Genomic DNA, 370,035 nt, shown 5'->3' with positions numbered 1-370,035 from the left:
CCCCCCCCCCCCCCCCCCCCCCCCCCCGCGCACCGGCCACCCACCCAAGCCGCGTCCTCGGGCCCACACCCGCTCCCCCTTCATCTTGGTAAATACAACTCCCCCCGGAGGGCCGCTCTCCCACAGCGCCATCGACCGCCACCGTGCCACTCCCGCCCGATCATGCGTCCAAAGATTCGCACCCACCCCGCAACCATCGCGCGCGACGGATTCATTCAGGCGTCCCGCCTTCCCAAGTTTTAAGACAGCGGCTCCGGCACGATGGCGTCGACTTCAATCTCCACCAGCCATTCAGGGTTAACGAAGCGGTCGATCGCCATGATCGTGTCGACCGGCCGCGCCTCGCGGCAGTAAAGCTTGCGCGCGTCGATGGCTTCCTTCCACCTGTCGATGTCGGTCAGGATCACCCGGGTGCGTACGATGTCCTGCAGGCCGGAACCCGCCTCTTCGAGGGCGCTCTTGATGATCTCGAAACACTGGCGGGTCTGGGCGAAGACATCCCCGATGCCCACGGTCTGGCCCTCGGCGTTCACTGGAGCGGTGCCGCCCACTGCGATGAAGGCGCCGACCCTGACGGCGCGGCTGAAGCCCACGATCTCTTCCATCGGGTTGCCGTTCGAAATCAACTGGCGGGTGGTCATCACGGTCTCCACCCATTCGATGCGGCACAGGTAGGGGCGAAACGAGAGGGTCATTCGTTTCGCGCTGAGCATAGCACATTCTGACGTCTGCGCGGGATCGAAGTGACACGAGGGTTTCCCAAGCGCCTTTCGTGCCGCCTGATACCGATCCCCACGCGGCGGAAGACCGGCTCGTTTCGCCCGGCGCGGGATTTTATGCCGTGCCGATCGGGGATTTCCGCCACACCCATCTGGACATGGACGAAAATCCGGCCTACTCCCTGCCTCGGTCTAGGGGCGTAGCTCAGTTGGTAGAGCACCGGATTCCAAATCCGACGGTCGGGAGTTCGAGTCTCTCCGCCCCTGCCAGACCATCCTTTCCAAAAATCCCGAAAACGCCATTGAACGCGCCAACCTGCATATGCCTGCCCTAACGGACGCGCATGCCTGTCTTAACGGATGCGCAGAACAACCGCGATCACGCCGGGGATCTCCCACAGCCAGCCTTTGACCTGCGGCCAGAGGCGCGCGCCCTTGAGGGGCGGGGCGCTGGTGGAGACCTCCAGCCCTTCGCGCCGCGCGATCAGGCGGGCGCGGGGCAGGTGATAGGCATCAGAGACAAGGATCACACGGGTCTCACCTTCCAGCAACGAGACAGCATTGCGGATGTTCTGAACGGTATTGGTGGACGACGCTTCGAGCCGGATCGCGTCACTGGGCACCCCCTCAGCGCGCAGGATCTCGGCCATGACCTCGGCTTCGGTCGGGGGAAACCGTCCCAGTCCGCCGCAGGGAATCACCACGTCTCCATGGCCCTCATGGTAGAGGGCAGCGCCATGGCGGGTGCGCCGCCGCAGGGTCGGTGACGCCCCGTTCTGCCAGACGGCGGCGCCTAGAATCACGATTGCGGTCACCTTGCCCAAGCCTCCTTGCATGCGCGCGCCCTCATGCGTATATGCGCTGTGATCGAAGGAAGTGACCGACCCATGACAAATCCGTTCCAGTTTTTGCAGCAAACCCGCTCTGAAGTGGCGAAGGTTGTCTGGCCGACCCGCCGCGAAGTGCTGGTCACGACGGCCATGGTCTTCGTGATGGCTGTTCTGGCCGCGATCTTCTTTTTCGGCGTTGATTGGCTGATCCGCAATGCGCTTGAGCTGATCCTCACCTCTTTCGGCTGATCTCTCGCACCGGGTGCCGACGTCGAGGGGGCTTGATTTCCCCTGACTTGGCTTGTACTCCGCCACCATCCCCCAAACCTGAAGCATCTGACAGCGCGCACCGCTGGGATGTGGTAATGGGGAGAGGGCCGATTCTGGTCTCGTTGCAACACCCGGCCCCGCTGAGGGCCCGCTAATAAACGGAAACGCATTCATGGCGAAGCGCTGGTATTCGGTCTCGGTTCTGTCGAACTTTGAAAAACGCATCGCAGAGCAGATCAGGACCGCCGTGGCCGAAAAGGGCCTCGAGGACGTGATCGAAGAAGTGCTGGTCCCGGAAGAAGACGTGATCGAGGTCCGCCGCGGCAAGAAGGTCACCGTACCGCGCCGCTTTATGCCCGGCTACGTGCTGGTCCGCATGGAGATGACAGACGTGGGCTACCACGTGATCTCGTCGATCCAGCGGGTCACCGGCTTCCTCGGCCCGCAAGGCCGCCCCATGCCGATGCGCGACGAGGAAGTGAACGCGATCCTCAACCGCGTGGAAGAGGGCGAAGCCAGCCCACGCTCGACGATCACCTTTGAGGTCGGCGAGAAGGTCAAGGTCAACGATGGCCCGTTCGAGGATTTCGACGGCATGGTCGAAGAGGTCGACGAAGAGAACCAGCGCCTGAAGGTGACGGTCTCGATCTTCGGCCGCGCGACGCCGGTGGAGCTGGAATACACGCAGGTTTCCAAACAGATGTAAGCGCAAATCGCGCCGAGGTTGCAGGGCCGCTCCGAAGGGGGCGGCCTTTTGCGTTGGGGACGCTGTCAGGGCGCACGCCGCCCGCCCCGCGGCCAGCCGGAATACGGCAGGGGCCCGCGACACGCGCTTGCGAGCCATTTTCCATTTGCCATGACCGCGATTCCGGCTTAGGAGGCGGGCTTCCATGGATGGGCGCCCTGCGTTCGTCCCTGAAAACTGTGGGAGGCGAGGCGATCGCGATCGTCGGACCAGACCGCAGCCACAAAGGCCCCGAAACGCGATGAGGGGCTGTTGGTATAAAGGAGAGGCCTCATGGCCAAGAAACTCGTCGGCTCGATGAAACTGCAGATCCCTGCAGGTCAAGCCAACCCAAGCCCCCCCGTGGGCCCTGCGCTGGGTCAGCGCGGCATCAACATCATGGAATTCTGCAAGGCGTTCAACGCCAAGACGCAGGAGATGGAGCAGGGTGCACCGTGCCCGACCGTCATCCAGTACTACCAGGACAAGTCCTTCACGATGGACATCAAGACGCCGCCTGCGTCTTACTACCTGAAGAAAGCCGCCGGCCTTAAGCCCGTCGGCAAGCGTAACCGTCCCCGTGGTGCAGAGACGCCCGGTCGTGAGACGGTGGCAACGATCACATCCAAGCAGCTGCGCGAGATTGCAGAAGCGAAGATGGTCGACCTCAGCGCGAACGACGTCGAGGCAGCAATGAAAATCGTCCTTGGCTCGGCCAAGTCGATGGGCATCGAGGTGAAGGGGTAACAACCATGGGTAAAGTGGGAAAACGCTTCGCCGCTGCCAAGGCAGCCTTCGAAGGCCAGGAAAACGTCACGGTTGAAGAAGCCGTTTCGCTGATCAAATCCAACTCCAAGACGAAATTCGACGAGACCGTCGAAATCGCCATGAAGCTTGGCGTCGATCCGCGCCACGCGGACCAGATGGTTCGTGGCACGGTTAACCTGCCCAACGGCACCGGCAAGACGGTCCGCGTGGCCGTGTTCGCCCGTGGTCCGAAGGCTGAAGAGGCCGAGGCGGCAGGCGCAGACATCGTCGGCGCCGAGGATCTGATGGAAAAGGTGCAAGCCGGCAACATCGACTTCGACCGCTGCATCGCCACCCCCGACATGATGCCCATCGTGGGCCGTCTGGGTAAGGTGCTTGGTCCCCGGAACCTGATGCCGAACCCGAAGATCGGCACCGTGACCATGGACGTCAAGGAGGCCGTCGAGGCAGCCAAGGGCGGTCAGGTCCAGTTCAAGGCCGAGAAGGCCGGTGTGGTTCACGCAGGCGTCGGCAAGGCCTCTTTCTCGGAAGAGCAGCTGGTCGAGAACATCCGCGCGTTCGTGGATGCCGTCTCCAAGGCGAAGCCGACCGGTGCCAAGGGCTCCTACATGCAGAAGATCAACCTGTCCTCCACCATGGGGCCGGGCGTATCTTTGAGCGTCGACAACGCGACGGGCAACTAAGCTCCGACCGTTACCGAAAATTTCGAGAAAGGCGCCCCTTCGCGGGCGCCTTTTTTGTTGCAATCGGGCGGGGCAGCCTGCCCATTTGAGGTCACACTCCGTGACTGCAAGAGGGGCTGCCCATGGCTGACACAGACGAACCCGCGCCACAGATCATCGAGCTGCGCGGCGTGCCCTGCCTGCTGGATCACGACGTGGCCGCGCAATTCGGCGTGAAGACCGCGGCCCTGAATCAGGCGGTGAAGCGCAATGCGGAGAAATTCGGCGATGACTTCGCCTTCGAGCTGACCCGCGAGGAGTTTGCCGACTTGAAATCACAAAATGTGATCGCAAGCGGCCATGGTGGCCGGCGGCGGCCACCGAAGGCCTTCACCGAACATGGTGTCGTGATGGCGGCCACCCTGTTGCGCAGTCCGGTGGCCATCGCGGCCTCGCGCCAGATCGTGGCGAGTTTCGTGGCCACGCGGCGCGCGACGGCGCGGGTGGCAGCGGGGCAGAACCTGCCTGCCGCGGCGCGGGCCACGGCGCTGATGGGCGCGGGGGCCGACCCCGACAGCTCCCTGCGCGGGCGCCTGCAGGTGGCGCTGAACCGGGTGCTCGACGCGATCGCCGACCCCGAGGAGAACACCTCGGTCCGCGATGAGGCGCGCAGTGTCGCGCTGGAGGGACTGGGCTACCTGAAGGCGCGGCTGAAGCGCGGCGAGATCGAGAACGAAAAGACCCTGGCCGAGATCCGCAGCATCCTGACACAGGCCGAGAAGACCTCGACCGAGGCGGAAGCGCAGCACATCGAAAACGCGCATCGGCGCATGGCGTTGCTGGCGAAGGAGTTGCAATTGATCCTCGGCGCACAAATGTACCTCCAGACAGGAGAGACCGAGGGCCTGATGGCAACGCTGGAAGATCTCGCCAAATAGCGCCTGCCCCCCTTGGCAAATTGGACCGATCCGTTTAGGGACGCTCTTGCAGCAGAGCGTGCGATTCGTCGGGCGCTCTTTTGCGTTTCGTCCGAGACGGTGGGTTGGGGCCTTAAAATCCCGTTAATTCCTGCCTGAGATGGGATCAGACAGTTGTTGAACGCTCACTCCGTTGAGCGCTTGGCGGTGTTCGGTTCCGTTGCACGCGGACCAAAAACCGCCGGAGCGATCCGGTTAATTGAGCGGTGGGGAAACCCGCCAAGTTGGAGAAAACCTGTGGATAGAGCCCAGAAAGAGAAAGTGGTCGAGGAACTCGGCCAGATCTTTGAAAGCTCTGGCGTCGTGGTAGTGGCACACTACCAGGGCCTCACGGTTGCTAACATGCAGGATCTGCGCGGTCGCGTTCGCGACGCGGGCGGTGCTGTGCGTGTTGCCAAGAACAAGCTCGCCAAGATTGCCCTTGAGGGAACGGATGTCGCTGGCATCTCTGACCTGATGACGGGCATGACTGTTCTTGCCTATTCGGAAGACCCGGTCGCGGCTGCCAAAGCTGCGGACGAGTTTGCCAAGGAGAATGACAACTACGTCATCCTCGGCGGTGCGATGGGCGAAAACATCCTGGATGCCGATGGTGTTAAAGCCGTTGCGAAGATGCCTTCCCGCGAGGAGCTTATCGCTTCCATCGTTGGTTGCATCGGCGCACCTGCCTCGAACATCGCCGGTGCCATTGGCGCGCCTGCCTCGAATATCGCTTCCATCCTTTCGACCATCGAAGAGAAGGCGGCGTAAGCACCCGTTGAGACCCGCCCTTGTGGCGTTGGAACACATACTTACATACGGAAAAAGCAAATGGCTGATCTGAAGAAACTCGCAGAAGAGATCGTTGGTCTGACCCTCCTGGAAGCCCAGGAACTGAAGACCATCCTGAAAGACGAATACGGCATCGAGCCCGCCGCTGGCGGCGCCGTGATGATGGCGGCCGGTGGCGACGCCGGTGGTGCGGCTGCTGAAGAGCAGACCGAATTCGACGTCGTTCTGAAGAACGCCGGCGCCTCCAAGATCAACGTGATCAAGGAAGTTCGCGGCATCACGGGCCTCGGCCTGAAAGAAGCCAAGGACCTCGTCGAGGCCGGCGGCAAGATCAAAGAAGGCGTCGACAAGGCGGAAGCCGAAGAAGTCAAAGCCAAGCTGGAAGCAGCCGGCGCAGAGGTCGAGCTGGCCTAATTGGTCTGGCGCCCCCGTTTCGGGGCAACAATTTGGCTGGATCCGAGGGAAACCTTGGGTCCAGCCGTATCTGTCTTGGCAAGGGCCCTTCGAGAAGGGCGTTTTCCAAGACGGTGACAAGGGATCGGGCTTTGCCGGTGGGACGGCAGACAGATTGATCCGTCATGTCTTATTTCTTGCTACCCTCAGCCGGGCCCCGACGGCATGAGGGAGGCGCGAGAAACGAAAGGTGCGATCGAACATGGCGCAAACTTACGCAGGCCAGAAACGAATCCGCAAATTCTACGGTAAAATCCGCGAAGTGCTGGAAATGCCGAACCTGATCGAGGTTCAGAAGTCGTCCTACGACCTGTTCCTGAAGTCGGGCGATCAGATGGAGCCGATGGACGGCGAAGGCATCAAGGGTGTCTTCCAGTCGGTTTTCCCGATCAAGGATTTCAACGAAACCGCGATCCTCGAGTTCGTCAAGTACGAGCTGGAGACGCCGAAGTTCGATGTTGAGGAGTGCCAGCAGCGCGACCTCACCTATGCCGCGCCCCTCAAGGTGACGCTGCGGCTCATCGTGTTCGATATCGATGAGGACACCGGCGCGAAGTCCGTCAAGGACATCAAGGAACAAGACGTGTTCATGGGCGACATGCCCCTGATGACGCCGAACGGCACCTTCGTCGTGAACGGCACCGAGCGTGTGATCGTATCCCAGATGCACCGCTCCCCCGGCGTGTTCTTCGACCACGACAAGGGCAAGACCCATTCCTCGGGCAAGCTGCTCTTTGCCTGCCGCATCATCCCCTACCGCGGCTCTTGGCTGGACTTCGAGTTCGACGCCAAGGACATCGTCTTCTCGCGCATCGACCGTCGTCGCAAGCTGCCTGTGACCACCCTGCTTTACGCTCTGGGTCTGGACCAGGAAGGCATCATGGATGCCTATTACGACACCGTCACCTACAAGATGGTCAAAGGCGAAGGCTGGTCCACGAAGTTCTTCCCCGAGCGGGTTCGTGGCACCCGTCCGACGGCGGACCTCGTCGACGCCAACACCGGTGAAGTGATCGCCGAGGCCGGCAAGAAGGTCACCCCCCGCGCGGTCAAGAAGTGGATCGACGAGGGCCAGATCGAGAACCTGCTGGTGCCCTTCGACGGCATCATCGGGCGCTATGCGGCCAAGGATATCATCAACGAGGAAACCGGTGCGATCTACGTCGAAGCCGGTGACGAGTTGACGTGGGAAATCGGCAAGGACGGCGAAGTCAGCGGCGGTACGCTGAAAGAGCTGATCGACGCGGGCATCACCGAGATCCCCGTGCTCGACATCGATAACGTCAACGTCGGTCCCTACATCCGCAACACGCTGGCCGTGGACAAGAACATCAACCGCGAATCCGCGCTGATGGACATCTACCGCGTCATGCGTCCGGGCGAGCCGCCCACCGTTGAAGCCGCGTCGACCCTGTTCGACCAGCTCTTCTTCGACAGCGAGCGTTACGACCTCTCGGCCGTGGGCCGGGTGAAGATGAACATGCGTCTCGATCTGGACGCGGAAGACACCATGCGCACCCTGCGCAAGGAAGACATCATCTCCTGCGTCAAGGCGCTGGTGGAGCTGCGCGATGGCCGCGGCGACATCGACGACATCGACCACCTCGGCAACCGCCGGGTGCGGTCGGTTGGCGAGCTGATGGAGAACCAGTATCGCGTGGGTCTCCTGCGCATGGAGCGCGCGATCAAGGAGCGTATGTCCTCCGTCGAGATCGACACGGTCATGCCGCAGGACCTGATCAACGCCAAGCCCGCGGCTGCCGCCGTGCGCGAGTTCTTCGGCTCTTCGCAGCTGTCGCAGTTCATGGACCAGACGAACCCGCTTTCGGAAGTGACGCACAAGCGTCGTCTCTCCGCGCTCGGGCCGGGTGGTCTGACCCGCGAGCGTGCGGGCTTTGAGGTCCGCGACGTTCACCCTACCCACTATGGTCGGATGTGCCCGATTGAAACGCCGGAAGGTCCGAACATCGGCCTGATCAACTCGTTGGCGACCTATGCTCGCGTGAACAAGTACGGCTTCATCGAGACCCCCTACCGCCGCGTGAACGACGCCGTTGTCACCGACGACGTGGTCTACATGTCCGCGACCGAGGAAATGCGTCACACCGTGGCGCAGGCGAACGCCAACCTCGATGAGAACGGCCGTTTCGTGAACGACATGGTCAACACGCGGATGTCCGGGGAATACACGCTGAACCCCCGCGAGGCGATCGACCTGATCGACGTGTCGCCCAAGCAGTTGGTCTCCGTCGCCGCATCGCTGATCCCGTTCCTCGAGAACGACGACGCCAACCGCGCCCTCATGGGCTCGAACATGCAACGTCAGGCCGTGCCGCTTCTGCAAGCGGACGCGCCCTTCGTGGGCACCGGGATCGAGGCCGTCGTGGCCAAGGACTCCGGCGCTGCGATCATGGCCAAGCGTGGCGGTGTCATCGACCAGGTCGACGCACAGCGTATCGTGATCCGGGCGACCGAAGACCTCGAGTTGGGTGACGCGGGCGTGGACATCTACCGTCTGCGCAAGTTCCAGCGCTCGAACCAGAACACCTGCATCAACCAGCGTCCGCTGGTGAAGGTGGGTGACACGGTCGGCAAGGGCGAAGTGATCGCCGACGGTCCCTCCACGGACATCGGTGAACTGGCGCTCGGCAAGAACGTGATCGTCGCGTTCATGCCGTGGAACGGCTACAACTACGAGGACTCGATCCTGATCTCCGAGCGGATCTCGCGCGATGACGTCTTCACCTCGATCCACATCGAGGAATTCGAAGTCGCCGCCCGTGACACGAAGCTTGGACCGGAAGAGATCACCCGTGACATTCCCAACGTCGGCGAGGAAGCGCTCCGGAACCTCGACGAGGCGGGCATCGTCTACATCGGCGCCGAAGTGGAGCCGGGTGACATTCTCGTCGGCAAGATCACCCCGAAGGGCGAGAGCCCGATGACGCCGGAAGAAAAGCTTCTGCGCGCCATCTTCGGTGAAAAGGCCTCGGACGTTCGTGACACCTCGCTGCGCGTGAAGCCCGGCGACTACGGCACGATCGTGGAAGTGCGCGTCTTCAACCGCCACGGTGTGGAGAAGGACGAACGTGCCCTTCAGATCGAGCGGGAAGAAGTCGAGCGTCTGGCCCGTGACCGGGACGACGAGCTGGTGATCCTCGAGCGGAACATCTACGCCCGTCTGCGCGGCATGATCCTTGGCAAGACGGCTGTGAAAGGCCCGAAAGGCGTGAAGCCCAACACGGTCATCACGGAAGACCTGCTGGACGGTCAGCTGTCCCGCGGCCAGTGGTGGCAGCTTGCTCTGGAAGACGAGCAGGACGCGGCTCACATCGAAGCCCTGAACCAGCAGTTCGACGCGCAGAAGCGCGCGCTCGATCACCGGTTCGAGGACAAGGTCGAGAAAGTCCGTCGCGGCGACGATCTGCCCCCGGGCGTGATGAAGATGGTCAAGGTCTTCATCGCCGTGAAGCGCAAGCTTCAGCCGGGCGACAAGATGGCCGGTCGTCACGGAAACAAGGGTGTGATCTCGAAAGTGGTGCCGATGGAGGACATGCCGTTCCTCGCAGACGGTACCCCGGTCGACTTCGTGCTCAACCCGCTCGGCGTGCCTTCGCGGATGAACGTCGGTCAGATCCTTGAAACCCACATGGGTTGGGCCGCGCGCGGCATGGGTCTGCAGATCGACGAGGCACTCGACGAATATCGCCGCTCCGGCGACATGACCCCGGTGCGCGATGCTCTGAAGATCGCTTACGGCGACGAGGTCTATGAAGAGGCCTTCGCGTCCCGCGACGAGGACTCGCTGCTCGAGGCCGCTGGCAACGTCACCAAGGGCGTTCCGATTGCAACGCCCGTCTTCGACGGTGCGAAGGAAGCGGACGTGAACGATGCGCTGATCCGCGCGGGCTTCTCCACCTCGGGCCAGTCGAAACTGTTCGACGGTCGTACCGGTGAGCAATTCGCCCGTGAGGTGACGGTGGGTGTCAAATACCTGCTGAAGCTGCACCACCTTGTCGACGACAAGATCCACGCCCGTTCCACGGGACCGTACTCGCTCGTTACGCAACAGCCGTTGGGTGGTAAGGCGCAGTTCGGTGGTCAGCGCTTCGGTGAGATGGAGGTCTGGGCTCTGGAAGCTTACGGCGCCGCCTACACCCTGCAGGAGATGCTGACGGTGAAGTCGGATGACGTGGCAGGCCGGACCAAGGTCTACGAGAGCATCGTCAAGGGTGAGGACAACTTCGAGGCCGGCGTACCGGAATCGTTCAACGTTCTCGTCAAAGAGGTCCGCGGCCTGGGCCTCAACATGGAACTCCTGGATGCGGAGGGTGAGGAGTGAGCCAACTGGCGGGGTAACCCCGCCCAACGGCCCCCGGGCAGGGCGCGCGTTGTCGCACCCCGCCCCTCCCTTTGCACGATATTCGAGGTACTCGCATGAACCAGGAACTTACAAACAACCCGTTCAACCCGCTGACGCCGCCCAAGGCATTCGACGAGATCAAGGTCTCGCTCGCCTCGCCCGAGCGCATCCTCAGCTGGTCCTACGGGGAGATCAAGAAGCCCGAGACGATCAACTACCGCACGTTCAAGCCCGAGCGTGACGGCCTGTTCTGTGCTCGTATCTTCGGGCCGATCAAGGACTACGAATGCCTTTGCGGCAAATACAAGCGGATGAAGTATCGCGGCGTTGTCTGCGAGAAATGCGGTGTGGAAGTCACGCTGCAGAAGGTCCGCCGCGAGCGCATGGGCCACATCGAACTGGCGGCTCCCGTCGCGCACATCTGGTTCCTCAAGTCGCTGCCGTCGCGCATCGGCCTGATGCTGGACATGACCCTGCGTGACCTCGAGCGGATCCTCTACTTCGAGAACTACGTGGTGATCGAGCCCGGCCTCACCGACCTGCAATACGGTCAGCTGATGGGCGAAGAGGAATACATGGACGCCCAGGACGCCTACGGCGCCGACGCGTTCCAGGCCAACATTGGTGCGGAAGCGATCCGCGAGATGCTGTCCCAGATCGACCTCGAGAACGAGGCCAACCAGCTGCGCGAGGACCTCAAGGAGGCCACCGGCGAGCTGAAGCCGAAAAAGATCATCAAGCGTCTGAAGATCGTCGAATCCTTCCTCGAGTCGGGCAACCGCCCCGAGTGGATGGTCATGACCGTCGTTCCGGTCATTCCGCCAGAGCTGCGCCCGCTGGTGCCGCTGGACGGTGGCCGTTTCGCGACCTCCGACCTCAACGACCTGTATCGTCGGGTGATCAACCGCAACAACCGCCTCAAGCGCCTGATCGAGCTGCGCGCGCCGGACATCATCATCCGCAACGAAAAGCGGATGCTGCAGGAATCCGTCGACGCTCTGTTCGACAACGGCCGTCGTGGCCGGGTCATCACCGGTGCCAACAAGCGTCCGCTGAAATCGCTCAGCGACATGCTGAAGGGCAAGCAGGGCCGCTTCCGTCAGAACCTTCTGGGTAAGCGCGTCGACTTCTCGGGGCGTTCGGTCATCGTGACCGGCCCCGAGCTGAAGCTGCACCAGTGCGGCCTGCCGAAGAAGATGGCGCTGGAGCTGTTCAAGCCGTTCATCTACTCGCGCCTTGAGGCCAAGGGCCTGTCTTCCACCGTGAAGCAAGCCAAGAAGCTGGTCGAGAAAGAGCGTCCCGAGGTCTGGGATATCCTCGACGAGGTCATCCGTGAGCATCCGGTTCTGCTGAACCGCGCGCCCACGCTGCACCGTCTTGGCATTCAGGCGTTCGAGCCCGTTCTGATCGAAGGCAAGGCGATCCAGCTTCATCCGCTGGTCTGCTCGGCGTTCAACGCGGACTTCGACGGCGACCAGATGGCCGTGCACGTCCCGCTGTCGCTGGAAGCGCAGCTGGAAGCGCGCGTCCTGATGATGTCGACGAACAACGTTCTGTCGCCCGCCAACGGCGCGCCGATCATCGTTCCGTCGCAGGACATGATCCTCGGCCTCTACTACGTCACCCTTGCCCGTGAAGGCATGAAGGGCGAAGGCATGATGTTTGCCGACGTGGACGAGGTGCGTCACGCGCTGGATGCCGGTGAAATCCACCTGCACTCCAAGATCACCGCGCGCCTCACGCAGATCGACGAGGAAGGCAACGAGTACATGAAGCGGTTCGAGACCACACCCGGTCGCGTCCTGCTTGGTGCCCTGCTGCCGCTGAATGCGAAGGCACCTTTCGATCTGGTGAACCGTCTTCTCCGGAAGAAGGAAGTTCAGCAGGTCATCGACACCGTCTACCGCTATTGCGGTCAGAAGGAGTCGGTCATTTTCTGCGACCAGATCATGACGATGGGCTTCCGCGAAGCGTTCAAGGCCGGCATCTCGTTCGGCAAGGACGACATGGTCATCCCCGACACCAAGTGGGAGCTCGTCGACGAGGCGCGCGATCAGGTGAAGGAGTTCGAACAGCAGTACATGGACGGCCTGATTACCCAGGGCGAAAAGTACAACAAGGTGATCGACTCGTGGTCGAAGGTGAACGACAAGGTCACCGACGCCATGATGGGCACGATCTCGGCCTCCAAGCGGGACGAGGCGGGCGCAGAGATGGAGCCGAACTCGGTCTACATGATGGCCCACTCCGGTGCCCGTGGCTCGGTCACCCAGATGAAGCAGTTGGGCGGCATGCGCGGCCTGATGGCCAAGCCGAACGGCGAAATCATCGAGACGCCGATCATCTCGAACTTCAAGGAAGGTCTGACCGTTCTTGAATACTTCAACTCCACCCACGGTGCCCGTAAGGGTCTGTCGGATACGGCTCTGAAGACGGCGAACTCGGGTTACCTGACCCGTCGTCTCGTGGACGTGGCGCAGGATTGCATCGTGCGTCTGGATGATTGCGGCACCGAGAACACGATCAAGGCCGAAGCGGCCGTCAACGACGGTGAAGTCGTGGCGTCCCTGGCCGAGCGTATTCTGGGCCGGACCGCGGGTGAGGATGTCTTCATTCCGGGTACGGAAGAGATCATCGTCTCCAAGGGCGAGCTGATCGACGAGCGCAAGGCCGATGCGGTGGAAGCCGCGGGTGTCACCACCATGCAGATGCGTTCGCCGCTGACCTGTGAGGCGGAAGAGGGCGTTTGCGCGACGTGTTACGGTCGTGACCTTGCACGCGGTACGAAGGTGAACACCGGCGAAGCCGTGGGCATCATCGCGGCGCAGTCGATTGGTGAGCCGGGTACACAGCTGACGATGCGGACCTTCCACATCGGCGGCGTTGCCCAGGGTGGTCAGCAGTCGTTCCAGGAAGTGAACGTCGACGGCAAGGTCGAATTCCGCAACGCCAACCTGCTGAAGAACGCAGCTGGCGAAAGCGTCGTCATGGGCCGGAACATGGTACTGGCGATCCTGGACGAGCAGGGCTCCGAGCGGGCCTCGTTCAAGCTCGGCTACGGTACCAATGTGCTTGTCGAAGACGGCGCGATGGTCTCCCGTGGCGACCGTCTGTTTGAATGGGATCCCTATACCCTGCCGATCATCGCGGAAGCTGCCGGTACGGCGAAGTTTGTCGATCTGATCTCGGGGATCTCGATCCGCGACGAGACGGACGATGCGACCGGCATGACCCAGAAGATCGTCTCGGATTGGCGCACTGCCCCCAAAGGCAACGAGCTGAAGCCCGAGATCATCATCGCCGACGACGACGGTGAGCCGATGCGCAACGAGCAGGGCAACCCGGTGATCTACACGATGTCGGTGGATGCGATCCTCTCGATCGAAGAAGGTCAGGCGATCAAGGCCGGTGACGTGATTGCGCGTATCCCGCGGGAAGGTGCGAAGACGAAGGACATTACCGGTGGTCTGCCGCGTGTGGCCGAACTCTTCGAAGCACGTCGTCCCAAGGATCACGCGATCATCGCCGAGATCGACGGTTATGTGAAATTCGGCCGTGACTTCAAGAACAAGCGCCGGATCGGCATTGTTCCTGCGGACGAAAGCCTCGAGCCCGTGGAATACATGGTGCCCAAGGGCAAGCATATCCCCGTTGCCGAAGGCGACTTCGTGCAGGTTGGTGACTACATCATGGACGGCAACCCCGCGCCGCACGACATCCTCGCGGTGTTGGGTGTCGAGGCTCTGGCCGATTACATGATCGCCGAGGTGCAGGACGTGTACCGACTGCAGGGCGTGAAGATCAACGATAAGCACATCGAGGTTATCGTTCGTCAGATGCTCCAGAAGTGGGAGATCCAGGACTCCGGCGAGACCACGCTGCTCAAGGGCGAGCATGTCGACAAGGCCGAGTTCGTGGCTGCCAACGAGAAGGCGGTCCGCGACGGTCGTCGTCCGGCACAGGGCGAACCGATCCTTCTGGGTATCACCAAGGCGTCGCTGCAGACCCGCAGCTTCATCTCTGCCGCGTCCTTCCAAGAAACCACGCGCGTGCTGACCGAGGCTTCGGTTCAGGGCAAGCGGGACAAGCTGGTCGGTCTGAAAGAGAACGTCATCGTGGGTCGTCTGATCCCGGCGGGCACCGGTGGTGCGACGCAAGAGGTCGAGCGGATTGCAAAGAGCCGTGACCAGAAGGTCGTCGACGCCGCGCAGGCCGAAGCCGAAGCCGCCGCAGCTCTTGCTGCTCCGGTCGAGGAAGAGCCCACGCCTGAGGGTGACACTGCCGAATAAGGCCGCGTCGCTTCAAGAGATTGTAAACGCCCCGTTGGAAACAGCGGGGCGTTTTTTCGTGTGGTTTCAGGCCCGGCCTTTGCTAAGGTTCCGGTAATGTTCCCCTGCCAGCGAGTTGTCCTGATGTCTCAAGATGCCCACCCCCCGATCGACTATATCGAGTTCACCTCGCCCGAGCTGGAGAAGACACAAGCCTTCTTCTCGGAAGCCTTCGGGTGGAGCTACATCGACTACGGGCCCGACTACAGGGACATTCAAGGCGCCGGTCTGGGCGGCGGGATCGTGCGGGGCGATCTGCGCCCGCCGCTACCGGTTCTGAAAGCCGATGATCTGGAAGCCATGCTGGCGCGGGTCAAAGCCGCGGGCGCCGAGATCACGAAAGAGATCTTCAGCTTTCCCGGCGGTCGTCGGTTCCAGTTCCGCGAACCCGGCGGCACCGAGATGGCCGTATGGAGCGCACCGGAGGCAGAGGCTTAGAAACGACCTCCGGCCAAGGGGGATTCCCCCCTCGGGCCAATTCGCCTAACTTCCGCCTTAACGGGAGGTTAGGGGCGTTTCATGAGTGCTGTGAACAAGATCATCGGCGTGTGTCGCTTCTCTTACCTCGGCGACGCCGGTTTCCGCACGTTGAAGGGCGGGGCGGAGGAGGCCGCGGCGATCCTCTATGCGCCGGGTCGGATGCAGCGCCGCTTCGCCTATTTCGAGAACATCTGCCTGCCGTCGCTCGCGGCGCAGACTGACCCCGACTTCACCCTCGTGGCGCTGATCGGGGACACGATGCCGTTTCATTTCCGCAAGCGGCTCAAGCGGCTGGCGGACAAGTACCCCTTCCTGCGCATCGCGACACTGGAGGCGGCGGGGCCGCTGAACTCTACCCGCCGCGCGTTCCGGCGCGGGCTGGACGAGGAGGAGGCGGACTTCATCACCGGGTTCCGGCTAGACGATGATGACGCGGTGGGCCGCGATTACATCGAGCGGACCCGAGAGATCGCGGACAACCTGATCAAGCTCGGATGGGCGACTGCCGAGGTTCCCGCTGCCGTGTGCTTTCACCGCGGCATCTACTGGGACATGAAGCGCGACGAGGATCAGTTCTGGGATTACTCCGAGCCGCAGCCCCTTGGGCTTGCCTCGGCGATGATCCATCACCCCGACAGCCAGCACAACATCTACCGCTGGAACCACCGCAAGCTCGCCTGCAACGCGCGGTGCTGGATCGACCCCCATGAGTACATGTTCGTCCGCACCCTGCACGGCCACAACGACAGCGATCGCTCAATCCCGCCCGGCGCGCGACAGCTGCCGGATTGGCAGGCCCGCAAGCTCTTTCGCGAACGGTTCGGCCTGAACCCCAAGCGGCTGCTGCCGATGATGCAGAAGCTGCAGGAGGAGGGCTCGGGCATGGCGCGTCAGCTTGCGGCCGAGGCGCGGGCGGATGCATCCGGGACAGGCGACGACACATGACGCCGAACCTCAAGGGCTCCCTCCTGATGATGGGCTCGATGGCGGCATTCACCCTCAACGATGTGGTGGTGAAGCTTCTGGCCGATGAGTTACCGTTGTTTCAGATCGTCTTTCTGCGGGGTCTGCTGACGACCCTTCTGCTGACCCTCACGGTGGCGGCATTCGGCAAGTTGAGCTTCCACGTCCCGCGCCCGGATCGGGGCAAGGTCGCACTGCGCACCCTGTTCGAGATCGTCGCGATGGTCACTTTCCTGACCGCCTTGATCAACATGCAGATCGCCAATGCGACCGCCATCCTCTCGGCGCTTCCGCTGGCCGTGACCCTCGGCGCGGCACTGATGTTCAAGGAGCAGGTCGGCTGGCGCCGGTTGAGCGCGATCTGTGTCGGCGCCTTCGGTGTGCTGTTGATCGTGCAGCCGGGCGCGGAGGGGTTCAACAGCTACTCCCTGCTGGCGCTGGTCACGGTGGTGCTGGTCGCCGGCCGCGACCTCGTGACCCGCAGTTTCTCACCGGAGTTGCCGTCGATGACTGTCGCCGTCATCACCGCCGCCGCGATCTGCGTCTTCGGCGGCGTGATGATGGTGACCGAGGAATGGGTGCCCCTGCAGGCGGACCACGCAGCGCTGCTGGCGCTTGCCGCCTTTTTCATCATCGGCGGCTACGTCTTCTCGATCCTCGTGATGCGGGTGGGCGAGGTCGCCGTCACCGCGCCCTTCCGCTACAGTTCTCTCGTATTCGCGCTGGTCATGGGCTGGCTCGTCTTTGCCGAGCTTCCCAATGCCCTCGCGCTGACCGGGGCCGTGATCGTGGTGGTGATGGGGGTCTTCACCCTGATCCGGGAAAGGCAGGTGAAACATGGCTGAGGGGGTTCAGGTCCAAGGGCTCTGCCGCTTCTCCTTTCCCTGCACCGGCGGCTTCAAGAAGTATCACGAAAGCCTCGAGGAACGCCGCGCCGCGCTCTATGCGCCGGATCGGCTGGACCAGCGGACGCTCTGGTTCGAGCATGTGTTCCTCCCCCCGCTCCGCGCGCAGACCGACAAGGATTTCACCCTGCATCTTCTGATGGGAGAAGACCTTCCCAAGCCCTGGCGCGACCGGGTCGAGGCGGCGATTGCCGATGTGCCACAGATCCAACCCCATTGGCGCGAGCCGGGGGATCACCGGGCGATCTGCCGCGATGTGCTCTGGGGCGGACGAGAGGCCACCCGCACGGTGGTCGCGGAGTTCCGGCTGGATGACGATGACGCCGTGGCGATAGATTACGTGCAGCAGTTGCGCCGCGGGTGGGGCAAGGTGGCTCGGCTGGCGAATTTCCATGGCCGGGTGGCGCTGGATCACGGCAAGGGCATGGTGCTGGAAGCGCAGCCGGATGGCGGCCTCAAGCCCCATGTGCTCAACACCCATTGCTGGTCGGCAGGGCTCGCGATCTTCCTGAAGCCCGAGGATGAGGCCATCGTCATGGACTTCCCGCACCACAAGATCTGGGCGCGGGTGCCCTTCGTGAACCTCACCGACAGCGTGATGTTCATCCGCGGCGATCACGCCCATAACGACGCCCGCACGCCCTTCGGGGCAGGGCAGCCGGTGCCGATCCCGCCGGAAGAGATCGCGCCGCTGCTTCAACGTCGCTTTGCCATTGATCTTCCAGCATTTGAGGCCGCGTGGCGCAGCCTTGTCGCGTGACCCCGAGGCGCTGTTGACAGCCTGAGCGACTCCGCCTATACGGCGCCCATCTGGCTAGGACGCGTCCCGTGTCCCGTGATGCCAAACTACAGTTCTGAGTGGCCACGATCCGGGCATTTTAAGCGCCTTGATCCTCTGGAAATTCCTCCGCGGCGTCCTCCAGGTAGGGAAGGGACCACGCGGTTTTGGTGTTGTCTATGCGGTTTGGCCGCGCATGGGACGCCAGACATGATGATGCAAACCGGGGAGACCCCATGCCAACGATTCAGCAGCTGATCCGCAAGCCGCGGCAGCCTAAAGTAAAACGCTCCAAGTCTCAGCACATGGAAGGCTGCCCGCAGAAGCGCGGCGTCTGCACACGCGTTTATACCACCACGCCGAAGAAGCCGAACTCGGCCATGCGGAAAGTCGCCAAGGTGCGTCTGACCAACGGTTACGAGGTCATCAGCTACATCCCCGGTGAAAGCCACAACCTTCAGGAGCACTCCGTGGTCCTGATCCGCGGCGGTCGTGTAAAAGACCTTCCCGGTGTGCGTTACCACATCCTGCGCGGTGTACTCGATACGCAAGGCGTCAAAGACCGTCGCCAGCGTCGTTCGAAGTACGGCGCCAAGCGCCCCAAATAAGGAGAGCAGCAGATGTCACGTCGTCACGCCGCCGAGAAACGCCAGGTCCTGCCCGACGCCAAGTTCGGCGATATGGTCCTGACCAAATTCATGAACAACCTGATGATCGACGGCAAGAAATCCGTCGCTGAGAAGATTGTTTACAACGCCTTTGACCGCGTCGAAGGCAAGCTCAAGCGCGCGCCCGTGGAAGTTTTCCACGAAGCGCTCGAAAACATCAAACCCGCCGTGGAAGTCCGCTCCCGCCGTGTGGGTGGTGCCACCTACCAGGTGCCCGTCGATGTGCGCCCCGAGCGTCGCGAAGCACTGGCCATCCGCTGGCTGATCAACGCTTCCCGCGCCCGTAACGAAAACACCATGGAAGAGCGTCTGGCCGGTGAGCTGGTGGATGCAGTCAACATGCGTGGTTCCGCCGTCAAGAAGCGCGAAGACACCCACAAGATGGCCGACGCCAACCGCGCGTTCAGCCACTACCGTTGGTAATTTCGGCGTCCATAGATTTGGCGCTGGCATCTGTCCGGCGCCGGATTTATCTGGCGTCCCTACGCGACAAGGCGGCCCCGTCCGGGGGCCGCTTCCCCGTTTAAACTTTAGTCTTAGGACATCCCATGGCACGCGATTATCCCCTCGAGCGCTACCGGAACTTCGGAATCATGGCCCACATCGATGCGGGCAAGACCACCTGTTCCGAACGAATCCTGTTCTACACAGGTAAATCCCACAACCTCGGTGAGGTGCACGATGGTGCGGCCACGATGGACTGGATGGAGCAGGAGCAGGAGCGTGGCATCACGATTACCTCCGCTGCGACGACCACGTTCTGGGAGCGTACCGAAGACGGCGAGACCGCCGACACGCCCAAGCACCGCATGAACATCATCGACACCCCCGGCCACGTGGACTTCACCATTGAAGTCGAGCGTTCGCTGGCGGTTCTCGACGGCGCGGTTGCCGTGCTTGACGCCAACGCCGGTGTCGAGCCCCAGACCGAAACCGTCTGGCGCCAGGCCGACCGCTACAAGGTTCCGCGCATCGTGTTCGTCAACAAGATGGACAAGATCGGCGCCGACTTCTTCAACTGCGTCCACATGATCGAAGACCGCACCGGCGCGACCGCCGTTCCCGTCGGTATCCCGATCGGTGCCGAGAACGAGCTGGAAGGCCTGATCGACCTTGTCACCATGGAAGAGTGGCTGTGGCAGGGCGAAGACCTCGGCGCGTCCTGGATCAAGGCTCCGATCCGCGACAGCCTGAAGGACATGGCGCAGGAATGGCGCGCCAAGATGATCGAGAACGCCGTCGAAATGGACGACGACGCCATGGAAGCCTACCTCGAAGGCGAAGAGCCCGACGTGCCGACCCTGCGCAAATTGCTGCGCAAGGGCACGCTGTCGCTGTCCTTCGTACCGGTTCTGGGTGGCTCCGCGTTCAAGAACAAGGGCGTCCAGCCGCTGCTCAACGCCGTGATCGACTACCTGCCGAGCCCGCTCGACGTGGTCGACTACATGGGCTTCAAGCCCGGCGACGAGACCGAGACCCGCAACATCCCGCGCCGCGCGGATGACGACATGCCGTTCTCGGGCCTGGCGTTCAAGATCATGAACGACCCCTTCGTCGGCTCGCTGACCTTCGTGCGCGTTTACTCCGGTCAGCTCCGCAAGGGCGACAGCATGATCAACTCGACCAAGGGCAACACCGAGCGCGTTGGTCGGATGATGATGATGCACTCCAACAACCGCGAAGAGATCGAAGAGGCATATGCCGGCGACATCATCGCGTTGGGTGGTCTGAAGAACACCACGACCGGTGACACCCTCTGCGACAAGAATGATCCGGTGGTTCTGGAAACGATGACGTTCCCCGATCCGGTGATCGAGATTGCCGTCGAGCCGAAGACCAAGGCGGACCAGGAGAAAATGGCCCAGGCGCTGCAGCGTCTGTCCGCCGAAGACCCCTCCTTCCGTGTCGAGACCGACCTGGAATCCGGCCAGACCATCATGCGTGGCATGGGCGAACTCCACCTCGACATTCTCGTCGACCGCATGAAGCGCGAGTTCAAGGTCGAGGCCAACATCGGTGCGCCGCAGGTGGCTTACCGTGAGACCATCGGTCACGAAGTCGAGCACACCTACACCCACAAGAAACAGTCGGGTGGTTCGGGTCAGTACGCTGAAGTCAAACTGCTCATCTCCCCCACGGAGCCGGGCGAAGGCTACTCGTTCGAGTCCAAGATCGTTGGTGGTGCGGTTCCGAAGGAATACATCCCCGGCGTCGAGAAGGGCATCAAGTCCGTCATGGACAGTGGTCCGCTCGCGGGCTTCCCCGTGATCGACTTCAAGGTTCAGCTGCTGGACGGTAAGTTCCACGACGTTGACTCCTCGGTCCTCGCATTCGAAATCGCGGCCCGCATGGGCATGCGTGAAGGGATGCGGAAGGCCGGCGCGAAGCTGCTCGAGCCGATCATGAAGGTCGAGGTCATCACGCCGGAAGATTACACCGGTGGCATCATCGGTGACCTGACGTCCCGTCGGGGCCAGGTGCAGGGTCAGGATACGCGCGGCAACGCCATCGCGATCGACGCCTTCGTGCCGCTGGCCAACATGTTCGGCTACATCAACACCCTGCGCTCCATGTCTTCGGGCCGCGCGCAGTTCTCGATGCAGTTCGACCACTACGAACCGGTTCCGCAGAACATCTCCGACGAGATCCAAGCGAAATACGCATAACGGCGGGGCGGATCATCCGCCCGCCCCAACCGTTGGGCCGCCGAAGGCGTGCCCAAACACACTAAGGAGGCCATCATGGCAAAGGAAAAGTTTGAACGTTCTAAGCCGCATGTGAACATCGGCACGATTGGTCACGTTGACCACGGCAAGACGACGCTGACGGCTGCGATCACGAAGCAGTTTGGCGATTTTCAGGATTACGCGTCGATCGACTCGGCTCCTGAGGAGCGGGCGCGCGGGATCACGATCTCCACGGCGCACGTGGAATACGAGACGGAGACCCGTCACTACGCCCACGTCGACTGCCCCGGCCACGCCGACTACGTGAAGAACATGATCACCGGTGCGGCGCAGATGGACGGCGCGATCCTGGTTGTGAACGCGGCCGACGGCCCGATGCCCCAGACCCGCGAGCACATCCTGCTCGGTCGTCAGGTCGGCATCCCCTACATGGTCGTCTACATGAACAAGGTCGACCAGGTTGACGACGAGGAGCTGCTGGAGCTCGTCGAGATGGAGATCCGCGAGCTGCTGTCCTCCTACGAGTACCCCGGCGACGACATCCCGGTCATCCCCGGTTCGGCCCTGGCCGCTCTGGAAGGCCGTGACGACGCGATCGGCAAAGACTCCATCGACAAGCTGATGGCGGCTGTGGACGAGTACATCCCGACGCCCGCACGCGCCGTGGACCAGCCCTTCCTGATGCCGGTCGAGGACGTGTTCTCGATCTCCGGTCGCGGTACGGTTGTGACCGGTCGTGTCGAGCGTGGCGTGATCAACGTGGGCGACGAGATCGAGATCGTCGGCATCCGCGACACCACGAAGACGACCTGCACGGGCGTTGAAATGTTCCGCAAGCTGCTGGACCGTGGTGAAGCCGGCGACAACATCGGCGCCCTGCTGCGCGGTGTGGACCGTGACGGTGTCGAGCGTGGCCAGGTTCTGTGCAAGCCGAACTCCGTGACGCCGCACACCAAGTTCGAGGCCGAGGCCTACATCCTCACCAAGGACGAGGGTGGCCGTCACACGCCGTTCTTCGCCAACTACCGCCCGCAGTTCTACTTCCGCACGACGGACGTGACCGGCACGGTTGAGCTTCCCGCAGGCACCGAGATGGTGATGCCGGGCGACAACCTGAAGTTCAACGTCGAGCTGATCGCACCGATCGCGATGGAAGACGGCCTGCGCTTCGCCATCCGTGAAGGCGGCCGCACCGTCGGCGCCGGCGTGGTTGCCAAGATCATCGAGTGATCGCAACCGCACCAGCGATGTAAGACCCGAGAAGGCCGCCCCACCCGGGCGGCCTTTTTGCTGCGCCACTCCCCCCGCGCACCGAACCACCCACCCAAGCCGCGCCCCCGCAGCCCACACCGCTCCCCCTTCATCTTGGCAAATACAACTCCCCCCGGAGGGTCCGCCTCAACACGCGCAACGAAAGCGGATCTGGCGCCTCCCAAGGAAAATCCGGCCCGCAAATCGTCATATTCTGTCCCCAATCCCATGCGATAGCTCCTCAAAAGAAAGCAGGAACCCCGGCGCATGGATTTGCTCAATTCTATCTTGTCGAGCCTTCAGGCAACCTTCCTGGGATGGAATTCGCGCCTTGCCGTGTTCTACATCCTGGCGACCGTCGTTCTGGTCTTCGGCATCTGGTGTGCCCGCGGACGGCCGGGCCGCTTCGTGGAGTTCATCCTGCCGCGGAAGGTCTACCGCCATCGATCGAACCTGCTTGATCTGAAGATCTTCTGCGTCAACCTGATCCTCGGGGCTGCCGGTATCCTTGGGGCAGTGCTCCTGATTCCCGCGGTGACGATCATCGTGCTGTCGCAACTCGTCGCGTTTCAGCCGGGCGGATTCCAGCCTCTCGACGTCACATGGGGACGATCGGCGCTGGCCACCGTCTTGATGCTCGTTGCGATGGATTTCTGCAAATACTGGGCCCATTACCTGCATCACGAGAACCGCTACCTCTGGCCGTTCCACGCGCTGCACCATTCCGCCGAGGTGCTCACACCGTTGACGGCGAACCGGAACCATCCCGTCTTCCTCGTGGTGCGCAACCTGATCTACAGCCTGATCATTGGCATCGTGCAGGCGCTGGTCCTGTTCCTGCTGATGGGCGAGATCGACCTGCTGACCATCGGCGGCGCCAATGCGGGCTACTTCGTGTTCAACCTGCTCGGAGCCAACCTGCGGCACAGCCATGTCTGGCTCAGCTACGGGCCGGTGATGGAGCATATTTTCATCTCGCCCGCGCAGCACCAGATCCACCATTCCCGTGCGGTGAAGCACCACAACCTGAACTACGGCGAAGTGCTGGCGATCTGGGACTGGATGTTCGGCACGCTCTATGTGACCGACGGCGAGGAGCAGCTTGATTTCGGTCTTGCCGATGCCGTGGGCAACGAGATCCCACAGCCGCATCCCACCTTGCGCGCGGCTCTCTTCAAACCCTTCGCCGAAGCGCTGGAAGAGGCCACCGGGATCGATTGGGTCACACGTCCTGAGACTGCGCCGCATCCGGTCACGCCGCCGACCCGGATGGAGCCCGCTGAATGACACGGGGGCTGTCGATCTGGCTCGATGCGCTTCGCGTCGCGGCAACGCTGATCGTGGTCTTGTCGCATCTGGCCTACCCGCGCTTCACCGGAACGCAATATGCCTACCTGCGCGACTGGAACGTCGGCAGCGATGCCGTGATCGTTTTCTTTGTCGTCTCAGGCCTCGTGATCGCCTTTGCCGCAGACCGCGACCGGACGCTCGGGCGGTTCACCTTCAACCGGCTGACACGGCTCTGGACCGTCTTGTTGCCGGCGCTGCTGCTCACGCTCGCTTTCGACGCAATAGGCCTGCGGCTTGATCCCGCCGCCTATCCGTATCCTTTCTATCAGCCGCAGGAGTGGGGGACCATCCTGATGCGCGGCGTGAGCTTTTCCAACGAATGGACCGGGATCGGCCGCCTGCGCCTTGGAACCAACGGCCCGCTCTGGTCGCTTAGCTACGAGGCGGCCTATTACCTGATGTTCGCCGTTGCCATGTTCACGACCGGCGCGCGTCGCGCCCTGTTGCTGCTGGTTTCCATCATGCTGGTCGGGCTCAACGTTCTGCTGCTGGCACCGGCATGGCTTTGCGGAGTGTGGCTCTGGCGCCGGATCGCGTCGGATGAGCTCACGGCGCTGCGCGGCACCACGCGCTGGTGTCTCGCGCTTCTTGGACCTGTGGCCTATCTCGCCTGTCAGGCGACAGGAGTGCCGGAGATCCTCTCCACCGCGACGGCTCAGGCGCTTGGGGTGCCGGATGCCCGGATCGTTCTGGGCTTCTCGGACGAGGTGATCTGGAACACGTTGATCGCCCTCTTCACCACCGTGCATCTTGTCGGCGTGGTCGCGATCACGCGCCGGGCGCAGGCCGCGGACAGCGGGGCCGGGACCACGGGCGACGCAATCCGCTGGCTGGCCGGCGCCAGCTTCTCGGTCTATGTCACCCATTACCCGGCCCTGCACCTGTTGGACGCCGCGCTTCCCGTCATGGTCGGGCGGGATGCGGCGCTCTTGTTGGGCGCGCTCGCGGTCGGGTTGGCCTTCGCGCAGGTCTTCGAGCGTCCGATCGTGCCCTTCCGCAATGCCTTGCGCGCCATGGCCGAGAGCCTGCCGCGCGGCGTTACCGGCGCGGTGTCGCGCCCGATTGCGGATCGCGCGCAATAAGGCTTGCTCCCTCGCGCGACTCCGCCTATACGCGCGCTATCCAACAGGGTGCGCTAGCCATGCGCGCCCTTTTCCGTTGGACGAATAAGACGCGATGAGGGTGCCGGATGAGCCGTTGTCCTCCTCTCCGATCTAGACCCTAAGTAAAGGGTGATGTCACATGGCAGTCAGCCAGAACATCCGCATCCGCCTGAAGGCGTTTGACTACCGGGTTCTCGACGCTTCCACGCAGGAAATCGTGAACACCGCAAAGCGCACGGGCGCACAGGTACGCGGACCTATCCCGCTTCCCAACAAGATCGAAAAGTTCACGGTTCTCCGTGGCCCGCACGTGGACAAGAAGTCCCGCGATCAGTGGGAAATCCGGACGCACAAGCGTCTTTTGGACATTGTTGATCCGACCCCCCAGACGGTGGACGCGCTGATGAAGCTCGACCTCGCCGCTGGCGTGGATGTCGAGATCAAGGTTTAAGGAGGGCTACTGACCATGTTGCGCTCTGGTGTAATTGCGAAGAAGGTCGGCATGACCCGCCTCTTCATGGAAGACGGCAAGCAGGTTCCTGTGACCGTTCTTCAATTGGAAAAACTTCAGGTTGTTGCCAAGAAGACTTCCGACTCTGACGGCTATTCCGCCGTTCAGCTTGGCGCTGGCACGGCGAAAGCCAAGCGGACGTCTGCGCCCCTGCGCGGTCACTTCGCGAAGGCCAACGTGGAGCCCAAGCGCAAGCTTGTGGAATTCCGCGTCGATGCCGACAACCTGATCGACGTTGGCGAGGAAATCATCGCCGACCATTACTTCGAGGGCCAGTACGTCGACGTCACCGGCACCTCGATCGGTAAGGGCTTCGCCGGTGCCATGAAGCGGCACAACTTCGGCGGCCTGCGCGCGACGCACGGTGTGTCGATCTCGCACCGTTCGCACGGCTCCACCGGTCAGTGTCAGGACCCCGGCAAGGTGTTCAAGGGCAAGAAGATGGCCGGTCACATGGGTGCGGCCCGTGTCACCACGCAGAACCTTCAGGTTGTGCGCACCGATACCGACCGTGGTCTGATCATGATCAAAGGCGCCGTTCCCGGCTCCAAAGGTGGTTGGGTTACGGTCAAGGACGCGGTGAAGAAGGCATTCCCCGAGAACGCCATCCTGCCCGCCGCCCTGCGTTCCGCCGCTGAGGAAGCCGCCAAGGCCGCCGAAGAGGCAGCCGCAGCAGCCGCAGCAGAAGAAGCCGCAGCCGCCGCAGAAGCAGCCGCCGCAGAGCAAGCAGCGATGGAGGCCGCAGAGGCTGACGAAACTGCTGGCGATGCAGAACAGAAGGACGGTGAATAAGATGAAAGTCGACGTTATCAAACTTGACGGCAAGAAAGCCGGCTCGGTCGACCTGGACGAGGCCCTCTTCGGTCTCGAGCCGCGCGCCGACATCCTGCACCGTGTGGTCCGCTGGCAGCGCAACAACGCGCAGCAGGGCACCCACAAGGTGAAAACGCGCCGCGAGGTCAGCTACTCCACCAAGAAGATCTATCGCCAGAAGGGCACCGGCGGCGCACGCCACGGCGCACGTTCGGCTCCGATCTTCCGCGGGGGTGGTGTCTACAAGGGCCCGACGCCCCGTAGCCACGGCCACGAGCTGACCAAGAAGTTCCGCAAGTTGGGCCTTCGCCACGCACTCTCCGCCAAGGCCGCAGAAGGCCGCCTGGTGATCATCGATTCCATCGCGATGGACGATCCCAAGACTTCCGCACTTGCCAAGCAGGTGAAGGAGATGGGTTGGAAGCGCGCGCTGATCATCGACGGGTCGGACGTGGACGCAAACTTCGCTCAGGCCGCACGCAACATCGAGGGTCTCGATGTGCTGCCGACCATGGGCGCCAACGTCTATGACATCCTCAAGCGTGACACGCTGGTGATCACGAAAGCGGGTGTCGAAGCACTGGAGGCTCGGTTGAAATGAGCGCAGACGCAAAGCACTACGACGTGATCCGCAAGCCGCTGATCACCGAGAAAACCACGATGGCATCCGAAAACGGTGCCGTGGTCTTCGAAGTGGCCATCGACAGCAACAAGCCGCAGATCAAGGAGGCCATCGAGGCTGTCTTTGGTGTGAAGGTGAAGGCCGTGAACACGACCATCACCAAGGGCAAGGTCAAGCGTTTCCGGGGCCAGCTCGGCACCCGCAAGGACGTGAAGAAGGCCTACGTTACGCTCGAAGAGGGCAACACGATCGACGTCACCACCGGCCTCTGAGCCCGGTGCGCGCAGGCTGATCCCTGCGGTGAGAGACATGGGAAGCCCCGGCAGCAGCGATGCGGCCGGGGTTTTTCTTTTCGCGATGGCATCGGGTCAGTCCTGGGGCAACACCGTCGGGCCGCCGGTCGCCTTGGCACTCCGATCAAATTGGAATGGTCCGCTTCCGGTTCCACCGCTGTCCTATCCGTCTGCTTCAGCTGTGACGGCGGCGAGTATGGCGCGATGCGGTTCGAGGGAAGGGGCAACCCTGGCCACGGCAAAAATGGCCAGAGCGCGAGCCTCAAAAGCGGCGGCGCGCGCCGGGGAGCGCTGCGCGCGCGGTCAGGCGGTCAGTTCGGGACGGCGATGATCTCGACCCGGCGGTTTGCTTGGCGCCCGGCTTCCGTGTCGTTGCTGGCGATCGGCTCCAGTTCACCTCGCCCCGCGGTTGTGATGGGAAGATTGGCAAGGGCGGTCGTCTGCAGCAGTTGTGCCCGCACGCTGGCCGAACGTTGCAGCGACAGCGTCATGTTGTAGTCGGCGGAGCCGGTGGAGTCCGTATGGCCGATCACGTTGAGCGAGCCGACATTCGCAGCGCTGATCTGGGCGGCAACCGCGTTGATCTCGGCGAGCGCCTCGGGGCGCAGGGTGAAGCTGTCCACGTCGAAGAGGACGGCGGCATCGAGGGTGAATCGCAGCGCCGTGCCGATCGCGGCAACCGCATCGACGTCGGCGCCGGCGAAGTTTGTGCCACAACCCTCACCGTCGTCGGTCAACCGCACGAAGCGATAGCTGGCACCCGGTGCGGAAAGGCCCGCGATATCGACCTCTGCGCGCCCGCCGGTGATGGCGCCGACGTCGGTCCATTCGACACCATCCTCAGAAATCGCCAGGAACATCCCCTCGACCCGGGGGCCGACCTCGAAGACGTAGAGATCCGGGCCGGGCACGTCGATCAGGGCGTTGTCGGCAAACAGAAGCTCCACCGTGCCGTCGCAGCCTAACGAAAGAAAAGACCCGTCGTTCACGTTGCCGCTGTAATCGGGCGATCCGAGGGTGGCGCCCGGCAGCTCAGCCGTGGTTGCGATGGTGCCGGAGCCGACACTGCGCGCAACGACCTGGTCTGCGAAAGAAAGATCGCCCAAGGGCAGCAGCACCTCGCCACCGGCGGAATCGGTATAGGTAATTGGGGTCTGGGCGGAGGCCAGGCTGACGCTTGCACAAAGGGCGGCCATCAAAGCAATGTGTTTCATGCGAAGGGGTTCCTTATAATCAATGGCTTGGAGTTTCGACAGAACGGGCCTCTTTGCAAGGGGATGGTTCGCCCCCCTTGACCCCGCACCCCGCACCCCCTAACAGACCCCATCGGCACAGCCCCGGATTCGTCCGGGGCTCTGTTTGTTTGTCGTGGTAGCGGGTCTGACCTGTTCCCGCGACAAGCGCTCAAGTCGGGCACCTACGGGGGCCTATAACATCGGGGGTGGCCGGAAGGTTGGTCCCATAAGCAAACGGAAGACAGTGAACATGGCACTCAAGTCGTATAAGCCGACGACGCCGGGCCAGCGTGGGCTGGTACTGATCGACCGTTCGGAGCTTTGGAAAGGACGTCCCGTCAAGTCTCTCACCGAGGGTTTGACGAAAAAGGGCGGCCGGAACAACACCGGACGGATCACGGCGCGTCGTCGTGGTGGTGGAGCAAAGCGTCTCTACCGCATCGTAGATTTCAAGCGGAAGAAATTCGACGTCTCGGCCACGGTCGAGCGGATCGAATATGACCCGAACCGGACCGCCTTCATCGCCCTCGTGCGCTATGAAGATGGTGAGCAGAACTACGTTCTGGCACCGCAGCGTCTGGGCGTTGGTGACAAGATCATCGCGTCGGCAAAGGCAGACATCAAGCCGGGCAACGCAATGCCCTTCAGCGGTCTGCCGATCGGGACGATCGTCCACAACATCGAGCTGAAGCCGGGCAAAGGCGGGCAGATCGCCCGTGCCGCCGGCACCTACGCGCAGTTCGTTGGTCGTGACGGTGGTTACGCACAGATCCGCCTCTCCTCGGGTGAGCTTCGCCTCGTCCGTCAGGAATGCATGGCAACGGTTGGTGCGGTCTCGAACCCCGACAACTCGAACCAGAACCTTGGTAAAGCGGGCCGTGTCCGCCACATGGGCAAGCGTCCGTCGGTACGTGGTGTTGCCATGAACCCGATCGATCACCCGCATGGTGGTGGTGAAGGCCGGACTTCCGGTGGCCGTACACCTGTTACGCCATGGGGCAAGGACACCAAGGGCCGTCGCACCCGCGACAAGAACAAGGCAAGCCAGAAGCTGATCATCCGCAGCAGGCACGCCAAGAAGAAAGGGCGCTAAGATATGAGCCGCTCCGTATGGAAAGGTCCTTTTGTCGACAGCTATGTCCTCAAGAAGGCCGAAGCCTCCAAGGAATCCGGTCGTAACGAGGTCATCAAGATCTGGTCGCGCCGCTCCACCATCCTCCCGCAGTTCGTCGGTCTGACGTTCGGTGTCTACAACGGCCGCAAGCACGTGCCGGTGAGCGTCACCGAAGACATGATCGGTCAGAAGTTCGGGGAATACTCGCCCACGCGGACCTACTACGGTCACGCCGCCGACAAGAAGGCGAAGCGCAAATGAGCAAGGATAAGAACCCCCGCCGCGTCGCGGACAACGAGGCCATGGCCAAGCTGCGTATGCTGAAGACCAGCCCGCAGAAGCTGAACCTCGTTGCTGGCCTCATCCGTGGCCAGAAGGTTGAAAAGGCCCTCACGGACCTGACCTTCTCCAAGAAGCGCATCGCCGTCGACGTGAAGAAATGCCTTCAGTCGGCCATCGCAAACGCCGAGAACAACCACGGTCTGGACGTCGACGATCTCATCGTCGCCGAAGCCTGGGTTGGCAAGAACCTCACCATGAAGCGCGGTCGCCCGCGTGCCCGTGGCCGGTTCGGCAAGATTCTCAAGCCGTTCGCTGAATTGACGATCACGGTTCGCCAGGTCGAGGAGACTTCGTAATGGGACATAAGGTAAACCCCATCGGTATGCGTCTCCAGGTCAACCGCACCTGGGACAGCCGCTGGTACGCAGACACCAAGGACTACGGTGACCTGCTGCTGGAAGACATCAAGATCCGCGAATACATCAAGACCGGTTGGTGGGAACATGTCGCAAAGCGCGACAAACGCCCCGCTGGCGATGCTGGTATCTCGAAGATCATCATCGAGCGTCCGCACAAGAAGTGCCGTGTGACGATCCATTCGGCGCGTCCGGGTGTGATCATCGGCAAGAAGGGTGCAGACATCGAAGGCCTGCGCAAGAAACTGGCCGAGATCACGGACAGCGAATTGCACCTCAACATCGTCGAGGTTCGCAAGCCCGAGCTGGACGCGCGTCTGGTTGCAGAGAGCATTGCTCAGCAGCTCGAGCGTCGTGTGTCGTTCCGTCGTGCCATGAAGCGTGCCGTTCAGAACGCCATGCGCATGGGGTCGCTCGGTATCCGGGTGAACGTCGCGGGCCGCCTTGGTGGCGCCGAGATCGCGCGGACCGAATGGTATCGGGAAGGCCGCGTGCCGCTCCATACCCTTCGCGCCGACATCGACTACGCACATGCCGAGGCAAAGACCGCCTATGGCATCATCGGTATCAAGACCTGGATCTTCAAAGGCGAAATCATGGAGCACGATCCGTCTGCCCATGACCGTCGCCAGCAGGAGCTTCAGGAAAGCGGTGGGGCCTCGCGCCCGCGCCGTGATCGCTGAGAGGGTCTGACAAATGTTGCAACCTAAACGGACAAAGTTCCGCAAGATGCAGAAGGGCCGCATTCGCGGTGAAGCCAAGGGCGGTTCGGACCTCACGTTCGGCACCTACGGCTTGAAAGCTCTGCAGCCCGAGCGTGTTACGGCACGCCAGATCGAAGCCGCCCGTCGGGCCATGACGCGTCACATGAAGCGTCAGGGTCGCGTCTGGATCCGGATCTTCCCGGACACCCCGGTAACCTCCAAGCCCGTCGAAGTGCGTATGGGTAAGGGTAAAGGTTCGGTCGACTTCTGGGCCTGCAAAGTGAAGCCCGGTCGTATCATGTTCGAGATCGACGGCGTGAACGAAGACATCGCCCGTGAGGCTCTGCGCCTCGCCGCGATGAAGCTTCCGGTCAAGACCCGCACGGTCGTGCGCGAAGACTGGTAATCGCCGCTTCCGAGTGGACAGAGATTGAGAGAAGGCGGGGCTGCGGCTCCGCCTTTTTTCGTTTGGCGCGCGGAAGAAGAGGCACCGAACGGGCTGGCGCGTCGTTGCGCGTGGCGGCGCGAGGGAACGGAACGCGGCCGGGGCGGTTGATTTCCTGACACCACTTCCCGGAGACGCTGATGACACAATCCTCCCCCCACGCCCGTTGCGACGTCAATCGCGGTTTTCTGAAGGCCATGGCGCTGACCATCTGGGCTGGCTGCATCGCCGTGGTCGTGGGGCTGCTGGTCGCGCAGGCCATGGTTCCCGAGTACAACTGGATCGCCGATACGATCAGCGACCTCGCCGCGGGCGAGAACGAGATCATCATGGATGTCGCACTCTATGGTTTCGCGTTCAGTTTCTTCGCCGCCGCGCTCGGGCTGTCCCACGTGCGGGGATGGGACTGGCGGCTTCCGGTGTCGGGTCTGTCGATGGCGGGCATCGCTGCGCTGATCGTGGTGATCGGCGCCCGCAATGAATACGGCGACAACGATAACGACGGCGTCGTGATCCACGTCCAACTGGTCTATGGGCTTGGCGTGCTGATGGCGGCGGCGCCGTTTCTCGCGGCGCGCTTCGCCGGCGAGGTCCATGACGGCTATGGCACAGCGCTGCGGGTCTTGGGCGCCGTATGGATCGTGGCCGCGCCGATCTTCTTCTTTACGGGCACATCCTATGACGGCCTGTATGAGCGCGGGCTCGGCCTTCTGGCGATCGGCGTGGTGTCGATCATCGGCGCGATGTTCTGGCGGATTGCGCGGATCGGCTGAGTTGTGAGGCTGGATCTGCCTCCCGGCGTCACTTGGCGGCGAGGGGTGATCTAACCCCTCGGCCAAATCTGCGTCGCGCCCCCTTCGAATTCCGCCCAGGTCATCGCAGCGCTGTTGCCGGCGTAGCCTTCGTAAAATGACCGCCCATTCGGCAGCGGCAGGCCGGCCCAAATGCGGGCAAGGTTCTCCATGAAGCGACGGCGGGGCAGGGTTCCTGCCTCGAACGCACGCAATCCCGCGTCCTCGAGGAGAACGAGGGCGAGGCTGTCCTGCACCTCTGAAGTGAATAAGGTGTCCGGGCCGAGGCCTCGGATCTCCGTGACGCGTCGCAGGGTCGGGGGGATGAACTGGTAGCGGCCGATGGCGTGAGGCTGCCCGGGAGTGGCGGCGATCCAGGCGTGAATTTCGCGAAGGGTCATGCGGGTGGGCGGCGCGGGCGGTTGAACCCGCGCGCCGTGTTGTACGGCATCGTAGCCGGCGAGACCGGCCTCCGCCGATGCGATCAGGGAAAGGAGTTGCGCCACGGCGCTGCGCCCGGCCAGGGGGCGGAGCGGCCCGCTGCGTGGCCGCGCGCGTGACGGCAAGGGCGCGAACAGACCTCCGCCGGTTCCGGCAAAGAGAGAGCCCGGTGGCCGCGATGACGTCGCGGGGGGTTCGGTAGCGGGACGCTCGGCTCGGGTGCGCAATGCGAGGATTGGAACGGCCGCGGCAGGCGATGCAGGCGCCTGCTCAGGGCGCGTCGTGCCAAGAATCGGAGCGGCGGTGCGACCGGCAAGAGGACGTGCGCTGTGGCCTGCGAGAGGCGCTGCGGGGTCTCCGCCCAAGGCAAGGTGCAAACCTTGGGGAGAAGCAGCTTCGAGCCCGAGAGGTATTGCCGTCTCCCCGTCGAGGGGCGCAACCGTTGGGACTGTGAGCCGGGCCAAAAGCGGAGCGACATCCGCCCGCGCCATTCCAGTTTGCGCGGGTGCCCAAAGGGCAAGGAAAAGGGCACAGGCCCCCATGATCAGTCGCGCCATTCTGGCCGCCTCGAATTGCTAGGTTAGCTCTCCCCTTCATAGAGGCAAGAAGTTTCCAAAACGTTGCGGCGGGCGGGGTCGCATCCTACAAGACGCCATGGCCCAGATAAAATCGCTCTTCGTGACCCGCCTCTACCACGCCAAGCTCTCGGAGCTTGGCCCCGCCGTCGACATCGACGAGCTGTCGGCGAGCTGCTTTTCGGTCGCCGAAGACGACGACGCGGGCCATGACTGGTGCGAGGAGAACGGCTTTCCCGGCTACACCTCCTATGCCTCGCTCAGCGACTTGCCCTGGCGCTTCCCGGTCTTCGCGCAACTGGTGGAGGCGCTCGACGCCCATGTCGCCGCCTTCGCGGAAGACGCCGCCTTCGATCTGGAGGGCCGCAGGCTGGTGCTGGAGGACATCTGGATCAACATCCTGCCCGAGGGCGGCACCCACTCGGGCCACATCCACCCCCATTCGGTGGTCTCCGGTACGACCTACGTGCAGATCCCGCCCGGTGCCGCCTCGATCAAGTTCGAGGACCCGCGCCACGCGATGATGATGGCCGCCCCCGCACGCCGCAAGGACGCGCGGGAAGAGCTGCGGGGCTTCGTTTATCCCAAGCCCGAGACGGGAGACGTTCTGCTGTGGGAATCATGGCTGCGTCACGAGGTGCCGATGAACATGGACGAGGACGACCGGGTGAGCGTGAGCTTCAATTACCGCTGGGAATGAGCGTCAGGGTCCATGCCGCGCCGCGCATGACCGAGCGTCGCGTCGCGAAGCGGTAACCGCCCCGATCCAGCGCGCCTTCCGGTGGGGACATGCCCGTGCCGCGATCATCGGGAAATCACTGTTGCCATAACGCGAGAACCCTCCTATACGGCGCATTCATTCACCGAACTCCATCAGAATCACGGTGACCCTGCGACTGAACTGCAAGGGGCCGACTGATGATGTTGAAAGGATATGCGCATGAGCGCCCAAGAACTGCGTGACAAGACGCCGGATCAGCTTCGTGATGAGCTGACGTCTCTGAAGAAGGAAGCGTTCAACCTGCGCTTCCAGCAGGCCACTGGCCAGATCGAAAACACCGCCCGTATGCGTCAGGTTCGCCGTGACGCCGCACGGGTCAAGACCATCCTGAACGAAAAAGCGGCCGCTGCCGCAGCGGAGGCCTGATTTATGCCCAAACGCATCCTGACCGGCACCGTGACCAGCGACGCCAACGAGCAGACCGTGACCGTATCCGTGGAGCGCCGCTTCAAGCACCCGGTCATGCAGAAGACGATCCGTAAGTCCAAGAAGTACCGGGCTCACGATCCTGAAAACACCTTCAAGACCGGCGACCAGGTCCGCATTCAGGAGTGCGCCCCGGTTTCCAAATCCAAACGCTGGGAAGTGATTGTCGGTTAAGGCCGTCGCTTCTCAAACTAATCGAAACCCCCGGGCCAACGTGCAACTCAGCCGGTCCGGGACGTCGGGAGAAACCAAATGATCCAGATGCAGACCAATCTGGATGTTGCTGACAACAGCGGCGCTCGCCGTGTTCAGTGCATCAAGGTTCTGGGTGGTTCCAAGCGTAAATACGCCTCCGTCGGCGACGTCATTGTCGTCTCGGTGAAGGAAGCCATCCCGCGCGGTCGTGTTAAGAAAGGTGATGTCCGCAAGGCCGTCGTCGTTCGCACCGCCAAAGAAGTTCGTCGTGAAGATGGCACCGCCATCCGCTTCGACCGCAACGCCGCCGTGATCCTCAACAACAACAACGAGCCCATGGGCACCCGTATCTTCGGGCCGGTTGTTCGCGAGCTGCGCGCCAAAAACTTCATGAAAATCATCTCGCTTGCGCCGGAGGTGCTGTAAGATGGCTGCCAAGTTGAAAAAGGGCGACAAGGTCGTCGTGCTGGCCGGCAAGGACAAGGGCAAAGAGGGTGAAATCACCTCCGTCAACCCGTCTGCCGGCAAAGCCATCGTGGAAGGCGTGAACATCGCCATCCGCCACACCAAGCAGAGCCAGTCCAGCCAGGGTGGTCGCGTCCCGCAAGCGATGCCGATCCAGCTGAGCAACCTTGCTCTTCTCGATGCAAACGGCAAACCCACCCGCGTCGGCTTCAAGATCGAAGACGGCAAGAAGGTGCGCGTCGCCAAGACCACGGGGGACGTGATCTGATGTTGGATACCGCAAACTATACCCCGCGCCTGAAGGTCAAGTTCGCCGACGAGATCAAGGCGGCCCTGAAGGAAGAGTTCGGCTACAAGAACGACATGGAAATCCCGCGTCTTGAGAAGATCGTTCTCAACATCGGGTCCGGTGCCGAGTCCGTGCGTGACACCAAGAAAGCGAAATCCGCTCAGGAAGACCTGACGGCCATCGCAGGTCAGCACGCCGTCGTGACCAAGGCAAAGAAGTCCATCGCTGGCTTCCGTCTGCGGGAAGAACATCCCGTGGGTGCCAAGGTGACCCTTCGCGGCGACCGCATGTACGACTTCCTCGACCGTCTGACGACCATCGCCATGCCCCGTATCCGGGACTTCCGTGGTGTGAAGCCGTCCTTCGATGGTCGTGGCAACTTCGCCATGGGCTTGAAAGAGCATATCGTATTCCCCGAGATCAACTTCGACAAAGTCGACGTTGCCTGGGGCATGGATATCATCATTGTCACGACGGCGAATACCGACGCCGAGGCGAAGTCGCTTCTGAAGCACTTCAACATGCCCTTCAACGCCTGACGCGAAAGGAACGAACACATGGCAAAAGTATCCATGGTCCAGCGCGAACTTAAGCGTCAGCGTCTTGTGGCAAAATATGCCGACAAGCGCGCCGCTCTGAAAGAGATCGCAACCGATGAATCCAAGCCGATGGAAGAGCGCTTCAAGGCGCGCCTGAAGCTGGCGAAACTGCCCCGCAACAGCTCGCCCACCCGTCTTCACAACCGGTGCCACCTGACCGGTCGTCCGAAGGCGTACTACCGCAAGCTGAAAATGTCGCGGATCAAGCTGCGTGATCTGGCCTCCAATGGTCAGATCCCCGGCATGGTCAAGTCGAGCTGGTAAGGGAGAGATAGATTATGAATGATCCTCTCGGTGATATGCTGACCCGCATCCGGAACTCCCAGATGCGCGGTAAGTCCACAGTCGAAACCCCGGCCTCCAAGCAGCGCGCTCGCGTTCTGGATGTGCTGGCGGACGAAGGCTACATCCGCGGTTACGAGTCCACGACTGGTAAAGATGGCCACCCGGCCTTCGAAATCAGCCTGAAGTACTATGAAGGTACTCCGGTTATTCGTGAGCTCAAGCGCGTCTCGAAACCCGGCCGTCGCGTCTACATGAGCGTGGGCGACATCCCGCAGGTCCGTCAGGGTCTGGGTGTGTCGATCGTTTCCACGTCCAAGGGCGTCATGTCCGATGCAAGTGCTCGCTCCAACAATGTTGGCGGCGAAGTACTCTGCACAATCTTCTAAGGAGATCTGGCAATGTCTCGTATTGGTAAAAAACCGGTCGAGCTGCCCGGGGGCGTCGAAGCTTCCGTGTCAGGTCAGACCATCGAAGTGAAGGGCCCCAAGGGGACCCGCACTTTCAAGGCAACCGACGACGTCTCGCTGAGTGTCGCGGACAACGCCATCTCTGTCGAGCCGCGTGGCAAGTCCAAGCGCGCCCGTCAGCAGTGGGGCATGTCCCGCACGATGGTGCAGAATCTCGTGACCGGCGTCACCGAGGGTTTCAAGAAAGAGCTTGAGATCCAGGGTGTGGGTTATCGCGCGCAGATGCAGGGCAACACCCTGAAGCTGTCGCTCGGTTATTCCCACGACGTCGACTTCGAAGTTCCGGAGGGCGTCACCGTGAACTGCCCCAAGAACACCGAAGTCGTGATCGAGGGTAGCGACCAGCAGCTTGTTGGTCAGGTCGCAGCAAACATTCGCGAATGGCGCGCGCCGGAGCCCTATAAGGGCAAGGGCATTCGCTACAAGGGCGAATATATCTTCCGTAAGGAAGGCAAGAAGAAGTAAGGGCTGGCACAATGGCACTAAGCAAACGAGAGCTGTTCCAGAAGCGCCGCCTGCGCAACCGGAACAAAATGCGGAAAATGGCCAACGGACGTCCGCGTCTGTCGGTTCACCGTTCGAACAAGAACATCTCTGTCCAACTGATCGACGATCTCAACGGCGTGACCCTGGCTTCGGCCTCCTCGCTCGAGCCGTCGCTCGGTGTGGTCGGCAAGAACAACGTCGAGGCTTCGGCCAAGGTCGGCGAAGCGATTGCCGAGCGGGCGAAGAAGGCCGGCGTCGAAGAATGCTACTTCGACCGTGGCGGCTTCCTGTTCCACGGGCGTGTGAAGGCCTTGGCCGACGCCGCGCGTGAAGGTGGCTTGAAGTTCTAAGACTTGAAGGGCGCTCCGATGGGGCGCCCTCGATGATCCGGGGGCAGGGCAGCGATGCCCGGCTCACCAGGATCGAGACAACCGACGCGGCTGAGCGTCATCGAATACAAGGAATTGCCACATGGCAGAACGTGAGAACCGGGGGCGTGGCCGAGGCCGCAACCGCGAAGAAGAAACACCAGAATTCGCTGACCGCCTGGTCGCGATCAACCGCGTGTCCAAGACCGTCAAGGGCGGTAAGCGCTTCGGTTTCGCAGCCCTCGTGGTTGTCGGTGACCAGCGTGGCCGTGTCGGCTTCGGCAAGGGCAAGGCCAAAGAGGTCCCCGAGGCGATCCGCAAGGCGACCGAGCAGGCCAAGCGTCAGCTCATCCGTGTGCCGCTGAAAGAGGGCCGCACGTTGCACCACGACGTTCTGGGCCACCACGGCGCAGGCAAGGTGACCATGCGCACCGCTCCGGAAGGTACCGGCATCATCGCCGGTGGTCCGATGCGTGCCGTGTTCGAGATGCTCGGCGTCAAGGACGTGGTTTCCAAGTCCACGGGTTCGCAGAACCCCTACAACATGATCCGTGCCACGCTCGACGGCCTGCGCAACGAGTCCAGCCCCCGCCAGGTCGCGTCGCGTCGTGGCAAGAAGGTTGCCGACATCCTGCCCAAGCGCGATGACGCGCCGCAGATCGACGGCGAGCAAGCGCCCGTTTCCGAGGAGGCCTAAACCATGGCTAAGACGATTGTCGTAAAGCAGATCGGCTCGCCGATCCGTCGCCCCGAAGTTCAGCGCAAGACGCTGATCGGCCTGGGCCTGAACAAGATGCACAAGACCCGTGAGCTGGAGGATACGCCTTCGGTCCGCGGCATGGTCAACAAGATCCCGCATCTGGTGGAAATCATCGAAGAGCGCGGCTGAGGCCATTGCTCTGACACTACCTAATGGTGTCACATTTAAGATACTCGAAAGACTCCGGCCGTTTGGTCGGGGTCTTTTTTATTCAGTAAGCCTATTCCCAGACTCCTGTATACCGGTATAACTGACAGTCTGTTTATCTGTTACGCTGCGAATCGGTATAGGGATCCGCAAATTGCCCATTAAATTTTCAACCTGCCTGGAGCGGAATTTCCTATTCGCCCAGTGGAGTGGCGTTGTCACCTTCGAGCAAATCCTCGAGGTATTCGATGCGTATCGTAACGACGTGCATTACGTGCCGGGTCGGGCTGAATTCGTTGATCTTTCCGAGGTCGATGATCTCGATGTGAACTTTCGCCTGATGCAATCCTTGCTGCGCGAGGTGAATAATCAGGCGCCGGGAGTGCAGGTCAAAACCCATACCGTCATCTACGCGCCCAATGACGTCATCTTCGGATTGGCCCGAATGTACGAGACCCTTGCGGAATTGGCAGAGGGGATCGAGGTTTATGCCTTCACCGACGAGTCCGAGGCTCTGGCCCATGCCGGGCTCCCCTACGACACCATCGCGGAGATGCAGGCTTCCGAAAGGTTCGCGCCAGCCACGCCGCGCGAACGGGCCATCCCCGCCGAGCAGGCGCAGCAGCACGGGATGAGCGCGCGCCGCTGAGCCGTTGTGCGCCGGGCGTGAGGTGCCTCGCCCTACCTGCGACAGCAAAAGATGTTGCGCGCGCAGGGACTCACGCTTATACGCCCCCGGTAGCCCGATCCGGGCTGCATATCTTTAGCAAACGCCGTGGTCGGCCGCTCCCGTCGCTGGGGGCCGCATCCGGCAGAGGAGAAGCGACATGAAACTTCATGAACTCAGTGATAACGAAGGTGCCACGAAGAAGCGCAAGCGCGTCGGTCGTGGTCCCGGTTCCGGCACCGGTAAGATGGGTGGCCGCGGTATCAAGGGTCAGAAATCCCGTTCCGGTGTGGCGATCAACGCCTACGAGGGTGGCCAGATGCCGCTCTACCAGCGTCTTCCCAAGCGCGGCTTCAGCAAGCCGAACCGCAAGAAGTACGCCGTCGTCAACCTGGGCCTGATCCAGAAGTTCATCGACGCGGGCAAGCTCGACGGCAAAGCGGACATCACCGAGGACGCACTGGTTGCTTCCGGTCTGGTCCGCCGCAAGCTCGATGGCGTTCGCATCCTTGCCAAGGGCGACGTGTCCGGCAAGCTGAACATCACCGTCACGGGTGCTTCCAAGGCAGCGATCGATGCCGTTGCAGCCGCCGGTGGCGCGCTCAACGTCGCCGCGCCCGCTGCGGCCGAGTAACCCATCACGGGTCTTTTGGCCCGCGTAACGGTTGTGGGCGGAGAGCTCTCCGCCTACATCTTCTCTGAAGGTTTTTCTCGCGCCGCTCGGGCCCTTCATCGGGTTCCGGCGGCTTTGCGTATATTGGGTGGAACAGCATGTCATCAGCAGCGGAGCAAATGGCCGCCAACATGAGCTGGAGCGCGTTCGGTAAAGCGACCGAACTTCGTCAGCGCATCTGGTTCACTCTGGGTCTCCTGATCATCTACCGGATCGGCACCTACATCCCGGTTCCGGGCATCGACCCGGTCCAGCTTCGCGCGTTCTTCGATACGGCTGCGGCCGGTCTGGGTGGCGTTCTGAACATGTTCACCGGCGGCGCGCTGTCGCGGATGGGTATCTTCGCGCTCGGCATCATGCCCTACATCTCGGCCTCGATCATCGTGCAGCTCATGTCGGCCATGGTGCCGGCGATGGAACAGATGAAGAAAGAGGGCGAGGCGGGCCGCAAGAAGCTGAACCAATACACCCGCTACGGTACGGTCGCCCTGGCCACGGCACAGGCCTACGGCCTTGCGGTCAGCATGGAATCCGGCGGTCTCGCCACGGATCCGGGCTGGTTCTTCCGCGCAGGCTGCGTGATCACGCTGGTCGGCGGCACCATGTTCCTGATGTGGTTGGGTGAGCAGATCACCAACCGCGGCATCGGCAACGGTATCTCTCTCATCATTTTCGTCGGCATCGTGGCCGAGATCCCCGCCGCTTTGGCGCAGTTCTTCGAAGCCGGGCGGAGCTCGCTCTCCGCGGCGACGACGATCGGGGTGATCGCGATGCTGATCGCGACACTGATCTTCGTGGTGTTCATGGAGAGGTCACTGCGCAAGATCCACATCCAGTATCCGCGCCGCCAGGTGGGGATGAAGGTCTATGATGGCGGCTCCAGCCACCTCCCGATCAAGGTGAACCCGGCAGGCGTGATCCCGGCGATCTTCGCCTCGTCGCTGCTGCTGTTGCCCACCACGCTGACCACTTTCGGCGGTACCGAAGGCACCGGCCCGGTGCTCGGCTGGATCCTCGCGAACTTCGGTCCCGGCCAACCGCTCTACCTGCTGTTCTTCGGCGCGATGATCGTCTTCTTCACGTATTTCTACACCCTCAACGTGTCCTTCAAGACCGAGGACGTGGCCGACAACCTGAAGAACCAGAACGGGTTTATTCCGGGCATTCGCCCCGGCGCACGGACGGCGGAATACCTCGAGTACGTGGTGAAGCGTATCCTCGTTCTGGGTGCCGGCTATCTTGCGCTTGTGTGCATGTTGCCCGAATTGGTGCGGACCAACCTTTCGATCACCGCCTACTTCGGCGGTACCTCGATCCTGATCATTGTGTCGGTGGGTATGGACACGGTCCAGCAAATCCAGTCTCATCTGCTGGCTCACCAATATGAAGGCCTGCTGGAGAAATCCCAATTGCGGGGTCGCAAGGGTGGGGCGAAGAAACCTCGTAAAGGACCAGCGCGTCGATGAACATTATTCTGCTAGGACCGCCGGGTGCGGGCAAGGGAACCCAAGCTCGCATCCTCGTGGAGGAACGTGGCATGGTGCAGCTCTCCACCGGAGACATGCTGCGCGATGCAAAAGACAGCGGCACCGAAATGGGCAACCGCGTGGCGGAAGTGATGGCCAAGGGCGAATTGGTCACCGACGAGATCGTCATCGGCCTGATCCGCGAGAAACTGGAATCGGGCGGCACCGGCTTCATCTTCGACGGCTTCCCCCGGACCCTCGCACAGGCAGATGCGCTGGCGGATCTCCTGGCAGAGGTGGGCCAGACGCTCGATCACGTGATCGCCATGGAGGTGAACGACGAAGAACTGGTCAGCCGCATCACCGCGCGCTCGACCTGCGGCGAATGCGGCGAGGTCTACAACGACCAGACCAAGCCGATCCCGGCCGACGGCAAGTGCGCCAACTGCGGCGCGTCCGACTTCAAGCGTCGCGCGGATGACAACGAGGAAAGCCTCAAGACCCGCCTGATGGAATACTACAAGAAGACCTCGCCCCTGCTTGGCTACTACCACGCCAAGGAGCAGCTGCGGTGGGTCCCCGGACTGGGCGAGATCGACTTCGTCGCCAAGGGAATCGCGGACGTTCTGGACAGCTGAGCCGCGGGGTTCCCGCAGCCTATTGACCTTTCCTCAAATGAGGCATACATCCCGCACCTTGACGGGAATCAGATGCGCATTTGATCCCGAAATATTACCTCGCAAGCCCGGTGCACAAAGCCCGGGCTTACGTTGTGAAAAAAGGGCCTGGCATGACGGGCTCGCAACGAAAAGGATATGCCACACATGGCACGTATTGCCGGGGTTAACATCCCCACCGCCAAGCGCGTTCCGATCGCGCTGACCTATGTCACCGGAATTGGCCACACCTCTGCTGCCGCGATCTGCGAAGCAGTCGGCATCGACCCCACGCGTCGCGTGAACGAGCTGACCGACGCCGAAGTTCTCGCCATCCGCGAGCACATCGACGCCAACTACGCCGTCGAAGGTGACCTGCGTCGTGAGACCCAGATGAACATCAAGCGTCTGATGGACCTCGGTTCCTACCGTGGCCTGCGCCACCGTCGCAACCTGCCCGTTCGCGGTCAGCGCACCCACACCAACGCTCGCACGCGCAAAGGCCCCGCAAAGGCCATTGCCGGCAAGAAGAAATAAGGGAGGGCTGATAGCATGGCTCGCGATCGTCGCCCCGCAAAGAAGAAGGTCTCCAAGAACATCGCCGCTGGCGTTGCTCACGTGAACTCTTCGTTCAACAACACCAAAATCCTTATCTCTGATGTTCAGGGCAACGCCATTGCATGGTCGTCCGCTGGCACCATGGGTTTCAAGGGCTCCCGCAAGTCCACGCCGTTTGCTGCCCAGATGGCTGCAGAAGACGCGGGCAAGAAAGCACAGGACCACGGCGTTCGCACGCTGGAAGTCGAAGTGCAGGGTCCCGGTTCCGGCCGTGAAAGCGCGCTGCGCGCCTTGGCTGCCCTGGGTTTCCAGATCTCGTCCATTCGTGACGTGACCCCGATGGCGCACAACGGCTGCCGTCCGCCCAAGCGCCGCCGCGTCTAAGCATATTTCTCTACTTCCCCCCGCGTCATCCTCGATGGCGTGGGGTGACGTCATTTTGATCCTCGAGCGTGTCCGGGACGGGATCCCCCCGACACAAGAATGGAGGGACGTATGATCCATAAAAATTGGCAAGAGCTGATCAAGCCCACGCAGCTGGTTGTCCAGCCGGGCAATGATCCTGCGCGCAAGGCGACCGTGGTTGCCGAGCCGCTGGAGCGTGGCTTCGGCCTGACGCTCGGCAACGCGCTGCGGCGTGTCCTGATGTCCTCGCTGCAAGGCGCGGCGATCACCAGCGTTCAGATCGATGGCGTGCTGCACGAGTTCTCCAGCGTGGCTGGCGTCCGTGAAGACGTGACCGATATCGTGCTGAACCTCAAGGGCGTGGCAATCCGCATGGATGCCGAAGGCCCCAAGCGTGTCTCCATCTCCGCCAAGGGCCCCCGGGTCGTGACGGCTGGCGACATCTCCGAGAGCGCGGGCATCGAGGTTCTGAACAAGGACCACGTGATCTGCCACCTCGACGACGGTGCCGACCTCTACATCGAGCTGACGGTCAACACCGGCAAGGGCTATGTCGCTGCCGACAAGAACCGCCCCGAGGATGCGCCCATCGGCCTGATGCCGATCGACGCGATCTACTCGCCGGTCAAGAAGGTCTCCTACGACGTGCAGCCCACCCGTGAGGGCCAGGTGCTGGACTACGACAAGCTGACCCTGAAGCTGGAAACCGATGGCTCGCTGAGCCCTGACGATGCCGTGGCCTATGCCGCTCGGATCATCCAGGACCAGCTGTCGATCTTCGTGAACTTCGATGAGCCGGAGAGCGCGACCCGCCAGGACGACGAGGACGACCTCGAGTTCAACCCGCTTCTGCTGAAGAAGGTGGACGAGCTGGAACTGTCGGTGCGTTCGGCCAACTGCCTGAAGAACGACAACATCGTCTACATCGGCGACCTGATCCAGAAGACCGAAGCCGAGATGCTCCGCACCCCGAACTTCGGCCGCAAATCCTTGAACGAGATCAAGGAAGTGCTGTCGGGCATGGGCCTGCACCTGGGCATGGACATCGTCGACTGGCCGCCCGACAACATCGAAGAGCTGGCCAAGAAGTACGAAGACAACTTCTGAAGAATTTGCGGGCGAGGGCCAACCTTCGCCCGCAGCAATGCCCGGGAGAGCCGGGGAATACACGGTCCCACCACGCATCCGCATGGTTCGACCCAAGGAGAGGGCCCCGCACGCACGGGGTTCCAGACAAAGTAAAAACGCCCGTAGAGGGCACATTTTTGGAGATAGACCATGCGTCACGCCCGCGGATACCGCCGCCTGAACCGGACCCACGAACACCGTAAAGCGATGTTCTCGAACATGTGCGGCTCGCTCATCGAACATGAGCAGATCAAGACGACCCTGCCCAAGGCCAAGGAACTGCGCCCGATCATCGAGAAGCTGGTGACCCTCGCCAAGCGCGGCGATCTGCACGCCCGCCGTCAGGCCGCATCGCAGCTGAAGCAGGACAAGGACGTCGCCAAGCTCTTCGAGGTTCTCGGACCCCGTTACGCCGAGCGTCAGGGTGGCTACGTACGCATCATGAAAGCGGGTTTCCGCTTTGGTGACATGGCGCCGATGGCGATCATCGAATTCGTGGACCGCGACGTGAACGCCAAAGGCGCCGCCGACCGTGCCCGCGTCGAAGCCGAAGCAGACGCCGAATAAGGCCTGCCTCAAAATTCGGCAAAGAATTGGACCCTTCGCGCCACAGCGGAGGGTCTTTTTAGTTAAACTTTTACGGATATCACTCCGGGCTCCGAGGCCTGTCACCCGAGCTCATCTCGGAAACACGCGCAGCTTCAATGGGGGCCATTGCCGATTGGCCCAGGTATTCCAGCAAATCTTTGCGCGTGTCGGAAGAAAGCCTCATGAGACGCGCAAAAAGATCGGGATCGATCTCCTTGGTCATAGGTCTCACCTGTTTGCTAACCGGTTGATAATCAAACTTGACCCTCTCTCGGGCAACCTATCTAAATGGACATGTCTATTTGGTGGGGTCCATGACGAAAGCGCCGGTTCTCGATTTGTTGCTGCACGAGCTATCGTTGGCGGCACCGGCAGGTTTCGCCGTGGGCCTGCATATCCGGTACGTGTCGCCCTTGATCATGGTCAATACGTATCCCGATGTCTGGCAGGAGGTTTACACATCTAAACTCTACGGTCTGAGGGACCCGACGCTTGCCTGGGGGTTGAGCCATACGGGAACCCGACGCTGGAGCCAGATCGGCCTGCCGGACCCTTTCGGGATCCTGGATGAATCCGCTGAATATGGCCTCAAGTACGGGATGATTGCATCCATCGGACCGATGTCTTCTCGCACCATCGCCGGCGCCAGCCGTTCGGACCGGGAGTTCACGGACGAAGAGATGGAGCTTGTCTACCGGATCGTGCACCGCATGCATGATCTGTCCGAACCGCCGGCCCGCCTGTCCAAGGCGCAAGCCGACGCGCTGAAATGCATCGCGGAGGGGGACCGCCATGCCGCTGCTGCCGCGAAGCTCGGTATATCCGAAAGCGCTTTCAAAGCGCGCCTGACGTCTGCACGTCAAAAACTGATGGCTCGAACGACGGCAGAAGCGGTCCAGAGAGCCAAGGAGTACGGATTGATTTGAGGGGAAGGGCCGCAGCGCCCGCATGACGGCCTTCTTGGCGGTGTGTCCACGTTAACGACTCACCTTACAGGAGCCCTTTATGCAAATGACGACCCTCTCTTTCGAGAACTTCCACACCCACGGCCCGCTTTTCTCCAACATGCTCAAGGCGCGCCACCGCACCTTCATCGAAGAGATGGGCTGGGAAATCCCTTCAGAGGGCAACATGGAATTCGATCAATACGACACGGCCCAGAGCCGTTGGGTCTGTGTCCATGACGGCGGCCGCGTGCTGGCCGGCGTGCGCCTGACCCCCACGACGGCGTCTTGCGGCATCTACAGCTACATGGTGCGCGACGCGCAGCGCGGTCTGCTCGATGCGATCCCGGCGAACCTGCTGGATGACGACGCCCCCATCGCACCCCATATCTGGGATGCAAACCGTCTCTTCGTGGCCGAAGGGGTCGAGACGGAAATCCGCCGGGAAGTGCAGATGTCCCTGATGGGCCACATGGTCCGTTCCGCCCGCGAGTTGGGGGCCACCACCCTTCTCGGCCTCCTGCCCATCGGCATCCCCCGTCTCGGCCGCCGCCTTGGCATCGACATGGAACCGGGCGGCCCGGTGATGAAGATCGGCGGCGTCGCGCACCGCTGCTACTTCGTGACGATGGCCTCGAAGATGCACTGACACTGATACAGCCAATCGACGGAGCGGTCGCCCCCGATGCGCGCCCGCTCCCCTTCATCTTGGCCATACAACTCTCAGGGGGTCCGGGGGATGACATCCCCCGCGAGGGCGACCGGCTCTGCCGGGCGCAACCTCCCGCCACAAATCGTCGTGCTCCCGGATCCGGGGGCGCGCCTCCTGCGTTGTTCTCTTTACCAAGGACGCATAGGTTCACCCCATGGCCGATCTCTTCGATACGGGCGCGAAAGCTGCCGATTCCACTGCCACAGCACACCGGGGGCCGCGTCCGCTGGCCGACCGGTTGCGGCCGGCCTCGCTGGACGAGGTGATCGGACAGCAGCACCTGCTCGGCCCCGAGGGCTCACTGCGGGTGATGCTCGACAGCGGCGCGCTCTCGTCGCTGATCTTCTGGGGGCCGCCGGGTGTCGGCAAGACCACGATCGCGCGGCTTCTGGCCCGCGAGACGGCGCTGCACTTCGTCCAGATCTCCGCCATTTTCACCGGCATGCCGGACCTGCGGAAGGTCTTCGAGGCGGCGAAGATCCGTCACGCCAACGGCCAGGGCACGCTGCTCTTCGTCGACGAGATCCACCGCTTCAACAAGGCGCAGCAGGACGGCTTCCTGCCGCATATGGAGGACGGCACGATCCTCCTCGTCGGCGCCACCACCGAGAATCCCTCGTTTGAACTCAACGCCGCCGTGATGAGCCGCTCGCAGGTCATGGTGCTGGAGCGGCTCTCGGACGATGACCTCGAGGCGCTCCTGCAGCGGGCCGAGGCGGAGCTCGGCCGCCCCCTGCCGCTCCTGCCCGACGCGCGCGTCTCCCTGCGGGAGATGGCCGATGGCGACGGGCGGGCGATGCTGAACCTGGTGGAGCAGGTCTCTGCCTGGAAGACCGAGCCGCTCGACACGAAAGCCCTCGGCCAGCGCCTGCAACGGCGCGCGGCGCAATACGACAAGTCGGGCGACGCCCATTACAACCTGATCTCGGCGCTGCACAAATCGGTGCGCGGCTCCGATCCCGACGCCGCGCTCTACTGGTTCGCCCGGATGCTCGAGGGCGGCGAGGATCCCCGCTACCTCGCCCGCCGCCTGACCCGCATGGCGGTGGAGGACATCGCGCTAGCCGATCCGCAGGCCCACCGCGTCTGCCTTGACGCTTGGGAAACCTACGAGAGGCTCGGTTCTCCCGAGGGGGAGTTGGCGCTCAGCCAGGCGGTCGTCTACCTCGCCCTCGCACCCAAATCCAACGCCGCCTACGTGGCCTACAAGGCCGCACGCGCCAGCGCGAAATCCACCGGCTCGGCGATGCCGCCCAAGAACATCCTGAACGCGCCGACGGCGATGATGAAGGAGCAGGGCTACGGCAAGGGCTACGAATACGATCACGACAGCGAGGACGGCTTCTCGGGCGCCAACTACTTCCCCGAGACCATGTCGCGCCCCAAGTTCTACGAGCCGAAGGAGCGCGGCTTCGAGCGTGATTTGCGCAAGCGCGTCGAATGGTTCGAGAACCTGCGCGAGAAGCGCCGCCGTTAAGACAAATCGGCGCAAACGTTGACAATCCCGGCCCACAAGCGCACTCCGCGCGCTATGATTGCTGTGCTTCAAGTTGCCCTCGGCGGTGCCCTCGGGTCCGTGCTGCGATACCTGACCGGTGTCGGGATGCTCCGCGTCTTCGGCGCGAGCGCCTTTCCTCTGCCGATCCTGACGGTGAACGTGGTGGGATCGTTCCTGATGGGCCTTTTCGTGGTCATCGCGGCGCACCGGGGTCTCACCCATCTTTCGCCGCTGGTCATGACCGGGTTTCTTGGCGGTTTCACGACGTTCTCGGCCTTCTCGCTGGAGACGGTGACGCTCTACGAGCGCGGCGACATCGGGCAGGCGGCGCTTTACGTGGCGCTTTCGGTCGGACTGTCGATAATTGGTTTGATGGCGGGCCTCTGGCTCGCGCGCGGGGTATTCGCATGAGTGGTGTTCAGACGCTGGAAGTGGGGCCGGACGACGGCGATCAACGGCTCGACCGTTGGTTCCGCCGGATCTTCCCCCATGTGCCGCAGGGCCGGATCGAGAAGATGTGCCGCAAGGGCGAGATCCGCGTCGATGGCGGCCGGGTGAAATCCAACACGCGGCTCGAAGTGGGGCAGATGGTGCGGATCCCGCCGCTGCCCGATGCAGCCGACCCCAAGGCTGACCCCGCGACCTGGGTGAACCGGCAAAGCCGCGTGAGCGATGCCGACGCCGAGATGATCCGCCGCGCGGTGATCTACCGCGACGACCACATCATCGCGATCAACAAGCCCGCCGGCCTGCCCACGCAAGGCGGCACCGGCCAGACGCGTCACGTGGACGGACTGGCCGAGGCGCTGAAATTTGGGTTCGATGACAAGCCGCGTCTGGTCCACCGCCTCGACAAGGACACCTCGGGCGTGTTGCTTCTGGCGCGCACGCGGATGGGGGCCAAGGCGCTCACCGATGCCTTCCGCCTGCGCTCCACCCGCAAGATCTACTGGGCTGCCGTGGCGGGCTCGCCGCTGCCTCGCATGGGCACGATCAAGTTGGGCCTCGTGAAGGCCCCGGGCCACGGGCGCGGCGGCGAGAACGAGAAGATGCGCGCCGTGCCGATGCACGAGATCGCCGAGACCGAGGGCGCCAAGCGCGCCGAGACGGATTACGCCGTCATGTCCAACCTCGCCGGCCGGGTCAGCTGGTGCGCGCTGGTGCCGATCACCGGGCGCACCCACCAGCTCCGCGCCCATATGGCCGAGATCGGGCACCCGATCATTGGCGATGGCAAATACGGCGGCTCGGGGCAGGAGAACCTCGGTGACGGCTGGGGCGCGCAACTGGGCGGAGAGATCAGCCGCAAACTGCATCTGCACGCCCGCTCGCTCAACTTCCGCCACCCCGAGACCGGCGCACAGATCAATCTCGTGGCGCCACTGCCAGAGCACATGAGCAAGACGTGGGAGACCCTCGGCTGGGATCCGCGCGATGTTCCTGCCGACCCTTTCGAGGATGATGCGTTTTGACCCTGCGACTGGTGATCTTTGACGTCGACGGCACGCTCGTCGACAGCCAGGGCCACATCGTGGCCTCGATGGAAGGCGCCTTCGGCGCCCATGGCCTGCCCACACCGACGCGCGAGGCGATCCTGTCGATCGTCGGCCTGTCGCTGCCCGAGGCTTTCGTGAAGCTGGTGCCCGACCATGTCGACAAGCGCGACAGCCTAACCCAGGCCTACAAGGATACTTTCGTCGACCTGCGGGCCACCGGCCGCGCGCAGTCGCCGCTCTATCCCGGTGCCGCCGAGGTGCTGGCGGAGTTGGCGACCCGTGACGATCTGCTGTTGGGTGTGGCCACCGGCAAGTCGCGGCGCGGGTTGGATCACCTGATCGAAATGCACGGTTGGGAGAAGACGTTCCAGACGCTGCAGGTCGCCGATCACCACCCCTCCAAGCCGCATCCCTCCATGGTCGAGACCTGCCTGGCCGAGACTGGTGTCGCAGCGGCCGACGCGGTGATGGTGGGCGATACGAGTTACGACATGGAAATGGCGCGCGGCGCCGGGGTGCGCGGCTTGGGCGTCGGTTGGGGTTACCATGCGGACGAGATGCTGACGCGGGCAGGTGCCGTGCAGATCCTGCGCGCCTTCCCCGAGATGCCCGCCGCGCTCGAGACGATGTGGGAGGTCGCATGACCGAGTGGAAAGCGAAACGGTTCTGGAAAGAGGCCACCGTCGAGGAGGCAGACGGCGGTTTCCGCGTCCTCTTGGACGGGCGCGGTGTCAGCACGCCGGGCAAGCTGCCCCTCGTGATGCCGACGCGCGCGATGGCCGAGGCTGTCGCCGCGGAATGGGACGCGCAGGAAGGCGTGATCGACCCGCTGTCGATGCCCGTCACCCGCTCTGCCAACTCCGCGATCGAGCGGGTCGTGCCGCAGTTCGACGACGTGGCCGATATGCTGATCGGTTACGCCGAGACGGATCTTCTGTGCTACCGCGCCGAGGGGCCGGCGGAGCTGGTGCAGCGTCAGGCAGCCGCTTGGGATCCGATGCTCGACTGGGCGGATGAGACCTTCGAGGCCCGGCTCGAGCCGCGCACCGGCGTCATGTGGGTGAGCCAGCCCGCCGAGGCCATCGAAAAGCTCGCCCATGCGACCCGTGCGGTGGGGCCGTTCGAGATGACCGCGCTACACGATCTCGTGACCCTCACCGGTTCGCTGGTACTGGGGCTCGCCGTGGCCCGCCGCCGTATTTCCGCCAAGGAAGCTTGGCGTTTGAGCCGAATCGATGAGAGCTGGCAGATCGAGCAATGGGGCGCTGATGAAGAGGCGGAAGAGGCCGCAGCGCTGAAAGAGGCGCAATTGTTGCATGCCGAGCGTTTCTGGGAAGCCAGTCAGGGTGGTTAACCAAATCACCCCTTAGGCTCGCCTGCGTTGCCTATTCCTCCCCTGATTGCCGTAGGGGCAAGCTGCAAACACTCCGTTTCCGCGAGCTTTACCCTGTCACTACCCTTGACCTCGCGCCTTGGATTTGCCCATTTTGTCACATGCGAAGGTTCAACAGGCCTTCGTGGCATATGCCAATGCTCGGCGGGACACGCAAAGATGATCCCGACGGGCGGTTCCACAGGAAGAGGTAAACATGAAAAAATCCGTATTTCTCGGCACGCTGGCCGTCGCAGGTACTGCGGCCGGTTTCGCGGCCGCTGATGCCCATTCGTCCGGTACGCTCGCCCAGATCCAAGAGCGCGGCACGCTGAACTGCGGCGTCTCCACCGGCCTGACGGGCTTCTCCGCTCCCGACGCCAACGGCGAATGGCAGGGCTTTGACGTTGCGGTCTGCCGCGCAGTCGCCGCCGCCATCCTGGACGACCCGAGCGCCGTCGAATTCGTGCCGACGACCGGCCAGACGCGCTTCACCGCGCTGTCCTCGAGCGAGATCGACATGCTCGCGCGTAACACCACCTGGACCTTCTCGCGCGATGTCGACCTCGCGTTCGAATTTGCCGGCGTGAACTACTACGACGGTCAGGGCTTCATGGTTCCCCGTGAACTCGGCGTTTCCTCCGCTCTCGAGCTGGACGGCGCAACGGTCTGCATCCAGACCGGCACCACGACCGAGCTTAACCTTGCTGACTACTTCTCCTCGAACAACATGAGCTACGAGCCCGTGCCGATCGAGACCAACGCAGAAGCACAGCAGCAGTACCTCGCCGGTGCCTGCGACGTTTACACCACGGACGCTTCCGGTCTGGCCGCAACGCGTGCCACCTTCGAAGATCCCTCGGCACACGTCCTGCTGCCCGAGATCATCTCGAAAGAGCCGCTCGGCCCGCTGGTCCGTCACGGTGACAACGAGTTCGGCGACATCGTGCGCTGGACCCTGAACGCGCTGGTCGCTGCTGAAGAGCTCGGCGTGACTTCCGCCAACGTCGGCGAGATCGGCAACACCACCGAGAACCCCGAGATCCGCCGCCTTCTGGGCACCGAGGGTGAACTGGGCGCAATGCTCGGCCTCGACGCCGATTGGGCAGCCCGCGCGATCGCGGCTGTTGGTAACTACGGCGAAGTGTTCGATGGCAACATCGGCGAGTCCACCCCGATCGGTCTGGCCCGTGGCCTGAACGCTCAGTGGACCGATGGCGGCCTGCTCTACGCACCGCCCTTCCGCTAAATCCGGACCTTGGGGGGCGCGAACGAAAGTTCGCGCCCCTTTCACATCTACCACCACCGTGCTGTTCCAAAAGAAAAACCGGCAGGACCCGAAAAAATTGGGCCGCCTCAAAGGACACCAGCGCGGAACCTTCTAACAGGGGCATATTATGGCGACGCTTTCCGACCCGCCTGCAGAGTCGTTCCGACTCAGCCAGTTGATTTACGATACCCGCTATCGATCACTGACCATCCAGGTCATCGTGTTCATCCTCATCATGTTGGGTCTGTGGGAGCTGGTGTCGAACGCGATCCAGAACCTCTCTGCCTTGGGCAAGGATTTTGATTTCAGCTTCCTCGGCAACCGCGCCGGGTATGACATCAACCAACGCCTGATCGAGTATTCCAACGATTCCACCCATGGCCGCGCCGCGGTTGTCGGTATCCTGAACACGCTGCTGGTGGCCTTTCTGGGCTGCGTGACGGCGACCATTCTGGGTGTCATTGCCGGCGTGTTGCGTCTGTCCAACAACTGGATCGTCGGCCGCCTGATGACCGTTTACGTCGAAGGCTTCCGCAACATTCCCCTGCTGCTCTGGATCATCGTGATCTTTGCCATCATGACCGAGGGCATGCCGCAACCGCGTGACTTCCGCGGGGACGAACCCGAAGCCTCGATGATCCTCGGCGACAGCGTCGCGGTCACCAACCGCGGTGTCTATATTCCGAACCTCGTCTTCACCCGCTCCCTGGGCGGCAACGAGATGTCCGAGGCCGCCGACGGTGTCGAAGCGGCGATCGTGCCGAGTGTTTCCGGTGCCGACTGGACGCTCATCCTGGTCGTTCTGGCCCTGGGCATCGCGGCATCCATCTTCATCGGGCGTTGGGGCGCGGCAAAGCAGGAGCGGACCGGCGTCAGGCCTCCGGGACTGTTCTGGATGCGCGCCGGAGCCATCGTGATCCCGGTGGCGATCGTCCTGATCGTCTTGGGCGCCACCTTGGATTACCCCGAGCTGACCGGCTTCAACTTCTCGGGCGGCGTGCATCTTCGCAACGCGCTGATCGCCCTGTGGTTCGCCCTGTCGCTCTATACCGGTGCCTTCATCGCCGAAATCGTGCGGGCCGGTATCCTCAGCGTCAGCAAGGGGCAAACCGAAGCATCGGCGGCCCTTGGGATGCGTCCATCCTGGACGATGAACCTCGTGATCCTGCCGCAGGCTCTGCGGGTGATCATTCCGCCACTGATTTCGCAGTACCTCAACCTGACGAAGAACTCGTCGCTGGCGCTGGCCGTCGGCTACATGGACGTCCGCTCCACCCTGGGCGGCATCACCATCAACCAGACGGGACGCGAGTTGGAGGGGATGCTTCTGCTTGGCGGCTTCTACCTCATCACGTCGCTGGTGATCTCGGCGGTGATGAACGTCTACAACAACTCCGTCAAATTGCAGGAGCGCTGATATGAGTGAGCTTCATTCAGAAACCGCGCTCGACAGCGCATATGTCCGCACCGAGATGCTGCCGGAGCAGGCCCCGCCGATCACGGCTGCGGGTCCGGTCCGGTGGGTGCGAGACAACCTGTTCTCGTCCATCGCCAACGCGATCATGACGATCCTGTCGCTCTACGTGATCTACGTGGTGCTGGCCGCGATCCTGCCCTGGGTTGTCTATGGCATCTGGGACGCGGGCTCGCTCAGCGAGTGCCGGGAGATCCGCGAAGCCCGCTACGGCCCGCTGGACGGCCATGGCGGCGGTGTTGCCTGTTGGGCGGTGCTGGTGGACCGTTGGGACCAGTTGATGTTCGGCTTCTACCCGCCAGAGCTTTACTGGCGTCCGATCCTTGCGTTCCTGCTGTTCCTAGGAGGCATCGCGCCGGTGCTTTACGACAAGCTGCCGCGCAAGATGCTGATCCTGACCGCCGCCATGCCCTTCATCTGCTTCTGGCTGCTGTGGGGCGGCTCGATCTGGGCACCGGTCCTGGTTGCGGCCGGCTTCGGCATCGGTTGGGCGATCATCAAGTTCGGCACCCGTTTCGTCGGGGCAATGACGGCCACGATCCTGGCCTTCATCGTGCCGATCCTGTTCTGGGTCCTGCTGGTTGGCCCCCTGATCGACGCGTTCCATTCGGTCGCGCCCATCGGGATCGAATCCGTGCAATCGCGTGAGTTTGGCGGCTTCCTCCTTGCCTTCGTGATCGGTGCCTCCGGCATCATCCTGTCGATGCCCCTTGGCATCGTGCTGGCACTGGGGCGGCAGTCGGACCTGTTCATCATCAACAAGTTCTCGGTGATCTTCATCGAGGTCATCCGCGGCGTGCCGCTGATTGTCTGGCTGTTCACCGCGCAGTTGCTTCTGGGCTATTTCCTGCCGCCCGGCTCCAACTTCGACCTCATGGTCCGGGTGATCATCATGGTGACGCTCTTCTCCTCGGCCTATATCGCCGAGGTGATCCGAGGCGGTCTCGCGGCCCTGCCGCGGGGACAGTATGAAGGTGCCGACAGCCTCGGCCTGAATTACTGGCAGTCCATGCAGCTGATCATTCTGCCGCAAGCGCTGAAGATCTCGATCCCGGGTATCGTTTCGTCTTTCATCGGCCTGTTCAAGGACACCACGCTGGTGGTCTTCATCGGCCTGTTCGACCCGATCGGTTTCTCGAACGCGATCCGCGCCGACACGGACTGGAACGGCATCTACTGGGAGCTGTTCATCTTCATCGGGCTATGCTTCTTCATCTGCTGCTTCAGCATGTCCCGCTATTCGCAATATCTTGAGCGTAAGCTCGCTACAGGCCACCGTTAATCGGGCCAACGCCGAGGAGAATATCCATGTCCACTACAGCTGAGAATCGGCCTATCGACCGCAGCCAGATGACCGTGTCTGACGAGGTCGCGATCGAGATCAACGGGATGAACAAGTGGTACGGGACGTTCCACGTCCTGCGCGACATCAACCTGACGGTGAACCAGGGCGAGCGGATCGTGATCTGCGGCCCGTCCGGGTCGGGCAAATCCACCCTGATCCGCTGCATCAACGCGCTGGAAGAGCACCAGCAGGGCTCCATCGTCGTGGATGGCACGCTGCTGTCCAACGATCTCAAGAACATCGACAAGATCCGGTCCGAGGTCGGCATGTGCTTCCAGCACTTCAACCTCTTCCCGCATCTGACGATCCTTGAGAACTGCACCCTGGCCCCGATCTGGGTGCGCAAGACACCGAAGAGGGAAGCCGAGGAAACGGCGATGCACTTCCTCGAGAAGGTGAAGATCCCCGAGCAGGCCGACAAGTATCCCGGCCAGCTTTCGGGTGGTCAGCAGCAGCGGGTGGCCATTGCGCGGTCGCTCTGCATGCGGCCGCGGATCATGCTCTTCGACGAGCCGACCTCGGCTCTCGACCCCGAGATGATCAAGGAAGTGCTCGACACGATGATCGAGCTCGCGGAAGAGGGCATGACCATGCTCTGCGTGACTCACGAGATGGGCTTCGCCCGTCAGGTCGCCAACCGCGTGATCTTCATGGATGCAGGCCAGATCGTGGAACAGAACGAGCCGGAAGAGTTCTTCACCAACCCGCAGTCGGAGCGCACCAAGCTGTTCCTGAGCCAGATCCTCGGCCACTGATCCCTGCGCGCCCGCGCGTCGCGCGGGACTTGGGATCGGCTTTGAGCCTTGCGAGAAATAACCGCCCGTGTCGAAAGACGCGGGCGTTTTTCTTGAGTTGTATTGGCCAAGATGAAGGGGAGCTCAGCGCGGGTCCGGGAGGCTGCGCGGGGTGGTGAAGCGCAGCAGGTGACCTTCGCCGGGCGCGAGGCCATTGTCGAAGCGGAGCACCGTGACGGCACCGGTTGGATAGCGCTCGAAATCCGGATCGTTCGGGGGATTGTGAGCGAGCGCCCAGGCCAGTGCGGCGGTGCCCGGATTATGGGCGATCATCGCGACGGTTGCGGCGTCCGCGGCCCTGAGCGCTTTCAGCATTACCTCGGGCTCGGCAAGGTAGAGCGCAGGGTTCAGGGTGGGCTCGGGCGCGCCGGGGAGCTGATCGGCGATGCCGGCCCAGGTCTGGCGGGTGCGCAGCGCGTCGGAGCAGAGGGCGACATCGGGGACAAGGCCGTGCTGCGCGAGGAAGGCGCCGATGCGGGGGGCTGCCCGATGTCCGCGGGGGCTGAGCGGACGGGTGTGATCGCCGGTGCTGCCATCCCAGTCGGACTTGCAGTGGCGGATGAGGATGACCGTCTGGCTCAAGGATGAAAGCTCCGCATGTGGTAGGCCGATTGCTCGGGATTTCGGCTGAAGTCCTGACTGATCGGACAGGCGCGGCGGGCCTTGCAGCCACGGGTCAGGCAATCGGTGCCGGCGGGGGTGTCGAGGTAGGCATGGCAGGCGGCGGTGTCGTAGCCATGCTCGGAGAGGGCATTGACCGGGCAGGCGGTCTCGCAGGGGGCGGGGCAGAGCAGGCAGGGCGTCAGGCGCGGCGGGCTGAGGGAAATCCTCTCGCGCAGGGCAAGGGCGCCTCGGAACGAGATCATCAGGCCCTGATCGTTGTGGACCAGCAGCGTCACCGGGCTGGCATGGATGCTGCCGCTTTTCAGGGCCCAGGAGATGAAAGGCAGATAGGGCGGGCCGCCGAATGGGAAGAGTGGCGTGGCGCGGGTTTCTTCCGCGATGGCGGAGAGGGCGCGGGTCGACCAGCGGTTCATCGGGTCCGCTGCGCCGTCGCTGTACTCGGGCGATTTCTTGAAGTGCGGCCAGAACGTGGGCTCGGCCGGGGCGAAGAGCACGAGGGTCTCGGTGCCCTCGGGCGCGCCGTCTTCCGGGTCGGGGTGGAAGGCCCCCACGATGGTCAGGTGGTAGGGGGCGGCGGCGCTCTGGAGGGTTTCGTAATCCATGGCTCCGATTCCGTTACTGGCGGATCATCGAGCCTGCGCCGTGCTCCGTGAACAGTTCCAGCAGCACCGCATTGGCGACCCGGCCGTCAACGATGGTGCAGGCCCTCACACCGCCGCGCACGGCGTGGAGGGCGGTCTCGGTCTTGGGGATCATGCCGCCGGCAATGGTGCCGTCGGCAATCATCGCGTCAACGTCGGCGGTGGTGAGCTCGGTCACCACGTCGCCGGCCTTGTTCTTGACGCCCGAGACATTGGTGAGCAGCAGCAGGCGGTCCGCTTCGAGGGCGACCGCGATGGCGCCGGCGGCGGTATCGCCGTTGATGTTGTAGGTCTCGCCGCTCTCGCCTTGGCCCAGCGGGGCGATGACGGGGATCATGTCGTCTTCGAACAGGTTGTTGATCACGCTCGGGTCGATCCGGGAAGGCTCTCCCACGAAGCCAAGCTCGGGGTTGGCGGGCGTGCAGGTGATCAGGTTGGCGTCCTTGCCGGACAGGCCCACGGCCTTGCCGCCTTCGGCGTTGATCGCTTGCACGATCCGCTTGTTCACGAGGCCGGAGAGGACCATCTCGACCACTTCGACGGTCGCGGCATCGGTGACGCGCTTGCCGTCCTTGAAGGTGCTTTCGATCCCGAGTTTCGCCAGCATGTCGTTGATCATCGGGCCGCCGCCGTGGACGACGACGGGGTTCACGCCAACCTGGCGCAGCAGGACGATGTCGCGGGCGAAAGAGGCCATTTCGGCGTCATCGCCCATCGCGTTGCCGCCGAATTTCACCACGATGACTGCGTCGTTGAAGCGTTGCAGGTAAGGCAGCGCTTCGGAGAGGGTGCGGGCGGTGGCGAGGTTGTCGCGGATCATCTGGGTTTTCATGCGCTTTGGGCCGTTGAGTATTTTGCGCCACGTTAGGGGGTGGCGGCGCGGGTGTGAAGCGGTTGTCTCGGGGGGGGGGGCGCTGTTGCCTTTGCGGGCCCGCCATGGGGGGGCCAGCCCCCCAGACCCCCCGGAGTTGTAGGGCCAAGATGAAGGGCGAGCCCGGGTATCAGGCTTCGATCGAGGCGATGGCGGCGCGCAGGGTTGGAATGCCGTCGCCCTTTTCGGAGGAGGTCAGGATGATCTCGGGGTAGGCGGCGGGGTGGTTGGCAAGCGCCTTGCGGGTGCGTTCCAGCGAGGCGTCGCGGTCCTTGCCCTTCACCTTATCGGATTTTGTCAGCACGGTCTGGAAGGGGACGGCGGCGATATCGAGAAGTTTCATGATCTCCTCGTCCACCGCCTTCACACCGTGGCGCGCGTCGATCAGCACGAAGGCGCGGCGCAGGGTGGCGCGGCCTTGCAGGTAGGATTTCAGCAGTGCCTGCCATTGCTGGACCACGTGGAGCGGTGCCTCGGCATAACCATAGCCCGGGAGGTCAACGAGGTAGTGGCTGTCGAGGAGGGTGAAGTAGTTGATCTCCTGGGTGCGGCCGGGCGTGTTGGAAGCCCGGGCGAGGCCCTTGCGGCCGGTCAGCGCGTTGATCAGCGTCGACTTGCCGACGTTGGAGCGGCCGGCGAAGCAAACCTCGATCCGGTCGGCGGGGGGCAGGCCGTCCATGGCGACGACGCCCTTGAGGAAATCGGTGTTGCCGGCGAAGAGCTTGCGGCCGCGTTCCTCGGTGATCGGGTCAGGTGCCTCGGCAAGGGGGAAGGGTAGGGCGTTCATATCGCGGCCTCCAGCGCGGGCAGGTCAGCGCCGCGGATCGCGTTCAGGTTACGGGTGATCTTGTCGGCGGGCCAGTCCCACCATGCGATGGCGAGCAGGCGGGCGATGGTATCTGCGTCGAACCGCTGTTTCACCGCCTGCGCTGGGTTGCCGGCGGCGATGGTGTAGGGGGGCACATCGCGGGTGACAACGGATTTGGCCGCGATGATCGCGCCAGCCCCGATGGTGACGCCCGGCATGATGGTGGCGGAGTTTCCGATCCAGACATCGGCGCCGATGCGGGTGTCACCCTTGTGGCCGGCGGTCCAGCTTGCGGGGTCGAAGCCTTCCTCCCACCCGTTGCCGAAGATGTTGAACGGGAAGGTGGAGAAGCCGTCCATCGCATGGGTGCCGCCGTTCATGAAGATGCGCACGTCGTGGGCGATGGCGCAGAACGGGCCGATATGGAGGTGGTCGCCGATAAAATCGTAATGGTGCAGGACGTTGCGGGTGAAGAAATCGCGGCTCTCGTCCTGATCGTCGTAGTAGGTGTAGTCGCCTACAGTGACGTTGTCGCGCCCCTCGGCCAGCGGCTTGAGGAACACGGTGCCGGCATAGGTAGGCGCCATCGGGGCGAGAGTGGTGGGGTCGGGGCCGGTGCGATCTGGCTGGTCAGTCATTGCAGGGTCACCTCTTCCCCCGCCTTGATCCGGCCGCCTTGCCGCACCATGGCGTAGACGCCGAAATCCTGGTGGTCCCACCCCTCGCGCAGGGCGCGCAGGGTCTCGGCATCGCGGTGGCCGGTCTTCGGGTTGGCCTCGGTGGCGCGGCATCGGGTGATGGGCTCAATCACCTCCAAACGGGCGTCGCCCATGGCCAGGGTCTTGCCGACGAGGTCGAATTCTTCCCACGGGGCGAGGCCCTCGATCCAGAGGTTGCCGCGGAACCGGCGCGGGTCGAGGGGTTCGTTTTTCGGCAGCCCCAACTTTTGCGAAAGCGCTCGAAGCGAGGCGGCGTTGAGGATGCTGACCGAGGCGAAGGGCGCGTCGGACATGCCCTCGGGCGGGGCATCGACGAGCGCGACCGGAGGGCGGCGGCTCTCTGGATAGATCGGTGCCAACCACTCCAGTAGCGCCGAGGCATCGGTGCGCGGCATCAGCGTCAGATCGGGCCGATCGGGATGGCTGAGGTGAATAACCTCCGCCCCATGCGGTCCATCAACGTGGCAACTCACGGCCATCAGCGAAGGGCCCTTGGCCCCGCGCAGAAAGTTGCGGCAGGACCGCCAGCCCTCGGAAGCGTCGCCGCCCTCCTCGAGTACCGCCCAAGCACGGTCGAGCGGCAGGGGCAGATCAGGCGCCAGATCGACGGCGCGGAGCCGTTCGGCTCCTATACCCTTGATCGGGTAGCGCCATATCTGATCCAGCGTCCAAGTCACTTCTCTTCCTTGGGCTTGCGCGAGAAGCTTCGGCGGATGTTGCCGAAGACATCGGGTTTGAAGCCCTGGCTGCGCATGATCAGGTACTGTTGCGTGAACGTCAGCGTGTTGTTCGCGATCCAGTAGACCAGCAGGCCGGACGCGAAGCTGCCGAGCATGAACATGAAGACCCAGGGCAGCCAGGCGAAGATCTGTGCCTGCATTGCGTCGGTGGGGGCCGGGTTCAGCTTCTGCTGCAGCCACATGGAGATGCCGAGCAGCAGGGGCAGGATGCCGATGAAGATCAGCGCCAGGATCGACTCGGGGTCAGGCGCCGGGATCGGCAGCAGGCCGAAGAGGTTCAGGATCGACGAACTGTCGGGCGCCGACAGGTCATTCAGCCAGCCGAAGAACGGTGCGTGGCGCAGTTCCAGCGTGACGAAAATCACCTTGTAGAGCGAGAAGAAAATCGGGATCTGCAGCAGGATCGGCAGACAGCCACCCGCGGGGTTAACCTTGTTCTTCTTGTAGAGCGCCATCATGCCCTTCTGAAGCTTCTCGCGGTCATCACCGGCGGATTCCTTCAGTTTCTCGATCTCGGGCTGGAGCTCTTTCATCTTCGCCATCGACACGTAGGAGCGATAGGCGAGGGGGAAGAGCACGGCCTTGACGATCAGGGTCAGCGCGATGATCGCAAGGCCCATGTTGCCGATGGTGCTGTTGAGCCAGTGGAGCAGCCAGAAGAGCGGCTTCGTCAGGAAATAGAACCAGCCCCAGTCGATGCTGTCGACAAAGCGCGAAACCTCGCCTCGGGTGGGATCCTGTTCGGCGCCGAAGAGCCGCGCGATCAGGCCGGGCTCGGCGTTCTCGTAGTCGCGGATGGTCTCGGCTTCCTTGGCGCCGGCAAAGAGCTGCGTCGTGACCTCGACCGTTTCACCGGCGGCGATGGCCATGTAGGGGAGGCGCGCTTCGGTCTGGTAGATGTCGGCGGAGGGGACGTATTTGATGACCGACACGAAGGGTTGGTCTTCGCCGGGGATCAGCGTCGTCATCCAGTATTTGTCGGTGAAGCCGATCCAGCCGTTGGCTTCGACTTCCAGCACCTCGGCAGGCACGCCTTCGCGGGCGATGACGTCGAGGTCGGGGAGATCGTCATAGGCGACCTCGGAGAGTTCCCCATCGGTTTTGCGCACGACGCCTTCGTGGAGAATGAAGAAGTTCTGCAGGTCGGAGGGGAGGCCGTGACGGGCCACGATGCCGTAGGGCGCGAGGTTCACATCGGCCTCGCCCGTGTTCTCGACCGACTGGGTGACTTCGAACATGAAGCGGTCATCGATGGCGATGGTGCGGCGGAAAACGAGGCCGCTCGCGTTCTCCCAGACCAGAGTGACCGGGGTCTCGGGTGTCAGGGTGGTGCCGGATTCGATTTCCCACGGGGTGTCGGAGGTGGGGACATCCTCGTAGCCGAGCCCGCCCGAGGGGGTCCAGCCGTAGAGCGCGTAATAGGGCTCATCGGAGCCCACCGGCGACAGCAGGCGGACGATTTCATCGCTGTCCACCTCGGTCGTGTAATTGCGCAGCGACAGGTCGTCGATGCGGCCCCCAAGGAGCGAGATGGTGCCTTCGACCGAGGGCGTCTCGATGTCGATCCGCGCGGCTTCGGTCAGTGCAACCTCGCTTGGGGCGGTGTTTTCCGCGCCAGAGGGATCGCTAGCAGCGGTAACCGGTGGCGTGGGCGCGACGCCGGTCTCGGTCTCGACCACGGGGGTCGCGTTCGGGTCTTCCACGACCTCGGGGGGCGGGAAGAGAAAGAACCACACGAGGATCACTACAATGCTGAGGCCCATGGCCAGGATCAGGTTTCTGTTCTGATCGTCCATCGTTGCGAAATTCCTTTGCCAGAGCCCTTGCGAATAAGGCGAAAACACCGGTGCTCACTCGGTGACGCCAATCCCTGCGGGTTCAACAGACTGGGGGTTCAAAGGTCAAGAGGCGAAATCGGCGCGGGTAGGGGGCTGTGGGAGGGGTTTGCCCGATTTTGCAGGGTGTGTCGGGGGTTGAGGAGGCAGCAAAAGGCTGCCGTGCGGCGACGGGAGGGAGACCGCCGGAGGGCGCGAGAAGAGGCTGGCGTGGGTGCCGTGGGCCGGTTGCTGGTCTCGCTACAGGTGAGATCGGGAAGGGGGGAGCACTAAAGGCGGCAGGACGGTGCGCGTATTCAAAGCGCGTTGAAGCCTTCTTAGGGTGCCACCTCACTAATGTGTACGCGTCGTCGGCGCTGACCCAACGCAACCCTCGGCCTTCGGTATACGCAGCAACCTCAGGTGCTCTGCGTCAATCCCTCAAGTTGCCGTCTGCGCGCGCCGGTCTTCGAGGCGAATCGTCTTGCCGGCGGCTTCATGGGCGCGCGCCCAATCGGCGACGTTTTCTAGCCCCATAGGGTGCGCCACGCCAAAGCCTTGCAGGAAATCACAACCCAGTTGAGCCAGGGCGTCCCTCTCGGTCTGGGTCTCCACCCCGCTGGCGAGGGTTTCGATGCCCATCGCCTTGGCCAAAGCGGTGATTGCGGAGACCGCTTGCCGTTTTTCGAGGGCGACATCGACGTCGAGAACGAAGCCGCGGTCGATAGTGATCCGGGTGACCGACAGGCGCTGCAGGGTCGGGATGGAGGCGGCGCCTATGCCGAACCCTTCCAGATCCAGACGATGGCCCGCATCGCGGAGGGTCTGCAACGTGGCAACGACCGCGTCGTCGTCGATCTGGGTGGCAACATCGTCCGAGACCTGGATGACAACCCGGTTCGGCGTGAGGCCGTAGCGCGCGACCTCGGAGGCAATGCCTTCCGCAAGCGCCGGATCGCGCAGCTCCTCGACCGAGAAGTTGACCGAGATCGTGGGAATATGCGCCTTCAGCTTGTCCCAGTCGCGCAGGGCCTTCAGCGCTTCATGGAGCATCCGTTGTCCCAGAAGCGGCATCTGGCCAGAGGCTTCCACCGCCGGAAAGAACTCTTTCGGGCCGAGAAGCCCGTGCTTGGGATGTTGCCACCGGGCCAGTGTTTCCATCCCCGACAGCGCGCTCGTCTTCGCGTGAACCTGAGGCTGGAACCAGGCCTGTATTGCGCCGTCATGGATTGCTGCCTCCACCTCTTCGCTGAGACGGGTTTGCAGCGCACGGGCCCGGCCCATGCCGGGTGCGAAGGCCCGCGTCGCGGCCGGACCGTTGAGCACCGCTTCGCCCAAAGCGGCCTCGGCAGCCTTGAAGGTGGCGTCGGCCGGATCGGCGCCCTGCTTGAGCACCGCAGAATGGCCGATGGAGGCAGTCAGCCGCAGACCGGTGCCGCGGAGCGGAAGGGGCTCGGCCACGGCGTCGGCAAGCCGGGTCGCGATCGTATCACGCAGCCCGAGGCGGGCGGAGGAAAGGGGGGAGAGGACAACGCCAAACCGCGAATCGCCCAGTCGGGTGAGGAGATCCCCGTTGCGCAGTGCGGTTTGCAGGCGCTCTTCCAAGCGGCGCGCGATGTCTTCGCTGGCGTCATGGCCCCATCGATCGAGCACCACGGACCAATCGTCGATCTGAATAAGGAAACAGGCAGTATCGCGCCCGGCCAGATTGGCCACGCGGTCGAGCATTGCCACCAAGGCGGTTCGCCCGCTGGCGGCCGGAGACGATCCGCCGCCCGCACGTTCCACAGGGCGTCCGCCGAGCCCACCAATGGCCAGAAGCGCTGAAAGGACAACCGCGGTCACCAGTGCAAGATCGTCGAAGCCGAACCACGTGGCAGTCAGGGCAATCAACGGAAAAAGCGCCAGAACCTCGACCCGGTCGAGCCCGAGCCGGACGCGTTGGGCGATCCGGTACAATCGGCCGCGCGAGGCCGGTGGTGTCGCACGGGGCGCCCCGTTGGTCTTCAGTTCTGCCATCTTGCCCCGTGTCTCCGCCTGATCATCATGTCCGGGACAAGGGTAACCGATGAAGGAAAACAGAAGATTAACCGCCACCACACGCCCGGAAAATATTTGACCCAAAGGCAATCATCGCACCGTCGATCCTCAGGAAATCTTGGTGGCAAGCCTCCCGTGCCGTAGGATCACCCCATGGTGCAGCGCTTTGATCATCCCGCCGTTCCGGTCTGCCCCTACCCTCCGGGGTGGCGCGAGGTTGCGAATCTGAGGTTCGAGACCGACCTCGTCCTACTGCGCCTGAAAGACGCGGTGAAACTGCGCACCGGCGAGGATGCGAGCTACATCGTGGGGGCGGATTACATCGTGAGCGTCGAGGTCGACGGAGAGGTTTTCGGCATCACCGTGCCGCGCGGTCTTGTCACCGACCTCACCTCGGTTCCCGCGCCTTTGCGGATCATCGCCGGGCGGGTCGGACCGTGGCTGGAGGCCGCGATTGTCCATGACTACCTCTATATCGCGTGGCAGGACGTGCCCGGACACGGCGCGCACGACAGGGATCGGGAGTTCGCCGACCTGATCATGCTGCGCGCCATGGAGGCCGCGGACGTCGGCAGGATCAAACGCCAATTGATATATCTGGCGGTACGGCTCTTCGGTGTCTGGGGCTTCCGGCGCCCGAACGCGGATCGCTACGCGACATTGCCGGATCATCTGGGCGGCTTCAGCCTGCCTCGGCCGGACTAGTCCGGCACGTTGTCGATGCCCGACCCGCCCCAGGGGTGGCAGCGCAGGATGCGGCGGCTGGCGAGCCATGTGCCCTTGATCGCGCCATGCTTGCGCAGGGCCTCCATCGCGTAGGTTGAGCATGTCGGCGTGAAGCGGCAGTTGGTGGCGATCATCGGCGAGATCACCAGACGATAGAACCGGATCGGCAGTGAGACGATGAAGGCCAGCGGGTTCATCGGTGCGCTTTCTCGAGTGCCTTGGAAAGGTCCGCCTGCATGGCCTGAAAGTCGCGCGTGGCCGTGGCGTCCTTGCGGCCGATCAACACGTAATCCCACCCGTCCTTTCCCTCCGCCGGAAGGATGGCGCGGGCGATCTCGCGCAGGCGCCGCTTTGCCCGGTTGCGGGCAACGGCGTTGCCGACCTTCTTGGAGCAGGTGAAGCCGACGCGGATCGCGCCCGGCTCTTCGCCCTCATCGCGCCGCCGTGCTTGCAGCAGGAAGGCAGGCGTCGGCACGCGGGCGGCGCGGGCGGCGGACAGGAAATCCTTGCGCTGCGTCAGCGTCACCAGCGGGCGCTTAACACAAAAAGCCCCCGGCGAGGCGGCGCTCGGCGGAGGCGTTTGCGATGCCATTGTCAGGCAATCAGGCGCTGAGCGACTTCCGACCGCGGGCGCGGCGGGCGTTCAGGATCTTGCGACCTGCTTTGGTTGCCATACGCGCACGGAAGCCGTGGCGGTGCTTGCGCACGAGGTTCGAGGGTTGGAATGTCCGCTTCGACATGGGTCTCGCTCCGTCAATCTTGGCCGGAGGGCGCCGAATGCGCTCCTCTAACGGCAGGTATCTCCGTTGAAGCCTGCGGGATAGGCAAGGTTTGGGCCGCTGTCAACAAGTGCGACGGGTCAGGACGCGGTATTTTCGGCTTCTTCCACGGCATCGGCCAATTCACGCAATTGATCCGGCGCGAAGACGGAGACGCCCATCTTCCGCAAGCGGTGCGCGACGAGGCCTTCTCCGGGCTGGCGCTGGCCGTCGAAGTGGCCGGAATAGACGAAGGTGGAGCCGCAGGATGGGCTCCCATCGGTCAACAGGGCAAAGCGGCATTGCTGTTCGAGCACCAGATCGACCGCCAGTTGCGCGCCCAAGGCGAACTCTCCGGTCCAGTCGAGCCCGTCCTTGTCATAGACGCCCGCGCGGCCTCCCAGGACGGTCTCTGCATCGGCGCCGGGCGCAATCTCGACAGGGGGGCGTGGCGTGGGCAGACCTGCGGCCATCTCAGGGCAAAGCGTCACCAAGCGGCCTTCGGCCCGCCATGTCGCGAGAAGCTGATTCTCCAACGTCTTGGCCCGGCCGTCGTAACGGACCGGGGCGCCCATCAGGCAGGAACTGACCAAGATTTTTTCCATGGGCCTATCGTGCCTGAAACATATCCCGCCGCGAATGTGACAGATCGGAGCCTTCGCGGTCACGAAACCCCTTACTTGCGTCACGCCCCATCAAGCAACCGTGACCGGGGATATCGCGGGCGTTTCAAATGACGCATCTAGGGGCGGCGACACAAAGGCGAATAGGACGGGACATGGCGAACAGCGCGGAACTACAGTCGAAATCGGGCGTGGCACGGTATCTGCCGATCGTGGCCATCGTGATCGGAGCCGGCATTGGCTGGTTCCTGTTCAGGGACTACCTGAGCTTTCAGGCCCTGGCCGATAACCGAGAGGCGCTGATCGCCTTCCGCGATGCCAATTACGCGCTGACCGTGGGGCTCTTCATCCTCGCCTACGCTTTGATCGTGGCTTTTTCCCTGCCGGGCGCGACAATCGCGACGCTGACCGGCGGCTTCCTTTTCGCGACATTTCCGGGGGCCCTGTTCAACATCACGGGCGCGACCATCGGGGCGACGGCAATTTTTCTGGCCGCGCAGACGAGTTTCGGCGCGCGACTGGGCGAGAGGCTCGAAGGGTCAGAGGGCGTGATGAAACGCTTCAAGGAAGCCATCGACGAAAACCAATGGTCCGCGCTGTTCCTGCTGCGCCTCGTGCCTGCAGTACCCTTCTTCATCGCGAACCTCCTGCCGGCCTTTTTCGAGGTCCCCCTGCGCCGGTACGTGATCTCGACCTTCTTCGGGATCATGCCGGGCGCGATTGTCTATACGTCCGTCGGCGCGGGATTGGGCGAGGTCTTCGCGCGGGGTGAAACCCCGGACCTCGGCATTATATTCGAGCCGCAGATCCTGTTGCCGATCCTCGGCCTCTGCGCGTTGGCGGCATTGCCCATCATCCTCAAGGCCGTGCGCGGCAAGAAAGGCCTGTAAGCCATGGAAACGATCGAAACTGACATCTGCGTCATCGGCGCGGGCTCCGGCGGATTGTCCGTGGCGGCGGGGGCCGTTCAGATGGGTGCGAAGGTGGTGCTGCTGGAAGGCCACCTGATGGGCGGCGACTGCCTGAACTTCGGCTGCGTGCCGTCGAAAGCGCTGCTGGCGGCGGGGCACAAGGCGCATGAAACCTCCGAGGCGGCGTTCGGCGTGGCGGGTCACGACCCCGCGCCCGACTACGCGGCCGCCAAGGACCATGTCCACTCGGTCATCGAAGAGATCGCGCCGGTTGATTCCCAGGAACGGTTCGAAGGTCTCGGCGTCACGGTCATCCGCGAATTCGGGCGCTTCATCTCGGAGTCCGAGGTGCAGGCCGGCGACACCACGATCAAGGCGCGGCGCTTCGTGATCGCGACGGGCTCTCGCCCCTTCGTGCCGCCGATCACCGGCCTCGACGGCGTGCCCTACCATACCAACGAGACGATCTTCGATCTGCGCGAGAAGCCGGAGCACCTGATCATCATCGGCGGCGGTCCCATCGGGATGGAGATGGCGCAGGCGCATCGGCGGCTCGGCTGTCAGGTGACGGTGCTGGAAGGTGACAAGGCGATGGGCAAGGACGACCCAGACGCCGCCGCCATCGTGATCGAGACCCTGCGCGCCGAAGGCATAACGATTGTCGAGGGGGCAACCGCCTCGGAGATCCGCGGCGAGGAAGGCGCGATCACCGTCGAGACAGAGGACGGCGCGACCTTCGCGGGCTCGCACCTTCTCGTGGCGGTGGGCCGCGCGGTGAACGTCGACAAGCTCGATCTTGAGAAGGCAGGCGTAGAATATGACCGCAAGGGCGTGAAAGTGGGGGCTGACCTGCGCTCCACGAACAAGCGCGTCTACGCGGTGGGCGATGTCGGGGGCGGCATGCAATTCACGCATCTCGCGGGCTACCACGCGGGCGTCATCATCCGGCCGATGTTGTTCGCGCTGCCGTCCAAGGCCCGCACCGACCATATCCCCTGGGCCACCTATACCTCGCCGGAACTAGCTCAGGTCGGCCTGACCGAAGCGCAGGCGAAGGAGAAACACGGCGACAGCGTCTTCATCGCGAAGGCGGAATTCCAGGACAACGATCGCGGCATCGCGACCGGGCAGAAAACGGGCTTCGTCAAGGTCATGGTGGTCAAGGGCAAGCCTGTTGGTGCCACGATTGTCGGGCCTCATGCCGGCGAGTTGATTGGTATCTGGTCCCTTGCCATCGCGAACAAATTGAAGATGAGTGCCGTCGCCAACATGGTTGCCCCTTATCCGACACTGGGAGAGGTTAATAAACGCGCTGCCAGTGCCTATTTCACCCCCAAGCTGTTCGACAGCGCGCTGGTGAAAACGCTGGTCGGGTTTGTGCAAAGGTTCGGACGGCCCTAAAAGAAACCTTGCCCGCGGTCGGGCACCAGAGGGAGCCGGCGGTGGCCAACAGTCTTTCAGGGCGATTCTTGATCCTCACCATCATCTTCGTGATGCTGGCCGAGGTATTCATCTTCGTCCCCTCCATCGCGCGCTTCCGTGAAGATTACCTGCTCGCCCGGTTGGAGCGGGCTCAGATCGCCTCGCTCGCGCTTTTGGCGGCGGACGGCATGATCGACGATGACCTTGAGTACGAACTGCTTGAAAACGCAGAAGTCCTCAACGTCGTGCTGCGCCGCGACGCGGTGCGCCAGCTTGTACTGTCCACCGACGGGATGGAGCCCATTTCGGCCACCTTCGATCTGCGCGACCCTCCGGCGTGGCAATTGATTCGCGATGCTTCGATGCGGCTGCTCGAGGCCGAGGAGCAGAACATCCGAGTCATCGGTCAGCCGGTCCGCGAGGCCGGTCTGCTGATCGAGATCACGATGGAAACCGAGCCGCTGCGCACGGCGATGATCGATTACGGCCTGCGTGTTTTTCTTCTGTCGGCGGTGATCTCGATCTTCACGGCAGTGCTGCTCTTTGGCGCGGTACGGGTGCTGATGGTTAACCCGATCAAGCGCGTGGTCCACGCGATGATCAGCTACGCGCAAGCGCCCGAAGACGCCAACCGCATCATCACGCCGCGCGGCACGGTCCGTGAATTGCGCGACGCGGAAGAGGCGTTGCACGCGATGCAGACGCAGCTGACCTCGCTTCTGCGGCAGCGCGAGCGGCTGGCGCAATTGGGCGAGGCCGTGGCCAAGATCAGCCACGATCTGCGCAACATCCTCTCGGTGGCGACGCTCGTCGCGGATCGGCTCGAGACGGTGCAGGACCCAACGGTGAAGAGGATCGCGCCGAAGCTGGTGAACTCCCTCAACCGTGCGATCAACCTGACCGAGGCCACCTTGGCCTTTGGCCGCGCAGAAGAGCCCGCGCCGAAGCTGGACAGGGTGCCGCTGGAAGCCCTCGTCGACGATGTTCTCGATAACGACAACCTCGCGCAAGAAGATGGCGAAGTCAGCTACGACGCGGTGATCGAGCCCGGAATGGTCGTGCGCGCAGACCCCGAGCAATTGCACCGGGTGCTGTCCAACCTCGTGCGCAATGCCCGTCAGGCCATCACGGCGACAGGTATGCCCGGAGAGGTCATCGTCCGCGCGGGAACGCAGGAGGGCGGCTGGTTCATCGAGGTCTGCGACACCGGCCCCGGCCTCCCCGACGGTGCGCGCGAGGCGCTGTTCAAACCCTTCGCCTCGACCTCCAAGGTGGGCGGCACGGGCCTCGGCCTGACGATCTGCTCGGAAATCCTGCGCGGACATGGCGGCAGCCTGACCCTGAAAAGCACCGGATCGGACGGCACAACCTTCGCAATGTTCCTCCCAAGCGGAATTGCTGCCTGATTGCCCCTTGCGCTGACCATTCGGCGACGCTAAATGCATCCCACGCGGATTGGTAGCTCAGCTGGATAGAGTACTTGACTACGAATCAAGGGGTCGGGGGTTCGAATCCTCCCCAGTCCGCCACTCACCACCCCCAACGCGGTGGACCTCAGCCAAAATGATGATCGTGACGGAAATCGGCTCCTGCCGCGTGTTTGCGTGAGCGCCGGTTCTGGCCGCCTCGTGGATACATGCTCCACAGGCGTGACGTGACGACAGCTCAAACTCCGACTTAACTCGGTGTGGTCTGCAGCCGGCTTTGTCACGCGTCGGCAATCGTCAAATCGTCACCCAACGGCCCACTACAGGCGGCAATGCAGCTCTCCGTAAATGTCCGGATCAATCTGCGTTTTGGGCCCGGCGCGAAGCCGAGGGACAAGGTGACGCCGCTCGTGGTGTCAGAGATCGGCAGGCAGCGGATGTTGTCTCCGGCGTAGGACGGCGCGTTTCCCGGCTTCATGTTCAGCAAAGAGACCCCGACGTTCGAGGCGACGAGGGACCGCACCATCTCGGTTGAATTGGCGGTGGCTACGACGCGGACATCGTCGCCGCCTTGCTGCAGCACGTCGAGATAGTACCGCCGCGCGGCAGGGCGATCCAACAGGATCAGCGGCTCGCCCACGATCTGAGAGACCGTAACGGCCTCTTGCTTGGCCAAAGGGTGATCCGCCGGGCAGAGACAATAGGTCGGCGCATGAAGCAGCGGTTGCGTTTCAATCTGTGGATCGGGCAGCTCTTCGACGAACAGGATCATGTCGAACTGCCCGTCCTGCAAACCCTTCTGAACGGTGTCGTTGTCGCCCTCGGTCAACGTGAAGGTCACGCCCGGATGCGAGGCCAGCATCTGCGCGGCAAGAAAGGGCAGGAAGGCCGGGGCGAGTGGCGCGTTGTAGCCGATCGCCAGATTGCCGGTGACGTTGGATTGCAGGTCCGAGACATCCGTCAGCAACCGGTCATAGCGTTCCAGCAGATCATCGATGCGGCGCCCGATATCGCGGCCCGCTGTTGTCGGAGAAATTCCCTTCGCCCGCGCGCGGGTCACGAGCGCCATGCCGAAAGCTGCTTCCGTCTGATCCAGCGCCGCGGCGATGGCCGAGGGCGTGACATGCATCTCGTCCGCCGCCCGCGTGATGGAGCCATGGCGCAACGCGGCTTGAACGTATCGCATGGCGCGAAGGGACAGGGACATGGCTCTACCTCAATAATCTTGAGATTATATCTCGCATAAAAAGATTTTTCAAAGGATTGGGCTTTCGCCACAGTGACGCCAATCGACAAGGGGAGTGCGCGCGATGAAATCCAGAACCAAGGCTGTTGTCATCGGCGGCGGCATCGCGGGCTGCTCGACGCTGTATCACCTGACGCAGGAGGGCTGGACCGATGTGGTTCTGGTGGAGCGGGATGAGCTGACCTCGGGCACCACGTGGCACTCCGCGGCGCAGGTCACGAATTTCGGCATGACCCAAACGATGGTGGGTCTCAAATCCCACTCCATCGCGCTCTACAAGAAGCTGCGCGACGATCCCGAATACCCGGTCGGCTATCACCACGGCGATGGCGGTATCCGGCTGGCCAATACCGAAGCGCAGATGCAGGGCTATCGCCACTTTGCCTCCATGGCGCGGGGTATGGGGGTGGACTACGAGATCCTCGACGCCGAGGAATGCGCCCGCCGTCACCCCCTGATCTCTAACGAGAACCTTCTGGGCGGCCTTTGGGACGGGGAAGACGGCGATATCGACCCGGCGCAACTGTGTCAGGCGTTGGCGTTTCACGCCCGCAAGGCGGGGGCCGAGGTCTACCGCAACACGCCGGTGATCGGCCTGACGCAGCACAAGGACGACACATGGACCGTCCACACCGAGCACGGCGACATCGACTGTGACGTCGTGGTGAACGCCGGTGGCTACCGGGTGAACGAAGTCGGCGCGATGATGGGCGTCCAGCATCCGGTCGCCTCGATGGAGCATCAGTATTTCATCACCGAAGATATCCCCGCCATTGCCGAGGCCGGGCACAGGATGCCGCTGCTGCGGTGCCCGATCTCGGACTATTACTCTCGTCAGGAAAAGGGCGGGTTGCTGGTCGGGTTCTATGAGCAGGACTGCAAGACCTGGGGGATGGATGGCATCAGCCCGAGCTTCTCGAATGATCTCTGCCCCGACGACCTCGACCGGGTGATGGATGTCCTCGAAGGCGCGTTCGAGCGGATGCCGGTTCTGGCCGACGTGGGGATCAAGCGGGTGGTGAACGGCCCGATCACCTACACCATCGACGGCGCGCCTTTGGTCGGTCCGATCCCCGGCAAGCGCAACGCCTATTGCATCATCGGTCTCCGCGCGGGTCTGGGCGAAGGCGGCGGCCACGGCTGGCTATTGGCGCAACAGATCGTCCACGGAGAGGCGTGCTACGACACCTGGGTCATCGATCCGCGTCGGTTCACCGGCCATGCGACGGTCGAGCTGACCGCCCGCAAAGCGGTCGAGGATTACCAGAACGAATTCCGCTTCCACTTCCCGCACGAGCATCGCCCCGCCGGGCGCAATGCCAAGACGACCCCGCTCACGCCGATCATGGCCGCGGAAGGCGCCGAATTCACCGTCGTGAACGGGTGGGAGCGGGTCGACTACATCAAGCCGTCGCCGGAGTTTCATCCCACCCTCGGCTTCGACTTTGACGAGGCGTTCGACGTGGTGGCGGCTGAAGTCTCCAACGTGGCGACCAACGTCGGCTTGGCCGAGGTCAATGGCTTCAACCGGATCGAGATTGCCGGGGCGGACCGGCACAGGTTCCTCGACCGGATGATCTGCGGAACCGTCCCGAAACGCGACGGACGTGTCGGGTTGGGCTATCTGTTGAACGAGCATGGATGCATCAAGGGCGAGGCGACCGTGGCCAATCTGCCCGCCTCTGATCGCGGCCCCGACAGGGTCTGGTACGGATCGGCGGCCGCGTCGGAGTATCACGACATGGATTGGCTCGCCGCCCATCTTCGCCCGGACGAGGACGTGCAGCTGCGCAGTCTGACCAACGAGCATACGATCCTTGTTCTGGCAGGGCCGAAGGCGCGGGAAGTGCTCTCGGCATCTGCCCGCGGGGATTGGTCGGCCGCAGCCTTCCCGTGGCTTTCAACCCGCGAATGCACCATCGGCTACGCGCCCGCCGTGGTGATGGGCGTCAGTTTCTCCGGCGAGTTGGCCTATGAAATCCACGTCCCGAACGCATCGCTCTATGCCGCCTATCTCGCGCTCCGCGAGGCCGGCGAGGCCTTTGGCCTGAAACTCTTCGGTGCGCGTGCGGTGGAATCGATGCGCATGGAGAAAGGCTTCCTGCACTGGAAAGCCGACCTCATCACCGAGTTCGACCCGTTCGAGACGGGGTTGGCGCGCTTCGTGAAGCTCGAGAAGGACGGGTTCATCGGCAGGGAGGCGCTGTTGCAGCGTCACGCGAAGGGGCCGCAAAAACAGCTGGTCTCGTTGAGCATCGATACCCGCCGTGCCCCCGCGCATCCGGGCGCGTCGCTGATGCAGAACGATACCGTCGTCGGCACCATCACGTCGGGCGATTTCGGCCACCGCGTCGGCATGAACCTCGCCTATGCTTTCGTAGACCCGGACCTTGCGAGCCCGGGATCGGAGATGGCGCTTGATCTGTGCGGTAGGCGCGTCGCCGCGCGGGTCATCGAGCCGTCGCCTTACGACCCCAAGTTTGACCGGATGCGAAGCTGATACCCACAGGAAAATCTGCGCCACCATTGCGGCAAGCGACGGCGCAGCGGGGTTAAAGTTCGGAACCAAGCACTTACGCGCGGGTTGGTTTAGCAAGCCTGAACCAATTCAGAGATATTTCCCGTGCAAACAGACCTTACCATCAACGGCGCCCACCAGCGGCTGGAGCTTGATCCACGCACAACGCTGCTGGATGCCCTCCGCCATCATCTCGGACTGACTGGCAGCAAGAAGGGCTGCGATCACGGACAATGCGGGGCGTGCACGGTTCTGGTCAACGGCCGCCGCATCAACGCCTGCCTGACGCTTGCCTGCATGCACGATGGCGATGAAGTGACGACGATCGAAGGGATCGGCCAGCCCGGCAACCTTAGCGCGCTTCAGGAAGCCTTCGTCAGCGAAGACGGTTACCAATGCGGCTATTGCACCCCGGGGCAAATCTGCTCGGCCACGGCGATGCTGGAGGAGGTCAAGAACGACTGGCCGAGCCATGTGACCGACGATCTGCAGAACGGCGCCGAGCTCACGACCGAGGAGATTTCCGAGCGCATGAGCGGCAACCTCTGCCGCTGCTCCGCCTATCCCAACATCGTCGAGGCGATCCGGAAAGCGGCAGGGAAAAGCGCATGAAGCCGTTCGATTATATCCGCGCCGAAGATACCGAGGATGCAACGCGCCGTGCGGCCGAGGTCGGCACTTTCATCGCGGGCGGGACCAACCTGCTCGACCTGATGAAGCTGGAAGTCATGACGCCCGATGCTCTGGTCGACATCAACCGGCTGGAGCTCAACCAGTTCGAAGAAACCGAGGATGGCGGGCTCCGGATCGGTGCCTTGGTGACGAACAGTGACCTCGCGAACGACACCCGCGTGCGCCGCGATTGGCCGGTGCTGAGCCGCGCTCTGCTTGCGGGCGCAAGCGGTCAGCTGCGCAACAAGGCGACCACCGGGGGCAACCTGCTTCAGCGCACGCGGTGCCTGTATTTCTATGACCGCGCGATGGCCTGCAACAAGCGCGAGCCGGGCAGCGGTTGCGCCGCGCGGGACGGGTTCAACCGCATCCTCGCGATCCTGGGCACGTCCGAGCATTGCATCGCCACGCACCCCAGTGACATGGCCGTCGCAATGCGCGCCCTGGGTGCTCGGGTGGAGACGTTGAATGAGGCCGGTGACACCCGCGAATTGTCGCTCGATGACCTCTACCTCCTCCCCGGCGATCGACCGGACCGGGAAACGGTGCTGGAGCCCGGCGAGCTTATCACTTCTGTCGTATTGCCCGCGCCCGTCGACGGCCGTCAGACCTACCGCAAGGTCCGCGACCGGGCGTCTTACGCCTTCGCCTTGGTGTCCGTCGCCAGTGTCGTGGCCGTGGAGAATGGCCGGATCACACGCGCTGACCTCGCCTTCGGTGGCTTGGCGCCGAAACCCTGGCGCGACGCGCAGGTCGAGGCTCTGCTGGTGGGCGAGGCGCCGTCAGAGGCGCTCTTCCACAAGGCCGCCGATCAGCTTCTCGCCGGGGCGCAGGGCTTTGGCGACAATGATTTCAAGATCCCCCTCGCGCGCCGAACGCTTGTGTCGGTGCTCAGCGAATTGACGGAGGCACGGCCATGACCGAGCAGTTCAAGATGGACGCGCCGGCGACCGAACGGCGGCTGGATGACATGGCGCAGGGGCTGGTCGGCGCACCGCTCGACCGGCCTGAGGGACCGCTGAAGGTCACCGGAACCGCCACCTATGCCAACGAATGGCAGGTCGACGGCATGGCGCATGGTGTCATGGTGCGCGCGCCGGGTAACAGCGGCCGTGTCGTGCTCTCGAACCGGGATGCCGTAGTGAAGATGCCCGGCGTTTTGTCGGTGATCCAGGATGACCGTCTGCTGCGCAATCCCGCCCAAGGCACTGCCAACGAGGCGCCGATCCAGGGGCCGCAGCACGTCGCGTACCTCGGCCAATTGATCGCCGTCGTCGTGGCCGAAAGCTTCGAGCAGGCTCGACACGCGGCGCAGGCCTTGGACGTGACGCTTGAGAACGGCGAGCCGGTGCCTGTCGACCCCGAGACCGCTGCCGTCGAGCCTCAGGAAGGTCAAGCGCTGGATCAGGGCGACCTCGAGGCCGCCATGAGCGCCGCCGAGAACAGCGTCGATGTGGTCTATACCACCCCGTCCCATTCCAGCTCGCCGATGGAGCCGCACGCCTCCATCGCGACGTGGGAGGGGGACGACCTGATCCTGCGCGGCAGCTACCAGATGCTGAAATACAACCGCAACGAATTGGCGGATTCGCTCGGCATCCATCCCGACAGGGTCCGGGTCATCTCGCCCTACGTGGGTGGCGGCTTCGGCTCCAAACTGGGGTTGGCGCCGGAAGCGGTGGCCGCGGCCATCGCGGCGAAGGAAGTGGGGCGGCCGGTCTCTGTCGCGCTGCTACGCCCGCAGGTCTACGAGGCCACGATGCGCCGGTCCGAGACCCGCCAGCGGCTGCGCCTTGCTGCCGATGCCGACGGGCGCCTGAGCGGTTTCGGCCATGACGCCCGTGTCTCCAACCTCCCCGGAGAGACATTTGCCGAGCCGGTCCTGCAGGCGTCGCACTTCCTCTATGCCTCGGCCAATCGCAAGATGTCGCTCGATCTGGCGCGCCTGCATCGGCTTTGCGCCGGTTCTGTCCGCGCGCCGGGCGAGGCTGTCGGCGTGACCATCGTGGAAAACGCGATGGACGAGCTGGCCCATGCGGCAGGCATCGACCCGGTCGAACTCCGCCTGCGCAACATCCCCGAGAAAGACCCCGAGAGCGGGAAGGAATACTCCTCCCGCCGGTTTCGCAAAGCGCTGCAAGGCGGTGCCGAAGCGTTCGGCTGGAACGACCGGCCCGGCGTGAAGGAACGGCGCGACGGCGACTGGATGATCGGCTACGGCATGGCCTCCGCCGCGCGGGTCAACATCCTGAAGGAAAGCCAGGCCCGCGTGACGCTGCGGCCCGACGGCACCGCGCGGGTCGAGACCGATATGACCGACATCGGGACCGGCACCTACGCGATCCTCGGCCAGATCGCGGGCGAGATGCTCGGCCTGCCGCGCGACAAGGTTGACGTGGTCCTCGGCGACACGGATCTGCCCCCGGCGTCCGGCTCGGGCGGCTCATGGGGAGCATCCTCCAGCGGCACCTCCGTCTACCTCGCCTGCGAAGCGATCCGGCGCCAGCTTGCCGACCGGTTGGAGGTCGACGAGCGTGATCTGCTTCTGAAAGACGCCCAGGCCACTTATGCCAACAAGACGACGGCCTTGACCGATGTGCTGCGCGGCGACGAAATCGCCAAGGTCGGCCATGTGCTGCCGGGTGACACCTCGGATGCGGTGCGTCAGGCCACCTTTGGCGCCTACTTTGCAGAAGTCGGCGTCCACGCAGCCACGGGCGAGACCCGTGTCCGGCGCATGCATGGCAGCTTCGCCGCCGGGCGCATCCTGAACGCAAAGACCGCGCGGTCGCAGTGTCTTGGCGGGATGACCTTCGGCATCGGGATGGCGTTGACGGAAGAGCTGGCCTTCGATCCGCGCGATGGACATGTGGCCAACCACAACCTCGCCGAGTACCACATCCCGGTGAATGCCGACGTGCCACAGCTGACGGTCGAGCTTCTGGAAGAACGCGACGACTGGGCGAGCCCGCTACAGGCCAAGGGCATCGGTGAACTCGGCATCTGCGGCGCGGCTGCGGCCATCACCAACGCCATCTTCAACGCTACGGGCGTGCGGGTGCGCGACTATCCGGCGACGTTGGACAAGGTCATTGCCGGGCTGTGACCGAGGCGCGTTTGCCTTCTGAGTGTGCCCGCAGCGGCGTAGGCTCACGCCGCGGGTCACGTTACTTCGCGCACTATATTGCGCCCTGACGGTAACGCTTTCCTCCCCGCCGCGCGCCTGTTACCTTGGCGCGACCAACACGGGGAGGCATGACATGGCTGAGGCTTTTATCTGCGACTATATCCGCACACCCATTGGGCGGTTCGGCGGCGCTCTGTCGAGCGTTCGCGCGGATGATCTGGGGGCGATCCCCCTGCGCGCGTTGATGGCGCGGAACGACGGCGTCGATTGGGCCGAGGTCGCGGACATCTACTACGGCTGCGCCAACCAGGCCGGCGAAGACAACCGCAACGTGGCCCGCATGTCCGCGCTTCTGGCCGGAATGCCGGTCGAGGTGCCCGGCTCCACGATCAACCGTCTCTGCGGCTCCGGCATGGATGCGATCATCGCTGCCGCCCGCGCGATCAAGGCCGGTGAGGCCGACCTGATGGTGGCCGGCGGCGTCGAGAGCATGTCGCGCGCGCCCATGGTCATGCCCAAGGCCGAGACCGCCTTTTCGCGCAAGGCCGAGATCTATGACACGACCATCGGCTGGCGCTTCGTGAACCCGGTGATGAAGAAGCAATACGGGATCGATTCGATGCCCGAGACGGCTGAGAATGTGGCGGAAGACTATGAGGTCTCTCGCGAGGATCAGGACGCTTTCGCACTGCGCTCGCAGAGCAAGGCCGGAGAGGCCATGGCCTCGGGTCGTCTGGCGAAAGAGATCACCCCGGTGACCATCCCGCGCCGCAAGGGCGACCCCTTGGTTGTCGAGGAAGATGAACATCCGCGCCCGGACACGGACCTCACGGCCCTGTCGAAACTGCGCGCGCCGTTCCGCGAAGGCGGGAGCGTGACTGCGGGGAATGCCTCCGGCGTCAACGATGGCGCGGCTGCGCTGGTGATTGCCTCGGAAGCGGCGGCGGCAAAGCACGGGCTGACGCCCATCGCGCGGGTTCTGGGCGGTGCCACGGCCGGTGTCGCGCCGCGGGTCATGGGGATCGGGCCCTTGCCAGCTTCGCAGAAGCTGATGGCGCGTCTCGGGCTTGGCATCGGGGAGTTCGACGTGATCGAGCTGAACGAGGCCTTCGCCGCGCAGGGGCTTGCGGTGATGCGCGGGCTTGGGATCGCTGACGATGACCCTCGGGTAAACCCCAACGGCGGCGCGATTGCCCTTGGCCATCCGCTCGGCATGTCGGGGGCACGGATCGCGGGGTCGGCGGCCTTGCAGATGAAGCTTTCGGGCGGCAAGCGCGCGTTGGCGACCATGTGCATCGGCGTGGGTCAGGGGATTGCCGTGGCGCTCGAGGCGGTCTGAGCCTCGGGCCTCTGCGCCTGCGGGCGCCTGCGGGACGCTCCGCGGGGAGTTGTAATTGCCAAGATGAAGGAGCCGCGTGCCGAATTGGGACGCGGCTCTTTTTTTATCGCGGAGGAGGGCGCTAGTGGTCGAGGTATTCCACGGTGATGCTGTCGCCGGTGGGCAGGGCCTGACAGCTGAGCACCATGCCGCGGGCGACCTCGTAGTCCTCCAGCGCGTGGTTGGTGATCATCTCGGCGTCGCCTTCGATCACCTTGCACATGCAGGTGGAGCAGACGCCGGCCTTGCAGGCATAGGGCGCATCGAGCCCGGCGCGCAGGGCAGCGGTGAGGATGGTTTCGCCCGGTGCCACGTCGACGTCCTGCGCCGTGCCGTCGACGATGATCGTCGCGGTGGTGGAGGTGGCGGTGTCGTCGCGGATCGCGGTCTGGGGCAGCTTGCCCTGTTGCGCGGCGGCGAAGAGTTCGTACTTGATCGCGTCGCGGTCCATGCCGTGGTGGGCGAGGCGGTCGGCGATGGTCTCGGTGGCGGATTCCGGTCCGCAGATGAAGGCGGCGTCCACGGTCTCCACGTCCACCCATTGCGCGAACATGGCGTCCAGCTTCTCGGCGTCGATGCGGCCGGTGAAGAGGTCGATGCCGGTGGGGTCGTTCTTGAGGATGTGGACGATGTTCAGGCGGGTGAGGTTCTCGTTCTTCAGGTCTTCGAGTTCCTCTCGGAACATCACGTCGCGCGCCGAGCGGTTGGCGTAGATCAGGGTGAAGCGGCTGTGGGGCTCCACCGCGAGGGTGCTGCGCAGGATCGACAGCACCGGGGTGATGCCGGAGCCGATGGCGAAGCCGATGTAATGGTGGCGCGCGTCCGGCGAGAGCGGCGTGTGGAAGGTGCCCATGGGGGATAGCGCCTCGATCGTGTCGCCGACCTTGAGGTTCTCGTTGGCCCATGTGGAGAAGGCGCCGCCACGCACCTTCTTGATGCCGACCTCCAGCGTGCCGTCGGTGACGCCGGCGCTGATCGAATAGGCGCGGCGCAGCTCAACGCCGTCGATCTCCTGCCGGAAGGTGAGATACTGGCCCTGGGTGAAGGGCAGGGTGGAGCCGTCGGCGGGGGCAAGCCGCACCGAGACCGCGTCGGCGGTGGTGCGGTTGATGTCGGTGACGGTGAGGGGGATGAACTTGGCCATGGTCAGATGCACTTGAAATAATCGAAGGGTTCCAGGCAGTCCTTGCAGCGCCATTGGGCCTTGCAGGGGGTGGAGCCGAACTGGCTGATGCGCTCCAGCGCGGTCGACTGGCAGCGCGGGCATTGCGAGGGGCCGCCGGCGGGGTTGGGGGGGGCGATGCCGTAGGCCTCCAACTTGGCGCGGCCCTTGTCGGAGAGCCAGTCGGTGGTCCAGGGCGGGGCGATCTGGCGCTTGAGGCGCAGGTCCGCGATGCCCTTCTCGCGCAGGGCTTCGTCCACCGACAGTTCGATCACCGCCGTGGCGGGGCAGCCGGAATAGGTGGGCGTCAGCGTCACCTCCAGCGTCTCGTCCTGCCACGCGACGTCGCGGACGATGCCGAGGTCGACGAGCGAGATTACCGGGATCTCCGGGTCCGGCACCTCGTCGAGCCAGGCCCAGATCTGGTCGGTGGAAGGCTTCACCATTGGGCGCCCGGATAGGCGCGCTGGAGCCACTGCATCTGCGTCAGCAGGTGGCCCAGATGCTCGGAATGCCGCGCGCCGGAGAAGCCGCCGTGGTGGGCGAAACGGCTTTCGGGCACGGTGAGCGTGGCCTCGGCAAGAACCGCCTCGATCGTCGCGTCATAGGCGGGGCGGAGATCTTCGCCGGAGAGGGTGAACAGCTCGCCCACGTAGGGGTAGAGCAGGTCGAGGGCTGCTTGCATCCGGGCCTGGCTTTGAGACGTGCCATCGCCCAGGCGGATCACCAGATCGGTGGAGCGCTCGGCGTGATAGGTCACCTCTTTCGCCGCCTTGGCCGCGATGGCCGCGATCCGCTCGTCGGCGTGGTGCTCAAGCTTGCGCAACATAGCTAAGTGCCAGTTATCAAACAGAAACTGCCGCATGATCGTCTGGCCGAAATCGCCGTTCGGCTGCTCCACAAGGAGGCAGCAGCGGAAATCCCAGGCATCGCGCAGCATCGCGAGATCGTCGGCGGTGCGGCCCTTGCCCTCGACCTCTCCGGCGAGGCCGAGCCACATCTGGGTCTGGCCGATCAGGTCCAGCGCGGTATTGGCCAGCGCGATGTCCTCTTCGAGGATCGGCGCCTTGCCGCACCATTCCGACAGGCGGTGACCGAGGATCAGGGTCGTATCGCCCATCCTCAGGAGAAACTCGAAGAGCGCCGCCGGATCACTTGTGTCCTGGGGCGCAGGATTTTCCAGTAGCAGACCCATCACATCGGCCCCACTTCCTTGGGAATGTTGAAGAACGTCGGATGGCGATAGGCCTTGTCCTCCGCCGGATCGTACATCGGCCCCTTCTTCGAGGGGCTGGAAGCGGCGATGGCACTGGCCGGAACCGCCCAGATGCTCACGCCCTCCTTGCGGCGGGTATAGACATCGCGCGCGTTCAGGATCGCCATTTCAGCGTCGGGCGCATGCAGCGAGCCCACGTGGCGGTGCGATGCACCGTGCTGGCCACGGATAAAGATCTCCCACAGGGGCCATTCGCGTTTGTCAATCATTGTAATGCCTTACACTTTGCCGGGGCTATTCAGCCGCGACGTTCGCAGTGGATTTCTTGGCGGCGTGGGCGTTCATCGCCTCGCGCACCCATGCGCCGTCGTCCCATGCCGCCTTGCGGGTGGCGATGCGATCGGTGGAGCAGGGGCCGTTGCCCTTGAGCACGTCGAAGAACTCGTCCCAATCGGGTTCGGCGAAGTCGTAGCCGCCCTTCTCCTCGTTCCAGGCGAGGGTTTCATCGGGAATCGTCAGCCCGAGGTACTCGGCCTGCGGCACGGTCTGATCGACGAATTTCTGGCGCAGCTCGTCGTTGGAGTTCATCTTGATCTTCCACGACATCGACTGGCTGGAGTGGACGCTGTCCTTGTCGGAAGGGCCGAACATCATCAGCGAGGGGAACCAGAGCCGGTTCAGCGCGTCCTGCGCCATGCGCTTCTGTTCCGGGGTGCCGGAGCACATCTTCATCATGATGTCGAAACCCTGCCGCTGGTGGAAGGATTCCTCCTTGCAGACGCGGATCATGGCGCGCGCATAGGGGCCGAAGGAGGTGCGTTGCAGCGGCACCTGGTTCATGATCGCCGCGCCATCCACGAGCCAGCCGACCGCGCCCATATCGGCCCAGGTCAGGGTCGGATAGGCGAAGATGGAGGAGTATTTCATCCGCCCGTCGAGCAGCATCTCGGTCATCTCGTCACGGGAAATCCCAAGCGTTTCAGCGGCGCAATAGAGGTAGAGACCGTGGCCGGCCTCGTCCTGCACCTTGGCCAGAAGGATCGCCTTGCGCTCCAGCGTGGGGGCGCGGGTGATCCAGTTGCCCTCGGGCAATTGGCCGACGATTTCGGAATGCGCGTGCTGGCCGATCTGGCGGATCAGCGTCTTGCGGTAGCCCTCGGGCATCCAGTCCTTGGGCTCGATCTTCTCGCCCGCATCGATTCGGGCCTGAAACGCGGCGAGCATCTCCGGATCGTCGGAGGTCGCCTCGGATTTCACCATTTGAGCGTACATTGGGTCACTCCATCAGATGCCTGCGAGGCTCCGGGGGGAACCAATAGGCGCGTTGGGATCAAACTAGCAGATTTACCCGCTTGCGTCCAATAAAACGTTACGCCCGGTGAAAATGGGCAAAATTTTGTAACGCTTTGTGTGCGGGCTCCACTTAACTGCGGTTGTCGATCACCCGCGTGGCCTTGCCTTCGCTGCGGGCCACGGTGCCGGGCTTGGCCACGACGACCACGGCGGTCACGCCGACGACCTGCTTGATCCGGTGCTTCAGCGTCGCGGCCTGCACGGCCTGCGCCTCTCCGTCGCCGTGCTCGGGCAGGCTTTCGACGTGGACGCGCATGGCATCCATCTTGCCGTCGCGCACCAGTTCGATCTGATAGTGCGGCGCCAGCCCCTCGACGGTGAGCACCTGTTCCTCGATCTGGGTCGGGAAGACGTTGACGCCGCGCAGGATGATCATGTCGTCGGAGCGGCCCGTGACCTTCTCCATCCGCCGCATCATGCGCGCGGTGCCGGGCAGGAGCCGGGTCAGGTCGCGGGTGCGGTAGCGGATGATCGGCATCCCCTCCTTGGTGAGCGTGGTGAAGACCAGCTCGCCCATCTCGCCATCTTCCACGACCTCACCGGTCTGCGGGTCGATAATCTCGGGGTAGAAATTGTCTTCCCAGATATGGAGGCCGTCCTTGGTCTCGACGCATTCGCTGGCAACGCCGGGCCCGAGCACCTCGGACAGCCCGTAGATGTCGACGGCATGCATGTCGAAGGCGGCCTCGACCTCGGAACGCATCTGGTTGGTCCAGGGCTCGGCGCCGAAGACGCCCACTTCGAGCGAGCAGTTGCGCGGATCGACGCCCTGGCGGTGATATTCCTCGAGGATGTTGAGCATGTAGGAAGGGGTGACCATGATCGTCGTGGGCTGGAAATCCTCGATCAGCGTGACCTGCCGCGCGGTCATGCCGCCCGAGACCGGCACCACGGTGCAGCCCAGTTTCTCGGCCCCGTAGTGGGCGCCGAGGCCGCCGGTGAAGAGACCATAGCCATAGGCGTTGTGCAGCATGTCACCGGGGCGGGTGCCCGCGGCGCGGAGCGAGCGGGCGACCATGTTGGCCCACATGTCGATATCGCCCTGGGTGTAGCCAACGACCGTCGGTTTGCCGGTGGTGCCCGAGGAGGCGTGGATGCGGGTGATCTGGTCGCGCGGCACGGCGAACATGCCGAAGGGATAATTGTCGCGCAGGTCCGATTTCACGGTGAAGGGAAATTTCGCCAGATCCTTGAGCGACGTGAGGTCGGCAGGGTGGACCCCCGCCGCGTCGAACTTCGAGCGGTAGAAGGGGACGTTGTCATAGGCGTGCTGCAGCGACCATTTCAGGCGCTTGAGTTGCAGCGCCGCGATCTCATCGCGGGAGGCGGTCTCGATCGGGTCGAGCGAATCACGAGGGGGGGTCAGGTCGCGCATGTCTATTCCTCGAACAGGGGGGAGCCGAGGGCGCGCGAGGCGCCCCGGAACAGGGCGATGGTCTCGCCGGATTGGTTGGTGACGGTAACGTCGGTGATGCCGGAGCGCCCGCGCAGGGTCTGCTCGACGGCGGTGGCGGTAAGCGTGTCGCCGAGGCGGACGGGGGCGAGGAAGCTGATCGAATTGTGCTGCGCCACGGTGGTCACGTTGCGGGAGTTGCAGGCGAAGGCGAAGGCGCTGTCGGCCAGCATGAAGGTCACGCCGCCGTGACCGATGCCGTGGCCGTTGCAGTGATCCTCGCGGATATCGAGCGTCAGGGTGGCGCGGCCTTCGTCGATCTCGGCAATCTCCATGCCGACCCAGGCCGAGGCCTTGTCGCCGGCCCACATGGCCTCGGCGCTGCGGGTTGCGCGTTGCTTCGGCGTCATGGTGCGTCTCCCCCTGCAGCGCGGCGGCACAAGCGCGGCGATTTCGGCGCTGTCGTTCCAGAATGTACGCGCAATGCAGTCGCCTCCCAAACTCTTGCTTGCGGCATCCTGAAGGATCGCGCAAAGTGTTACAAGAATTTTCGGGGAGGAAATATCGTGCAACACGTTGAGAGTTTCGCAAAGGGTGTCTGGATCGCCCCTGACGCCGGTGCGCGCCCGATCGCGGACGCCTCCACCGGTGAGGTGATCGCCAAGGCGGGCCGGGCGGATCTGGATGTGGAAGGCATGATCGCCTATGGCCGCGAGGTCGGCGGCCCGGCCCTGCGCGCGATGGATTTCCACGACCGCGCCCGGATGCTGAAGGCGCTGGCGCTGCATCTCAACAAGAACAAGCAACGGCTTTACGACCTGTCCTTCACCACCGGCGCGACGCAGGCCGATCACGGCTTCGACGTCGACGGCGGGATCGGCACGCTGTTCGTCTTCGCCTCCAAGGGGCGGCGCGAGATGCCCGAGGGGCATGTCCTGATCGACGGCGGGTTCGAGCCGCTGGGCAAGACCGGCGCCTTCGGGGGGCAGCATATCTACACGCCGAAACTGGGTGTCGCGCTCCATATCAACGCCTTCAATTTCCCGGTCTGGGGGATGCTGGAAAAGATCGCACCGGCGCTGCTGGCGGGCGTGCCATCCATCGTGAAGCCGGCGACGGCGACCTGCCACGTGACCGAGCTCTGCGTGCGAATCATGCTCGACGCCGGGGTTCTGCCCGATGGCGCGTTGCAGCTGATCAGCGGCGGCGTGGGTGACGCGCTGGATCACCTCGGGCCGCAGGACGCGGTGACCTTCACCGGCTCGGCCAAGACGGCGCGGATGCTGCGCGGCCATCAGGGCCTGCTGGACCGCGCGGTGCATTTCACCGCCGAACAGGACAGCCTGAACGCCTCGATCCTCGGCCCCGACGCAGCGCCCGGCAGCCCGGAGTTCGACCTCTTCATCAAGGAAATCGCGCGCGAGATGACCACGAAAGCGGGGCAGAAATGTACCGCCATTCGCCGGATCATGGCGCCCGAGCCGCTGTTGGAGCCACTGATCGAGGGGCTTTCGGCACGCCTGTCGCGGACCGTCGTGGGCGACCCCCGCGACGAGGGCGTGCGCATGGGGCCGGTCGTGTCGGCCGACCAGCGCGAGGATGTGCTGGAGAAGGCCGCGACCATCGCGCGCGAGGCGGAATGTGTCTACGAGGGCGATGTCGCCGGTGACGTCGAGAAGGGCGCCTTCGTGTCGCCCAAGGTCTTCCACTGCGCCGACCCCGATGCCGCTGTCGCGATCCACGAGACCGAGGCCTTCGGCCCCGTCTCGACCATCATGGGCTACCGCGATCTGGATCACGCCGTGAAGCTGGTGAACCGGGGCGGCGGCAGCCTTGTCGCCTCTCTCGTCACCCATGACACCGAGGTCGCCCGCGAGGTCGTGACCGGCATCGGTGCCTGGCATGGCCGCGTCTATATCAACGACCGCGACAGCATGGCCGAATCCACCGGCCACGGCGCCCCGATGCCGCATCTGACCCACGGCGGGCCGGGGCGGGCCGGCGGCGGCGAGGAGCTGGGCGGCATCCGCGCAGTCAAACATTACATGCAGCGCACGGCGGTACAGGGCTCTCCCACCATGCTGACGGCCGTGACCGGGCGCTGGATCCCCGGCGCGGCGCGCACGCAGGGCGACGCGCATCCGTTCCGGGTGAAGTTCAACGATCTCGCCATCGGCCGCAGCCTGCGCACCGAGGCGCGCACGATCACGCTGGAGGACGTGGAGCAATTCGCCCATTTCACCGGCGACACCTTCTATGCCCACACGGACGACGCCGCCGCCGAGCGGAATCCGTTCTTTCCGGGCCGCGTGGCCCATGGCTACCTGATCCTCAGCTTCGCCGCCGGTCTCTTCGTGGAGCCGGCCGAAGGGCCGGTGCTGGCCAATACCGGGCTCGACAACCTGCGGTTCCTGAAGCCTGTCGTGCCCGGCGACAGCATCGAGGTGGAGCTGACGGTGATGGACCGGAAATCCCGCAACGAGGAGTACGGCGAGGTGCGCTGGCACGCCTCGGTGACCAATCAGGACGGCGAGCCGGTGGCGGAATACGAGCTTCTGACTATGGTGGCCAAATGAGCGAGACGCCCCTTCTGACGGAGTACCGCGGTGCGTGATCCGGTTCGCACACTGGCGGAGGCGCTGACCGAAGAGGCGCCCCTGAAGCTGTGGTCGGTATTGGTGACCTGTCTGGGTGACGTCGGACGGTCGAGCCGGGAAGAGGTCTCGGGCCTCGTGCTCTCGGCGCTGGTGGAGCGGATCGGATTGCAACCGCAGGCCATGCGCGTGGCCCTGCACCGTTTGAAACGGGATGGATGGATCGAGAGCCGTCGCGATGGCCGCGTGGGCTATCACGCGCTGTCGCCATCGGCGCTGAAGCAGGTGCAGGCGGTGGAAGACCGGGTCTATGGCCCCGCCGCGGGTCTGGATGGCTGGCAGATGGTCGGCCTGCCGCCCGATGCGCAGGACGCCTTGTTGCTGCTGCCGGAAGGGACGGCGGGGGTCCTTCTCTCCCGCAATCTGGCACTTGTGGCGGGCAATCCCGAGGGTGTCCCCGACGATTGGCTGCTAGCCGTGCCGGGCGACCGCGTGCTGCCGGATTGGGTGCGCGCGGCGGTGGTCGATGCCGCCTGCGAGGAGGATTTCGCCAAGCTGACCGCGACGATCCGCTCGGTTGAGGCGCTGCCGGAGGCGCCCTTGGACCGCTTCGCCTTGCGGGTGCTGGCGCTGCATGGGTGGCGGCGTCTGGCCCTGCGCTCCAACCCGGCGGCCGAAGCGGTGCTGGGAGAAGACCGGGCCGAAATCGCCTGCCGCGCCGCGGTTCACGAGTTGATGGCGCGGCTCGGGCCGATCCAGACATCTTGGTTGCGGGCCGCGTGATGACTTCCGACTTGCGCGCCAAGGTGTACACAAGAATTCTACCGGAGGGCCTGCCATCGTGTAGGCTTTGCGGGTCGGGTGATTCTGCGGAATCACCGAAAGCGGGCCGGAAGGCCCTGATGCGGGGCGCGAACTTTTATTGCGGAGAGGCCGGTAGGATTGTGCTTTACGCACAAACATCGTGACATAATATAACGATTATGTTTCATATCCATCTATCTTGCAGTTGAGTTCGGGAAGCTCAACTGCGCATGTTCCGGCCAAGGCGACGCAAGCGTCTCCGGAGTAACCACACTGGGAGGAAGACCAAATGATGAAGAAGACACTCATGACGGCACTGGGCACGGCCGCTGTCGGCGCCATGGCGGCGTCCGGCGCGTTCGCGCAGGAAGTCACGCTGCGGCTGCACCAGTTCCTGCCCGCGCAGGCCAACGTGCCGGCGCTGGTTCTGGACGTCTGGGCCGATCAGGTCGAGGAGGCTTCCGACGGCCGCATCGCGATCGAGCGTTACCCCTCCATGCAGCTCGGTGGCTCTCCGCCTGAACTGATGGATCAGGCCATCGACGGCGTTGCCGACATCGTCTGGACCGTGGTCGGCTACACGCCCGGCCGCTTCCCCTCGACCGAGGTTTTCGAGCTGCCCTTCATGGTTGCCGATGCCCGCGCCGCGTCCTGCGCCTACTGGACGATGTACGAGGAAAGCATGCAGGAGGAATTCTCTGCCGTGCACCTGCTGGGCACCTGGGTCCACGGCCCCGGCCTGTTCCACACCGCCGATCCGGTCGAAACTCCGGAGGACCTCGAGGGCATGCAGATCCGCGGCGGCTCGCGCCTCGTGAACCAGCTGCTGGAACTGACCGGTGCGACCCCCGTGGGCATGCCGGTTCCGGCGGTGACCGAGGGCCTGTCGCGGGGCGTCATCGACGGCACCACGATCCCATGGGAAGTGACCGCTGCCCTGCGCGTGGCTGAACTGGTCGAGAACCACACCGAGTTCGAGGGCAATGCGCTCTACAACCTCACCTTTGTTCTGGCGATGAACAAGGACGCCTACGAGGCGATGCCGGAAGACCTGCAGCAGATCATTGACGACAACTCGGGTCTCGAGTTCTCGATCTTCGCTGGCGGAACGCAGGCGGATGCCGACGGCCCCGCGCGCGACATCGCGGTCGACCTGGGCAACAACATCATCACCATCGATGAAGCCACGGCGGAAGCCGAGTGGATGCCTGTTGTTCAGCCGATCTACGAGAACTGGATCGCCGACATGGCCGAGAACGACATGGACGGTCAGGCGCTGATCGACCGTGCGCGCGAGCTGATGAACGGCGAATGCGCCCAGTAATCGCCTAGCCAAGTAGGGCCGCGGCAGGACAACTGCCGCGGCCTATTCAGCTACCCTCCACCCCGGAACCCCCCCATGCACCGCGCTTTCCTATCCCTCTCCCGCCTGATGGCTATCCTCGGCGGCATGATGTTGTCGGCGGTCATCCTGCTGACGGTCTTCTCCGTCCTGATGCGAGCCCTCGACCGCCTGTTCCATTGGATGAAGGATGCCGATTTCCTCGCCGGACTGGGCCAGTGGATGATCGACGCAGGCGTCGGCCCGGTTCTCGGGACGTTCGAGCTGATCGAGGCCGGGGTCGGCTTCGTCGTCTTCGCCTTCCTTCCCATCTGCCAGATCACCGGCGGCCATGCGACGGTGGACATCTTCACCTCGCAGATGTCCGACGGCACCAACCGCGTGCTGCGCGGGGTGACCGAGGTGATCTTCGCCGCGGTCCTCGTGCTGATCGCCGCGCAGCTCTATGGCGGCATGATGGCGAAATTCAATTCAGGCCAGACCACGTTGGAGCTGTCGTTCCCGGTCTGGTATTCCTATGCGATCGGCCTTACGGGCGCGGTCCTCGCAGCCATCGTCTCCGTCTATCTCGCGGCAGTCCGGATGGTTGAACTGGTGACGGGTCGAGCCATGCTCCCCGCGGATCTTGGAGCCGAACATTGACCGACCAACTCATCGGGATCCTGTCCTTCCCGCTGCTTCTGACGATGATCTTCCTGCGCGTGCCGATCGGCCTGTCGATGTTCGTGACCGGCCTCATCGGGCTCATCCTCGTGACCGACGGCACACAGGTGCCCTTCGGCCGCTTGAAGTCCGAGACCTTCACGACCTTCTCCAGCTATTCGCTGTCGATCATCCCGATGTTCCTGCTGATGGGCCATTTCGCCACCCTCGGCGGCATGTCGCAGGCGCTGTTCAAGGCCGCTGAAGGCTGGCTCGGCCACCGCAAGGGCGGCGTCGCCATGGCGGCGGTGGGCGCCTGCGCGGGCTTCGGCGCGATCTGCGGCTCGTCGCTGGCGACGGCGGCCACCATGGGCCGCGTGGCGCTGCCCGAGATGCGGCGCTATGGCTACGAGGGCGGTTTCTCCACCGCGGTTCTGGCCGCGGGCGGCACGCTGGGCATCCTGATCCCGCCCTCCATCGTGCTGGTGATCTACGCGATCCTCGTCGAGCAGAACATTGCCAAGCTGTTCCTCGCGGCCTTCATTCCCGGCATCATCGCGGCGCTGGGCTACGTGCTGGCGATTTCCATCTACGTTCGCCTGTTCCCCGAGCGGGCCGGCGTGCGCCCGCGCGTGCCCTATAGCCAACGCTTCGGCTCGCTGGTGAAGATCTGGCCCGTCCTCGTCGTCTTCGGCGCGGTGGTCGGCGGCATCTACGCCGGTTGGTTCACGCCGACCGAGGGCGCGGCCGTGGGCGCGCTCGGCACCGGGCTGATCGCATGGGCCAACGGCGGGCTGACCCGTGTGACCCTGATCGAGAGCTTCACCGTCACCGCGCGCGCCACCGCGATGATCTTCTTCATCATCCTCGGCGCGGCTTTCTACAACGGCTTCCTCGCCCTGACGCAGGTGCCCCAGGGCATCGCGACATGGGTCGGCGATTCGGGCTTCTCGCCCTACGTGATCCTGATCCTGATCCTCGTCTTCTACCTCGTGCTCGGCTGTTTCATGGACAGCCTATCGATGATCCTGCTGACGATCCCGATCTTCTGGCCGATCATGCAGGGGCTCGACTTCGGCTTCGTCTCGATGCTGGACCTGCACACCGCCCGCGCGGTGGAGGCCATGTCGCTGGTGCCGGACATCACCTCGGGGATGATCACCAGCCTGCAGGAGGCCTTTGCCAGCGGTGGCACGCTGGATGCCGCGCAGACCAGCGCCATGGCGACGATCCAGGGCCACTTCGAGATGGAAGAGGGCGTGCTGGAGGGCATCTTCACCAGCCTCGCCAACGGCGAAGAGCTGGTGCGCGACCAGACCCGCGCGCTGGAGTTGCGGCGGGTGAACGCGGGCGCGCTCAACCGGATCAACACCGAGTTGGTGGCGATCTGGTTCGGCATCCTCGTGCTGATCGTCGTGGAAGTGGGCCTGATCACGCCGCCCGTGGGCATGAACCTGTTCATCATCAACGCGATGGACAAGGCCACGAAAATGACCGCCACCTACAAGGCCGTCATGTTCTTCGTGGTCTCGGACCTGCTGCGCGTGGTGCTGCTCGTGGCATTCCCAATGATTACCTTGATCTTTATCGTCTGGTAGATGATTATACCTCATAACGGTTTTCCGGCGCGGTCGGAAAACCGGTTCTCAGGTGGCCGGGAGGGCCACGGAACGGGGGAGGTATGAGATGCAACTAGACGGACAAGGTGCGATCGTGACCGGCGGGGCCTCGGGCCTCGGCGAGGCGACCGCGCGCTACCTCGCGGCGCAGGGCTGCCAGGTGGCGGTACTCGATTTCAACGGCGACCGGGCGCGCGACGTGGCCGCAGATATCGGCGGTTACTCTCAGCAATGCGACGTGACCGACGCCGAGCAGGCCGCCACCGCCGTGACCAGCGCAATGGCCCGCTTCGGGCAGGCGCCGCGCATCTGCGTGAACTGCGCCGGCATCGGCCACGCGGCGCGGATCGTGGGGCGCGAGGGCAAGACCTCGCTCGACCTGTTCCGCAAGGTGATCGAGGTGAACCTGATCGGCACCTACAACGTGATGACCTATGCGGTGCAGGCGATGATGGACCTGCCGCCGCTCGACGACGGTGAGCGCGGCGTGGTGATCAACACCGCCTCCGCCGCCTATCAGGACGGACAGGTAGGGCAGTCGGCCTATGCCGCGAGCAAGGGCGCCATCGCCTCCATGTGCCTGCCGCTGGCGCGCGAACTGGCGCGGCCCGGCATCCGGGTGAACGCCATCGCGCCGGGGCTGTTCAACACCCCGATGATGGAGAGCCTGCCCGAGGAAACCACCGCCGCCATCGTCGCCAATGTGCCGTTCCCCGCGCGCCTCGGCCATCCGGCGGAGTTCGGGCAGCTGGTCGCCTCGATCGTCGAAAATCCCTACCTGAACGGCGAGGTCATCCGCCTTGACGGCGCAACACGGTTGCCGCCGAAATGAGCCTCGACATCGCCATCGAGGGCCGCGTCGCGACGCTGACCCTGAAACGCCCCGACAAGCGCAACGCGATGAACGACGCGTTGCTGGCTGAACTCTCCGGCTTCTGCGACAGCCCGCCTGAGGGCGTGCGGGTCGCGATCCTCACCGGCGCGGGGGACCACTTCTGCGCCGGTCTCGACCTGGCCGAGCAGCATGACCGCGACGCCGCCGAAGGGCTGGCCCATTCGCGGGGCTGGCACCGGGCGCTGGAGCGGGTGCAATTCGGCGGCCTGCCGATCGTCACCGCCATGCGCGGCGCGGTGATCGGCGGCGGGATGGAGGTGGCCACGGCCTGCCACGTGCGCGTGGCGGGGCCGGATGTGCGGTTCCAACTGCCCGAGGGCAAGCGCGGCTTCTTCGTCGGCGGCGGGGCCACGGTGCGTGTGGGCCGCATCATCGGCCCGGATCGCCTGACCGAGATGATGCTGACCGGCCGGACCTATGGCGCGGAGGAAGGGCTGGCGCTCGGCCTTTGCCACTACGTCACGGACGACCCGCTGGCCAAGGCGCGCGAGCTGGCAGAGCAGATCGCCTCGAACGCGCGGATGTCGAACTACTTCGCGATCCACGGGGTGTCGAAGATCAACTCGATGGCGCCCGAGGAAGGGTTCTTCACCGAGGCGCTCTGCACCGCCATGGCGCAGACCTCGCCCGATGCGAAGGAGGGCTTCCGCGCCTTCCTCGACAAGCGTGCGCCGGAATTCAAATGAGCGCGACCGACGAGCAGCTCCGCGCGCTGGTGGGCTACAACATCAAGCGCGCGAACTCCGGCATCTTCGCCGGGGTCGAGGGCACGCTGGCGCCTTTCGGGCTGCGGCGCACGACCTATTCGGCGCTGTCGGTCATCGCCGAGAATGCCGAGATCCGGCAGTCGGACCTTGCGGCGGTGCTGGCCATCGAGCGGCCGAACCTCGTGCAGATCCTCGATGAATTGCAGAGCGCGGGGCTGATTTCGCGGGCGCGCGACGAGAACGACAGGCGCGTCTACCTGCTGGCGGCCACGCCCGACGGGATCGAGCGGGTGGCGGCGGCGAGCGAGAGCCTGCGCGCCTATGACGACAGATTGACGAAGGGCATGTCCCCCGACGAGCGCGCGGCCCTCATCGCCGCCCTGCGCCGCATCGAGGACAATGGACCCGAGGCTTGGGAGGGCCGGAACGTTGAACAAGTATCAACCCCATGACGTGATCCGCGAGGATCGCCCCGACGGCAGCATTCTCCTGCGCGCGCGCGCCGAGCTCGGCCCGGTGGTGGAGCGCACCACCGATTGGCTGGAGCATTGGGCCGAGGCCACGCCAGACGCGGTCTTTCTGGCGGAACGTGCGGGCGACGGTTGGCGCGAGGTGAGCTACCGCGAGGCGCGCGACACGGCGCGTGCGATGGCCGTGGGTCTGCGCGATATCAGCGTCGGACCGGGGCGGCCGGTGATGGTGGTTACGGGCAACTCGGTGGCGCACGGGCTGCTGACGCTCGCTTGCCACTACGCCGCCGCGCCGATCGTGCCGGTGGCCGAGCAATATGCCGCGATCCCGGCGGCGCGCGGACAGATCGACTACATCGCCTCGCTGGTCAAACCCGGCGCGGTCTTCGCCGAGGATGGCGTGGCGCTGGCCGAGATCTTCGAGCGTGACAGCCTGCGCGACGCGCGGCCGCTGATGGTCCATGGCCCCGGCCTGACGCTCGACGATCTGACCCGCATGGGCGGTGACCTGCGCGGCGTGGAGGTGGGCCCCGATACCGTGGCCAAGATCCTGATGACCAGCGGCAGCACCTCGGCGCCGAAGGGGGTGCGGACGACGCACCGGATGATGTGCACGAACCAGGTGCAAATCGCCGCCGCGCTGCCCTTCCTCCGCGAACGGCCCCCGGTTCTGGTGGATTGGCTGCCGTGGAACCACGTCTTCGGCGGCTCGCACAACTTCAACCTGGTGCTGGCCAACGGCGGCGCGCTTTATATCGATGGCGGCAAGCCGGTGCCCGCGCTGATCGGAAAGACGATCGAGAACAACCGCCTGAAGCAGGGCACGATCAGCTTCAACGTGCCGGTGGGTTTCGCCGCCCTGCGCGACGCCATGAAGGACGACCCGGCTTTCGCGCAGGCCTTCTTTGAAGACCTCGACATGCTGTTCTACGCCGGGGCCTCGTTGCCGCAGGACGTCTGGGCCGACCTCGAGACCATGGCACGGGATGTGCGCGGGGAGCTGCCGCTCTTCACCTCGTCCTGGGGGCTGACCGAAACCGCCCCGGCGGCCCTTCTGCAACACGAGCCGACAGAGCGCTCAGGCGTGGTGGGCGTGCCGCTGCCGGGTGTCGACGTGAAGCTGCTGCCAGTGGAGGACCGCTTCGAGGTCCGGGTGAAGGGGCCGTCGATCTTCGAGGGCTACCTCGGCGATCCGGAGAAAACCGCCGAGGCCTTCGACGAGGAAGGGTTCTTCAAGACCGGCGATGCGATGGCCTTCGTGGACCCCGCGAACATGAACCAGGGGCTGCGCTTCGATGGCCGGATCGGCGAGGATTTCAAGCTGATGACCGGCACATGGGTGCGGGCGGGCACGCTGCGCCTGAAGGTGCTGGAGGCGCTCAAGGGCATTGCGCAGGACGTCGTGCTGGTGGGCGAAGGCAAGGGTGAGGTGGGGGCGCTGGTGGTGCCGACACAGGCCTGCCGCGACACCGCCGAGGAGGCCGACGGCGCGCTGATCACCGACAAGAGCTTCGACGGGCTCTGCGGCTGGTCCGGCGGCTCGGCCGGGCAGATCAAGCGGGTGCTGGTGATGGCCGAGCCGCCGAGCATGGCGGAGGGCGAGATCACCGCCAAGGGCAACCTCAATTTCGCGAAGATCAAAGCGCGCCGCGCGGACCTGGTAGAGCGTCTCTACGCGGGCGGACCCGGCGTGATCATGGTAGGAGACAGCTGATGCCATTCATTCCCTACGGCGCCTATTGGGCGACGCCTTTCGCCCGCTGGCAGGGCACGCTGGCGCATCTGAACTCGGTGGAATTTGCCGCCCACGTAGGCCGCGCCGAGCTTGCGCGCATGGACCTCGCCCCCGAGAGCTTCGATTTCGCGGCCTTCGGGCAGACGGTGATCCAGAAGGGCAGCTTCTTCGGCGGCCCGTGGTTCACCGCGATGGCGGGGCTGGAGGGGCTGGCCGCGCCGATGGTCTCGCAGGCCTGCGCCACCGGGGCGCGGCTGGTCGCGACGGCCGTGGGCGAATGCCTGCAAGGCACGCAGCAGGCGCTGATCGTCTCGGGCGACCGCTGCTCGAACGGGCCCCATGTCTACTTCCCCGCGCCCCACGGGCCGGGCGGCACCGGCGAGGCCGAGAACGTGGTGCTCGACAACTTCGGCCACGACCCATGGGCCTGCAACGCGATGCTGCAAACCGGCGAGAACGTCGCCGCCCGCGAGGGGATCACCACCGAGGAGCAGCATGACCTCGTGGCGGTGCGACGCGGCCAATACGACGATGCGCTGGCCGACGACCGCGCCTTCCAGCGCCGCTACATGCCCGCGCTGGATGTGCCCGACGCGCGCTTCCGCAAGACCGTGGCGCGGCTGGAGACGGACGAGGGGGTCGAGCCGCTCGACACCGAGAAACTGGCGAAGCTGAAGCCCGTGCTGCGTGACGGCACGATCACCTTCGCGGGCCAGACCCATCCCGCCGACGGCAATGCCGGGATGGTCGTGGTCGCCGACCGGGCGCGGGCGCAGGAGATCAACGCCGGGCCGGTGGTCGAGATCCTGTCGGTGGGACAGGCGCGCGAGGAGAAGGGCTTCATGCCCGCCGCGCCGATCAAGGCGGCTCGCAGCGCGTTGGAGTGCGCCGGGATCGGCATCGAGGCGGTCGACGCGATCAAGTCGCACAACCCCTTTGCCGTCAACGACATCGCCTTCGCTCGCGCCTATGGCATCGATTGGCGGAAGATGAACAACTACGGCAGCTCCCTGATCTGGGGCCATCCGCAGGGGCCGACCGGCCTGCGCGCAATGATCGAATTGATCGAGGAACTGGCGCTGCGCGGCGGCGGCACGGGCCTGTTCCAGGGCTGCGCCGCGGGCGATAGCGCCATGGCCGTGGTGCTGCGGGTCGGGTGAGGAAACCACGCTCGGGCGGCGCGGCTCGCGCCGTCAGCGCACCGAGACGGGGAGGGAGGTCCAGCCACGGAAGCGGGCGAGGCCGAGGCGTTCGCCGGGGCCTCTTCGGGCAAGTTTCGGGAAGCGTTGCACCAGCCCGCCGATGGCGATGCGTCCCTCCATCCGCGCCAGCGAGGCGCCGAGGCAGACGTGGATGCCGGTGATGAAGGCGATCTGCGGGTTCGGCTTGCGGGTGATGTCGAAGCGGTCGGGGTCGGCGAAGACCTCCGGGTCACGGTTCGCGCCTGCGATCGAGGTATGGATGTAGGTGCCTTTCGGCAGCGTCGTGCCGGAGGGCAGGGCGATCTCCTCACCGGCGGTGCGGTTGCCGATCTGGAGGGGGCTTTCCATCCGCAGGATTTCTTCAAGCGCGGTGCCGATCAGCGCGGGATCGTCGCGCAGGCGGCGATGCTCTTCCGGGTGGCGCAGCAGCAGGTCGACGGAATTGCCGACGAAGGAGGTCGTTGTCTCGTGACCGGCGTTGAGCAGGAAGATGCAGTTCTGCACCAGCTCCTGTTGGGTCAGTTTCCGGCCTTCATGCTCACCGAAGATCAGCGCCTCCAGCACTTCGCCTTCGGCGGCAGCGTCCGGGTTGGCGCGGCGGTGGTTGATCAAATCGTCGAGCACCGCGCCGAATTCCTCGACCGCGCGGTTGCCGGCGGCCATCTGCGCCGGTGAGACCACCGGGTCCAGCGCGCCGAGGATGGCGGTGGAATAGCCGCGCAGCTCGGCCCGGTAGGCCTCGGGCACGCCGAGCATGATCGAGATGATCTCGGTCGGCAGCATCATGGCGAAATCGGCGATCAGGTCCAGCTCGCCCAGATCCTCCACCCGGTCCAGAAGCCGCGCCACGATGCGCTCCACCGCGCGGTCCATTTCCTGCAGCTTGCGCGGCGTGAAGGCGCCCGAGATCAGCTTGCGCACGATGGTATGGTCGGGCGGGTCATTGAAGACAAGCGACGTGGTATGATGCTCCTTCAGGGGGCATTCGCCGAATTTCTTGCCGAAAGCCTCGGTCTTGTTCGAGAGCATCGCGCGCGAGCGGTAGGTGGCGAGGCAATCGTCGTGCCGGGTCAGGAAGACCGAACCGTCGGCGTTGCGGTGCACCGGCGCGGATTGGCGCAGGGCGGCGAGCGTCGCGTAGGGGTTCTCGATGAAATCGGCATCGATGGTGTTCAGATCAAACTGCGCGATATCCAGCATGGCCGGTCCCCTCCCCATGGTCGGCGCGATACTGCGGCGCGGGCGGCGGGGCTGCAAGGGAGGGGCGGCAAATCACTCGGGCGTCGAGGGGCAGGTGATGCTCCGGTGGCCGCGGTCGAACTCGGTCTCGTAGAAATGCTCGAGGCTCTGGGTGGGCAGGGGCGTGTAGATGCCGAGGCTGCGGGCGGCGGCGATCCGGTCGAGGCGGAACATCCGGTAGGCCTGCCGCAATTCGCACCACGCCACGAGGGTCCAGACCGAGCCCCAGAACCAGAGGCCGAGGGGGCGCAGGATGCGCTCGGTCTCGGCACCTTTGTCATCGCGGTAATCCACGGCGAGCCGCTCGGGGGCCTGGATCGCGGCCTCCACCGTGTCGATGGTGGCGCGGGTCTTTGCATCGAGGGGCGAGGTCGTCCAGGCCTCGAACCGCAGGCGCTCGGCCCGCGTGCGGGTGGCGTCGGGCAGAACCGAGGTGATCTTGGCCAGCGCGCTGTCGGCCCCCCGCGCCATGGAGGTGCCGCCCCAGGTGCGCAGCATCCGGGCGCCGACGCTGAGCGCGACGATCTCTTCCTCGGTGAACATCAGGGGCGGGAGGTTGTAGCCGTCGCGCATCATGTAGCCGAGGCCCGCTTCGCCATCGATCGGCACGCCCGACGCCTGAAGGTGGGCGATGTCGCGGTAGATCGTGCGTTCCGAGACCTCCATCGCCTCGGCGAGCGCGCGGGCGGTTGTCAGCTTGCCGGGACGCAAGCGGTCGATGAGACGAAAGAGGCGGTCGGCGCGGCGCATGGGGGAAGGCTACCTCTGGTTATGGCGGAGGGGAAGCGGGACGAGTGAGCCGCCTCGGGCGTCGGGTGGCGCGGCGGGGGGCGGGTTTGAGTTGTATTGGCCAAGATGAAGCAGGGAGCGCGCGCCCCTGGCAGGCGGGGCGCGCGGGGGGGGGCGTTCAGGCGTTGAACTTGAAGAGGCCGAGCGAATTGCCGTCGGGGTCGCGGGCGTAGAAGAAATGACCCGGCGGGATCTGGATATCGGGGCTTTCCACCGTGCCGCCGGCAGCCTCGATCCGGGCGCGGGCGGCATCGAGGCTGTCGGGCACCACGAGGTGGATGGTTGCGCCGTCCCGGGAGGGCGTGCCGGGGTAGAGATGCCCGCCGATGCCCGGTGTATCGTCGTTGAAGGGCAGCATGACGACGGGATTGGGGCCGCCGTCCTCGATCTTGAGCGGCTGTTGCAGGATCTTGCCGTAGAAATCGCGGGCGCGGTCGAGGTCGGAGACCGGGATCTCGAACCAGCAGCCGCAGTTCTGGGGCGGGGCCGTGTCGGCGGCTTGGGCGGTGTCGGCGGCGGGTTTGGTGGCGGGGATCAGGTGGGCATCGGACATGGGGGGTTCCTTTCATCGACTGGTGATGAAGGCGGTTTAGCATCCCCCTCCTGACAGCGTTCTGTCAGGAGCGTGTCAGGGCAGTTGCGCGGGGCGGGTGAATGCCGGACAAAGGCTCATGAGCCGTGTTCTTTCCCTTCTGCCCTTCGTCCGCGTCTTGGTCCTTGTCCTTGGCGTCGCGGGGCCGCTGGCGTTGATGGGGTTCAGGGGCGAGCGGATCGATCTGCAACTGGCGGTCGCGGTCTGCGCGGGCATCGCGGCGGGGGCCAGCGTGGTCGTCGGCCCGCTGTTTCTGCGCGTCGTGGCCATCGTGGCGGCGATTGCCGCCCTCGGGGCGCAGGCCGCGGTTCTGTTCGGCCCGGAGAGCCCCTGGGGCGTTGAGACCGCGCCGGTGCTTTGGGCGATACAGGCGGCGTTGCTGGCCGGGCTGGCCTACCTTGTGTGGTGGAACCAGCACCGGCTCTTGGGCGGCTAGAGGTCCAGTTCGGCCATCGGGATGATCGGGAAGAAGGTGTCATCGGACCAGACGCCGAACATGTCCTCGCCCTCGACCCTGTGGGCCTCGCCCATGTCCACCAGCCGGTAGAAGCTCTTGCGGTCGATCAGCGCCTCCAGCCCGGCGCGGATGTGGACGTAGGGAGAGGGCTCTCCGTCCGCGTCGCGCTCCACCCGGATGGCGTGATCGGCGCCGGCGATGACCGTGTCGCCCACGTTGGTGGTGAACCGGATGCCGCCGTCGGTCTGCTCGATATCGGTGGCGACGAAGGGCGCATCGACCACGCGGATGCCGACCTTCTCGACCGGGGTGACGAGGTAATACTTCCCGTCCTCGACCTTCAGGATCGTCGAGAACAGCCGCACGAGCCGCTTTCGCCCGATCGGCGTGCCCTCGTAGAACCAAGTGCCGTCGCGGCGGATCTCCATGTCCAGATCACCGCAGAACTCGGGGTTCCACAGGTGCACCGGGGGCAGTTTGCCCTCTTTTTCAGCGTCCTGGGCGGCTTTGAGCAATTGGTCGGTGCCTGATGTCATGTCTGCGGTGTCCTTCGGTGTCTGGGCGGCGGGAAGCTGCCTTGGTCACGATGAATTGTCCCCCATCCCCTTTTGTCATTTGTGATCGGCGGAATAGGTCTGTTACCTGTTGATCTGTATTTAACACCCACGCGGAGCATTGCCATGGCTGACCCCGATACCCTTGTCGCCGAGATCGAAGCCCTGGGGGCGAAGCTGGGCGAGGCGAAAGCCTCGATCGGGCAGCGGATCATCGGCCAGGAGGCGGTGGTGGAGCTTGCGATCGCGGCGATGCTCTCGGGCGGCCATGCGTTGCTGATGGGCCTGCCGGGGCTGGGCAAGACGCTGCTTGTCGACACGCTCGCGACAGTCATGGGGCTGTCGGCCAACCGGGTGCAGTTCACCCCGGACCTGATGCCGGCGGATATCCTCGGCTCGGAAGTGTTGGAGACGGCGGACGACGGCTCGCGCAATTTCCGCTTCATCGAGGGGCCGGTCTTCTGCCAGCTCCTGATGGCCGACGAGATCAACCGTGCCTCGCCGCGGACGCAATCGGCGCTGTTGCAGGCGATGCAGGAGCGCGAAGTGACCATCGCCGGCGAGCATCGCCCGCTGGCCGCGCCGTTCCACGTGCTGGCCACCCAGAACCCGATCGAGCAGGAGGGGACCTATCCGCTGCCGGAAGCGCAGCTGGACCGTTTCCTCGTGAAGATCGACGTGCCCTATCCCGACCGCCAGACCGAGCGGGACATCCTGATTGCCACCACCGGCACGCTGGAGACGGCGGCGCGCGAGGTCTTCACGCCCGAGGAACTGATCGCCGCGCAGCAGATCGTGCGGCAGATGCCGGTGGGCGAAAGCGTGGTGGAGATGATCCTCGACCTCGTGCGGTCCTGTCGACCTGCCGAGCCGGACGCGCCCGACGTGGTCAAGCGCGCTGTCGCATGGGGCCCCGGTCCGCGCGCGGCGCAGGCGCTGATGCTGACGGCACGGGCGCGGGCCTTGCTGGACGGGCGGCTGGCGCCCTCGGTCGAAGACATCGCGGCGCTGGCGCGGCCGGTGCTGGGCCACCGGATGGCGCTGTCCTTCGCGGCGCGGGCCGAGGGGCTGGTGCTGGAGCAGGTCATCGATGAGGTCACCGCCCGCGTCACCCGCGTCGAGGCCGCGGCTTGAGCGAACTTTCCCTCCATACGCCCGACAGCCTGCGCTCGCGCTCCGAGGTGGTTGCCGCCTCGCTGCCACCTCTCATGGCCGATGCCGAGCAGTTGGCCGCGACGGTGCTCCTCGGGGTGCATGGGCGAAAACGCGCGGGCACGGGGGACGAGTTCTGGCAGTATCGCCCCGCCGAGATGGGCGACAGCTACCGCGCCATCGACTGGCGGCGGAGCGCACGTTCGGACGGGCATTTCCTGCGCCAGACCGAGTGGCAGGCGGCGCAATCGGTGATGATCGGGGTCGATGATGCGGCTTCGATGACCTATTCGGGCGACCGGTCGCGGCCCTCGAAACTGCGCCGCGCCCAGACGCTGGCCATGGCGCTGGCGATCATCGCGGTGCGCGGTGGCGAGCGGGTCGGGCTGACCCATCTGGCCGAGCCGCCACGCGGCGGGCAGGCGCAGCTTCTGCGGATGGCGGATGCGCTGATGGATGGCGCCGAGCGGCCCGAATACGGCGCGCCCAAGCCGCAGATCATGCCGGCCGGCGCGCGGGCCGTCTTCTTCAGCGATTTCCTTGGCGATCCGTCCGCCATCGAGACGGTTCTGGGGCGGGCCACGGACCGGGGTGTCAGCGGCGCACTGGTACAAATCCTCGATCCGGTGGAGGAGGCCTTTCCCTTCGACGGGCGCACGCTTTTCGAGAGCATGAGCGGCACGATCCGGTTCGAGACCCTGAAAGCCCGAGCCCTGCGCGATGAATACCTCGAAAGGCTCGCCGCGCGGAAGGATGCGCTGCAGGAGATGACCCGCCGCACCGGCTGGCGCTTCCACGTGCATCACACCGATGCGCCCGCCGAACCCACGCTGCTCTGGCTCTATCAGGCGCTGGAGCGTCGCTGATGATCGGGCCGCTCGCCTTTGCCTCGCCGCTTCTGCTGCTGGCGCTGATCGGCCTGCCGGTGCTCTGGTGGCTGCTGCGTGCGGTGCCGCCCGCGCCGATCAAGCGCCGCTTTCCGGGGATCGCGCTGCTGCTTGGCCTTTCCGACGACGAGAGCCAGACCGACAAGACGCCGTGGTGGCTGTTGCTTCTGCGCATCGTGGCGGTGGCGGCGGCGATCATCGGCTTTGCCGGGCCGGTGCTGAACCCGCAGGAGGAGCGCGCGGCGGGCGAGGGGCCGTTGCTGATCGTGATGGACGGCTCATGGGCCTCGGCGCGGGACTGGCCCGCGCGGCAGAACCGGGTGGAGCTGCTGCTGGACGACGCCGCCCGCGCCGGGCGCGAGGTGGCGCTGGTGCAGCTGACGAACCTGCCCGCCGCGGCCCCGGCGTTTCAGGCCGCCAACGCCTGGGCGCCCCGCGTGCCGACGCTGGCGCCCGCGCCCTATGGGCCGGACATGGCGGCCGCGCTTGACTGGGCCGCGACGCTCGACGGCCCGGCAGAGGTGTTCTGGTTCTCCGACGGATTGGCCCACCCCGGGCGCGACGCGCTGACCGAGCGCTTTGCCGCCCTCGGGACCCTCTCGGTCTTTCAGGGCGCGCGGGATCTGATCGCGCTGGCGCCGCCGCGGTTCGAGGACGGCATGGTGCGCGGCACGCTCTCGCGGCTTGGGGCAGAGACCCCGCGCGAAGTCACGATCGTGGCCCATGGCCTCGACCCCGCCGGGCTGCCGCGTGACCTCGCCCGCGCCTCGGCCACGGTTGAGGCCGGTGCGCCGACAGCGGAGGTCAGCTTCGATCTGCCGCCCGAGTTGCGCAACCGGATCACCCGCTTCGAGATCGCCGGCGAACGGCACGCGGGTGCCGTTGCCCTGACCGATGACGCCTTGCAGCGGCGGCAGGTGGCGCTGATCTCGGCAGGCGCCGACGACGAGCAGCAGACGTTGCTCTCGCCCCTGCATTACCTGCGGCAAGCGCTGGAGCCGACCGCCGACCTGATGGAGGGCGCGCTGTCGGATATCCTTGTTGCCAGCCCCGACGTGATCATGCTCGCCGATATCGCGACGCTGGCCCCGGAGGAGGAGGCGGGCCTTGTCGAATGGGTCGAGAACGGCGGCCTGCTGGTGCGCTTCGCCGGGCCACGACTTGCGGCTTCCGACCTCGCGCGGGACGCGGCCGGGCCGTTGATGCCGGTGCGCCTGCGCGTGGGCGGCCGGACCGTGGGCGGCGCGATGTCATGGGGCGAGCCCAAGGCGCTGCGGCCCTTCGAGGAGGGCTCTCCCTTCTTCGGGCTGGCGATCCCCTCGGACGTTCAGGTGACGAGCCAGGTCGTTGCGCAGCCTGATCCGACGCTCTCGGAGCGGACGATCGCCTCGCTTTCGGACGGCACGCCGCTGGTCACGCGGGCGAGCTTGGGGCAAGGCTCGGTGATCCTGTTCCACGTCACTGCCAATGCCGAATGGTCGAGCCTGCCGCTCTCGGGGCTTTTCGTGCAGATGCTGGAGCGGCTGGCGATTTCGACGCGCCCGGTCGCACCCGAAGCCGAGGATCTGGAGGGCACGGTCTGGACACCGGAAGAGGTGCTCGACGGCTTCGGCGTGCTGCGCGACGCGGGCACGCGGCCCGGCGTGACGGGCGAGGACCTCGCCACGGCGCCGCTTTCGGCGGAGGTTCTGCCGGGGCTCTACTCGGGCGAGGATCGCCGGCTTGCGCGCAACGTCATGCGGCCGGAAACGGCGCTGGTCGCCGCCCAATGGCCTGCCGATGTGCCGGTGGAGGGCATGTCAGTGACGCGCCCCACCGACCTGATGGCGGCGTTCCTGACAGCCGCGCTCGTGCTGTTGCTGATCGATGCGCTGGCCGCGCTCTGGCTCGCGGGCCGGCTCGGGCGTCTCACCCAAAGCGCGGCGGTTCTGGCGGCGGCGCTGCTTCTTGCGCCCGAGGCGCAGGCGCAGCTGACGCCGGACGAGGAGCTGGCGCTGCTGGCGACCTCCGAGGCGACGCTGGCCTATGTTCTGACCGGCGACATGGAGGTCGACGAGACCTCCCGCGCGGGACTGCAGGGCCTGTCGAACACGCTCTACCAGCGCACCTCGGTCGAGCCCGCGCCGCCCATCGGCGTCGATCTGGAAAGTGACGAGCTGGCCTTCTTCCCGATGCTCTACTGGCCGGTGACGCCCGATCAGGAGATCCCCTCGGCCGATGCCTACCGACGGCTCAACGACTACCTGCGCGGCGGCGGGATGATCGTCTTCGACACCCGCGATGCCCATGTCGGTGGCTTCGGCTCGGGCACGCCCGAAGGGCGGCGGCTGCAGGCCATCGCCGGGCCGCTGGACATCCCGCCGCTGGAGCCGATCCCCGAGGATCACGTGCTGACGCGGACCTTCTACCTGTTGCAGGATTTCCCCGGCCGCCACCTGTCGCGCGATGTCTGGGTCGAGGCCGCGCCCTCGGACGCCGAACAGATCGAGGGGATGCCCTTCCGCAACCTCAACGACGGGGTGACGCCGGTGCTGATCGGCGGCAACGACTGGGCCGCGGCCTGGGCGCAGGACGCCCGCGGGCGGCCGCTCTACCCCGTGGGGCGCGGGCAGGCCGGTGAGCGGCAACGCGAGATCGCGCTGCGCTTCGGGGTGAACCTCGTGATGCATGTGCTCAGCGGCAACTACAAATCCGATCAGGTCCACGTCCCGGCCCTGCTTGACCGGTTGGGACAGTGAATATGGCAAGCCAGATCCTCTTCGACCCGCATCTCGACTGGCCGGTGGTCTACGCCCTCGGCGCGGCGCTGGTGCTGATCCTCGCCCTGTCGATCTGGCGCGGGCTGGCGGGCTGGCCCTACCGGCTTCTGGCCGGGCTGGTGCTGTTGCTGGCGCTGGTCAACCCGTCGCTGCAATCGGAGGAGCGCGAACCGCTTTCCGACATCGTTCTGCTGGTCGTTGATGAAAGCGCCAGCCAGCGGATCGCCGACCGTCCGGCGCAGACTGCCGAGGCACTGGCGGCGCTGGAGGCCGAGGTTGCGGCGCTCGGGATGGAGACGCGCGTGGCGCGGGTGGGGGACGCCGAGGACAATGCCGGCACGCTCCTGATGACCGAGTTGCAACGGCTGATGGCGGAAGAGCCGCGCGCCCGGATCGCGGGTGCTTTGCTGATCACCGACGGGCGGCTGCATGATCCGGAACTGGTCCCTGACATGCCCGCGCCGATCCATGCGCTGATCACCGGATACGATACAGACTGGGACCGCCGCCTTGTCGTCGAGACCGCGCCGGCCTTCGGCATCATCGGCGAAGAGCTTTTGCTGACGATCCGTCTGGAGGATCAGGGCGCCGTGCCCGCCGGGCTGGAGGGCCGCTCGCAGATCGTCATCGCCATCGATGGCGGCGCGCCGCAGACCTACGTGGTGCCGGTGGGCGAGAGCCTCGAGCTGCCGCTCACGCTGGAGCACGCGGGGCAGAACGTGATCCAGTTCACTGTGCCGGAGGCCGAGGGCGAGCTGACCACCCGCAACAACGCCGCCGTGGTGCAGATCAACGGCATCCGCGACCGGCTGCGGGTGCTGCTGGTCTCGGGCGAGCCGCATCCGGGCCAGCGCACCTGGCGCAACCTGCTGAAGTCCGATCCGTCGGTGGACCTTGTGCATTTCACCATCCTGCGGCCTCCCGACCGGCAGGACGGCGTGCCGGTGGGCGAGCTGTCGCTGATCGCCTTTCCGACGCGGGAATTGTTCATGGAGCGGGTCGACGATTTCGACCTGATCATCTTCGACCGCTACCAGCGCCGGGGCATCCTGCCGATGGTCTACATCGACAACATCCGCCGCTACGTGGAAGACGGCGGCGCGCTTCTGGTGGCGGCGGGGCCGGACTTCGCGGGGGCCTCCTCTCTCTACCGCACGCCGCTGGCGGACATCCTGCCCGGCCGCCCCACGGCGCGGGTGATCGAGCAGCCCTACCTGCCCACGATCAGCGCGTTGGGGGCGCGGCATCCGGTGACGACGGGGCTGGAAACAGAGCACACGCCCCTGCCGGAAAGCGAGGCGCCCTGGGGCCGCTGGCTGCGCCAGATCGAGCTGTCGCAGCAGGGTGGACAGACGGTGATGGAAGGCGCGGACGGTGCGCCGCTCCTGATGCTCGACCGGGTGGGCGAGGGCCGCGTGGCGCTGCTGGCCTCGGATCACGCTTGGCTCTGGGATCGCGGCTACGAGGGCGGCGGCCCGCAGTTGGAACTGCTGCGTCGGCTGGCCCACTGGATGATGGGCGAGCCGGACCTCGAGGAAGAGGCGCTGGTGGCCGAGGTCGATGGTCAGACCATCACCATCACCCGCCGGACGCTCGCCGATGACGTCGGCTCGGTCATCGTGACCACGCCCGAGGGCGAAGAGCTTGAAGTGATGCTGGAAGAGACTGCGCCCGGCGCGTTTTCGGCGCAGATCGAGGGCGAGGCGCAGGGGCTCTACCGGCTGGTGGAAGGCGACCGCGAGCGGGTCATCGCGCTCGGCCCCGCCGCGCCGCGGGAGTTCGAGGTGACAATCGCGGGTAGCGAGACCCTGGAGCCGCTGCTCGACGCCAGCGGCGGGCGGTCGGTACGGCTGGAAGAGGGCCTTCCCGACCTGCGCCGCGTCTCGGAGGGCCGCAGCGCCAACGGCCGCGGCTGGCTCGGGCTGACCACGCGGGAGGCCTATGTGACGACCGACGTGACCGTGACGCCGTTCATCCGGGCGTGGATTTTCCTGATCCTGGCGGCGGGCCTGATGCTGGCCGGATGGCTGCGCGAAGGGCGTCAGTAGGCTGTCACCGCGCATGGCGCGCGGGTGACGCGGGTGATGCGTGCGGGGAGAGGGCGGGTTTGTCCGTATTTGGGAAAAGATGAAGGGGCGGCGGCGCGCTTGAGCGGCGGGCGGGGTGCGTTATTCCGGGCGCGGCAGGGGGGCTTGCGTGGTGGTTTCGGCCCAGCCCTGCGTGTTGGTGCTGCTGCGGATGAAGACTTCGGTCGTCTCGTCGGGAATGGTGACGCCGCTGGTGGCGCGGGTGAAGGGTTGTTCCTCCACATGCGGGTGCGCGAGGACGCGGGTCGCGAGGATCGTGCCGTCGGCCAGTTCGACGCGCCAGCCGTCGGCGTAGTCCTCCCAGCCGGTGTCGCCATGGGCGAGGGTGACCTCGAAGCGCCAGCCATTGGCGGCGGGGGTGGCGGTGACGTCGACGATCTCGGCCGGGTCTGCGCCTGCCGGGGCGGCCGCGAGGAGGAGGGGGATCAGGTATCGCATGGGCGTGAGGATAGTCGGCAGGGGCGCGGCTTGCACGACACGAGGCCGTGAGGGGCGGGCGCTCAGAACGGTTTGTAGACCACGAGGATCAGGATGCCGATCACGGCGAAGACGCTGATCTCGTTATAGACGCGCAGCCAGCGGTCGGATTGCTCGAAGATGCCTTTGCGGGCGCGCAGGATCAGGCGGCCAGTCCAGGCGTAATGGGCGGCGAGCAGGATCACGAGGCCGAGCTTCGTCAGGGACCACGTGGGCCAGCCCCAGAGGTGCGCGAGGTAGAGGCCGGAGAGCACGGCGATAACGCCGAGGCCGAGCGAGAAGCGATAGATGCGGATGGTGAGATCGCCGGTGGGGCCGAAGCTGCCGCTGGCGGCCCATTCGCGTTTCCAGAAGATCAGCGCGCGCGGGGCGGCGAAGATGCCGGTCATCCATCCCAGGACGCACAGCAGGTGCAAGACTTTGACCCATTCCATGGGCTCTCTTCTGGGCAGGAACGCGCGCAGCCGCAAGATCGCACGGGGCGCTCGCGTGAAAACATTTGTCATGCGGGGGTATTGGTTATATTATTTTACCAATTCGCCCGTATCGCGGGTGGCAGGGGGAGGGGGAGTTCCGATGCGGATGCCAGAACCGAACGCGCGCGTCATCGCGCGGAAGGCGCGGATCGTGGGGCTGTTGCAGGCCGTCCTGCCGGGCTCGGCGGTGATCCATGACGAGACCCAGACCCGCGCTTATGAATGTGACGCGCTGACCGCCTACAAATGCCCGCCGCTGGCCGTGGTGCTGCCCTCGACCACCGAGGAAGTGGCGGCCGTGTTGAAGATTTGCCATGCGGAGGGCGTGCCCGTGGTGCCGCGCGGCTCGGGGACGTCGCTGGCCGGTGGCGCGCTGCCGACGGCCGATTGCGTGATCCTCGGCGTGGCACGGATGAACCGGGTGCTGGAGACGGACTATGAGAACCGGGTGATCCGGGTGCAGACGGGACGCACGAACCTGTCGGTCACCGGGGCGGTGGAGGAGGAGGATTTCTTCTACGCGCCCGATCCGTCCTCGCAGCTGGCCTGCGCCATCGCGGGCAACATCGCGATGAACTCGGGCGGGGCCCATTGCCTGAAATATGGTGTCACCACGAACAACCTTCTCGGCGTCACCATGGTGACCATGGCGGGGGAGGTACTGGAGATCGGCGGCGCCCATCTCGACAGTGGCGGCTATGACCTGCTCGGGCTGATCTGTGGATCGGAGGGGCAATTGGGGGTCGTGACCGAGGCGACATTGCGGATCCTGCGCAAGCCCGAGGGCGCGCGGCCCGTGCTCATCGGGTTCGACAGCAACGAGGTGGCGGGCGCTTGCGTCAGCGACATCATCAAGGCGGGGGTCCTGCCGGTGGCGATCGAGTTCATGGACCGTCCGATCCTTGAGCTGGCCGAGAACCATGCCCACGCGGGCTATCCCGATTGCGACGCGGTGCTGATCGTCGAGGTGGAGGGCAGCGCGGCGGAGATCGACGCGCAGCTGATGCTGATCAAGCGCATCGCGCAGTCTCACGACCCGGTGGATTTCCGCGAGGCGCAGACCGAAGAGGAAGCGGCGCGGATCTGGCTTGGCCGCAAGAGCGCCTTCGGGGCCGTGGGGCAGGTGGCGGACTACATGTGCCTCGACGGGACCATCCCGGTGGGTGAGTTGCCGCGGGTGCTGACGGGCATCAAGGAAATCTCGGAGGGCTACGGCCTGAAGGTCGGCAACGTCTTCCATGCGGGCGACGGCAACATGCATCCGCTGATCATGTTCGATGCCAACAAGCCCGGCGATCTGGCGCTCTGCGAGCAATGCGGGGCGGATATCCTGCGGCTCTGTGTCGAGGTGGGCGGCTGCCTGACCGGGGAACACGGCGTGGGCGTGGAGAAGCGAGACCTGATGGGGGCGCAGTTCACGGAGGCGGATCTGGAGGCGCAGATGGCGGTGAAGGATGTGTTCGACCCGGCGTGGTTGCTGAACCCGGCGAAGGTGTTTCCGCTGGCGGCCTCGGAAGGGCGCCGGACCCGTGACGTGGCCGCCTGAGGCGGGTGAGGGAGGGGGCCAGCCCCCCGTGCCCCTCTTCCTGCGGAAGAGGCGCCCGCCCCCCGGAGGTGTATTTACCAAGATGAAGGAGCAGGCGGCATGTTGAGCCCTGCGGACGAAAACGAACTGGCGGAGATGGTGCGGGGCGCTTCCGGGCCGTTGCGGATCGTGGGCGGTGGCACCCGCGACATCGGCGTGCCGGTTGAAGGGGAGGTTCTGTCGACGGCGGGGCTCTCGGGGATATCGTTATACGAGCCGGGGGCGCTGACGCTGGTGGCTGGCGCGGGTACGCCGCTGGCCGAGATCAAAGCGGTTTTGGCGGCCGAGAACCAGAGGCTGGCGTTCGAGCCGATGGACCACCGGGCGCTGCTCGGGTCCACGGGCGCGCCGACGCTGGGCGGGGTTGTGGCGACCAACGCGAGCGGCGCGCGGCGCATTGCTGTCGGCGCCTGTCGCGATCATCTTCTGGGGGTGCGGTTTGTCGATGGCAGCGGGCAAGTCCTGAAGAATGGCGGGCGGGTGATGAAGAATGTCACCGGCTATGATTTGGTGAAACTGATGGCGGGCGCCTACGGGACGCTCGGCGTGCTCAGCGAGGTCTCCCTGAAGGTGCTGCCGCGGCCCGAGATTTCCGCCACCGTGGTTCTGCATGAGCTTTCGTTGAGCGAGAGCGTGGCGGCGATGTCGGCGGCGCTGGGCTCTCCTTTCGAGGTGACCGGCGCGGCGGCGCGGAGGGGCGACACCTGCCTGCGGATCGAGGGTTTCGAGGCCTCTGTCGCGTACCGCGCCCGGCAGTTGAGTGATTTGCTTGCGCCGCGCGGCGAGGTGAGCGTTCTGGATCACGACGCCTCCGAGGCGATCTGGCGAAAGATCACAGATGTGGCGGATTTCGCGGCGTCCGCTGCTGTCACGCGAGTCTCGGTTGCGCCGGGCGATGCGCCCGCTTTGGCCGAGGCGCATCTAGCCGAATTCGGCGGCGCGCTACTGCTCGACTGGGGCGGCGGGCTGATGTGGTTTGCCTCAGCGGCAGACTCCACGGCGGAGGATCAGGCCCGCGCGCATCTGGCATTGCAGCACGCCGTGGGCAGCACCCCGTCACGGGGTCACGCGACGCTGATCAAGGCCCCCGCCGTGCTGCGAAAATCCGTACCGGTGTTCCAGCCGGAAGCCCCCGGCATCGCCGCGCTGTCCTGCGGCATTCGCGCCCGGTTCGACCCGCGCGCGATCCTGAACCCCGGCCTGATGAGAGGCGCCTGACATGCAGACGACATTCACGCCCGAGCAATTGCGCGACCCCGCCACCGCGCGCTCGAACGAGATCCTGCGGACCTGTGTCCACTGTGGGTTCTGCACCGCCACCTGTCCGACCTACCAGGTCCTCGGCGATGAACTCGACAGCCCGCGCGGCCGCATTTACCTGATCAAGGACATGCTGGAAGCCGGGCGCCCGGCGGACGAGAAGACGGTCAAACACGTGGACCGGTGCCTGTCCTGCCTCGCCTGCATGACGACCTGTCCGTCGGGGGTGCATTACATGCACCTCGTGGATCACGCGCGGGAATATATCGAGCAGACCTACAAACGACCGTGGGGAGAGCGGCTGCTGCGCTGGACGCTGGCGCGGATCCTGCCCTATCCGATGCGGTTCCGGCTCGCCCTGCTCGGCGCTCGGATTGCGCGCCCGTTCGCGAGGCTGATGCCGGACGCGCGCCTGCGGGCGATGCTGGCGATGGCCCCGGATCATATTCCTCCGGTCAGCCGCAACGACGACCCGCAGACCTTTCCAGCGACCAACCCGGGACCGGCGAAAAAGCTGCGTGTGGCCCTGATGACGGGCTGCGCGCAAAAGGCGCTCAACACCGATATCAACGATGCCACGATCCGGGTGCTCACGCGCCTGGGGGCCGAGGTGGTGGTGGCCGAGGGCGCGGGCTGCTGCGGGGCGCTGACCCATCACATGGGCAAGACCCGCGAAAGCCACGCCACCGCCGCGCGGAACATCCGGGCCTGGGCGGCCGAGATGCGGGGCAAGGGGCTCGACGCCATCGTGATCAACACGTCGGGCTGCGGCACGACGGTGAAGGACTACGGCCACATGTTCCGCGAGGATGCCTATCTGGCCGAGGATGCCGCCGCAGTCGCCGGGATCGCCCACGACATCAGCGAGGTTCTCGCCGACCTCGTGACCGACGCGAGCATCGAGAAACCGGGCACCGACATCAAGGTCGCTTACCACGCCGCCTGCTCGCTCCAGCATGGCCAGCAGATCAAGACCCTGCCGAAGCAGCTTCTCAAGCGCGCAGGTTTCACCGTGCTCGAGCCCGCCGACAGCCACCTGTGTTGCGGCTCTGCGGGCACCTACAACCTGATGCAGCCGGAGATTTCCGGCCAACTCAAGGCCCGCAAGGTGGAGACGCTGGAGGCGCTGCGCCCCGACATCATCTCCGCCGGAAACATTGGTTGCATGATGCAGATCGGCAGCGCGACCCCGGTGCCGATCGTGCACACCGTTGAGCTGCTCGACTGGGCCACTGGCGGCCCGCGCCCGGCCGCGCTGGACCGCCATCCCGGCGCGCCCGCCGTGCCGATCCTGCGCTGAGCCATCTCAACCCCGAAAACCCGCGGCGCGGCCTGCGACGGCACGCCCCGCTCCCTCCTTCATCTTGGCAAATACAACTCTACCCCTGCGCCCGCCCCACGCGGCGCCCCCTCGACGGCGCGGCGAGCGGCGCGGCCATAATCTCGCCCCGCTTGGGCGCTAGGCCTCCTCTCAAACGTATGGGAGAGCCTCCATGGGTCGCGCAAAAATCGCTCGCATCGCCTCTGTCCTGCTTCTCACCCTTGCCGGCCCCTTCGCCGCGCAGGGGCAGAACCTGCCGCAGGTGCAACTGACCGAGGGGCATGGCAGCCTGCGTGCGCTCAACACCGGGACGGAGGTGCAGCTTTGGCGCGCGGTGGGGCGGCTCGATACCGGCGCGTCCTTTTGCACCGCGACGCTGATCCGCGCGGACCTCGTGCTGACGGCGGCCCACTGCGTGTTTCACCCGACCACCGCGCGGCCCTTCGCGGCGTCGGACCTCACCTTTCTGGCCGGGCTCCGCCATGGCCATGCCGAGGCAGTCCGCAACGTGCGGCGGATCACCGTTCTGCCCGAGTACCAGCCCGAGCACGGACCGGATTTCGAGATGATCGGCCGCGATCTGGCGTTGCTGCACCTCGCGGCGCCCATCCCCCATGCCGCCATCGCGCCGATCTTGCCCGCCAGCACGCCCTGGCGCGAGGATCGGGTCACCGTCGTCTCCTATGGGCGCGACCGCGAGGGCTATGCCTCCATCGAAGAAGGGTGCGAGATCCTGAACCGTCAGGAGTCCGTGCGGTCGATGAATTGCGAGGTGGTCTCGGGCGTATCCGGCTCACCGGTGCTGCGCGTCAATCAGGGTCGCGCCGAGCTGGTCGCCGTGATCTCCGCCGGGGCGCAGACCAGCAGCGGCGAGGTCTCTCTCGCCGTGATGGTGGAGGATCACCTGACAACGCTGATGGCGCAGGCCAGTGCAGAGCCGGCGCAGCCGGTTGCCAGAAGTCCGATCGGGGGCGCTTCCTCCTCCTTCATTCTCGACGGTGCCGACGCGCGCGAGAACATCGGCGCGCGCTTCATAAGACCGTGAAAAAACACCCCGCGCGAGGGTCTTGAAACCGCGATTATCCCTTCCCAAATGCATCCTGTCGGTGCCGCCAAGCGGGCTGACATCATATCAACCGGGACCGTGCCTGACGCACAGGGCGGTGCCACAGACTGTTATCGCTCAATGGAGGATGACCCATGCGAACCTATGATTTTTCCCCTCTCTACCGTGCCACTGTCGGTTTTGACCGTGTGGCCGATATGCTGGACCGGGTTCTGACCCAGGACGCCGGACAAAGCACCTACCCCCCGTATAACATCGAGAAACTGGACGAGCATTCGTACCGGATTTCTGTTGCCGTGGCCGGCTTCTCCGACGCCGATCTGTCGGTCGAGCAGCGCGAGCATCAGCTTGTGATCGCCGCCAAGCGCGAGAACAGCGACGAAGACCGCACCTATCTGCACCGCGGTATCGCAACCCGCGCCTTCGAGAAGCGCTTTCAGCTTGCCGACCACGTCCGCGTGACCGGTGCCGTGGCCGAGCACGGTATGCTGCACATCGACCTCGTGCGCGAAGTGCCCGAAGCACTCAAGCCGCGCCGGATCGAGATCGGCAGCTCTTCCGCGAAAGCAATCGAAGCGGATACTGTCGAGGCCTGATCGCCTGAACAGACCTGACGCGAGGCGGTCCCCCTTGGGGCCGCCTTTTTCGTTCATCCCGTCTTCAGGTGTCGCGGTCGCACGCCGATACGCTCCACCCGCCGGGCGGGGGCCGTGGTCCGTGCACGATCCAGCAGCTGGCGCGCGGCGCGGGTCTGCCCGGACAGGTAGCGCGAGGTCACCAGCAGGCTTTCGAGCCAGCATCCGGCGACCTGCACCACCGAATGACGCTCCATCACCACGTTGAGGTATTCGGCCCGTTTCTTGCCGCGCATCTGGCGGATGCCGTTGCGGCCCACCAGATCGATGGCGGGAACCAGCACCTCATCCCCGGTGTCCTCCATCATCCGAAGAATCCGGTGTTGCGGCGAAATCTTCAGGTCCACCGCTGGCTGTCCGGGCCCCAGTGCGCCGGCCGGGATCAGGATTGGCTTGGCCTTGTCGTCGCGGTGGGTGAACGCGATGGTTTCGCGCACCACCAGCCGCAGCGCCTGCCAACCGTGGTCCTTGGTCCAGAGGATATCGTCGGGGCGCAAGTCCTCGATCGGCACTTCGCCGCGTTCGGTCAGCATCGGGGTGCCCGCCAGAAAGCAGATCGGCCCCACGGTGAAAGAGAAATTCTCGGCCTTCAGCACCTTGGGAGCGATACCCTCCAGCCGCAGCCAGTCGCCGTTGTCGAAGCGGATGGTGGTATCGGTGATCCCCGAGGTGCGGGCGAAAACATCCCTCACGGTGCGTATTTCGGCCATGTCGAAGGCGATCGTGTCGCGCGGGCTGAAGCCCTTGATCACGTCGCAGCCATGCCCGTCGCGGATCACGAAGGTCTTGCCGGGATCGTTGCGGTGATCGCCGTCGCCACCCGCGTCACGCGAAACTGCGCGGCCTTGCTGCGTCAAACGCCTGTCATTGAACGCCATGATCCTGTCCGATCGCGATACCTCACGGACGAGGGATAGGCCAAAAGAGCTAACGTCCGTTTACTCCGCCCACGGCGGCCCTACGGAAAATGCACAAAGTTTGTCGCGAATTGTTCGCTGATGCGGGTCGCAGCGTCAGCGTCCGCCGGTCAGAACCATTGCCCCGGTTCCATCAGGCCCAACTCCATCAACTGCATGGAGGACCAGTGGAATTGCACCGATTTGTGCCAGCGGAAATAGGGGATATCGTGGCGCGAGCCGGGGTTCGTGCGCAGCGCCTTGGCGACCCGGAACGAACAGATCGCCGCCGACAGCGAATGGTGCCACGGGCAGGCGTAGGTGTTCATCTCTTCATCAGAGAGCGTGTGATCCTCGCGCAGGGTCAGCCCCGGCGCGGCCTGAAACAGGCCCACGCGGTCGATCTTGCGCTTGGGTTTGGCGACATGTTCCTCGAACCGCCACCGCAACCCGCCGTAGAAATTGAGCTGTCGCTCCATCACCTCCGTCCGCTCCGCCCCGCCGCGCCGTGTCTCGGCGTAGTAGCCGGAACTGTCGAGCAGCGCGCTGTCGAGATCGACGGCGTTGGGATGCGCGCCCAGATCACCGGCATAGAGATCGACCACATAGGTCAGGACCGAGGCGCGACGCTCTTCCATCACCCAGGTCACCAGTTCCCCGACCGTGCGATCCTCGCAGAAGGGATAGAACAGGTATTCGCCGTTGTAGCAGTAGTGAATCCACTGACCCGGCACCTTCTCGATCAGCGCATTGACCATCGCCTGCGTCGCGCCGGGCTGGCGCGAGGGGTGGCGGATGACGTGTTGTTTCGAGGCGGCGTTCTTTGGGGCATCTGGAACCGCCACTTCTTCGGGGGCGAGCACGAAGATCGCCTTGAAGGCCAGCGAGTGCAGGTGGTCGAGGGAGGAGGCCAGCTCCACCTTGTCCTCGGCGATCAGCACCGCGAAAGGGCCCTTGCCGAACGCGGTGGCAGGCGCGGTCTTGAAGGCGGAGAGAGTCTCGAAATTCATCGGGTTTGATGCTCGGTCTTATTGGTTGCCGCCAAGATGCCCCTCCCGCCCCGTTTTTGCAATTGGGCGTTGCTGCAAAAGGCCATCGGTTGAACCATGGGCAGGCACAGGATACACCCCATCCGTTGAGATTTCCCTATTCCCGCCCGAGGCGCGCCCCGATGACCAAGAAGCTATTCGTCAAGACCTATGGCTGTCAGATGAACGTCTATGACAGCGAGCGCATGGCCGAGGCTCTGGGCGGTGAAGGATACGAGCAGGTGAACAGCCCCGAGGGGGCGGACATGATCCTGCTCAACACCTGCCACATCCGCGAGAAGGCGGCGGAGAAGATGTACTCCGAGCTTGGCCGCCTGCGCCCCCTGCGCGAGGCCAATCCCGACCTGAAGATCGGCGTCGCGGGCTGCGTGGCGCAGGCCGAGGGTGAAGAGATCATGAACCGCCAGCCGCTGGTGGACCTCGTCGTCGGGCCGCAGACCTATCACCGTCTGCCGAAGATGATGGAGGCCGTGGATCGCGGCGAGAAGGCGCTCGACACCGATTTTCCCGAGGAGGACAAGTTCCTCAAGCTGCCCAAGGCCCGCGCGACCCGCGGCCCGACGGCGTTCCTCACGGTGCAGGAGGGTTGCGACAAGTTCTGCGCCTTCTGCGTCGTGCCCTATACCCGCGGCGCCGAGGTCTCGCGCCCGGCGGAGCGGCTGATGGGCGAGGCCCGTGACCTCGTGGAACGCGGCGTGCGCGAGATCACCCTTCTGGGGCAGAACGTGAATGCCTATCACGGCGCGGCAGAAGACGGCACATGGGGGCTGGCGCGTCTGATCCGCGAGATGGCGAAGATCGACGGGTTGGAGCGCCTGCGCTTCACCACCTCGCACCCCAACGACATGGAAGACGACCTGATCGCCGCCCATGGCGATTGCCCCGAGCTGATGCCCTACCTCCACCTGCCGGTGCAGGCGGGCAGCGACAAGATCCTCAAGGCGATGAACCGCAAGCACACCGCCGAAGAATATATCCGTCTGATCGAGCGCATCCGCGCCGCGCGCCCGGACCTGCACCTCTCGGGCGACTTCATCGTGGGCTTCCCCGGCGAGACCGAAGAGGATTTTCAGGCGACGCTCGATCTGGTGGAGACGGTCGGCTACGGCACCGCCTATTCCTTCAAGTATTCACCGCGCCCCGGCACCCCCGCCGCCGAGCGCAAGGGGCAGGTGAGCGAGGCCGAAGCCTCGGACCGCCTGCAACGGCTGCAGGCGCTGCTGACGAAACAGCAACGCGCCGCGCAGGACGCCATGGTCGGGCGCCGGGTGAAGGTGCTGTTCGAGAAGCCGGGCCGCAAGCCGGGGCAGATGATCGGCAAGTCCGACTACTTGCACTCGGTCCACGTCGACGGCCCCGAGACGCTGCGCGGCCAGATCGCCGAGGTCGAGATCATCGAGAGCATGACCAACTCGCTCACCGGCCGCCTCGTCTGAAGCCGCAGGGCGGGACAGCGCCCGCCCCCGGCCCGTGATCAGCGTGGCGGGTTCTGCGCGATGATCTGGTGCATCACCTGCACCGCCATGTCAGGCCGGTCCACCGTGGTCGGATCGGTGCAGACCCGCTCTCCGATGGCGTGGGCTTCGGGGTAGCTGTAGCCCACGTTCACGAGGCTATCGATGAAGACCGGGTTCGGCCGGTCCCAGATGATCTCGGACCACGGGCCGCGAAAGCAGCTGACGGTGACCTGTACCGTGTTGACGATGATCGGGTAGTGGTAGCCATTGGCCGCGGCGGGCGCGCCGGACCACAGCAGAAGCGAGCCCCCGAGGGCTGCGGATAAAAAGGTTCTGAACATGTAAATTCCCCAGGTAATAGGGGGCGTTCGGGACAAGGGATTGCTCCCTTGGCAGAGACCCAAACGTCCCCGACGTGTGATGATACGTTAGCACGATGTTAAGATTTGACCGCCATAACATTTTGCAGCGACGCGCGAATTTGGGGTGGTGTGGAAACAATTCAGGGTCGGACGGGGTAATCGTTCCGAATTCGTGGACAAGTTGCGGGCAAATTCGGCCGCGCGGTGGAAATGGCACGCCCAATGGCTCGCGAAAATTGAGCCGAATCGGACTTGCGCTGTTTCCATTTCCGCAACCAGAGCGCGAATAAACCCCTTCCCATGTGGGGATAAGGTGCTATCCTGCCGAAATCTAAGCCTTTTCTAAATCGGCTCTGCCAGGTCGCCGAAAAGGCACTGGAAATGATTGATCTACGGTCTCGACCGCATGGCGTTGACCTGAAGGAACATTAGGGGGATGCACGAGTGATCTACGCTCTTAAACGCGGGCTTACGCGAGGATTGACAGGCGCGCTTGGCGTTGCCGTCTTGGTTGCGGGGGCGTTCGTCGCCGCCCCGACCCCGGTCGCGGCACAGCAGCAAATCGTCATTAGTGGGCAGGTTCAGCCCGGTCTCTGGGTCGATCCGGACGGCTGCCTGCACTGGGTCGCCGACGGCGGCATCGAGGGCTACATGGAAGGCCGCGTGAACCCCGAGAACGGGATGCCGGTCTGCCTCGACGTGAACCCCTGCGGCGTCGCCAATACCGATACGCTTTTCCACACCGACAGCGCCCGGCTCACCGGCGCCGGACGCGCGCATCTGCAGCAGTTCTTCGGCCAGACCGGCGCCTATGCCTACGCGATCTACGGCCATACCGACAGCCGTGCCTCGGACGAATACAACATGCGCCTGAGCGAGCGTCGCGCCCGTGCCGTGGCCAATGTCGCGCGCTCCGTCGGTGCCCGCGTGGCCCGTGAAATCGGCTACGGAGAGCGTCGCCCGGTCGCCCCGAACGATTCGGCGGCGAACATGCAGCGCAACCGTCGCGTCGAAATCGTGTGCTACCGCTGAGGCGGAGGAAGGGACCAAGACCATGAACGTATTCAAACTTCCTTTGCTGATCGCGGCACCGCTGGCCCTGATGGGCTGTGTCGAGAACTTTGAAGGCGTCGGCCCCGCGCGGGTCGGCCCCAATGGGGAGCCGCCGGTGGTCGCCATCGGCGAGGACCGCGGCCGCGACGCGGGCTCGCTCTCGCGGCTCGAGGCTGGCATCTACATCGACCCCGACGGGTGCCACATCTGGATGATCGACGATGGCCTCGAAGGCTATTGGTCGCGCCGTCTGGACCCACGCTCCGGCCTGCCGGTCTGCACCGAGCCCGCGCCGCGCGGCTCGATCATCGGCGATTACAGCTCCGGCAGCCCCGGCATCGCCGACCGCGTGCCACGCGTCCGCAACTGATCGCACTCCAGGACACCTGCAAACGGGCGGCCCCATCGGTCGCCCGTTTCGCGTTGATATCGGGCAAGTGTTGCCTCCCGCGCGCCTGCTACCGCAAAATATTGGGGACAGACCGCTTTGGGATGTGGACAACACCCGGCCCTGCGGCCAGACTCGGAGGTGACAGGCGCCTCGGGTGGTCCGGGGCCCATCAGCCCGACCGGAGAAATCTTTGGCAATCAACACGCTGCCCCCCTCGGACCCGACCAGCGCTTCCTCCGTTGCCGCCGAATCCCCCGAACGCACGATCGAATTTTCCGACAACCGGCTGCTGATCGAGCTCTGCGGCGAATACGACCGCAACCTCGCGCAGCTGGAGCAATTGCTCTCCGTCCAGATCAACCGCCGCGGCAATATTCTCGCGATCCTCGGAGAGGCGCGCGACCGGGCCGCCGAAGTCCTGCAGGGGCTCTACGAGCGTCTCGAGCAGGGCAAGGAGGTCGAAGCCGGCGATATCGACGCCGCCGTGCGCCTCGGCAAACCCACCGATGGCACCGCGGCGGGCACCGGCGTGCGCGACGGCGACCAGATCGAGATGTTCAAGGGCGGCACGCTGGAGATCGGCACCCGCAAGAAAACGGTCGAGCCGCGCACAAAGGCGCAGCAGGATTACGTCCGCGCCCTCTACGAGAACGAACTGGCCTTCGGCATCGGCCCCGCCGGCACCGGCAAGACCTATATCGCCGTCGCGGTCGCGGTGAACCAGATGATGAGCGGCCATGTCGACAAGATCATCCTCTCGCGCCCGGCGGTGGAAGCGGGCGAGCGCCTGGGCTTTCTGCCCGGCGACATGAAGGACAAGGTCGATCCCTACATGCAGCCGCTCTACGACGCGCTGAACGATTTCCTGCCCGGCAAGCAACTCGCCAAGCTGATCGAGGAAAAAACCATCGAGATCGCGCCCCTGGCCTTCATGCGCGGCCGCACGCTCTCCAACGCCTACGTGGTGCTGGACGAGGCGCAAAACGCCACCTCGATGCAGATGAAGATGTTCCTGACCCGACTGGGGCAAGGATCGCGCATGGTCATCACCGGCGACCGCACCCAGGTCGACCTGCCGCGCGGCGTCAGCAGCGGTCTCTCCGACGCCGAGCGCATCCTGAAGGACGTCTCCGGCATTTCCTTCAACTACTTCACCGCCAAGGACGTCGTCCGCCACCACATGGTCGCCAAGATCATCGAGGCCTATGACAAGGAAGCCCCCGTCGGCTGACCCCGCCGCGGTGCGCCCACCCGCGCGCCGCACACACCCCGGCCCACAGCACGCCTCCGAGCCTCCCTTCATCTTGGCCCGTACAACTCCGGGGGTCCGGGGGCTGGCCCCCGCTCCCCCGTCCCATCAAAGCGCGCTTACGCAAGGGATTGCACGCCGCCCGGTGCAAGCCCTATGGGAGGCCATGGAAATCGATCTCCTCATAGAAAACCCCGCATGGGAGGCCCTGGACCTCGAAGCGCTGGCCGAGGCCGGGCTCGAGGCTTGCCTCGTCGTGTTGAACATCCCGTCCCGCGCCTTTTCGCTGTCGCTGATGGCCTGCGATGACGCGCGCATCGCCGAGTTGAACGCCGCGTTTCGCAGCAAGCCCACCCCCACCAATGTCCTTTCCTGGCCCGGCATGGAACGGGCGCCCGCCACTCCCGGCGCCATGCCCGATCTGCCCGCACCCGATCCCGACGCCATGCCCGAGGAGATCGGCGACATCGCGATCGCCTTTGAGACCTGCGCCCGCGAGGCCGCGGAAGGCGGAAAACCGCTGGTGGATCACGTCCAGCATTTGCTGGTTCACGGGGTCATGCATTGCCTTGGTTTCGACCACGAGACCGATGCAGATGCGGCACTGATGGAAAGCTTGGAGTCGCGGATACTTGCAAGTCTGGGGGTGCCTGACCCATATTAGGCCCGTAGGGGCAATTACGGCCCGGTTTTTTGTGGAAAGGAGCCATGAGCTCAAATCCTGATCCGTCGTCTCCCGCGGCGCGTGGCGCGCTTCTCGACGACGAAGACACCCCGGCTCAACGGCCCGGGTTTTTAGCACGCTTTTTCGGCACCGAAGCGTCGGCTTCTGATCCCGAAGGGGATCCGCCTCCCGGCACCGAGATCAACACCCACACCCTTGGCCCCCGGCTTCCCGGTATCTCCAACCTGCGTCAGATGCGGGTCGAGGATGTCGCGATTCCCCGTGCCGAGATCACTTCGGTCGCCAGCGACACCGACCTGCCCGATCTGGTGCAGGTGTTTCGCGACAGCGGCCTGACGCGGTTGCCGGTCTATGACGGGACGTTGGATGATCCCATCGGCCTCGTGCACCTCAAGGACATTGCCCTGCGGCACGGGTTCAACGGCGATGACGAGCCCTTCATCCTCTCCGAGAGCCTGCGCCCCGTCCTCTACGTGCCGCCTTCCATGCCGATCGGCGTGCTGCTCACCAAGATGCAGGCGGACCGGACCCACATGGCGTTGGTGATCGATGAATACGGCGGCGTCGACGGCCTCCTGACGATCGAGGATCTGATCGAACAGGTCATCGGCGAGATCGAGGACGAGCACGACATCGAAGAGGCGCAGCCCTGGATCCGGGAAGAGGACGGCGCCTTTCTGGCACTGGCCCGCGCGCCGCTCGACGAGTTCGAGTCCGAGATCGGCGTGGACCTCGTGGACGAGGAGGAAGAGGAAGAAGTCGATTCGCTCGGCGGCCTTGTCTTCCTTCTGACCGGCCGTGTCCCCGCGCGGGGCGAGGTCGTGCCGCATCCCTCGGGCGTGGAATTCGAGGTGATCGACGCCGATCCCCGCCGGATCAAGCGCCTGCGTGTCCGTCTCCCGGCCGAGGCCGCCGAGTGACATTGCCCCCGTCTCGCTGGATCGTGCGCGCCGGCGCCGCGACCAGCGGCGCGGTGGCGGCGCTGGCACTGGCGCCCTTCAACTTCTGGGTGCTGCTCTTCCCCGCATTCGCCCTGATCGCGGCGCTGGTCGTCTCCGCAGCCACACCGCGCGAGGCGGGTTGGCGGGCCTGGGCCGCGGGCGCGGGCTGGTTCGCCGTGTCGATGCATTGGATCGTCCAGCCCTTCTTCGTCGATCCGGTGGCGACCGGCTGGATGGCGCCCTTCGCGCTGGTCCTTCTGGCCGGTGGTCTGGCGCTCTTCTGGACCCTTGCGGGCTGGCTCTCGGCACGGCTCTGCGCAGGCCCGGCGCGCGCTTTGGTCTTCGCGGGTCTGCTGACGCTGACCGAGGCGCTGCGCGGCGTCGTTTTCACCGGCCTGCCCTGGGCCGAGCCCGGCCACGGCCTGATCGCAAGCGACGCCCTGGCGCTCTCCGCCTATCTTGGCCCCTATGGTCTGACACTCTTCGCACTCACCCTCTCGACACTCGCGGCCGTTCTTTACCTGAACCGCCACCGCGCGCTTTCGGTTCTCCCCCTCGCTCTCGGCACTCTGATCGGCCTGCTGCCACTGGCTGCGCCCGCGCCCGCACCTGATCCTGACGCGCCGATCCTGCGCGTCGTGCAGATCAACGCGCCGCAGCACCTGAAATGGCAGCGCGAGATGATCCCAGTGTTCTTCGAGCGGGGCCTCAGCCTCACCGCAGCAGCCCCCGGCCCCCTCGGCGCGCCCGATCTGGTCGTCTGGCCCGAAACCAGTCTGCCCAACCTCCTGGACCGTTCAGAGGCCGCGCGGGCGCAGATCGCCGAGGCCGCGTCCGGGGCTGAGGTCCTGATCGGGGGCCAGCGCTACGCGGGCCGCGAGCCCCGCAACATTCTGGCCCATCTCGACTCGGCCGGAGAGGTCGCCAGCGTCTACGACAAGCATCACCTCGTGCCTTTCGGCGAATATCTGCCCCTGCGCGGATGGGCCGAACGCCTCGGCCTGCGCGGCCTCGCGCAGCAGCTTTCGGGGGGCTACCGACCCGGCGCGGGGCCGGCGCTGATGGACCTCGGTCCGCTTGGACGGGCCTTCCCGATGATCTGTTACGAGGCGATTTTCCCGCGCCATATCCGTGCCGTGGACCGGCCCGACTGGCTGGTGCAGGTCACGAATGATGCCTGGTTCGGCAGTTTTGCGATGCCCTATCAACATCTTGCGCTGGCTCGCCTGCGCGCGGCGGAGCAGGGGCTGCCGCTGATCCGCGCCGCCAATACCGGCGTCTCTGCGGTGATCGACGCCCGCGGCGCGCTGGTGGCGACGCTGGATATGGACACTCAAGGCACGCTCGACGCCCGCCTCCCTGCGGCCCTGCCGCCGACGCTCTATGCCCGCAGCGGCGATCTGCCGGCGTTGATCCTCGCGATATTTGTCACATTGTCCGGACTTCTGCTCGCCCGCCGCGCCGCGCCCCATTGAATGCCGACGCAAAGGGGCGTAAGCGGCCTTCTGTCCCCCACAACGGCTTCCTGGCGTGGGGTTTTATTCAATGGAGCACTCCCCATGGCGCGTCAAAACTACCTGTTCACTTCGGAATCCGTTTCCGAGGGCCACCCCGACAAGGTCTGCGACCGGATTTCCGATGCAATCCTCGATGCTTTCCTCGATCAGGAACCCGAAGCGCGCGTCGCCTGCGAGACCTTCGCCACGACGGACCGGGTCGTGATCGGCGGCGAAGTGGGGTTGAGCGACAAGAACAAGCTGGCCGAATACATGGACAAGGTCGATCCGATCGTGCGCGCCTGCATCAAGGACATCGGCTACGAGCAGAGCAAGTTTCATCATGAAACGGTAGAGATCACCAACCTGCTGCACGAGCAATCGGCCCATATCGCCCAAGGCGTGGATGCGGCCAAGGACAAGGAAGAGGGGGCCGGCGACCAAGGCATCATGTTCGGCTACGCCGTTGACGAGACGCCTGAATTAATGCCCGCGCCGATCCACTACGCCCATGCGATCCTGAAGAAACTGGCCGAGGTGCGCAAATCCGGCGAGCAGCCGGTGCTCGGCCCCGACGCGAAATCGCAGCTGACGGTGCGCTACGAGGATGGCCGGCCGGTTGGCGTCTCCTCCATCGTGCTTTCGTCTCAGCATCTCGACGAGACGCTGAGCTCGGCGGATGTGCGCGCCATTGTGGAGCCCTATATCCGCGGCGAGTTGCCGGACGGCTGGATTTCGGATGATACGAAATGGCACGTGAACCCCACCGGCAAATTCGTCATCGGTGGGCCGGACGGCGATGCGGGCCTGACGGGCCGCAAGATCATCGTGGATACCTACGGCGGTGCGGCGCCGCACGGCGGCGGCGCCTTCTCGGGCAAGGATCCGACCAAGGTGGACCGCTCGGCCGCTTACGCCGCCCGCTACCTTGCCAAGAACGTCGTGGCTGCCGGGTTGGCGCAGCGCTGCACGATCCAGCTCAGCTATGCCATCGGCGTGGCCGAGCCGCTGTCCCTTTATTGTGACACCCACCAGACCGGCGCGGTCCATGAGGCGGAAATCGAGCGCGTTCTGCGTGAAGTCATGGTGCTCACACCACGCGGCATCCGCACGCACCTGGAGCTCAACCGCCCGATCTACGCGCGCACCGCGGCCTACGGCCACTTCGGCCGCGCGCCGGAGGCGGACGGTGGATTTTCGTGGGAGCGCAGGGACCTCGTCGACGCGATCAAGTCGGCGCTCTGAGAGTGGTGGTTTGCTCGGGGTGTTGCGCCTCCCACGCCCTTGCAAGGGCGTGGGGCAAAGCCTTGCAAGGCTTTGGGCAGACTTTTGCAAAAGTCTGGGGGCGCGGGGGTCGCGTCGGCGCAACCTGACAGCCACCACCGAGGCTTGAGCCGGCGCGCCGTTCAGGCTACTCCGCCGCCACCATGAAAAATCCCCACCCCAACCGCCCGCACCGCAACTTCTATGGCCGCCGCAAAGGCCATGATCTCCGCGACAGCCAGGAACGCTATCTGCAAGAGGACCTCGCGCGGCTCTCGCCGGGTCCGGTGGATTGGGAAGTGAACCCCGACCGCACGCCCCTGGATCTCGAGACCCGGTTCGGCGGCAAGGACGTCTGGCTGGAGATCGGCTTTGGCGGTGGCGAGCATCTCGTCCACCAGGCCGCCAGCAACCCCGACGTCGCGATCATCGGCTGCGAGCCCTACATCAACGGCGTGGCGATGCTCCTGGGCAAGATACGCGCGGCGGGGGTAGAGAACCTCGCGGTCTACCCCGGCGACGCGCGCGATCTTTTCGATGTGCTGCCAGCGGGCAGTATCTCCAAGGCCTTTCTGCTCTACCCCGATCCCTGGCCCAAGGCCCGACATCACCGCCGCCGCTTCGTGACGCCGGAGCACCTCGCGCCGCTGCACGAGGTCTTGCGCGATGGCGCCGAGTTCCGGGTGGCGACGGATATCGAGGACTACGTGCGCCAGACCCTGGAAGAGGTGCCGAAGGCGGGGTTCGAGTGGCTCGCCGAGGGCCCGTCTGACTGGCGTGCGCCCTGGGAAGACTGGGTGTCGACGCGCTATGAGCAGAAGGCGCTCCGCGAGGGGCGGGTGCCCCACTACCTGACGTTCCAAAAGTCCTGAGCGGGGAGGGGGCCAGCCCCCCGCGCGCTTTTGCGAGCGCGCGTCCCCCGGAGTTGTAGCGGCCAAGATGAAGGGGAGCGGTGTGTCCAGCCATTGAGGTGTGGACGCCCGCGCGGGCCGGGTCTATCACCGCTCTCGATGAATTTACGCCGATCTGGAAGGCCTTTGACATGTCCGCACATGGTGATCCGAAACCGATGATGGCCCGCCGCGGTGGCGCTTTGACTGGCGTGGCAGAGGTGCCGGGGGACAAGTCGATCTCGCACCGGTCGCTGATCTTTGGTGCGATGGCGGTGGGCGAGACCCGGGTGACGGGGCTGCTGGAGGGACAGGACGTGCTCGACACGGCCTCGGCGATGCGGGCCTTCGGCGCCGAGGTGACGCGCGAGGATGATGGCACGTGGTCGATCCACGGGGTTGGCGTCGGCGGGTTCGCGGAGCCGGAGGATGTGTTGGACTGCGGCAACTCGGGCACCGGAGTGCGCTTGCTGATGGGAGCGATGGCAACCTCTCCGATTGCCGTGACCTTTACCGGCGATGCCTCGCTGCGGTCGCGGCCGATGGCGCGGGTGACGGACCCCTTGGCGCTGTTCGGGACCAAGGCCTACGGGCGGGCGCAGGGCCGTTTGCCGATGACGCTGGTGGGGGCGGCCGATCCGATGCCTGTGCGCTACGCGACTCCGGTGCCCTCGGCGCAGGTGAAATCCGCCGTATTGCTGGCGGGGCTGAACGCGCCCGGCGAGACGGTGGTGATCGAGGCAGAGGCCACGCGCGATCACAGCGAGCGGATGCTGGCAGGATTTGGCGCCACGATTTCCACCGAGGTGACGCCGGAGGGCCGGGTCGTCACCTTGCAGGGACAGCCCGAGTTGCGGCCGCAGGTGATCGCGGTGCCGCGTGATCCCTCTTCGGCGGCTTTCCCGGTCTGTGCCGCGCTGATCACCGAGGGCTCCGACGTTCTGGTGCCCAACATCGGCCTCAACCCCACGCGCGCGGGGCTGTTCGAGACCCTGCGCGACATGGGCGCCGACCTCACCTACGAGAACCCGCGCGAGGAGGGCGGCGAGCCGGTTGCCGACCTGCGGGCCAAGTTCTCGCCGGAGATGAAAGGCATCGAGGTGCCGCCCGAGCGCGCGGCGAGCATGATCGATGAATATCCAATCCTCTCGGTGGTCGCGGCCAATGCCGAAGGGCAGACGGTGATGCGCGGCGTCAAGGAATTGCGGGTGAAGGAGAGCGATCGGATCGCCGCCATGGCCGATGGTTTGCGGCTCAACGGGGTCGAGGTCGAGGATGGGCCCGACTGGTGGATCGTCCACGGGCGCGGGCCGGGCGGCGTGCGGGGTGGCGCGACAGTCGCGACGCATCTGGATCACCGGATCGCGATGTCCTTCCTCTGTGCCGGTTTCGCCAGCTGTGAGGGGATCACCATTGACGATGCCGGGCCGATTGCCACCTCTTTCCCGATTTTCGAGAGCTTGATGGGCGATCTCGGTGCGGTTCTGGAGCCAGCGTCGGCGTGAGTGTCGGAGCCGTCGAGGCTGGTGCGATGCGCGTGATCTGCCTAGGCTGAGGCCGTAGCAAGCAGGGGCAGCCGATGCGACTTCAGACCGGGATCTTTCTTTCGGAGCCTTGTCGATGACCGAGGGCCGCGCGTGGCGTGGCCTCGCCGGGCTGACGGCGGCGCTTTATGGCGGGCTGGCGTGGCTCTGGTTCGCGGCGCTGGTGCCCGAGGCCGGCGGCATGTCCCCTTTCGACGCGCGCCTCGCCGGCTATTCCGCCGCGGAGGGGCGCGCTTTCCTGCAGGCGCTCTCCGATCAGGGGCGCGCGGTCTACCTTGGCGATGTGCACAGGCTCGATACCGTCTTTCCCATCGCGCTGGCCGCCCTTCTGGGCTGGCCCCTGTGGCGGCGGCCTTCGGGGGCTTGGCGTATCCTCGCGCTGTTGCCTCTCTTCTACCTCGGTGCCGATCTGATCGAGAACGCGCGCGTGGCCGCGTTGTTGCGGGCCGAGGCGCCTTCGGATCCGATGTTTCTCGCCGCAAGCCGGGCCACCGTGACGAAATACGCGTTTTTGATCCTCAGCGCGATTGCCTTGGGGGGCGTCTATATGAGAACCAGAACCCTATGAGATTTACAGTCGCCATTGATGGGCCTGCCGCGGCAGGCAAGGGAACGATCGGCCGCGCGGTGGCCGACAGGTTCGGGTTTGCGCATCTGGATACCGGGTTGTTGTACCGGGCCGTGGGGGCGCGGGTTCTGCGTGGAGAGCGTGCGATTGACGCGGCGCGTGCGCTGACACCGGAGGATCTGTCCTTCCCCGACACCCTGCGCACGGGCGAGGTCGCGCAGGCGGCCTCCAAGGTGGCCGTGATCCCCGAGGTGCGCGATGCGCTGCTGGAGTTCCAGCGTGCCTTCGCCCATCGCATCGGCGGCGCGGTGCTGGATGGGCGCGACATCGGGACGGTGATCTGCCCGCGGGCCGAGGTGAAGCTGTTCGTCACGGCAAGCGCCGAGGTGCGGGCCAAGCGGCGGCTGGATGAATTCGCCGGCCGGGGGTTGGAGGCCGACTACGATGAAGTGCTGGCCGACGTGCGTGCGCGCGACGCCCGCGATGCCGAGCGGGCCACGGCGCCGATGGTCGCAGCCGAGGATGCCCTGACGCTGGACACCAGCGAGATGACGGCAGAGGCTGCAATCGCCGCGGCAATCGCGGCTGTCGAGGAAAAGCGCGGCACCGCGGACTAGGGCAGTTCTGCCCGACCGGGGCGCCGGTGCAGCGACCGGCCCGCCGTGATGGGCGGTTGCAGGCCGGCGCGGGCTGGCGCGGCGGCTCACCCCTTGCAAACAAGGCCGACGCCCGCTATACGCCGCCTGTCCAATACGGCAGATAAGTCGGGGGACGAAGGGTCAGGCATGGGTCGGAAGTTTCCGGCCCCTCTTTCGTTTCAACGACGTGTCGCGGATCAATCCATGTCCACAACGCGGACGCAACCATAAGACCGGCGGAGACAACCGCGCGGCCAGCATCAAATTGATAGGAACCAGACGCCACATGGCAAATAACATGATGGAGGAATTCGAAGCCCTCCTTAACGAAAGCTTCGAAATTGACACGCCCGACGAGGGCTCTGTTGTCAAAGGCAAGGTCATCGCGATCGAAGCGGGCCAGGCCATCATCGACGTCGGCTACAAGATGGAAGGCCGTGTCGAACTCAAAGAATTCGCGAATCCCGGTGAAGCGCCCTCGATCGAGGTCGGCGACGAAGTCGAAGTCTACCTTCGCAACGTCGAGAACGCCCGTGGCGAGGCCGTGCTGTCGCACGAGATGGCCCGCCGTGAGGCCGCCTGGGATCGTCTGGAGAAGGCATATGCCGCGGAAGAGCGTGTCGAAGGCGCGATCTTTGGCCGCGTGAAGGGTGGTTTCACCGTGGATCTGGGTGGCGCAGTTGCGTTCCTTCCCGGCTCGCAGGTTGACGTCCGCCCGGTCCGCGACGCGGGCCCGCTCATGGGTCTCAAGCAGCCGTTCCAGATCCTCAAGATGGACCGTCGCCGTGGCAACATCGTTGTCTCGCGCCGCGCGATCCTTGAAGAGTCCCGCGCCGAGCAGCGCGCCGAGGTCATCGGCAAGCTGAACGAAGGCGATGTCGTGGACGGCGTGGTCAAGAACATCACCGAGTACGGCGCATTCGTCGACCTGGGCGGTGTGGACGGCCTGCTGCACGTCACCGACATGGCATGGCGCCGCGTCAACGACCCGAAAGAGATCCTCACCATCGGCGAGACCGTCAAGGTGCAGGTCATCAAGGTCAACAAAGAGACGCACCGCATCAGCCTCGGCATGAAGCAGCTGCAGGACGACCCATGGGATGCCGTGGCCGCCAAGTACGCTCTGGACACCGTCCACACGGGCCGCGTGACGAACATCACCGATTACGGTGCGTTTGTTGAGCTGGAGCCGGGTGTCGAAGGCCTCGTCCACGTGTCCGAGATGTCCTGGACCAAGAAGAACGTCCATCCGGGCAAGATTGTTTCCACTTCCCAGGAAGTCGAAGTGATGGTGCTGGAGATCGACACCGTGAAGCGTCGCGTCTCGCTTGGCCTCAAGCAGACCCAGCGCAACCCGTGGGAAGTGTTCGCCGAGAGCCACCCCGAGGGCACGCAGGTTGAAGGTGAAGTCAAGAACATCACCGAATTCGGCCTGTTTGTTGGTCTCGAAGGTGAGATCGACGGCATGGTTCACCTCTCCGACCTGACGTGGGAAGGCCGTGGCGAAGACATGATCGGTGAGTTCCGCAAGGGCGACATCGTGAAGGCCGTCGTCACCGAGGTCGACACCGACAAGGAGCGCATCAGCCTGTCCATCAAGGCAGTTGACGGCGATCCCTTCGGCGAGACCATCGAAGGCGTCAAGCGCGGCTCGATCATCACCGTTGAAGTGACGGCGATCGAAGAGGGCGGCATCGAGGTGGACTACGAAGGCATGAAGTCCTTCATCCGTCGCTCCGACCTCAGCCGTGACCGTTCCGAGCAGCGCCCCGAGCGTTTCCAGGTCGGTGACAAGCTGGACGTCCGCGTCACCAACATCGACGCCAAGTCCCGCCGCCTCGGTCTCTCGATCAAGGCACGCGAGATCGCGGAAGAGAAAGAGGCCGTCGAACAGTTCGGTTCCTCCGACTCCGGCGCGTCCCTCGGCGATATCCTTGGCGCAGCGCTGAAGCAGGACGACTGATCGTTCCCGCATTGATTAGGAAAGGCCCCGCCGGCAACGGCGGGGCCTTTTCCGTTCAGGGGTGCCACGTCATTCAAATTGCGGGCGCGCACCAACGCTTTAAAGCCGAAATTGTTCCTTCAACTTTCACAAATATACCTGTCGGTTTGCCGCCCCGGATCGGGAACAAACAAGCGGGGAGTCCGTTTCTCCAATGCAAGGCGCGATCTAAACGCGTCCCTCGACATAAGGAGAGACAACATGAAACGTTTTCTTATTACCACCGCCGCCGCATCCGTAATGGCCACCGGCGCATATGCGGATGCCCACTCGAACACACCGTTTTCCGACATGGCGTTTGACGCCGAAATGAACCTGAACGCCTCCGACGTGATCGGCATGCGCGTCTACGTCACCGAGAACGAGACCGGCGACATGGTCGAAGCAGACGGTGAGCAGGAGTGGGACGACATCGGTGAGATCAACGAGATCATCCTGACCCGCGACGGCGAAGTTCAGTCCGTGATCGTTGGTGTTGGTGGCTTCCTCGGTATCGGCGAGCGTGACGTTGCCGTGAACATGGACCAGATCCAGTTCGTCTCCGATGGTGAAGACGCCGACGAGTTCTTCCTTGTCGTCAACGCTGCCGCAGCCGACGTCGAGCAGGCCCCCGAATTCGAGCGGACCTCGATGGGCATGGACATGGACGAAGACATGGACATGGACGCCGATATGGACATGGACGCTGACGCCGACATGGATGGCGACAACGTAGACATCGATGTCGATGCCGATGCAGACGTCTCCACCGACGGTGAAGCAACTGCCGAAGCCGAAGCCAACGCCGAAGCCATGACCGATGGCGACGCCGTGATGGCCGAAGACGAGACCATGGTCGAGATCGAAGAAACCGACCGTCCCCGTCTCTCGATGCCCGCCGTTGAAGTCGATGGCTACGAGAACGTAAGCTACGACGAGATGACCGCTGACGACCTGACCGGTGCCAACGTCTACGGCGCCGACAACGAAGACATGGGTGAAGTGAGCGAGCTTCTGCTGAACGACGACGGTTCGCTGGACCGCGCCGTGCTCGACATCGGTGGCTTCCTTGGTCTGGGCGAGCACTCCATCGCCGTGACCTTCGAGGAACTGCAGATCGTTCGCGGCGAAGGTGGTGACGTGCGCGTCTACATCGACGCCACGCAGGAAGAGCTGGAAGCACAGCCCGAATACGAAGGCTAACTTCTCGCCCCTGACGCGAATTGTGTCTTGAGAAATGAGCGCGCCGCCACTGGTTCACCCGGTGGCGGCGCTTTCTTTTGTGTGCACGGTCCGTGTACCGGGTGTGTACGCCAAGCATCAGGTCTTTGGCCGGGTTGTATGCCTCGCTGAACTCCGATAGCCAGCGCGGCCTTGCCCCTCGCCACTGCAGGCCTCTCCGTGACCCATTCCCCCGTTCTCGCCGTCGATTTCGGCACCTCCAACTCCGCCGCCGCTCTCCTACGGGAGGGCCAGATCACCCGGATCGAGGTGGAGGCGGGCGAGGCCACCTTGCCCACCGCTGTCTTCTTTCCCGCCGATGGCAGCGCGATGCAGATCGGCACGCAGGCCGCGCAGTCGCTGATCGCGGGCGAGGAGGGGCGCTACATGCGCGCGCTCAAGAGCATCCTTGGCGTGCCGCTCCTCCACGAGACGCGGCTTCTGGGCGGCAAACGTCGCACCGTGGCCGAGGTCATCACCGCCTTCCTCACCACCCTGCGCGACCGCGCCGAGGCGCAGGCGGGCCATCCCGTCACCCACGCGCTGTCCGGCCGCCCGGTGCGCTTCCACAGCGACGATTCCGAGCGCGACGCCCAAGCCGAGGCGGACCTGCGCGGCTGTTACCTCGCAGCCGGTTTCACCGAAGTTGATTTCCTCCCCGAGCCGGAGGCCGCTGCGATCTCCTGTCAGGGAATGGGCGCGCCGGAGGGCTTGGGGCTGATCGTCGATATCGGCGGCGGCACCTCGGACTTCTCGGTCTTCCGTAACGGCGCGCGGGGGCCAGAGATCCTCGCCAGCCACGGCATCCGCCTCGGCGGCACCGACTTCGATCACGCGGTCTCCATGGCGCACGCGATGCCAGTCCTCGGCCTCGGCGGCCAATTGCGCCGGACCATGGGGGCGGGCCTGCTGCCGGTGCCCCGCGCGCCCTATGTGGAGCTTTCGACCTGGGCCAAGATCCCCTTCCTCTACACGCAGGATACCCGCCGGATGGTGGCCGACATGGTCCGCCACGCGGTCGACCGCCCGGCGATGGAGCGTTTCGCCGAGGTGCTGGAGCTGGAGCTCGGCCACGAGCTGGCCTTCGCGGTGGAGCGCGGGAAGATCGCCGCCAACAACGGCGCGGAGGCCGCCGCCATCGACATGGGCGCGCTGGAGCGCGGGCTGCGGATCTCGCTGAGCGAGACCGATCTGGACCGCGACCTCGCGCCCACGCGCAGCGCATTGCGCGACGCCATGGACGAGACCCTGCAGCGCGCGGACGTCGAGGGACGCCAGATCGCACGGATCATCCTCGTCGGCGGCTCCTCCCTCATGGGCTTCATCGCCGCCGAGGCGCAGGCGATCTGCCCCGAGGCCAAGGTGCTCCGCTCCAACGCCTTCACCGCCGTGGTGGACGGTCTGGCCCTCGCCACCGCTTGAGGACATTTCAGCGCAGGCCCGGCGGCCACATTGCCTTTCGCGGCAGCGCCTCTATATAAATTTCAGAAATAACTGAAATGCCAGACAAGCGCGAACAGGATGGCAGATGAACCTCTCGAACCTTCAGCAGGAGTTCGTCCTGCACTTCGGTGAAATGGGCAGCCGGTGGGGCATCAACCGCACCGTGGGGCAGATCTACGCCCTGCTGTTCCTCTCGTCCGAGCCGCTCAACGCCGAGCAGATCACGGCGGGGCTTGGCGTCAGCCGGTCGAACACCTCGATGGGCCTGAAGGAGCTGCAGGCATGGGGTCTCGTGCGGCTGCGCCACATCCCCGACGACCGGCGCGACTATTTCACCACCCCCGAGGACCTGTGGGAAATCACCCGCATCCTCATCGCCGAGCGCAAGAAGCGCGAGATCGACCCGACGCTCACCAAGCTGCGCGAGCTGGAGATGGCCGGCCCCGCCGGGGACGCCTACGCCGAGGCGCGCATCGCGGAGCTGCGCGAGATGATCGAGCTGATGACAGGCTTCTACGACGAGATGGAGAAGCTTGAAACGGAACGCCTGGTCAAGATGATGACATTGGGCAGCAAGATCGCGGGCCTGATCGACAAGGCTGGCAACGTGATGCCCACGCGCCGCTTGCGGAAGGAATAAGCTGATGGAAGCTCTCGACACCCTCATTTTCAGCCGCATCCAGTTCGCGGCCAACATCTCGTTCCATATCCTGTTCCCGACGATCACCATCGCCCTCGGGTGGGCGCTGCTGTTCTTCCGGGTCCGTTTCGCGCAGACCGGCGACATCAAGTGGATGAACGTCTATCGGCTCTGGGTGAAGGTCTTCGCCCTCTCCTTCGCCATGGGCGTGGTCAGCGGCATCACCATGTCGTTCCAGTTCGGCACCAACTGGCCCGGCTTCATGGAGACGGTCGGCAACATCGCCGGGCCGCTCTTGGCCTACGAGGTACTCACGGCCTTCTTCCTCGAGGCGGCCTTCATCGGCATCATGCTTTTCGGCTTCTCCCGCGTGCCGGGCTGGCTGCATATCCTCGCGACCTTCCTCGTGGCCTTCGGCACCACCGTCTCGGCCTTCTGGATCATCGTCCTGAACTCGTGGATGCACACGCCGCAGGGCTTCGAGATGATCGACGGCGTGGCCCATGCGACGGATTGGTTCGCGATCGTCTTCAACCCCTCCATGCCCTACCGCTTCGTCCATATGCTGCTGGCCTCGGGGCTGACCGTGGCCTTCCTGCTGGCGGGTGTCTCGGCCTTCCGCTGGCTTCTGGGGGACCGCGCGGCCGACCTGCGCGCGACGCTGAAGGTGGGACTCTGCCTTGGGGCGCTGCTGATCCCGGTGCAGATCTACATGGGCGACATGCACGGGCTGAACACGCTGGAGCACCAGCCCCAGAAGGTCGCCGCGATGGAGGGCATCTGGGAGACCGGCCCGCATCAACCCCTGCTGCTGTTCGCGCTGCCCGATGCCGAGGCGCGCGAGAACCGGTTCGAGGTCGGAATCCCCTCGGTCGCCTCGCTGATCCTGACCCACCATGCCGATGGCGTGGTGCAGGGGCTCAACGATTTCGTGGCCGAGGACGGCACCGCGATGCACCCGCCCGTCCTGCCGGTCTTCTGGTCGTTCCGCACGATGGTCGGCACCGGCATGGCGATGCTGGCGGTGTCCTGGCTGTCGGTGTTCCTGATGTGGAAGCGGCGGCGGTTGCACCCCGATCCGCACGCCAAGCGCTGGTTCGCGGCAGAGGGTCTGCCGCGGCCGTTGATCTGGCTGCTGGTGCCGATGACCTTCAGCGGATGGGTGGCCACCCTTGCCGGATGGTACACCACCGAGATCGGCCGCCAGCCGTGGCTGGTACAGGGGGTGATGACCACCGAGATGGCCGTGGCGGACGTGCCGGCGCCGATGGTCGCCAGCACCCTTGCGGGCTACCTCGTGATGTATGGCTTGCTGCTGTTGGCCTACATCTCCGTCATCGTCTACCTCGCCCGCCTCGCCGCACGGGGGCAGGACGCGCCTGCCTACGACATGGACCATTCCGGCAAGGCGCAGGTTGAAGCGCTGCAACCGGGGGAGTGAGAACCGATGCTACCTGATTTCGCAAATCCCGCCGATTGGCTGCCCTGGGCCTTCGCCTCGCTGATGGGATTCTCGATCCTCGTTTACGTGGTGCTGGACGGCTTCGACCTCGGTGTGGGGCTGTTGTTCCCCTTCGCCGATGAGGCCGAGAAGGACCGGATGATCGGCTCCATCGGGCCGTTCTGGGACGCCAACGAGACCTGGCTGGTGCTGGCAGTTGGGCTGCTGCTCGTGGCCTTCCCGACGGCGCATGGGATGATCCTGACGGCGCTCTACGTGCCGGTCTTCATCATGCTGATCGGGTTGATCCTGCGCGGCGTGGCCTTCGAGTTCCGCGCCAAGGCCCACGCCCGGCACAAGCGGCTGTGGAACTGTGTGTTCTTCGCAGGCTCGACCCTCACGGCGCTGTCCCAGGGCTTCATGCTCGGCCTCTACGTCATGGGGTTGCAGCAAACATGGGCCACGTTCCTGTTCGCCGCGCTCACCGCCGCGTTCCTTGCGGTGGGGTACAGCTTCATCGGCGCCTGCTGGCTGATCCACAAGATGGAGGGCGGTCTGCAAGTGAAGGCGGTGAAATGGGCGCGTGACAGCCTCTGGGGCGTGATCCTCGGCATCGGTGCGGTGTCGCTGGCGACGCCGCTGGTGTCGACGCGGATATTCGATCGCTGGCTGCAGTTTCCGGATGTCTTCTGGCTGGCCCCGATCCCGGTGATCTCCGGCCTGCTGGTGCTGTGGCTCTGGCGCATGGTTCGGGTCATGCCGTACGAGAACGACGCCCGATCCTGGCAACCCTTCGCCGTCGCCACCGCGCTTTTCGCGCTGGCCTACGTGGGGCTGGCCTACAGCTTCTACCCCTACGTTGTGCCCGACCGGCTGACCATCTACGAGGCCGCCGCCGCCCCGGAAAGCCTGCTCATCATCCTGATCGGCGCCTGCGTCGTCGTGCCGATCATCGCCGGCTACTCGGTGCTGGCCTACGTGATCTTCCGCGGGAAGGCGACGGAGCTGCGCTACGATTGAGGGGGTGGGAAAAGGTGCGGCTGCGCCGCGTTACCTTTATATTAAGAGAGGGGGCTAGCCCCCTTGGCGCTTTCCGGGGGAAAGCGCCCACCCCCAGAGTTGTATCGGCCAAGATGAAGGCGCGTCAGAAGTCGACGCTGACGCCGGGAAGGTTGAGGGCAGTCAGGAGGTCGCGCAGTTCCTGGCGGGCGGCGACGTTGGAGATGTTCATCCGCTCCACCCCCATGTCGCGCAGGTCGAGGAGCGTCATGCCCGAGGGGAAGAGTTCGCGGAAGATGACGCGCTCGGAAAAGCCCGGCGCGACGCGGAAGCCGATGCGCTTGGAGAGCTCGGAGAGGGCGCGGCCCATCTTTGCCTTGTTGTGCATCTGCTGCGCCGGCAGACGGTTGCGGACCACGACCCAGTCGGTCGGTTGCAGGCCGGCCTTGGCGCGGAGTTGGCGGGCGTGCCAGACCATCTCGGAATAGACCGAGGGGCCCTTAAGGGCGAAACTCTCGGGGTCGACCTTGGCCAGCAGATCGAAGTCCACGAAGCTGTCGTTGAGCGGGGTGATCAGCGTATCGGCGAGGCTGTGGGCCACCTGGCTCAGTCTCGTGTGGCTGCCGGGGCAGTCGATGACGATGAAATCGCAGCGGTTTTCCTGTTCGGTCACGGCGGCCGAGAGGCGGTGGTCGTAGACGTTGACGCCCTCGGGCAGATCGCCGGGGTCGACGTCGGGCAGGTCCAGCACGATCGGGCAGGCGAGGTCGAGGCCCTTGCGCTCGATCGTGGCGCGGCGGTTGTCGAGGTAGCGGTGGAAGCTGCGTTGGCGCAGGTCCAGGTCCAAGCCGCCGACGACGTAGCCAAGGCGCGCCAGCGCTGTTGCGATGTGCATGGAGGTGGTCGATTTACCCGATCCGCCCTTCTCGTTTCCGAGAACAATGATATGCGCCATGGCCTGTCCTGATATGTTACCCTGCAGCCTCATTCCGTGCGGGCCGCTCTGGCGTTGTATAGGCTGCGCGCGGGGGGATTGTTAAGCGGAAAGCCGTGTTTGTTGGACGGATCGTGCCCGCCGTGCGACCCTTTTGCCGCAAGGGAGGCGCAAGAGATGCAGCAAGATCGATATGGAAACGCGCTGTCGACGGGCTCGGTGGAAGCCGTCGCGGCCTATGACGAGGGGGTGGCGCATATCCTCGCGGCAACCCATGGCGCAGAGGCGGCCTTCGCCCGTGCGATACAGGCGGATCCGGGGTTCGCGCTGGCCCATGTCGGCGCGGCGCGGGCGGCGATGTATGCCGCGGACATGGCAGGCGCGAAGGCGGCGGTGGCCAGGGCAGGCGCGCTCACCGGGGGGATTTCGGCGCGGGAAGTGGCCCAGGTCGGGATTTTCACGCTCCTTTTGTCCGGCAAACCGGTCGAAGCCCGTCGCGCGGTGGAGGCCCATGTCGAAAGCTATCCGCGCGACGTTTTGGTGGCGCAGATTTGCACCAACATCTACGGGCTGATCGGCCTGTCGGGAGAGGCGGGGCGCGAGGCGGCGCAGCTGGCTTTCACCGCGCGGCTGATGCCCCATCTGGGCGACGACTGGTGGTTGCTGTCCGTACACGGGCAGGCGGTTTGCGAAGTGGGGCGGCTCGACGAGGCGCTGACCCTGATGGAGCAATCGCTGGCGCTGAACGACGCCAACGCCAATGGCTCGCATTTCAAGGCCCATACGCTCTACGAGATGGGAGAGACCGACGCAGGCCGCCGCTACCTCTCGGACTGGATGCGGGGCTATGACCGGCGCGCGTTGCTGCATGGGCACCTGAGCTGGCACGAAGCGCTCTGGGCGCTGGAGCAGGGCGACGCCGATGCGATGTGGGCCCATTACCGCGAGGGGGTCGCGCCGACCGCCAGCCAGTCGCTGCCGCTCAACAAGATCACCGATGGCGCGGCACTGCTGTGGCGCGCCGAGATCGCCGGGCTCGATGTGCCGCCGGAGGATTGGCACGAGTTGAGCGCCTATGCCTCGCAGCATTTCGCCACGCCGGGGATGAGTTTCGCCGACATCCACGCGGCGCTGGCCCATGCCATGGCAGGAGACGGCGCGGCGCTGGCGCGGATCGCCGAGGCCTCTCGCGGCTATGCGGCGGACCTCGTTGCACCGGTCGCGCGGACATGGGGTGCCGTGGCGCGGGGCGACTGGGCCGAGGCTCTGCGCCGGCTGACCCCGGTCATGGCCGATCACGCGCGGCTCGGCGGCTCGCGCGCGCAGCGGGACTTGCTGGAACTGACCTGGGTGCTCTGCCTGATGCGCCTGGGGCAGAAGGACGAGGCGACGCGTGCCGTGGCCACGCGGCGGCCTGTCTTCGCGGAGGGCGTGCCGGTCGAAGGATATGTCTCGTGAAACGCAAAACGCCGCCCCCGAGGGAGCGGCGTCTGGATCGTGCAAAAGGCGGGGTGCTTAGAAGCCCAGGCCTTCGTACTTTTTCTTGAACTTCGACACGCGGCCGCCGGTGTCCATCAGGCGGGCGCCGCCGCCGGTCCACGCGGGGTGTACCGTGGGGTCGATGTCGAGCGCGAGGGTGTCGCCCTCGGAGCCCCAGATCGAGCGCATCTCAACGACGTCGCCGTTGGTCATCTTCACGTTGATCACGTGGTACTCGGGATGCAGGTCCTTTTTCATCTCGTGATCTCCTTATGCCTGAGCGCTTTTCAGCGGCTTGTAACGGGTGTCCTCGGCGATACGCGCGGACTTACCACGACGCGAGCGGAGGTAGTACAGCTTCGAGCGGCGGACACGGCCACGGCGCACGACGGTGATGCTGTCGATGTTGGTCGAGTGCAGGGGGAACACACGCTCCACGCCCTCGCCGAAGGAAATCTTGCGGACGGTGAACGAGCCGGCGATGCCGTGGCCGTTCTTGCGCGCGATGCAGACGCCTTCGTAGTTCTGCACACGGGTCCGTGTGCCTTCGGTAACCCGGAAGCCGACGCGAATGGTATCGCCAGCCTTGAAATCCGGAATGTCTTTGGCAAGTTCGGCGACCTGCTCTGCTTCCAGTTCTGCGATCAGGTTCATCTGAAACGCTCCTTGATGATGCGCGGTTTGCCCGCTGATTTTCCGTCCGCCCTAGAGCTCTGGTTTTCGACCGGGTCCGCGCTGATCCCTTTAGGGGGCGCCCGCCAGAGGTGGTGCAAGCTTCATTCCTTGGTGGTGCCGTGGCTGAGACCGCGCCGAAACTCCGCGGATGTCCAATAGCACCAAGGCCCGCTGGCTGATTCCAACCGCAGACTAGGGGCGTATAGGCGCGTGGGCCCAAGGGATCAAGGGTTTTCGGGCTGGTGTGGTAAAGGCGCGGTGGTGCATTTGAGTGCCCGCTTTGAGGTCCTGAGGTGACATTCATGCAGCTTGCTGCGAAAGTCCGGAAAGAGCCCGTTGTGACGAATGCGGCTGCTCCCCTCCCGATGTCCGCTTACACATCCGAAGCGGTCATCTTGAGCTAATACGTAAATCTCTCAAAGCTTTAATTCTTCATTCCGGAAGTACGCCTGAAGTGCACTCCATCAGTACGGATTAGTCGGGTTGGCGTTCGATTTTGTGCGCAATGTCTTTTACTAAAAATAGCTGGCACCGCCCGACTTCAAAATCGTCAATATTGAAGATTGCGACATTGTAGCCGTCTTCGCCGAACGCGCTCTTGTACGCCACACCATCGTAGCCGAGCGAGCGAAACAATTCCGCAAGAATCTATGTGGGAGCGTACTCCGCTGCGTCGTCAGACCTGTCAACAGGCGCTGAAAATGCCCGGTCGATATCAGACCAGACAGCCTCTTCTATCTTGGCGCGCTCTGGCTCGTTGAAATAGATGAATCGCCTTTCGACAAGAACGCTGCAATCGATTAGTTTCAATGCGCGCAAACATTTCATAGTGGCGATGGTCACGTAGGCGCCGATCGCGGGCCTGACTTCCGATACTGCCGTGACGTTGTTTGTCGCCATATATAGAAAAGGGATACCGCGCGAGTTCACGCGCCCGTCAGAGGCTTGGTCACGCAAAGGCAGCATGCGTGCTTTGCTGGCCGCGCATTCAATGTCGTCGATGTGGATTTCTTCGCCATCGTCGTCAGTCTGATAAACAGGTCTCAGCCCATGTGCTACTTGGGCGCGCCTCAACCCAGCGCCCGGTTTGACGATTTTTTCTCGCGTAGCACAGGTGGCAGCGACGGCTTGCAGAAAAGCTTCCGCCTCCAGAGACCTAATGTAACGACGTGACTTCAAGACCTCGAGTTGGAAATGATGATAATCACGGTGCGATTTGAAAGTCGGACCCAAACTGTCTTTCGTCACAAACTATCCCCCAACGTCGCGAACCACTTTCAATCTGATAGACGCACAAACCCTCCGATGCTACGTCAGCCCGCAACTTAGACAAGCGACGAAACATACTCTTCGAAGTCCTCCGTCTTCTCAAAACCGAAATTGATCGCCAACACAGCGAAAGCCCGCTCCGTCCGCAATCCAGTCCCTAATCCGTATCCTTGCCCTCGACATGCTTGGCCCACAGATCCGGGCGCCTCTCCTGCGTCAGGGCTTCGGATTGCTCCTTGCGCCATTTCGCGACCTTGCCGTGATCGCCTGACAGCAGCACCGACGGGATTGCGTGTCCGCGCCATTCGGCGGGCTTGGTGTATTGCGGATGCTCCAGCAGGCCGTCCGAGAAGCTCTCTTCCTGCGTGGATTCCGCGTTGCCGAGAACGCCGGGGATCAGCCGCGTGGTGGCGTCGAGCACCAGTTGCGCGGCGATCTCGCCACCGGTGAGGACCGCATCGCCGACGCAGACCTCTTCCATCCCGTAGTGGTCGATCACCCGCTGGTCCAACCCCTCGAAGCGCCCGCAGACGAGCGTCATGCCCGGTGCCTTGGAGAAGCGCTCGGCGTCGGCTTGGGTGAACGGCTTGCCGCGCGGCGAGAGGTAGACGATGGGCCACAGGGCCCGGTCCTGCGGCGTTCCCTGCGAGGCAATGTCGAGCGCGCGGCCCATGACGTCGGGTTTCAGCACCAGCCCCGCGCCGCCGCCGGCGGGCGTGTCGTCCACCTGCCGGTGCTTGCCGGTGCCGAAGGTGCGCAGGTCGATCGTCTCCAGCGCCCAGATGCCCTTCTGCAGGGCCTTGCCCGTCAGCGAAGCATCGAGCACGCCGGGGAAGGTCTCGGGGAACAGCGTGATCACCTTGGCGCACCAGGCCTTGGCGAGGCGGGGGCGGTCGGTCATCAATTCGCGCGGCTTCAGGCTCGCGGATTGCGACAGGCGGCCATGGGATCGGGTCGGGGGCTGTGTCATGGGCTTCCTCTACGCGGGCGCGGGCGGGCGATCAATTCCTTCTCGCAGGCAGGTCCTGTCAGTTGACGCGAGGCAGGGGCGTTCCGGTGCTTGTCTGACCGCAGCCGCCCCCCTAGGTTGAGCCTCTGCGCAAGGAGCCTCGCCCGATGACCAAACCCATCCTGACCGTTGACCGGTTGACGAAAGTTTACGACGGCGGGTTCACCGCGCTGGATGCCGTTTCGCTGGAGATTGCCGAGGGCGAGATCCTCGCGCTTCTCGGTCCCAACGGCGCGGGCAAGACGACCCTGATCTCGACGATCTGCGGCATCGTGCAACCGACCAGCGGCACCGTTTCGGTCGGTGGCCATGACACCCAGTCCGAGTACCGCGCCGCGCGCAGCCTGATCGGCCTCGTGCCGCAGGAGATCAACCTCGAACCCTTCGAGAAGGTGATCAACACGGTGCGTTTCTCGCGTGGGCTCTTCGGCAAGCCGCGCAATGACGCCTACCTCGAGAAAATTCTCCGGCAGCTCTCGCTCTGGGACAAGAAGGACGACGCGATCCGTACGTTGTCGGGGGGGATGAAGCGGCGGGTGCTGATCGCCAAGGCGCTGTCCCACGAGCCGCGCGTGCTGTTTCTCGACGAGCCCACGGCCGGCGTCGATGTGGAGCTCCGCCGGGATATGTGGGAGATCGTGCGCACCCTCTCGGACAGTGGCGTGACGATCATCCTGACCACCCATTACATCGAGGAGGCCGAGGCCATGGCCGACCGTGTCGGGGTGATCAACAACGGCCGCATCCTGCTGGTGGAAGAGAAGGCCGACCTGATGGCGCGCATGGGCCAGAAGGAGCTGCGCATCGATCTGGCCGAGCCGATCACCACGCTGCCGGAAGGGTTGCGGGGCCGGGATCTCGAGCTCGAGGACGGCGGCGCGCGGCTGGTTTACCGCTACGACACCCGCGCCGAACGCACCGGTATCGTCCGGCTTCTGACCGCGCTGCAAGCCGAGGGGCTGGTGGTGTCGGACGTGGAAACCAAGCAAAGCTCGCTGGAAGAAATCTTCGTGGGTCTCGTGAAGGAAGGGGACGCGGCATGAACTTTCAGGCGATCAAATCCATCTATGTCTTCGAGATGGCCCGGACCTTCCGCACGCTGGCGCAATCCATTGTCTCGCCGGTGCTCTCGACCTCGCTCTATTTCATCGTCTTCGGCACCGCCATCGGCTCGCGCATCGACCAGGTGGAGGGCGTCAGCTACGGCGCCTTCATCGTGCCCGGCCTGATCATGTTGACGGTGCTGACCCAGTCGATCTCCAACGCCAGTTTCGGGATCTATTTCCCGAAATTCATCGGCACGATCTACGAGCTGCTCTCGGCGCCCGCCTCCTTTCTGGAGATCACCGCGGGCTACGTGCTGGCGGCGGCGACGAAGAGTTTCATGATCGGGCTGATCATCCTCGGCACCGCGTTTTTCTTCGTCGACCTGCAGATCCTGCACCCGTTCTGGATGCTCACCTTTTTGGTGCTCACCTGCCTGTCGTTCAGCCTCTTCGGTTTCATCATCGGCATCTGGGCGCAGAATTTCGAGCAGTTGCAGCTGATCCCGCTGCTGGCGGTGACGCCGCTGGTGTTCCTCGGCGGGGCCTTCTACTCGATCTCGATGCTGCCCGAGAGCTGGCAGACGGTGACGTTGTTCAACCCGGTGGTCTACCTGATCTCGGGGTTCCGGTGGAGCTTCTTCGGGGTGGCGGACGTGGACCTTGTCTGGTCGCTGGTGGCGATCCTTGGGTTCACGGGCCTTTGCATCGCGGTCATCGGCTGGATCTTCAAGACCGGCTGGCGCCTGCGCGCCTGAGCGGGCCGGGAAGGGGGCTAGCCCCCTGACGCTTTCCCGGTGGGAAAGCGTCCACCCCCAGAGTTGTATTTGCCAAGATGAAGGAGCGGGGGCTTCAGCCGTAGATGTGGCCGCCGAGGTATTTCGCGCCGGTGTCGCAGCCGAGGGTGACGATCTTCTTGCCGGGGCCGAACTCGCGCGCGATGTCGATGGCGGCGGTCACGTTCAGGCCGGTGGAGCCGCCGCAGAAGATGCCGGCCTCCCGCGCCAGGGTGCGGCACATCTCGAAGGCGCGGGTCTGGTCGATGGCGCGGATGTCGGCGAGGCGGGACTGCTCAAGAAAGGGCGGGGCGAAGCCCACGCCGATGCCCTCGACCCGGTGCGGCCCGCCCTTGCCGGTGGTCAGGAGCGGCGATTGCGCGGGTTCGAGCGCGATGACGTCGGGCGTGCAGCCCGCGGTGGCGAGCCCGTCGGCGGCGCCCATGAGTGCGGCGCCGGTGCCCACGGCGGCGATGAGGCAATCCAGCTTGCCGTCGAGGCTGGCGGCGATCTCGGCTCCCATGGGGGCGTAGCCCGCGCGGACATCGGGGGAGCCGAACTGGTGGGCGTAGAAGCTGCCCGGTTCTTCCGCGAGCGCATAGGCGTGGGCCTTCATGCGCTGGATCAGCTCGGGCGTGATCGTGCCGTCTTCGCTTGGCTCCACGAGAACCTCGGCGCCGAAGGCCTCCATCGCCTGTTTCTTGCTGGCGGAAAAGGCATCGGAGAAGACCGCAGTGAAGCGCAGGCCGAGGGCGGCGGCGACGAAGGCGAGCGCCGTGCCGGTGCTGCCGCCGGTATATTCCACCACCCGGTCGCCGGGGTGCAACGCGCCGCGCTCGATGGCGCGGGTGAGGACCGAGACGGCCATGCGGTCCTTGTAGGAGCCGGTGGGGTTGCCGGATTCGAGCTTGAGCCAGATTTCCGCGCCCCCGGTGGGTTCGATCTGGGCGAGGCGGATCAGGGGGGTGTTACCGATCGTTGACAGGATGCTGTCGTGGGGCATGGCCTCTCCTTCAGGTTTGCCACGCCGGAGTGGCACGGGCAGCGGCGGAGAGGGTAGCAGATTGCGGCGATCGAGTCAGCGCGGGTGGTCGCGGCTTGGCGGTGCGGCGGTGGGCGCCTCAGTCGTAATCCTGGCCGAGGGGGGGCGCGGGCGCCTCGGGGGCGGGCGCGGGATCAAGCAGGCCTTCCGGCATGTCGATGATGACCCGGCCAGCGGCGAGGTCGACCGTGGGGACGGCGGCAAGGGTGAAGGGGATCAGCAGGCCATTGCCGAGGCCGGGGCCGGTGATCTCGAGGATGTCGCCCGCGCCGTGATTGGCGACCGAGGCGATCTTGCCGATGGGTTCCCCACCGGTGTCGATGGCGGCGAGCCCCACGAGATCGGCGTGATAGAACTCGTCGTCGGGCAGCGAGGGCAGGGCGGTGCGGGGCGCATAGAGCCGGGTGCCGCGCAGGGCGTCGGCCTCTTCCTTGGTGGCGACGCCCGAGAGCATGGCCGCGTAGCCGGATTTGACCGGGCGCGTCAGGGTGACCGTGTAGGAGGTGGCGCCGTCCTCGGTGCTCAGCGGCCCGTAGGAGCCGATGTCGGAGGGTTCGGCGCAGAAACTTTTCAACCGCACTTCCCCGCGCACCCCGAAGGAGCCGGAGATCGCACCCACGCAGACGTGGTCGGGTTTGGAGGGCGATGCAGGCATGGGGAACCTATGACAGATGGAAGGGCGGGGGCGTGCGGGGCAGGACGGTCGCGTCCTGCCCTCACACAGGTTCGAGGTCTGCGGCCCGGCACAGGTGCACCGGGCGCGCAGGGCCGCGCAGGATTACTCCTCTGCGGCGGTTTCTTCTTCTGCTGCGGGCTCTTCCGCGGGGGCGGCGGCTGCTTCAGCGGCGGCGGCTGCCTTGGCGGCTTTCTCTTCCGAACGCTCGACGGCTTTCTTGCCGGGCTGAGCCTTCTTCATGTTGGCGCGCTCTTTCTTTTCGACGACGCCGGCGGCCTCGAGGAAACGGCTCACGCGGTCGGTGGGCTGAGCGCCCTTGTCGAGCCAGTGCTGAACGCGCTCCATATCCATCTTGACGCGGTCTTCGCTGTCCTTGGGCAGGAGCGGGTTGTAGGTGCCGAGCTTCTCGATGAAGCGGCCGTCGCGGGGCATGCGGCTGTCGGAAGCAACGATGCGGTAGAAGGGACGCTTCTTGGAACCGCCGCGGGCGAGACGAATTTTCATGGCCATGGTGTATTTCTCCTAAAGACCGGGGCGGGTGCCCCTATGATTGGTGTTGTTCGTGGTGACGGATGACTTCGTCGATGACGAAGCGCATGAGTTTCTTGGCAAAGACGGGGTCCAGATCGGCCCGCTGAGACAAGTCTTCTAACCGGGCGATCTGCGTGGCCTCGCGGGCCGGATCGCTCGGGGGAAGGTCGTGTTCGGCCTTGAGACGGCCGACAGCCTGGGTGTGCTTGAAGCGCTCTCCCAGGGTGTAGATCAGGATCGCATCGAGCCGGTCGATGCTTTCGCGGTGGCCCTTCAGGACCTCGGCGGCTTTGGCAACGGCGTCGCTCATGCAGCGGCCTCCTGTGGCGACGGGTGGCGATAGACCAGCGCGTCGGGGTTGGGGTGGGTGGCCGCGGCATCGAGGCGGCAGCCGAGGCGCTCGGCCAGGGCGATGGAGCGCGCGTTGTCGCGGTGGATGTAGCTGACGGCCGAGGTCCAGCCGAAGGGCCCGTAGCAATGGGCGCGCACGGCCTGCGCGGCCTCGTAAGCGATGCCGCGGCCCTCGGCGTTCTCCCAGAGCATCCAGCCGATTTCCTTCTCCGGCCAGCCGGCGGGATACCAGCAACCGACGATGCCCACTGGCGCGCCCTCGTGCTCCACCGTCCACATGCCGAAGCCACGGATCGTCCAATGGCCAAATTCGGCGGCGAAGATCGTCCAGGCCTGCTTCTCATCCTTTTGCCCGCCGGTATAGGCGGCGCGCTCGGAAGCGAAGTAGTCGCGGAAGCCGGGCCAGTCGCCGGGCTCGGGGCCGCGCAGGGTCAGCCGTTCGGTCTGCAAAACGGGGATCATGCCGAGACCTCCGCCGGAGAGGGGTGACGCCAGATCTGCATGGTGCCGAAGCGGCCATGCTCGAAGGTGCCGTCGAGGTGGCAACCGAGCTTGCGGGCCAGTGCCAGCGAGGCCGCGTTCTCGGCGTGCACGAAGCTCGCGGCCGTTTGCCATTCCAGCGTCTGATAGGCGTAATCGCGCGCCAGCAGGGCGGCCTCGTAGGCGTAGCCCTTGCCTTCGCCCTTCTCGAACATCGTCCAGGCGATCTCGGGCTCGGGCCAGTCGACGGGGCAGAGCGGGCCGACGATGCCGAGCGCCTCTTCCTCGTTGCCGGTCTCAGCCACGATCCAGCGGCCGTAACCGCGCAGGTGCCAATGGCCGATCAGCGCGGCGAGGTATTGCCAGCTTTCGCCCTCGGTCGAGGGACCGCCGACGAAATGCGACCGCTCCGACGCGCGGAAGGCGGCGATCGCCTCGAAGTCGCCGAGATTGGGCGCGCGCAGCGTCAGCCGCTCGGAAAGGAGCGTGGGGATGATCAGCATGGGATCACCGGGCGCGCGATATGGCGGGCACGCAGGGTCACTTCTTCTTGCCCAGACCCGAGAGATCACCGAGCCCCGGCAGGCCACCGCCGCCGGCACCCATCTGCTTGGCCGCTTTTTCCAGCGCCTTGGGGTCCATGCCGGCCATGGCCGAGGGGTCCATCCCCGCGGGCATGCCGCCGCCCTTGCCCATCAGCGCGCCGAGGCCGCCGCGCATCAGGCCTTTCTTGCCCATCTTTCCCATCTTCTTCATCGCGTCCGCCATCTGGCGGTGCATCTTGAGCAGCTTGTTGAGGTCGCTGACCTCTTGACCCGCGCCCTTGGCAATCCGCTTCTTGCGGCTCGCCTGAAGGATCGCCGGGTTGGCGCGCTCGCGTTTGGTCATCGACTGGATCAGGGCGATCTGGCGGACGATCACCTTGTCGTCGAAGCCCGCTTCCTCGATCTGTTTCGACATCTTGGCCATGCCGGGCATCATGCCCATCATGCCCTGCATGCCGCCCATCTTCTGCATCTGCTCAAGCTGGCCCTTCAGGTCGTTCATGTTGAACTGACCCTTCTGGAAACGCTTCATCATTCGCTCGGCCTGTTCGGCCTCAAGCGTTTCCTGCGCCTTCTCCACCAGCGCGACGATGTCGCCCATGCCGAGGATGCGGCCCGCGATGCGCTCGGGCTCGAAGGTCTCGATGGCGTCCATCTTCTCGCCGAGGCCGACGAAGCGGATCGGCTTGCCGGTGATCTCGCGCATCGAGAGCGCCGCGCCACCGCGACCGTCGCCGTCCATCCGGGTGAGCACCACGCCGGAGACGCCGATCTTGTCATCGAACTCCGTCGCGACGTTGACCGCGTCCTGACCGGTCAGGCCATCGACCACCAGCAGCGTCTCGCGCGGGTTGGCCACGTCGCGCACGGCGGCGGCCTGGGCGATCAGCTCCTCGTCGATGTGCAGGCGGCCGGCGGTGTCGAGCATGTAGACGTCGTAGCCCGCGAGGCTCGCCTGGGTGTTGGCGCGCTTGGCGATCTGGACCGGGTCCTCGCCGGGCACGATCGGCAGCGTGTCGACGCCGATCTGTGTGCCGAGGATGGCCAGCTGCTCCATCGCCGCCGGGCGGTTGGTGTCGAGCGAGGCCATCAGGACCTTCTTGCCCTCACGATCCTTCAGGCGCTTGGCGAGTTTCGCCGTCGTCGTCGTCTTGCCCGAGCCCTGCAGGCCGACCATCAGGATCGGCGCGGGCGGGTTGTCGATCTTCAGCTTGCCGGGGTCGCCTTCGCCGCGCAGCGTCGCGATCAGCTCGTCATGGACGATCTTGACGACCTGCTGGCCCGGCGTGATCGACTTGGTGACTGCCGCGCCAGTGGCCTTCTTCTCGACGTTCTTGATGAAGCTGCGCGCCACGGGCAGCGAGACGTCGGCCTCCAGCAGGGCGACGCGCACTTCGCGCAGGGCGGTGCGGACGTCATCCTCCGACAGCGCACCCTGCTTGGTGAGCCGGTCGAAGACGCCAGAGAGGCGTTCGGATAGATTCTCAAACATGGGCGTGGCCCCTTTCGCGATCCCGGAAGTCTGCCCTTGAAGATAAGGACGCAGCCCACGAACCCAAGCCCCGATGCGCATTGCCCCAAGTGGTCGTTCCGGACGAGGGCAACACCCAAACGGGTTTTGCCCCCGTGGGCGAAACTCGCTGACGGGGGGCGATCCTACGAACGCGCGCGGGACCGGGAAGCTTGGCTTTCCGGCTATTGAAGGGGGATTTAGGCGGGATCGGCGGGTGAGTCAATCATCGCGGCAGGGGCCGGGCCGGGGAGCGGCGCGGCTAGTGGCAGAGGACGGACAGGTCCAGCACGTCTCCGGCCAGCATGTCGCCCGGCGCATGCAGCGAGAACGAGCGCCGGATATCGAGTTGATCCCACTCCGCCTGAGTGATCGGCGGCACCGGCGCGGGGCGCGATCCGGGCGCGCCGTAGAGCGTCAGGGCCATCGGGCCGACGTAATGGATGCCGCCGTAGGACAGGCCCTCGATATGGTGGGCATAGACCCCGACCAGATCGGTGGCATGTTCACGAGAGGTGGTGATCAGCGTCCAGATCGGGCCGGAGATCCCCTCGCCAATCGACATGGACCCCTGCGCCAGATGCGCCATGGCGCCACCGTCCTGCCGGATCGATTGACCGGTGGTGGTGTATTCCGCGCTGCCGGGCAGGCGGGTGCCGGGGCGGATCAGGCCGACGCCCTGGGTTACCTCGACGGTGAAATCGAGCGCACAGGTCAGTGCCGAGGCTGCCGGACTCGTGGCGGCCACGGCAAGAAAAGCGAGCAGGGAAGAGAGGTGACGGCCCATGGCGCGAGATTAGCACAGGGGGCCGCGCAGACAAAGCGAGGCCGCAGCACCGGCTGCGACCTCGTCGTCGGGATCGGATCAGGCCGCCAGGGCCGCCACCTGCTGCCGCGCCCCGGCCAGCGTGGCCTCGGGGTCGATGGCCATGCGGTCGGCCGTCACGAAGGTCACGTCGGTGATGCCGATGAAGCCCAGAAGGTGGCGGATGTAGCCGGTCGCGAAGTCGATCGCGGAGCCCGCCTCGGTGCCGCCGGACGCCAGCGCGATAATCGCGCGCTTGCCGCTCAGAAGCCCCTCGGGCCCGGTCTCGGTATAGCGGAAGGTCACGCCGACGCGGGCGATCTGGTCGATCCAGGCTTTCAGGGCGGCAGGCACGCCGAAGTTGTAGATCGGCAGTCCGATCACCAACGTGTCGGCGGCCTTCACCTCTGCCACCAGCGCGTCCGAGAGCGCCAGTGTCTCGGCCTGTTCGGGGGACCGTGCGTCGGCCGGGGTGAAGTTCGCGCCGATCCATGCTTCGTCGAGCAGGGGCACGCCCTCGGCGAGGTCACGGGTTGTGACGGTGGCGGGGGAGAGTTTCTCGACGATCTGGGTGGTGAGATCGCGGGAGATCGAGTTCTCGCGGCGGGCGGAGGCGTCGATGCGGAGGATATGGGTCATGGTGTGTCTCTCATTGGTCGAAGAATATGAGGAAGGACCTAATAGCTGCATCAGGGCGCACAACCTGCGCTACTTGCTATATAGTGTTTATATTCGCACATTGACGCTGCCTTGCTATGAGGCGTTGCACTTGGCAGCCAGCGCACCCATTGTGGGGCGAGCATTTATTTGTGTGAGATCGTGCACAGGAGAGGGGCGCTTGGTCGTATGGAAAATTGGGATGAAGTCAGAACCGCTTTCCAGGTCGCGAAAATCGGCACCGTCTCGGGCGCGGCCGAGGCTTTGGGCGTTCACCACGCCACGGTAATCCGCCACATCGACGCGCTGGAAGCGCGCCTCGGCGCGAAACTGTTCCAGCGCCACGCCCGCGGCTACTCGGCAACCGAGGCAGGGCAGGACCTGCTGGCCGTGGCCGGGCAGGCGGACGACCAGTTCACCCAGTTGGCCGGCCGCATCCGGGGGCGGGGCGACGAGGTGACGGGCGAATTGATCGTGACGTCGCTGCCGACGCTATCGCCCCTCCTGGTGCCTGCCATCGGGTTGTTTCAGGACCGCCACCCCGATCTGCGGGTGCGGCTGGTCAACGACACGCGCGTCTTCCGGCTGGAGTATGGCGAGGCCCATGTCGCGATCCGCGCCGGCAAGCTGCCCGATCAGCCCGACAACGTGGTGCAGCCCTTCTTCACCGAGACCCTGCGGCTTCTCGCCAGCCGCGACTATGTCGAGCGCTATGGCATGTTGACCGAAGAGAATATCGCCAAGCATCGGTTTGTTGGCAGCACCGACGACCTGCCGCGGGCGCCCTACTTCAAGTGGCTCACTGATAATGTCCCCAACAGCGCGATCTATTTCCGCGCCTCGTCGATGAGCGAGGCGAAGGACGCGGTTCTGGCGGGTATCGGCATCGGTTTCGTCGCGTCCTGGGATCGGATCCATACCGACGACCTGATCGAGGTGCTGCCGGCGATGGAGGATTGGACTGCGAAGTTCTGGCTCGTGACCCATATGGACCTCCACCGCACGGCCAAGGTGCAGACCTTCGTGCGGCACCTGAAGGAGCAGGTGAAGACATGGCCCAAGGGTGATGAGGCGCTGGCGTAGCGGGTTTGGGGGCTCTGCCCCCGTCCGCCCCTTGCGGTGCGGCCTCCCCCGGAGGTGTATTGGCCAAGATGAAGAAGGGAGCGCGGCGCGTGGGGGTGCGTCCGGGCTCTGACACGGGAGATTGGGTTTGAAGGAAGCGGTTGGCTCCACGCGGGGCGGCCATCTGGCGATGCTGGCGTTTTCGGCGCTGGTGGCGGGATCGTTCTCGCTTGGCGGTCAGGTGGCGGATGAATTGGCGCCGACGGCTCTGAACGCGGTGCGCTTCGCGATTGCCGCGGCGATCATGGGCGCGGTGGTCTTTGCGCGCGGGGGCGTACCGCGGGCGGCGCTGGCGGCGCCGTGGCGCTACGTGCTTCTGGGGGGCATCTTCGCCTTCTATTTCGTGCTGATGTTCGAAGGGCTGAAGACGGCGCCGCCGGTGTCTGCGGCGGCGGTCTTTACCCTGACCCCGGTCTTGAGCGCGATCTTCGGGTGGTTCCTGCTGCGACAGGTGGTGAGCGCGCGGATTGCCGGCGCCTTGGGGATCGGTGCGCTCGGCGCGGCTTGGGTGATCTTCCGCGCGGATCTTGCGGCGCTTTTGGCCTTCGAGATCGGGCGCGGCGAGGTGATCTATTTCATAGGCTGCGTCGGGCATGCGCTCTACACGCCGATGGTGCGGGTGTTGAACCGGGGCGAGGCGGTGGCCGTCTTCTCCTTCCTGACCCTCGTGGCCTGCGCGGCGGTGATCGCGCTCTGGGGGATCGGCGATATCGCGGCGACCGATTGGGGGGCGCTGCGCCCGCTGGTCTGGATCACCATCGGCTACACGGCCGTATTCGCCAGCGCCGCGACGGTGTTCCTGATCCAGTTTGCCTCGCTGCGGCTGCCCTCGTCCAAGGTCATGGCCTATACCTACCTGACGCCCTCGTGGGTGATCCTGTGGGAGATCGCCCTTGGGCAGCCGGTGCCGGCGGCGGTGGTGTTGGTCGGCGTCGGGCTGACGGTTGCGGCGCTTTTGCTGCTTCTGAAGGATTGAGCGCGGGAACGGTGGCGCGTCAATCCTCGCGCAGTTCCTGTTCCAGAAAGGCTTCGAAGGCGTCGAGGTTCACCGGCTCGAACTGGCCGAAGCCCTGCATCCAGACCGAGGCACCTTTCAGGGCGTCGGGTTCGAGCTTGCACCACTTCACCCGGCCGCGTTTCTCCTGGGTGATCAGCCCGGCCCCTGTCAGCACGCCGAGATGTTTGGAGATCGCAGCGAGCGACATCTCAAAGGGCTCTGCCACGTCGGTCACGGCCATGTCGTCCTCCAGCAGCATCTGCAGGATCGCCCGCCGGGTGGGGTCGGCGAGGGCGGCGAAGACGGTGTCGAGCGAGGGTTTCGGAGGGAGGGCCATGGGCCCAGTAGGGGGCATGGGCGCGAAACGTCAACCATCTGGTTGAATATGCTGGGGGGCGGCACTGGTGGCTCGCGGGAAAGGGCGCAGAAGTAAATTTTATATATATCAATAACTTAGGCGGGAGTCATGCGCGTTGACTCTGAACGCCCCGCGCCCTAGCTTCCGCGCAACCTGTCCACCAAGGCGGTATGGCGATGTCCGAACAAGACGAAGACCGCATGCGTGCGCTGGAAGCGCGGATCGCGGCGGCGAAGTCTCGGGCCAACCCGGACCGCTCGAAGGTGGAAGAGCATCACTCGCAGGCGCAGCTGGCGTGGCGGATGGTGATCGAGTTGGTGGCCGGTTTGGTCATCGGCTTCGGCATAGGCTACGGGCTGGACTACCTGTTCGGCACCACACCGTGGCTGATGGTCGTGTTTGTCATTCTGGGGCTCATCGCCGGGATCAAGACCATGATCCGCTCGGCGAACGAGGTCCAGCAAGACGCGCTGGAGCGCGAAGAGAAAGCAGCCCGCGGTGACGCGGCAGAGGAAATGGGGACGCGCGATGGCGACTGAGAGCACCAACACCGAGACCAACGGCACGGCCTCCAACGGTATGGGCCGCGTGGTGGCGTTCATCCTGATCGGCCTCGCCGTTCTGGGGTTCATCGCCGCTTACCTTGACGATTACACCGGCGGCCTGGCGATCCACCCGATGGACCAGTTCGTGGTGGCGCCGCTCTTCGGCCATGGTGACGTCGGCATGTTCACGATCACCAACGCGACGCTCTGGATGGCCCTGTCCGTCCTCTGCGTCATCGCGCTGATGGTCTGGGGCACCCGCGGCCGCAACGTGATCCCGTCGCGCAGCCAGTCGGTGGCAGAGCTCGCCTACGGCTTCGTGCGCGGCATGGTGGAGGACGTGGCAGGCAAGGACGCGCTGCCCTACTTCCCCTACATCTTCACGCTGTTCCTCTACATCCTCTTCGCCAACTTCCTCGGCCTGATCCCGACAAGCTTCACCACGACCTCGCACATCGCCGTGACCGCGGTGCTGGCGCTGGCGGTCTTCGTGACCGTCACGGTCCTGGGCTTCGTGAAGAACGGCGTCGGCTTCCTAAGCCTCTTCTGGGTCTCTTCCGCGCCGCTGGTGCTGCGTCCGATCCTCGCGATCATCGAATTGATTTCCTACTTCGTACGCCCGGTCAGCCATTCCATTCGTCTGGCAGGCAACATCATGGCAGGCCACGCGGTTCTGAAAGTGTTCGCCGGTTTCGCCGGGGCGCTCGGCCTCGCCGGTATCGCGCCGATCATCGGCATCGTGGCGATCTACGGCCTCGAAGTCCTCGTGGCAGCCATCCAGGCCTACGTGTTCGCAATCCTGACGTGCGTCTACCTGAAGGACGCGCTTCATCCCGCTCACTAATTCTGTCCGGGCGTTGTGCCCGGTCCGAGAGAACTAACTTCCAAATCGTAAGGAGATACATCATGGAAGGCGATATCGCACAAATGGGTCAATTCATCGGTGCCGGCCTGGCCGCCATCGGTTCCGGCGCCGCCGCTATCGGTGTGGGCCACGTTGCAGGCAACTTCCTCGCCGGCGCCCTGCGCAACCCCTCCGCGGCTGCTGGTCAGACCGCAACTCTCTTCATCGGCATCGCATTCGCCGAGGCACTGGGCATCTTCGCCTTCCTCGTCTCCCTGCTGCTGATGTTTGCTGTCTAAGACGACACGCATCTAAGATCCTTACGTTCGGCGCGCTGTCCCATGGTGGAGGGCGCGCCACCGTAACACCCCGCATTCCGGTTGGAGGAACACCATGGCTGACGAAGCCGAAATTGCAGGCCACGGCGCGCCCGAAGCCTCTGGCATGCCGCAGTTGGACATCGGGACCTTCGACAACCAGATCTTCTGGTTGGTTCTGACCCTCGTTGCCATCTACTTCGTGCTGGCGAAAATTGCCCTGCCCCGTATTTCCGCGGTGCTGGCAGAGCGCCAAGGCACGTTGACCAATGATCTGGCTGCAGCCGAAGATCTGAAGCGTCAGGCAACTGAGGCGGAAGAAAGCTACAACGCGGCCCTCGCCAACGCGCGGGCTGAAGCCACCAAGATTGCCCAGGAGACCCGCGAGGAGATCCAGGCGCAACTACAGGTGGAGATCGACAAGGCAGACGCCCAGATCGCGGCCCAGACCGCCGAGGGTGAAGCCCGGATCGCCGAAATCGAAGCCGGGGCAGTTGCCACGGCAGAAGAGGTCGCCCGCGACGTCGCCGCTGAAATCGTCCGCGCCCTCGGGCCGGGCCAGGACGTCGACACCGCTGCGATCGATGCTGCTGTCGCCAACCGTGTGAGAGGGTAAGACCATGCGTTATTTGACCGTTCTCATCGCGATGGCTGCCACGCCCGCTTTCGCCGCAGAAGACGCCCCGCACGGGTTGCTGTCGCCCTCCTTGGGCAACACCGACTGGATCGTGTTCCTCGGCTTCCTGCTGTTCCTTGCCGTCTTGTTCTACTTCGGCGTGCCGAAGATGCTGATGGGCATGCTGGACAACCGCGCCGCGGGCATCCGCTCTGACCTCGAAGAGGCCCGTGGCCTGCGCGAAGAAGCCCAGACCATGCTCGCCTCCTACGAGCGCAAGGCCCGCGAAGTGGAAGAGCAATCCGCCCGCATCGTCGCCGACGCCCGCGCCAGCGCCGAAGCCGCTGCCGTGCAGGCCAAGGACGACATCGCCCGCTCGATCACCCGCCGCCTCGCCGCGGCCGAGGACCAGATCGCCAGCGCCGTGACCAAGGCCAACCGTTCGGTCCGCGACCGCGCCGCCTCCGTGGCCATCGCCGCCGCGGCCGAGGTGATCGCCAAGAACACCAGCTCTGCCGATCAGAACAAGCTGATCGACGAGTCGATCGAGGAAGTCGGCCGCCGGCTGAACTGAGCTTCGCTTGAAGAACCTGCAAGGGCCTCGCCGGATCGGCGGGGCCTTTTGCGTCTCAGGCGACGGGTCTGCGCTCAGCCGAACTTGTCGCGATAGGTCGGCATCACGTCACCCGCCGCGGCCGAGGCCTCAAAGACCCCGCGCGCGATGGCCCGCGACAGGCAGAGCGCCGCGCCATGTCCCAACATCAGCAGGTCCGCCTCGCTCTCCAGCGGGACCGCCCCGGTCGCGGCTGCAAAGACAAGATCACCGTCCATCGGCGTGTGGCTCGGAAAGATCGCCCGCGCCATGCCGTCATGGGCTGCCACCGCCAACCGCGTCGCCTGCGCCTGGCTCAGCGCCGCGTCCGTGGCCACGATGGCAATCGTCGTGTTGCGCGCGTCACCGCCCTTCACCGGGGGCAGGGCACCCACATCGAAGCTCTTCGCGATCCCGCGCCCGCCGAACTCTCCGCCCATCTCGAAGGGCGCGGCCCAGAAGCACGGGCCGTCCCCCACGGTCACCCGACCGAGCGCATTGACCGCCACCAGCGCACCGACGGTATGACGCCCGATCCGCAAGGAGGCCGAGCCGAGCCCCCCCTTCAGGTCCGCCGTCAGCGCCCCGGTCCCGGCCCCCACGGAGCCGAGCGCGAAATCCGCGCCCGCCGCCGCCAATGCCTCGCGCCCGAGCTGCTTGTAGGGGTTTTCGGCCCAGTCCTTGTCGCCCCCGTTGATCAGGTCGAACAGGATCGCCGCCGGCACGATCGGCACCACCTGGTCGCCCACCGCGAAGCCCCGCCCGGCGGCGCGCAGGGCATCCGCCACGCCCGAGGCCGCGTCGAGCCCGAAGGCCGAGCCGCCCGAAAGCACCAGCGCATCGGCCTGCTGCACCGTCTTGTCGGGCGCCAGCAGGTCCGTCTCCCGCGTGCCGGGCGCCCCGCCCATGACATGGACCCCGGCGGTGAAGGGCGCGTCGCCCACCAGCACGGTCGCCCCGGTCTTCACACCCGCATCCGCCGCATGGCCGACCCGCAGGCCCGCCACATCGGTTATCAGGTTCCTCTTCCCCGGTTGCATCATGTCACGACCCTCAAATGCGGCACCGTCCCGCGAAACATGCCGAGCGCCCGCAGCGGCGCGCCGTCGGGTACCGGGCAGTCCAACCCCTCGTAGGCCCCCGGCCGCACCACGACCAGTGTGCCGCCCAAAGCCGCCAGGCGCGCGGCCGTCTCACCGTCGAAATGCGCCCGCAACCGTGCCGCGTGGCGCGTCTGGATCACGTCCACCTGGCCCAAGTCCAATCCCGGCGCGACCTCCCACAGGTAGGCGAAAACCGAGGGCTGATCGGCGAACTCCCCCGCGAAGACGGCGATATCCGCCGGCAAGTCATGGCGCGCGTAATCCGTCATCGCACACGTCTCGCCCGCGCCGCGCTCATATGCAGCGCCCCCCGTCCACTTCCAGCGCCACCCCGGTGATCATCGAGGCCGCCTCCGAGCACAGGAAGGCCGCCGCCTCTCCCATGTCCTCGGGCTGGCTGAACCGCCCGAGGGGGATCGTCGCAAGGAACTTGCCCCGCATCTCCGGCGTGTCCTCGCCCATGAAACTCGACAGGAGCGGCGTTTCGCCAGCCACCGGGCAGAGCGCATTGACCCGCACGCCCGCAGGCGCCAGCTCCACCGCCATGCTCTTCGTCGCGGTGATCATCCACCCCTTGGAGGCATTGTACCAGCTCAGGTTCGGCCGCGGCGACAAGCCGGCCGTCGAGGCGATGTTGAGGATCGCGCCGCGCCCCGCCGCCTTCATATGCGGCACGATCTCCCGCGCGGTGAGGTAGACCGACTTGGCATTGACCGAGAGCACCCGGTCGAACTCCGCCTCCTCGACCTCCTCCATCGCCATCGGCAGATGCGTTATGCCCGCGTTGTTCACCAACACGTCGATCCGCCCCCATTGGTCCATAGCGGCCCGCGCGATCTCCGCCACGTCAGCGGCCTTCGACACGTCCGCGCGGATCGCCGCGCCGCCGATCTCGTCGGCAATCCTGATCGCGGCCTCCTCGTTCAAATCCGCCACCATGACGGACGCCCCCTCGCGCGAGAATATCCGCGCGATCCCGGCCCCGAAGCCCGAAGCCGCCCCCGTCACAACCGCCGTCTTCCCCTCAAGCCGCATTCCCACGCTCCCTTTCCATCGCAATCACACCGAAGGCTATCCGCCTCCCCGAGGGCCGTCCATGCCCCCGCCGCCACACAGGCCGCTCCCCCTTCATCTTGGCCGATACAACTCCGGGGGGAGCGCGCCTCAAGCGCGTGGGGGGCTGGCCCCCCCATCCCAAAACGCGCCAAACACCTCACCCGTGGTGGGCCGCCACCGTCTTCAACGTGGTGAAGCCGTAAAGCGCCTCGAACCCCTTCTCGCGCCCATGGCCAGAGTGGCCGACCCCGCCGAAGGGCAATTCCACGCCCCCCGCCGCGCCGTAGTTGTTCAGGAACACCTGTCCCGCGCGCAGCCGCTTTGCCAGCCGCATCTGCCGCCCGCCGTCGGCACTCCAGACCGAGGCGGCGAGGCCGTATTTCGTGCCATTAGCGATCCGCACCGCATCCTCTTCGTCCTCGAAGGGGATCAGCACCTGAACCGGGCCGAAGATCTCCTCCTGCGCCAGCGGATGCTCCGGCGGAATATGCCCCAGAAGCACCGGCGCGATGTAATTGCCGCCCTCGGGCAAGCCTTCCGGCAGGTCGGCCCGCGCCAGCACCTGGCCCGCGTCAGCCTGTGCCAAAAACCCCTCCACGATGGCCTTCTGCCGGGCCGAGACCAGCGGCCCCACCCGCGGATCGTCGCCCGCCGGCCCCACGCTCAGCGCCGCGATTTCCGCCGCCAGCCGCTCCGCCAGCGCGTCGTGGATCTCCCGCTGCACGAGGATGCGGGAGCCGGCCGAGCAGGTCTGGCCCGCGTTCTGGATGCCCGCGTTCACGAGGAAGGGCAGCGCCCGGTCGAGGTCGGCGTCCGCGAAGACGATCTGTGGCGACTTGCCACCCAATTCCAGCGTCACCGGCACGATGTTCTCCGCTGCCGCCACCTGCACCCGCCGCCCGGTGGCCACCGAGCCGGTGAACGACAGATGCCGCACGCCCGGATGCGCGCTCAACGCCGCGCCGGCCTCCGCGCCCAGTCCCGGCACCACGTTCAGCGCCCCCTTTGGCAACCCCGCCTGACGCGCCAGGTCGGCGAAGGCCAGCGCCGTCAGGCAGGCCTCCTCCGCCGGTTTCAGCACGCAGGCGTTGCCGGTGGCCAGCGCCGCACCGATGGAGCGGCCGATGATCTGCATCGGGTAGTTCCAGGGGATGATGTGTCCCGTCACCCCGTGGGGTTCGCGCAGGGTGTAGACGGTGAAGCCCGCGTTGAAGGGCAGGGTCTCGCCGGTCAGCTTGTCGGCGGCCCCGCCATAGAACTCGCAGTAGCGCGCCAGCGCCGTCACGTCGGCCTTCGCCTGCGACAGGGGCTTGCCCACGTCCGCCGATTCCATCGCCGCCAGCGCCTCGGCATTGTCGAGCACCAGCTGCCCCAACCGGAACAGCACGCGGCCCCGCTCGGCCGCCGTCATCGCCCCCCAGGCGCCTGCCAGCGCCCCTTCGGCGGCGGCCACGGCGGCATCCACATCGGCCGCGCTGCCCCGCGCGATGCGGGTGATTTCGGCCCCGGTGGAGGGGTCGACGACGGGCAGCGTCTCGCCGCCCGAGGCCGCGCGCCAGGTGCCGTCGATGAAGAGGAGGGAGGGGTCAAACCAGATGTTCATGGGGGGCTCCGGGTAGAAGGGGGGCCGCGGCCAGAAGGGCCTGCGTGTAGGGATGCTGCGCGTCGGTAAAAATAGCCTCCGTCGCGCCCTGCTCGACGATCTCTCCGGCCTGCATCACCAGCACGCGGTCGGTGATCGCACGCACGACGCTCAGATCGTGGGAGATGAAGAGGTAGCTCAGGCCGAAGTCCTGCTGCAACTGCGCCAGCAGGTCGAGGATCTGCGCCCGCACCGAGACGTCCAGCGCGCTCACCGCCTCGTCGAGCACCAGCAGCTTCGGCCGGGTGATCAGGGCGCGGGCAATGGCAATGCGCTGACGCTGCCCGCCCGAGAATTCATGGGGGTATTTCAGCGCATCCTCCGGCGACAGCTGCACCGCGCGCAGGGCCTCTGCCACCGCCGGCCCGCGCTCGGGCGGATCGGGCAGCAGGTAGAACGGCTCGCTCACGATCCGGTCGACCCGCCAGCGCGGGTTGAAGCTGCCGTAGGGGTCCTGGAACACCACCTGCACATCGGCGCGCAGGGCGCGGGGCATCTGCGGGCTGACGCCATGGCCGTTCAGGACGATCTCGCCCGAGGTTACAGGATCGAGCCCGAGGATCGCGCGCGTCAGGGTCGACTTGCCGCAACCGCTCTCACCCACCAGCCCCAGGCTCTCGCCCCGCTGCACCTCGAAGGAGACCCCGTTCACCGCGCGCACCGGGGGGCCGCGCCGAAAGCCCTGGCGCGCGCCGGGAAAATGGCGATGCACGTCGCGCACCGACAGGATCGCATCGGGCGCCTGCGCCGCCGTCCGCTCGGGCTGGTGCGAGGAGGCCGCGAAGAGCTTGCGCGTATAGGGATGCGCCTGCGCCCGCAGCACTTCCGCCGTGACGCCCTGCTCCACGATCCGCCCCTTCTGCATCACCGCGATACGGTCGGCCATGTCCGCCACCACGGCGAGGTCATGGGTGATCAGCAGGAGGCTCATCCCTTCCTCCGCCACCAGCTCGCGCAGCAATTCGAGGATCTGCGCCTGCGTGGTGACATCCAGCGCCGTGGTCGGCTCATCCGCGATCAGCAGCCTCGGATGCAGCGCGATGGCGGCGGCGATACAGACCCGCTGCCGCTGCCCGCCCGAAAGCTCATGCGGGTAACGGTCGAGCGCGATATGCGAGAGCCCCACCCGGTCGAGCCGGTCGCGGGCGATGGCGCGCGCCTCGGCGCGGGTGGCGGCACCGTGGATCAGCAGCGTCTCGGCCACCTGATCACCGATCGTCTGCACCGGGTTCAGGGCCGTCATCGGCTCCTGGAAAATCATCGCGATGTCATTGCCGCGCAGATTCTGCATCGCGGGCTCGTCCAGCGCCAGCACGTCCACGTCATCGACCTGCGCCACGCCCCGCGTGCTGACCGAACGCGGCAGCAGCCCCATCAGCGCCAGCGCCGTCATCGACTTGCCCGAGCCGCTCTCACCCACCAGCCCGAAGATCTCGCCCGCCTCGATGCTCAGCGAGACGCCGTCGAGGATCCGCAGCTTCCCGATATCGAGGCACAGCCCCCGGACGTCGATCATTCCCGCGCCCTCCGCAGCCGCGGGTCGAGCGCATCGCGCAGCCCGTCGCCCACAAGGTTCAGCCCAAGAACCAGCAGCACGATCGACAGGCCGGGCAGGAGCGCCAATTGCGCGTGGGAATAGATCATCGTCTGCGCATCGGCGAGCATCTTGCCAAGCGAAGCAGTGGGCGGCTGCGCGCCAAGGCCCACGTAGGACAGACCCGCCTCGGCGAGGATGCCGAGCGAGAATTGGATTGTCGCCTGCACGATCAGCAGGTTGGCGATGTTTGGCAGGATATGCTCGGCGCTGATCCGGGCGCGGCTCTTGCCGGCGGTCCGCGCGGCAAGGATGTAATCCAGCGTCCAGATCGGCAGCGCCCCACCGCGGGCGACGCGGGCGAAAACGGGGATGTTGAAGATCCCGATGGCGAGGATCGCATTGGTCGCCGAGGGCCCCCAGACGGCGGTGATCAGGATCGCGATGACCAGCGACGGGAAGGCGAAGACCAGGTCGTTGCCGCGCATGATGATCTCGTCGAGAAACGAGCCCTTCTTCGCCGCAGCCGCGAGGCCCAGGGGCACGCCCACGCCCACCCCGATGCCCACCGCCACCAGCGCCACCGCGATGGAGGTCTGGGTCCCCTCCATCAGCATCGACACAAGGTCACGCCCGAATTGATCGGTGCCGAACCAATGGCTGGCGGAGGCTGGCTGCAAACGGTCCGGGATCGACAGCCGCGTGGTGTCATAGGGCGTCCAGACCAGCGAGATCAGCGCCACCACGATGAAGAATGCGGTGATCAGCGCGCCGATGATCAGGGCAGGGGGCAGGCGCTTCATGTGCGGCGCAGCCTCGGGTCGGCAATCGCATAGGCGATATCGACAAGGAAGGTCACGACGATGACGGCGAAAACCAGGAGCATCGTCACGCTCTCCACCACCACGAGGTCGCGCTGCGTGATGCCCTGGAAGATCAACCGGCCAAGCCCCGGCAGGTAAAAGACGTTCTCGATGATGATCGCGCCGGCCAGTAGAAAGCTGAACTGCAACCCGATGATCGTCAGCACCGGGATCAGCGCGTTACGCAGAGCGTGGCGCAGGATCGCCTGCCGCGGCGAAAGCCCCTTCGCGCGGGCGGTGCGGATGTAATCCTGGTCCAGCGTCTCGATCAGGGCCGAGCGCATGACCCGCGCGAGGATCGCCGCCTGCGGCAGCGCCAGCGCCACGGCGGGCAGGGTGAGCGACCGCAGCGCCGCCCCCGGCGTGTCCCACCCGGCAAACCCACCCGAGGGAAACCACTGCCGCTGCACCGCGAAGAGCAGCACGAGGAACATCGCGAACCAGAAGTTCGGCACCGCGATGCCCAGTTGCGTCGTGGTCATGGTCAGGAAATCGCCCCATCGCCCCCGGTTCGCCGCCGCCAGTACCCCCACCGGCACGGCGATCAGCGTCGACAGCACCAGCGCCATCAATGCCAGCGGCACCGAGACCCAGACCCGGTCCGCGATCAACTCCGCCACCGGCACGCGATAATTGTAGGAAGTCCCGAAATCCCCCGTCAGCATCCCCGAAACCCAGGCGAGGTAGCGCTGCACCATGCCCCCGCCGAGGCCCAGTTCCGTGCGCAAATTGGCGATGGCCTCCTCGGTCGCGTTCAGTCCCAACATGAAGGCGGCGGGGTCGCCGGGGATGACCTCGATCACCGCGAAAATGGCGATGCTGGCGACCACGAGGCTGAGGCTCAACGAGAGGGCGCGGAAAAGGAGGTAGCGGGTCATGGGGCGACGTTACTTCCCTCGCGCGCGATGGGCCATAGGCCTTGCCGAGCCGCGCAGCGCCCGATCCCCGAAGGCACCCGCCCCGCCGCGCACCGCCCGCGCCAAAGCGGCCCGCCGATGGGCGCGCGCAACCGCTCCTTCATCTTGGTAAATACAACTCAATCCCGCCCTCTCCGCGCGCGCCTCAATCGGCGTCAAGGGTGGCACCGTCCGTCTCGATCCCATCGGCGATCTCGGTGTCGACCACGTAGATATTGCCCGCGCCGCTGCCCGACTGCGCCGCCTCCACGCCCATTTCGCCGCCGTCGTTGCCCGCCGAGGCGGAGCCCACCAGCGTCAGGGTCAGATCGCCCGCGCCCTCTTCCTCCACGTCGAGGCCGAGGCCCCCGTTCGAGGAAAGCTCCACGGCCGTGGCCGTCACGTAGAGGTGGCCCGCGTCCTCTTCCGACAGCTTGATCGCGTCATCGAGGTTGCCGTTGCCGATGATGCCGGTGAAGACGACGTCGATATCGCCCGGCCCCTCTTCGTCGAAATCATAGCCCTCGTCGAAATTGCCAAGAATCTGCCCGATGGAGAGTGTCGCGATCACGCTGCCCGGCCCGGCCTCGCCGATATCGAACCCGTCGTCCACGTCGATGCCATAGGCATATGCCGCGACGCTGCCGCCGTCGAAGGTCTCCACATCTGCCTCGATGCAGGAGAGGTCCGGCGCGGTGGCGTCGGGTTGCGGCAGATCGGCGGCGATGAGCTCGAACTCACGGAAGGTCGCCTCGGGCGGGCGCGGCAGGAAGGTCTCCAGCACGGCCGGATCGCAATAGCTGCCGTTCTCGATGAAATCGGCGCGGACGAGGTCGGCGATCACGCTGCCCGACTGGCCTTCGTCCAACTCGATCCCGTCGGCGCCCACGCCCGTGGCGGTGAAATTCACGGCCGTCAGGAGGATGTCGCCGGGCCCCCTCTCGTCCACCCGCAGGCCGTCGGCGTCATGGCGGCCCTGGCCCACGTCCGAGATGTAGACGCGGTTCAATTCCAGCCGGAGCGACGCGGGGGAGCCGTCGCCCGCCGCGCCATCGCCCGAACCACATGCATCGACCCGCGCGCAGTCCGAGACGTGGATGCCATGGCCCGCCACGCCCGCGACCGTGACGTTGCTCAGCACGAGGCTGACCTCGCCACCCGCCGCATCTGCCGCGCCGAGGAAGATCCCCTTGCCCGCCGCGCCCGTGCTTTGGTTGGCCAGCGAATAGCCACCGGGCCCGGAAAACCGCGCGCCGGTAATGGCCAGAAGCCGCGGGCCGATGGCCGTGAGCAGGGTGACATCATTGGGCGAGGCGATGGTAACGCCGTTGCCGTGAATGACCAGCGGCGACGAGCCCTCGTAGCGCAATCCCACCTCGGTGGAGATCGTGCCATCCGCTTCGGTCATCAGGATGACCGTGCGCTCCTCCGAGGCCGCCGCCGCGTCCAATGCCTCCTGCAGCGAGCCGGGGCCGGTGGGGTAGAAGTTCGTGACCAGCAAGGTCTCCCCCGCGGCCGGAGTGGTCAGGCTGAGCGCCACGGCAGCGCTGGCACGAAGAAGGGTGAACGGCGACATGGATGACGTCCTTGGCTTGGTCTGACCGGATCAGGGCGGGATCGGGCGCGGAGCGCGGTCAGCCGCGTTATGGTGCCCGGCGGCGGCGCGCCCCCTCATGGAAACGGGAGGCCGCAGCCCCCCGTTTCGCAATCTGCCTTGTACCTACTGCGTCCAGCGCACGCCGGTCAGATCGACGGCCTGGGTCGGAGAATTCTCCCACAGCCCCTCGATATTGGCGTTGGCCACCCCGGTCTTGGGCAGCTGGAACAGGTAGGCGTTGACGTAATCATCCGCGATCATCTGCTGCGCTTCCCGGTTGATCCGGCTGCGCTCGTCCGGGTCGGTGGTGACGGAAAGCTCTTCCATCAGGCTCTGGAACTCGGCGCTGTCGTATTGGAAGTAATAGTCGGGCCGAGCGTAGATGTTGATGTCGGCGGGCTCGGTGTGGCTGATGATCGTCAGGTCGAAATCATAGCCCCGGAAGACCTGCTCCAGCCAGCCGGCCCATTCGAGGTTGGTGATCTCCGTCTCGATGCCCACGTCGCGCAGCTGGCTGGCGATGATCTCCCCACCACGGCGCGCATAGGCGGGGGGCGGCAGCATCAGGCGCAGGGTCAGGTCCTCGACACCCGCCTCGGCCAGCAATTCGCGGGCGCGGTCCGGGTCGAAGGCCGATTGCTCGGTCAGGTCGACGTAATCGGGGTTGTGCGGCGCGAAATGGGTGCCGATGGGCGTGCCGTAGCCGAACATCGCCCCGTCGATGATGTCCTGGCGGTTGATCGCATGCGAGATTGCCTGCCGCACCAGCGGATCCGACAGGACCTCGCCCGCGTTGTTCATCGCGAGGATCGTCTCGCCCTCGGTGGAGCCGACGATGACGTTGAAGCGGGGATCGGCCTCGAACTGCTCCAGCGTTTCTGGCGCGGGGAAGACCGGGAAGGCATCCACGTCGCCCGCCATCATCGCGGCAAGGGCGGCGTTGGGATCGCTGATGAAGCGGAAGGTCACTTCGGTCAGGGCGGCGGGTTCACCCCAGTAATCCTCGTTGCGGGTCAGGGTGATGCTGTCGCCCTGCCGCCACTCGGAAAAGGCGAAGGCGCCGGTGCCCACGGGGTCGGTGGCGTTGGTCTCGGCGCTGGCCTCGTCCACGATCACCGCGTCGCCCCAGGCCATGTCGAAGAGGAACGCGCCGTCCGGCCCGTCGAGGGTGACGGTGACGGTCGTGTCATCCACCGCCTCGACGCTGGTGATGTTCGCAAAGAGCGCGGCCTGCGCGTTGGTGGAGCCCTCGGCGCGGGCGCGGTCGAGCGAGAAGACGACATCCTCCGCCGTCATCGCCGCGCCGTCGTGGAAGGTCACGCCCTCGCGCAGGTGGAAGGTGTAGGTGGTGCCGTCCTCGGAGATCTCCCAACTCTCGGCGAGGCCGGGAATGACGGAGCCATCGGCGGCGAAACGGGTCAGGCCTTCGAAGACGTTGGCATAGACCACCTCGTCGATGGCGGCAGCCGCGCCGCCGGTCGGGTCGAGCATCGGCGGCTCAAGCTGCATGCCCACGGTGAGGGTCGTCTGCTGCGCCATCGCGGCACCGGCGGTCAGCGCCAGCACGGCCGCGCTGAGGCGAAGGGTGGTTTTCATGATCTCTCTCCCTGAGGTCTGATTTTCGCCAGTGTGCCGCAGGGAAACCGGGACGCCTACCGAAAAGTTTGCCCCCATGTCTCGGGCACCGCCACGCCGAGGGATTTCAACCCGTCGATCTGCCGCGCCACGTCCTCGGCAAAGCGCGCGGCGAGGCCTTCGGGCAGGGGCCGCGGCGGCGAGGGGTTCACGACCCGCGAGGTGATTCTGTCCGGCAGATCGACCGCTGGAAGCTCCAGAAACCGCTCGATATCCGCGATGAACGCCCGCGGCTCGGCGCGGATGCGGTCGAAGACGTCGATGCGCAGGCAGTCGCGCGGCAGGGCGGCGCGCATCCGTTCGATCGCCGCGACGTAATCGTTATGGGCTAGGTAATCGACATCGTGGCGGATGTGCCGCTCCAGCTCATCGAGGCTCCACACATTCAGTTTCTCGCTCGCGCCCTGCACTTTCAGGTGAAAGCGCACGTGGCTCCAGAGCCGGTCCAGCGGATCGCGGAGCGTGTAGAGCACCCGCAGCTTGCGGGTCCGGGCGTGGAGCGCGGCCCATCCCTCCTCGGGCACCAGCGCGTTCATGTTGGAGAAATCCGCGATCCACCGCGCCGCCCCCCGGTCGCGGTAGAGGTTCTTGAACCACGTGTCGTCGACAGCCCCGTCGAGCCAGCGCGCGGTCCAAGCCACGCGTTTTTGCAGCACCGGCAGGGCCGAGGCCTCGGGATCGAAGCGCAGGTATCCCTGCGCCCGCCGCATCCGCGCCGCGTCGGAGAGGATGCTGGCGTTCACGTGGCGCGCGTAGAGGTAATGCACCTCCTTCTCGCGACAGAAGTGGATATCGGGGTGACGGTTGAGCGCGTCATACATCCACGTCGTCCCGGCCTTCATCGCGCCGACGCCGAGCAGCAGATGATCGAAGGTAGCGGTCTCGGTCATGGCGGGGCGCTCCGGAAAAGGGCAGGGCGCCGGTGAACGGCACGGGACGGAGGCTAGGGGGAATTCGTTTAAAATTCGTTGCGAGGGTGAGAGGGGATTCGCACCGCTTGCGGCCACCCGCCCGTGCCCTCGCACGGGCAGCCCCCGTCCGCCCCCCCGGGCGGGGGCTTCTCCCCCACCCGGCGGCCGGGCGCTGCCCTAGGTTGGGCGCGTGCCCGGTAGCCAGTTCACCAGTCCCGTCCGATCCCAGGCGAGTGGGCTCCTCCCACCCGGCGGCCGGGGGCGGTTGGGAGCGCCTAGAGCAGCAGTTCCGCCAGCGTCAGTGCCATCACCTTGGCGCTGTCCTCCATGTCCTGCACGCCCACCCATTCGTCGGGCTGATGGGCAAGGTCGAGGATGCCCGGGCCATAGGCGATACAGTTCTTCAGGGTGCCGATCCGGTCGATGTGCTTCTGGTCGTAGGTGCCGGGCGACACGACGAATTCCGCCCGCGTTTCCAGCACCTTGGCGATGGCGGCCTCGACCGTTTTGACCACCGGTGCGTCGCGGTCTGTCATCGTGGGCGAGACGCTCCACAGCTCGTTCAGCTCGTAGTGGAAATCGGGCCGCTCGGCCTTCACCTTCTCCAGCACCGAGACGATCTCGGCGCGGACCTCGCCCTCGTTCTCCTCGATCAGGTAGCGGCGGTCGATGGTGATCTTGCAGCGGTCGGGCACGCAGGCGGCGGGCAGGCCGGTGTAATCTTCCTCCTGCACCGGCTCGCCGCCGTGGATCGCGTTGATGTTCATCGTCGATTGCTTCGCGCCCTCAGGCACCACCGGCATGTCTGTGCGCTTGGTGGCCAGCAGCGGGAAGAGGCTCGCCTCCATCTCGGCCAAGACCGCGCCCATGTGGCGGACGGCGCAATCGCCGAGGAAGGGCATGGAGCCATGGGCGATGCGGCCGTGGGTCTCGATCTCGGCCCACCAGACGCCGCGATGGCCGAGGCAGATGCGATCCTTGTTGAGCGGCTCGGGAATGATCACGTGCTGCACACGCTCGGGCGCGAAGTAGCCTTGCTCGGCGAGGTAGGCCACGCCGCCGTAGCCGCCGGATTCCTCGTCCGCCGTGGCGCTGATCTCGATCGCGCCGTTGAACTCGGGATGGGTGGCGATGAAGGCTTCGGCCGCGATGACCGAGGCCGCGAGCCCGCCCTTCATGTCGCAGGCACCGCGCCCGTAGATGCGCCCGTCCTCCAGCTCGCCGCCGAAGGGGTCCTTGGTCCAGCCGTGGCCCACCTCGACAACGTCGTGGTGGCTGTTGAAGTGGACGCAGTCGCCAGCGCCGCGCTCCAGCCGGGCCACCATGTTCCAGCGCGGGTAGGTATCGCTGTCGGCCACGGCCCCCTTGGCCCGCACCAGTTCCACGGTGAAACCCTGCCTGCGCAGACGCTCACCGAGGTACTCGCAGATGTCGAGATACTGCAGCCCCGGCGGGTTCAGGGTGGGAAAGCGGATGAGATCCTGGGTCAGCGCGATGAGCGCATCGCGGCGGGACGAAACGGCGGTGAGAAGGGGCGTGTCAGACATGGGCGCAGCTTGGCCCCGGCGCGCGGGGGCTGCAAGCCCTGCCATTTGGCGCAGTTTCGCCTATATGTAGGAAAACGCGCGCGAAAGGGAGAGTGGAGCGATGTTGGGAATGGGACGCGTGGCGATCGTGATGCTTGTGGCGCTGAGTGTCGTCTACATCTGCATGTTCTACTATCTCCGCTCCGGCGCGCGAATGCGGCTGGAGGAGGACTGGGTCCACGAGGGACGCCCCGGCGACCGCGACGACTGGATCGACCAACGGCTGGAGCCGGCGGTCTCGCGCATAAGGGTCTGGCTGGTGGTCTGTGTCTATGTCATTCCGGTGGTCGGATTGATTGCCTTTGTCTGGCTGAGCAATTGAAGGAAGAACGTTGATGCGGTGGGCCCGGATATTCATTTTGGTGATCCTGTTGGGATTGCTCGGCGCGTTTGCCCATTACACCTTGCCGCAACGCGACGTGGTGCGGATCGTCGACACGCAATTGCAGCTGACCGAGATCTCGGGCGCGAGCGCGTGGTTCTACGCGCAGTCCGACAGCGGCGCGGCGGGCACCTCGGTTCAGCGTGACGTGCGGATCATCTCGGCGGTGCGGGCCGACGGCTCACCCATCGATTACCGCAACGAGGATACCGGCATCTTCGGCTGGCCGCCCTATTTCAAGATCGACAGCCAGGATTTGCAGACCGAGGCGCAGGACCTCCGCTCGACCCGCGACGCGCCGGTCTGGGTGGCGATCACCCATTACGGCTGGCGCTCTAACCTGCTGTCGAGCTACCCCAATGCGATCTCCATCACCCGCGTGGACGGGCCGGAAACCACCCTGTTTCCCTGGATGCCCCTCGTGATCCTCGCCGTTCTGGCACTGCTTCTCTTCATGATCTGGCGCATGTGGGAGCGGTTCGAGGACCGGGTCCTGGTGCCCGCTCGCGACGGCGCGGCGGTACGGTGGGCGAAGCTGAAGGACCGGATGAGCGGACGCTGAGGCGTCGCGCCCGGATTGCGTACAGCGGTGCGCGGGGCTTCTGTCGGAATGAGTTGTATTGGCCAAGATGAAGGGGGAGCGGTGTGGGTGCCGCGCGCTGGTGCGTTTGTGGCGGGCCGGGAGAGGCGCGCTCGTTTCTCGGGCGGTGGGAGCGGGTTGAGGGCGCGGGGTCGCGTTGGATTTACCAAGGTGAAGGGGGAGCGGTGGTGCTCCCCCTTTCTGTTTGGCGGATCACTCGCCGTAAGGAATCCAGACGGTCTTGGTTTCGGTTGCGGCCTCGAGCACCGGGCGCAGATCTGGTGAGGTCCAGTCGGGCATGCCCGCGCGGGCGCCGGCGGTGGTCCAGCTGCGCTTGAGGTTGCCGGCCGAGGCTTTCTCGAGCTCGGCCATGTCAGCGTGGGGGGTGAAGGCCCAGAGCGCGTCGATCTCCATGTGGCTGGCCAGCGTCGGCGCGAGATCGGCGTGGTTGCCGGTGACGATGTTGACCACGCCGCCGGGCACGTCGGAGGTATCGAGCAGCTGGTAGAAATCGGTCATCACCAGCGGCGCGGCCTGCGAGGGGGCCAGCACCACCCGGTTGCCCATGGCGAGCGCGCCGGCGAGGAGCGTCGTGGGGGCGAGGAGGGGGCTGTCGTCGGGGGCGAGCATGCCGATGATGCCGACCGGTTCCTTCATCGCCAGCGCCACGCCGCGCAGGGGAACGCCCTTGGCGGTACCGTCGTATTTGTCGGCCCAGGCGGCGGCGGTGAAGAGGGTTGAGATGGCCTGATCCACCTCGCCCGTGGCCTTGCCGGCGCTGGTGCCGAGGCTGTCGGCGATGCGGGTGGCGAATTCCTCGGCGCGGGCGGAGAGGTTCTCGGCCAGGTAATAGAGGATCTGCGCCCGAAGGTGACCGGAGCTGACGCCCCATTTCGCGGCCGCGCGCGCGGCCTCCACCGCGTTGCGGATGTCCTTGCGGTTGCCCAGTCCGGTATGGCCCAGAAGCGCGCCCTTGCGGGAGTAATGCGCCTGGCTGTAGCCGCCGTCGGGCCGGGCCTGCTTGCCGCCGATGTACATCTTGGCGGTGCGGTCGAGGTCGCCCGCCTCGGGCGTCTCGGGTGCTTTCGGCGGGGACAGGGGCTTGCAGGCAATCGGCTTGGTGTCGGACTTCAGGTAGGCCGAGAGGCCCTCCCATCCGCCTTCGCGCCCGAAGCCACTTTCGCGCACGCCGCCGAAGGGGGCGGCCGCGTCGAAGAGGTTGGTGGCATTGACCCAGACCACCCCCGCGACCAGTTTTGGCGCGATATCGAGGGCGAGGTTCACGTTCTCGGTCCAGAGCGTCGCGGCAAGCCCGTAGCGGGTGTTGTTGGCGACCTCCACGGCCTCGGCCGGGGTGCGGAAGGTGGTGGAGACGAGGACCGGCCCGAAGATCTCCTCCTGCATCAGTGGAGAGGCGGTGTGCAGGCCGGTGATCAGCGTCGGCGGGTAGAAGCAGCCCGTCTCGGGCATCGCGACCGGCGCCTTGTGGATCTCGCCGTCGGAGGCATCGACCAGCCGGGTGATGGTGTCATGCTGGACCGGGTCGACGATGGCGCCCACGTCGATGGACTTGTCCAGCGGATCGCCCACGCGCAGCTTGGCCATGCGCGCCTTCAGGCGGCGGTGGAAGTCATCGGCGATGTTCTCCTGCACCAGCAGACGGGAACCGGCGCAGCAGACCTGGCCCTGGTTGAACCAGATCGCGTCGACCAGCCCCTCGATGGCGCTGTCGATATCGGCGTCGTCGAAGACGATGTAGGGGGACTTGCCGCCCAACTCCAACGTCAGGCTCTTGCCGCTGCCGGCGGTCTGCTCGCGGATGCGGCGGCCGACGGAGGTGGAGCCGGTGAAGGCGATCTTGTCGACCTCGGCATCGACCAGGGCGGCGCCGGTCTCTCCATCGCCGGTGACGATGTTGACCACGCCCGCGGGCACGCCGGCCTCCTGGCAGATCTCGGCGAAGACCATCGCGGAGAGCGAGGTATATTCCGCCGGTTTCAGCACCACGGTGTTGCCCGCCGCCAGCGCGGGGGCGATTTTCCAAGCGAGCATCAGCAGGGGGAAATTCCACGGGATGATCTGGCCGCAGACGCCAAGCGCGCTGTGGCCGGGCATCTCGACCGGCAGCAGCTGTGCGAGGCCCGCGTGGTAATAGAAATGCCGGATCGCCAGCGGGATGTCGATATCGCGGCTCTCGCGGATCGGCTTGCCGTTGTCGAGGCTCTCCATCGTGGCCAACAGGCGCGAGTGTTTCTGCATCAGGCGGGCAATGGCATAGAGCACGCGGGCGCGCTTGTGGGCATCGCGGCCCCAGGCGGGCTGCGCCTTGCGGGCAGCCTTCACGGCACTGGCAACCTCCTCGGCGGTGCCTTTGGTGACCCCGGCCAGCTTCTCGCCGGTGGCGGGGTTGGAGGAGGCGAAATCATCGCGCAGCGGACCCCATTTGCCGTTGATGAAATGGCCGGCGATGCCGCCCCGCTCCTGCAGCCAGGCACGCGCCTCGGCGGCGCTTTCGGGGGCGAGGCCGTAATCCATGGTCTCGAAAATCGTGGCGGTGGTCATGGGTTATCCCCCGATGAAGATGTAGGCGGCGATGGAGGCCGCGCTGGCGGCGCAGGCGGCAAGGGTCACGGAGCGGGCGCGGTCCGAGGCCTCGGCCACGGGGCGGAGGTCGGCGGGCATGTCGGTGCGCGCAGCCTTGTTGCGATAGGTGCGGTGGAACAGTCGCGCCTGCTCGGGGCTGAGCTTGCCGGCTTCCTCGCGCAAGGGGCGGCTGACGCGCAGCACCAGCCAGAGGCAGAAGCCCACGACGATCACCAGCAGCACGAGGTTGAGGTCGATCGGCATCGCCTACCCGATCCCGTGGCGGTACCCGGCCGAATAGGCCCCGGTCACGTGGTGTTCCAACTGGCGTTCAATGTCGCCCAACAGCGACGAGGCGCCGAAGCGGAACAGGTCGGGCTGCAACCAACGATCGCCCAATTCCTCTTTCATCAGCGACAGGTAGACCAGCGAATCCTTGGCCTTGCTGATCCCGCCCGCGGGCTTGTAGCCGACCTCGAAGCCGCTGCGCGCCTCGTAGTCGCGGATTGCGCGCACCATGGTGAGCGAGACGGGAAGCGTGGCGTTGACGCTCTCCTTGCCGGTGGAGGTCTTGATGAAATCGGCGCCGGCCATCATGCACACGAGGCTGGCGCGGGCGACGTTGCGCAGGGTGCCGAGCTCACCCGTCGCCAGGATCGCCTTCACATGGGCCTCGCCACAGGCGGCGCGGAATTCGCGCATCTCGTCGTAGAGCGCCTGCCAGTTGCCGGTCAGCACGTGGCGGCGCGAGATCACGATGTCGATCTCCTCGGCGCCCGCCTTCACGCTCTCCTCGATCTCCGCGACCCGCAGGTGGAACGGCGAAAGACCCGCCGGAAACCCGGTGGAGACGGCAGCCACGGGAATGCCGCTGCCCGCCAATGCCTCGACCGCGACCTCGATCATGTCGTGATAAACGCAAACCGCGCCGGTGGTGATCGCCGGCAGGCCGAGCGCTTCCAGCAGATCGGCACGCACCGGCTGCCGCGCCTTGGCACAGAGCCGCCGCACGCGGCCCGGGGTGTCGTCGCCCGCAAGCGTCGTCAGATCGATCAGCGTCACCGCCTTGGCCAGCCACGCGGCCTGATGCGCCTTCTTGACCGAGCGCCGCCCCGGCAGGCTTGCCGCGCGCCGTTCGATGGCCGAGGTATTGGCCTGCACGCGGGCCACCCAATCCATGTCGAGCTCCATGCCCGCATTGCGCGGCAGATGGACCTGCGGAAGCTGGTCGGCGCGGGTCGTGGCCGTGTCGGTCGTGGTGGTCTGGGTCATGGGCATATCGGATTCCGAGTGTTTCCCGACCGTCCCACGGGCCGCACAAAAACGCAAGGTTGACCAATCGGTCAAATTTGCGCCGGGCGCAACGTCACAAGCGCCGCCGTGCCCTCATGGCGGTCGCCTGGCGGCAACGCACCGCCCTCCCTGCTTCATCTTTTCACAAATACGGAAATCCCCGGTTTCAACCGCGCGGGGCGTGACAGGGGGGCGCGGGCGCGGTAACAGGCGCCAAACCCGGAGGTGCCCCATGACTTTTGACCGTTCCATCAAGATCGCCCCCTCGATCCTCGCTGCCGATTTCGCCAATTTCGGGGCCGAGGTGCAGGCCGTCGAGGCGCAGGGCGCGGACTGGATCCACATCGACGTGATGGACGGCCACTTCGTGCCGAACCTGACCTTCGGCCCGCCGATGGTGAAAGCGCTGCGCCGCCATGTCAGCACGGTGATGGACGTGCACCTGATGATCTCGCCGGTCGATGCCTATATCGACGCCTACGCGGATGCCGGGGCCGATGTCCTCACCGCCCACGTGGAGGCGGGCCCCCATATCCACCGCACCCTGCAGGCGATCCGCGGCGCGGGGATGAAGGCGGGCGTGGCGCTGAACCCCGGCACCCCGGCCAGCGCCGTGGCCCATGTGCTCGACCTCTGCGATCTGGTCTGCGTGATGACCGTGAACCCCGGCTTCGGCGGCCAGAGCTTCATCGACATGTCCGACAAGATCGCCGAGCTGCGCCGGATGATCGGCGACCGCGAGGTGCATATCGAGATCGATGGCGGCGTTGATACCAAAACCGCCGGAACGGTGGTGCAGGCCGGGGCCGACGTGCTGGTGGCGGGCTCTGCCGTCTTCCGCGGCGGCTCGGTCGAGGACCCGGCCCCCTACGGCGAGAACATCCGCAACATCCGCGCGGCGGCCGAGGGCTGAGCCGCGGCGCGACCCACAGGCTTCAGCGCGCGGCCTTCGCCTCCTGCTGCGCGTCGAACTTGTCCCAGAGGTGCATCCACCCCTTCTGCCGCGCGTCCGCCAGCCAGAGCTTGCGGCGCGCATCCGGGGTTTCCAGCGCGCGATAGAGGCCGCCGGAATACTTCGGCCAATCCAGCGCCAGCCCCTGTTTCACCAACTCCGCCGAGAGATCACGCCCGTCGCTGAGCGAACAAATCGCGACGGTGCGTCCGTGATCGTCGATCGAGGTGACCTCGGCGGTCACGATCTGGTTCTTGCACAACTCGAACATCGCCCATTTGGCGCGTTTGCCGAAGGGATGGTTCATCTCCGGCGCGTCGATGCCAAAGAGGGTATCGCCATCGACCACATACGCACGGCCCGAGAGGATCTGGCCGCTCGGCGCGGGGTGCGCGGTGCGCTCGGAGAAGGGGGCGGGAGGCGGAGGTGAGGGCGCGGCCTCGCCGATTGATGCGGGCGGGGCTGGCGCAGGCGGGGCTGGTGCGGGCGGCGGGGGGGTCTGGTCGAGCCGGATCTCCGGCGGCGGGCGGCTGGCACGGCGAAAGACTGTCACCGCCAGATAGACGATGACCCCAAGGCCGAACAGCACCACCAGCGCTTCCATACTCGCTCCGATCTTCTTTACCCAAGCTTATCAACGCTTAAGGGTAACCCAAGGTCAAGAGTGGCGGGCCCGCCGGGAGGGCGGATCGGTGGCTGAGCCGGGTTGTCACGCCCGGCTGCCGAGGGGGGTTTCCCCTCCACGCATGCTCTGCTTGGCCGCCCATCCTGCACCCTTTGGGGGTGGTCTGGGGGAGGGGCGCATACCGTCCGTGAGTGATGCATCGCGGAAGGTTGTCCTCTGGCCGCGTTAAAAAAGCGTGAACGTGATGCGAGAATTCGGACGGCCGCGTCAGGCGAGCGCGTCAAGGATCGCGTCGAACCGCGGGTCCCTCTCGCGCAGGGAAGACCAGACCAGCACGATGGCGGCGCGGGCCTCGGGGTCGGTGATCGGCACGGTGACCAGCGGCTTGCCATCGTAGCTGAGCTGCGTCGGCGGCTGCGCGTAGCTGATGCCGATCCCGGCGCCGTGGGCGGCGAGGGAGCGCATGGTCTCGACCGAGGCAACGCGCTGGCGCACCTCGGGCGCAAGCTGCGTGCGGGCGAAGAGATCGCGCATGAACCCGTCCGAGACCTCCTCGCTGAACAGGATCACCGGATGCGCCGCGACGTCGTGCAGAGACAGCGCGCTGCGGGTCGCCAGCGGGTGATCGGGGGCGAGAAAAGCAACGGGTGAGACCTCGCGGATCCTGCGGCGCAGAAAGCCCTCACCGAAGCCCACATCATAGCAGATCGCGGCATCCATGCGGCCTTCGGACAGGTCGGCGGAGATGCTGGCAAACCGGCCCTCGCGGCTCTGAAACCGGGTCTCCGGGAAACGCTCGGCAAGACTGGCGAGGGAGGGCGCGAGATACCAGGCCGCGAGGTCCTCGAAACAGCCGAGCGTGAAGGTCGCCTGCGCCTCGGTTCGGTGGTTTTCGATCCGCGCGGCATGGGCCAGCAGGCTGCGCGCCTCGTCGATGATGCGGTGGCCGAAGGGCGTGACCGCCAGCGCAGCGCCCTTGCCCCGTTGGAAAATCGCCGCGCCAAGTCGTGCTTCCACGCGGGTCAGCGCGGTCGAGAGCGAGGGCTGCGAGACGTTCAGAACAGCCGCCGCATGGGTCAGGCTGCCGGCATCGGCGACGCCCACGATATATTCATATTGGCGCAGGGTTAGGTATAGCATGAGGCTAATAATACTATTCTCATGTATTATTGGAAGTTAATCCTCGCCGCTTCTAATCTCCGGCTAAACAGGAGGATCACCACGATGCACGCACTCGTCACCCAGGACCATATCGATACCTTTCAGCGCGACGGCGTCGTGTTGGTGAAGGGTCTTTTCGCCGATCACATCGACACCATTCGCGCAGGGATCGAGCGCAACATGGAGGAGCCCGGCCCCTACGCCGCCGAGAACCTGAAAGCGGGCGAGGGTGGGCGTTTCTTCGACGATTACTGCAACTGGACGCGCATCGCCGAGTTCGAGGAGGTGATCCGCAACTCCCCCGCCGCCGAGGTCGCCGCGGACCTGATGGGCTCGGACCGGGTGCAGGTGTTCCATGACCACGTGCTGGTGAAGGAGCCGGGCACCTCCAAGCCCACGCCCTGGCACCAGGATGGGCCCTATTACTTCGTCGATGGCATCCAGAACGTCAGCTTCTGGTCGCCGATGGATACGGTCACCAGCGCCAGCCTGCGCTGCGTTGCGGGCAGCCACGCCTGGGAGAAGCAGGTGCTGCCGACGCGTTGGCTGGCGGAGACGAGCTTCTATCCCAACGAGGACGAATACATGCCGGTGCCCGACCCGGACGCGGAAGGCATGTACATCCGCGAGTGGGAGATGGAGCCAGGCGATGCGGTGGCCTTCAACTACGGCACGTTGCATGGCGCGCGGGGCAACACGACGCAGACCCGGCGGCGGGCGTTCTCGCTGCGGCTACTGGGCGACGATGCGCGCTACGTCGAGCGTCCCGGCCCGACCTCGCCGCCGTTTCCCGGCCACGACATGGTGCCGGGGCAGGTGCTGCGCGAGGACTGGTTCCCGGTGATCTACCAACGCTGAGGAGGCGGTGCGCGGTCGCGGCCTGAAGGGCGGCCGTGACCGACGTGGAACCGGGCGTCCGGCGGATCGCGCCGCCGGTTACTCGGCCATCTGCCGGTCGACCATCTGCTCCTCGTTGATCATCGCCTGCAACTGACGGCGGAAGCGGAGCTGGCCACCGTCGATGGGCAGGTCGATATGAGGCGAGGTCTTCTCCTCCATGCCCTTCTGCACCTCGTTGAGCACCGCGCGGTCTTCCTCGAAGGCGTGCTGCACGTCCTCGGTCATCATCTGGGAGAGCGCCGCGTCATCGGGGCGGATGTTGCGGAGCTGGAACCAGTAGTAGCGGGTCTCCCGTTCCGTCGTGGGGGTCATGAAGTTGTAGCTGTCCATGATGAAGGTCTTCTCGTGCAGGGGGCCGTCCGGCCCGCCGGTGCCCGCGGGGGTGAAGACCGCGCGGATAAGCGCGTGGGAGGGGTAGCGGACCTCGTAGTGTTGCAGGCGGTCGCAGTTGCCCTCGAACTCCACCACCTTCTTGTAGAAGGGCGCGGGTTCGTGATCCATCATCCAGCGGTGCACGATGACGCCGTCATCGGTCTTGGTGATCCGCAGCGGCGTGTCGCGGGTGGCGGCGGCGGCGAAGCTGGACTGGTGGACCCAGGCCACGTGGGTGGGGTCCAGCAGGTTGTCGCACATCAGCAAGTAGTTGCAGTTCAGCTCCATCGCCGCGCCGCGGTTGATGCCCCAGTCGGGGTTGTCGTAATTCTCGATCTCGAAGATGTCGGCGGGATCGGCCAGCGCCGGGTTGCCCATCCAGATCCAGACCAGCCCGTATTTCTCGTGCACCGGGTAGGCGTGGACGTTTGCGTTGGAGGGAATGCGCCCGGTGCCCGGCGCCCAGACGCATTTGCCCGCGCAGTCGAAGGTCAGACCGTGGTAGCCGCATTCCACCGTGTCGCCCTTGATCCGCCCCTTGGAGAGCGGCAGCTTGCGGTGGGGGCAGGCATCCTCCAGTGCGACCAGCTCGCCCTTCTCGGTGCGGAAGATGCAGACCTTCTCGCCCAACACGAGGATCTGCTGCAGCTCGCGCGTGACCTCGTGATCCCATGCGGCGACATACCAGGCGTTCTTCAGGAACATGCGGTTTCCTTTGTTGTCGGTGTGTTGAGCGGTATCAGCCGTTGAAGGCCCGTTCCAGTTCGGCCTCGTCCAGCTTGACCATGGAGAACATCGCCTGTGTCACGCGGCCCAGTTTCTCCGCGTCGTCTGAGCGCATCATCTCTTCCAGCCGCGCGGGCACGATCTGCCAGCGGAAGCCGAAGCGGTCCTTCAGCCAGCCGCACATGATCTCGGACCCGCCGCCCTGCAAAAGCGCTTCCCAGAGCCGGTCCACCTCGGCCTGATCGTCACAGGTGACAGAGAGCGAGACGGCCTCGGAGAACGGCTGGTCCGGCCCGCCGTTGAGCGCCTGATAGGGTTGGCCGTTCAATTCGAACTCGACAAGGATCACGTCACCGGCGCGGCCCGCCGGCCAGTCGGCCCCGGCGCGGTTGCGCGAGGTGATGCGGGACCGGGGGAAGACGCTGACGTAGAATTCAGCGGCTTCCTCGGCAGTGCCATCGAACCAGAGGCAGGGTTTGATCTTCTGCATGACCTGTCCTTTCGAGACCGATGCCTAAAGAATACCCGGCAAGTTCAGCCCCTTTTCCCGGGCGCAGTCCAGCGCGATCTCATAGCCCGCATCGGCGTGGCGCATGACGCCGGTGGCCGGGTCGTTCCACAGCACGTTGCGCAGGCGGCGGTCGGCGTCCTCGGTCCCGTCACAGCAGATCACCATGCCGGAGTGCTGCGAGAAGCCCATGCCGACGCCGCCGCCGTGGTGCAGCGAGACCCAGGTGGCCCCGCCCGCGACGTTGAGCATGGCGTTGAGGAGCGGCCAGTCGGACACGGCGTCCGAGCCGTCGCGCATCGCCTCGGTCTCGCGGTTGGGCGAGGCGACGGAGCCGCTGTCGAGGTGGTCGCGGCCGATGACCACGGGGGCGGAAAGCTCGCCGTTGCGCACCATCTCGTTGAAGGCGAGGCCGAGCTTGTCGCGCAGGCCGAGGCCCACCCAACAGATCCGCGCGGGCAGGCCCTGGAACGAGATGCGCTCGCGCGCCATGTCGAGCCAGTTGTGCAGGTGCGGGTCGTCGATCAGCTCCTTCACCTTGGCGTCGGTCTTGTAGATATCCTCCGGATCGCCCGAGAGCGCACACCAGCGGAAGGGGCCGACACCACGGCAGAACAGCGGGCGGATGTAGGCGGGCACGAAACCGGGGAAGGCGAAGGCGTTCTCCAGCCCCTCTTCCTGCGCCACTTGCCGGATGTTGTTGCCGTAGTCGAGCGTCGGGATGCCGGCGTTCCAGAAGTCCACCATGGCCGCGACCTGCACCTTCATGGAGGCGCGGGCGGCCTTCTCGACGGCCTTGGGATCGCTCTCCTGTTTCTCGCGCCACTCGGCGACGGACCAGCCCTGGGGCAGGTAGCCGTGGACGGGGTCGTGGGCCGAGGTCTGGTCGGTGACCATGTCGGGTTTCACGCCGCGGCGGACGAGTTCAGGGAAGACATCGGCGGCGTTGCCGATCAGCGCCACGGATTTCGCCTCGCCGGCCTTGGTCCAGCGTTCGATCATCTCCAGCGCTTCGTCGAGGCTGTGGGTCTTCTCGTCCACGTAGCGGGTGCGCAGGCGGAAGTCGGCGCGGGTCTCGTCGCATTCCACGGCAAGGCAGCAAGCGCCCGCCATGACCGCGGCCAGGGGCTGTGCGCCGCCCATGCCGCCAAGGCCACCGGTCAAAATCCAGCGGCCCTTGAGGTTGCCCTCGTAATGCTGGCGACCGGCCTCCATGAAGGTCTCGTAGGTGCCCTGCACGATGCCTTGGGTGCCGATGTAGATCCACGAGCCGGCCGTCATCTGGCCGTACATGGCGAGGCCCTTCTTATCGAGCTCGTTGAAATGGTCCCAATTGGCCCAGTGGGGCACGAGGTTGGAGTTGGCGATCAGTACGCGGGGCGCGTCCTTGTGGGTGTTGAAGACCCCCACAGGCTTGCCCGATTGCACCAGCAGGGTCTGGGTCTCGTCCAGATCCTTGAGCGCGGCCACGATGGCGTCGAAATCCTCCCATGTGCGGGCGGCGCGGCCGATGCCGCCGTAGACCACCAGCTCGTGCGGGTTCTCGGCCACGTCGGGGTGCAGGTTGTTCATCAGCATCCGCATCGGCGCCTCGGTCAGCCAGCTCTTGGCGGTGATCTCGGTCCCGGTGGGCGGGTAGACGTCGCGGAGGTTGTGGCGGGGGTTGGTCATCGGGAGACTCCCAGGTTCGGGGCCAGGTCGGCCAGGGCGGAGAGGATGTTGGCGAGATAGGGGCGCAAGGCGCGGGCCTTGGCGTCGTCATAGGTCCAGGGCGGCCCTTCGGCGGCGAGGTAGGTGGATTGCGCCAGTTCCATCTGGATGGCGTGCAGGCCCTCGGCGGGCCGCCCGTAGTGGCGCGTGGTCCAGCCGCCCTTGAAACGCCCGTTCAGCACCGAGGTATAGGGCGCGGCTTCGCAGAGGTCCCGTGTCGCGGCCTCGATGTTCTGGTCGCAGGTCTGGCCGAGATTGGTGCCAATGTTGAGGTCGGGCAGGGTGCCGTCGAAGAGGAAGGGAATGTCGGAACGGATCGAGTGGCAATCGTAGAGGATCGCGACCCCGTGGCGGGCGCGGACGCGGTTCAGCTCTGCCGCCAGCGCCGCGTGATAGGGGGCGTGGAAGGCGGCGAGGCGGGCGGCCACGTCCTCGTCGGAAGGTGGCGCGTCCCATATGTCCTGCCCGTCGAAATCGGTCAGCGGCACCAGCGTCGTGGTGTTCTGGCCGGGGTAGAGGCTTTCGCCCGCCGGATCGCGGTTGGCGTCGATCACGTAGCGGTGGAAATTGGCGCGCACGGTGGTCGCGCCGGGCAGGAGGTCGGCATAGAGCCGGTCGATGTGCCAGTCGGTATCGGCCAGCTTGCGCCCGTTGTCGTTGAGCCGCGCGGCGATCTCGTCCGGCACATGGGTGCCCGTATGGGGCAGCCCGAGGACGAGGGGGCCGTCGCCGCGGGTGATGCTGACGGGGGTCATGGGGCCTCCCCCTTCACGAAGGCGGGCAGTTCGACCGAGGCGGCCAGCGCGCCGTCGCGCACAAGCGCGCTCGCGGCGTCGAGGGAGGGGGCCATGTAGCGGTCCTCGGCCAGGGTCGGCACCTCGGCGCGGAGCGTGGCGATGGCGGATTTCAGCGGTGCGCTGGTCTCCAACGGGGCGCGGAATTCGATGCCCTGCGCGCCGCACATGGCCTCAACCCCGAGGATCACGTTGAGGTTGCGGTTCATCCGTTCCAGCCGCCGCGCGGCATGGGCGGCCATGCTCACGTGGTCCTCCTGATTGGCGGAGGTGGGCGTGCTGTCGGTCGTGCAGGGATTGGCGAGGTGCTTGTTCTCGCTCATCAGCGCGGCGGTCGTGACCTCGGCGATCATCAGGCCGGAGTTGAGGCCGGGATCGGGCGTCAGGAAGGGCGGCAGGTCGCAGGAGAGCGTCGGGTCCACCATCAGCGCCACCCGGCGCTGGGCGATGGCGCCGATCTCGGAGATGGCGACGGCGATCTGGTCGGCGGCAAAGCCCACCGGCTCGGCATGGAAGTTACCGCCCGAAACGATAAGCCCCTCCTCCACCAGCACCAGCGGGTTGTCGGTGACGGCATTGGCCTCCACCTCCAGCGTGCGGCCGGCGAAATGCAGCAGGTCCATCGCCGCGCCCGTCACCTGCGGCTGGCAGCGGATGCAATAGGGGTCCTGCACGCGGGTGTCGCCCTCGCGGTGGCTCTCACGGATGACGGAGCCTTCCATCAGCGCCCGCTGCGCGCGGGCCACGGCGATCTGGCCGGCATGCCCGCGCAGGGTATGGATGGCATCCTGTAGCGGCGCGGTGGAGCCCATGATCGCGTCGGTCGAGAGCGCGCAGGTCAGCACCGAAGTCGCCGCGTTGCGCCACGCGCCCCATAGGCCCACCAGCGCGCAGGCGGTGGAGAACTGGGTGCCGTTGATCAGCGCCAGCCCCTCCTTGGGCCCGAGCACGATGGGGGTGAGGCCGGCCTTTTCCAGGGCTTCCCCGGCGGGCATCCGATTGCCCTCGAACAGGGCCTCGCCCTCGCCGATCATCGCGGCGGCCATATGCGCCAGCGGCGCGAGATCGCCCGAGGCTCCGACGGAGCCCTGCGAGGGGATCACCGGGGTCACGTCTCGGGCCAGCATCTCCTCGATGATGCGCACGGTGGACATCGCCACGCCCGAAGCACCGCGCCCGAGCGAGAGCAGCTTCAGCGCCATCATCAGCCGGGTCGTGGCGACGTCCAGCGGCTCGCCCACGCCGCAGCAGTGCGAGAGGATCAGGTTGCGCTGCAGCGTCGCGACATCCTCGGGCGCAATCTTCACCGAGGCCAGTTTGCCGAAACCGGTGTTGACCCCGTAGACGGCCTCCGCGCCGTCGGCGGCCTTCTCGACCAGCGCGCGGGCGGCCTCGATGCCGCTGTGGGAGTCGGGGGTCAGCGCGGCGGGGCGGCCGTTGGCCCAGATGTCATGCAACTGCGCCAGTGTGGCCGCGCCGGGGGTAAGCGTGAGGGTCATGATGCGCCTTTGAAGATGCGGGAATGGAGCGGGTTGAAGCCGATGCGGTAGGCCAGTTCCGAGGGGTGATCCGCGTCCCAGACCGCGAGGTCGGCACGCAGGCCCGGGGCGATGCGGCCACGGTCGCCGTGGCCGAGCGCGCGGGCGGCATGGGCGGTCATGCCCAGAAGCGCCTCCAGCGGGGTCATGCGGAACAGGGTGCAGGCCATGTTCATGGTCAGCAGCGGCGAGGTGAGCGGCGAGGAGCCGGGGTTGCAATCGGTCGCCAGCGCCATCGGCACGCCATGGTCGCGGAAGGCCTGGATCGGCGGGGCCTGCGTTTCGCGCAGGGTGTAGAAGGCGCCGGGCAGGACGGTGGCCACGGTGCCCGAGGCGGCCAGCGCGCGGGCGTCCGCCTCGGTGGCGTATTCCACGTGGTCAGCCGATAGCGCGCCGTAGCGTGCCGCCAGTTGCGTGCCGCCGATGTTGGAGAGCTGCTCGGCGTGGAGCTTCACCGGCAGGCCGAGTTCGCGCGCCACGTCGAAGACCCGCGCGATCTGGGCCGTGTCGAAGGCGATGCCCTCGCAGAAGCCGTCGACCGCATCGACCAGCCCCTCGGCATGGGCGGCGCGCAGGGCGGGGATGCAGACCTCGTCGATGTAGGCGTCGGGACGATCCTTGTATTCGGGCGGCGTGGCGTGGGCGCCGAGGAAGCTGGTGACGACCTCCACCGGCCGCGCCTCGGCGATGCGGCGGGCGGCGCGGAGCATCTTCAGCTCGGCTTCGACGCTCAGCCCATAGCCGGATTTCACCTCGATCAGCGTGACGCCCTCGGCGATCAGCGCATCGACGCGGGTGAGCGCATCGGCCAGCAGCGCCTCTTCCGAGGCGGCGCGGGTCGCCGTGACGGTGGAGACGATGCCGCCCCCCGCCCGCGCGACTTCTTCGTAGGAGGCGCCGTTGAGGCGCAGCTCGAACTCGGCGGCGCGGTTGCCGCCGTAGACGACATGGGTGTGGCAATCGATGAGTCCCGGCGTCAGCAGACGCCCGCCGAGATCGCGGGAGGGGACGTCGCGGTGTTCTGCCGGGAGGTCGGCCATGGCGCCGACCCAGGCGATGCGGTCCCCGTCCAGCGCCACGGCGCCATTCGAGATCAGCCCGTAATCGGCATCACGCGCGAGGGTCACAACATGGGCGTTTGTCAAAAGCATCGGCGCGACTCACTTGCAAATAGGCGTGCTTAATGTTTTTATGTGCAGACATAATAATCTGTCAAGCGGAGCGTGCCATGCAGATGATCTGGGCTGAAACGGCGTTGTTGCCCTCGGGATGGGCGCGCGATGTGCGCGTGGCGGTGGACGGCGCGGGCCGGATCGCGGCGGTGTCGGAAGGTGTCGAAGCGCCGGCGGACGCCGTGCGCGTCCCGATGCTGCTGCCCGCCCCGGTCAACGTCCACAGCCACGCCTTCCAGCGCGCTATGGCCGGGTTGACCGAGCGGCGCGGGCCGGACCCGCGCGACAGCTTCTGGACATGGCGGCAGCTGATGTTCCGCTTCCTCGACCGGCTGACGCCCGAGCATATCGAGGCGATCACCGCCTTCGTGCAGATGGAGATGCTTGAGGCCGGATATGCCTGCAACGCCGAGTTCCACTACCTGCATCACCAGCCGGGCGGGGTGCCCTACGACAACCTCGCGGAGCTGTCCGAGCGCGTCGTCGCGGCCTCGGATCAGAGCGGGATCGGCCTGTGCCTTCTGCCGGTGCTCTACCAATACGGCGGCTGCGACGGGCGCGACCTGGGGCCGGGGCAGATCCGCTTCGGCAACGATTTCGAGCGCTACTTGCGGCTGCGCGAGGAGGCGGGCGCGGCGCTGAAAGCCTCGGACGCCACGCTGGGCGCCGCGCCGCACTCGCTGCGGGCGGTGGGGCAGGACGACCTCAAGCGCTTCGCCGCGCAATTCGCGGAAGGGCCGATCCACATGCACCTCGCCGAGCAGCGCGCCGAGGTGACGGAGGTGGCGGACGCATGGGGCGCGCGTCCGGTGGAATGGGCGCTGGAGAACATGGCGCTCGATGCGCGCTGGTGCCTGATCCATTGCACCCAGATGCAGCCGCAGGAGACCGAGGCGCTGGCGCGCAGCGCGGCCGTCGCGGGGCTCTGCCCGATTACCGAGAGCAGCCTCGGCGACGGCATCTTCGATGGCATCCGCTGGGCGGAGGCGGGCGGCGCGATGGCGGTGGGCTCGGACAGCAACATCCGCATCGCCCTGTCCGAGGAGCTGCGCACGTTGGATTACTCGCAGCGCCTGCGCGACGGCTCCCGCGCGGCTTTTGCCAGCGCGGAGAAATCCACCGGGCGGCGGCTCTATGATGCCATTCTCGCCGGTGGCGCGCAGGCGGCGCAGCGCGACAGCGGTGCGCTGGAGACCGGGCAATGGGCCGACATGCTGGCGCTCGACACCGGGTCGAAGCACCTCTGGGGCCGCGAGGGCGATACCGCGCTCGACGCCTGGATCTTTGCCGGGGACGACCGTCTGGTGCGCGAGGTTTGGTCTGCCGGGCGGCACATGGTAACAGGCGGGCAACACCGGCGCCGCGCGGAAATCGTGGCCGCCTACAAGCAGACCATCGACGCCCTGAAAGACGCCCTATGAGCACGCCCTCGTTCCGAAACTGGCAAAGCGTGCAGGACGAGGCGCTGCGCCGCATCCATGCGCGCGAATGGGCGCCGGGAGAGTTGATCCCGAACGAGGCCGATCTGGCCGAGGAGTTCGGCTGCGCCCGCTCCACCGTGAACCGCGCGCTGCGGTCGCTGGCCGAGAGCGGCATCCTCGACCGTCGCCGCAAGGCCGGCACGCGGGTCGCGGCGCAACCGGCGGCGCGGGCGACCCTGACGATCCCGGTCATGCGCCACGAGATCGAGGAGCGCGGCGAGACCTATGGCTACCAGCTGGCCTATCGCGCCACGCAGGTGCCGCCGATCACGACGAGCGCCGCGATGGCCACGGGCTCCCGCGTGCCCTTGCTCCACGTGCGCGCGCTGCATCTGGCCAGCGGTACGCCCTATGCGCTGGAAGACCGCTGGATCAACACCGAGGTTGTCCCCGCCGCGCTGGAGGAGGATTTCGAGGCGATCAGCGCCAACGAATGGCTGCTGCACCACGCGCCCTATACCCACGGCGAGATCGCCTTTTCGGCCGTCAGCGCCAGCGATGACATGGCCGAGGCCTTGCTGTGCCCGGAAGGCGCGGCACTGTTCACCATCGACCGGGTGACATGGGACGGCGCGGCCTCGGTCACCAAGGTGCGGCTGCTCTTCGCGCCGGGCTACCAGATGCGGACCGGGCTGTAGCTCCGGGCCCGACCTTGCCTGTGGCGCTGAGGCCGCTAGGGTGCGCGCGACACGCAGGACCCGAGGCGCAGGATGCCGCGCCGGTCCGGGTGCCACTTGGCGCAAAGGGGTAGCGACGGTGAAGAAATCACTCGAATTCAAGGGGCGGAAGCCCATGGTGGGCGCGGAGGGATCGGCATGAAAGTTCTGATCCTTCCCTCCAAGGAAGCCGCGATCCTGCGGGCGGCGGATATCGTCGCCGCACAGGTCCGGGCGCGGAGCGATTGCACGCTCGGGCTGGCGACGGGCGGCACGATGCTGCCGCTCTACGCGGAACTGGCCAAGCGGCATCAGGCGGGGGAGTTCTCGATGACGGGGGTGACGTCGTTCAACCTCGACGAATACGTGGGCCTCGCCGCCGATCACCCCGGCTCGTACCACCGCTACATGGCCGAGGCGCTGTTCGACCTGACGGACATGCCGATCATGCGCGCACATCTGCCGCGCGGTGACGCGATCGACCCGAAAGCCGAGGCGATGGATTACGAGGCGCGGATCGCCAAGGCCGGCGGCATCGACCTGCAGCTTCTGGGGATCGGGCAGAACGGCCACATCGGTTTCAACGAGCCGACCTCGAGCCTCGGGTCGCGGACCCGGATCAAGACGCTGACCGACAGCACGCTGGAGGCCAACCGGCGGTATTTCGATACCGATGAAGAGGTGCCGAAATATGCGATCACCATGGGGATCGCGACGATTCTGGAGGCGCGAGCCTGTCTGTTGCTGGCGCTGGGCGAGTCCAAGGCAGAGGCCGCGGCGGCGATGATCGAAGGGCCGGTCAGCGCCATGTGCCCGGCCTCGGCGCTCCAGATGCACGCGCAGACGACGGTTATCCTTGATGAGGCTGCCGCGAGCCGGTTGAAGTTGACGGATTACTACCATCACGTTCATCCGGGAGGACGAGAGAGTGACTACTCCTGACCGCATTTTCGCGCGCAGGCTTTATGCGGGCGGCGGGGCTGCGCCGCTGGAGAACCGCATCGTGGAGATGCGCGACGGCGTGGTGCAGAGCGTGACGGGTGCGGAGGCGCCGTCCGGTCTGCCCGCCTATGATCTGGTCGCGCCCGGTTTCATCGACCTGCAGATCAACGGCGCGGCGGATGTGCAGTTCAACTTCGAGCCGACGGCGCAGGCCGCCGCGACCATCGCCGCCGGTGCGCGCGAGGGCGGCACGGCCCATGTCCTACCGACCTTCATCACCGCCGAGGGGCAGAGCTACCGCGCCGCGATCAGCGCGGTGCGCGAGGCGATGGCCGAGCGCCTGCCCGGCGTTCTCGGCGTGCATCTGGAAGGCCCGTTCCTGTCGCCCGAGCGGCCCGGCATCCACCCCGCCGAGGCGATCCGGGTGATGGCAGAGGACGACATCGCCGCGGTCGAGGCGGCTGCGGCGGACATGCCCGTGCTCCTGACCCTCGCGCCCGAGTGCCACGACCCCGGCGTGATCTCGCGGCTGGCGCAGGCGGGCGTTCATGTTTTCGCCGGCCACTCGGCGGCCAGTGCCGACCAGATCGCGGCGGCCGAGGCCGCGGGGCTGCGCGGCGCCACGCATCTGTTCAACGCGATGAGCCAGCTTTCCGGGCGCGAGCCGGGGGTGGTGGGGGCGGTGATGTTCTCGGACAAGCTCTATGCCGGGATCATCGTCGACGGCCACCACGTCGATTGGCGCAACGTCGCGCTGGCGGCGCGCGAGATGGAGGGGCGGCTGTGCCTCGTGACCGACGCGATGCTGACACTGGCCGGGCAATCGCAGGGGTTCGATCTGCTCGGCAAGGCGATCACCCTCGACGGGGACCGGCTGACCGACAAGACCGGACGGCTTGCGGGCGCCCATGTCGACATGATCACCTGCGTGCGCAACATGGTGACCCATTGCGGTGCCGATCTGGCGACCGCTCTGCATATGGCGAGCGGCATCCCGGCGGAGGCGCTGGGCCTGCAGGACTCGCTGGGCCGGATCGCGGCGGGCTACCGAGCCTCGCTGACCTGCCTGAACGAGGCGTTGGAGGTGCAGGCCGTCATGGTGGACGGGACGCTGTTCCAAGGCTGAGGGCAGATCACGACAGGGGAGGCGTTGGTGAGAAGAGAGGCAGAGATCACGGTCATCGGCGGCGGCGTGGTGGGGCTTGCCACCGCGTTTGGCCTGTTGCGCGCGGGGCGGCGCGTCCGGGTGCTCGACGGGGCCGACAGTGATCTGCGCGCCTCGCAGGGGAACTTCGGTCTGGTCTGGTTGCAGGGCAAGGGGGCGGGCTTCGCGCCCTACGCGCAGTTATCGCGCGACGCGGTGGCGCTGTGGCCTGATTTCGCCGCGGAGGTGCAGGAGGCCAGTGGCATCGACCTCGCGCTGGACCAGTCGGGCGGCTACGAGTTCTTCACGGAAGCGGATGAGTTCAGCGCCTTCAAGGCGGATCTGGAGGCGCAGGAGGCGACCCTCGGCAACCGCTTCAGCCACGAGGTAATCCCGGGCGACGACCTGCGCCGCTCTTTCCCGGAGATCGGGCCGGGGGTGGTCGGGGCGACGTTCTGTCCGCTCGATGGTCATGTGAACCCGCTCCGCCTGCTGCGCGGCCTGCGGGTCGCGGTCACGGCGCTGGGTGGTGAGATCGTGCAGGGTGCCAAGGTGGAGAAAGTGACGCCCGTGGCCTCGGGCTTCGAGATGGCATTGGAGAATGGCAGCCGGCTCGATGCCCCGCGCGTGGTGCTGTGCGCCGGGTTGGGGGCGGCCCCTCTGGCGGCGCAACTGGGGTTTGCCACCCGCGTCCGGGCACAGCGGGGCGAGTTGCTGATCACCGAGAAACTGGAGACCCGCCTGCCGTTCCTGTCCAGCACGATCCGGCAGGTGGACGAGGGCGGTTTGCAGATCGGTGGCACGAAGGCCGAGGTCGGCCCCGACGACCGCGAGACCCGCGAGATGATGGCCGGGCTGGCGCAGCACGCGGTGACGGTTCTGCCCGCGCTGGCCGATGTGCGCGTGCTGCGCGCCTGGGGCGCGTTGCGGGTGATGTCGCCCGATGGCTATCCGGTCTACACCCGCTCTGCCGCCCATCCCGCGGCGGCCATGGTCACCTGCCACAGTGGCGTGACCCTTGCGGCATTCCATGGCACGAAACTCGCGGATTGGCTGGAGGATACAGCCGCCGCCCCGGATCTGGAGGCCTTCGATGAGCATCGCTTCGCGCTTTCTGCCTCCGCCTAAGGCGGACGGCACGGTCTGTTTCACCCTCGACGGAGAGCCCGTCATGGCGCGCGATGGCGACACGCTGGCCGTCGCGATCCTCGCCCATACCGGCGCGGCAACGCGCACCACGGCCTCGGGCAGTCCGCGGGCGCCCTATTGCATGATGGGTGTCTGTTTCGAGTGCCTCGTGGAGGTCGACGGCCGCCCCAACGTGCAGGCCTGCCTGATCCCGGTCCGGGAGGGCATGGCCGTGCGGCGGCAGGACGGGTTGCGGGGATTGCGCCATGACGGATGAGGTCGATCTGATCATCGTCGGCGCCGGTCCCGCCGGGATGGCTGCCGCGCGGACCATGGCAAAGAACGGCGCGCGGGTGCTGCTGCTGGACGAACAGCAGCGTCCCGGCGGGCAGATATATAGGGGCCTCGACGCCTCGCCCGCGGGCTATCTGGGCCGGGACTACGCGGCCGGTGCCGGATTGATCGCATCGATGGAGGCGCCGGAGATCACCTACGAGGGCAACGCGCGCGTCTGGCGGATCGAGGACGGGCCGCGTGTGCTCTGGTCGCGCGATGGGGAAACCCATGTCAGCGCGGGCCGCGCCCTGTTGCTGGCGGGCGGCGCGCAGGAGCGGCCGGTGCCGTTTCCGGGCTGGACCCTGCCGGGCGTGATGTCGGCGGGCGCGGCGCAGATCCTGATGAAAAGCGCCGGCATGCTGCCCCGTGGCGCGATCCTCGCAGGCTCGGGGCCGCTGCTCTACCTCGTGGCCTTGCAGCTGATCCATGCGGGCGCGCCGCCGGTGGCGCTGGTGGAGACCCAGACAAAGGCGATGATGGCGCGGGCCGCGTGGCATCTGCCCGGCGCGCTGCGCTGCTCGCCGGTGTTGGTCAAGGGTCTCGGCCTGCTGCGGCGCATCCGGGCGGCCGGCGTCACGCGATTTACCGGCGCGCGCGACTTCTGCGCCGAGGAGGGGGAGGGCGGCGACGTCACCTTCCGATTCACCGCGAAGGGGCGCGCGCAGGAGATCACGGCGCCGCTTCTGCTGACCCATCACGGCGTCGTGCCCTCGACGCATATGAGCCGGGCGGCAGGCGTCTCGCACCGGTGGAACGAGACGCAGCAGGCCTACCAGCCCGAGGTCGACGCCCTGGGGCGGACCAACGTGGCCGGTGTTCACATTGCGGGCGACGCAGCCGGGATTGCCGGCGCCGAGGCCGCGGCCTTCGCGGGCGAATTGGCGGCGCTGGATATTCTGCGACTGGCGGGCAAGCTCTCGGACAAGGTGTTCGAGGCCCGCGCCGAGCCGGTGCGCGTGGTCCTGAAGCGCGCCCGTGCCGTGCGGCCCTTCCTCGACGCGGCCTACGCCCCGCCCGCCGAGGTCTTGGCACCGGTGGGTGAGACCATCGTCTGCCGCTGCGAGGAGGTCACCGCCGAGGAGATCCGCCGATCGGTGGCGGAGGGCGCGCAGGGCCCGCGGCAGGTGAAGACCGCGACCCGCGCGGGCATGGGGCCGTGCCAGGGCCGGATGTGCGAATTGGCCGTGCGCGGGATCATCGCCGAGTGCGGCGGCACGCCGGATCTGCCGCGTACCCGCAGCCCGATCAAGCCGGTGAGCCTCGGCGAAATGGCCGCTCTGGCGCAAGGTCAACCGCCCTCTGACTGACGCCGGGTGTTGCGGTGTCGCAGAGACGGTGCAACGCTGTGGCGGGAGCCGCTGTTGAGTTGGGAGATCGCATCATGGGCACGCAGAACTGCATCCTTATCGGGGCGGGCATGGATTGTGGCAAACGCCGCCGCGGCTGTGTCATGGGGCCGGATGCCTACCGCACCGCAGGCCTTGCCGAGACGCTGGCCGAACTGGGCTGGCAATCGGAAGATCGCGGCAACGTGCCGGGGCCGGTCTGGGTCGAGAATGCGCCGACCGGCGAGGTTCATGCCCTTGCGGAAACCATCGAATGGACCCGCCTGCTGACCGAGGCCGCCGAGGACGCGATGGCGCACGGCTTTCCGATTTTCCTTGGCGGCGATCATGCCCTGTCGCTCGGCACCGTGGCGGGCGTCGCGGCCCATGCGAAGCGGGAAGGCAAGCCGCAGTTCGTGCTCTGGCTCGACGCCCATCCCGACATCAACACGCCGCAGACGACCACCTCGGGCAACCTTCATGGCACGCCGATTGCCTATGTCACTGGACAGGCGGGCTTCGAGGGTTTCCCCGAGCTGAAGGCCCCGGTGCCGCCGGAAAACGTCTGTTTCATCGGCTTGCGCTCGGTCGATGCGCCGGAGCGGGCCTCGATCACCGAAGCGGGCATGACCGCCATCGACATGCGCCAGATCGACGAGAGCGGCATCGCCGCGCCCCTGTCGGAATTCCTCGCCCGGGTGGAGGCGGCGGGCGGCGTGCTCCATGTCTCGCTGGACGTGGATTTCCTCGATCCCTCCATCGCCCCCGCCGTGGGCACCACGGTGCCGGGCGGCGCGACCTTCCGCGAGGCGCATCTGGTGATGGAGATGCTGCACGACAGCGGCCTCGTCACCTCGCTCGACATGGTGGAGCTGAACCCCTTCCTCGACGATCGCGGTCGGACCGCGAACCTGATGGTGGACCTTGCCGCCTCCCTCTTCGGGCGGCGCGTGTTCGACCGCCGCACCCACAGCCATTCCTGAGGTTTCCCGATGCCCGCACCGCTGCCCTCCGAACTCGCCTATATCCGCTTCGTCAGCGTCGAGAACATGATGAAGCTGGTCCATTCCATCGGCATCGAGACCATGCTGAAGGACCTCGCCCGCTACATCGAGGATGATTTCCGCCGGTGGGAGGACTTCGACAAGACCCCGCGCGTCGCCAGCCATTCGGCGGAGGGGGTGATCGAGCTGATGCCGACCTCGGACGGGGAGGATTACGGTTTCAAATACGTCAACGGCCACCCGAGCAACACCAAGGTCGGCCTGCAGACCGTGACCGCCTTCGGCCTGCTGGCCCGCGTCGACACGGGCTATCCGGAACTGTTGTGCGAGATGACCTTGCTGACGGCCCTGCGCACGGCGGCCACCAGCGCGATGGTGGCGCGCCACCTTGCGCCGAAGCAGGCGCGCACCATGGCGCTGATCGGCAATGGCGCGCAGTCGGAATTTCAGGCGCTGGCGATGCGCGCCATCGTCGGCATCGACACGCTGCGGATGTATGACATCGACCCGGCCGCGACGCGCAAGGCTGTGGGCAACCTCGAAGGGCAGGGCTTCACGCTGGTGCCCTGCGACACGCCCGAAGAGGCGGTCGAAGGCGCGCAGATCATCACCACCTGCACCGCCGACAAGCAATATGCCACGATCCTGACCGACAACCTCGTGGGTGACGGCCAGCACATCAACGCCATCGGCGGCGATTGCCCCGGCAAGACCGAGTTGCACCGCGACATCCTCAACCGTGCCGACGTCTTCGTGGAATACCCGCCGCAGACCCGCGTGGAAGGCGAGATCCAGCAGATGCCCGAGGATTTCGAAGTCACCGAGATGTGGCAGGTGATCAGCGGCACCGCGCCGGGGCGGGTGAACGACCGGCAGATCACGCTGTTTGACGGCGTCGGCTTCGCGATCGAGGATTTCTCGGCCCTGCGCTACCTGCGCGACAAGCTGTCGGAGCACCCGTTCTATCAGGAGCTCGACATCATCGCTGATCCCGACGACCCGCGCGACCTTTTCGGGATGCTGCAACGCGCCGCGCCGGACTAGGGCGCGCCGCGGCAAACGAGGGCGTCAGACCTCGATGAAAACGCGCCCGCCTTCGGTCTTCACCGGGTAGGTGCCGAGGTTCACGCAGGCCGGAGAGCGCAGCGCCTCGCCGCTGCGGTAATCGAAGCGGCCGTTGTGCTTGGGACACTCGATGGTGTGCTCGATCACCAGCCCGTCTTCAAGGTGCACCTGCTCGTGGGTGCAGAGACCATCGGTGCAGAAATATTCGTCCTCGGGACTGCGATAGATGGCGAATGTGCGGCCGTCATGATCGAAGCGGATCAGGTCCTCTTCCTCGATATCGTCGGTGGCACAGGCGTCGATCCAGGTGGGCATGGCTTCCTCCGGGTGGTGGGTGGCTTTGCGACAAGGTGTCCGGATGCCTTGGAAAGGGCAAGGGTCAGGCGCGAAATTCTTGCAAGGGAAACTTGAGGTTAGGCCCGGAATGGCATGCGCAGTCCGCTTCGAAATCGCCGGGGGCCTTGATCTTGAGTATTTTTGTCAGATAAGAAGCGGGAAACCTTCGGAGTATCGGGTGACGGCTCGGGCTCGCACATGAAAGGACCCACCTATGCCGAACGATATGACCCCGCAAAAGGCCGCCGCGCCTAAACGGACCTCCTGCATCCTCGAGGTGAGCGCGGTCCGGCGGGTGACGCCGAACATGATCCGCGTGACGCTGAAAGGGCCTGAAATGGCCCTGCTCGATGCGGATGTCGCCGGCGGTCATTGCAAGATCATGCTGCCCGCCGAAGGGCAGGACGCGGCGGCGCTGGCGCGGCAGATGGCAGAGGGGCCGAAGCCCACGACACGCACCTACACGATCCGCCATGCGCGGCCCGAGCGCTGCGAGATCGACGTCGATTTCGTGGCCCATGGCGACAACGGCCCGGCCTCTGCATGGGCGGCACGGGCCAAACCGGGAGATACCGTGGGCTTTGCCGGGCCCGGCGCGCCGAAGCTGACGGATCACACGGCGGATTACTACCTGATCGCGGCGGATATGTCGGCGTTGCCCGTCGCGGCGGCCGGGCTGGAGTCCCTGCCCAAAGATGCCCGCGGCATCGCGATCTTCGAAGTACTGAGCGCGGCGGACCGCCAGCAGATCGACGCCCCCGCCGGGATCGAGCAGCACTGGCTGATCCACGATGACCCGGAGGTGGAATCGGCCCAGACGACCGAGATGATCGCAGGGCTGACCCTGCCCGAGGGGCGCATCAAGACCCTCGTGGCCGGCGAGACCGGCGTGATCCGCAAGCTGCGCCTGCACCTGCGCGGCGACCGAGCCCTGCCGCGCGGGGACGTCTATGCCTCGGGCTACTGGCGGATCGGGCTGGCCGAGGACGAGCACCAGAAGGTGAAGAACGTCGAGGCCGCGGCGGCTGAGGCGAAGCTGGCCTCCTAGGTCAGTACCGCGATCCGTCCGTCGTCCAAGGGGCGCACGCTGATCTCGCTGTCGTAGAGCGCGCTGAGCGGCGCGTCTGCCAGAACCGAGCCGGCGATCCCTTCGGCGAAAAGCTCCCCGTCCTTCAGGGCCACCACGTAGTCGGCCCATTGGGCGGCGATTTGCAGATCATGCAGCACGATGACCACAGCGCGGGTGTCCCGGCCGGGGCGCGAGATCTGGTGGAGCCGGCTCATGATGCTCCGGCTCACGCGCGGGTCGAGCGCGCTGAGGGGCTCGTCCAGCAGCATGTAGGGCGTGCCCTGCGCCCATGCCATCGCCACATAGGCGCGCTGACGCTGCCCGCCCGAGAGGGTATCGAGCTGTGCCGACTCGATCCGGTGCAATTCGAATTGCGAGATCGCGGCATGGACCAGCGCGTGATCCTCGGGGCCGGGGCGGCCCCGGTGATGCGGCCACCGTCCGAACGCAACAAGATCGCGCACCGTGAGGCGGGGGATCTGCGGCTGTGACTGGGTCAGGATCGCCAGAAGCTTCGCGCGCTCGGCGGCCGGAGTGGCATGGATATCCGCGCCATTGAGCGTGACCGAGCCGCTGTCGGGCGCACGCAGCGCCGCGACGCTGTGCAGGAGCGTCGACTTTCCCGCGCCGTTCGGGCCGATGATCGCGGTGATGCCGTGATCGGGCAGGGTGGTGGAGACGTCTTTCAACACGCGCTGGCCCTCAAGGCTCAGCGTCAGGTTTTGCACCGAGATCATGTCGTGCGCCTCCTCAGGATCAGCATCAGGAACAAGAGACCGCCGAGAAATTCGATCAGGACGGCGAGGGTGGAGCTCATGGCGAGGACCCTCTCGAAGATGAACTGGCCAGCGACCAGAATGATCGCGCCGATCAGCCCGGAGGCAGGGATCAGCAGCGCGTGGCGGTGGGTTGGCAGCAGCGCGTGCGCAAGGCTCGCGGCCAGCAGGCCGAGGAAGGTGATCGGTCCGACGAGCGCTGTCGAGACGGCCACGAGCGCCGCGACGAGCGCGAGCACCGCGAGGACGAACCTGTCATAATGCAGCCCGAGCGAGCGCGCCGTGTCGCGGCCCAAGGCGGCGACGTCGAGCCGCGAGGCCAGTGCCATGGCCAGAACCACGCAAGCGCCGAGGATCAGCGCCGCGACGCCCAGTTGATCCGCTTCGACGGAGGCAAACGAGGCGAAGCTCGCCTGCTGCACGATGGCGAACTCCGAGGGGTCGAGAATGCGTTGCATGAAGCTCGCAAGCCCCCGCAGGAGGATGCCGAAGATCACGCCGGTCAGCACGACGCGCACGAGGTCCGACGCGCCCTTGCGCAGGACGATCCCGAACAACGCCACGGCGGCGACGATCAGGATGGCGGCCTCGGCCAGAAACGCCGCGAAGGGCGGGAGGGTGACGTAGCCGATGCCGCCGAGGGTGAAGACAAGGGTCGTCTGCAGGAACACGAAGAGCGCGTCGAAGCCGACGATGCCGGGCGTCAGAAGCCGTGTCTGCGCGACGGTCTGGAACAGCAGCGTGGCCACCCCCGTTGCGGCGCCGACAAGCAGCAGGGCGGCCAGTTTCTCGAACCGCAGCGACAGGATGAAGCTCACCGGGGCGCGCAGGTTCCACAGCAGAAACAGGGCGCAGAGCGCGGCCAGCAGGAGCGCCAGCGGGATCAGGCGTGTCTTAACCATGCTGCCGCCTCGCCGGGGCATAGAGCAGCCACAGGAAGACCGCCGCGCCGAAGACGGCGAAGATGGTGGCGGCGGGGATCTCGTAGGGGTAGCGCACGACCCGGCCGACGACATCGGAGGCCAGCACCAGCGCGCCGCCGGACAGCGCCACGATCCACAGGTTCGCGCGGATGTTGTCGCCCCGCCAGCGTGAGATCAGGTTGGGCACGATCAGGCCCACGAAGGGCATCGCGCCCACCGTCACCACCACCACGGCGACGGTCACGGCGACGATGACCAGCCCGAGCATCTGCGTCTGGTAGTAGTTCAGCCCGAGCGAGCGGGCGTAGTCCTCTCCGAGGCCAAGGATGGTGATCCGGTCCGCGATCAGGAACAGAAGCGCCGAGAGCGCGGCGATGATCCAGAGCAGCTCGTAGCGCCCCTGCATGACGCCCGAGAAGTCTCCCAACATGGCGATGCCGACGAATTGCAGCAGGTCCGTTGTCCAGGCGAACCAGAGGCCCACGGCGCCGAGGATGCCGCCATAGATGATGCCCACTAGCGGCAGCAGCATCGGGTCCTGCCGCGGGACGAAGCGCGACAATGCGAGGAAGCCGAAAGTGCCAGCCAGCGCGCTTGCGGCGGCGACCGACATCTTGCCGATGACCGCCGTGCCCGGCGCGATGAGGGTGATTGCCAGAAGGCCGAGAGTCGCCGCTTCGGGCGTGCCGGTCAGACCCGGCTCGACAAGGCGGTTCTGGACGCTTTGCTGCATGATGACCCCGGCAAGCGCCAGCCCGGCCCCGGTCAGCAGGGCGGCGGCGGTGCGGGGGAAGCGGCTGACGGCGATCAGCCATGCCGCGTCGAAATCGCCCGACCAGAGGCTGGCCGCGCCGATCGAGAGGCTCGCCATCACGAGGGCGAGAAGCCCCGCCAGGATGCCGAGCCTCAGGGTCATTTACTCACCGAAACCGGCGATGATCTCGTCCAGCGTCAGCATCATCGACTGAACGCCACCACCGGCAAGGTAGAGCGGGCCGGAGCTGAGGTAGATGATCTGGTCTTCCTCGGCCGCGGTGGTGCTGGCCACCAGCGCGTTGTCGAGCGTCGCGGCAGCGGCTTCGCCGTCCTGACCGATGGCAGCGGCCCGGTCGATCACGAGGATCCAATCCGGGTCAACCTCGGCGATGAACTCGAAGGAGACAGATTCGCCATGGGTCTCGGCGGTCAGGTCCGGGTAGGCCTCGGGCAGGTCGAGCGCGGTGTGCAGCCAGCCGAAGCGGCTGTCGTCGCCATAGGCCGAGACGTTGCCGCCGTTGGTCAGCAGGATCAGCGCGTTGCCTTGGCCCTCGACGGCGGCGGCGGCTTCCTCGACGCGGGTGAGAAGCGCTTCGGACAGCTCGGCGGCCAGCGCCTCACGCTCGAAGATCGCGCCATAGGCGGACAGGCGGGCCTGCGCCTGATTGACCATGTCACCGCCCCAGATCGTCATGTCGAGGGTCGGTGCGATTTCGGACAGCGGCTCCACCTGCCGGGAGGACCGGCCACCGGCGATGATCAGATCGGGGTTCAGGACGGCCAGCGCCTCGAAATCAGGCTCGAAGAGGCTGCCCACGCGCGCGGCGTCGGCCATGGCCTCGGTCAGATGCGCCAGGGCGGGCATCGCGGGCACGGCATCGACGGTGACGCCGAGGGCGCTGATCGTGTCGATGGCGGCTGCGTCCAGCACGGCGATGGTGGCCGGCGCGGTCGCGACGCGCGCCTCGCCCAGATAGGTGTCAACGCTCACCTCTTCCGCGCTGGCGGCGGTTGTTGCCAAGGCGATGCAGGCGAGTGTGGTGGGGATACGAAGGGTCATGCCAGGTCCTCTCACGGGATGAGTTCGGGGGGGGGTGAGGGGTGGCGGCGGCTACCAATTTTGCGAAGGGGTAGACGAAGGTGGCAGGGGAGTGCAACCTTATCTTGATAGAAACAGTCAGATTTGGAGGGGGCCATGGCTCGGCAGACCGGCATATTCAGGACAGACCACGGCAAACGCTACATGAAACAGCTCTGCAAGCACTTCAGCCACAAGGTCGAGGTGAGCGTCGAGGACAATATCGGCCGCGCCGCCCTGCCGCCCGGCCCGACCCTGATGCTGGCCGAAGACGGCGCGTTGCGGGTCGAGATCACTGCCGAAACGGTGGAGGGGTTGGAGACCGCGCGCCACATCATCGACGTGCACCTGAAGACCTTCGCCTTCCGCGAGGCCTTCACCGCGATGGATTGGTCCGAGCCGGAGGGCGTCGCATCGCTCGACGGGGTGGCCTAGCCGAAACGGTCGATGATCGGACAATCCGGGCGGTCGTCGCCCGCACAGGCATCGACGAGGTGTGACAGCTCATCGTGGAGCGATTGCAGCTCGCGTTGCTTTTGCTTGATCTCTTCCAGCCGGCGCGAGGCCAGCTCCTTCACATCGGCGCTGGAGCGGTTCTGATCGCTGTAGAGGTCGAGCAGCTCGCGGCACTCATCAAGACTGAAGCCAAACTCCCGCGCGCGGCGGATGAAGGTGAGGCGGCGCACCTCGGCATCGTCGTAGAGCCGGTAGCCCGAGGTCGTCCGCCCCTTGGGCGCAACCAGCCCGATATCGGAGTAATAACGGACCGTCTTCACCGGCAGTCTGGCCGCTTTCGCTGCGTGGGAGATATTCATCGCGTTGCTCCTTGACCTTCCAGTAACTGGAAGCATTACCTCTCGAACAGCCATAAAACAAGGGGGATATTGCGGCGGAACCTTCCCACGCTGGAAAGTTGTTGACCGAATACTCAACCTGAATGGAGGCTCAGATGGAACAACATGACAACTCGAAGGCCTACGGCCGCTTCTTTGCAATGATCGGCACATCGACCGCGGTGATGTTCGGTCTGATGTACCTCAACACCTATGCCTTTGATCACGTCTTCTTCAGCGAAACGCGATTCTACATGGCCTTCGTGATGGGCGCGGTGATGGCCGTGGTGATGCTGACCTTCATGCTTGGCATGTATCGCAACAAGGCAATGAACACGGCGATCTACGTGGGCTCCATCGTGATCTTCGCCGGCGCGCTCTGGCTCGTGCGCAGCCAGGAGACGGTGCAGGACGTGAGCTGGATGCGCGCGATGATCCCGCACCATTCGATCGCGATCCTGACAAGCGAACGCGCCGAGATTTCCGATCCCCGGGTGCAGGAACTGGCCTCGGAGATCATCGAAGCCCAACGCCGCGAGATTGACGAAATGAACGCCCTGATTGCGGACCTCACCGGTTCGTAGGCCCAAGAAATGGAGACACCGATGTCCGAGAATACCAAGACCGCCACGCTTTACCGCATGGTGATGGAGGATCACCTCTGTCCCTATGGCCTGAAGTCCAAGGACCTGCTGGAGCGCAATGGCTTCACGGTGGACGACCATCACCTGAGCACGCGGGAAGAGACGGACGCCTTCAAGGAAAAGCACGGCGTCAAGACCACGCCGCAGACCTTCATCGACGGCGAGCGGATCGGCGGCTACGACGATCTGGCGGAGTATTTCGGCAAGTCGGTGAAGGGGGAGGATGAGACGACCTATCAACCGGTGATCGCGATCTTCTCGGTCGCCGCGCTGATGGCTGTCGCGGTGACATGGCTGACGATGGGGCAGGTGCTGGCCGGTCAGACGCTGGCATGGTTCATCTCGATCTCCATGGTGTTGCTCGGCCTGCAAAAGCTCCAGGACCTCGAGAGCTTCGCGACGATGTTCCTCAACTACGACCTGCTGGCGCAACGGTGGGTGCGGTGGGGGTATATCTATCCGTTCATCGAGACCGGGGCGGGCCTGTTGATGATGGCCGGCGTGCTGACGTTCATCTCGGCACCCGCGGCGCTCTTTGCCGCCGGGATCGGCGCCGTGAGCGTGTTTAAGGCCGTCTACATCGACAAGCGCGAGCTGAAATGCGCCTGCGTCGGCGGCGGCAGCAATGTGCCGCTCGGGTTCGTATCGCTGACCGAGAACCTGATGATGATCGGCATGGCGCTGTGGATGCTCACGAAAGCGTTAGTGTAGCTCTGTTGACCCTCCAGTAGGGGGAACCTCTAAGCGAGTCCCCTGAGCAGATGGAGGCTAGAGTGAACAGAAAGATTTGGGCGGTGCCGGTACTGGCAATCATGGGCGCGGCGCTGATGTGGTCCTTCTGGGCCCGCCCCGCCCATGAGCCGGCAGATGGGATCGAGAATGCAGCGGCGGCTGGCGCCCCGTTGGTGGACATCACGATACCCGACCAACTGGGTGAGAACGCCACGGTTGGCGAGACCATCTTCAACGCCCAATGCGCCGATTGCCACGGCGTCAACGCGGTGGGCCGCGAGGGGCTGGCGCCGCCACTGGTCCACATTATCTACGAGCCGTCGCACCACGCGGACGAGGCCTTTCAGCGGGCCGTGTCTGCGGGCGTCCAGCAACACCATTGGCCATTCGGCAACATGCCACCCGTGTCGGGCCTGACGCGCGGCGATGTCGCGATGGTCGTGGCCTATATCCGCGAGCTTCAGGAAGCCAACGGGATCAACTGAGGAAGACCTAATGAACCTATTTACCCTTGCAGCGGCGAGCCTCGTCCTTTCGAGCGCCGCGGCCTTTGCCCACAGCGATGACATGACGACCCTCCCCGCCGATGGCGATGTCATGGAGACGGCGCCGGAAGAGATCACCTTCAGCTTCGACGATGCCTTGCGGATGACGCGGGTCGAGCTGATCCGCGACGACGCGGATGCAGAGGATCTGGACCTCGGCGATCAGCAGAGCTTCACCACCGAATTCGCCGTGCCGCTGACCGAGGTCGGACCGGGCAGCTACCTGATCGAATGGCGCGGACTGGGCATCGACGGGCATCCCGTGCAGGGCTCTTTCTCCTTCGACGTCGAGTGATCCGGTGCCGGACGTCTGGGGCCTCGCCGAAATCATCGTCAAACTGTGCCTCTACCTGAGCGTTCTGACGGCGAGCGGCATGATGATCGTGCGCGCGGTCTTCGCCGCCGAATTGCAATGCACCGACCGGAGCCTGCGCCGCATCGTGGAAGCCCTGGCCTTTGCGGGCATAGCCTTCGCCGTCGCGTCGTTTGCCCTGCGGGGGGCGGCCTTGACCGGAGATGCGAGCGGCATCACCGATCCGCAGATCCTCGGCATCCTGTGGCAGACGCCCGTGGGCACCGCGCTGGCGTTGCGGGTTGGCGGCTTGGCGGCGATCATGGCCGGGCTTTTCATGGGCGCGACCGGCAAGCTCCTGTCGCTCATCGGCGTGGCGCTGGCGCTTTGGTCCTTCACGACGATCGGCCATGTCTCGGAGGACGCGCTTTGGGCGCAACTCCTGCTGCTGGCGCATCTGTTGGGCATCGCCTTCTGGATCGGAATCCTGTGGCCGTTGCAGCGCATGGCGTCAGAGGCCAGAACCTGGCCTGCGGCCGCCGCCCTTGGTGAGTGGTTTGGCAAGATCGCCTCGGTGGTCGTGCCGGTGCTTGTCCTTGCCGGTCTGATCCATGGCTGGCGGCTCGTGGGCTCGCTCGTCGCGCTGGTCGGGTCAGGCTACGGCCTGACGCTGCTGGCAAAAATCGCGCTGGTGGCGCTTCTCCTCGGGCTTGCGGCGGCCAACAAGCTGCGGTTCGTACCCGGCCTTCACGCGGGCGACCCGCGCGCGGCGCGCCACCTGACCCGGACCATCGGCGTGGAATGGGGCGTCTTCGCGGCCATCCTCCTCGCCACCTCAATTCTCACCTCTGTTTTCGCGGTTCCCACATGAAACTTCACCGACGTACATTCCTTGCCACTACGGCGGCCTCCGTTCTGCTGCCCAAACTCGCGCTGGCCACACCGCAGGTCTTGCGTGCTGAGCCGGTCATGGCCCAGATCCTGCCGGAGACGGAGCCCGCGACGCGGATGCTCGGGCTCAACGGCAGCACGCCCGGCCCGACCCTGCGTCTGCGGGAGGGAGAGCGTCTGTCGGTGCGGTTCGACAATCAATCCGGTCAAGGCTCTGCACTCCATTGGCATGGCATCCGGATCGACAATGCCATGGACGGGGTGCCGGGACTGACACAGGAGATCGTCGCCGATGGCGAGACCTTCGACTATGACTTCACCGTGCCTGATCCCGGCACCTATTGGTACCATTCCCATGCCAGATCATGGGAACAGGTCGAGCGCGGGATCTACGGCCCGCTGATCGTGGAAGAGGCCTCACCGCCCGCCGTGGACCGTGACATCACCGTGGTCATCGATGATTGGCGGCTTGAGCGGACGGGCGCGCTGGCGGAGGACTTCGACAATCGGCACGATGCCTCCCACGGCGGGCGGCTGGGCAACTTCGCGCGTGCCATGGCCTCGGAGACCTCGGTACGGCAGGGCGACCGTGTGCGGTTGCGGTTGATCAATGCCGCGACGGCGCGGATCTTCCCGCTGGAGCTGACCGGTGCAGATGGCTTCATCGTCGCGCTGGATGGACGCCCCCTGCCTGAGCCGCAGCCGATCGCCGACCTCGTGATCGCGCCTGCACAAAGGGTCGATATCATCGCGAATGTCACCGGCGACGTCGCGCTTTCCGTGCCGACGCGGGAGGGTCCTTTCGAGATCGGTCGGATCGCCATGACGGGAGAGAACCCCGCGCCGATATCCGAGCCGATCGGACCCTTGCCCGGAGCGCGGGCCGCGATGCCTCCGGCGACACCGGACCAGTCCCTGACCCTCTCGATGGAGGGCGGGGCCATGGGAGGGCGCCACGGGGGGAGTGGCCTTTGGTCGTTCAACGGAACGTCCGGCCTCACCGATACGCCGTTCGCCCGTTTTGCGCGGGGCGAGGCCGCGCGGATCACGCTCGTCAACGACACGGCCTTCCCCCATGGCATTCACCTGCACGGGCACCATTTCCACGAGGTCGAGGCGGGCGGCAGCCTCGGCGCGCTGCGCGACACGACGCTTGTGAATGCGGGCGAGAGCCGGGACATCATCTGCGTGTTCGACAATCCCGGGGCCTGGATGTTCCACTGCCATATGCTCGGCCATCAGGCGGAGGGAATGAAAACATGGGTGGAGGTCGTCTGATGTCACTGCGTCTCTGGATGTCTCTCGGGCTTTGCCTGTTGCCTGCCACGGCCTTTGCGGACCACGAGCTGGAGGATCGCGATATCGAGAACGGGCGCGCGCTCTACGCCACGCAATGCGCCGCCTGCCATGGCGCGGAGCTTCAGGGACAGCCCGACTGGCAGACGCCGGGGAGTGACGGCGTGCTGCCCGCGCCGCCCCATGATCGCACCGGGCATACGTGGCACCACGACAACCAACTGCTTTTCGACTACGTCAACCTCGGCGGGGCCGCGGCATTGGAGCGGCGCGGCGTGTTGGGCTTCAACAGCGGCATGATGGGTTTTGGCGACGTGTTGAGCGAGGCGGAGATCTGGGACATCCTCGCCTATATCCGCTCGACCTGGCCTCAGGACGTGCAGGAGGTTCAGGCAAGCCGCAACCCGCCGCACGAAGAGGACTAACCGGCGGAGCGCTTGGCGACACGGTTGCGGCTGGCATCTGCCGCCAGTTCGGTCATTACTGGGACGACAGGCCGCGAACGACGGCGGTTAACCGGGGGGAACGGCATGGATTTCGAACTCAACGCCAAGACGGCGGCACTGAAAGAGCGCGTTGCGGATTTCATGGAGCGCCACGTGATCCCGGCCGAGCATGAATACCACGCCTATGTCGAGGCCTCGGACGACCGATGGGTCATTCCCCCGATCATGGAGGAGTTGAAGGCCAAGGCGCGTGCCGAGGGGCTGTGGAACCTCTGGTGTCCCCATGAAGAGCACGGCGCGGGGCTCAACAACCTCGATTATGCGCCGTTGGCCGAGGTCATGGGCCGCTCGATCATCGGGCCGGAGGTGTTCAACTGCAACGCGCCCGACACCGGCAACATGGAGGTGTTCATCCAGTACGGCACCGCGCAGCAGAAGGCCGACTGGCTGGAGCCGCTGCTGGCCGGAGAAATCCGCTCCGCCTTCTGCATGACCGAGCCGGACGTGGCCTCCTCGGATGCGACCAACGTGCAGTCCTCGATCCTGCGCGACGGCGATGATTACGTCATCAACGGGCGCAAGTGGTGGGCCACGGGCGCGCCCGATCCGCGCTGCAAGATATTGATCGTGATGGGGAAAAGCGACTTCGAGGCGGAGAAATACAAGCAGCAGAGCATGATCCTCGTGCCGATGGACACGCCGGGCGTGAAGATGATTCGGGCGATGAAGGTCTTCGGCTCGGACGACGCGCCCCACGGACATGCAGAGTTCGTTTTCGACAACGTGCGGGTGCCCGCTAGCAACATGCTGCTCGGCCAGGGGCGCGGGTTCGAGATCGCGCAAGGGCGCCTTGGGCCGGGGCGCATCCATCACTGCATGCGGCTGATCGGCTGCGCGCAGCGGGCGCTGGAGGCGATGCTGGACCGCGTCTCGAGCCGCGAGGCCTTCGGCAAGAAGCTCTCGGAACAGGGCATCATCCGCCAGCACATCGCGCTTTCGGCCTGCGAGATCGAGCAGGCGCGCCTGCTGACCATGGCTGCCGCCGACAAGATGGACCGCGAGGGCAACAAGGCCGCCCGCGACCTCATCGCCATGGCCAAGATCGTAGTGCCCCAGATGGCGCAGACGGTGATCGACCGTGCGATCCAGGCCCATGGCGCGATGGGCGTGAGTCAGGACAGCTTCCTCGCCGAGGCCTTCGCCTACGCGCGCACCATCCGCATCGCCGACGGCCCCGACGAGGTGCACCAGAACAGCCTCGCCAAGCAGCTCCTGCGTGCGCGGCAAGCGGGATGAGCGTGGTGCCCCCGGAGATCGCGGCGCTCGCGCCCTGGCTGGAGGCCAACGTGCCCGGCCTCGGCCGCTGCGAGGGGTTCGAGAAGTTTGGCGACGGGCAGTCGAACCCGACGTTCCGGGTCGACGCCAGCGGCGGCACCTTCGTGCTGCGCGCACAGCCGCCCGGCAAGCTGCTGAAGGGCGCGCACCGGGTCGACCGCGAGGCGCGGATCATCGGCGCCTTGGCCGCCACGGCTGTCCCGGTCCCGCGCATCCTTGCCGTGAGCGATGCAGACGGCCCGCTCGGGCGCATGTTCGTGGTGATGAGCCACGTCGCGGGCAAGATCTACTGGGACCCGGCGCTGCCTGGGCTTTCCCACACCGCGCGCACGGCGGTCTATGACGCGATGAACGAAACGCTCGCCGCGCTCCACGACGTCGACCCCGGGGCGGTCGGCCTTGGCGACTTCGGCCGGGCAGGGGATTATTTTGTGCGGCAGTTGGCCACCTGGACCCGGCAATACCGCGCGTCCGAGACCGAGACGATTGCCGCCATGGACCAGCTCATCGGGTGGCTGGAGGACAATCTGCCCGGCGATGACGGACGCTCGGGGCTGGTGCACGGGGACTTCCGGCTCGACAACATGATCTTCGATCCCGAAACGCACAAGGTTGCCGCCGTGCTCGACTGGGAGCTGTCGACCCTCGGCCATCCGTTCGCGGACCTCGCCTATCAGTGCATGCAATGGCGGCTCCCCAATGAGGGGGCGTTCAAGGGTTTGGGCGGCGTGGACCGCGCGGCGACGGGGATACCGTCTGAGGCCGCCTACGTCGCGCAATATTGTAAGCGCCGGGGTTTGCCCGAGATCGCCAACTGGCAATTCTACATCGCCTTCAGCTTCTTCCGCCTCGCCGCGATCCTACAGGGCGTTTACCGCCGGTCGCTCGATGGCAACGCCTCGAACGCGCAGACGGGGCAGCAATACGGCAAGGCGGTTCCCGTGCTTGCAAACCTCGCAATGGAAGTGGTCGCGACGCGCGGCCCGAAGGGTCTCTAGCGCCGCGCGCCATGGAATGGGTATGCCGCCAACGCGTGTATTTCCTCGCCTGAAACGCTCATTTTTCCAGCCCACGGCGGGGAAGCCAAATTCGACCCCACTATTCAAAAATCCTTATCTGGCGGCGGACAGGTTTCCGTTACGTCAAGCTTCGCGGAATCACTGAGTTATGGGTAAGTGTTTGCCGTAGAGGCATTCAAGATGCGCTCAAGATGAGAGCACCGCCAAGTTCGGTGCGTCATTTTCGGTACAGATGTATCTGTGTAACTTAATGTTTCCTTAATAAAACTTGACCTAGCGACAAGGCGCATGTGAACAAAACCGCATTGGATTCTCGGGGGGACAGAATGTTGATGAATGCAAGCGCGGCGGCGAAAGCGATTGCCCGCAAGGTGGGGGTCGTTGCGGCCGCAGCCTGTATCGCCGGTTTCGGCGCTTTTTCCGCTGATGCCCAGACAGTCACGCTGACCGACGCCTACCAGCGGATGCTGGACCGCGAGGTGCAGTACCAGATCCTTGATCTCGAACTCGACGTTGCGGCTGAGCTTGTCCAGCAGGCCCGCGGCGAGCGACGTCCCCGCGTCGGCTTGCGGATCCAGTACATCAACACGCAGCAGGAAATCCTCAGCCAGGATAACGGCACCTTCCAGGAAGGCTCGTCCGAGTACCCGACCACCCGCGTCACCTTCTCGGTGCGCCAGCCGCTCTACGACGCCGTCCGTTTCCGCGCCCTTCCCCTGGCGCGCGCAGAGGCCGAGTTGGTTTCTGCCCAGGCCGCCGTCGCACGCAACGAATTGTCCGGCATGTTGATCAACGCATACCTTGATGTGGCCCGCAGCCAGATCGGGGTCGAGCAGGCGCGCATCCTCGTGCGGGCCCGTGCGCAGTTGGAGCAGGACATCCGCCTGCAGGTCGACGCAGGCCGGCTCGAGGCCGATCAGCTGTACCGCGCCCAGGGCGACGTGCTGGAAGCCCGCGTCGTTGAATCCGAGCGTGATCTGGACCTGACCAACGCGCTCTTCGAGCTCTATCGCTTTACCGGCTCGGACGTGACCGGCGTGGCCTATGCCGGCGCCTCCGTTGGCATTCCCTCCTACAACGATCTTGTCGGCACCTTCAGCGCCGCCCGGTTGCTGGAGCTGTCTCCGGCGATCCAGGTCGCCCGCGCGGAAGTCGCGGTCGCAGAGCGTCAGCTTGAAGTCGTGCGGGCCTCGTTCCGGCCCACGGCGAACGTGACGCTGGAGTTCGAGAACGAGGAAACCGAAGGGTCGCTCTTCGGTGGCGGCTCCAACGTGCAGTCGACCGAGTTGGGCGTCGATCTGAACTGGTCGATCTACGAGGGCGGCACCCGCCGCAGCCGCGTGCGCGAGGCGGAAGCCCGGCTCGAGATCGCGAACCTCCGGGTGCAGCAGATCACCGAGTTGAGCCAGCGCCGCTACGAGGGTCTGACCTCCGCGCTGGAATCCAGCCTGCGCGCCGTCAATGCCATCGGCTCCGAAGCCGGTGCCGCGCAGCGCCGGTTGAGCGCCGCAGTCCAGCAGGAAAACGCCGGGCGGATCGGGCCGGAAGCCGCACTGGAAGCGCGCCTTCGTCGTGACACACTTGCCTTGCAGGCTCAGATTGCCCGTTTGCGGGTGGTGCAGTTGCAGGCGCAGATCCTCGCGCTCTTCGGGGCGCTGGATGTGGATACCCTGTCCCGTGATTTCCGGGGCAGCTGAGCCGACCTGAACGGGACATAAAAACGTTAGAGTAACCTAGGAACCCAATGACCAAACAATTGATGATCTACGACAATGTCGTTCCAGTGAACCGCGAAACGCACCGTGACATGTCCATCCGCCAAATCACCTCCTTCGCTTTCGCGAAAGAGGTGAATTCCGTTCCGATCGTGGACGTCGAATTCTCGCGCATCTGTTCCGAGGCGCCGATCGTTTTCGCCAAGACGGACACCGGTCTGGTCAGCCTCGCGCTGTTGGGCACGCAGCAGGATCGCAACGGTTTCGTGGACGAGGACAACAATTGGACGGGCTCCTACGTCCCCGCGTTCTTCCGCCGCTACCCCTTCGTTTTCGCCGTGCAGGAAGGCTCGGACCAGATGACCCTGTGCATCGACGAGGGCTTCGAGGGCCTCAACAGCGATGGCAAGGGCGAGCGGATGTTCGACTCCGAAGGACAGGAGACCTCCTACCTGCGCACGGTCCTGCGCTTCGCCGAGGAATATCAGGCCACGTTCAACCGCACGCAGGCCTTCTGTGACCGTCTGGAAGAGGCCGACCTGCTGGAAGAGGCGCGGGTCGATTTCACGCTGAACAACGGCACACGGGGCGGTGTGACGGGCTTCCTGCGCGTCTCGGCCGAGAAGTTCCGGGCGATCTCGGACGAGCAGATCGTGCAGATGTTCCGCACCGGTGATCTGGAGATGATCCAGATGCACCTGCTGTCGATGCAGCAGGTCGAGTCCATCGTGACGAAATCCGCCTCGCTGGTGGAAGGCATGGGCCTTCCCGAAGAGGCGCAAGAGGTTGCCGGCGTCCACTAGGATGCCACGCGCGGTGCGGCGGACATTGGGGTCTGCCGCGCTGCACCAAAGACAAAAAGGGTCGGGAAACGACTGGAATGTATCGATAATCTGGGCCGATTTTGGCCCATGTGTGTTTCACCGTCGCGAGATTTAACGCGGCCCTGTTTGGGCAAATAAAATGAGTTTTCCTTTCGCTAAGAAAGAATTCGAAGGTGCTTGGCGTTGGACCGGTTCGACCCCCGGCGCACAACAGGCCCCGGTTTTGCCAACACAGAAAGCTTCAAGCCAGCCGGAATTTTCGGACTGGCTCTCTGGCTTTGTAAACACCGTCTTCGGACGCGATCGGTCCCATTTGCCGAAGCGTCGCCCCGGTATCGATACCCTCGAACCCCGTCTCCTGCTTTCCGCCGATCCGCTGACCTCTGTCGCCATGACGATGGCGGCGGGCGAAGCGACGCTGCGGGTGGCCGAGGTCGAATACAACCGCGGCACCGAGGATAACCCCGACAATGTCACCGAACGCCGTGTCCAGCTGATCCAGGGCGTCACGGCGGGGGGGGCTGACAACGTCGTGGCCGAGCGTCGGATCATCGAGATTGACGGCCAGAACCGTGTCGTCACCGGCGGTTGGGACGAGACGAGCTCGATCCTGACCGATCTGACCGTGACCGGCAGCGCGGGCGTCGACAAGCTGACCATCGACCAGTCGATCCTCAGCCTCGCCGATGCCAACCAGTTCACCATCAACCTCGGCGGGGGTGAAGACGAGATCATCGGGCCCGAGGCTTCGGCCGGCCTGGTCTGGTCGCTCACCGATACTGCCGGCAGTGGCGAGCTGTCGCTGCTGAAACCCACAGGCGACGCCACCAATCCGACGGCTGCCGACCGGACGCTGGATAGCCGGGTGACCTATGACGGCGGACGGGACGAATTCCTGACCTTCAGCGGGGTCAAGAAGATCACCGCGGGTGCGACGCGGGATATCATCTCGGACCGCACCGGCGGCGCGGCGGAATATGCGCTGACGTGGTCGACCTCCGGCGATATCACCCTGAACCAGAAAACCACCGCCACGGCGGTTGGCGGCGCGCCCACAGGCGGCGTCGGTTTCGTGATCGAAGGAGCCGAGGGCCTTGCCGGTGACGGCACCAACGACCTGCACGTGAACCTGTCGAGCCAGTCGGTCTCTGCCGCCCTCCCGGGCGCGGACCTGAACGCGGAAAGCGGCGAGATCCGCCTTTACAATACCATCGACCTGTTGCGGCTGTCGCCCACGATGTTCGAGACGCAGAATGCGACCGGCATGACCGGCACCGGCGGTGTCGACATCGGCCGGGCCGGACGCGGGGTGGATATCAACCTCGGCGGCGGCGTCGACAAGCTGGTCGGGACCGACGACCTCATCGAATGGCATGTGACGAGCCGGATCAGCTCTTCCATCGAGGCACAGGGCACGCTGAGGTTCTACGACTTCGAGCAGAACCCCGCGACGCCTGCCGATGCGGATACCTGGGTCGAATTCACCGGGACGCAGGCCCGTTTCTACGGCGTCGATGAAATCGTCGGCGGCGACCGCGATGATCGCCTGATCCTCGATTACACGGCGGGTCTGCAAGTCGTCGTGAAGGGCACCGAAGACGCACCCACGGTCGAGGTTTCGGGTGGCGGCACCGGCGCTCTGAAGGCCTCCGCGGTTGAGGTTCTCGACGCCCGGCAAGGTGGCGCGACGATCGATTATCGCAGCCAGACCTATGACGTTTCGATCGATTTCGGACTGGGCGAGGCGACGGGCTTCCTGTCGATCAGCGGGTTCACGGGCGCTTATACCGGCTCTGGCAACGATCAGGTCATCGCGGCGGCCGACACGACCCTGATTAGCACGGGCGCGGGCGAAGATATCATCACGCTTACCCGTTTCGCGGCTGCGGCGACCATCGACGGCGGCGCGGGCGATGACATCCTGCGCGGCGACACCGACGCGCGTTCCGATGCCATTGCCTATGTCGATGACGGCGACCCCAACACGCCCGAGCCTGTCGTGGATGCCAACAATGAGTATACCGACCCGCTCGGCAGCGAGTTCAGCATCAACGTGCTGGACGCCGATGGTGCCGACGGCTCCTTCCGGACGGTTCTGGCGAACGGCACCGCGCAGGGCGCGACGGCGACCTTCGAGAATGTCGAAGAGATCGAAGGCCAGGGCGCGTCCGGCGACGACGACCGACTGATCATGAACCTCGCCGGCACCTCGCCGGACATCGTGTGGAACGTCACCGATGTCTACAAGGGTGTGATCACCGCCGGTGCGGTGACGCTGGCCTATTCCACCATCGCACGGGGCTCCAACACGGGGACCCGCGACGTGACGTTGAGCTATGCCGGCAATGGCGGGTCAATCGGCGAATACGTGGGCGACGTGATTGTCGATCTCGCCGACGAGGTCGCGGCGGGCTTCAACAAGTTCACCGGTAACGTGCAGACGCTGATCGGCACGGCGAAGAACGACGCGCTGCTCGGCAATGCCGCGACGACGCTGATCCGCGGTCTTGCCGGGAATGACCAGCTTGGGCTGGTCTCTCTGGACGGAGCCACCGCCGAGGGCGGCACCGGCGATGACATTCTTGCTTATCGCAATGCCACCGGGACGGTCGCTCTGACAGCAGACGCGTTAACCCAGACCAATGGCACCACGACGGTGACGGCATCACATACGGGCATCACCGACGCGATCATCCTCGCGGACGAGTCCGACACCGCTGGCGTCACGATCAACGCCGCGACATTCGCCGGCAGCACGACGCTGCGCGGTGCGGGCGGGATCGACGCGCTGACCAGCGGCCTCGGGGACGCGAATGTCTTCATTGCTTCCGGCGGTTCGGACGCGATGACCAACAGCAATACGACCGATGGCGCGCTCTACGTCGGCACGGAATTGGTCGGCAACTACACGGCCGCCAACACCTCTGCCACGGTGATCACCGTGAGCACCACGGGCGCGACCGATACGCTGACCGGTGTATTCTCTCAGATCCGGCTGATCGGTGACGACGATGCCAACACCTTTGACGCCTCCGGGCTGACCCATGCCAGCGCCGCACTCTATGGACAGGGCGGAGACGACGCCCTGACCGGCGGCGCGTTGGACGATACGCTTTCGGGCGGCGAGGGCCACGACAGCTTCGTTGGCGGCGGGGGCACGGATACCTTGCTGGAAATCGGGTTCCGTTCCTATTTCCTCGGCGCCTCGGGCCTGTTCCACGATAACGCAAGCGATACCGGTTCCGTTCTGAGCGTGGACCTTCCCGCTTCGGCCGAGGATGACGACAGCTTCCAGCTGGTGATCGTGGGCCTTGACGGTGTCGCGCTGTCGACTGCGTCGCTCTCCTTCACCGCCGAGACCTCGCAGGTCGAGACGGCTATCGGTGCCCTGCGCCAGTTCGACCCGACCGCTTATGACGTGAATATCACCCGCGACAGCAACGACCGGATCACCCGCGTCGAGCTGGCATTCAAGGCAGGCTACACGGGCCGCGACCTTGGCCTCGCCATGACCGCCCGCGGGATGCATACCGCCACCGCAGGGGGCACGGCCGCGTCGTTCGAAGAGACCGGCACCGAGACGGCTGGCACGCGCACGGTTGCGGTTGAATCCATCTCGGGCGTCGAGAAGGCGGACCTCACCTTCGAGAGCCAGATCGCCGGCTACGCCGATGTGGCCGGGTGGACCGGTGCCGTGAAGGTCACAGGCTCGGAACGGTCCGACCGCGTGATCCTCGGCGCGGACGACAGCGCCGCCCTGGGAGAGGGCAACGACTACCTGACATTGACCGGTGCGGGCGCCGTGGCGGCTGGCGTGGTGCTCGATGGCGGCGAAGGCTACGACCGCCTGATCGCGCAGACCCCGACGCAAGAGCTGACCCTGACCGATACCACGGTGTCCTTCGGCTCCGGTGCCTCGGTGAACTACGCGGCTTTCGAAGATTACATCCTGCTCGGCTCGACCGGGGCCGATGTCATCGACGCCAGCGGTTTGGGCGCAGGCGAGCTGACGGCGGATACCCGTCTGTCCACGCTCAACGCGGGCGCCGGCCTGCCGATCCGGTTCTCGGACAACGAGACCATGGAAGTCGTGAACCGCAGTGCCTCGGACGATACTCTGGCTCCCGTGGCCTTCGACAACGGTGAACGCGCCTACGACGTGAAAGTCATCCACGGCGATGGCACCGAGGATTACGTCGACATCTTCGGTGACGCCGAAACGATGCAGGACGTGCTGGACGCCTTCAACGCCGTCGCGAACCTCTCGGCCACGATCACTGGTGGGCAACTCGTCATCACGTCGAGCATCTCGGGCACGCTGCGCTTCGAAGGCGTCGAGGTCGATAACTCCGGTGCGGTTGGCAACGACCCGAACGCCGTTGTCCAGAACATCTTCGTCGATACCTCGATGCTGGAAGCGCTCGGTCTGTCTGAAGTGGCCTTCAGCGGCGACACCGTGACCTCGACCCTCGGCAGCGGCACCTCGGCCCTGATCGACGGCGGCGCGGGCGACGACACGGTGACCGGCTCGGCGGGCGATGACCTGATCATCACCGGCGAGGGCGTCGATTCCGTGGACGGCGGCGCGGGGGTGGACCATCTGCTTGTCGGCGCTTCCGGACTGGCGGGTGATTTCACCGTCGTCACAGCCTCGGGCGGGCGGTTCGACGTGACGGCAGGCGGCGCGGTCGTGACCAACCTCGACAGCGTCGAAACGCTCGAGATCCGCGGCGACACCTCGGCGCAGACCGTGACCGCGACAGATTGGACCGGCAACTTCATCTACCGGACCGGCGGCGGCGCGGACACCATCGCGAAATCCGCAGGCCCCAACACGATCGTCGTGGATAACCCGACGGGCACCCTTGCGGCGCCGACGATCACGGGGACCGGCCACGCGCTGGACCGTGTCTACCTGTCTCTCAGCGGCGAAGTCACGTCGGATATCTCGGCGCTTGTGTCGGGGATTTCCGAAGCCGTCACCATCGGCGCCACGCCCGTGAACATCAACGATGCCCGCACCACGCGGGTGATATCCAATCTGACCGGAAACCTGAACTTCGCGCAGGACACCGACTTCAGCGGCGGCGGCGAGGTCACGATCGAGGCGGAATCGATCACCGTTACCAACAACATCGCGCAGGTCGGCTCTGATCCGAACACCGACCGGCTGATTTTCAAGACCACGAATTTCTCGCAGGAGCGCGGCACCAAGATTTCGTCCAACGGTGACGTCATCTTCGTCGGCCGGGACGAGGACCGCCGCTGGACCTCGGGCTTCTACCAGATCAACGCCACCGACATCGATTACAAGTTCGGCGTCGACGGCACCTCGGGCGACGCCGAGGTCGAAGGTCGCAACATCCGGATCGACCTGCGCGCGGGCAAACTGCCTGCCGAAGAGATCTCCACCGGCGATACCCCTGACGGAGGCTTCAACTTCCTCAAGTCGCTGGAAAGCGCGGGTCTGGCCATTCTGGACGTGCTGGAATCCATGTCCCTGCTCTCGGCGAACTCGCGTCTGGTGGCGCGGGTCGACCTCACGGCGACCGAGCATTCGCGCTTCACCACGACGGGCACTGGCGAGCATGGTGATCTGGATATCCGCGTTGTCACCGAAGGGGCGAACTCTGCCAAGCCGATCGCAATTCTTGCCGGATTGGGCTTCGCCCTCGGGCAGGTGTACCAGCACGTCACGATTGAATCGGACCTGCAGATCTCGGGCGACATGGATCTGCGTTCCATCGTCGACCTGTCGAACTCCGCCACCGCAAGCTCCGGCGGCCTCGCCGGCTTCGGCATCGGGATCGCGGTCACGGTGACGCTGATCGAAAACACGGTTTCCGTGAAGCCGAAATCGGGCAGCGATATCGTCGGTGACCTGCGGGTGACCGCCGACACCATCGAGCGCATCTACACCGAAGGCTCCGGCAGCAGTGGCAAGGATGGCATCCTTGCCGTCGGTATCGCCGTGGAAGTCGGCATCAACACCACCACCGCGCGCGTTGCGGGCGCCGATTTGTCGGTGGGGGGCAATCTGGTCGTGCAGGCCAGCAACCACAAGATGGCGCTGGTCAAGAAGATCGGCTGGGTCATTCCGTTCCAGACCGTCGGCACCACTGCGGGCGCGTCCACCGGCACCGTCTCGGGCGGCAATTTCATCGATGACGTGATCAAGGGGCTCGACCCCAGTAGCCATGCGAAATCCATCGCGGTCAACAAGGCTGCGAAGAAGAACGACAGCAAGTTCCTCAACTGGATCGACAAGAAGATGACGCCGGCCGAGGATCCGCAGCCTCCGAAAGTCCAGATTTCCGGCGGCATCGGCGTCCAGATCGACCATGACACCGTCACCGCAGCACTTGGCAACGCGGACGGCACCGCCAGCCTGATCAACGTGGCGGGCGAGACCAAGGTCAACGCCATCGCCTCCGTGCGTCCGAAGATGATCGCAACCGCGCTCAGCTCCAACGAAGGGGCGGAATCCGGTTCGAGCACCGCGGCAGGCGCCGTGGCGCTGAACGTGGCCGACATGCACATCGACGCCGAGGCCCTGATCGAGGCCGGCGTGACCCTGCGCGCGCAGGGCGCGGTCTCTGTCAACGCGAGCTCCGAGAACAAGATCGACCCCTTCGGCATCTGGGGCGGCAACCTTATCAAGCCGGTGCTCGACGCGGCCGGCAACCCGACCTACAGCCTCGACAACGGGGTGCTCACGGACGGCGACGGCGATGCGGTCACCGGCTCGGTGGACATCTCCGCCGGCGATCTGGTGCAGGACGGCGAGACCCGCTGGCGCGCCAAGCTGCCGCAAACGGGCATCGATCTGACGGCGGAGGATTTCGCCAACGAGACCGCCAACTGGGAAGAGGTCACGCCCACGGGCACGGCCGTGACGGTCTTTGGCACGGCGGCCAACTACGTCGATGACAACTTCGGCCTCGCCGGCAACCTCTTCGACGTCTGGGCGCAGAGCTATGCGCGGGGCGAGACGTTCGGTCTGGCGATTTCGACCTCGGTCATCCTGCTCGACTACACCGCGAACGCCGAAATCAAGGATGGCGCCAAGGTCGTCGTGACCGCCGATGGCACCGATGCCGGCACGTCCGGCGCGGATCACGATGTGAGCGTCACGGCGTCGGCCCAGAACGACATGATCGCGCTGCACGGCAACTTCGCCCCCTTCGGACCGACCACCGGGGACGGCGATACGCCAAGCCGCGATAAGGGCTTCAAGAAGGGCCTCGGCAGCTTCTATTCGAACTACAAGAAGGAAGTGAAAGGCTCCAAGGCGGTCCAGAACCCCTTGGGTGAGGAGGAGACCGAGAACGCCGTTGGCGCCGCCGTCTCCATCCTGTCCGAGACGACCTATGCAACCGCCACCATCGGCGATGCGGTGATCATCGCCAACGATGTAACGGTGACCAGTTCTGCGAAGCATCTGAACTTCGGCATTGCGGCGGCGGGCGGCAAGGGCGGCAAGCTCTCGCTGAACGGCTCGTGGAACCACACTTCCGTCGACAGCAAGGCTGTCAGCCGGATCGGCTCCGGCGCGAATATCACGCTGTCGGGCAATCTCGACGTCGACGCGACCGAGATGACGCTGGTCGTCCAGTTCGCGGGCGCGGTGTCTCAGGCGGAAAGCGTTGCGGTGGGCATCTCGGGCCTCACCTTCCTCAGCGACCGTCGGGCCGACGCCCACGTCAGCGGTGGCGCCGGGGGCGGCAGCATCTCGGTCGCGGGCAACGCGACCTTTGATGCAGAGGTCAAGGGCGTGATCATCGGCGGCGCAATCGCTGCCGCGGTGGCCAAGCCGGCACCTCCCGCAGATGATACCGCCGGTTCGGGCATATCCACCGATAGTGCCGCATCGGATTCAGGCGGCACCTCCTCGCTGCCGGACGGCGTGAGCCAGCAGGCGTCCAACAGCAAATCCGGCGTTTCCGTCGCCGGTTCCGCGATCGGCTACGAGGAAGACATCTACGTCAACGCCGACATCACCGGCCTCGCGACCCTGACCGCCGGCTCCCTGAGCCTGCGCGCGGCGGACAAGGCCAACCGCATCCTCGTCACCGGCGGCGCTGCTGTCACCACGTCCAGCAAGGGCGTCGGGGTGGCAGGCGCCTTCGTGGTGATCGACAGCGTCAAGGAAATCTCCGCCACGGTGGCGACCGGAGCCAACCAGGCCATGGACCTGACGGCAGGTTCGGTCCTGATGAAAGCCTCGGACGAGGCGGTCTACTTCAGCCTCGCCGTCGGCGTTGCCGTCTCCAAGGGCTCCAAGGGCGTTGGCGTCTCAGGTTCGGTCACCGTGACCGTGGCCAAATCGACCATCGACGCGGGCTTCATCGGACAATCGGCGGCGAAGATCACGCTGGATACGACGGGCGCCGTCGACCTGAGCACGCGCAACGATTCCGTCTGGGTCCACATCTCGGGCGCGGGCGCCTATGGCGGCGCGGCGGGCGTCGGCGTTTCGGTCGGGGTGGCTGTCATCGACAGCCTGCTCGAGACACATGTCGATCACGTCGTCAGCGCCACTGCCACGAAGGCCGCATCGCTGTCGGCGACGGCCGTGAACTCCCTGACGCTGGTGAACCTCAGCTTCGGCGCGGCGGTCTCTGGCGGCTCCAAGGGCGGCGCGGGCGTCGGCATGGTTGCCTTCAACGTCTATCGCGCCTCAACCGTCGTCAAAAGCGAAGGCGCGGATCTGGAAATCGGCAATGCGGGCGGTGTGACCCTCGTGGCGTTCGATGAAACGGCTCTGGCTGCAACCGCGGGCGGGGTGGCGATTTCGGGGGGCAAAGGCGCGCTGGGCGTTGCCATCGCCGTCAACCTCGCCAAGGAGGGCGAGAAGGGCTCCGTCAAACGCGGCACCGAGGTGCTGCTGACGAACACCAGCCTGAGCGCCGATACCGGTCTGGTCAGCACCGTCGCGGTCAGTGACCTCACCATGGTGGCCATCGCGGTCGCCGGTGCCGGGTCGCAACGCTTCGCGCTGGCGGGCAGCGCGGCGGTGAACCGCAACGACATCGGCACCAAGGTCAACGTCGACGGGGGTTCCGTCCTCACCGGCAATGGCTCGATCAAGTCCGAGGCGGTGAACGTCTCGGATCACACCGCCCTTGCCGGCGGTGTCGCCATCGCGATCAATCCAACCGCCGGCGGCTCGGGCGGCGCGGGCATCGCCGTCAACCTGATCGACACGGCCGTCACGACCGAGGTCAACGGGACTGTCACCGCCGAAAGCGGCACCGTCACCGTCGGCGCGCGCGCCGATCAGACCAATGTGACCGTCGCCATGGGCGGCGCAGGCTCGGGCGGATTCTCCCTCGGCGGATCGCTGGCGATCTCCCATGTGGGGGGCAACGTTTCGGCCTCCATCGCGCCCACGGCCGCGAAAACGTGGAGCGTGCAGAACCTGAACGTCACGGCCAACGACACCTCCTCGGTGACGTCCATCGCGGGCGCATTGGGTGTCGGCCTTTCCTATGGCGGCGTCGGCCTAGCCTTCGGCTTCGTGAACATCACCCGCTCGGTCACGGCGGCGATCAACGGTCCGGTCACGATCAACGCCTCCGGCCACGTGCAGGTTCTGGCGGGCTCCCGCCGTGCCGAGGGCGCGGGCGAGGATGATCCCTACCTCGCCAATGCCGTCGACGGGTTGAGCGATGATGCCTTCAGCGATGAAGAGACTGGCGTCGCGAAAACCGACCTGAAATCGCAGGTGGTCAACATCACGGCGGCGATCGGCGGCTCGAAGATGGTGGGCGTGGGCTTCAACCTCGCGCATACGGTCGTGGATCGCACGATCAGCGCGAGCGTGGGTGGCAATGCGACGCTGAACCTCAACAACAATGACGCCGCGGTCCTTCCGAACCAGTCCGGGCAAACCGCTGGCCTGACCGTCAGCGCCGACGATTCCTCGGGTATCGTCGTGGTCGCCGTGGGGGCCGCCGCCGCCGTTGGCGCGGGGTCCGCGATCGCCGTCGCCATTGCGGGCAGCGTTGCCTATTCCGAGATCGAAAGCCACGTGGTCGCCGAGATCGGCGCCGCAACGATCAACCTGAACAACCGCGCCGATCTCGCCGTGTTGTCGCGCAATTCCTCGCTGATTGTCTCCGTCGCCATCGGCGCCTCCGCCGCTGTCGGCGGCACGACCGGCTCCGGCGCGGTCGGCTTCTCGGCGGGTGTGAACCGCGTCTCGGGCGAGGTCGGATCCCGCCTGTCGGGCACGATCACCGGCACCGGTACGGCCGCGGGCGCCAACAACATCTTCGTCGACGCCGAGAACGAGGCGCATATCGTCTCCATCTCGCTGGCCGCGGCCATCTCGGTCTCGACCGGCGGCAAGGCGGCGCTGGCGGGCGGCGGCGCGGGCAGTGGCAGCATCATTCGCGGCGCGACCTATGCGGTCGTGAAAGACGCCACCATCAGCAACGCCGATGCCATGTCCGTGGACGCCGAGGCGACCTCGATCATCACCACGGTCGTTCTGGGCGTTGCCATCTCGGTCACGGCGGGCGACGGCGGTGCCGCGTTCTCCTTGGGCGTCGCGGTTTCGACGAACTCAACCGGCGGACTGGGCCGGGACATCGAAGGCCTGCCGACCGACGCGGGCTACATCGTTGCCTCGCGCATCGTCGGCAGCGACATCACCCTGGGTGGCGCGCTCAACGTCAATGCGCTGTCCGATCAGAAGATCACCGCCGTCGTGATCGCCGCCTCCGTGGCGGTTGCCGCGACCGGTGGCTTCAGCCTTTCTGCCGCGGGCGCCGGGGCGGGAGCCGGAAACTACGGGCAATCGCGCGTGCTTGCCGAGATCGCGGGCACTTCCTCCGCGAACCGCGTGGTGGCCGAGGGCATCTCCGTCCACGCGATCAACGTATCGAAGATCACCGCCGTCATCGGTGCCGCCGCAGTCGGCGTGTCGGTCGCAGGCGGCAGCGCCGTTGCAGTCGCTTTGGCCGCGGCCGTCGCCGTGAACGAGATCGAGGCCTCCACCGTGGCGCGGGTCACGAACCTGACCCATGCCAACGGGCTCAACGCGGGCTCGGGCGCATTGAACATCTTGGCGGATACCACGCGCGGCAGCGGTGGCTCCAAGCAGATGCTTGAAATCAATACGGTTTCCGTTTCGGCTGCCGTGGCCGTCGCGGCCTCGGGCGCGACCTCGATCGCGGTTTCCGCCTCGGGCGCCTTCGCCTTCAACCGGATCACGGGCGAGACAATTGCCGAGCTGACCGAAGTCACCAATGGCTCTGCCGGCACGGTCATGGTCCGTGCCCAGAACGAGGCCGATATCGACGCGAACGTCGTCAGCGTCGCGGCTTCGGTCGGGGGCAGTGGCGGTGGCGGGGCGCTTGGCGTCTCCATCGGTGCGGTCGTCGTGTCGAACAAGATCGGCACGTCGGACGATGCCTTCGAGATCACGGCGCGGGTCAAGGACGCCCGCATGTTCGTCGTCGGGGCGATGGATGTCCTCGCGACCAACACCTCGACGATCAACGCCAGCGGCTCTGCCGCTTCGGCGGCAGTTGCCGTCTCCACCGATCTGGCAGGCGCTCTGTCGGGTGCCGGTGCCGGTGTCTACAACACCGTGCGCTCGCAGACGCTGGCCGAGGTCTCTCGTGCCAGTGGCCCCAAGGGCGCGGACAACATGCTGACGGTCGGCAGCCTCGCGGTGTCCGCGAATGACACCTCCGACATCGACGCGGTTGCGGTCGGTGCGGCGGTTGCCGCAGCGGTGGCCGGTCTGGGTGTCGGCATTGCCGTCTCCATCGGTGTTTCGATTGCCAGCAACGACATCGCCAACAGCGCGGTCGCCAAGATCGAGGACGGCAGCCTTGCCTCCGATCTTCTGGTCCTCGCCGGTCACGATGGCGGCACCGGCGGCTCGATCTCGGTTCTGGCCGAGAACAATGCCACGGCCTTCTCCAAGGCTGTCGCGGCATCGGTCGCGGCGTCCTTCGGCCTCTTCGGCGGGCTTGCCCTGTCGGGGGCGGGCGGTCGCGCCGACAACCTCGTCAGCAATGTCAGCGAGGCGCTGGTCACCAACGCGCGCCTCAGCGTGCAGGGCAACCTCGGCACCGGCGCGCGCGATCACGGCGGCATCAAGGTCGAAGCCAAGAGCGATACCGACCTGACGGCGCATATCGTGTCGGTCGCGGCAGCGGCATCGGGCGGCCTCATCGCGGGGGCGGGCTCCATCGGCGTCTCGATCCTCTTCAGCCAGGTTGGCGGCGACAAGGCGTCCGATCGCGAACATCGCACCCGCGCGGTCGTGTCCGGGTCGGTGCTCAACACCGTGGGCGCGATCACGATCAACGCGAACGCGGAAGAGACCCATCACGTCGAGGCCGCCGCGGCCTCGGTCGCCATTGCCATCGGCATCGGCGGCGCGGTCGCTGGAGCGGGCATCGGTGTGACGGTCACGAACTATTCCACGGTCGAGGCGCTCTCGGACAACAGCCTGCTGGTTGCAGGCGGCAACATCTCGATCACCTCCTTCGCCAAGACCATCGTCGATGACACCGTTCCGCTTGGAACGCCCTCCACGATGGTCGGCATTGCGACATCGGTCGGGCTTGGCGCGGTCTCGGTCAACGTGAACATCCTGCGCGTGGACGTGCAGAATACCTCTCACGCCTACATCACCTCGGACGCCAATTCCGGCGTCATCGTGGATGCGGGCGGCGATCTGACGGTCGAGGCGGATTCTATCGCGACCATGGTCGATCTGAACGGCGTCGGCGTCGCCATCGCAGGCGGCAGCGTTGCCGCCACCGGCGGCGGTCTCAACATCACCATGACGGCGGCAAACAGCGTCAAGGCCATGATCGACCTTGGCGGCAAGGGGGCCCAGGTCCGGGCCGTGGCCGGCGATATCATCGTCAAGGCCAGTGAGGTCGCGGACTTCGGCAGCGAAGTGGTGAACCTGAACGTGGCGGCCACCGCCATCGGTATCGCCGTGGGTGCGGCCGTGGTGACGAACCGCCACACCTCCTCGGTGGAAGCAACGATCAAGGACGCGCGCGTCACCGGCAAGACCGTGACCGTCAATGCCGTCGCGGACGTCAATATCGACGAGACCCAGACCACCGGCGTCAGCGTCGGCCCGGTTGCCGTCGAAGTGAACGTGGCCACGGCGGAAGCCAACGGCCAGACCCTCGTGACCGTCGAGAACGCCGTGGTCGTGGGGCAGGATCTGGTCGACCTCGTGGCGCGGTCCAACCTGTTCCTGCGCTCGACCGCGACCGGCGTGTCGGCGGGCCTGGGCGCCTTCGGCTCTCAGCATACCTATACCGAGGCCGGGCAGGATCATGCGGTCGACGTGGGCGTGAACATCAACGCGGGCGCCGAGTTGGTCTCCAATCAGGTCAACATCATCTCCGATCTGGTCACCGACATGTACGCCGATTCCACGGCTGGCGGCGGCGGCGGCCTGACGGCCCTCGGTGCGCTGAGCAACGTGCTGGATAACGCGACGTCGAAGATCACCGTCGTCTCCGGCGCGAAGATCGAAGGCCAGGGCGTCAACATCGCGGCCCGCGCGGACCGCGAGATGGACGGCAGCGCCGATGCGTTCTCCATCGCCGTGGCCTCGGGCGCCGGTGCAAGCCTGACACTGCAGGCGCTTGGCGACGCGATCGTCGAGTTCTCCGAGGGCGCCGGGCGGACAAAGATCACCGGTCGGGCGATCCAGATCGACAGCTACAACAAGGTCTACAAGGAATCGATCATCAACTCGTCCAAGTCCAACACGGTGTATTCGGGCGCGGGCAACCTCGCCGGTCTCAGCATCATTGGCACCACGGCCGACATCGGAACCGCCAGCAACAAGTCGAGTTCCAACGTCATCCTCGGCGACACCTGGATCGAGGGCCAAGGCTCCTTCACCAACCCAAGCCGCGTGACGGTCCGTGCGTTGACCAACCACTCGGTGGCGGATTCCGTCGCGGTGGATGCGGTCTCCGGTCTTGCCGGCCTCGCGGTGGCGACGACGTTCCAGACCGTTCATGCCGATACCAACGTCTCCATGGACGGGGCGTTCATCGACAACCTCGGCGGCGAGGTCATGATCGAGACCCGCGCCAACCTGCGCAACACCACCGATGCCGCCGTCTTCCAGACCGGCGCACTGTCGGCGAACCTTGGTATCGACGCGAAGGCCGAGACCTATTCCGAGACGAGCATCGACGTCGCTGACTCCCTGATCGAAGGCTCGCGGGTCGAGTTGAACGCAGGCAAGGCCAACGGCATCGTCAACTCCACGGTCTCGCGCACGGCCGCCAACGGCAGCCTCGTCTCCCTCGGGATTTCCCTCGGTGTGGCGCTGCAGACCAACACGACCGTGCTCACCTCGAGGGTGAATGTAACCGGGGCCAGCACGATCAACTCCGCCGGCAACCTCGTGCTCTCGACCGAGCGTGGCCTGCATCAGGAAAGCAACGATGGCCTTGTGCTGGTGCTTGCGGTGCCGCCTTACGGATACAATGTCGCCAACCAGGGCGGGCATTCCTCCACCAACGACGTCAACATCGACAGCACGGCAACCCTGCGCGCGGGCGTGAACTACCAGACCTATTACGAGGTCGGATACGTCGGGCCGAACTCGATCAACCAATGGGCCGACAACATCAGCAGCGGGGATGCGCCCCGTCAGATGACCAATGCCGAGAAGGCTGAAATCGGCGTTGCGGCGAACCAGGATTACGTCATCGGCTACTGGGACTCCCAGAACCTCGCCATTGATCTCTCGGCCGGTGACATTGTCCAGTTGGACGCGGCGAACATGGACCGGTCCACCGGTACGGCGGGCAATTATTACATGTTCCTCGGCACCGGCACGACGCCGGTCGTGACCCAGGCGACGGATTACACCAACACCGCGATGTGGCATGACCTCGGAGCGAACCCGAGCCAACAGCGGCAGGACGTTGCGGTCAATTCCAATGCGCTGGCCTACATGCGCGATGCCTTCTTCGAGCAGATCGTCGTGGTGCGCGCGGCGCGTCTGGATGATCCGATCATCTCGGTCGGTGAGTTGGCGACCTTGCTGGCCTCGCAGTATCAGCAGATCCAGGGCTGGATCCGCGACCACAACTCCAACCCCGAAGCCCTGGTGCGTTACAACGCGCAGCTTGAACAGATCGAAGCGCAGATGCTTCAGCTCGGGCTGACTCCGCCGAGCGCGACCAATGGCGTCGTCAACGAGACCTTGCAGGCGATCTTCATCACCATGCCCGACATCACCGCGGCGCCGGGCTCGATCTACATCCATAGCGATGCTCCCGCCTCGGCCTACTCGGGCCTCGTGACCGGGACCAACCCGACGCTTCTGGCGCACAAGGATGTGCAGGTTGATGTGAAATCCGACCTCTTCATGATGCACCGCATCAATGACGTGGTGATCAAGGACACCCGGATCGCGCGGATCAGCGACGCGACGGGCGACTACAAGGAATTCACCGCGGGCAACATCTACGCCAATGATGCGCTTGTTCCCGGCAGCACCCAACGCACGGGCGACGCCACGGCCGAGATCGATATCCTGATCAACTCCGGCAACAAGAGCACTTACGCCTATATCGACGCCATCGCGACGGCCTATGCCGCCAACAACTTCGTGCCAGACCCCTCCAATCCCGAGAACCTGATCCCGGCGACGCTGCCGAACCTGCCGCCCGACCTCTATCTGCTCGGCGCGCTGGTCAATGATATCGGCGCGGTCAAGGTCACGACCTCCACGGGCGCAGTCCGCCTGACGGGCACGATCCTTGCCAAGACCGTCAACATCTCGTCCGGCGGCGACTTCATCGTCTCGACCGATTGGTATCATGCCGGTCCGAACCCCCGGACCTACACCGGGGTACTCGATTGGCGCGAGTCCATTGAATCGAACGGTCCGGGCCTGTCCGAGAAGGGTGACATCAACACGGACTACGGCGTTCTCAACAGCACCACGAAAGGCACCGCGGAGGGGGCAGACAGTGCCGCCGCCATTGAGGCCGCCAAGACGGCAGCCGCCGCGCAATCGGCCGTGATCGCCAACGGCGTGGTTTCCATCGTGGCAACCAATGTGAACGTGAACGGCTTGATCCAGTCGGGCGTCAAGGAAGCCTCGATCTTTATCCCCGAGTCCTTCGTACCGCCGAGCACCAGCCGATCACTCCTGACTTCTGCCGATGAAGGTCTGGGCGGCATCCAATTCGGCTCTGTCAATGGCACCCAGGTGCCACTTACAGGCCGTTGGGACGCGACCGAGCAGGCCATCATCCTCGATGACATGGCATTTGCCGGCGGTCGGATCGAAATCACGGGTAACGTCTTCTCGACCGGGAAAGGCCAACTGCTCGTCGCTTCGGGTTATGCCAATCTCAGGATTCAGAACCACTCCAACCAGAAGCTGATCCTGAACAATATCGACACCAGCCTCGACCGCGAAGGGGTGATCCAGATCACCGATACCCTCGGCAAGGATGCGAGCTGGGCCGCCAAGCGCACGGTCTATACCGAGAATGCCGGCGGCATGGATGTGACCGTTTACCGAGGTGATATCGCGCGTGATCCCGTCACGAACGACTTCCTCGGCGTCACCTTCACCGCGTTGGGCACCACGAGCCTCAATACCTCGACCACGCATTACAACCCGAAAGATGGAACCTTCTACATCTGGACAGAGGGCCAGAAACTCACGCTGCAGACGATCGAGACCTACTACGTCAAGACGTTCAACTTCTTCTTCGACTTCCACGCGGGCTCCGGCACGCTGCTCTCGAAGGAAATCACGCCTAACGATCCGCGGCCGCTCGTGGAAAGCGAGGCCATTCAGGCGCTGAACGAAATCAAGGCGCTTGGCGGATGGGTGGGCCTCGTCAACGAGGACAACCAGGCAATTTCCGGGGTGCCGACCGATGACGCCGCGATCATCGGACGTTTCAAGAATATCGGAAACGCCAAGGTCGAATTGACGAACGGCAATATCGTCAAGCACGACGGCACCTATTATTCTTTCATCGGTCTGAATGGCGACGCCGGGGTCAAATTCGAAGTCGAACTGAGTGACATGTTCACCTCCAGCGGCAATCTGAAGACCAGCTTCGGCCCGGGCGAACTCGATCTGACCGAGAGCTTCACCACCACCACGACGCCCGACTTCGACGAATCCGATGCGGACAAGGGCGAGTTCCTGTCCGACTTCAAGAACAAGACCGTGACCGAGCGTCGTTGGTCCGAGGGCGGCGGCTACCTGAAGAAGAAGACCGTCTACGAAGAGACCACGACCGTCGAAGGCATCAAGAAATACTGGGATATCGGCCTGCGTGCCGACCATGCGATCGAGGTCGGGTTCCTGACCTCTAGCGCAACCCCCACGGTGGTTATCGAAAGCGTTGGCGATCTGCAGATTGCCGGCAACATCGAAACGGCGGCTCATGCGCACGTCACGATCAACAACTCGTTCAGTACGGCCAGCAAGGCCATGGGCATGAATGGCGGTGCCGTGATCGCGACCGACCGGGTGTCGATCACAGGCCAGTTCCAGGCCATGCGCACGAATGGCAGGGTCGACCTCACGCTGGTCACCTTCGTTGCGCCAGCCGCGCCCGTTGCAGCCACGTTCGGAGCCTTCTCGCTCTTTTCCGCGGCGGCATCGACTGAACCCACCGCGCCTGCGAGCGCCCAGTACATCGATATCATTTCCAATGCAGACATCGAGATCGGCATTGGCTCCAACACCAACGCCGATGGCTCTGTCCTCATCAAGCGCGCATGGTCGAACGGCGGCAACGTCTACATCAACGCGCCGCAGGGCATTTTTGCCGACACCGTGAATGGCACCGACCCGCATATCCGGGGCAACCGTGTCGAGCTGCAATCGACCGAGTCGATCATCGGCACGACCAGCAACCCGATCCTGATCGACACCGATCACCTCGCGGTTGACGGCGGCTTCACCGCGGCGTCCGCCCTGGGTGTGCACGTGGTCGAGACCGAGGGCGACATGCACCTCGTCAAACCCACCAAGATCCGCACGAGCTTCATCCGTGAAGATCAGGGTGACGCCACGATTTCCGTTGGCGCGCTGGAAGGTGTTGTCAGCCTCGGCACGTGGTCGGGCAACATCCTCGATTACAACTTCGAGGATGACACGGCTCTGACCGAGGCCCGCCTCGCGGCCTATCTCGATCGCTTCGGCTCTGAAGATGCCTCGCGCGTTATCGCAGGCCGCACGCTGGATGGAGAAGTCCGGACGGCGAACAGCGCCTACAACGATTACTGGGCTCTCGTGCGCACACCCGGCGGCGGCGGTCCGGTTGACGCGGATCTCGACAATGTCGATGCCTTCAACACGCTGGTTGCGAACACCGCCGCCGCGAACGAAATCACCGAGGCCGAGGCCCGCGCGCAGCAGACAGCACGTTTCGCGGATATCCATGCGGCGGAGTACGACAAGTCGTTCCGCGACACGGCCAGCTACAATGATTACTACGAGCTGATCTACGTGGATGGCGAAACCGTCGCGCTCACGGAAATGTCGACCTTCAAGGCCGAAGCCGCCACGCAATTGCGCAACCAGTTCGGTGCCGGTCTCGCGGAGACTTACGGGTCCATCCACCTGTTCCTTGCGACGCAGGACGTGGGCGCGAATACCGATGTCAGCGACTACATCAACTCCATCCACGTGGACTCCGTCGACAAGCCCGACCTGGCAACCATGCCCGGCCTGAAGACGCTCGTCGCCACGGAAAATCCGGGCGCTACACCGGAGGAACTTGCCGAAGCCGAGGCCGCGGCGGTCGATCGGTTCCGTCCGATCCACGATGCCCTTTGGTCCGCAAGCAACGCGACGCTGGTCACCTATGTCACCGAGGTCCGCGACGGTGCCGACACTGCGGCTACCTTCGATGTGGACGAGGAACCCGACGTGGTCTCCATGTTCTTCGGCGCCCGTGGCGATATCGACGACGAGATCGCCGACGGCAGCCTTGACGCTCTGGTGCCGGGCTTTGACGGCGTGGCCGCCCTCGCGTCGATCAACACGTCGCTCGAGTATCGCTTCAAGGAGCTGCACGAAGCCAACAAGGATCGCGAGCAGAAGGCGACCTATGTCGAGAGCCTGTTCCTTGAGGACGAGGCCCGCGAAACCGCCATCGATGCGGAACTGGACAAGATCGGCGCGATGAACGCCGCGCTCCCCGCCGCCGTGGCCAGCAAGCTCTATCCGCTGCTGCAAGTCGGCGCGATCCTTGGCGGTGCCACTGCGGCAGCCGAGAATGCCAACATCATCGCGCCGGAAGTGATCCTGAACGCGGCCGGCGACAAGGCCGCGGGCGAAGGCCGGATCGGCACGCTGACAGAGCCTGTGGATATCGACTTCACCCTCGATCTGACGATCGACGACTCGCTCTCCGACGCCGAGAAGCAGGAGCGTCTCGACGCGCAGAACCTGCGCCGTGCCCTGCAGACGCAGGACGTGATCGATATCGTGCACCAGATCTACGTGCGGACGGGTGGCGAGATCATCCTCGCCGTCGGCGACGAGCCGGCCGAAGGCGCTTTGGCGGATGACACCAGCAACTGGACCAAGATCGATCTGGTCTACGCGGACCTGCTGAACCCCGTGCCGACCGACATCAAGACCGGCGAGGTTCTGGTGATCTGGAACGTCTGGCCCGATCAGACCGGTGGCGACGCCACGGCGCGCACCTACAAGCTGTTCCAATACGGCGGCACCGATACCACGGTTGATCCGCAGACGATCAACTGGGCTGATCCCGGCACCAGCTGGACCGACATCACCGATGCGATCAACAAGGTGCCCGAGGCGGGCAGCATCACGCTCGACAATGGCGATTTCTTCAAGGATCTCTGGGACGTACAGCGTGTCTCGGCGCAGCCCTTCGCGGATGTGAACCTGCGGGCCTCCACCCCCACGGCATCCATGCTGCTGCAGATGATCTCGACCGGCATGGCGGGCATCGGCCACGACGGCGTGGAGTTGAACGTGCGCAAGGCCGACAGCGGCGGCTTCCTCCGTATCCTGACCACCGGCAACCTTCTGGACGTCTCCGGCACCGCCGGGGCGGCCGCCACGGCTCAGGAATACATCAGCCTGATCTCCGACGGCGAAATCGGCTCGTCCGAGACGGCCTTCACCATCGACGCGTCCGGTGACAGCGTGCTGCTGGTGCAAGCCGCGCGCGACGCGAACATCGAACAGCTCGGTGGCGATCTGACGGTCGAGCGCGCCCTTGTCGGCGGCGACCTGACGCTGTCCATGAGCAATGGCCTGAAGATCGGCGACATCGACTCCATCGGCGGCACCGTGACGCTGAACGTGGACGGTGACGTCACCGATCTGGCCAGCGATGATGATGATCCCTCCGCGGATATCACCGCGGTGCGCTTGGTCCTGAACGTCGGCGGCAGCTTCGGCACCACCGACGATCGGATCGAGACGAATATCGGCACGACCGTCGAAGGCACGGTCGGCGGTACGCTTTACCTGCATGAACTGACCGTCCTGACGCTGGCCGACAAGGGCCTGACCGTCACCGGCTTCGCCGATATCCTGTCGGAACAGTCGATCCAGGGTGCCGTGGCCGGCACGCTGTCGGCGGCTGGCCTGACCATGCGCTCGAACCTCGGCAACATCGGTGGCGTGGGCCAATCCCTCGACATCCTGCTGACCGGTACGAACACCGTGCTCAACGCCCAGGCCGTGAACGAGGTCTGGCTGACCTCGCGCGGCGATATCCGGGTGGATACGGTCCAGTCCGGCAACGTTGTGACCATGTCCAGCAGCACCGCAATCTCCGACGGCAACCTCGACACCGACGCGAACATCACGACCCAAACTGCCCGTCTGCAGGGGGCCACGATCGGCTCCGAGGCCAATCACCTCGAACTCAACGTCACGCGCGTGGCGCTGGACGCGGGGCTTGGCGGTGCGGTGGTCGAGAACCTCAAGGCGTTGTTGATCGACGAGAATTACTACGACGGCTTCGCGGTCAAATCCTTGGGTAACGTGCGCATCGTCGTGCGCGAAACCACCGCCCTGACCGATGACCTCACCCTTTCGGGTGACATCAGCGTCGGTGAAACCGGCGTCACGGCGAAGAACCTGACGTTCAATGTCGGCGACGACTTTGAGCAGACCGCCGCAAGCTCCATGACCGTGACCGGCTCGATCGTCTTGCAGGTGGATGAAGGCGTGAGCGACGGTGAAACGATCACCCCGGCCTTCGGCGATCCCTACCAGATGGGGTCGACCGTCAATATCTTCGGCGAGATCTCTGCCGCGACAACCACCATCATCGGTAATAGCGACGCTGACACGATCCTGATCCAGCCCGGCACCTTGACCGGCGACGTCAGCGTGATGACCGGCGACGGCACCGATACGATCACCGTCACCGAACTGGGCGAGCGCGATCCGCTGGACAGCTTCCTCCTCGATGGTCAGGGCAACGCCGATGAATACATCATCAACCGTCGCAGCGGCGTGGTCAGCAACGTCATCACCGTGAAGGACTCCGGTGCCTTGGATGACGGCGCCGATATCCTGACGATCAACGGTCGCGATGGCGCCGCGGACGAGGTGCTTGTGCGCAAGAACTTCATCGCGCTCCTGAACGAGAACCTGGACGGCTCGCGGTCCGACAAGTTCGAGCGGATCAACTACGACGGCTCGATCAATGGCCGCGTGCGGGTCAACACCCTCGGCGGCGCCGACATGATCGCGTCCGACGACACCAGCACGCTGATCACGCTCGATGGTGGTGCCGACGACGACACCTTCCAGATCGGCCAGATGTTTGGCTCCGATCGGATCGTGCCCAACGTGTTGCTCGGCGACGAGATCGAGACCAATGAGACGACGCAGGGCTTCCTCTCGGTCGGCAACAGCCACCCGATGGTGGTCTATGGCGGTCTGGGCGAGGACACCTTCAACGTCTATTCCAACAAGGGTCTCACCAAGCTCTACGGCGAGGATGGTGACGACACCTTCGTGGTCCGCGCCTTCGTGCTGGCTGAAAACCCGAACAAGACTGCCGGTGGCGGCGATGCCGAGGCCTTCGGCGGCGGCGGCGACGACAGCTTCCTCTACAACATCAACGCGCCGCTCGCGATCGACGGCGGGGCCGGGATCGACAGCATCGTGGTGCTCGGCACCGAGCGCAACGACAGCTTCCTGATCACCGAGCAGGGCATCTTCGGCGCCGGTCTCAACATCAGCTTCGAGGGCGTGGAACGCGCCGAGATCGACGGTCTGGAGGGCGACGACAGCTTCTACGTCCAGTCCACCGCCGCGAACATGACCGTGACGGTCATCGGCGGGCTCGGCTCGGACTTCATCAGCGTCGCGGGCGACGTGACCACCGATATCGTCTCGCTCGAGGTCGAGGGATCTTCGGGCATCGTCAACCATTCGGTGCAATCCGACGACCCGGCCTACAACGGGATCTTCGTGGACGGTCTGCGCCTGAACGTGGCCAACGAGGGCTCGGGCCTCTTCGAGGTCGACACCAGCGGCCTCGCGGTGCTGGAAGAGGGCGGCACCCACGGGTTCTACCGCATCCGCATGACCGAGGCGGTCGCGGCAACGGCCTACCTGACGGTCTCGGCCACGCGCTCCTCCTCGCAGGATCGCAGCCTGCCGGGCGCGCGGAAGGCGGAATCTATCGCCGTCTCCTCCAACTCGGCTTCGGGCTACCGCTCGGCCACCGTGCTGACCTTCACCAACTCCACCGCGTGGCAGACGGTCTACGTGCAGGCGCCGCAGGATGACGCCGCCGAAGGCACCCGCAAGATCGTGGTCTCGCATCAGGCGGTAGCTGCCACCGGCACCGATGCAGAGACAGCCGAGAAGATCGGCAAGACCAAGATCGCCAACGCCGAAGTGACGGTCTTCGACGACGACGCCTACGGCATCCGCGTCGACGGCAACCCCTCCTCCATCGACGTGGTCGAAGGCGGCTCGGGCGTGACCCTGAACATCACCGCCTCGCGTCAGCCTGAAAACGGAGAGGACATCTTCTACGTGGTCGACTTCCCGGCCGGTGATTTCACGGTCACCAGCGCGGATGAAACCTACACCGAGGTGGTCGACGGCAAGCTGCAACTCAAGTTTACCGAGGACAATTACGCCGCCGGCATCGACATCGTGGTCACCGCCGTGGACGACACCCTCGAAGAGAACCGTGAACGGCAGACCCTGTCGATCACCCTCGACACGGCTGCGACGACCCAGGCCTCCTGGGTCGATACGGCCGAGGCGACCGAGATCGACGTGCGGATATTCGACAACGACAAGGGCGAGGTCATCGTCACGGAAACCAATGGTGACACCATCGTTTCCGCGACGAACCCCGACACCTACACCCTCGTCCTGTCGAAGGTGCCCGAGGAACATACCGAGGTCGTGGTCTCGGTCCTGACCGACGGTCAGACCATCGCGGGCAGCACCGATCCGCGCTGGAACGCCACCGAAAAGACGGTGACCTTCACCGACGAGAACTGGGATCAGCCGATCACGATCGAGCTGACCATCGGCACCGTGACCGAAGAGCCGCAGCCGACCATCAAGCCGGGCGCGCAGAACCACCTGCTCTCGGGCATCCAGGGGCCGCTGTTCCTCTTCGGCGGCACCGGGCCGGGCGCTGACCGCGCCATCATCAAGGGCATCACCCTGCCGACCGAGACCGATACCGATCTGGTGCAGGTCTCCAATCCGGTCAATGAAGACGAGCAGACCGACCGGTTGGTGATGTTCAACGACGGCAGCGCGGCGGTGCAATCGGGTCGCCTGGAAGAGGGCAACCTCTCGGGCTTCGACATGCGCGCCACCGATCTGGAGCTGAATTTCGGCACGCCGACCACGCCCGATCCGCGCAGCTTCCGTGCCGGGATCAACTACGAGAACATGGAAGTGGTGGAACTGCTCCTCGGCTCCGCGAGCGACACGCTCGACATCGACAGCACCGCGGAGGGCGCGCTGACCGTGGTCCATGGCGGCGGCGGGGCGGACACGATCCGCGTGACTGCCGATGCCCAGGCGGGCGGCGCCGACCGGATGCTCGCCATCCTCGGCGACAGCACCCAGGACGGCATGCGCTACAACAGCACGACCGAGGCCATCGACGGCTCCGGCCGCCGGTTCGCAGTAGGTGGCAATGACGTGATCGACGCCAGCGGCGCCTCGGGCTTCGTGATGGCTTACGGCGGCGTCGGCAACGACAATATCACCGGCAGCAACTTCAACGACCACCTGCTTGGCGGCTCCGGCGATGACACGATCAACGCCCTCGGTGGCTCCGATCACGTCTACGGCGACAACGGCCTGCGGATCGACCAGTCCGTGCGTCTCGACCAGCAGGACCAGCTGATCACCATCGTCACCGCGCAGGTACAACCGGACGCAGGCTTCAACCCGCAGACCGGCGATGCTCTGGGCGCCGCGGGCACGGACCTGATTTCCGGTTCCGGCAGCAATCTTGTGATTGCCGACTTCGGCATCGTGGACCAGATCGGCGGCACCAACCGCGCCTACAACACCGACAACCTCGTGATGGTCCGCTCGCTGCGCGAGGACGAGGGCGGCAACGATGTCGTCACGCTCACCGGCAATGGCCGCGACATCGTCGTTGCCGGGGCCGGCACGGACGCCGTGACCACGGCCGCCAGCGAGGCGATCATCTTCGGCGACACCGCGATGCTCACCTTCGCGCTTGACGGGGTGCAGCCGATCATGGCGACGACCTCTCCCGCCAACGGCGCCATCGGCGACAACGACACGATCAACGGCGGCTCCGGCGAGGAATGGGTCATCGGCAGCGTCGGGGTGGACGAGATCCATCTGGGCTCCGGCGGTGGCATCGCGCTTGGCGACAACGGCCGGATCGAGGCCGACGCCGCGGGCAACCTCCTGCGGATCGAGACCATCGAAAGCGCCATCGGCGTGGGCGATATCGTCACCGCGGGCAACGGCACCACCTTCGTCTTCGGCGGTGCCGGGGCGGATGACGTGACCACCGCGGGCGGCGATGACGTGATTGCCGGCGACATGGCGGTACTGACTTTCGAGGCAGGGGTCCGCTCCTTCTTCGAAAGCGTGATCGAAGATCCGGCCCATGGCGGCAACGACTCCGTCTCTTCGGGTGCCGGTGACGACTGGGTGATCCTGGGCGAGGGCGATGACACATCGCTCAGCGCGTCGGGGCTCAACATCGTGATCGGCGACGCCGGTGAGATCGAGGGCGAGGGCGCGACAGGCTTCTATCTCCGGGTCGCCTCCACGCAGCCATCGACCGGCGGCGACGACACGATCACCGGCGGCTCGGACCGCGACGTGCAAATCGGCGGCGCCGGGGGCGATCTGCTGCAGGGCAACGCCGGCAACGATCTGCTGCAGGGCGACAACGGCCTGCTCTATCGCACCGGCTCGATCGAGCGGGGCGAGCGCACCTTCGAGAGCACCTTCATCGAGGACGGCGGCGACGACACGCTGATCGGCGACACCATCCCGGACCCCACCATCGGGCGCGACGTGATGATCGGCGGCATCGGCGACGATCTCTTCAGCCTCGATTACGGCACCGATATCGCGGCGGGCGAATTCCTGCGCCTGCGGTTCGAGCCGCAGGGCGATGGCCGCGATCTCGTGACCTCGTTCCTGACCCCGGCCGTGCGCGATCTCGACCTTCTGGTTCAGCTCACCCTGGGTGTGAACTTCGCCTCGGAACGCACCGAGTTCATCGGCGTGGTCGCCAATGACGACGACCTCGACCTGGGCGATTACACCAACCTCGGCACCCTGCGTGGCGACCGTATGGACCTGCTGTTCATGCCGGCCGAATTCTTCGGCGAGGCGGCGCTGGAAGACCTCCTGTCGCTGCTCAATACCTCGGGCGGCAAACTGGGTCTCTCGGGCTTCCGGATGATCTCGGAAGAGCAGCTTCTGGGCGGCGAAGGCGTCAACCCGCTGACCGAGGATGGCCTGCCACCGCAGCAGGACGGCGACCAGCGCGAAGGCACGGCGCCGGACCTCGACGAGGCGGCCCTGCAACCGGGCGGCGCGGCGGATCTCGAGCAACTCGAAGCCGAGATTGCGGCCTTCATCGCCCAAACCGACCAAACGCCCCCTTGGCAGATGGGTGGCTGGCGCATAGGCACTTAAGTCAACGATCTGAATAAATTGGTCCCTTATGGCCGCCAGCCCTGAATACCCTCTTTTCCGCGAGGCCCTGGGACGACACCTCGCGTCGCTCCAGGGTCTTTCGGGCGTTCAGGCGTTCCTGCGCGAAGGCGACGGGCTGTGGCAGGAGGCGGCCCGTTTCGGCAAGATCGACGAGGCGCGGATGATGCCGACGCTCGACGCCTACACCCCGGACGGGGGCGGTGCGGTGGAAGCGATTGCCGGCGCGCAAAACGCCTGGGCCGCCCATTACATGGTCGGCGGCGCGGGGCTCGATCTGGTGTTGATGCTGCGCCTCGACGGGGTCGCCCCCGCCGACCTGCAGTCGCAACTGACGCTGGTGGAGACCCGCGTGGGCTGGCTCCTCGTCGCCGCGTTAAGCGACCGCAGCGCGCAATTGGGGGCCGTGGCCATCGGCACCGAGGTCGGCAGCCAGATCCTGCTCGACGCCGCAACGGCCCGCAACCGCCGCCAGCTTGCCGACCAATGGGTCGCCCGGCTGGAGAAAGCCCTGACCCCCGACCTGATCGCGGTGACCTGGCTGAAGGGCGACAAGCCCAAGCTTCAGGCGCTTTCGGGCGGCGGCATGGTGGACCGCAACAGCGAGGCCCGCAGCCAGATCGAAGCGCTGGCCGATCACGCGGTGCGCGCCCGTGCGCCGCAGATCATCGACGTGGTCGATGCCGAGCCCGACGACAAGCTGCCCACCGCCACCGACGATCAGCTGCCCGACCCGAAGGAGCAGATCCTGCTGGAAGACGCCATGGCCCGGATCCGGGTTCTGGGCGGCACGCGGGGTCTGTCCCTGCCGGTCTACGGCGGCGATGATCCCAAGGCGGTGATCGTCTGCATCTGGGCCGATGACACGCTGGCCGGCGATATCCATCCCGAATCCGCCGATCTCCTGACCCAGGTGCTGAGCACCTCGCTCTCGATCCAGGCGCGGGCGTTTCCCTCGCTCTGGCGGCGGGTGGGGAACTGGCTCTGGGCGATCATCCGCGGCGTCTTCGGCCCGACGGTCTGGCGCCTCAAGCTGTTCCTGCTTCTCGCGACCTGCCTCATCGTTGCGCTGGCGCTCTGGCCATCGCAGTTTCAACCCACCTTCTCGGCCCGGATTGAAGCGCAGGACCGCCGCGTGGTCTCCGCGCCTTACGACGGCTTCCTCGCCGAAGCGCCGTTCCAGCTTGGCGACCGCATCCAGCCGGGGGAGGTCATCGTCGCTCTCGAGGACAGCGACCTCGTGCTGCAACTGGCCGAAACCCAATCGGAGCTGTCCGAGGTCGCCAGCGAAGTACAGGCCGCCCGCGCGCAGCGTGACAGCGCCCGCGTGCAAAGCCTCGAGGCCCAGAGCCGGCAGATCCAGGTACGGCTCGACCTGCTGCAACGGCAATTGGATCTGGCCCGGTTCGAGGCCGAGGCGCCGGCCGTCGTCGTCGGCGGCGACGCGTGGCGCAGGGTTGGCGGCCGCGTCCGTCTCGGCGAGCCGCTGCTGGAGCTTGCCGCCCCCGATGGCTTCCGGGTGCTGGTCTTCATCGACGAGGATTGGGTCGCGGACCTTGACGCCGACGCCGCCGGCACGCTGCTGCTGACCGCCCACCCCGGAGCGCCCATCGAGGTCACGCTCAGCAACATCACCTCCGATCCGCAGCTTCGCGACGGGGTGAACACCTTCACCGCGTGGATGGATATCGAGGAACAGCCCGACGTCGTCCTGCTCGACGGGATGCGCGGCGTTGTCCGGGTCGACGGCGGCGAGACATCCATGCTGGGCGCCTATACGCGCGGGGCCGCGCGGTGGCTGCGCCGCACGCTCTGGCGGTGGAGCTGACCGGCCATGTCGACGCTTCGGAACCCCGATTGGCACCTTCTGTCCGATCAAAGCTTCCGTCGCCGGGCGGCCGTTGAAACCAGCCACCAGATGTTTCGCGGCGAGGCTTTCATCGTCCTCTCCGATCAGGTCACCGGCCAACATCTACGCCTGACCGAACGTGCGCAGGAGTTGTGGCAGATGTTCGATGGCCGCACGAGCCTCGGCGACATCTGGGAAGCGCTGATGCAGCGCCCGGCGATTGCGCCAACCCAGGGCGAGATCGTGGAATGGGTGATGCAGCTGGTGGGCTCCGGCCTGCTGCTGTCGGACCACGATCTCGATCCCAAGCACCTCAGCGACCGGACAGGCAAGCGCCGCACCGCCGCCGTGGAGCAGCGCTTCGTCAGCCCCCTTGCCGTCAAGATCAAGCTCTTCGACCCGAGCGCGCTGGTCCGGGTCACTTACCCGTTCGTGGCCTTCCTTTTCACGCCCCTTGGCGGCATCGCGATCCTCGCGCTGGTGATCACGGCGATCACCATGGCGATCATGAACGCCGAGGCGCTGATGCAATCGACGGATCAATCGCTGATCTCGCAGGGGGGGCTTTTGTCCCTCGCCTTGGCCTATCCGATCATGAAGGGCCTGCACGAGCTGGCCCATTGCTACGCTCTCAGGCGCTTCGGCGGCGAAGTGCGGGAATTCGGCGTCATGCTGCTGGTGATGTTCCCGGTGCCCTATGTCGAGGCGTCGGCGGCCAGCACCTTGCCCTCCAAATACGCGCGGATGCTGGTGGGGGCGGCGGGCATCGTGGCCGAGGTCATGATCGCCGCCATCGCGCTGCTCATCTGGTTGCAGATCGAACCGGGGCTGGAGCGCGCGCTCCTGTTCAATTTCGTGCTCATCGGCTCGATCTCCACCATCGTGTTCAACGGCAATCCGCTCCTGAAATTCGATGCCTATTTCGTGCTCGCCGACTGGCTGGAGATGCCCAACCTCGCGCAGCGCTCCGGCGAGTATCTGCAGGACCGGTTCCTGTCGCGGATCATCGGACTGCGCCAAGAGGTGGAGCCGCGTCCGGGCGAGGCGCGCATCCTTGCGGTCTACGGCGTCGCCTCGCTGGCCTACCGGATGCTCCTGACCTTGACGATCGCGCTGATCGTCTCGTCATGGTTCTATGTTTTCGGCATTCTTTTGGCGGCATGGGCTGTCATCATGGGGGTGTTCTGGCCGCTGTTCAAAGTTGCAAAAAAAGGGGTGCGCATGGCACGAACGCAAAACCGGGTGCGCCGGGCCGGGGTGCGGCTGGCGCTCTTTCTGGCGCTCGCCATCGGGTTGCTGGCCTTTGTCCCGTTGCCGTTCTCTGCCCGTGGTGAAGGCCGCATCGTGCCGGTGCCGGGCGCCGAGGTTTCGGCCGCCACGGCGGGTCTGCTCTCGGACAGCGAGGTTGCCGACGGCGCGCAGGTCACACGCGGCACGACGCTGATTCAGCTCACCAACCCGGTCCAATCGGCGCGCCGCGACGCCTTGGCGATGAACGTCGCCTACCTCGAAGACGCGCTGGAGCGCAGCGGCCTGAGCGTGGCCGAGCGCCAGCGCTTCGAGGGCGAGCTCGAGGTCGCCCTCGCGAGCCTCGCCAATGCCGAGGTGCTGGAAGACGCCCTCTCGGTCCGGGCGCCGCTGGATGGACGCCTGAGCTGGACGGCGGGTCAGGCGCCGACGCCCGGCACCTTCGTGTTCCGCGGCGACCGTCTGGGCTTCATCATCAACGCCGAGGCGCTGCAGATCGTGGCCGCGATCCCGGCGGCTTATTCCGGCCGCGCCGAAGGGGTGGGCCGGATCGAGTTCCGCCTTCCGAACGAGACCTCCATCACCGTGCCTTTCACCCGCGAGCGGATCGTGGACGTGGGTCAGCAGGTCCCGCCGGAGCTGCTCCGTTCGGCGGGTGGCCCGGTGCCCGAGCAGCCGGGCAACCCCGGCATGGCGCTGGATGCGCGCTGGATCATCTGGGCCGCGCCGGACCGCGATCTGTCGCGGTGGGCCGGCGCGCGCGTGGAGGCGCGGGTCGATCTCGGCTCTGCCAGCGCGCTGGTGCAGGCCCAGTTCCACCTGCGCCGCCTGTTCCTGCGCGTCACGCGCTTCTAGGGCGGGGCGATGGCGGAGCGTCCGACCCTCAAGGCCTTCGCGCGCTCGCGCCGCCGCCCGGTGCGTCGCGACGTGAAACCCCTGTCACGGGTACGCCTGTTTCTGGACGAATGGATCACCTGGCGCTTCGCTGCACGGGTCGACCGAACCGCCGCCATGCAGCGCGCCATTGCCGCCGAGCGCGCCAGCTTTGAAGCGCTCGACGATGCCGAATTGCGCGCGCTTTTCGACAAGCCTCTCCGCGCCGAGGATCTTATGGATGCGGCCAAGGGGGCCGAGCGGTTCTGCGCCGTGCTCGAAGTCTTCCGCCGCGAGACCGGCCTGCGGCTGCGTGAGAACCAGATCGAATGCGCCCTGCGGCTCCTCTCGGGCACCTGCGTGGAGTTGCGGACGGGTGAGGGCAAGACGCTGGCGGCGGGCATGGCGGCGATTGCGGCGGCCAGCGTCGGCGTCTCGGTCCATGTGGTCACGGTGAACGATTACCTCGCCGCGCGTGACCACGAGCTGATCGCGCCGATGGCCCGTTTCATCGGGGTCAGCACCGCCGTGATGCAGCAGGATGACAAGGACGACGACCGGCGCACCGGCTACGATCACGACATCGTCTACGGCACCAACAAGGTCGTGGTGTTCGACCACCTCCGCGACCGGCGCGAACAGCGCACCCTTGGCGACAGCCATCGCCCCCGGCAGACCGGGCAGGCGCTTGCCATCATCGATGAGGCCGACTCGGTCCTGATCGATGACGCCACGGTGCCGATGATCCTTTCGGAGCCGTCCAAGCCGCCACCGCCGGTGGACATGGCCCTGTTCCGGCACCTCGTCGCCTTCGCAAGCGCCTTGCAGGAGGGCGCGGAGCGCGAGCGCGACAAGCATGGCAGCTGGCGCCTGACCCCGCGCGGGCTGGCGGCACTGAAGCGCGAGGCTGCAAGCTGGCGCCACCCGCTGGCACGGACCTCGGACATCATCGGGCTGGCGGAAACGGCGCTGATGGCCTGCTACGGGTTTCTCAATGGCGTCGCCTATATCGTGCAGGACGATGAGGTCGTGATGATCGATCAGGCGACCGGCCGGCTCATGCCCGATCGCAAATGGGATTACGGCCTGCAGCAGATGGTCGAACTGGTCGCGGGCGTCCCCCCGAGTGACGAGACGCGCACCGTCGGGCAGATCACGCAGCAGACGTACTTCCGCCAATACCGCATCCTCTCGGGCCTGACCGGCACCGCGAAGGAATGCAGGGGCGAGTTCTGGGCGATCTACGGCCTCGCGGTCTGGGCCGTCGCGCCCCACGCCAGGAGCCAGCTGAAGGGCAACCCGCTGCGCGTGTTCCGCACGCAGGCGCAGAAATGGGACGCGGTCGCTCGGCGCGCCATCGATATCGCCGAAACCCGCGCCGTGTTGATCGGCCTCAACGACGTTGCCGAAAGCGCCGCCCTGCAGGCGACTTTCGCCGAGCTGGGGCGCGAGGTGGCGGTGCTCGACGCGCTGACCGAGGCGCAGGAAGCCGAATTGGTCGCCCGCGCCGGTCAGCAGGGCGCGATCACCATCGCCACCCACCTCGCGGGGCGCGGCACCGACATCGGCCTCGCGCCGGAAGTGCGCGCAGCGGGCGGCCTGCATGTGATCATCGCCTCGGTCATGCCCTCGGGCCGGTTGGAGCGGCAGCTCTATGGACGGGCAGGGCGGCAAGGCGATCCGGGCAGCTACGACACGATGATCAGCCTGCAGGACCGGGGGCTGGTCGAAGGGGCTTTCTCCCTCGCGCGGCACGTTGCAACCTCGTTGCTGCGTCTGGGCGCCTTCCCGGCCCGCAGCCTGTCGCAGATACAGGCGGACCGGGATCGGCGGTCGCGGGCGATGCGACGGCAGACACTGCTGCGTGAACAGGATATGGTTAAGCGATTGGGCTATCGGTAAAAAGAGGAAGGCAGATGATGCGAAGGTGGAAGATGATGGCGGCAGCGCTGACAGGGCTGCTTTGCGCCGGACCCGTGGCAGCCCAGGTCGCCGCGCCCCTGACCTGCCTGCTGGTGCCCGCGCGCAGCAGCGATATCGGCTCCGACCGCAGCGGGATCGTGATCTCCGTTGATGTCGCGCGGGGCGATTTCGTCGAGGCGGGCGATCCCCTCGTCCGCTTCGATACGCGTCTGGCCGACGCCGATCTGCAGGTCGCCCAGATCACCATCAACGGCCTGCAGGAGCGCCTTGGCCGCAGCGAAGGGCTCCTGAGCCGCAACCTGATTTCCCGCGACGAGATCGAGGCCCTGCGCACCGATCTGGCGCTTGCCATGGCGGAGCAGGCGCGCGCGCTGATCGAGCTCGAGCGCGGCACCATCCGCGCGCCTTTCGCGGGCTACGTCGCCGAGGTCGCCATCGCGGAGGGCGAGTTGATCGGGCCGGAGCCGCTTCTGCGGATCATCGAGGTGGATCAACTCGAGGCCGAGCTGGTCTTCCTTGCCGGCGCGTTCGGCGAATTCGAGATCGGGCAGGAAATCTCGCTCTCGGTGGAATTGACGCAAGCCAGCGTCACGGCCACGATCACCGCCATCGATCCCTTCATCGACGCCACCTCGAACACGTTCACCGTGATGGCCGAGATCGACAATCCCGACCGCGCGATCCCCGCCGGCAGCAGCTGCGCGGTGGCGCTCTAATCGGGGAGCTCTAGGCGAGGCGCTCCAGCGCGCCAAGCACCTGCTCGGGCGTGCTTTCGACGTAGACCGTCAGGAAATCGCCCTTCTCGCTGTCGCGTCCGCCCGCGAGGTGCACGAGGTCCCGGGTTCGCAGCGCCTCCACGATCTCGTCGCCCATGGGGCGCTCGGCGAGGGGGGCGGCCCACCGGGCAAGGCTGGCACGGTCCAGTTCCGCGCGCCGCACGGTTGTCAGCCACGACGATCGCTCCGCCGCCATGGTGCGCGTGCAGATCGCCGTCTCCGCGGTCAGGTCGGCGAAGACGTCTTCGGCGGCCACCGGGTCAAGGCCGAAGCGGGCGAAGCTCTCGGCCATCGGTGGCCAGAACGCCGCCTTGGGGGCAACCGGCTGGCAATGGTAATCATCGCGGCGCACCACGCCCGAGGGGAGCGACTTGAACCCCCGGTACAGCGGGAAAGGCGTCAGGTTGCCCGCGTCCACCCGCGCGGCCAGCACCTCCCAATATTGCGTGTAGACCCGGACCGAGGCGCCATCGCCGCGCAGCGCGAGGCCAATGGCGTCGGCCCCCGGCAAGGCCCGTGACCACGTCGACAAAAGCCCCTCTGGCAGTCCGAGGGACAGCGCGGCCGAGGCGATCATCTTTGACGCCTCCACCGAGGTCTCGAAAAAGAAAAGCACCCGCGCCTCGGTGCCCTGCGCCGTCATCGACCATGACCGTTCACAGGCATCGGCGCTGTGGGCGAGGCGTTCAAGTTCAGAGAAATCATGATCCATGCCGAACGATGGATCATGTGCGGCGACGTTGAAAGTCACAGGTTCAAAAAAATGCGCCGTTTCCGCTTTTCGATGGCTAGGAACAACGGCTTGAATTCATTAGCGTTACGCTAAGGCAGCGTCGGGGGACAATATGCGCTCGTTCAAAATTTTCTTGGCTTCGATGATTTGCGCCTGCGGAATGCAGGCCACGGCGCAGACCGTGGCGACCGGAGAGGGCGCGCCGGAAGCGGCCGCGGACAGCTACAACCCCAATCCGATCGCGAATTTGTCAGCCAGAATTGGCTATAACACCGATAGCGGTTTCGTCGGGGGGCTGGGATACGAGACCGAAAGGTTCCTCGGGCAGGACGCCGATTTCTCGATGCGGATCGAGGCGCAGGAAGGCGCGACTCGCTTCAACGTCTCTTACGGCAACGATGCCATCTTCGGAGAATCACCCCGCTTCGGCCTCACGCTCTCGCATTCGGAAACGACCGAGGGCGATGTCTATGGGTTCGAATCCACCGCGACCCGCCTGCAACCGCGTCTGACATGGGATCTGACCGAGCGCAGCCAGATTTCCACCTTCCTGAATTACTCGCGCAACGAGATCGGCTCGGTCGATGCGACGGATTCCATCCTGATCCGCAACGATGAGGGGCAGGACCACCGCCTCTCGCTTGGCGCGACCTACCGCGCCGCGCTTCCGATTGAAGGCAGCGGCCCCCTGCGTCGCGCCCGGTTCAGCTTCGGGATCGAGGCCGGGCATACCAGCCGTGACCACGAATTCGCGATCTTCACGGCGCGCGCCTCGACGGTCCACACGTTCGGGGACGGCAATGTGATCATCGGCAGCTCGGTGCGGCTGGGCCACATGGCGACGATGGAGGGGACCTCCAACATCGGCGACCGGTTCATGCTCGGCAGCAGCTCCCTGCGTGGCTTTGCCTTCGGCGGCTTCGGTCCCCGCGATCTTGCCGTCGACAACGAGCCCGCGCTGGGCGGCACCTCCTACGGCATCGGCCGCTTTGACGCGCGGTTCCCCAATGCTTTCGGCAGTGATTCCTCCCTGACGCCCGGCGTCTTTCTCGATGCGGGCAGCCTCTGGGGTCTGGATGACGTGAACGGCGGCCTCGCGGGCGCCGACCCGGTGGATGACGCCGCCTATCTGCGGAGCGCCGCCGGTGTCACCTTGCGGATCGACACGGGCATCGGCCCCTTCAACATCTACGCCGCCGTGCCTCTGGCCGAGGAAGACTACGACCAGACGCAGGAATTCGGCCTGTCCTTCAGCCAGAGCTTCTGAGCCGCCCGACGCCCCCATCGCCCGCCCCCGTGCGTGCATTTTCCCGCGCGAGCGGGTGGCGTCCCGGTGAAGTTTTACTTTAGTCATCCGGGGTTTCCGCGCAAAACTCTCTCCCCTTCGCGGCTGTCGCGATCGCCCCGCGGGCGGCATCAAAAGGCCCGTACCCCCTTGCATGGAAAGGCCGACGCAGGGTCATCGGCCAGTTCTTGCTCACTTTTCGCCTCTGACGCGCCGTCACCGGGCCGAGCCGTGCCACAAGCGTGGACATATCAAAATTTGCGCGGAAAGATGAGCCTCGGTTCCCATGCGCTGCACGCGCGGAGGGGCCATGGGAGAAGTCACACCACGGGAGATTATCATGAAACGTCACGTTCTACTTGCCGCTGCCAGCACCTTGGTGCTGAGCCTGCCGGCCTTCGCGCAAGAGACCCATCCGGAGACCGGCGAGACGCTGGCCGAAACTCAGGAATTTTCCTATCGGTTGCTGGACCAGTTTCCCTCCATCGACCCGCAGCTGATCGAAGAGACCGCAGGCGGCCACGTGGCCCGGCAGGTCTTCGAGGGGCTTCTGACCCAGAACGCCGACGGCTCCCTGCGCCCCGGCGTGGCCACCGAATGGTCGAGCGAGGACAACCAGACATGGACCTTCACGCTGCGCGACGACGCGCGCTGGTCCAACGGTGATCCCGTCACCGCCAATGATTTCGTCTATGCATGGCGCCGCGCCGCCGATCCCGCCACGGCCTCGGAATATGCATGGTATGTCGAGCTGACGCAGATGGTGAACGCGGCCGAGATCATCGCCGGTGAGCTGCCGCCCGAGGAATTGGGCGTGCGTGCCATCGACGACCATACGCTGGAAGTCTCCCTGAACGCGCCGCTGCCCTACTTCCCGCAGATGGCCGTGCATTACACGCTGATGCCGACCCATCAGGCCACCATCGAGGCCCATGGCTCCGATTGGACGCAGCCCGGCAACATCGTCAGCAACGGCGCCTATATCCTCACCGATATTGCCGTGAACGAATTCTTCGAGCTTGAGCCGAACCCCGAGTACTGGGGCGCGGATGACGTGATCATCGAGCGTGTCACCGGCTATGTCATCAACGATCCCAACCAGGCGCTGAGCCGATTCCAGGCGGACGAATTCGACATGATGGACGACCTTCCCGCCGGCTCCTATCCGGATCTGGAAGCGGAGATGCCCGATACCGTCCACGCGACGCCGCGCCTGTGTACCTACTACTACACGATCAACCAGTCCGAGAGCGGCCACGAGGCGCTGCAGGACCCCCGCGTGCGCACCGCGCTCAGCTACGCCGTGCGCCGTGACGTGATCGTGGATCAGATCCTTCAGGCCGGTCAGCGTCCCGCCTACAGCTTCACCCATTGGGCGACCGCTGATTTCGAGATGCCGACCATCGCCTACTCCGAGATGACCCAGGAAGAACGCAACGAAGAAGCGATGCGCCTGATGACCGAGGCCGGCTACGGCCCCGACAACCCCATCGACCTGAACCTGATCTACAACACCTCCGAGAACCACCGGCAGATCGCGATTGCCGTGTCGCAGATGTGGGCGCCGCTTGGCGTGAACATCGAACTGGCGAACTACGAATGGCAGAGCTACCTCGACATTCGCGGCAACCAGAACTTCGACGTGGCCCGCTCGGCATGGTGCGGTGACTACAACGAAGCCTCGACCTTCCTTGACCTTCTGACCTCGCGCAACGCCAACAACGACGGCAAGTTCGTGAACGAGGAATACGACGCGCTGATGTCCGAGGCGGCGGTCACGTCGGATCCGAACCCGCTCTACGAGCAGGCCGAGCAGATCCTTGCTGAAGAGATGGCGATCATCCCGATCTACCACTACTCGCAGAACTTCGTGCTGGACCCGACGATCCGGAACTGGCCGATGGAGAACGTGGAGAACAACTGGTACGTCCGCGATCTCTACCGCGTCGCGGCCGAGTAATCCAAGGCAGACCGTGGCGGAGCCCTGCGCTTCGCCACGGCGCTATTTTCGATGACAGCATTCATTCTCAAACGACTTCTGGTCGCGATCCCGGTGCTGCTGGTGCTGGTCGTGCTGACCTTCGTCCTGATGTACGCCGCCCCCGGCAGCCCCTTCGCCTCCGAGCGCGGGGTGCCGCCGGCCGTGCTGGCCAACCTCGAACGCGAGTACGGGCTGGATCGCTCGTTCATCGAGCAGATCGCCACCTACATCTGGAACATCGTCTCGAGCTTCGATTTCGGGCCCTCGTTCCAATACCGTGATCAAGACGTCAACGACCTGATCGCGCAGGGTTTTCCCGTGACGCTGACCTATGGCTTCTGGAGCTTCATCGTCGCCATCGCCGTGGGCGCGCCGCTCGGTATCCTCGCCGCGATCCGCCACAACTCGGGGCTGGATTATGCCGCCGTGGGCATCTCGGTGGGCGCGCAAGTGCTGCCGAACTTCGTGCTCGCGCCGATCCTCGTGTTGGTCTTCACCGTCTGGCTCGGCTGGCTGCCCGGCGGCGGCTGGCAGGGGGGGCAGATCGAATACGTGATCCTGCCGGTGATCGCGCTTTCGACCTCTTTCATGGCCTCCATCGCGCGGATCGCGCGGGCCTCGATGCTGGAGGTGATGACCTCGAACTTCATCCGCACCGCCCGCGCCAAGGGCCTGCCCGAGCGTGTCGTGGTCCTGCGCCATGCCCTCAAGCCGGCGCTTCTGCCGGTGATCTCCTATCTCGGGCCGGCCTTCGTCGGCATGATCACCGGTTCGGTGGTGATCGATATCTATTTCTCCACCGGCGGCATCGGGCAGTTCTTCGTCGCCTCGGCGCTGAACCGCGATTACGGCGTGATGATGGGGATCACCGTCCTGCTCGGCGCCTTGACCATCTTCTTCAACCTTCTGGTCGACATCCTCTACGCGTGGATCGATCCGAAGATCAGGTATTGAGGCGGGAGACAGACAGATGCTTGCCACCCGACAAACCGCAGATGCCCTCGCTGACACGCCGCTGGCCGGTCCGCCGCGGTCCCTCTGGCAGGACGCGCGGCGCCGCTTCGCGCGCAACAAGGCCGCCGTGAGCGGGCTGATCGTGCTCCTGCTGATCGGCGCCTTCGCCCTTTTCGGGCCGCTCGTGGCGCAGAACTCCAACGAGACGATCAACTGGTCGATCCTCGGTAACGTCGATAACGCGGGCGGGCCGTGTTTCTTCTCCGGCCCCGACAACGAGATCCCGCCCTGTTCCGAGACCGGCCTCTGGTTCGGCACCGATGCGCAGGCGCGCGACCTCTTCGCGCGGACGGTGCAGGGCACCCAGATCAGCCTGATGGTCGGCATCGTCGGCGCGCTGATCGCGGTCATCGTCGGCACGCTCTACGGCGCGGTCGCGGGCTACTTCGGCGGGCGGCTCGACAACGTCATGATGCGGATCGTCGATGTGCTCATGTCGATCCCCTACATGTTCGTGCTGATCCTGCTGCTGGTGATCTTCGGCCGCTCGATCCTGATGCTGTTCATCGGCATCGGCCTGATCTCATGGCTCGACATGGCGCGGATCGCGCGGGGTCAGACGCTGTCGCTGCGCGGCAAGGAATTCGTCGAGGCCGCCATCGCCACCGGCGTGGCGCCCTTCCGCATCATCCTGCGCCATATCGTGCCGAACTTGCTCGGCGTCGTGATCGTCTACGCGACGCTGCTGGTGCCCTCGATGATCATCTACGAGAGCTTCATCTCCTTCCTCGGCCTCGGCGTGCAGGAGCCGCTGACGTCATGGGGCGCGCTGATCAACGACGGCGCCGACCAGATGCGGCAGGGGCTCTGGATGCTGCTCATCCCGCTCTCGTTCTTCGTCGCGACCCTCTTTGCCTTCTTCTTCGTGGGCGACGGGCTGCGCGATGCGCTCGACCCCAAGGACCGCTGACATGACCGATGGCGCAATGAACACCCCGCTGCTGGCGGTCCGCGACCTTTCGGTCGCCTTCAACACCCCCGACGGCACCGTGAACGCGGTCAACGAGATCTCCTTCGATCTCGCCGCCAAGGACACGCTGGCCATCGTGGGGGAAAGCGGCTCGGGCAAGACGCAGCTCGCCTTCGCGATCCTCGGCCTGCTGGCGCGCAACGGCACCGCCTCGGGCTCTGTCCGGCTGGAGGGGGAGGAGATTCTGAACCTCCCCGAGCGGCAGCTGAACCGCATCCGCTCCGAGCGGATCTCGATGATCTTTCAGGATCCGATGACCTCCCTGAACCCCTACCTGCGGATCGGCACGCAGATGGCCGAGGTGCTGCAACTGCACAAGGGCAACACCCGTTCCGAGGCTTATGACGAGGCCGCCCGGATGCTCGACGCCGTGCGGATCTCGGACGCCAAGAGCCGCCTGCGGATGTATCCCCACGAGTTCTCGGGCGGGATGCGCCAGCGCATCATGATCGCCATGTCGCTGCTCTGCCGGCCGAAGATCCTGATCGCGGACGAGCCGACCACCGCGCTCGACGTGACCGTGCAGGCGCAGATCATGGATCTCCTGGCCGATATCCGCGAGGATTTCGGCACCGCCGTCGTCCTCATCACCCACGATCTCGGCATCGTCGCCGGCGCCACCGAGCGCACCATGGTGATGTATGGCGGCCGGGTGATGGAGACGGGCCCCACCGACAAGGTCTTCGCCGCGCCCTCGCATCCCTACACCCTCGGGCTGCTGGCCGCCGTGCCGCGCCTCGACGTGGAGCAGGAGGCGCTCAGCACCATTCCGGGAGAGCCGCCAGACCTCCTGAACCTGCCGAAAGGCTGCCCCTTCTCCCGGCGCTGCCCGCTGGTGCATGAACCCTGCCTCGAAAGAATGCCGCCGCTGGAGCGTTTCGACACCGATCGCCTGCGCGCCTGCTATGCCAACCGCGAAACGGTGCAGCCATGACGCAAGAAACCGAGCTTTTGCGCGTCGAAAACCTCGACGTGACCTTCAAGATACCCAAGCGCGGCGCCATGCCCTGGACCGCGCCCGACGAGCTGCAGGCCGTGAGCCAGGCGAACCTCTCGGTCCTGCGCGGCGAGACCCTCGGGCTGGTGGGCGAAAGCGGCTCGGGCAAGTCGACCCTGGCGCGCGCCATCATCGGCACGGTTCCGGCCACCGGCGGGCGCGTGCTGTGGAAGGGGAAGGATCTGACCGCGCTCTCCGCCGCCGAGCGGCGCAGCCACGGGCGCCACGTGCAGATGATCTTCCAGGATCCGCTGGCCGCCCTGAACCCGCGCATGACCTTGGGCCAGATCGTGGCCGAGCCCCTGCAGACCCATCAACCGGACACCGACGCCGATACCCGTCGCCGCAAGGTCGGCGAGATGCTGGAACGGGTGGGCCTCCTGCCCAACCTGCAAAACCGCTACCCGCACGAGTTTTCCGGCGGTCAGTGCCAACGCATCGGCATTGCCCGCGCCCTGATCACCGAGCCCGAACTGGTGATCTGCGACGAGCCGGTCAGCGCGCTGGACGTTTCGGTGCAGGCGCAGGTGGTCAACCTGCTGGCCGAGTTGCAGCGCGAGATGGGCCTGAGCCTGCTCTTCATCGCCCATGACCTCTCGGTGGTGCGCCACGTCTCCTCGCGCATCGCGGTGATGTACCTCGGGCGCTTGGTCGAAGTCGGCCCGGCCGCCTCGGTGATCGGCAACCCGGTGCACCCCTACACCAAGGCGCTCATCGCCTCCGTCCCGATCCCCGACCCGGTGAAGGAGAAGGCCCGCAAACGGCCGATCCTCGGCGGCGAACTGCCCTCGCCAATCGACCCGCCCTCCGGCTGCGTCTTCCGCACCCGCTGCCCCATCGCCCGCGCCGAATGCGCCACCTTCCGCCCGGAAATGCGCGAGGTCGGGGCGGACCACACGGTCGCCTGCCCGTTTAGCGAAGGCGGCGATGACCTGGCGGGGTAGGGGGTGGGTACTGTTGGCGGCACTCCGCGCGGGTAGCGGGGCACAGGCTTAAGAGCCGCTACTAACCCCTCCGGTGCCTCTTTTCAGGGCACTGTCAGGCAAAATTGCTTCCACGCCGACAATCTGCGCCAGATGATCTTTTTGCAGACTTTGTCCCGGCACTGTGCTTAGATTACAGGGCTTTACTTCAGGTTATGAAGAGGCGCGCCAAGGCCGCGACTGATCGAGGCGCGTTGCAGGTTCCGGCATCTTATTTCGATGCTAATTTTTTAGTGAGTGATTTCGCCAGATTACAAGGCAGACCATGTGTGGGATTTTTGGACTCGTTACACGGCCGGGAAGATTCTCTGAAGCAGAGGTCCGAACGGCTCTAAACACGATTACGCATCGCGGGCCCGACGATTACGGCGTGCTCAAGTTATCCGCCGCCGGCCGTGACGTCTGGTTGTGCCAAAGGCGGCTATCCATCATCGATCTGAGCGTGAAGGGCCATCAGCCGATGGAAGGACGCTCGAGATCAGGCGCGCACGGCTGGATGGTCTACAACGGCGAAGCCTATAACTTCCACGAGTTGCAAGCCGATATGCAGCAGGAATGGGCCTTCGATTCCTCGTCGGATACCGAAGTTCTGCTGGCTGGCATGTTGACCAAGGGGCCGGATTTTCTGAGACGGGTCAATGGGATGCTGGCCCTCGCGCTGTTTGATGCGAACAAGCAGACATTGACGCTGGCGCGTGACAAGCTGGGAAAGAAGCCTCTCTATCTCTACCAAAATGACGAAACCTTCGCGTTCTCGTCGGAACTGAAACCCCTTCGCGAGTTGAACTTGCCGTTGACCGTGAACGAGACGGCAATGTCGTACTACGAATGGTTGGGCTACATCCCGCACGACATGACGATCTACAAGGAATGCCGCAAGCTTCCCGCGTCGAGTTATCTTGAATTCGACGTCGCGCAGGCATTTGAAAAAGACAAGCGGAGCGTGCAATATTGGGACGCCTTGACCGGTTTCGGTGCGAAATTCACCGGTAATTACGACGAAGCGATCGAGGAGTTTCTGTCTCTTCTGGATGATGCGACAAGGCTCCGTCTGGTTGCCGATGTTCCCGTTGGGGTCTTCCTGTCGGGCGGCATCGACTCGAGCCTCGTGGCGTCGAGCGTGCAGAGGATCGCACCCGGGCAGATCACCGCATTCTCGGTCAAATTCGCACAGACGGAGTTCGACGAATCCGTTGTAGCGAAGGACACTGCCGCGCAGCTGGGCATGAACCTCGAACTGCTGGAACTGGGTGATGAGGAACTGTCGCGACAACTCGAGAAAATTCCCGTCCACTATGACGAGCCCTTCTCGGACAGCTCGCAGATTCCCACCCTCGCGATCTCCGAAGCGGCGCGCAAGCACGTCTCGGTCGTGCTGACGGGCGACGGAGGCGATGAGGTCTTTCTGGGCTATCCCCGCTACGCCTTCCTGTTGAAGCTCGAACGGATGAGAAAGCTACTCTCTGCGATCCCTCTGGCAAGAGGGACAGGGCGGCTTGTCCTTGGTTCGAGATTTGGTGAGAGGTTGATCTCCGGCCTGCTGCGCGCAAACGGCGGCAATACCCGCAAGGTTCAATCGTCGGTCAACCGATTGAAAACCATACTCGAAGCGGATTCCATCGCCGAGGTTTACGATTCAATCATGTCTGTGCGGCCGAAGAATGAGGCGTTTTCAGGCGCCGCCACGAAGGGTGAGCCGCAGTTGTTCGACCTTGTGAAGAGCTGGTATCCGGACAACAACTGGCAGGCGCTTGAGGGACTCCCCATGCAAGAGCAATTGGGTGCGCTGGATATGCTGACATTCATGCGCGACGATGTGCTGGTGAAAGTGGACCGTGCTTCCATGGCCTATAGTCTCGAGGCCCGTTCACCGCTTTTAGACTACCGGATCATCGAATTTGCCAACTCCCTGCCGCTGCATTTCAAAATGCATGAAGGCGTTCACAAAAGGATTCTCAGGGACGCCTTGGGCAAGCGACTGGGCGGCGAAATCACGAAGCTGAAGAAATCGGGCTTCGATGTGCCTTTGCCGATGGGTGCCGGGGACGGGCAGGACCCGCAAGCGTCATGGAACACCCATGTAAAAGGGGCGTGGGAGGCGTCGCTCGTCCGACCCTAGACGAGGCCGCGAGCGGTGGCGCAACGCGCGTCAGCTCTCGCCGACAAGCTCCGCGTAGATGCGACGGGTGTTGTCGCACATCGTCTCCATTGAGTAATTTCTCGTGACATGCGCCTTCAGCAGGGCCCCCCGATGGGCAGCCTCCTGCGGATTGGTGAACAGATAGGCCAGCTTGCGGGAAAGGTCCTCTGCATCTTCCAGGCGAAACGAAAGGCCCGGGTGGTCATTCAGGGTGTCATCCACAGGGGCACCGTCGAACAGAGCCACGTTCTCGGGAATGTCGCTGACCACGGAAGGAACCGCGTAAGCCATTGCCGTGAGGAGCGAATTCGACATGCCCTCGACCGAGGAGGGGAGGACGAACGCATAGGCGTTGTCGAATAGTTCAGCCAAATCCTTCTGGCCATCCACGTAGCCGAGAAACTTGATGTTGTCGCTCTCATGCACACGCAGTCCGGCGTAATATTCCGGCGAAAAGCCCTTATGCCCTGCAATTGCCAGCTTCAGATCCGAACCCGTCTCGGCTACCGCTTTTTGAAAAGCTTCGATCAGGGTGTGGCAGCCCTTCTCGGGCTCCAGCCTCGCAGCGAAAAGGACGTAGCCCTTACGTGAGAGGGAGAACGACTTGATGAAATCAGGCTCGAAACTATCGGTCGGGATGATTGCACCATTCGGGATGTAGATGGTCTCCTTCCCGTATTTCTCCAGATAGTACTCCTTCATGGCATGGGAGTTTACCGTGGCGATATGGGGCACCCTGAGCGTTACAAACTCACAGAAGCGCAAAAAGGCCTTTGCCAGAGGGTTCCATTTCTCGCGTTGCGAGTCGATCGCCCTGATGGCCCCCACGACCTTCTTTCCAAATAGGCGAGGCAGAAAGCTGAAGAATGCAGGCCCGACATTGTTGAATTGAACAACCTGAACGTCTCGATCGAGGCATACATGCAAGGTTGAAAAAAATGACCGCGTCAGGTTGTCGAGATGTTTCGTCGCGATGCTCGGAATTTCGACCCTTGTCACATTCTCCGGGTATAGCGCGTCCTTTTCGCGCTTTTCGGCGGGCGAAGCTGATTTCTTGCAATAAACGACGACCTGATCGCCTCTCTCCGCGAGGTTCTGCGTCAAGCGATCTACATATGTCTCCGTGCCCCCATAGTCCGCTGGAATGCCTCTCGTGCCGACGAATGCAATTTTCATACTTTGAAAGAACTCCAGAGACAGGACCGCTTAAATGCTTTGAGTGATAGGCTAAGGGCTGCTTTGCCGCCGGTCTATAGGCGTGACGCCGGGATCGCTCGGCAAAGGAAATTGGCGGCGGACAAATCGTTTGACTTGTCGTGTATTGGACTTTCAAGTCCACGGGTCGTCTAGCGGCAAAGCAATCAGCTCGACATTCGCTCTCGGGCTCCCAAGGCTTCGGACAGGAGATCGAGGTATTCCTGAAACTCGTCCGCCAGATCATCGCGTTGCAATGCCACCGCCACCGTTGCCATGAGGAAGCCGATCTTTGATCCGCAATCGAACCGTTGCCCCCTGAAGCAGAAACCGTAGACGGGGCGATCTTCCTCGATCTCCCGCGCGATCGCATCCGTCAGTTGGATCTCACCCCCGGCGCCGGGCTTCGTCGATCCGAGGTTCCGCATGACCTGAGGCGAGAGAATGTAGCGGCCGATGACGGCCAGGTTCGATGGCTGCTCTCCGGCCTTCGGCTTCTCGACCATGCCATTCACGGACACGATGCTTCCCATGTTTTCTGCAATGTCCAGAATGCCGTAGGAAGAAGCCTTGGCTGATGGAACTTCCATCGCCGCCACGACCGATCCGCCGATTTCGGCGTGCGCCTCAACCATCTGCTGCAAGCAGGGTTTGTCGCCGATGATCACGTCATCTGGCAGCATGACGGCGAAAGGTTCATTCCCCAAAAGGCGGCGCGCGCACCAGACCGCATGACCCAGGCCATTGGCCTTGTGTTGGCGAATATAGGCAATCGCCCCGCTCTGCATGTTGGTGGATTTCAGCAGCTCGAGAAGCTCAGTCTTGCCCTTCTTCCTGAGCGTCTGGGTCAATTCCGGCGAATGGTCGAAATAGTCTTCCAACGCGCTTTTGCCGCGCGAGGTCACGAAAATGAAATCCTCGATCCCCGCGGCACGCGCTTCGTCGATCGCATACTGGATCAACGGGCGGTCGACGAGGGTCATGATTTCTTTCGGGATCGATTTTGTGGCGGGGAGGAAGCGGGTTCCCAATCCAGCGACGGGAAAAATGGCTTTCGTGACTTTCTGTTTCATCAACTGGTCTCCAATAAAATGCTGGCGCAGAATTGGTGGCCGGTTAACAGACCATGACGCGCCCTTCCGCCGCCGCGGACGGGGGCAAGGCTTTGGGTGAGACCAACATTATTTTGGATTTGTCACCCAGAACGCGTCCGGACGGATCTACCCGAGCACTATGGCAGATTCGCGGTCTTCAAACCAGTTCGGGGGGCGGTGCTTCACTGATATTAACAGCGCGCGCTACAATTTTTAGTCTTATTACCAAGCGGTTCGCACAGCAGGATGCGCCGTCTGGCAATAGCGCGACGGAAACGGATTGTTGAACCCCATCGGATCCGATGGGGGGATGCGTTTCAGCTCAGACGGCCGTTTCGTACTCCTCCAGGTCCCGCTGCGAAATGCCGTTTAACAACGAGCCCATGAGCTTCGGCGGATGGATCGCGGCGCGGCGGAGTTCTCTTGAGAGGGATGCGGATCGCGTTTCGCCCCAATCGACAACCGCAATGAATCCCATCACCACGTCACTGAAGGCAGCCGCATCCGATGAATGCGCCATCGGTGAAAAATCAATCACCACGTTATCGAACTTCTCCATCAGCGTGCTGATCAGCAGTTTCAGCCGCATTTGATCGAAAGCGCTCGGGTCGAAGGTTGCCTTCTGGTCCATCGTGCGGTTCGGCAGGAAATACATGGAGCTTCGCTCATCATACCAGAACGCCTGCTCAAATGACCCCGGAGATTTTGTCAGCGAAAGCTCTGCCAGGCCATGTTGCGCGGCAGGCGTGATGCATTCGGTCAGGTACAATCCGGTCCAGTCCATATCGATCAGCAACGTGCGTCGGCCGCCGACGGCGAGCATTTCAGCGTAATTCGCCGCCGCAACGCTGCGACCCTCGGAGTAGCTGTCGGAAATGAAGCCGACACACTTGGGCAACATGCTGTTTTCATCGGACAATATTGAATAGAGGTTCTCTGCCTGCACGTTCACTCGTCTGATGGCTTCGGAATATTCCGACATCGGGGCCGAGATCGTCGCATGCAGGGCCGGGGTGCTGCGCATCAGCGACACGCGATGCTCGGGCAGCGCAATGACCTCCTTCGTAAAATCGATGCGCCGGTGTGGGACGCTGATCGCCGGAAGACGCTTCGTCTCCCGCGATGCCGCACTCTCGCGCGATTTGCCCGTCGGCAGCACGCCCAGAACCGGCGCCTGCGTGATCTTCGACAGATGGCCTGTGGAGCGAATTTTTCCGTCTGATGCTTCCAGCGCGAAGGCGGAACCGGCCCCGAGAGCGATGCCGAAGAGCGCCGCCAACATGACGAGCCTGCGAAGGCCCGGTCCGTCCGGATAATCGGGCACTACCGCGGAAGCGATGATCGTGGCCTGTGTTGAAGGAAAGCTCTGCTGCTGGACAACTTCGAGGTAGCTTTCAAGGTAGCGCTCGTTCAGCTCACGGTAGATCCGAGCCTCTCCCTCGAGGGTCCGAAGCTCTACGTCGATCGCATTCGTGACACTGCCGCCGCTCGCGCCGCGGGCAGCGTCAAAAGCGAGTTGAGCCTCTTCGAGGTTGGCTTCGGCGGCATCGGCGGCGGCCTGCGCATTCGTCAGGCGTGCAGTGAGCAGGGAAAGACCGGCCGCTTCGATGGACTCGATGCGCGTGTTCAGGCTTGTGATCTCGTCGACGTCCTGCGGCGTTTCCTGTGTCGCCTCGGACAATGCAGACTGCAATCTGGCGACTTCTTCCGCCAACGCCGCCAGCGGTTCTGAATCGAAGTTCGAGGGGACCCCCCGCAGCCCTCTCCCGCTTTCGACGAGAGCGCGGAGGCGTAGCACTTCAGATTGGGTCTGGGCGCGCCGCGCGAGCGCGTCTTGCAAGTTCTGCCGCGCTCTCTGCAGGCTGGCGGCATTCTGCGAGGCATCCAACGCTTCGACGCCGCCACCGCTCATCTGTGCCACGCGTTGTTCGACTTCCAGCGCACGCACGTTCAATTCAGCCATGCGCTCATCAAACCATTGCGCGGCGCGCTCGGCATTTTCCTGACGGACGCCCAATCGGTTATCGACATAGGTCTCGGCCACGGCGTTTGCGACTTCGGCGGACAATTCCGGCGTCGCAGCGGTGAACTGAATCCGGATCACTCGGGTCTGGGCGCTGCGGGTTACTTGCAAGTTCGAGCGCAACAGCTCCACGGCATTCTGGAACCGCCGTGCCTCTGACACCTCGGCGGGCGGCTCATCAAGCATCGGGAGAAGCTCGGACCGGGCGGCGGCGAGCCAGTCGCGAAGAGGCGTCGTTGGCGGCGACATGAACGTTTCGTTCTCGCTAAGGTTCAGGCGGTCCACGACTCGTGACAGCAGGAAAGGTGACCGGATGACCTGCATCTGGCTTTCCACGGCCGGGTTGCTCAGGCTCTGTTCGGCAAAGATATCTTCTCGGCCGAAGGGGTTGATGACCTGCTCATCGAGCAGGATCCGCGTGGTAGCCGAATATTCCTTCGGCGTGATCCGGTGGACGAAAACGGTGATCGCGACGCACAGGATGCAAACGGCCGCTACGAAAAGACGCCGCCGACGCAGGAGTCGGAAGACAGAACGAAAATCGAAGATCGCGGAATTCGAGGCGGGATGCGCATCATTTGGATACCCTGCGCCGAGCAGGGGCCGCGATCTCTGACTGAAATTGCCGGGTTGGTCGGCAAAAGTGTTTCTGTCCATCGATTATCTCCTGGCAGCCGGATCACCTCGAGCCGGCCACCGAATGTCTCTTCAAAAATTAATAAAACCTGCAGGCATCCACAGAAGCAGCATAAGTAGTTGGTACAAAATAGAAATTCCTTTAATCATCGCCGTCAACGCTGGACGCTGATATTGACCACGTCGCCAGGCATCAGCGGCGTATCCATCGACGCTTCGATTTCCCGCGCCTGCCCGCCGAACTGGCGGAAGATCGTGATCCGGGAGACGGTCTCGGACGATGTTTCGAGGGTCAGGGGCGTCGGCATCGTGCTGCTCAGATCAATCCGCACCCGCAATTGAGCTGCTTCCTGAGATAATGCCTGAAGCCGGGCTTGCAGGTTGAGCGCGCGTTCCCGCGTTGCCTGGTTGCGTTCCAGCACCAGCTCGCGACGGGTCGCCTCCGCTTCAAGACGCTCGGCCTGGGCAGTTCCAAGCCGCTCGATCGCTTGAAGATAGAGCCGCCGGGTCGTGGTCAGCGCGTCGCTGGCAACGACACGGCGCGCCACGAGGTTTTCCACCCGCGCCACCTCGGCCTCTTCGGTCACGGCAATTGCCGTCATCGTTTCTTCATGACGCAGCGCGGCGATCACCCGCGCCTCTGCCTCTCGGACGGCGGTGTCGAGAAAGTTGACCTCTTCGGAGAGAATATCTCCCGATGTCGCGACTTGGCTCCGGGCGAGCGCAATGGCGCCCTCGGTAAGGTCGGAAGGCGCATCCAGTTCCTGAAGCGCCGAAAGATCGAGTTCGTCGGTACCAGCGAGAATTGCCTCGTGGACGGCCATTTCGGCGAGGATGCCGATGAGGTCCGCCATCAGCACACGGGGATGGTTGCGCAGCTCCGATCCGGCAATCAAACGCGGATCCTCGATCAGGAGACCTTCGGCGCCGGCAAGGCCGTGGCGCACCGTCATCCCGATCTCGAAGGACTGCTGCCCCGGTTGCGTCACCGCGCCGTCGTAATACACCGGCCGATAGTCCACCACGTCGATCAACACTTCCTCTGGCTCAATCGACACCAGAAGATACTCCCCGTTCACGCGTTCGCGGTAGACGGCGCCGGTCATCAGGTTGGGGATCTGTCGCCGCAACTCGTTGACCGTCTGCCCCCCGACATTCAATTCGCCAAGCAGAGGCAGATTAATCGACCCGTCGATACCGACTTCCATCACACGATCGAAGGCGGGATTGGCCAAGAATGATACTCTGAGCTGGTCTCCGGCACCGATCGGATATGCTTCCTGTGCCGTGGCTGCGACACTCCCGGAAAGCGCAACAAAAACCCCAAGCGTGAGCGCGCGGACCGACGAAAAAGATGAGCTCATAATCTACGTTCCTTTTATTGCGAACAGCAGGTTGCCATGATTCGTTGCTCCTGCGTTAACTAAGAAGTCTCTGCTTCCCTTGCTTCATCCCGGCTCGAAAACCTCCTTGAGAATATCGAGGTAGGCCTCGGTTGCGGCGGTCACACCGAAATCCTTTGCGCGAGCCGTGGCCTTTTCGACGTAGTTGCGCCGCACCGTGTCATCGTCCAGCGCCCGGATCGCCGCGGCCATGGCGTCGACATCTTCCATTGGAATGAGCAGACCGTGCGCGTCCTCGGGCCATGGCCAGGCCCGCGCAACGTCGCTCCCCAGAACATCGGCCGGACCTGACGGGCAGTCGGTCGCGATGACGGGGCACCCCAGAGAGATCGCCTCGACCAAGGTGTTTGGGAACCCCTCCGCGCGGGAGGCCGAGACGAGCGCACGGGCGCGCGCCACGATGGGGTAGGGGTTTCGCACGAAGCCGGCAAAGATGACCCGGTCCTCGATACCCAGACCTCTGGCCTGATCGCGGAGGCTGTCCAGATCCGGGCCCTGCCCAAGGATGACAAGCGATGAGGTGGTCTCGGATCTTGCGTAGGCGTCAAGAAGCAGGGCGAAGTTCTTGTTGGCCACGAGGCGGCCGATCCCGACGAAGAAGTCATCCGGCAAGTCGATCCCCGGTTCTTCCTTCGCCATCGCAATGAGCCGGTCGCCGTCGACCGGATTGCCAATGACCGAGATTTTCTGCCGCCGCACGCCAAAGCGTGTCACAAGATCGTCCGCCACTCCCGCGCTTACGGCAAGGACCCGATCGGCGCGCGGGTACAACGTCCGGATAATGCGCGCCAAGACAGGCTCGGCGCGTGATGCGGCGATATGGCTGGAGGTATTCACCCGCTCACTGATGATCGCCTTGTGTCGGAACCGCCGCGCCAACATCACGTTGATGATATTCGCCCGCGCCAGGAAGCTGATGCAGACGTCGGGGCGATGCCCTGGCTTTGCCCAGTGGCGGTTCAGATCCAGCAAGCTGCGCAAAGTCGTGCCGCGGCCGGGCAACGTCGTCACCTTCAAGCCGGGGGGCAGCGTCTGTTCGCAGGGAAAATCGTCCAACAGCACGAGCTCGACCTGCTGCGCGTCCAGGAATGGCAGCAGCAGGTTTATCAGGTTGGCCATGGCCCGTTCGGCGCCGCCCCCTTCCATCGAGTTGATGAGGAAACAGACGCGCCGTCCGGGGGGCACGACGGATTTTACGTGGTTCGGGCTCTGCAGGCTGCCATGGAGCGTCATGTCAGCCTCATCCCAACAATCTGGGCCGTCGCGTCATGCGATTGCCGTTCGCGCCACATCTCTGGCTTCGCTATGGGGGCTTCACGCAGTTTGGCAAAGGTCGCGACCAGCAATAGCCAGAAGATGCTGTTGTGGTTGAGAAGAAACGACCCGGCAACATTCCCGACGAAGGAGAACAGGACGAGCGTAAGCGCGAGGGCCGAGATCTCGGGTCGGGTGCCACGCATCAGGTTAACAAAGGCTATGGCCCCAAGCCAAAGCATGAACAGCAGCGTCATGCCCAGTCCGAAGAACCCGACATCGACCGCCAGATCGAGAAAGCCGTTATGGGCGTGGCCGACTTCGACCCCGGTCAGGGCTGTCAGCCGTGGCCCGACCACCGACCAACCGGCACCGTAGCCGCCGCCCGCGAAACTCGATCCGCCAAGCGCCAGCAGCACGCCTTCCCAGATCACCGTTCGGCCCGTCAGGGTCGCGTCACGCCCAAGCGCCTCCAGCGTGTACTCGAATATGAGCTGCGCCGAGAGGTAGACCACGATCGTTACCGGGATCGATAGCAGCAGAAGAAGTGAGCGTCCCGTCGGAGACATGGGGCGCATGGCCAGAAACAGGGTCATGACCGCGGGCACGAGCGTTGCAAGAAGGACGGCCTGCGATGACTTGGAGCCCATAATCATCAGCACGGCCATCGCCGCCAACGGTACAGCTAAAAAGCGGCCGTATCTGCCGCCGGTGCCGAAGATGAAACCAAGGAGGAGGAACGATATCATAAGCGCGATCACACGCCCGAAGTCGTTCTTGTGTCCGAACAGCCCGCGCCAGCTTCCCGCGTGATGTGAGGCGAACTCGTCATAGGCCTGGTGAATGCCAAGCGCGGGATCAACCTGAATGACCGCGAAGTTCAGAAGCACCGTCGCCATCGATGCGAAGATCACGAGGTTGAAGAGCTCTTTCGGCGAAAACCGCAATGTAAGCCAGAACGCGAAGGCCGTGGTCAATCCCAAGCTGCCGCTGCGCCTTATCGTCAATGTCGTGTCCTCGGACCAGGCCAGGGTGAGGACAGCGAAGAGCACTGGAAAGATTGCGGGCCAATTCTCCGTCAGGATGCGTGCAATCGAACCTGGAGTGGCCAGCAAGGCGACGACCGAGAACAGACCGATAAGCGCGCCGATGAGTTGCACCATCGGTGCGGACTCGGAGCCTGCGGGCGTCAGGTAGGCGGTCAACGTGCCCGACATGAAGAACAGGCCGAAAACGGCGAATGCGATTTCGGCCCTTCGCAGGTATCTCCTCATGAAGATATGCCCGCCGCGCCGGAGGGCTGCTTTTGCGGCAGAAAGCGTGCCAGTCGCACACCGCAATCAAGAATTTCTTGTGGAGTCACTGACACGTCTCCAATCGGGTCGCGCAAAAGTCACGCGCAGCTATCAATTGGCCCGAGGCGGGCCCTATGGGTATTCAAATTGGTCGTTCACTTGGCCGTCGGACCAATCCCCCGAAATTCCGGGGTCATTCGGCTCGCTTCAATGCGGAGCTTTGATCGCTCCGGCCATCGAGGCCACGCGACGATATTGTGCAACTTCATTAACTTATCAGGTAAACGATAGGTCCGGCTGCGCGATATGGCAAGCCTGCAAGGGCGGCGGACGCAAGCCTGACGGTCAAAGCCTCCATTTCTGCGCGGTTCTCAATCGGTCATGAAGGCCAACCCAGAACCAGCCTAGGCTCTTGAACTGGGCCTGACGACTGCCCGGAAAAGAGGCTACAGCCCTACCCCCGCATAAAGATGTCGACCGAAATTCGGGCGCTGAAGGAGATATCAGAACGCTCTCTGCACCGCCCGCTTGGCAGACATGTGGTAATCGGCTAGCGTTAAGTCGTTCTTCCTGCCCAAGTTTTTTTTGACTCGGTCGCGGAGGATGAGTGGCCCGCCATGGTCATCGTGTTGAAAAATGAAATTGAACCGAGAATCGGATCAGCATTGATTTTTCGTGTCGCCCCTCCGGCTGGCACCTTTGTTGCTCCGGGCTTTCCAGTCGATCGAGGGGAATATATTGAAACCACAGTTCGTTTTTATCGGGCCCCACAAAAGCGGTACCACATGGATCGACAATTACCTACGCAGTCGCGACGATGTCTTGCTGCCCGCGCTCACGAAAGAGACGTTTTTTTTCGACAAGCAGTACCACAAGGGCATGGATTGGTACGAAAGCCAGTTCGGAGACATGTCGGACAACCACCGCATCTGCGTCGAGGTTGCGCCCTCCCTGCTCGACAAGCCGGAAGCGGCTCAGCGTCTGGCTCAGGATCTGCCGGATATCACCGTCATCGCCACCCTGCGCGATCCCATCGAACGCGCGATTGCCCATTATTTCCACCACCTCAAGGGCGGAGAGCCTGATAACGGCTTTCGTTACATGGCCGAGAAACACCCCGAGCTGATAAGTAACGGGCTATACTACCGTCACTTGAAAATGTGGGTGGATCTCATGGGCGAAGATCGGGTCAAAATCCTGCTCTACAACGACCTGAACGTCGATCCGATGGGCTACTGCAAGCAGATTTGCGACATTCTCGGCCTCCCGTTCGAACCGCCCTCGGAGGATGTCCTCTATGCCCGGATCAACGAGGACGGAGACCCACCATTCCGCTTTCTCGCCAAGCTGGCCCGCCGTACAGCCGAGAACTTGAGGTTCGTCGGCGCCCACCGCATCGTCAACGCCATCCGGACTCCAACGGTACGACGGATGATCTACGGCGCTCCCCCGGAAGCTGAAAAGCGCACGCGCTTGCGGGAGGAAGCTCAGGAATTCTACGACGAATTCTTCCAGGACTTCCGCCACCTAGATACCGAATTCGGCGTCGATACCTCCGCTTGGCGTGGTTGAAGACACCGCGCTGGCCGCTTTGGCACAGCGGTCTGTCACGGTGTCGCGCGGCTAAGCGCTGACCGGATGTTTCACCATGGGCGTCATCTTTCGTAGCCAAACGTTTCGAAATCCTCGGCATAAAAGTCCGAGATCTCTCCAACAACTGCAGGGTCAACGGATGTCTCTCGCTTCGTGGACCGATTTGCGGTGGGGATCGCGTCAGGCAGGGCGACGCCTGTCAGGTCTGCCAGCCGTTGCTGAAGGGTCCCCAACCCGTTTTCGAGATGGAAGTGCTCGGTGCCCGCGATCATGAACTCGGACTGCGGCCGGATGTGATTGCTGTAGATGAACGGATCCTTCCGGTAGCGTTTGAAGGTGCGACGGACCCATGTCTGGAAGTCAGGGGTGGGAAAGATGCGCTCAAGCCGTTTGCGGTGGGACATGCGGTAGTTGTATTCGCTCAGAAGCCGATCATAGGGGTTTCGCGTCACGCAGAAGGAATAGTCGAAGAAGTCCGGCGCGAAGAGCAGTGAGAGGATCTCTCCATGGAAATGCTGCGGCACGCAGGGAAGAAGGCTGTTCTTGCGCGGTAGCCGAAAACTCTCGCTTGAATAGGTCGAAAGCCATGTTTCGATGGAAGTTCCCCCCGCCTTCGGGATGTGCAGGAAGAGGATATTCTTCTGTCCGATGCGAAAGATTGGCATGTATTGAATATCCTCTCGTTCAACTTCCGTTGCTTCGCCGAGGGCGTATGCGGCCCGTCATCTTTCGGATGTAGGTATCGAGCAGCTGCCCTTCCTCGCCAAAGAGCGACGGGAAGATCCGCAGTGCCGCCATGAACCCGGCGAGACAGGCGGCCGACAGGAGCAACAGTATGAGCGCATCCGCGATGTCGTAGCGGAGCAACCAAGACTTGAACATCAGCAGTACGCCCAATTGAACAACCCCCATCGCCGCGTAGCGCAGGAGTGCGCCGAGGCCCGCTGCGGAGGAGATGCCCAACAGGCGATGCACTAGGATCAGCCCCATGGTGAAGCACGACATCACGGCGATCGAGACTCCTGTCGCGACGCCCTCGAGCCCCCATGCCATTCCTGCCACGGCGCCAATGACGACAAGCAGTGCGTAGCTCCATTGCCAAGCCGCATTGTAAAACACCTTCCCCGAGGCGCGCAGGATCGTCCCCACGAATTTGTAAGCGGTCCGGAAATAGAGCGCAGAAATCAGGATTTGAAACGGCAGCACGACGGCGTCCCACTGGTCGCCCATCAGCACCGCGATGACCTCCGGTGCGGCGACGATCAGCATGATTGTCGTGGGAATCTGCACCAACGCGCAGAACTTCAACGCAAGGTTAAGACCGCGCCGCAAACGCTTTTGCTCGGATTGCACCGCCGACATGGCAGGGAACAAAACCTTGTCGGCAGTAGCGCCGACAAGTTGTGCCGGTTGCGCGAGCAACAGGTATGCGCGCGTGTAGTATCCGAGGCTCGCAGTGCCAAGGAACCGACCGACGATGAAATAATCCGCATTCTGGGCGCAGTAATTGGCGACTTGGCTCAACGTGATGCCAAGTCCGAACCGCAGCATCTGCCGGAAGCGATCAAGGTGGAAACCCAACTGCATCGCATCGGGCGCGAGCCGAAGGTACAGGCCTGTCTGCAAACCTACCTGAGTGATCTGACCGGCCACCAGAGACCAAGGGCCAAAGCCCAAAACCGCCAGCGAGATGGCAACTGCGGCGTAGCCGAACATGTAGGTGAAGACCTCAATCCCGGCGAGTGCCCGAAACCTCATGCGGCGCTGCAAAAGCGCCTCGCTGACTAGTCCGGCACTGCGGATTGCGAAAAGCAGCGAAAAGACCTGGACGAAGCTGACGAGCCCCGGCATCGCGAAGAGCTCCGCGATCAGACCGGCGAGGTTGAAAACCAGCACGCTTATGGCCAACCCCGCGATCAGCGTGGACAGCATGGCCGTCTTTATCATCTCCGTCGTCAATTCCTTCGCCTGAACGATGGAGGGGGCAATGCCGACGCGCGCAAAGACTTCAGCCAGCGCCACGACTGTCAGGGCGGCGGCGACGATACCGAAATCTTCCGGGGTCAGTAGACGGCCGAGGACTGCCAGGACAACCAATTTCAGAACGGCCGAGACACCCGTTCCGCCAAACAGCCAGAGAAAGTTGCGAACCGAGGAGTCTCGCATCGCCTCGCCTGTCTGGGCGGCTTTGTCATTCAGCCCGAGATCAGCGGTCGGTTTCTCGTCATTTTTCATAAAATTTCTAGAAATAATTACAGTTTCATCATTATATTCCGGTAGGTTGCTTGTCCAGATAAAGCTCCCATTCCGGAGCCGAGGGGCGGGGCCCGAACGGTGTTTCGCCGCCATTCGGTGCCGGCGCCGCGTCACGAGACCAAGGTGGGCCATTGATGCTTCAGGAGAGCGAGACGGAGGACGATCTCCAGAAGGCCGCGGCCCGGTTTCACGGGGTATCCGGCGGCATTCTCGTCTACTTTCCGAACTTCGCGGGCGGCGGCGCAGAGCGCGTCTTCCTGCGCTTCATTGTGCGTCTGCACCAGTTGGGCATACCCGTGCGATTGGTGGTGAATTCCGACGGGGGCCCCCTTAAAGGCCAGCTTCCGGACACGATCCCCTGCGATGTGCTGGGATCAAGAAAGTCCTTTCGGACACTCCTGCCCTTGGCGCGTCTGCTTCGGCGCGAACGCCCCGCTGCAATGCTTTCCGCCCTCACCGGGGCCAACCTCAACTCGGTGACCGCGCGGATGCTTTCGGGCGTGGATTGCAACCTCGTCATCTGCCAACGCAATCATTTCTCGGCCCACCTCAGGCAACTCGCACCGCTCAGGCGCTTGTTTCGGAAATCCGCGGTCAAGCTTCTCTATCCAAAAGCCGATGTGATCACGGCCAACACGGCAGAACTCGCTCGGGATCTGGAGGAGGCAGCCGGGTTGCCGCCTGACGCGGTGCGGGTCATACCGAACCCGGCACCGGACCCCGATCAGGCTGCGGCGGCTCGCGCCGCGCTGAACCCGCACCCGTGGTTCGATGACGAAATTCCCGTTGCCGTCGCCATCGCGCGTCTGGAGCCTGCGAAGGACTATCCCACCATGCTGCGCGCGATCGCCCGTTTGGAGGGCAGGCTGCGGTTGATCATCCTCGGCGAAGGCAGCCAGCGCGGTGCGATTGAACGAATGATCGAAGAGTTGAACCTGTCGGAGACCGTTGAATTGGCGGGCTTTCAGGATAACCGGTTCGACTATCTCGCGCGAGCGAGGGTGTTCATATTGAGCAGTATCCGCGAAGGCTTTCCCAACGCACTGATTGAAGCAGTGTCCTTCGGCATACCTTCGGTAAGTACCGATTGCGCCGGTGGTGGGCCGGCAGCACTTCTTGGACAAGAATTCCCCGAGTTGATCGTTCCGCCAGGCGACGATGAGGCGTTGGCGCAGGCTATCGCAAACGTCCTTGATCAGCCCAATGAACCAGAGAAATTCACTGCAATTGCGGCACAATATTCGCTCGACAAGATGACACTGAGGTTTCTGGATGTTCTTATGAAAGCGCCGAATTGACCCGACCGCGCGCCGCCTGCCTGTCCTAACGCACCTCAGTCAGCCGATCGCCGTCCCATCGAAACGCGCCACTGGTTTCAACCCCATTGATCGCGACATTCTCGAGGATCAGTGTGCCGGCCTCGCCCGTGATCATGTCGGTGCCCTCGGAGAAGATGACCTCTCCGCCTTCAAGCCGCAGGTTCGGCTCGGGCGCATCATCGTCTGGACTGGACCCGAAGCGGATCGGTGACATGTCCTCAGCAGATTCCAACAGGCAATCGCGGGCGGTCAGCGTCCCGGCCAACCACAGGCAGGAGCCGTCGTTTCGCGGCCAGCGAACTGGCTCTTTCAAGGAGCAGCCTTCAAGCAGGTTGCCGGGATTATGGCTCCAGATACGGACCCCGTATTTGCAGCGCCGGGTCGTGCAATTCGTCAGGCGCACGCCCTCCGTTTTCAAGTCGAAGCCGCCGTCTCCCATGCCCTCAGCGTGGCAATCCTCGATCAGGACCGCCCGGGTCTCTTCTTCAAGGACGATCCCGTCACCCTGGATGTAGCTGGAACCGCGCTCTTCCGCGCCAAGCTGGTTCACGGCATTTGCAAGTCTCACCCGCCGGAAGGTCAGGTTCTCCCCTCGATTCACCTTGAGTATCTGGCACACGAGATTGCCGCCGCCATCAAGATGGTCGGCGTCGAGGTCCAGATCGCGAAATTCAGCATTCGACAGATCGCGAAACCGCGCGAAGCCTCGGATCAAACCAAGGGCGCTGCAATGCTCGATCAATAGCCCGTCGATGCGCGTCTCCTCCTTGGCTTCGATCACCCGGCCGGCGGTGCGAGCATGGATCTTGTCGAAGACCAGGTTTGTCAGCGCGCCGTCAGCATCAAGGTTGAAGAAGCCTTTGCCGGAGGAACGGTCGAAATTCGGCCCAGTGATGTGCAGGTTCGAACACTCCGGCCCGAGGACAAAGAACGGATCGCCCCCCACGTCGGGCCGTTCATCGGGTCCCGTCTCGTTTCCTGTCATCCGTAACACGGCGGGCTCTTGGAGCGAGGTCGACACATCGATCTCACCTGTTCCAGCAGCCAGACCGATTTGCACTTCCAGCGGCGCATCCTGCGTGCCGCCAGCGTTAAGAAGAACCTGCTGCCCGGACCATTCGACCGGCTGCTGATCCGCGGTCACCCCGAGCAAGAACCGCTGACCCGGCGATGCCTGGGTAGCGAGACGGCTGAAATCGCGATACGAGGCGGTGTTCTCCCAGTCGCGCGCGTCGCCGTCGCCCGAACGCGACGGGGAGATATGAAGCGGAATGTCGGTACCGGTCTCGCCGAGCAGCAGGGCCGGGGTCAGGGCTAAGCACGATGACATCCCTAAAAGCGTCGTCCTGCGGCTGAGCTTTTGCGTGCCTAAGTTCATCTTGCTACGCTGGTTCGCTATTGCTTCGGAAACGCTCACTGACCTCTCCATAGACTTCGGCCGTCGCGAGGGCGATCGACTCCCAGCTAAATGCCTCGGGCAGCGACACCGGAGGCGGATTGGCGGCCTTGCTCGCCAATCGCTCCGAGAGGGCATCGATATCGCCGACGGTGTAGTAATTCCGATCGGGCAACCCCAGATCGCGCGTGCTGCGGGTGTCACACAGCAGAAGCGGCGCGTTCATGGCCCAGGCTTCTAGGGCGATGATCGGCAGATCTTCCCGCTGCAATGGCATGACGAAAAGCTTCGCATGGGCCAGCAAATGGGCATTCTGCGTCTGCGACAGACCAGCCGTCATGATCACTCTTTTATCTTTGTGTCGGGCAGTATCCGCACGGTCGAAGGCCCTGTCGTCATCGCCGATGATCACCAAAGGCAGAGTGGTCTCCGCGCGCTTATGGGCGCGTATTACGTCCGATAAGCCCCGGTCCGACGGGTCATGACCGACAGCGACAAGATACTGCCCGCTTGTCAGGCCAAGATCGGCAAGAGTGCTTTCTGCGCTCGCAGTAAGGGCCTGCCCGAAGATGTGGTCCGCTCCGTGGGGTACCCACTGAATGCGGTCGGCCCTGTCGGGATAGCTCTGCCTCAACCGATCGGCCAGGGTCGGCGAAACCGCGATGGTGCGTGCGGCATTTCGGATGCCAAGCGTCTCTCCAACGCGCTGAAACATGCTCGCAAAGTTGCTCAATCTGCCCGCTCCGGCGCCGTGTCCATGATGGGTGAGGATCACACGAAGGCCCAGCAGGCGCGCGACGGCCGCGAGAAATCCCGGCCCGACACCGTGGATATGGATCAGCTCTGCGCCGAACTCGAACCGCGCCCGCAAGATCGCCACGAACGTATTGCTGGGGGTTTCGAGGAATCGTGTCTTGGCGCAATAGGCCGGCACGATCCTGACGCCGCTGCTGGTGACATAGGGTGACGTGCCAATGTAGCGGTCCCGCCCGAACAGGATAATCTCGAAATTGCAGGCATCGCGCGCCATGCGATTGTAGAGGCTTTCACAATGACTCTCGACGCGGCCCGGAATGTCAGGAAATCCCCGTAGCCCGATCACGCAAATCTTCATGGTGACACCGTCGCCCATAGGCGGGAAGCTGCGCCGAGCCGGGACTGGGCGTTTTCTAGCCTATCGAGAAAGCTGATTTGATCTCGAAGTTTCACCTTGCCGCGGCGTGTTGTTTCTGATTCGGAAACAGCCTGTCTTCGCGTTAACAGGGTATCCCTGTCCGGCGAATATCTCCGATGCGTAGGCGGTTTCGGCAGGTTCCTGCCGCCGTTCGGTGCCCTAACCCGTTGGGATTTCGGTTGATTAACTTCGCCTTCATCGGGAAATGTTTCCAACATATTATTGTCACAGAAAATGTGCAAAATTATCTCATCAACCATTTGTTAACCGTTCCGAGTTAGCTAGAAACAAGCACGTCGAGCGTTAGAGCGACGCGCACGGGGTTCAGAAAGTTACTCGTGGACGGAAGGACGAGTGGGAGGCAGAGGTATATGTTTCAGTACAGGGGCCAGCACCGGTCGAAGGATGACGGTGCATCCTCGGAACCTGAAGATCGCGATGCGCGTCGCAGAAAGAAGGTCGTGGGCATGGATATCCTGATTGCACGCAACATCATGGTATGGGTGTCCGCTGCGATCAGCGTCGCGCTGATCTACTTCGGCGTCACGGCGTTTTTCTGAAACAAATTCTCCTGACTTCCCTTTCGTGTATCCTACGGGTCCGACCGCAAAAGTTTCAGTAGCCCGTCCCTGTGACAAACTCTGTCCAGAACGTCAGCGCGGTGATCTTGATGTCCAACCAGATGGATTGGCGACGGATGTACTCGAGGTCGTAGTCGAGCCGTCCTCGTGCCGCGGAGCAGGTCGTGGTCTCGCCTCGATATCCGTTGATCTGGGCCAATACCGTGAGGCCGGGCCGCACTTGATGACGCATCATGTAGCGCTGATCAAAGTCCTCATAGAGAATGCCCACAGACAACATCCCCGGCACATGCGGGCGAGGGCCAACCACCGACATCTCGCGCTTGAGAATATTGAAGATCTGCGGCAGCTCGTCGAAACTTGTCTTTCGCAGCAATCGTCCGATCCGCGTCACCCTGGGGTCATGCTTCTGGGTTTGCGTGACACCGGAATGATCGCACTCGCTCAGCGACATTGTGCGGAACTTGTAAATCGAGAAGAGCTCTCCGTTCAGGCCATACCGCATCTGCCGAAACATTACCGGACCGGGGCCGGACAGCTTGATGGCGCAGGCAATGAAGAGAAACAGCGGTGTCAGCAGGACAAGCGCCACCGAGGCCACCGTAAGGTCGAAGGCCGTGTTCATGAACCGATACCCGAAATCGCGTCTCGGCGCGGGAATGGGACGCGTGCCATTGAACGACAGATGGGTAACTCGATGCCCGCCGGGGGTATCGCTTCGCCGTCTTCTGACGGGCTGTAAAATGTCAGGTGCGGGCTGCTGCACTACGCTGGCAGAAGCCTCAAAATCTCTTAAATATTTCATCGCAGACCCCAGAACTTGTTACTTTAACAGATCGTAGAGTGCCCCAGTCTCACGCTTTGCGTCGCGCACCGCCCCTTTGGGTTAATCCCCCGCGGGCTGACGGAATATGAACTGCCTAAAGCGGCGGCTCGCCTTAAAAAAAACCAACTCGATAAGTTATGTTGCGCGATTCGTGGTTCGATTGCAAATTCAGACTGTAAATTTGCAGGCCTGACTTGACCCTGTGGGCGAGGCGGTGCCGCCAGTGATGCAAATTTGGGCGCCCACCTCGTAGGGGTGCCGACCAAAACGCTTTTTTTTAACGTCCCTTCGTGCCAGTGTTGGTCGACTCCTCCGCCAGATGCGCATCTGGGGAAGGGGCGAGATTATGGTTAAAGTAATTTTCGGAGTGCCTCTGCATGAGACCTGCCGCAACAATTGCCGCCAGCATTTTTCTGGTTTTGAATGGCACCAGCCTTGCACACCCGCAAGAAACCTTACCTGAGTGCGACGAAGACGTCATCGGAGTCCGCTGCGTCGAGCGTCGCGATACGATTGGAACCTGGGACCTGATGGAGGTCATCCCCCCGGTCGGTTCGCAGAACGTCCTGATCCTCTCCACGGATTCCTTTGAACCCATCGAAGGCATCTTCGGCCGTCAGGAGCACGCTCAACTCGTTTTGTCCTGCGTCGAAAATGTTACGAACCTCGCGGTGCATTTCGGCGAGAACTACATGTCGGACGTCGGCAGTTTCCGCACGTTGATCTACAAGATCGATGACGAAGCGCCGGTCGCATTGGCCGCGGCGGCGTCGGAGGACAACTTCGGTCTTGGGCTCTTTACCGGTGTGGAGGCCATCCCGGTGATCCGGTCTCTCTTTGACAGGGAGCGTCTCCTGGTCAGCGCCACCTCGTTCACCGGCCGCGACATCACGGCAAGTTTCGCGATCGACGGTGTGGAGGCCGCCGCAGAACCACTGCGGGAGCTTTGCAACTGGTAATATTTTCAAGTCATTGAGGTCGATAATCCGAGGCAACGGGCGTTCGGTCCGCCTGTCTCCGAGACCATTTGGAGTAGTTTCCCCATGCGCATTACGATGATTGGCACCGGCTATGTTGGCCTTGTCTCGGGCGTCTGTTTCTCGGATTTCGGGCATGACGTGATCTGCGTCGACAAGGACCCCCGCAAGATCGAGATGCTCAACGACGGGAAGGTGCCGATCTACGAGCCGGGGCTCGATGCGTTGATGGCGAAGAACGTGGAGAGCGGGCGGCTGTCCTTCACGACGGATCTGGCCAGCGCCGTCGACGGGGCTGATGCGGTCTTCATCGCGGTGGGCACGCCGACGCGGCGCGGCGATGGTCATGCGGATCTGACCTATGTGATGGCCGCCGCCGAGGAGGTCGCCCATGCGATGACCGGCTACGGCGTCATCGTCACCAAGTCCACCGTGCCCGTGGGCACCAACCGCAAGGTGAAGCAGGTGGTGCAAAAGGCGCGCCCGGATCTGGAGTTCGACGTCGCCTCGAACCCCGAGTTCCTGCGCGAGGGCGCGGCGATCGACGACTTCATGCGTCCCGACCGGGTCGTGGTCGGCGTCCAGAGCCCGCGCGCGGCGGAGGTGATGGACGAGATCTACCGCCCGCTTTTCCTGCGCGACTTCCCGGTGGTCACCACCGATCTGGAATCCGCCGAGATGATCAAATACGCCGCCAACGCTTTCCTCGCCACGAAGATCACCTTCATCAACGAGATCGCGGCGCTCTGCGAGAAGGTTGGCGCCGACGTGAAAGAGGTCTCCAAGGGGATCGGCATGGACGGGCGGATCGGCAACAAGTTCCTGCACGCAGGCCCGGGCTATGGCGGCTCGTGCTTCCCCAAGGACACCAGCGCGCTGGCGCGGATCGGGCAGGATCACGCGGTGCCGCAAAGCATCGTCGAGGCGGTGATCCGGGTGAACGACGACGTGAAGCACCGGATGATCGAGAAGCTGCGCGACCTCTGCGACGGCTCGTTCAACGGCAAGGTGGTGACGGTGCTCGGCGTGACGTTCAAACCCAACACCGACGACATGCGCGACGCGCCCTCGCTGACCATCGTGCCGGCGCTGGTGGGCGGCGGCGCAAAGGTGCGCGTGGTCGACCCGCAGGGCCACCGCGAGGGCGAGGCGCTGCTGCCGGGCGTGAACTGGATGGAGGACCCTTACAAGGCCGCGCAGAACGCCGACCTCGTGGTGATCCTGACCGAATGGAACGAGTTCCGCGCGCTGGACCTCGCGAAGGTCGCCAAGAAGATGGCGACGCCTCGGATGGCCGACCTGCGCAACATCTACAACCGCCGCGACGCCAAACGCGCGGGCTTCGAGGCCTACGAGGGCGTCGGACGGTAGGGGCGGGGGAGGCCCACGAAAGCCGGCCGCGTCAGGCCTCGCTCTCCGATCCGACCCCGAACAAGCGTCGGGCGCGCAGCAGCAGTTTTCGTTTCACTCCGTCAGGGACCATGGCGATGACCGTGAAGAGCCGTCTGTATTGCCCTTCGGGGCAGTCGAGGGGTTTCACGCCGTGCCACGCGTCGAGACCGTTGCGGCAAAGGGCCGAGCGGTTGCCTACTGCCGAGACCGGAATGACCTCCCTGAAGTCGTTGAAGTCCGGGTTTTCGCGGTCCACCCGGCAATCTTTCAGGATCAACAGATCTCCGCCCCAATCCGCTCGCCAGACCTCGGGCGCGTTGAAGTAGAACAGGTGTATGGACAGCTTGCGCATGGTATCGCGATGGGGTGAAACCTCTGCGCCGGACATGCCCATGTGCCATGCACAGCGGAGCGAAAACTTATTCGTTTCCAAAATGTCGGACAGGAATTCTCGGTAATCTCGCCCCTCTATCTCTTCTAGAAAGCGGCGCCAAGACGCAGGGAGATCTTCAGGGAAGACGATGCCGGGACCGCGATAGCCGGGCGGGTGATAACGCGAGACCTTGTAGCCAAGATAATAGCGGTCATGCGGCCTCTGACCATTGCCGCGAGGCAGGCCTTCATGTTTCTCGAAATGCTCGAGGCTTGGATATTCGTCCAACAAGGTCCGGAAGCCCGCTGGCGTCAGCGGGTCGTCGATGCCTTGCCAGAAAGCGTGCCCATCGGGGGGAAGTGACGCCTTCGCTGCATGCAAGGTCGATTGGTTCAGAAACGATCCCATCGACAATCTCGTCTTGTAGTCCACGAGCCATGAAACTGGACGGCTCGGGTGACGGCGACCCGCAAACGCGGTCATCTCCCGCCAAGTCAATAATTTGAACTTGAAACGCAAACAGGCGCCGGGATGGCGGATGCTCGGATACACAAAAACGAAGCGACCGGAAAATTGCCGCCCTGAAAGGGTCGCATCGGATGGGGTGTCGGTCAAGGATGCAGAGCTCGCGCGGGACACGTCAGCCCATTGTCGCTCAAAGTTCAAAAGCGATGCATATTCTCGCGACGCTGCCGAGAGCGGCGAATGATATGCAAGCAACGGTCCACGCCCTCGCGCACCTGAAAGAGGTTCGGTGCGCTTTAGGTGCCAAAGCCTCGCGGGCCGTTCGTCTCCTCAAAAATTGGATGCACCTTCAAGTCGTCCTGTCGACGACCAAGCCATCTGCGGAGCGAGCAGCGGAATAGCTGTGAGAGAAGTTGGCGCAAAACGCATTAACGATGCGTATTCAAGGCAACCAACGCCCACCACTCGTACCAAGAAATCATCGGGAAATTTGGTAGCGGAGGAGGGACTTGAACCCCCGACACGCGGATTATGATGAGGGCTCGTGCATAAGCCAAGTCATCTAAATCCGGCCCATATCGCCACACAAGTCGAGCAAATGCAGCTATCTCGCGCCGTCAGACCTAGTCGGGTTGGCCCAACCTATCTCAATCAAGCCCATGCATTTTGGCACCCATTTGGCACCCACATGGCCTGTTTGGGGGCTGTGCAAATTTAACTTGTCGCAAATCTACGATCCCGGCGCTTTGATCGCAGCCGCCACTGTTCCCGCGATTACGTGTATCTCATAGGGATGCTACGCTTCTAAAACATAGTGTTGCTTGGAGCGACGGACTGAGGTGCAGACGAATCGGGCGTATACGCTTGTCTGTATAACATGTGCTTTCGGCCCAGAGCCGACGTTCAGGCAAGCTGCGGCGAAGGGCGGCAGTGAGCCCAAAGTGTCAGATGCTGCTTCTCGCACAAATGGCGGCTTAGAGATCAGACGGAGCAAGCGGATCGCGAATAATGTTTTGCTGCCAAGTTGAGATTGCGGTTTGGAATTCGGCGGCTCGAACTTCTTGAAGCTATGTTAAAACCCAAGGGTCTCCACCGACAGGATGGCAGGCAAATGTCGGGTAATTTCTGTCCAGTTTTCGCCTTCATCGAAACTGGCAAAGACCGATCCCGTGTTGGTTCCAAAATAGATGCCTGCTTCTGCATCTGTGGCCATAGATTGTCGCAGCACTGTGAAGAAGCAACCACTTTGCGGCAGTCCATTGCGTTTGGCTTCCCAGCTCTCGCCTCCATCTATGGATTTCCACACCGCGGCCGACGCATCGGGCGGGTACCGTCCAGCTGCGTCGCTGTTGAGCGGCAACACCCAGATCGTATTCGGATCATCGGGGTGCAATGTGATGGGGAAGCCAAAAGTGGAGGGAAGCCCATCGGTTACATCCGTCCAGGTGCGTCCACCATCGGGGCTGCGATAGGTCCCGTGGTGATTTTGTTGATACAAGAGACCACCGGGGCCACGCTGCATATTGTGCACACAGAGGCCGGTGTCACCGTCCCTCGGCGCGGCAGGATGGTGGTGTTCAGCGCACACCGAGTCATTGGATAGTCGGTTCCGCCTCTCCCAACTCTTTCCCCATCCTCAGTAGCAAACACCCCTGCTGCGGAAATACCCAACCAAAGTTTGTTCGCGTCATCTGGATCACCAAGTACGGTGTGTAGGACCAATCCGGCGGCTCCGGAGTTCCAGCTATCTCGGGACGGATGGTCTCGAAGCGCGCCGTTCTTTTTCCAAGTCGCGCCGCCGTCCGAACTATAAATCAGCTCGGCAGGATTCGTACCCGCATAGAGCACACCATGGGCAATGTGCAGCGACCACACCGCCTTGAGATCGGCGAACGGGACATCAGTGGATGTCCAATTAAAAAACGCTGCCGTGCCAGGATCAGAGGCCGCCCACTCATCAACTTGACCGTTCGAGAGCTTGCAAAGCTTCCACTTCTCACCATCCTCAGACCGCCAGACTCCCGCACCCGACCAGTCACCACCGCCACCTGCCCAAATCGCGCCTGTGCCAGGGTCACCGATCACGTGGTTGATCCCCCACCCATCGCAATGCGGGCCAGAGACAGAATAGTCTTTGCCACTCGGCGTTAAGATAAACGCACCCTTTGTGGTGCCGAGAAGTACTTTTACCGGCGCGCTCATCGTCATCCTCCACATGCGACGATAGCATAAAACCTGACAAAAGTCGCATCGGCGGCGGCCGGTGAGCGGACGTCATTAGATTAGACATTAAAGAGACATCAGTCCGGATTGCTAACCCAAGCTTCACTGCATGTGCTGCGCTCGGTCACGGGTGACCAGTTAGTAGCTGCTGCCTTGCAGCGATGATCCTACCTGATGAATGTTCTGTATGTGCTGGAAGTTGCCGCACCAACTAGGTGACGACACGTAGTCGCCGTCGTTGGCATCTTGAAAGCCGTCGAAATCTCGTGCTTTTTGGTTCGGGCAGCGACGACAACCGCGAAAGCTGGCAGATAGTACCGTCAATTAGATTTGTTTACTTGCGCGCAGGATCTTCGTCGATGAACACCTCGGATAACCTGAATGAGTATCTCGCAGCGATCATCGAAAGTTCGAACGATGCCATCATTACGAAGAACCTCGACAGTATCATCCAGACTTGGAACAACAGTGCCGAGCGCCTCTTCGGCTACGCCGCTCACGAGGCAGTAGGCCGGTCGATCACGATGCTCATTCCCGATGACCGGCAGCATGAAGAAGCCGACATCATCGCTCGCCTTCGTAGCGGCCAACGGATCGAACATTTTGAGACCGTTCGGCTGCGTAGGGACGGGACCTTGATCCCGATCTCTCTGACGATCTCGCCCGTTCGAAACAGGGCAGGAGAGGTGATCGGTGCGTCCAAGATTGCGCGCGACATTACCGATCAGAAGCAAGCAGAGAAGCAGCAGAAGCTTCTGCTCGGCGAGATGCGGCATCGCGTCGGTAACTCTTTCGCGGTGGCAGGGAGTTTGCTTGCCGTGACCGCGCGCCAGGTCGAAACTGCAGCCGAACTTGTGACGATCATGCAGAAACGTTTCGTAGCCTTGGCCTCCGTACATAGCCTCGCCTTGGCGGATCCGATGGGAGCGACCCAAGCGCGGCCCTATCTGAAAGATCTCGTCGCAAAGATCATCGAGCCTTTCGCCTCGGGCCAAAGCTGCACGTTGGAGATCGATAACATTCGCATCGCGTCGGAGGCAGTGACCCCCATCGCGCTGATTTTCCACGAGCTTTGCACGAATGCGACGAAGTACGGCGCGTTTGCACAAAGTGACGGCAGCATCGCGGTAACCACTAAGCGGGAAGGAGACCGCCTCGTTATTCAATGGCAGGAACGCTGCCAGATCGCCCCATCCAGTCTGAACAAAGAAGGCTTCGGTACGCACCTTTGTCAGACAGTCGTCGAGGCAACGCTAGGTGGCACAATCACCCGAAACTTCAAGAGTACCGGGATGGCCGCGTTAATTGACGTCGATCTCAACATTCTAACTGATAGGTGTTGAGTTTAGGTGTCCGGTGCCGTGACGCGAATGTGGGCTCAAGGCATCTTGCGGACCGGCGTCACGTCTTACGTGAGCCAGTCGGGTAGGGTTTATTGGCACAGGCTACGGATTAAGCATTGCCGTTCTTAGATGGCGAAATCGTCTAACGATTTTCCCGTGCCTAGCGCATCTTTTATCCAATTTGGCTGTCGGCCACGGCCCGACCAGGTCATCGCTGGGTTGTTCGGATGCCTATACTTTGGGGGTCTGGCAACTTTGGTTCCTTTGCCGCCAACGAGATCCTCCAACTTGTATCCGTGCTTTTGTGCGACGGCCTTAAGTTCAGCTATAGCATCGGCACGCTTGCGATTTTCGAAGGTCGCAATCGCCTCAGCTGCATCTTTTTGCAATTTCTTCAATTCTTCGATTGAAAGATTACCTAGTTCAGCTTTCGTCATGTGCCCAACGTCCTCTACTTGTGCGCCATCGCCTTACAGTGACGCGTTGCAGATGTAAAATACAGGTAATACGACGACGGATCGGTGGGGGTATCTGTAGCCAAAGGCTCTTTTCGCTGATTCAGTCTTCGGCACATCAAAACCGATGTTCTACCCGTCTCTTCTACCAAAGGGACAATAACAGCATGGTCGTCGCGGCTATCCCTCGAAGGCATTCTTACCTCAAAGAGACGGTACGATCAGCCACGGCTCATCCGTCAAATATTTGGTACAGCGATCATCAAAGATCAAATGGCGGCAGCCGCAGACAGCCAGCTGCTGACCGGTGCAATCTTGGCCTAATTAGGGTGAGCCTTCTATCTGGCGTGCCATGATCGCGATGGCGCGCTGATAGACTGGCGCGGCATTCCAGGCCTGAATTGCGGAAAAGTTACGTTGGCCCTCCTGATAGCCTCGGTTTGGTCGCCAGCCGTTTTGGCGCAAAAAGTTCGCGGTTGAAGCCATGGCATCGGTGAGATTGTTCATATCTAAGCGCCCGTCGCCATTGCCGTCTATCCCGTAGCGTAGAACGTTGCCGGGCAAGAACTGCGTGTGACCCAGTTCGCCATGCATCGCGCCGATCGAAGCGGAGCTTATTACTCCGCGATCCACGAGGAGCAGTGCGGCAAGGGCATGTTCACTAAAAAACGCAGAGCGGCGGCAGTCATAGGCAAGCGTTGCAATGGCGGAGACGACGTTAGCATCACCGAGGAAATTGCCAAAACCAGTTTCCATTCCGTGAATAGCAACAAGCACGGCAGCGGGCACACCGAAAGCACGCTCGAGCGAGCCGTAGAACTCAGCGTTCGCAGCTATTCGTTGCCTAGCCTGCCGGACAATTGTCTCTGCACCGCGAATGCGCATGAATTCTTCGAGCGAATAACTGAAAGAGCGCTGGTTGCGGTCTGCCGAGATCGTGCGGGTGGCGTAAGTCGTATTGGCTAGCGCTTGCATCCCGGCTTGACCGACACCAGCTGCAGCCGCTTCCACGGCAAATTCCTGTCTCCAGCGCATGAAGCCGGAGGCGTCGTCGCCGCAAGTTGCCGCCACGGCCGCTAGGGGTGCGTTGAGCAGTAGGCAAGCCATTATGGCGCGAACAAAGGTGCGGACTAGGCAAGCGTACATGATTAGTCTCCAATGGCGACTGGGTGACGATGATGAAACCGCGATAATGCTAGCAAAATAGAAGCGCGCATGGGCAAAAACTTTGCCACGCACGCATCACACGTTGGCAAAGGTTTCCTTGGCACCACCAACGTCAGATTGTTTTTTCTTGCGAGGGTATGATCCCTCTATAGTCGGCTGGACAACAGGGTGAGAACTTCTGCTCGCTCTACTTCTCGGTCAAATACCTTGGCCATGATGATGCTCCCTATAAAAAGGCCGCATCATACCCTCGATGTTAACTACTTATTAACTATTGAGCTGGAGGCTGAGTAGATGTTTGGTGGAGTATCAATGGCAGACGAAGATCTACTTGTTCGCATTGAGCGGCTCGAGGCAGCCTTGCTCGAATACATAGCTCGTTACGGTGTAACCGACCTCGCGATCAAAGCGTTCGCATCTCCAGCTGAGGGTGCCAGCCACACGCCTGATCAGAGCGACGGGGATGGACCCGTGTCTAACGTTCCAAAGATCGGTGACTAAGGAACGGTTTCTGACCTTGTGCAACGAAGGTGACTTTAGCAAGAGTTGACCTTCCATCAGTTCCGTCACGGGTAGTGCATCACAATGAAGCTTCTGAACCAACTATTCTTACTAGCAGTGATTTCTTCTTCTTTTGTCACCGGAGCCTCAGTTGGTGCTTCAGTTCCCATCATTCCTGCGGGAGAGGAATTTGCCTGCACTCCCACACATGTATGGGACGGTGATGGTCCCATTTGGTGCGAGGAGGGGCCTCGGATACGGCTTTCCGGAATAAACACCCGAGAGATGGATGGGACCTGTAACTCTAATAGCCCCTGCGAGAATGCCGATCCGTACATAGCTCGCGATGCGCTGGTAAGCATACTTGGTGAAGTAATAGGCGTCGGGCAACACGGCCATGTGTTGGTAGATGGCCCTACGCTTCAATGCTTGTCCGACGGCTCTGCTGGCAGGAACCGCACTGCGGCATGGTGCATCTCACCACATCACGGCGATATCAACTGCGCGATGGTTGAGGGCGGCTGGGCTGCCCGGTGGGATCGCTATTGGCAGGGACACGTCTGTCAGGATTGACGTGCGATTAGCAGGGCCCTGATCTGCGGGAGGGCATTGAACGGACGATTGTATCAGCCAACGCAAAGGGCGGAAATCGGACGTTCGCTGCAAGCGCGAAACGTTTGCCACCAAGGGCGGAAACCGGACTTTCGCCGCAGTTGCGAAGTATAGTTTCACCCTATGAGAAAGCAGACGTTCAGCAGCGCGTGGCACTTTCATCCGCAGCGAATGTCTCCTACGAGCCCACTTTTCTGGATGCTGCACATCGCGCGAAAGGCCTCTACCCATCTTGGCGTGTTTCAGCGCAAATTTGAACCGGCCAAGTCAGTGGCGGCCTGTTTCGCTTGCATGTCCGCCAGCATCCGAACGCGCGGTTCATGGCGCTTGCGATACAGAAACCGTGCCCAGAGTGCGAAGGCCCACGACATCCAGCCCGCGTCGATTTCAATGACGTCACGCAGCCGGGATCCCGATGGCTGCGGTTCGACAGTCAGCGTGTGGCACCACGACTTGACGCCTGCGCCCTTTTCGAAAGACCGTAATATCATGGCTTTGTCATCGCATTCCAGGACTTCCATGAAATACGGCTGAGGTGGCAACTTGCCGAACAGCGACACTTGCACAGTGATCTTCTGTCCCTGATGCACGCGACCGCTCGGCAAGCCTTCGAATTTGACAACGCCTTTCATGATCTCTTTGAGAGCATCGAGGTCCGTTGCCAACGCCCAGACCTCCTTTGCCGGGGCCGCGTATTCGTGCTCTTGGATCACGGTCTTCATAGATGTTCCAATAGCCTATAAAGTTTTGCCCCCTGGATAAAACGAAACCGGATATCGAAGCAACGAATTGAATGGCTTCTTCGTCCGCCAGGTAGACCTCAGCTGACGCCCCTTGAACCGGCCATTGGAACTTGTCGCTGCAAGACCAGTGCTCATCTTCGAGGGCTACTGACAATCGAAAAGCTATATAGCAGCCCTACAAACGCGTCTTGCTCGCCCAAGAGTCTGTTTGGTATCCGTGTTTCCAACATCACGCAGGGAATCGACGACGGTCATTCCTTAAGCTTGCATATTTGGGCTGAGCTCCCGCTAAATCGTGCTGCTGGAGGGCACCAGAATGGAAGAAGTGAGCCGTATCGATCTGGGGGTTTTTTTTGATGCGGCACCGTCGGCACAGATGGTGTTTACGCCAGACCTCCGGATTGTCGCGGCGAACCAACGTTATTGCGCCATGCTGGGCCGCCAGCCAGAAGATCTGGTCGGGAACCGGGTTTTCGAAGCCTTCCCAGCCAATCCAGACGACCCGAACTCGGACGCCGAGGCGGAATTGCAGGCCTCAACAGACGCAGTTGTCGCGACAGGCAAGGCACAGGAAATGCCATTGCGACAGCACGATGTCCAAGAAGCCGACGGCCGCTACGGCACAAGATACTGGCGCATCCTGAACTCACCCGTCTTCGCCGATACATCCGAGCCCGAACGCGTCACCCATGTGATCCATACAGCCGAAGACGTTACGCGGAGCGTTCTGGGGGAGCGCGCTGACGCTGCGAAGCGAAGGGCTGCAATGCGCGGCGCGGAACTCAGCTATTTCGAGCTCGACCCGGCCTCCGGGAGGCTGACCCGCTCGCCGCAATTGGATGCGCTGTTCGGCTTTGAAGCAGGAGAGACTGTCACAGCGGCAAAAGCGTTTTTCGACCGCATCCATCCCGATGACCTTGAGACGACTTTAGCCGAGATCGGGCTGGCCAGCCGAACCATAGGGTCCGACCTGAATCTTGATTACCGGATCGTGCGCCCCGATGGGGCCGTGCGATGGGCGATTTGCCATGGCGAGTCTGTCCGAAATCCGGACACGCATGAGGTCAGGATCGTCGGCATCGTCCTTGACGTGACATCGATCCGCGAACGCGAAGAGAGCCTGCGCGAGGCGGTCCAAGCGCGTGACGTGCTGATCGCAGAGGTTAACCACAGGGTGAAGAACTCTCTCCAGATGGTTGCGAGCATTCTTAGCCTGGAGGCATCTGCGACCACGGACGCGGCCGCGCGCGCATCGCTCAAGGCCGCTACGGCGCGCGTGAACGCCGTCGCGGCGATCCATGCCTCGCTCTACGAGGACGAAGACGTGCGTTCGGTCCAGATCGACAGATACCTGGAACGGTTGAAAGAGCACCTTCACGCTTCGCTTTCAGGTGAAGGCGGGGGTGTCCGGATCACACTCGACGTGGACCCAATCCGGCTTCCAACCGACAAGGCCGTCACGCTGTCTCTGGCGGTGAACGAGCTGGTCACCAACTCGTTCAAGCACGCCTTTGAGCCAGATGAAGAAGGCACCGTGACCATCAGTCTGCGGCGTAACGGCGACGACTTAATCACTCTCGAGGTTGCAGACGACGGAACAAACCGGGCTTCCGATCGTTCGGACATTAAGCCACCATCGTCAGGTCTCGGTCAGCGTTTGATTGAGGGAATGGCATCACAACTGGGTGGAACAATCGAGATAGAGAGTAAGAATGGCTGGCGGACAAGAATCTTTTTTCCCGAATGAGGGAGCCGCCACTCTGAAAGTTCTCGTGGTTGAAGACAACATCTTCATCGCGCTTGATCTGGAAGGGCAGCTTGATGAAATGGGACATGACGTCGTCGGCATCGCCGCGACTGCGTCAAAGGCGATCCAGATGGCCCGAGATTCCGTTCCTGATCTTGCAATCGTCGATCTTCAGCTTGCCGATGGGAGCCGCGGGCAGGATGTAGCGTTGGTGCTTCGTCGTGAGATGGATATTCCGTCCATCATCGTGAGCGGGAGCCTGCACCAAGTGACCGACGAAGAGAAAGCAGCGATTCGTCCGGACGCAATGCTTTCGAAGCCGCTGCTTTCGGGTGAACTTGGTCGCGCAATCGGAACCGCGAATATCTCAGGTAGCCCCAAGGACGAATGACGGCTATCGCAAACCGCATAAAGCGGACCTTAACAGCCAAAACTCGAACGGCAGCAAAGTCCGCTCTGCCGACCTCGGTGCTCGTTGCAGCTAACGTCTTCTTCGAGCCCTTTCAAGACATTCCCGGCGTAAGCACAGTCCCCTGATCAGACGGCGTCCTGGAGCAGCGGACGCAGCGCCACCTCGACCCTTTCGCGGGAGGCAGGCTCGAGCGGCAGGGTCGGACGCGGCGGGGTGATGCGCCCGAGACCGAGGATCTCCGCGATGGTAAACATCACGCGGAAGCTGCCGAACTCGCGGAACAGCGCCCAAAGGGGAGCGAAAGCGTGATCGATGCGCTCGGCTTCGGCCGCATTCCCGGCCTGAGACGCGCGGGTGAGCGCGAGAGCGGGTTCCGGCAAGAGGCCGGCCACGACGCTATACCAGCAGGCACCGCCGGCGAGCAGCGCGTCCTTCGCCCCCCAGTCGCCGCTATAGCCCACGGCGAAGCCATCCGGCGTCACGGCCCGCAGGCTCCGCATCTCGCCCGCGTAATCGCTGTCCGCCGGCAAAGGCATCTTGACCGCGGCCACGTTCGAGATTTCGGCCAGACGCGCGATCAGGTCCGGGCTGAAGGTGAATTTGGTGGTGCCCGGGTTGTTGTAGATGCACAGGGGCAGCTCGCCGGCCGCGGCGACGGCCTCGAAATGGCGAAAGACCTCATCATCGGTCAACGGCTGATATGACATGGGCGCGAGAAGCAGGCCGTCTGCGCCAGCTTGTCGGGCGTCTCGCGCAAGGTTCTCGGCAACATCGGTTGTTAGAGCGCCGATACCGACGATGAGCGGCGTCCGTCCTGCCACGCAGTCCACGGCAGCCCGCAGCGTGCGCTTGCGCTCTTCCGGTATCAGGTAGGCGTATCCGCCGGTGCTGCCGAGCAGTCCGATGGAATCCGCTCCCGCAGCCACGATCCGCTCGAGGAACCGTTGCAGAAGCTCGGGTTTCAGCTGCCCCTCGTCATCAGTGGGAGTGAGCGGGAAGGCCGACAGGCCGGTGAACAAGGTCATGCGAATATCTCCTTCAAAAGCGTGACATGAGCAGGCGGAGACCGGCGAACCCGAAGAAGGCGGCCAGAACGCCCTCGATCCCGCGCCGGGCCTTCCGGTAGAGGCGGATCATCGGTGCCGTCGAAAACACGAGCGCGTAGCCGGCGAAGATCATCACGCTCAGGACCGCACAACCTGCCAGAATTGTGGCCACGTCACGCCAGGATGGCTCAGCGCCGAGGCCGAGCGTGACCAGGGCGATCCAGGCCAGCACCGCCTTCGGGTTCGCCAAATGCATGATCAAGCCATGGCGGTAGAGCGCGATCGAGGACGGAGGAGTCTCTTCTCGCGCCGGTCCGTTTGAGGTTGTCCAGTCTGACGTCAACGCGCTTCGGGCCGCCCGCACCGCAAGGTAGAGCAGGTATAGGCCGCCGCAGATCTTCAGGAGGATCAGGGCCTCGGCATAGCGCGCGAGCAGCGCGGAAACACCGGTGGCCGCAGACAGCCCCCAGAACAGCGATCCGGAGATGACGCCCGCCGCCAGGGCCAGCCCGGCCCGGCGACCATGGTTCATCGCCACGCCCATGATCCGAAGGGTGCTCGGACCGGGGCTCCCGGCCGCGATCACATAGGCGGTGAAGACGACGAGCAGGTGGTTGAAATTCTCCATGACGTGTCCTCTCAGGTTCCGGCCAGCAGCTTGAAGGCGATGAGCCACATTACCAGCGCGATGAGCGTCTCCAGGACGCGCCAGGCCGCTGGCCGCTCGAACATCGGTCTCAACTTGGTGGCACCGTAGCCGAGAGCGAAGAAGAACACGAACGACCCCAAAATCGCGCCGATCGCGAAAGACCCTTGGCTGTCGGTGAACTGCGTGGAAATGGTCCCCAGCAGGACGACCGTGTCAAGATACACATGGGGGTTCAGCCAAGTGATCGCGAGGCAGGCGATCAGCGTGCGGAAGAGATCGGTCATCGGCAGCGAGGAATCCGCGGCCAACGCCTCATTCGAGCGCAACGCGGACAGAAGACTCTTCACGCCATACCAGATCAGAAAGGCCGCGCCGCCGTAGCGCATCACCGGCTCGAGCCAGGGCAACCACTCCGAGACGGTGTGGAAGCTGGTCACCCCGACGGTGATCAGGATCGCGTCCGAGACCGCGCAAGTGAGACAGACAGCCAGGACGTGCTCGCCGCGCAACCCCTGTCGCAGCACGAAGGCGTTCTGCGCGCCGATCGCCACGATGAGGCTGAGGCTCATCATCATGCCGGTGAAAAAAACTGCGATATCCATATGTGGGCCTCTGGTTCAAAAAACTGCCCTTGGACTATTCGGTCGCAGTAGATTAGACAAATTAAAGACGCTGATGCCAATAAAGGAAAACTAAATGGCTGTGGACTATGCAGCTCTTCGCGCCGTCGCCGCGGTCGTCAGGACCGGCAGCTTCGAAAGAGCCGCCGCTTCTCTCAACGTGACCCCGTCGGCTGTCTCGCAGCGCATCAAGCATCTCGAGGAACGCCTCGGCGCGGTGCTCATCGAGCGTGGAACGCCATGCACCGCCACGGACAAAGGCCTTGCGCTTTGCCGGCACATGGACCGCGTGGGGATGCTCGAAAAGGATCTCATGGAACATCTGCCTGAACTTTCCGGGGCGGAAGGTGCCGGACAGGTAACCCTCAACGTGGCGACGAACGCCGACAGCCTCGGGACCTGGTTTCTCGAGGCCATCGCCTCCTTCACCAGGGCCACCGACTATCTCGTGAATGTGGCGATCGACGACGAGGACCATACCGCCGACTGGCTGCGGCGCGGTCGCGTGCTTGCCGCCGTTACCTCGCTGGAACGTCCTGTGCAGGGGTGTCGTGTCACGCCGCTCGGTGCGCTGCGCTACCAGGCGACGGCGAGCCCCGACTTCGTTGCCCGATACTTCCCTGACGGCCTCACGAAGGAGGCGTTCCAACGCGCGCCCGCTCTCACCTTCGACCAGAAGGACCGGCTCCAGAACGTCTGGGCGCGCGAGGTTTTCGGGCAAGACATGTCATTCCCCACGCACTGGCTTCCTTCGACGCAGAGCTTCCTTGAGGGAAGCCTCGCCGGCATGGGGTGGGCGCTCAATCCGGTACAGCTCGCCAGACGCCATCTCGAGCGCGGAGATCTGGTCGAGCTGGCCCCCGGACAGATGCTGGAGCGGCACCTGTTCTGGCAGATCAATCGGCTGGCCGCCGACCAGCTTCACGAGCTGTCCCGGTTAATACTCACGGTAGCGCGGCGGGAGCTCAGCTCGCAAGCATGACGCTCATTGGAAACGACAGCTTTGTCCGCTAAGTAGGCCTCAGCGCTCGATGCAGCTAATGTCAGGAACGAGCCCAAAGTTCCGGACTCGCTGCGCAGTGGCGAATGTCGGTTTCCGGTTCGCACGTCAGCTTTTCCGCCAGATCACTCGGTTTCTGACAGATCACTCCGCGCATCCCGGATGATCATCCATGACGAATGCAGGAACAGCCCTGCGATGGCGAAAGCAACGATGAGGTCAGGCCAGGCACTGCCGAGCCAGGCGACCAGTCCGGCAGCGATCACCACGGCAAGGTTGCCGATGGCGTCGTTCCGGGAGAACAGCCATACGGCCCGCATGTTGGCGTCGCCCTTGCGGTGTTTTAGCAGCGGCAGCACCGCAAGAATGTTTACGATCAGCGCGCCCACGGCGAAGGCTCCCATTAACCCGGCCTCTGGTGTCGTCTGATTCAGGACACGCCAGATTGTGCTGCCGACAACGCCAAGCCCCAGAAATCCCAAGAACACGCCCTGGATCATCGCCGACCGCGCCCGCCATGTCAGACTCCAACCGATAGCGAGCAGGCCCAGAAAGGTGATTGCGCCGTCGCCCAAAAAATCCAGGGCATCTGCTTTCAAAGCTTGCGATCCGGACAGGAACCCGCCGAACATCTCGATCACCCCGTAGCCGAGATTGAGCAGGACCACGATCCAGAGCGCGCGGCGATAGCTCGGGTCTTTGTAAGCCGGATCGGACGATGTATCCCCGCTCTTGATCAGCTCAAAGCCATAGCCGGTTGCGTCCAGTGCTGGACGCACTTTCGGCAAGTCGTCTTCGGCGATCCGCAATGTCATGACATGGGTTGCGGCAGACACCTTCACATCGCCTTCAGCCACGCCCGCAGACCGAGCGGCCCGTTCGATCTCGGCGGCATCCTTGGCGCAGTCCATGCCATGCACCCGCATCCGGATCGGCAAAGACGTTGTAGGCAATGTGGTGTTATCTGCTCGGCTCATATGCGATCCTCTTGAAGGTAGCGTGCGAAAGAAGTCGCCGCTAACGTATCAGTGGATAATGATATGACATTGCAAAACATTCAAGACGATCTTTCGGCAGCTGACACCCTTGAGCCGCGGGCAAAGCTCTTCCGGGGTCTCGGCGACCCCAGCCGTCTTGCGATCCTCGATGCGCTACTGTCGGACGAACGCAGCGTGCAGGAAATCGTTACCCAAACAGGGCTTGGTCAGCCCAATGTCTCGAACCATCTGCGCTGCCTTTTGGATTGCGGTCTGGTCAGTCGCAGGAACGAAGGTCGGTTCGTCCGGTATCGCCTTGCGGACAGGCGGATCGCTGATCTCATCCGCGACGCAGATCAACTACTTGCCTCGACAGCCGTAGGGGTCGATGCCTGCCGAAGCTATACGGATTAACCGACGTGTCCTGCTGCAATGTTCTATTGGTGCGCCAGGCCTAAAGCAGCCATTTGCGCAGCCGCAGCAAAATGGCGCTTTGTCCGCTTAGCGGACCTTCCTGCACCGCGTAGCGCAGGCGGAAATGCGGAACGCCGAGGTTAACTTAACACTATTACCAATACGGTTTCACGCCACAGTGCTCTGGCCGATCTTGGAAAGTGTTAAGCACCCTTCCTTTGCATCTGACATGAAACGGTTGGGTTTGAACCAAAACCGGTGTCTTTGATCATGGAGGCTTCCCCGTTGCCGTATAGACAGCCCTGTAGCGATCGGCCCATAACCGACCTTTGCCAAAGCCGCCATCACTGCGGCGCGGCTTCCCGGAACCAGACTTTCTCATCGCGGTGAAGAATCGTCCGGATGGTGAAGATCCGATCTGCTGAGGGAGGGGACTTTCTGAGTTGAATACGAAGCGGCGCGGCGACGGGCCGGAGACCTGGAAGGCCAGCACTTGCCCTTCCACTTTCAAAAGGACACTAATCAGGAAATCTCAAAGCAAGCCATAGAGCTTACTCAATTTTCTGCCCGCAACAGTCCCACGGTGATCCCCTCATGGCCGCACTACTGTCCAACGTCCTGCGGTATTGGCGGACATCTCTGGCGGATGGTGCGCTTGGTGAAGGGACGTTTCGGACTGCGGATCGAAAAAGATTTCTGGTGCTCCCGAATGAAGCGCTGAAGACGGGTAGCCTTCCCAAGCAGCTGGTCCAGACACTGTTCAGCGGAAAGGATGGTTCTACAACGATTTCGGTTCGCTTCTGGCCCTTGGTGACCGCCCGCAAAGCCTCACATGCCGCGTCGCGCGCCGATGGGATGCCAGAAATTGTCGCCCCCGTGGTCACCGAGGGCATCGTGGATCGGGCGGGGCGGATCGTGCCGACTCGCAATACCATTGCGCGCGACCTGCTGACGCCCTTGCCCAGGGGTGCCTTTGCCCTTGGATCGGTGGAGGCGCTCGACGATTTCCTCACGACGACGCCCCTTCCTGAAATGGCGACGGCCGACAGGTGGCAGGACTACCGCAAGCATTGCCGTCAGATGGTCGACGCCCTGGCGCCGGCCTGGCCCTCTGACGAGGCGGAGTATCTGCCGACCGGAAGCGGATTCATTGAGGTATCGGAAGGCGCCGATGCAACGGTGCGCGGGATGCTGGATCTTTACGACAGCCTGCTAGCCAATGAACGGGACACGCCGCTTCTACACCAGATTGCGTTGCCCCATCGCCCTGAGACCGCGATGGACCACGGCATCGAGAAGGAATTCTATCGGCGCCTCGGGCATTCGAATCCACACTTCCCCTTGGCCGAACAACAACGGCATGTCCTGGCCTGGCTCGACGTCGCAAAACCGGGCGAGGTGATCGCGGTGAACGGCCCGCCAGGGACCGGCAAAACGACGATGCTCCTCTCCGCTGTGGCAGGGCTGTGGGTAAAGGCTGCTCTCGATGGGGGAGAGCCGCCTGTGATCGTCGCGGCCTCGTCCAACAACCAGGCGGTCACCAACATCATCGACGCCTTTGGTAAGGATTTCGCAGTGGGCGACGGCGTATTTGCCGGGCGCTGGCTGCCGGACATCAAGAGCTTTGGGATGTTTCTCCCGTCGCATTCCCGGCGCATGGAGGCTGCGCAGCGCTATCAAACGGAGGCCTTCCAGACGGAATGTGAGTCCGTGGCCTATGTCGAACGCGCACGGGCCGCTTGGCTGGACGCGGCTGGCAAGGCATTCCCGGGTGTAAAGGACGCAGACGTCGCCGGGTTTGTCGCGCTGCTCCGAGATCGGCTGAGCGAGGAGGCCAACAAGCTCCGACAGGTCGACGAGGCTTTGGGCCGCCGCAGAACCTGCGCCGCCGCCCTCTTATCCGAGCTGGGCGAAGATCCGGGCGCAGAACAGACCCGTCGCGCGGATACGCTCCGCGCCAGACAAGAAGAGGCGGATCGACTGGCCGCCGCACGCGCGGCGCTGGATCACTATTTTGCCTCCGAATCTTGGCTCACCGGCCTTTTCGGGTTCATTTCTTCGGTCAAGCACAAGCGCGCTTTGAAGGCGCGACTGACTATCGGAGATCGGCTGGACGGGTTGCAAGACATGACCTGTGTCGAGGATATCGAAACGCGGGTCGCGGATGCCCTGAGACACGGGAAGCAGAGCCTTGCCTCTGCCAAACAGCTCTTGGCCCGAGCAGAGGACCTGAGACAGCAAGCCACGGCCAGCGAATTGGCTTGGCGCGAGGCGGCTGAGGCCTTCGGGGGCTCGGATGACTTGGACGCGCTGGAGCGGCGGGCTGATCTCGGGACCCGTTTTGACTTGTTCCTGCTCGCGACCCACTACTGGGAAGGACGGTGGTTGATGGCAATGGAAGCCGATCTCGGCACCATCACCACGTCGCATGAAAAGACCGGGCGAAAGGCCGTCGAACCACGCTGGCAACGTCGCATGATGTTGACGCCCTGCGCCGTGGCCACCTTTGCCAGCCTGCCGAAGAAGCTGTCGTGCAGCCGCTACCAAGGCGGCAAGTTCGCGTCCGACAGCCTTTATAATTTCATCGACCTGCTAATCGTCGATGAAGCTGGGCAAGTCCTGCCCGAGGTCGCTGGCGCCTCGTTCGCCTTGGCCAAACGCGCGCTGGTCATCGGCGACACGCAGCAGATCGAGCCGATCTCGGCCGTGCCCGGCCCTGTCGATATTGGTAATCTCAAGGACAGCGGGGTGATCGACGGCGAGGAAGTGCCCGATCGCTTGTCCGCGAGCGGCATCCGATCAACCGACGGCAGCGCCATGCGTCTTGCGCAGCAGGCCTGCAAAGTCGCGCCCTGGCCCGAGCTGGATCGCGGGCTCTACCTATTTGAACATCGCCGTTGCCATGATGAGATCATCGGTTTCAGCAATGCCTTATGCTACAAGGGCAAACTGCGCCCGATGCGCGGCCCCGCACCGGCGAACGCGCCCCTTCCGGCACTGGGTTACCTGCATGTCGAAGGCCGTGCCTTCTCGAACAGTGGCAGCCGCGCCAACCCCGTCGAGGCCCATACCATCGCAGCATGGCTGGAAGAAAACCGCGCACGTCTGGAAGGCCGCTACGGTTTTCCGCTTGAGCAGGTTGTCGGGCTCGTCACGCCCTTTGGCCAGCAAGTGCGCGCCATCCGGGACGCCTGCACCGCACGCGGCATCACCGTGTCCGGTCGTGAAGGCATGACCATCGGCACCGTGCACGCGCTGCAAGGGGCCGAACGGCCCGTGGTGATCTTCTCGCCAGTCTACTCCAAACACGCGGATGGCGGTTTCATCGATGCCTCGCCCAGCATGTTGAACGTGACAGTGTCGAGGGCCAAGGATAGCTGCCTCGTCTTCGGCGATATGGACATCCTGGCCACCGCCCGCAGCGGTTCTCCACGCGCATTGCTGTCCGAATTCCTTGCGGCCAAGGGCAAGGCGTTGGATTTTGCCATGGAGCCGCGCGAGGACCTGACCCGCGGCGACGCTCAAATCGAGATGATTCAGCACTCCGCTGAGCACGATGCCTTCCTCTTGAATGCACTAAAGGGCGAGGGGCGGAGATACATGATCGTCAGCCCGTGGGTCGTTGCCGGAACGATCGAGCGGACTGGTCTATTAGACGCTATGGCGTCCGCTCGCCAGCGTGGGGCAGACATCCAAGTCGTTGCCGATCCTCTGCTGAACACCGGCCCGGCCGCAGGTGGGCTGAGCCAGATGGAAGCTGTTGAACGCAGGCTTTCCGCGATCGGTGTCGCGGTTCAACGGGTTCCGAAACTCCACAGCAAGATCGTGACCGTCGACAAGGCGCTTCTCTGTGTTGGATCATTCAACTGGCTCAGCGCGGATCGGAACGGGCAATTCGCCCGGCACGAAACGTCGTTTGTCTATCGTGGCCCGCACCTTGAAGATGAAATCAAGACCATCCAGGACGGCCTCGCGCGACGCGCGAAGTAGCAGTCGTCCTCAAAGCCGCCGTTGATGTATGTTGCAGCGAATTGCAGCTTCCCGCCCTATGTTTCCGATGTCGCGCTTGAGGGTGAGGTCCGCTTTGGAAGTGGGTCTGCAGTTTGCCGAGTGGAAGCGCAGATCACGAGCATGAATATAGCGTCCATACGCGGCCTAAGTCTGAGGATAGTGTGGGAAGCATCCGCTTCAGTGCGCCTCAAAACCCCTCAGATTGTCCCTGACGCCGAAGCCTCCACTATCTTAGACTGTCGCTATGAAGAAAGTCCTAACCACCAAGTTGCTTAATAGTCTTGATCCTGGTGAGAAGAACCGTATCGAGGTTCGCGATGCCAAGATGCAAGGCTTCGGCGTGCGTGTGTACAGGACCGGGAGGAAGGTCTTCGACTACAAGTGCCGTGTGGACGGCCGCCGCCTTCGAATTGCGGTCGGGACGTATCCTTTGATTTCGCTAGCTGAGGCTCGGCAGAAAGCGACGCAGATCGCGCGGGATGTTGCACTGGGGGTATACGCGGCAAAAGACGATTTGCCAGTTGAGGCAACTCCTACACTCCGTGAGGTCGTTGATCAATTCATCGACCTGTACGCGAAACCAAACACCAAAGACTGGCGAGGATCACAAAGCATCCTCAGGAAGTTCCGGTCCCTGTTTGACAGGCCCATTGATGAAATCAGACGCCGCGACGTTGTCGCCGTTCTCGACTCTATCATTGCAAGTGGCACGCCGACACGAGCGAACCGTGCACTGGCCGCCATCAAGAAGCTCATGAACTGGTGCGTTGACCGGGGCATGATTGAAGTCTCTCCGATTGCGGCCCTCAAGCCCCCGAGCCGAGAATACGCCAGAGACCGGGTGTTGACGGACCAAGAGTTGATCGCAATCTGGAACGCTGCTGAGGGGGAAGGGTATCCGTTCGAGCAGTTTATCAAGATGCTGCTCCTGACGGGTCAGCGACGTGGCGAAGTCGCAGGGATGCGCTGGTCGGAAATTTTTTTCGAGGACGGCATCTGGACGCTACCCGGTGCGCGTGTGAAGAACTCGCAGGTCCACATGGTGCCGCTTCCAGAGGCTGCGATCGATCTGCTCCATGCAGTGCCACGGTTCATTGATAGCGACCTTGTGTTTACGACGAACGGCAGAAACCCGGTGTCTGGCTTCGGTCGCCTCAAGCGACGCTTAGATGCGGCATTGCCCGACGACACAGCCGACTGGCGCTTCCACGACTTCCGGCGGACAGCGTCAACAGGGATGGCCAAACTGGGTGTGCTGCCGCACGTCATCGACGCTGTAACGAACCACAAATCAGGGGTCGTCTCAGGCGTTGGGGCAACATACAATCGCTATACGTACTTGACCGAGAAGCGTCATGCGTTGGAGCAATGGGCGCAGGTCGTAGGCAGTCTAGGTAAGGATCATAAACTTGAGCCGCATAACTAAACCTGAGTTTGTAGATCCTCGCGAAGCATTTCAAATTGTGGGAAATCTCTCTTTTGGAAGAGCTTGGAGTGAGGAGTTTGTTTGGGACGAGGAGTCGCCTCTGAGAGTAGATGCGATGGCCAATCTCCGGTTGGCGCTAGAGAGCGGCAAAGTGCGGACGACTTACTTCACGGGAGACCGTCAGCGACAGTTGAAGGCAACCGACGCAGCGGCAGAATTTTTCACTATCGAATTGGAGAAGAATTCACTTTGGCTGGATGGTCCGGGACGAGTCGATGCCAGAATTCACGTAGAGGATTTGACTGCCTATATTCGATCTAAGGTTAGTGGTGGTAAGCCATCTAAGTTGTCTGATAGGTCACGTTGTCGGGATTGGATTATCGAGCGCATCAACAATGGTGAAGAGGTGAAGCCTGCAGCAATGTTGAAAGAAGAAGCCAGAAGGGTGTTTCCGACATTGTCTTTTAGAAGCATCTCTGACGCTCGAGAAGAAGCTATCGTGTACACTGGTCGATTTGATCTCAAAGTGGCCGGAAGGCCAAAGTCGACCTAATTCACTTAATCTAATCACTACGTGTCTTTATTTCCGATGTCTATTTTCGCCAATGGAATTCTGGGAACTCTCTGATGTTCGGGGCAACCCGGTCCACCATTGGAGAGAACAGATGTACGATATTTCTAACAAAGGTCCTTTAATTGTTGGGCGAGATGGCCTGACAGAACTGGGCATTCGCGTATCCAATTCCACGCTACTGCGTTGGGAGTTTGACGGCCGTTTCCCACGTCGCATCCGCATGGCAGGTTGCAGCGTGGCCTGGCCTGCCGACGAGATCTTAGCATGGGTCGAGGACCGAAAAACTGAGCGTTCGCGAACGCACTACGCACGCCCCGACTAACTAACTCCGATATCATCAAACTCACCTAAATTTGGAGGCAATCATGTCCCCGAAGATCACTACCTCTTTGCCCACTGCTCTGGCCTCACGAAGAAAGCCGGACAAGAAATCAGCAAAATATCAAGCGAAGTTCTTGACATCTATCTGGCAGAGCGCCGCCGATGGTCCGGCAACAAGATATGCCTGCATGGCCTTCCGACGACAAGGCGGAGGAAAGTTCGAGTTTGTTTTCGTCGACCCGTCAGATCGATCGCAAACTCGGGCTGCCCTGTTGGCTCACAACCGCAAGGAATGGGATCAGTACTTCTGCCCCGCTACGTTCTCTGAGAGGAGCCGCGAGAAACGCTATGCACTTCCCACAAATTTACTCTGGTGTGACGCCGACGAAGCCGATCCCCGCGGGTTCTCACCACCACCCTCGATCGTTTGGGAGACATCCCCCAGGCGATATCAAGCCATATGGATCTTGGATGAGACTTTGACGCCCGGTGAAGCTGAAACCTTTTCTCGCGCGCTGACCTACAATCATGGCGGTGACAAGAATGGGTGGCCATCAAACAAACTTCTGCGGATTTTGGGATCATTCAATCACAAGCCCAATTACGAATCCCCGTTCGTCGGGGTCCTCAAATATGAACTGACGCCCATAAACGAACGCCCGGCAACCGAGCCCTGGCATCGTCCAGCAGCCGCGGCAGCAGTTTCCTTCGATGGGTTCGACCACCTCGCCCATGACAAGTTTGATGTCCTGAAGCGATACCGGCACAGCTTGACGGTTTCAACGCGGCAGCTCATTCGAGATAAGCGGGCTTACGCCCCGGATCGTTCGAGCCGCATCTACGCGATCGTTGTAGGACTCCACGGTGTGGGCGCGAGTCTCGACGAGATCGCCAGCGTTGTTTGGGCGTCTGCTTACTTCCAAGACAAGTACGGTCCAAACATTCGGGCGCTCAGCAATGAACTCACCCGTATCACATCGAAATTGGGAGGCCGTCATGGGAAATGATGCAACCTTTGTGAACCTCTCGGACGTCAAAGCGAGGAAGGTTGAATGGCTTTGGGAGCCTTTGATCCCGATTGGCATGATCACCATTCTCGAGGGTGACCCAGGTCTCGGAAAGTCTTTCCTGTCGATGCATCTGGCATCAGTCGTATCAAAGGGCCGACGTCTGCCGGATAGGTGCAAATTGGCAAAAGGCAATGTCTTGTACATCAGTGCAGAAGACGACGCGTCGTACACGACGCGGCCTCGGATTGACGCAATGGGTGGTGACCCGAGCCGTATACGGGTGCTCAACGATTGGATTGAATTCAATGATGGCGGTCTTAGCATTCTCGAGGCTGAAATCGAGGAATTCGGACCAGACTTGATCATCATAGACCCTTTGGTCTCGTTTGTCCCTACGGAGGCTAGAGGCAAGGATCCAGCCGCAATACGGGGCCTGCTACATCGCCTCACAAACATGGTTGCCGACAACGACTGTGCCATCGTCATTGTGCGACACTTGACCAAGATGAAGCAGGAAAACGCCCTCTATCAGGGCGGTGGGACCATTGACGTGATTGCTACGGCACGATCCGCGCTTCGGCTGGCGGCTGATCCAGACGACCCTGAGAAGAAAGTGCTTGCGCATCTGAAGCACAACATCGGGCCTAGGGGGCCCAGCTGGGTCTTCTCGCTCGTGCCGTCTAAGAGGGCAGGAGACATTCCGGTCGTTAAGTTCTCTGGGAGGTCAGACCTTACCGTCGATGACCTGCAAGGGGCATCCGGGGGTGCCGGGCCAAAGCCTCGCGAGGCCGCGGATGATTTCCTAAAGCGCTATCTCGGCGACGGTTCCCGAAAGGCAAATGATTCCTATGAAGCCGCAAAACGGGAAGGCATCAGCAAGCGTACCCTTGATCGTGCAAAGCAACGTCTTGGCGTCCGGTCCCGTCAAAAGACAAAGACATGGTATTGGTCATTGGACCAGGGCTGATTGCCAGAGTGCCAGTCTGCCTGCGCCGACTCTGGCGATCTGTTGCCATTGGCAGGGTGCCACGTGTCGGTATGGATATTTGGCGATCTGGCATCCTGAGACCGACACACGGACTAAATATCAGACTGTAGCGACGAAGGCGGGGGCGATTTTCCCCGCCTTTTCAATTCCCCAAGCGACGCGCCGACGGTCGCAGGATCGTGACGGGTGCCAATCGGGTGAGAAAACCGTGCAAAAAGCGACCCACGGCAGCCGAACGCCGCCCCGATCGGCACTACCCAAACAGGCAGTTGGCGAAGTTCAGACCCCCTTGAGCACGCCAAGATCGGCTAAAGCGCTCTCTAGCTCGTCACGCCCATCAACGTGCGGTCCAAAATGGCCGTAGGAGGGCCTTCTGACGGCCCTGTCCTAAATTGGCTGGGTTGGAGGCCGGAATTGATGACAGGGGCCCTTGTGGGGCCTCGCAGAGCCTCTGCGGTGGCGCTCATTCGGAGTTACACACCGGCAGCGCTCCGGACGCATCGACATGGCGCCAGATGAGGTATCGCTCGACATAGGCAATGTAGGTGTAGAGCCGCACCGCGTCCTTGATATTTGCGGGCGTGTGAAAGGATACCCAATCGGGTTCGCTCCCTAATCCGAATAATCGGTGGTGGGTGACACCTCCTGCATGACCCTTCAGGCCAGTTGTTGCAGATCGGTGGAATGTACGAATTCTATTGCGGAGGCCACCGCCGCCCCATGTGCGCCCAATGTAGACCGTGTTCTGTGGATCACCGCGCGCAATGATGTAGACGCCCGGAAGTTTCGGAAGGTCCTTTCGGCTCTCCCACTTGATCGGCTCTGAAATGATTAGTTCCACGTCACCCCGATCTGCGAGCGCCCTCGCAATATCACCTGGTGATCGGGGTGTTAGAAAACCGCTCTGACACGGTCCCTGTGCCTTTAGCCGGGGCCTGTTGTATAACACAGGCACCCCGACCATAGGGTCAAAGGTGTTCAGCCGATTGCTCGACCTAGTCAGAGAGGGGTTTCTAAGCCCCAACGCGAATGCGTCTTCCGCGTCAGGGTCGGTGTTAGCAAGGTTTAAAGAAAACAGGAAGCGCCGACCAGTTTGCGCCTTACAACCGAGCTGCTCCGCCTTATCGATGCTCCCATCAACCAACTGGGAGAATTTTGATGTCCGAAATCACAACGCTTCAGCAGGTCTGCAAAGAACGAAAGATGTCCCCCACGAAGGCTCGCAAGATGCTGCGGGCAGCGCTGACCAGCGGGAAGCACTCTGAGCTCAGCAAGGCGCACAAGCCCAAGTCGGCTTGGCAATGGGCGAAGGGGAGCGCGGCTGAGAAGGAAGCCATTCAGGTCCTGACAGGCAAGGCTTGCTGAATTTATTCACGTTTCTGACGTGTGCTTCAGGCCAACACAGATCAGCGGCACCGGCAAACCGATGTCGTAGGTCGGTCAGCAGCGTAACCATGGGCGGTTAGCGGACGTTTGCTGCGGTGAGTAGCAGAGCGGACATCAACTCTCCCCGTCTCGGTCCAAACCGTAAAAGTCCGCTCCAATTACTTAAACTGGGCCTCTGACTTATGCGGGACCATTGCCGCTTCCGCCAGCGCAGTTAACATCCATGGCAACAGGGACGCAGGGCGTGTAGTTCGGGTCGCAACTTGTTCTGAAGCGGAATGCACAGCCATCGACACACATGCCGCGATGGCCAGAGTTCGATTATGCATTTTGTGTCTTCCGTTTCTGCAAAGTCGTTAGCGAAGAAGTCTACGCGTTACTCCAGTATTGAGTGTTGCGAATCCTCGGTATTTCGATCATGAGTTTGAACTATAACGTTAATTTCCGAGGGGCCCTATGCGTCTTATTCTTCTTGTTTCTATTCTAGCTGCATGCGCTTGCGCTCAACGCCCCGAAAACATTGCGGCCGCTGATATTGGTCCTAACCCTTATACAGGCTACAACTGTTCACAACTTGCAGCGGAAGAACTAAGTATAACGCAAGAGCTCGCGAACCTAAGCGCAGATCAAAATCGTGCGGCAAATGGCGACGCTTTCGGCGTGTTTTTACTCGGATTGCCAGTATCCTCGATGACAGGCGCTGATCAAGAAACTAACATCGCAATCGCGCGCGGCAGACTTCAAGCGATTGACGAAACCCAACTTACCCTTCGCTGCGGATGAATCGCGAGACTTGAGGGTCGTATGAGCGCCCAGCAGTAGAGGTTTAAACGAGCGACGGGCGCTCAACTTATGTAATCGGTTGCGCAGGCGGCAGCTTTTATCAGCTTTGCGCTCTGATACTTAGATCTTAGTCAGACCTTTGCGTCCTGTCATATTCGTCTACGAAGCGATTGCCTGCAGTAGGTGAGGCAGACCTGGTAAGGAAACCGTCACCCGGGCGATGTGTGAACTTTACAGATATCGCTTGGAGTGAATTCGCTTACTTCACTCTCGAATGCCTTAGCGACTTCGGCGGCTGCAGACTGACTTGCAAGAATTCGTCGTCCGTATCGTGCAGGCATCTCTGGTGATCTCCAGCGTCCAGCAACCATGATCGACGATAGACTGCAGTTCAATCTGAATGCATCGTGTACGCCGCCTACGCGCATACTGTGGGAGGAGACATCACTACGATCAAAGCGGCGCTTGATGATCCTTGAGACAGTTGCAGCGGCAAGTGGTGTTCGCTTTCCTCCACGCTGAGACTTTGTAAACATTGGATCCTCCGCCTTAAGACCTGCGGCCTCGATCCATGCCAGGACAGCGAGGGAGGCACCTTTGGACAAAAATGCGTAGTCGCCCTTGCCGTAGGGATCGGTCTTAGACCGGCGCACGAACAGCAAGCTCGATCCATCATCCTGTCGCTCCATATCGCGCACTTGAAAGGCCACAAGCTCGGATACTCGGCACCAAGAATCTGAGGCCGCCCAGATCAGTGCTTTGTCCCGTAATTCCTGCCGACTCACACCTAATTTCAACACTACCCCAAGCACCTCAGCTTTCGAGAGGGGCGGGGCTTGTCGGGTGTACGCACCATACTTCCGTTTTACTGACTTGAGGGCTAGCTCGACTAATCTATGCCTACAGGGAGACGGTAGGAACAGTGATCGGTGGTGCTCGCTGATGGCCCACAAGCGGGTCGCGATTGTGTTGGCACTGAGTTTTCCACCAAGAGCCTCTACATATTCGGCGACGATCTCCGGCGCTACAGGCGGCATCGGATCATAGGCTCGGTATTCACACCAGCGTGCGAACGACTTTTTGATCTGCCGTAAGTTTCTAAGTGTTTCAGGTGCGAAGGCCTGCAAGGATCGACGTTCATATTCGTCAATGATGGCTTGACGCTTCTGCTTCGATTGGCTGGACAACAGGGTAAGAACTTCTGCTCGCTCTACTTCTCGGTCAAATACCTTGGCCATGATGATGCTCCCTATAAAAAGGCCGCATCATACCCTCAATGTTAACCACTTTTTAACAATTGAGCTGGAGGCTGAGAAAATGTTTGGGTGGAGTATCAAAGGCAGACGAAGATCTACTTGTTCGCATTGAGCGGCTCGAGGCAGCCTTGCTCGAATACATAGCTCGTTATGGTGTAACCGACCTCGCGATCAAAGCGTTCGCAGCTCCAGCTGAGTGTGTTAGCCACACGCCTGATCAGAGCGACGGGGATGGACCCGTGTCTAACGTCCCAAAGATCGGTGACTAAGGAAAGGTTTCTGACCTTGTGTAACGAGGGTGACTTTAGAAAGGTTTCACCTGCCATCAGTTCCGTCACGGGTAGCGCATCACAATGAAGCTTTTGAACCAACTATTCTTCCTAGCAGTGATTTCTTCTTCTTTTGTCACCGGAGCCTCAGTTGATGCTTCAGTTCCCGTCGTTCCTGCGGGAGAGGAATTTGCCTGCACTCCCACACATGTATGGGACGGTGATGGACCCATTTGGTGCGCGGAGGGGCCTCGGATACGGCTTTCGGGAATAAACACCCGAGAGATGGATGGGACTTGTAACTCTAACAGCCCCTGCACGAATGCCGACCCGTTCACGGCGCGCCATGCGCTGGTAAGCATACTTGGTGAAGTAATAGGCGTGGGGCAACACGGCCATGTGTTGGTCAATGGCCCTACGCTTCAATGCTTGTCTGACGGTTCTGCTGGCAGGAGCCGCACTGCGGCATGGTGCATCTCACCACGTCACGGCGATATTAACTGCGCGATGGTTGAGGGCGGCTGGGCTGCCCGGTGGGATCGCTATTGGCAGGGGCACGTCTGTCAGGATTGACGTGCTACTGGCAAGGCCCTGATCTGCGGGATGGCATTGAAAGGGCGATTGTATTAGCTAACGCAAAGGGCGGAGAGCAGACCTTCTCTGCAGATGCAAACCGAGCCTCGAGGCATCAAGCAAGCGGACCTTCCGCCAAAATGAGGCTACAGCGCTTGACCTGCCCCTTGCTGGTCCGTCATTCATAACGAGAGTCTGCAGGTAGGATTTGGGTGTTCGGCTTCGTCGTCTGGCGCAAGCGCGCCGGGCGCGGAGCCCTCAAATTGATCAAGCGTCCGGCGCGCTTGCTGTGGCGTCTGGTTGGCCTGAGACGAGTGCGGCCTGACCGTATTGTAGTCGTAGCGCCACAGGACCACCTCTCTTCCCTCGCACCCGCAGAAAAGTATTTCGCTCAAGCCCGCAGGAGAGTGCCTGGTTTTGGGTGCGGAACCAAGCCAACATCCGGTGAAACGACTTGGTATGAAACGGCATTCTACCACCCTGCAATGGTCGACAAGATGGCAACGATCCTACGCTTCTATCACGACTACATGCTGGCGCCGACAAGAGGTGACCCGCTCAAACGGAAAATCCCAGCAGAAAAGCTCGGGTTGGCGAAAGGTCGGGTCTACGCTCGAGATCTGATCGCGTTTTAAGCATTCTATGCCTCGAGTGCTTCCCCGGTATTTTCAAACTCGGCTAAGTATGACCACATCATCTTTTCCAGGTCCGATTGATCACGGACACCTTGGAGGGGCTTTGAGCTTCCGAATATCTCGGCCATCATCAATGTATCGAGGAGTATATACCCATTTTGTCCAGAAATAATTCTTGCCCCTTCTTGATAGCCTTTGTGCGCTGCCCACAAACCAACGAGTGGAGCGGGGCTGTTCCGAAACCACGCGGGAACTATCGTCTGGATCTCATATCTATTGTGCCGGATAGAGTCCATTAAGCTATTGAAGCTTTGAATGGAATCCCGCGGCACCTTTGACTGATAAAGCTTGGATTGCCCTACGATCCGAATTCCCCTCCCCCCGGAAACGAATAATTCGCTTCGAGAGTAGGCAGGGACTAATGCCAGAAAGTCGATCCCAAACTCATTGCCGCGAGGGGTCAAATGAACTTTCGTTGCTCCCAATGATTGCATAAGAGCAGCTCCGAAGCACTCATACTGGCGATCATCAAGATTTCTCATCCAATAATAGATGCGTGATCGGTTCCTGATTGTCTGTAATGTCCGTGGATTGCGCAATATTTTGCCGTGCCACTGCACCAGTTGTTTGCCGGTGTCCACGCAAACGAAAGAGCGACTGCCGCCGCTCCTGTGATGAAGATCATCAAACACAAGCAAGTCGTTCAGAATAGATTTCCTGAACTTGCTAATGAACTCTTCCTGCTTGCGGTCGACGCTACCGTAGAAAGCCCTGATCGCTTGGAGCGACAGCTCCATAATGGAACGCGTCTTGGGATCGGGCGCTAAGGAGTATATTGCTGAAACAATTCGCGGTCTTGATGGCTTCATTGCTTCCCACTGATATCATCAATATTGTTAATTGCACTCTTTACTTCCGCCGTTAGTTGGAGAAGCTTCGCTCTCTTCTCAGAGTTCATAATTACTGATATCGGGGTTTCATTTAATTCACGCAAAGCGTCCGATATGATCTTAAAGAATCGATCTTCGGTAGACTTTTCCGATGCATGAGTGTCTTCAATGCTGTTATAAACGGCGGTATTGTATGCCGTCTCAAGCGATGCACCACTGCGAAATGACATCCATTCTTTGGGCGCATCAGAGATCATGTAAGATATTTCTCGCAAGTTATCGCGTTTCGTAATGCGTCTATTGCTCCACGCGGCCTCAACTTCCGCTTTTGTAGGATCCTGCCAAGAATCGCCTGAATCGCCTTCCACTCTGTCTACTGGGAACAACCAGCCCACGAACTCATTCAGCGCTGCGGAGTCCTGAAATTCGTTCTTTGCATCATCCCATCGCATCCATTCTTTCAACGCGATACTGCTGCGGCCAAATATCTCTTGGAAAAATGGATAGATTTTCTCGTCAATGTGCTCGCCGACCTCGGTCACTTCCTTTGCTTGCTGAAAGGCGTAATACCCCCGAACCCATTGTCCCGCACCATGAGCAGATAGCCCAAAACTCTTCCCCACTTGAGTCAGTGTCAAATCGTCAGCTTCCATGCGATCAACCAGCAATTTCGCCTTGTTGTAGGCCGGCCACTCCGAGATTCCTGAGACGTGTCGGAGGCCCTGCAAAATCCATGCTGCATTCATACTGTTGTCATTGCCTTCATAAACGAGGCACGAAATTTCCTGAAACGTGTCCATTATCTCTTGGGGGATTGGGTCGCCATTGTCGTAATACCCGGTGACTTCTTTAGCCGCGCAAATGCGTCGATTACCTTCCAAAACAACGTAATTTCCATTTTCGTCAAGTTTTCGAACAACCACACGATCGATTGGCAGGAAGCCATTAGCTTCCATCACAGATTGAAGTTTCCCGACGTCATGATGGTCGATCAATCGTCGACGAGCTGCCTGTTGAACTGGCAGTTGCGTCACCTCCTCATCAGGGACGAATGTCCAGTCGGTGCCCACAAAACGAGGGTTGTTTGGGTCAAGGAAGATTTTTTCCAGCGCAATGTTTTCGGGAGTGAGGTCTGCTGCTAAGGAGGACATACTAATCTCCGATTATTGGTCGACACCCCAATCGTTAAGTGCTTACGCTCGAGATTGGTAGCTGATACCAAAACTAATTTCCTCGGCGCTGCCTCAACCACACAAGCCGGATGGGCTGGGGGGCAGGTCACCCACGCACAGGTCACCAGTTTCCCTGAGATCCTGTGCGAAGAACAAATGGCCGGTCTGGTCAAGCTGCACCGCAGCGATCAGCCCAGAACTGAACGGCAGGTCTGGGCCGATAGTGTTGTTTAAGTTTCCACCCATGAGCATTGTAAACGAGGATCACTTCAGGCTAAGGAGCAGCGTACAATCTAGGAGAGGCGTCCCAATGGCAAAACCGAACCTTGAGACACTGTCCGTCGCGGAACTGAAGCAACTTCAGAAAGACACTGAGAAGGCCATTGCGAGCTTTGAAGAACGCAAAAGAGCTGAGGCGATCGCGGAACTAGAGGCCGTCGCACAGAAGCACGGCTTCAAGCTCAGCGATCTTGTCAGCGGCAAGAAGACTAAAGTCGCTTCCCCTGCCAAGTTCAAGCATCCAGAGAATGCGTCTCTCACTTGGACTGGACGTGGTCGGCAGCCCAATTGGATCAAGGACGGTCTCGCAGCAGGGAAATCACTGGACGATTTTGCGATCTAAGTCTGCGACCAAAGTCTGAGGCAATTCTTTTAGCGTCGGTAGCGGACGGTGCGCACGCTTGGATGTACGTACGCTCACTCCTAGAAGCTGCCGGCAACTTCGTGCCCGAAGCCGAAAAGATTTCGCAGATCAATCAGCGACTACAGCGTCGACCTCGATTTCCACGAGCCACTCCGGATTCACAAAACGATTTATTGCCATAATGGTGTCGATCGGGCGATGTCCGTCAAAACGACACGTGTGCGTATTACATCATGCAGACCAGAGGCAGCCTGTTCGAGCGCTGCCTTGATAATTTCGAAACATTGCTTGGTCTGGGCGTAGACGTCCCCTACGCCATTGGTCTTTCCATCGCTATCAACAGCCGCAGTGCCACCCACAGCGATGTAAGAACCTACTCGGACCGCACGGCTGAATCCGACAATCTTTTCCAATGGGTTGCCGCTTGAAATCAACTGACGTCGGAGGTCCATGTCGCCCGCAGTCTTGGTCAGCAGAGCTTCGTCAGTATTTTTCGTACAGCTTCCAGACTCAGCGCAGGTTGCTGAGTGTGAATCATCCGGTGACAGTTAGGGCAAACCGGAACGAGGTCTGTCTCTGGATCGACTAGGTATTTTCCATTTGTTTGCGATAGCTCGTTTAGATGGTGAACATCAATAACGTCTTCGCCCATTTCTCCGTAGCGATCAGACATTGATTTATTGCAGACCAAGCATTGATGCCCATGTATATCTAGACATCGCTTCCTCGCGGCGGCGCTGCGTTCCACGCGCTTGGAGAGCAACATGGATTGTTCTCCTTCTTCGAATGTTTGGACAATCAAAGGCTCATAAGAATTTGCAGGTGGAATAGGAGTCTCAACCGAATACCATTCTTTACCAAGCTCAACTAAGAATTTGCGTTGAAGGATCGGCTCAAAACGATCAATTTTGACAGGCTCATCTTCCGGAATTTTTCCGTGCTCGTCGACTTTGGCGAACATTGGGAAAGTCAGAAGTGAATATCCTTCTTCAACTACTAGCCTTGTGTGTTCTTCAGATTGGCTGAAGCCGGGGTTCCTTCTGCCTGACGCGTTTCTCTCCCAATCTCTACTAAGAATTAGCCCCTCTTCACTTCCCGAGTGGTGGGACCATAACCCGAAAATGATAAACCGCTTGGTCTCGTTCACGAAGGACCAAGATCAATTCCAATTGTCACAAGTGGCTCCTTGGCTTTCAATAAATTGCTTTCGGTTCATGGCTCGGGTTCCTCTTGGTTCTTATCGGTCCGAAATAGGGTATATGATTGGAGCACTAGAAAGAGATCGCATATCCAATTTCTCACGCTGCTGTCGCATCGAACGGCGGGGTGGACCGGATGCGCTGCCGAATCGCCGTTGCGGCGTCAATGCTTGTTTCGGGGCGTTCACACTGGAGCAACTCGAACAAGCGGCAACTGCTGTTCTAGGCCAAGGTTAGCAGCCATCATCCGCAGCTTTTGAAGCCCCAAACTGCGTTGGCCGTTTTTCTGCATCTTTCCGGCGGCGTTCCAAGCCAAAGCCCCCGGCCCATTGTAGATGACAGATATGGACCGTCCCTTGGGACGAGACAGGACAATCAGATGCTCTGATTCATGCCGGAGACCGACGCTTTTGCCCTGGGTAAGTTTAATTTCAACTTTGCGGCCGTCTTTCGCGCGTGCGTCGTGCCCAAGCGTCGAGGCGGGGTTGAGCTCAAGATCGAACATGAATGACGCGACGACTTCTCCGACACTTCCGACCAAGTGCCCATCCAAAGTGAACTTCCGGCCCGGGAACATTTTCTCGAGGGCGTCGGTTGCGTGATAAAGTTCGTCGATCAAAGTGCCGACCGTTGGCCAATCAGTTTCATTCATGGATTATTCCGACTTTCACTCAAAATGTTCTGATTGCTGTGAGTTTCGTGAACCAACCAGCAACTTTCGAACAGTACGTCAATTTCAGCAAGGAGTAAGCTGTATCCCGGCATCGTTGGCCACAGGAAAGACCGAAGTTTGCCGCAAACGATCAAATTGGACTCGTCGACGCACGTCCGCTCCTTTCGGCCTGCTTTCGTGGCCTGTATTCATACTATTGAATCAATTGGACAGCTACTGCCCGGTATCTAGTGCCGCCCGCAACTCTTCGAGGGTCCACCAGGGACGTGCTGCGTGCACCATCCGGTGACAGTTGGCGCAAAGCAAGACAAGATCGACCAGCTTAGTAGTTTCACCTGCTACAAATTCTGAAATCGGCCTTGAATGGTGGCACTCGATAAACCCAGAACCGCGTTCGCCATAATTCGCTTGAAAGTCGAATCCGCAGGCCTCGCAACACAGGTGCCCATGCTGTTTCAGGTATGAAGCTTTCTTCCGCTTCACGATTGCAGCATTGCGCTCCCGGTAGCGGTGTATGCGGGTCAGCAATTGTCCCTCAGGTGCCTCTGTCAGGTCGTCTTCGGGCAGCACCGGCGCATCATTCGACATTGCCGCTCGTGTCGCATCCACGATTGACGCGACCACTTTCTTCAGCGCCTTCGGATTGTCGGCAAATTCGGCCCAAACGACCTCCTCCAGCTTGTTCCCTCGGCTCAAACCCTTGGTATCATGGTTCGGATCGTGGGCGCGAAAGTTTAGGAGTTTCATGGACACGCCGTTGGCATTGCGCAGTGTGTCGGAACCAGTCAGTCCGAGCGCCTTTGCGACTTGGCTGATCTTCGCCGTTAGTTCGAGCACGCCTTCGCCTTTCGGCGAGAAGTAGTCGTCCGTGTTGTCAAGATAGTAGTCCAGGGCGACGAGAAGTTCGTCGCGCGTCCAAGGTGGGTTTCGTGTCTCGACCATACCTGAACGGTAGCAGCTCAATGTCAATGTCCGCCAGATACATTCAGGGTGTCCGGCACCAGCCATAGAGGGACAGGTTTGGTGACTAACTAGCGGAGGATTTGTATTAGAAACCAGCTACGGATCTATGATTGCTTTGTCCGCGCGGGACAGCTTTGGCTTCTCCTGAGATGATGCTCTGGCCCACCAATGGCCGCGTGAGTGACGATGCCGCCTAGCGTTGCTCTCTTGCTCAAGGTTGGGTGTGGGCCGAATTTGGACGGATTCGAGTCATATCCAGCAATGAGCAGGCAAGTTGTGGTGGTTCAATTCGACCTGACAATAATCATTGCGTTACTTCCGAAGCTAACTCAAATGGCACCCATATGGCACCCACAGGCAGGAATTCAGAACGCACATAGCACGATGAACTCTGTAAGGCTCTATCCGTAATAAGAAAATTTGGTAGCGGAGGAGGGACTTGAACCCCCGACACGCGGATTATGATTCCGCTGCTCTAACCAACTGAGCTACTCCGCCAAACGCGAGGCAGTGGGTACGGTGGCGCGCGCGTTGCGTCAACATGAAAATTGACCTCTCGGACCCTTTGCCGCCTATTGATGGGCCAGATGTGCGCCCTCGGTGGCGATGCGCAGGATCTGGTGGGCGATAAGCGTGCCGTCGGCGGCGTAGGCCTCGGTGGAGACGACCAGAAGCGCGCAGTGGCGATCGACGGAGAGGGCGACGGATTTCGCCATGTCGGTCACCTCGGCGCGGGCCTCGGCGCGCAGCTGCGAGACGGCGATAGCGTGATGCGCCAGAAGCTGGTCCAGCGGCGCCGGGGCGTCTTCGTCCAACCCGGCAGGCAACAGGTCCGCGCGCAGGACGGTGGTTTCCAGCGCCGCGCGGCGGCCCTTGTGTTTCAGGGTGCGCTCCAGAACGGCGACGCGGTCGGCCCCGATCAGGTCAGCCTCGGCAGGTGTCGCGGCGCGGATGTCGGCGCGGCCGCGGAACGGCTCCAGCGAGAGCTGTGTGCCCGCCGCGTCCAGCAGGGAAGGGGTCAAACGGGTTGGCGCGGCCTCGGCTGGCGCCTGCGCGGCCACCAGCGTCCCGCGTCCCGGTTTGCGGTTCAGGTAGCCCATCCCCTCGAGGCTGATCAGCGCGCGCCGCATGGTCCCCTGGCTGACGCCGAACTCGTCGGCCAGCGTGAACTCGTTGGGCAGCCGACGCCCCACCTCCCAATCGCCCTTGGTGATTCGAGCGATCATTTCGGTCTCGGTCGTCTTGTAGAGGGGCGTGCGCGCCATGGCAGGAGCTCCGGGTCTGGTCATCTCACCATGCCGCGGCGCAGCATTTGCCGCAACGCGCCAAACGTCGCGGGCGCGGGGGGCGCTGCCGCCGGGATGCAGCGCCACGGCGACAGGCTTTTGCAGGGCTCAGACGTCGGCGCGGTTGGCGATCAGATCGTCCACGACCGACGGGTCGGCCAGCGTCGAGGTATCACCGAGCGAGCCGTAGTCGTTCTCGGCGATCTTGCGCAGGATGCGGCGCATGATCTTGCCCGAGCGGGTCTTGGGCAGGCCCGGCGCCCATTGGATCACGTCCGGTTTCGCAATCGGCCCGATCTCCTGACGCACCCAGTTCTGCAAAGTGGTCTTCAGCTCGTCCGAAGGCTCCTCGTCGTTCATCAGGGTCACGTAGCAGTAGATGCCCTGGCCCTTGACCGGGTGCGGGAAGCCCACCACGGCGGCCTCCGAGACGGTCTCGTGAGCGACCAGCGCGCTCTCGATCTCCGGGGTGCCCATGCGGTGGCCCGAGACGTTGATCACGTCGTCGACGCGGCCGGTGATCCAGTATTCGCCGTCAGCGTCGCGTTTGCAGCCGTCGCCCGAGAAGTAATAGCCCTTGTAGTCGCTGAAGTAGGTTTTCACGAAGCGCTCATGATCGCCCCAGACCGTGCGCATCTGGCCGGGCCAGCTGTCGGCGATGACCAGCACGCCCTCCACGTCGTTGCCCTCGATCACGTCACCCGAGGCGGGGTCGAGCACCAGCGGCTTCACCCCGAAGAAGGGTTTCTGCGCCGAGCCGGGCTTCAGCTCATGGGCGCCGGGCAGGGGGGTCATCATGTGGCCGCCGGTCTCGGTCTGCCACCATGTGTCGACGATGGGGCATTTACCCTTGCCGATGTTCTCGTTGTACCAGTTCCAGGCCTCGGGGTTGATGTTCTCGCCCACGGTGCCGAGCAGCTTCAGGCTGGAAAGATCGTATTTTTCGATGAAGCTGTTGCCCTTGCCCATCAGCGCACGGATCGCGGTGGGGGCGGTGTAGAACTGGTTCACCTTGTGCTTTTCGCAGACCTCCCAGAAGCGCCCGGCATCGGGGTAGGTGGGCACACCCTCGAACATCAGGGTCGTGGCGCCGTTGGCCAGCGGGCCGTAGACGATGTAGCTGTGGCCGGTGACCCAACCCACGTCCGCCGTGCACCAGAAGACGTCCCCTTCCTTGTAGTCGAAGGTATATTCGTGGGTCATCGCCGCGTAGACGAGGTAGCCGCCGGTGGTATGGACCACGCCCTTGGGCTGGCCGGTGGAGCCGGAGGTGTAGAGGATGAACAGCGGGTCCTCCGCGTTCATCTCTTCAGGCGGGCAATCGTCGCTGACGCGGGCGGCGATCTCGTCGTACCAGAAATCGCGGTCCTCGACCCAGGCGACCTGACCGCCGGTGCGCTTGACGACGAGGCACTTGGTGTCGATGCCGTTGTGCAGCAGCGCCTTGTTGACGTTGTCCTTCAACTCCGTGACCCGGCCCCCGCGCGGGGCGCCGTCGGCGGTGATGACGAGTTTCGCCGCGCAACCCGTCACCCGCGCGGCGAGCGCATCGGGCGAGAAGCCCGCGAAGACGACCGAGTGGATCGCCCCGATCCGCGTGCAGGCCAGCATCGCGTAGGCGGCCTCGGGGATCATCGGCATGTAGAGCACGACGCGGTCGCCTTTGCCGACGCCCAACTCCTTGAGGACATTGGCAAAGCGGCAGACGTGGCTGTGCAACTCGCGGTAGGTGATATGCTGCGCCGCGTCGTTCGGATCGTCCGGCTCGAACAAGATCGCCGTCTGGTCGCCGCGTGTCTCGAGGTGGCGGTCGATGCAATTGGCGCTGACGTTGAGCGTGCCGTCCTCGAACCATTTCACATGCACGTCGTCGGGCGCGAAAGAGGTGTCCTTGACCTTGGTGTAGGGCGTGATCCAGTCGATCCGCTTGCCCTGCTCGCCCCAGAACGCCTCGGGATCATTGATCGAGGCCGCGTACATCTCCTCGTAGCGGGCGGCGTTGATGTGAGCGTCGGGCAGAAGGGCGGGCAGGTGGTCTTTGGGCACGGGTGTTCCTCCTAGAACGTGGGTCGAGCGGCACTGGGGGAGGCGGCGCGGAACAAACGGCTCGGGGAGACGGCGCAGCGGTGGGGCGCCCTCTGGCGCGCAAGTCTGCTGTGGTCACGGATCATCAGTGAACCCTCCCCAGGCGGATGTCCCATCACGTGGCCCTCCCGGCCGATGGGGATCTGCGTCGCCGGTAACATGGCAGGTTAGGCGCGCGGTTAGAATGGCTTTTTCGACCCTGCGAAAATCCAGTCGGGATATTTTACCGCTGTGACGAGAACGTGTAAATCGCTTTACATATCCGCCGCCGTGCCCCCTTGCCCGAGCGTCTCCAGAACATCGACGCCCATCTGTTGCAACAGGTCGATGTAATCCAGCAGCACCCAGTTCTCGGCGATCAGACCGCCCTCCACCCGGTAGAAATCCATCACCCGCAGGGTCAGCGCCTTGCCCGTCGCCGGCACGCCCAGGTAGGTGTCGCGGTGGGTCATCGTCATCGAGGGCCAGCCCGAGACGGCGGCGTAATTGCCATCGCCCACCCGCGCATAATGATTGCCACCCTTGCGATCGGGGAAGGCCCGCAGGAACGGCGCGCGGTGGTGGTCGACGAAACCCGGCCACGACACGGTCGAGCCGATGCCCCCCGGCCCGTACCACGCGAAATCCGGCGCCCACGTGCCGCCCGCGCCGACCTGTCCTTCCGAGCTGAAGCTGCCCGGATCGAAGACATGCAGCGCGCCGAGCATCGTTTCCACCACATCCAGCGCCGCCGCGCCGTCCTCGCGGTTGGCGGGGCAGAGGCCGTCTTGCGTCTCGGGGGCGGGGAAGATGATCGGCGCGCCGTAATGCGCCTCGTCCAAAGGCCAGTGCCCGGCCTGATGGATCAGGTCCAAGAGGTCCACGATCAGCCGCGCCTCCGCGATTTTTCCGCTCTCCACCCGCCAGAACTCGCCGATCCGCAGGTAGACCAGCTTGCCCGAGGGTGGCACGCCCCAAAGCGGCGCGGTGAACAGCCCGGTGACATGGGTAAGCGCGGTCACCCAGTCCCCGCCATTGTCGCGCCGATTCTCGCCGCCGAAAACCATCAGGTCGCGACGCCGTGCCGGGCGCAACGCCGCGCGAAGCGGCGCGATCAGCCCCGCGACAATTTCTTCCGGCCCGGTCAGCGTGCCCACCGGCGCCGAGACCTCGATCCGCGCGTCTTCAGCGAAGACCTGCGCCGCAAGCTCTTGTAATCCTTTGGTTTCAACGCGGAAAAGCGCCGTCAGGTTCTCCGCGATCCTTGCCCGTGTGTCCGTCATATCGTGCCTCGTTTCAGCTGTGCTCACGAAAAGGCTTGCCAGATTGCAGGAGAGGACACTAGCGTCATATTGCAAACCTATGCAAAAATCGCGTGACGAGAGACCGGAGCCCAGATTCCGGCGCTCGGAACGCGGGAAACATCGGGTGGCGGGGAGGGTCCCCACCGTCGCCCCTCAAACGAACGCCAACCAACGGGAGAGAACCCATGTTTGTGAAACGATTTGCCCTCGCAGGCGCGGTAACGGTCGCGGCCAGCGCCGCCTATGCCGACGGCCAAGCCAGCTGCGACTGGGAAAACACCACTGAAGTCACCATGCTGTCCGCCGCTTTCGAGGCCTGGATGGCCGTCAGCGAAGGCATGGCCGCCTGCGGCAACTTCTCGCCCGAGCTGGATCAGGAATTCCGCACCAAGCAGCCCGAGGGCTTCGCGGCCGACCCCTCGCTCTACCAGATCGGTGGCGTGTCCAACGGCACGATCACGCCGCTCCTGAACCAGGGAACGATTCGCCCGCTCGACGATCTGATCGCGGCCCATGGCGAGCATCTGACGCCGAACCAGCTGATCCAGATCGACGGCGACACCATGGCCGTCGCGATGATGGTCAACACCCAGCACCTGATGTTCCGCGAGGATATCCTGTCGGACCTCGGCATCGACGTGCCGACGACATGGGAAGAAGTCCTCGCCGCGGCCGAGACGATTCAGGAAGCCGGCGTCGTTGATTACCCGCTGGGCGCAACCATGAAGTCCGGCTGGAACCTCGCGCAGGAATTCGTCAACATGTTCGGCGGCTTCGGTGGCGATTTCGTCAACGACGACAACACCCCCAACGTGAACAACGAAGCGGGCCTCGCCGCGCTCGACATGATGATGCGCGCGACGGAATACATGGACCCGGAATACCTCGTGTCCGACAGCACCTACGTGCAGCAGCAGTTCCAGCAGGGCACCATCGCCATGGCCAACCTCTGGGCCTCGCGCGGCGGCGCGATGAACGACGAGGCGGAAAGCCAGGTCGTGGGTCTGGTCGCCTCGGCAGCGGCTCCGCTCGCCATGGAAGGCGGCGCTCCGGCCACCACGCTCTGGTGGGACGGCATCGTGATTGCCGCCAACATCTCCGATGAAGAGGCCGACAACGCCTTCCGTCTGGCGATGGAGGGGCTCGACAGCGAAACCGTTGCCGCGGCACCCGAAGCGGCGATCTGGCTGATCGAGGGCTATACCCCCAACGACATGGCCACCGGCGCGATTGCTTCGGCCACCGCCAACCCGGCGCCGCCGAACTACCCCTCCACGACGCAGATGGGCCTGATGCACACGGCGCTCGGCAACGAGCTTCCCGCCTTCTTCACCGGTGAAGTCTCCGCCGAAGAAGCCCTCGCCGCCGTCGAGGCCGCCTATACGGTCGCCGCTCAGGAAGCGGGCCTGCTGGAGTAATCCGCACCCCTAGCTACAGCCGGGGCCGCACTTGCGGCCTCGGCGCACACAGATACACAAACGCGCCCACACACGCGCGGCATGAACAAATCGGGGGGCACGACCCATGAAGTTCAAGACATTCATCTGGTTCGTCGGACCTTCGCTGTTTCTCATGGTGCTGTTCATCGCGGCCCCGCTGGCCTCGGTGTTCCTCGGCTCCTTTCGCATCACCCAACCGGTCGTCCAGCAGATCGAGGTCGAAACCTGCTCCGCCGGTTTCCTTGCGCAGACCTGCACGACCGAGTTGCAGACGGTGCCGCTGATCGACGAGGAAACAGGCGACATTGTCACCACGACCGAATGGGTCGGCTTCCTCTCCTACGACCGCGTTCTGGAACCGGCACGGGCCTGGGCCGCGATCACCGCACTCGATTACAACGCGCTGATGCAGATCGATTTCTGGTCGGCCCTGCGCTTTACCCTGATGTTCACGCTGGTGACGCTGCCGCTGGTCATCGGCGTCGGCCTCGCCATCGCGCTGGCGGTCAACAGCGCCGCGCGCTCCCTGCGCGGGCCGATCATCTTCATCTCGCTCCTGCCCTTCATCATCACCCCGGTGATCGGCTCGCTCTCGATCTATTGGCTCTTCGTCGGGGACGGCATCCTGACCCGCGGGATCGAGGCCTGGCTCGACCGCGACATCGCCATGTTCGCCCAGGGCTGGACGATCGAGCTCCTGATGCTCTTCTACCGGGTTTGGCACGTGGCGCCCTTCGCCTTCGTCATTTTCTATGCCGGCCTTCAGACGGTGAACCAGGATACGCTCGAAAGCGCGATCATCGACGGCGCCTCGCGCTTCGACCGCCTGCGCTACGTGGTGATCCCGCACCTGATGCCGCTGATCATCTTCATCGCGCTGATCCACCTGATGGACGCCTACCGCGTGTTTGACGAGATCGTGGGCTTCCGGGCCGAGGCCCATGTGACCTCGCTCCAGTACCTCACCTTCGATTTCCTGCGCCCCGACGACGCCGGCAACCGCGCCTTCTCTCGGGCCTCGGCCTCCTCGATGCTGACGATGCTGGGGATCGTGGTGCTGCTGATCCCGCTGCTGCGCCGCACCTGGCGAGACCACAAGGGGAGTTCGCATTAAATGTGTAATATCAATGTCTTAGATGTCTGCTCAAGCTTGAGCACCCCCCGAAACACATCCTCGGAGGCCGCGATATGAGCGATACCCCCCGCGCCATGCGTCAGCCCATGGGCCTGAAAATCGGCACCGCCGCCTTCCTCGCCTTCTGGTGCCTTCTGGCGGCCTTTCCGATCGTCTGGATCACCTTGATGAGCTTCAAGTCCCCGGTCGACGCCTTCGCCGCCAACCCCTTCGACGTGATCCTCGGCCCCGTCACCCGCGACCGCGGCAACGGCCTCTCGGCCCTCGATCTGGCCCTCGGCCTCACGGTGCTTTTCTTCACCATCCGCCAGGCCTTCACCTGGCTGCCCCGCAAGGTCTCCGCCTGGAGCCCGGCAGGTCAGGTCTGGGCCGGCTGGATCATCGGCGTCATGGCCTACGCGGTGGGCTTCATCTTCGTTTTCTTCCTCGTGCTCCCCGCGATCCTCGGCGTCCTCAACCCCATCCTCGGCCCCCTCGGCACGCCGCTCATCGGCCTGACGACCGAGCACTACCAGACAATCTGGGTCGAACGCGGCTTCTACAACAATTTCATCAACTCGCTGATCGTCACCGGCGGCACCGTCACCATCTCCCTCACCGTCGGCACCCTCGCCGGCTACGGCCTCGCGCGGTCCGGCTCCAACATCGCCTTCTGGCTGCTGATCATGGCGCTCGTCTTCCGCGCGCTCCCCCATTCCGTGCTGCTCGCAGGCTACCTCCCGGTTTTCGTAAACTCCGCCGAGATCCTGCGCCCCTGGCTCGGCGAGAACGCCCCCACGCTCTACGGCCAACCCCTCGCGGTGATCGCCGTGCTGGTCTCGATCAACCAGCCCTTCACCATCTGGATGCTGCGCAGCTTCTTCCAGAACATCCCCAACGAACTGGACGAGGCCGCCCGCGTCGATGGCTGCACCCACTTCCAGGCGTTCCGATGGGTGATCATGCCGGTCATGTGGCCCGGCGTCATCACCACCGGCCTGTTCTCCTTCCTGCTGGCCTACAACGACTACCTGATCACCGCGCTCCTGCTCGACGGCTCCAACCAGACGATGGTCCCCGCCATCGCCGGCTTCTTCAACCGAGAGACCACCACTACCGATCAGGTCGTGGCCGTCGCCGCCGCCGTCTCGATCATCGCCCCGCTGTTTGTGCTGGTCATGGTCTTCCAGCGCCAGATCGTCAGCGGTCTCACCGCCGGCGCCGTCAAAGGCTGACCTCTTCCTCGTTCCGGAAATATCCCGGGGGGTGTGGGGGGCTGGCCCCCCACGGGTCGCCCCGCGCCAGCGGGGGGAGGTTACAGCAGGCGAAAGCTGCGCCCGAGCCACGGCATCCGCTCGATCCCCGGCTCGGTGAAATGCAGCGCGATCAGCTCGCGCGCCAATCCGGCGATCTGTTCCGGGATGCCGCCGGACCAGTCCGAGGAGGCATAGAGCACGATCTGCCGGGTCATCGCCTCACCGGGCAGAGGATGCGCCGCAATGCCATCGGCGAAACGCCCGGCGCGGCCGAGCGACAGGGCGGTGGTGATCGTCCAGCCAGAGCCCGCGGCCACGAGCGCCGAGATCGATTGGTTTGAATCCATCTCGAAGCGGTTGGCAGGCACGATCCCGGCGCGGGTCAGATAGGCCTCGATCTGTTGCCCCATGACCTGTTCCAGATCCCGCCGCAGGAACGGCAAAGAATCGAGTGACGCCAACCCCTCATCGATCTCCGTCCCCTTGGGCACTGCGAGAATATAGGGATCATCCAGCAACGGCAGGGCCGAGGTGCCGCGCGGCGGCGTGTCGCCCGCCGCACAGATCGCGATGTCCAGCTCGCGCGCCGCGATCCGGCCGTGCAGGACATGGCTGGCGCCGGTCTGCAACGTGAAGGCGCATTGGCTCATCGCCTCCGCCAGCCGCGTCGCCAGCAGCGGGGTTACCTCGTTTTCGAAATCCTCGATCACCCCGAGCGAGAGCGACGACAACTCGCTCAGGTCGAGTGCCTGCAGATTGCGCTGCCCCGCCCGTAGGGCGCGCAAGGCCTCCTTGGCCTGCGCGAGGAAGAGCCGCCCTGCCGGCGTCACCACCATCGGGCGGCGCGAGGCGTCTACCAGCTCGACGGAGAGCGCTGCCGACAGGTTCTTCATCTGCTGAGACACCGCCGGCGCGCTCATCCCCAGTTCGGCGGCTGTGGCAGCGACCGAGCCGGTGCGGGCGAGGGTCTCGAACACCTCCAGCCCGCGCAGCGACAATCCTTTGCTTAGTCCCGATGGCATCTCAGGCATTCACGATCTGCGCCAACAACTCTGGCGCTAAGGAAACTCCGGTGGGCGCAATCATACCACGCTTCAGGGGCAGGTGCCGCAGTAATTCAGCGGCGGCTGTGACGCCCGGATCGAGCGCCGTCAACCAGCCGGAGGCCTCGACCGGCCCGTCGAGGGGGGAATCCTCGATCGGTGGCGCCTCGGAGAGGAGCGCTGAAAGTGCCGTGTCGGCGCCGCTGTCGAGCGCCGTGACCACGCCTGCCTGCGGGCGGATCGCGAAGGCCTGTCCCTTGCTGCCAAGCCCGAGCGCGGCAAGGTCTGACGCGGCGAGTTCTGCCATCGCCCCGGCCATGGCGCCGGGATTGCTGGCGCGGGTGAGGTGCAGCATCGCCACGCCCTGCGCCCGCGCGGCGTCGACAAGGGCGGGCAGGGACTGGGCGAGGGCTGCGGCGGCGAAACCATGGGCGGCGTCAACCTCGATGACCGAGGGCGCGGGGTTGGAGATCACCGCCGTCGCATCGGGGGAGAGACGCCCGTAGCGGATCAGGCGAATGTCGCGCAGCAGCCCCGCGAACCCGCAATCCGCCCGGCCGGTGGCCTCGGAGAGCGCCACGTCGCGTGCGACGATCCCGGCCACGTGAGCGCTCACACCGGCGCGGGTCAGGCAATCGCGGGCGAGCATCTGCAGGTCGGACATCTGGAAGGTCTCTTTCATCAAGGTAGTGTTCCGGTGGGGCGTCGGAAGGTCAATGGCCCCTCGCGCACCACGTGCAGTCACGTCCGCCGCTGATCCTGTCTCCGCGCGAAGCATCCAGTTTGTCGCAGCCGAATTGCATTGATCGGAGCCGCCGCCGTTCCTAGTTGCTGAATGACGCAGGCGGGCCGGAAAAGCTGGACGCGGCGCGGCTTTGCGTCAATTTAGGGTGACAGAGGGTGCCCCGAGCCTGCCACAGAAGCGGCAGACCAGAAGAGGGCCCCGGCGCGGCACGGCGCCGTTGCGTGGCAAACGAGGGACGAAATCAGTGGCAAGTGGCGGAGAAGCGGTGGCGCGGATCGCGGGCGGCCCGGCGGGGTGGATCTCGGTCCTGATCCCGGCGGCCTTGTTCGCGTGGTTCGCACAGTTCCTCGGGCCGGTTGCCGGGGGCTCCAGCGCCCTGATCGGCATCGAGTGGGTGCCTTCGCTCGGCGTCCGGCTGGAGATGCTGATCGACGGCCTGTCCCTGACCTTCGCGCTTCTGATCACCGGTATCGGAACACTGGTGACGCTCTATTCGATCCGTTACCTCGGCGCGCACCCGGAATATCCGCGCTTCGTGCTCTACCTGATGATCTTCATGGTCGGTATGTTGGGCCTGACGCTGGCCGACAACCTGATCGCGCTCTTCGTGTTCTGGGAGGTCACCACGATCTCGTCCTACCTGTTGATCGGCTTCAACTCCGACAGCGCAAAGTCACGCCGCTCGGCGTTGCAGGCGCTGCTTCTGACGGGCACCGGAGGGCTGGCGCTTCTGGCCGGCGCGGTCCTGTTGGGGACGGCTGCCGGCACGTATTCACTGAGCGAAATCAGGAGCATGGAGGGCGCGATCCGCGACCATGCCCTGTATCTGCCGATCCTGATCCTGTTCCTTGCAGGCGCCTTCACCAAGTCGGCGCAGTTCCCGTTCCACTTCTGGCTGCCCAATGCCATGGCCGCGCCGACGCCCGTTTCGGCCTACCTGCATTCGGCGACCATGGTGAAGGGCGGCGTCTACCTGATGGCGCGGATGAACCCTACGCTCGGCGGCACCGAGCCATGGTTCTGGGCGCTGGTCATCGCGGGCGGTTTCACGACGGTTTTCGCGAGCGTGCTGGCGATCCGGCAGACCGATATCAAGCAGATCCTTGCCTATACGACGCTGATGGCGCTTGGCGCGCTCACCTTGTTCATCGGCGCGGGGAGCAGTGCGGCGATCAAGGCGGCGATGCTGTTTCTGGTGGTCCATTCCCTCTACAAGGCGGGGCTGTTCCTGATGATCGGCATCGTGGACATGCAGACCGGCACGCGCGAGGTGGCGCAGCTTCGCGGTCTGGCGCGCAAGATGCCGATTACCTTCTTCGCAGGCGCTCTGGCAGCAATTTCCATGGCCGGTATTCCGCCCTTCGTCGGCTTCATCGGCAAGGAGTTCCTCTACGATGCCGGGCTTGAGGCCGAGACCGCCTCGCTATGGATCACGGGCACGATCTTTGCCGCGTCGGTCCTGATGTTCGTGGCCGCCGGCATCGCGGTCGCGCGGCCGTTCCTTGGACGATTGCCCGAGAAGTTTCAGGAGGTGACCGAGGGACCGATGGCCATGTGGCTCGGTCCCGTCATCCTCGGCGCCTTCTCGCTTTTTTTCGGCGTTTTCGCCGATGTGCCCGAGGTCTGGCTGGTCGGCCCGGCGACGCAGGCCGTCTATGGCAGCGCGGTGGAGGTGGATCTTTACCTGTTCCACGGGGTCAACGCCGCCTTCATCCTGTCGCTTGTGACCTTCGGCGTGGGCTTTGTCCTTTACCTGCTGCACGGGCGTCTGCGCGAGATGCTGGCGCGGGTGATCTCGGCCAATCCGATCAAGTTCGATCCCGGTTGGGACCGCTCGCTCGATGGGCTCAAGGCATTGGCAAGCTGGCAGACACGGTATCTGCAGAGCGGTATCCTGCAGCGGTATATCTTCGTGACCTTCGCGACCTTCGCGCTTGCGGTCGGCGCCACGCTCTACCTGAAAGAGGCGATGAACTTCGGCGTCGATTTCGAGGCGGAGTTCGACGGGTTGCAGTTCAAGCACTGGGCCGTGCTGCTGTTCATCACCGCGGGCGCCTTGCTGACGGCGCTGACGCAATCGCGGATGACAGCCATTGCGTCGCTTGGGGTTGTGGGCATCGGCGTGGCGTTGATCTTCATCATGTTCTCGGCCCCCGACGTGGCCATCACGCAGCTGCTGGTGGAGACATTGGTGGTGGTACTCGTGGCCGTCGCGATGCTGAAGCTCCCGCATCTGCGACCCCGCACGCAGGAACGGCACCGCCCGATCCATGCGGTTCTGTCCGTCGTCGTCGGGGTTCTGACGACGTTGGTTCTTGTCGCCGTCCTGCAGACCGATCTGGACCTGAGCCTGACGGCCTATTTCAACGAGACGTCATGGCCCGAGGCCTATGGGCGCAACGTGGTGAATGTCATCCTCGTGGACTTCCGCGCGGTGGATACGTTCGGCGAGATCGCGGTCATCGTGGTTGCGGCGCTCTCGGCCTACGCGCTTTTGCGCGGGACGCGCTACGGCACCATCCGCGAGGAAACCGAGCCGCCGCGCCGTGACACGACGGTGATCGAGGATGCGCCGGCGCCAGCCCGCGTGAGCCCGGAGGAGAGCCGCCCATGATGAATTCGATCATCCTCAACGCCGCGACCCGGCTGCTGACGGCGCTGCTGCTCCTGTTCTCGATCTTCATGCTGTTTCGCGGCCATAACCAGCCGGGGGGCGGGTTCATCGGCGGGTTGATCGGCTCCACCGGGTTCATCCTCTACGCGATTGCACAGGGCTCTCGGGCCACGCGGGAGGCGCTGAAGTTCGAGCCGCAGAACATCGCGATGATCGGCCTTGGCGTGGCGCTTGCCGCCGGTGTCTTCTCGGTCTTTTTCAACGACGCCTTCTTCACCGGCCAGTGGTGGTTCGCGGGCGCCGACCCGGCGGATCCGACCGACAAGGGGCTGCCGATCTCTTCGGTGCTGGTCTTCGATATCGGCGTCTACCTTGTTGTTTTCGGGGCGATCCTGACCCTTGTTCTGGCGCTGGAGGATGAAGTCTGATGGAGCTTCTCGTCGCCATCATGGTCGGGGTCCTCGTCGCTGCCGCCGTGCACCTGATGCTGGCGCGGAACGTGTTGCGGTTCCTGTTCGGGTTGATCCTGATCTCCAACGCCGCGAACCTGACGATCTTCGTCTCGGGCGGGCTGACACCCGAGACGCCGCCGCTGATCCACGAGGGCGATTACGCGCCCCTTGAAGGCGCCGCCAATGCGCTGCCTCAGGCGCTGGTGCTGACTGCGATCGTGATCGGCTTTGGCCTCTTCGCCTTCGCGCTGATGCTGGTCTACCGCGCGTATCAGAACCTCGGGACGCTGAATTCGGACGAGATGCGGCTGGCGGAGCCACCGGACGAGGCGCCGCCGGACGATTCCAAGACCTACATCGCGTGGGAGGCCAAGCAATGAGCTGGATCCTCGCCGCGCCGCTGATCATCCCTTTCGCCACCGCCGTTCTGGCGTTCCTTTTCCGGCATGGACCCGAGGGCCGTTGGCTTTCGGTTCTGGGGGCGGCGGGGCTTCTGATCTCGTCGATCATCCTGATGGCGAACGTCTGGGGACAAGGCGTGATCGCCGCGCAGATGGGCGAGTGGCCGGCGCCTTTCGGCATTACGCTGGTCGCCGACCTGCTGAGCGCCGTGATGGTCGTCATCACCGGGATCACTGGGCTTGCCATCGCGATCTACGCCTTGGCGGATGTCGAGGAACGGAAGGAGCATCTGGGCTATCACGCGCTCTACCAAGTGCTGCTCGCAGGCGTCTGCGGGGCCTTCCTGACGGGCGATCTGTTCAACCTCTACGTCTGGTTCGAGGTCATGCTGATCTCGTCCTTCGGGCTCTTGGTGATGGGCGGCAACCGCCAGCAGCTCGACGGCGGCATCAAGTACGTGACGCTCAACCTCGTCTCCACCGTGATGTTCCTGACCGGGATCGGCCTGCTCTACGGGATGACCGGGACGCTCAACATGGCGGATCTGCACGGCGCGGTGCAGGAGGTCGAGAACGAGGGCCTGCTGATCACCGTGTCGATGATGTTCATGGTGGCCTTCGGGGTGAAGGCCGCGGTCTTCCCCTTGTTCTTTTGGCTGCCCGCGTCCTACCACACGCCGACAGTCTCGGTTTCCGCGATCTTCGCGGGCCTCTTGACCAAGGTGGGGGTCTATTCGCTGATACGGACCTTCACGCTGATCTTCACCACCGATGTGGCCTACACCCATACGATCCTTCTGTGGATTGCGGGGCTGACGATGGTGACCGGCGTTCTTGGCGCGGCGGCGATGAACGATTTCCGCCGCATCCTGTCGTTCCATATCGTCAGCCAGATCGGCTACATGATCCTTGGCCTCGCGCTGTTCACACCGCTGGCGCTGGCGGGGGCGGTCTTCTACCTCGTCCACCATATCATCGTGAAGGCGAACCTCTTCCTCGTGGCCGGCGTCACCCGGCGCATCGCGGGGTCGACCGAGTTGAGCCAGATCGGCGGGCTCTACAAGACCGCGCCGTTGCTGGCCTTCCTGTTCCTGATACCGGCCTTCAGCCTCGCCGGTTTCCCGCCGCTCTCGGGCTTCTGGGCGAAATTCATCCTCGTGAAGGCGGCGCTGGAGGGGGGCGGCTACGTGATCGCCGGTGTGGCGCTGGTGGTCGGGTTGCTGACGATCTATTCGATGACGAAAATCTGGGGGAATGCCTTCTGGAAGCCGCACCCGGCGGGTGTCTCGCCGAAGCTGTCGATCCTGCCCGCCAAGGATCGCGCCGCGCTGTTGGTGCCGATTGCCGTCTTGGCGACACTGACCTGCATCATCGGCCTGTTTCCTGAGCCCTTCGTGCTGTTCGCCGAACGCGCCGCCGAGCAATTGCTGAACCCGCAGGCCTATGTGGACATCGTCCTGTCGCCGGCCTCTCCGACGAGCGAAGAGGTGTTCCAATGAATGTCTTCGCCATCAACGTCGCGCTCGCGGCAGCCTGGGCCGCCCTGACCGGCGATTTCAGCCTCATCAATCTGCTGATCGGCTTTGCCATCGGCTCGGCCGCGCTGTTTGCCACGCGGCCGCTCTACCCCGGCACCGAGCGCTATTTCACCCGCGCGACCAGTATCCTGAAGCTGATCCTGTTTTTTCTTTGGGAGCTGCTTGTCGGCGCGTTGAGCGTGGTCTGGGACGTGCTGACGCCGCAGCACAAATCGCGACCCGGCATCATCTCGGTGCCGCTGGAGGACCATTCCGAGATGGCCCTGCTGGTGCTGACCAACTATATTTCCCTGACCCCGGGCACGCTGAGCCTCGATGTGTCCGAGGATTGCCGGACGCTCTATATTCACGCCATGTTCGGCGATGATCCCGATGCGATCCGCGCGTCGATCAAGAATGGCGTCGAGAAGCGCGTGAGGGAGGCCATGGAATGAGCTCGATCCTGACCATCGCCATCGACATCAGCTTCGTCCTTGTCATGTTGGGCGTCGTGGGCGGTTTCATCCGGCTGGTGAAAGGGCCGTCCTTGCCCGACCGGATCGTCGCGCTGGACATGATGACGGTGCTGATCGTCAGCTTTTGCGGGCTCTACGCGCTGCAATCGGGCGAGACGGCCTTCGTTGACGTAGCCATTGTCGTGGCCATCATCGGGTTTCTGGCCACGGTCGCCCTGGCGCGCTTCGTGGACCGCAGTCAGCGCCGCAGCGACGCGCCGCCGCCCGGGCCACCGCCGCCTCCGGAGGATATGCCATGATCGTGGAATATATCATCGCCGCGCTGATCCTGCTTGGCGGGTTCTTCTGCTTCGTCTCGGGCCTCGGCGTGCTGCGCTTGCCGGACGTCCTGATCCGGATGCATGCCTCCACCAAGGCGGGCACGTTGGGCGCGGGCCTGATCCTGATCGCGGTGGCCGTCTTCTTCGGCGACCTCACGACAATGACGCGCGCGGTGGCGACGATGCTGTTCCTGCTGATCACCGCGCCGGTGGCAGCGCATATGATCGGGCGGGCCGCTTTCAGGGCGGGCGTGCCGCTGTGGCACACCTCGGTCGAGGATCAGGCGAAGAAGAAGCTGTCGCGCTAGGCGGCTGTCAGGTCTGCAGGAAATCGTAACGCCCGTTCGAGCGGATCGCGCAGGCCGTCAAACGCCCGGTGCGCCATGCGCCGGTGTCGGTGGCAATCCGGCCCTCGGCCACACGGGGGGTATCGACCTCGGAATGGCCGTGGGCAATCCAGATGTCATCGCTGCGCGGGCCGCTGTCGAACTCCGGATGACCCCAGAGCAGAACCCGCGCGGTCTGCGCTTCCATGGCGTGCCCCGGATCGGCCCCGGCGTGCACCGCCCAGAGGTTGCCCGAGCTCCAGCTCAGCGGCAGGCCCTCCATCCAGTCGAGCGTGCTTTTCTTCAGACGGCGGCGCAGCGCATTCGCGGCCTTGGGGTAAGCATCGAACTCGGGGCTCTCTTCAAGATCGCTGGTCGCCACGCCGTAGGAGCGCAGGGTCTCCAACGCGCCGGAGCGCATCCAGCGGGGGCCGCGGGTCGCGGGATCGGCAAGGAAATCGAGCATCATCCGCTCGTGACTGCCCATCAGGCAGACGACGTTGTCGGGAAAGCTCTCGTGCAACTCCCGCATCCGGGTCAGGACCGCCTCGCTGTCGGGGCCATGGTCGATGTAATCGCCGACGAAAACCAGCTGTGGGTTCACTGCCGAGGTGCCGCCGATATGGGCGTCGATCAGCTCCAGCATCAGTTCCAGAAGGTCCGCGCGGCCGTGGATGTCACCGATGACGTAGGTCTGCTGCTCGGGCAGCGGCATGCTTTGCAACCGGGGGGCCACGGCGTCCGCCAGAGACGGTTTGCGGGCCTTCCTGCCGAGTATGGATCGCATCGATTTCAACATGTGTCACAGGTGCGCATTTGGCCGTGATTTGGCAAGAGCAAAGGCGGGGAGCAGGCAAGACGCGAAGATAAGCGAGCGGAAAAATTGACAAAACGAACATTGGGTGAGATGACGGATTCACGGCCCGAGTGTCGGGTCCGACAGCTTCAAGGGACGCACCATGGATCAGCCCTACGATATTTTCGTGATCGGCGGCGGCATCAACGGGTGCGGGATCGCACGCGACGCGGCAGGGCGCGGGCTGAGCGTCTGCCTCGCCGAGCAGGGCGATCTTGCGGGGGCGACGTCCAGCGCATCGACCAAGCTCTTTCACGGCGGCTTGCGGTATCTGGAGTACTTCGAGTTCCGGCTTGTGCGTCACGCGCTGGAAGAGCGCGAGACCCTGCTGCGCGCCATGCCCCATATTTCGTGGCCGATGCGTTTCGTGCTGCCGCTGTCGAAAGACATGCGCTTCGACAACTCGACCCCGACCTCGAAGATTCTCGGCACCGTGATGCCATGGATGAAGGGGCGGCGGCCGAACTGGCTGATCCGTCTGGGCCTGTTTCTCTATGACAACCTTGGGGGGCGGAAGATCCTGCCCGGCACCGATAGCGTGAGCCTCGACGGCACGCCGGAGGGGGCGCCGCTGCAGGATCGGTTCAACAAGGCCTATGAATACTCGGATTGTTGGGTGGAGGACGCGCGGCTGGTGGTGTTGAACGCCCGCGACGCCGAGACGCGCGGCGCGCGCATCCTTGTGGGGACCGAAGTGACCTCGGCCACGCGTGAAGGAGACCTCTGGCGCGTCGAGATGACGGGGCCGCAGGGCACAGAGGTGGTTCAGGCGCGCGCGCTGGTGAACGCGGGCGGGCCATGGGTTGCCGACATCGTGCGCAACGTCGCGCGGCAGGATTCCAGCGAAGGGGTGCGCCTTGTGCGCGGCTCTCACATCGTGACCCGCAAGCTCTTCGATCACGACAAGTGCTACTTCTTTCAGGGCACGGACGGCCGGATCATTTTCGCGATCCCCTACGAGACCGATTACACCCTGATCGGCACGACCGACGCCGAGCACAACGACGATCCCCGCGCAGCGGAATGCACGCCGGAAGAGCGCGACTACCTGCTGGACTTCGCAAACGAGTATTTCAAGGAGCGCCTTTCGGCAGAGGATGTCGTCTGGACCTACTCCGGGGTCCGGCCGCTCTATGATGACGGCGCGAAATCGGCGACGGCGGCGACGCGGGACTACGTGCTGTCGATGGATGATGACGGCGCGCCGATGCTCAATGTCTTTGGCGGCAAGATCACCACCTACCGCGTGCTGGCGGAGGATGCCTGGGCAAAGCTCGCGCCGCACTTCGCGACGGCAAAGGGCAATTGGACTGCGGGCGTGCCGCTGCCGGGCGGCGATTTCCCGGTCGATGGCGTCGACGCGCTGATCGGGCAACTGAAAACCGCCTATCCGTTCCTGAATGACCGATGGGCCAAGCGCCTCGTGCGCGCCTATGGCACCGAGGCCGCAGACGTTCTTGGACCCGCGCCGCGGGCAGAGGACCTTGGGCGCGATTTCGGAGCCAGTCTGACGGAGGCCGAGGTGCGCTGGCTGATGAGCCGGGAATATGCGCGATATGCGGAAGATGTGGTCTGGCGCCGCTCGAAACTTGGGCTCAAACTGACGGCAGACCAGATTGCTGCGTTGGACGACTACATGGAAACCGCAAGGGAGGCGTAACCATGACCCAGATACTTGCCATCGATCAGGGCACCACCTCGAGCCGGGCGATCGTGTTCGACGCGGACCTGCGCCCCAAGGCGAGCGCGCAAAAGGAATTCACGCAGCATTATCCGGCCTCCGGTTGGGTGGAACACGATCCCGAGGAGATCTGGGACACGGTGCAGGAGACCTGCAAGGGCGCGCTCGACAAGGGCGGCGCGGTCGCGGCCATCGGGATAACGAACCAGCGCGAAACGGTTGTGGTCTGGGACCGCGAAACAGGTGCGCCGATCCACAATGCGATCGTCTGGCAGGACCGCCGCACGGCCAAGGTCTGCGCCGAGCTGAAAGCGGCAGGACACGAGGAGATGGTCCGTGAGAAGACGGGCCTGTTGCTCGACCCCTATTTCAGCGGTACGAAACTGGCGTGGGTTCTCGACAACGTAGAGGGCGCCCGCGCCCGCGCCGAGGCCGGAGAACTGGCCTTCGGAACGATCGACAGCTTCCTGATCTGGCGTCTGACCGAGGGCAAGCGCCATGTGACCGACGCCACCAACGCGGCGCGCACGCTTCTCTACAACATCCGCGAGGGGCAGTGGGACGAAGACATTCTCGACTTGCTCGGCATCCCCGCCAACATGCTTCCCGAGGTTCTCGATTGCGGCGCGGACTTCGGTGAGACCACGTTGTTTGGCGCGCCGCTGCCGATCCTCGGTGTGGCGGGCGACCAGCAGGCGGCGACCGTGGGGCAGGCCTGTTTCCAGCCGGGCATGTTGAAATCCACCTATGGCACCGGCTGCTTCGCCCTGCTCAACACCGGCGATACGCTGGTTTCGTCGCAGAACCGGATGCTCGGCACGATTGCCTACCAGTTCGATGGCAAGCCGACCTATGCGCTTGAAGGCTCGATCTTCATTGCGGGCGCGGTGGTGCAATGGCTGCGCGACGGGTTGAAGATCATCGATGACGCCTCCCAGAGCGCGGGGCTGGCCGATCAGGCGGACGCGGGCCAGAACCTCTACCTCGTGCCGGCCTTCACCGGTCTGGGCGCGCCCTATTGGGACCCCGATGCGCGCGGCGCGTTGTTCGGCCTGACGCGCAACTCCGGCCCTGCCGAGATCGCGCGGGCGGCCTTGGAGAGCGTCGGCTACCAGACCCGCGACCTGCTGGAGGCGATGGCCGCCGACTATCCGGGCGATACCGGAAACGTGCGCGTCGACGGCGGCATGACCGCGTCGGATTGGACGATGCAATTCCTCGCGGACATCCTCGGCGCCCCGGTTGACCGTCCGGGGGTGTTGGAGACCACCGCCGTGGGCGCGGCATGGATCGCCGGGCAGCGGGCGGGCATCTATGCGGATCAGCAGGGGTTTGCAGAGGCTTGGGCGCTCGACACGACGTTTTCGCCGAAGATGGATGAGGACACGCGCGAGGCGCGCTACGCCGGATGGAAGGACGCGGTGGCGCGGACCTTGACCGACCGTGGCTGAGGCCGCGGACAAACCGCTTCGGCTTGCCATCGGGCAGATGTGCTCGGGCGACAGCCACGAGGTGAACATCGACACGGTGACGGCGCTGGCGGCCAACGCGGCCGGGCAGGGCGCGCAGGTGCTGGCCTTGCCGGAAGTGGCCGGCCTGATGAACGCCAACCGCAAGGTTGCGCAGACGCAAGTGGTCGAGGCCGCCCGTGATCCCTACGTCGACGCCTGCCAAGCGCTCGCCGCACAGCACGGGATCTGGATTCACACGGGCTCCACCCCGGTTCTCGGGCCGGACGGGCGGTTTCTGAACCACGCGACGCTGATCGATGCGACCGGGGCGATCCGCGCTGAATATGACAAGGTGCATCTCTTTGACGTCCAGATCGAGGGGCAGGCCCCTATCGGCGAATCCAAGCGTTATGCGCCGGGCGAGGCGTCGGTGCTGGCCGAGACCCCCTGGGGCGGCTTTGGCATGACGATCTGCTATGACCTGAGATTTCCCTACCTCTACAGGGCCTTGGGGCAGGCCGGCGCGCGGGTGATCTTCATCCCCTCGGCCTTCACCGTGGCCACCGGCCGCGCCCATTGGGAGGTGTTGCTGCGCGCCCGCGCGATCGAGACCGGCGCGTTCGTGATTGCCGCCGCACAATCTGGCACCCATGCGGATGGGCGCGAAACCTACGGGCATTCGCTGGCCGTCGACCCATGGGGCCGCGTTTTGGCCGATGTGGGAGAGGGCGCGCCGAAACTGGCGCTTGTGGATCTGGACCTGACGCTCGTCGACAAGGCCCGCGCGCAAATCCCGGCGCTGGCGACAGGCCGGGACGTGCCGTTGCGGCGGGTCTAGACGGTCAGCAATCCGGCCTCGTGGGCCTTCAGGCTGAGGCGGGCCGAGACGTAGTTCTCGCGGCCCCGTTCGGTGCCGAGTTCGGGGAAGGTGTGGAGCAGGTCGCTGAAGATTTCCCGCGCTTCCTGATCCTGCACCATGTCGCCGGGCTGGAAGCTCTCGGTCCAGGCGTCATCGACGCAGATCACCTCGTGGGCGTCGCACATGATGTGAATGTAGGTCACGCGCTCGCAGGTCGAGACGACCTCGACACCCGGCAGATGCAGCAGGTGCTTGGCGCGTACCAGAACCTCGTCTTCCCCGAACAACAGTTCGGACTGGACGCCCTCGAAGAGCATCCGGTGTTGCGGTGACACCTCCATGTCGCGGTTCGGCACGTCGGGGCCCAGGGCGCCCTTGCAAATGCGTACGGGGCGCAAATGCGGCGACTTGGCGAGGTCCACCTGTGTCAGCGTCTTGGTCCCGATCCAGCGGATCGGTTGCAGGCCGTGGTCGCGCGTCTGGATCAGATCGCCGACGCGCAGATCCTCCACCTTGAACGAGCCGCGCTCGGTCGCCACGCGGCTGCCGGGGGTGAAACAGGGGATCACCGTTTCGATGTTCTGGAACGTCAGGGTGCGCCCGTCGCTGAACAGGACGGAGCCGTTTTCCGGGTTGAGGCCATCGTAGCTGATCACCGCCCCGAGGTCGTCGAGGTAGAGCGTGTCGTTGTCGTCTCCGCCCTCGCCGCCGTCGATGAAATCGCCACCGCTGCCGTTGATCCAGTCGGCACCGTCACCGCCCGAGAGCGTGTCGGCACCCTCGCCGCCGGTCAGGCTGTCGTTGCCCGCGCCGCCTTCGATCGTATCATTGCCCGCGCCGCCGAGGATGGTGTCGTTTCCGGCACCGCCCGAAAGGTTGTCGTTGCCGCTGCCGCCGTCGATGGAGTCGTCGCCCGCGCCGCCGACAACGCTATCGTCGCCGCCGTTGCCGTTGAGCGTCTGGTCCGAGCTGGAGGCGCTGGCATCGATGGTGTCGTTCTGGTCGCTGCCGTCGACTTGTTCGATATTGCTGAACTCGGCGCTACTGGCCGAGCTGGAATTGGAATTCGTGGCCGTGCCGGCTTCATCTCCGGTGAAGAGCACGTTCATGCCGGTGCTCATCTGGCTGAAATCGAGCGTGTCGGCATCCTCGCCCGCTTCGCCGCCATCGACCGTATCGGTGCCGAAGTTGTCGGAGAACTGGAACACGTCCGCGTCGCCGCCGCCGCTCAGGCTGTCGTCGCCCGTGCCGCCGTCGATGGTGTCCGCACCCACATCGCCCGAAATCGTATCGTTGCCGGTGCCGCCGGACAGGCTGTCGGCGCCGCTGCTGTCGAAGACCTGCGTGGAGCCGTCCGCCGGGGCCTCATAGACCTGCAGGATATCGCCCGTGGTCGGGTCGCGGAGGACCCAGTTCGTCTGGGTCGTTGAAGGCGCCGTGAAGTCGTTTCCGGCCGGGATCGTGATGACAGGAACGACGGTGCCGGCGGCAGAGACCTGCGCAAGCTCGACCGCAAAGGGGCTGTCGTTCTGGAAGGTCACGGAGGTCAGCGAGCCGCCCGTACCAGACGCGAGATCGGCAGGGTCGACGGCCAGTTGATCGCCGAAGATCAGGTCATCGCCGGTATTGCCGTCGATGGTGTCGCCACCCTGATCGCCATACAGGACGTCGTGATCGGTCACGGTCGCCGCATAGTGAATGTCGGTGACATAGGCGACCTGCCCGCCGTTGTCGCCGTTCTCGTAAATGATCTCGAAGCTGCTGATCGGCCCGGCGATCTCGACAAGGACCGAGCCGAATTGCCCGTCCGGATTGTCGTTGCCGCCGCCGGTCACGGTCTGGCCGGACACCTGATCGAAGAAGGATTCGGAGGTGAGGGTGACGGGAACGGCGTTGCCGTCCGCATCATAGGCGTTCACCGTGAGGATATCTTCCCAAGACCCGGAATCGACGTCGTTGAGCCGGAAGCTGACATCGCTCAGCGGGGTGTCCGAGGTGAAGGTGACCGTGGCCACATCTGGGCCGCCGTCGCCGCCAAGGGCTAGGCCGGAGTTGGTCGCGAAGGGCTCGCCGTTTTCGACATATTGGGTCGTGTCCGTGACGTCGGACAGGTTGAGCGCCCCGTCGTCGGTGACTTCGACGGTGATGTTGGCGTAGCCCGTATCCTGTGTGATGCCCCCGGAAACGTCGGTGCCATCGCCCTCGGCGATCCAGCTGAAACTCTCCTCGACCGTGGGCATCGGGCCGTCCGGGCCGCCTTGCACGCTGTCGTCGCCCTCGCCCGCGTAGACCGTGTCGTTGCCTGCGCCCGCTTCGATCACATCCTCGTCACCGGTGGTGCCGAGGGTGCCATCGTCGTTGTCGACCATCTCGAGGTTGAGGTCGGTGTAGGTGCCGTCGATGACGTCATCGCCCGCGGTGCCCTGAACGATGCCGTCGGGGCCGCCGTTGATGGTGAAGGTCTCGATGCCCGAGAAGGTCGCGGTGGAGCCATCGCTGAAATAGACGGTGCCGTTTTCGGGGTTCACGCTGTCGAAGATGATCTCGACCACGTCATTGGCGATCAGGTTGTCGCCGGTGTCGGTGCCGGTCTCGCCGCCGATCACGAGATCACCGCCGCCTGCGAAGAAGGTGTCGTTGCCAGAGCCGCCGTCGAGCGTGTCGGCGCCCGCGCCGCCGATCAGAACGTCGAAGCCACCGCCGCCGAGCAAACTGTCGTCGCCCAGACCCCCATCAAGCGTGTCCCCCGCGCCGCCGCCTTCCAGCGTGTCGTTGCCTTCGCCGCCGGAGAGGTTGTCCTGCCCGCTGCCGCCAAGGAGGCTGTCGTTCCCGCTGCCGCCTTCCAGCGTGTCATTGCCCGCGCGGCCCAGAAGCGTGTCATTTCCCGACCCGCCGTCGAGCAGGTCGGTGTCATCGCCGCCGTCGATGTAGTCGTTCCCGAACCCACCGTAGATCGTGTCTTCGCCCGCGTCGCCCGACAGCACGTCGTCATCGGTCGGCACGGCGTCGAATTGGACGTCACCGATGAGGCCAAGCTGCGCCGAGGAGCCGAGGTTGGAGTAGATGATCTCGATATTGGCGACCGGACCGGCGATCTCGACCAGAACGGAGCCTTGCGGATCGCTGTAGCCGGTGGCCGAGGGGCCTGCGGTGACGGTGTTGCCGTCAACGGTGTCGTCGCCCGTTGCGGTCAGGACAACGGGGACCGCGTTGCCGTCCGCGTCATAGGCGTTGATCGTGAAAACGTCCTGCCAGCCGGCCTGGTCGACGTCGTGCAGCCGGAACACGACGTTCTCGACCTCGTCCGCAAAGCCTGAACCACTTGCCGCAGAAAAGTCCAGATCGACGGTCCAAACATCGGCGCTGCCGTTGCCCCGGATCGCGAGGTTGGAGTTCGGGTCGAACGATTCGCCGGAGCCGACATAGGTGGCATCCGTCTCGACCTGAGCCGAGGTGCCGCCGCCATTGTTGGTGAAGCTGACGCCGACGTTGATGCCGCCGGTGTTCTGGGTGAAGCCGCCCGCGAGGTTGGTGCCGTCGTTGCCTTGGTTGGCCCAGTTCAGGTCCAGCGGGGTTGGCGCAAGTGACGGTGCGCCTCCGTCGATGTAGTCGTTGCCACCGCCACCGGAAATGGTGTCATTGCCGGCGAAACCGGTGATGCTGTCCGCGCCAGCCGTGCCGTTCAGACTGTTGTCCGATCCGTTTCCGTTGATCGTTGCCATACTTCTCTACTCGCATCGGCTCTACGGCCGGCTACTCAACTAGATAAGTTTTTAACGATCTCGCGCGGCGAAATTGCGGCGCGGGCAGGTGCGATTGTGACAGGTTTTGGGCGTTGGGCTGTGCCTGCGCGGCACGCCGGGAATGGCCTAAACGGCGCTTTGCTGATCTTCGAGGATCATGTCAGAGGCCTTCTCTCCGATCATGATCGCGGGCGCGTTGGTATTGCCTGAAACGATCTCCGGCATGATCGAGCAATCCGCCACGCGCAGGCCGCTGATGCCATGCACGCGCAGGCGGGCGTCGACGACCGTGTCGGTGCCTTGCCCCATCTTGCAGGTGCCGGTGGGGTGATAGATCGAGGCCGTGTTGTTGCGCGTCCAATCGAGGGTCGCCTCGTAGTCGTCGATGTCGAGGCTCGGGTGGGGCCGGAATTCCTCGCTGATCTTCGAGGTGAGCGGCGCATGGCGCGCGATCCTGCGGGCGATGTTGACGCCTGCGACGAGGGTCCGGCAATCGGTCTCGGTCGAGAGGTACTTGGGAATGATCTTGGGGTAATCGCGCGGGTTGGCGCTGGCCAGCCGGATCTCTCCCCGCGACTCCGGGCGAAGCTGGCAGACGGACATGGTGAAAGCGCTGAACTTGTCGGCGCCCTTGCCGGGATTCTCCGCCGACAGGGGTTGGACGTGGAACTGGATGTCGGGGGTTCCCAGGTCCTCGCGTGTCCGCATGAAACCGGTCGCGAGGCTTGCCGCCATGGTCATCGGGCCTGACCGGAACATCATGTATTTCAGGCCGATGCGCGCCTGACCCATGAGGCTGGAGACCTCGTCGTTCAGGGTCGGCTCGTTGCATTTGTAGACCAGACGCGCCTGCAGGTGGTCTTGCAGGTTCTTGCCCACGCCCGGCAGGTCCCGCACCACCGCGATCCCGTGCTCCGCCAATTGCGCAGCCTCCCCGATGCCCGAGGTCATCAGCAGCTGTGGAGAGTTGATCGAGCCGCCGCACAGGATCACTTCGCGGCCGGCTTTCACCGTCACTTCGTTGCCCGCCCGGTCGGTATAGGTCACGCCGGTGGCGCGGGTGCCGTCCAGCGTGATCCGATCCACCTGCGCATGGGTGAGGATGGTGAGGTTCTTGCGCGCACGAACCGGAGCCAGATAGGCCACTGCGGCAGAGCATCGGCGCCCATTGCGGGAGGTCAGCTGGAAGTAGCCCACGCCCTCCTGGCTTTCGCCGTTGTAATCGGGATTGAACGGGTAGCCCGCCGCCTGCGCAGCCGCGACCCAGGCGTCCGTGATCGGGCGCTGGATGCGCATGTTCGAGACGGAAAGGGGCCCCTCGTCGCCGTGGAATTCATCGGCGCCGCGCTCGTTGCGCTCCGCGCGTTTGAACAGGGGCAAGACGTCCTCCCACCCCCAACCGGCATTCCCCATCTGCCGCCAGCGGTCATAGTCCTCTGCCTGCCCGCGCACGTAGAGCAGACCATTCAGGGAAGAGGACCCGCCCAGGACCTTGCCACGGGGCCATTCGATCGAGCGGTTGTTGAGGCCGGGATCGGGCTCGGTCTTGTAGCACCAATCGACCTTGGGGTTATGGATCGTCTTGAAATAGCCGACCGGGATGTGGATCCACGGGTTCCAGTCTCGGCCACCCGCCTCAAGCAAAACGACCGAATTTCGCGAATCGGCAGAGAGCCGGTTGGCCAAAACGCAGCCGGCAGAGCCTGCCCCCACGATCACGTAGTCCGCTGATACTTCGGTCATACTTCCGGTACTCTTCGTTTCACATCGGAGTGAGGTTCAGTTTTTACTTGCTCTTTTAAACATAAGCTGCCCAATATTGAGACCACAAGTATCAATTTAGGCATTATTGGGAGGTAGGCCGAAATGAAGATGAAAGCATCAAAGGCGCTCGCGCAGATATCGCGCCGCGATCTGATGAAACTCACGGGGACGTATGGCGTCTCGTCCGTGGTGATGGGCGCCGCGACCTTGACCGGAGCGGTCACGCTGCCGTCGCTCGCCCGGGCCGTGGAATCCACCTACGACCGTCGCTATGGCACCGAGGCACAGCACACGCTGACCCTTGGCGCGGCAGGCTTCAACCAGCGCAACCTGCTGGTCGAGCGCGCAGGCGTTCTCGAATTCGCCCGTGACCTCGAAGAGCGTACCGACGGCGCGATCCGGATCGAGTTCATCGGCGACAACCAGATCTGTGGCCAGCTGAACTGCCTCGAGAAGGCGCAGTTGGGCGTCGTTGATTTCTATTCGGCATCGACCCAGAACTCCGCCGGCTCCGCACCCTATCTGAACGTGCTGGACTACGCCTACATGTTCCGCTCGCGCGCGGATCAGTACCACTTCCTCTATTCGCCCGAGTCGCAGCGTCTTCTGCGCGATCCGTTGGAACAGCGTCACGGCGTGAAATTCCTCTTCAGCCACGCCGAACTGCGCGGCCTGCAGATGGGCGCATCCTTCGCCGAGCGCGACACGGTGACCTCGCTGGAAGAGCTTTTCGGCACCCGCAACCGTGTGACGGGCACGCAGCTTGGCCGCATCGCGATGGACCTGATGAACCTCAACCCGACGCCGATCGCGTGGGAAGAGACGCTGGACGGTCTGCGTCAGGGTCTGGTCGACGGCGCCGAGACATGGGCGTCGGCCGTGGCCTACGCCAACATGTCGCCCGTGGTCACCCAGTCGGTCGACCTGAAGTTCTTCTGCGGCACCGAGCACACCGGCATGAACGCCGAGCTGTTCGACAGCATGAGCGGTGAGCTGCAGGACGCGATCATGGAATCCGCCTACCTGACGCAGGTCCATGTTCAGGCCGCCAACGAGGCGGCGCTGGTCAACACCGTGGGCTTCACCGATCCGCCCATGCCCGGCACGATCTTCGCGGAGAACGATGTCCGCGTGGCCAAGCTTGGCGAGGACCAGATCCAGATGGCCCGCGAGATGTGCGCGCCCGAGTATGTGCCCGAGCCTTGGGAGCAGTGGCGCGAGCGTCTGAACAACTGGGCCGGCGGTGTCGACACCTATCAGGAGATCTATGACGTCGCCCGTCAGATCCCCGAAGACACGCTCGCCGAGAATGTCGAGCCGCGGCGCTGGTGGCGCAGCAGCTGATCCGCTATCGGGATCAGACACTAACAAAAGACTTGTCGGCGGCTCACGGGCCGCCGCAAACTTCTCAAGCGGGGCAAAAGCCCCTGCAGTAATAACTTTCACACGTCCGGGGAGGGACAGATGGGAGAAATATTCACCGGCATCGGCGAAATATTCGCGGCTTTCGCGGACGGCGACAGCTGGATGATCAGCGAGGCATTGGGAGAGCCCGGGGCATGGATCCTTGGGCTCATGGTGATGTTGATCGGCGGCTTCGCCATCCTGATGGTCTACCGCCATGTGCCTTTCATCGAGCGGCATCTCGAATCCTACGTGATGGTGATTTCCTATCTTACTATCGGCGGGATCATCTTCTTCGGGGTGATCCAGCGCTTCGTGCCGGGCATGTTGGGTCTGGATTTCTCGAACACGCCGCAGTGGCTCCGGCCCTGGGCTTGGACCACCTCCCTGCCGCCGTTTTTGTTCCTCGTGATGACCTGGGTGGGCTGCGCCTATAACGTGAAGCTGCGCACGCACCTGTCGTTCAGCGAGTTCCGCGCCAACATGGGACGCGGGCCGCAGATGGCGCTGTTGTCGCTGGATGCGCTTTTGTGGATCGGCTTCTCCTGGGTCGTCGTGGTCACCGGCGCGCGCGTCGTGGCCAATGCGGCCTCCAACTTCCAGATCGTGCCCGCCACCGACGGGCTGATGCAGTGGTGGTTCATCATGGCCGTGCCGCTGTCGTTCATCTTCCTCGTCGCGCGGGTCATGGAAAACTGGATCGACGACTATGCCAACTATCGATCCGGTGCGCCGATGATCGAGCAAGCCGTGATCGGAGGCGACTGATGTCTGACGGAACTCTCATCACCCTGCTGTCGTTGGGCGTCACGGCGCTTTTCATGCTTGGCGTGCCGGTCTTTCTGGTCATCGGCTATTGGGTCGTCGGCATGTCCTTCGTGCTCGGACTGCCGATCGACAATATCGCCGCCGCGCTCAGCCGCGTGTTCACCGACGGCTTCGCGCTTCTCGCGATGCCTCTGTTCATCCTCACCGGCGACCTGATCAACCGTTCGGGCATTGCCCGAAGGCTGACCGATTACGCCTACGCCTGCCTCGGCTGGATCCGGGGTGGCCTTGCGATGGCGGCCCTTGGCGCCTGCGGCTTGTTCGCCGCGATCTCGGGCTCCAACTCGGCCACCACGGCGACGATCGGCTCGATGCTGCATCCGGAAATGGTGAAGGGCGGCTACGACGAGCGCTTTTCGGCGGCCACCGCCGCGGCCGGCGGTACGGTCGGTATCATCATTCCGCCCTCGATCATCTTCATCGTCTACGGCTTCCTGATGAACCTGCCGATCGGTGATCTCTTCATCGCCGGCATCCTACCCGGCGCGCTGATGGTCTTGGCCATGATGATCGCCTGTTTCCTTGTCTGCTTCCGCAACAAGTGGGGCTACATCATCAACTTCGACATCATCCGGGTCCTGAAAACCGGCGTCGGCGCATGGCTCGGCTTCTTTGCCATCGGCCTCGTGCTCTGGGGCATCTACACCGGCAAGTTCTCTCCGACCGAGGCGGCGGGCGTCACCGTGGGCTTCTGCGTGATCGTGGGCTTCCTCTGCCTTGCGATCACCAAGATCGTCGACCGGACCCATCCGGGCTTCGCCGAGCGCGAGGAACGCCCGGTCGATGAGCGTGGCTTTGGCGGCATGTTAGTGGTGAACGGTTTCGGCCCGTTGGAGCTGCCTTCGATCACCATGCGTTCGGCCCAGATCACCGGCATCCTCGCGCCGCTGATCGCGGTTTCGGTGGTGATGCAGCAAATCCTCTCGGTGATGGGCGCGCAGGAATTCCTGACCGCTTTCGTGACCTCGATGGGAGGCTATTACGCCGTTTTGTTCACGGCGATGGTGATCGTCTTCATCTCGGGCATGGTGCTGGAAAGCCTTCCGGTAACCATCATCCTTGCGCCGATCCTCGCCCCCATCGCCCATGATATCGGGGTGGAACCCGTGCAGTTCGCGGTGATCTTCCTTGTCGGCGCATCCATCGGTTTCATCACGCCACCCTACGGCCTGAACCTCTACGTTGCGTCGGGCGTGACAGGGGTGCCGTACTTCAAACTGTTGCGGTATACGTGGCCCTACTTGATCGCACTGATCTCGATCTGGATCATCGTGGCATTGGTGCCTCCACTCTCCACCATGCTGTTGCCTGATCTCTAGGAGGGTCCGATGGACGGAGAACAATCTCGCGACACGATACCGACGAACCTCCGGCTCCTGATGGTGCTGGAGGAGGTCGCGCGGATTGGTGTGCCGGTGACGCCGACCGAGGTGAATGCCACGCTGGAGTTGCCCAAGCCCACGATCCATCGGCTTTTCGCCACGCTGGAGGAGGAGGGTTTCCTGCAGCGCGACATGGACGGGCGGACCTATTCGCCCGGCCCCCGGATGCGCGTGCTGGCCACGTCGACGCTGTCATCGCTTCGCATCCGCACGGCGCGTCAGGCGATCCTGCGGCGGTTGAGCCGCGAGATCGGAGAGACCTGCAACATCGCCCTGCCGGACCGCGAGTCGATGCTGTATCTGGAACGGGTCGAGACCGAATGGCCCCTGCGCATCCAGCTTCCCCAAGGCACCCGCGTGCCGTTTCACGCGACGGCTTCGGGGAAGATGTACCTAAGCTCCCTCGCGCAGTCCCACCTCCAGCGCTACCTCAACGCGACCAACCTGACCGAACACACCGAGAACACGATCACCGATGCCGACACGTTGATCGCGGAACTGGAAGAGGTGCGCCGCAATGGCTACGCGCTGGACCGCGAGGAGTTCATGTCGGACATGATCGCCCTCGCTGTGCCGATCATGGAGACCAACGGCCGCTTGATGGCCACGCTGTCGTTCCATGCGCCCACGCAACGCTTCGATATCGACCGCGCGATCACCTGTCTCGAAGCGCTGCAGGAAGCCTCGGAGGAACTGTCCAAGCTGATCGGCTCCGAAGCCGAGGCGTAGGGCACATCCCGGCTACCGCAGCCGTTTGATGACGCTTCTGAGCATCAGCGACATGTCGAGCCAGATGGTGCGCCGTCTTTGGTAAATGAGATCGAGCCGAGCCTTGCGCGGAATGCAGGCACGCGCATAGATCGCGTCAGTTTCCTCGCGACTGATGGCCTGCCCGAGCAGATATTCCTCGTGCGCATGGAAGTAGATCGACGCGAGCCCTGAGATGCCGGGGCGAGAGCGCAGGACCCGCGCGTAGATCTCGGGGAACCGCTCCACGTATTGGCGCAGGAGCGGGCGCGGGCCGATGAAGCTGATGTCGCCCTTCAGCACGTTCCATAGTTGCGGCACCTCATCGAACCGGGCGCCGCGCAGGAAAGCGCCGCTTCGGGTGATCCGAGCCGCCTTGTCGCCGCCTGACACGCCGCTGTCTTCGCCCACGACGCTCATGGTTCGGAATTTCACCAGTTTGAACCCTTCGGTCGGGGTCTTCATCCGCTCGGAAATATAGAGGATCGGCCGCCCGTCCAGCATAAGGATCATCAGGGCGACGAGGGCGATGAAGGGAAGAAGGACGGCGCTGAGAAGAATGGCACAGCAAAGGTCGAGCGCACGTTTGGCCGGGGTCATGGGGAGAGGGCCCTTTGCCACTGGGCGACCATCTCGAAGGGCTCGCAGGACGCGGGGTCGAAGAGGTGACGCTCGGCAAGCGCGCGGCAGTCCAGCGTGATCCGTTGTTGCGCACCGGGCGAGGCGGGACGGAAGGCGACCGCGCGCCCGGCCGCACGGGCGAGGTCTGTCATGGCCACCTCTCGGGGTGCCGCGATGTTGAGGCTTTCGGGCAGCGGAGCAGCTTGTGTCGCGAGGCGGTGCAGGACATCGGCCAAGGTCTCCACCCCGATGTAGGAGCGGATCGGCCCGCCACCGTCCGCAAAACAATCGATGGTGAGGGGCGTGTTCGGCGCGGTCCGGGCCGCGTTCGACAACAGCGCATCGGCGCCCGCGACGTTGCCGATCCGCAGGCAACAGACCTCCAGCCCCCGCGCGCGCCAAGGGGCGCAGGCCTCCTCCATCTCCCGTTTGGCGCTGCCATAGGGCGTGGTGGGCGAGAGCGCGCTGCCCTCGGTGAATGGCGTGCCGTCGCCGGCCCCATAGACGGCGGAGGAGGAGGCCAACAGAACACGGGGGATGTTGGCCGAAAGCGCGGCCTGCAGCACAGCCACGGCCAGCGGTGTGTTCAGCGAGAGGTCGGCGGCGGACGCTGGCGTGACGCCCGCCAGCGACACGATCACGTCGAACTCATGGGCCGCCAGATCCTTGGGTGCGGTTGTCAGCAAGGGCCAATACAAGCCGGTTTCGCGCTGTGGGTCGCGGTGCTGCGCCACCAAGCTGTCCGCTGTCGTCACGATCCTGCGCCAGCGCGGCAACACCAGCTTTCCCACGCGGCCGGAGCCTCCGACGAGGAGGATCCGCTGCGGCCGGGCGGCGGACGGTTTGCTCATCGAAGGGGTGGGCACGCATCAGCCTCCGTCATGGGGAGCGGCAGTGCAGCGAGGTTAAACCTGTTTCGGTTAATCAAAAATTAACGTGGGCGGGCTGAGATGGCAGAGGCAGTGGTGGCGCTTCACCGCGAGAACGAGGGGGGCCACGATGCAAGTATGGTTAACGCAGCGGGCGGAGCCTACGCCGCACGATATGGGCGAGCGGCGGCGTCCGATGCGTACCGGGCTGATGGCGGAATATCTGTCGACCCATGGCGCGGAGGTTCTGTGGTGGACGGGGGATTATGATCACTACGGCCGTCGCCAGCGCGGACATGACAACGCCGAGATCGCGGTCTCCGACACCTATCGCATCCGCTACCTCGCGGCGACGGGCTACGGAAAGACCAAGTCTCTCGCCCGCTTGCGCTACGACCGCGCGGTGGCGGCGGGTTTTGTCGAGCTCGCGCCGCGCCAAGGGCCGCCCGACGTGATCCTCGCCTCAATGCCCTCGGTCGATCTGGCGCTGGCCTCGGTGCGCTATGGCATGGCGCACGGCATCCCCGTGATCGTCGATATCCGCGATCTTCACCCCGACATCTTCGTCGAAAGCGCGCCGGCGTCCCTCGGCCCGCTGGTGCGGCTTGCGACCGCTCCGATGAAGGCCCGCGTGGCAGAGATTTGCCGGGACGCGACGGCCATCTGGGGCAACTCTGATGCCTTCGTGGAATGGGGCTGCAGCCTGGGCGGGCGCAGGCGCGGGCGACATGACATGACGCTGCCGATTGCCTACAAGCCGCTGACGGTCTCCGACGCAGAGAAGGCGGCGATCCAAGACGCGTGGCGGCGTGAGGGGCTCTTCCAGCCTGATCGGTTGCATGTCGTCTTCTTCGGCACGCTCTCGAAGGCCTTCGACTTCGCCCCGGTGCTGGAGGCAGCCCGACGGTTGCAGGCAAAAGGCAGCGCGCATCACTTCCATTTCTTCGGCGCCGGCCAGCAGCAGAAATTCTTGTCTGAAGGCTGCGCGTCTCTGCCCAATTGTACGATGCACGGCCCGGTAGGTGCGGCCCGGCTGCAAGCGGCGATGGAACTGTCGGACATCGGTCTGGCGCCCTACATCTTCACCGACAATTTCGCGGCCAACATGCCGAACAAGACGACCGAATACCTCGGCGGCGGGCTGCATGTGGGGCTGGCGTTCAAGCGTGGTGCCTTGGCCGACTTCCTGCGCCGGACCGGAAGTGGCTTCTGCTATGAGACCGCTGCGGAATTGACCGAGGCTTTGACGAGATTGCAGGATGACCCGCACACATTGACGACCGCCAAAGCCGCCTCCCGCGCCGCATTTGTCCAGCATTTGGGGTATGATACCCTCTCCACGCGGATGCACGCGCAGCTTGTCGAGACGGTCAAGACATTCGGCAACCGCGCTACAAGGACAGGTCTGCCGTCACCTGCGGCAGCGCGCCTTTGACGTCGTAGATGACGTGGTTGGGCTTCGCCAAAGCCCGCATTGCCGCGTCCGACATGGCAAGAAACTCTCCGTGACAGACCGGCACAATGATGCCGTCATAGGCGCCTTGCTCGGGCTCCACCAGAGAGATGCCATAGGCCGATTTCGCCTCCTTCGGGTCGGCCCAGGGATCATGCACGTCAACCTTCATCCCGAAGCTTTGCAATTCCGTCAGCAGGTCTATCACGCGGGTGTTGCGCAGGTCGGGACAGTTTTCCTTGAAGGTCAGCCCCATCAGAAGCACGCGGCTGTCCTTGATCTGGATGGATTTCAGGATCATCGCCCGGATCATCTGCTTGGCGATGAAACCGCCCATGGCGTCGTTGATCTTGCGGCCCGACAGGACGATCTCGGCGTCGTATCCGACTGCCTTGGCCTTGTGGGTGAGATAATAGGGATCGACCCCGATGCAGTGGCCGCCCACCAGTCCCGGACGGAACGGCAGGAAGTTCCATTTCGTCCCGGCTGCGGCCAAGACGTCGAGCGTGTTCACCCCCAACCGTCCGAAGATCAGCGCAAACTCGTTCATCAGCGCGATGTTGATGTCGCGCTGCGTGTTCTCGATCACCTTGGCGGCCTCGGCGACCCGGATGGTCGGCGCAAGGTGGGTGCCGGCGGTGATGATGCTGCCGTAGAGCGCATCGACGAAGCGCGCGGCTTCAGGGGTGGAGCCGGACGTGACCTTGGTGATCGTCTCCAGCGTATTCACCTTGTCGCCGGGGTTAATCCGTTCGGGGCTGTAGCCGACGAAGAAATCCTCGTTGAGGCGCAGGCCCGAGACTTCTTCCAACACGGGCACGCAATCCTCTTCCGTGGCGCCGGGGTAGACGGTGCTCTCGTAGATCACGGTATCGCCCTTCGAGAGGGTCGCGGCGACGCTGCGAGATGCGCTGAGAAGGGGGTCGAGGTCGGGCCGCTTGAAGGCGTCGATCGGGGTCGGTACCGTGATGATATAGACATTCGCCTGCGCCATTCCGGCCGGGTCCGTGGTAAAGGTGAGGTTCGGGGTGCCGCGCAGTTCGTCAGCGGTTGTGGCAAGCGTCGTGTCGGTGCCGGCCTGAAGGTCCGTCACGCGCTTTTCGGAGATGTCGAAGCCGGTCACGGGCCGGTCACGCGCGAAGGCCAGGGCGAGCGGCAGGCCGACATAGCCCAGGCCCACGACTGCGATTTTGACATGATCCAGATCCATCAAGGCACCTTTGGTAAATTCGTTGATGTTGAAGCGCGCGGGCCATCCGTCTGCTCGGACGGGGCGGTGCGCAGGACGTAGACCAAGCCGAGGTAGAGGAAGCACAGCCGCACGAAGCCGGGGCTCAGCGGGTTGAGGCCGTCCAGCGCGGCGTCACGGACGCCGGCCATTGTCACCATGCTGAGAAGCAGGAAGGGCACGTTGGTGAGGAACGGCGCCATGATCCGGCCGAGCATCATGGCGACGCCCCGGATGATGAAGACGTAGTAGAGGATCGCGAAACCGGCGCCCGGAAAGTAGAAGGCCGAGCCGAGGATCGAGGGGGACGCTCCGGTCCGTGCGCGCCAGCCAGAGGACAATTGCAGGAAATTCATGCGCGCGGTGGAGACGACCTCGGGCTTGGTCAGCCCGTCGAGCCCAAAAAGCACCGAGGCACGGTAGAGCATCGTGTCGAAGATGTTGCGGATCGCCTCGAAAAACAGGCCGAAGTTGAAGAAGCTCTCCGAGACATGCATCGACGTGCTGGTGAAGTGATAGCTCAGCCGGCGGACGAAGACCTGCGCAATGGTCTCGAGGTTTGAGAGCGTGGCGAGGGCCTGCTCCACCCCGAGCTTGTTGGCTGTCCCGACGAAGAGCGCCGCGAGTACCAGAAGCGGCATGAGGGCGAGGGCCGCACGACGGGTGATCCGCAGATGCAACCCGAACACCCGCCGCCAGCGGGTGCCGGATGCCAGCAGCGCACAGAAGACGAAAAGCACATCGAGCGACGCCTGGATGCTGAAGGCAAAGCCGAGCGCGATCAGCAGGAGCGTCGCGGAGCGGGCGCGCCGGGCGTGGCCCTCGTGCAGCATCCGGTAGTGGACGAAAATCGCGACGCCGAAATAGATGGTGAGCAGCTGCAGGAGGAAACCGATCGCGCCGACCTCGGCGAGGGCTTCTCCCGTCTGGCGGAACTCGAGGCCGAGCGTGCTGCGGGTGGCGAGGGCGAAGAGCACGAACCCCGCGGCGTAGACGACCGAGAGGCGGGGGTGGAACGCCAGTTGCGCCAAGGTGCGGCCGATCAATGGCAGGCGCAGCACGGGGAGCTTCAGGATCAGGGCGAACAGCAAAAACGCGACGGCGACGTAGAGTATCCCGAGGAGGTAATTCGGGCGGGGCCGGATGGCGGCCTCGAGAAAATTGCCGAAGCACAGGATCGAGACTGCCGGGACGACGTAGAAGATCAGGCAATAGAGGCCGAATATCCTGAAGGCGTAGCGCTTTGCGGTCTGTACCGAGACCGGCACTGGCATCGCGGCTTCTGCGAAGGGTTGGAGGGGATAGGTCTGCGCCATGGTCATTGCGGCGACACCTCGTCCGTCAATCTCATCTCCAACCCGTAGCGCCGCCGGGCGAGCGCCGAGACAAGGTTGAAATCATCCTCGGGTGAGGTGGCAGACACCGCCGCGCATGCCTCGGCGATGTTGTCTGCCAAGGCCTCGATGTCGGGCGTAAAGGTGAGCATCGCGGCGATCTCGGGCACGAAAAGCGCGCCCATATCCTCGTAGGCAAAGACCTCCCGACCCAGAAGGGCGGCCTCCACCAAAGAGGTCGAGAAGCCGCCGACGGTGATGCGGGCCGCGAGGATGTCATCCTGAGTCGAAAGGCCCGTCGTCTGCGCACCCAGAGCCCTGACCCGGCCAATCAACCGCGCTTGCAGGTCAGGCCCGTGGGCGGGGTGCACGCAGTAGCGGATCGGCAGGGACAGGCGCCTGCGCAGTGCCTTGAGCAGCGCGATCTCCTTGGCGAAATAGCTGCTTGCCGCGTAGTCGGGATCATTGCTCGCCCCGCCGATAAAGGCAATCGCGGGGGTTTCAAACAGGTTGCGGGGTATCGCGACGTCACGCCCCTTGCGGTCCTGCCAGAGCCGGATGTTGCACGCGATCTCTCCATCCTCGTCGGTGAGCAGATGGTCGCTCTGCGGGGCAAAGCGCGGCAGGTCCGCGATGAGGTTCACGTAGATCGGCGTGGCGCGCGAAAGCTCATGGAGGCGGGCGAAGTACGGAGCGATCGTGACCGTCGAGGCGCCGTGAAGCACTTCGACGACGTCTATATCCGGCCGGGCGGTCAGGAAACCGGTGCGAAGGACCTCGGTCAGCCATGTCGAGGAGGTCGTTGTCAGGAAACCACATTGCGTCAGGAGATGGCGGCGCTCGACGAGATCGAGGCCGGCGTAGATGACGGCGGCCTGCGGGTCACGCGTCGTCGCGTAGCCGATCAGCGCCTGCGACGCGAGACGTGCGAGTCCCGCAGGACCCGCCAGACCGCAGAGAAACGCCAGCGCGCCGTAGCTCTCGTCCGTATGGCCGAACCGGCGGGACATATCGACCTGGTGGATGCGGCTGGTCTCTTTGATGCCGATCAGGGAGGGCAGCGATTGCGGGCGATTAGTGCGACAGACGCGGGTCAGGTGCTGGTGCGGGCTTTCACCCGGCAGAGGCCGAGCCCGCTTGCCGTCGAAGGCGACGATCCAGTCATGCGCGCGAACCCGGGCGGTGAAGGCGTATCGGACGTGGCAGGCCGCGCGTACCCCATGGGCGAGGGCGCGCCGCAGACGGCGCCAGGAACGGCCTCGGGTGGGTGCCGCCATATCGCGGACTTTGCGGGTCGTCTGAAGAAGGAACAGGATGTTGGCGGTTTGCGAGAGGAGCGTCGGGTCAGGCTGAAGAGCGTGCAGAAACGGCACGGTTCTCTGGCGCAGCGATAGCCGGCGGAGGGGGGCGCGGATCATCGGCATTCCTCCACGACGCTGGATGGCAGCCGTAAACGTGGGTGCACCGAAAGGCTGAGCCAGACGAGGCCGACAAGCCGCAGGGCGAGGATCAGGACCAAAGCCATGGCGATGGTCTCGACGCTCGGTGGCAGGATGTTCAGCACGGCAAACATGGCCATGAAGAGCACCGCGTGCAGGACCACGAGCGGGCCGCGTTTGCTGCGCCAGAAGACGAACTCCTGCGCCACCATCGAGATCGCGGCGAGGAAATAGGCCAGCGCGAGCCAGCCCAGGGTGGCGGCTTCCAGCGGCGACTCGATCCAGCCGAGGGTGATCAGCAGGCGAAAGGAAAGCAGCGCGATCACGGCAAGCGCCACCGGCGGCAGGAGGTTGCGCGCGCTCAGTATGGTGGGAAGGACGGGGCGCTCTGCGTCCATCAGCGCCGGGCGGATGCGGGTGAAGTGGAAGATGTTGTGGACCAGCGGCAACGTGGCGAAGATGTTCACCGCGAAGACGTAGCTCGCGAAGGTCTCGGGAAACGCGGCGTTCACGAAGTAGCGGTCGACCAGCAGGATGTTCATCGCGAGGATCGAGAAGACCTGCGCGCCAAGATACTCGCGACCGTAGGCCTTGAGGTAACTGCCTGCGCGGCCGCGAACCCCTCTCACCCCCTCCCGTCCCACGTGCAGCGCCCAAGCCGTGATGACGCCCGTGAACTTAGAGGAGACAAGGCTGATGTAGCAGAGGAAGAACGCCAAACAGAGCGCGGTATAGAGGGTGACGCTGCCAGCCCCGAAGATCAGCACCATGACAAGGATCGCCCCGCTCGGCAGGATCGTTCGGAACACGAAGTGCGCGGACCATTCCAGATAGCGACGCTGGTAGATCAGCGCGCGTTGGTGGTCGTCGAAAAACTTCTCCATCACGACCAGGGCCATCACCAGAGCCCAGAGGTGCATGCTCTCCGTCCAGATCCAGACGACCGCTCCGACCGGGGGCGCGAAGAGGATCATATGCACCGCGACACCGTCGATATAGCACAAGACCTTTCGGGTCCCGCCAAGCCCGCGACGCTGCGGCGTATCTCCGATGAAATAGGCGTAGACCGCGCGGTGGTTCTGGTTGCCGTAGATCACGACGCTCGACACCATCGCCGTCAGCACCAGCGCATAGTCCCGCGCGAACTGGCCGTCCGGCAAAGTGAGGGCCACCAGCAACGTCAGCGGACGCAACACCACGCCGATGACGCGGCAGAGGAAAAATACCGCGAAAGCATGGGGTTGCAGAAAGAGGCGGATCGGCGTCATGGGCTCTCAGTGATAGGAGGTGAAGGCGTAGCGGGCGCCGCCGTTGACGGGGTGGGCCCGGTGAATGGCCGAGGTGTCGGCGATCAGGATCGTGCCGGCGGGCACGGTGAACAGCTTGGAGGGGTAGGTCTTCTCGACGGCGGCGATGAAGCCCTCATCGATATGCTGATACCCACGCGTGCCGGCCCGCTGGACGATGTCCTTCAGGCTGAAATAGCGCCCCGGAATGATGTGCTTGATCTTGGCCGAGATGTTCTGGGTTCGGGGGATCAGCTCGAACGGGCCATCGTTTTCGCCGACGTCCTGCATGAACACGAAGATCTTGAGTTGCTTGCGAAAACTGTCGAGGTGCCACCGGCCTGTCCGCAACTGCCCGCTGTCCGTGGCAAGGGGCCGGTTGCGGATCGCGAGGATGTTGCGGGCGCGGCCCATGTCGGGATCAAGTTGCAGGATCACCGCATCCGAGAAGGCGCGGAAGGCGCGGGCGCTGGAGAAATGCGTCTCGGCGTGCCAGATGCGATGTTCGGAGCCCGCGTAATTGACCTCGAGCTCTACGTTGGACGCGCAGAGGTCATCCATCTGGCGCACGACCTCGGCCAGGGCTCTGTGCGGCAGTCTGACGGAAAGCTGGTGGTACCCGACGGCCTCCAGATCGGCGCGGGCCGCGTCCGGGTCGATGGAACGAAGGGCGTCGTCAAACATGGCCGGGTCTCCTGCGTCAGCCGTGGAAGTTTCGCGCGTTTTGGGATCAGCAGGGATGCGCATAATGCACCACGTCCATTGGCTCGCCTCCGACAAGGAAATGCGCTTTGCGGCGGCCGTCGGGGATCATGCCGGCGCCTTCCATGATCGCGATCATGGCGCTGTTGCCCGCCACACAGCCGCCGGTGATCTTCCGGATATCCCCGCGCCCGGCCAGGTAGCCGAGGACAGCACGCCACGCGGCCGAGCCATAGCCCCGCCGCCCGCCGCCGCCGATCAGGATGCCGATGTCGGCCAGGCCATTGGCCGGGTCGATCGTGGCCGCGACATTGCCGACATGGGCCTCTGACGAGAAATCCTCGACCGCCCAGAGCAGGTTGGGGCTGTTGGTGAAACCCGCGACATAGGCGCGGCAGGAGGCGATGTCGTGGCGACGGTGGCGCTGCTCGCTGAAGCGCATGAGCTGCGCCGAGTTGAGCCAGCCCACATAGCGTTCCGACAGGTGCCGCCGGGCGAAGGGCAGCAGCCTGACGGGGCCATGGGTCAACACCGGGGCAATCATGCGGCGACCCCTTGCGACAAGGCGGCCCGCGCGTCCCAGACCTTCGCGAAGGCGCGCACCACGTCGTCGATGTCCGAACGCTCCATGCTCGGCACGATGAACTCGTGCGAGATCAACCGGTTGAAGTGCAAATCCTCGACCACGGGGCAGAGACCCGGCGCATAGCTCTGCCACGAATGGGTCAGGCCGTTGGCGGCCCCTTGCAGTGCGATGCGGTGCTCGAACGCGGGCAGAAGGTAGATCGGCCTGACGTAGCCCGCTCCGAGCTTGACGCCTTCCTTCTCGCGCAGCGCGAAAACAGGCAACTCGGCCCTTACGGCTTCGACGAAAGCGTTGCGAGCAAGCCCGCAGGTGGTGTCCCAGAGGCAGGCGTGCGCGTAGTACACGTGCCGCGCTCCCTCCCGCACCTTGGGCAGGGTCAGCGGCGCGAACCCCCGCATCTGTTCCTCGAAATACGCGACCCGGTCGCGCCGTTCCGCGAGTAGCAAATCGAGCTTGCCAAGCTGGACCTTGGCAATCGCGGCCTCGATCTCGGTCATGCGCATGTTGTGACCGATCATGTTGCGCAGATCCTCGATCCCCCACGCGCCGGCGACGCATTCGCCGTGGTTCCGGATCATCGCGAGGCGTTGCGCAAGCGCCGCGTCCTGCGTGACGACGATGCCCCCTTCGCCCGCGTGTATGTGCTTGTGATAGTTGAGGGAGAAGACGCCAATGTCCCCGAGCAATCCCGTCGGCGTGCCGTGAAGCTGCCCGCCGGGGGCCTGTGCGCAATCCTCGATGATCTTGAGGCCATGGCGGTCCGCCAAGGCACGCAGAGCCGGGCCGTTGAAAGGCTGGCCGAAGAGGTCGACCGCGATGATCGCCTTGCAGCGCGGCGTGATTGCAGCTTCGACGGAGGCCGGGTCGAGACAGAAGGTATCCGGCTCCACATCGGCGAAAATCGGCGTCGCCCCGTAGAACAGCGGTGCGATGGCAGAGATCGACATGGAATAGGCGGTGACGATGACCTCGTCGGCCGGGCCCACGCCGATGGCCCCCATCGCCGCGATCAGGCCGGCGGTGTTGGAGTTGAACGCCAGCGCGTGCGCGGCGCCGATGCTGTCGGCCCACGCCGCCTCGCATTCGCGCACGTAGCGGCCGCCGTAGAAGTTTTCATGCGGCGCGCCGAGGTAGTTGGACAGGACGCCGCTGTCGATGACCTCGCAAACCCGCGCCTTTTCTTCCGCGCCGACGGTGACATGCGCCGGGAAGGGTGCGGTTCGGGTCTTGGGACCTCCATGGATGGCAAGCTCGACGGTCATGGCGTGGCCTCCTTCATCGGAGCGGGTGCAGGTTGCCGGCAGAGCGCTTGTGCGCAGGCCAGCACAGCCGCTGCCGCGCCTGCGTGGAGGGCCATGTCTTGTCGGCCCGCTCCGCTTTGCGCGCCAGTGGCGAGGAGCGCTTTGACCGACGTGCTCGCCTTCGTCGGATCGGTGCAGAGCCCAAGGCCTTCGCGCTCTCGCAATTGCCTGAGCTCCCGCAGGCGCAGGTTCGGTTGGAGGCTGAGGGTGGGTTTGCCGAGCAGCCATGCCTCGTAAAGGAGCAGGGAACTCATGCCGAGCACGGCGCGCGCGTGATGCAGTGCGTCGCGGACGCCGTCGGGCGCGACGATCTTGACGTTCAACCCATGGGTTCGAGCGAGCCTGTGCCATCTGTCGGCGACCGCTTCGCGACACTCGCGGGGATGCGGCGCCACGTGAACCGGCATGGGCCCCGCAACGGGCACCGCGGCCAATGCGGCTGCAACGAGGTTCGAGACCTCAGCCTCATCGTAGCCACGTCCGGATGGAGAGCTCCGGGCACCGCTGTCAGCCTTGACCGGTTCCGAGACAAACAGGAGGTGGTCCAGCCCCTGCACGGGGGGGCGGAACCGGCGGCGCTCCTCGGCGAGGCTTGCGAGCGCCGGGTGTCCTGAAATCCTCAATATGGCACCGGGCACCCCGGCGGCCTTTGCCGCGTCACGGGCCAATTGATCCATGACGCAATAGGCATCGGGGATAAGGGTCCTCGCGATGCCATTACGGTCCATGCCCTGCAACCGCTCCGCATATTGCGACCAGTTATCAAGGACATGCACCACCGGAATGCCACGCTGTCGCGCCCCCAGAGCGGTCTGAAAGGCAAGCGGGTCCGCGACGCTGGTGGCATAGACCAAGACGTCAAACGCGGCGTGTTGGGTCTGGGCAGGGGAGAGCCAGTGCCACGCATCGTCGCCTTCGCGGCGGAAGACGCCGTGGTCCAAACCCACCACGCGCAGCCCCCGTGCTGCCGCCAGACGCGCCACCGGCAAGATCGCCCGCGCGCCGCCCACATCTCCTGCTGCGAAGCAAATGCGCATGCTCATCGGAGACCCTCCGACAGCTGCGCGAGGATCGATTGCGTGAAGCCCGAGGCCGCGAAAGGCGACTGCGACGCGGCCCCGTCATCCAGCAGGTTGCACAACGCGAGGTAGCTGCCGTCCAGCATCGCGAGGGTTGAAACGTCGGGCGGCACCACGTGAACCGGCGGGGCAAGGTTGAAGAACCCCGGCACGTCGGGATTGGGCTGTTTCGCCTCCCACGTGAGTTCGGCCGCGCCGCGGGATAACGACAATCGGCCCCCGTCGGTGACAGCGCGCAGATCAAGCGCGTGGTAGCCGAGGTCGGGAACCCCGAGAACGGCGACGGGTACACCGCTGAGCGAGAACCCGAAGCTCGGATCTGCCGTGTCGGCGCGGTCGATCCAGTCGAGCGCGGGCGCGTCATCCGCGTCGAAGAAATATCCGATCAGGTCGAGGAAATGCACGCCGTTGATCGCGAGGCCTCGGCTGTAGGTCACGTCGAGCCGCCGCAGCTCTCCGGCCGAAAGAGCGGACCGCAGGCGCGATTTGGCCTCGGACACATGGGGCAGGCACCGGCGAAAGTAGTTCACCACGATACGCGGAGGAGCGGCGCTTTGGGCAAGCTGAGTTTGCAGCGACGTGAACGACGCCATATCGGCAGTCGCCGGCTTCTCGACCCAGAGCCTGGGGATGCCGGCTTCGATACATGCCTTGATCTGGTCGGCGTGATGCTCGGTCGGGGAGGCGATGGCGACCAGGTCGAGATCATGGGCGAGGAAGGCCTCGAACTCCGCACTACAAGCGACCGGGCCTGGACCACGATAGCCCGCCTCGAACGCGGCGCAGGCGGCGGGGTCGGGATCGAAGATCGCGACGAGACGCGTGTCCGGGTGGCGATGGAAGCAGGCCGCGTGACTGAGGCTGCGGGCCCCGTCCCACGCGCCGCCATCATAGGACCAAGCGATCCGTCCGGCACCTATGATCCCCGCGCGCAACATCCCGATCAGCCCACCATCGTCCAGCAGAGCGCCGTGCCGCGTGCGATGGCGCGGCTGGCTTGGCAGCCGATGACGCGGTCATAGTGGCGGGGCGGCAGGCCATTGCCGGGGCGGATGACGCGGAGATTGTCCGGGGTGAAGGCCTCTCCCGCCGCAATGTCACGCACGGCATAGATCGAACGGCGGAAGGTCGCGGCACCGGCCTCGGCTGATTTTCGAGTGTAGTCGACCCGCCCGAGGGACAGCCACGCGTCGTGGCAATCCTCGCAAAGGCGACGAAATTCCGCAGGTTCGAGGCTGAAGGCCGCATCCGGCCCGCCGTCGGCGCGGCTCAGGGTGAAATGCTTCTCGATCACCGCACCGCCAAGGGCCACGGCGGCCACGGACGTCGCGGAGCCGAGCGTATGATCCGAGAGGCCCGACACGGCGCCGAAGGCCTCGGCCAGATGGGGCATCGTCCGGAGGTTCGATTGGTCCGACGGTGCCGGATAGGAGCTGATGCAATGAAGCAGCACGAGATCGTTGCAGCCGTTGTCCCGCGCGGTCCGCACGGCGGCGTCGATCTCCGAGAGATTGGCGAGACCGGTGGAGATGAGCATCGGCTTCCCCTTGCGCGCGACATGGGCGATCAGCGGCAGATGCACGGCCTCGAAGGAGGCAATCTTGTAGGCCGGCGCCCCGAGGTCTTCCAGAAGGTCGGCCGCGCTTTCATCGAAGGGGGTGGAGAACAGCGTCACGCCCAGACCGGCGGCCCGCGCGAACATCGCCTCGTGCCACTCGAACGGCGTCTGCGCTTCCTTGTAGAGATCGTAAAGATTGCGCCCGTCCCACAACCCGCCGTCGATCCGGAACTCCGGCCCGTCGTGGTTCATGGTGATCGTGTCGGCGGTGTAGGTCTGCAGCTTGATCGCGGCGCAACCGGTGGCGGCGGCGGCCTCGATCATCGCAAGCGCCCGGTCGAGAGAGCCCTTGTGATTGCCCGAAAGCTCGCAGATCACATACGGCGGGTGATCCGCCCCGATCCGGCGACCGGCGATGGTGATTTCGGGGAAGCTGCCGTGCATCTAGCCCTCCTCCCCTTCGTGTTGCCGGTGGATCTTCAGCACGTAGCGGTGGCCGCGAAGGTCGAAGAAGGCCGGGTATCGGTCGTTGTCGACGGTGCGCAGCAGGTCGAATTGATCGGCCAGCGTGCGATGGGGGTCGAGGCGGCTGTCGGCGGGGCGGCGGCGCGGGTAGTGACTGGGCTCGCCCTCCTGTGGCCGCACGACCGGGGGCGCCGGGGCGGTGGCGAGTTCGAAGCACATCCCGGTGATCTCCGCCCCCATGCGCGCGCGCATCTCATCGTTGAGCTCGTGTCCGCGAAAGCGCAGATGGCGCTGCATCACGATGTCGCCCGCGTCCGCTTCCCTAGCCATGGTGATCATGGTGAGCGGTATATCGTTGCGGCCCTCCAGCACCTGCCAGGCGAGCGGCGAAAAGCCCCGGCCCCGCGGCAGGGCGCTGGCGTGAACGACGAGGTTCCACCGGTTGCGCGCCAGCAGCCCGGGCGGCGTCAACCGGGTGCAACTGAGGTAGAAGGCGATGTCGCCGGCGGGGACCTCTTCCTGCCGGGAGACGGAGCACGCGTCGTGACCCCGGGCGCGCAGGCGGTGGGTGAGCGCCTCCGCGTGGGGCGCGAACCAGCCGTCCGGCGGGTCGGTGACGACGGCAATGCGCCGCCGGTCGGGCCATGGGGACGCCGGGGACGCGGAGGTGGCGGTGCGGGCGACGGTCATGGCGCGGTGCTCCAGCTCAGGGTGTCGGTGATCGCCGCCGCGACCCGCTCGCGGCCCGCCCCGTTGCAGATGGCCGCCGCGGCGGCGGACATCGCCCGCAGCTTCCCGGCATCCCCGAGCAGTTCCCCGAGGGCATGGCCGAGCGCCGCATCGTCCCCCGGCGCGACCGTCCGGGCCGCCCCGGCCTCCGCCAGCGCCGCCGCGGCCCCGGCCTGGTTGGCGGCGAGCGGCAGGCAGATCGTCGGCAAGCCGAGGGTGCATCGCTCCCAGGAGGAGCTGCCGCCCGCGCCAATCGCCAGGTCCGCCTGCGCCATTCGCGCGGCCATGTCGTCGACGGCGGTAACGACCTCCACCGGGCAGGGCAGTTCGCCCGCCGCGGCGGCGATATCCGTGCTGCCGGTGGCAGCGGCGCCGAGGATCACCTCGACGCGCAACCTCTCGACCCTCGGCAGCTTCGCCAGCACGCGCAGCACCGCGCGCAGCGCGCAACCCATGTCACCCCCGCCGAGGGAGATCTGCAGCCGCGCCACCCCTCCTTCCATTCTCGCCCGCCGTGCGAGGCTTTCGGCACGGTGACGGGCGAACTCGGGGCGCAGGAGAGCATAATCAGGCCCGATCAGCCGCTGACATTGATCTGGCAGAAGGCTGTCGTAATCCTCTGCGCGGCGGCCGAGGTTCTGATCCAGCAGGATGTCACATTCGTGGGGACGGTTGGCGCAATCGTCGATCGCCACGACGGGGCAGGGCATTTCCCGCTCCCATTTCGCATCCAACCCGTAGTGATCCACGATCACCAGTTCAGCATCCGCGGCGTGGCGCGCGGTTGCCTGGGCGTCATCAGCGACGGGTATGGTCGGATCGAGATACTGCACGCGGTGGCCCCGCGCGGCGATCAGCTCACCAAGGTGACCCGCCTCTCGTCGACAGACGAAATTGGCCTCGCCGTCCAGCTCTTCTGCCAAGGCAAGGCAGCGCATCACGTGGCCCGCGCCCACATCAAGGCCCGCATCGGCCCGGATCACGAGTTTTCGGCAGGGTTGCCGCAGCAAGGTGAACATCTGCTCTGCCCGGTCCCAATCCTCGGGCGTGTCGATATCTTGCGCGCGGTGGCGAGGGATGATCAGCGGCACGGCGTCGGGGCCCATCAGGGGCTTGCCGGCGCGCCAGGCCTCGCGACGGCCCCAGTAGAATTGCCCGGTGTCGTGGTAGGCCTCTTCCAGATCCTGACTGCGGGTGAGGGCGTGTTCGGGCTGCAGCATCTCCAGCCGTCCGTCCGGGCGCAGGCGCACCCCGCGTTGGACGGGGAAGGGGAAGGTCGTGACCGGGAAGGCGTAATCGGCCCCGGTCGTGTCGAGAAGCCCGCGGGCGGCACGCATGTCCTCGGGGCGCACGAACGGCGCGGTGGCATAGAGGCAACAGACGTGGCTTTGCGGCCCCCAGAGCGCTTCAGCCTCGGCGAGGGCATGGATGATGACCGGGACCGTTGCCGTACTGTCATCGGAGAGATTTGCGGGGCGCGTGAACGGCACCTCTGCCCCGGCCGCCCGCGCGACCTCTGCAATTTCGGGGTCGTCGGTGGAGACGATGACATGCTGGAACAGACCAGAGGCCTGCGCGGCCTCGATCGACCAGCCAATCATCGGCTTGCCGCAGAAGGGCCGGACGTTCTTGCGGGGGATCCGCTTGGAGCCACCGCGGGCCGGGATAACGCAGAGGTTCATCGTGCGACCTCCGACTTCACGGCCGTGATGACAGCGTCCTGCTGTGCGTCGGTCATCGCGGCGAAAAGCGGTATGGAGATGGCGCGAGTGTAATAATCCTCGGCCTTCGGGAAGTCTCCGGGCGCGAACCCGCGCTTGCGGTAATGCGGCTGCAGATGCACCGGAATGTAGTGAACGTTGACGCCGATGCCCGCGCGGCGCAGGCCTTCGAACACCGCCTTTCGCCGGGCCGCGTCGTGCAGGCGTAGGATATAGAGATGCCAGGAGGAGGCCGCGTCACGCAGGGGCGCCGGTCGGTCAAACGGCAGGTCGGCGAGCGCTGCATCGTAACGTTCGGCCCGCGCCGCCCGCGCGGCAACGTAGCGGTCAAGCCGCTGCAACTGGGTCACGCCGAGGGCGGCCTGCAGCTCGGTGATGCGGTAATTGAAGCCGAGCGCGATCTGCTGGTAATACCACGGCCCCTCGCACTCACCCTCCATCAGGGCAGGGTCGCGGGTGATGCCGTGGGACTGCAAGCCCTCCATGGCGTGGGCCAGCGCCGCATCGTGGGTGACGGCCATGCCGCCCTCTGCGGTGGTGATGATCTTGACCGGATGGAAGCTGAAAACGGTGATATCCGCCAGCCCGTGACCGCCGACAAATTCCCCTTGATAGCGCGCGCCGATTGCGTGGCTGGCATCCTCGATGATCTTGAAACCGTATCGGTCCGCCAGCGTCCGGATTGCGGCCATGTCGCAGGGCCGCCCGGCCATATCGACCGGCATGACGATCTTCGGCAACCGCCCCTCGCGCTCGGCGCGGGCCAGCTTGTCGGCCAGCGTGTCGGGGCAGATGTTGAGGGTATTCGCGTCGATATCGACGAAATCGACCTCTGCCCCGCAATAGAGCGCGGCGTTGGCCGAGGCGACGAAAGTGATCGGAGAGGTCCAGAGCCGATCCCCCGGACCAAGTCCAAGCGCAAGGCAGGCGATATGCAGCGCTGAAGTCGCGGAATTGACCGCAACCCCGTATGGCGCGCCGACATGGTTGGCGAGGGCTGCCTCGAACGCCGGGACTTGCGGGCCCTGCGTCAGGAAATCGGAGGTGAGCACCGCGTGCACTGCGGCGATATCCTCCTGCGTGATGTCCTGCCTGCCGTAAGGGATCATCAAACGGCTCCGATCTTATGCTCGTTCGCGTCGATCCATGCGGCCAGTTCAGCGGGCGACATCCAGTCGGGGTTGGTGTCACTGGAGTAAAGAAACCCCTCCGGCACCGGGCGTCCGTTCTTGATGCGGGACGGGCTGGCCGCCCAATTGTTGATACTCGGGAGGATCTTGAAGTGATCCTCATATTCGAAGGTATGCGGCGCATCTTCGGGGCTGATCATCTGCTCGTGGAGCTTTTCGCCCGGACGGATGCCGATGGTGTCCTGCTTGGCATCGGGCGCGACGGCGGTCGCGATGTCACCAATTGCCATGGAAGGGATCTTCCGGACGTAAATCTCGCCCCCTTCCATGTCGTTGAAGGCATGCCAAACCAGCTCGACCCCCTGCTCGAGCGTGATCATGAAGCGGGTCATGCGGGGGTCGGTGATCGGCAGGACACCGGACTCGCGGATCGAGCGGAAGAACGGGATGACGGACCCGCGCGAGCCCATCACGTTGCCGTAACGCACCACCGCGAACCGGGTGTCATGCTCGCCGGAATAGGCGTTGCCCGCGACAAAGAGCTTGTCGGACGCGAGTTTCGTGGCGCCGTAGAGATTGACCGGGCTCGAGGCCTTGTCGGTCGACAGCGCGACGATCCGTTTCACACCCTTGTCGATGCAGGCATCGATCAGGTTCATCGCGCCGTTGACGTTGGTCTTCACACATTCAAAGGGATTGTACTCGGCCGTGGGCACGATCTTCGTCGCCGCCGCGTGGACCACGTAATCCACCCCATCCAACGCGCGGTAGAGCCGGTCGCGATCGCGGACATCGCCGATGAAGAAGCGGACGCGCGGTTCGTTCCGGAACCGCTTGGCCATGTCCCACTGCTTCATCTCATCGCGCGACAAGACGATGATCTTCGCAGGGTTGTGCCGCTCCAGCGTCATCGGCACGAAGGTATTGCCGAAGGAGCCGGTGCCGCCGGTCACGAGGATGGTGCTGTTTTCAAGCATATGCATAGGTTCCAGAGGTCAGTTGAGCGCCGGGCGCGGAGGGGGGCGGCGACGCGGCGCGGGCCTGCCAATCGGCGAGCCAGAGCGACAAGGAGAACGGCGCGAAGACGCCCTTGAACCGGACGCGCGCGTCGTGATCACAAAAGGCGGTGAAGAGCTTGAGGTAGGCCTCGCGGTCGACCAGCCCGCCCTGAGAGACGGGGTTGCCGGGGTCACCCATGAGGTCCAGAACACGCGGCCGCTCGATCATGCGAAGGATCGTGTCAGATGTGAGCGCGAAGACTAAGCCGCACATGGGAAAACCCCTTGGCCGAAGGAACTCGGATCTGGCGCGGATCGGGAGGGTTGACCGGCGCTGCCCCTACAACAGCGTGAATCTGTTTAACAAATGCTTAACGCGCGGAGATTAGGGTTAAGGCTGCGATGAAAGGGCCGCGAAACGGCGCGAGATGCACCGCGCGCGCGATGGACCGATGCCGAATCCCCCCTGCGCCAGACCCCCGATGCGACGCCTGTCGCGCGCCCATGTCGCTTTTCTGCGGCTTTGGGTCGGATGGGCGAGGCGTTTTTGCGCGCGTTCGGGCAGGTATGGGCCGAAAGATATCTCAGCCGGAGCGCGCCCCATGAAAACCAATGTGAAAGCCCTTGTCGTTGGCGGCGGCGCCGTGGGCACCTCGATCGCCTATCACCTCGCCAAGGCGGGGTGGGACGATGTGGTTCTGCTGGAGCGTGACGAGCTGACGAGCGGCTCCACCTGGCACGCGGCGGGCCTGCTGCCACTGTTCAACATGAGCTTCGCCACGACCCACATCCATGACTACTCGGTCAAGTTCTACAAGGAGCTTGAGGCCGAGACTGGCCTGAACGCGGGTTTCGCCGTGGTGGGCAACCTGCGCATGGCGCAGACCGACGAGCGCATGGACGAATACATGCTCTACGCCTCCACCGCCGAGACGGTGGGCGTGCCTTTTGAGTTTCTGACGCCCGAAGAGATCAAGGAGCGCTGGCCGCTGATCCGGACCGAGGACCTCAAGGGCGCGCTTTACCACGCGACGGACGGCTACATTAATCCCGCCGACGTGACCATGGCGATGGCCAAGGGCGCGCGTCAGCGCGGCGTGGAGATCGTGCGCAAATGGCAGGCCGATGCCTTCCACTGGAACGGCACCGCATGGGAAGTCACCTGCACGAAGATGGTGGAGAAGGGCGGCAACCTCGTGCCTTCGGACGAGCAGATCGTCATCACCGCCGAGCATGTCGTCACCGCCAGCGGCAACCACGCGCAACGCACCGCGCAGATGCTTGGCATCAAGATCCCCGCGATCCCGGTGGAGCACCAGTTCATCGTCATGGATCAGGACCCCGCGCTCGTCTCCTGGCGCGGCGAGGGCAACCCCGAGCATCCGGTGATCCGCGACGCGGACGCCCAGAGCTACGTGCGCGAGGAGCGCGGCGGCTGGATTCTCGGCGTCTACGAGAAGAACGCGCCCGCGCGGTTCGAGTACGGCGTGCCCGACAGCTTCCGCGCCGACCTCTTCCCGCTCGCCCTCGACCGGATCGAAGAGCAATACATGGCGATGATCCACCGCATTCCCTCCTGCGAGGAGAGCGGGCTGAAGGACGATTTCAACGGACCGATCTGCTACACGCCGGACGGCAACCCGCTGGTCGGCCCCGCGCCGCGGATGAAGAACATGTGGCTGGCCGAGGGCTTCTCCTTCGGGATCACCGCGGCGGGCGGCACCGGCTATTACCTCGCGCAGATGATGGTCGACGGCGAGGCCGAGATCGACATGGCCTCGCTCGATCCGCGCCGCTACGGCGACTGGATGACGACGGAATACGCCGCGCGCAAGAACGAGGAATGCTACGACCACGTCTACATCCTGCATCACCCCGATGAAGAACGCCCCGCCTGCCGTCCCCTGAAGACGGCGCCATCCTATGACCGGATGAAGGCGCGCGGCGCGCAGTTCGGCTGTGTCAACGGGTGGGAACGGCCCAACTACTTCGGCCCGCTCGATGCGCCATCGAACTTCGACGCTGAGGCCCGCAGCTTCCGGTGCGGCGCGTGGTGGGACTACGCCAAGGCCGAGGCCGAGGCGATCCGCAACGGCGTGGGCCTCATCGACGCCACCGCCTTCACCAAGCACAAATTGCGCGGGCCGGGGGCGGCGGCGTTCCTTGACTGGTTCACCACCAACAAGCTGCCCAAGGTGGGCCGGATCAACCTGACCTACGCGCTGACGGCGGCCGGCACGACGCGCACGGAATACACCATCGTGCGGCTTTCCGAGGATAGCTTCTACCTCGTCAGCGCCGGGGCCTGGCAGCTCTATGACAGCGATTTCCTCGCACAGGCGATCAATGACAACGTGGATCGTTTCGGGCCGATGTGGCTGGACGATTGCACGGGCCAGCACGGCGTCTTTGCCATTGCGGGCCCGAAGTCACGCGATGTGCTGCAGGAGCTGGTGCGCGATGCCGATCCCGCAAGTGTCCTGTCGAACAAGCGCTTCCCCTGGCTTTCGGCCCGCAAGCTGGAGCTGAAGATGTGCCCCGTGAACGCGATCCGCGTGGCCTATACCGGCGAGTTGGGGTGGGAGCTGCATCACCCGATGGAGATGCAGAACTACCTCTTCGACCAGCTGATGGAAGCGGGCGAAAAGCACGGGCTGAAGCTGGTCGGCGCGCGGGCGCAAAACTGGCTACGGCAGGAGAAGAGCTACCGCGCCTTCGGCACCGAGTTGGGCCGCGACGCAACCCCGCTGGAGGCCGGGCTGGACCGTTTCGTGGACCTCGAGAAGGACTTCCACGGCAAGGAAGCGATGCTGGAGAAGGGCATCCGCTCGAAATGCGTGACGGTTCTGATCGACGGGCCGGCGGATGCCGACCCCTGGGGCCGCGAGGCGCTGGTGCTGGACGGGGAGAAGATCGGTCGCCTGACCTCCGGCGGCTACTCGGTGGCCTTCGGCAAGCAGATCGGCATGGGCTACGTGCGCCCGGACCTGGCCGAGGTGGGCACGAAGCTGCAGGTGCGCATGTTCCGGCAGCTCTTCGACGCGGAGGTGGTGGAGGACAGCCCCTACGATCCCACGAACACCACGATCCGGGTCAACGCGCCGGGGTTCTGATTGCCGCGTTACGGCGCGGTGGGGAGGTGCAGGCCTTGGGCCATGCTCCTCCCGCCGTCCGTGGCATCATCCTCGGTCAGTTCATCAGGCGGCCCATCACGTCGGGCACCATCATCGCCTCCATCAGGCCGCTTTCCTGCATGCGGCGCATCGCGATCTCGGCGGTGCCGCAGGCCTGACCTGTCTGCATGGCAAAGTCCGGGTTGATCGGCACCGGGGTGACCGTGGCCATTTGCTCCATCGAGGTGATCTCGACCTCGGCGAAGACGTCCATCTCGTCGAGATAGGTTTCCACCGCGGCGTCGCCACCCTCGGCGCGGATGGCATCGAGGGTGCAGGCGGCCGCCGTGCGCATCTCCTCATCCCACTCCCAGTCAGGAATGGCCGGCGCGATCTCCGGCACGCGGGAAACCAGAAAAGCCTCCATGTTGGCCCCGGCAGAGACCGAGGCGGCCTCCAGCCGGTCGACCTCGGATTGCGCGAACGCGGGTGCGGCGAGGAGGGTGAGGGCAATGGCCAATGTGCATGTTTTCATGAGGAATATCCCGAAATTGGAAGGTGTCAGGCCGCAGATTGCTCCGGATGCTTGGCGCTGCCAAGGTCAGGATAACCTCCGCCGCCGTGGCGCGCGGAGTTCCGCTTTTCGCACGCCGCTCCGCGTGGGCGCTGGCATTCAGGTGGTCAGGCCCGCCGCCGCTCGCAGCGCGGCCATCTGCGCGTCACCCGCCGCCTCGCGCGCCGCGAAATCCTCCATCGCGTGCTTATAGGCCATCTCGTAGAACAATTTGTGCTGTCCCCAGGCCAGGAAACCCGCGCCCGTCAGACCCGGCGGGCGGATCATCAGGTCCGAGGGATTGAGGGCGGTCATCATGTCGGACTGCCCCACCAGCAGCGAGCGCATGACGGTGGAAATCACGCCGGGGACGCGGGCACCGGGCTTGGCGAAGGGATTGACCGTTTGCCGCAGCAACTGACCCCGGCCGGGCAGGCTCGGGTAATCGACGTGCATCGTCTTCTCGGTGGATTTCTGGACGTTGACCACAACATTGGGGCCGGTCTTGAGGCGGTGCATCGTGCGGAAGGGCATGTTGTCGATGCAGCCCCCATCCACGAGCATCTTCCCCTCGCGGGTGAAAAACGGAGGCAGGACGCCGGGGATCGCCGAGGAGGCGCGGATCGCCTCCCACAGCGGGCCTCGGGTGATGGTGACCTTCTCCATCTCCGAGAGGTCAGCGGCGACGGCGTAATAGGGCAGCCAGAGGTCTTCGATCGGCTCCTCTCCGAAGTGCTCCACAAGGGCGGCGTCGAGAACCTTGTGATCGAGGAAGGCGAACTTCGGCACGGTGATCTTTCGCATCGCGCCGGAGCGCACGAAGATTTCCTCCACGCGGGGGCCGATCTCCTCGGCGGGCACGCCAAGGGCGATGGCGCCACCCATGGCCGAGCCGACCGAGGTGCCGCCGACGATGTCGACAGGCAGGCCAAGCTCGTTCATCGCGCGGTAGACACCGACATGGGCCACACCGAAGGCGCCGCCACCCGAAAGCACCATGCCCACGGCGCGACCCGAGAGGAACCGGCCGAGGCGGGCGATATCCGCGTCTCCACCGGTCAGCGCCACGTGATGATGCAGGAAGACGGGCCGCGTATCGAGCCAGCGACCGGTGCCGGGCGCCTTCTGCATCCGATGCGGGTGCAAGAGCACGAGGCGCCGCTGGCTTTCCGGCAGGATGCGAAGCGCGAAGGCCTCCAGTGCGGAGGGCTCCTGATAATTGATCGCCTGCGCCACGATCACGGCCTGATCGGCCTGCTTCAGCGCGGCGCGGGACCAATCGCCATCCGTGGCATTGGCCACGAAGAGCACGATCTGCGCGCCCTGTTCCTGCGCGTTGAGCCACGCGATGGAGTCGGGCGCCGTGGGATCGGCACGCTCGCCGAGGGCTTGTTTGAACGCGGTCTCGGTCACAAGGGTGACGGAATGATGAGCCTCGATCGCGCGGGTCAGATCGGGGATGAAACGCTCGGGCAGGGGCGCGTTGGCGGCTGGAAGGATGCAGAAGGTGCGGGCCGGGGGGCGGCTCGGATCCGGCGTGACCCGTGCCGACGTTGCGGCCAGCCGTCCGGCCAGTTCTGCCGCCATCGCCTGCGGCAAGCCCTCGACCTCGGCGCAGAGCGCGTCATAGGTGGGGCGGTCGATGCGATAGACAATGCTGTCCCGCGCGGCCACCACATCCGCCGTACGGGCCGAGCCGGTGAGGAAGGCGATCTCTCCGATCACCGAGCCCGCGCCGATCTCGGCGAGGTCCACGCCGTCCCGCTCGACCCGGAAGCGACCGGAGAAGACGAGGTACATCGCCTCTGCGTCGGTCCCGGCCGCAATCAGCTTGTGGCCGCGTTCGACGGGCGTCTGGGAGAGCCGCGCGAAGGCAGGCCCCTGCAAGATGCTGAACAAGCCTTCAGGCGCGAAATCGCTTTGCATCAATTCGTCTTTCCGGTCGTCTGATATAGTAAATAGGCCCGCCAAGAGCGGGCCGTTAATTTAATTATAGTAAACACCTGATTAGGGGAAAACGAAACGTTTCCTTACGTGACACCGCCCAGATCCGGTTTGACGCCGCAAAGCAGCAGATTATTGGCAGGCATCGCGGCGGGCGCGGCAACGTCCAACCCCGCGTCACGCCAGATATCACAGGCCCAGGCGACGTCCTTGTAGCCTGCTTCCTGTCCCTCAGCGCGCAGGCGCGCATCGAACTCGGCGTCGCCGTCGGACGTCGTCTGCCCATCGCGCAGGAAGGGCCCGTAGGCGACCGCGCGCCCGCCGGGCCGCACGGCCCTCGCGATTTCGACCATGCAGGCCCGCGCGGCGGGTTCAGAGACGAGATGCAGGAGGTTCGCCAGAAAGATGAGGTCGTAGTCACCGTGCTCTGCCGCCCAACCGGCCGTGCAGGCATCAAGCGATATCGGCGGTGCGATGTTGGGTGAGGGCTCGGCCTGCACCCAGGCCCGGATCGAGGCGCGGCGGTCGGGATCCGGGTCGGACGGTTGCCAGAGGATATTCGGCATCGCCTGGGCGAAGCGGATCACATGCTGTCCGGTGCCCGAGGCAATTTCCAGCGCCCGCGCCCCGGCGGGCAGGTCCGCGGCGATCCGCGTCAAAGCCGCCGCAAGCGCATCCCGGTTGCGCAGGGCGGCGGGGGCATTCAGCCGCCCATCATCGAAGGTGGGCGACGGCTGCGTCATTGGTCGGCTTGCATCATGATCTGAAGCGCGCCGGATTGCGCCAGATGGGCCATGAAGGCGTCCATCATGCCGCATTCCGCCACGATGGCACCAACCTCGTCATCAGTCATGTCGCCGGGGTTGCCGACTTCCACATCGCCGTTCATCACTTCCTCGGTGGTGAGCGTCTCGAGGCGGTTCTCCATCTCGGTGACCATCTCGGACACGGCGGGCTCTCCAGCCTGCGCAACGAAGCCGTCGTACATGCAGGTATAAGCGGCGCGCAGCCCCTCGGACCATTCCGCCGAGGGCATGTTGCCTTCCAGCGCCGGGGTCTGTTCGACCATGGCGTCGAACATCATGCCGTTGATGGTCGTGGCGACCGCCTCCAGCCGCTCGAACGATGATTGCGCGTGGGCGGGCAGGAGGGCGAGGGCGGAGAGGGGCAGCGCGAGGGCTGTTGCGCGCAGCATCATTGCGCTTGCAGGGCCTGCATCGCGCCGGATTCTGCCAGCCGCTGCATCTGCAGTTCCAAAAGGCCGCATTCGTTGTTGATCTGCTGCACCTGCGCGGCTGTCAGGCCCTGCGGCACACCGGCGCTGAAGGTTCCGTCGAGAAGGTCCGCCGGACGGGCGGAAGCAATCGCGGTCTCGAACTCGGCCAGCATTGCGTCGACACCGTCTTCGCCCACGGCGCGCTCGTAATCACGAAGCGCGCAACGGCCAGCGCGCCGCTCGGGACGGCCCCATTCGGCAGAAGGAAGCAGACCCTGCAGCACGGGGTATTGCGCGGCCAGACCCTCGTAGGTGAGCGCGGTCATTTGCTCGCTCAAGGCTTCGAAACGGTCGAGTTGCGATTGTGCCTGGGCGGCGAGGGGCAGGGTCATCAGCGCGGCGGCGAAGCCTGCGCACAGGAAGGAACGGTTCATTGAGATCTCCGGAATTTGTAAGGGCCGGTAAACGGTTTGGACTTAGAATAGAGCCACTGCGAAGCAGTTCCAAGTTCCGGTCATCGGGACGGGGGCCAATGGGCGGGGTTTTGCACCCTGCCGCATTGCCTGCCGTCCCTTGTTTTTCTCGCCCGACCGGGCACACGTCATTTTGATCGGAAGCGTGCCGGGGACAGGGCCTTCACGACGACATCGTCAAGCGCGGGCGGCGTGCCTGCAACGAGGTCCGCCAGAAGCTGGCTGGCGGCGGGTGCGGTCTGGAAGCCGTAGCCTCCCTGGCCCGCGCTCCAGAGGAAGGTCGGATCAGAGGGCTCGGGGCCGATGACGAGGCACCGGTCGGGCGCGAAGGTCCGCAGGCCCGCCCAGGAGCTGGTCACGCGGGTGACCTCCTCGGTCACGAAGGGCTGATACCGGGCGATTCCCTCGGCCAGCGTCATGTCGTCGGCATAGGCATCGTGAGGCGTTGCGGCCTCTTCCTCTGCCGGCGAGACCAGCCATGCGCCCGCGTCGGGCTTGGCGTACCAAGCCTCGCCCGCGCCGAAAATCATCGGCCAGCGGCTGACGTCGTGGCCCCCCGGCGCCGGCATCCGCGCCATGGAGCGCCGGTAGGGGGTCAGCCCGATCGGCTCGATACCGGCGAGGCTGGCGATCTGGTCGGCCCAGGCTCCGGCGGCATTCACGATGTGTCGCGCGTGGAGGGTCTGGCTGTTGGTGGTGACCTCCCACCCGTCGTCCATACGGGTCAGGGCGGTGACGGTCTGACCGGTCTGCACCGATCCATTGGCGCGGATCGTGCGGGCGAAGTGCTGCACCATGCGATCGGTATCGATGTCCCACGCCGCGTCGTGATGGGCTGCGCGGGTGATGTGGTCCGCGTTGAGGATCGGGACGAGGGCGCAGGCCTCTGCGAGCGAAATTTCGGTCAGGTCCATGGCCGTGACGTCGTGCTCGAAAGCCGCAGCCTCGGCCTCGCTCGCCAGCATCAGCAAGCCGCGCGGCGAGAGGAAGCCGCCGTCGAGCGTCTGGTGATCGTCCAGAGACGCATGGTTCAGCGCGACAGTGACTGGGTGGCCGTAGTTCGCCTCGTAGAGCGCGGCCGACCGGCCGGAGGTGTGATAGGCCAGCGCGGGCTCGACCTCCAGAAGGCAGGTGGTGCCAAGGGCCGCGAGCCGCGCGCCCGCGGAGGTGCCGGCGATACCGCCGCCGATGATGAGGAAATCATAGGTCATGGGCGTAGGCGTGACATGGAGGGCGCGTCTGGACAAGAGGGGGAAGGCGGCTTTTGAAGCGGTCCTTATTGCGGCTTTGCAAGGGGGGCGTGCCGTGTGTCCGGGTGGCGCGCTTTGCACTGTTGGGATGAGTTGTATTTGCCAAGATGAAGGGAGCCGGGGGTGCTCCATGAAAAAGGCCCGCCGGATGGGGCGGGCCTTTGATGAGGTTGACGCGTGCAGCGATCAGTTCGGGATGTCGCCGGTGATGCCTTCGACGTAAAAATCCATCCCCGCGAGCGTGCCGTCGTCGGCCACTTCGCCTTCCGCGAGCCATGCGGTGCCGTCCTGGCGGTTGATCGGGCCGGTGAACGGGTGGTATTCGCCCGCCGCGATTGCGTCGATCATTTCCTGTGCCGACGCGCGGACCTCTTCCGGGATTGCTTCAGTCATCTCGCCGATCTCGACCATGCCGGGGCCGATGCCGTCCCAGGTGTCGGCCTGCTCCCAGGTGCCGTCGAGCGCCATGCCGACGCGTTCGATGTAGTAGGGCGCCCAGTTGTCGATGATCGAGGAGATCCGCGGCGCGGGCGCGAATTGGGCCATGTCCGAGGCCTGTCCGAAGGAGTAGATGCCGGCTTCCTGCGCCGCGGCCTGGGGTGCCGTGGAATCGGTGTGCTGCAGGATCACGTCAGCGCCGGCGTCGATCAGCGCCTGGGCCGCTGCGCCTTCGGCTGCGGGATCGAACCAAGTGTAGGCCCAGACCACCCGGAATTCGACATCGGGGTTCACCGCGCGGGCGTGGAGATAGGCCGAGTTGATGCCGCGAATGACTTCGGGGATCGGGAAGGACGCGATGTAGCCGATGATGTTGCTCTCGGTCATCTGCCCCGCGATGTGGCCCTGAATGGCGCGGCCCTCGTAGAAGCGCGCGGAATAGGTGGAGACGTTCGGATGCTCGCGCAGGTAGCCGGTGGCATGTTCGAACAGCACGTCGGGGAACTGGCCCGCGACCGCGTTGGTGGCTTCCATGTAGCCGAACGACGTGGTGAAGACCATGTCGGCGCCGCCGAGGATCATCGTGGTGATCGCGCGTTCGGCATCGGCACCTTCCGGCACGGATTCGAGGAACACGGTCTCGACCTGGTCGCCGAAGTGCTCTTCCACCGCGAGGCGGCCCTGGTCGTGCTCATAGGTCCAGCCCAGGTCGCCCGTGGGGCCGACGTAGATGAAGCCGACCTGCAGCGGCTCGTGGCCATCGGCAAAGGCTGCGCCGGCGAGGCCCGTGGCAAGCGCCGCCGTGGCCAGAAGTTTGGTGGTGAGTTTCATTGTTCATCCCCTCTGTTGGATTCAGTTTCTTTGGTTAAGATTTGGTCCGTAGGAGCCGCCTCGGTCAAGGCGGCGGTTACGAGCCCGGCAGGAACGGCGATGATGCCGATCCCGATCAGCATGATGACCCCGGTGAAGATGCGCCCTCCCACGGTGATCGGATAGACGTCGCCGTAGCCCACGGTGGTGAAGGTGGCGATGGCCCACCAGAGGCTTTCGGGGATCGAGGAAAACCCTTCAGGCTGAGCCTGATGCTCGAAGTGGTAAATCCCCACGGAGGCAAGGTAGAGCGCCACGGCTGCGATGAAGAAGAAGATCGCGAACTCGGCCCTGATGGCATCCAGCGCCCGGGCGATCCTGTCGAGCGCATTGTTGGCCTTGAACAGCTTCAAAAGCCGCAGCAGGCGCAGCAGGCGAATGGCGCGGATCGTCGCGAAATCGGGCATCATGAAGATCAGCGCAGGCACGATGGCGAGGAAATCCACGATCCCCCAGAAGCTGAACGCGTAGCGTATCGGATGGGCGCTACAAGTCAGGCGAAGGGCGTATTCGATGATGAAGATCGTCAGGATCACGATCTCGACCGTGACGAGCACGGTGGTCATCGTGGGGGTCAGCGAGGGCATCGTCTCGAGCGCGATGACGACCGCGGATATGCAGATCAATGCGTAGATCACTAGCGCCACGGACCGCCCCACGCGGGGGTGCGTTCCGTCGAGGACCTCGATGACCTCAGCGCGGGTGAAACCGAAGAGCTTCATGGGTTACCCGGTAGCATGGAAAGTCTTGCCGAGCGCGGCGGGTGCGTTGATCGCGGTCTTGGCGCGGTCCGAGGACATAATGACAAGGACGATGATGGTGACGATGTAGGGAGAGGCGTCCAGAAGCGCGACGGGGACCGAGACCTCGGCCGCTTGCAGGCGCAATTGCAACGCGGCGATACCGCCGAAGAGCCATGCGCCGAACAGCACGCGGCCCGACTTCCAGCCCGCAAAGACCACCAGCGCCAGCGCGATCCAGCCAGCGCCTGCGGTCATGCCCTGCACCCAGTTCTCGACATAGACGATGGAGAGGAACGCGCCGCCGAGCCCGGCCATGGCGCCGCCGAAGACGATGGCGGCGAAGCGGATGCGGATCACCTTGTAGCCGAGCGCATGGGCGGCGTCGTGGCTTTCGCCCACGGCGCGGATGATCAGCCCGATGCGGGTGTGCTTGAGGACATAGGCGATCGCGAAAACAGCCGCGACGGCGAGATAGGTGACGAGATCATGTCCGAGCAATATCGGCCCAATGACGGGAATGGTCCGCAGAACCTCGGGCAGAGGCTTGGCGACCTCGGGGATCGGTTGGCCCTCGTATCCGACGCCAAGCAGGGCCGCGAGGCCGAGGCCGAAGAGCGTCAGGGCGAGGCCCGTGGCGACCTGGTTCGACATGAGGAACTGGGTGAGGACGGCGAAAATCACGGAGAGGCACGCGCCTCCCGCCATGCCCGCGATGAAGGCCAATGTCGGCGATCCGCTATGGTGGGCGACGACGAAGCCGCAGACGGCGCCCATGATCATCATGCCTTCGACGCCGAGGTTCAGGACGCCCGATTTCTCCACCACCAATTCTCCCAGTGCCGCGAGGAGCACGGGGGTGGAGATCGTGATCAAGGCGACGATGAGGGTGACGGGATCAATGATCATGGAAAGCCCTCGGGAATGGTGCCGCAGCGCTTGGCTTGCAGCCACGTGGCGGTGAGAACCGGTCAGTGGGCGAGCGCCGCGGTGTGCCGGGACGCTGACGCAGGTGGGGGCGTTTGATCTCGGTCATGCCTTCGCCTCCCGCCCGACGCGGACGCGGTAGTTCGACAGGACATCGAGCGCGAGAAGGAAGAACAGGAGCATCCCCTGGAAGGCCTGGATCGCCGGGGCAGGGACCTGCAACAGAAGTTGTGCCAGCTCGCCCCCGATATAGGTGAGCGCCATCAAGAGGCCCGCGAAAAGAATGCCGATCGGATGCAAGCGGCCGAGGAACGCCACGATGATCGCCGTGAAGCCGTAGCCGACGTTGAGGTCGATGGTGACCTGACCCGCGGGGCCCGAGACCTCGAAAACGCCCGCGGCCCCGGCCAGCGCGCCGGAAATGCCGAGGCAGAGGATCACCATGCGCGCCGGGCTGACGCCCGAGAACCGGGCCGCGCGCGGCGCCTGTCCGGCGAGTTTGATCTGGTAGCCAAACAGGTGTTTCTGGAACAGGACGTAGGCCGCGATCACGGCAGCGAGGGCTGCGAAGACGCCGTAATGGGCGAGGTCGAAGAACCCGCCCGCAAAGCCCTCCAGCCCCAGTTGATCCACCACCACGGGATTGTCCGTACCCGGATGCCGCGCGAGGTTGCGCGAGCCGGGGAAGCCTTGTCCGTCGGGGTTGCGCAGCCAGCTTGTGGCGGCGGAGGCGAGGATAGCCTCGGCCACGTAGACCAACAGCAAGGACACGAGGATCTCGTTCGTGTTGGCTTTCGTCTTCAGCACCGCCGGGATCATCGCCCAGAGGAAGCCGCCGAGCAGTCCGGCGACGATCATGCCGGGAAAGATCAGCGGATGCTCGGACGGATAAAGCGCCAGTCCGAAGGAGGCGCCTGCGAGCGCCCCGATGATATATTGACCCTCGGCCCCGATGTTCCAGATCCCCGCCCGGAACCCGAGTGACAGGCCGATGGCGATCAGGATCAGCGGTCCCGCCTTCACCAGCAGTTGCGGCCGCGAGAAAGAGGCGAAGCGTTCATGAAACAGCGGATCCCAGAAGATGATGCGGATCACCTCGACAGGGTCCTTGCCGAGCAGCGCGAACATCAGCCCGCCGGCCAGCATGGTCAGGATCACAGCGATGACCGGCGTCGAGAGCGCCCAGGCACGGGACGGTGTCGGGCGCTTCTCAAGACGGATCATGTGTGCGCTCCCGGTGCGGCTTCAGACATTCCATGGTCGCCGCCAAGCATGAGCCCGATCGCTTCCATCGACAGTTCCCGCGCAAGGCGGGGGGCTGAGAGGCGGCCTTCGTTAAGGGCACAGAAACGATCCGAGATTTCAAGAAGTTCGTCGAGGTCCTGCGAAATGACGATGACCCCCGCGCCGCCTTCCGCCAGATCGAGAAGTGCCTGACGGATGTCGGCCGCGGCCGAGGCATCCACGCCCCAGGTCGGCTGGTTCACGACCAGAACCTTCGGATCCTGCAGGATCTCCCGCCCGATGACGAATTTTTGCAGGTTGCCGCCCGAAAGCGCTCGCGCCGCGGTGGCGTTGCCGGGGGTGCGGACGTCGAACTTGCTGATGATCTCATCGGCGAAATCACGGGCCTTGGACCAGTTGATGAAGCCGCGCGCGGCAAGCGCCTTGCGGGATTGACCGGTCAGGACCGCGTTCTCGGTCAGGCTCATGTCCGGGGCGGCGGCGTGGCCCAACCGCTCTTCGGGTGCCGACAACAGGCCGCCCGCGCGCCGGGCGTTTGGCCCCTCGGCGCCAATGTCGCGCCCGTCGAAAGTCAGCGTGCCGGGGGCGGTCGGGCGCTCACCCGACAGAACCGCGAGCAACTCATCCTGCCCATTCCCCGCAACCCCGCCGATGCCAAGAATCTCACCGGCTCGGACCTCCAGCGTGATATCCTTGAGAGAGGTGCCGAAGGGCGTCACGGAGGGCTGCGAGAGGCCGTCGATCGTGAGCAACGCCGCGCCCGGTGTCGTGTTGGAGCGCGCCGGAACAGCCAAGGATTTGCCCACCATCATCTCGGCCATCTGAGCCGCGGACGTGGCCTTCGGGTCGCATTTGCCGACAACCTTGCCGAGCCGCAGGATCGTCGCGGCGTCGCAGAGGTTCCGGATTTCTTCAAGCTTATGCGAGATATAGAGGATCGAGGTGCCTTCCGCGCTGAGCTTGCGCAGGGTCTGGAACAGGATCTCGACCTCTTGCGGCGTGAGGACGCTTGTCGGCTCGTCCATGATCAGGAGCCGGGGGTCCTGCAGCAGGCAGCGAATGATCTCGACCCGCTGACGTTCGCCCGCCGAGAGATCGCCCACAAGGCTGTGCGGGTCGAGAGGTAGGCCATAGGCGGCACTGACCTCGGTTATGCGCGCCGAGAGATCGCGGGGCTTGGGCGGCTTCTCCATCCCGAGCGCGATGTTCTCTGCGACGCTGAGCGCCTCGAACAGGCTGAAATGCTGGAACACCATCGCGACACCCGCCTCGCGCGCGGCTCGGGGTTCTGCCGGGGTGTGGTGCGTGCCGCTCAATGCCATGACGCCGGCGTCGGGCTTCACCAAGCCGTAGATCATTTTCACCAATGTCGATTTGCCGGCGCCGTTCTCACCCAGTAGCGCATGAACCTCGCCCGGTTGGATGGCGAACGTGACATCATCGTTTGCGACAACACCGGGGTAGGCTTTGGTCAAGCCATTCAGTTCGAGCAGCGGTATCGTCATGGTCCCCCTGATGCTGCCGATTCTTGCAGCGTTTGATTAACAAGTAGCCGCGCTGCGACGCCAATCGCAATGGCCTGAGGATGTTTGCCGAGGCTTGGGTCACCCATAGGGCACATGATGCGCGAAATTTGGTCGTTGTCATGACCCAAGTGCAAAAGCCTTTTGCGAAAGCGCGCCCATTTCGTCGCCGACCCGATGAGCCCGGCACTGGCGAAGCCACGCGACAGGGCGGCGTGGCAAAGCGCCAGATCGATATCATGCGAATAGGTTGCGATCAGGTGGTGCGCATCGACCGGCGCATGGGTCATCATCCGCGGCATGTCCGTCGCAATGAGCCTGTGGATCGACTCGGGAATATCCTGTGGATAACGCGCCTCGTCCGTATCGATCCAGGTGATTTCGATCTGTGGCAGCGGCGACAGCGTGTGGATAAGGGCGCGGCCCACGTGGCCCGCCCCCCAGACCCAAAGCTGCGTTGTGGCGGGTTCCGGCAACTCGTCCGCACTGCGCAATTCCAGCGTCACGACGCCCCCGCAGCATTGCCCGAGAGACGGCCCGAGAGGGAACGTCCGGGTGCGCGCGGTCTCGCCGCTCTCCAGCATCGCGCGCGCGATTGCCATGGCTTCCCACTCCAGCGCGCCGCCTCCGATGGTGCCGCTGATCCGGTCCGCATAGACCAGCATCGCGGTGCCGACCTCTCGCGGGGCGGAACCTTTGACATCGGTAACCGTGACGCGGATCGCACTCATTGCCGTGCGCGGGTGACGGCCGCCAGAACGGCCTCCGCAGTGGCCGGAGCCTGGAGATCCGGAAAGCCCGGCCCCGTCGCGGCGCAGGCGTTAGACAGCGCCGAGAAGACGGAGATCCCGAGCATGAAGGGCGGCTCTCCTACAGCCTTCGAGCGGTAGATGGTCTCTTCCCGGTTCACCGCGTCATAGAGGGAGACGTTGAAGATATCCGGCGCGTCCGAGGCGCAGGGGATCTTGTAGGTCGACGGCGCATGGGTCTTGAGCACGCCCTTGGGGTCCCAGACCAGTTCCTCGGTCGTCAGCCATCCGGCCCCCTGAACGAACCCGCCCTCGACCTGGCCGATATCAATCGCCGGATTCAGCGAGGCGCCCGCGTCATGCAAAATATCGGTGCGCAGGATCCGGTTCTCGCCGGTGAGCGTGTCGATCACGACCTCGGAACAGGCGGCGCCATAGGCGAAGTATAGGAAAGGGCGACCCTCTCCGGCAATCCGGTCCCAGGCGATCTTCGGCGTCTTGTAGAAGCCGGTCGCCGAAAGCGAGACCCGCGCCATGTAGGCGCGCGTGACGGCGTCGGTGAAGGGCATCTCGGCCGAGGGCGAACGGACCATGCCATCCTCGAAGGTGATCTCCTCCGGTTCCGCCTGGAGCTCTTCCGCCAGGGTTCGAGCGATCCGCGCACAGATCTTGTCGCAGGCATCCTTCACGGCCATCCCGTTCAGATCGGTACCCGAAGACGCCGCCGTGGCCGAGGTATTGGGCACCTTGCCCGTGTCTGTCGCGGTGATCTTGACCTGGGTGACCGGCACGCCAAAGCGGCTTGCCGCGACCTGGGCCACCTTCTGGAACAGGCCCTGTCCCATTTCGGTGCCGCCATGGTTCATGTGGATCGAGCCATCCTGATACACATGCACCAGCGCGCCCGCCTGGTTGAGATGGGTAAGGGTGAAGGAGATGCCGAATTTGACCGGCGTCAATGCGATCCCACGCTTGAGGATCGGTTCCTTCTCGTTCCACGCCGCAACAGTCTCGACCCGGCGGGCGTAATCGCACTCGGCAGCCAGCCTTTCGGTCATGTCATGAAGGATGAAATCCTCCACCTCCATGCCGTAGGGCGTCGTATTCCCGGCAGCCGTACCGGTCTCAGGAGAATGTGCGCCGCCGTAGCGCTTGGCACCACCCTCCGACGTGACCCGGACCGCGCCACGACCCTCAAGGTCGGCCGTCTCGAGCCGGTGCCCTTTCACCTTTTCCGAAGTACGGCCCCCGGAGGGTCCCCCGCTTTCCACCTCAGCTGCGCGGTAGT

The 370,035-nt window shown here is 64.2% G+C and carries 337 protein-coding genes, 3 tRNA genes, 2 pseudogenes and 1 riboswitch (1 of these 343 cut by a window edge); of the genes and pseudogenes, 195 read left to right on the top strand and 147 right to left on the bottom strand.

Annotation, left to right across the window (positions count from 1 at the left end; all coding sequences use genetic code 11):
• Positions 1 to 239 precede the first annotated feature (239 nt).
• Entirely contained in the window at positions 240 to 695 is a 456-nt protein-coding gene (locus KYE46_RS17470; RefSeq protein ID WP_247716871.1) for a RidA family protein, read from the bottom strand.
• Between the two features lie 218 nt (positions 696 to 913).
• On the opposite strand from KYE46_RS17470, the gene KYE46_RS17465 reads away from it, so the two are divergent.
• Positions 914 to 989, top strand: a tRNA-Trp gene (locus KYE46_RS17465).
• 83 nt (positions 990 to 1,072) lie between these two features.
• Here KYE46_RS17465 and KYE46_RS17460 read toward each other — a convergent pair.
• Positions 1,073 to 1,534, bottom strand: coding sequence for a YdcF family protein (locus tag KYE46_RS17460; protein ID WP_219002506.1), 462 nt, complete (start codon positions 1,532 to 1,534; stop codon positions 1,073 to 1,075).
• A 72-nt stretch (positions 1,535 to 1,606) separates the two neighbouring features.
• Between KYE46_RS17460 and secE the strand changes: the two genes are divergently transcribed.
• From secE to KYE46_RS17345, 23 genes are all read left to right on the top strand, one after another.
• A complete protein-coding gene (secE, locus tag KYE46_RS17455) occupies positions 1,607 to 1,798 on the top strand; it encodes a preprotein translocase subunit SecE (protein ID WP_219002504.1) in 192 nt (63 codons plus the stop codon).
• Between the two features lie 193 nt (positions 1,799 to 1,991).
• Entirely contained in the window at positions 1,992 to 2,525 is a 534-nt protein-coding gene (gene nusG, locus KYE46_RS17450) for a transcription termination/antitermination protein NusG (RefSeq protein WP_219002502.1), read from the top strand.
• Between the two features lie 312 nt (positions 2,526 to 2,837).
• Positions 2,838 to 3,290, top strand: coding sequence for a 50S ribosomal protein L11 (gene rplK, locus KYE46_RS17445; RefSeq protein ID WP_219002500.1), 453 nt, complete (start codon positions 2,838 to 2,840; stop codon positions 3,288 to 3,290).
• Positions 3,291 to 3,295: 5 nt separating this feature from the next.
• Positions 3,296 to 3,994 carry a 50S ribosomal protein L1 gene (rplA, locus tag KYE46_RS17440; protein ID WP_219002498.1) on the top strand — a complete coding sequence of 233 codons (699 nt, stop codon included), beginning with the start codon at positions 3,296 to 3,298 and terminating at the stop codon, positions 3,992 to 3,994.
• Between the two features lie 122 nt (positions 3,995 to 4,116).
• Positions 4,117 to 4,911, top strand: coding sequence for an ORF6N domain-containing protein (locus tag KYE46_RS17435; RefSeq protein WP_219002496.1), 795 nt, complete (start codon positions 4,117 to 4,119; stop codon positions 4,909 to 4,911).
• Positions 4,912 to 5,187: 276 nt separating this feature from the next.
• Positions 5,188 to 5,700: a 50S ribosomal protein L10 gene (gene rplJ / locus KYE46_RS17430; RefSeq protein WP_219002494.1), complete on the top strand. Its 513-nt coding sequence runs from the start codon at positions 5,188 to 5,190 to the stop codon at positions 5,698 to 5,700.
• Between the two features lie 60 nt (positions 5,701 to 5,760).
• Positions 5,761 to 6,135, top strand: coding sequence for a 50S ribosomal protein L7/L12 (gene rplL / locus KYE46_RS17425; RefSeq protein WP_219002492.1), 375 nt, complete (start codon positions 5,761 to 5,763; stop codon positions 6,133 to 6,135).
• Positions 6,136 to 6,376: 241 nt separating this feature from the next.
• Positions 6,377 to 10,516, top strand: a complete 4,140-nt coding sequence (gene rpoB, locus KYE46_RS17420; protein WP_219002489.1) for a DNA-directed RNA polymerase subunit beta — start codon at positions 6,377 to 6,379, stop codon at positions 10,514 to 10,516.
• A 95-nt stretch (positions 10,517 to 10,611) separates the two neighbouring features.
• Positions 10,612 to 14,826 carry a DNA-directed RNA polymerase subunit beta' gene (gene rpoC / locus KYE46_RS17415; RefSeq protein WP_219002487.1) on the top strand — a complete coding sequence of 1,405 codons (4,215 nt, stop codon included), beginning with the start codon at positions 10,612 to 10,614 and terminating at the stop codon, positions 14,824 to 14,826.
• Between the two features lie 123 nt (positions 14,827 to 14,949).
• Entirely contained in the window at positions 14,950 to 15,303 is a 354-nt protein-coding gene (locus KYE46_RS17410) for a VOC family protein (protein ID WP_219002485.1), read from the top strand.
• An 81-nt stretch (positions 15,304 to 15,384) separates the two neighbouring features.
• Entirely contained in the window at positions 15,385 to 16,290 is a 906-nt protein-coding gene (locus KYE46_RS17405; protein ID WP_219002484.1) for a putative rhamnosyl transferase, read from the top strand.
• Positions 16,287 to 17,153 (top strand): DMT family transporter, encoded by an 867-nt coding sequence (locus KYE46_RS17400; RefSeq protein ID WP_219002481.1) that lies wholly within the window; start codon positions 16,287 to 16,289, stop codon positions 17,151 to 17,153. The genes KYE46_RS17405 and KYE46_RS17400 overlap by 4 nt, the downstream gene beginning before the upstream one ends.
• On the top strand, positions 17,146 to 17,973 hold the full coding sequence (locus tag KYE46_RS17395) for a putative rhamnosyl transferase (RefSeq protein ID WP_219002479.1): 828 nt from the start codon (positions 17,146 to 17,148) through the stop codon (positions 17,971 to 17,973). Before KYE46_RS17400 ends, KYE46_RS17395 begins: the two co-directional genes overlap by 8 nt.
• Positions 17,974 to 18,227: 254 nt before the next feature.
• Positions 18,228 to 18,599 carry a 30S ribosomal protein S12 gene (gene rpsL, locus KYE46_RS17390; RefSeq protein ID WP_219002478.1) on the top strand — a complete coding sequence of 124 codons (372 nt, stop codon included), beginning with the start codon at positions 18,228 to 18,230 and terminating at the stop codon, positions 18,597 to 18,599.
• 12 nt (positions 18,600 to 18,611) lie between these two features.
• Positions 18,612 to 19,082 carry a 30S ribosomal protein S7 gene (gene rpsG, locus KYE46_RS17385; protein ID WP_219002476.1) on the top strand — a complete coding sequence of 157 codons (471 nt, stop codon included), beginning with the start codon at positions 18,612 to 18,614 and terminating at the stop codon, positions 19,080 to 19,082.
• 125 nt (positions 19,083 to 19,207) lie between these two features.
• Positions 19,208 to 21,325, top strand: coding sequence for an elongation factor G (fusA, locus tag KYE46_RS17380; protein ID WP_219002474.1), 2,118 nt, complete (start codon positions 19,208 to 19,210; stop codon positions 21,323 to 21,325).
• Positions 21,326 to 21,400: 75 nt separating this feature from the next.
• Positions 21,401 to 22,576, top strand: a complete 1,176-nt coding sequence (gene tuf, locus KYE46_RS17375; RefSeq protein WP_219002472.1) for an elongation factor Tu — start codon at positions 21,401 to 21,403, stop codon at positions 22,574 to 22,576.
• A 288-nt stretch (positions 22,577 to 22,864) separates the two neighbouring features.
• Positions 22,865 to 23,884, top strand: coding sequence for a sterol desaturase family protein (locus KYE46_RS17370; protein ID WP_219002469.1), 1,020 nt, complete (start codon positions 22,865 to 22,867; stop codon positions 23,882 to 23,884).
• Positions 23,881 to 25,029, top strand: coding sequence for an acyltransferase family protein (locus KYE46_RS17365; RefSeq protein WP_219002467.1), 1,149 nt, complete (start codon positions 23,881 to 23,883; stop codon positions 25,027 to 25,029). The genes KYE46_RS17370 and KYE46_RS17365 overlap by 4 nt, the downstream gene beginning before the upstream one ends.
• A 160-nt stretch (positions 25,030 to 25,189) precedes the next feature.
• Positions 25,190 to 25,501, top strand: a complete 312-nt coding sequence (gene rpsJ / locus KYE46_RS17360) for a 30S ribosomal protein S10 (protein ID WP_011453707.1) — start codon at positions 25,190 to 25,192, stop codon at positions 25,499 to 25,501.
• A 15-nt stretch (positions 25,502 to 25,516) separates the two neighbouring features.
• Complete coding sequence (rplC, locus tag KYE46_RS17355) at positions 25,517 to 26,353, top strand: 50S ribosomal protein L3 (RefSeq protein WP_219002465.1); 837 nt, start codon at positions 25,517 to 25,519, stop codon at positions 26,351 to 26,353.
• A gap of 1 nt (position 26,354) precedes the next feature.
• Entirely contained in the window at positions 26,355 to 26,975 is a 621-nt protein-coding gene (gene rplD, locus KYE46_RS17350) for a 50S ribosomal protein L4 (protein WP_219002463.1), read from the top strand.
• Entirely contained in the window at positions 26,972 to 27,268 is a 297-nt protein-coding gene (locus KYE46_RS17345; protein WP_219002461.1) for a 50S ribosomal protein L23, read from the top strand. The genes rplD and KYE46_RS17345 overlap by 4 nt, the downstream gene beginning before the upstream one ends.
• Positions 27,269 to 27,600: 332 nt before the next feature.
• On the opposite strand, the gene KYE46_RS17340 is transcribed toward KYE46_RS17345, so the two are convergent.
• Positions 27,601 to 28,503 carry an OmpA family protein gene (locus KYE46_RS17340; RefSeq protein WP_219002459.1) on the bottom strand — a complete coding sequence of 301 codons (903 nt, stop codon included), beginning with the start codon at positions 28,501 to 28,503 and terminating at the stop codon, positions 27,601 to 27,603.
• Between the two features lie 271 nt (positions 28,504 to 28,774).
• On the opposite strand from KYE46_RS17340, the gene rplB reads away from it, so the two are divergent.
• The 6 genes from rplB (at position 28,775) to KYE46_RS17310 (ending at position 32,258) form a co-directional block, all read left to right on the top strand.
• Positions 28,775 to 29,617 (top strand): 50S ribosomal protein L2, encoded by an 843-nt coding sequence (rplB, locus tag KYE46_RS17335; RefSeq protein WP_219002458.1) that lies wholly within the window; start codon positions 28,775 to 28,777, stop codon positions 29,615 to 29,617.
• Between the two features lie 3 nt (positions 29,618 to 29,620).
• Positions 29,621 to 29,899: a 30S ribosomal protein S19 gene (gene rpsS / locus KYE46_RS17330; RefSeq protein WP_219002456.1), complete on the top strand. Its 279-nt coding sequence runs from the start codon at positions 29,621 to 29,623 to the stop codon at positions 29,897 to 29,899.
• Positions 29,896 to 30,276: a 50S ribosomal protein L22 gene (rplV, locus tag KYE46_RS17325; RefSeq protein ID WP_219002454.1), complete on the top strand. Its 381-nt coding sequence runs from the start codon at positions 29,896 to 29,898 to the stop codon at positions 30,274 to 30,276. The genes rpsS and rplV overlap by 4 nt, the downstream gene beginning before the upstream one ends.
• A complete protein-coding gene (rpsC, locus tag KYE46_RS17320) occupies positions 30,276 to 31,019 on the top strand; it encodes a 30S ribosomal protein S3 (protein WP_219002452.1) in 744 nt (247 codons plus the stop codon). Before rplV ends, rpsC begins: the two co-directional genes overlap by 1 nt.
• Positions 31,020 to 31,032: 13 nt before the next feature.
• Positions 31,033 to 31,446 (top strand): 50S ribosomal protein L16, encoded by a 414-nt coding sequence (rplP, locus tag KYE46_RS17315; protein ID WP_219002450.1) that lies wholly within the window; start codon positions 31,033 to 31,035, stop codon positions 31,444 to 31,446.
• Positions 31,447 to 31,625: 179 nt separating this feature from the next.
• Positions 31,626 to 32,258 carry a DUF998 domain-containing protein gene (locus KYE46_RS17310; RefSeq protein WP_219002449.1) on the top strand — a complete coding sequence of 211 codons (633 nt, stop codon included), beginning with the start codon at positions 31,626 to 31,628 and terminating at the stop codon, positions 32,256 to 32,258.
• Positions 32,259 to 32,308: 50 nt separating this feature from the next.
• On the opposite strand, the gene KYE46_RS17305 is transcribed toward KYE46_RS17310, so the two are convergent.
• On the bottom strand, positions 32,309 to 32,782 hold the full coding sequence (locus KYE46_RS17305) for a hypothetical protein (RefSeq protein ID WP_346345213.1): 474 nt from the start codon (positions 32,780 to 32,782) through the stop codon (positions 32,309 to 32,311).
• Positions 32,783 to 33,371: 589 nt separating this feature from the next.
• Here KYE46_RS17305 and KYE46_RS17300 point away from each other — a divergent pair.
• The 20 genes from KYE46_RS17300 (at position 33,372) to rplQ (ending at position 44,680) form a co-directional block, all read left to right on the top strand.
• The gene (locus tag KYE46_RS17300) at positions 33,372 to 33,992 is read left to right on the top strand and encodes a TIGR02466 family protein (RefSeq protein ID WP_219002448.1); all 621 of its coding nucleotides are present in this window, start codon (positions 33,372 to 33,374) and stop codon (positions 33,990 to 33,992) included.
• A gap of 240 nt (positions 33,993 to 34,232) precedes the next feature.
• Positions 34,233 to 34,439 (top strand): 50S ribosomal protein L29, encoded by a 207-nt coding sequence (gene rpmC, locus KYE46_RS17295; protein WP_219002447.1) that lies wholly within the window; start codon positions 34,233 to 34,235, stop codon positions 34,437 to 34,439.
• Between the two features lie 3 nt (positions 34,440 to 34,442).
• Complete coding sequence (gene rpsQ, locus KYE46_RS17290; protein ID WP_219002446.1) at positions 34,443 to 34,673, top strand: 30S ribosomal protein S17; 231 nt, start codon at positions 34,443 to 34,445, stop codon at positions 34,671 to 34,673.
• Between the two features lie 78 nt (positions 34,674 to 34,751).
• Positions 34,752 to 35,120: a 50S ribosomal protein L14 gene (rplN, locus tag KYE46_RS17285; protein WP_011453726.1), complete on the top strand. Its 369-nt coding sequence runs from the start codon at positions 34,752 to 34,754 to the stop codon at positions 35,118 to 35,120.
• A 1-nt stretch (position 35,121) separates the two neighbouring features.
• Positions 35,122 to 35,427, top strand: coding sequence for a 50S ribosomal protein L24 (gene rplX, locus KYE46_RS17280; RefSeq protein WP_219002445.1), 306 nt, complete (start codon positions 35,122 to 35,124; stop codon positions 35,425 to 35,427).
• Entirely contained in the window at positions 35,427 to 35,987 is a 561-nt protein-coding gene (rplE, locus tag KYE46_RS17275; protein ID WP_219002444.1) for a 50S ribosomal protein L5, read from the top strand. The genes rplX and rplE overlap by 1 nt, the downstream gene beginning before the upstream one ends.
• Before the next feature lie 18 nt (positions 35,988 to 36,005).
• Positions 36,006 to 36,311, top strand: a complete 306-nt coding sequence (rpsN, locus tag KYE46_RS17270) for a 30S ribosomal protein S14 (RefSeq protein ID WP_219002442.1) — start codon at positions 36,006 to 36,008, stop codon at positions 36,309 to 36,311.
• Positions 36,312 to 36,325: 14 nt separating this feature from the next.
• Positions 36,326 to 36,718: a 30S ribosomal protein S8 gene (gene rpsH, locus KYE46_RS17265; protein WP_219002439.1), complete on the top strand. Its 393-nt coding sequence runs from the start codon at positions 36,326 to 36,328 to the stop codon at positions 36,716 to 36,718.
• A 12-nt stretch (positions 36,719 to 36,730) separates the two neighbouring features.
• Positions 36,731 to 37,264: a 50S ribosomal protein L6 gene (gene rplF / locus KYE46_RS17260; RefSeq protein WP_219002437.1), complete on the top strand. Its 534-nt coding sequence runs from the start codon at positions 36,731 to 36,733 to the stop codon at positions 37,262 to 37,264.
• Positions 37,265 to 37,275: 11 nt separating this feature from the next.
• On the top strand, positions 37,276 to 37,635 hold the full coding sequence (rplR, locus tag KYE46_RS17255; RefSeq protein WP_219002434.1) for a 50S ribosomal protein L18: 360 nt from the start codon (positions 37,276 to 37,278) through the stop codon (positions 37,633 to 37,635).
• 121 nt (positions 37,636 to 37,756) lie between these two features.
• A complete protein-coding gene (gene rpsE / locus KYE46_RS17250) occupies positions 37,757 to 38,350 on the top strand; it encodes a 30S ribosomal protein S5 (protein WP_219002432.1) in 594 nt (197 codons plus the stop codon).
• A gap of 3 nt (positions 38,351 to 38,353) precedes the next feature.
• A complete protein-coding gene (rpmD, locus tag KYE46_RS17245; RefSeq protein ID WP_219002429.1) occupies positions 38,354 to 38,542 on the top strand; it encodes a 50S ribosomal protein L30 in 189 nt (62 codons plus the stop codon).
• A 172-nt stretch (positions 38,543 to 38,714) separates the two neighbouring features.
• Complete coding sequence (locus KYE46_RS17240) at positions 38,715 to 39,209, top strand: hypothetical protein (RefSeq protein ID WP_219002427.1); 495 nt, start codon at positions 38,715 to 38,717, stop codon at positions 39,207 to 39,209.
• Between the two features lie 178 nt (positions 39,210 to 39,387).
• The gene (rplO, locus tag KYE46_RS17235) at positions 39,388 to 39,861 is read left to right on the top strand and encodes a 50S ribosomal protein L15 (protein WP_219002425.1); all 474 of its coding nucleotides are present in this window, start codon (positions 39,388 to 39,390) and stop codon (positions 39,859 to 39,861) included.
• 137 nt (positions 39,862 to 39,998) lie between these two features.
• Entirely contained in the window at positions 39,999 to 41,366 is a 1,368-nt protein-coding gene (secY, locus tag KYE46_RS17230; protein WP_219002423.1) for a preprotein translocase subunit SecY, read from the top strand.
• Positions 41,363 to 42,004, top strand: a complete 642-nt coding sequence (locus KYE46_RS17225) for an adenylate kinase (RefSeq protein WP_219002421.1) — start codon at positions 41,363 to 41,365, stop codon at positions 42,002 to 42,004. The genes secY and KYE46_RS17225 overlap by 4 nt, the downstream gene beginning before the upstream one ends.
• A gap of 186 nt (positions 42,005 to 42,190) precedes the next feature.
• The gene (gene rpsM / locus KYE46_RS17220; RefSeq protein ID WP_219002419.1) at positions 42,191 to 42,559 is read left to right on the top strand and encodes a 30S ribosomal protein S13; all 369 of its coding nucleotides are present in this window, start codon (positions 42,191 to 42,193) and stop codon (positions 42,557 to 42,559) included.
• A 15-nt stretch (positions 42,560 to 42,574) separates the two neighbouring features.
• Positions 42,575 to 42,964 (top strand): 30S ribosomal protein S11, encoded by a 390-nt coding sequence (gene rpsK, locus KYE46_RS17215; protein ID WP_011453741.1) that lies wholly within the window; start codon positions 42,575 to 42,577, stop codon positions 42,962 to 42,964.
• Positions 42,965 to 43,075: 111 nt separating this feature from the next.
• Positions 43,076 to 44,092 carry a DNA-directed RNA polymerase subunit alpha gene (locus KYE46_RS17210; RefSeq protein ID WP_219002416.1) on the top strand — a complete coding sequence of 339 codons (1,017 nt, stop codon included), beginning with the start codon at positions 43,076 to 43,078 and terminating at the stop codon, positions 44,090 to 44,092.
• 171 nt (positions 44,093 to 44,263) lie between these two features.
• Complete coding sequence (gene rplQ, locus KYE46_RS17205; protein WP_219002414.1) at positions 44,264 to 44,680, top strand: 50S ribosomal protein L17; 417 nt, start codon at positions 44,264 to 44,266, stop codon at positions 44,678 to 44,680.
• Positions 44,681 to 44,759: 79 nt separating this feature from the next.
• Here rplQ and KYE46_RS17200 read toward each other — a convergent pair whose 3' ends face one another.
• Complete coding sequence (locus tag KYE46_RS17200) at positions 44,760 to 44,924, bottom strand: hypothetical protein (RefSeq protein ID WP_219002413.1); 165 nt, start codon at positions 44,922 to 44,924, stop codon at positions 44,760 to 44,762.
• A gap of 91 nt (positions 44,925 to 45,015) precedes the next feature.
• Here KYE46_RS17200 and KYE46_RS17195 point away from each other — a divergent pair, with 91 nt between their 5' ends.
• The 11 genes from KYE46_RS17195 (at position 45,016) to KYE46_RS17145 (ending at position 55,567) form a co-directional block, all read left to right on the top strand.
• On the top strand, positions 45,016 to 45,627 hold the full coding sequence (locus KYE46_RS17195; RefSeq protein WP_219002412.1) for a helix-turn-helix transcriptional regulator: 612 nt from the start codon (positions 45,016 to 45,018) through the stop codon (positions 45,625 to 45,627).
• 79 nt (positions 45,628 to 45,706) lie between these two features.
• Positions 45,707 to 46,294, top strand: coding sequence for an acyl-homoserine-lactone synthase (locus tag KYE46_RS17190; RefSeq protein ID WP_219002410.1), 588 nt, complete (start codon positions 45,707 to 45,709; stop codon positions 46,292 to 46,294).
• Positions 46,295 to 46,511: 217 nt separating this feature from the next.
• Positions 46,512 to 47,834, top strand: coding sequence for a replication-associated recombination protein A (locus KYE46_RS17185; protein ID WP_219002408.1), 1,323 nt, complete (start codon positions 46,512 to 46,514; stop codon positions 47,832 to 47,834).
• A 54-nt stretch (positions 47,835 to 47,888) separates the two neighbouring features.
• Entirely contained in the window at positions 47,889 to 48,266 is a 378-nt protein-coding gene (gene crcB, locus KYE46_RS17180; RefSeq protein WP_219002406.1) for a fluoride efflux transporter CrcB, read from the top strand.
• The gene (locus KYE46_RS17175) at positions 48,263 to 49,327 is read left to right on the top strand and encodes an RluA family pseudouridine synthase (protein ID WP_219002405.1); all 1,065 of its coding nucleotides are present in this window, start codon (positions 48,263 to 48,265) and stop codon (positions 49,325 to 49,327) included. The genes crcB and KYE46_RS17175 overlap by 4 nt, the downstream gene beginning before the upstream one ends.
• The gene (locus KYE46_RS17170; RefSeq protein WP_219002404.1) at positions 49,324 to 49,995 is read left to right on the top strand and encodes an HAD-IA family hydrolase; all 672 of its coding nucleotides are present in this window, start codon (positions 49,324 to 49,326) and stop codon (positions 49,993 to 49,995) included. The genes KYE46_RS17175 and KYE46_RS17170 overlap by 4 nt, the downstream gene beginning before the upstream one ends.
• Positions 49,992 to 50,705 (top strand): ATP12 family chaperone protein, encoded by a 714-nt coding sequence (locus KYE46_RS17165; RefSeq protein ID WP_219002403.1) that lies wholly within the window; start codon positions 49,992 to 49,994, stop codon positions 50,703 to 50,705. The genes KYE46_RS17170 and KYE46_RS17165 overlap by 4 nt, the downstream gene beginning before the upstream one ends.
• 235 nt (positions 50,706 to 50,940) lie before the next feature.
• On the top strand, positions 50,941 to 51,972 hold the full coding sequence (locus KYE46_RS17160; RefSeq protein WP_219002402.1) for an amino acid ABC transporter substrate-binding protein: 1,032 nt from the start codon (positions 50,941 to 50,943) through the stop codon (positions 51,970 to 51,972).
• A gap of 148 nt (positions 51,973 to 52,120) precedes the next feature.
• Positions 52,121 to 53,410: an amino acid ABC transporter permease gene (locus KYE46_RS17155; protein WP_219002401.1), complete on the top strand. Its 1,290-nt coding sequence runs from the start codon at positions 52,121 to 52,123 to the stop codon at positions 53,408 to 53,410.
• A gap of 1 nt (position 53,411) precedes the next feature.
• Positions 53,412 to 54,749: an amino acid ABC transporter permease gene (locus tag KYE46_RS17150; protein WP_219002400.1), complete on the top strand. Its 1,338-nt coding sequence runs from the start codon at positions 53,412 to 53,414 to the stop codon at positions 54,747 to 54,749.
• A gap of 26 nt (positions 54,750 to 54,775) precedes the next feature.
• Complete coding sequence (locus tag KYE46_RS17145) at positions 54,776 to 55,567, top strand: amino acid ABC transporter ATP-binding protein (protein ID WP_283095203.1); 792 nt, start codon at positions 54,776 to 54,778, stop codon at positions 55,565 to 55,567.
• 123 nt (positions 55,568 to 55,690) lie between these two features.
• On the opposite strand, the gene KYE46_RS17140 is transcribed toward KYE46_RS17145, so the two are convergent.
• From KYE46_RS17140 to KYE46_RS17105, 8 genes are all read right to left on the bottom strand, one after another.
• A complete protein-coding gene (locus KYE46_RS17140) occupies positions 55,691 to 56,188 on the bottom strand; it encodes a SixA phosphatase family protein (RefSeq protein ID WP_219002398.1) in 498 nt (165 codons plus the stop codon).
• Positions 56,185 to 56,832 (bottom strand): ferredoxin, encoded by a 648-nt coding sequence (locus KYE46_RS17135; protein ID WP_219002396.1) that lies wholly within the window; start codon positions 56,830 to 56,832, stop codon positions 56,185 to 56,187. Before KYE46_RS17135 ends, KYE46_RS17140 begins: the two co-directional genes overlap by 4 nt.
• A gap of 13 nt (positions 56,833 to 56,845) precedes the next feature.
• Positions 56,846 to 57,703 carry an acetylglutamate kinase gene (gene argB / locus KYE46_RS17130; RefSeq protein WP_219002393.1) on the bottom strand — a complete coding sequence of 286 codons (858 nt, stop codon included), beginning with the start codon at positions 57,701 to 57,703 and terminating at the stop codon, positions 56,846 to 56,848.
• 169 nt (positions 57,704 to 57,872) lie between these two features.
• Positions 57,873 to 58,529 (bottom strand): ribosome biogenesis GTP-binding protein YihA/YsxC, encoded by a 657-nt coding sequence (yihA, locus tag KYE46_RS17125; protein WP_219002391.1) that lies wholly within the window; start codon positions 58,527 to 58,529, stop codon positions 57,873 to 57,875.
• On the bottom strand, positions 58,526 to 59,188 hold the full coding sequence (locus KYE46_RS17565; RefSeq protein WP_219002389.1) for a CatB-related O-acetyltransferase: 663 nt from the start codon (positions 59,186 to 59,188) through the stop codon (positions 58,526 to 58,528). The genes yihA and KYE46_RS17565 overlap by 4 nt, the downstream gene beginning before the upstream one ends.
• Positions 59,185 to 59,946, bottom strand: a complete 762-nt coding sequence (locus KYE46_RS17115) for an MOSC domain-containing protein (RefSeq protein WP_219002386.1) — start codon at positions 59,944 to 59,946, stop codon at positions 59,185 to 59,187. Before KYE46_RS17115 ends, KYE46_RS17565 begins: the two co-directional genes overlap by 4 nt.
• Positions 59,943 to 61,805: a membrane protein insertase YidC gene (yidC, locus tag KYE46_RS17110; protein WP_219002384.1), complete on the bottom strand. Its 1,863-nt coding sequence runs from the start codon at positions 61,803 to 61,805 to the stop codon at positions 59,943 to 59,945. Before yidC ends, KYE46_RS17115 begins: the two co-directional genes overlap by 4 nt.
• 459 nt (positions 61,806 to 62,264) lie before the next feature.
• Positions 62,265 to 63,842, bottom strand: a complete 1,578-nt coding sequence (locus KYE46_RS17105) for a GGDEF domain-containing phosphodiesterase (protein ID WP_219002383.1) — start codon at positions 63,840 to 63,842, stop codon at positions 62,265 to 62,267.
• Between the two features lie 174 nt (positions 63,843 to 64,016).
• Between KYE46_RS17105 and KYE46_RS17100 the strand changes: the two genes are divergently transcribed.
• A complete protein-coding gene (locus KYE46_RS17100; RefSeq protein ID WP_219002382.1) occupies positions 64,017 to 64,568 on the top strand; it encodes a DUF1353 domain-containing protein in 552 nt (183 codons plus the stop codon).
• Here the strand turns inward: KYE46_RS17100 and yidD are convergent.
• From yidD to KYE46_RS17080, 4 genes are all read right to left on the bottom strand, one after another.
• Positions 64,565 to 64,786: a membrane protein insertion efficiency factor YidD gene (gene yidD / locus KYE46_RS17095; RefSeq protein ID WP_219002381.1), complete on the bottom strand. Its 222-nt coding sequence runs from the start codon at positions 64,784 to 64,786 to the stop codon at positions 64,565 to 64,567. The two genes, KYE46_RS17100 and yidD, sit on opposite strands and share 4 nt — an antisense overlap.
• Entirely contained in the window at positions 64,783 to 65,181 is a 399-nt protein-coding gene (gene rnpA / locus KYE46_RS17090) for a ribonuclease P protein component (RefSeq protein ID WP_219002380.1), read from the bottom strand. The genes yidD and rnpA overlap by 4 nt, the downstream gene beginning before the upstream one ends.
• Before the next feature lie 10 nt (positions 65,182 to 65,191).
• A complete protein-coding gene (gene rpmH / locus KYE46_RS17085; protein ID WP_011453767.1) occupies positions 65,192 to 65,329 on the bottom strand; it encodes a 50S ribosomal protein L34 in 138 nt (45 codons plus the stop codon).
• Positions 65,330 to 65,448: 119 nt separating this feature from the next.
• Positions 65,449 to 65,952, bottom strand: a complete 504-nt coding sequence (locus KYE46_RS17080) for a 2-thiouracil desulfurase family protein (RefSeq protein ID WP_219002379.1) — start codon at positions 65,950 to 65,952, stop codon at positions 65,449 to 65,451.
• Positions 65,953 to 66,125: 173 nt separating this feature from the next.
• On the opposite strand from KYE46_RS17080, the gene KYE46_RS17075 reads away from it, so the two are divergent.
• The 4 genes from KYE46_RS17075 (at position 66,126) to KYE46_RS17060 (ending at position 69,832) form a co-directional block, all read left to right on the top strand.
• Positions 66,126 to 66,860, top strand: a complete 735-nt coding sequence (locus KYE46_RS17075; protein WP_219002378.1) for a TVP38/TMEM64 family protein — start codon at positions 66,126 to 66,128, stop codon at positions 66,858 to 66,860.
• Positions 66,861 to 66,863: 3 nt separating this feature from the next.
• Positions 66,864 to 68,282: a dihydrolipoyl dehydrogenase family protein gene (locus tag KYE46_RS17070; RefSeq protein WP_219002377.1), complete on the top strand. Its 1,419-nt coding sequence runs from the start codon at positions 66,864 to 66,866 to the stop codon at positions 68,280 to 68,282.
• Positions 68,283 to 68,323: 41 nt separating this feature from the next.
• Positions 68,324 to 69,709, top strand: coding sequence for a sensor histidine kinase (locus tag KYE46_RS17065; RefSeq protein WP_219002376.1), 1,386 nt, complete (start codon positions 68,324 to 68,326; stop codon positions 69,707 to 69,709).
• 46 nt (positions 69,710 to 69,755) lie between these two features.
• Positions 69,756 to 69,832: transfer RNA gene (locus tag KYE46_RS17060), tRNA-Arg, on the top strand.
• A 178-nt stretch (positions 69,833 to 70,010) separates the two neighbouring features.
• On the opposite strand, the gene KYE46_RS17055 is transcribed toward KYE46_RS17060, so the two are convergent.
• Entirely contained in the window at positions 70,011 to 70,937 is a 927-nt protein-coding gene (locus KYE46_RS17055; RefSeq protein WP_219002374.1) for a LysR family transcriptional regulator, read from the bottom strand.
• 103 nt (positions 70,938 to 71,040) lie between these two features.
• Between KYE46_RS17055 and KYE46_RS17050 the strand changes: the two genes are divergently transcribed.
• The 5 genes from KYE46_RS17050 to pcaF all read left to right on the top strand — a co-directional run bounded on the left by KYE46_RS17050 (position 71,041) and on the right by pcaF (position 78,632).
• Positions 71,041 to 73,476 (top strand): GcvT family protein, encoded by a 2,436-nt coding sequence (locus KYE46_RS17050; RefSeq protein WP_219002372.1) that lies wholly within the window; start codon positions 71,041 to 71,043, stop codon positions 73,474 to 73,476.
• A 123-nt stretch (positions 73,477 to 73,599) separates the two neighbouring features.
• Positions 73,600 to 74,106: a 2Fe-2S iron-sulfur cluster-binding protein gene (locus KYE46_RS17045; protein ID WP_219002370.1), complete on the top strand. Its 507-nt coding sequence runs from the start codon at positions 73,600 to 73,602 to the stop codon at positions 74,104 to 74,106.
• Positions 74,103 to 75,086, top strand: coding sequence for an FAD binding domain-containing protein (locus KYE46_RS17040; RefSeq protein ID WP_219002368.1), 984 nt, complete (start codon positions 74,103 to 74,105; stop codon positions 75,084 to 75,086). The genes KYE46_RS17045 and KYE46_RS17040 overlap by 4 nt, the downstream gene beginning before the upstream one ends.
• The gene (locus tag KYE46_RS17035) at positions 75,083 to 77,272 is read left to right on the top strand and encodes a xanthine dehydrogenase family protein molybdopterin-binding subunit (RefSeq protein WP_219002365.1); all 2,190 of its coding nucleotides are present in this window, start codon (positions 75,083 to 75,085) and stop codon (positions 77,270 to 77,272) included. The genes KYE46_RS17040 and KYE46_RS17035 overlap by 4 nt, the downstream gene beginning before the upstream one ends.
• Before the next feature lie 154 nt (positions 77,273 to 77,426).
• Positions 77,427 to 78,632, top strand: coding sequence for a 3-oxoadipyl-CoA thiolase (gene pcaF, locus KYE46_RS17030; RefSeq protein WP_219002363.1), 1,206 nt, complete (start codon positions 77,427 to 77,429; stop codon positions 78,630 to 78,632).
• A gap of 121 nt (positions 78,633 to 78,753) precedes the next feature.
• Here pcaF and KYE46_RS17025 read toward each other — a convergent pair whose 3' ends face one another.
• The 7 genes from KYE46_RS17025 to paaI all read right to left on the bottom strand — a co-directional run bounded on the left by KYE46_RS17025 (position 78,754) and on the right by paaI (position 84,205).
• Positions 78,754 to 79,815: a 2Fe-2S iron-sulfur cluster-binding protein gene (locus KYE46_RS17025; protein WP_219002361.1), complete on the bottom strand. Its 1,062-nt coding sequence runs from the start codon at positions 79,813 to 79,815 to the stop codon at positions 78,754 to 78,756.
• Positions 79,816 to 79,817: 2 nt separating this feature from the next.
• Positions 79,818 to 80,279 (bottom strand): 1,2-phenylacetyl-CoA epoxidase subunit PaaD, encoded by a 462-nt coding sequence (gene paaD, locus KYE46_RS17020; protein WP_219002359.1) that lies wholly within the window; start codon positions 80,277 to 80,279, stop codon positions 79,818 to 79,820.
• Positions 80,273 to 81,028, bottom strand: a complete 756-nt coding sequence (gene paaC, locus KYE46_RS17015; RefSeq protein WP_219002356.1) for a 1,2-phenylacetyl-CoA epoxidase subunit PaaC — start codon at positions 81,026 to 81,028, stop codon at positions 80,273 to 80,275. Before paaC ends, paaD begins: the two co-directional genes overlap by 7 nt.
• Complete coding sequence (paaB, locus tag KYE46_RS17010) at positions 81,028 to 81,318, bottom strand: 1,2-phenylacetyl-CoA epoxidase subunit PaaB (protein ID WP_219002354.1); 291 nt, start codon at positions 81,316 to 81,318, stop codon at positions 81,028 to 81,030. The genes paaC and paaB overlap by 1 nt, the downstream gene beginning before the upstream one ends.
• Positions 81,319 to 81,343: 25 nt before the next feature.
• The gene (gene paaA, locus KYE46_RS17005; RefSeq protein WP_219002352.1) at positions 81,344 to 82,321 is read right to left on the bottom strand and encodes a 1,2-phenylacetyl-CoA epoxidase subunit PaaA; all 978 of its coding nucleotides are present in this window, start codon (positions 82,319 to 82,321) and stop codon (positions 81,344 to 81,346) included.
• A gap of 151 nt (positions 82,322 to 82,472) precedes the next feature.
• Positions 82,473 to 83,777 carry a phenylacetate--CoA ligase PaaK gene (gene paaK, locus KYE46_RS17000; RefSeq protein ID WP_219002349.1) on the bottom strand — a complete coding sequence of 435 codons (1,305 nt, stop codon included), beginning with the start codon at positions 83,775 to 83,777 and terminating at the stop codon, positions 82,473 to 82,475.
• Between the two features lie 2 nt (positions 83,778 to 83,779).
• Positions 83,780 to 84,205, bottom strand: a complete 426-nt coding sequence (paaI, locus tag KYE46_RS16995; RefSeq protein ID WP_219002347.1) for a hydroxyphenylacetyl-CoA thioesterase PaaI — start codon at positions 84,203 to 84,205, stop codon at positions 83,780 to 83,782.
• Positions 84,206 to 84,361: 156 nt separating this feature from the next.
• On the opposite strand from paaI, the gene paaZ reads away from it, so the two are divergent.
• The 11 genes and pseudogenes from paaZ to KYE46_RS17610 all read left to right on the top strand — a co-directional run bounded on the left by paaZ (position 84,362) and on the right by KYE46_RS17610 (position 95,763).
• Positions 84,362 to 86,371 carry a phenylacetic acid degradation bifunctional protein PaaZ gene (paaZ, locus tag KYE46_RS16990; protein WP_219002344.1) on the top strand — a complete coding sequence of 670 codons (2,010 nt, stop codon included), beginning with the start codon at positions 84,362 to 84,364 and terminating at the stop codon, positions 86,369 to 86,371.
• Between the two features lie 30 nt (positions 86,372 to 86,401).
• Positions 86,402 to 87,172: a hypothetical protein gene (locus tag KYE46_RS16985; protein WP_219002342.1), complete on the top strand. Its 771-nt coding sequence runs from the start codon at positions 86,402 to 86,404 to the stop codon at positions 87,170 to 87,172.
• A 310-nt stretch (positions 87,173 to 87,482) separates the two neighbouring features.
• Complete coding sequence (locus KYE46_RS16980; protein ID WP_219002339.1) at positions 87,483 to 88,517, top strand: TRAP transporter substrate-binding protein; 1,035 nt, start codon at positions 87,483 to 87,485, stop codon at positions 88,515 to 88,517.
• A gap of 75 nt (positions 88,518 to 88,592) precedes the next feature.
• Complete coding sequence (locus tag KYE46_RS16975; protein ID WP_219002337.1) at positions 88,593 to 89,177, top strand: TRAP transporter small permease; 585 nt, start codon at positions 88,593 to 88,595, stop codon at positions 89,175 to 89,177.
• Entirely contained in the window at positions 89,174 to 90,775 is a 1,602-nt protein-coding gene (locus KYE46_RS16970; RefSeq protein ID WP_219002334.1) for a TRAP transporter large permease, read from the top strand. Before KYE46_RS16975 ends, KYE46_RS16970 begins: the two co-directional genes overlap by 4 nt.
• A gap of 88 nt (positions 90,776 to 90,863) precedes the next feature.
• Complete coding sequence (locus tag KYE46_RS16965) at positions 90,864 to 91,628, top strand: SDR family NAD(P)-dependent oxidoreductase (RefSeq protein WP_219002332.1); 765 nt, start codon at positions 90,864 to 90,866, stop codon at positions 91,626 to 91,628.
• Positions 91,625 to 92,377 (top strand): crotonase/enoyl-CoA hydratase family protein, encoded by a 753-nt coding sequence (locus KYE46_RS16960; protein WP_219002330.1) that lies wholly within the window; start codon positions 91,625 to 91,627, stop codon positions 92,375 to 92,377. Before KYE46_RS16965 ends, KYE46_RS16960 begins: the two co-directional genes overlap by 4 nt.
• On the top strand, positions 92,374 to 92,850 hold the full coding sequence (locus tag KYE46_RS16955; RefSeq protein ID WP_219002327.1) for a MarR family winged helix-turn-helix transcriptional regulator: 477 nt from the start codon (positions 92,374 to 92,376) through the stop codon (positions 92,848 to 92,850). The genes KYE46_RS16960 and KYE46_RS16955 overlap by 4 nt, the downstream gene beginning before the upstream one ends.
• Positions 92,828 to 94,582, top strand: a complete 1,755-nt coding sequence (locus KYE46_RS16950; RefSeq protein ID WP_247716870.1) for a feruloyl-CoA synthase — start codon at positions 92,828 to 92,830, stop codon at positions 94,580 to 94,582. The genes KYE46_RS16955 and KYE46_RS16950 overlap by 23 nt, the downstream gene beginning before the upstream one ends.
• Positions 94,582 to 95,301: pseudogene (locus tag KYE46_RS17615) on the top strand (thiolase family protein); the annotation flags it as partial. The gene KYE46_RS16950 and the pseudogene KYE46_RS17615, both read left to right, overlap by 1 nt.
• 45 nt (positions 95,302 to 95,346) lie before the next feature.
• Entirely contained in the window at positions 95,347 to 95,763 is a 417-nt protein-coding gene (locus KYE46_RS17610) for a beta-ketoacyl-[acyl-carrier-protein] synthase family protein (RefSeq protein ID WP_428845093.1), read from the top strand.
• A gap of 33 nt (positions 95,764 to 95,796) precedes the next feature.
• Here KYE46_RS17610 and KYE46_RS16940 read toward each other — a convergent pair whose 3' ends face one another.
• The 3 genes from KYE46_RS16940 to KYE46_RS16930 all read right to left on the bottom strand — a co-directional run bounded on the left by KYE46_RS16940 (position 95,797) and on the right by KYE46_RS16930 (position 98,386).
• Complete coding sequence (locus KYE46_RS16940) at positions 95,797 to 97,005, bottom strand: cytochrome P450 (protein ID WP_219002322.1); 1,209 nt, start codon at positions 97,003 to 97,005, stop codon at positions 95,797 to 95,799.
• A 72-nt stretch (positions 97,006 to 97,077) separates the two neighbouring features.
• The gene (locus KYE46_RS16935) at positions 97,078 to 97,794 is read right to left on the bottom strand and encodes a helix-turn-helix transcriptional regulator (protein ID WP_219002320.1); all 717 of its coding nucleotides are present in this window, start codon (positions 97,792 to 97,794) and stop codon (positions 97,078 to 97,080) included.
• Positions 97,795 to 97,951: 157 nt separating this feature from the next.
• Positions 97,952 to 98,386 carry a VOC family protein gene (locus KYE46_RS16930; RefSeq protein WP_219002318.1) on the bottom strand — a complete coding sequence of 145 codons (435 nt, stop codon included), beginning with the start codon at positions 98,384 to 98,386 and terminating at the stop codon, positions 97,952 to 97,954.
• Between the two features lie 118 nt (positions 98,387 to 98,504).
• On the opposite strand from KYE46_RS16930, the gene KYE46_RS16925 reads away from it, so the two are divergent.
• On the top strand, positions 98,505 to 98,861 hold the full coding sequence (locus tag KYE46_RS16925) for a hypothetical protein (protein WP_219002316.1): 357 nt from the start codon (positions 98,505 to 98,507) through the stop codon (positions 98,859 to 98,861).
• On the opposite strand, the gene KYE46_RS16920 is transcribed toward KYE46_RS16925, so the two are convergent.
• The gene (locus KYE46_RS16920; RefSeq protein ID WP_219002314.1) at positions 98,858 to 99,418 is read right to left on the bottom strand and encodes a DUF1285 domain-containing protein; all 561 of its coding nucleotides are present in this window, start codon (positions 99,416 to 99,418) and stop codon (positions 98,858 to 98,860) included. The two genes, KYE46_RS16925 and KYE46_RS16920, sit on opposite strands and share 4 nt — an antisense overlap.
• 144 nt (positions 99,419 to 99,562) lie before the next feature.
• Between KYE46_RS16920 and KYE46_RS16915 the strand changes: the two genes are divergently transcribed.
• Genes KYE46_RS16915 through KYE46_RS16900 form a run of 4 tightly spaced genes read left to right on the top strand, consistent with a single transcriptional unit; the run spans position 99,563 to position 106,282 of the window.
• Positions 99,563 to 100,570 carry an AAA family ATPase gene (locus KYE46_RS16915; RefSeq protein WP_219002312.1) on the top strand — a complete coding sequence of 336 codons (1,008 nt, stop codon included), beginning with the start codon at positions 99,563 to 99,565 and terminating at the stop codon, positions 100,568 to 100,570.
• Entirely contained in the window at positions 100,567 to 101,454 is an 888-nt protein-coding gene (locus KYE46_RS16910) for a DUF58 domain-containing protein (RefSeq protein ID WP_219002311.1), read from the top strand. Before KYE46_RS16915 ends, KYE46_RS16910 begins: the two co-directional genes overlap by 4 nt.
• The gene (locus KYE46_RS16905; protein WP_219002310.1) at positions 101,454 to 104,213 is read left to right on the top strand and encodes a DUF4159 domain-containing protein; all 2,760 of its coding nucleotides are present in this window, start codon (positions 101,454 to 101,456) and stop codon (positions 104,211 to 104,213) included. The genes KYE46_RS16910 and KYE46_RS16905 overlap by 1 nt, the downstream gene beginning before the upstream one ends.
• A 2-nt stretch (positions 104,214 to 104,215) precedes the next feature.
• Positions 104,216 to 106,282, top strand: coding sequence for a hypothetical protein (locus tag KYE46_RS16900; protein WP_219002309.1), 2,067 nt, complete (start codon positions 104,216 to 104,218; stop codon positions 106,280 to 106,282).
• A 120-nt stretch (positions 106,283 to 106,402) separates the two neighbouring features.
• On the opposite strand, the gene KYE46_RS16895 is transcribed toward KYE46_RS16900, so the two are convergent.
• Complete coding sequence (locus KYE46_RS16895; protein ID WP_219002308.1) at positions 106,403 to 106,759, bottom strand: hypothetical protein; 357 nt, start codon at positions 106,757 to 106,759, stop codon at positions 106,403 to 106,405.
• Between the two features lie 62 nt (positions 106,760 to 106,821).
• The gene (locus KYE46_RS16890; protein ID WP_219002307.1) at positions 106,822 to 107,232 is read right to left on the bottom strand and encodes a CopD family protein; all 411 of its coding nucleotides are present in this window, start codon (positions 107,230 to 107,232) and stop codon (positions 106,822 to 106,824) included.
• 142 nt (positions 107,233 to 107,374) lie between these two features.
• On the opposite strand from KYE46_RS16890, the gene KYE46_RS16885 reads away from it, so the two are divergent.
• The 5 genes from KYE46_RS16885 to KYE46_RS16865 all read left to right on the top strand — a co-directional run bounded on the left by KYE46_RS16885 (position 107,375) and on the right by KYE46_RS16865 (position 113,102).
• On the top strand, positions 107,375 to 108,820 hold the full coding sequence (locus KYE46_RS16885) for an FAD-linked oxidase C-terminal domain-containing protein (protein ID WP_219002306.1): 1,446 nt from the start codon (positions 107,375 to 107,377) through the stop codon (positions 108,818 to 108,820).
• A 99-nt stretch (positions 108,821 to 108,919) separates the two neighbouring features.
• Positions 108,920 to 110,077: an FAD-binding protein gene (locus KYE46_RS16880; RefSeq protein WP_219002305.1), complete on the top strand. Its 1,158-nt coding sequence runs from the start codon at positions 108,920 to 108,922 to the stop codon at positions 110,075 to 110,077.
• Between the two features lies 1 nt (position 110,078).
• Positions 110,079 to 111,419, top strand: a complete 1,341-nt coding sequence (gene glcF / locus KYE46_RS16875; protein WP_219002304.1) for a glycolate oxidase subunit GlcF — start codon at positions 110,079 to 110,081, stop codon at positions 111,417 to 111,419.
• Positions 111,420 to 111,612: 193 nt separating this feature from the next.
• The gene (locus tag KYE46_RS16870) at positions 111,613 to 112,485 is read left to right on the top strand and encodes a trypsin-like serine peptidase (RefSeq protein WP_219002303.1); all 873 of its coding nucleotides are present in this window, start codon (positions 111,613 to 111,615) and stop codon (positions 112,483 to 112,485) included.
• Between the two features lie 155 nt (positions 112,486 to 112,640).
• Complete coding sequence (locus KYE46_RS16865) at positions 112,641 to 113,102, top strand: Hsp20 family protein (protein ID WP_219002302.1); 462 nt, start codon at positions 112,641 to 112,643, stop codon at positions 113,100 to 113,102.
• Positions 113,103 to 113,155: 53 nt separating this feature from the next.
• Here the strand turns inward: KYE46_RS16865 and KYE46_RS16860 are convergent, their stop codons facing one another.
• Both KYE46_RS16860 and KYE46_RS16855 read right to left on the bottom strand, forming a co-directional pair.
• A complete protein-coding gene (locus KYE46_RS16860) occupies positions 113,156 to 114,019 on the bottom strand; it encodes a Hint domain-containing protein (protein ID WP_219002301.1) in 864 nt (287 codons plus the stop codon).
• A gap of 149 nt (positions 114,020 to 114,168) precedes the next feature.
• Positions 114,169 to 115,047 (bottom strand): hypothetical protein, encoded by an 879-nt coding sequence (locus tag KYE46_RS16855; protein WP_219002300.1) that lies wholly within the window; start codon positions 115,045 to 115,047, stop codon positions 114,169 to 114,171.
• 161 nt (positions 115,048 to 115,208) lie between these two features.
• Here KYE46_RS16855 and miaB point away from each other — a divergent pair, with 161 nt between their 5' ends.
• Positions 115,209 to 116,522: a tRNA (N6-isopentenyl adenosine(37)-C2)-methylthiotransferase MiaB gene (miaB, locus tag KYE46_RS16850; protein ID WP_219002299.1), complete on the top strand. Its 1,314-nt coding sequence runs from the start codon at positions 115,209 to 115,211 to the stop codon at positions 116,520 to 116,522.
• 38 nt (positions 116,523 to 116,560) lie between these two features.
• Here the strand turns inward: miaB and KYE46_RS16845 are convergent, their stop codons facing one another.
• Complete coding sequence (locus tag KYE46_RS16845) at positions 116,561 to 116,884, bottom strand: hypothetical protein (protein WP_219002298.1); 324 nt, start codon at positions 116,882 to 116,884, stop codon at positions 116,561 to 116,563.
• Between the two features lie 465 nt (positions 116,885 to 117,349).
• Between KYE46_RS16845 and KYE46_RS16840 the strand changes: the two genes are divergently transcribed.
• The 17 genes from KYE46_RS16840 to KYE46_RS16760 all read left to right on the top strand — a co-directional run bounded on the left by KYE46_RS16840 (position 117,350) and on the right by KYE46_RS16760 (position 135,369).
• Positions 117,350 to 117,937 (top strand): OmpA family protein, encoded by a 588-nt coding sequence (locus KYE46_RS16840; RefSeq protein WP_219002297.1) that lies wholly within the window; start codon positions 117,350 to 117,352, stop codon positions 117,935 to 117,937.
• Positions 117,938 to 117,959: 22 nt separating this feature from the next.
• Entirely contained in the window at positions 117,960 to 118,328 is a 369-nt protein-coding gene (locus KYE46_RS16835; RefSeq protein WP_247716869.1) for a hypothetical protein, read from the top strand.
• A gap of 211 nt (positions 118,329 to 118,539) precedes the next feature.
• A complete protein-coding gene (locus KYE46_RS16830) occupies positions 118,540 to 119,580 on the top strand; it encodes a PhoH family protein (RefSeq protein ID WP_428845066.1) in 1,041 nt (346 codons plus the stop codon).
• Positions 119,581 to 119,764: 184 nt separating this feature from the next.
• Positions 119,765 to 120,262, top strand: a complete 498-nt coding sequence (gene ybeY, locus KYE46_RS16825) for an rRNA maturation RNase YbeY (RefSeq protein ID WP_219002296.1) — start codon at positions 119,765 to 119,767, stop codon at positions 120,260 to 120,262.
• 44 nt (positions 120,263 to 120,306) lie between these two features.
• On the top strand, positions 120,307 to 121,203 hold the full coding sequence (locus KYE46_RS16820; protein ID WP_219002295.1) for a transporter associated domain-containing protein: 897 nt from the start codon (positions 120,307 to 120,309) through the stop codon (positions 121,201 to 121,203).
• On the top strand, positions 121,200 to 122,699 hold the full coding sequence (gene lnt, locus KYE46_RS16815) for an apolipoprotein N-acyltransferase (protein ID WP_219002294.1): 1,500 nt from the start codon (positions 121,200 to 121,202) through the stop codon (positions 122,697 to 122,699). The genes KYE46_RS16820 and lnt overlap by 4 nt, the downstream gene beginning before the upstream one ends.
• 31 nt (positions 122,700 to 122,730) lie before the next feature.
• Positions 122,731 to 122,777, top strand: a riboswitch (SAM-SAH riboswitch).
• A gap of 6 nt (positions 122,778 to 122,783) precedes the next feature.
• The gene (metK, locus tag KYE46_RS16810) at positions 122,784 to 123,965 is read left to right on the top strand and encodes a methionine adenosyltransferase (RefSeq protein WP_219002293.1); all 1,182 of its coding nucleotides are present in this window, start codon (positions 122,784 to 122,786) and stop codon (positions 123,963 to 123,965) included.
• Positions 123,966 to 124,147: 182 nt separating this feature from the next.
• Complete coding sequence (gene trmB / locus KYE46_RS16805; protein WP_219002292.1) at positions 124,148 to 124,855, top strand: tRNA (guanine(46)-N(7))-methyltransferase TrmB; 708 nt, start codon at positions 124,148 to 124,150, stop codon at positions 124,853 to 124,855.
• A gap of 170 nt (positions 124,856 to 125,025) precedes the next feature.
• Entirely contained in the window at positions 125,026 to 126,378 is a 1,353-nt protein-coding gene (gene aroA / locus KYE46_RS16800; protein ID WP_219002291.1) for a 3-phosphoshikimate 1-carboxyvinyltransferase, read from the top strand.
• Positions 126,379 to 126,493: 115 nt separating this feature from the next.
• Positions 126,494 to 126,985 (top strand): hypothetical protein, encoded by a 492-nt coding sequence (locus tag KYE46_RS16795; protein ID WP_219002290.1) that lies wholly within the window; start codon positions 126,494 to 126,496, stop codon positions 126,983 to 126,985.
• On the top strand, positions 126,982 to 127,602 hold the full coding sequence (locus KYE46_RS16790; RefSeq protein ID WP_219002289.1) for a (d)CMP kinase: 621 nt from the start codon (positions 126,982 to 126,984) through the stop codon (positions 127,600 to 127,602). The genes KYE46_RS16795 and KYE46_RS16790 overlap by 4 nt, the downstream gene beginning before the upstream one ends.
• A gap of 307 nt (positions 127,603 to 127,909) precedes the next feature.
• A complete protein-coding gene (gene rpsA / locus KYE46_RS16785) occupies positions 127,910 to 129,586 on the top strand; it encodes a 30S ribosomal protein S1 (RefSeq protein ID WP_247716868.1) in 1,677 nt (558 codons plus the stop codon).
• A gap of 240 nt (positions 129,587 to 129,826) precedes the next feature.
• Positions 129,827 to 130,807 (top strand): PRC-barrel domain-containing protein, encoded by a 981-nt coding sequence (locus tag KYE46_RS16780; protein ID WP_219002287.1) that lies wholly within the window; start codon positions 129,827 to 129,829, stop codon positions 130,805 to 130,807.
• Positions 130,808 to 131,005: 198 nt separating this feature from the next.
• On the top strand, positions 131,006 to 132,247 hold the full coding sequence (locus tag KYE46_RS16775; protein WP_219002285.1) for an Hsp70 family protein: 1,242 nt from the start codon (positions 131,006 to 131,008) through the stop codon (positions 132,245 to 132,247).
• A 106-nt stretch (positions 132,248 to 132,353) separates the two neighbouring features.
• A complete protein-coding gene (locus KYE46_RS16770; RefSeq protein WP_219002284.1) occupies positions 132,354 to 132,908 on the top strand; it encodes a GbsR/MarR family transcriptional regulator in 555 nt (184 codons plus the stop codon).
• Between the two features lie 4 nt (positions 132,909 to 132,912).
• Positions 132,913 to 134,349, top strand: coding sequence for a cytochrome ubiquinol oxidase subunit I (locus KYE46_RS16765; RefSeq protein ID WP_219002283.1), 1,437 nt, complete (start codon positions 132,913 to 132,915; stop codon positions 134,347 to 134,349).
• A 6-nt stretch (positions 134,350 to 134,355) separates the two neighbouring features.
• Positions 134,356 to 135,369 carry a cytochrome d ubiquinol oxidase subunit II gene (locus KYE46_RS16760; protein ID WP_219002282.1) on the top strand — a complete coding sequence of 338 codons (1,014 nt, stop codon included), beginning with the start codon at positions 134,356 to 134,358 and terminating at the stop codon, positions 135,367 to 135,369.
• Positions 135,370 to 135,493: 124 nt separating this feature from the next.
• Here the strand turns inward: KYE46_RS16760 and KYE46_RS16755 are convergent, their stop codons facing one another.
• On the bottom strand, positions 135,494 to 136,303 hold the full coding sequence (locus KYE46_RS16755; protein ID WP_219002281.1) for a division plane positioning ATPase MipZ: 810 nt from the start codon (positions 136,301 to 136,303) through the stop codon (positions 135,494 to 135,496).
• Positions 136,304 to 136,459: 156 nt separating this feature from the next.
• Between KYE46_RS16755 and KYE46_RS16750 the strand changes: the two genes are divergently transcribed.
• Positions 136,460 to 137,740, top strand: a complete 1,281-nt coding sequence (locus tag KYE46_RS16750; RefSeq protein WP_219002280.1) for a tetratricopeptide repeat protein — start codon at positions 136,460 to 136,462, stop codon at positions 137,738 to 137,740.
• A 57-nt stretch (positions 137,741 to 137,797) separates the two neighbouring features.
• On the opposite strand, the gene rpmE is transcribed toward KYE46_RS16750, so the two are convergent.
• The 4 genes from rpmE to trmD form a co-directional block, all read right to left on the bottom strand.
• Positions 137,798 to 138,019, bottom strand: a complete 222-nt coding sequence (gene rpmE, locus KYE46_RS16745) for a 50S ribosomal protein L31 (protein ID WP_219002279.1) — start codon at positions 138,017 to 138,019, stop codon at positions 137,798 to 137,800.
• 12 nt (positions 138,020 to 138,031) lie between these two features.
• Positions 138,032 to 138,415 carry a 50S ribosomal protein L19 gene (gene rplS, locus KYE46_RS16740; protein WP_219002278.1) on the bottom strand — a complete coding sequence of 128 codons (384 nt, stop codon included), beginning with the start codon at positions 138,413 to 138,415 and terminating at the stop codon, positions 138,032 to 138,034.
• A gap of 669 nt (positions 138,416 to 139,084) precedes the next feature.
• Entirely contained in the window at positions 139,085 to 139,684 is a 600-nt protein-coding gene (locus KYE46_RS16735) for an RES domain-containing protein (protein WP_219002276.1), read from the bottom strand.
• 178 nt (positions 139,685 to 139,862) lie between these two features.
• Complete coding sequence (gene trmD / locus KYE46_RS16730) at positions 139,863 to 140,675, bottom strand: tRNA (guanosine(37)-N1)-methyltransferase TrmD (RefSeq protein WP_219002273.1); 813 nt, start codon at positions 140,673 to 140,675, stop codon at positions 139,863 to 139,865.
• A 146-nt stretch (positions 140,676 to 140,821) separates the two neighbouring features.
• Between trmD and KYE46_RS16725 the strand changes: the two genes are divergently transcribed.
• On the top strand, positions 140,822 to 141,757 hold the full coding sequence (locus KYE46_RS16725) for an ABC transporter ATP-binding protein (RefSeq protein WP_219002271.1): 936 nt from the start codon (positions 140,822 to 140,824) through the stop codon (positions 141,755 to 141,757).
• Positions 141,754 to 142,515, top strand: coding sequence for an ABC transporter permease (locus KYE46_RS16720; RefSeq protein ID WP_219002269.1), 762 nt, complete (start codon positions 141,754 to 141,756; stop codon positions 142,513 to 142,515). The genes KYE46_RS16725 and KYE46_RS16720 overlap by 4 nt, the downstream gene beginning before the upstream one ends.
• A 94-nt stretch (positions 142,516 to 142,609) precedes the next feature.
• Here KYE46_RS16720 and KYE46_RS16715 read toward each other — a convergent pair whose 3' ends face one another.
• The 9 genes from KYE46_RS16715 to KYE46_RS16675 form a co-directional block, all read right to left on the bottom strand.
• Entirely contained in the window at positions 142,610 to 143,536 is a 927-nt protein-coding gene (locus KYE46_RS16715; protein WP_219002267.1) for a PLP-dependent cysteine synthase family protein, read from the bottom strand.
• A gap of 118 nt (positions 143,537 to 143,654) precedes the next feature.
• Positions 143,655 to 144,230, bottom strand: a complete 576-nt coding sequence (gene rimM / locus KYE46_RS16710; RefSeq protein WP_219002264.1) for a ribosome maturation factor RimM — start codon at positions 144,228 to 144,230, stop codon at positions 143,655 to 143,657.
• A 123-nt stretch (positions 144,231 to 144,353) separates the two neighbouring features.
• Positions 144,354 to 144,761, bottom strand: coding sequence for a 30S ribosomal protein S16 (rpsP, locus tag KYE46_RS16705; protein WP_219002262.1), 408 nt, complete (start codon positions 144,759 to 144,761; stop codon positions 144,354 to 144,356).
• A 34-nt stretch (positions 144,762 to 144,795) separates the two neighbouring features.
• On the bottom strand, positions 144,796 to 145,092 hold the full coding sequence (locus KYE46_RS16700) for a chorismate mutase (protein WP_219002260.1): 297 nt from the start codon (positions 145,090 to 145,092) through the stop codon (positions 144,796 to 144,798).
• On the bottom strand, positions 145,089 to 145,595 hold the full coding sequence (locus KYE46_RS16695) for a GNAT family N-acetyltransferase (protein ID WP_219002258.1): 507 nt from the start codon (positions 145,593 to 145,595) through the stop codon (positions 145,089 to 145,091). Before KYE46_RS16695 ends, KYE46_RS16700 begins: the two co-directional genes overlap by 4 nt.
• A complete protein-coding gene (locus KYE46_RS16690) occupies positions 145,592 to 146,116 on the bottom strand; it encodes a GNAT family N-acetyltransferase (protein WP_219002256.1) in 525 nt (174 codons plus the stop codon). The genes KYE46_RS16695 and KYE46_RS16690 overlap by 4 nt, the downstream gene beginning before the upstream one ends.
• Before the next feature lie 37 nt (positions 146,117 to 146,153).
• The gene (gene ffh, locus KYE46_RS16685) at positions 146,154 to 147,650 is read right to left on the bottom strand and encodes a signal recognition particle protein (RefSeq protein ID WP_219002255.1); all 1,497 of its coding nucleotides are present in this window, start codon (positions 147,648 to 147,650) and stop codon (positions 146,154 to 146,156) included.
• A gap of 280 nt (positions 147,651 to 147,930) precedes the next feature.
• The gene (locus tag KYE46_RS16680) at positions 147,931 to 148,455 is read right to left on the bottom strand and encodes a hypothetical protein (protein ID WP_219002254.1); all 525 of its coding nucleotides are present in this window, start codon (positions 148,453 to 148,455) and stop codon (positions 147,931 to 147,933) included.
• 78 nt (positions 148,456 to 148,533) lie between these two features.
• A complete protein-coding gene (locus KYE46_RS16675) occupies positions 148,534 to 149,112 on the bottom strand; it encodes an FMN-dependent NADH-azoreductase (RefSeq protein ID WP_219002253.1) in 579 nt (192 codons plus the stop codon).
• Between the two features lie 207 nt (positions 149,113 to 149,319).
• Between KYE46_RS16675 and KYE46_RS16670 the strand changes: the two genes are divergently transcribed.
• On the top strand, positions 149,320 to 150,213 hold the full coding sequence (locus KYE46_RS16670) for a LysR family transcriptional regulator (RefSeq protein WP_219002252.1): 894 nt from the start codon (positions 149,320 to 149,322) through the stop codon (positions 150,211 to 150,213).
• 169 nt (positions 150,214 to 150,382) lie between these two features.
• Entirely contained in the window at positions 150,383 to 151,228 is an 846-nt protein-coding gene (locus KYE46_RS16665) for a DMT family transporter (RefSeq protein WP_219005143.1), read from the top strand.
• 19 nt (positions 151,229 to 151,247) lie between these two features.
• Here the strand turns inward: KYE46_RS16665 and KYE46_RS16660 are convergent, their stop codons facing one another.
• Positions 151,248 to 151,586 carry an ArsR/SmtB family transcription factor gene (locus KYE46_RS16660; protein ID WP_219002251.1) on the bottom strand — a complete coding sequence of 113 codons (339 nt, stop codon included), beginning with the start codon at positions 151,584 to 151,586 and terminating at the stop codon, positions 151,248 to 151,250.
• 197 nt (positions 151,587 to 151,783) lie between these two features.
• On the opposite strand from KYE46_RS16660, the gene KYE46_RS16655 reads away from it, so the two are divergent.
• From KYE46_RS16655 to KYE46_RS16635, 5 genes are all read left to right on the top strand, one after another.
• Positions 151,784 to 152,146, top strand: a complete 363-nt coding sequence (locus KYE46_RS16655; RefSeq protein ID WP_219002250.1) for an AtpZ/AtpI family protein — start codon at positions 151,784 to 151,786, stop codon at positions 152,144 to 152,146.
• A 40-nt stretch (positions 152,147 to 152,186) separates the two neighbouring features.
• Positions 152,187 to 152,996, top strand: a complete 810-nt coding sequence (locus KYE46_RS16650; RefSeq protein ID WP_219005142.1) for a F0F1 ATP synthase subunit A — start codon at positions 152,187 to 152,189, stop codon at positions 152,994 to 152,996.
• Between the two features lie 62 nt (positions 152,997 to 153,058).
• Positions 153,059 to 153,295 carry a F0F1 ATP synthase subunit C gene (locus KYE46_RS16645; protein WP_219002249.1) on the top strand — a complete coding sequence of 79 codons (237 nt, stop codon included), beginning with the start codon at positions 153,059 to 153,061 and terminating at the stop codon, positions 153,293 to 153,295.
• Positions 153,296 to 153,389: 94 nt separating this feature from the next.
• The gene (locus KYE46_RS16640; RefSeq protein WP_219002246.1) at positions 153,390 to 153,929 is read left to right on the top strand and encodes a F0F1 ATP synthase subunit B'; all 540 of its coding nucleotides are present in this window, start codon (positions 153,390 to 153,392) and stop codon (positions 153,927 to 153,929) included.
• Positions 153,930 to 153,933: 4 nt separating this feature from the next.
• Complete coding sequence (locus tag KYE46_RS16635; protein ID WP_219002244.1) at positions 153,934 to 154,503, top strand: F0F1 ATP synthase subunit B; 570 nt, start codon at positions 153,934 to 153,936, stop codon at positions 154,501 to 154,503.
• Between the two features lie 74 nt (positions 154,504 to 154,577).
• On the opposite strand, the gene KYE46_RS16630 is transcribed toward KYE46_RS16635, so the two are convergent.
• From KYE46_RS16630 to KYE46_RS16580, 11 genes are all read right to left on the bottom strand, one after another.
• The gene (locus KYE46_RS16630) at positions 154,578 to 155,561 is read right to left on the bottom strand and encodes a P1 family peptidase (protein ID WP_219005141.1); all 984 of its coding nucleotides are present in this window, start codon (positions 155,559 to 155,561) and stop codon (positions 154,578 to 154,580) included.
• Entirely contained in the window at positions 155,561 to 155,893 is a 333-nt protein-coding gene (locus tag KYE46_RS16625; RefSeq protein ID WP_219002241.1) for a hypothetical protein, read from the bottom strand. The genes KYE46_RS16630 and KYE46_RS16625 overlap by 1 nt, the downstream gene beginning before the upstream one ends.
• A gap of 25 nt (positions 155,894 to 155,918) precedes the next feature.
• The gene (locus KYE46_RS16620) at positions 155,919 to 156,659 is read right to left on the bottom strand and encodes a glucose 1-dehydrogenase (protein ID WP_219002239.1); all 741 of its coding nucleotides are present in this window, start codon (positions 156,657 to 156,659) and stop codon (positions 155,919 to 155,921) included.
• 178 nt (positions 156,660 to 156,837) lie between these two features.
• A complete protein-coding gene (locus tag KYE46_RS16615) occupies positions 156,838 to 158,283 on the bottom strand; it encodes an aldehyde dehydrogenase family protein (RefSeq protein WP_219002237.1) in 1,446 nt (481 codons plus the stop codon).
• Positions 158,267 to 159,838 (bottom strand): ABC transporter ATP-binding protein, encoded by a 1,572-nt coding sequence (locus KYE46_RS16610; RefSeq protein WP_219002236.1) that lies wholly within the window; start codon positions 159,836 to 159,838, stop codon positions 158,267 to 158,269. Before KYE46_RS16610 ends, KYE46_RS16615 begins: the two co-directional genes overlap by 17 nt.
• Positions 159,835 to 160,659: an ABC transporter permease gene (locus KYE46_RS16605; RefSeq protein ID WP_428845065.1), complete on the bottom strand. Its 825-nt coding sequence runs from the start codon at positions 160,657 to 160,659 to the stop codon at positions 159,835 to 159,837. Before KYE46_RS16605 ends, KYE46_RS16610 begins: the two co-directional genes overlap by 4 nt.
• Positions 160,656 to 161,597, bottom strand: coding sequence for an ABC transporter permease (locus KYE46_RS16600; protein ID WP_219002233.1), 942 nt, complete (start codon positions 161,595 to 161,597; stop codon positions 160,656 to 160,658). The genes KYE46_RS16605 and KYE46_RS16600 overlap by 4 nt, the downstream gene beginning before the upstream one ends.
• 184 nt (positions 161,598 to 161,781) lie before the next feature.
• Complete coding sequence (locus KYE46_RS16595) at positions 161,782 to 163,191, bottom strand: hypothetical protein (RefSeq protein ID WP_219002231.1); 1,410 nt, start codon at positions 163,189 to 163,191, stop codon at positions 161,782 to 161,784.
• Positions 163,192 to 163,335: 144 nt separating this feature from the next.
• Positions 163,336 to 164,808 (bottom strand): ABC transporter substrate-binding protein, encoded by a 1,473-nt coding sequence (locus tag KYE46_RS16590; protein ID WP_219002229.1) that lies wholly within the window; start codon positions 164,806 to 164,808, stop codon positions 163,336 to 163,338.
• A gap of 56 nt (positions 164,809 to 164,864) precedes the next feature.
• Entirely contained in the window at positions 164,865 to 165,737 is an 873-nt protein-coding gene (locus KYE46_RS16585) for a sulfotransferase (protein WP_219002227.1), read from the bottom strand.
• Positions 165,738 to 166,033: 296 nt separating this feature from the next.
• Positions 166,034 to 167,305, bottom strand: coding sequence for an acetylornithine deacetylase/succinyl-diaminopimelate desuccinylase family protein (locus KYE46_RS16580; RefSeq protein ID WP_219002225.1), 1,272 nt, complete (start codon positions 167,303 to 167,305; stop codon positions 166,034 to 166,036).
• A gap of 100 nt (positions 167,306 to 167,405) precedes the next feature.
• Between KYE46_RS16580 and KYE46_RS16575 the strand changes: the two genes are divergently transcribed.
• The gene (locus KYE46_RS16575) at positions 167,406 to 167,666 is read left to right on the top strand and encodes a hypothetical protein (RefSeq protein WP_219002223.1); all 261 of its coding nucleotides are present in this window, start codon (positions 167,406 to 167,408) and stop codon (positions 167,664 to 167,666) included.
• Positions 167,667 to 167,679: 13 nt separating this feature from the next.
• Positions 167,680 to 168,288 carry a DUF1523 family protein gene (locus KYE46_RS16570; protein ID WP_219002221.1) on the top strand — a complete coding sequence of 203 codons (609 nt, stop codon included), beginning with the start codon at positions 167,680 to 167,682 and terminating at the stop codon, positions 168,286 to 168,288.
• 231 nt (positions 168,289 to 168,519) lie between these two features.
• Here the strand turns inward: KYE46_RS16570 and KYE46_RS16565 are convergent, their stop codons facing one another.
• From KYE46_RS16565 to deoC, 3 genes are read right to left on the bottom strand one after another with little or no spacing between them, the layout of a single operon-like run.
• Positions 168,520 to 170,868, bottom strand: a complete 2,349-nt coding sequence (locus KYE46_RS16565) for an aldehyde dehydrogenase family protein (RefSeq protein ID WP_219002218.1) — start codon at positions 170,866 to 170,868, stop codon at positions 168,520 to 168,522.
• A gap of 3 nt (positions 170,869 to 170,871) precedes the next feature.
• Complete coding sequence (locus tag KYE46_RS16560) at positions 170,872 to 171,153, bottom strand: hypothetical protein (RefSeq protein ID WP_219002216.1); 282 nt, start codon at positions 171,151 to 171,153, stop codon at positions 170,872 to 170,874.
• A 3-nt stretch (positions 171,154 to 171,156) separates the two neighbouring features.
• The gene (gene deoC / locus KYE46_RS16555) at positions 171,157 to 172,161 is read right to left on the bottom strand and encodes a deoxyribose-phosphate aldolase (protein WP_219002214.1); all 1,005 of its coding nucleotides are present in this window, start codon (positions 172,159 to 172,161) and stop codon (positions 171,157 to 171,159) included.
• A 253-nt stretch (positions 172,162 to 172,414) separates the two neighbouring features.
• On the opposite strand from deoC, the gene rpe reads away from it, so the two are divergent.
• Positions 172,415 to 173,095, top strand: a complete 681-nt coding sequence (rpe, locus tag KYE46_RS16550) for a ribulose-phosphate 3-epimerase (protein WP_219002212.1) — start codon at positions 172,415 to 172,417, stop codon at positions 173,093 to 173,095.
• 22 nt (positions 173,096 to 173,117) lie between these two features.
• Here the strand turns inward: rpe and KYE46_RS16545 are convergent, their stop codons facing one another.
• Both KYE46_RS16545 and KYE46_RS16540 read right to left on the bottom strand, forming a co-directional pair.
• The gene (locus KYE46_RS16545; protein ID WP_219002211.1) at positions 173,118 to 173,738 is read right to left on the bottom strand and encodes a thermonuclease family protein; all 621 of its coding nucleotides are present in this window, start codon (positions 173,736 to 173,738) and stop codon (positions 173,118 to 173,120) included.
• 288 nt (positions 173,739 to 174,026) lie between these two features.
• On the bottom strand, positions 174,027 to 174,899 hold the full coding sequence (locus tag KYE46_RS16540) for a LysR family transcriptional regulator (RefSeq protein ID WP_219002209.1): 873 nt from the start codon (positions 174,897 to 174,899) through the stop codon (positions 174,027 to 174,029).
• 84 nt (positions 174,900 to 174,983) lie between these two features.
• Between KYE46_RS16540 and KYE46_RS16535 the strand changes: the two genes are divergently transcribed.
• Complete coding sequence (locus KYE46_RS16535) at positions 174,984 to 175,778, top strand: phytanoyl-CoA dioxygenase family protein (RefSeq protein WP_219002206.1); 795 nt, start codon at positions 174,984 to 174,986, stop codon at positions 175,776 to 175,778.
• Positions 175,779 to 175,856: 78 nt separating this feature from the next.
• On the opposite strand, the gene KYE46_RS16530 is transcribed toward KYE46_RS16535, so the two are convergent.
• Genes KYE46_RS16530 through hutI form a run of 6 tightly spaced genes read right to left on the bottom strand, consistent with a single transcriptional unit; the run spans position 175,857 to position 182,619 of the window.
• Positions 175,857 to 176,897: an aromatic ring-hydroxylating dioxygenase subunit alpha gene (locus tag KYE46_RS16530; RefSeq protein WP_219002204.1), complete on the bottom strand. Its 1,041-nt coding sequence runs from the start codon at positions 176,895 to 176,897 to the stop codon at positions 175,857 to 175,859.
• Between the two features lie 34 nt (positions 176,898 to 176,931).
• The gene (locus KYE46_RS16525; RefSeq protein ID WP_219002202.1) at positions 176,932 to 177,408 is read right to left on the bottom strand and encodes a VOC family protein; all 477 of its coding nucleotides are present in this window, start codon (positions 177,406 to 177,408) and stop codon (positions 176,932 to 176,934) included.
• A gap of 24 nt (positions 177,409 to 177,432) precedes the next feature.
• Positions 177,433 to 179,097, bottom strand: coding sequence for a urocanate hydratase (gene hutU, locus KYE46_RS16520; protein ID WP_219002200.1), 1,665 nt, complete (start codon positions 179,095 to 179,097; stop codon positions 177,433 to 177,435).
• Complete coding sequence (hutG, locus tag KYE46_RS16515; protein ID WP_219002198.1) at positions 179,094 to 179,891, bottom strand: N-formylglutamate deformylase; 798 nt, start codon at positions 179,889 to 179,891, stop codon at positions 179,094 to 179,096. The genes hutU and hutG overlap by 4 nt, the downstream gene beginning before the upstream one ends.
• Positions 179,888 to 181,429 carry a histidine ammonia-lyase gene (gene hutH / locus KYE46_RS16510; protein ID WP_219002196.1) on the bottom strand — a complete coding sequence of 514 codons (1,542 nt, stop codon included), beginning with the start codon at positions 181,427 to 181,429 and terminating at the stop codon, positions 179,888 to 179,890. Before hutH ends, hutG begins: the two co-directional genes overlap by 4 nt.
• Positions 181,426 to 182,619 (bottom strand): imidazolonepropionase, encoded by a 1,194-nt coding sequence (hutI, locus tag KYE46_RS16505; RefSeq protein ID WP_219002194.1) that lies wholly within the window; start codon positions 182,617 to 182,619, stop codon positions 181,426 to 181,428. Before hutI ends, hutH begins: the two co-directional genes overlap by 4 nt.
• A 77-nt stretch (positions 182,620 to 182,696) precedes the next feature.
• Between hutI and KYE46_RS16500 the strand changes: the two genes are divergently transcribed.
• The 9 genes from KYE46_RS16500 (at position 182,697) to KYE46_RS16460 (ending at position 191,700) form a co-directional block, all read left to right on the top strand.
• Complete coding sequence (locus KYE46_RS16500; RefSeq protein WP_219002192.1) at positions 182,697 to 184,061, top strand: formimidoylglutamate deiminase; 1,365 nt, start codon at positions 182,697 to 182,699, stop codon at positions 184,059 to 184,061.
• Positions 184,058 to 184,759: a histidine utilization transcriptional repressor HutC gene (gene hutC, locus KYE46_RS16495; RefSeq protein WP_219002190.1), complete on the top strand. Its 702-nt coding sequence runs from the start codon at positions 184,058 to 184,060 to the stop codon at positions 184,757 to 184,759. Before KYE46_RS16500 ends, hutC begins: the two co-directional genes overlap by 4 nt.
• 177 nt (positions 184,760 to 184,936) lie before the next feature.
• Positions 184,937 to 185,719: a glucosamine-6-phosphate deaminase gene (gene nagB / locus KYE46_RS16490; protein ID WP_219002187.1), complete on the top strand. Its 783-nt coding sequence runs from the start codon at positions 184,937 to 184,939 to the stop codon at positions 185,717 to 185,719.
• The gene (gene nagA / locus KYE46_RS16485; RefSeq protein WP_219002184.1) at positions 185,706 to 186,845 is read left to right on the top strand and encodes an N-acetylglucosamine-6-phosphate deacetylase; all 1,140 of its coding nucleotides are present in this window, start codon (positions 185,706 to 185,708) and stop codon (positions 186,843 to 186,845) included. The genes nagB and nagA overlap by 14 nt, the downstream gene beginning before the upstream one ends.
• Before the next feature lie 27 nt (positions 186,846 to 186,872).
• Positions 186,873 to 187,991 (top strand): NAD(P)/FAD-dependent oxidoreductase, encoded by a 1,119-nt coding sequence (locus tag KYE46_RS16480; protein WP_247716867.1) that lies wholly within the window; start codon positions 186,873 to 186,875, stop codon positions 187,989 to 187,991.
• Complete coding sequence (locus tag KYE46_RS16475) at positions 187,957 to 188,268, top strand: (2Fe-2S)-binding protein (protein WP_219002180.1); 312 nt, start codon at positions 187,957 to 187,959, stop codon at positions 188,266 to 188,268. The genes KYE46_RS16480 and KYE46_RS16475 overlap by 35 nt, the downstream gene beginning before the upstream one ends.
• A complete protein-coding gene (locus tag KYE46_RS16470; protein ID WP_219002178.1) occupies positions 188,258 to 189,634 on the top strand; it encodes an FAD/NAD(P)-dependent oxidoreductase in 1,377 nt (458 codons plus the stop codon). Before KYE46_RS16475 ends, KYE46_RS16470 begins: the two co-directional genes overlap by 11 nt.
• Positions 189,635 to 189,708: 74 nt before the next feature.
• Positions 189,709 to 190,635, top strand: a complete 927-nt coding sequence (gene rocF, locus KYE46_RS16465) for an arginase (RefSeq protein WP_219002176.1) — start codon at positions 189,709 to 189,711, stop codon at positions 190,633 to 190,635.
• 9 nt (positions 190,636 to 190,644) lie between these two features.
• The gene (locus KYE46_RS16460) at positions 190,645 to 191,700 is read left to right on the top strand and encodes an ornithine cyclodeaminase (RefSeq protein WP_219002174.1); all 1,056 of its coding nucleotides are present in this window, start codon (positions 190,645 to 190,647) and stop codon (positions 191,698 to 191,700) included.
• A gap of 24 nt (positions 191,701 to 191,724) precedes the next feature.
• Here the strand turns inward: KYE46_RS16460 and KYE46_RS16455 are convergent, their stop codons facing one another.
• Positions 191,725 to 192,036, bottom strand: coding sequence for a MocE family 2Fe-2S type ferredoxin (locus tag KYE46_RS16455; RefSeq protein WP_219002171.1), 312 nt, complete (start codon positions 192,034 to 192,036; stop codon positions 191,725 to 191,727).
• A gap of 235 nt (positions 192,037 to 192,271) precedes the next feature.
• Between KYE46_RS16455 and KYE46_RS16450 the strand changes: the two genes are divergently transcribed.
• Complete coding sequence (locus tag KYE46_RS16450) at positions 192,272 to 193,105, top strand: siderophore-interacting protein (RefSeq protein ID WP_219002169.1); 834 nt, start codon at positions 192,272 to 192,274, stop codon at positions 193,103 to 193,105.
• Here the strand turns inward: KYE46_RS16450 and KYE46_RS16445 are convergent.
• The 4 genes from KYE46_RS16445 to KYE46_RS16430 are packed head-to-tail and all read right to left on the bottom strand — an operon-like array spanning position 193,102 to position 196,641.
• Positions 193,102 to 193,863, bottom strand: coding sequence for an ATP-binding cassette domain-containing protein (locus KYE46_RS16445; protein ID WP_219002167.1), 762 nt, complete (start codon positions 193,861 to 193,863; stop codon positions 193,102 to 193,104). The genes KYE46_RS16450 and KYE46_RS16445 overlap by 4 nt on opposite strands.
• Entirely contained in the window at positions 193,860 to 194,804 is a 945-nt protein-coding gene (locus KYE46_RS16440) for an iron chelate uptake ABC transporter family permease subunit (RefSeq protein WP_219002165.1), read from the bottom strand. The genes KYE46_RS16445 and KYE46_RS16440 overlap by 4 nt, the downstream gene beginning before the upstream one ends.
• Positions 194,797 to 195,741, bottom strand: a complete 945-nt coding sequence (locus KYE46_RS16435; protein ID WP_219002163.1) for an ABC transporter permease — start codon at positions 195,739 to 195,741, stop codon at positions 194,797 to 194,799. The genes KYE46_RS16440 and KYE46_RS16435 overlap by 8 nt, the downstream gene beginning before the upstream one ends.
• Positions 195,742 to 196,641, bottom strand: a complete 900-nt coding sequence (locus KYE46_RS16430) for a siderophore ABC transporter substrate-binding protein (RefSeq protein WP_219002161.1) — start codon at positions 196,639 to 196,641, stop codon at positions 195,742 to 195,744.
• Between the two features lie 135 nt (positions 196,642 to 196,776).
• Here KYE46_RS16430 and KYE46_RS16425 point away from each other — a divergent pair, with 135 nt between their 5' ends.
• Positions 196,777 to 197,094 carry a DUF2218 domain-containing protein gene (locus tag KYE46_RS16425; protein WP_219002159.1) on the top strand — a complete coding sequence of 106 codons (318 nt, stop codon included), beginning with the start codon at positions 196,777 to 196,779 and terminating at the stop codon, positions 197,092 to 197,094.
• On the opposite strand, the gene cueR is transcribed toward KYE46_RS16425, so the two are convergent.
• Positions 197,091 to 197,474 (bottom strand): Cu(I)-responsive transcriptional regulator, encoded by a 384-nt coding sequence (gene cueR, locus KYE46_RS16420; protein WP_219002157.1) that lies wholly within the window; start codon positions 197,472 to 197,474, stop codon positions 197,091 to 197,093. The two genes, KYE46_RS16425 and cueR, sit on opposite strands and share 4 nt — an antisense overlap.
• 134 nt (positions 197,475 to 197,608) lie before the next feature.
• On the opposite strand from cueR, the gene KYE46_RS16415 reads away from it, so the two are divergent.
• The 16 genes from KYE46_RS16415 (at position 197,609) to KYE46_RS16340 (ending at position 240,040) form a co-directional block, all read left to right on the top strand.
• Complete coding sequence (locus KYE46_RS16415; protein ID WP_219002155.1) at positions 197,609 to 198,076, top strand: DUF305 domain-containing protein; 468 nt, start codon at positions 197,609 to 197,611, stop codon at positions 198,074 to 198,076.
• Positions 198,077 to 198,097: 21 nt separating this feature from the next.
• The gene (locus tag KYE46_RS16410) at positions 198,098 to 198,847 is read left to right on the top strand and encodes a glutaredoxin family protein (protein ID WP_219002153.1); all 750 of its coding nucleotides are present in this window, start codon (positions 198,098 to 198,100) and stop codon (positions 198,845 to 198,847) included.
• A gap of 62 nt (positions 198,848 to 198,909) precedes the next feature.
• Entirely contained in the window at positions 198,910 to 199,353 is a 444-nt protein-coding gene (locus KYE46_RS16405; protein ID WP_428845064.1) for a c-type cytochrome, read from the top strand.
• Positions 199,354 to 199,363: 10 nt separating this feature from the next.
• Entirely contained in the window at positions 199,364 to 199,708 is a 345-nt protein-coding gene (locus KYE46_RS16400) for a copper resistance CopC family protein (RefSeq protein ID WP_219002150.1), read from the top strand.
• A gap of 4 nt (positions 199,709 to 199,712) precedes the next feature.
• Positions 199,713 to 200,576, top strand: coding sequence for a copper resistance D family protein (locus KYE46_RS16395; RefSeq protein WP_219002148.1), 864 nt, complete (start codon positions 199,713 to 199,715; stop codon positions 200,574 to 200,576).
• A complete protein-coding gene (locus KYE46_RS16390) occupies positions 200,573 to 201,874 on the top strand; it encodes a multicopper oxidase family protein (RefSeq protein WP_219002146.1) in 1,302 nt (433 codons plus the stop codon). Before KYE46_RS16395 ends, KYE46_RS16390 begins: the two co-directional genes overlap by 4 nt.
• A gap of 17 nt (positions 201,875 to 201,891) precedes the next feature.
• Positions 201,892 to 202,317: a c-type cytochrome gene (locus KYE46_RS16385; RefSeq protein WP_428845092.1), complete on the top strand. Its 426-nt coding sequence runs from the start codon at positions 201,892 to 201,894 to the stop codon at positions 202,315 to 202,317.
• Between the two features lie 105 nt (positions 202,318 to 202,422).
• Positions 202,423 to 203,634 (top strand): acyl-CoA dehydrogenase family protein, encoded by a 1,212-nt coding sequence (locus KYE46_RS16380; RefSeq protein ID WP_219002142.1) that lies wholly within the window; start codon positions 202,423 to 202,425, stop codon positions 203,632 to 203,634.
• Complete coding sequence (locus KYE46_RS16375) at positions 203,631 to 204,671, top strand: phosphotransferase family protein (RefSeq protein ID WP_219002140.1); 1,041 nt, start codon at positions 203,631 to 203,633, stop codon at positions 204,669 to 204,671. The genes KYE46_RS16380 and KYE46_RS16375 overlap by 4 nt, the downstream gene beginning before the upstream one ends.
• A gap of 347 nt (positions 204,672 to 205,018) precedes the next feature.
• A complete protein-coding gene (locus KYE46_RS16370) occupies positions 205,019 to 206,389 on the top strand; it encodes a TolC family protein (RefSeq protein WP_219002137.1) in 1,371 nt (456 codons plus the stop codon).
• 47 nt (positions 206,390 to 206,436) lie between these two features.
• A complete protein-coding gene (locus KYE46_RS16365) occupies positions 206,437 to 207,210 on the top strand; it encodes a SapC family protein (RefSeq protein ID WP_219002135.1) in 774 nt (257 codons plus the stop codon).
• A 334-nt stretch (positions 207,211 to 207,544) separates the two neighbouring features.
• Complete coding sequence (locus tag KYE46_RS16360; RefSeq protein WP_219002133.1) at positions 207,545 to 233,413, top strand: LEPR-XLL domain-containing protein; 25,869 nt, start codon at positions 207,545 to 207,547, stop codon at positions 233,411 to 233,413.
• Between the two features lie 28 nt (positions 233,414 to 233,441).
• Positions 233,442 to 235,259 (top strand): RND family efflux transporter, encoded by a 1,818-nt coding sequence (locus KYE46_RS16355; RefSeq protein WP_219002131.1) that lies wholly within the window; start codon positions 233,442 to 233,444, stop codon positions 235,257 to 235,259.
• A gap of 6 nt (positions 235,260 to 235,265) precedes the next feature.
• Positions 235,266 to 237,383 (top strand): PqqD family peptide modification chaperone, encoded by a 2,118-nt coding sequence (locus KYE46_RS16350; protein WP_219002128.1) that lies wholly within the window; start codon positions 235,266 to 235,268, stop codon positions 237,381 to 237,383.
• 9 nt (positions 237,384 to 237,392) lie between these two features.
• Positions 237,393 to 239,303, top strand: coding sequence for a preprotein translocase subunit SecA (locus KYE46_RS16345; RefSeq protein WP_219002127.1), 1,911 nt, complete (start codon positions 237,393 to 237,395; stop codon positions 239,301 to 239,303).
• A 14-nt stretch (positions 239,304 to 239,317) separates the two neighbouring features.
• Positions 239,318 to 240,040, top strand: a complete 723-nt coding sequence (locus tag KYE46_RS16340; RefSeq protein ID WP_219002124.1) for an efflux RND transporter periplasmic adaptor subunit — start codon at positions 239,318 to 239,320, stop codon at positions 240,038 to 240,040.
• 10 nt (positions 240,041 to 240,050) lie between these two features.
• Here the strand turns inward: KYE46_RS16340 and KYE46_RS16335 are convergent, their stop codons facing one another.
• Positions 240,051 to 240,812 carry a hypothetical protein gene (locus KYE46_RS16335; RefSeq protein ID WP_219002122.1) on the bottom strand — a complete coding sequence of 254 codons (762 nt, stop codon included), beginning with the start codon at positions 240,810 to 240,812 and terminating at the stop codon, positions 240,051 to 240,053.
• A gap of 133 nt (positions 240,813 to 240,945) precedes the next feature.
• Between KYE46_RS16335 and KYE46_RS16330 the strand changes: the two genes are divergently transcribed.
• The 7 genes from KYE46_RS16330 (at position 240,946) to asnB (ending at position 250,182) form a co-directional block, all read left to right on the top strand.
• Positions 240,946 to 242,100 carry a BamA/TamA family outer membrane protein gene (locus KYE46_RS16330; RefSeq protein WP_219002120.1) on the top strand — a complete coding sequence of 385 codons (1,155 nt, stop codon included), beginning with the start codon at positions 240,946 to 240,948 and terminating at the stop codon, positions 242,098 to 242,100.
• 358 nt (positions 242,101 to 242,458) lie between these two features.
• The gene (locus KYE46_RS16325; protein WP_219002117.1) at positions 242,459 to 244,078 is read left to right on the top strand and encodes a peptide ABC transporter substrate-binding protein; all 1,620 of its coding nucleotides are present in this window, start codon (positions 242,459 to 242,461) and stop codon (positions 244,076 to 244,078) included.
• A gap of 51 nt (positions 244,079 to 244,129) precedes the next feature.
• Positions 244,130 to 245,053: an oligopeptide ABC transporter permease OppB gene (gene oppB, locus KYE46_RS16320; RefSeq protein WP_219002116.1), complete on the top strand. Its 924-nt coding sequence runs from the start codon at positions 244,130 to 244,132 to the stop codon at positions 245,051 to 245,053.
• A 16-nt stretch (positions 245,054 to 245,069) separates the two neighbouring features.
• Entirely contained in the window at positions 245,070 to 246,023 is a 954-nt protein-coding gene (locus KYE46_RS16315; RefSeq protein WP_219002114.1) for an ABC transporter permease subunit, read from the top strand.
• 1 nt (position 246,024) lies between these two features.
• Positions 246,025 to 247,017, top strand: a complete 993-nt coding sequence (locus KYE46_RS16310; protein ID WP_247716865.1) for an oligopeptide/dipeptide ABC transporter ATP-binding protein — start codon at positions 246,025 to 246,027, stop codon at positions 247,015 to 247,017.
• Positions 247,014 to 248,024 carry an ABC transporter ATP-binding protein gene (locus tag KYE46_RS16305; RefSeq protein ID WP_219002110.1) on the top strand — a complete coding sequence of 337 codons (1,011 nt, stop codon included), beginning with the start codon at positions 247,014 to 247,016 and terminating at the stop codon, positions 248,022 to 248,024. The genes KYE46_RS16310 and KYE46_RS16305 overlap by 4 nt, the downstream gene beginning before the upstream one ends.
• Before the next feature lie 304 nt (positions 248,025 to 248,328).
• Positions 248,329 to 250,182: an asparagine synthase (glutamine-hydrolyzing) gene (gene asnB, locus KYE46_RS16300; RefSeq protein ID WP_219002107.1), complete on the top strand. Its 1,854-nt coding sequence runs from the start codon at positions 248,329 to 248,331 to the stop codon at positions 250,180 to 250,182.
• A 30-nt stretch (positions 250,183 to 250,212) separates the two neighbouring features.
• On the opposite strand, the gene KYE46_RS16295 is transcribed toward asnB, so the two are convergent.
• From KYE46_RS16295 to KYE46_RS16270, 6 genes are all read right to left on the bottom strand, one after another.
• The gene (locus KYE46_RS16295; protein ID WP_219002105.1) at positions 250,213 to 251,379 is read right to left on the bottom strand and encodes a glycosyltransferase family 4 protein; all 1,167 of its coding nucleotides are present in this window, start codon (positions 251,377 to 251,379) and stop codon (positions 250,213 to 250,215) included.
• A gap of 185 nt (positions 251,380 to 251,564) precedes the next feature.
• Positions 251,565 to 252,470, bottom strand: a complete 906-nt coding sequence (locus tag KYE46_RS16290; RefSeq protein WP_219002103.1) for a UTP--glucose-1-phosphate uridylyltransferase — start codon at positions 252,468 to 252,470, stop codon at positions 251,565 to 251,567.
• Between the two features lie 343 nt (positions 252,471 to 252,813).
• Positions 252,814 to 255,171 carry an exopolysaccharide transport family protein gene (locus tag KYE46_RS16285; protein ID WP_219002101.1) on the bottom strand — a complete coding sequence of 786 codons (2,358 nt, stop codon included), beginning with the start codon at positions 255,169 to 255,171 and terminating at the stop codon, positions 252,814 to 252,816.
• A 134-nt stretch (positions 255,172 to 255,305) separates the two neighbouring features.
• On the bottom strand, positions 255,306 to 256,514 hold the full coding sequence (locus KYE46_RS16280) for a polysaccharide biosynthesis/export family protein (RefSeq protein WP_219002099.1): 1,209 nt from the start codon (positions 256,512 to 256,514) through the stop codon (positions 255,306 to 255,308).
• An 84-nt stretch (positions 256,515 to 256,598) separates the two neighbouring features.
• Positions 256,599 to 257,786, bottom strand: a complete 1,188-nt coding sequence (locus KYE46_RS16275) for a glycosyltransferase (RefSeq protein WP_219002097.1) — start codon at positions 257,784 to 257,786, stop codon at positions 256,599 to 256,601.
• The gene (locus tag KYE46_RS16270) at positions 257,783 to 259,081 is read right to left on the bottom strand and encodes an O-antigen ligase family protein (RefSeq protein WP_219002095.1); all 1,299 of its coding nucleotides are present in this window, start codon (positions 259,079 to 259,081) and stop codon (positions 257,783 to 257,785) included. The genes KYE46_RS16275 and KYE46_RS16270 overlap by 4 nt, the downstream gene beginning before the upstream one ends.
• 759 nt (positions 259,082 to 259,840) lie before the next feature.
• Here KYE46_RS16270 and KYE46_RS16265 point away from each other — a divergent pair.
• Complete coding sequence (locus KYE46_RS16265; RefSeq protein WP_219002093.1) at positions 259,841 to 260,674, top strand: sulfotransferase family protein; 834 nt, start codon at positions 259,841 to 259,843, stop codon at positions 260,672 to 260,674.
• A gap of 83 nt (positions 260,675 to 260,757) precedes the next feature.
• Here the strand turns inward: KYE46_RS16265 and KYE46_RS16260 are convergent, their stop codons facing one another.
• Together KYE46_RS16260 and KYE46_RS16255 are read right to left on the bottom strand one after the other, a co-directional pair.
• Positions 260,758 to 261,360, bottom strand: coding sequence for a sulfotransferase family 2 domain-containing protein (locus KYE46_RS16260; protein ID WP_219002091.1), 603 nt, complete (start codon positions 261,358 to 261,360; stop codon positions 260,758 to 260,760).
• 19 nt (positions 261,361 to 261,379) lie between these two features.
• Positions 261,380 to 263,083, bottom strand: coding sequence for a lipopolysaccharide biosynthesis protein (locus tag KYE46_RS16255; protein WP_219002089.1), 1,704 nt, complete (start codon positions 263,081 to 263,083; stop codon positions 261,380 to 261,382).
• Between the two features lie 2 nt (positions 263,084 to 263,085).
• On the opposite strand from KYE46_RS16255, the gene KYE46_RS16250 reads away from it, so the two are divergent.
• Entirely contained in the window at positions 263,086 to 264,249 is a 1,164-nt protein-coding gene (locus KYE46_RS16250; RefSeq protein ID WP_219002087.1) for a glycosyltransferase, read from the top strand.
• 25 nt (positions 264,250 to 264,274) lie between these two features.
• Here KYE46_RS16250 and KYE46_RS16245 read toward each other — a convergent pair whose 3' ends face one another.
• The 3 genes from KYE46_RS16245 to KYE46_RS16235 all read right to left on the bottom strand — a co-directional run bounded on the left by KYE46_RS16245 (position 264,275) and on the right by KYE46_RS16235 (position 268,046).
• Positions 264,275 to 265,687, bottom strand: a complete 1,413-nt coding sequence (locus KYE46_RS16245) for a hypothetical protein (protein WP_219002085.1) — start codon at positions 265,685 to 265,687, stop codon at positions 264,275 to 264,277.
• Positions 265,653 to 266,798, bottom strand: coding sequence for a glycosyltransferase family 4 protein (locus KYE46_RS16240; protein ID WP_219002082.1), 1,146 nt, complete (start codon positions 266,796 to 266,798; stop codon positions 265,653 to 265,655). Before KYE46_RS16240 ends, KYE46_RS16245 begins: the two co-directional genes overlap by 35 nt.
• 657 nt (positions 266,799 to 267,455) lie before the next feature.
• Positions 267,456 to 268,046: a sugar transferase gene (locus tag KYE46_RS16235; protein WP_219002080.1), complete on the bottom strand. Its 591-nt coding sequence runs from the start codon at positions 268,044 to 268,046 to the stop codon at positions 267,456 to 267,458.
• A 578-nt stretch (positions 268,047 to 268,624) separates the two neighbouring features.
• Between KYE46_RS16235 and KYE46_RS16230 the strand changes: the two genes are divergently transcribed.
• Together KYE46_RS16230 and KYE46_RS16225 are read left to right on the top strand one after the other, a co-directional pair.
• Complete coding sequence (locus KYE46_RS16230; protein ID WP_219002078.1) at positions 268,625 to 269,206, top strand: type VI secretion system-associated protein TagO; 582 nt, start codon at positions 268,625 to 268,627, stop codon at positions 269,204 to 269,206.
• 84 nt (positions 269,207 to 269,290) lie between these two features.
• A complete protein-coding gene (locus tag KYE46_RS16225; protein WP_219002077.1) occupies positions 269,291 to 270,595 on the top strand; it encodes a UDP-glucose dehydrogenase family protein in 1,305 nt (434 codons plus the stop codon).
• Between the two features lie 31 nt (positions 270,596 to 270,626).
• On the opposite strand, the gene KYE46_RS16220 is transcribed toward KYE46_RS16225, so the two are convergent.
• The 3 genes from KYE46_RS16220 to KYE46_RS16215 form a co-directional block, all read right to left on the bottom strand.
• Positions 270,627 to 271,604 carry a 2OG-Fe(II) oxygenase gene (locus tag KYE46_RS16220; protein WP_219002075.1) on the bottom strand — a complete coding sequence of 326 codons (978 nt, stop codon included), beginning with the start codon at positions 271,602 to 271,604 and terminating at the stop codon, positions 270,627 to 270,629.
• A 922-nt stretch (positions 271,605 to 272,526) separates the two neighbouring features.
• A complete protein-coding gene (locus tag KYE46_RS17575) occupies positions 272,527 to 272,847 on the bottom strand; it encodes a WD40/YVTN/BNR-like repeat-containing protein (RefSeq protein ID WP_346345212.1) in 321 nt (106 codons plus the stop codon).
• Positions 272,848 to 272,885: 38 nt separating this feature from the next.
• Positions 272,886 to 273,656, bottom strand: a complete 771-nt coding sequence (locus KYE46_RS16215; protein ID WP_346345211.1) for a beta propeller repeat protein — start codon at positions 273,654 to 273,656, stop codon at positions 272,886 to 272,888.
• A gap of 380 nt (positions 273,657 to 274,036) precedes the next feature.
• On the opposite strand from KYE46_RS16215, the gene KYE46_RS16210 reads away from it, so the two are divergent.
• Positions 274,037 to 275,020: a PAS domain S-box protein gene (locus KYE46_RS16210; protein ID WP_219002073.1), complete on the top strand. Its 984-nt coding sequence runs from the start codon at positions 274,037 to 274,039 to the stop codon at positions 275,018 to 275,020.
• A gap of 125 nt (positions 275,021 to 275,145) precedes the next feature.
• Here the strand turns inward: KYE46_RS16210 and KYE46_RS16205 are convergent, their stop codons facing one another.
• The 3 genes from KYE46_RS16205 to KYE46_RS16195 form a co-directional block, all read right to left on the bottom strand.
• The gene (locus tag KYE46_RS16205) at positions 275,146 to 275,457 is read right to left on the bottom strand and encodes an H-NS histone family protein (protein ID WP_219002071.1); all 312 of its coding nucleotides are present in this window, start codon (positions 275,455 to 275,457) and stop codon (positions 275,146 to 275,148) included.
• 342 nt (positions 275,458 to 275,799) lie between these two features.
• Positions 275,800 to 276,582, bottom strand: a complete 783-nt coding sequence (locus KYE46_RS16200; RefSeq protein WP_247716864.1) for a lytic murein transglycosylase — start codon at positions 276,580 to 276,582, stop codon at positions 275,800 to 275,802.
• A 1,415-nt stretch (positions 276,583 to 277,997) separates the two neighbouring features.
• Positions 277,998 to 278,477 (bottom strand): SRPBCC family protein, encoded by a 480-nt coding sequence (locus tag KYE46_RS16195; RefSeq protein ID WP_219002069.1) that lies wholly within the window; start codon positions 278,475 to 278,477, stop codon positions 277,998 to 278,000.
• A 337-nt stretch (positions 278,478 to 278,814) separates the two neighbouring features.
• Between KYE46_RS16195 and KYE46_RS16190 the strand changes: the two genes are divergently transcribed.
• Both KYE46_RS16190 and KYE46_RS16185 read left to right on the top strand, forming a co-directional pair.
• Complete coding sequence (locus KYE46_RS16190; protein ID WP_219002068.1) at positions 278,815 to 280,245, top strand: sensor histidine kinase; 1,431 nt, start codon at positions 278,815 to 278,817, stop codon at positions 280,243 to 280,245.
• Positions 280,211 to 280,636 carry a response regulator gene (locus KYE46_RS16185; protein ID WP_219002066.1) on the top strand — a complete coding sequence of 142 codons (426 nt, stop codon included), beginning with the start codon at positions 280,211 to 280,213 and terminating at the stop codon, positions 280,634 to 280,636. Before KYE46_RS16190 ends, KYE46_RS16185 begins: the two co-directional genes overlap by 35 nt.
• A gap of 146 nt (positions 280,637 to 280,782) precedes the next feature.
• Here the strand turns inward: KYE46_RS16185 and KYE46_RS16180 are convergent, their stop codons facing one another.
• From KYE46_RS16180 to KYE46_RS16170, 3 genes are read right to left on the bottom strand one after another with little or no spacing between them, the layout of a single operon-like run.
• On the bottom strand, positions 280,783 to 281,682 hold the full coding sequence (locus tag KYE46_RS16180; RefSeq protein ID WP_219002064.1) for a dihydrodipicolinate synthase family protein: 900 nt from the start codon (positions 281,680 to 281,682) through the stop codon (positions 280,783 to 280,785).
• Positions 281,683 to 281,695: 13 nt separating this feature from the next.
• Positions 281,696 to 282,331, bottom strand: coding sequence for a LysE family translocator (locus KYE46_RS16175; protein ID WP_219002062.1), 636 nt, complete (start codon positions 282,329 to 282,331; stop codon positions 281,696 to 281,698).
• 11 nt (positions 282,332 to 282,342) lie between these two features.
• The gene (locus KYE46_RS16170) at positions 282,343 to 282,954 is read right to left on the bottom strand and encodes a LysE/ArgO family amino acid transporter (RefSeq protein WP_219002060.1); all 612 of its coding nucleotides are present in this window, start codon (positions 282,952 to 282,954) and stop codon (positions 282,343 to 282,345) included.
• A gap of 94 nt (positions 282,955 to 283,048) precedes the next feature.
• On the opposite strand from KYE46_RS16170, the gene KYE46_RS16165 reads away from it, so the two are divergent.
• Positions 283,049 to 283,954, top strand: coding sequence for a LysR family transcriptional regulator ArgP (locus KYE46_RS16165; protein ID WP_114291561.1), 906 nt, complete (start codon positions 283,049 to 283,051; stop codon positions 283,952 to 283,954).
• A gap of 143 nt (positions 283,955 to 284,097) precedes the next feature.
• On the opposite strand, the gene KYE46_RS16160 is transcribed toward KYE46_RS16165, so the two are convergent.
• A complete protein-coding gene (locus KYE46_RS16160) occupies positions 284,098 to 284,949 on the bottom strand; it encodes a cation diffusion facilitator family transporter (protein ID WP_038068544.1) in 852 nt (283 codons plus the stop codon).
• Positions 284,950 to 285,012: 63 nt separating this feature from the next.
• Here KYE46_RS16160 and KYE46_RS16155 point away from each other — a divergent pair, with 63 nt between their 5' ends.
• From KYE46_RS16155 to KYE46_RS16125, 7 genes are all read left to right on the top strand, one after another.
• Positions 285,013 to 285,363 carry an ArsR/SmtB family transcription factor gene (locus KYE46_RS16155; protein ID WP_014132722.1) on the top strand — a complete coding sequence of 117 codons (351 nt, stop codon included), beginning with the start codon at positions 285,013 to 285,015 and terminating at the stop codon, positions 285,361 to 285,363.
• Positions 285,364 to 285,957: 594 nt separating this feature from the next.
• Complete coding sequence (locus tag KYE46_RS16150) at positions 285,958 to 289,353, top strand: AAA domain-containing protein (RefSeq protein WP_219002058.1); 3,396 nt, start codon at positions 285,958 to 285,960, stop codon at positions 289,351 to 289,353.
• 265 nt (positions 289,354 to 289,618) lie between these two features.
• A complete protein-coding gene (locus KYE46_RS16145) occupies positions 289,619 to 290,800 on the top strand; it encodes a tyrosine-type recombinase/integrase (RefSeq protein WP_219002056.1) in 1,182 nt (393 codons plus the stop codon).
• Complete coding sequence (locus KYE46_RS16140) at positions 290,784 to 291,353, top strand: hypothetical protein (RefSeq protein WP_219002054.1); 570 nt, start codon at positions 290,784 to 290,786, stop codon at positions 291,351 to 291,353. Before KYE46_RS16145 ends, KYE46_RS16140 begins: the two co-directional genes overlap by 17 nt.
• 52 nt (positions 291,354 to 291,405) lie before the next feature.
• Positions 291,406 to 291,696, top strand: coding sequence for a helix-turn-helix transcriptional regulator (locus tag KYE46_RS16135; RefSeq protein WP_346345210.1), 291 nt, complete (start codon positions 291,406 to 291,408; stop codon positions 291,694 to 291,696).
• A 43-nt stretch (positions 291,697 to 291,739) separates the two neighbouring features.
• Positions 291,740 to 292,702, top strand: coding sequence for a DNA-primase RepB domain-containing protein (locus KYE46_RS16130; RefSeq protein WP_219002050.1), 963 nt, complete (start codon positions 291,740 to 291,742; stop codon positions 292,700 to 292,702).
• Positions 292,692 to 293,672 (top strand): AAA family ATPase, encoded by a 981-nt coding sequence (locus tag KYE46_RS16125; protein WP_219002048.1) that lies wholly within the window; start codon positions 292,692 to 292,694, stop codon positions 293,670 to 293,672. Before KYE46_RS16130 ends, KYE46_RS16125 begins: the two co-directional genes overlap by 11 nt.
• A gap of 484 nt (positions 293,673 to 294,156) precedes the next feature.
• Here KYE46_RS16125 and KYE46_RS16120 read toward each other — a convergent pair whose 3' ends face one another.
• Positions 294,157 to 294,534, bottom strand: coding sequence for a hypothetical protein (locus KYE46_RS16120; protein WP_219002046.1), 378 nt, complete (start codon positions 294,532 to 294,534; stop codon positions 294,157 to 294,159).
• Between the two features lie 317 nt (positions 294,535 to 294,851).
• Here KYE46_RS16120 and KYE46_RS16115 point away from each other — a divergent pair, with 317 nt between their 5' ends.
• Positions 294,852 to 295,058, top strand: coding sequence for a hypothetical protein (locus KYE46_RS16115; protein WP_219002044.1), 207 nt, complete (start codon positions 294,852 to 294,854; stop codon positions 295,056 to 295,058).
• Between the two features lie 477 nt (positions 295,059 to 295,535).
• Positions 295,536 to 295,862, top strand: coding sequence for a hypothetical protein (locus KYE46_RS16110; RefSeq protein ID WP_219002042.1), 327 nt, complete (start codon positions 295,536 to 295,538; stop codon positions 295,860 to 295,862).
• Positions 295,863 to 296,071: 209 nt separating this feature from the next.
• Here the strand turns inward: KYE46_RS16110 and KYE46_RS16105 are convergent, their stop codons facing one another.
• From KYE46_RS16105 to KYE46_RS16090, 4 genes and pseudogenes are all read right to left on the bottom strand, one after another.
• Positions 296,072 to 297,100 carry a site-specific integrase gene (locus KYE46_RS16105; protein WP_219002040.1) on the bottom strand — a complete coding sequence of 343 codons (1,029 nt, stop codon included), beginning with the start codon at positions 297,098 to 297,100 and terminating at the stop codon, positions 296,072 to 296,074.
• 1,042 nt (positions 297,101 to 298,142) lie between these two features.
• Positions 298,143 to 298,322 (bottom strand): annotated as a pseudogene (locus tag KYE46_RS16100) (IS3 family transposase); the annotation flags it as partial.
• 278 nt (positions 298,323 to 298,600) lie between these two features.
• The gene (locus KYE46_RS16095) at positions 298,601 to 299,392 is read right to left on the bottom strand and encodes a restriction endonuclease (protein WP_219002038.1); all 792 of its coding nucleotides are present in this window, start codon (positions 299,390 to 299,392) and stop codon (positions 298,601 to 298,603) included.
• Between the two features lie 68 nt (positions 299,393 to 299,460).
• Complete coding sequence (locus KYE46_RS16090) at positions 299,461 to 300,636, bottom strand: hypothetical protein (RefSeq protein WP_219002036.1); 1,176 nt, start codon at positions 300,634 to 300,636, stop codon at positions 299,461 to 299,463.
• A gap of 331 nt (positions 300,637 to 300,967) precedes the next feature.
• Between KYE46_RS16090 and KYE46_RS16085 the strand changes: the two genes are divergently transcribed.
• On the top strand, positions 300,968 to 301,279 hold the full coding sequence (locus KYE46_RS16085) for an H-NS histone family protein (protein WP_219002034.1): 312 nt from the start codon (positions 300,968 to 300,970) through the stop codon (positions 301,277 to 301,279).
• Between the two features lie 191 nt (positions 301,280 to 301,470).
• Here the strand turns inward: KYE46_RS16085 and KYE46_RS16080 are convergent, their stop codons facing one another.
• From KYE46_RS16080 to KYE46_RS16045, 8 genes are all read right to left on the bottom strand, one after another.
• Positions 301,471 to 301,752: a Rid family hydrolase gene (locus KYE46_RS16080; RefSeq protein WP_247716863.1), complete on the bottom strand. Its 282-nt coding sequence runs from the start codon at positions 301,750 to 301,752 to the stop codon at positions 301,471 to 301,473.
• A gap of 17 nt (positions 301,753 to 301,769) precedes the next feature.
• The gene (locus KYE46_RS16075; protein ID WP_219002032.1) at positions 301,770 to 302,261 is read right to left on the bottom strand and encodes an HNH endonuclease; all 492 of its coding nucleotides are present in this window, start codon (positions 302,259 to 302,261) and stop codon (positions 301,770 to 301,772) included.
• Positions 302,262 to 302,683: 422 nt separating this feature from the next.
• A complete protein-coding gene (locus tag KYE46_RS16070) occupies positions 302,684 to 303,151 on the bottom strand; it encodes a DUF6998 domain-containing protein (RefSeq protein ID WP_219002029.1) in 468 nt (155 codons plus the stop codon).
• A gap of 234 nt (positions 303,152 to 303,385) precedes the next feature.
• The gene (locus KYE46_RS17525; protein WP_247716862.1) at positions 303,386 to 304,114 is read right to left on the bottom strand and encodes an HNH endonuclease; all 729 of its coding nucleotides are present in this window, start codon (positions 304,112 to 304,114) and stop codon (positions 303,386 to 303,388) included.
• A 442-nt stretch (positions 304,115 to 304,556) separates the two neighbouring features.
• Positions 304,557 to 304,633, bottom strand: a tRNA-Met gene (locus KYE46_RS16060).
• A 74-nt stretch (positions 304,634 to 304,707) separates the two neighbouring features.
• Entirely contained in the window at positions 304,708 to 305,400 is a 693-nt protein-coding gene (locus KYE46_RS16055; RefSeq protein WP_219002027.1) for a GntR family transcriptional regulator, read from the bottom strand.
• A gap of 129 nt (positions 305,401 to 305,529) precedes the next feature.
• Positions 305,530 to 307,467: an acetate--CoA ligase gene (acs, locus tag KYE46_RS16050; RefSeq protein WP_219002026.1), complete on the bottom strand. Its 1,938-nt coding sequence runs from the start codon at positions 307,465 to 307,467 to the stop codon at positions 305,530 to 305,532.
• 293 nt (positions 307,468 to 307,760) lie between these two features.
• Positions 307,761 to 308,768 (bottom strand): ester cyclase, encoded by a 1,008-nt coding sequence (locus tag KYE46_RS16045; RefSeq protein WP_219002024.1) that lies wholly within the window; start codon positions 308,766 to 308,768, stop codon positions 307,761 to 307,763.
• A 206-nt stretch (positions 308,769 to 308,974) separates the two neighbouring features.
• Here KYE46_RS16045 and KYE46_RS16040 point away from each other — a divergent pair, with 206 nt between their 5' ends.
• From KYE46_RS16040 to KYE46_RS16030, 3 genes are all read left to right on the top strand, one after another.
• Positions 308,975 to 310,207 (top strand): ABC transporter substrate-binding protein, encoded by a 1,233-nt coding sequence (locus tag KYE46_RS16040; RefSeq protein ID WP_219002022.1) that lies wholly within the window; start codon positions 308,975 to 308,977, stop codon positions 310,205 to 310,207.
• A gap of 106 nt (positions 310,208 to 310,313) precedes the next feature.
• A complete protein-coding gene (locus KYE46_RS16035; RefSeq protein ID WP_219002020.1) occupies positions 310,314 to 311,342 on the top strand; it encodes a carbohydrate ABC transporter permease in 1,029 nt (342 codons plus the stop codon).
• Positions 311,343 to 311,416: 74 nt separating this feature from the next.
• Positions 311,417 to 312,577 carry a carbohydrate ABC transporter permease gene (locus KYE46_RS16030; protein ID WP_219002018.1) on the top strand — a complete coding sequence of 387 codons (1,161 nt, stop codon included), beginning with the start codon at positions 311,417 to 311,419 and terminating at the stop codon, positions 312,575 to 312,577.
• Positions 312,578 to 312,657: 80 nt separating this feature from the next.
• Here the strand turns inward: KYE46_RS16030 and KYE46_RS16025 are convergent, their stop codons facing one another.
• Together KYE46_RS16025 and KYE46_RS16020 are read right to left on the bottom strand one after the other, a co-directional pair.
• On the bottom strand, positions 312,658 to 313,629 hold the full coding sequence (locus KYE46_RS16025; protein ID WP_219002016.1) for a LysR family transcriptional regulator: 972 nt from the start codon (positions 313,627 to 313,629) through the stop codon (positions 312,658 to 312,660).
• Entirely contained in the window at positions 313,622 to 314,323 is a 702-nt protein-coding gene (locus tag KYE46_RS16020; RefSeq protein ID WP_219002014.1) for an Ldh family oxidoreductase, read from the bottom strand. The genes KYE46_RS16025 and KYE46_RS16020 overlap by 8 nt, the downstream gene beginning before the upstream one ends.
• A gap of 307 nt (positions 314,324 to 314,630) precedes the next feature.
• Between KYE46_RS16020 and KYE46_RS16015 the strand changes: the two genes are divergently transcribed.
• Genes KYE46_RS16015 through mnhG form a run of 7 tightly spaced genes read left to right on the top strand, consistent with a single transcriptional unit; the run spans position 314,631 to position 320,474 of the window.
• Positions 314,631 to 317,000, top strand: a complete 2,370-nt coding sequence (locus tag KYE46_RS16015) for a putative monovalent cation/H+ antiporter subunit A (RefSeq protein WP_219002012.1) — start codon at positions 314,631 to 314,633, stop codon at positions 316,998 to 317,000.
• On the top strand, positions 316,997 to 317,428 hold the full coding sequence (locus KYE46_RS16010) for a Na+/H+ antiporter subunit B (RefSeq protein ID WP_219002010.1): 432 nt from the start codon (positions 316,997 to 316,999) through the stop codon (positions 317,426 to 317,428). Before KYE46_RS16015 ends, KYE46_RS16010 begins: the two co-directional genes overlap by 4 nt.
• Complete coding sequence (locus tag KYE46_RS16005) at positions 317,428 to 317,832, top strand: Na+/H+ antiporter subunit C (RefSeq protein ID WP_219002008.1); 405 nt, start codon at positions 317,428 to 317,430, stop codon at positions 317,830 to 317,832. Before KYE46_RS16010 ends, KYE46_RS16005 begins: the two co-directional genes overlap by 1 nt.
• Positions 317,829 to 319,352, top strand: coding sequence for a Na+/H+ antiporter subunit D (locus KYE46_RS16000; protein ID WP_219002006.1), 1,524 nt, complete (start codon positions 317,829 to 317,831; stop codon positions 319,350 to 319,352). The genes KYE46_RS16005 and KYE46_RS16000 overlap by 4 nt, the downstream gene beginning before the upstream one ends.
• Positions 319,349 to 319,825: a Na+/H+ antiporter subunit E gene (locus KYE46_RS15995; RefSeq protein WP_219002004.1), complete on the top strand. Its 477-nt coding sequence runs from the start codon at positions 319,349 to 319,351 to the stop codon at positions 319,823 to 319,825. The genes KYE46_RS16000 and KYE46_RS15995 overlap by 4 nt, the downstream gene beginning before the upstream one ends.
• A complete protein-coding gene (locus KYE46_RS15990) occupies positions 319,822 to 320,145 on the top strand; it encodes an MrpF/PhaF family protein (RefSeq protein WP_219002002.1) in 324 nt (107 codons plus the stop codon). Before KYE46_RS15995 ends, KYE46_RS15990 begins: the two co-directional genes overlap by 4 nt.
• Complete coding sequence (mnhG, locus tag KYE46_RS15985; RefSeq protein WP_219002000.1) at positions 320,142 to 320,474, top strand: monovalent cation/H(+) antiporter subunit G; 333 nt, start codon at positions 320,142 to 320,144, stop codon at positions 320,472 to 320,474. The genes KYE46_RS15990 and mnhG overlap by 4 nt, the downstream gene beginning before the upstream one ends.
• 7 nt (positions 320,475 to 320,481) lie before the next feature.
• On the opposite strand, the gene KYE46_RS15980 is transcribed toward mnhG, so the two are convergent.
• Positions 320,482 to 321,291 carry a metallophosphoesterase gene (locus tag KYE46_RS15980; RefSeq protein ID WP_219001997.1) on the bottom strand — a complete coding sequence of 270 codons (810 nt, stop codon included), beginning with the start codon at positions 321,289 to 321,291 and terminating at the stop codon, positions 320,482 to 320,484.
• Between the two features lie 160 nt (positions 321,292 to 321,451).
• Between KYE46_RS15980 and glpD the strand changes: the two genes are divergently transcribed.
• The 3 genes from glpD to KYE46_RS15965 are packed head-to-tail and all read left to right on the top strand — an operon-like array spanning position 321,452 to position 325,318.
• The gene (glpD, locus tag KYE46_RS15975; protein WP_219001995.1) at positions 321,452 to 323,008 is read left to right on the top strand and encodes a glycerol-3-phosphate dehydrogenase; all 1,557 of its coding nucleotides are present in this window, start codon (positions 321,452 to 321,454) and stop codon (positions 323,006 to 323,008) included.
• A gap of 2 nt (positions 323,009 to 323,010) precedes the next feature.
• On the top strand, positions 323,011 to 324,480 hold the full coding sequence (gene glpK, locus KYE46_RS15970; protein ID WP_219001993.1) for a glycerol kinase GlpK: 1,470 nt from the start codon (positions 323,011 to 323,013) through the stop codon (positions 324,478 to 324,480).
• Positions 324,473 to 325,318: a carbon-nitrogen hydrolase family protein gene (locus KYE46_RS15965; RefSeq protein ID WP_247716861.1), complete on the top strand. Its 846-nt coding sequence runs from the start codon at positions 324,473 to 324,475 to the stop codon at positions 325,316 to 325,318. The genes glpK and KYE46_RS15965 overlap by 8 nt, the downstream gene beginning before the upstream one ends.
• On the opposite strand, the gene KYE46_RS15960 is transcribed toward KYE46_RS15965, so the two are convergent.
• The gene (locus KYE46_RS15960) at positions 325,315 to 329,061 is read right to left on the bottom strand and encodes a Hint domain-containing protein (protein ID WP_219001991.1); all 3,747 of its coding nucleotides are present in this window, start codon (positions 329,059 to 329,061) and stop codon (positions 325,315 to 325,317) included. The two genes, KYE46_RS15965 and KYE46_RS15960, sit on opposite strands and share 4 nt — an antisense overlap.
• 147 nt (positions 329,062 to 329,208) lie before the next feature.
• A complete protein-coding gene (locus KYE46_RS15955) occupies positions 329,209 to 330,825 on the bottom strand; it encodes a GMC family oxidoreductase (RefSeq protein WP_219001989.1) in 1,617 nt (538 codons plus the stop codon).
• 129 nt (positions 330,826 to 330,954) lie between these two features.
• Between KYE46_RS15955 and KYE46_RS15950 the strand changes: the two genes are divergently transcribed.
• The 4 genes from KYE46_RS15950 to KYE46_RS15935 all read left to right on the top strand — a co-directional run bounded on the left by KYE46_RS15950 (position 330,955) and on the right by KYE46_RS15935 (position 335,189).
• On the top strand, positions 330,955 to 332,190 hold the full coding sequence (locus tag KYE46_RS15950; protein ID WP_219005135.1) for a TRAP transporter substrate-binding protein: 1,236 nt from the start codon (positions 330,955 to 330,957) through the stop codon (positions 332,188 to 332,190).
• 120 nt (positions 332,191 to 332,310) lie between these two features.
• Positions 332,311 to 333,018 carry a TRAP transporter small permease gene (locus KYE46_RS15945; protein ID WP_219001987.1) on the top strand — a complete coding sequence of 236 codons (708 nt, stop codon included), beginning with the start codon at positions 332,311 to 332,313 and terminating at the stop codon, positions 333,016 to 333,018.
• The gene (locus tag KYE46_RS15940) at positions 333,018 to 334,397 is read left to right on the top strand and encodes a TRAP transporter large permease (protein ID WP_219001985.1); all 1,380 of its coding nucleotides are present in this window, start codon (positions 333,018 to 333,020) and stop codon (positions 334,395 to 334,397) included. Before KYE46_RS15945 ends, KYE46_RS15940 begins: the two co-directional genes overlap by 1 nt.
• A gap of 9 nt (positions 334,398 to 334,406) precedes the next feature.
• On the top strand, positions 334,407 to 335,189 hold the full coding sequence (locus KYE46_RS15935) for an IclR family transcriptional regulator (protein ID WP_219001984.1): 783 nt from the start codon (positions 334,407 to 334,409) through the stop codon (positions 335,187 to 335,189).
• 12 nt (positions 335,190 to 335,201) lie between these two features.
• Here KYE46_RS15935 and KYE46_RS15930 read toward each other — a convergent pair whose 3' ends face one another.
• Together KYE46_RS15930 and KYE46_RS15925 are read right to left on the bottom strand one after the other, a co-directional pair.
• Positions 335,202 to 335,807, bottom strand: a complete 606-nt coding sequence (locus KYE46_RS15930; protein WP_219001982.1) for a sugar transferase — start codon at positions 335,805 to 335,807, stop codon at positions 335,202 to 335,204.
• Positions 335,804 to 336,679: an NAD-dependent epimerase/dehydratase family protein gene (locus KYE46_RS15925; protein ID WP_219001981.1), complete on the bottom strand. Its 876-nt coding sequence runs from the start codon at positions 336,677 to 336,679 to the stop codon at positions 335,804 to 335,806. Before KYE46_RS15925 ends, KYE46_RS15930 begins: the two co-directional genes overlap by 4 nt.
• Positions 336,680 to 336,827: 148 nt before the next feature.
• Between KYE46_RS15925 and KYE46_RS15920 the strand changes: the two genes are divergently transcribed.
• The gene (locus KYE46_RS15920; RefSeq protein WP_219001980.1) at positions 336,828 to 338,132 is read left to right on the top strand and encodes a glycosyltransferase; all 1,305 of its coding nucleotides are present in this window, start codon (positions 336,828 to 336,830) and stop codon (positions 338,130 to 338,132) included.
• On the opposite strand, the gene KYE46_RS15915 is transcribed toward KYE46_RS15920, so the two are convergent.
• From KYE46_RS15915 to KYE46_RS15845, 15 genes are read right to left on the bottom strand one after another with little or no spacing between them, the layout of a single operon-like run.
• Positions 338,089 to 339,360, bottom strand: a complete 1,272-nt coding sequence (locus tag KYE46_RS15915) for a nucleotide sugar dehydrogenase (protein ID WP_283095202.1) — start codon at positions 339,358 to 339,360, stop codon at positions 338,089 to 338,091. The two genes, KYE46_RS15920 and KYE46_RS15915, sit on opposite strands and share 44 nt — an antisense overlap.
• Entirely contained in the window at positions 339,360 to 340,694 is a 1,335-nt protein-coding gene (locus KYE46_RS15910; protein ID WP_219001978.1) for a hypothetical protein, read from the bottom strand. Before KYE46_RS15910 ends, KYE46_RS15915 begins: the two co-directional genes overlap by 1 nt.
• A gap of 2 nt (positions 340,695 to 340,696) precedes the next feature.
• Positions 340,697 to 342,130, bottom strand: a complete 1,434-nt coding sequence (locus tag KYE46_RS15905; RefSeq protein WP_219001977.1) for a hypothetical protein — start codon at positions 342,128 to 342,130, stop codon at positions 340,697 to 340,699.
• Entirely contained in the window at positions 342,127 to 343,419 is a 1,293-nt protein-coding gene (locus KYE46_RS15900) for a hypothetical protein (RefSeq protein ID WP_219001976.1), read from the bottom strand. The genes KYE46_RS15905 and KYE46_RS15900 overlap by 4 nt, the downstream gene beginning before the upstream one ends.
• A gap of 6 nt (positions 343,420 to 343,425) precedes the next feature.
• On the bottom strand, positions 343,426 to 344,121 hold the full coding sequence (locus tag KYE46_RS15895) for a hypothetical protein (protein ID WP_219001975.1): 696 nt from the start codon (positions 344,119 to 344,121) through the stop codon (positions 343,426 to 343,428).
• Between the two features lie 46 nt (positions 344,122 to 344,167).
• Complete coding sequence (locus tag KYE46_RS15890; protein ID WP_219001973.1) at positions 344,168 to 344,683, bottom strand: GNAT family N-acetyltransferase; 516 nt, start codon at positions 344,681 to 344,683, stop codon at positions 344,168 to 344,170.
• A complete protein-coding gene (locus tag KYE46_RS15885; RefSeq protein WP_219001971.1) occupies positions 344,680 to 345,987 on the bottom strand; it encodes a DegT/DnrJ/EryC1/StrS family aminotransferase in 1,308 nt (435 codons plus the stop codon). Before KYE46_RS15885 ends, KYE46_RS15890 begins: the two co-directional genes overlap by 4 nt.
• Positions 345,984 to 347,069: a glycosyltransferase family protein gene (locus KYE46_RS15880; RefSeq protein WP_219001969.1), complete on the bottom strand. Its 1,086-nt coding sequence runs from the start codon at positions 347,067 to 347,069 to the stop codon at positions 345,984 to 345,986. Before KYE46_RS15880 ends, KYE46_RS15885 begins: the two co-directional genes overlap by 4 nt.
• Positions 347,066 to 348,043 (bottom strand): Gfo/Idh/MocA family protein, encoded by a 978-nt coding sequence (locus KYE46_RS15875; RefSeq protein ID WP_219001966.1) that lies wholly within the window; start codon positions 348,041 to 348,043, stop codon positions 347,066 to 347,068. The genes KYE46_RS15880 and KYE46_RS15875 overlap by 4 nt, the downstream gene beginning before the upstream one ends.
• A gap of 5 nt (positions 348,044 to 348,048) precedes the next feature.
• Positions 348,049 to 349,107 carry a pseudaminic acid synthase gene (gene pseI / locus KYE46_RS15870; RefSeq protein WP_219001963.1) on the bottom strand — a complete coding sequence of 353 codons (1,059 nt, stop codon included), beginning with the start codon at positions 349,105 to 349,107 and terminating at the stop codon, positions 348,049 to 348,051.
• Positions 349,108 to 349,818 (bottom strand): formyltransferase family protein, encoded by a 711-nt coding sequence (locus KYE46_RS15865; RefSeq protein WP_219001961.1) that lies wholly within the window; start codon positions 349,816 to 349,818, stop codon positions 349,108 to 349,110. It lies immediately after the preceding gene.
• The gene (gene pseF, locus KYE46_RS15860) at positions 349,815 to 351,539 is read right to left on the bottom strand and encodes a pseudaminic acid cytidylyltransferase (protein ID WP_219001959.1); all 1,725 of its coding nucleotides are present in this window, start codon (positions 351,537 to 351,539) and stop codon (positions 349,815 to 349,817) included. The genes KYE46_RS15865 and pseF overlap by 4 nt, the downstream gene beginning before the upstream one ends.
• Positions 351,536 to 352,687 carry a UDP-4-amino-4,6-dideoxy-N-acetyl-beta-L-altrosamine transaminase gene (pseC, locus tag KYE46_RS15855; RefSeq protein ID WP_219001957.1) on the bottom strand — a complete coding sequence of 384 codons (1,152 nt, stop codon included), beginning with the start codon at positions 352,685 to 352,687 and terminating at the stop codon, positions 351,536 to 351,538. Before pseC ends, pseF begins: the two co-directional genes overlap by 4 nt.
• On the bottom strand, positions 352,687 to 353,685 hold the full coding sequence (pseB, locus tag KYE46_RS15850) for a UDP-N-acetylglucosamine 4,6-dehydratase (inverting) (RefSeq protein WP_219001955.1): 999 nt from the start codon (positions 353,683 to 353,685) through the stop codon (positions 352,687 to 352,689). Before pseB ends, pseC begins: the two co-directional genes overlap by 1 nt.
• Positions 353,678 to 353,980: a hypothetical protein gene (locus KYE46_RS15845; protein ID WP_219001953.1), complete on the bottom strand. Its 303-nt coding sequence runs from the start codon at positions 353,978 to 353,980 to the stop codon at positions 353,678 to 353,680. Before KYE46_RS15845 ends, pseB begins: the two co-directional genes overlap by 8 nt.
• 328 nt (positions 353,981 to 354,308) lie before the next feature.
• Here KYE46_RS15845 and KYE46_RS15840 point away from each other — a divergent pair, with 328 nt between their 5' ends.
• Positions 354,309 to 356,819, top strand: coding sequence for a GcvT family protein (locus KYE46_RS15840; RefSeq protein ID WP_219001935.1), 2,511 nt, complete (start codon positions 354,309 to 354,311; stop codon positions 356,817 to 356,819).
• A gap of 76 nt (positions 356,820 to 356,895) precedes the next feature.
• Here the strand turns inward: KYE46_RS15840 and KYE46_RS15835 are convergent, their stop codons facing one another.
• The 13 genes from KYE46_RS15835 to xdhB all read right to left on the bottom strand — a co-directional run.
• On the bottom strand, positions 356,896 to 357,354 hold the full coding sequence (locus KYE46_RS15835) for a hypothetical protein (RefSeq protein WP_219001934.1): 459 nt from the start codon (positions 357,352 to 357,354) through the stop codon (positions 356,896 to 356,898).
• 138 nt (positions 357,355 to 357,492) lie between these two features.
• A complete protein-coding gene (locus KYE46_RS15830) occupies positions 357,493 to 359,298 on the bottom strand; it encodes a patatin-like phospholipase family protein (protein WP_219001933.1) in 1,806 nt (601 codons plus the stop codon).
• A gap of 104 nt (positions 359,299 to 359,402) precedes the next feature.
• Positions 359,403 to 360,059: a DUF938 domain-containing protein gene (locus tag KYE46_RS15825; protein WP_219001932.1), complete on the bottom strand. Its 657-nt coding sequence runs from the start codon at positions 360,057 to 360,059 to the stop codon at positions 359,403 to 359,405.
• Positions 360,056 to 360,511 carry a hypothetical protein gene (locus tag KYE46_RS15820; protein WP_219001931.1) on the bottom strand — a complete coding sequence of 152 codons (456 nt, stop codon included), beginning with the start codon at positions 360,509 to 360,511 and terminating at the stop codon, positions 360,056 to 360,058. The genes KYE46_RS15825 and KYE46_RS15820 overlap by 4 nt, the downstream gene beginning before the upstream one ends.
• The gene (locus KYE46_RS15815; protein WP_219001930.1) at positions 360,511 to 360,966 is read right to left on the bottom strand and encodes a hypothetical protein; all 456 of its coding nucleotides are present in this window, start codon (positions 360,964 to 360,966) and stop codon (positions 360,511 to 360,513) included. The genes KYE46_RS15820 and KYE46_RS15815 overlap by 1 nt, the downstream gene beginning before the upstream one ends.
• A gap of 167 nt (positions 360,967 to 361,133) precedes the next feature.
• Positions 361,134 to 362,216, bottom strand: a complete 1,083-nt coding sequence (locus KYE46_RS15810; protein WP_219001929.1) for an NAD(P)/FAD-dependent oxidoreductase — start codon at positions 362,214 to 362,216, stop codon at positions 361,134 to 361,136.
• 225 nt (positions 362,217 to 362,441) lie between these two features.
• On the bottom strand, positions 362,442 to 363,524 hold the full coding sequence (locus tag KYE46_RS15805; RefSeq protein ID WP_219001927.1) for a BMP family ABC transporter substrate-binding protein: 1,083 nt from the start codon (positions 363,522 to 363,524) through the stop codon (positions 362,442 to 362,444).
• Complete coding sequence (locus KYE46_RS15800; RefSeq protein WP_219001925.1) at positions 363,521 to 364,285, bottom strand: ion transporter; 765 nt, start codon at positions 364,283 to 364,285, stop codon at positions 363,521 to 363,523. The genes KYE46_RS15805 and KYE46_RS15800 overlap by 4 nt, the downstream gene beginning before the upstream one ends.
• Before the next feature lie 3 nt (positions 364,286 to 364,288).
• Positions 364,289 to 365,212 (bottom strand): ABC transporter permease, encoded by a 924-nt coding sequence (locus KYE46_RS15795; RefSeq protein ID WP_219001923.1) that lies wholly within the window; start codon positions 365,210 to 365,212, stop codon positions 364,289 to 364,291.
• A 123-nt stretch (positions 365,213 to 365,335) separates the two neighbouring features.
• Entirely contained in the window at positions 365,336 to 366,454 is a 1,119-nt protein-coding gene (locus KYE46_RS15790; RefSeq protein ID WP_219001921.1) for an ABC transporter permease, read from the bottom strand.
• Entirely contained in the window at positions 366,451 to 367,980 is a 1,530-nt protein-coding gene (locus KYE46_RS15785) for an ABC transporter ATP-binding protein (protein ID WP_219001919.1), read from the bottom strand. Before KYE46_RS15785 ends, KYE46_RS15790 begins: the two co-directional genes overlap by 4 nt.
• Complete coding sequence (gene xdhC, locus KYE46_RS15780) at positions 367,977 to 368,729, bottom strand: xanthine dehydrogenase accessory protein XdhC (RefSeq protein WP_219001917.1); 753 nt, start codon at positions 368,727 to 368,729, stop codon at positions 367,977 to 367,979. The genes KYE46_RS15785 and xdhC overlap by 4 nt, the downstream gene beginning before the upstream one ends.
• Positions 368,726 to 370,035, bottom strand: partial view of a xanthine dehydrogenase molybdopterin binding subunit gene (gene xdhB, locus KYE46_RS15775; RefSeq protein ID WP_219001914.1) — the 3' portion only. Its footprint extends 1,129 nt past the window's final position; only the last 1,310 of its 2,439 coding nucleotides appear in the window; its start codon lies beyond the right edge, outside the window — the gene reads right to left on this strand; its stop codon occupies positions 368,726 to 368,728. Before xdhB ends, xdhC begins: the two co-directional genes overlap by 4 nt.

It is taken from the genome of Gymnodinialimonas ceratoperidinii, assembly GCF_019297855.1.
Taxonomy (GTDB): domain Bacteria; phylum Pseudomonadota; class Alphaproteobacteria; order Rhodobacterales; family Rhodobacteraceae; genus Gymnodinialimonas; species Gymnodinialimonas ceratoperidinii.
Note: the sequence above shows the minus strand (reverse complement) of the source record. Positions and strands in the feature narration are given on the sequence as shown.

Coding starts and splice junctions, on each gene's coding strand:
- KYE46_RS16680 (WP_219002254.1), bottom strand. CDS start 148,455: ATGGGCCGTCACCTCTCTTCCCTGCTCGCTTTTCTTGCCGTGGCCGCC.
- KYE46_RS16690 (WP_219002256.1), bottom strand. CDS start 146,116: ATGCTGATCATCCCCACGCTCCTTTCCGAGCGGCTGACGCTGCGCGCG.
- rplB (WP_219002458.1), top strand. CDS start 28,775: ATGGCACTCAAGTCGTATAAGCCGACGACGCCGGGCCAGCGTGGGCTG.
- KYE46_RS16570 (WP_219002221.1), top strand. CDS start 167,680: ATGCGGTGGGCCCGGATATTCATTTTGGTGATCCTGTTGGGATTGCTC.
- KYE46_RS16605 (WP_428845065.1), bottom strand. CDS start 160,659: ATGAAGCGCCTGCCCCCTGCCCTGATCATCGGCGCGCTGATCACCGCA.
- mnhG (WP_219002000.1), top strand. CDS start 320,142: ATGATCGTGGAATATATCATCGCCGCGCTGATCCTGCTTGGCGGGTTC.
- KYE46_RS16600 (WP_219002233.1), bottom strand. CDS start 161,597: ATGACCCGCTACCTCCTTTTCCGCGCCCTCTCGTTGAGCCTCAGCCTC.
- KYE46_RS15920 (WP_219001980.1), top strand. CDS start 336,828: ATGCAAGTATGGTTAACGCAGCGGGCGGAGCCTACGCCGCACGATATG.
- KYE46_RS16540 (WP_219002209.1), bottom strand. CDS start 174,899: ATGCTATACCTAACCCTGCGCCAATATGAATATATCGTGGGCGTCGCC.
- KYE46_RS16665 (WP_219005143.1), top strand. CDS start 150,383: ATGCTGGCGTTTTCGGCGCTGGTGGCGGGATCGTTCTCGCTTGGCGGT.
- oppB (WP_219002116.1), top strand. CDS start 244,130: ATGACAGCATTCATTCTCAAACGACTTCTGGTCGCGATCCCGGTGCTG.
- KYE46_RS16310 (WP_247716865.1), top strand. CDS start 246,025: ATGACCGATGGCGCAATGAACACCCCGCTGCTGGCGGTCCGCGACCTT.
- KYE46_RS16620 (WP_219002239.1), bottom strand. CDS start 156,659: ATGCGGCTTGAGGGGAAGACGGCGGTTGTGACGGGGGCGGCTTCGGGC.
- KYE46_RS16855 (WP_219002300.1), bottom strand. CDS start 115,047: ATGAATTTCGAGACTCTCTCCGCCTTCAAGACCGCGCCTGCCACCGCG.
- rpe (WP_219002212.1), top strand. CDS start 172,415: ATGACTTTTGACCGTTCCATCAAGATCGCCCCCTCGATCCTCGCTGCC.
- KYE46_RS16865 (WP_219002302.1), top strand. CDS start 112,641: ATGCGAACCTATGATTTTTCCCCTCTCTACCGTGCCACTGTCGGTTTT.
- KYE46_RS16365 (WP_219002135.1), top strand. CDS start 206,437: ATGACCAAACAATTGATGATCTACGACAATGTCGTTCCAGTGAACCGC.
- KYE46_RS17175 (WP_219002405.1), top strand. CDS start 48,263: ATGAGTGGTGTTCAGACGCTGGAAGTGGGGCCGGACGACGGCGATCAA.
- KYE46_RS16770 (WP_219002284.1), top strand. CDS start 132,354: ATGAACCTCTCGAACCTTCAGCAGGAGTTCGTCCTGCACTTCGGTGAA.
- KYE46_RS16165 (WP_114291561.1), top strand. CDS start 283,049: ATGGCTGTGGACTATGCAGCTCTTCGCGCCGTCGCCGCGGTCGTCAGG.
- KYE46_RS17145 (WP_283095203.1), top strand. CDS start 54,776: ATGTCCACTACAGCTGAGAATCGGCCTATCGACCGCAGCCAGATGACC.
- KYE46_RS16160 (WP_038068544.1), bottom strand. CDS start 284,949: ATGAGCCGAGCAGATAACACCACATTGCCTACAACGTCTTTGCCGATC.
- yidC (WP_219002384.1), bottom strand. CDS start 61,805: ATGGACGATCAGAACAGAAACCTGATCCTGGCCATGGGCCTCAGCATT.
- KYE46_RS15820 (WP_219001931.1), bottom strand. CDS start 360,511: ATGCTGCGCGCAACAGCCCTCGCGCTGCCCCTCTCCGCCCTCGCCCTC.
- KYE46_RS15935 (WP_219001984.1), top strand. CDS start 334,407: ATGGACGGAGAACAATCTCGCGACACGATACCGACGAACCTCCGGCTC.
- KYE46_RS16780 (WP_219002287.1), top strand. CDS start 129,827: ATGAAACGTTTTCTTATTACCACCGCCGCCGCATCCGTAATGGCCACC.
- paaC (WP_219002356.1), bottom strand. CDS start 81,028: ATGGGTCTGCTACTGGAAAATCCTGCGCCCCAGGACACAAGTGATCCG.
- KYE46_RS15980 (WP_219001997.1), bottom strand. CDS start 321,291: ATGTTGAAATCGATGCGATCCATACTCGGCAGGAAGGCCCGCAAACCG.
- KYE46_RS15945 (WP_219001987.1), top strand. CDS start 332,311: ATGGGAGAAATATTCACCGGCATCGGCGAAATATTCGCGGCTTTCGCG.
- rplN (WP_011453726.1), top strand. CDS start 34,752: ATGATCCAGATGCAGACCAATCTGGATGTTGCTGACAACAGCGGCGCT.
- KYE46_RS16105 (WP_219002040.1), bottom strand. CDS start 297,100: ATGGCCAAGGTATTTGACCGAGAAGTAGAGCGAGCAGAAGTTCTTACC.
- KYE46_RS16030 (WP_219002018.1), top strand. CDS start 311,417: ATGAGCGATACCCCCCGCGCCATGCGTCAGCCCATGGGCCTGAAAATC.
- KYE46_RS17405 (WP_219002484.1), top strand. CDS start 15,385: ATGAGTGCTGTGAACAAGATCATCGGCGTGTGTCGCTTCTCTTACCTC.
- glcF (WP_219002304.1), top strand. CDS start 110,079: ATGCAGACGACATTCACGCCCGAGCAATTGCGCGACCCCGCCACCGCG.
- rplO (WP_219002425.1), top strand. CDS start 39,388: ATGAAACTTCATGAACTCAGTGATAACGAAGGTGCCACGAAGAAGCGC.
- KYE46_RS16760 (WP_219002282.1), top strand. CDS start 134,356: ATGCTACCTGATTTCGCAAATCCCGCCGATTGGCTGCCCTGGGCCTTC.
- KYE46_RS16285 (WP_219002101.1), bottom strand. CDS start 255,171: ATGGACAGAAACACTTTTGCCGACCAACCCGGCAATTTCAGTCAGAGA.
- KYE46_RS16190 (WP_219002068.1), top strand. CDS start 278,815: ATGGAAGAAGTGAGCCGTATCGATCTGGGGGTTTTTTTTGATGCGGCA.
- KYE46_RS16185 (WP_219002066.1), top strand. CDS start 280,211: ATGGCTGGCGGACAAGAATCTTTTTTCCCGAATGAGGGAGCCGCCACT.
- KYE46_RS16080 (WP_247716863.1), bottom strand. CDS start 301,752: ATGGACCTCCGACGTCAGTTGATTTCAAGCGGCAACCCATTGGAAAAG.
- rpmE (WP_219002279.1), bottom strand. CDS start 138,019: ATGAAAAAGGACCTGCATCCCGAGTACCACGTGATCAACGTGAAGATG.
- KYE46_RS17105 (WP_219002383.1), bottom strand. CDS start 63,842: ATGGCAGAACTGAAGACCAACGGGGCGCCCCGTGCGACACCACCGGCC.
- rpsN (WP_219002442.1), top strand. CDS start 36,006: ATGGCAAAAGTATCCATGGTCCAGCGCGAACTTAAGCGTCAGCGTCTT.
- rpsG (WP_219002476.1), top strand. CDS start 18,612: ATGTCACGTCGTCACGCCGCCGAGAAACGCCAGGTCCTGCCCGACGCC.
- KYE46_RS16225 (WP_219002077.1), top strand. CDS start 269,291: ATGCGCATTACGATGATTGGCACCGGCTATGTTGGCCTTGTCTCGGGC.
- rplX (WP_219002445.1), top strand. CDS start 35,122: ATGGCTGCCAAGTTGAAAAAGGGCGACAAGGTCGTCGTGCTGGCCGGC.
- KYE46_RS16920 (WP_219002314.1), bottom strand. CDS start 99,418: ATGACATCAGGCACCGACCAATTGCTCAAAGCCGCCCAGGACGCTGAA.
- KYE46_RS16315 (WP_219002114.1), top strand. CDS start 245,070: ATGCTTGCCACCCGACAAACCGCAGATGCCCTCGCTGACACGCCGCTG.
- KYE46_RS16635 (WP_219002244.1), top strand. CDS start 153,934: ATGCGTTATTTGACCGTTCTCATCGCGATGGCTGCCACGCCCGCTTTC.
- KYE46_RS15800 (WP_219001925.1), bottom strand. CDS start 364,285: ATGAAGCTCTTCGGTTTCACCCGCGCTGAGGTCATCGAGGTCCTCGAC.
- rpoB (WP_219002489.1), top strand. CDS start 6,377: ATGGCGCAAACTTACGCAGGCCAGAAACGAATCCGCAAATTCTACGGT.
- pseI (WP_219001963.1), bottom strand. CDS start 349,107: ATGCACGGCAGCTTCCCCGAAATCACCATCGCCGGTCGCCGGATCGGG.
- KYE46_RS16460 (WP_219002174.1), top strand. CDS start 190,645: ATGCCCGCACCGCTGCCCTCCGAACTCGCCTATATCCGCTTCGTCAGC.
- yihA (WP_219002391.1), bottom strand. CDS start 58,529: ATGAACGCCCTACCCTTCCCCCTTGCCGAGGCACCTGACCCGATCACC.
- KYE46_RS16125 (WP_219002048.1), top strand. CDS start 292,692: ATGGGAAATGATGCAACCTTTGTGAACCTCTCGGACGTCAAAGCGAGG.
- rplK (WP_219002500.1), top strand. CDS start 2,838: ATGGCCAAGAAACTCGTCGGCTCGATGAAACTGCAGATCCCTGCAGGT.
- KYE46_RS17165 (WP_219002403.1), top strand. CDS start 49,992: ATGACCGAGTGGAAAGCGAAACGGTTCTGGAAAGAGGCCACCGTCGAG.
- rplP (WP_219002450.1), top strand. CDS start 31,033: ATGTTGCAACCTAAACGGACAAAGTTCCGCAAGATGCAGAAGGGCCGC.
- KYE46_RS16450 (WP_219002169.1), top strand. CDS start 192,272: ATGCCGAACGATATGACCCCGCAAAAGGCCGCCGCGCCTAAACGGACC.
- KYE46_RS16035 (WP_219002020.1), top strand. CDS start 310,314: ATGAAGTTCAAGACATTCATCTGGTTCGTCGGACCTTCGCTGTTTCTC.
- KYE46_RS16335 (WP_219002122.1), bottom strand. CDS start 240,812: ATGGATCATGATTTCTCTGAACTTGAACGCCTCGCCCACAGCGCCGAT.
- paaK (WP_219002349.1), bottom strand. CDS start 83,777: ATGCGCGACCTGACCCCCCCTCGTGATTCGCTCGACCCGATCGAGACC.
- KYE46_RS17055 (WP_219002374.1), bottom strand. CDS start 70,937: ATGTCCCTGTCCCTTCGCGCCATGCGATACGTTCAAGCCGCGTTGCGC.
- KYE46_RS16755 (WP_219002281.1), bottom strand. CDS start 136,303: ATGGCGCATATCATTGTTCTCGGAAACGAGAAGGGCGGATCGGGTAAA.
- KYE46_RS17025 (WP_219002361.1), bottom strand. CDS start 79,815: ATGGCCAAGTTCATCCCCCTCACCGTCACCGACATCAACCGCACCACC.
- ybeY (WP_219002296.1), top strand. CDS start 119,765: ATGGAAATCGATCTCCTCATAGAAAACCCCGCATGGGAGGCCCTGGAC.
- KYE46_RS15790 (WP_219001921.1), bottom strand. CDS start 366,454: ATGATCCGTCTTGAGAAGCGCCCGACACCGTCCCGTGCCTGGGCGCTC.
- KYE46_RS16240 (WP_219002082.1), bottom strand. CDS start 266,798: ATGGGCGACGGTGTCACCATGAAGATTTGCGTGATCGGGCTACGGGGA.
- KYE46_RS17190 (WP_219002410.1), top strand. CDS start 45,707: ATGCAAATGACGACCCTCTCTTTCGAGAACTTCCACACCCACGGCCCG.
- KYE46_RS16440 (WP_219002165.1), bottom strand. CDS start 194,804: ATGGTTAAGACACGCCTGATCCCGCTGGCGCTCCTGCTGGCCGCGCTC.
- KYE46_RS16645 (WP_219002249.1), top strand. CDS start 153,059: ATGGAAGGCGATATCGCACAAATGGGTCAATTCATCGGTGCCGGCCTG.
- KYE46_RS15805 (WP_219001927.1), bottom strand. CDS start 363,524: ATGAAACTCACCACCAAACTTCTGGCCACGGCGGCGCTTGCCACGGGC.
- KYE46_RS17100 (WP_219002382.1), top strand. CDS start 64,017: ATGGTGCAGCGCTTTGATCATCCCGCCGTTCCGGTCTGCCCCTACCCT.
- rpsA (WP_247716868.1), top strand. CDS start 127,910: ATGGCAAATAACATGATGGAGGAATTCGAAGCCCTCCTTAACGAAAGC.
- rplV (WP_219002454.1), top strand. CDS start 29,896: ATGAGCAAGGATAAGAACCCCCGCCGCGTCGCGGACAACGAGGCCATG.
- KYE46_RS17435 (WP_219002496.1), top strand. CDS start 4,117: ATGGCTGACACAGACGAACCCGCGCCACAGATCATCGAGCTGCGCGGC.
- KYE46_RS16005 (WP_219002008.1), top strand. CDS start 317,428: ATGGAGCTTCTCGTCGCCATCATGGTCGGGGTCCTCGTCGCTGCCGCC.
- paaB (WP_219002354.1), bottom strand. CDS start 81,318: ATGATTGACAAACGCGAATGGCCCCTGTGGGAGATCTTTATCCGTGGC.
- KYE46_RS16130 (WP_219002050.1), top strand. CDS start 291,740: ATGTCCCCGAAGATCACTACCTCTTTGCCCACTGCTCTGGCCTCACGA.
- KYE46_RS16655 (WP_219002250.1), top strand. CDS start 151,784: ATGTCCGAACAAGACGAAGACCGCATGCGTGCGCTGGAAGCGCGGATC.
- KYE46_RS16345 (WP_219002127.1), top strand. CDS start 237,393: ATGGCGGAGCGTCCGACCCTCAAGGCCTTCGCGCGCTCGCGCCGCCGC.
- deoC (WP_219002214.1), bottom strand. CDS start 172,161: ATGACCCAGACCACCACGACCGACACGGCCACGACCCGCGCCGACCAG.
- KYE46_RS16095 (WP_219002038.1), bottom strand. CDS start 299,392: ATGGAGCTGTCGCTCCAAGCGATCAGGGCTTTCTACGGTAGCGTCGAC.
- KYE46_RS15955 (WP_219001989.1), bottom strand. CDS start 330,825: ATGACCGAAGTATCAGCGGACTACGTGATCGTGGGGGCAGGCTCTGCC.
- KYE46_RS16350 (WP_219002128.1), top strand. CDS start 235,266: ATGTCGACGCTTCGGAACCCCGATTGGCACCTTCTGTCCGATCAAAGC.
- KYE46_RS16715 (WP_219002267.1), bottom strand. CDS start 143,536: ATGCCCCACGACAGCATCCTGTCAACGATCGGTAACACCCCCCTGATC.
- KYE46_RS17410 (WP_219002485.1), top strand. CDS start 14,950: ATGTCTCAAGATGCCCACCCCCCGATCGACTATATCGAGTTCACCTCG.
- KYE46_RS16615 (WP_219002237.1), bottom strand. CDS start 158,283: ATGAACATCTGGTTTGACCCCTCCCTCCTCTTCATCGACGGCACCTGG.
- rpsC (WP_219002452.1), top strand. CDS start 30,276: ATGGGACATAAGGTAAACCCCATCGGTATGCGTCTCCAGGTCAACCGC.
- KYE46_RS16255 (WP_219002089.1), bottom strand. CDS start 263,083: ATGGCCCACCTTGGTCTCGTGACGCGGCGCCGGCACCGAATGGCGGCG.
- rpsQ (WP_219002446.1), top strand. CDS start 34,443: ATGCCCAAACGCATCCTGACCGGCACCGTGACCAGCGACGCCAACGAG.
- rpoC (WP_219002487.1), top strand. CDS start 10,612: ATGAACCAGGAACTTACAAACAACCCGTTCAACCCGCTGACGCCGCCC.
- KYE46_RS15950 (WP_219005135.1), top strand. CDS start 330,955: ATGAAAGCATCAAAGGCGCTCGCGCAGATATCGCGCCGCGATCTGATG.
- KYE46_RS16585 (WP_219002227.1), bottom strand. CDS start 165,737: ATGACCGAGACCGCTACCTTCGATCATCTGCTGCTCGGCGTCGGCGCG.
- rimM (WP_219002264.1), bottom strand. CDS start 144,230: ATGCCTGCATCGCCCTCCAAACCCGACCACGTCTGCGTGGGTGCGATC.
- KYE46_RS17035 (WP_219002365.1), top strand. CDS start 75,083: ATGACCGAGCAGTTCAAGATGGACGCGCCGGCGACCGAACGGCGGCTG.
- secY (WP_219002423.1), top strand. CDS start 39,999: ATGTCATCAGCAGCGGAGCAAATGGCCGCCAACATGAGCTGGAGCGCG.
- KYE46_RS16500 (WP_219002192.1), top strand. CDS start 182,697: ATGCAGATGATCTGGGCTGAAACGGCGTTGTTGCCCTCGGGATGGGCG.
- KYE46_RS15835 (WP_219001934.1), bottom strand. CDS start 357,354: ATGAAAACATGCACATTGGCCATTGCCCTCACCCTCCTCGCCGCACCC.
- KYE46_RS16330 (WP_219002120.1), top strand. CDS start 240,946: ATGCGCTCGTTCAAAATTTTCTTGGCTTCGATGATTTGCGCCTGCGGA.
- KYE46_RS16530 (WP_219002204.1), bottom strand. CDS start 176,897: ATGTTCCTGAAGAACGCCTGGTATGTCGCCGCATGGGATCACGAGGTC.
- KYE46_RS17310 (WP_219002449.1), top strand. CDS start 31,626: ATGACACAATCCTCCCCCCACGCCCGTTGCGACGTCAATCGCGGTTTT.
- KYE46_RS16385 (WP_428845092.1), top strand. CDS start 201,892: ATGTCTCTCGGGCTTTGCCTGTTGCCTGCCACGGCCTTTGCGGACCAC.
- KYE46_RS16325 (WP_219002117.1), top strand. CDS start 242,459: ATGAAACGTCACGTTCTACTTGCCGCTGCCAGCACCTTGGTGCTGAGC.
- KYE46_RS16380 (WP_219002142.1), top strand. CDS start 202,423: ATGGATTTCGAACTCAACGCCAAGACGGCGGCACTGAAAGAGCGCGTT.
- rpsL (WP_219002478.1), top strand. CDS start 18,228: ATGCCAACGATTCAGCAGCTGATCCGCAAGCCGCGGCAGCCTAAAGTA.
- argB (WP_219002393.1), bottom strand. CDS start 57,703: ATGAAAACCCAGATGATCCGCGACAACCTCGCCACCGCCCGCACCCTC.
- KYE46_RS17225 (WP_219002421.1), top strand. CDS start 41,363: ATGAACATTATTCTGCTAGGACCGCCGGGTGCGGGCAAGGGAACCCAA.
- KYE46_RS16625 (WP_219002241.1), bottom strand. CDS start 155,893: ATGACGGATTACGCGCGCCATGACTTGCCGGCGGATATCGCCGTCTTC.
- trmD (WP_219002273.1), bottom strand. CDS start 140,675: ATGACACAGCCCCCGACCCGATCCCATGGCCGCCTGTCGCAATCCGCG.
- fusA (WP_219002474.1), top strand. CDS start 19,208: ATGGCACGCGATTATCCCCTCGAGCGCTACCGGAACTTCGGAATCATG.
- KYE46_RS16045 (WP_219002024.1), bottom strand. CDS start 308,768: ATGACGGACACACGGGCAAGGATCGCGGAGAACCTGACGGCGCTTTTC.
- pcaF (WP_219002363.1), top strand. CDS start 77,427: ATGGCTGAGGCTTTTATCTGCGACTATATCCGCACACCCATTGGGCGG.
- KYE46_RS17345 (WP_219002461.1), top strand. CDS start 26,972: ATGAGCGCAGACGCAAAGCACTACGACGTGATCCGCAAGCCGCTGATC.
- KYE46_RS16470 (WP_219002178.1), top strand. CDS start 188,258: ATGACGGATGAGGTCGATCTGATCATCGTCGGCGCCGGTCCCGCCGGG.
- KYE46_RS16630 (WP_219005141.1), bottom strand. CDS start 155,561: ATGCAACCGGGGAAGAGGAACCTGATAACCGATGTGGCGGGCCTGCGG.
- KYE46_RS16525 (WP_219002202.1), bottom strand. CDS start 177,408: ATGCAGAAGATCAAACCCTGCCTCTGGTTCGATGGCACTGCCGAGGAA.
- rplL (WP_219002492.1), top strand. CDS start 5,761: ATGGCTGATCTGAAGAAACTCGCAGAAGAGATCGTTGGTCTGACCCTC.
- KYE46_RS17340 (WP_219002459.1), bottom strand. CDS start 28,503: ATGAAACACATTGCTTTGATGGCCGCCCTTTGTGCAAGCGTCAGCCTG.
- KYE46_RS16790 (WP_219002289.1), top strand. CDS start 126,982: ATGAGATTTACAGTCGCCATTGATGGGCCTGCCGCGGCAGGCAAGGGA.
- KYE46_RS16415 (WP_219002155.1), top strand. CDS start 197,609: ATGGAACAACATGACAACTCGAAGGCCTACGGCCGCTTCTTTGCAATG.
- KYE46_RS17040 (WP_219002368.1), top strand. CDS start 74,103: ATGAAGCCGTTCGATTATATCCGCGCCGAAGATACCGAGGATGCAACG.
- rpmC (WP_219002447.1), top strand. CDS start 34,233: ATGAGCGCCCAAGAACTGCGTGACAAGACGCCGGATCAGCTTCGTGAT.
- KYE46_RS17365 (WP_219002467.1), top strand. CDS start 23,881: ATGACACGGGGGCTGTCGATCTGGCTCGATGCGCTTCGCGTCGCGGCA.
- KYE46_RS16355 (WP_219002131.1), top strand. CDS start 233,442: ATGGCCGCCAGCCCTGAATACCCTCTTTTCCGCGAGGCCCTGGGACGA.
- rpsP (WP_219002262.1), bottom strand. CDS start 144,761: ATGGCCATGAAAATTCGTCTCGCCCGCGGCGGTTCCAAGAAGCGTCCC.
- KYE46_RS16010 (WP_219002010.1), top strand. CDS start 316,997: ATGATGAATTCGATCATCCTCAACGCCGCGACCCGGCTGCTGACGGCG.
- KYE46_RS16925 (WP_219002316.1), top strand. CDS start 98,505: ATGAGCCGTGTTCTTTCCCTTCTGCCCTTCGTCCGCGTCTTGGTCCTT.
- KYE46_RS16260 (WP_219002091.1), bottom strand. CDS start 261,360: ATGCCAATCTTTCGCATCGGACAGAAGAATATCCTCTTCCTGCACATC.
- KYE46_RS16860 (WP_219002301.1), bottom strand. CDS start 114,019: ATGGCGTTCAATGACAGGCGTTTGACGCAGCAAGGCCGCGCAGTTTCG.
- KYE46_RS16280 (WP_219002099.1), bottom strand. CDS start 256,514: ATGAGCTCATCTTTTTCGTCGGTCCGCGCGCTCACGCTTGGGGTTTTT.
- KYE46_RS16170 (WP_219002060.1), bottom strand. CDS start 282,954: ATGGATATCGCAGTTTTTTTCACCGGCATGATGATGAGCCTCAGCCTC.
- KYE46_RS16915 (WP_219002312.1), top strand. CDS start 99,563: ATGGCTGACCCCGATACCCTTGTCGCCGAGATCGAAGCCCTGGGGGCG.
- KYE46_RS16090 (WP_219002036.1), bottom strand. CDS start 300,636: ATGTCCTCCTTAGCAGCAGACCTCACTCCCGAAAACATTGCGCTGGAA.
- KYE46_RS16700 (WP_219002260.1), bottom strand. CDS start 145,092: ATGAGCGACGCCGTTGCCAAAGCCGCCGAGGTCCTGAAGGGCCACCGC.
- KYE46_RS16250 (WP_219002087.1), top strand. CDS start 263,086: ATGCTTCAGGAGAGCGAGACGGAGGACGATCTCCAGAAGGCCGCGGCC.
- hutH (WP_219002196.1), bottom strand. CDS start 181,429: ATGACCCTCACGCTTACCCCCGGCGCGGCCACACTGGCGCAGTTGCAT.
- KYE46_RS16305 (WP_219002110.1), top strand. CDS start 247,014: ATGACGCAAGAAACCGAGCTTTTGCGCGTCGAAAACCTCGACGTGACC.
- KYE46_RS17210 (WP_219002416.1), top strand. CDS start 43,076: ATGATCCATAAAAATTGGCAAGAGCTGATCAAGCCCACGCAGCTGGTT.
- KYE46_RS17150 (WP_219002400.1), top strand. CDS start 53,412: ATGAGTGAGCTTCATTCAGAAACCGCGCTCGACAGCGCATATGTCCGC.
- KYE46_RS15875 (WP_219001966.1), bottom strand. CDS start 348,043: ATGTTGCGCGCGGGGATCATAGGTGCCGGACGGATCGCTTGGTCCTAT.
- KYE46_RS17185 (WP_219002408.1), top strand. CDS start 46,512: ATGGCCGATCTCTTCGATACGGGCGCGAAAGCTGCCGATTCCACTGCC.
- KYE46_RS16210 (WP_219002073.1), top strand. CDS start 274,037: ATGAACACCTCGGATAACCTGAATGAGTATCTCGCAGCGATCATCGAA.
- cueR (WP_219002157.1), bottom strand. CDS start 197,474: ATGAATATCTCCCACGCAGCGAAAGCGGCCAGACTGCCGGTGAAGACG.
- KYE46_RS15885 (WP_219001971.1), bottom strand. CDS start 345,987: ATGACCGTCGAGCTTGCCATCCATGGAGGTCCCAAGACCCGAACCGCA.
- KYE46_RS15910 (WP_219001978.1), bottom strand. CDS start 340,694: ATGGCGCAGACCTATCCCCTCCAACCCTTCGCAGAAGCCGCGATGCCA.
- KYE46_RS16085 (WP_219002034.1), top strand. CDS start 300,968: ATGGCAAAACCGAACCTTGAGACACTGTCCGTCGCGGAACTGAAGCAA.
- KYE46_RS16430 (WP_219002161.1), bottom strand. CDS start 196,641: ATGACCCTTCGTATCCCCACCACACTCGCCTGCATCGCCTTGGCAACA.
- KYE46_RS15795 (WP_219001923.1), bottom strand. CDS start 365,212: ATGATCATTGATCCCGTCACCCTCATCGTCGCCTTGATCACGATCTCC.
- KYE46_RS16475 (WP_219002180.1), top strand. CDS start 187,957: ATGAGCATCGCTTCGCGCTTTCTGCCTCCGCCTAAGGCGGACGGCACG.
- KYE46_RS16425 (WP_219002159.1), top strand. CDS start 196,777: ATGGCTCGGCAGACCGGCATATTCAGGACAGACCACGGCAAACGCTAC.
- rpmD (WP_219002429.1), top strand. CDS start 38,354: ATGGCTAAGACGATTGTCGTAAAGCAGATCGGCTCGCCGATCCGTCGC.
- KYE46_RS17300 (WP_219002448.1), top strand. CDS start 33,372: ATGGCCCAGATAAAATCGCTCTTCGTGACCCGCCTCTACCACGCCAAG.
- KYE46_RS16535 (WP_219002206.1), top strand. CDS start 174,984: ATGCACGCACTCGTCACCCAGGACCATATCGATACCTTTCAGCGCGAC.
- KYE46_RS17610 (WP_428845093.1), top strand. CDS start 95,347: ATGGTCGTGGTCGCCGACCGGGCGCGGGCGCAGGAGATCAACGCCGGG.
- KYE46_RS15880 (WP_219001969.1), bottom strand. CDS start 347,069: ATGAGCATGCGCATTTGCTTCGCAGCAGGAGATGTGGGCGGCGCGCGG.
- yidD (WP_219002381.1), bottom strand. CDS start 64,786: ATGAACCCGCTGGCCTTCATCGTCTCACTGCCGATCCGGTTCTATCGT.
- KYE46_RS15825 (WP_219001932.1), bottom strand. CDS start 360,059: ATGACGCAGCCGTCGCCCACCTTCGATGATGGGCGGCTGAATGCCCCC.
- KYE46_RS16725 (WP_219002271.1), top strand. CDS start 140,822: ATGACCAAACCCATCCTGACCGTTGACCGGTTGACGAAAGTTTACGAC.
- glpD (WP_219001995.1), top strand. CDS start 321,452: ATGGATCAGCCCTACGATATTTTCGTGATCGGCGGCGGCATCAACGGG.
- KYE46_RS16205 (WP_219002071.1), bottom strand. CDS start 275,457: ATGACGAAAGCTGAACTAGGTAATCTTTCAATCGAAGAATTGAAGAAA.
- KYE46_RS16845 (WP_219002298.1), bottom strand. CDS start 116,884: ATGTTCAGAACCTTTTTATCCGCAGCCCTCGGGGGCTCGCTTCTGCTG.
- rpsJ (WP_011453707.1), top strand. CDS start 25,190: ATGGCAGTCAGCCAGAACATCCGCATCCGCCTGAAGGCGTTTGACTAC.
- KYE46_RS16590 (WP_219002229.1), bottom strand. CDS start 164,808: ATGAAAACCACCCTTCGCCTCAGCGCGGCCGTGCTGGCGCTGACCGCC.
- KYE46_RS15785 (WP_219001919.1), bottom strand. CDS start 367,980: ATGACGATACCGCTGCTCGAACTGAATGGCTTGACCAAAGCCTACCCC.
- KYE46_RS16230 (WP_219002078.1), top strand. CDS start 268,625: ATGAGACCTGCCGCAACAATTGCCGCCAGCATTTTTCTGGTTTTGAAT.
- KYE46_RS16180 (WP_219002064.1), bottom strand. CDS start 281,682: ATGACCTTGTTCACCGGCCTGTCGGCCTTCCCGCTCACTCCCACTGAT.
- KYE46_RS16960 (WP_219002330.1), top strand. CDS start 91,625: ATGAGCCTCGACATCGCCATCGAGGGCCGCGTCGCGACGCTGACCCTG.
- KYE46_RS16040 (WP_219002022.1), top strand. CDS start 308,975: ATGTTTGTGAAACGATTTGCCCTCGCAGGCGCGGTAACGGTCGCGGCC.
- KYE46_RS16175 (WP_219002062.1), bottom strand. CDS start 282,331: ATGGAGAATTTCAACCACCTGCTCGTCGTCTTCACCGCCTATGTGATC.
- KYE46_RS16720 (WP_219002269.1), top strand. CDS start 141,754: ATGAACTTTCAGGCGATCAAATCCATCTATGTCTTCGAGATGGCCCGG.
- KYE46_RS16765 (WP_219002283.1), top strand. CDS start 132,913: ATGGAAGCTCTCGACACCCTCATTTTCAGCCGCATCCAGTTCGCGGCC.
- rplQ (WP_219002414.1), top strand. CDS start 44,264: ATGCGTCACGCCCGCGGATACCGCCGCCTGAACCGGACCCACGAACAC.
- glpK (WP_219001993.1), top strand. CDS start 323,011: ATGACCCAGATACTTGCCATCGATCAGGGCACCACCTCGAGCCGGGCG.
- KYE46_RS16235 (WP_219002080.1), bottom strand. CDS start 268,046: ATGAACACGGCCTTCGACCTTACGGTGGCCTCGGTGGCGCTTGTCCTG.
- KYE46_RS16965 (WP_219002332.1), top strand. CDS start 90,864: ATGCAACTAGACGGACAAGGTGCGATCGTGACCGGCGGGGCCTCGGGC.
- KYE46_RS16565 (WP_219002218.1), bottom strand. CDS start 170,868: ATGACCACCGCCACGATTTTCGAGACCATGGATTACGGCCTCGCCCCC.
- KYE46_RS15810 (WP_219001929.1), bottom strand. CDS start 362,216: ATGACCTATGATTTCCTCATCATCGGCGGCGGTATCGCCGGCACCTCC.
- KYE46_RS16215 (WP_346345211.1), bottom strand. CDS start 273,656: ATGAGCGCGCCGGTAAAAGTACTTCTCGGCACCACAAAGGGTGCGTTT.
- KYE46_RS15990 (WP_219002002.1), top strand. CDS start 319,822: ATGAGCTCGATCCTGACCATCGCCATCGACATCAGCTTCGTCCTTGTC.
- KYE46_RS16675 (WP_219002253.1), bottom strand. CDS start 149,112: ATGACCCATATCCTCCGCATCGACGCCTCCGCCCGCCGCGAGAACTCG.
- KYE46_RS17200 (WP_219002413.1), bottom strand. CDS start 44,924: ATGACCAAGGAGATCGATCCCGATCTTTTTGCGCGTCTCATGAGGCTT.
- KYE46_RS16575 (WP_219002223.1), top strand. CDS start 167,406: ATGTTGGGAATGGGACGCGTGGCGATCGTGATGCTTGTGGCGCTGAGT.
- rplD (WP_219002463.1), top strand. CDS start 26,355: ATGAAAGTCGACGTTATCAAACTTGACGGCAAGAAAGCCGGCTCGGTC.
- KYE46_RS15905 (WP_219001977.1), bottom strand. CDS start 342,130: ATGATCCGCGCCCCCCTCCGCCGGCTATCGCTGCGCCAGAGAACCGTG.
- miaB (WP_219002299.1), top strand. CDS start 115,209: ATGACCAAGAAGCTATTCGTCAAGACCTATGGCTGTCAGATGAACGTC.
- KYE46_RS15865 (WP_219001961.1), bottom strand. CDS start 349,818: ATGACCGTCGCCCGCACCGCCACCTCCGCGTCCCCGGCGTCCCCATGG.
- KYE46_RS16885 (WP_219002306.1), top strand. CDS start 107,375: ATGCGGATGCCAGAACCGAACGCGCGCGTCATCGCGCGGAAGGCGCGG.
- KYE46_RS16055 (WP_219002027.1), bottom strand. CDS start 305,400: ATGGCGCGCACGCCCCTCTACAAGACGACCGAGACCGAAATGATCGCT.
- KYE46_RS16750 (WP_219002280.1), top strand. CDS start 136,460: ATGCAGCAAGATCGATATGGAAACGCGCTGTCGACGGGCTCGGTGGAA.
- KYE46_RS16270 (WP_219002095.1), bottom strand. CDS start 259,081: ATGAGGAGATACCTGCGAAGGGCCGAAATCGCATTCGCCGTTTTCGGC.
- KYE46_RS16370 (WP_219002137.1), top strand. CDS start 205,019: ATGTTGATGAATGCAAGCGCGGCGGCGAAAGCGATTGCCCGCAAGGTG.
- KYE46_RS16400 (WP_219002150.1), top strand. CDS start 199,364: ATGAACCTATTTACCCTTGCAGCGGCGAGCCTCGTCCTTTCGAGCGCC.
- rplF (WP_219002437.1), top strand. CDS start 36,731: ATGTCTCGTATTGGTAAAAAACCGGTCGAGCTGCCCGGGGGCGTCGAA.
- KYE46_RS16545 (WP_219002211.1), bottom strand. CDS start 173,738: ATGGAAGCGCTGGTGGTGCTGTTCGGCCTTGGGGTCATCGTCTATCTG.
- pseB (WP_219001955.1), bottom strand. CDS start 353,685: ATGCTTGAAAACAGCACCATCCTCGTGACCGGCGGCACCGGCTCCTTC.
- KYE46_RS16595 (WP_219002231.1), bottom strand. CDS start 163,191: ATGTCGCCGTTCACCCTTCTTCGTGCCAGCGCTGCCGTGGCGCTCAGC.
- KYE46_RS15815 (WP_219001930.1), bottom strand. CDS start 360,966: ATGAACCGTTCCTTCCTGTGCGCAGGCTTCGCCGCCGCGCTGATGACC.
- KYE46_RS15840 (WP_219001935.1), top strand. CDS start 354,309: ATGAAAACCAATGTGAAAGCCCTTGTCGTTGGCGGCGGCGCCGTGGGC.
- KYE46_RS16695 (WP_219002258.1), bottom strand. CDS start 145,595: ATGATCCCCGTTTTGCAGACCGAACGGCTGACCCTGCGCGGCCCCGAG.
- KYE46_RS15925 (WP_219001981.1), bottom strand. CDS start 336,679: ATGAGCAAACCGTCCGCCGCCCGGCCGCAGCGGATCCTCCTCGTCGGA.
- KYE46_RS16000 (WP_219002006.1), top strand. CDS start 317,829: ATGAGCTGGATCCTCGCCGCGCCGCTGATCATCCCTTTCGCCACCGCC.
- KYE46_RS17395 (WP_219002479.1), top strand. CDS start 17,146: ATGGCTGAGGGGGTTCAGGTCCAAGGGCTCTGCCGCTTCTCCTTTCCC.
- KYE46_RS16795 (WP_219002290.1), top strand. CDS start 126,494: ATGACCGAGGGCCGCGCGTGGCGTGGCCTCGCCGGGCTGACGGCGGCG.
- KYE46_RS16110 (WP_219002042.1), top strand. CDS start 295,536: ATGCGTCTTATTCTTCTTGTTTCTATTCTAGCTGCATGCGCTTGCGCT.
- KYE46_RS16870 (WP_219002303.1), top strand. CDS start 111,613: ATGGGTCGCGCAAAAATCGCTCGCATCGCCTCTGTCCTGCTTCTCACC.
- KYE46_RS17470 (WP_247716871.1), bottom strand. CDS start 695: ATGACCCTCTCGTTTCGCCCCTACCTGTGCCGCATCGAATGGGTGGAG.
- paaI (WP_219002347.1), bottom strand. CDS start 84,205: ATGACGCCGAAGCAACGCGCAACCCGCAGCGCCGAGGCCATGTGGGCC.
- KYE46_RS16075 (WP_219002032.1), bottom strand. CDS start 302,261: ATGTTCGCCAAAGTCGACGAGCACGGAAAAATTCCGGAAGATGAGCCT.
- KYE46_RS15890 (WP_219001973.1), bottom strand. CDS start 344,683: ATGATTGCCCCGGTGTTGACCCATGGCCCCGTCAGGCTGCTGCCCTTC.
- KYE46_RS16145 (WP_219002056.1), top strand. CDS start 289,619: ATGAAGAAAGTCCTAACCACCAAGTTGCTTAATAGTCTTGATCCTGGT.
- KYE46_RS16650 (WP_219005142.1), top strand. CDS start 152,187: ATGGGCCGCGTGGTGGCGTTCATCCTGATCGGCCTCGCCGTTCTGGGG.
- KYE46_RS16660 (WP_219002251.1), bottom strand. CDS start 151,586: ATGGCCCTCCCTCCGAAACCCTCGCTCGACACCGTCTTCGCCGCCCTC.
- KYE46_RS16640 (WP_219002246.1), top strand. CDS start 153,390: ATGGCTGACGAAGCCGAAATTGCAGGCCACGGCGCGCCCGAAGCCTCT.
- KYE46_RS16935 (WP_219002320.1), bottom strand. CDS start 97,794: ATGCGCCGCGCCGACCGCCTCTTTCGTCTCATCGACCGCTTGCGTCCC.
- rplA (WP_219002498.1), top strand. CDS start 3,296: ATGGGTAAAGTGGGAAAACGCTTCGCCGCTGCCAAGGCAGCCTTCGAA.
- KYE46_RS17195 (WP_219002412.1), top strand. CDS start 45,016: ATGACGAAAGCGCCGGTTCTCGATTTGTTGCTGCACGAGCTATCGTTG.
- KYE46_RS16610 (WP_219002236.1), bottom strand. CDS start 159,838: ATGATCGACGTCCGGGGGCTGTGCCTCGATATCGGGAAGCTGCGGATC.
- KYE46_RS16135 (WP_346345210.1), top strand. CDS start 291,406: ATGGAATTCTGGGAACTCTCTGATGTTCGGGGCAACCCGGTCCACCAT.
- KYE46_RS16880 (WP_219002305.1), top strand. CDS start 108,920: ATGTTGAGCCCTGCGGACGAAAACGAACTGGCGGAGATGGTGCGGGGC.
- KYE46_RS16340 (WP_219002124.1), top strand. CDS start 239,318: ATGATGCGAAGGTGGAAGATGATGGCGGCAGCGCTGACAGGGCTGCTT.
- rpsK (WP_011453741.1), top strand. CDS start 42,575: ATGGCTCGCGATCGTCGCCCCGCAAAGAAGAAGGTCTCCAAGAACATC.
- trmB (WP_219002292.1), top strand. CDS start 124,148: ATGAAAAATCCCCACCCCAACCGCCCGCACCGCAACTTCTATGGCCGC.
- KYE46_RS15830 (WP_219001933.1), bottom strand. CDS start 359,298: ATGCAAAGCGATTTCGCGCCTGAAGGCTTGTTCAGCATCTTGCAGGGG.
- KYE46_RS16895 (WP_219002308.1), bottom strand. CDS start 106,759: ATGCGATACCTGATCCCCCTCCTCCTCGCGGCCGCCCCGGCAGGCGCA.
- KYE46_RS16940 (WP_219002322.1), bottom strand. CDS start 97,005: ATGCTGGATATCGCGCAGTTTGATCTGAACACCATCGATGCCGATTTC.
- KYE46_RS16900 (WP_219002309.1), top strand. CDS start 104,216: ATGGCAAGCCAGATCCTCTTCGACCCGCATCTCGACTGGCCGGTGGTC.
- KYE46_RS15915 (WP_283095202.1), bottom strand. CDS start 339,360: ATGGATCTGGATCATGTCAAAATCGCAGTCGTGGGCCTGGGCTATGTC.
- KYE46_RS17135 (WP_219002396.1), bottom strand. CDS start 56,832: ATGGATTACGAAACCCTCCAGAGCGCCGCCGCCCCCTACCACCTGACC.
- KYE46_RS15995 (WP_219002004.1), top strand. CDS start 319,349: ATGAATGTCTTCGCCATCAACGTCGCGCTCGCGGCAGCCTGGGCCGCC.
- KYE46_RS16115 (WP_219002044.1), top strand. CDS start 294,852: ATGTCCGAAATCACAACGCTTCAGCAGGTCTGCAAAGAACGAAAGATG.
- hutU (WP_219002200.1), bottom strand. CDS start 179,097: ATGACCAACCCCCGCCACAACCTCCGCGACGTCTACCCGCCCACCGGG.
- paaD (WP_219002359.1), bottom strand. CDS start 80,279: ATGGTGAAGCCTTCCACCGACCAGATCTGGGCCTGGCTCGACGAGGTG.
- ffh (WP_219002255.1), bottom strand. CDS start 147,650: ATGTTTGAGAATCTATCCGAACGCCTCTCTGGCGTCTTCGACCGGCTC.
- KYE46_RS15845 (WP_219001953.1), bottom strand. CDS start 353,980: ATGTGCGGCTTAGTCTTCGCGCTCACATCTGACACGATCCTTCGCATG.
- KYE46_RS16980 (WP_219002339.1), top strand. CDS start 87,483: ATGATGAAGAAGACACTCATGACGGCACTGGGCACGGCCGCTGTCGGC.
- KYE46_RS16375 (WP_219002140.1), top strand. CDS start 203,631: ATGAGCGTGGTGCCCCCGGAGATCGCGGCGCTCGCGCCCTGGCTGGAG.
- rpmH (WP_011453767.1), bottom strand. CDS start 65,329: ATGTCGAAGCGGACATTCCAACCCTCGAACCTCGTGCGCAAGCACCGC.
- KYE46_RS17070 (WP_219002377.1), top strand. CDS start 66,864: ATGGAAACGATCGAAACTGACATCTGCGTCATCGGCGCGGGCTCCGGC.
- KYE46_RS16455 (WP_219002171.1), bottom strand. CDS start 192,036: ATGCCCACCTGGATCGACGCCTGTGCCACCGACGATATCGAGGAAGAG.
- KYE46_RS16025 (WP_219002016.1), bottom strand. CDS start 313,629: ATGCCTGAGATGCCATCGGGACTAAGCAAAGGATTGTCGCTGCGCGGG.
- rplC (WP_219002465.1), top strand. CDS start 25,517: ATGTTGCGCTCTGGTGTAATTGCGAAGAAGGTCGGCATGACCCGCCTC.
- KYE46_RS16200 (WP_247716864.1), bottom strand. CDS start 276,582: ATGGCTTGCCTACTGCTCAACGCACCCCTAGCGGCCGTGGCGGCAACT.
- KYE46_RS16020 (WP_219002014.1), bottom strand. CDS start 314,323: ATGAAAGAGACCTTCCAGATGTCCGACCTGCAGATGCTCGCCCGCGAT.
- rpsS (WP_219002456.1), top strand. CDS start 29,621: ATGAGCCGCTCCGTATGGAAAGGTCCTTTTGTCGACAGCTATGTCCTC.
- KYE46_RS15900 (WP_219001976.1), bottom strand. CDS start 343,419: ATGACGCCGATCCGCCTCTTTCTGCAACCCCATGCTTTCGCGGTATTT.
- KYE46_RS17370 (WP_219002469.1), top strand. CDS start 22,865: ATGGATTTGCTCAATTCTATCTTGTCGAGCCTTCAGGCAACCTTCCTG.
- KYE46_RS16975 (WP_219002337.1), top strand. CDS start 88,593: ATGCACCGCGCTTTCCTATCCCTCTCCCGCCTGATGGCTATCCTCGGC.
- KYE46_RS15960 (WP_219001991.1), bottom strand. CDS start 329,061: ATGGCAACGATCAACGGAAACGGATCGGACAACAGTCTGAACGGCACG.
- KYE46_RS17565 (WP_219002389.1), bottom strand. CDS start 59,188: ATGACTGACCAGCCAGATCGCACCGGCCCCGACCCCACCACTCTCGCC.
- rpsE (WP_219002432.1), top strand. CDS start 37,757: ATGGCAGAACGTGAGAACCGGGGGCGTGGCCGAGGCCGCAACCGCGAA.
- rpsM (WP_219002419.1), top strand. CDS start 42,191: ATGGCACGTATTGCCGGGGTTAACATCCCCACCGCCAAGCGCGTTCCG.
- KYE46_RS16390 (WP_219002146.1), top strand. CDS start 200,573: ATGAAACTTCACCGACGTACATTCCTTGCCACTACGGCGGCCTCCGTT.
- hutI (WP_219002194.1), bottom strand. CDS start 182,619: ATGCTTTTGACAAACGCCCATGTTGTGACCCTCGCGCGTGATGCCGAT.
- aroA (WP_219002291.1), top strand. CDS start 125,026: ATGTCCGCACATGGTGATCCGAAACCGATGATGGCCCGCCGCGGTGGC.
- KYE46_RS16670 (WP_219002252.1), top strand. CDS start 149,320: ATGGAAAATTGGGATGAAGTCAGAACCGCTTTCCAGGTCGCGAAAATC.
- hutC (WP_219002190.1), top strand. CDS start 184,058: ATGAGCACGCCCTCGTTCCGAAACTGGCAAAGCGTGCAGGACGAGGCG.
- KYE46_RS17075 (WP_219002378.1), top strand. CDS start 66,126: ATGGCGAACAGCGCGGAACTACAGTCGAAATCGGGCGTGGCACGGTAT.
- KYE46_RS17400 (WP_219002481.1), top strand. CDS start 16,287: ATGACGCCGAACCTCAAGGGCTCCCTCCTGATGATGGGCTCGATGGCG.
- rnpA (WP_219002380.1), bottom strand. CDS start 65,181: ATGGCATCGCAAACGCCTCCGCCGAGCGCCGCCTCGCCGGGGGCTTTT.
- KYE46_RS17155 (WP_219002401.1), top strand. CDS start 52,121: ATGGCGACGCTTTCCGACCCGCCTGCAGAGTCGTTCCGACTCAGCCAG.
- pseF (WP_219001959.1), bottom strand. CDS start 351,539: ATGAACCTCTGCGTTATCCCGGCCCGCGGTGGCTCCAAGCGGATCCCC.
- metK (WP_219002293.1), top strand. CDS start 122,784: ATGGCGCGTCAAAACTACCTGTTCACTTCGGAATCCGTTTCCGAGGGC.
- tuf (WP_219002472.1), top strand. CDS start 21,401: ATGGCAAAGGAAAAGTTTGAACGTTCTAAGCCGCATGTGAACATCGGC.
- nagB (WP_219002187.1), top strand. CDS start 184,937: ATGAAAGTTCTGATCCTTCCCTCCAAGGAAGCCGCGATCCTGCGGGCG.
- KYE46_RS16275 (WP_219002097.1), bottom strand. CDS start 257,786: ATGACGCTCCATGGCAGCCTGCAGAGCCCGAACCACGTAAAATCCGTC.
- KYE46_RS15940 (WP_219001985.1), top strand. CDS start 333,018: ATGTCTGACGGAACTCTCATCACCCTGCTGTCGTTGGGCGTCACGGCG.
- rplR (WP_219002434.1), top strand. CDS start 37,276: ATGGCACTAAGCAAACGAGAGCTGTTCCAGAAGCGCCGCCTGCGCAAC.
- KYE46_RS16820 (WP_219002295.1), top strand. CDS start 120,307: ATGAGCTCAAATCCTGATCCGTCGTCTCCCGCGGCGCGTGGCGCGCTT.
- KYE46_RS16835 (WP_247716869.1), top strand. CDS start 117,960: ATGAACGTATTCAAACTTCCTTTGCTGATCGCGGCACCGCTGGCCCTG.
- rocF (WP_219002176.1), top strand. CDS start 189,709: ATGGGCACGCAGAACTGCATCCTTATCGGGGCGGGCATGGATTGTGGC.
- rplE (WP_219002444.1), top strand. CDS start 35,427: ATGTTGGATACCGCAAACTATACCCCGCGCCTGAAGGTCAAGTTCGCC.
- nusG (WP_219002502.1), top strand. CDS start 1,992: ATGGCGAAGCGCTGGTATTCGGTCTCGGTTCTGTCGAACTTTGAAAAA.
- KYE46_RS16445 (WP_219002167.1), bottom strand. CDS start 193,863: ATGATCTCGGTGCAAAACCTGACGCTGAGCCTTGAGGGCCAGCGCGTG.
- KYE46_RS16580 (WP_219002225.1), bottom strand. CDS start 167,305: ATGTCTGACACGCCCCTTCTCACCGCCGTTTCGTCCCGCCGCGATGCG.
- KYE46_RS16930 (WP_219002318.1), bottom strand. CDS start 98,386: ATGTCCGATGCCCACCTGATCCCCGCCACCAAACCCGCCGCCGACACC.
- asnB (WP_219002107.1), top strand. CDS start 248,329: ATGTGTGGGATTTTTGGACTCGTTACACGGCCGGGAAGATTCTCTGAA.
- KYE46_RS16155 (WP_014132722.1), top strand. CDS start 285,013: ATGACATTGCAAAACATTCAAGACGATCTTTCGGCAGCTGACACCCTT.
- KYE46_RS17050 (WP_219002372.1), top strand. CDS start 71,041: ATGAAATCCAGAACCAAGGCTGTTGTCATCGGCGGCGGCATCGCGGGC.
- xdhC (WP_219001917.1), bottom strand. CDS start 368,729: ATGAGTGCGATCCGCGTCACGGTTACCGATGTCAAAGGTTCCGCCCCG.
- KYE46_RS16890 (WP_219002307.1), bottom strand. CDS start 107,232: ATGGAATGGGTCAAAGTCTTGCACCTGCTGTGCGTCCTGGGATGGATG.
- KYE46_RS15930 (WP_219001982.1), bottom strand. CDS start 335,807: ATGACCCCGGCCAAACGTGCGCTCGACCTTTGCTGTGCCATTCTTCTC.
- KYE46_RS17160 (WP_219002402.1), top strand. CDS start 50,941: ATGAAAAAATCCGTATTTCTCGGCACGCTGGCCGTCGCAGGTACTGCG.
- KYE46_RS16905 (WP_219002310.1), top strand. CDS start 101,454: ATGATCGGGCCGCTCGCCTTTGCCTCGCCGCTTCTGCTGCTGGCGCTG.
- hutG (WP_219002198.1), bottom strand. CDS start 179,891: ATGACCCCCGTCAGCATCACCCGCGGCGACGGCCCCCTCGTCCTCGGG.
- KYE46_RS17080 (WP_219002379.1), bottom strand. CDS start 65,952: ATGGAAAAAATCTTGGTCAGTTCCTGCCTGATGGGCGCCCCGGTCCGT.
- rpsH (WP_219002439.1), top strand. CDS start 36,326: ATGAATGATCCTCTCGGTGATATGCTGACCCGCATCCGGAACTCCCAG.
- KYE46_RS16290 (WP_219002103.1), bottom strand. CDS start 252,470: ATGAAACAGAAAGTCACGAAAGCCATTTTTCCCGTCGCTGGATTGGGA.
- KYE46_RS17525 (WP_247716862.1), bottom strand. CDS start 304,114: ATGGTCGAGACACGAAACCCACCTTGGACGCGCGACGAACTTCTCGTC.
- rplS (WP_219002278.1), bottom strand. CDS start 138,415: ATGAACCTGATCGCAGAACTGGAAGCAGAGCAGGTCGCCGAACTTGCC.
- KYE46_RS16435 (WP_219002163.1), bottom strand. CDS start 195,741: ATGACCCTGAGGCTCGGCATCCTGGCGGGGCTTCTCGCCCTCGTGATG.
- KYE46_RS16295 (WP_219002105.1), bottom strand. CDS start 251,379: ATGAAAATTGCATTCGTCGGCACGAGAGGCATTCCAGCGGACTATGGG.
- KYE46_RS16150 (WP_219002058.1), top strand. CDS start 285,958: ATGGCCGCACTACTGTCCAACGTCCTGCGGTATTGGCGGACATCTCTG.
- crcB (WP_219002406.1), top strand. CDS start 47,889: ATGATTGCTGTGCTTCAAGTTGCCCTCGGCGGTGCCCTCGGGTCCGTG.
- secE (WP_219002504.1), top strand. CDS start 1,607: ATGACAAATCCGTTCCAGTTTTTGCAGCAAACCCGCTCTGAAGTGGCG.
- KYE46_RS16955 (WP_219002327.1), top strand. CDS start 92,374: ATGAGCGCGACCGACGAGCAGCTCCGCGCGCTGGTGGGCTACAACATC.
- KYE46_RS16410 (WP_219002153.1), top strand. CDS start 198,098: ATGTCCGAGAATACCAAGACCGCCACGCTTTACCGCATGGTGATGGAG.
- KYE46_RS15895 (WP_219001975.1), bottom strand. CDS start 344,121: ATGTTTGACGACGCCCTTCGTTCCATCGACCCGGACGCGGCCCGCGCC.
- KYE46_RS16560 (WP_219002216.1), bottom strand. CDS start 171,153: ATGCCGATCGACCTCAACCTCGTGCTGCTGGTGATCGTCGTGGGCTTC.
- KYE46_RS16070 (WP_219002029.1), bottom strand. CDS start 303,151: ATGAATGAAACTGATTGGCCAACGGTCGGCACTTTGATCGACGAACTT.
- pseC (WP_219001957.1), bottom strand. CDS start 352,687: ATGATCCCTTACGGCAGGCAGGACATCACGCAGGAGGATATCGCCGCA.
- KYE46_RS16195 (WP_219002069.1), bottom strand. CDS start 278,477: ATGAAGACCGTGATCCAAGAGCACGAATACGCGGCCCCGGCAAAGGAG.
- paaA (WP_219002352.1), bottom strand. CDS start 82,321: ATGTACGCTCAAATGGTGAAATCCGAGGCGACCTCCGACGATCCGGAG.